General features: G+C 64.7%; 455 protein-coding genes, 4 tRNA genes and 15 pseudogenes (1 of these 474 running past the window's edge). 159 read left to right on the plus strand and 315 right to left on the minus strand.

All coding sequences use genetic code 11. The annotated features are described in order from the left end of the window. Positions 1–224, plus strand: partial view of a murein transglycosylase gene (locus AYK61_RS22970; protein ID WP_183130511.1) — the end only. 649 nt of this gene lie to the left of the window's left edge; the window shows 224 of its 873 coding nt (coding positions 650–873); its start codon lies off the left edge, out of view; its stop codon occupies positions 222–224. 52 nt (positions 225–276) lie between these two features. After that, the gene (locus tag AYK61_RS22975) at positions 277–1413 is read left to right on the plus strand and encodes an Mrp/NBP35 family ATP-binding protein (RefSeq protein ID WP_121873257.1); all 1137 of its coding nucleotides are present in this window, start codon (positions 277–279) and stop codon (positions 1411–1413) included. 178 nt (positions 1414–1591) lie between these two features. On the opposite strand, the gene tatB is transcribed toward AYK61_RS22975, so the two are convergent. From tatB to sigE, 4 genes are all read right to left on the minus strand, one after another. Next, the gene (gene tatB, locus AYK61_RS22980; RefSeq protein ID WP_121873258.1) at positions 1592–2056 is read right to left on the minus strand and encodes a Sec-independent protein translocase protein TatB; all 465 of its coding nucleotides are present in this window, start codon (positions 2054–2056) and stop codon (positions 1592–1594) included. A gap of 18 nt (positions 2057–2074) precedes the next feature. After that, complete coding sequence (locus AYK61_RS22985) at positions 2075–3616, minus strand: S1C family serine protease (RefSeq protein ID WP_259468240.1); 1542 nt, start codon at positions 3614–3616, stop codon at positions 2075–2077. 84 nt (positions 3617–3700) lie between these two features. Further along, positions 3701–4027 carry an anti-sigma factor gene (locus AYK61_RS22990; protein WP_068053118.1) on the minus strand — a complete coding sequence of 109 codons (327 nt, stop codon included), beginning with the start codon at positions 4025–4027 and terminating at the stop codon, positions 3701–3703. 16 nt (positions 4028–4043) lie between these two features. Then, positions 4044–4670 carry an RNA polymerase sigma factor SigE gene (gene sigE / locus AYK61_RS22995; protein WP_052047749.1) on the minus strand — a complete coding sequence of 209 codons (627 nt, stop codon included), beginning with the start codon at positions 4668–4670 and terminating at the stop codon, positions 4044–4046. Positions 4671–4909: 239 nt separating this feature from the next. Here sigE and AYK61_RS23000 point away from each other — a divergent pair, with 239 nt between their 5' ends. Beyond that, entirely contained in the window at positions 4910–5521 is a 612-nt protein-coding gene (locus AYK61_RS23000; protein ID WP_032365496.1) for an O-methyltransferase, read from the plus strand. Positions 5522–5588: 67 nt separating this feature from the next. On the opposite strand, the gene glgC is transcribed toward AYK61_RS23000, so the two are convergent. Next, on the minus strand, positions 5589–6803 hold the full coding sequence (gene glgC / locus AYK61_RS23005; RefSeq protein ID WP_121873259.1) for a glucose-1-phosphate adenylyltransferase: 1215 nt from the start codon (positions 6801–6803) through the stop codon (positions 5589–5591). A gap of 76 nt (positions 6804–6879) precedes the next feature. On the opposite strand from glgC, the gene glgA reads away from it, so the two are divergent. After that, a complete protein-coding gene (gene glgA, locus AYK61_RS23010; RefSeq protein ID WP_121873260.1) occupies positions 6880–8043 on the plus strand; it encodes a glycogen synthase in 1164 nt (387 codons plus the stop codon). 10 nt (positions 8044–8053) lie between these two features. Here glgA and AYK61_RS23015 read toward each other — a convergent pair whose 3' ends face one another. The 12 genes from AYK61_RS23015 to AYK61_RS27455 all read right to left on the minus strand — a co-directional run bounded on the left by AYK61_RS23015 (position 8054) and on the right by AYK61_RS27455 (position 17512). Further along, the gene (locus AYK61_RS23015) at positions 8054–8908 is read right to left on the minus strand and encodes a methyltransferase domain-containing protein (protein WP_121873261.1); all 855 of its coding nucleotides are present in this window, start codon (positions 8906–8908) and stop codon (positions 8054–8056) included. A 112-nt stretch (positions 8909–9020) separates the two neighbouring features. Continuing rightward, positions 9021–9188 carry a DUF3117 domain-containing protein gene (locus AYK61_RS23020; protein ID WP_008714277.1) on the minus strand — a complete coding sequence of 56 codons (168 nt, stop codon included), beginning with the start codon at positions 9186–9188 and terminating at the stop codon, positions 9021–9023. Positions 9189–9283: 95 nt separating this feature from the next. Beyond that, positions 9284–9892, minus strand: coding sequence for a DNA-3-methyladenine glycosylase I (locus tag AYK61_RS23025; protein ID WP_121873262.1), 609 nt, complete (start codon positions 9890–9892; stop codon positions 9284–9286). After that, the gene (locus tag AYK61_RS23030) at positions 9889–10218 is read right to left on the minus strand and encodes a DivIVA domain-containing protein (protein WP_121873263.1); all 330 of its coding nucleotides are present in this window, start codon (positions 10216–10218) and stop codon (positions 9889–9891) included. Before AYK61_RS23030 ends, AYK61_RS23025 begins: the two co-directional genes overlap by 4 nt. Positions 10219–10248: 30 nt before the next feature. Beyond that, positions 10249–11178 (minus strand): glucosyl-3-phosphoglycerate synthase, encoded by a 930-nt coding sequence (locus AYK61_RS23035; RefSeq protein WP_121873264.1) that lies wholly within the window; start codon positions 11176–11178, stop codon positions 10249–10251. Beyond that, on the minus strand, positions 11175–12035 hold the full coding sequence (gene folP / locus AYK61_RS23040) for a dihydropteroate synthase (RefSeq protein WP_037191539.1): 861 nt from the start codon (positions 12033–12035) through the stop codon (positions 11175–11177). The genes AYK61_RS23035 and folP overlap by 4 nt, the downstream gene beginning before the upstream one ends. Before the next feature lie 36 nt (positions 12036–12071). Next, positions 12072–13847, minus strand: a complete 1776-nt coding sequence (locus AYK61_RS23045) for a long-chain-acyl-CoA synthetase (protein ID WP_121873265.1) — start codon at positions 13845–13847, stop codon at positions 12072–12074. 92 nt (positions 13848–13939) lie between these two features. Beyond that, a complete protein-coding gene (locus AYK61_RS23050) occupies positions 13940–14503 on the minus strand; it encodes a TIGR00730 family Rossman fold protein (RefSeq protein WP_183130512.1) in 564 nt (187 codons plus the stop codon). Beyond that, a complete protein-coding gene (locus AYK61_RS23055) occupies positions 14500–15270 on the minus strand; it encodes a TIGR00730 family Rossman fold protein (protein ID WP_121873266.1) in 771 nt (256 codons plus the stop codon). The genes AYK61_RS23050 and AYK61_RS23055 overlap by 4 nt, the downstream gene beginning before the upstream one ends. Positions 15271–15280: 10 nt before the next feature. Next, positions 15281–16366 (minus strand): succinyl-diaminopimelate desuccinylase, encoded by a 1086-nt coding sequence (dapE, locus tag AYK61_RS23060; RefSeq protein ID WP_121873267.1) that lies wholly within the window; start codon positions 16364–16366, stop codon positions 15281–15283. An 11-nt stretch (positions 16367–16377) separates the two neighbouring features. Next, positions 16378–17322, minus strand: coding sequence for an SMP-30/gluconolactonase/LRE family protein (locus AYK61_RS23065; RefSeq protein WP_121873268.1), 945 nt, complete (start codon positions 17320–17322; stop codon positions 16378–16380). Between the two features lie 46 nt (positions 17323–17368). Further along, a complete protein-coding gene (locus AYK61_RS27455; RefSeq protein WP_183130513.1) occupies positions 17369–17512 on the minus strand; it encodes a hypothetical protein in 144 nt (47 codons plus the stop codon). Positions 17513–17693: 181 nt separating this feature from the next. Here AYK61_RS27455 and dapD point away from each other — a divergent pair, with 181 nt between their 5' ends. Further along, the gene (gene dapD / locus AYK61_RS23070; protein ID WP_121873269.1) at positions 17694–18647 is read left to right on the plus strand and encodes a 2,3,4,5-tetrahydropyridine-2,6-dicarboxylate N-succinyltransferase; all 954 of its coding nucleotides are present in this window, start codon (positions 17694–17696) and stop codon (positions 18645–18647) included. 95 nt (positions 18648–18742) lie between these two features. Here the strand turns inward: dapD and AYK61_RS23075 are convergent, their stop codons facing one another. From AYK61_RS23075 to AYK61_RS23090, 4 genes are all read right to left on the minus strand, one after another. Further along, on the minus strand, positions 18743–20128 hold the full coding sequence (locus AYK61_RS23075) for an HNH endonuclease signature motif containing protein (RefSeq protein WP_121873270.1): 1386 nt from the start codon (positions 20126–20128) through the stop codon (positions 18743–18745). Between the two features lie 70 nt (positions 20129–20198). Next, complete coding sequence (locus AYK61_RS23080; RefSeq protein ID WP_183130514.1) at positions 20199–20654, minus strand: DUF4440 domain-containing protein; 456 nt, start codon at positions 20652–20654, stop codon at positions 20199–20201. Between the two features lie 43 nt (positions 20655–20697). Then, on the minus strand, positions 20698–21153 hold the full coding sequence (locus tag AYK61_RS23085) for a 6,7-dimethyl-8-ribityllumazine synthase (protein ID WP_121873271.1): 456 nt from the start codon (positions 21151–21153) through the stop codon (positions 20698–20700). A 10-nt stretch (positions 21154–21163) separates the two neighbouring features. Further along, positions 21164–21595, minus strand: a complete 432-nt coding sequence (locus tag AYK61_RS23090; protein ID WP_121873272.1) for a DUF1810 domain-containing protein — start codon at positions 21593–21595, stop codon at positions 21164–21166. A gap of 272 nt (positions 21596–21867) precedes the next feature. On the opposite strand from AYK61_RS23090, the gene AYK61_RS23095 reads away from it, so the two are divergent. From AYK61_RS23095 to AYK61_RS23105, 3 genes are all read left to right on the plus strand, one after another. Then, positions 21868–23088: an IS110 family transposase gene (locus AYK61_RS23095; RefSeq protein WP_121869940.1), complete on the plus strand. Its 1221-nt coding sequence runs from the start codon at positions 21868–21870 to the stop codon at positions 23086–23088. Positions 23089–23341: 253 nt separating this feature from the next. Continuing rightward, a complete protein-coding gene (locus tag AYK61_RS28070; RefSeq protein ID WP_255138276.1) occupies positions 23342–23464 on the plus strand; it encodes a hypothetical protein in 123 nt (40 codons plus the stop codon). Between the two features lie 109 nt (positions 23465–23573). Beyond that, a complete protein-coding gene (locus tag AYK61_RS23105) occupies positions 23574–24002 on the plus strand; it encodes a helix-turn-helix transcriptional regulator (RefSeq protein WP_037191674.1) in 429 nt (142 codons plus the stop codon). A 27-nt stretch (positions 24003–24029) separates the two neighbouring features. On the opposite strand, the gene AYK61_RS23110 is transcribed toward AYK61_RS23105, so the two are convergent. The 5 genes from AYK61_RS23110 to AYK61_RS23130 form a co-directional block, all read right to left on the minus strand. Continuing rightward, complete coding sequence (locus AYK61_RS23110; RefSeq protein WP_121873273.1) at positions 24030–25007, minus strand: hypothetical protein; 978 nt, start codon at positions 25005–25007, stop codon at positions 24030–24032. Between the two features lies 1 nt (position 25008). Next, positions 25009–25500 carry an ImmA/IrrE family metallo-endopeptidase gene (locus AYK61_RS23115; RefSeq protein ID WP_121873274.1) on the minus strand — a complete coding sequence of 164 codons (492 nt, stop codon included), beginning with the start codon at positions 25498–25500 and terminating at the stop codon, positions 25009–25011. Next, entirely contained in the window at positions 25497–26279 is a 783-nt protein-coding gene (locus tag AYK61_RS23120) for a hypothetical protein (protein ID WP_147458391.1), read from the minus strand. The genes AYK61_RS23115 and AYK61_RS23120 overlap by 4 nt, the downstream gene beginning before the upstream one ends. A 94-nt stretch (positions 26280–26373) precedes the next feature. Then, on the minus strand, positions 26374–26586 hold the full coding sequence (locus tag AYK61_RS23125) for a hypothetical protein (RefSeq protein WP_128646367.1): 213 nt from the start codon (positions 26584–26586) through the stop codon (positions 26374–26376). Then, the gene (locus AYK61_RS23130; protein ID WP_121873277.1) at positions 26579–26848 is read right to left on the minus strand and encodes a hypothetical protein; all 270 of its coding nucleotides are present in this window, start codon (positions 26846–26848) and stop codon (positions 26579–26581) included. Before AYK61_RS23130 ends, AYK61_RS23125 begins: the two co-directional genes overlap by 8 nt. Positions 26849–27242: 394 nt before the next feature. Here AYK61_RS23130 and AYK61_RS23135 point away from each other — a divergent pair, with 394 nt between their 5' ends. Both AYK61_RS23135 and AYK61_RS23140 read left to right on the plus strand, forming a co-directional pair. Beyond that, positions 27243–28310: a GGDEF domain-containing protein gene (locus tag AYK61_RS23135; RefSeq protein WP_128646368.1), complete on the plus strand. Its 1068-nt coding sequence runs from the start codon at positions 27243–27245 to the stop codon at positions 28308–28310. Next, entirely contained in the window at positions 28307–28699 is a 393-nt protein-coding gene (locus AYK61_RS23140; protein ID WP_121873279.1) for a hypothetical protein, read from the plus strand. The genes AYK61_RS23135 and AYK61_RS23140 overlap by 4 nt, the downstream gene beginning before the upstream one ends. A 34-nt stretch (positions 28700–28733) precedes the next feature. Here AYK61_RS23140 and AYK61_RS23145 read toward each other — a convergent pair whose 3' ends face one another. Next, positions 28734–29318 (minus strand): TetR/AcrR family transcriptional regulator, encoded by a 585-nt coding sequence (locus AYK61_RS23145; RefSeq protein WP_121873280.1) that lies wholly within the window; start codon positions 29316–29318, stop codon positions 28734–28736. Positions 29319–29379: 61 nt separating this feature from the next. On the opposite strand from AYK61_RS23145, the gene AYK61_RS23150 reads away from it, so the two are divergent. Then, positions 29380–30141 (plus strand): SDR family oxidoreductase, encoded by a 762-nt coding sequence (locus tag AYK61_RS23150; RefSeq protein ID WP_259468246.1) that lies wholly within the window; start codon positions 29380–29382, stop codon positions 30139–30141. Between the two features lie 6 nt (positions 30142–30147). Here AYK61_RS23150 and AYK61_RS23155 read toward each other — a convergent pair whose 3' ends face one another. From AYK61_RS23155 to AYK61_RS23175, 5 genes are all read right to left on the minus strand, one after another. Next, positions 30148–30633 carry a CoA-binding protein gene (locus AYK61_RS23155; RefSeq protein WP_121873282.1) on the minus strand — a complete coding sequence of 162 codons (486 nt, stop codon included), beginning with the start codon at positions 30631–30633 and terminating at the stop codon, positions 30148–30150. After that, entirely contained in the window at positions 30630–31928 is a 1299-nt protein-coding gene (locus AYK61_RS23160) for an O-acetylhomoserine aminocarboxypropyltransferase/cysteine synthase family protein (RefSeq protein ID WP_121873283.1), read from the minus strand. The genes AYK61_RS23155 and AYK61_RS23160 overlap by 4 nt, the downstream gene beginning before the upstream one ends. Before the next feature lie 4 nt (positions 31929–31932). Then, positions 31933–32445 (minus strand): OsmC family protein, encoded by a 513-nt coding sequence (locus tag AYK61_RS23165; protein ID WP_037191491.1) that lies wholly within the window; start codon positions 32443–32445, stop codon positions 31933–31935. 189 nt (positions 32446–32634) lie between these two features. Next, entirely contained in the window at positions 32635–33294 is a 660-nt protein-coding gene (locus tag AYK61_RS23170; RefSeq protein ID WP_121873284.1) for an SDR family oxidoreductase, read from the minus strand. 39 nt (positions 33295–33333) lie between these two features. Continuing rightward, on the minus strand, positions 33334–34749 hold the full coding sequence (locus tag AYK61_RS23175; protein WP_121873285.1) for an acyl-CoA synthetase: 1416 nt from the start codon (positions 34747–34749) through the stop codon (positions 33334–33336). Between the two features lie 2 nt (positions 34750–34751). Between AYK61_RS23175 and AYK61_RS23180 the strand changes: the two genes are divergently transcribed. Continuing rightward, positions 34752–35177: a hypothetical protein gene (locus AYK61_RS23180; RefSeq protein WP_121873286.1), complete on the plus strand. Its 426-nt coding sequence runs from the start codon at positions 34752–34754 to the stop codon at positions 35175–35177. 269 nt (positions 35178–35446) lie between these two features. Here AYK61_RS23180 and AYK61_RS23185 read toward each other — a convergent pair whose 3' ends face one another. The 5 genes from AYK61_RS23185 to AYK61_RS23205 all read right to left on the minus strand — a co-directional run bounded on the left by AYK61_RS23185 (position 35447) and on the right by AYK61_RS23205 (position 41016). Beyond that, the gene (locus AYK61_RS23185) at positions 35447–36064 is read right to left on the minus strand and encodes a LysE family translocator (protein WP_121873287.1); all 618 of its coding nucleotides are present in this window, start codon (positions 36062–36064) and stop codon (positions 35447–35449) included. 66 nt (positions 36065–36130) lie between these two features. After that, the gene (gene dapC, locus AYK61_RS23190) at positions 36131–37234 is read right to left on the minus strand and encodes a succinyldiaminopimelate transaminase (RefSeq protein WP_121873288.1); all 1104 of its coding nucleotides are present in this window, start codon (positions 37232–37234) and stop codon (positions 36131–36133) included. Between the two features lie 5 nt (positions 37235–37239). After that, entirely contained in the window at positions 37240–37563 is a 324-nt protein-coding gene (gene fdxA, locus AYK61_RS23195) for a ferredoxin (RefSeq protein ID WP_008714223.1), read from the minus strand. Between the two features lie 114 nt (positions 37564–37677). Then, positions 37678–38436: a hypothetical protein gene (locus tag AYK61_RS23200; RefSeq protein ID WP_121873289.1), complete on the minus strand. Its 759-nt coding sequence runs from the start codon at positions 38434–38436 to the stop codon at positions 37678–37680. 36 nt (positions 38437–38472) lie between these two features. Further along, positions 38473–41016: a bifunctional FO biosynthesis protein CofGH gene (locus AYK61_RS23205; protein WP_121873578.1), complete on the minus strand. Its 2544-nt coding sequence runs from the start codon at positions 41014–41016 to the stop codon at positions 38473–38475. A 118-nt stretch (positions 41017–41134) separates the two neighbouring features. Here AYK61_RS23205 and AYK61_RS23210 point away from each other — a divergent pair, with 118 nt between their 5' ends. Genes AYK61_RS23210 through AYK61_RS23220 form a run of 3 tightly spaced genes read left to right on the plus strand, consistent with a single transcriptional unit; the run spans position 41135 to position 43822 of the window. Further along, positions 41135–41614, plus strand: coding sequence for a PH domain-containing protein (locus AYK61_RS23210; protein ID WP_121873290.1), 480 nt, complete (start codon positions 41135–41137; stop codon positions 41612–41614). Next, positions 41611–43125 carry a PH domain-containing protein gene (locus AYK61_RS23215; protein ID WP_121873291.1) on the plus strand — a complete coding sequence of 505 codons (1515 nt, stop codon included), beginning with the start codon at positions 41611–41613 and terminating at the stop codon, positions 43123–43125. Before AYK61_RS23210 ends, AYK61_RS23215 begins: the two co-directional genes overlap by 4 nt. Before the next feature lies 1 nt (position 43126). Then, positions 43127–43822, plus strand: a complete 696-nt coding sequence (locus tag AYK61_RS23220; protein WP_121873292.1) for a uracil-DNA glycosylase — start codon at positions 43127–43129, stop codon at positions 43820–43822. On the opposite strand, the gene AYK61_RS23225 is transcribed toward AYK61_RS23220, so the two are convergent. The 5 genes from AYK61_RS23225 to typA form a co-directional block, all read right to left on the minus strand. Further along, complete coding sequence (locus AYK61_RS23225; RefSeq protein WP_121873293.1) at positions 43749–44201, minus strand: hypothetical protein; 453 nt, start codon at positions 44199–44201, stop codon at positions 43749–43751. The two genes, AYK61_RS23220 and AYK61_RS23225, sit on opposite strands and share 74 nt — an antisense overlap. Positions 44202–44267: 66 nt before the next feature. Beyond that, on the minus strand, positions 44268–44426 hold the full coding sequence (locus tag AYK61_RS27465) for a hypothetical protein (protein ID WP_008714214.1): 159 nt from the start codon (positions 44424–44426) through the stop codon (positions 44268–44270). Between the two features lie 45 nt (positions 44427–44471). Further along, positions 44472–45365: an N-acetyl-1-D-myo-inositol-2-amino-2-deoxy-alpha-D-glucopyranoside deacetylase gene (gene mshB / locus AYK61_RS23230; protein ID WP_121873579.1), complete on the minus strand. Its 894-nt coding sequence runs from the start codon at positions 45363–45365 to the stop codon at positions 44472–44474. A 29-nt stretch (positions 45366–45394) separates the two neighbouring features. Further along, positions 45395–47176: an ABC transporter family substrate-binding protein gene (locus AYK61_RS23235; RefSeq protein WP_121873580.1), complete on the minus strand. Its 1782-nt coding sequence runs from the start codon at positions 47174–47176 to the stop codon at positions 45395–45397. 106 nt (positions 47177–47282) lie between these two features. Next, complete coding sequence (gene typA / locus AYK61_RS23240) at positions 47283–49220, minus strand: translational GTPase TypA (RefSeq protein WP_121873294.1); 1938 nt, start codon at positions 49218–49220, stop codon at positions 47283–47285. A 175-nt stretch (positions 49221–49395) separates the two neighbouring features. On the opposite strand from typA, the gene AYK61_RS27470 reads away from it, so the two are divergent. Next, complete coding sequence (locus AYK61_RS27470; RefSeq protein ID WP_094612381.1) at positions 49396–49572, plus strand: hypothetical protein; 177 nt, start codon at positions 49396–49398, stop codon at positions 49570–49572. Here AYK61_RS27470 and AYK61_RS23245 read toward each other — a convergent pair. Further along, positions 49550–49963 (minus strand): (deoxy)nucleoside triphosphate pyrophosphohydrolase, encoded by a 414-nt coding sequence (locus AYK61_RS23245; protein ID WP_121873295.1) that lies wholly within the window; start codon positions 49961–49963, stop codon positions 49550–49552. The two genes, AYK61_RS27470 and AYK61_RS23245, sit on opposite strands and share 23 nt — an antisense overlap. 14 nt (positions 49964–49977) lie before the next feature. Between AYK61_RS23245 and AYK61_RS23250 the strand changes: the two genes are divergently transcribed. Continuing rightward, positions 49978–50262, plus strand: a complete 285-nt coding sequence (locus tag AYK61_RS23250; RefSeq protein ID WP_121873296.1) for a 4a-hydroxytetrahydrobiopterin dehydratase — start codon at positions 49978–49980, stop codon at positions 50260–50262. Position 50263: 1 nt separating this feature from the next. Here the strand turns inward: AYK61_RS23250 and AYK61_RS23255 are convergent, their stop codons facing one another. Further along, complete coding sequence (locus tag AYK61_RS23255; protein ID WP_259468288.1) at positions 50264–51481, minus strand: mannosyltransferase; 1218 nt, start codon at positions 51479–51481, stop codon at positions 50264–50266. A gap of 279 nt (positions 51482–51760) precedes the next feature. Here AYK61_RS23255 and AYK61_RS23260 point away from each other — a divergent pair, with 279 nt between their 5' ends. After that, positions 51761–52621 carry a hypothetical protein gene (locus tag AYK61_RS23260; RefSeq protein ID WP_121873581.1) on the plus strand — a complete coding sequence of 287 codons (861 nt, stop codon included), beginning with the start codon at positions 51761–51763 and terminating at the stop codon, positions 52619–52621. 158 nt (positions 52622–52779) lie between these two features. Here the strand turns inward: AYK61_RS23260 and AYK61_RS23265 are convergent, their stop codons facing one another. Then, entirely contained in the window at positions 52780–53529 is a 750-nt protein-coding gene (locus tag AYK61_RS23265) for a DUF1906 domain-containing protein (RefSeq protein ID WP_121873298.1), read from the minus strand. 226 nt (positions 53530–53755) lie between these two features. On the opposite strand from AYK61_RS23265, the gene AYK61_RS23270 reads away from it, so the two are divergent. Both AYK61_RS23270 and AYK61_RS23275 read left to right on the plus strand, forming a co-directional pair. After that, entirely contained in the window at positions 53756–54334 is a 579-nt protein-coding gene (locus AYK61_RS23270) for a TerD family protein (RefSeq protein ID WP_121873582.1), read from the plus strand. Positions 54335–54488: 154 nt separating this feature from the next. Next, entirely contained in the window at positions 54489–55310 is an 822-nt protein-coding gene (locus tag AYK61_RS23275; protein ID WP_121873299.1) for a hypothetical protein, read from the plus strand. Between the two features lie 57 nt (positions 55311–55367). On the opposite strand, the gene AYK61_RS23280 is transcribed toward AYK61_RS23275, so the two are convergent. Continuing rightward, complete coding sequence (locus tag AYK61_RS23280; RefSeq protein ID WP_147458392.1) at positions 55368–56720, minus strand: sialidase family protein; 1353 nt, start codon at positions 56718–56720, stop codon at positions 55368–55370. Positions 56721–56913: 193 nt separating this feature from the next. Here AYK61_RS23280 and AYK61_RS23285 point away from each other — a divergent pair, with 193 nt between their 5' ends. Beyond that, the gene (locus tag AYK61_RS23285) at positions 56914–58281 is read left to right on the plus strand and encodes a WS/DGAT domain-containing protein (protein WP_147458393.1); all 1368 of its coding nucleotides are present in this window, start codon (positions 56914–56916) and stop codon (positions 58279–58281) included. A gap of 75 nt (positions 58282–58356) precedes the next feature. Continuing rightward, a complete protein-coding gene (locus AYK61_RS23290; protein ID WP_121873302.1) occupies positions 58357–59238 on the plus strand; it encodes a PE-PPE domain-containing protein in 882 nt (293 codons plus the stop codon). Here AYK61_RS23290 and AYK61_RS23295 read toward each other — a convergent pair. The 4 genes from AYK61_RS23295 to AYK61_RS23310 form a co-directional block, all read right to left on the minus strand. Further along, positions 59204–59677 carry an SRPBCC family protein gene (locus tag AYK61_RS23295; RefSeq protein WP_121873303.1) on the minus strand — a complete coding sequence of 158 codons (474 nt, stop codon included), beginning with the start codon at positions 59675–59677 and terminating at the stop codon, positions 59204–59206. The genes AYK61_RS23290 and AYK61_RS23295 overlap by 35 nt on opposite strands. A 7-nt stretch (positions 59678–59684) precedes the next feature. Further along, complete coding sequence (locus AYK61_RS23300; protein WP_121873304.1) at positions 59685–60044, minus strand: VOC family protein; 360 nt, start codon at positions 60042–60044, stop codon at positions 59685–59687. Between the two features lie 17 nt (positions 60045–60061). After that, a complete protein-coding gene (locus AYK61_RS23305) occupies positions 60062–61018 on the minus strand; it encodes an alpha/beta hydrolase family protein (protein WP_094641227.1) in 957 nt (318 codons plus the stop codon). Between the two features lie 74 nt (positions 61019–61092). Then, a complete protein-coding gene (locus AYK61_RS23310) occupies positions 61093–63006 on the minus strand; it encodes an alpha-amylase family protein (RefSeq protein WP_121873305.1) in 1914 nt (637 codons plus the stop codon). A 71-nt stretch (positions 63007–63077) separates the two neighbouring features. On the opposite strand from AYK61_RS23310, the gene AYK61_RS23315 reads away from it, so the two are divergent. Continuing rightward, entirely contained in the window at positions 63078–64037 is a 960-nt protein-coding gene (locus tag AYK61_RS23315; RefSeq protein ID WP_121873306.1) for an SDR family NAD(P)-dependent oxidoreductase, read from the plus strand. Between the two features lie 8 nt (positions 64038–64045). Here AYK61_RS23315 and AYK61_RS23320 read toward each other — a convergent pair whose 3' ends face one another. Together AYK61_RS23320 and AYK61_RS23325 are read right to left on the minus strand one after the other, a co-directional pair. Then, entirely contained in the window at positions 64046–64582 is a 537-nt protein-coding gene (locus tag AYK61_RS23320; protein ID WP_121873307.1) for a hypothetical protein, read from the minus strand. Positions 64583–64695: 113 nt separating this feature from the next. Continuing rightward, positions 64696–65019, minus strand: coding sequence for a hypothetical protein (locus tag AYK61_RS23325; protein ID WP_121873308.1), 324 nt, complete (start codon positions 65017–65019; stop codon positions 64696–64698). A 133-nt stretch (positions 65020–65152) separates the two neighbouring features. On the opposite strand from AYK61_RS23325, the gene AYK61_RS23330 reads away from it, so the two are divergent. Continuing rightward, positions 65153–65989, plus strand: a complete 837-nt coding sequence (locus tag AYK61_RS23330; protein ID WP_259468252.1) for a metallophosphoesterase — start codon at positions 65153–65155, stop codon at positions 65987–65989. 4 nt (positions 65990–65993) lie between these two features. Then, positions 65994–67166, plus strand: coding sequence for a winged helix DNA-binding domain-containing protein (locus tag AYK61_RS23335; protein ID WP_121873309.1), 1173 nt, complete (start codon positions 65994–65996; stop codon positions 67164–67166). A gap of 78 nt (positions 67167–67244) precedes the next feature. On the opposite strand, the gene AYK61_RS23340 is transcribed toward AYK61_RS23335, so the two are convergent. From AYK61_RS23340 to AYK61_RS23350, 3 genes are all read right to left on the minus strand, one after another. Then, positions 67245–67862, minus strand: coding sequence for a class I SAM-dependent methyltransferase (locus tag AYK61_RS23340; RefSeq protein ID WP_121873310.1), 618 nt, complete (start codon positions 67860–67862; stop codon positions 67245–67247). A 76-nt stretch (positions 67863–67938) separates the two neighbouring features. Continuing rightward, complete coding sequence (locus AYK61_RS23345; RefSeq protein WP_121873311.1) at positions 67939–68331, minus strand: type II toxin-antitoxin system VapC family toxin; 393 nt, start codon at positions 68329–68331, stop codon at positions 67939–67941. Then, complete coding sequence (locus AYK61_RS23350; RefSeq protein ID WP_121873312.1) at positions 68328–68591, minus strand: type II toxin-antitoxin system Phd/YefM family antitoxin; 264 nt, start codon at positions 68589–68591, stop codon at positions 68328–68330. The genes AYK61_RS23345 and AYK61_RS23350 overlap by 4 nt, the downstream gene beginning before the upstream one ends. Positions 68592–69001: 410 nt before the next feature. On the opposite strand from AYK61_RS23350, the gene AYK61_RS23355 reads away from it, so the two are divergent. Further along, entirely contained in the window at positions 69002–69715 is a 714-nt protein-coding gene (locus tag AYK61_RS23355) for a hypothetical protein (protein ID WP_310886846.1), read from the plus strand. Beyond that, the gene (locus tag AYK61_RS27675) at positions 69712–69879 is read left to right on the plus strand and encodes a hypothetical protein (RefSeq protein WP_220709171.1); all 168 of its coding nucleotides are present in this window, start codon (positions 69712–69714) and stop codon (positions 69877–69879) included. Before AYK61_RS23355 ends, AYK61_RS27675 begins: the two co-directional genes overlap by 4 nt. A gap of 266 nt (positions 69880–70145) precedes the next feature. On the opposite strand, the gene AYK61_RS23365 is transcribed toward AYK61_RS27675, so the two are convergent. The 6 genes from AYK61_RS23365 to AYK61_RS23390 all read right to left on the minus strand — a co-directional run bounded on the left by AYK61_RS23365 (position 70146) and on the right by AYK61_RS23390 (position 73426). Next, on the minus strand, positions 70146–70310 hold the full coding sequence (locus tag AYK61_RS23365) for a hypothetical protein (RefSeq protein ID WP_183130517.1): 165 nt from the start codon (positions 70308–70310) through the stop codon (positions 70146–70148). 14 nt (positions 70311–70324) lie between these two features. Continuing rightward, on the minus strand, positions 70325–70588 hold the full coding sequence (locus AYK61_RS23370; protein ID WP_121873313.1) for a type II toxin-antitoxin system RelE/ParE family toxin: 264 nt from the start codon (positions 70586–70588) through the stop codon (positions 70325–70327). Then, the gene (locus AYK61_RS23375) at positions 70585–70869 is read right to left on the minus strand and encodes a type II toxin-antitoxin system Phd/YefM family antitoxin (protein WP_121873585.1); all 285 of its coding nucleotides are present in this window, start codon (positions 70867–70869) and stop codon (positions 70585–70587) included. Before AYK61_RS23375 ends, AYK61_RS23370 begins: the two co-directional genes overlap by 4 nt. A gap of 101 nt (positions 70870–70970) precedes the next feature. Beyond that, positions 70971–71324: a DUF1801 domain-containing protein gene (locus AYK61_RS23380; RefSeq protein ID WP_121873314.1), complete on the minus strand. Its 354-nt coding sequence runs from the start codon at positions 71322–71324 to the stop codon at positions 70971–70973. A 215-nt stretch (positions 71325–71539) separates the two neighbouring features. Beyond that, positions 71540–72619, minus strand: a complete 1080-nt coding sequence (ychF, locus tag AYK61_RS23385; RefSeq protein ID WP_121873315.1) for a redox-regulated ATPase YchF — start codon at positions 72617–72619, stop codon at positions 71540–71542. A 12-nt stretch (positions 72620–72631) separates the two neighbouring features. After that, positions 72632–73426 (minus strand): TIGR03620 family F420-dependent LLM class oxidoreductase, encoded by a 795-nt coding sequence (locus AYK61_RS23390; protein ID WP_121873316.1) that lies wholly within the window; start codon positions 73424–73426, stop codon positions 72632–72634. Between the two features lie 170 nt (positions 73427–73596). Here AYK61_RS23390 and AYK61_RS23395 point away from each other — a divergent pair, with 170 nt between their 5' ends. Further along, complete coding sequence (locus tag AYK61_RS23395; protein WP_121873317.1) at positions 73597–74331, plus strand: SDR family NAD(P)-dependent oxidoreductase; 735 nt, start codon at positions 73597–73599, stop codon at positions 74329–74331. A gap of 141 nt (positions 74332–74472) precedes the next feature. On the opposite strand, the gene AYK61_RS23400 is transcribed toward AYK61_RS23395, so the two are convergent. From AYK61_RS23400 to edd, 3 genes are all read right to left on the minus strand, one after another. Continuing rightward, the gene (locus AYK61_RS23400) at positions 74473–74787 is read right to left on the minus strand and encodes a CD225/dispanin family protein (protein ID WP_121873318.1); all 315 of its coding nucleotides are present in this window, start codon (positions 74785–74787) and stop codon (positions 74473–74475) included. Positions 74788–74871: 84 nt separating this feature from the next. Next, entirely contained in the window at positions 74872–75489 is a 618-nt protein-coding gene (gene eda / locus AYK61_RS23405) for a bifunctional 4-hydroxy-2-oxoglutarate aldolase/2-dehydro-3-deoxy-phosphogluconate aldolase (protein ID WP_121873319.1), read from the minus strand. A 32-nt stretch (positions 75490–75521) separates the two neighbouring features. Further along, entirely contained in the window at positions 75522–77345 is a 1824-nt protein-coding gene (edd, locus tag AYK61_RS23410) for a phosphogluconate dehydratase (RefSeq protein ID WP_121873586.1), read from the minus strand. A gap of 142 nt (positions 77346–77487) precedes the next feature. Here edd and AYK61_RS23415 point away from each other — a divergent pair, with 142 nt between their 5' ends. The 6 genes from AYK61_RS23415 (at position 77488) to AYK61_RS23440 (ending at position 84627) form a co-directional block, all read left to right on the plus strand. Continuing rightward, on the plus strand, positions 77488–78669 hold the full coding sequence (locus AYK61_RS23415; protein ID WP_121873320.1) for an ROK family transcriptional regulator: 1182 nt from the start codon (positions 77488–77490) through the stop codon (positions 78667–78669). A gap of 144 nt (positions 78670–78813) precedes the next feature. Next, the gene (locus tag AYK61_RS23420) at positions 78814–81087 is read left to right on the plus strand and encodes a carbon starvation CstA family protein (protein WP_121873587.1); all 2274 of its coding nucleotides are present in this window, start codon (positions 78814–78816) and stop codon (positions 81085–81087) included. After that, entirely contained in the window at positions 81088–81258 is a 171-nt protein-coding gene (locus tag AYK61_RS23425) for a YbdD/YjiX family protein (protein WP_121873321.1), read from the plus strand. It begins immediately after the preceding gene. A 57-nt stretch (positions 81259–81315) separates the two neighbouring features. Next, positions 81316–82782 (plus strand): DNA-3-methyladenine glycosylase 2 family protein, encoded by a 1467-nt coding sequence (locus AYK61_RS23430; RefSeq protein WP_121873322.1) that lies wholly within the window; start codon positions 81316–81318, stop codon positions 82780–82782. Then, entirely contained in the window at positions 82779–83276 is a 498-nt protein-coding gene (locus tag AYK61_RS23435) for a methylated-DNA--[protein]-cysteine S-methyltransferase (protein ID WP_121873323.1), read from the plus strand. Before AYK61_RS23430 ends, AYK61_RS23435 begins: the two co-directional genes overlap by 4 nt. Positions 83277–83385: 109 nt before the next feature. Next, positions 83386–84627: an AI-2E family transporter gene (locus AYK61_RS23440; RefSeq protein ID WP_374700621.1), complete on the plus strand. Its 1242-nt coding sequence runs from the start codon at positions 83386–83388 to the stop codon at positions 84625–84627. Here AYK61_RS23440 and AYK61_RS23445 read toward each other — a convergent pair. Together AYK61_RS23445 and AYK61_RS23450 are read right to left on the minus strand one after the other, a co-directional pair. Then, positions 84609–87617 carry an AAA family ATPase gene (locus AYK61_RS23445; RefSeq protein WP_121873325.1) on the minus strand — a complete coding sequence of 1003 codons (3009 nt, stop codon included), beginning with the start codon at positions 87615–87617 and terminating at the stop codon, positions 84609–84611. The genes AYK61_RS23440 and AYK61_RS23445 overlap by 19 nt on opposite strands. Beyond that, complete coding sequence (locus AYK61_RS23450) at positions 87614–88804, minus strand: exonuclease SbcCD subunit D (protein ID WP_121873326.1); 1191 nt, start codon at positions 88802–88804, stop codon at positions 87614–87616. The genes AYK61_RS23445 and AYK61_RS23450 overlap by 4 nt, the downstream gene beginning before the upstream one ends. A 122-nt stretch (positions 88805–88926) precedes the next feature. On the opposite strand from AYK61_RS23450, the gene AYK61_RS23455 reads away from it, so the two are divergent. Next, the gene (locus AYK61_RS23455) at positions 88927–90093 is read left to right on the plus strand and encodes a DNA recombination protein RmuC (RefSeq protein WP_121873327.1); all 1167 of its coding nucleotides are present in this window, start codon (positions 88927–88929) and stop codon (positions 90091–90093) included. Between the two features lie 20 nt (positions 90094–90113). Continuing rightward, on the plus strand, positions 90114–91253 hold the full coding sequence (locus AYK61_RS23460) for a DUF6542 domain-containing protein (protein ID WP_183130518.1): 1140 nt from the start codon (positions 90114–90116) through the stop codon (positions 91251–91253). 89 nt (positions 91254–91342) lie between these two features. Here the strand turns inward: AYK61_RS23460 and AYK61_RS23465 are convergent, their stop codons facing one another. Next, the gene (locus tag AYK61_RS23465) at positions 91343–92350 is read right to left on the minus strand and encodes a 4-hydroxy-3-methylbut-2-enyl diphosphate reductase (RefSeq protein ID WP_121873589.1); all 1008 of its coding nucleotides are present in this window, start codon (positions 92348–92350) and stop codon (positions 91343–91345) included. Between the two features lie 122 nt (positions 92351–92472). Between AYK61_RS23465 and AYK61_RS23470 the strand changes: the two genes are divergently transcribed. The 3 genes from AYK61_RS23470 to AYK61_RS23480 are packed head-to-tail and all read left to right on the plus strand — an operon-like array spanning position 92473 to position 94585. Next, positions 92473–93090 carry a lipid droplet-associated protein gene (locus AYK61_RS23470; protein WP_121873328.1) on the plus strand — a complete coding sequence of 206 codons (618 nt, stop codon included), beginning with the start codon at positions 92473–92475 and terminating at the stop codon, positions 93088–93090. Beyond that, positions 93087–94349 (plus strand): exodeoxyribonuclease VII large subunit, encoded by a 1263-nt coding sequence (gene xseA, locus AYK61_RS23475; protein WP_121873329.1) that lies wholly within the window; start codon positions 93087–93089, stop codon positions 94347–94349. The genes AYK61_RS23470 and xseA overlap by 4 nt, the downstream gene beginning before the upstream one ends. Before the next feature lie 14 nt (positions 94350–94363). Then, complete coding sequence (locus AYK61_RS23480; RefSeq protein WP_037191413.1) at positions 94364–94585, plus strand: exodeoxyribonuclease VII small subunit; 222 nt, start codon at positions 94364–94366, stop codon at positions 94583–94585. Here the strand turns inward: AYK61_RS23480 and AYK61_RS23485 are convergent. After that, complete coding sequence (locus tag AYK61_RS23485) at positions 94582–95154, minus strand: DUF4245 domain-containing protein (RefSeq protein WP_121873330.1); 573 nt, start codon at positions 95152–95154, stop codon at positions 94582–94584. The two genes, AYK61_RS23480 and AYK61_RS23485, sit on opposite strands and share 4 nt — an antisense overlap. A 135-nt stretch (positions 95155–95289) precedes the next feature. Here AYK61_RS23485 and glpX point away from each other — a divergent pair, with 135 nt between their 5' ends. Further along, a complete protein-coding gene (gene glpX, locus AYK61_RS23490) occupies positions 95290–96330 on the plus strand; it encodes a class II fructose-bisphosphatase (RefSeq protein WP_121873331.1) in 1041 nt (346 codons plus the stop codon). Positions 96331–96377: 47 nt separating this feature from the next. Then, positions 96378–97778: a class II fumarate hydratase gene (locus AYK61_RS23495; protein WP_121873332.1), complete on the plus strand. Its 1401-nt coding sequence runs from the start codon at positions 96378–96380 to the stop codon at positions 97776–97778. A gap of 100 nt (positions 97779–97878) precedes the next feature. On the opposite strand, the gene AYK61_RS23500 is transcribed toward AYK61_RS23495, so the two are convergent. After that, positions 97879–98736, minus strand: coding sequence for an acyl-ACP desaturase (locus AYK61_RS23500; protein WP_121873333.1), 858 nt, complete (start codon positions 98734–98736; stop codon positions 97879–97881). Between the two features lie 129 nt (positions 98737–98865). Here AYK61_RS23500 and AYK61_RS23505 point away from each other — a divergent pair, with 129 nt between their 5' ends. Further along, positions 98866–100458: a serine hydrolase gene (locus tag AYK61_RS23505; protein ID WP_397485766.1), complete on the plus strand. Its 1593-nt coding sequence runs from the start codon at positions 98866–98868 to the stop codon at positions 100456–100458. After that, positions 100455–100871: a limonene-1,2-epoxide hydrolase family protein gene (locus AYK61_RS23510; protein ID WP_121873335.1), complete on the plus strand. Its 417-nt coding sequence runs from the start codon at positions 100455–100457 to the stop codon at positions 100869–100871. The genes AYK61_RS23505 and AYK61_RS23510 overlap by 4 nt, the downstream gene beginning before the upstream one ends. A 76-nt stretch (positions 100872–100947) precedes the next feature. On the opposite strand, the gene AYK61_RS23515 is transcribed toward AYK61_RS23510, so the two are convergent. The 3 genes from AYK61_RS23515 to AYK61_RS23525 form a co-directional block, all read right to left on the minus strand. Beyond that, positions 100948–102273 carry a PhoH family protein gene (locus AYK61_RS23515; protein WP_183130519.1) on the minus strand — a complete coding sequence of 442 codons (1326 nt, stop codon included), beginning with the start codon at positions 102271–102273 and terminating at the stop codon, positions 100948–100950. 308 nt (positions 102274–102581) lie between these two features. Next, entirely contained in the window at positions 102582–103865 is a 1284-nt protein-coding gene (glyA, locus tag AYK61_RS23520; protein ID WP_032394025.1) for a serine hydroxymethyltransferase, read from the minus strand. A gap of 46 nt (positions 103866–103911) precedes the next feature. Continuing rightward, entirely contained in the window at positions 103912–105108 is a 1197-nt protein-coding gene (locus tag AYK61_RS23525) for a DUF885 domain-containing protein (RefSeq protein WP_121873337.1), read from the minus strand. A 123-nt stretch (positions 105109–105231) separates the two neighbouring features. On the opposite strand from AYK61_RS23525, the gene coaA reads away from it, so the two are divergent. The 3 genes from coaA (at position 105232) to AYK61_RS28080 (ending at position 108811) form a co-directional block, all read left to right on the plus strand. Beyond that, a complete protein-coding gene (coaA, locus tag AYK61_RS23530) occupies positions 105232–106167 on the plus strand; it encodes a type I pantothenate kinase (RefSeq protein ID WP_179273561.1) in 936 nt (311 codons plus the stop codon). 14 nt (positions 106168–106181) lie between these two features. Beyond that, a complete protein-coding gene (locus tag AYK61_RS28075) occupies positions 106182–107393 on the plus strand; it encodes a hypothetical protein (RefSeq protein WP_259468254.1) in 1212 nt (403 codons plus the stop codon). 1097 nt (positions 107394–108490) lie between these two features. After that, positions 108491–108811: a response regulator transcription factor gene (locus AYK61_RS28080; RefSeq protein ID WP_259468289.1), complete on the plus strand. Its 321-nt coding sequence runs from the start codon at positions 108491–108493 to the stop codon at positions 108809–108811. On the opposite strand, the gene AYK61_RS23540 is transcribed toward AYK61_RS28080, so the two are convergent. Further along, positions 108780–109550, minus strand: coding sequence for an AfsR/SARP family transcriptional regulator (locus tag AYK61_RS23540; RefSeq protein WP_147458394.1), 771 nt, complete (start codon positions 109548–109550; stop codon positions 108780–108782). The two genes, AYK61_RS28080 and AYK61_RS23540, sit on opposite strands and share 32 nt — an antisense overlap. 167 nt (positions 109551–109717) lie before the next feature. Between AYK61_RS23540 and AYK61_RS23545 the strand changes: the two genes are divergently transcribed. The 3 genes from AYK61_RS23545 to AYK61_RS23555 are packed head-to-tail and all read left to right on the plus strand — an operon-like array spanning position 109718 to position 112724. Then, complete coding sequence (locus AYK61_RS23545; RefSeq protein WP_183130521.1) at positions 109718–110332, plus strand: TetR/AcrR family transcriptional regulator; 615 nt, start codon at positions 109718–109720, stop codon at positions 110330–110332. Continuing rightward, a complete protein-coding gene (locus tag AYK61_RS23550) occupies positions 110329–111084 on the plus strand; it encodes an ABC transporter ATP-binding protein (protein WP_121873341.1) in 756 nt (251 codons plus the stop codon). Before AYK61_RS23545 ends, AYK61_RS23550 begins: the two co-directional genes overlap by 4 nt. Continuing rightward, positions 111081–112724: a hypothetical protein gene (locus AYK61_RS23555; protein ID WP_147458395.1), complete on the plus strand. Its 1644-nt coding sequence runs from the start codon at positions 111081–111083 to the stop codon at positions 112722–112724. Before AYK61_RS23550 ends, AYK61_RS23555 begins: the two co-directional genes overlap by 4 nt. A 56-nt stretch (positions 112725–112780) precedes the next feature. Here the strand turns inward: AYK61_RS23555 and AYK61_RS23560 are convergent, their stop codons facing one another. Then, positions 112781–113563 carry an isoprenyl transferase gene (locus AYK61_RS23560; RefSeq protein WP_121873590.1) on the minus strand — a complete coding sequence of 261 codons (783 nt, stop codon included), beginning with the start codon at positions 113561–113563 and terminating at the stop codon, positions 112781–112783. Between the two features lie 132 nt (positions 113564–113695). Here AYK61_RS23560 and AYK61_RS23565 point away from each other — a divergent pair, with 132 nt between their 5' ends. Further along, entirely contained in the window at positions 113696–114361 is a 666-nt protein-coding gene (locus tag AYK61_RS23565) for a hemolysin III family protein (protein WP_121873343.1), read from the plus strand. A 6-nt stretch (positions 114362–114367) separates the two neighbouring features. On the opposite strand, the gene AYK61_RS23570 is transcribed toward AYK61_RS23565, so the two are convergent. The 4 genes from AYK61_RS23570 to mca all read right to left on the minus strand — a co-directional run bounded on the left by AYK61_RS23570 (position 114368) and on the right by mca (position 118553). Continuing rightward, a complete protein-coding gene (locus AYK61_RS23570) occupies positions 114368–115288 on the minus strand; it encodes a GGDEF domain-containing protein (RefSeq protein WP_183130522.1) in 921 nt (306 codons plus the stop codon). Between the two features lie 111 nt (positions 115289–115399). Further along, positions 115400–117409: a thioredoxin domain-containing protein gene (locus AYK61_RS23575; RefSeq protein WP_121873345.1), complete on the minus strand. Its 2010-nt coding sequence runs from the start codon at positions 117407–117409 to the stop codon at positions 115400–115402. Then, a complete protein-coding gene (locus AYK61_RS23580) occupies positions 117409–117681 on the minus strand; it encodes a hypothetical protein (RefSeq protein WP_121873346.1) in 273 nt (90 codons plus the stop codon). The genes AYK61_RS23575 and AYK61_RS23580 overlap by 1 nt, the downstream gene beginning before the upstream one ends. Next, the gene (gene mca, locus AYK61_RS23585) at positions 117678–118553 is read right to left on the minus strand and encodes a mycothiol conjugate amidase Mca (protein ID WP_183130553.1); all 876 of its coding nucleotides are present in this window, start codon (positions 118551–118553) and stop codon (positions 117678–117680) included. The genes AYK61_RS23580 and mca overlap by 4 nt, the downstream gene beginning before the upstream one ends. A gap of 103 nt (positions 118554–118656) precedes the next feature. Here mca and AYK61_RS23590 point away from each other — a divergent pair, with 103 nt between their 5' ends. Beyond that, positions 118657–119097 (plus strand): DUF4307 domain-containing protein, encoded by a 441-nt coding sequence (locus AYK61_RS23590; protein ID WP_121873347.1) that lies wholly within the window; start codon positions 118657–118659, stop codon positions 119095–119097. Positions 119098–119322: 225 nt separating this feature from the next. Then, entirely contained in the window at positions 119323–119817 is a 495-nt protein-coding gene (gene greA, locus AYK61_RS23595; RefSeq protein ID WP_032394210.1) for a transcription elongation factor GreA, read from the plus strand. Positions 119818–119881: 64 nt separating this feature from the next. Here the strand turns inward: greA and AYK61_RS23600 are convergent, their stop codons facing one another. The 4 genes from AYK61_RS23600 to ilvA all read right to left on the minus strand — a co-directional run bounded on the left by AYK61_RS23600 (position 119882) and on the right by ilvA (position 126067). Then, positions 119882–120676 carry an ABC transporter permease gene (locus AYK61_RS23600; protein WP_121873348.1) on the minus strand — a complete coding sequence of 265 codons (795 nt, stop codon included), beginning with the start codon at positions 120674–120676 and terminating at the stop codon, positions 119882–119884. Further along, the gene (locus tag AYK61_RS23605) at positions 120673–121641 is read right to left on the minus strand and encodes an ATP-binding cassette domain-containing protein (protein WP_121873349.1); all 969 of its coding nucleotides are present in this window, start codon (positions 121639–121641) and stop codon (positions 120673–120675) included. Before AYK61_RS23605 ends, AYK61_RS23600 begins: the two co-directional genes overlap by 4 nt. Positions 121642–121696: 55 nt before the next feature. Further along, positions 121697–124828, minus strand: coding sequence for an arabinosyltransferase domain-containing protein (locus AYK61_RS23610; RefSeq protein ID WP_121873350.1), 3132 nt, complete (start codon positions 124826–124828; stop codon positions 121697–121699). Between the two features lie 75 nt (positions 124829–124903). Continuing rightward, on the minus strand, positions 124904–126067 hold the full coding sequence (ilvA, locus tag AYK61_RS23615) for a threonine ammonia-lyase (protein WP_220709182.1): 1164 nt from the start codon (positions 126065–126067) through the stop codon (positions 124904–124906). 185 nt (positions 126068–126252) lie between these two features. Here ilvA and AYK61_RS23620 point away from each other — a divergent pair, with 185 nt between their 5' ends. The 4 genes from AYK61_RS23620 to AYK61_RS23635 all read left to right on the plus strand — a co-directional run bounded on the left by AYK61_RS23620 (position 126253) and on the right by AYK61_RS23635 (position 129653). Next, positions 126253–127191, plus strand: a complete 939-nt coding sequence (locus AYK61_RS23620) for a DUF6286 domain-containing Asp23/Gls24 family envelope stress response protein (RefSeq protein WP_121873352.1) — start codon at positions 126253–126255, stop codon at positions 127189–127191. Beyond that, complete coding sequence (locus AYK61_RS23625) at positions 127191–127742, plus strand: hypothetical protein (protein WP_121873353.1); 552 nt, start codon at positions 127191–127193, stop codon at positions 127740–127742. Before AYK61_RS23620 ends, AYK61_RS23625 begins: the two co-directional genes overlap by 1 nt. 132 nt (positions 127743–127874) lie before the next feature. Beyond that, a complete protein-coding gene (locus AYK61_RS23630) occupies positions 127875–128876 on the plus strand; it encodes a GAF domain-containing protein (RefSeq protein ID WP_128645659.1) in 1002 nt (333 codons plus the stop codon). 276 nt (positions 128877–129152) lie between these two features. Further along, positions 129153–129653, plus strand: a complete 501-nt coding sequence (locus AYK61_RS23635; RefSeq protein WP_147458396.1) for a hypothetical protein — start codon at positions 129153–129155, stop codon at positions 129651–129653. Positions 129654–129712: 59 nt separating this feature from the next. Here the strand turns inward: AYK61_RS23635 and istB are convergent, their stop codons facing one another. Together istB and istA are read right to left on the minus strand one after the other, a co-directional pair. Then, on the minus strand, positions 129713–130483 hold the full coding sequence (istB, locus tag AYK61_RS23640) for an IS21-like element helper ATPase IstB (RefSeq protein WP_094665458.1): 771 nt from the start codon (positions 130481–130483) through the stop codon (positions 129713–129715). After that, positions 130480–132012, minus strand: coding sequence for an IS21 family transposase (gene istA / locus AYK61_RS23645; protein WP_094665460.1), 1533 nt, complete (start codon positions 132010–132012; stop codon positions 130480–130482). The genes istB and istA overlap by 4 nt, the downstream gene beginning before the upstream one ends. A 344-nt stretch (positions 132013–132356) precedes the next feature. Here istA and AYK61_RS23650 point away from each other — a divergent pair, with 344 nt between their 5' ends. Further along, positions 132357–132746, plus strand: coding sequence for a hypothetical protein (locus tag AYK61_RS23650; protein WP_128645657.1), 390 nt, complete (start codon positions 132357–132359; stop codon positions 132744–132746). A gap of 65 nt (positions 132747–132811) precedes the next feature. On the opposite strand, the gene AYK61_RS23655 is transcribed toward AYK61_RS23650, so the two are convergent. The 18 genes from AYK61_RS23655 to AYK61_RS23745 form a co-directional block, all read right to left on the minus strand. Then, positions 132812–135337, minus strand: a complete 2526-nt coding sequence (locus AYK61_RS23655) for a polynucleotide kinase-phosphatase (protein ID WP_121873357.1) — start codon at positions 135335–135337, stop codon at positions 132812–132814. After that, complete coding sequence (locus AYK61_RS23660; protein WP_259468255.1) at positions 135334–136629, minus strand: 3' terminal RNA ribose 2'-O-methyltransferase Hen1; 1296 nt, start codon at positions 136627–136629, stop codon at positions 135334–135336. Before AYK61_RS23660 ends, AYK61_RS23655 begins: the two co-directional genes overlap by 4 nt. 274 nt (positions 136630–136903) lie before the next feature. Beyond that, positions 136904–138094: an elongation factor Tu gene (gene tuf / locus AYK61_RS23665; RefSeq protein WP_032380840.1), complete on the minus strand. Its 1191-nt coding sequence runs from the start codon at positions 138092–138094 to the stop codon at positions 136904–136906. Positions 138095–138196: 102 nt separating this feature from the next. Beyond that, positions 138197–140299: an elongation factor G gene (fusA, locus tag AYK61_RS23670; RefSeq protein WP_121873359.1), complete on the minus strand. Its 2103-nt coding sequence runs from the start codon at positions 140297–140299 to the stop codon at positions 138197–138199. Between the two features lie 95 nt (positions 140300–140394). Further along, positions 140395–140865 (minus strand): 30S ribosomal protein S7, encoded by a 471-nt coding sequence (gene rpsG / locus AYK61_RS23675; protein WP_003941856.1) that lies wholly within the window; start codon positions 140863–140865, stop codon positions 140395–140397. Position 140866: 1 nt separating this feature from the next. Then, entirely contained in the window at positions 140867–141241 is a 375-nt protein-coding gene (gene rpsL, locus AYK61_RS23680) for a 30S ribosomal protein S12 (RefSeq protein ID WP_008714048.1), read from the minus strand. Between the two features lie 295 nt (positions 141242–141536). After that, positions 141537–142064 carry a DUF3558 domain-containing protein gene (locus tag AYK61_RS23685; RefSeq protein WP_121873360.1) on the minus strand — a complete coding sequence of 176 codons (528 nt, stop codon included), beginning with the start codon at positions 142062–142064 and terminating at the stop codon, positions 141537–141539. Then, complete coding sequence (locus AYK61_RS23690) at positions 142061–142579, minus strand: DUF3558 domain-containing protein (RefSeq protein ID WP_121873592.1); 519 nt, start codon at positions 142577–142579, stop codon at positions 142061–142063. Before AYK61_RS23690 ends, AYK61_RS23685 begins: the two co-directional genes overlap by 4 nt. A 17-nt stretch (positions 142580–142596) precedes the next feature. Further along, positions 142597–143124 carry a hypothetical protein gene (locus tag AYK61_RS27105; RefSeq protein ID WP_183130523.1) on the minus strand — a complete coding sequence of 176 codons (528 nt, stop codon included), beginning with the start codon at positions 143122–143124 and terminating at the stop codon, positions 142597–142599. A 42-nt stretch (positions 143125–143166) separates the two neighbouring features. Further along, the gene (locus tag AYK61_RS23705) at positions 143167–144573 is read right to left on the minus strand and encodes an amidohydrolase family protein (protein ID WP_121873593.1); all 1407 of its coding nucleotides are present in this window, start codon (positions 144571–144573) and stop codon (positions 143167–143169) included. 59 nt (positions 144574–144632) lie between these two features. After that, positions 144633–145256 carry a TetR/AcrR family transcriptional regulator gene (locus tag AYK61_RS23710; protein WP_121873594.1) on the minus strand — a complete coding sequence of 208 codons (624 nt, stop codon included), beginning with the start codon at positions 145254–145256 and terminating at the stop codon, positions 144633–144635. Between the two features lie 20 nt (positions 145257–145276). Then, positions 145277–146032: an enoyl-CoA hydratase family protein gene (locus tag AYK61_RS23715; protein ID WP_121873363.1), complete on the minus strand. Its 756-nt coding sequence runs from the start codon at positions 146030–146032 to the stop codon at positions 145277–145279. Beyond that, entirely contained in the window at positions 146032–147192 is a 1161-nt protein-coding gene (locus tag AYK61_RS23720) for an acyl-CoA dehydrogenase family protein (RefSeq protein ID WP_121873364.1), read from the minus strand. Before AYK61_RS23720 ends, AYK61_RS23715 begins: the two co-directional genes overlap by 1 nt. Further along, the gene (locus AYK61_RS23725) at positions 147189–149186 is read right to left on the minus strand and encodes a biotin carboxylase N-terminal domain-containing protein (protein ID WP_121873365.1); all 1998 of its coding nucleotides are present in this window, start codon (positions 149184–149186) and stop codon (positions 147189–147191) included. The genes AYK61_RS23720 and AYK61_RS23725 overlap by 4 nt, the downstream gene beginning before the upstream one ends. A gap of 4 nt (positions 149187–149190) precedes the next feature. Further along, complete coding sequence (locus AYK61_RS23730; protein ID WP_121873366.1) at positions 149191–150789, minus strand: acyl-CoA carboxylase subunit beta; 1599 nt, start codon at positions 150787–150789, stop codon at positions 149191–149193. Continuing rightward, entirely contained in the window at positions 150786–151934 is a 1149-nt protein-coding gene (locus AYK61_RS23735; protein WP_121873367.1) for an acyl-CoA dehydrogenase family protein, read from the minus strand. The genes AYK61_RS23730 and AYK61_RS23735 overlap by 4 nt, the downstream gene beginning before the upstream one ends. Then, positions 151931–153625: an acyclic terpene utilization AtuA family protein gene (locus AYK61_RS23740; protein WP_121873368.1), complete on the minus strand. Its 1695-nt coding sequence runs from the start codon at positions 153623–153625 to the stop codon at positions 151931–151933. Before AYK61_RS23740 ends, AYK61_RS23735 begins: the two co-directional genes overlap by 4 nt. Beyond that, positions 153622–154434, minus strand: a complete 813-nt coding sequence (locus tag AYK61_RS23745) for a TIGR03084 family metal-binding protein (protein WP_121873369.1) — start codon at positions 154432–154434, stop codon at positions 153622–153624. The genes AYK61_RS23740 and AYK61_RS23745 overlap by 4 nt, the downstream gene beginning before the upstream one ends. A gap of 100 nt (positions 154435–154534) precedes the next feature. Between AYK61_RS23745 and AYK61_RS23750 the strand changes: the two genes are divergently transcribed. The 3 genes from AYK61_RS23750 (at position 154535) to AYK61_RS23760 (ending at position 158028) form a co-directional block, all read left to right on the plus strand. Continuing rightward, on the plus strand, positions 154535–155599 hold the full coding sequence (locus AYK61_RS23750; RefSeq protein WP_183130554.1) for an endonuclease/exonuclease/phosphatase family protein: 1065 nt from the start codon (positions 154535–154537) through the stop codon (positions 155597–155599). Positions 155600–155606: 7 nt separating this feature from the next. Beyond that, the gene (locus AYK61_RS23755; protein WP_121873370.1) at positions 155607–156005 is read left to right on the plus strand and encodes an ASCH domain-containing protein; all 399 of its coding nucleotides are present in this window, start codon (positions 155607–155609) and stop codon (positions 156003–156005) included. A 181-nt stretch (positions 156006–156186) separates the two neighbouring features. Beyond that, the gene (locus AYK61_RS23760; RefSeq protein WP_121873596.1) at positions 156187–158028 is read left to right on the plus strand and encodes an HNH endonuclease signature motif containing protein; all 1842 of its coding nucleotides are present in this window, start codon (positions 156187–156189) and stop codon (positions 158026–158028) included. 85 nt (positions 158029–158113) lie between these two features. Here AYK61_RS23760 and AYK61_RS23765 read toward each other — a convergent pair whose 3' ends face one another. From AYK61_RS23765 to AYK61_RS23780, 4 genes are all read right to left on the minus strand, one after another. Continuing rightward, a complete protein-coding gene (locus AYK61_RS23765; RefSeq protein WP_183130524.1) occupies positions 158114–160180 on the minus strand; it encodes a glycosyltransferase family 39 protein in 2067 nt (688 codons plus the stop codon). 101 nt (positions 160181–160281) lie between these two features. Beyond that, complete coding sequence (locus AYK61_RS23770; RefSeq protein WP_220709172.1) at positions 160282–160962, minus strand: class F sortase; 681 nt, start codon at positions 160960–160962, stop codon at positions 160282–160284. Positions 160963–160965: 3 nt separating this feature from the next. Then, a complete protein-coding gene (locus AYK61_RS23775; protein WP_121873371.1) occupies positions 160966–161388 on the minus strand; it encodes a hypothetical protein in 423 nt (140 codons plus the stop codon). Next, the gene (locus AYK61_RS23780; RefSeq protein WP_183130525.1) at positions 161376–162380 is read right to left on the minus strand and encodes an ice-binding family protein; all 1005 of its coding nucleotides are present in this window, start codon (positions 162378–162380) and stop codon (positions 161376–161378) included. Before AYK61_RS23780 ends, AYK61_RS23775 begins: the two co-directional genes overlap by 13 nt. A 389-nt stretch (positions 162381–162769) precedes the next feature. Between AYK61_RS23780 and AYK61_RS23785 the strand changes: the two genes are divergently transcribed. Beyond that, the gene (locus AYK61_RS23785; protein ID WP_121873373.1) at positions 162770–163507 is read left to right on the plus strand and encodes a TetR/AcrR family transcriptional regulator C-terminal domain-containing protein; all 738 of its coding nucleotides are present in this window, start codon (positions 162770–162772) and stop codon (positions 163505–163507) included. On the opposite strand, the gene AYK61_RS23790 is transcribed toward AYK61_RS23785, so the two are convergent. From AYK61_RS23790 to AYK61_RS23800, 3 genes are all read right to left on the minus strand, one after another. Continuing rightward, positions 163461–164177, minus strand: coding sequence for an alpha/beta fold hydrolase (locus AYK61_RS23790; RefSeq protein ID WP_121873374.1), 717 nt, complete (start codon positions 164175–164177; stop codon positions 163461–163463). The genes AYK61_RS23785 and AYK61_RS23790 overlap by 47 nt on opposite strands. Before the next feature lie 95 nt (positions 164178–164272). Beyond that, a complete protein-coding gene (locus tag AYK61_RS23795) occupies positions 164273–165967 on the minus strand; it encodes an MDR family MFS transporter (RefSeq protein ID WP_121873375.1) in 1695 nt (564 codons plus the stop codon). Positions 165968–166073: 106 nt separating this feature from the next. After that, positions 166074–167354, minus strand: a complete 1281-nt coding sequence (locus tag AYK61_RS23800; protein WP_121873376.1) for a nitrate/nitrite transporter — start codon at positions 167352–167354, stop codon at positions 166074–166076. A 91-nt stretch (positions 167355–167445) separates the two neighbouring features. Here AYK61_RS23800 and aroQ point away from each other — a divergent pair, with 91 nt between their 5' ends. The 5 genes from aroQ to AYK61_RS23825 all read left to right on the plus strand — a co-directional run bounded on the left by aroQ (position 167446) and on the right by AYK61_RS23825 (position 171750). Further along, positions 167446–167880 (plus strand): type II 3-dehydroquinate dehydratase, encoded by a 435-nt coding sequence (gene aroQ, locus AYK61_RS23805; RefSeq protein ID WP_121873377.1) that lies wholly within the window; start codon positions 167446–167448, stop codon positions 167878–167880. 46 nt (positions 167881–167926) lie between these two features. Then, the gene (locus AYK61_RS23810) at positions 167927–168679 is read left to right on the plus strand and encodes a DsbA family protein (RefSeq protein WP_259468256.1); all 753 of its coding nucleotides are present in this window, start codon (positions 167927–167929) and stop codon (positions 168677–168679) included. An 18-nt stretch (positions 168680–168697) separates the two neighbouring features. Further along, positions 168698–169285 (plus strand): vitamin K epoxide reductase family protein, encoded by a 588-nt coding sequence (locus AYK61_RS23815; protein WP_121873378.1) that lies wholly within the window; start codon positions 168698–168700, stop codon positions 169283–169285. Positions 169286–169404: 119 nt separating this feature from the next. Continuing rightward, positions 169405–170922, plus strand: a complete 1518-nt coding sequence (locus tag AYK61_RS23820; RefSeq protein WP_121873379.1) for an NlpC/P60 family protein — start codon at positions 169405–169407, stop codon at positions 170920–170922. 36 nt (positions 170923–170958) lie between these two features. Continuing rightward, entirely contained in the window at positions 170959–171750 is a 792-nt protein-coding gene (locus tag AYK61_RS23825) for an acyl-[acyl-carrier-protein] thioesterase (protein ID WP_397485672.1), read from the plus strand. Here AYK61_RS23825 and AYK61_RS28085 read toward each other — a convergent pair. The 10 genes from AYK61_RS28085 to AYK61_RS23870 form a co-directional block, all read right to left on the minus strand. Next, positions 171654–172454 (minus strand): AMP-binding enzyme, encoded by an 801-nt coding sequence (locus AYK61_RS28085; protein WP_259468257.1) that lies wholly within the window; start codon positions 172452–172454, stop codon positions 171654–171656. The genes AYK61_RS23825 and AYK61_RS28085 overlap by 97 nt on opposite strands. Then, on the minus strand, positions 172451–173119 hold the full coding sequence (locus tag AYK61_RS28090) for an AMP-binding protein (RefSeq protein ID WP_259468258.1): 669 nt from the start codon (positions 173117–173119) through the stop codon (positions 172451–172453). Before AYK61_RS28090 ends, AYK61_RS28085 begins: the two co-directional genes overlap by 4 nt. After that, entirely contained in the window at positions 173109–173750 is a 642-nt protein-coding gene (locus tag AYK61_RS23835; RefSeq protein ID WP_121873380.1) for an energy-coupling factor transporter transmembrane protein EcfT, read from the minus strand. The genes AYK61_RS28090 and AYK61_RS23835 overlap by 11 nt, the downstream gene beginning before the upstream one ends. Then, the gene (locus AYK61_RS23840; RefSeq protein WP_121873381.1) at positions 173747–174427 is read right to left on the minus strand and encodes an energy-coupling factor ABC transporter ATP-binding protein; all 681 of its coding nucleotides are present in this window, start codon (positions 174425–174427) and stop codon (positions 173747–173749) included. Before AYK61_RS23840 ends, AYK61_RS23835 begins: the two co-directional genes overlap by 4 nt. Positions 174428–174437: 10 nt before the next feature. Then, positions 174438–175556 (minus strand): thiolase family protein, encoded by a 1119-nt coding sequence (locus AYK61_RS23845; RefSeq protein ID WP_121873382.1) that lies wholly within the window; start codon positions 175554–175556, stop codon positions 174438–174440. Continuing rightward, positions 175553–176680 carry an AMP-binding protein gene (locus AYK61_RS23850; RefSeq protein WP_121873383.1) on the minus strand — a complete coding sequence of 376 codons (1128 nt, stop codon included), beginning with the start codon at positions 176678–176680 and terminating at the stop codon, positions 175553–175555. The genes AYK61_RS23845 and AYK61_RS23850 overlap by 4 nt, the downstream gene beginning before the upstream one ends. After that, positions 176677–177228 carry a biotin transporter BioY gene (locus AYK61_RS23855; RefSeq protein WP_183130526.1) on the minus strand — a complete coding sequence of 184 codons (552 nt, stop codon included), beginning with the start codon at positions 177226–177228 and terminating at the stop codon, positions 176677–176679. The genes AYK61_RS23850 and AYK61_RS23855 overlap by 4 nt, the downstream gene beginning before the upstream one ends. A gap of 152 nt (positions 177229–177380) precedes the next feature. Continuing rightward, a complete protein-coding gene (locus tag AYK61_RS23860; protein WP_121873384.1) occupies positions 177381–179498 on the minus strand; it encodes an HNH endonuclease signature motif containing protein in 2118 nt (705 codons plus the stop codon). A gap of 156 nt (positions 179499–179654) precedes the next feature. Then, entirely contained in the window at positions 179655–180419 is a 765-nt protein-coding gene (locus tag AYK61_RS23865; protein WP_121873385.1) for an ABC transporter permease, read from the minus strand. Further along, positions 180412–181416 (minus strand): ATP-binding cassette domain-containing protein, encoded by a 1005-nt coding sequence (locus AYK61_RS23870; RefSeq protein WP_259468259.1) that lies wholly within the window; start codon positions 181414–181416, stop codon positions 180412–180414. Before AYK61_RS23870 ends, AYK61_RS23865 begins: the two co-directional genes overlap by 8 nt. 92 nt (positions 181417–181508) lie before the next feature. On the opposite strand from AYK61_RS23870, the gene AYK61_RS23875 reads away from it, so the two are divergent. From AYK61_RS23875 to AYK61_RS23885, 3 genes are all read left to right on the plus strand, one after another. After that, positions 181509–182081, plus strand: a complete 573-nt coding sequence (locus AYK61_RS23875; RefSeq protein WP_220709173.1) for a TetR/AcrR family transcriptional regulator — start codon at positions 181509–181511, stop codon at positions 182079–182081. After that, positions 182078–182701, plus strand: a complete 624-nt coding sequence (locus AYK61_RS23880; protein WP_220709174.1) for a disulfide bond formation protein DsbA — start codon at positions 182078–182080, stop codon at positions 182699–182701. The genes AYK61_RS23875 and AYK61_RS23880 overlap by 4 nt, the downstream gene beginning before the upstream one ends. A gap of 343 nt (positions 182702–183044) precedes the next feature. Next, the gene (locus AYK61_RS23885) at positions 183045–183554 is read left to right on the plus strand and encodes a GNAT family N-acetyltransferase (protein ID WP_121873387.1); all 510 of its coding nucleotides are present in this window, start codon (positions 183045–183047) and stop codon (positions 183552–183554) included. Here the strand turns inward: AYK61_RS23885 and AYK61_RS23890 are convergent. The 3 genes from AYK61_RS23890 to AYK61_RS23900 form a co-directional block, all read right to left on the minus strand. Continuing rightward, positions 183544–184491: a CPBP family intramembrane glutamic endopeptidase gene (locus AYK61_RS23890; RefSeq protein WP_121873388.1), complete on the minus strand. Its 948-nt coding sequence runs from the start codon at positions 184489–184491 to the stop codon at positions 183544–183546. The genes AYK61_RS23885 and AYK61_RS23890 overlap by 11 nt on opposite strands. Positions 184492–184583: 92 nt before the next feature. Next, entirely contained in the window at positions 184584–184835 is a 252-nt protein-coding gene (locus AYK61_RS23895) for a hypothetical protein (RefSeq protein ID WP_121873389.1), read from the minus strand. 19 nt (positions 184836–184854) lie between these two features. Then, a complete protein-coding gene (locus AYK61_RS23900) occupies positions 184855–185175 on the minus strand; it encodes a GAP family protein (protein ID WP_183130527.1) in 321 nt (106 codons plus the stop codon). Positions 185176–185561: 386 nt separating this feature from the next. Here AYK61_RS23900 and AYK61_RS23905 point away from each other — a divergent pair, with 386 nt between their 5' ends. Next, positions 185562–186167 carry a TetR/AcrR family transcriptional regulator gene (locus tag AYK61_RS23905; RefSeq protein ID WP_121873391.1) on the plus strand — a complete coding sequence of 202 codons (606 nt, stop codon included), beginning with the start codon at positions 185562–185564 and terminating at the stop codon, positions 186165–186167. On the opposite strand, the gene AYK61_RS23910 is transcribed toward AYK61_RS23905, so the two are convergent. Then, positions 186146–187339 carry an MFS transporter gene (locus AYK61_RS23910; protein ID WP_121873392.1) on the minus strand — a complete coding sequence of 398 codons (1194 nt, stop codon included), beginning with the start codon at positions 187337–187339 and terminating at the stop codon, positions 186146–186148. The two genes, AYK61_RS23905 and AYK61_RS23910, sit on opposite strands and share 22 nt — an antisense overlap. 62 nt (positions 187340–187401) lie before the next feature. On the opposite strand from AYK61_RS23910, the gene AYK61_RS23915 reads away from it, so the two are divergent. Together AYK61_RS23915 and AYK61_RS23920 are read left to right on the plus strand one after the other, a co-directional pair. Then, on the plus strand, positions 187402–187944 hold the full coding sequence (locus AYK61_RS23915; RefSeq protein WP_121873393.1) for a GtrA family protein: 543 nt from the start codon (positions 187402–187404) through the stop codon (positions 187942–187944). Next, complete coding sequence (locus AYK61_RS23920) at positions 187931–188455, plus strand: histidine phosphatase family protein (protein ID WP_121873604.1); 525 nt, start codon at positions 187931–187933, stop codon at positions 188453–188455. Before AYK61_RS23915 ends, AYK61_RS23920 begins: the two co-directional genes overlap by 14 nt. Before the next feature lie 33 nt (positions 188456–188488). Here the strand turns inward: AYK61_RS23920 and AYK61_RS23925 are convergent, their stop codons facing one another. Then, the gene (locus tag AYK61_RS23925; RefSeq protein ID WP_068053408.1) at positions 188489–188689 is read right to left on the minus strand and encodes a hypothetical protein; all 201 of its coding nucleotides are present in this window, start codon (positions 188687–188689) and stop codon (positions 188489–188491) included. A gap of 162 nt (positions 188690–188851) precedes the next feature. Between AYK61_RS23925 and AYK61_RS23930 the strand changes: the two genes are divergently transcribed. Genes AYK61_RS23930 through AYK61_RS23940 form a run of 3 tightly spaced genes read left to right on the plus strand, consistent with a single transcriptional unit; the run spans position 188852 to position 191378 of the window. Next, the gene (locus tag AYK61_RS23930) at positions 188852–189424 is read left to right on the plus strand and encodes a hypothetical protein (protein ID WP_183130528.1); all 573 of its coding nucleotides are present in this window, start codon (positions 188852–188854) and stop codon (positions 189422–189424) included. A gap of 38 nt (positions 189425–189462) precedes the next feature. Continuing rightward, entirely contained in the window at positions 189463–190731 is a 1269-nt protein-coding gene (locus AYK61_RS23935) for a sensor histidine kinase (protein ID WP_183130529.1), read from the plus strand. Beyond that, entirely contained in the window at positions 190728–191378 is a 651-nt protein-coding gene (locus AYK61_RS23940; RefSeq protein ID WP_121873395.1) for a response regulator transcription factor, read from the plus strand. The genes AYK61_RS23935 and AYK61_RS23940 overlap by 4 nt, the downstream gene beginning before the upstream one ends. 10 nt (positions 191379–191388) lie before the next feature. On the opposite strand, the gene AYK61_RS23945 is transcribed toward AYK61_RS23940, so the two are convergent. Beyond that, a complete protein-coding gene (locus tag AYK61_RS23945; RefSeq protein WP_121873396.1) occupies positions 191389–192711 on the minus strand; it encodes an NAD(P)/FAD-dependent oxidoreductase in 1323 nt (440 codons plus the stop codon). A 130-nt stretch (positions 192712–192841) separates the two neighbouring features. Between AYK61_RS23945 and AYK61_RS23950 the strand changes: the two genes are divergently transcribed. Further along, positions 192842–193759: a LysR substrate-binding domain-containing protein gene (locus AYK61_RS23950; protein ID WP_121873397.1), complete on the plus strand. Its 918-nt coding sequence runs from the start codon at positions 192842–192844 to the stop codon at positions 193757–193759. Here AYK61_RS23950 and AYK61_RS23955 read toward each other — a convergent pair. After that, a complete protein-coding gene (locus AYK61_RS23955) occupies positions 193735–194697 on the minus strand; it encodes an MsnO8 family LLM class oxidoreductase (RefSeq protein WP_183130530.1) in 963 nt (320 codons plus the stop codon). The genes AYK61_RS23950 and AYK61_RS23955 overlap by 25 nt on opposite strands. Before the next feature lie 93 nt (positions 194698–194790). Between AYK61_RS23955 and AYK61_RS23960 the strand changes: the two genes are divergently transcribed. After that, entirely contained in the window at positions 194791–195165 is a 375-nt protein-coding gene (locus AYK61_RS23960) for a VOC family protein (protein WP_121873399.1), read from the plus strand. A 10-nt stretch (positions 195166–195175) separates the two neighbouring features. On the opposite strand, the gene AYK61_RS23965 is transcribed toward AYK61_RS23960, so the two are convergent. Next, positions 195176–196111 carry an endonuclease/exonuclease/phosphatase family protein gene (locus AYK61_RS23965; RefSeq protein ID WP_121873400.1) on the minus strand — a complete coding sequence of 312 codons (936 nt, stop codon included), beginning with the start codon at positions 196109–196111 and terminating at the stop codon, positions 195176–195178. Between the two features lie 132 nt (positions 196112–196243). On the opposite strand from AYK61_RS23965, the gene AYK61_RS23970 reads away from it, so the two are divergent. Then, positions 196244–197884 (plus strand): GMC oxidoreductase, encoded by a 1641-nt coding sequence (locus AYK61_RS23970; protein ID WP_121873401.1) that lies wholly within the window; start codon positions 196244–196246, stop codon positions 197882–197884. A gap of 46 nt (positions 197885–197930) precedes the next feature. Then, positions 197931–198272, plus strand: coding sequence for a hypothetical protein (locus tag AYK61_RS23975; RefSeq protein WP_121873402.1), 342 nt, complete (start codon positions 197931–197933; stop codon positions 198270–198272). A gap of 9 nt (positions 198273–198281) precedes the next feature. On the opposite strand, the gene AYK61_RS23980 is transcribed toward AYK61_RS23975, so the two are convergent. Continuing rightward, entirely contained in the window at positions 198282–199895 is a 1614-nt protein-coding gene (locus AYK61_RS23980; RefSeq protein WP_121873403.1) for an alkaline phosphatase, read from the minus strand. Between the two features lie 121 nt (positions 199896–200016). Between AYK61_RS23980 and AYK61_RS23985 the strand changes: the two genes are divergently transcribed. Next, positions 200017–200436, plus strand: coding sequence for a VOC family protein (locus AYK61_RS23985; RefSeq protein WP_121873606.1), 420 nt, complete (start codon positions 200017–200019; stop codon positions 200434–200436). Between the two features lie 67 nt (positions 200437–200503). Here the strand turns inward: AYK61_RS23985 and soxR are convergent, their stop codons facing one another. Next, positions 200504–200941 (minus strand): redox-sensitive transcriptional activator SoxR, encoded by a 438-nt coding sequence (gene soxR / locus AYK61_RS23990; protein WP_183130555.1) that lies wholly within the window; start codon positions 200939–200941, stop codon positions 200504–200506. A 67-nt stretch (positions 200942–201008) separates the two neighbouring features. On the opposite strand from soxR, the gene AYK61_RS23995 reads away from it, so the two are divergent. After that, complete coding sequence (locus tag AYK61_RS23995; RefSeq protein ID WP_121873404.1) at positions 201009–202394, plus strand: MFS transporter; 1386 nt, start codon at positions 201009–201011, stop codon at positions 202392–202394. Positions 202395–202500: 106 nt separating this feature from the next. Here the strand turns inward: AYK61_RS23995 and AYK61_RS24000 are convergent, their stop codons facing one another. Beyond that, the gene (locus AYK61_RS24000) at positions 202501–202995 is read right to left on the minus strand and encodes a MarR family winged helix-turn-helix transcriptional regulator (protein WP_121873405.1); all 495 of its coding nucleotides are present in this window, start codon (positions 202993–202995) and stop codon (positions 202501–202503) included. A gap of 76 nt (positions 202996–203071) precedes the next feature. Here AYK61_RS24000 and AYK61_RS24005 point away from each other — a divergent pair, with 76 nt between their 5' ends. Continuing rightward, complete coding sequence (locus tag AYK61_RS24005) at positions 203072–203434, plus strand: nuclear transport factor 2 family protein (RefSeq protein WP_121873406.1); 363 nt, start codon at positions 203072–203074, stop codon at positions 203432–203434. A 13-nt stretch (positions 203435–203447) separates the two neighbouring features. Here the strand turns inward: AYK61_RS24005 and AYK61_RS24010 are convergent, their stop codons facing one another. The 19 genes from AYK61_RS24010 to AYK61_RS24100 form a co-directional block, all read right to left on the minus strand. Then, a complete protein-coding gene (locus AYK61_RS24010; protein WP_121873407.1) occupies positions 203448–203837 on the minus strand; it encodes a VOC family protein in 390 nt (129 codons plus the stop codon). A gap of 165 nt (positions 203838–204002) precedes the next feature. Further along, positions 204003–207959 carry a DNA-directed RNA polymerase subunit beta' gene (locus AYK61_RS24015; RefSeq protein WP_121873408.1) on the minus strand — a complete coding sequence of 1319 codons (3957 nt, stop codon included), beginning with the start codon at positions 207957–207959 and terminating at the stop codon, positions 204003–204005. A 96-nt stretch (positions 207960–208055) separates the two neighbouring features. Further along, entirely contained in the window at positions 208056–211562 is a 3507-nt protein-coding gene (gene rpoB / locus AYK61_RS24020) for a DNA-directed RNA polymerase subunit beta (RefSeq protein WP_121873409.1), read from the minus strand. Between the two features lie 505 nt (positions 211563–212067). Then, entirely contained in the window at positions 212068–214644 is a 2577-nt protein-coding gene (locus tag AYK61_RS24025; protein ID WP_121873608.1) for an aminotransferase class III-fold pyridoxal phosphate-dependent enzyme, read from the minus strand. Between the two features lie 215 nt (positions 214645–214859). Further along, positions 214860–215717 carry a hypothetical protein gene (locus AYK61_RS24030; RefSeq protein ID WP_121873410.1) on the minus strand — a complete coding sequence of 286 codons (858 nt, stop codon included), beginning with the start codon at positions 215715–215717 and terminating at the stop codon, positions 214860–214862. 57 nt (positions 215718–215774) lie between these two features. Then, on the minus strand, positions 215775–216482 hold the full coding sequence (locus AYK61_RS24035) for a hypothetical protein (protein WP_121873411.1): 708 nt from the start codon (positions 216480–216482) through the stop codon (positions 215775–215777). A gap of 84 nt (positions 216483–216566) precedes the next feature. Beyond that, the gene (locus tag AYK61_RS24040) at positions 216567–217814 is read right to left on the minus strand and encodes an MCE family protein (RefSeq protein WP_008713875.1); all 1248 of its coding nucleotides are present in this window, start codon (positions 217812–217814) and stop codon (positions 216567–216569) included. Next, on the minus strand, positions 217811–219079 hold the full coding sequence (locus AYK61_RS24045; protein WP_027498220.1) for an MCE family protein: 1269 nt from the start codon (positions 219077–219079) through the stop codon (positions 217811–217813). Before AYK61_RS24045 ends, AYK61_RS24040 begins: the two co-directional genes overlap by 4 nt. A 29-nt stretch (positions 219080–219108) precedes the next feature. Next, positions 219109–220392: an MCE family protein gene (locus AYK61_RS24050; protein WP_008713871.1), complete on the minus strand. Its 1284-nt coding sequence runs from the start codon at positions 220390–220392 to the stop codon at positions 219109–219111. Further along, a complete protein-coding gene (locus AYK61_RS24055) occupies positions 220392–221390 on the minus strand; it encodes an MCE family protein (protein WP_008713869.1) in 999 nt (332 codons plus the stop codon). The genes AYK61_RS24050 and AYK61_RS24055 overlap by 1 nt, the downstream gene beginning before the upstream one ends. Then, complete coding sequence (locus AYK61_RS24060) at positions 221387–222457, minus strand: MCE family protein (RefSeq protein WP_121873412.1); 1071 nt, start codon at positions 222455–222457, stop codon at positions 221387–221389. Before AYK61_RS24060 ends, AYK61_RS24055 begins: the two co-directional genes overlap by 4 nt. Beyond that, positions 222454–223809, minus strand: a complete 1356-nt coding sequence (locus AYK61_RS24065; protein ID WP_008713865.1) for an MCE family protein — start codon at positions 223807–223809, stop codon at positions 222454–222456. The genes AYK61_RS24060 and AYK61_RS24065 overlap by 4 nt, the downstream gene beginning before the upstream one ends. Next, the gene (locus AYK61_RS24070; RefSeq protein ID WP_008713863.1) at positions 223806–224666 is read right to left on the minus strand and encodes an ABC transporter permease; all 861 of its coding nucleotides are present in this window, start codon (positions 224664–224666) and stop codon (positions 223806–223808) included. The genes AYK61_RS24065 and AYK61_RS24070 overlap by 4 nt, the downstream gene beginning before the upstream one ends. Positions 224667–224671: 5 nt before the next feature. Next, positions 224672–225466 carry an ABC transporter permease gene (locus AYK61_RS24075; RefSeq protein ID WP_008713860.1) on the minus strand — a complete coding sequence of 265 codons (795 nt, stop codon included), beginning with the start codon at positions 225464–225466 and terminating at the stop codon, positions 224672–224674. A gap of 5 nt (positions 225467–225471) precedes the next feature. Beyond that, positions 225472–226632 carry an ABC transporter ATP-binding protein gene (locus AYK61_RS24080; protein WP_008713858.1) on the minus strand — a complete coding sequence of 387 codons (1161 nt, stop codon included), beginning with the start codon at positions 226630–226632 and terminating at the stop codon, positions 225472–225474. 443 nt (positions 226633–227075) lie between these two features. Further along, the gene (gene rplL / locus AYK61_RS24085) at positions 227076–227462 is read right to left on the minus strand and encodes a 50S ribosomal protein L7/L12 (RefSeq protein ID WP_008713856.1); all 387 of its coding nucleotides are present in this window, start codon (positions 227460–227462) and stop codon (positions 227076–227078) included. A gap of 90 nt (positions 227463–227552) precedes the next feature. Then, positions 227553–228134: a 50S ribosomal protein L10 gene (rplJ, locus tag AYK61_RS24090; RefSeq protein ID WP_008713855.1), complete on the minus strand. Its 582-nt coding sequence runs from the start codon at positions 228132–228134 to the stop codon at positions 227553–227555. 328 nt (positions 228135–228462) lie between these two features. Next, positions 228463–228990: a class F sortase gene (locus tag AYK61_RS24095; protein WP_259468260.1), complete on the minus strand. Its 528-nt coding sequence runs from the start codon at positions 228988–228990 to the stop codon at positions 228463–228465. A 74-nt stretch (positions 228991–229064) separates the two neighbouring features. After that, positions 229065–229817, minus strand: coding sequence for a CHRD domain-containing protein (locus AYK61_RS24100; protein ID WP_121873413.1), 753 nt, complete (start codon positions 229815–229817; stop codon positions 229065–229067). Between the two features lie 144 nt (positions 229818–229961). Between AYK61_RS24100 and AYK61_RS24105 the strand changes: the two genes are divergently transcribed. Beyond that, positions 229962–230495 carry an RNA polymerase sigma factor gene (locus AYK61_RS24105; RefSeq protein WP_045840763.1) on the plus strand — a complete coding sequence of 178 codons (534 nt, stop codon included), beginning with the start codon at positions 229962–229964 and terminating at the stop codon, positions 230493–230495. After that, positions 230492–231208, plus strand: coding sequence for a hypothetical protein (locus AYK61_RS24110; protein WP_027498229.1), 717 nt, complete (start codon positions 230492–230494; stop codon positions 231206–231208). The genes AYK61_RS24105 and AYK61_RS24110 overlap by 4 nt, the downstream gene beginning before the upstream one ends. On the opposite strand, the gene AYK61_RS24115 is transcribed toward AYK61_RS24110, so the two are convergent. The 6 genes from AYK61_RS24115 to AYK61_RS24140 form a co-directional block, all read right to left on the minus strand. Beyond that, entirely contained in the window at positions 231190–233409 is a 2220-nt protein-coding gene (locus AYK61_RS24115) for an MMPL family transporter (RefSeq protein ID WP_121873414.1), read from the minus strand. The two genes, AYK61_RS24110 and AYK61_RS24115, sit on opposite strands and share 19 nt — an antisense overlap. Further along, complete coding sequence (locus AYK61_RS24120) at positions 233410–234564, minus strand: hypothetical protein (RefSeq protein ID WP_121873415.1); 1155 nt, start codon at positions 234562–234564, stop codon at positions 233410–233412. Next, entirely contained in the window at positions 234561–235265 is a 705-nt protein-coding gene (locus AYK61_RS24125; protein WP_228139274.1) for a phosphatidylserine decarboxylase, read from the minus strand. Before AYK61_RS24125 ends, AYK61_RS24120 begins: the two co-directional genes overlap by 4 nt. A 35-nt stretch (positions 235266–235300) precedes the next feature. Next, positions 235301–235498 (minus strand): hypothetical protein, encoded by a 198-nt coding sequence (locus AYK61_RS24130; RefSeq protein WP_027498233.1) that lies wholly within the window; start codon positions 235496–235498, stop codon positions 235301–235303. Position 235499: 1 nt separating this feature from the next. Continuing rightward, positions 235500–236738, minus strand: coding sequence for an SDR family oxidoreductase (locus tag AYK61_RS24135; RefSeq protein WP_121873416.1), 1239 nt, complete (start codon positions 236736–236738; stop codon positions 235500–235502). Positions 236739–237082: 344 nt separating this feature from the next. Continuing rightward, positions 237083–237787, minus strand: a complete 705-nt coding sequence (locus tag AYK61_RS24140) for a TetR/AcrR family transcriptional regulator (protein ID WP_027498235.1) — start codon at positions 237785–237787, stop codon at positions 237083–237085. Between the two features lie 204 nt (positions 237788–237991). On the opposite strand from AYK61_RS24140, the gene AYK61_RS24145 reads away from it, so the two are divergent. After that, a complete protein-coding gene (locus AYK61_RS24145) occupies positions 237992–239467 on the plus strand; it encodes an MFS transporter (protein ID WP_371827903.1) in 1476 nt (491 codons plus the stop codon). 16 nt (positions 239468–239483) lie between these two features. On the opposite strand, the gene AYK61_RS24150 is transcribed toward AYK61_RS24145, so the two are convergent. Then, positions 239484–240038: a PaaI family thioesterase gene (locus AYK61_RS24150; protein ID WP_027498237.1), complete on the minus strand. Its 555-nt coding sequence runs from the start codon at positions 240036–240038 to the stop codon at positions 239484–239486. 572 nt (positions 240039–240610) lie between these two features. On the opposite strand from AYK61_RS24150, the pseudogene AYK61_RS24155 reads away from it, so the two are divergent. Continuing rightward, positions 240611–241126 (plus strand): annotated as a pseudogene (locus AYK61_RS24155) (transposase); the annotation flags it as partial. A 31-nt stretch (positions 241127–241157) separates the two neighbouring features. Here AYK61_RS24155 and AYK61_RS24160 read toward each other — a convergent pair. Next, positions 241158–241910 (minus strand): TetR/AcrR family transcriptional regulator, encoded by a 753-nt coding sequence (locus tag AYK61_RS24160; RefSeq protein WP_068052725.1) that lies wholly within the window; start codon positions 241908–241910, stop codon positions 241158–241160. A 106-nt stretch (positions 241911–242016) separates the two neighbouring features. On the opposite strand from AYK61_RS24160, the pseudogene AYK61_RS28095 reads away from it, so the two are divergent. After that, positions 242017–242383: pseudogene (locus AYK61_RS28095) on the plus strand (AMP-binding protein); the annotation flags it as partial. A gap of 30 nt (positions 242384–242413) precedes the next feature. Here the strand turns inward: AYK61_RS28095 and AYK61_RS24170 are convergent. The 5 genes from AYK61_RS24170 to AYK61_RS24190 form a co-directional block, all read right to left on the minus strand. Beyond that, a complete protein-coding gene (locus AYK61_RS24170) occupies positions 242414–243337 on the minus strand; it encodes an alpha/beta fold hydrolase (RefSeq protein ID WP_027498239.1) in 924 nt (307 codons plus the stop codon). Then, positions 243327–244397: a ferredoxin--NADP reductase gene (locus AYK61_RS24175; protein WP_027498240.1), complete on the minus strand. Its 1071-nt coding sequence runs from the start codon at positions 244395–244397 to the stop codon at positions 243327–243329. The genes AYK61_RS24170 and AYK61_RS24175 overlap by 11 nt, the downstream gene beginning before the upstream one ends. Beyond that, a complete protein-coding gene (locus AYK61_RS24180) occupies positions 244394–245263 on the minus strand; it encodes an SDR family oxidoreductase (RefSeq protein ID WP_027498241.1) in 870 nt (289 codons plus the stop codon). Before AYK61_RS24180 ends, AYK61_RS24175 begins: the two co-directional genes overlap by 4 nt. A 39-nt stretch (positions 245264–245302) precedes the next feature. Beyond that, entirely contained in the window at positions 245303–246817 is a 1515-nt protein-coding gene (locus tag AYK61_RS24185) for an NAD(P)/FAD-dependent oxidoreductase (RefSeq protein WP_027498242.1), read from the minus strand. Between the two features lie 158 nt (positions 246818–246975). Beyond that, a complete protein-coding gene (locus tag AYK61_RS24190) occupies positions 246976–247944 on the minus strand; it encodes a diiron oxygenase (protein ID WP_027498243.1) in 969 nt (322 codons plus the stop codon). A gap of 132 nt (positions 247945–248076) precedes the next feature. On the opposite strand from AYK61_RS24190, the gene AYK61_RS24195 reads away from it, so the two are divergent. From AYK61_RS24195 to AYK61_RS24210, 4 genes and pseudogenes are all read left to right on the plus strand, one after another. Beyond that, positions 248077–248418, plus strand: a complete 342-nt coding sequence (locus tag AYK61_RS24195) for a DUF4873 domain-containing protein (RefSeq protein ID WP_027498244.1) — start codon at positions 248077–248079, stop codon at positions 248416–248418. A 481-nt stretch (positions 248419–248899) separates the two neighbouring features. Beyond that, positions 248900–249931: pseudogene (locus AYK61_RS24200) on the plus strand (helix-turn-helix domain-containing protein); the annotation flags it as partial. 118 nt (positions 249932–250049) lie between these two features. Continuing rightward, complete coding sequence (locus tag AYK61_RS24205) at positions 250050–251825, plus strand: IS481 family transposase (RefSeq protein ID WP_045840685.1); 1776 nt, start codon at positions 250050–250052, stop codon at positions 251823–251825. A 51-nt stretch (positions 251826–251876) separates the two neighbouring features. Further along, positions 251877–252243, plus strand: a pseudogene (locus AYK61_RS24210) (IS30 family transposase); the annotation flags it as partial. A 221-nt stretch (positions 252244–252464) separates the two neighbouring features. Here the strand turns inward: AYK61_RS24210 and AYK61_RS24220 are convergent. The 11 genes and pseudogenes from AYK61_RS24220 to AYK61_RS24265 all read right to left on the minus strand — a co-directional run bounded on the left by AYK61_RS24220 (position 252465) and on the right by AYK61_RS24265 (position 262400). Beyond that, a pseudogene (locus AYK61_RS24220) lies at positions 252465–253745 on the minus strand (IS3 family transposase). A 49-nt stretch (positions 253746–253794) separates the two neighbouring features. After that, positions 253795–253962 carry a hypothetical protein gene (locus AYK61_RS27475; protein WP_155288583.1) on the minus strand — a complete coding sequence of 56 codons (168 nt, stop codon included), beginning with the start codon at positions 253960–253962 and terminating at the stop codon, positions 253795–253797. Continuing rightward, positions 253946–254641 carry a hypothetical protein gene (locus AYK61_RS24225; RefSeq protein ID WP_027498250.1) on the minus strand — a complete coding sequence of 232 codons (696 nt, stop codon included), beginning with the start codon at positions 254639–254641 and terminating at the stop codon, positions 253946–253948. The genes AYK61_RS27475 and AYK61_RS24225 overlap by 17 nt, the downstream gene beginning before the upstream one ends. Before the next feature lie 48 nt (positions 254642–254689). After that, the gene (locus AYK61_RS24230; protein WP_027498251.1) at positions 254690–255649 is read right to left on the minus strand and encodes an MlaD family protein; all 960 of its coding nucleotides are present in this window, start codon (positions 255647–255649) and stop codon (positions 254690–254692) included. Continuing rightward, a complete protein-coding gene (locus AYK61_RS24235) occupies positions 255646–256683 on the minus strand; it encodes an MlaD family protein (RefSeq protein WP_032375375.1) in 1038 nt (345 codons plus the stop codon). Before AYK61_RS24235 ends, AYK61_RS24230 begins: the two co-directional genes overlap by 4 nt. Next, complete coding sequence (locus AYK61_RS24240; RefSeq protein ID WP_027498253.1) at positions 256683–257732, minus strand: MlaD family protein; 1050 nt, start codon at positions 257730–257732, stop codon at positions 256683–256685. The genes AYK61_RS24235 and AYK61_RS24240 overlap by 1 nt, the downstream gene beginning before the upstream one ends. Beyond that, positions 257726–258721, minus strand: a complete 996-nt coding sequence (locus tag AYK61_RS24245; RefSeq protein WP_121873417.1) for an MlaD family protein — start codon at positions 258719–258721, stop codon at positions 257726–257728. Before AYK61_RS24245 ends, AYK61_RS24240 begins: the two co-directional genes overlap by 7 nt. Beyond that, positions 258718–259725: an MlaD family protein gene (locus AYK61_RS24250; RefSeq protein WP_027498255.1), complete on the minus strand. Its 1008-nt coding sequence runs from the start codon at positions 259723–259725 to the stop codon at positions 258718–258720. Before AYK61_RS24250 ends, AYK61_RS24245 begins: the two co-directional genes overlap by 4 nt. Then, positions 259722–260759 (minus strand): MlaD family protein, encoded by a 1038-nt coding sequence (locus AYK61_RS24255; protein ID WP_048316169.1) that lies wholly within the window; start codon positions 260757–260759, stop codon positions 259722–259724. Before AYK61_RS24255 ends, AYK61_RS24250 begins: the two co-directional genes overlap by 4 nt. Positions 260760–260767: 8 nt before the next feature. Continuing rightward, on the minus strand, positions 260768–261631 hold the full coding sequence (locus tag AYK61_RS24260) for an ABC transporter permease (protein ID WP_027498257.1): 864 nt from the start codon (positions 261629–261631) through the stop codon (positions 260768–260770). A gap of 10 nt (positions 261632–261641) precedes the next feature. Then, complete coding sequence (locus AYK61_RS24265) at positions 261642–262400, minus strand: ABC transporter permease (protein WP_027498258.1); 759 nt, start codon at positions 262398–262400, stop codon at positions 261642–261644. A gap of 327 nt (positions 262401–262727) precedes the next feature. Between AYK61_RS24265 and AYK61_RS28330 the strand changes: the two genes are divergently transcribed. Then, positions 262728–262931, plus strand: coding sequence for an integrase core domain-containing protein (locus AYK61_RS28330; RefSeq protein WP_141214819.1), 204 nt, complete (start codon positions 262728–262730; stop codon positions 262929–262931). A gap of 146 nt (positions 262932–263077) precedes the next feature. On the opposite strand, the pseudogene AYK61_RS24275 reads toward AYK61_RS28330, so the two are convergent. The 8 genes and pseudogenes from AYK61_RS24275 to AYK61_RS24310 all read right to left on the minus strand — a co-directional run bounded on the left by AYK61_RS24275 (position 263078) and on the right by AYK61_RS24310 (position 272775). Next, positions 263078–264274: pseudogene (locus AYK61_RS24275) on the minus strand (IS110 family transposase). Positions 264275–264712: 438 nt separating this feature from the next. Further along, positions 264713–265777, minus strand: a complete 1065-nt coding sequence (locus AYK61_RS24280; protein WP_027498261.1) for a BtrH N-terminal domain-containing protein — start codon at positions 265775–265777, stop codon at positions 264713–264715. 46 nt (positions 265778–265823) lie between these two features. Further along, positions 265824–266660, minus strand: a complete 837-nt coding sequence (locus AYK61_RS24285; protein ID WP_068046070.1) for an SDR family oxidoreductase — start codon at positions 266658–266660, stop codon at positions 265824–265826. A 389-nt stretch (positions 266661–267049) separates the two neighbouring features. Further along, a complete protein-coding gene (locus AYK61_RS24290) occupies positions 267050–267790 on the minus strand; it encodes a transglutaminase family protein (RefSeq protein WP_121873610.1) in 741 nt (246 codons plus the stop codon). Positions 267791–267859: 69 nt separating this feature from the next. After that, the gene (locus tag AYK61_RS24295) at positions 267860–269068 is read right to left on the minus strand and encodes an NAD(P)/FAD-dependent oxidoreductase (protein WP_068046072.1); all 1209 of its coding nucleotides are present in this window, start codon (positions 269066–269068) and stop codon (positions 267860–267862) included. Beyond that, on the minus strand, positions 269065–270453 hold the full coding sequence (locus AYK61_RS24300) for a cytochrome P450 (protein ID WP_027498265.1): 1389 nt from the start codon (positions 270451–270453) through the stop codon (positions 269065–269067). The genes AYK61_RS24295 and AYK61_RS24300 overlap by 4 nt, the downstream gene beginning before the upstream one ends. A 24-nt stretch (positions 270454–270477) precedes the next feature. Further along, on the minus strand, positions 270478–270798 hold the full coding sequence (locus AYK61_RS24305; protein WP_068046075.1) for a 2Fe-2S iron-sulfur cluster-binding protein: 321 nt from the start codon (positions 270796–270798) through the stop codon (positions 270478–270480). A gap of 225 nt (positions 270799–271023) precedes the next feature. Then, positions 271024–272775, minus strand: coding sequence for an FAD-dependent oxidoreductase (locus AYK61_RS24310; RefSeq protein ID WP_068046078.1), 1752 nt, complete (start codon positions 272773–272775; stop codon positions 271024–271026). A 429-nt stretch (positions 272776–273204) separates the two neighbouring features. Between AYK61_RS24310 and AYK61_RS24315 the strand changes: the two genes are divergently transcribed. Next, positions 273205–274458, plus strand: a complete 1254-nt coding sequence (locus AYK61_RS24315; protein ID WP_183130532.1) for a CdaR family transcriptional regulator — start codon at positions 273205–273207, stop codon at positions 274456–274458. Between the two features lie 53 nt (positions 274459–274511). Here AYK61_RS24315 and AYK61_RS27110 read toward each other — a convergent pair whose 3' ends face one another. Beyond that, positions 274512–274916 carry a hypothetical protein gene (locus AYK61_RS27110; protein ID WP_147458399.1) on the minus strand — a complete coding sequence of 135 codons (405 nt, stop codon included), beginning with the start codon at positions 274914–274916 and terminating at the stop codon, positions 274512–274514. 654 nt (positions 274917–275570) lie between these two features. On the opposite strand from AYK61_RS27110, the gene AYK61_RS24320 reads away from it, so the two are divergent. Both AYK61_RS24320 and AYK61_RS24325 read left to right on the plus strand, forming a co-directional pair. Further along, entirely contained in the window at positions 275571–276233 is a 663-nt protein-coding gene (locus AYK61_RS24320) for a TetR family transcriptional regulator (protein ID WP_045840684.1), read from the plus strand. A 199-nt stretch (positions 276234–276432) separates the two neighbouring features. Beyond that, the gene (locus tag AYK61_RS24325; RefSeq protein WP_068046087.1) at positions 276433–277461 is read left to right on the plus strand and encodes an AraC family transcriptional regulator; all 1029 of its coding nucleotides are present in this window, start codon (positions 276433–276435) and stop codon (positions 277459–277461) included. 133 nt (positions 277462–277594) lie between these two features. Here AYK61_RS24325 and AYK61_RS24330 read toward each other — a convergent pair whose 3' ends face one another. Together AYK61_RS24330 and AYK61_RS28110 are read right to left on the minus strand one after the other, a co-directional pair. Then, a complete protein-coding gene (locus tag AYK61_RS24330) occupies positions 277595–278239 on the minus strand; it encodes a hypothetical protein (protein ID WP_068046090.1) in 645 nt (214 codons plus the stop codon). Positions 278240–278312: 73 nt separating this feature from the next. Beyond that, positions 278313–279995 (minus strand): annotated as a pseudogene (locus AYK61_RS28110) (Mu transposase C-terminal domain-containing protein). A gap of 173 nt (positions 279996–280168) precedes the next feature. Between AYK61_RS28110 and AYK61_RS24340 the strand changes: the two are divergent. After that, positions 280169–282115 carry a CocE/NonD family hydrolase gene (locus tag AYK61_RS24340; RefSeq protein WP_094665462.1) on the plus strand — a complete coding sequence of 649 codons (1947 nt, stop codon included), beginning with the start codon at positions 280169–280171 and terminating at the stop codon, positions 282113–282115. Positions 282116–282125: 10 nt separating this feature from the next. After that, positions 282126–283037, plus strand: a complete 912-nt coding sequence (locus tag AYK61_RS24345; protein WP_057475224.1) for an alpha/beta fold hydrolase — start codon at positions 282126–282128, stop codon at positions 283035–283037. Positions 283038–283107: 70 nt separating this feature from the next. Here the strand turns inward: AYK61_RS24345 and rplA are convergent, their stop codons facing one another. The 11 genes from rplA to AYK61_RS24400 all read right to left on the minus strand — a co-directional run bounded on the left by rplA (position 283108) and on the right by AYK61_RS24400 (position 287826). Next, positions 283108–283827: a 50S ribosomal protein L1 gene (rplA, locus tag AYK61_RS24350; RefSeq protein ID WP_027498276.1), complete on the minus strand. Its 720-nt coding sequence runs from the start codon at positions 283825–283827 to the stop codon at positions 283108–283110. Between the two features lie 89 nt (positions 283828–283916). After that, positions 283917–284351: a 50S ribosomal protein L11 gene (gene rplK, locus AYK61_RS24355; protein ID WP_008713829.1), complete on the minus strand. Its 435-nt coding sequence runs from the start codon at positions 284349–284351 to the stop codon at positions 283917–283919. A gap of 64 nt (positions 284352–284415) precedes the next feature. Further along, on the minus strand, positions 284416–285240 hold the full coding sequence (nusG, locus tag AYK61_RS24360) for a transcription termination/antitermination protein NusG (protein WP_121873418.1): 825 nt from the start codon (positions 285238–285240) through the stop codon (positions 284416–284418). A 65-nt stretch (positions 285241–285305) separates the two neighbouring features. Continuing rightward, positions 285306–285782 carry a preprotein translocase subunit SecE gene (gene secE, locus AYK61_RS24365; protein WP_121873419.1) on the minus strand — a complete coding sequence of 159 codons (477 nt, stop codon included), beginning with the start codon at positions 285780–285782 and terminating at the stop codon, positions 285306–285308. 30 nt (positions 285783–285812) lie between these two features. Then, positions 285813–285885 (minus strand) — tRNA-Trp (locus AYK61_RS24370). Between the two features lie 189 nt (positions 285886–286074). Beyond that, positions 286075–286500, minus strand: coding sequence for a (3R)-hydroxyacyl-ACP dehydratase subunit HadB (gene hadB / locus AYK61_RS24375; protein WP_121873420.1), 426 nt, complete (start codon positions 286498–286500; stop codon positions 286075–286077). Next, positions 286487–286999, minus strand: coding sequence for a (3R)-hydroxyacyl-ACP dehydratase subunit HadA (hadA, locus tag AYK61_RS24380; RefSeq protein ID WP_057475222.1), 513 nt, complete (start codon positions 286997–286999; stop codon positions 286487–286489). Before hadA ends, hadB begins: the two co-directional genes overlap by 14 nt. A 137-nt stretch (positions 287000–287136) precedes the next feature. Beyond that, positions 287137–287304: a 50S ribosomal protein L33 gene (gene rpmG, locus AYK61_RS24385; RefSeq protein WP_027498281.1), complete on the minus strand. Its 168-nt coding sequence runs from the start codon at positions 287302–287304 to the stop codon at positions 287137–287139. Between the two features lie 81 nt (positions 287305–287385). After that, positions 287386–287458: transfer RNA gene (locus AYK61_RS24390), tRNA-Met, on the minus strand. Between the two features lie 62 nt (positions 287459–287520). Next, positions 287521–287593: transfer RNA gene (locus AYK61_RS24395), tRNA-Thr, on the minus strand. A gap of 150 nt (positions 287594–287743) precedes the next feature. After that, positions 287744–287826, minus strand: a tRNA-Tyr gene (locus AYK61_RS24400). A gap of 176 nt (positions 287827–288002) precedes the next feature. Here AYK61_RS24400 and AYK61_RS24405 point away from each other — a divergent pair. After that, positions 288003–288503 (plus strand): YajQ family cyclic di-GMP-binding protein, encoded by a 501-nt coding sequence (locus AYK61_RS24405; protein WP_057475221.1) that lies wholly within the window; start codon positions 288003–288005, stop codon positions 288501–288503. Between the two features lie 37 nt (positions 288504–288540). Here the strand turns inward: AYK61_RS24405 and AYK61_RS24410 are convergent. From AYK61_RS24410 to AYK61_RS27480, 3 genes and pseudogenes are all read right to left on the minus strand, one after another. Continuing rightward, positions 288541–289235, minus strand: a pseudogene (locus AYK61_RS24410) (M48 family metalloprotease). Positions 289236–289323: 88 nt separating this feature from the next. After that, positions 289324–290343 carry a polyprenyl synthetase family protein gene (locus tag AYK61_RS24415; protein ID WP_008713814.1) on the minus strand — a complete coding sequence of 340 codons (1020 nt, stop codon included), beginning with the start codon at positions 290341–290343 and terminating at the stop codon, positions 289324–289326. Between the two features lie 125 nt (positions 290344–290468). Further along, the gene (locus AYK61_RS27480; protein ID WP_183130533.1) at positions 290469–290642 is read right to left on the minus strand and encodes a hypothetical protein; all 174 of its coding nucleotides are present in this window, start codon (positions 290640–290642) and stop codon (positions 290469–290471) included. A gap of 70 nt (positions 290643–290712) precedes the next feature. On the opposite strand from AYK61_RS27480, the gene AYK61_RS24420 reads away from it, so the two are divergent. After that, entirely contained in the window at positions 290713–291960 is a 1248-nt protein-coding gene (locus AYK61_RS24420) for a geranylgeranyl reductase family protein (RefSeq protein WP_121873421.1), read from the plus strand. A gap of 6 nt (positions 291961–291966) precedes the next feature. Here the strand turns inward: AYK61_RS24420 and AYK61_RS24425 are convergent, their stop codons facing one another. From AYK61_RS24425 to AYK61_RS24440, 4 genes are all read right to left on the minus strand, one after another. After that, the gene (locus AYK61_RS24425) at positions 291967–292662 is read right to left on the minus strand and encodes a demethylmenaquinone methyltransferase (RefSeq protein WP_082073920.1); all 696 of its coding nucleotides are present in this window, start codon (positions 292660–292662) and stop codon (positions 291967–291969) included. Positions 292663–292676: 14 nt separating this feature from the next. After that, a complete protein-coding gene (locus AYK61_RS24430; RefSeq protein ID WP_183130534.1) occupies positions 292677–293816 on the minus strand; it encodes a glycosyltransferase family 1 protein in 1140 nt (379 codons plus the stop codon). A gap of 63 nt (positions 293817–293879) precedes the next feature. Continuing rightward, the gene (locus tag AYK61_RS24435) at positions 293880–294338 is read right to left on the minus strand and encodes a glutaredoxin domain-containing protein (protein ID WP_121873422.1); all 459 of its coding nucleotides are present in this window, start codon (positions 294336–294338) and stop codon (positions 293880–293882) included. Continuing rightward, positions 294331–294771: a DUF3592 domain-containing protein gene (locus AYK61_RS24440; RefSeq protein WP_183130535.1), complete on the minus strand. Its 441-nt coding sequence runs from the start codon at positions 294769–294771 to the stop codon at positions 294331–294333. The genes AYK61_RS24435 and AYK61_RS24440 overlap by 8 nt, the downstream gene beginning before the upstream one ends. 105 nt (positions 294772–294876) lie before the next feature. Between AYK61_RS24440 and AYK61_RS24445 the strand changes: the two genes are divergently transcribed. After that, positions 294877–295329 carry a DUF2505 domain-containing protein gene (locus AYK61_RS24445; protein WP_259468262.1) on the plus strand — a complete coding sequence of 151 codons (453 nt, stop codon included), beginning with the start codon at positions 294877–294879 and terminating at the stop codon, positions 295327–295329. 18 nt (positions 295330–295347) lie between these two features. Here the strand turns inward: AYK61_RS24445 and AYK61_RS24450 are convergent, their stop codons facing one another. Together AYK61_RS24450 and menD are read right to left on the minus strand one after the other, a co-directional pair. Further along, the gene (locus tag AYK61_RS24450; RefSeq protein WP_121873423.1) at positions 295348–295830 is read right to left on the minus strand and encodes a DinB family protein; all 483 of its coding nucleotides are present in this window, start codon (positions 295828–295830) and stop codon (positions 295348–295350) included. Positions 295831–295878: 48 nt separating this feature from the next. Continuing rightward, positions 295879–297489: a 2-succinyl-5-enolpyruvyl-6-hydroxy-3-cyclohexene-1-carboxylic-acid synthase gene (gene menD / locus AYK61_RS24455; RefSeq protein ID WP_121873424.1), complete on the minus strand. Its 1611-nt coding sequence runs from the start codon at positions 297487–297489 to the stop codon at positions 295879–295881. Positions 297490–297551: 62 nt separating this feature from the next. On the opposite strand from menD, the gene AYK61_RS24460 reads away from it, so the two are divergent. From AYK61_RS24460 to AYK61_RS24475, 4 genes are read left to right on the plus strand one after another with little or no spacing between them, the layout of a single operon-like run. Beyond that, positions 297552–298139 (plus strand): flavin reductase family protein, encoded by a 588-nt coding sequence (locus AYK61_RS24460; RefSeq protein WP_121873425.1) that lies wholly within the window; start codon positions 297552–297554, stop codon positions 298137–298139. Further along, complete coding sequence (locus AYK61_RS24465; protein ID WP_121873426.1) at positions 298136–299200, plus strand: AbrB family transcriptional regulator; 1065 nt, start codon at positions 298136–298138, stop codon at positions 299198–299200. The genes AYK61_RS24460 and AYK61_RS24465 overlap by 4 nt, the downstream gene beginning before the upstream one ends. Before the next feature lie 46 nt (positions 299201–299246). Then, positions 299247–300080, plus strand: a complete 834-nt coding sequence (locus AYK61_RS24470) for a siderophore-interacting protein (protein WP_121873427.1) — start codon at positions 299247–299249, stop codon at positions 300078–300080. Positions 300081–300102: 22 nt separating this feature from the next. Beyond that, positions 300103–301500 carry a DUF2252 domain-containing protein gene (locus tag AYK61_RS24475; protein WP_121873428.1) on the plus strand — a complete coding sequence of 466 codons (1398 nt, stop codon included), beginning with the start codon at positions 300103–300105 and terminating at the stop codon, positions 301498–301500. A gap of 51 nt (positions 301501–301551) precedes the next feature. Here AYK61_RS24475 and AYK61_RS24480 read toward each other — a convergent pair whose 3' ends face one another. From AYK61_RS24480 to AYK61_RS24490, 3 genes are read right to left on the minus strand one after another with little or no spacing between them, the layout of a single operon-like run. Next, the gene (locus AYK61_RS24480; protein ID WP_037187084.1) at positions 301552–301995 is read right to left on the minus strand and encodes a DUF6918 family protein; all 444 of its coding nucleotides are present in this window, start codon (positions 301993–301995) and stop codon (positions 301552–301554) included. Between the two features lie 52 nt (positions 301996–302047). Beyond that, the gene (locus AYK61_RS24485; protein ID WP_121873429.1) at positions 302048–303019 is read right to left on the minus strand and encodes an o-succinylbenzoate synthase; all 972 of its coding nucleotides are present in this window, start codon (positions 303017–303019) and stop codon (positions 302048–302050) included. Then, complete coding sequence (locus tag AYK61_RS24490) at positions 303016–303648, minus strand: PaaI family thioesterase (RefSeq protein ID WP_121873430.1); 633 nt, start codon at positions 303646–303648, stop codon at positions 303016–303018. The genes AYK61_RS24485 and AYK61_RS24490 overlap by 4 nt, the downstream gene beginning before the upstream one ends. Before the next feature lie 67 nt (positions 303649–303715). On the opposite strand from AYK61_RS24490, the gene AYK61_RS24495 reads away from it, so the two are divergent. From AYK61_RS24495 to AYK61_RS24505, 3 genes are read left to right on the plus strand one after another with little or no spacing between them, the layout of a single operon-like run. Then, on the plus strand, positions 303716–304609 hold the full coding sequence (locus tag AYK61_RS24495) for a 1,4-dihydroxy-2-naphthoyl-CoA synthase (RefSeq protein WP_121873431.1): 894 nt from the start codon (positions 303716–303718) through the stop codon (positions 304607–304609). Between the two features lie 7 nt (positions 304610–304616). Then, positions 304617–305738 carry a GGDEF domain-containing protein gene (locus AYK61_RS24500; RefSeq protein WP_183130536.1) on the plus strand — a complete coding sequence of 374 codons (1122 nt, stop codon included), beginning with the start codon at positions 304617–304619 and terminating at the stop codon, positions 305736–305738. 24 nt (positions 305739–305762) lie between these two features. Further along, entirely contained in the window at positions 305763–306143 is a 381-nt protein-coding gene (locus AYK61_RS24505) for a VOC family protein (RefSeq protein ID WP_121873433.1), read from the plus strand. Here AYK61_RS24505 and AYK61_RS24510 read toward each other — a convergent pair. Then, positions 306140–307267, minus strand: a complete 1128-nt coding sequence (locus AYK61_RS24510; protein WP_259468263.1) for an EAL domain-containing protein — start codon at positions 307265–307267, stop codon at positions 306140–306142. The genes AYK61_RS24505 and AYK61_RS24510 overlap by 4 nt on opposite strands. 260 nt (positions 307268–307527) lie before the next feature. Next, positions 307528–308895: a hypothetical protein gene (locus tag AYK61_RS24515; protein WP_259468264.1), complete on the minus strand. Its 1368-nt coding sequence runs from the start codon at positions 308893–308895 to the stop codon at positions 307528–307530. A 120-nt stretch (positions 308896–309015) separates the two neighbouring features. Here AYK61_RS24515 and menE point away from each other — a divergent pair, with 120 nt between their 5' ends. Next, on the plus strand, positions 309016–310104 hold the full coding sequence (gene menE / locus AYK61_RS24520; protein WP_259468290.1) for an o-succinylbenzoate--CoA ligase: 1089 nt from the start codon (positions 309016–309018) through the stop codon (positions 310102–310104). Between the two features lie 167 nt (positions 310105–310271). Here the strand turns inward: menE and AYK61_RS24525 are convergent, their stop codons facing one another. Both AYK61_RS24525 and AYK61_RS24530 read right to left on the minus strand, forming a co-directional pair. Further along, a complete protein-coding gene (locus AYK61_RS24525; protein ID WP_121873435.1) occupies positions 310272–310643 on the minus strand; it encodes a DUF4440 domain-containing protein in 372 nt (123 codons plus the stop codon). Positions 310644–310800: 157 nt separating this feature from the next. Then, a complete protein-coding gene (locus AYK61_RS24530) occupies positions 310801–312477 on the minus strand; it encodes an alpha/beta hydrolase (protein WP_259468265.1) in 1677 nt (558 codons plus the stop codon). A gap of 62 nt (positions 312478–312539) precedes the next feature. Between AYK61_RS24530 and AYK61_RS24535 the strand changes: the two genes are divergently transcribed. The 3 genes from AYK61_RS24535 (at position 312540) to AYK61_RS24545 (ending at position 315171) form a co-directional block, all read left to right on the plus strand. Continuing rightward, entirely contained in the window at positions 312540–313319 is a 780-nt protein-coding gene (locus AYK61_RS24535; protein ID WP_121873436.1) for a PIG-L family deacetylase, read from the plus strand. 68 nt (positions 313320–313387) lie between these two features. Beyond that, the gene (locus tag AYK61_RS24540) at positions 313388–314341 is read left to right on the plus strand and encodes an ATP-binding cassette domain-containing protein (protein WP_121873437.1); all 954 of its coding nucleotides are present in this window, start codon (positions 313388–313390) and stop codon (positions 314339–314341) included. Then, on the plus strand, positions 314338–315171 hold the full coding sequence (locus AYK61_RS24545; RefSeq protein WP_121873438.1) for an ABC transporter permease: 834 nt from the start codon (positions 314338–314340) through the stop codon (positions 315169–315171). Before AYK61_RS24540 ends, AYK61_RS24545 begins: the two co-directional genes overlap by 4 nt. Here the strand turns inward: AYK61_RS24545 and AYK61_RS24550 are convergent. After that, positions 315168–318335 (minus strand): BTAD domain-containing putative transcriptional regulator, encoded by a 3168-nt coding sequence (locus AYK61_RS24550; protein ID WP_259468266.1) that lies wholly within the window; start codon positions 318333–318335, stop codon positions 315168–315170. The genes AYK61_RS24545 and AYK61_RS24550 overlap by 4 nt on opposite strands. A gap of 237 nt (positions 318336–318572) precedes the next feature. On the opposite strand from AYK61_RS24550, the gene AYK61_RS24555 reads away from it, so the two are divergent. Both AYK61_RS24555 and AYK61_RS24560 read left to right on the plus strand, forming a co-directional pair. Beyond that, a complete protein-coding gene (locus AYK61_RS24555) occupies positions 318573–319829 on the plus strand; it encodes an Hsp70 family protein (protein ID WP_121873439.1) in 1257 nt (418 codons plus the stop codon). A gap of 47 nt (positions 319830–319876) precedes the next feature. Further along, positions 319877–320746, plus strand: a complete 870-nt coding sequence (locus tag AYK61_RS24560) for a 1,4-dihydroxy-2-naphthoate polyprenyltransferase (RefSeq protein ID WP_121873440.1) — start codon at positions 319877–319879, stop codon at positions 320744–320746. Here the strand turns inward: AYK61_RS24560 and AYK61_RS24565 are convergent. The 5 genes from AYK61_RS24565 to AYK61_RS24585 all read right to left on the minus strand — a co-directional run bounded on the left by AYK61_RS24565 (position 320743) and on the right by AYK61_RS24585 (position 322865). Further along, positions 320743–321123, minus strand: a complete 381-nt coding sequence (locus tag AYK61_RS24565; RefSeq protein ID WP_121873441.1) for a phage holin family protein — start codon at positions 321121–321123, stop codon at positions 320743–320745. The two genes, AYK61_RS24560 and AYK61_RS24565, sit on opposite strands and share 4 nt — an antisense overlap. A gap of 32 nt (positions 321124–321155) precedes the next feature. After that, entirely contained in the window at positions 321156–321668 is a 513-nt protein-coding gene (locus AYK61_RS24570) for a Clp protease N-terminal domain-containing protein (RefSeq protein WP_121873442.1), read from the minus strand. Between the two features lie 6 nt (positions 321669–321674). Further along, positions 321675–321890, minus strand: a complete 216-nt coding sequence (locus tag AYK61_RS24575) for a helix-turn-helix domain-containing protein (RefSeq protein WP_121873443.1) — start codon at positions 321888–321890, stop codon at positions 321675–321677. Between the two features lie 65 nt (positions 321891–321955). After that, entirely contained in the window at positions 321956–322381 is a 426-nt protein-coding gene (locus AYK61_RS24580; RefSeq protein WP_259468267.1) for a nitroreductase/quinone reductase family protein, read from the minus strand. Further along, positions 322365–322865 (minus strand): MarR family winged helix-turn-helix transcriptional regulator, encoded by a 501-nt coding sequence (locus AYK61_RS24585; protein ID WP_121873617.1) that lies wholly within the window; start codon positions 322863–322865, stop codon positions 322365–322367. The genes AYK61_RS24580 and AYK61_RS24585 overlap by 17 nt, the downstream gene beginning before the upstream one ends. A gap of 77 nt (positions 322866–322942) precedes the next feature. Between AYK61_RS24585 and AYK61_RS24590 the strand changes: the two genes are divergently transcribed. From AYK61_RS24590 to AYK61_RS24605, 4 genes are all read left to right on the plus strand, one after another. Next, a complete protein-coding gene (locus AYK61_RS24590) occupies positions 322943–323851 on the plus strand; it encodes an NAD(P)/FAD-dependent oxidoreductase (RefSeq protein WP_121873444.1) in 909 nt (302 codons plus the stop codon). Between the two features lie 122 nt (positions 323852–323973). Next, positions 323974–325296 carry an HNH endonuclease signature motif containing protein gene (locus AYK61_RS24595; protein ID WP_147458400.1) on the plus strand — a complete coding sequence of 441 codons (1323 nt, stop codon included), beginning with the start codon at positions 323974–323976 and terminating at the stop codon, positions 325294–325296. 26 nt (positions 325297–325322) lie between these two features. Next, the gene (gene pepN, locus AYK61_RS24600; protein ID WP_121873446.1) at positions 325323–327782 is read left to right on the plus strand and encodes an aminopeptidase N; all 2460 of its coding nucleotides are present in this window, start codon (positions 325323–325325) and stop codon (positions 327780–327782) included. Positions 327783–327787: 5 nt separating this feature from the next. Then, positions 327788–328099, plus strand: a complete 312-nt coding sequence (locus tag AYK61_RS24605) for a hypothetical protein (RefSeq protein WP_121873618.1) — start codon at positions 327788–327790, stop codon at positions 328097–328099. A 6-nt stretch (positions 328100–328105) separates the two neighbouring features. On the opposite strand, the gene AYK61_RS24610 is transcribed toward AYK61_RS24605, so the two are convergent. Together AYK61_RS24610 and AYK61_RS24615 are read right to left on the minus strand one after the other, a co-directional pair. Beyond that, a complete protein-coding gene (locus AYK61_RS24610) occupies positions 328106–329188 on the minus strand; it encodes a PLP-dependent cysteine synthase family protein (protein WP_121873447.1) in 1083 nt (360 codons plus the stop codon). Continuing rightward, positions 329185–329538, minus strand: coding sequence for a DUF4229 domain-containing protein (locus AYK61_RS24615; protein WP_121873448.1), 354 nt, complete (start codon positions 329536–329538; stop codon positions 329185–329187). Before AYK61_RS24615 ends, AYK61_RS24610 begins: the two co-directional genes overlap by 4 nt. 198 nt (positions 329539–329736) lie before the next feature. On the opposite strand from AYK61_RS24615, the gene AYK61_RS24620 reads away from it, so the two are divergent. Together AYK61_RS24620 and AYK61_RS24625 are read left to right on the plus strand one after the other, a co-directional pair. Further along, entirely contained in the window at positions 329737–329952 is a 216-nt protein-coding gene (locus AYK61_RS24620) for a BldC family transcriptional regulator (protein WP_121873449.1), read from the plus strand. Positions 329953–330088: 136 nt separating this feature from the next. Further along, positions 330089–330286, plus strand: a complete 198-nt coding sequence (locus AYK61_RS24625; protein ID WP_032393904.1) for a hypothetical protein — start codon at positions 330089–330091, stop codon at positions 330284–330286. 13 nt (positions 330287–330299) lie between these two features. On the opposite strand, the gene AYK61_RS24630 is transcribed toward AYK61_RS24625, so the two are convergent. From AYK61_RS24630 to AYK61_RS24665, 8 genes are all read right to left on the minus strand, one after another. Further along, positions 330300–331634 carry a MinD/ParA family protein gene (locus AYK61_RS24630; protein WP_259468291.1) on the minus strand — a complete coding sequence of 445 codons (1335 nt, stop codon included), beginning with the start codon at positions 331632–331634 and terminating at the stop codon, positions 330300–330302. A 565-nt stretch (positions 331635–332199) separates the two neighbouring features. Beyond that, entirely contained in the window at positions 332200–333165 is a 966-nt protein-coding gene (gene ccsB, locus AYK61_RS24635; protein WP_121873450.1) for a c-type cytochrome biogenesis protein CcsB, read from the minus strand. 3 nt (positions 333166–333168) lie between these two features. Beyond that, the gene (locus AYK61_RS24640) at positions 333169–334788 is read right to left on the minus strand and encodes a cytochrome c biogenesis protein ResB (protein WP_121873451.1); all 1620 of its coding nucleotides are present in this window, start codon (positions 334786–334788) and stop codon (positions 333169–333171) included. Continuing rightward, the gene (locus AYK61_RS24645) at positions 334785–335603 is read right to left on the minus strand and encodes a cytochrome c biogenesis CcdA family protein (protein ID WP_397485718.1); all 819 of its coding nucleotides are present in this window, start codon (positions 335601–335603) and stop codon (positions 334785–334787) included. The genes AYK61_RS24640 and AYK61_RS24645 overlap by 4 nt, the downstream gene beginning before the upstream one ends. Then, positions 335600–336187, minus strand: a complete 588-nt coding sequence (locus tag AYK61_RS24650) for a TlpA disulfide reductase family protein (RefSeq protein WP_094614058.1) — start codon at positions 336185–336187, stop codon at positions 335600–335602. Before AYK61_RS24650 ends, AYK61_RS24645 begins: the two co-directional genes overlap by 4 nt. Continuing rightward, on the minus strand, positions 336180–336842 hold the full coding sequence (locus AYK61_RS24655) for a histidine phosphatase family protein (protein WP_121873452.1): 663 nt from the start codon (positions 336840–336842) through the stop codon (positions 336180–336182). The genes AYK61_RS24650 and AYK61_RS24655 overlap by 8 nt, the downstream gene beginning before the upstream one ends. Positions 336843–336894: 52 nt before the next feature. After that, positions 336895–338214: a glutamate-1-semialdehyde 2,1-aminomutase gene (gene hemL / locus AYK61_RS24660; protein WP_094614056.1), complete on the minus strand. Its 1320-nt coding sequence runs from the start codon at positions 338212–338214 to the stop codon at positions 336895–336897. A 68-nt stretch (positions 338215–338282) separates the two neighbouring features. Beyond that, positions 338283–338714, minus strand: coding sequence for a DUF1707 domain-containing protein (locus tag AYK61_RS24665; RefSeq protein WP_068046377.1), 432 nt, complete (start codon positions 338712–338714; stop codon positions 338283–338285). Positions 338715–338790: 76 nt separating this feature from the next. Here AYK61_RS24665 and AYK61_RS24670 point away from each other — a divergent pair, with 76 nt between their 5' ends. Further along, positions 338791–339324, plus strand: a complete 534-nt coding sequence (locus tag AYK61_RS24670; RefSeq protein ID WP_094614054.1) for a pyridoxamine 5'-phosphate oxidase family protein — start codon at positions 338791–338793, stop codon at positions 339322–339324. A 102-nt stretch (positions 339325–339426) separates the two neighbouring features. Here the strand turns inward: AYK61_RS24670 and AYK61_RS24675 are convergent, their stop codons facing one another. Genes AYK61_RS24675 through AYK61_RS24690 form a run of 4 tightly spaced genes read right to left on the minus strand, consistent with a single transcriptional unit; the run spans position 339427 to position 343125 of the window. Then, positions 339427–339954, minus strand: a complete 528-nt coding sequence (locus AYK61_RS24675; protein WP_121873453.1) for a hypothetical protein — start codon at positions 339952–339954, stop codon at positions 339427–339429. Positions 339955–339996: 42 nt separating this feature from the next. Continuing rightward, positions 339997–340695 carry a dethiobiotin synthase gene (bioD, locus tag AYK61_RS24680; RefSeq protein ID WP_121873621.1) on the minus strand — a complete coding sequence of 233 codons (699 nt, stop codon included), beginning with the start codon at positions 340693–340695 and terminating at the stop codon, positions 339997–339999. Further along, positions 340692–341825 (minus strand): 8-amino-7-oxononanoate synthase, encoded by a 1134-nt coding sequence (locus AYK61_RS24685; protein ID WP_397485720.1) that lies wholly within the window; start codon positions 341823–341825, stop codon positions 340692–340694. The genes bioD and AYK61_RS24685 overlap by 4 nt, the downstream gene beginning before the upstream one ends. A gap of 25 nt (positions 341826–341850) precedes the next feature. Further along, positions 341851–343125: an adenosylmethionine--8-amino-7-oxononanoate transaminase gene (locus tag AYK61_RS24690; RefSeq protein ID WP_397485722.1), complete on the minus strand. Its 1275-nt coding sequence runs from the start codon at positions 343123–343125 to the stop codon at positions 341851–341853. Positions 343126–343209: 84 nt separating this feature from the next. On the opposite strand from AYK61_RS24690, the gene AYK61_RS24695 reads away from it, so the two are divergent. Genes AYK61_RS24695 through AYK61_RS24705 form a run of 3 tightly spaced genes read left to right on the plus strand, consistent with a single transcriptional unit; the run spans position 343210 to position 346817 of the window. Then, the gene (locus tag AYK61_RS24695) at positions 343210–344553 is read left to right on the plus strand and encodes a serine hydrolase (protein WP_121873455.1); all 1344 of its coding nucleotides are present in this window, start codon (positions 343210–343212) and stop codon (positions 344551–344553) included. A gap of 46 nt (positions 344554–344599) precedes the next feature. Then, positions 344600–344806: an inositol 2-dehydrogenase gene (locus tag AYK61_RS24700; protein ID WP_121873456.1), complete on the plus strand. Its 207-nt coding sequence runs from the start codon at positions 344600–344602 to the stop codon at positions 344804–344806. Positions 344807–344849: 43 nt separating this feature from the next. After that, positions 344850–346817 carry an acyl-CoA dehydrogenase gene (locus tag AYK61_RS24705; RefSeq protein ID WP_121873457.1) on the plus strand — a complete coding sequence of 656 codons (1968 nt, stop codon included), beginning with the start codon at positions 344850–344852 and terminating at the stop codon, positions 346815–346817. Positions 346818–346830: 13 nt separating this feature from the next. Here AYK61_RS24705 and AYK61_RS24710 read toward each other — a convergent pair whose 3' ends face one another. From AYK61_RS24710 to AYK61_RS24785, 17 genes are all read right to left on the minus strand, one after another. Further along, complete coding sequence (locus AYK61_RS24710) at positions 346831–347625, minus strand: cyclase family protein (RefSeq protein ID WP_259468268.1); 795 nt, start codon at positions 347623–347625, stop codon at positions 346831–346833. 1 nt (position 347626) lies between these two features. Then, positions 347627–348805 carry a sorbosone dehydrogenase family protein gene (locus AYK61_RS24715; protein ID WP_121873459.1) on the minus strand — a complete coding sequence of 393 codons (1179 nt, stop codon included), beginning with the start codon at positions 348803–348805 and terminating at the stop codon, positions 347627–347629. A gap of 111 nt (positions 348806–348916) precedes the next feature. After that, a complete protein-coding gene (locus tag AYK61_RS24720) occupies positions 348917–350134 on the minus strand; it encodes a sorbosone dehydrogenase family protein (protein WP_259468269.1) in 1218 nt (405 codons plus the stop codon). An 88-nt stretch (positions 350135–350222) separates the two neighbouring features. Continuing rightward, a complete protein-coding gene (locus tag AYK61_RS24725; RefSeq protein WP_121873460.1) occupies positions 350223–350426 on the minus strand; it encodes a heavy-metal-associated domain-containing protein in 204 nt (67 codons plus the stop codon). A 20-nt stretch (positions 350427–350446) separates the two neighbouring features. Continuing rightward, positions 350447–350728, minus strand: coding sequence for a metal-sensitive transcriptional regulator (locus tag AYK61_RS24730; protein WP_032393890.1), 282 nt, complete (start codon positions 350726–350728; stop codon positions 350447–350449). Positions 350729–350744: 16 nt separating this feature from the next. Then, on the minus strand, positions 350745–350996 hold the full coding sequence (locus AYK61_RS24735) for a hypothetical protein (protein WP_237669674.1): 252 nt from the start codon (positions 350994–350996) through the stop codon (positions 350745–350747). Next, positions 350993–351481 (minus strand): hypothetical protein, encoded by a 489-nt coding sequence (locus AYK61_RS24740; RefSeq protein WP_121873462.1) that lies wholly within the window; start codon positions 351479–351481, stop codon positions 350993–350995. The genes AYK61_RS24735 and AYK61_RS24740 overlap by 4 nt, the downstream gene beginning before the upstream one ends. Position 351482: 1 nt before the next feature. After that, positions 351483–351923: a hypothetical protein gene (locus AYK61_RS24745; RefSeq protein WP_082323454.1), complete on the minus strand. Its 441-nt coding sequence runs from the start codon at positions 351921–351923 to the stop codon at positions 351483–351485. A gap of 69 nt (positions 351924–351992) precedes the next feature. Then, the gene (locus AYK61_RS27485) at positions 351993–352166 is read right to left on the minus strand and encodes a hypothetical protein (RefSeq protein ID WP_155290783.1); all 174 of its coding nucleotides are present in this window, start codon (positions 352164–352166) and stop codon (positions 351993–351995) included. Between the two features lie 80 nt (positions 352167–352246). Then, the gene (locus AYK61_RS24755) at positions 352247–352885 is read right to left on the minus strand and encodes a hypothetical protein (protein ID WP_121873463.1); all 639 of its coding nucleotides are present in this window, start codon (positions 352883–352885) and stop codon (positions 352247–352249) included. Then, a complete protein-coding gene (gene hemB / locus AYK61_RS24760) occupies positions 352882–353856 on the minus strand; it encodes a porphobilinogen synthase (protein WP_121873464.1) in 975 nt (324 codons plus the stop codon). The genes AYK61_RS24755 and hemB overlap by 4 nt, the downstream gene beginning before the upstream one ends. 49 nt (positions 353857–353905) lie before the next feature. Further along, positions 353906–355468: a bifunctional uroporphyrinogen-III C-methyltransferase/uroporphyrinogen-III synthase gene (locus tag AYK61_RS24765; protein ID WP_068046447.1), complete on the minus strand. Its 1563-nt coding sequence runs from the start codon at positions 355466–355468 to the stop codon at positions 353906–353908. After that, positions 355465–355635, minus strand: a complete 171-nt coding sequence (locus AYK61_RS27490) for a hypothetical protein (protein ID WP_156516050.1) — start codon at positions 355633–355635, stop codon at positions 355465–355467. The genes AYK61_RS24765 and AYK61_RS27490 overlap by 4 nt, the downstream gene beginning before the upstream one ends. After that, positions 355628–356596, minus strand: a complete 969-nt coding sequence (hemC, locus tag AYK61_RS24770; protein WP_121873624.1) for a hydroxymethylbilane synthase — start codon at positions 356594–356596, stop codon at positions 355628–355630. Before hemC ends, AYK61_RS27490 begins: the two co-directional genes overlap by 8 nt. A 5-nt stretch (positions 356597–356601) precedes the next feature. After that, complete coding sequence (locus AYK61_RS24775; RefSeq protein WP_121873465.1) at positions 356602–358014, minus strand: glutamyl-tRNA reductase; 1413 nt, start codon at positions 358012–358014, stop codon at positions 356602–356604. Further along, a complete protein-coding gene (locus AYK61_RS24780) occupies positions 358011–358856 on the minus strand; it encodes a redox-sensing transcriptional repressor Rex (protein WP_121873466.1) in 846 nt (281 codons plus the stop codon). The genes AYK61_RS24775 and AYK61_RS24780 overlap by 4 nt, the downstream gene beginning before the upstream one ends. A gap of 156 nt (positions 358857–359012) precedes the next feature. Beyond that, entirely contained in the window at positions 359013–359294 is a 282-nt protein-coding gene (locus tag AYK61_RS24785; protein ID WP_121873467.1) for a glutaredoxin family protein, read from the minus strand. A 206-nt stretch (positions 359295–359500) separates the two neighbouring features. On the opposite strand from AYK61_RS24785, the gene AYK61_RS24790 reads away from it, so the two are divergent. Continuing rightward, on the plus strand, positions 359501–360436 hold the full coding sequence (locus AYK61_RS24790; protein WP_237669709.1) for an HAD family phosphatase: 936 nt from the start codon (positions 359501–359503) through the stop codon (positions 360434–360436). 16 nt (positions 360437–360452) lie between these two features. Here AYK61_RS24790 and AYK61_RS24795 read toward each other — a convergent pair whose 3' ends face one another. The 10 genes and pseudogenes from AYK61_RS24795 to AYK61_RS24840 form a co-directional block, all read right to left on the minus strand. Continuing rightward, positions 360453–360941 (minus strand): GNAT family N-acetyltransferase, encoded by a 489-nt coding sequence (locus AYK61_RS24795; protein ID WP_121873625.1) that lies wholly within the window; start codon positions 360939–360941, stop codon positions 360453–360455. 22 nt (positions 360942–360963) lie between these two features. Continuing rightward, the gene (locus AYK61_RS24800) at positions 360964–362013 is read right to left on the minus strand and encodes a lysophospholipid acyltransferase family protein (protein ID WP_121873469.1); all 1050 of its coding nucleotides are present in this window, start codon (positions 362011–362013) and stop codon (positions 360964–360966) included. Further along, the gene (locus tag AYK61_RS24805; protein ID WP_259468270.1) at positions 362010–363155 is read right to left on the minus strand and encodes an NAD-dependent epimerase/dehydratase family protein; all 1146 of its coding nucleotides are present in this window, start codon (positions 363153–363155) and stop codon (positions 362010–362012) included. Before AYK61_RS24805 ends, AYK61_RS24800 begins: the two co-directional genes overlap by 4 nt. Before the next feature lie 144 nt (positions 363156–363299). Further along, complete coding sequence (locus AYK61_RS24810; RefSeq protein WP_003402602.1) at positions 363300–363401, minus strand: 30S ribosomal protein bS22; 102 nt, start codon at positions 363399–363401, stop codon at positions 363300–363302. A gap of 204 nt (positions 363402–363605) precedes the next feature. Next, positions 363606–363842, minus strand: coding sequence for a helix-turn-helix domain-containing protein (locus tag AYK61_RS24815; RefSeq protein WP_008713658.1), 237 nt, complete (start codon positions 363840–363842; stop codon positions 363606–363608). Positions 363843–363969: 127 nt separating this feature from the next. Then, on the minus strand, positions 363970–364785 hold the full coding sequence (proC, locus tag AYK61_RS24820; RefSeq protein ID WP_121873626.1) for a pyrroline-5-carboxylate reductase: 816 nt from the start codon (positions 364783–364785) through the stop codon (positions 363970–363972). 19 nt (positions 364786–364804) lie between these two features. After that, positions 364805–365662: a thioesterase family protein gene (locus tag AYK61_RS24825; protein WP_121873470.1), complete on the minus strand. Its 858-nt coding sequence runs from the start codon at positions 365660–365662 to the stop codon at positions 364805–364807. Positions 365663–365684: 22 nt separating this feature from the next. Then, positions 365685–366527, minus strand: coding sequence for a sugar phosphate isomerase/epimerase (locus AYK61_RS24830; RefSeq protein WP_121873471.1), 843 nt, complete (start codon positions 366525–366527; stop codon positions 365685–365687). Between the two features lie 12 nt (positions 366528–366539). Continuing rightward, a complete protein-coding gene (locus tag AYK61_RS24835) occupies positions 366540–367697 on the minus strand; it encodes a hypothetical protein (protein ID WP_121873472.1) in 1158 nt (385 codons plus the stop codon). Next, positions 367694–367978 (minus strand): annotated as a pseudogene (locus AYK61_RS24840) (hypothetical protein); the annotation flags it as partial. The pseudogene AYK61_RS24840 and the gene AYK61_RS24835, both read right to left, overlap by 4 nt. 68 nt (positions 367979–368046) lie before the next feature. Between AYK61_RS24840 and AYK61_RS24845 the strand changes: the two are divergent. After that, positions 368047–368799 carry a hypothetical protein gene (locus tag AYK61_RS24845; RefSeq protein ID WP_183130557.1) on the plus strand — a complete coding sequence of 251 codons (753 nt, stop codon included), beginning with the start codon at positions 368047–368049 and terminating at the stop codon, positions 368797–368799. A 67-nt stretch (positions 368800–368866) separates the two neighbouring features. On the opposite strand, the gene AYK61_RS24850 is transcribed toward AYK61_RS24845, so the two are convergent. The 16 genes from AYK61_RS24850 to AYK61_RS24925 form a co-directional block, all read right to left on the minus strand. After that, a complete protein-coding gene (locus AYK61_RS24850; protein WP_094680843.1) occupies positions 368867–369556 on the minus strand; it encodes a response regulator transcription factor in 690 nt (229 codons plus the stop codon). Further along, a complete protein-coding gene (locus AYK61_RS24855) occupies positions 369553–370725 on the minus strand; it encodes a cell wall metabolism sensor histidine kinase WalK (RefSeq protein ID WP_121873474.1) in 1173 nt (390 codons plus the stop codon). The genes AYK61_RS24850 and AYK61_RS24855 overlap by 4 nt, the downstream gene beginning before the upstream one ends. A 137-nt stretch (positions 370726–370862) precedes the next feature. Beyond that, on the minus strand, positions 370863–371618 hold the full coding sequence (locus AYK61_RS24860) for a phosphoglyceromutase (protein WP_121873475.1): 756 nt from the start codon (positions 371616–371618) through the stop codon (positions 370863–370865). Beyond that, positions 371615–372757 (minus strand): low temperature requirement protein A, encoded by a 1143-nt coding sequence (locus AYK61_RS24865; protein ID WP_121873628.1) that lies wholly within the window; start codon positions 372755–372757, stop codon positions 371615–371617. The genes AYK61_RS24860 and AYK61_RS24865 overlap by 4 nt, the downstream gene beginning before the upstream one ends. 227 nt (positions 372758–372984) lie before the next feature. Further along, entirely contained in the window at positions 372985–373386 is a 402-nt protein-coding gene (locus AYK61_RS24870) for a hypothetical protein (protein WP_121873476.1), read from the minus strand. Positions 373387–373402: 16 nt separating this feature from the next. Next, the gene (locus AYK61_RS24875; RefSeq protein ID WP_121873477.1) at positions 373403–373969 is read right to left on the minus strand and encodes a DUF3558 domain-containing protein; all 567 of its coding nucleotides are present in this window, start codon (positions 373967–373969) and stop codon (positions 373403–373405) included. A 228-nt stretch (positions 373970–374197) separates the two neighbouring features. Further along, complete coding sequence (locus AYK61_RS24880) at positions 374198–375787, minus strand: AMP-binding protein (RefSeq protein ID WP_121873478.1); 1590 nt, start codon at positions 375785–375787, stop codon at positions 374198–374200. Between the two features lie 99 nt (positions 375788–375886). Continuing rightward, positions 375887–377164: an ABC transporter permease gene (locus AYK61_RS24885; protein ID WP_121873479.1), complete on the minus strand. Its 1278-nt coding sequence runs from the start codon at positions 377162–377164 to the stop codon at positions 375887–375889. Next, positions 377161–378390: an ABC transporter permease gene (locus AYK61_RS24890; RefSeq protein WP_259468271.1), complete on the minus strand. Its 1230-nt coding sequence runs from the start codon at positions 378388–378390 to the stop codon at positions 377161–377163. The genes AYK61_RS24885 and AYK61_RS24890 overlap by 4 nt, the downstream gene beginning before the upstream one ends. Then, entirely contained in the window at positions 378374–379876 is a 1503-nt protein-coding gene (locus AYK61_RS24895; protein ID WP_121873480.1) for an ABC transporter ATP-binding protein, read from the minus strand. The genes AYK61_RS24890 and AYK61_RS24895 overlap by 17 nt, the downstream gene beginning before the upstream one ends. 3 nt (positions 379877–379879) lie before the next feature. Beyond that, entirely contained in the window at positions 379880–380971 is a 1092-nt protein-coding gene (locus AYK61_RS24900) for a BMP family protein (protein WP_259468272.1), read from the minus strand. Between the two features lie 75 nt (positions 380972–381046). Then, positions 381047–382492 (minus strand): nucleobase:cation symporter-2 family protein, encoded by a 1446-nt coding sequence (locus tag AYK61_RS24905; protein ID WP_121873482.1) that lies wholly within the window; start codon positions 382490–382492, stop codon positions 381047–381049. A 57-nt stretch (positions 382493–382549) separates the two neighbouring features. After that, positions 382550–383038 (minus strand): YbjN domain-containing protein, encoded by a 489-nt coding sequence (locus AYK61_RS24910; protein ID WP_121873483.1) that lies wholly within the window; start codon positions 383036–383038, stop codon positions 382550–382552. After that, a complete protein-coding gene (mshA, locus tag AYK61_RS24915) occupies positions 383035–384378 on the minus strand; it encodes a D-inositol-3-phosphate glycosyltransferase (RefSeq protein ID WP_183130539.1) in 1344 nt (447 codons plus the stop codon). The genes AYK61_RS24910 and mshA overlap by 4 nt, the downstream gene beginning before the upstream one ends. Positions 384379–384387: 9 nt before the next feature. After that, positions 384388–385284, minus strand: a complete 897-nt coding sequence (locus AYK61_RS24920; protein WP_259468273.1) for an alpha/beta fold hydrolase — start codon at positions 385282–385284, stop codon at positions 384388–384390. 11 nt (positions 385285–385295) lie between these two features. Next, positions 385296–386570 carry an ROK family protein gene (locus AYK61_RS24925; protein ID WP_183130540.1) on the minus strand — a complete coding sequence of 425 codons (1275 nt, stop codon included), beginning with the start codon at positions 386568–386570 and terminating at the stop codon, positions 385296–385298. A 339-nt stretch (positions 386571–386909) separates the two neighbouring features. On the opposite strand from AYK61_RS24925, the gene AYK61_RS24930 reads away from it, so the two are divergent. Then, on the plus strand, positions 386910–387665 hold the full coding sequence (locus tag AYK61_RS24930; RefSeq protein ID WP_121873484.1) for an SDR family NAD(P)-dependent oxidoreductase: 756 nt from the start codon (positions 386910–386912) through the stop codon (positions 387663–387665). A gap of 60 nt (positions 387666–387725) precedes the next feature. On the opposite strand, the gene AYK61_RS24935 is transcribed toward AYK61_RS24930, so the two are convergent. The 3 genes from AYK61_RS24935 to AYK61_RS24945 all read right to left on the minus strand — a co-directional run bounded on the left by AYK61_RS24935 (position 387726) and on the right by AYK61_RS24945 (position 391635). Beyond that, positions 387726–388922: an Ig-like domain-containing protein gene (locus AYK61_RS24935; protein WP_259468274.1), complete on the minus strand. Its 1197-nt coding sequence runs from the start codon at positions 388920–388922 to the stop codon at positions 387726–387728. A gap of 84 nt (positions 388923–389006) precedes the next feature. Continuing rightward, positions 389007–390557 carry an MBL fold metallo-hydrolase gene (locus AYK61_RS24940; protein WP_121873486.1) on the minus strand — a complete coding sequence of 517 codons (1551 nt, stop codon included), beginning with the start codon at positions 390555–390557 and terminating at the stop codon, positions 389007–389009. Between the two features lie 61 nt (positions 390558–390618). Further along, a complete protein-coding gene (locus tag AYK61_RS24945) occupies positions 390619–391635 on the minus strand; it encodes a UDP-N-acetylmuramate dehydrogenase (RefSeq protein WP_121873487.1) in 1017 nt (338 codons plus the stop codon). A gap of 58 nt (positions 391636–391693) precedes the next feature. On the opposite strand from AYK61_RS24945, the gene AYK61_RS24950 reads away from it, so the two are divergent. The 3 genes from AYK61_RS24950 to AYK61_RS24960 all read left to right on the plus strand — a co-directional run bounded on the left by AYK61_RS24950 (position 391694) and on the right by AYK61_RS24960 (position 393559). Further along, the gene (locus tag AYK61_RS24950; RefSeq protein ID WP_121873488.1) at positions 391694–392203 is read left to right on the plus strand and encodes a DUF2505 domain-containing protein; all 510 of its coding nucleotides are present in this window, start codon (positions 391694–391696) and stop codon (positions 392201–392203) included. Positions 392204–392214: 11 nt separating this feature from the next. Next, on the plus strand, positions 392215–392718 hold the full coding sequence (locus AYK61_RS24955) for a DUF2505 domain-containing protein (protein WP_094680823.1): 504 nt from the start codon (positions 392215–392217) through the stop codon (positions 392716–392718). A gap of 142 nt (positions 392719–392860) precedes the next feature. Next, positions 392861–393559: a class I SAM-dependent methyltransferase gene (locus tag AYK61_RS24960; RefSeq protein ID WP_259468275.1), complete on the plus strand. Its 699-nt coding sequence runs from the start codon at positions 392861–392863 to the stop codon at positions 393557–393559. A gap of 52 nt (positions 393560–393611) precedes the next feature. Here AYK61_RS24960 and AYK61_RS24965 read toward each other — a convergent pair whose 3' ends face one another. Next, positions 393612–394199: a hypothetical protein gene (locus AYK61_RS24965; RefSeq protein ID WP_121873490.1), complete on the minus strand. Its 588-nt coding sequence runs from the start codon at positions 394197–394199 to the stop codon at positions 393612–393614. 110 nt (positions 394200–394309) lie between these two features. Between AYK61_RS24965 and AYK61_RS24970 the strand changes: the two genes are divergently transcribed. Further along, positions 394310–395056 carry a DUF2993 domain-containing protein gene (locus AYK61_RS24970; protein WP_183130541.1) on the plus strand — a complete coding sequence of 249 codons (747 nt, stop codon included), beginning with the start codon at positions 394310–394312 and terminating at the stop codon, positions 395054–395056. A 21-nt stretch (positions 395057–395077) separates the two neighbouring features. On the opposite strand, the gene deoC is transcribed toward AYK61_RS24970, so the two are convergent. Further along, positions 395078–395731 (minus strand): deoxyribose-phosphate aldolase, encoded by a 654-nt coding sequence (gene deoC, locus AYK61_RS24975; RefSeq protein WP_374700642.1) that lies wholly within the window; start codon positions 395729–395731, stop codon positions 395078–395080. A gap of 59 nt (positions 395732–395790) precedes the next feature. On the opposite strand from deoC, the gene AYK61_RS24980 reads away from it, so the two are divergent. After that, complete coding sequence (locus AYK61_RS24980; RefSeq protein ID WP_121873491.1) at positions 395791–396633, plus strand: class I SAM-dependent methyltransferase; 843 nt, start codon at positions 395791–395793, stop codon at positions 396631–396633. A 13-nt stretch (positions 396634–396646) separates the two neighbouring features. Continuing rightward, complete coding sequence (purU, locus tag AYK61_RS24985) at positions 396647–397531, plus strand: formyltetrahydrofolate deformylase (protein ID WP_121873492.1); 885 nt, start codon at positions 396647–396649, stop codon at positions 397529–397531. Positions 397532–397546: 15 nt separating this feature from the next. Here purU and AYK61_RS24990 read toward each other — a convergent pair whose 3' ends face one another. The 5 genes from AYK61_RS24990 to AYK61_RS25010 all read right to left on the minus strand — a co-directional run bounded on the left by AYK61_RS24990 (position 397547) and on the right by AYK61_RS25010 (position 401588). After that, complete coding sequence (locus AYK61_RS24990; RefSeq protein WP_374700663.1) at positions 397547–398578, minus strand: alpha/beta fold hydrolase; 1032 nt, start codon at positions 398576–398578, stop codon at positions 397547–397549. Between the two features lie 73 nt (positions 398579–398651). Further along, positions 398652–398942, minus strand: coding sequence for a DUF2516 family protein (locus AYK61_RS24995; protein WP_121873494.1), 291 nt, complete (start codon positions 398940–398942; stop codon positions 398652–398654). Between the two features lie 67 nt (positions 398943–399009). After that, the gene (locus tag AYK61_RS25000) at positions 399010–399798 is read right to left on the minus strand and encodes a heparin-binding hemagglutinin (RefSeq protein WP_121873495.1); all 789 of its coding nucleotides are present in this window, start codon (positions 399796–399798) and stop codon (positions 399010–399012) included. After that, the gene (locus tag AYK61_RS25005; RefSeq protein ID WP_052047273.1) at positions 399791–400258 is read right to left on the minus strand and encodes a helix-turn-helix domain-containing protein; all 468 of its coding nucleotides are present in this window, start codon (positions 400256–400258) and stop codon (positions 399791–399793) included. The genes AYK61_RS25000 and AYK61_RS25005 overlap by 8 nt, the downstream gene beginning before the upstream one ends. A 73-nt stretch (positions 400259–400331) precedes the next feature. Then, positions 400332–401588: a DUF445 domain-containing protein gene (locus tag AYK61_RS25010; protein ID WP_259468276.1), complete on the minus strand. Its 1257-nt coding sequence runs from the start codon at positions 401586–401588 to the stop codon at positions 400332–400334. 92 nt (positions 401589–401680) lie between these two features. On the opposite strand from AYK61_RS25010, the gene AYK61_RS25015 reads away from it, so the two are divergent. Beyond that, positions 401681–402421, plus strand: a complete 741-nt coding sequence (locus tag AYK61_RS25015) for a TetR/AcrR family transcriptional regulator (RefSeq protein WP_121873636.1) — start codon at positions 401681–401683, stop codon at positions 402419–402421. Here AYK61_RS25015 and AYK61_RS27495 read toward each other — a convergent pair. After that, on the minus strand, positions 402418–402585 hold the full coding sequence (locus AYK61_RS27495; RefSeq protein ID WP_183130543.1) for a hypothetical protein: 168 nt from the start codon (positions 402583–402585) through the stop codon (positions 402418–402420). The genes AYK61_RS25015 and AYK61_RS27495 overlap by 4 nt on opposite strands. Positions 402586–402647: 62 nt before the next feature. Between AYK61_RS27495 and AYK61_RS25020 the strand changes: the two genes are divergently transcribed. Continuing rightward, complete coding sequence (locus AYK61_RS25020; protein WP_183130544.1) at positions 402648–403193, plus strand: type 1 glutamine amidotransferase domain-containing protein; 546 nt, start codon at positions 402648–402650, stop codon at positions 403191–403193. 16 nt (positions 403194–403209) lie between these two features. Beyond that, positions 403210–404205 (plus strand): iron-siderophore ABC transporter substrate-binding protein, encoded by a 996-nt coding sequence (locus AYK61_RS25025; RefSeq protein ID WP_121873496.1) that lies wholly within the window; start codon positions 403210–403212, stop codon positions 404203–404205. Between the two features lie 71 nt (positions 404206–404276). Here AYK61_RS25025 and AYK61_RS25030 read toward each other — a convergent pair whose 3' ends face one another. Next, entirely contained in the window at positions 404277–404738 is a 462-nt protein-coding gene (locus AYK61_RS25030; RefSeq protein ID WP_121873638.1) for a PPOX class F420-dependent oxidoreductase, read from the minus strand. 33 nt (positions 404739–404771) lie between these two features. Here AYK61_RS25030 and AYK61_RS25035 point away from each other — a divergent pair, with 33 nt between their 5' ends. Next, a complete protein-coding gene (locus AYK61_RS25035) occupies positions 404772–405629 on the plus strand; it encodes a PPK2 family polyphosphate kinase (protein ID WP_121873497.1) in 858 nt (285 codons plus the stop codon). 79 nt (positions 405630–405708) lie between these two features. Here AYK61_RS25035 and AYK61_RS25040 read toward each other — a convergent pair whose 3' ends face one another. The 4 genes from AYK61_RS25040 to aceA all read right to left on the minus strand — a co-directional run bounded on the left by AYK61_RS25040 (position 405709) and on the right by aceA (position 409519). Then, entirely contained in the window at positions 405709–406749 is a 1041-nt protein-coding gene (locus tag AYK61_RS25040) for an NAD(P)-dependent alcohol dehydrogenase (RefSeq protein ID WP_037186868.1), read from the minus strand. A gap of 96 nt (positions 406750–406845) precedes the next feature. Continuing rightward, complete coding sequence (locus AYK61_RS25045) at positions 406846–407121, minus strand: hypothetical protein (RefSeq protein ID WP_094614003.1); 276 nt, start codon at positions 407119–407121, stop codon at positions 406846–406848. A 64-nt stretch (positions 407122–407185) separates the two neighbouring features. Beyond that, positions 407186–408061, minus strand: coding sequence for a 3-hydroxybutyryl-CoA dehydrogenase (locus tag AYK61_RS25050; RefSeq protein ID WP_121873498.1), 876 nt, complete (start codon positions 408059–408061; stop codon positions 407186–407188). A 168-nt stretch (positions 408062–408229) separates the two neighbouring features. Continuing rightward, entirely contained in the window at positions 408230–409519 is a 1290-nt protein-coding gene (aceA, locus tag AYK61_RS25055; RefSeq protein ID WP_037186862.1) for an isocitrate lyase, read from the minus strand. A gap of 531 nt (positions 409520–410050) precedes the next feature. On the opposite strand from aceA, the gene AYK61_RS25060 reads away from it, so the two are divergent. Further along, positions 410051–411007, plus strand: a complete 957-nt coding sequence (locus tag AYK61_RS25060; RefSeq protein ID WP_147458401.1) for a DUF559 domain-containing protein — start codon at positions 410051–410053, stop codon at positions 411005–411007. Between the two features lie 81 nt (positions 411008–411088). On the opposite strand, the gene AYK61_RS25065 is transcribed toward AYK61_RS25060, so the two are convergent. Continuing rightward, a complete protein-coding gene (locus AYK61_RS25065; RefSeq protein ID WP_121873500.1) occupies positions 411089–411493 on the minus strand; it encodes a hypothetical protein in 405 nt (134 codons plus the stop codon). Positions 411494–411640: 147 nt separating this feature from the next. Here AYK61_RS25065 and ramB point away from each other — a divergent pair, with 147 nt between their 5' ends. Then, the gene (gene ramB, locus AYK61_RS25070) at positions 411641–413053 is read left to right on the plus strand and encodes an acetate metabolism transcriptional regulator RamB (protein ID WP_121873501.1); all 1413 of its coding nucleotides are present in this window, start codon (positions 411641–411643) and stop codon (positions 413051–413053) included. Positions 413054–413071: 18 nt separating this feature from the next. Beyond that, positions 413072–413836 (plus strand): LLM class flavin-dependent oxidoreductase, encoded by a 765-nt coding sequence (locus tag AYK61_RS25075; RefSeq protein ID WP_121873502.1) that lies wholly within the window; start codon positions 413072–413074, stop codon positions 413834–413836. On the opposite strand, the gene AYK61_RS25080 is transcribed toward AYK61_RS25075, so the two are convergent. Continuing rightward, on the minus strand, positions 413833–414828 hold the full coding sequence (locus AYK61_RS25080; RefSeq protein WP_259468277.1) for an MBL fold metallo-hydrolase: 996 nt from the start codon (positions 414826–414828) through the stop codon (positions 413833–413835). The two genes, AYK61_RS25075 and AYK61_RS25080, sit on opposite strands and share 4 nt — an antisense overlap. A gap of 9 nt (positions 414829–414837) precedes the next feature. Continuing rightward, positions 414838–416160 carry a malate dehydrogenase (quinone) gene (gene mqo / locus AYK61_RS25085; RefSeq protein WP_121873503.1) on the minus strand — a complete coding sequence of 441 codons (1323 nt, stop codon included), beginning with the start codon at positions 416158–416160 and terminating at the stop codon, positions 414838–414840. A 70-nt stretch (positions 416161–416230) separates the two neighbouring features. Between mqo and AYK61_RS27115 the strand changes: the two genes are divergently transcribed. The 5 genes and pseudogenes from AYK61_RS27115 to AYK61_RS25115 all read left to right on the plus strand — a co-directional run bounded on the left by AYK61_RS27115 (position 416231) and on the right by AYK61_RS25115 (position 422757). Beyond that, a complete protein-coding gene (locus AYK61_RS27115) occupies positions 416231–416893 on the plus strand; it encodes a TetR family transcriptional regulator (RefSeq protein ID WP_183130545.1) in 663 nt (220 codons plus the stop codon). A gap of 97 nt (positions 416894–416990) precedes the next feature. Further along, positions 416991–418430, plus strand: a pseudogene (locus AYK61_RS25100) (aminobutyraldehyde dehydrogenase). Next, on the plus strand, positions 418427–420364 hold the full coding sequence (locus tag AYK61_RS25105) for a primary-amine oxidase (protein ID WP_121873505.1): 1938 nt from the start codon (positions 418427–418429) through the stop codon (positions 420362–420364). Before AYK61_RS25100 ends, AYK61_RS25105 begins: the two are co-directional and overlap by 4 nt. Positions 420365–420392: 28 nt before the next feature. Beyond that, positions 420393–421247: a universal stress protein gene (locus AYK61_RS25110; RefSeq protein ID WP_121873506.1), complete on the plus strand. Its 855-nt coding sequence runs from the start codon at positions 420393–420395 to the stop codon at positions 421245–421247. Continuing rightward, positions 421240–422757 carry an APC family permease gene (locus AYK61_RS25115; RefSeq protein ID WP_121873507.1) on the plus strand — a complete coding sequence of 506 codons (1518 nt, stop codon included), beginning with the start codon at positions 421240–421242 and terminating at the stop codon, positions 422755–422757. The genes AYK61_RS25110 and AYK61_RS25115 overlap by 8 nt, the downstream gene beginning before the upstream one ends. Positions 422758–422767: 10 nt before the next feature. On the opposite strand, the gene AYK61_RS25120 is transcribed toward AYK61_RS25115, so the two are convergent. Together AYK61_RS25120 and AYK61_RS25125 are read right to left on the minus strand one after the other, a co-directional pair. Continuing rightward, on the minus strand, positions 422768–423535 hold the full coding sequence (locus AYK61_RS25120; RefSeq protein WP_183130546.1) for a MerR family transcriptional regulator: 768 nt from the start codon (positions 423533–423535) through the stop codon (positions 422768–422770). Positions 423536–423553: 18 nt separating this feature from the next. Continuing rightward, positions 423554–424765: an MFS transporter gene (locus AYK61_RS25125; RefSeq protein ID WP_121873509.1), complete on the minus strand. Its 1212-nt coding sequence runs from the start codon at positions 424763–424765 to the stop codon at positions 423554–423556. Between the two features lie 16 nt (positions 424766–424781). Between AYK61_RS25125 and AYK61_RS25130 the strand changes: the two genes are divergently transcribed. Beyond that, positions 424782–426182 (plus strand): transposase, encoded by a 1401-nt coding sequence (locus AYK61_RS25130; protein WP_259468278.1) that lies wholly within the window; start codon positions 424782–424784, stop codon positions 426180–426182. Between the two features lie 27 nt (positions 426183–426209). On the opposite strand, the gene AYK61_RS25135 is transcribed toward AYK61_RS25130, so the two are convergent. Both AYK61_RS25135 and AYK61_RS25140 read right to left on the minus strand, forming a co-directional pair. After that, positions 426210–426491: a hypothetical protein gene (locus AYK61_RS25135; RefSeq protein WP_147458403.1), complete on the minus strand. Its 282-nt coding sequence runs from the start codon at positions 426489–426491 to the stop codon at positions 426210–426212. A 101-nt stretch (positions 426492–426592) separates the two neighbouring features. Then, a pseudogene (locus tag AYK61_RS25140) lies at positions 426593–427209 on the minus strand (TetR/AcrR family transcriptional regulator C-terminal domain-containing protein). A gap of 82 nt (positions 427210–427291) precedes the next feature. On the opposite strand from AYK61_RS25140, the gene AYK61_RS25145 reads away from it, so the two are divergent. Both AYK61_RS25145 and AYK61_RS25150 read left to right on the plus strand, forming a co-directional pair. After that, the gene (locus AYK61_RS25145; RefSeq protein ID WP_121873511.1) at positions 427292–428278 is read left to right on the plus strand and encodes a nitrilase-related carbon-nitrogen hydrolase; all 987 of its coding nucleotides are present in this window, start codon (positions 427292–427294) and stop codon (positions 428276–428278) included. After that, positions 428275–429321 carry an agmatine/peptidylarginine deiminase gene (locus AYK61_RS25150; protein WP_259468279.1) on the plus strand — a complete coding sequence of 349 codons (1047 nt, stop codon included), beginning with the start codon at positions 428275–428277 and terminating at the stop codon, positions 429319–429321. The genes AYK61_RS25145 and AYK61_RS25150 overlap by 4 nt, the downstream gene beginning before the upstream one ends. A gap of 10 nt (positions 429322–429331) precedes the next feature. On the opposite strand, the gene AYK61_RS25155 is transcribed toward AYK61_RS25150, so the two are convergent. The 3 genes from AYK61_RS25155 to AYK61_RS25165 all read right to left on the minus strand — a co-directional run bounded on the left by AYK61_RS25155 (position 429332) and on the right by AYK61_RS25165 (position 430709). Continuing rightward, entirely contained in the window at positions 429332–429658 is a 327-nt protein-coding gene (locus AYK61_RS25155) for a hypothetical protein (protein WP_128645149.1), read from the minus strand. Between the two features lie 332 nt (positions 429659–429990). After that, complete coding sequence (locus tag AYK61_RS25160; RefSeq protein ID WP_121873513.1) at positions 429991–430509, minus strand: hypothetical protein; 519 nt, start codon at positions 430507–430509, stop codon at positions 429991–429993. After that, a complete protein-coding gene (locus AYK61_RS25165; RefSeq protein WP_121873514.1) occupies positions 430506–430709 on the minus strand; it encodes a helix-turn-helix transcriptional regulator in 204 nt (67 codons plus the stop codon). Before AYK61_RS25165 ends, AYK61_RS25160 begins: the two co-directional genes overlap by 4 nt. Before the next feature lie 181 nt (positions 430710–430890). Here AYK61_RS25165 and urtA point away from each other — a divergent pair, with 181 nt between their 5' ends. The 6 genes from urtA (at position 430891) to AYK61_RS25195 (ending at position 436422) form a co-directional block, all read left to right on the plus strand. Continuing rightward, positions 430891–432168 (plus strand): urea ABC transporter substrate-binding protein, encoded by a 1278-nt coding sequence (urtA, locus tag AYK61_RS25170; protein ID WP_121873515.1) that lies wholly within the window; start codon positions 430891–430893, stop codon positions 432166–432168. 89 nt (positions 432169–432257) lie between these two features. Next, complete coding sequence (gene urtB, locus AYK61_RS25175) at positions 432258–433142, plus strand: urea ABC transporter permease subunit UrtB (protein WP_121873516.1); 885 nt, start codon at positions 432258–432260, stop codon at positions 433140–433142. Further along, positions 433139–434230, plus strand: coding sequence for an urea ABC transporter permease subunit UrtC (urtC, locus tag AYK61_RS25180; protein ID WP_121873517.1), 1092 nt, complete (start codon positions 433139–433141; stop codon positions 434228–434230). Before urtB ends, urtC begins: the two co-directional genes overlap by 4 nt. Continuing rightward, on the plus strand, positions 434227–435057 hold the full coding sequence (gene urtD, locus AYK61_RS25185) for an urea ABC transporter ATP-binding protein UrtD (RefSeq protein WP_121873518.1): 831 nt from the start codon (positions 434227–434229) through the stop codon (positions 435055–435057). Before urtC ends, urtD begins: the two co-directional genes overlap by 4 nt. After that, on the plus strand, positions 435050–435742 hold the full coding sequence (urtE, locus tag AYK61_RS25190; protein ID WP_094613983.1) for an urea ABC transporter ATP-binding subunit UrtE: 693 nt from the start codon (positions 435050–435052) through the stop codon (positions 435740–435742). Before urtD ends, urtE begins: the two co-directional genes overlap by 8 nt. 11 nt (positions 435743–435753) lie before the next feature. Continuing rightward, positions 435754–436422, plus strand: a complete 669-nt coding sequence (locus tag AYK61_RS25195; RefSeq protein WP_121873519.1) for a GntR family transcriptional regulator — start codon at positions 435754–435756, stop codon at positions 436420–436422. 6 nt (positions 436423–436428) lie between these two features. On the opposite strand, the gene AYK61_RS25200 is transcribed toward AYK61_RS25195, so the two are convergent. Continuing rightward, positions 436429–437295: an iron-siderophore ABC transporter substrate-binding protein gene (locus AYK61_RS25200; protein WP_259468281.1), complete on the minus strand. Its 867-nt coding sequence runs from the start codon at positions 437293–437295 to the stop codon at positions 436429–436431. 148 nt (positions 437296–437443) lie between these two features. Between AYK61_RS25200 and AYK61_RS25205 the strand changes: the two genes are divergently transcribed. Together AYK61_RS25205 and AYK61_RS25210 are read left to right on the plus strand one after the other, a co-directional pair. Beyond that, positions 437444–438004, plus strand: coding sequence for a carboxymuconolactone decarboxylase family protein (locus AYK61_RS25205; RefSeq protein WP_121873642.1), 561 nt, complete (start codon positions 437444–437446; stop codon positions 438002–438004). Continuing rightward, positions 438001–438765: a class I SAM-dependent methyltransferase gene (locus AYK61_RS25210; protein ID WP_259468282.1), complete on the plus strand. Its 765-nt coding sequence runs from the start codon at positions 438001–438003 to the stop codon at positions 438763–438765. The genes AYK61_RS25205 and AYK61_RS25210 overlap by 4 nt, the downstream gene beginning before the upstream one ends. A 15-nt stretch (positions 438766–438780) precedes the next feature. On the opposite strand, the gene AYK61_RS25215 is transcribed toward AYK61_RS25210, so the two are convergent. The 3 genes from AYK61_RS25215 to AYK61_RS25225 are packed head-to-tail and all read right to left on the minus strand — an operon-like array spanning position 438781 to position 441460. Continuing rightward, complete coding sequence (locus AYK61_RS25215) at positions 438781–439641, minus strand: SDR family oxidoreductase (protein ID WP_121873521.1); 861 nt, start codon at positions 439639–439641, stop codon at positions 438781–438783. Next, positions 439638–440513, minus strand: coding sequence for a diiron oxygenase (locus tag AYK61_RS25220; RefSeq protein WP_121873522.1), 876 nt, complete (start codon positions 440511–440513; stop codon positions 439638–439640). Before AYK61_RS25220 ends, AYK61_RS25215 begins: the two co-directional genes overlap by 4 nt. Further along, positions 440510–441460: a diiron oxygenase gene (locus AYK61_RS25225; protein ID WP_121873644.1), complete on the minus strand. Its 951-nt coding sequence runs from the start codon at positions 441458–441460 to the stop codon at positions 440510–440512. Before AYK61_RS25225 ends, AYK61_RS25220 begins: the two co-directional genes overlap by 4 nt. Before the next feature lie 185 nt (positions 441461–441645). On the opposite strand from AYK61_RS25225, the gene AYK61_RS25230 reads away from it, so the two are divergent. Together AYK61_RS25230 and AYK61_RS25235 are read left to right on the plus strand one after the other, a co-directional pair. After that, positions 441646–442386: a TetR/AcrR family transcriptional regulator gene (locus AYK61_RS25230; protein ID WP_259468284.1), complete on the plus strand. Its 741-nt coding sequence runs from the start codon at positions 441646–441648 to the stop codon at positions 442384–442386. Further along, positions 442379–443488 (plus strand): DUF4873 domain-containing protein, encoded by a 1110-nt coding sequence (locus tag AYK61_RS25235; protein ID WP_147458404.1) that lies wholly within the window; start codon positions 442379–442381, stop codon positions 443486–443488. The genes AYK61_RS25230 and AYK61_RS25235 overlap by 8 nt, the downstream gene beginning before the upstream one ends. A gap of 7 nt (positions 443489–443495) precedes the next feature. Here AYK61_RS25235 and AYK61_RS25240 read toward each other — a convergent pair whose 3' ends face one another. The 9 genes and pseudogenes from AYK61_RS25240 to AYK61_RS25280 form a co-directional block, all read right to left on the minus strand. Continuing rightward, complete coding sequence (locus AYK61_RS25240; RefSeq protein WP_121873524.1) at positions 443496–444068, minus strand: hypothetical protein; 573 nt, start codon at positions 444066–444068, stop codon at positions 443496–443498. Between the two features lie 17 nt (positions 444069–444085). Then, the gene (locus AYK61_RS25245; RefSeq protein ID WP_121873525.1) at positions 444086–445030 is read right to left on the minus strand and encodes an MlaD family protein; all 945 of its coding nucleotides are present in this window, start codon (positions 445028–445030) and stop codon (positions 444086–444088) included. After that, entirely contained in the window at positions 445027–446067 is a 1041-nt protein-coding gene (locus AYK61_RS25250; RefSeq protein WP_121873526.1) for an MlaD family protein, read from the minus strand. The genes AYK61_RS25245 and AYK61_RS25250 overlap by 4 nt, the downstream gene beginning before the upstream one ends. Then, positions 446064–447173, minus strand: coding sequence for an MCE family protein (locus tag AYK61_RS25255; protein ID WP_147458405.1), 1110 nt, complete (start codon positions 447171–447173; stop codon positions 446064–446066). Before AYK61_RS25255 ends, AYK61_RS25250 begins: the two co-directional genes overlap by 4 nt. Continuing rightward, positions 447173–448183 (minus strand): MlaD family protein, encoded by a 1011-nt coding sequence (locus AYK61_RS25260; protein ID WP_121873528.1) that lies wholly within the window; start codon positions 448181–448183, stop codon positions 447173–447175. The genes AYK61_RS25255 and AYK61_RS25260 overlap by 1 nt, the downstream gene beginning before the upstream one ends. Beyond that, positions 448180–449187, minus strand: coding sequence for an MlaD family protein (locus tag AYK61_RS25265; protein WP_121873529.1), 1008 nt, complete (start codon positions 449185–449187; stop codon positions 448180–448182). Before AYK61_RS25265 ends, AYK61_RS25260 begins: the two co-directional genes overlap by 4 nt. Then, a complete protein-coding gene (locus AYK61_RS25270; RefSeq protein WP_121873530.1) occupies positions 449184–450221 on the minus strand; it encodes an MlaD family protein in 1038 nt (345 codons plus the stop codon). Before AYK61_RS25270 ends, AYK61_RS25265 begins: the two co-directional genes overlap by 4 nt. Positions 450222–450223: 2 nt before the next feature. Then, positions 450224–451096 (minus strand): ABC transporter permease, encoded by an 873-nt coding sequence (locus tag AYK61_RS25275; RefSeq protein ID WP_121873531.1) that lies wholly within the window; start codon positions 451094–451096, stop codon positions 450224–450226. A 1-nt stretch (position 451097) separates the two neighbouring features. Further along, positions 451098–451837: pseudogene (locus AYK61_RS25280) on the minus strand (ABC transporter permease). Positions 451838–452172: 335 nt separating this feature from the next. On the opposite strand from AYK61_RS25280, the gene AYK61_RS25285 reads away from it, so the two are divergent. Beyond that, positions 452173–453222, plus strand: coding sequence for a M48 family metallopeptidase (locus AYK61_RS25285; RefSeq protein ID WP_121873532.1), 1050 nt, complete (start codon positions 452173–452175; stop codon positions 453220–453222). Between the two features lie 75 nt (positions 453223–453297). Here AYK61_RS25285 and lpdA read toward each other — a convergent pair. After that, positions 453298–454711, minus strand: a pseudogene (gene lpdA, locus AYK61_RS25290) (dihydrolipoyl dehydrogenase). Between the two features lie 115 nt (positions 454712–454826). Here lpdA and AYK61_RS25295 point away from each other — a divergent pair. Next, positions 454827–456846, plus strand: a pseudogene (locus AYK61_RS25295) (prolyl oligopeptidase family protein). Between the two features lie 3 nt (positions 456847–456849). Here AYK61_RS25295 and AYK61_RS27680 read toward each other — a convergent pair. Then, positions 456850–457315, minus strand: a pseudogene (locus AYK61_RS27680) (esterase family protein); the annotation flags it as partial.

The following is a 457315-nucleotide window of genomic DNA, read 5'->3' on the forward strand; positions in this document are numbered from 1 at the left end:
ACGGAGACGGCGTCTCCGACCCCCAGAACCTGTTCGACGCAGCCCTGGCCACCGGCATGTACCTGTGCGACGACGCCACGAACATGCGTGACCTGGGATCGACCACCAAGGCGATCCTGCGGTACAACAACTCGATGGCCTACGTAGCGAACGTGCTCGCGTGGTCGGCCGGATACGCCACCGGCATCGTCCCGAGCTCGGACCAGTTGCCGCGCATTCACTAGATCGCGCTGCCCGCTGTCCATCGAGAGTTGGCCCACCGCCTAGCATGAGGCAATGGCTGTACTGACCGAATCCGACGTTCGGACCGCGCTCGCGAAGGTGATCGACCCCGAGATCCGCAAACCCATCACCGATCTGGGGATGGTCAAGAGCATCGACATCTCCGACGACGGAGCAGTCGGCGTCGGCATCTACCTCACCACCTCCGGTTGCCCGATGAAGACCGAGATCAGCGACCGCGTCAAGAACGCAGTCGCCGACGTCGAAGGCGTCGGCACCGTCTCGGTCGAACTCGACGTGATGAACGACGAGCAGCGCACCGAACTCCGCAAGTCATTGCGAGGCGATTCCGCAGAGCCGATCATTCCCTTCGCGCAACCCGGATCCCTGACGCGCGTGTACGCGGTGGCGTCGGGCAAGGGCGGCGTCGGTAAATCCAGCGTGACGGTCAATCTCGCCGCGTCGCTCACCGCTCGCGGACTCTCGGTCGGTGTGCTCGACGCCGACATCTACGGTCACTCCGTGCCGCGGATGCTCGGGAACGACGCCCGGCCGACTCAGGTCGAGAAGATGATCATGCCGCCGCAGGCACACGGGGTGAAGTTCATCTCGATTGCCCAGTTCACGCAGGGCAACACCCCCGTCGTGTGGCGCGGACCGATGCTGCACCGTGCGTTGCAGCAGTTCCTCGCCGACGTCTTCTGGGGCGACCTGGACGTGCTGCTGCTCGACCTTCCGCCCGGCACCGGAGACGTGGCGATCTCCGTCGCTCAGCTCATTCCGAGTGCCGAGATCCTCGTGGTCACCACCCCGCAGCAGGCCGCGGCCGAGGTGGCCGAGCGCGCGGGCGCGATCGCACTGCAGACTCGGCAGCGTGTTGCCGGCGTCGTGGAGAACATGTCGTGGCTCGAGCTGCCCGACGGTACCCGCATGGACATCTTCGGATCCGGTGGCGGACAGGACGTATCGGACCGGCTGACCAAGGCCGTGGGTGCGAGCGTTCCTCTGCTGGGTCAGATCCCCCTCGACACCGCCGTCCGCGAGGGCGGGGACGCCGGAACTCCGATCGTGCTGAGCAACCCGGAATCGCCCGCAGCCCAGGCACTGGAGGCCGTGGCTGCGAAACTCGCCGTGCGCGAGCGCGGTCTGGTCGGAATGTCACTCGGCATCGACTCGGCCCGCAAGCTCTAGACAGGCTGCGGCACCCGCTTCCCCCGCCCCGTCAATGGACCATTGCAACGCTCAGACGCATGTAGTGGTTCATTGACGCAGCAACCTGGTCTGCGTCGATGAACCATTGCACCGCTCACACGTGTGCAGTGGTCCATTGACGAGAACAAGCGGCGGAGTGCGGCAGGACGAAATCTGGTTACGTGGCGTCCGCGTCGATCGGCGGGGTGTCGCCTGCGGACAGCTTCGGCTCGTTCTTGCTCATCGACACGGTGCCACCGGACGTGCTGCCGGAGGAGACGCCGTTCCGAGGCGTCGGGCCGCCTGAGCTCTTCGGCTTGGCATCGAAGGGCTTGCCCTTGAAGGTGTCGTCGAGTGGGTTCTTGAAGACCGAGTCGTCTCCGTCGAGCAGGTGTTTGGTGATCACTGCCCGAGGGGTCATGCCCCGAAGTTGGTTGAGATCCGCGAGCGGTTTGCGGAGGTCCTCGAAGTCGGTGCCGAGCTCGTCCTTGAGCTGCTGGCTCGCGCCGTTGGCGTAGTCCTTGACCTGGCGGATCGACTTGGACACCCAGCTGATGGCGCCGGGGAGGCGATCGGGGCCGAGGATGACGAGAGCTGCTACGAGGAGAATGACGAGCTCTCCCCAACCGATGTTGCCGAACACGCCTGCCAGCCTACGTCGTCAATCCGAAACCGGCGTGACGGAGAGGTCCACCAGCCGTCCCGACCGAACGAGTTGCACCGGAACCTGCTCCCCGATCGTGGTGGCCTGCACGGCGACGACCAGTTCGTCGGCGTCGCCCACTGCTCGGTCGCCGACCCTGGTGATGACATCTCCCTCGACGATTCCGGCCTGCTGGGCAGGACCGCCCGAGCGGACGTTCGCTACTTCCGCGCCGGCCGAGGTGTCGTTGATGACCGAGCGGGCATTGATTCCGATGTCGGGGTGCCGCATGACGCCGTCCCGGATCAGTGACTGCGTCACCTCGAACACCTCGTCGACCGGAATGGCGAAGCCGAGGCCGACCGATCCGCCGCTCTCGCTCCGGATGGCCGAGTTGATGCCGATCACGCGGCCCTCGAAGTCGATGAGCGGACCGCCGGAGTTGCCGGGGTTGATGGCGGCGTCGGTCTGCACGGCATCGATGACGGCGTCGGTGTCGGTGCCTTCACCCGACAGGGCGACGGGCCGATCGAGCGCGCTCACGATGCCGGAGGTGACGGTCTTGTTCAGTCCCAGCGGTGAGCCGACGGCGATCACGTCCTGCCCGACGCGAACGTCGGCGGAACGACCGAGCTCGGCGACGGTGAGGTTGCCGACATCGGTCTTGAGGACGGCGAGGTCGGTCTTGGTGTCGCGGCCGACGATGTCGGCGGGCACCTTGGTGCCGTCGGAGAACGTCACTTCGAGTGTCGAATTATCCGGGTCGGATGCGGCCAGTGAGATCACGTGATTGTTCGTCACGATGTAGCCGGCACCGTCGATGACGACGCCCGAGCCGGTGCCACCGGTTTCGCCGAGCGTCACCTGGATCGAGACGACGGACGGCAGAACCGCGTCGGCGACGTTGGTGATCTGCCCGCGCGGGATGTCGTCGCCGCTGGACTGGGTCAGGGTCACTTTCTGGCTCGTCAACGCGCCGGTCACCTCGGCGGTGAGGCGACCGAACAACCCGCCGACCAATCCGATGACGAGTGCGAGGACTCCGAGTAGGACGAGAGCTCGGACGGATACCGACCGCCCGAACAGCACGTCGCGCACACCGAGTTTGGTGCCTGGCGGCAGTACGGGAGGGGGCGGAGCGTCGAGTGCCGCGCTGCCGAGGGATACCCGAGAGGTTGGGTCGCGCCACGGATCGACCGGAGCCGACGGGGCGGTGTCGCTCTCGTCCTGGGCGTTCGGGTCGCGCTGCAGCGATTCCTGGGCATCGTCCGGGCGTCCGAACGCCTCGGCGAGGATGGGATCGGGTGGACGCACCGATACGCGCGAGGGAAGTTCCTCGCCGGGCCTACGAGGCGAGAACGAACCGTCCACATCGTCGGGACGTCCGAACACCGAAGCCGACACCGGATCGACGGAAGGTCGATACACCGGACGAGGTGGCAACCGCGGACCTTCCGGCCCCGCCGAGCCGATGCCGTCGGGCTCGATCTCCGATGGGTCGGCCCCTGCGGTCTCGGTGCTGGTCGAATTCGATGTCACGCGTCCGGTTACCCCTCGCATACGTCGGTGTGAGAGTTCAGTATCACTCGAGCGGTCGGCGCGGCTCGATGCAGGTGAGAAGTCGTCGAGCAGTTCTCGATGCGATCAACGTCGGCGACGACGGACATCGGCGACGGCGGACATGAAGGTTCGTTTGGTGTGGGACGGCCGATCCTCGCCCGCGCAGGACGGTATCTGGCTGAGCAGGCCGAGCAGAGAGTGTGGCATCGACATCTCCCCTGCTCCCCGCAGTGCCTTGCGTGCCTGCTGCTGGGCCTCGACCTCGGCGGCGCACTCGGGGCATTCGGACAGATGGTCGGCAGCACGCAGGTATGCGGGCATTCGCAATTCGCCATCGACGTACGCCGCGACGGCTTCACTGGCCAGATGTTCGGTGGAGCTGAATTGCTTCGGCTTGCGCGCCTGCGTCATCCAACCCTCCTCGTAGCTAGTGGACACTTGCGTGACCGGAGTCGACCTTCCCGTGCACTCGAAGGTACTCGCGTAGCGCCTGGCGTCCACGGTGAATGCGACTGCGAACCGTTCCGAGCTTGACGCCCAGTGTCGCACCGATCTCCTCGTAGGACAGTCCTTCGATGTCGCACAGCACGATTGCGGCGCGGAATTCCGGTGCCAGCGAATCGAGCGCGGACTGCAGATCGGGGTCGAGGCGCGCGTCGTGATAGATCTGCTCGGGGTTGGGTCGATCGGAGGGGACGCGGTCGTAGTCCTCGGGGAGCGCTTCCATACGGATGCGGCTGCGTCGACGAACCATGTCCAGGAACAGGTTGGTGGTGATGCGGTGCAGCCACCCCTCGAAGGTGCCCGGCTGGTAGTTCGACAGGGAGCGGAACACACGAATGAAGGTGTCCTGTGTCAGGTCCTCGGCGTCCTGGGCGTTGCCGGACAGGCGGTAGGCCAGTCGGTAGACGCGGTCGCCGTGTTCGCGAACCAGTTCGTCCCAGGACGGCATGGTGGAGTCCTCGCCGGTCGCATCGAACACTGCGGTGCCGCTGAGATCGTCGGGTGCGGGTACGGACTCGGGTAGACGCGCGGTGTCGCGATCGCCGTTGATCTTGTAAATAGTTGGATCCTCCTGCTCAGGACTGCGTACGTCCTTCTCATTCAACCGACGACTACCCTCGGATGTTCCAGCTCACACTTCGCAATCGAGATGGACCTTCGATTCCTTCACAGCCTGACGGACCCGCGTGTGGGTCCGGTATGAATCAGCTGAGGCGCACCTGAGAATGTGTGCGTGAGAATGTGCCCTGGGCACGATAGCCTCGGGGCGTGCCGACCAACGCCGAGAAGATGCTCGCCTACGCCGAAGACTCCGCTCAGGAGGACGAGGTTCTGATCGCAGCCAGAGAGCGTGCCGTCGACCTGGGTGCCGCCCCGGTACCGCCGTCGGTCGGAGCGATTCTGTCCATCTTCACTCAGATGCTCGGCGCGAAGACGGTCGTCGAAATCGGTACCGGCGCAGGGATCAGCGGTCTGTGGCTGCTCGACGGGATGCGCGCGGACGGTGTCCTCACCACCATCGACACCGAACCTGAGCACCAGCGTGCGGCCCGAGAAGCGTTCCGCGCCGGGGGAATTGCGCCTTCGCGTACCCGGCTGATAAACGGCTGGGCACTGGACGTGCTCCCCCGGTTGGCCGACGACACCTACGACTTGGTGTTCATCGACGCCAGTCCGGCCGACCACCCGCACTTCGTCGCCGAGAGCGTTCGACTCCTGCGCCCCGGCGGAGTTCTGGTGCTGCACAACGCGCTACTGGGTGGGCGAGTGGCCGACCCGACTCAGCGCGACGCAACCGCAGTTGCCGTTCGATCCGCCGCCCGGGCCATCGCCGAGGACGAGCGTCTGACGACGGTGCTGCTGCCACTCGGTGACGGGTTGATCTGCGCGTCGAGGGCGTAGGTGCCTACGGCAGTGGTGCGGTTAGGAGCCATAGAGGGCACCCAACCGCACCACTGCGCGCAGCGCACTAGATCCAGACGCCCTTGCCGACCGAGACGACTCCCCCGGCACTGACGTTGAAGCGCTCGCGATCGCGTTCGTGGTCGACGCCGATGATCTCTCCGTCACCTACGACGACGTTCTTGTCCAGGATCGCGTGCCGCACGACGGCACCCTTACCGATCTTGACGCCGGGCATCAGGACACTGCCTTCGACCGTCGCGCCACTGTCGATCATGACGTTGGAGCTGAGCACCGAGTTGCGGACTGTGGCCGCGGACAGGATGCAGCCGGCACCGACGACCGACTCCTGCGCCAAGCCGCCCTGGACGAACTTGGCGGGCGGCAGGTTCTCGGCCGATCCGCGGATGGGCCAGCGGCGGTTGTAGAGGTTGAAGATGGGGTGCACCGACACGAGGTCCATGTGGGCGTCGTAGAAGGCGTCGATGGTGCCCACGTCTCGCCAGTACCCGCGGTCGCGTTCGGTGGCACCGGGAACGACGTTGTCGTTGAAGTCGTAGACCGAGGCGACGCCCGCTTCGACGAGTGCCGGAATGATGTCGCCGCCCATGTCGTGGTCGGAGTCGACGTTCTCGGAGTCGGCCTTGATGGCGTCGACGAGCACCTTGGTGGTGAAGACGTAGTTGCCCATGGAGGCGTAGGTGACGTCTGGGTCGTCGGGCGTGCCGGGCGGTTGAGCCGGCTTCTCGAGAAACTGGGTGATCTTGCCGTCGGAGTCGGAGTCGATGCAGCCGAACGCGAATGCCTCGCTGCGTGGAACCCGGATTCCGGCGACGGTGACGCCTGCACCGGAGTCGATGTGCTGCTGCACCATCTGCTCCGGATCCATGCGATAGATGTGGTCGGCACCGAAAACCATGATGTATTCGGGGTCCTCGTCGTACACCAGGTTCAGCGACTGGAAGATCGCGTCGGCACTGCCGGTGTACCACCGGGGCCCGAGTCGCTGCTGCGCGGGAACCGGAGTGATGTACTCCCCGGCGAACCCGGACAGTCGCCACGTCTGCGAGATGTGGCGGTCCAGTGAATGGGACTTGTACTGGGTGAGCACGCAGAGCCGGAGGTAACCGGCGTTGACGAGATTGCTCAGTACGAAGTCGATGAGTCGGTAGGCGCCCCCGAAGGGAACGGCTGGCTTGGCTCGGTCCGCGGTCATCGGGTAAAGGCGCTTACCCTCACCGCCGGCCAGCACAATCCCTAGTACGTGCGGTTGTGTCCTCACCCACTCAACCTATCCGCACCGAGAGAACCTTGCTAGCAGTACACGCACAACTGCTGGGGAATGTAGGTTCGTTCACGTGCGCGTAGCAATGATGACCAAGGAATATCCCCCGGAGATCTACGGTGGCGCAGGAGTTCATGTCACGGAGTTGACGGCGCAGCTGAAATCGCTGTGCGACGTGGACATCCACTGTATGGGCGCGCCGCGCGACACCGCGCAGGTGCACGACCCCGATCCCGCACTCGCCGGGGCGAACGCCGCGTTGACGACGCTGTCGGCGGAGCTGCGGATGGCGAACGCCGCTGCGGGGGCGGACGTGGTGCACTCGCACACCTGGTACACCGGCTTCGCGGGCCACCTCGCCGCCGAGTTGTACGACGTTCCGCACATCCTCACCGCACACTCACTCGAACCACGTCGGCCGTGGAAGGCCGAGCAACTCGGCGGCGGCTACCGCATCTCGTCGTGGTCGGAGCGCAACGCCGTGGAATACGCCGACGCCGTCATCGCCGTCAGCGAGGGCATGGCCAAAGATGTGCTCGACGCCTATCCGCGTCTCGATCCGAGCCGGGTTCATGTGGTGCGCAACGGAATCGACACGCAGCGGTGGTTCGCCGACCACGGCACCGCAACTCTGGACGAGATCGGCGTCGATCGAAACAAGCCGATCGTCGCGTTCGTCGGGCGCATCACCCGGCAGAAGGGCGTGGGCCACCTGATCGCCGCGGCCCACCACTTCGATCCGTCGATTCAACTCGTCCTGTGTGCAGGCGCACCCGATACCCCGGAGATCGCCGCGGAAACCGAGCGGGCCGTCGCCCAGCTCGCCGAGCAGCGCAGCGGCGTGTTTTGGGTCAAGGACATGCTTCCCACCGAGAAGATCCGCGAAATCCTTTCCGCGGCGGCTGTGTTCGTCTGCCCGTCGGTGTACGAACCGCTCGGCATCGTCAACCTCGAGGCGATGGCCTGCGAAACTGCTGTGGTGGCATCGGATGTCGGCGGCATTCCCGAGGTCGTCGACGAGGGCCGCACCGGACGCCTGGTGCACTACAACTCCTACGAACCCGATGCCTTCGAGCGGAACCTGGCGGACACCGTCAACGAGGTAGCCCTCGATCCCGCGCTCGCGACAGCGATGGGCAAGGCGGGCCGCGAGCGGGCCGTCGCCGAGTTCTCCTGGGCGTCGATCGCGAAGCAGACTCTCGCCGTCTACAACGACGCGCTGGCCCGCCGCGGCTGATCGGGACGACTCAGCGAATCGTCTTGCGGTAGGTCGATACCGTCACCGACGCGGTGACCTCGGTGGTGTTCGGTAACTGCGTCAGCGCCGCAGACCGCGCCTCGGGGTCACCGTGCCGCGCCGACGGGCCCATGCCGATCAGAGCCTCGATATCGTTGTGCGAGAGCATCATCGAGTATTCCAGCGAAGATTCCGTCACAGGCTCGAACAGACCGGACAGCGACTCGCTCAGGCGGCGGGACTTGTCCTCGTCGACGCCGATGAGTCCCAATGGCCCCCGCAGCTCACGTTGATGCCGCGTCGTGGGCGTGACGACCACCAACACGCCGTCGTCGACGAGAACCCGATTCAGTTCACCGGCGTTGCGCGGAGCGAACACGCACGTCACCGCGGACAGAGCGCCCGACCGCACCGGGAGTCCACTCCAGATGTCCGCGACCACGGACCCCAGCCGCGGATGGGACCGTGCGGCGCGCCTGGCCGCGAACTTCGACACGTCGACGCCTATCCCCCGGGCATCGGGGTGGTCGTCGAGAACCGCCGCGAGGTAGTGACCGGTTCCGACCCCGACGTCGAGCACCACCTCGCCGTCCGCCGGGACACCCGCCGAGACCGCAGCGGCGATCGGGTCGAAATGCCCCTCCCCCAGGAACGCGTCGCGCGCAGCGATCATCTCGGCCGAGTCGCCGGTGAACTTGCCGCCGTCACCGGTCAGCAGACTGACGTAGCCCTGCCGAGCGACATCGAAGGAGTGCCCTCGATCGCACCACAGCGTCCGATCGGTGTCGCCTACGCCGAGCCCGGAATCGAGCTCACGTGCACGGCACTGCGGACACAGCAGCACGTCCACGACGTCGGTCAGCATCGGACACCTCCTTCGTCACGACTCTGCCGGATGCCACAGTCGTGAACACAACACAAAGCCCCGCTTGCCGGTACGGCGAGCGGGGCTGAGCGATGATCGATCGACAGAGCGATCAGCCGGTGACACCCTTCAATTCGTCACCGAGTGCCGCGGCCTCGTCGGGGGTCAATTCGACGACCAACCGGCCGCCCCCCTCGAGCGGGACACGCATGACGATTCCTCGTCCCTCTTTGGTTGCTTCGAGGGGACCGTCCCCGGTCCGGGGCTTCATCGCCGCCATCCTCTGCTCCCTCCAGATCTGCGCCCACCAGCTCGGCGCCTAGGCCAAAAAGATAAATTCGTCGCGGGGCGACGGGTGTTGTCTCCTATTCTTCCCTATCGCCGTCGATACCGGGAACCGGAGTCGGTATTGACGACCTGCACCCAGCACCTCGACAGGTGATCGTCGACCATTCCGGTGGCCTGCATCAAGGCGTAGGCAGTTGTCGGACCGACGAACCGCAGGCCCCGCCGCTTGAGCTCCTTGGCCAGAGCAGTGGACTCCGGAGTAGAGGCGGGCACAGCGGAGAACTCGGTCAGGCGCGTCGACCTGCGCTCGGGAGCGAAGGACCAGAGCAGCGTGTCGAGGTCGGTGTCGTCGAAATCGATGATGGCGCGCGCGTTGCTCACCGCTGCGTCGATCTTGAGCCGATTGCGCACGATGGACGCGTCGTTCATCAACCGTTCGACGTCGGCGTCGCCGAACCGGGCCACCAGCTCCGGATCGAAATCGGCGAATGCGGTGCGGAAACTATCGCGCTTGCGCAGGATCGTGATCCACGACAGACCCGACTGGAACGCTTCGAGACACAGGCGCTCGTACAGCTCGTTGCGCCCGTGGAGCGGCTGCCCCCACTCGGTGTCGTGATAGTCCCGGTACAGGTCGTCGTCGGTGGCACCCCAGGGGCAGCGCAGTCGGCCGTCCGGTCCGGCGACAGCGCTCATCGCTCGTCGGGCTCGGCCGGGGCAGGGGCCAATGTCTCCTGCGCCTGCTGCGCTGCGGACAGCCGCGAACGGAGCATGTCGATCTCGCCGCCGAGTCGCTCGAGCGCCCAGTCGACCTCGCTGGGCTTGTAGCCCCGCAGGCTCTGCTGAAACTTCAGCGCGTGCACGTCGGCACCGGTGACGCCTTCCGCCGGCAGAACGGTCGCGGTGGTTCCCTCGGGCAGCGGGCCCAGTTCCTCACCGCGACCGAACACCGCCGACGCCACGAAGAACAATGCAGCGGCGACGACGGCAATGACGACGACGTAGATCAGCAGCGTCAACATGCCACGATCTTGTCACGACCGCCCGACACGCTAATTCAGCGAGTTCATCGCCGGTCGGTCCAGCAACGACACCTCGGTCGAGAACGGCTCGAACGAGTCACCGTCGACCCGGAACTGCATCAGACCGGCACCGGAATCGACCATCCCGCACCGATTGAGCATCGTCCCGACGATCTGTCGGCTCATCGCCCCGAGTTCGACCAGCGGGCGGTTGCGGTGCTTGCGCACGCCCAGGTTCACCTGGCCGATCGCCCGCAGCCCGAGCCTGTCGTACGTATCGAGCAGCAGCCCGATCTCCACTCCGTAGCCGGGTGCGAACGGCACCGCGGACAGCAGCTCGCGTGTACCGGCGTACTCACCGCCGAGGGGCTGAATGACCCCGGTCAGCTCGGGCCGCAGGGCAGCGAGCAGCGGCCTTGCCACGAGCTCGGTGACACGTCCACCACCGTTGGCGTCCTCGGTTCCACTGGTCCGCAACGGTCGGCGGTAGTAGCCCTTGACGAGGTGGATGCCGTCGCCCATCAACAGGGGGCCGAGCAACTTGGGTACGAACGCCGGATCGGGGTTGATCAGGTCGGAGTCGACGAACGCGATGAGATCACCGGTCGACGCGGCGACCGATCGCCACAGCACCTCGCCCTTGCCCGGTACCGGGTCCACCCCGGGTACTGCTTCTTCTCGGCTGATCACACGTGCACCGGCCGCAGTCGCGCGCACAGCCGTCTCGTCGGTGGAACCGGAGTCCAACACGATCAGCTCGTCGACCAGGCCACCGAGCAGCGGGTGGATCGTGTCGATGACGGCGGCGACCGTCTGTTCCTCGTTGAGTGCCGGGAGTACCACCGACACCGTTCGGCCCGCTTTGGCGGCCTCGAGTTCGGCAATGGTCCACTCCGGGGTGTCCCAGCTGTTGGTCTCGGACCACGCCCTGGTGACGTCCGTTCGATCTGCGAGTGTCATGCCAGACCCCTGACCGTCCGCGCCGGGGTTCTCAGACCCTGGATCGCTGCCACCATGTCGACGACTCTTCTGGTCGACGCAACTTCGTGCACCCGGAACATTCGGGCTCCGCCTGCTGCGGCCAATGCTGTCGCTGCCAATGTTCCCTCCAACCGGTCGGCGAGCTCTACACCTAGAGTCTCGCCTACGAAGTCCTTGTTGCTCAGCGCCATGAGCACAGGCCACCCGGTGTTTACAAGATCGTCCACGCGACGCAACAACTCGAGCCCGTGATAGGTGTTTTTCCCGAAATCGTGCGTCGGATCGATGAGAATCGAATCCTTTTTCACCCCCTCCGCGACGGCGTTCTCGGCGGCGGCGGTGACTTCGGCGATCACGTCGGCCACCACATCGGCGTACCGAACCCGATGCGGGCGAGTACGAGGCACCGCCCCGCCGGTGTGCGAGCAGACGATGCCGACTCCTTCGGCGGCAGCGACGCGCACCAGCTCGGGGTCGGCCCCGGCCCACGTGTCGTTGATCAGGTCCGCACCGACGCCACAGGCCAGTCGGGCGACCTCGCTGCGCCAGGTGTCCACACTGATCAGCAGCTCCGGATACGCGTCCCGGATGGCCTCGACGAACGGGACGACACGGCGGATCTCCTCCTCGGCATCGACGATGTCGCCGGGGCCGGCCTTCACACCACCGATGTCGATCATGTCGGCACCCTCTGCGACCGCCCGGTGCACCGACGCCATCGCGGCGTCGTCGCTGAAATTCGCACCCCCGTCGTAGAACGAATCGGGGGTGCGATTGACGATGGCCATGACCAATGCGCGATCGTCGGCGACCGGTTTGCCGCAGAGAGTGCTCATGAAATCAATAGTGGCACGTGCGCATCTTTCGAGTGCTCAGCCCTTGGGGGCCTTGCCTGCTGCGACCTCGGCGACGTAGCCGTCGTACGCCTTCTCGTAGCCACCGGACTTGCCGCGCAACACGTACAGGTCGCTGTCGCTGTCTTCCTCGTAGCCAAGCTTGCGCAGGGCCACCTTCTGGCTCTTGAACGTCGACGTCTGCTCGAGACTGTCGACGACCCGGACGAAGAGCGGCACCGCGTACGTCGGGAGTTTGTCGTAGAGGTGCTCGGCCATCGTCTTGCCGTCGAAGGTCTCGCCCTCGCGCAGCGTCACCGCAGCCATGCCTGCCTTGCCGTCGGTTCCCTCGATGTCGACGCCGTACACGACGGCACCGTCGACCGAGGAATGTCCGCCGAGGGCTCCCTCGACCTGCGTGGTCGCGACGTTCTCGCCTTTCCAGCGGAAGGTGTCACCGAGGCGATCGACGAACGCGACGTGCATGAAGCCCTGCTTGCGGACCAGGTCACCGGTGTCGAACCACGCGTCGCCGTCCTTGAAGCCGTCGCGCACCATCTTCTTCTCGGTGGCCTTGTCGTCGGAGTAGCCGTCGAACGGTGCCCGGTCGGTGATCTTGGACAGCAGCAGTCCGACCTCGCCGTTGCCGACCTTGCGGAGCTTGCCGTCCTGGCCGCGCTTGGCCTTGCCGGATTCTTCGTCGTACTGGACGACGGCATACGGCAGCGGGCAGATGCCTGCGGTCTTCTTCATGTTCAGGGCGTTGATGAACGCGATGTTGCATTCGCTGGCGCCGTAGAACTCGGCGACGCGGGAGATGCCGAATCGCTCGGTGAACTCTTCCCAGATCTCCGGGCGCAGTCCGTTGCCGACGATCAGCTTCACCGAGTTGTCCCGGTCGGAGGGCTTCTCCGGCTGTGTCAGCAGGTAACGGCACAGCTCACCGATGTAGGTGAACGCGGTGGCCTTGTTGACGCGGACGTCGTCCCAGAAGTTGCTCACCGAGAACTGCCTGCCGATGGCCATGGTCGCGCCGCCCGCGAGCACAGAGGACAGCGTCACCGTCAGCGCATTGTTGTGGTAAAGCGGAAGGCAGCAGTAGATGACGTCGTTGCTGCGAAGCCGCACACCCATGTTGCCCAGACCGGACATCGACTTGAGCCAGCGGAAGTGGCTCATCAGGCTGGCCTTCGGCATGCCGGTGGTACCCGAGGTGAAGATGTAGAACGCCTTCTCCTTGGCCTGGATCTCGGCGGTGACCTTCGGGTTGGCCGTCGACGCCGTCGCCGCGAGCTCGGCCAGCTTCTTCAGCGGCAGTACTGCTCCGACCTTGGGTTCTCCGTCGAGCGAATCCAGGGCTTCCTGTGCGTTCTCGTCCAGCACGAGGACCCTCGCCTCGAGAATGCCGAGGCTGTGCTCGAGTACGTCACCGCGCTGGTTGTAGTTCAGCATTCCTGCGGTGGCGCCGAGCTTGACGGCAGCGAGCGCGGCGAACAGCGCCTCCGGCCGGTTCTTGCTGAGGATGCCGACGACGTCGCCGCGCTTCACCCCGTGGTCCGCGAACACCGCGGCGTACTGGTTGACGAGCTCGTTCGCGTCCCGGTAGGTGATCGACTCGCCTTCGAACCGCACGAACGGACGGTCACTGTTCTTCGCGGCGGCGTCCTGGAAGATCTGACCGATCGACGCTTTGTGGTCGGGCTTGCGGGTGAATCCCGCCAGGCCCTTGAGCAGACTAGGCACCTCCGTCACCATTTTCGGCAACGCGACCGCGAGGTCGGTCACTCCAATTTTCTGACGGGCATCGACAGCCATGAACTCCCCTTTGAAGACGATGTGAGATTTCTTACCCTACTTGAGAGTAACAACTTTGAGCATCTCACTCGGTGGCCGCGCTTGGTGACCTGTCACAACGTCGCGCAGGCATTCAGAGCTGCATCGACGGTCGTCGTTCTGACCAGGGCATCGAGGGCGCGTTGTTGCACGAATCCGGTCTCTCGCAAACCTTCTATCCACTGCATCATGCCGTCGAAATGTCCGAATGGGTCGAGCATCACCATCGGCTTGCTGTGCATGCCCAGGTAGCCCGCGGTCCAGGTCTCGAACAGCTCCTCCAACGTCCCGATCCCACCCGGCAAGGTGATGAACGCGTCGGCGCGGTCCTCCATGATCTTCTTCCGCTCACGCATGGTGTCGGTGACGATCAGCTCGTCGGCGTCGACATCGGCGACCTCGCGGTGTACGAGCGCTTTCGGAATCACGCCGACCGTGTTGCCGCCCGCTGCTCGCGTCGCCGCCGCGACCGCGCCCATCATCGACACGTTGCCGCCGCCCGAGACGAGCTGCCAGCCTCGTCGGCCGATCTCGGTGCCGACCTCACCGGCCAGGTCGATGAACGAGGCGTCGACGGGACCCGACGCGCAGTAGACGCAGACACTGAGCAAGCGTTCGGTCGTGCCGCGATCGCTCACTGCTGGGCCTCGCGGACGATCCGGACAGCTTCGTCGACGCTGTCGGTGCAGTGGATCAGTTCGAGGTCCTTCTCGGACACCTTGCCTTCTTTCACGAGAGTCGTCTTGATCCAATCGAGCAGTCCCGACCAGAAGTCCTTGCCCAGCAACACGATCGGGAACCTGGTGACCTTGGCCGTCTGCACCAACGTCAGGGCCTCGAAGAGTTCGTCGAGAGTACCGAAGCCGCCGGGAAGGCACACGAACGCCTGGGAGTACTTCACGAACATGGTCTTGCGCACGAAGAAGTAGCGAAAATTTACGCCCAGATCGACCCACTCGTTGAGGCCCTGCTCGAACGGCAGCTCGATCCCGAGCCCGATCGAGTACCCATCGGCCTCGCTCGCTCCTCGGTTGGCCCCCTCCATCGCACCGGGCCCGCCACCGGTGATGACGGCGAAGCCCTCCTTCGCGAGAGCGGCTCCGAGCTGCCGGGCTCGGGCGTACTCGGGATGGTCGACGGGGGTGCGCGCCGAACCGAATACGGTCACAGCCTTCGGGACCTCGGCGAGCGCACCGAATCCCTCGACGAATTCGCTCTGGATACGCAGCACTCGCCAGGTGTCGGAGTGAATCCAGTTCCCTGGTCCTCGCTCGTCGAGCAGGCGTTGATCCGAGGTGGAGGTCTCGGTGTTCCGGCCTCGCCGAAGTACGACGGATCCCTTGTGCTTGGCCGATTTCTCACTGCTGTGTTCCTCGGAACTACCTGGGCCCTGGTCGCTGTTCATGGCGTTCAGGCTATCCGGCAGTGAGGTAGCTCCGGAGAACCTGTGTGACGTGGGTGATCTGCTCGACGGGGACGCGTTCGTCGCGCTTGTGGGCGAGATTGGGGTCTCCGGGTCCGTAGTTGACCGCCGGGATCCCGAGCGCCGAGAACCGGGAGACGTCCGTCCAGCCGTACTTGGCCCGGAACTGTCCGCCCGCGGCCTCGATGAGAGCGGCCGCTGCCGGTCGGTTCAAACCGGGAAGCGCTCCGGGCGACGAGTCGGTGACCTCGAATCCGAGATCCAGTCCCTCGACCACCTCACGAACGTGTTCGACGGCTTCGTCCACGTTGCGATCGGGTGCGAAGCGAAAATTGACGTCGAGTTCGGCCGCGTCGGGAACGACGTTGCCCGCGACCCCACCGGAGATCCGTACTGCTTGCAGCCCTTCCCGATACACGCAGCCATCGATGTCGACGGTGCGTGCGCGATATGCGGCGAGCCGGTTCAGGACTGCACCGAATTTGTGAATTGCATTGTCGCCCAACCAGGACCGAGCGCTGTGGGCCCGCGTTCCCGACGCGGTCAGCCGAACCCGCAGCGTCCCTTGGCAACCGGCCTCGATGAAGCCGCCGGACGGTTCACCGAGGATCGCGACGTCGGCAGCGAGCCATTCGGGAAGTTCGCGTTCGATGCGGCCCAGTCCGTTGCGGGCGGCCGCGATCTCCTCGCAGTCGTAGAACACCAGAGTCAGATCGTGAGCAGGGTTGTCGATCGTGGCGGCGAGGTGCAGGAACACCGCGTCACCCGACTTCATATCGACGGTTCCGCACCCGTGCAGGATGTCGCCCTCAGCGCTGTCGTGCTCGCGCCTCGACGGCACGTTGTCTGCGATGGGAACCGTGTCGAGATGCCCGGCGAGCATCACTCTCGACGCGAATCCGCGATTGGTTCGTGCCAGCACTGCGTTGCCGCTACGGATGATCTCGAAGCCCGTGGTCTGCTCACGGAGTGCTTGCTCCACCTCGTCTGCGATGCGCGATTCGTCCTCACTGACACTGGGGATGTCCACCAGTGCCGCGGTGAGGTCTATCGGGTCGGCATGCAGTTCGAGCGTCACGGGAGAAAACTCTAGGCCGTGGATCCCGGAATCTCGCGGACCACGCCGTCGAAGCCGGCACCGAACAATCTTCCGCTCGAGAAGCCCTGGTCGGAGCGTCCGTAGGCCACAACGCTTGTCAACCGCGTACCGGTGCCGATGACACACGTCGCCCCCGGCCCATCGATGCGGACGACGGAGCCGCCTGCGTTGAGCGGCACCACCGGGCGTCCGGCGTCGTCGAGGGTGAGCCCGTCCGGAGCTGCGAAGCCGTCGAGTCCCGACAGATCGAGCACACTTTCCGGTGCCGAAGGGTCGGCGAGCGGGATCCGGCTGACGCCCGGGTTCACGAAAGTGCGCGAGACGTACAGGTACCGATCGGCGGCGTCGAGCACCGCGCCGTTGGCACTGGGGAAGCTCGCCCACGCAGGGTCGACCGAACCGTCGGGGCCGATCCGCCCGATCAGCGAGCCGAAGTCGTTGGTGGCGTACACCGTTCCGTCAGCGGTGACGGCAAGTCCGTTGGCTGCGCTCAGACCGGTTGCGTACGGGGTGACGGTGAGAGTGTCCACGTCGAGCCGAACGATCCCCGCGGCCTTGACGACGTCTCCGACGAAGACGCGAGGGTCGGCTCCGTAGCCGACCAGCAGGGTGCCGTCGGGCATCCAGGCCAGCGCGCCACCGCCGCCGCTGGGGACCGTCGCGATGGGGTACGCGGCCTGTCCTGGCGCATCGATGCGGTACACCCGGCCGGAGACGATGTCGGTGACGTAGGCGCGGCCCGACGCGTCGATCGCCAGTCCTTCCAGAGCTGCCCCCGGGATCCGTGCGACCTCTGCAGACGGCCCGCCTGCTCCGGCGCAGTAGGGATCTGCGGCTGCGGTGCTGGAACCGACGACGACGCCGCCCGCCGCCACCAGCGCGGCAGCAATCGCCGTGACGACCGAACGCACACGTGCGGACTTGCTCGAATTCATGACACTCCCCCAGCCTCGGCGACCCCCTGTCAGCCGATGACGATGTCTACCACGCGCCTGCGACAACCAAACCCAGCGCGACTCCCAGCACGATCGTCGTCGCCAGGGTCGTCACCAACCCGCTGAAGGACACACCGTCCGCCATCACCGACGTCACTCCACGGCTACGGGCGGCGGTACGTGTGGTCACGGGGGAAACTCTGTCAGCTCCCCCGCCGCCGATGCGTTCGCCGGTATCCCGATGCGGTCACGCTCGGCAGTCGAACCGATAACGAACCGACGCCGCGTCGGGAACGGAGTCCAGGAACAAGCGACGTTCCCGCGATGACGGGCCAACCCGCCCGCTGGGTCCACCGCGTATTCTTCGTCCCGTGAGCGCACAGGGAGCATCAGCAGTAGGTATTGCCAACATCACGACGTCGGGCGTAGTACTCGACACCTGGTTTCCGAGCCCGGAGCTCGGGTCGGGCTTCGAGACCGGCACCGTCCGGCTCGAGGGTTCGGACGTCCCCGAGGAGCTGGCCGCTCTCGTCGGATCCGACGAGGCGCGCGGCGTCGAGGTGGTCGCAGTGCGCACCAGCATCGCCTCCCTCGACGACGCCCCGATCGACGCCCACGACGCGTATCTGCGACTGCATCTGCTCTCGCACCGGTTGATTCAGCCGCACGGGCAGAATCTCGACGGAGTGTTCGGTCTGCTGGCCAATGTGGTGTGGACCAACTTCGGTCCCGCAGCGGTGGACGGTTTCGAGACGGTGCGCGCGAAGCTGCGCGCCCGCGGTCCGGTGACCGTGTACGGAGTCGACAAGTTCCCACGCCTGGTCGATTACGTCGTTCCCACTGGAGTTCGTATCGCCGACGCCGACCGCGTTCGCCTCGGCGCGCACTTGGCCAGCGGCACGACGGTCATGCACGAAGGCTTCGTCAACTTCAATGCCGGCACGCTCGGCAACTCGATGGTCGAGGGTCGCATCTCCGCGGGTGTCCTGGTCGGTGACGGTTCCGACGTGGGCGGCGGTGCGTCGATCATGGGCACGCTCTCCGGTGGCGGCAAGAACGTCATTTCCGTCGGGAAGAGCTGCTTGCTGGGCGCGAACTCCGGTCTCGGCATTTCGCTCGGTGACGACTGCGTCGTCGAGGCGGGGCTGTACATCACGGCAGGCACGAAGGTGAGTGGTCCGGATGGGACAGTGGTGAAGGCGGCAACATTGTCCGGTAAGTCCAACCTGCTGTTCCGTCGCAACTCGCTGTCGGGTGCGGTCGAGGTGGTGCCGTGGAAGGGCACCGGCGTCGAACTGAACGCGGCCTTGCACGCCAACGACTGAGAGTCCGCTTCACTCGAATCAGGCTGTCGAACAACCTCGTCCAGCCCCGCACCGTGTTCTCAGTGCGGGGCTGGATTGCGTTGTGGGGACCCGGTTCAGGCGATGTGGGGGCCTGCGCGGGCGTGGGATGGTCGGGGTTGTCGGTACGGGTCGACGGTGGCCGGTGGTATGAACCACGGGTGGTTGTCGGTGCCGATGAACACTTCCCAGTCGGAGTGGTGCATAAGTCGGTGGTGGAATCGGCAGAGTAGGACGAGGTTGTTCATGTCGGTGGGGCCGCCGTCTGCCCAGTGCCAGATGTGGTGCGCCTCGGTCCAGGATGCGGGTTTGCCACAGCCGGGGAATGCGCAGGTGTGATCTCTCGCGATGAGGGCTTTGCGTTGTTTGGCGGTGACGGTGCGGGCGGTGCGGGCGAGATTGATCGGGGATCCGTTCTCGTCCATGACGATGGCGGTGAGAATGCAGTCGCAGGCCAACTGCCGGGAGGTGTTGCGGGAGAGTGGTCCCATCCACGGCAGCCAGCCGACCGTGGTGCCGTCGCCTAACAAGTCTCGATACGCGCCGCGATCGGCGGCAGTGGCTGGTTCCGGCTCGGTTGCTGAGTCAGGGGTGATGGGGTGTCCGGTGTTGATGTCGACCGGATCGACTGTGTCGGTGTCGGATTCGGTTGTGCTGCGAGTGTTCTCGTCGTCTGCGATGTCGTCGGCGTCGGCACTGTCGCGGAGGTCGGTGAGATCGCGCAGGGTGATGTGCAGGTTGAGGTGTGGCCTCTCACCGCCTTCGGTGGGGCGATTGCTCGAGGCGAGGTACTGGTCGAGGATGTGTCCGAATGCGTCGGCGCGACGTTTGGCGGGGCTGCGGTCGTCGTCGGTGCCGTCTGCGGCGGGGCGGGGTTCGGTCAACGGCGAGAGTGCGGTGAGGAGCTTTTCTCCGGTGATCGCATCGAAGTCTCCCTTGAGTACCAGTCGCCCGTTCAGGGTTTTCGAGGCGAAGAATTCGTTGCGGTCGGTGTCCTCGGCGGGTGGTTTCTTGTTGCCGAAGCTGTCTTCGAGTCTGGTGATCGCTGCACGAATCCGGCCGGTGCGCGCTTCGGGCCCGGTGGCGGCGGCGATCAGAGCTTTACGCGCGACATCGTGCCCCTCATCCGGCAGGTTCTCCGGGGGTGTTTCGGCGAAAGTGAGAATCAGCGCGGCGTGATCGACGGACATGACGCCGGTGTTCAGGGCGTCGGCGATGTCGGGAAACGCAGCCATGCCGCGGGCCAGGGCCACGATCTTGTTCGCTTTGGAGGGCGAGAGCAGGGTGGTGGAGGTCAGCCATCCGGCGGGTCCGGGAAAGCCGAGTTTCTCCCGCGAGACGCGAGCGTCGATCTCGGCGACGAGAGCGATCCGCCGGGCTTCCAACAGCTGGATCTGGTGGGAGACCGCAGCGGCGTCGGCGAGGAGTTCGCTCTCGCTCAGTTGCCAGATCGCTGCGGTCATGGAAGCAAGTGTATCGAACATGCGTTCGACTGGCAACCTTAGTGCAATCGAAAACTATTGCCCTGCTTAACTATTCGCTATTCAGAACCTGTCGGTGGGGTGTGGTATCGGAGACGGAACCGGATACGAGAGTTCCCTGGTGATAGAGGATTTTCCAATCACCCTCGCGTCGCTGCCACAACGTCGTCCTGCGGGTGAGTCTGTCGTGCTGCTCGAGCAAGTAGGTCAGCAAATAAGTGTTCGATGCGATCTCGCGGAGCTCGAATGCACTGGTCGTCCAGTCGGAGTCGTGTCGCCCGGTGGGGTCCGACGCATATCGCTGCCCGAGAACAGCCCAGACGTGTTCGCGGCTGTAGCGACGACCGGAGGCACCGGTCTCCCAGAAGTTCACATCCGTGAGCCGATCGAAGTCCTCGCGCGTGGTGCCGAACTCGCGGCGGTGGAAGATCGGTTCACGTCGTTCGAGCTCAGCCAGTACCAGTTCAAGGGTTGCGTCACAGTCGGGCTCGCTCTCGGTATCGGTCACGGCGTCGAGTATCCACAACCGATGCCACGAGATCATCCCGCCGTCAGCCGATCGTCCCCAGTGACGCGAGGGTTTTCACCACAGCCCGTGCGGCTTCTGCACCTTTGGTTTCGAGGTGGGCGGTGAAGAAGGCGTTGTGGTCGGAGTGTTCGTGGAAGTGATGGGGAGTGAGCACCACCGAGAACACCGGCACATCGGTGTCCAGTTGCACCCGCATGAGGCCGTCGATGACCGCCGTTTCTACGAAGTCGTGTCGATAGATTCCTCCGTCGACGACCAGCGCGGCGGCGACGATCGCCGAGTACTTCCCGGTCTTCGCCAACCGCTGGGCGTGCAGCGGGATCTCGAATGCCCCCGGCACCTCGAAGACGTCGATACGAGTATCGCCCTGGCCCAGCCGCTCGAGTTCGGCGGCGAATCCCACTCGTGCGCGATCGACGATGTCCAGGTGCCAGCTGGCGTGGACGAAGGCAATGGATCCGGCTAGTGGAGTGGTCATGGATGCGATGCTAGCGGTAACGCTCGTCGAGCAAGTCGAGTGTCGCGCCATCGAATTCGCCGCCGAAATACTTCTGCAACACTTCACCGAAAACGGACTGGCCCTTGGTAGCTTCGGCGAAAAGCGTCATGGACGAATGCAGTTTCAGATTGTCGGGGTAACCGAAGATCTCGTCTACCGTTCGACCCTCGATTCCGACGGTCAGCCGGGCCGCCTTCTTCAGACGCGGACCCAGCACCTCGTGGGACAGATACAGTTCCGCCTCCGTCAGGTCGGCGATGCCGAAGTGCTGAGCAGTCGCACTCCGTCCCAACCCCGCCAACTGCGGGAACACGAACCACATCCAGTGGGTGTGCTTCCTCCCTGCCTTCAACTCCTGCGTCACTGCACTCCACACGGGATCCTGGGCGTCGACGAAGCGTTGCAGGTCGTATTCGGTCATGCCACTCAACCTAATGGGACTTGATCGGCGAGTCTCCGGCTGGAACTGGAGCAACCGGACAACGCTGGTCACCGAGCCGCTGGTGGGTGAGCACTATTTCAACCTGGAGTGTGGATCGACTCCTAACCCTAGATCGTGTCCCCACCGGTCGGCGAGGGTTCCCAGAATGCTGATGGGGTGTCGTGCCACCAGAGCACTGATCCATTAGGTCGCCGTCCGGATCCCTCGAGGCTCGCCGACAGTGTCCGATCGAGCGCGAACAGGAGAACCGAATGATTTTTGTTGGAGACGACTGGGCGGAGGATCACCACGACATCCACGTGATGGACGCCGACGGGAAACGGTTGACCTCACGCCGATTACCCGAAGGACTGGCGGGTATCAGTGGGTTTCACGATGTGATTGCCTCGTACGCCCAGGCGCCCGCCGAGGTCGTCGTCGGCATCGAGACCGATCGCGGCTTGTGGGTGTCTGCTCTGGCCGCGGCCGGATACACCGTGTACGCGGTCAATCCGCTCGCTGCTGCGCGCTACCGAGACCGCCACCATGTCTCGGGTGCAAAATCCGACGCCGGCGACGCCAAACTCTTGGCCGACCTCGTGCGCACCGACAGGCACAACCACCGCACCATCGCCGGCGACTCGACCTCGGCCGAGGCGATCAAAGTATTGGCCCGCGGACATCAGAATCTGATCTGGTCCCGTAACCGGCAGACCAACGCGTTGCGCTCGTCCTTGCGCGAGTACTACCCCGCCGCACTCGAGGCCTTCGACAGTCTTCATCACGGCGACGCCGTCGCGGTGCTCTCGCGTGCCGCCTCGCCCGCCGAAGCATCTCACCTGAGCGCAGCGACGATCCGATCGATCCTGAAAAAAGCTGGGAGACAACGCAATATCGAATCACGCGCTGAAGAAATTCGCGTTGCATTGCGTACCGACCATCTCACGGCACCACCTCCTGTTGCCGCTGCGTTCGCCGCCACCACCCGCTCGGCGGTGGCGCTGATCGCGGAGTTGAACCGTCAGATCGTCGACCTCGAAGCCCAACTGACCCGCCATTTTGAAACACACCCGGACGCCGCTATCTACCTCTCCCTGCCAGGAATCGGTGTCATCCTCGGCGCCCGGGTGCTCGGTGAATTCGGCGACGACGTCGCCCGCTACACCAACGCCAAGTCTCGCAAGAATTACGCCGGTACGTCACCCCTGACAGTTGCGTCGGGCAAGAAGCGGGCCGTACTGGCTCGTCATATCCGCAACCGGCGGCTCTACGATGCCATCGACCAGTGGGCGTTCTGCGCCCTCAACCAGAGTCCGGGCGCACGCGCGTTCTACGACCACCACCGCGCTGCCGGAGACCTCCACCACCAAGCGCTCCGCGCACTCGGCAACAGACTTGTCGGGCTCCTGCACGGGTGCCTACGTCACCACACCGAATACGACGAACACACCGCTTGGGCACACCGCACCGGGCAACAACCAGCCGCAGCTTGACAAGTTACGGACCCGGGATGTCTAGGGCACCGATTCAGTTCGCCTCGACAGCAATCTTTCAGCTAATATCTAGACCTGGACGGTGTCGAATTCGCAGACGATGCCGGCTGCCGGATGCGAGGCCACCCCCCGCAAAGCACGACAGGCCTCGCATCCGGACTCGACCGCATCACGTCGCCTCTGCGATCCAGACTCGTCCAGCTCATGAGACAGAGGGGTAGTCGAGATGTATTCGGTGTTGATATTCGCGATCGTGGCTGCGCTTGCATTGATGGCGCTGTCGCTGGTCACGTTGATCGTCGGCGAATCGATCCGAATGATTCGGCACATCGCTCAGGACCGGCCAAGCGCCACCCAACGCGGATTTCGACCGTGAACAGCAGAGCGGGCTTATCGAAGCCGCCGGACGGTTACCATTTGGTTACTGAAATGTCGGCTACCGCCGCGGGACAAGTTGGGTTCACATGATCAGAGGGAAGACAAAGGTGCCGGTCGAAGACGGATCGTTCGCGGCCAGGTTGAACAAGCTGTTCGACACGGTCCATCCACCGGGACGTCGGCCTCACACCAATGCCGAGGTCGCACAGGGGCTGGCCGACGCGGGCCATCGCATCTCCAAACCGTATATTTCGCAGCTTCGATCCGGACACAGGACCAACCCGTCGGAGGAGACCGTGACAGCGTTGGCGCGGTTCTTCAAGGTACGGGCGGATTATTTCTACGACCCGGTCTATCAGGATGCGGTCGATCGCGATCTCGAAATGCTCGCGCAATTGCGGAATCAGGGCCTGCGGCGACTGTCGGCACGCGCATTCGACCTGTCCGACGAATCGCAGAGCCTGCTGACCTCGATGGCCGAAAAGCTACGCGCAAGCGAAGGATTGCCCGCGGTGCCACCGGACAGCACCCCGTAGCGCTCGCTGCCTGGCCGGCCCCGTCCGCTACCGAGCAGTCGTGTCGGTAGCGGAGTCCGGTGATGTCGAGTCGTCGAGCGCGGCGGTGGACGTCGATCGATGCGCCCGGGCGATCAAGGCAACCCACTGAGGAGGGGACCAGTCGGGTGGGGGCACGATCCAGTGGGCACCGAGGATGGGGTGGGCGAGAGGGTCGTGGACCGTCCGAGCTATCCGTGCTGCGCGATCCACCGGATCGTTCGGCGCGGCGACTCCGTCGTCGAACTGTCCGGCGCCCACCTGCAAGTACAGCCCGTCCATGACGTCCGACACGTGATCGGACGCTTGCAGCACAGTGGGTGCCCGCGATCTGTCGGAGTCGCGAAGTTCGGGGAATCGGCGGAGCAGGGCGTGGTGTAGATCTTTGATGCGGTAGAGCAGGATCCGGGCGCGTATCCATGTCTCGATCAACACCGACACGGCACCGATCGACATGATCAACGCACCCAGTGTGAGCACCCCGCGGTTGGGTTCCGCACCGAGAATCACTGCGATGGCGATCGACAGCGGTGCCACAGCACCGAGACAATAAAGGGCAACCGCACGCCCGATCGGCGTGCGGGCGATTACCCGAACCCCGGCCGCGATCACGGCGGCGAACGCCGGCAGCACCGCGCACCATCCGGCCACCGGGTTCCAGAGCGAGCCAGCCATCGCACCGGCTGTGGACACCGCGATGACGACGGCGCACGTTCGGTACCACCGCCGCAGAAGTGTCGGCCATGCTCTGATGGCGATCACCATCGACGCTCCGGCCCCGCCGGCCCAGCACATCGCCAACGCTGCAGCCGCATTGTCGCGGCCGAGCGTGGCGGCGACGTCGTCGATGGCCACCGTCTGGGCCGCCGCTGTGCACACCATGGCCAGGACCATGCAGATCCGAACCGTGGTGGCAGGTCGCACGACCATTCGGCCCACTCGTGCACCGGCCGCAAGCCAGACCACCAGTGCTGCAATCCACGCCATGTCAGCCCAACGCCTGGTCGAAAGAGACGATCGATCGAGCTGCGCCTCGGGTGTTCGCACGACGCAATCGCTGCAGCAACTGCCCGGCGAAGGCCTCCGCTTCCCATTCGTCGTCGTTGTCGGCACCGTCCACCACGGCCGATTGCAACGTGCGTTCGCTCAGCAAGTACGCCAACAGCTCTTCGCTGACGGCGCGCAGGGAACTCTCGACGGGTATGCCGTCGTGCCGAAAGACGATGTGGCCCAGTTCGTGGGCAAGCGTGCGATCGTAATTCGGAAGGTCTATACCGATCACGATCACATCGCGATCGGGGTAGGCGCGGCGCTGCCCACACACCCCCGGCGGCAGGACTGCGCCCTCGATGACGATCGGCCGCCTGCGTTCGCGGGCGATCGCCTCGATCACGCCGTCGAGCGTGGACCGATCGGCATCCGCTGCAATTTCGCAGACCACGTCCACGGCCGCCGAGATCCGACGGTGTGAGCGCGTCACGAGAAAATCTCCCCGCGAGCTCGATCGAGACGCACCTGCTGCGCGCGGGCTCCCCTGGCGCTGATGACACCTGCTCCGGCTCCGGCGAGCATCAGACCCACGACTCCGCCTGCCACCGCGCGTGCGTCCAACAGACCGGACGACGCGGTGAGTTCGGTATCCGGATCAGGACCGTTCGCACCGGGACCCGATGCGCCGGGACCGGACGCGGACGACGACGGAGAGGCCGCACTGGTCGACGCCGGGCCGGCCGGTTCTGTCGACGGCGCGGTCGAGGAAGACGCCGCCGCCGTCCCCTCGTCCTCGACATCGGGTACATCGAGGCCGGCTCCTGGCGGGACACCGCCTGCACCGCCGACAGGCGGAACGGCTGCAGGCAGCCCGGCTGCAGGAGGAACGGCTGCAGGAGGCCCGTCGACCACCCCGGACGTCGGCGTGCGTGACGGCTGCGAGCGAGTCGACGACTGTTCCGACTCCGTGGTGGGTTCGTGGGTGGGTCGTGGGCGTCTCGACGACGAGGTGCTCGACGCTGCTGCTGTGGTCGAGGTCGCCGACGTGGTGGTGGACGACGTGGTGGATTCGGTGGTCGTCGAATCATCCACCGTGGTGGTGACATCGGTACTGGTGGGGGCGGGGTGATGGCACGCGTGCAGATTTCCGATACAGATCGGATACGCCGACGAGACGCCGGCCCCGGTGCCGATCATGACGCCACCGACCGTCGCGGCTCCCGCCGCCACTGTCAGCGCCGCGACACGCCACCTGGCCCCAATGCTCATTCGCTGTCCCCGATTGTCGTTCGTTTCGAGCCGGCAGCCAGGATCGGCACGCCACTGCATCGAGTATCGGCCTCGCCGGGCAGAAGTCGAATGCTCACGACGTGCTGTAGAGCAGCAACCGCGCCCGGACCCGGGCGTCGACGTCCACTGCACCGTGCCCGGAACGCATTAAGGCTTGATACAAACGCGCCCGGTACTGACTTTCGCTCAAACCGAAGCAGACGAAGATCTCCGAAGCATCCGCACCGCCGTACGGCTCCCAGCGAGCCGCGAACGTGATCAATGCTTCGTCGCGGTTGTCAGCCATCGAAGCGACCCGCATGCGTCTCCAACAGATCAGCGGGCGACGTACGGAAACGACTACCACCGAGCAGCGCGTGAGCTGTCCCGATCGTGCCGATTGCGGTCACTCCCGCCACGATCCCCAGCATCGGCTGGGCGAATATCCAACCCAACGCCGTGAATCCTGCGAGCAACGCTGCCACCACACCGACGACGGACACCGCCCGGAAGCTCGCGCTGTCGATAACAGCAAGATTCTCGGCTCTGCTCCATGCACTCGTCACCATGCCCCCGTCCTTCACATTCGACTAGCGAGCAGCGTACCCAAACTGCCCGAAGTCAGCAATTTTCTAGTTATCCATCCGGGGAGAGCGGCACCGCAGCAGCGGTCTGCCGACTGGACGGGCAGCACACGGAAACGCCCGCTTTTCGTACGCGAGCCGACGTTACGTTGCCTCACTCGACTCGCCCGCTGCCGTTCACCGAGACAATCGGTATCAACGCAGTTCAGATCGCACTTTTCGAAGCGGAGGCATACCTCCGCAGCGGACCACCCGCGACGCCGGCCGTACTCACCGGACTCCCGCGCCATCGGATCCGTCACGGCCGCCGACACCGATCGAGTGGAGTTGCGAGAATCACAATTGGTAACGGGAAAATAGCTGCGGCGATGGAGCAGACGTGAAAGCCGTATCGACACCCCACGCCTCGGTGCCCGTCGTCGCTCAGCGAAGAGAGGCGCGAAAAGTGCTGGCGGCAGTCCTGCTACTGCTGATCGTATCGGCTCTCACCGGAATAGGAACGACGCTCGACTCGTTCTCGGTACCCGACGTCGAGCAGTCGTGGACGACGGTGAGCGGACTGTTCGCGTCCATCGTCTTCTCGATCGTGGGTACGGTCGCGACCAGACCTGTGCACATCGGACGCGTGCAGCTCGACTCGACCGTCGTGTGGGCTGCGTTTGCAGGCCTGTTCGGCATCGCCTTCCAGGTGCACACGGCTCTCCGCATGAGCGCAGTTGCCTCGATACTCGTTCTCGCCGTGTACATCCGAACTATGCACCGAGCCTCGATCGCACGGGTTCAGTGTTCGGTACTGGCACTGGCCGTGGCCGGTTCGCTTGCCCTCGGTGAAGCCGCGAGTTCGCCGAGCGAGGTCATCGTCGCCCTCTTCTGCGTGGTCGCGTTCACCGAAGTACTGGGGTCGGCCGGAGCAAGTCTTCGCTCGGCGGCGTTGCGCGACCCACTGACGGGGGTGTTCAACCGCACGGGTGCCGAGCACGGGTTCGCCCGTCTCACAGCGCAACTGCGCCGAAGTACAGACCGCGTCGCGATCATTGCTTTCGACATCGACAACTTCAAGGATCTCAACGACAACTACGGGCATGCAGCCGGTGACCGGGCCCTTGCAGAGCTCGCTCTCTCGTGGTCCTCACGCGCGCCGTCGCGATCGATCCTCGGACGTGTGGGCGGCGACGAGTTCGTCCTCATCACCCCGATCTCGAACCACGCCGAGGCCAGGCAGTTGGCCGAAACCATGGTTGCCAGCCAATCGGTCTCTGCCTCTTACGGTTTGGCTGTCTCGACGCCCAAAGACAAACCGTTCGAGACTTTGCTGGCCGACGCCGATGCCGATCTGTATCGGTACAAGCGCCGACCGAACGGAGAGGTCGGGTCGCCGCGGAACTCGGCCGGACCCCACCGCCTCCCGTGCAGCGGGCCCAGTGTTCACTTCGGCCCGCAGTTGTGAATGCCCAGTGGCAGCGTGCGCTCGGCGCACACCGGGGAACACACGAGATCTCGGACGTCACCGCCCGCTTACGCGCACACGGCGTGACCGCGGATACCGTCCTTGCCGTGCTGTCCGACCCGAACCGTTTCCTGAACGCATTCGAGCACGATGGACCCGGGTGGACGCACCGGTACGGCGGGCCCGTCGGTGCCGCACTCATCGCGTCGGAACTTGCTCACTACCTCAGGAGCAGGCAGCGCGCAGCAGAGCGCCTCCGGCTCGACCTCATTGCCGAGATGGCTTCCAGCGTCGCTACGCGCCCCGACCACCGATGGGCACGGCCGGGACTTCACCTCGTCGATCCGGGGACGGACCCCGACGAAATACCCCTATCGGGGTCCACCTAGGGCGCTGCTCCTCGATCCGCGCTCGGGCCACCGGTCAGGTGAACCCGCGCAGCAGAGTGTCCACGGTCGCGTCGAGCAGATCCTCGGTCGGGACGCCGTCGAGCAGGTCGCCGGTGGCCAGCATCGCGAGTCCGTGCACGCTCGCGAAGGCAACGCGCGCGAGGATCTCGGGTGGAGCCTCGGTGATCACACCGGCAGCGATGGCTTCGCTGAGCAATGCCTCGGTGGCGGTCATACTTTCGTGCGCAACGCTTTTCAGCTTCTCGCTGGCGTCGGGATGATGCTTGGTGCTGTACATGACGTCCAGCAACTCCGGGTGTTCGACGGCGAATCCGAGGTAGGCGCGAGCGACTGCACGGAACCGAGCCATCAGCTCACCGGGTCCCGTTGCCGCTGCGACCATCCGGCGGTTCAGTTCCTCGAAACCGTGCAGAGCCAGCGCATCCAACAGCGCTTGCTTGTCGCGGAAGTGACGCGCCGGGGCACCGTGACTGACGCCGACATCTCTGGCCAGCTGCCGAAGGGACAACGCATCGACTCCGCCGTGCGCGATGCTCCGTTCGGCCTCGTCGAGCAACACTTTACGCAGGTCACCGTGGTGGTAGCGCTCCGTTGCCATGAGCTCACCCTAGGCGATGTTGACGTTGACAACAATGCTGACACTGCCTACATTGGCTGCCATGACTTCCACAGCGCTCATCACCGGAGCAAGTTCGGGCCTCGGCGAGGAATTCGCCACCCGCTTCGCCGCACGCGGCGAGAACGTCGTCCTCGTGGCACGACGCACCGATCGGCTGAACACCCTGGCGCGGCGCATCGAAACCGAGCACGGCGTCACGGCCACCGTCGTGGCAATGGATCTTGGCGTCCCCGGCGTCGGCGAAGCTCTACGAACCACGTTGACAGACAGGGGAATCACTCCCACCACCCTCGTCAACAATGCAGGCTTCGGAACGCACGGAAGGTTCACCGACGAGGATCCCGAGCGCGTCGCCGCCGAGATCGCGCTGAACGTGAGCGCGCTGGTCGACCTGACGCACGCATTTCTGCCGAACCTCACCGGCGCGCTGATCAACATCGCAAGCACCGCTGCGTACCAACCCACCCCCAACATGGCCGTCTACGGTGCAACGAAGGCCTTCGTCCTCAACTTCACCGAAGCGTTGGCCTTCGAGCACCGCGCGTCGTCGCTGAAGATTCTCGCGCTCTCCCCCGGCCCCACGCGCACCGAGTTCTTCGACGTCGTGGGGTCGAAAGACGCCGCGGTTGGCAACTTCCAGACCTCCGAGCAGGTGGTCTCGACGGCTATGCGCGCGTTGGATTCTCGCCGCACCCCCGCCAGCATCGTCTCCGGTTTGTCCAACAAGATCAGCGCCGGCGGTGTGCGTTTGGCCCCACGATCGTTGGCCGCGAAGATCAGTGGTCGCCTGCTGAAAGCCTGAGACCGGTCAACCGCGGGTACGACGCGAATCGATCACTCCCGTGTCGAATCCGGCCAGATGCAGTCCTCCGTGGAATCGGGCGTGTTCGATCTTCAGGCACCGATCCATGACGACGTTCAACCCCGCGGCCTCCCCGTCGCGTGCCACCTGCTCGTGCCACAATCCGAGCTGTAGCCAGATCGTCTTCGCCTGCGCTGCAATCGCTTCGGAGAGAACGTCGGGCAAGTCGTCGTTCTTGCGGAACACGTCGACCAGATCCGGTGGCTTCGGTAGATCGGCGAGCGTCGGGTACACGGGTGTGCCCTCGATGTCGGTGACCGTCGGATTGACGAGGAATATCTCGTAGTTGCTCGTCGAGGACAGATACCGATTGACGAAACAGCTTGCTCGCGAGGGGTTCTTCGACGCTCCGACGATCGCGACGGTCTTCGTCTCACGCAGGATGCGTTGCCGCTGCGGCGCGGTCGGGCCCTGCCAGGTGCGTTCGCTCATGACCGCGCCTTTCCTGTTGCCAGTGTCAGGGCCTGATCCAGGTCCCACACAATGTCCTCGACGTCTTCGAGTCCCACGCTGATGCGAATCAGCTCGGGACCGACACCTGCGCCGCGCAGTTGCTCGTCGCTCAGTTGTCGGTGGGTGGTGCTGCCCGGGTGGATCACCAGCGTCCGCACGTCACCGATATTGGCGACGTGGCTGGCGACCTGGACGCTCTCGACGAACGTCTGCCCGGCCTCGCGGCCGCCGTCGATTCCGAAGGCAAACACCGCCCCGGGACCGGCGGGAAGATACTTCCGAGACCGGTCGTGATGCGGGTGACCCTGCAGCCCAGCCCATCTCACATAGTCGATACGAGAATCACCGTCGAGCCATTCGGCGACCGCGCGGGCATTGGCGACGTGCGCATCCATGCGTTGCGGCAACGTTTCCACCCCCTGGATCAACGTGAATGCCGATTGCGGAGCCAATGCGCCGCCGATGTCGCGCAACTGTTCGCTGCGCAGCTTCGTCAGAAAGCCGTACTCGCCGAAATTCCCCCACCACGACAGCCCGCCGTACGAGGCCACCGGTTCCGTCATCTGCGGGAATTTACCCGAGCCCCAATCGAATCGCCCGGATTCGACCACCACTCCCCCGAGCGTCGATCCGTGACCACCGAGGAACTTGGTGGCCGAGTGGATCACGATGTCGGCACCGAATTCGATGGGCCGACTCAGCCAGGGCGTCGCCATCGTCGCGTCGATCACCAACGGAATTCCGTGTTCGTGCGCGACGGCGGCCAGACCCTCGAGGTCGGCGATCTCCCCCGACGGATTGCCGATGATCTCGGCGTAGATCAGCTTGGTCGAATCCGTCACCGCTGCTGCGTAATCGGAGGGATCGGTGCCAGGGACGAACGTGGTCTCGACGCCGAAGCGGCGCAGCGTCACGTCGAGCTGGGTCACCGTGCCGCCGTAGAGCCCGGCCGCGGCAACGATGTGGTCTCCGGTGCCCGCGAGCGCAGCGAACACTGCGAACTCGGCCGCCAACCCACTGGCGAACGCAACCGCCCCGATGCCGCCTTCGAGGCTCGCGATGCGCTCCTCGAAGGCGGCGACGGTGGGGTTGCCGATGCGGCTGTAGACGTTGCCGTACTTCTGCAGAGCGAACAGATCGCCTGCGTCCGCGGAATTCTCGAACACGTAGCTCGCAGTCTGATAGATAGGCACCGCACGCGAACCGGTGGCAGGATCGGGTCTCGCTCCGGCGTGAATTGCTCTGGTACGCAGGCCGAATGTCCGTTCGCTCATGACGTCAGGCCGTCTCGAGAACGGTGTGGATCGGGGTGGGATTGCGCGTCAGATCCAGCACGGGGCAGTGATCGTCAACGGCCTTCTGCAGCTCCTCGTACCGCTCCCGTGACTCGGGACCGGTGACGGTCACGACGACGCGCACCTCACCGAACCCGGGACGAACGTTGTCGTCGAAACCGAAGAATCCACGAACGTCGAGGTCACCCTCGGCCTTGGCCTTGATGTCGTCGACGACGATACCGAGCTTCTCGGCCCAGACGCGGTAGGTAACTACCTGGCAGGACAGCAGCGACGCCAGGTAGTACTCGACCGGGTTGGCGGCCTTGTTCTCACCGCCGAGGGCAGGCGGCTCGTCGACCTCGACGCTGAACTTGCCCAGGGTGACGGTGCTGGCGACGGCATCGTGCGCGGTGGCAGAGGCCCGGAAAACCGCCTGGGCGTTCTTCGCGTCGGCCTGCACGGCATCGTCGGTGGCAGCGATGACGCCGCCGATGTGGGACACAGATGTGGTCATGAAAAATCCTGTTCGATTCGAGGGTTGCCGGAACTACCCGAGGAGCGCGAAATGCTCGTCGGGGATGGGTTCGATCGACAGTTACGAACAGGAAGAGGTGCAGACGAGACCGAAGTCGATGGTGCGACGACGCACGAGCCTTCTGGCTGCGTCGGTCACGTGTGTCTCGGTCACGATGCCGACAATAGCTTACGCAAACTGATCCGCGCCGACATCGGTCTCGTCGTCGGTGATCGCCGCGACGATACGTGCCGCCACCGCCTCCGGCGTCAGGCCCTGCGGTAGTTTCGGAGCCTGCCCGGCGATCGGCCGCGTCGCAAGACCCGTCTCGGTGTGCGGCGGGCGCACGTCCACGATTCTGATCTTCGACTTACGTGCCTCTGTACGAACACTTTTCAGCAGTGCACTCACCGCGGCCTTGCTCGCCGAGTAGGCACCCATGTTCGGCATCGGCTTGTCGGCCACGACGGCGCTGATGTTGAGCACGAACCCGCCCTGGTCCAGGGTGGTCAGCGCTTCTCGAAGCACCCGCAGCGGCGCGAGATAGTTGAGCAGCAACAGCTCGTCGACGGTGTCGTCGTCCACTTCGGTCACCGGCCCGAACGCCACGACACCCGCGGCGATGACGATCCCGTCCAGTCCGCCGTGGTGTTCGACGGCCTCCGCAATCACCGATCGAGCCGAATCCGGCAGCGTCAGATCGGCATTCACCGAGTGATGATCCGACTCGATGCTCCGGCCGCTCACGGTCAACCGCGCACCGGCTTTCGCGAGCTGCTCGACGACCGGACCGCCGAGACCGCCACTGGCACCGAATACGAGAATGCGTGCGCCGTCGAGTGTGGTCATCCCTCGACGTTAACCGCCGCCTCGCGCCCTCGCTGACGTCTAGCCCAACAGCTTCTTCTGGACCTTCCCCATTGCGTTGCGCGGAAGGGAGTCGACGACGCGAATCTCACGGGGCCGTTTGTGAATCGACAGCTCGGTGGCCACCAGATCGATCAGCACTCGATCCTCCACATCGGTGCCGACGACGAACGCCACGATGCGCTGGCCCAGATCGTCGTCGGGCACACCGACCACGGCCACCTCGTCGACGCTCGGGTGCCCCAGCAACACCGTCTCGATCTCCCCTGCGCCGACGCGATACCCGCCGGACTTGATCAGATCGGTCGAGGCGCGCCCGACGATGCGGTGGAACCCGTCGGGCTCGATGAGAGCGACGTCTCCGGTGTCGAACCACCCGTCCTCGGTGAACGTCGCGGCCGTCGCCTCGGGGTTGTTCAGGTAGCCGTCGAACAGCATGGGGCACCGGATCTGCAGTGCACCGATGGATTCGCCGTCGTGCGGCAGGATTTCGCCCTTCTCACCGCGCAACCGTGTCTCGACGCCCGCGACCGGCAGGCCCACCGAGCCTGCTCGACGCTCCCCGTCGGCGCGGGTGCTGATGGTGATGAGGGTTTCGCTCATGCCGTATCGCTCAATGGGAGCCTGGCCGGTGAGTTCACGCAGCTTCTCGAACACCGGGACCGGGAGCGGCGCGCTGCCGGACACCAGCAGTCGGGCACCGGACAGGGCGCGGGCCGACGCCTCGTCCGCGGCGACGCGCGACCACACCGTCGGCACCCCGAAGTACAGGGATCCGCGCGCGGCTGCGTAGAGCTCGGGCGTCGGCTTGCCGGTGTGGATCAGCGGGCTGCCCACTCGCAGTGGGCCGAGCACGCCGAGGATGAGTCCGTGCACGTGGAACAACGGAAGCCCCTGCACCACAGTATCTTTCGACGTCCATGCCCAGGCCTGCGCCAACGCGTCGAGCCCGGCTGCGATGGCACTGCGCGAGATCAGGACGCCTTTCGGCGGGCCGGTGGTACCGGAGGTGTAGAGCACGAACGCGACCGAGGACGGCTGCGGTTCCGGGTAGCTGTGCCAGGACCGTGCATGTTGACGCACCGGCAGGACCTCGAGCCCGGAGGTGTCCGGCGGCGCTTCACCGAGCCACGCCTGGGCGCCCGAGTCGCGGAGGATGTGCTCACGTTCGGCCACCCCGGCGTCGGGCGGAACCGGCACCACGGTGACACCGGCGATGAGTGCGCCCACGACAGCGAGCACCGTCTTCACCGAGGGCGTCGCGTAGATCGCGAGGCGGTCGGCTCGCGAGATGCGCTCGGCCACGGACGTCGCCGCGCCCAGGATATCGGCGCGGGAGAGCGAGACTCCGTCGATCGTGATCGCGTCGGGAATGTCGTCTCCTCGCGCAACGGCGAGTGGGTTCAGTGAACGAAGCAGCACATGGCTACCGTACATACATGGACGTGGACGGAATCGACACCGGCGACTACGCCGAGTACATGACGGTCGCCGCCGGTGACCTGCAGGCGGGTGTCTATCTGATCGGAACCGACGCCGAGCAGGAAACCGATTCCGAGGACGACCTCGACCTGGACCTCGAGGACTCCGATTCCGACGATGACGACATCGACATCGCGCACGTGACCGACGGCGCACCCAGGCTGGTCTACTCGGTGCAGTCCGACGACTTCTGGACCCGAGTGGAATTGGCCGATCTTCGAGCCACTCAGCTCTACGAGGAAGCGCACGCACGCAATCCCGAGGTCAACACCGAGCCCAAACGCTTCACCACCGTCGAAGCATTCGGCAGCAACGAACTGGTCTACATTCTGCGCATCCGACGCGGCGGCTGGGATGTGGGCGAGCCGGATCTCGAGCCGTGATCCACGCGGCCCCTCAGTCCTCGCGAACGCGCGCGCGTTCGCTGAACGCGAGCGGTTTCGCGTCACCACGCTGCGCGCCTGTGGCAAGTGCGCGCGCGTTTGCCGGATCCGGACCCGCCTGCTCTCGGGCGATCCCGCGCACCGACGTCCCTCTGCCTTGCCCGCTGCGCACCTCTGGTCCTCGCAAACGCGCGCGCGTTTGCTGAACGCGCGCGGTTTCGCGTCACGATTCTGCGCGCGTATGGCAAGTGCGCGCGCGTTTGCGAGATCTAGGCCGAGGATGCGACCGTTCCGACTCCGAGCGCGACCAGGATTCCGGCGCTGATGCGGTCGATCCAGTCGGTCACCGCCGGCCTACGCAGCAGCGCGACCGCGCGTGAGGCGAGAACGGAGAACACTCCCATCACCAGTGCGGCAACGACCACCTCGACCAGACCGAGCGTCATGGCCCCGGTGAACGTGACGACGGTGAGGAACTGCGGCACCACCGCGAGATAGAACAGTCCGACCTTGGGGTTGAGCGCGCACGAGAAAACTCCGGCACCGAACGCCGACCACGCGGACGCAGCGACGGGTACGAGCGGCTCGCCGGCCACCTTGTTCTTGCGTCTCGCCCGGAAGGCCTTCACACCCAGATACAGCAGATACAGCCCGCCGAGAATCTTGACGACGCGATATGCCGTCGCAGACTGCTCGACGATCGCCGCCAGCCCGACGGCTACCAACACGGCCCAGAACAGTCCGCCGATCGCGACGCCCATCGCCGCGGCGATGCCTGGCTTGAGGCCGCCGATGCTGTAGCGGAGCACCAGAAACGAATCGGGCCCGGGCAGAATCGCCAGCAGAAAGCACACACCGGCGAAGCTGAGCAGGAGGCTGAGGGTCACGGGTATATGAGAACACCCAGGTGTAGCCGAAGCCAACCGACTTCGCTGTCCACCAGAAGCTTCGAACTATCCGCTCAGGCGAGCGGCCGCAGCGTCGATGCGCTCGTCCGTGGCCGTCAGTGCGATCCGCACGTGGTGTGCACCGTCGGGACCGTAGAACTCTCCCGGTGCAACGAGGATGCCGCGGTCGGCGAGCCAGTCGACGGTGTCGCGGCACTTCTCGCCCCGCGTGGCCCAGAGGTAGAGCCCGGCCTCGGAGTGGTCGACGGTGAATCCCGCTGCCTCGACGGCGGATTTGAGAATCGTTCGACGGGCGCGGTATCGCTCGCGCTGAATGTTCTCGTGCTCGTCGTCGGCCAGTGCGGCGGTCATGGCGGCCTGGATCGGCAAGGGCACCATCATGCCTGCGTGCTTGCGCACTTCGAGCAGTTCGGCGACGAGCGAGGCGTCTCCGGTGACGAAGCCGGCGCGGTAGCTGGCCAGGTTCGAGGTCTTCGAGAGTGAGTGCACGGCAAGAAGATTGGTGTGATCTCCGTCACACACGCGAGGATCGAGAACCGACACGGCCTCGGCGTCCCAGGTCAAACCCAGATAGCACTCGTCGGAGACGACGATCGCGTCACGTTCACGGGCCCAGTCGACGACCTTGCGCAGGTGCTCGACTCCGAGCACCTTGCCGGTCGGGTTGGACGGTGAATTGACGAAGATCAGCGACGCCCGCTCGGGTCCGAGACGATTGAGGCCGTCGGCCCGGATAGTCCGAGACCGCGCGAGCAGGGCACCCACTTCGTATGTGGGATATGCCAATTCGGGGATGACGATCAAGTCGTCGGCTCCCAGGCCCAGCAGAGTCGGCAGCCAGGCGATCATTTCCTTGGTGCCGATGGCGGGCAGCACGGCGTCGGGCGAGATGCCGGTGATCGAGTATCGACGCGCGAGCGCGGCGACCGCGGCCTCGCGCAGCGCAACGGTCCCGACGGTGGTCGGGTAACCGGGCTCGTCCGCAACGGAATTCAGCGCTGCGCGGATCACGTCCGCAACCGGATCCACCGGGGTGCCGACCGACAGATTGACGATGCCGTCCGGATGAGCCGAGGCCTTCTCCTTGGCGGCGGTCAGCGAGTCCCACGGAAAGTCGGGCAGCCCCGCTGCCACCGCTGCGCGCACCAAGATCGTCAGTTCTCGCCCATGGGAGGCAGAGCCTTGATGAACGGCGGGTCGTAATCGGTCTTGCCGAGCTTCGCCGCGCCGCCGGGAGATCCCAGGTCGTCGAAGAAGTCGACATTGGCACCGACGTACGCGCTCCACTGCTCGGGCACGTCGTCCTCGTAGAAAATGGCCTCGACGGGGCAGACGGGCTCGCAGGCTCCGCAGTCGACGCATTCGTCGGGGTGGATGTACAGCATTCGGTTACCCTCGTAGATGCAATCCACCGGGCACTCTTCGATGCACGCTTTGTCCAGTACATCTACGCACGGTTCTGCAATCGAGTAGGTCACTGCTGCTCTCCCCTCCTGTATCGATCGTGGGCGCTCGCGCGCCCTGAGCATCCTAGTATCGCCGTCCGAACTCGAGGCCGACCGACCCAGGGTCGCCTCACCTGCCCCGCTCGGCTATCGACGAAGCTGCTTCGCGGGCGAGTCGGCACCGAAGGCCGACGACTTCTTGTGGGCCGCGAGCCACTTGCGTCCCTGCTTCGCGGCACGCGAGAGAGCGCCGCGCTCACCGAGATAGCCGGCGACACCGCCGACGAGCGGGATGGCACCGAGCACACGGTAGACGCCGCGGGGGTGCGGACGCTTCTCCAATTCACCGGCAACGTCGCGCAGCACGTTCGCGATCTGCCACATTCCGCGCAGCAGTGCGAACGGGCCCGACTTGGGTGACTCTTCCTTCTTCGCGGGCGCACTGTCGGCGAGCGCCGTCAGATCACGCTTGCACAGCACCGATCCGAGCAGCGCCACGTGCGTCTCGCGGTCGGTCACACCCGATTCACGCGCCACGGCGACGAGCACCATAGCCTGGTTGGCGAACCCGAGCAGGTCCTGGATGGGGAGCCGGTTGACCAGGATGCCGAACACGCCGGGGAACGCCACCGCCACGGTGTTGAGTGCGCCGATGCGATTGACCCACCACTGCGAACGAGCGTCGCTGTCGAGCTTCTCCCAACCCGCGGTACCCGGGAAGTCGGTGGTGTCGAAGGCCTTCGCGAGGAAATCGATGACGTTGTCGAGCTTCGAATCATCCGCAGAGGACTCACGGAACGTTCGTCCCTTGAGCCCGATCGGGTCCCGTGTCGCAAGGATGTCGAGCACGGGATGAATGATGGCGACGGCACTGCTCAGAACCGCGGCGACTCGACGGTCGTCCATGTCAGACAAGCTCCATTTCGAAAGTGGACCCGAGGGTCAGATCAGGCCGGCAACCGACACGGCCGGGGCCGGGTCGTATGTGGTGGTGCGCTGACGAACCGGGCGTCCGATGCCGTCGGCGATCTCGTGCAGTTCCGCGACGGTCTTCTCCGAACCGTTCTGCGAACCCGCCATACGCGAGATCGTCTCCTCCATCAGGGTCCCTCCCAGATCGTTCGCGCCTCCGTTCAGCATCGCTTGTGTACCCGTGATTCCCAATTTCACCCACGATGTCTGAATGTTGTCGATTCGGCCGTGCAGCATGATGCGAGCCAGGGCGTGCACCGCGCGGTTGTCGCGGTTGGTCGGCCCGGGTCGCGATGCGCCGGCCAGATACAACGGCGAGGACTGGTGCACGAACGGCAGCGGCACGAACTCGGTGAACCCACCGGTCTTGTCCTGGATCTTCTTGAGCACGTTCAAGTGACCGACCCAGTGCGACGGATTGTCGACGTGTCCGTACATCATCGTCGAGCTCGACCGCAGGCCCACCTCGTGCGCGGTGGTGATCACTTCGATCCACTCGGCGGCGGGCAGCTTGCCCTTGGTGAGCACCCAGCGGACCTCGTCGTCGAGAATCTCGGCGGCGGTGCCGGGGATCGAGTCCAGCCCGGCGGCCCGGAGTTCGGTGAGCCACTCGCGAATCGACTGACCACCGCGGGAGGCCCCGTTGACGATCTCCATCGGCGAGAACGCATGGACATGCATCGACGGCACTTTCGCCTTCACCGCCCGCACCAGGTCCGCGTAGCCCGTCACCGGCAGTTCGGGGTCGATTCCACCCTGCATGCAGACCTCGGTGGCACCGACGACGTGGGCTTCCCACGCCCGATCGGCGACCTCGGTGGTGGACAGGGTGAACGCATCGGCGTCGCCCTTGCGCTGCGCGAACGCACAGAAACGGCACCCGGTGTAGCAGATGTTGGTGAAGTTGATGTTCCGGTTCACCACGTAGGTGACGGTGTCTCCGTTGACCTGCTTGCGCAGGTCGTCCGCGAGAGCCGCAACGGCGTCCATGCCCGCGCCCTCGGCCGTCGCGAGTGCGAGGTACTGCTCGTCCGTCAGCCCGGCCGGATCCTTTTGCGCGGCCGCCAACGCCGAGACCAGATCCCGGTCCACCCGTTCGAGCCCCGCGAGATCACGAACCTGCTCGCGAATGGAGTCCCAGTCGCCGAACGCATTCGCCAGATCCGAACGCGTCTCGGTGTTACGGCCCTGCGTGTCGATCTCGGTGTTCAGGTCGACGCGGCCCGAGGACTCCCACTCCTCGTCCGGTTCCTGCCACGGCAAACCGGTCGGGTTGACGTCCTCGCGCGCCATGCCGGTCTCGGGATCGGCCAGCGCCCGCACGTGCGCCGAGATACGCGGATCGATCCACGGAGCGCCGGCCAGAACGTACTGCGGTTGCGCTGCAACACGTTCCACCAAGCGGTAGCCCGCCTTGTCGGACAGCTCGGCCAAGGTATCGAGGTTCGGCCACGGCCGCTCCGGGTTGACGTGATCGGGGGTCAGCGGAGAAACCCCGCCCCAATCGTCGACGCCTGCGCCGAGCAGCGCTGCCGTCTCCTCCGGCTCGACCAGATTCGGCGGAGCCTGAATCCGCATCGACGGGCCGACCACCATGCGCGTCACCGCGATGGTCGCCAGAAATTCTTCGAGCCCCGCGTCGGGAACGGATCGCATCGCGGTATCGGACTTGGCCAGGAAATTCTGCACGATGATTTCCTGAACGTGCCCGAAAGACTTGTGCACCTTACGAATTGCCATGATCGACTCGGCGCGGTCGCGCAGCGTCTCGCCGATTCCCACGAGAATGCCGGTCGTGAACGGGATGTTCAGGCGACCCGCGTCGGTCAAGGTCCGCAGCCGAACCTCGGGATCCTTGTCGGGGCTGCCGTAATGCGCCTGCCCCTTCTCCTCGAACAACCGACGCGAGGTGGTCTCGAGCATCATCCCCATCGACGGGGCCACCGGCTTGAGCCGCGACAGTTCCTGCCACGACATCACTCCTGGATTGAGGTGCGGGAGCAAGCCGGTCTCCTCGAGCACCCTGATCGACATGGCGCGCACATAATCCAGCGTCGAATCGTAGCCGCGGGAGTCGAGCCACTCCTTGGCCTCCGGCCACCGCTCCTCCGGCCGGTCACCGAGGGTGAACAGCGCCTCCTTGCAGCCCAGCGCGGCACCCTTGCGAGCGACGTCGAGGATCTCGTCGGGATCCATGAACAACCCGTGGCCGGCGGCGTTGAGCTTGCCCGGGACAGTGACGAACGTGCAGTAGTGGCACTTGTCGCGGCACAACCGCGTGATGGGTACGAACACCTTTCGCGAATACGAGACCGTCTTCGGACGCCCGGCCGACTCGAGACCCGCATCACGAACCCGCGCGGCCGACGCCATCAAATCCACCAGATCGTCCCCACGCGCATGAAGCAGAACTGTCGCCTCGTCGACATTCAACGAGACTCCGTCCCGGGCGCGACGCAGAACGCGGCGCATGGCAGAAGCGGCTGGAGCGGTGTCAGGCAGCGAAGTCACCAGTCGATCATGCGCTTCCTGGTACGCACGTGCCACCCACGCCTCCCTACTCGGGTCGTTCCGCAGGCTCCGGGGGTGGTGGTTGCCGAACGACACCCCTAAGTTTGTAGCCGTGACAACGATGACCGATCCACAGTGGCAACCATCTCCGCGTGCACGTCTGCTCTGGGCTTTGAGCGCCGGTCTGCTGTGGGTACCGATCTTCATCGCCCAGATCGTCTGGGCGGTCGTCGACTCGAGCTGGACCACCTGGCCGCATGTCGCCGTCCTCGTCGCCTCGATCGTATTCGCGGCCCTGCACGTCGCGGTCGTGCCGCAGTGGCGGTACCGCGTGCACCGCTGGGAGATCAGCGACACCGCGGTCTACACCCGCACCGGCTGGCTGAGCCAGGAGCGACGCATCGCACCGATCTCACGGGTACAGACCGTCGACACCGAACGTGGGCCGCTCGATCGTCTGTTGGGCTTGGCCACCGTCACCGTCACGACGGCGTCGTCCGCGGGCGCGGTCAGAATCACGGCACTGGATCAGGATGTGGCCGACAAGACGGTTGCTCGACTCACCGACATCGCCGGCCGTACCGTCGGAGACGCGACATGACCGATCAGGCGGAACTGCTCGCCGTCGAGGAGGAGCAGCCGTGGCTGCGCCTGGACAAGCGAATGCTGTTGGTACATCCGGTGAACGAGGGCATCAAGCTACTGCCGGTGCTGTTGATCTCGTTCTTCGTCGGCAGTCAGAGCGGCAACCACTTCTGGAGCCTCGGCCTTCTCGCGGTCGTCGTGGTGTTCGCGATTCTGCGGTGGTTCACCACCAGCTACCGGATCGGTCCGGTGCACGTGCAACTGCGCAGCGGTGTGCTCCAGAAGAAGGTGCTCTCCATTCCGCGGAACAGAATTCGCTCGGTCGACGTGGAAGCGAACGTTCTGCACCGCGTACTCGGCCTGTCCATCCTGCGCATCGGCACCGGGCAACAGGCAGGCAAGGGTGAGGCCTTCGAGCTCAACGCCCTCGACACCTCGCTGGTACCGGCACTTCGCGGGGATCTGCTGCAGCGAGTATCGGGGCAGATCCCCGCGACCGACGGAACACCCACCGCAGCAGCCGATCCCGGCGTCGAGATTGCACACTGGCAGTTCTCGTGGGTGCGGTTCGCGCCGTTCTCCATCACCGGCATCGTCACCATCGCTGCGGCCGTCGGCGTGTTGTTCCAGTACGGACTCGGGCAGTGGCTGGCCGAATCGTCGGTGGTCTCCAACAGCATCGACTCCGCCGAGCGATTGGGAATCGCGGTGTTCGTCGTCGTGGCGCTGATGGCGCTGCTCGTCGTATCGAGCATCTTCGCGTGCGTCCGCTACCTGCTGGCCTACGCCAACCTGACGGTGACGGACCAGGGGCGCACCATGCACGTCAGCCATGGCCTGTTGCGCACTCGCCAGTCGACACTCGACCGCAAGCGACTGCGCGGCACCTCGCTGTCCGAACCGCTGCTGCTTCGTGCGGCCGGCGGAGCCAGGCTGGACGCCATCATGACCGGCGTCAGCGCCGAAAAGAAGGAATCGTCTCTGCTGCTCCCCCAGGCCCCACGCGCCGAGGCGTTGCGCATGATGACCACCGTGCTCGGCGAGGCCGGTCTGCACGCAAGTTCGGACCGGCCTCTGCTGCAGCACGGACCCGCAGCGCGTCGACGCCGCTACACGCGTGCTGTTCTGCCCGTTGCGGTTCTCGGTGCAGCGCTGGGCATCGCACAGTATGTCGGCGCACCGATCCCGCTACTGGCGTGGATCGCTGTCGGGGTGTTGTTCGTTGCCGCATTCGGGCTCGCACACGATCGCTTCCGCGGTCTCGGCCATGCAGTGCTGCCCGGTTGGCTCATCACCCAGCACGGTTCGCTCGACAGGACTCGACACAGCCTCGAAGCCGCGGGCATCATCGGTTGGACCGTGCGGCAGACCTTCTTCCAGCGTCGCGCCGGGGTGGCCACCATCGTCGCCGCGACTCCCGCAGGCGTCGGACATTACGAGGTGATCGACATCCCCATCGAGAACGCGTGGGCGATGATCGACGCCGTCACCCCGGGAGCCGGGGACATCTGGCTGCACCGGACCTGACATGACGCGGCCGCAGAGTATCGACGAACTGGATCTCGCGGTGGCCGAATGCCGCGCCTGCCCGCGCCTGGTGCAGTGGCGTGAACAGGTCGCCGCCGAGAAGCGGGCTGCCTTCGAAAACGAAACATACTGGGGCAAAGCGGTTCCTGGCTTCGGACCGGCCGACGCATCGATGTTGATCGTCGGGCTCGCCCCGGCAGCGCACGGTGCCAACCGCACCGGTCGAATGTTCACCGGAGACCGGAGCGGGGACGTTCTCTATCGCGCGATGCATGCGGTCGGTCTGGCCAGCCAACCCACCGCCACGCACATCGGAGACGGGTTGACGCTCAACGGAGTTCGCATCACCGCGCCGGTGCACTGCGCTCCTCCGCAGAACAAGCCGACTCCCGCCGAACGCGACAGATGCACACCCTGGCTGGACGACGAATTACGGTTGCTGCGTCCGACCCTGCGGTCGGTGCTCGTTCTCGGTGCCTTCGGCTGGCAGTCCCTGCTGCCGACACTGGCCGCCAACGGATGGGAGATACCAAGGCCTGCACCGAAATTCGGCCACGGAGTCAGGCGCGACCTGGGCTCGATCACCGTGTTCGCCAGCTATCACGTGAGCCAGCGAAACACCTTCACCGGACTGTTGACTCCGACGATGATCGAGGACGTGCTGCGGGATGCGGGTCGGCATGCACGCTTGCTGTGATCGCCTTCATCCGGAACATGAAGAGCAGCACTCCGGCGGGGCCCGCACCGGCGACGATGAGAAGCATGGTGCGCCAATCGGCGAGTAGGAGAACGTCGCTTCCCGGACCGCCGAGCATGCACAGCACCACGGCAGCGAACCATCCGATCAGGGGCGACGCCACCCAGATCGGCCGATCTGCGACCTTGCGTGCGGCCAGAATCAGCGCGACGTTCGCGATCCCGCCGAGCAGTGCGCTGATGGGGAACTGCACCGACCCGAGGTAGGTCGGAAGGAAGAAGACCGAGAGAATCCCGGACAGGAAGCCGTCGAACACCAGTACTGCGACGGTCGCCCAGGACACCAGGGCGACAGTATTGGATGCGGCCTTCGAGATCATGCGCCCAATACTGCCTTGACCCGGGTTGTTTCAGTGCATCGCATTCAAAAAACCGGGCATCGGCACTCAGGAAACCGGCGGGTACCCCAGGGAGGTCAGCAGGTTGCTCGCACCCATGGCGATCTGTCCCAGTACGTACTGGTACAGATCTGCCTGTGCGCCGAACTGCGGCTTGAGAGAATCGACGAACGCGACGATGGCGTCCTGCACTACCCAGTTGTACATGTGTGTTCCGCCCCTGCTGTAGTGAGATCAGTACTGGTGTGTATTTCAGTGATGCGGACCACAGCTTAGTACGCCGGCAAACAGATCGTTCTCTCTACCCGTCTCATCGGGATCGAGTTCGCCGCGGACGAGTACGTACTGCTCGTCGAGCAGGATCGGCTGGGCGATGTCGTTGGACAGTGCGTACTCGCTGCCCGACGGCGCGACGGTCACCTGAGTCGCGTGGGCCCGGAGCGCATCCCGCTTGGCATCGAGCACGCCGCGGATGTCGATGCTGGTGGTGATGGTGTTCTCGGGAACGCTCGGCAGCTCGCCGGCCTCCGGCATTCGCCAGTGCGAGGGAATCGCCTCGATGGCCGCGAGCCCAGCCTGCAATTGATCGTGTCCGGTGACTGTCCAGTAGAACTTCGACACCTCCCAGGGCGCACCGACCCCGGGGTAGGAATCCGTCCCGCAGACCTCGACGGCCTCGGTCACCAACGAGTGCACCTGCTGGTGATCGGGGTGGCCGTATCCGCCCTCGGGGTCGTACCCGACAACCACCTGCGGCCGAAGCTCACGCATCACCGCGACGAGCGCTCCGAGGGCCTCGGCGCGATCGGCGTTGACGAACGCGCGCGGCTTGCGGGCAGCCGACGTCCCGGCCATCCCCGAATCGCGCCAGCGACCGGCTCCCCCGAGGAACCGCGGCGGGTTGCACCCCAGCGCCGCGAGAGCGCGATGCAATTCCAGAATTCGATAGCCGCCGAGCTGATCCGCGCGGTCGACGACCAGATCGGCCCACGTCTCGCCGATCACCTCCCCCTCCTCACCGAGCGAGCAGGTGAGCACCGTGACGTCCGCTCCGGCTCGAACGTAATGAGCGATGGTGCCGCCGGTGGTGATGGTTTCGTCGTCCGGGTGTGCGTGCACCAGGAGCAACCGCTGCGGCTCCGTCATGGAAGGCTCCGTCATCGTCGACTTGTCGGTCATCGGGGCGTCCGCATCCACTGCGACGCGTCGGCGAAGATCCCGACCTCCACCGGGCCGGTCAGTGAGAGGCCGGTGATGCCGGGAACGGCCGCAACCACAGACGAGTCCTGCATGATCGGCAGCGTCGACGCCAGAGACCACAGCGCCGGCTCGACGTCGTTGGTGGCCACCGAAGGCTCGAGGCCGCTCACCAAGGCCCTGTCGATCGTCGGTTGCAGTTCCGGAACGCACAGGCCGGACAGGTTGCGCGGCACCTCGACGCCCTCGCCACTGCCGTCGGCCGGTTCGTCGACGCAGCCGAACCGTGAGGCGAGGGCCGTGGCGGGATCGACCCCGGCGCTGGTCCATCCGACGACCGCGTCGACGGTCCCGTCGGTCAACGCCGTCGAATACAACTCGTCGGCGGGCAGTGGGGTAACGGTGGCATCGATTCCCGCGCCGACGAGTTCGTCGGCGGCGGTTCCGGCGACCGCGAGCGCGATGTCGTCGTTCTCGACGGCACCGATCACGAACCGCAACGCGGTGCCGGTCGCGTCCGCAAGGCGGGTGACACTCGGTGCCGGAGCGCTCGTGGCCGTCGGGTCGGGGCTTGTCGTCGGAGCGGCGGTGGTCGGTGCGCTCGGGTTCGGTGTGGATGTCACCACGGCATCGGGTGTCGGCACGAACCCGGCCCGGTCGAGCAGGTCGAGGGCAGCACTTCTGCCGATGGGGGCGGGCGCGGTTGCGGAGTAACCGGGGTCGGACGGCGAGGACAGCTGCGCTGCCGCCCGGCGATCCGTCGCGCCGCCGCCTGCTCCGACCGTGGCCAGCAAGTTCGGATCGAGCAGCCCGAATATCCCTTGCCGCACAGCAGAATCGGACATGTTCGCAGCTCGCCCGTTGATCGTCATCGACAACACGCGTGATTGTCTGATGGTGTCGGTTCGCACGCCGGGAATTGCGGAGAGCTGGGCCCGCAGAGCCGACCCCCCGCGAACCTGGGCGATCTGCGCGTCACTGGACCGCAGCGAATCGGCCAGCTGAGCGGAGGTGCCCCCGCGGCGGATGAGGATCTGGTCGGGTGATGCGGGTCGGTCCCAGAATCGGTCGTTGCGTTCGAGCAGAATCTCGTCCCGACCCCGGTCGACGGTCTTGATGTTGAACCGGGAGCCCGAGACCGGCACGTTGTCCGTCAGGCCTCCCTGGAAACCGCCGGGTGAGTCCTTGAGCAGGTGCGAGGGCACCAAATCGGCGAACAGTCGCTGCCAGGCCGGATACGGCGACGAGAGCGTCACGTCGACCGTCTTGCCACCGCCCGAGGACGCGACGTCGCTGATGAGCCCGTACCCCGCCGGATCGACGACACCGGGCTGGGTGATCATCTGCTGCCACAGGTAGCGGAAGTCCTCGGCGGCGATCGGAGCGCTGTCGGACCACTGCGCCTCGTTGCGCAGCTGGTAGCGGATGGTGAACGGCGATTGCGACGTCACCTCGGCCGAGAGCAGCAACGACAGGTCCGGCTCCCACGTGGTCACCCCGGTGTCGGGGTTCCGGACCGGGCGGAACGGGCTGGGCAGAACCAGTGAACTCACCGCGGCCGTCGCGGGCGACTGATCCGCCAGAAGATGTGGATTGAAGCCGATACCGACGTCGTCGATGGCGACGACGACCGGATCACCGGTCTCGGCGGGAACCATCGTCGTGCTGACCGGAGTCTCGACACTCTCGATCGGGGGCGGCGGATCCGCAGTGCACGCGGTGAGTACCAGAGCGATGGCAGAAACCAGAACCGTCGGCATCAGCACCTTGCGCAACGAGGATCTCCTTCGTAGTCGGCTACCTTCTGCGACAGAAGCGACGCGCCCCACGAGGGTGACACGTCGCTTCTGCCGCACGAAGTGAGTCTTACAGAGCAGCCTTGTCGCGAGTCTTGCTGCGCGAACGCTCGCGGGCGCGCTCGTTGGAATCGAGGTGCACCTTGCGGACGCGGACGACCTCGGGGGTCACCTCGACGCACTCGTCGCCTGCACAGAACTCCATGGCCATTTCCAGGTCGAGCTTCTTGGGCTTGGCCAGGGTCTCCATGACGTCTGCGGAGGACTGACGCATGTTGGTCAGCTTCTTCTCGCGGGTGACGTTGATGTCGAGGTCTTCCTGACGCGGGTTGATGCCCACGACCATGCCCTCGTAGGTGTCTGCGCCCGGCTCGACGAAGAACGTGCCGCGATCGGCCAGCTGGATCATCGCGAACGGGGTGACGGTGCCGTGACGGTCCGAAACAAGCGAACCGGTGTGGCGCGCGCGGATCTCACCGGCCCACGGTGCGTAACCGTGGAAGACGGCGTTGGCGATACCGGTGCCACGCGTGTCCGTGAGGAACTCGGTGCGGAAGCCGATCAGGCCACGCGAAGGAACGATGAATTCCATGCGAACCCAGCCTGCGCCGTGGTTCGTCATCTGCACCATCTTGCCCTTGCGAGCGGCGAGCAGCTGAGTGACCGCACCGAGGTACTCCTCCGGTGTGTCGACCATGAGCTCTTCGAAGGGCTCGTGCAGCTTGCCGTCGACCTGCTGGGTGACCACCTGCGGCTTGCCGACGGTGAGCTCGAAGCCTTCGCGACGCATCTGCTCGACGAGGATGGCCAGCGCCAGCTCGCCACGACCCTGGACCTCCCAGGCATCGGGGCGACCGATGTCGAGGACCTTGAGCGAGACGTTACCGATGAGCTCCTGGTCCAGGCGGCTCTTGACCATGCGCGAGGTGAGCTTGTGGCCGCTGACGCGTCCGACGAGCGGGCTCGTGTTGGTGCCGATGGTGACCGAGATGGCCGGCTGGTCGACCGTGATACGGGGCAGTGCGACCGGGTTCTCCAGATCGGCGAGGGTGTCACCGATCATGATGTCGGGGAAGCCCGCGACGGCGACGATGTCGCCTGCGACGCCGCGCTCACCGGGGACGCGCTCGACGCCGATGGTGTTGAGCAGCTCGGTGATCTTGGCCTTCTGGACGACGGGCTCGCCGTCGACCTCTCGCATCCAGCTCACGGTCTGGCCCTTGGAGAGCTGGCCGTTGTGGATACGCACCAGGGCGAGGCGGCCGAGGAAGGCCGACGCGTCGAGGTTGGTGACGTGCGCCTGCAGCGGTGCGTCGACGTTGCCCTTGGGCGCGGGGACGTAGTTGAGCAGCACCTCGAACAGCTCGTCGAGGTTCTCGGCGTCGGGCGCGTTGCCGTTCTCGGGCTGAACGCGCGACGCCTTGCCCTCACGGCCGGAGGCGTAGAGAACAGGAAGGTCGAGGGCGAGCTCGGCTGCCTCGGACGCTTCGTCGTCGAGGTCGGACGCCAGGTCGAGGAGCAAATCGTGGCTCTCCGAGACGACCTCTTCGATACGCGCGTCGGGACGGTCGGTCTTGTTCACGACCAGGATCACCGGCAGGGAGGCGGCGAGCGCCTTGCGCAGCACGAAGCGGGTCTGCGGAAGCGGGCCCTCGGAAGCGTCGACGAGAAGGACGACGCCGTCGACCATGGACAGGCCGCGCTCGACCTCTCCGCCGAAGTCGGCGTGGCCGGGGGTGTCGATCACGTTGATGACGGTGATGGTGCCGTCGGCATTGCGCTTGTGAACGGCCGTGTTCTTGGCCAGGATCGTGATGCCTTTTTCTTTTTCGAGGTCACCCGAGTCCATGACGCGGTCGATCGCTTCGGCACGTTCCTCGAACGCGCCTGACTGCCGGAGCATGGCGTCGACCAGGGTGGTCTTGCCATGGTCGACGTGTGCAACGATGGCTACGTTGCGAAAAGTGGTGGTGCTGTCGATGTTGTCTGCACTGCTTGGGGCGCTCACGCGAAAAATTCTCCTGGAGTCGAATGCGGGCTCTTGTTCGCTAGCGGGCTTATGTCGCTAGAGAAGCGCGCTGCACCGCGAGGTTCTCGCGACTGATCGAGTTTACCCGTAGTCCGACGGTGCGCCGCGCCACCCTCAGGTCTGTGACCTGCGCCACCCATTAGTCTTGGTGCTCATGGGCAAGATAAAGGCCGTAGATGTCTCGGGGATGAAGCCCAAGAAAAAATGCTGTCGCAAGAAGGTTCGGTGCATCAAATGCCCCGTGGTCATCATGCGAATGAAGAAACTCGAATCGGCAGGCGCAACCAAGAAGGACCTGAAGAAGGGCCTCAAGACCGCCCGGGCGAAGTGAGCAGAATCTGCTGAAGTTCGGGCAACCAGAGCCGATCCGCGTCGACCAGATCCATCGTCGGCAGCGTCGCGGCGTCCACCCACCTCAGGGCCGAATGTTCCAGCGCTGCAGGCATTCCCGACATCAGCGCGGCTCGGTAAGCGCGCAGCACCAGGCCGCCCGCAAGATCGACGTCTCCGGTGAGCGCCGCTCCGATCGAGCACTCGACTCCCAATTCCTCGCGCAGCTCGCGCGCCAGCGCGGCGTCCTCGGACTCTCCCGGCTCGACCTTGCCGCCGGGCAGTTCCCAGAGACCCGCCAGCTCGGGCGGACGGGTCCGTTGCGCGAGCAGCAGCCTGCCGTCGTGCGTCAACGCGGCTGCGACAACCACAGCGGTGGGGGTACCGGACATGCCACCATCTTTCTATGACCGAACTGCTGACCGACCGCGACATCGAGGACGCCCGGCTCACCGCATGGACCGTGGTCGGCAAATCCCTGACTCGCACCGTCGAACTGGCGTCGTTTCCCGCAGCGATCGAGGCGGTGAACCGGGTGGCCGACGCCGCGGAAGAGGCGGACCATCACCCCGACATCGACATCAGATGGCGGACGTTGACGTTCGCCCTCTCGACCCACAGTGCCGGCGGACTCACGCAGAAGGATGTGGATCTGGCGCGTCGGATCGACGCGCTGATCGCTTCACGCTGACTCACACGGTCGTTCCGCGGGCCCCACTCCTGGCCCGCCCCGCATACACGACCCAGCCGAGGAACAGAGCAGAGCCGATCACGTCGACCGCACCGGCCCACGCCTCGAGTCCCGGACGGGGGATGGTCCAGATCGATTCCTGGAAGAAACTGAGCAGCCACGGCACCCCCACGGTCACCGTCACCAACCAGTAGCCCGCGACAATCTTTGCCCCGGCGACGTCGCGCAGCGGCCCGTGCATCAGCCAGATCACCATCGGGATCACCCAGATCCAGTGGTGCGACCAGGAGATCGGCGAGATCAGCAGGCCGAAGAGCTGCACGATCACCAGCGTGCCCAGATGATCTTCGCGTCCGATCGCACGCCATGCCGCGAGCGCAAGCCCTGTCGCGACGACGGCGGCGACGATCCACACCGGGCCCTGCCCGACGTCCTCTCCCGCGATCCGGCTGAGCGCTCCTCGCAGAGACTGATTCCAGACCGAGCCGACGGGGCCGATGCGTTCGGCATCGCCGAGCAGTGTGGTGAAGTACGTGGCCGCCTGATGTCCGAGCGCCGCGTAGCTGACCGCGACGGTGAGGGCGAAGGCCACTGCCGAGAACGCCGCGGCCTTCCACCGCCGAGTCGCCAGGAAGTAGAGACCGGTGATGGCCGGGGTCAGCTTGATTCCGGCAGCGAAGCCGACCAGCCCTCCAGCCACCCACCACCTGCTGCTGCGTACCGCGAGAATCGCCACCAGCACCAGGAACACGTTGACCTGGCCGTAGTCCAGTGTCGTCCGCACGGGTTCGGACCACAGCCCCAGCGCGGTCCACAGCATTGCGATGCGCACCCAGCGCGGCTCGGCGGCGCGCTCGTCGCCGAGCACCATCGACAGCGTCAGCCTCACCACGGCGAACAGCGCGAGCATGGTCGCGGCCTGCCACAGGACGCCGACCAAGGTGAACGGCAGATAGTGCAGCGGGAAGAACACGAGCGCGGCGAACGGCGGGTACGTGAACGGGAGTGGGAAGTCCGGGGTCTGTACCGAATACGTGTAGTCGTACAGATTGCCGCCGAGCAGTGCCGCGGAGCCGTCGACGTAGACGTGTAGGTCCACGAGGTTCATTCCGTTGGGCGTCGCGAAGGCCCAGACGAATCGGCTGATCACCGAGACCGCGAGCAGAACGGGGGCCAGCCGAACAAGTCGGTTCACTGTGCGTGCGGTTCCGTTCGGTATCGATGCGGTGTATCGGTCGTCGAGCCTATAGGGCTCGGTTCACGCGTCCCAACCGCGGATGCACCCGAGTAACATTTGCATCACCTTTCACACTGACAACTTCAGTAACAGGTTATCGTGTGCCTCTGCGGAGAATTCGCAGCGTGTGACCAATAGACTGCCCTGGCATAGATGCGACGGGGGAGGGCTCGTTCGACAACAGCTGTACATCGGGGATTGCGCTACATAGAGTGACCCCTCGAGCACCGGCTGTCGCCGTGGGCCCGCGTCATGATCAGAATGGGGAATATCACCGTGCTTCGTACCCGCGGAACGCGTCGCGTAGTTACAGCCTTTGCCGTAGCCGCAGCCGCCGCACTAGTCGTGCCGACCAGCGCATCCGCACAGCCATTGGTGCCGATGGCACCGGCAGATCTGCCCGCAGCGCCGGCCGATCCCGCTGCTCTGATCGCTCAGTTCCTTCCCGCCCCCGGTGAGCCCATGCCCAACCTGGCCGAAGTGGAAGCACTCGCCTCGTTCGCACCGGCCATTCTCGGTGCCGCAGCCGGACCTGCCGACGTGGGAGCCGCTCCGGCCGCCGACCTGCTCGGTCAGGCCCGTGCGCTGCTCGAGACGGCGCAGCTGCCGGACCAGGTCAAGGCCCTGCTCGAACGGGTCATCACGTTCCTGGACGGCTCCGGCGGCGGCGGACCGGAACTGCCGGCCGACGGACCCGTCATCGCCCAGTTCCTGTACCCGACGCTCGGCATGGGGTGCATCTCCGACACCGCCGATTCCGTCGGAACCGCCCTGGCCGTACCCGGCCCCGCCACCCTGCCGCCTCCCGGACCGGGCGCAGGCCAGGCCGGCTTCGTCTTCACCGCCCTCGGCACCGCACCGATTGCCGCGGAGCAGGCAGCTCCCCTGACGGTGACCTGGCTCAACGTCGACAACCGTCGCTCGGGTACGCAGGATCTGACCGGCGCGGCCATGATCAACACCGACGGTCCGGCGACGCTGTCCGCGATCGCCGACACCGGCCCCGGACGCGTCCTCTCGGTCGTCTCCGGTTCGATCACCACACAGTCGAAGGAAGATCCGGCGGCAGCACCGCGCAGCTGCACCTTCTTGCCCACCATCGGTACGGTCTACGTTCCGTAGCTCGCACCTGCACCAACGAACCAGTTCGCCCCCGGCTTCATCGGAAGCCGGGGGCGAACTGTTTGTTCAGGAGAATTCGGAAAGAATGGCGCGCGGGGCTCGCATCGAATGTCGCGCTACATTCGATGATGGTCGGAATGAATTACATCGATGGTATTTCAGACAATGTCCGCGGCAGATTTCGACCACTGCCCGTAATCGGCTTTCAGAATATTGTTGATGTCGACTTTGACTCCGCCTACGAAATCCTTGTCGATTCGGATCTGATGAATGTGCGCGTCGGGGTGAACGAAGCCCTTGGGTGTTCCCCAATTGTGCTGCCAATACCATTGGCCGAGTCCGGCAACCGAGGCCAATTCGATGGTCGGTGAATTGGCGTAGATCCCCGTGTTCTCGGCTCCGATCACCGACTGCCAGCCCAGGATGTACGGCGCGATCAGAGTTGCGAACTCCACGGCGGTGGGGTTGTCGTCGATCGACGCGTAGATCGGGCGGTCCGCCGGACCACCGGCGGCGAGGTGGAGCTCGAGGCCTCGCTCTGCGTGCTTCACGCCCGCTGCGTACCCGCCACGCCAGTCGGAAGTGGCCCCCTTGCCGAATTGATAGTTCGAGACCACTTCCAGGCCTGCGGATGTCAGCGAGTCGGCCTCGGACTTGCGCATCGGCTTGCCGATCATCCAGTTCGCATCCGGCCGCCGATCGGAGACATATCGGACGGCCCCGAGGTGGCCGGCCCCCTTGATGGCCGACGCCGACGGCACCCCACCCGAATAGTCGACGAGTGTGCCGAGTCCGGCGTCAGCGTGCGCGGTGGCTGTACCCAGCGCAACCAATCCGACGGCGGCCGCGGACCCCGCGGCGGCGTACTTGAACAACTCACGTCGCGAAACCTGCACAGAAATCTCCATCGTCGTTCGATCGCTGCGGCGCGCCTACCCGAGAAATCGCACAACCACTGCTATCTTCCATCGTTTGTCGTATCCCACCACAATCCCATCGGCATCGCCAGCCCCACTGCTCACACCCACCACGTTTCCCTCCAGCTTCACACGAGCACCTCGAGCATCGACGTCACGAACATGAATATGGTGGGGAGGACGATGCACGCACGAACGCGCTGAGGAGTGGATGGACATGGGCGTATCGCTCGCCAAGGGTGGAAATGTCTCGCTGACCAAAGAAGCACCGAACCTGACCGCGGTCAGCGTGGGACTCGGTTGGGATGTCCGCGCCACCACCGGTGGTGACTTCGATCTCGACGCCAGCGCCATCGGACTTCGCACCACGAAGAAGGCACTGAGCGACAGCTACTTCGTCTTCTACAACAACCTGCGCTCCCCCGACGGTGCCATCGAGCACACCGGCGACAACCGGACCGGCGAAGGCGAAGGCGACGACGAGAGCATCGATGTCGACCTGGCAGCCCTGACCCCGGAAGTCAACTCCATCGTCTTCCCGGTGTCCATTCACAACGCCGATGCTCTGGGCCAGAACTTCGGTCAGGTCGTCAACGCCTTCATCCGCGTGGTGGACAAGTCCGACGGTCGCGAACTCGCCCGCTTCGACCTCAGCGAAGACGCCTCCACCGAAACCGCCATGGTGTTCGGCGAACTGTACCGCCGTGGGGCCGAATGGAAGTTCCGCGCCATCGGCCAGGGCTACGCCTCGGGCCTGGAGGGAATCGTGCGCGACTTCGGCATCGACGTGGGTTAGAAGCGTCGACGCTCACCCACCGGTATCGGTTGGTCCGGCGGGTGAGCGCGTCTCGATTGGACAACGGTATGGGTCGGAACTTGTGACGCCCAGATGATGTGTGGTGATATCAGCGCACACGCAACATAAGCCACATCAGTCACAGGAGTCACACATGTCTCGTCGCCTCAGCCGTTTGGCGGGCGCGCTCGCGCTCTCCTGCGCGGCATTGCTCGCTGTTCCCGCCACTGCTGCAGCGGATCCGGCGCCGGCCGATCCGCTGGCGCAGGCGATCGCCGCACTGCAGGGACAGGGTGGTGCCTCACTGGACGCCGCAACCGCGATCGCCGACTCACGCACCCCGGTCGCCGAGGACGCGAGCGTCGATCCGTTCGCCGCATTGAACGCGGCCAACAAGGCCCTCACCGACTTCGGCATCACGCCGTTCTTCTACCCCACGGCAGCGATCAACTGCGCCGCAACGGCGGGCTCGCCCCTCGGCATCGTTCCGGGCGTGGCGGGCGGAGCGGCCGGACCGTGGCCTCAGCTGACCGCGCCGGCCATCCCCACCTTGCCGTTCCTGCCGTCCATCGAGATCCCCGAGCTCAATGCCGTCGACAAGGGCGAGACGATGTTCGCGTTCGTCCCGGCCGGAATCGTGAACGATTCTGCAGACAAGACCGGCATGCAGGTCGCCTGGTTCAACGTCAACACCCTGCAGGGTGGATTCGCCGACTTCGGCGGCTTGGCAACCACTCTCGCAGATTCGATCCTCACCAATTCCGGCGTGCCCGATGCCGCGAAGGAGATCGTTCGGCCGTTCGTCATCGGAGCGATCGACTCGCTGCCTGCCGCCGGTGCCCGCGCCGTACCCGTCGAAACCGGATCGGGAACCGTGCTCGCCGCGGTATTCGGAACCGTGAACCACAAGGCCCTCGACGGTTCGGACAAGAGCTGCTTCTTCTTCCCCACCGTCGGCATGATCAACGTCGCCTAGAGATTAGGCAAGACCACGAAAGGCCCTGCAGCGCAACGCTGCAGGGCCTTTCGGCTGCTACACCCTGACGATTCGGCCCAGCCTTCCCAGGACCGCCTGCATCTCGGTGTGTTCCGAGCGCGCCGCCCATGGCCGTTGCCTGTTCCTTCCCCGCATCTGCATCGCAGCCCCGGTCACGAGGTCACCGTTGGGGGCGAAATGCACGCGAACTATCTCGTTGAGTGAGCGCCCCAGCCCGAAACCCGGTACGCCACTGCAGAACCCATAGGGAAACAGCGGTGCATCGGGTTCGTTGTACTTACCACCGACGAACACCGGGCCGCCGGTACGGAAGTCGCGGCACTGCGCGATGAAGCCGTGGAACGCACGACCCTTCTCGCGTCCGTAGTAGGCGATACCCACCCGCCCGGATCCGGTCGCGGTGATCGCGCCGAAGCGGGCATCGCGCACTCCTGGCGCCGACACCACCACCGGCCTCGACCAACTCACCGCACCGTCCGAGGACCAGGCGGCATGCAGCAACCCGTCGCGGTCCGGCCACACCGCGTACACGTTTCCGTCGTCGTCGACGGCCATCGACTCCGGCAGCAGGTAACGCGAACCGAGCAGCAGGAAATGCAGTGCATTGTGATACTTCGCCAGCGCCGACCCCGGGACCATCCGAACGTCCCACGTCAGGCCTTCGTCGCGACTGACCGCCACCGCGAACCGTCGACCGTAACGGCCACCGATGTAGACCGTGCCGTCCGGACCGACGACACCTTTGCCGAACGCAACGTACTCCCGACTCGGCAACCCGGGGATGTTCTTCGAATCGATGTCGAAACCACCGGCCACCTCCCACTTCACACCGCCGTCGAAGGACCGCCAGATGACCTGGCGGGTGACGTTGATCAGGGGCCGCACCCGTACCGCGAACGGCGTGGGCGCGGAGAGGTACGTAACCCTTCCCGCCCGTGAATTGCTCGGTCCGGCAAATACTTTGGCGTCCATCCTGGCTTTCGATGCCACTTTTCGAGTGCGCCAGGTTTCGCCCCGATCGTCACTGACTCCGAGGGTGAAGCCCGTTCGCAGCGGGTGGGGCGGCACCGCGTCGAATCGTCCGGCATGCAGAAACAGTCGCTCGTCGACGTCGTCGAAGTACAGATAGGGTCGATTCCGACTCTGTTGAACTCCCTCGGGAACCGATGCGCGCCATGACTTTCCGAAGTCGGACGAGCGTAGTACGCCGATACCGTCGACGGTGAACGCGGGCGCGACGAAGACGGTGTTGTCCGACGCGACCCCGAGGGTGCAGGCTGCGGAGCCGTACTCGGTGTAGGAGATGTCGGTGACGAAGTCGGCCGAGGCGGCGGCGTTGGTCGAGGAACGCAGTCCTGCCCGATAGCCCGAGGCAACTCTGGGCGTCACGACACCCGCCATGAGGTGCCGCGGCGTCGCGGCCACAGTGCTGGTCGATGCATTGGATCAGGCTAGCGCCGATGCTGCCGGTAGACCTCCAGGCCACCGAAGAAGTCCTCGGCCCGTCCTGGTGACAGTTCACAGAACAGAACCGGTCAGTACGTAAAATCCCGGTTCCCATCGGGACGCCTAGGCTCGTCGTGTGCCCCGCGCTCGAGCCGACCACAGCCGCCCCGGATGGACGCGCCTACATCCGGCCGACGCGCGCGCGTACTGGATGGCGTCCAAGATTCCGAGCGACCAATTTCTGCTGTACTGCTTCGACAGTGGATCCGAGGACCTCGACACCGTGGTGGCACGACTGTACGAGCGCAGCGGCCGCATCGAGGTTCTGCGGCGACGCATCACCGATGTCGCCTGCGGACTCGACTATCCCCGCTGGACCGAGGCGGGTCCGCGCTCCGACGCGATCTCCGTCCACCGGACGACGAGCACCTGGTCCGAATGCCTCGATGCGATCGCTGCATCGTTCACCCGTCAGGTCGACCCCCGACTGTCCGTGTGGCACCTGCACCTGTATCCGAACATCGCCGACGCACCCGGCGGCACGGCCCTCGTTGCCGTGCTGCAGCTTTCGCACGCAGCAGCCGACGGAACTCTGTCCGCTCGCACTGCCCGCGACCTGTTCGGCACGCATCCCCTCCCACCGGCCTCCGCCTGCACGGAGCCTCCCGCGGTGTTCGAGGCGGCATCCACAATCGTTGCCGCTGCGACTGTCCCGCTTCGACTGGCACAGATGGTTCGCGGCGGCGTCCGTGCCCGACGCGACGCGCTGAGCCTCGGACGAGGCACCGACTCGGGTGAGATTCCCCCGCCCGCACACTCGCGCGCTCTGACCGCCCTCGACGTGCCGCCCACCGGCCGGACGTCCGTGCGGACCATCGTGCTTCCGAAATCCGACCTGCAGTCCGGCGGTACCACCATCACCACCTTCGTACTGACGGCGGTATCCGTTGCACTGCAACGACTTCTCGGCGATGGTCCTGATCTCGCCGCCGAGGTCACGCTGGCGAGGGACGCACGAGCCGACGCACGAAACAATTTCGGCAACGTCGGCGTCGGACTGTTTCCCGCCGAACCGGACATCCGCACTCGCAGTCGACTCGTCTCGGCCGAGCTGGCCGCGCGCCGTGCCCGCGCGAATCATCCACTCTCGGAGGCCGCCCGCGCATCACAAGACGCAGTCGAAGCACACGTGCCTGCATTTCTCGCCGAATGGGGCGTCGCGCAGTTCGATCCGACTGCAGTCCCTCCGACGGTCACCGGGAACACCGTCGTGTCCAGCGTCTCGCGCGGCACCGCAGACCTCACGCTCGGCGGCGGCTCCGTCCGATTCACCGCAGGCTTCCCGGCCCTGTCCCCCGCCATGAGCCTGACCCACGGAGTCCACGGCATCGGCGATACCGTCACCGTCGGCATCACATCCAACAGCGCGGCCGTGCCCGACCCGGATCTGTACGAGGCACTGCTTCGCGACACCCTCGACGACGTACGCAACGCTCTGGCCTGACTGGGACCGAACTGCCAGACAGTTCTCAGCATTTGTCGGGCATCGGGCTCAGGTTCCCCCACCAGACTGACAGCCATGAGCAAGGAAAAGGTCACCGTACTCGCCGTCGGAGGTACCGGAGAATCACATCCGTCCGACCACCGGACGCGGGTGACCGGCCTGCTGGCCTGCGTCGTCGGCGAGCTGGACGACCGCTTCGTCGGCCGATGGGTCGGCTATCCGGCGTCGTACGGTCCGGTCGCGCTCGGCGGACTGTGCTTCCGGCACAGCGCCGATCTCGGTGTCCGACGCCTACGCCGCGCCATCGAGGGCACCACCGGACCGATCGCCCTGATCGGATACTCCCAGGGAGCGACGGTGGTGCGAGAGGTCCTCGGCCTCGTCCACGACGGGACGATCGACGGCAGCCGCATCGTTGCCGCCGGTCTGATATCGGATCCGCAGCAGCCGGTAGGTGCCATCGACGGATGCACCGGACGTGGCGTCGCCGGTGCAGGTCCGGCTCTGCCCGAGTCGATTCCGGTCCGGTGGATCGGCCTCGCCTCGGACATGATCTGCAATGCCAGCGACGACAGCCTCATCCGCGACGTTGCCGACCTGACCCGATGGATGTCGTTTCGTACCCCGAAGACCTGGTTGCGCGAGCTGTGGAACCTACTGCGCAGCAACAGCTTCCAGAATGCGACCCGAACCCGCCTTCGACCCTCGCAGTGGGCGAAGGATGTTCGACGCCTCCGCACCGCGGCCGCCGAACTGGGCGGCTATCTGCCGCAGTCGATGCGCTGGCGGCGATTCGAGTGGTCGAATCCAGGCGGTGGCCGGCACATCGCGTACGCGCGGGAAGATTACGCAGATGGCCTCACGGGCTGCCAGGTTCTCGCCCGTTGGCTCGGTGAGCAGGCGAATCGGCGGGAGAACCGACTCAGCCCTTCTCGGCCACAGTCGCGAGTTGCCTGAGCCCCTTCTCGAAATCCGGTCCGACGAGCTTGTCCATCGAGAACACTTTTCCGATCAGAGCGAACAGCTTGTTCTGCTTTCCCGACATTCGCCAGGTCACTCGGGTTCCGTCGGCGACAGGCTCGAGCAGAAACGTCGTGACGTTCCGATTCTTGAACGGCTTGGTGAACGCGAGGTCGAGCACGATTCGTCGTTCGGGAGTCGACTCGGTGATGATCATCGTCCCCGCACCGGCCTTGCGGTTACCCGACCACGAGTACGAGGCACCCACTCCGGCGTCGGGACCGGTGTAGGTGCGCTTCAGGTCGGGGTCGACCCCCTCGTAGGGCGACCACTTCACCCACTGATGGAAGTCGTCGATCAGAGCGTGGACGGTTGCGGCGTCGGCCCGAACCACGGCCGAGCGTTCGACGAGGACGGGGGCGGGTTCGCCGGCCATTGCGAAATCAGTCCCTCTTGCAGAGGCAGAAGATGTGCCCGGCCGGATCGCGGAACACCCAGAACGAGGGTTGCGCGTGGTCGATGAGTTCGGCCCCGGCGTCGACGACGAAGTCCCTGGCCTGTTCCATGTCGTCGACCACCAGGTCGAGGTGGATCTTGATGCCCTCGTTCGGCCAGTCGATGGGGGTGAAGTCCGGTGCCTTCTGGAAGGCGAGCCGCAGTTCGCCCGGACCGTGAACCACCACCCAGTCCCCGTCGTCGCGAACCTGCTCCCATCCGAGGATCGTGCTGTAGAAACGGCCGAGCGCGGCGGGATCCGGGCAGTCGAGCACGGTGTAGTCGACGGTGATGGTCGGTCGGGTCATGGCGGTCAGACTAGCGGTCAGCCACCGACAGCAGGGGCAATAGTCTCGAACCACGCATCGTGCAGGTGCTGCTCCCAGTGGTTCCACCAGTGCACACCGGTACCGGTGATCTTGACGTTGGGTCGGCCGCCTACGGCCTGCAGCAACGGAACGAATGCGCGACTGCTCATGCCGGCGGCCGTCTCGAGCGGCACCATCTGCGCGAACCTGACGGGGTCGAAGCTGCTGCTGGCCGGGTTGAACACAGGGTCCGTAGCCGGTGAGCCGCTCCCCGAGGAGACGAAGACTGCCGTGTTGCGCAGCGCACCGACATTGAGGGACGGATCGTTACGGATCCAGTCCGCAGACGGCCAGGTGCCCCACATGTTGCGAGCGTTGCCGCCCATCTCGCCGACGGCGACGGCGATGCCCTGCGCGAATCCGGGGCTGCTGGCGGTCGGGTAGCCGCTGAACGACGCGACGGCCTTGTAGAAATCGGGGTGATGGGCAGCCAGATTCAGAGCCGAGGTTCCGCTCATGGACAGTCCGGCCACCGCGTTGTTGACGTTGTCGCTACCGAAGCGATCCGCCATGAACGGAGGCAGCTCCTGGGTGAGGAAGGTTTCCCACTTCACGCGTCCGAGCTTGGGGTCATCCCGCTGCCAGTCGGAGTAGAAGGTGCCGCCGCCGCCGAACGGGATGGCCACGTTGACGTGCTTGTCGGCGAAGAAGCTCTCGACGTCGGTCTCGATGAGCCAGCCGTTGTCGTTCTCGGGCGCGCGCAGGCCGTCGAGCAGATACAGGGTGGGTGCGGGGCCGCCGCCGGCAGCCTTGAGCACCTTCACCGGAATGTTCTTGTCCATCGACGGCGAGTAGACGTAGACGAGCTCGGAGTCGGCCTTCGCCACACCGGTCCCCATCAGCACCGTTGCCATCGTGGCGACCAATACCGCCACTACAGCGAGCACCAGACTTCGTATCCGACCATGCAGCATGAAGATTGTCCCCTTGTTCGTATCCAGCCGACCGTCTCGGGGAGGGTAACAGCCCGGTCACGGCAGCGCCTCTTCTAGCGCAGCGGGTTGTCGACGATCCACCACGCCGCATACGGCGGCAACCACACCGAACCGGTGTCGTCGACCTGCAGATCGTGCTGCGAGAGAACCTCGACCGGGGCCGGAATCCCGAGTTCGATCAGCTGCGCGTGCGGGAACGACCGATGTTCGGCGGTGACGTTGTACAGGGCGACCAGAGTGCCGCTGGGATGCCGCCTGCGCACCACGAGCAGACCGTCGTCCGACTCGCTCTGCACGTCCACCGGTGCCTCGGCGTGCAACATCGGAAGTCCGGCGCGCACCTTCGCTATCCGAGCGATACCGTCGAACACCCGTTGGGCGTCGCTCCCCTGCTGGAATCGGCCGGCGCGATCGGCGTCGGTCACACGCGGCCGATGCACCCACCGGTTGTCCTCGGCATGAGCTGGTTCGTCGGCCCAGTTCGGATCTCCCGGGGAGCCGAGCTCGTCGCCGCTCCACACGACCGGAATTCCGCCCCAGCCGGCAATGATCGCGTGCGCCATAAAGATTCGCCCGAACGCGCCGTCGGGATCCAGGCGGGATGTGCCCAGACCGGTCAGCGCGGCTGCGGTTCCGCTGATCCGACGGTCGCCGGTGTCCGGGTTGTACTGGAACACCAGGCCTTCGGCCCAGGAGCCGTCGAATTCGCCCGAGTACCAGTCGGCCAGAAAGTGGCGATGCCCTGCGCCCGAGAGTCCGAGGGACGACGCGTCGCCGTCGTCGATGGCCCAGCCGATGTCGTCGTGGCAACGAACGTAGGTCACCCAGGTGCCGCTCGGCGGGGTCGGGGGCAACGACGCCAGTGCATGCCGCGCCAAAGCCGTACTGCCCGTTGCCAACATCGACCACACCTGCACCATCAGCGAGTTGTGGTACGCAATGTCCGAGACCCGTCCGGTGTGCCGCCCCTGACCCAGGTACGGCAGCAGATCGCGGGGCCCGACGATCGCCTCGGCCTTGAACAGCGTGGCCGGAGCAGCGAGTCGCGCGGTGGCGCGCAGGGCCTGGGTGACCGCATGCACCTCGGGTTGGTTCTGGCAGTTGGTTCCCAGCCGCTTCCACAGAAACGCGATCGCATCGAGGCGCAGCACTTCGACCCCGAGGTTGGCCAGGTGCAGCACGATGCTCGCGAACTCCTGCAGCACAGCAGGATTGGCCCAGTTCAGATCCCACTGCCATTCGTTGAACGTCGTCCACACCCACTCGCCGAGGGTGTCGTCGAAGGTGAAGCTGCCGGGCGCGAAGTCCGGAAACACCTCGGGGAGAGTGCGCTCGTACGAGTCCGGAGTGGTGCGATCGGGATAGATCAGGAAGTAGTCTCGATACGTCGGATCACCTGCACGTGCCTTCTCGGCCCATTCATGCTCGCGCGCAACGTGATTGAGTACCAGATCGACCACGAGACTGATGCCGCGTACACGCAGCGTCTCCGCGAGCGCCCGCAGGTCCTCATTGGTGCCGAGGTCTTCTCGAACCGCGCGGTAATCCATCACCGCGTATCCGCCGTCGTTGTCGCCGGGCCGCGGTTGCAGCAGCGGCATCAGGTGCAGGTAGGTGACACCCAGATCGGTCAGATGGTCGAGCCGCTCGCCTACCCCACGCAGCGTCTGTCCGTACCGATCGACGTAACAGGCATAGCCGAACATGTCCGGCTGCTGAAACCAGTCCGGTTCGAGCAGACGACGCTGATCGAGCCGGTGCAGATCCTCGGGGCGGGCGGCGTAGGCGCGCGCGGCGATCTCCATCAGGGTGGCCGCCACGGCGTCGGGATCGGAGTAGACGGCCGTGACCGCGTCGTGCAGATCGGGAAACCACTGCTCGAGACGTAACTCGAACGTCTCGCGTCGGTGGGCGGGAAGCTCGGCGAGGATCTCGCGGGTGACGTCGGAGACGGCGGGGTGAACCATGGACTCATTCTGGCATCGACCCCTGCGTACGGGCGCGCATACATCCGGTTACCGCGGGGTATCAGAGCGGCATGTCATTGCTGACCCGCACACTGGACACGATCCTCGACAGAGCAGTCGTTCCCGGATACTCCCGCATCGGTGCCACGGTGCGTCGGCGATTCTGGGCCGCGGATCCGACACCGTTCCCTTCCCCCATCGACATGGTGGTGACCGGCGCGTCGTCCGGGTTGGGCGCAGCCACCGCGAAGGAACTCGCCAGGTTGGGGGCACGGGTGCACCTGGTCGGCAGGTCGGCCGATCGGCTGGAGTCCGCGGCCGCCGCCATCCGAGCCGAGGTGCCCGACGCCTCTCTCGTGGTGCGCGAGTGCGATATCAGCAATCTCGACTCCGTGGCCGAATTGATCGCGGCTCTGGCGTCCGAGCTCACCGCGGTGCACGCTCTCGTGCATTGCGCCGGGGTCATGCCGGACGGGCGGCAGCTGTCCGCGCAGGGACACGAATCCGCTTTCGCCACCCATGTTCTCGGGCCGGTCGCGTTGACGGTCGGTCTGCGGGAGCTGTTCGACGCCGGATCGCGGGTCGTGTTCGTCTCGAGCGGCGGCATGTATGCGGTGCCGTTGCAGAACTCCGACTTCGAGTACGAGAACGGCAAGTACTCCGGCATGACGGCCTACGCCCGAACCAAGCGCATGCAGGTGGTGGTGGCCGAGCAACTGGCCGAACGCTTTTCGCTCGAAGACGATCCGGTGGTCCACAGCATGCACCCCGGTTGGGCGGCGACGCCCGGAGTCACCGGCTCGATGCCCCTGTTCGGTTCGGTGATGAAGCCGATTCTGCGCAACGCACACGACGGGGCCGACACCATCGTCTGGCTCGTCGCATCCGACCAGGCGTTGACGAGCACGGGAACGTTCTGGCACGACCGGGCCCCGCGTCCGACCCACTACCCGTCGTGGCGGGGCGATTCACCACGCGTGCGAGATGCATTGTGGGCCAGCGTGGTCGAGGCGACGGGGATCGAGATCTGACGGCGTCACTACCCCCGTGCGGGCCGTTTCAGCCCACCGACCGAATTCCGCACGAGCATCAGCAGGGTCAAACCGGTGCCGAGGCCCATCATGCACAGAATGACACCCACACCCGACTGCCCGGTGATATCGGTACTCGCTTCTATGCAGAACGCCGTCGAGAACCCTGCCGTCGTGCCCAACGCAGCGACGTGTCCCCCGGTCTTCGCCCATCGCGACAGGTGCGCGGCGAGCAGGCACAGCAACACGACCGTCGCGCCGCACGCGGCCACTTGCCAGGACGGGAACTCGTTCGGTGCCGGAAGCCTGGGCCCGCGGAATTCGCCCCGGTAGTCGGCGGACCAGCTGAGCCACCCCGCGCACGCGGCGAAACCCGAAGCGAGCGCTAAAGATCCGGTGGCCCACAAGCCGAGCGGGCCGGTGCCCGTTCTTTCTCGACGCTTCGAGAACACGGCCCAGAGAACAAGGGCCCAGAACGTCGACGGCACGCCGACGAAAACGAAGACTATCCAGAGGAACTGAGACCACGAAAAGTCGACTGCCATCTCTCGACGCTATAGGACAAGAAGCATGTGGCCGAGATGCTTCGCGTATCGAGCACATCGGCCCTCGATACGAGACGACGATCGCAGATGCACACGTCGGAACCGTCCCGGTCCTAAGATTGTGTTCGCAGACTGCCGTTGTGCAGCACGGTCACCAGCAGACTCGGAAGGCCGTTGACCGACAAGAGAACCGCCACCACGATCCCCATCGCCAGCCACGGCTCGGTCAGCCAGAAATAGTTGCCGAGCTGTAGCGCACCGAAAATACTCAGTAACCATCCCGCGGTCTGGGCACGTCGGGCGCGTCGGGCAGGTCTGACCGGATACGAACCGTTCACAGTGGGCAACGTACGGCCGAAGTTCTCACGAGCTGCAATTCGAGCGGCCACGATGTGGAACAGAACAGCGAACGTGAGGGCACATACTGCAAGCGACATGTGTCCGTCTCCCTTCCGATTCCCGTCAGCGCAGTCTCGCAGGCCGAGCAGCAGTACGCCAGGGGCCAGGTGCAGACTTCGGCCGTCTTGCCGGGGGCCTCGGCGGAGGCCTGCCGAGCCGAAGCGTAGAAGAGTGCAGGCTTCTCCAGAGCTGCTCGAATTCGATGTTGCGGTGCAGTGCCGACGCTGCCACGCTGTCGATGTGCGGATCGCTCTCATCGCCGATATTCACGGCAACATTGCGGCGCTCGACGCCGTCCTCGACGACCTCGAACGCCATCGCGTCGACTCTGTGGTCAATCTCGGCGATCTATTGTCCGGCGGCCTACATCCGCGGCGAACTGCGGATCGACTGATGGCGTTGGACTTCCCCACTATCGCCGGAAATCACGATCGCTATCTGCTCGAGCAACATCCCGATTCCATGGGTAGTTGGGATCGGCATGCCCATGATCGACTCGACGACAGGCATCGACAGTGGCTGGGCTCGCTGCCGTTCTCACTCGAGCTGGATGGCGGAATCCTCGCAGTGCACGGAACACCCACCGATGATCAGCAATACTTCCTGCACTCGGTGGACGCCAACGGCTCTCGCGAGGCAACCGATGCCGAAATTCTCGACCGAGCAGCAGGTTTCACCGACAAAGCTGTCATTGCCTGCGGCCACACCCACTTGCAGCGACAGTGGACTCTCCCCAGCGGCACACTCGTGGTCAATCCGGGGAGCGTCGGCGCGCCCGCGTACGACGACGATCAGCCCTACCCGCACGTCATGGAATCCGGGTCTCCGCATGCGCGGTACGCGGTACTCGACGACCACGATCGAGACAGTTGGACGGTCTCGTTCGAGCTGGTCGAGTACGACCACGTCGGTGCCGCCGCCGACGCCCGCGCGCACGGGATGAACGACATCGCCGACGCCCTTCTCACCGGTTACGTCGGCCCTGGGCCACACTTCCCGTCAGACTGATCGCGTGAAGATCACCGATGCCCAGCGCCGACACCGGCTCGTCGCGCAGCACTTCGCCCGCGCGTCGACCACCGAAGCTGTGGTGTCGTCACTGCTCGCATTGCATGCCACCGACCCGGCGACGGTGTACCTCTCGGTGTTGGCACGTGCTCGATCGCTGGGACTGTCCGATATTCGTGATGCGATGTACGAACGCAGGAGCCTGGTCCGTCTGATGGCGATGCGGCGCACCATGTTCGTCGTAGCACACGGCGACGTCCCGATGATTCATGCTGCCGCGAGTCTCGGGGTTGCGCGCGCCATGCGAGCGCGGTTGGTCAAACAAGTCTCGACGCTGCCCACCGAACCGGTGATCTCCGACGTCGAATCCTGGCTCGCTGCAACCGAAGCCGAAACAGAATCGGCGTTGCGATCGATGGGGACCGCGACCGGAGCCGAGCTCTCCGCCGCCGTGCCCGGTCTCAAGACTGCGCTGCTGCCGACTACCGACAAGGTGTACGACGTCAAGCGGTACGTCACCTCGGAGGTACTGGTGATGATGGCCGCCGAGGGCAGATTGGTGCGCGTCGAACCGCGGGGCGCGTGGACATCTCGGCGGCATGCGTGGGCACCGATCGATCACTGGTGGCCGGACGGGATTGCCGTCTTGGACGAGACCGAGGCCAGGGCCGACTTGGCTCGACGCTGGCTCGAGGTGTTCGGACCTGCGACTCTCGACGACCTGCAGTGGTGGACGGGCTGGAACAAGACGCAGACTCGCGGAGCAGTCTCGGGCCTGGACACAGTGGCGGTCGAATTGGCCCAGGGCGATGGAATCATGTTGTCCGGCACTACGTTCGACAAACCTGCCGGCACGAGCATTATGCTGCTGCCTGCACTCGATCCCACGCCGATGGGATGGAAGCACCGCGCCTGGTACCTGGGTGAGCACAAGGCTCCGCTGTTCGACACCTTCGGCAACATCGGCCCAACCATCTGGTCCGGAGGCCGCATCGTCGGAGGTTGGGCGGTGACCGGTTCCGGAGAAGTGGTGACCGAATTCCTGGAGGATGTCGGCTCGACGGTGTCGAAAGTCGTTGCAGCCGAGGCCGAACGGTTCACCACTTTGCTCGACGGCACCCCGGTGGTCCCGTCCTTCCCGACGCCGTTGGAGAAGAAGTTGCGGGGGAAGAAGTAGCCGACATTTGCCTACGAATTGTTCATCTGCCCACCGTCACAGGTGGATATCTGAACAATCTGTGGGCAAACGGTGGCGTCAGAACCGGTAGCGACCCTCGGCCCAGGCTCGTTCGGCCGGAGGTGTCACCTCGTCGACAGGTTCACCGTCGCGGAAGTACTGGGTGTGCAGGATCCGGCCTGCGTCGACGGCGTCCTGCCAGGCCTGAGTCGGGCCTTCACCGAACCAGAGCCACGGGGTGATGTCGTCCATGACGACCACCGACTCGGCGGTAGCGAGCGCGCGCAGATCGTCGAGGTCTGCGCGGGCACCCTCCGCCGAGTGGTCCCCGTCGATGAAAATGACGTCGAACCGCATGTTCGGATGCTCCTTCGCATAGGCCGCGATGGTGGTGTGCGAATCACCCTGGATCAGGGTGTGTCGGCCCGGAAAGTGTTCGTCGATATGGGCTTTCGCGGCGTCGCTGTAGGCATAGGCGGCCAGGTCGAAGGACACGACCGTCGTATAGGGCGATGCATCGAGGAACGCCCAGCTCGAGAAGCCGGCGTTGAAGCCGACCTCACAGATCAGCTTCGTACTCGGCCGTGCCGCGAGCGAGGACAAATATACTTGCTCTGCCTCATCGGCTCCACGCTCGAAAGGTTCTCCAGCAGTGGCTGTCTGGTTTACCAACGCTTCGAGTTCTTGCAGACCCATCTACGTTCTCCTATCGTCTGATTCGGAGCGTAGCCAACTTCGATTCCCCGGGCTGACAACGGCCCGGGCTGTGGCGTCAGCCAGGCGCATCGACGGTCAAGCCGTGCGCCTTTGCGGCCGCCGCCAGCCTGAGGTCATAGGCGACGAACGCCGTGAGACCGTCTCGAACCGACAGTGCGCTGGCCAGATGGATCGCATCGAGGGTGCGCAGCATCGGGTCACCGACATCGGCGGCCAGGTCGGTTGCACTCGAATCGATGGGGACCAGATTCATCTGCGCTACAACTGCCCGAGCAGTGGGCACAGAGCCTGGTGCGTATCGACGCGTTGCGCGCACAACTTCGATTTTGGCCAGTTCGCTACTGACCCAAGGCACTCCCGCTCGCTCTGTCAGCCAGGTCTCCAGGACGTCGCTTTCGGCCTCGTCGAAGATGAGCTTGAGCACAGCCGACGAATCGAGGTAGATCACCGATCGTCACGGATCTCGTCGAGCATCGATTCTGTGGATACTTCTGCGCGCACTCGTTCGGGAAACCGAACCGGAAGAGTTGCGGCCGTCAATCGCCCTTCGGCAACGAGGCGATCGACAGCGTTGCGACCAGGTTCGGGTGGCACGAGCAGCGCCACGAGCTTGCCACGATCGGTGACCTCGACAGTTTCGCCGGCCTTCACCCGCGCCAGGTAGCGGCTGGCGTGTTGCCGTAACTCCCTGATGCCGATTCGCTCCATCGCACCAAAGTAGCACTTCATGTGCTACTGCGCGCGAGGATCCGCGTTCCGCCAATTGCAGGTGAGGTTTCTGCAGCGAGCCGTCTGACGGCCGCCTGTCCGGTCTTCCGGACTCCGGCTCTCCCTTTGCGATTCGACGTTCGGAAACTGTCCTCGACCGACAAACGAGGGTTGCACGTGATCAGCGATGTGCTTTACTGACCGCGTGATGACCCGTGCGCAGTTCTGGTGGCCGCTCTAACAGCGGCTTGAAAATTGTGCATTCGGCCGCCTGTCGTGCGGCCTGGCAACTCCCTTCGCGGGATCTCACACGGGTTTCACGTTCAGGCGGCTGCCTACCGAGGAGGCCGACCACCTTGTATGACGAAAACGAACTCAACCGATCCGCTCCGAGACTGGGCGAGATACTCGTGAGCTCTCGATCGCTCGCGGAGTACCGAGCAATGTTCTCACTCACCGAGGATGACCTGAACAGTCGAATCCTTGATTGCCCGGGCGGTGCAGCATCTTTCACCGGCGAAGTGAACGGACTCGGCGGCAAAGCCACAGCGTGCGACAGCGCATATTTCGATACCACCCCTGCCGACCTCGCCGCTATCGCGATCAACGAGGCGGAGCGAGGCAACGCCTTCGTTCACACCCACCGTCACAATTACACATGGACATACTTCGCCGACCCGGATCACCACGAACGGATCCGAGAAGATGCGGCAGGCCGGTTCGCAACGGATATCAACGATCACCCAGAGCAGTACGTTCCGGGCAGGCTCCCTTCACTGCCGTTCGGCGATGACAGCTTCGACCTCGTGCTCAGTTCCCATCTGTTGTTCAGCTACTCCGATGTTCTCGATCACCAGTTCCACATCGACTCCATCACCGAACTGGCCCGCGTCAGCCGCGGTGAGGTGCGCATCTTCCCTCTGGTCGCCGTCGGCGAGCCAACACCGTATCCGCATCTCGGCGAACTACTCGAGAATCTCGCCGATCGCGGGATCGACTGTCGGATCGTGAAGGTGGACTACGAGTTTCAGCGGAGTGCAGATGAGATGCTGGTCTGCAGTCGGGGGCCGACCCGGTCAGTCGATCGAAGTGAGAACGCCCCAGAGGAACGGATCCATCGGTGAGCGCCTCTTTCGACTACCGGGTCAATTTTTCCGTCGACGACGCCGAGCTGTCGCAGCTCCATCAGAGAGCATTCGGCGGAGGGTACGAACTCACTCCCTGGCGGGCCCGATTGGACACGCACAGTAAATCTTGGGTGGGCGCGGCATCGGAAGAGGCCTCGTAGCACGCATCGTCGCGGATCTACGAGGGTCAGGGATCAAGTGGGTACACGTGGACTACGAACCTCACCTCCGCGAGTTCTACTCTGCCGGATGTGGATTCAGAGAGACCACCGCGGGGCTGCTCCGGCTCGAATAAGGCGGTCCCGAGGTCGGAGGTCTTCGCACTCCGCAGCTGCAATCCGAGGTTCTTGCCTACGAATTATTCATCTGCCCACCATCACAGGTGGACATCTGAACAATCTGTGGGCAAACGGTGGCGTCAGAAGGGCTAGCGGCCCTCGGCCCCCGCGTGGGCAGCCGGAGATGTCACCTCGTTGACAGGTTCACCGTCGCGGAAGTACTGCGTGTGCAGAATCCGGCCTGCGTCGACGGCTTCCTGCCATGCCTCGGTGGGGCCTTCACCGAACCAGAGCCACGGGGTGTTGTCGTCCATGATCACCGGTGAAGCTACCGATAGACGTCCCGACGATGAGCAATTGCGATCACTCGCACGACAATTCGATCTTCATAGATTTGGTAGACGACACGGAACTCACCGCGCCGAGCCGAAAACTTACCTTCCAGTCGATCTCGAAGCGGCTTCCCGACTCGGTACGGATTCTCCGCCAGCGGACCACGAATGAATTCCCAGCAGGCGACGGCGATTGATTCGGGTAACTGGTCGGTGAGCGCCTTACGAGCCGCGGCGGTCAGCTCGATCGCATAGCTCACTTCGGAAGCCGACCACGCTCACGCATCTCGGCAGTGACGTCGTCGAGGGAGTAGACCTCGCCTCGATCCTCCGCCGCCTCGGCGTCCCTGATTTCTGCCATCAACGACTGATCACCGAGGATTTCGAGCGTCTCCATGATCGAGTCGTAGTCGTCCGCGCTGAGCATGACCACCGCACGACGACCCTGCCGGGTGACTTCGATCCGCTGATGAGTACGGACAGCCTCGTCGACGAGTTTCGACAAGTTTGCTCGAACTTCGGCAAGCGGCAGGGTCGTCATGTACAGAATTCTAGCGCGAATGACCGTGGACACCCCGGTCCTGCTGGGGCTTCCGTCTGAGCCTCGTTGTCTCGCCGGGGCCCGCGGTCGACCGAAAGCGCTCAGTCGACCACCGAACGGACGATCTCGGCGATTCGCTGCGCCGTTTCCTCGTCCACGGTCTCGAAAAACCACGCCGCCGGCATCAACTGCCCGTCCGCGCCACCGGCAGCGCGGAAGGCTGCCTTCTCGGTGATTGCCAGATTCAATCGATCGTCGTTGCGCAGTGTCACAAGCGCCGGCGTGCTCGCCGACTTCGCGTAGGCGGGCATTCCGTACCAGATCCGCGGCTTCAATGTGGGGGCCGCGGACACGATGATGTCGTGCACACGCTGCATGACCGAACGCCGCGGTTCGTCCATCTTCGAGATCTTTTCGATCACCTGAGTCAGGTTCTTCTCGTCCTTCGACGACATGTCATGTCCTTTCGTCAACCGATGTCGGGCATCGGCGGAATGAAGATGGCGCATTCCTGCGCCGCACCCCATCCGGACATGTCCTGAGCTGGTCAGGCCTCTCCTCGATGATTCACGTGGTTGCCACGTGGAAGCGCAGTCGGTGGCGAAAACCACCGCGGTAAGAATATCTGATACTCGGTGGTACTGCGCCACCGATTCTGCGGATTCGTCGACTAGACGTTGAAGCGGAACTCCACCACATCGCCGTCGGACATGATGTATTCCTTGCCCTCGATGCGCACTTTGCCTGCAGCCTTGGCCGAGGCCATGGAACCCGCGGCGATGAGGTCGTCGAAGGAGACGATTTCGGCCTTGATGAACCCGCGCTCGAAGTCGGTGTGAATGACGCCCGCCGCCTGGGGTGCGGTGTCACCTCGATGAATTGTCCACGCGCGGGCCTCTTTCGGGCCAGCGGTGAGGTAGGTCTGCAGGCCGAGAGTGTGGAAGCCGGCGCGGGCGAGAGCGTCCAGGCCGGGCTCGGTCTGTCCGACCGATTCGAGCAGTTCCGCTGCCGACTCCTTGTCGAGTTCGAGCAGTTCCGACTCGATCTTCGCGTCGAGGAACACGGCATCGGCGGGCGCGACGAGGCGCGCGAGTTCACCGATCTTCGCGTCGTCGGTGAGCACCGACTCGTCGGCGTTGAAGACGTAGAGGAACGGCTTGGTGGTGAGCAGCTGGAATTCACCGAGCAGCTCGAAGTCCAGCTTCGCCTTGGCCGAGAACAGCGTCTTGCCGTCGTTCAGTACAGCCTGCGCTGCCAGCGCTGCGTCGAGTGCAGGCTTGCGATCCTTCTTGATCCGCACCTCTTTCTCGAGGCGCGGGATGGCCTTCTCGAGGGTCTGCAGATCGGCGATCGCGAGTTCGGTTTCGATGACCTCGATGTCTGCGGTCGGGTCGACGCGACCGTCGACGTGCACCACGTCGTCGTCGGCGAAGACACGAACGACCTGGCAGATGGCGTCGGCCTCACGAATGTTGGCGAGGAACTTGTTGCCCAGCCCTGCGCCCTCGGACGCGCCTTTGACGATGCCGGCGATGTCGACGAACGACACCAGCGCGGGCACGAGCTTCTCCGAACCGAACACCTCGGCCAGCTTCTCGAGCCGGGGATCCGGCAGCGCGACCACACCGACGTTGGGCTCGATGGTGGCGAACGGATAGTTCGCGGCCAGCACATCGTTGTTGGTCAGTGCATTGAAGAGGGTGGACTTGCCGACGTTGGGCAGTCCGACGATTCCGAGGGTGAGGCTCACGGTCTATGGAGTCTACTTTGACGACACCACCAGCTCGGACAGTGCCCGGCCAGCGTCGATACTCGAAGCGCCGAGGGGTGCTAGAACGACGTGATCCGCTCCCGCCTCGTGGTGCTCCGCCACCCGCGAAGCGATCTTCTCGATGCTCCCCCACGCGACCAGGGCGTCGACCAATCGGTCGCTGAGCTGGTCGACGTCGGCATCGGTGAATCCCATGCGCAGAAAGTTCTGCCGATAGCCCGGGACCGTGGCGAGAAAGCTCAGCGGCTCACGGGCGGTTGCACGGGCACGGTCCGGATCGGACTCCACGACGACGAACTGATCGACGACCAGCTCGGCCGTCCCCAGGGAGTGCCTCGCCTGCGCCGTCCAGTCCGGCGTCACCAATAGCCCGATTGCTCCGGCAGCGCGTTCTCGCGCCATCTCCAATTTCTTCGGACCGAGCGCCGCGAGCAGAAGGTGATCGGTGGGCACCTCGAGCTCGTCGAGGTACTTCCTCAGCCCGGCCAGAGGTCGAGCGCTCGGCGGTCCGCCCAGGCCGAGGACGAATCGACCGGTGGCCGAAAGCTCGTCGAACAGTTCACCGGTCTGGGCTGTCGAGAACACGCCGACCGGCACTATGCCTGGAACGACGGTGGCGGTCTCGGTCGCATGAACCAGATCGGCGAGCCTGCCGAGCCGATCGATCTGCCCGCCCGGCAGCCAGAACGAGGTGAATCCGAGTGATTCCAACGCGCGTGCATCGTCGAGGTACGACGGCGATACGTCGATGGAAATGCCGATTGTGCCGAGACCGAGTGTGTCCATGGCTACGACGCTAAAACCTCGAGCGTTGTTCAGGTCAAGACCGCACGGCTGCCAGATGTGCCACAAGTTAGACGTCTCATTCCCGCCAGATTCACCAGTGTTGAACTGACAACCTGAAATCGCGACGACAACCGACGTCGAATTCACCAAGGCAGTCAGGAGCAATCATCATGTCGAAAGTTGCTGTGATCACGGGAAGTACGCGCGGGATCGGCGCGGCGAGCGCCGAAGCTCTCGGACGCGAGGGCTTCACTGTTGTCGTGACCGGACGATCTCAATCGAAAGTCGACACTTCAGTAAAGAAACTGAGGGACAATGGTATTGATGCTTTCGGCACAACCCTTGATGTCACATCTCAACACAGTATTTCAGCGGCCGCCAATTTCATTGCCCACAGCGTCGGTCATGTCGATGTCTTGGTCAACAATGCTGGAATTCTTCCGGAAGCAACGGCCCAAGGCGCGTCCATTGTCGATCCAATGGTCGCATCGGACACGTTCGCAACCAACGTCGTCGGACCGCTGAACGTAATCGAAGCGTTTCTGCCGTGGCTTCGCGAAAGCCAGGCCGGTCGCATCGTCAATGTCACGACCAGAATGGGCTCGCTGGCCGAACAGGCCGATCCAACCTCGCCCTACTACTCGATGGTGGTGCCTGCCTATCAGGCGTCGAAGGCCGCACTCAACAGCGTGACCATCAGCCTGTCGAAGTCGTTGGCCAACACTGGGATCGTCGTCACCTCGGTGTGTCCAGGTTTCGTCCAGACCGACCTGACACCGGTCAACCGCGATCAGGCAACGACGACAGCGGAACAGGCCGCGCTCGTGGTCCTGGCCGCAGCGACACTCCCTGCTCGATCGGCATCCGGGACTTTCATCGACGTCGATGGGCCCATCCGCTGGTAGCTCACCGGCCTCGCCGCCGCTGCGAAACTCACAGCTTCGGTGGCGACGAGGCCAACGCCGCGATGATCCACGGAACGACCCTCTATGTCGACGGCGGCATCTCGGTCACCCGCGGGTGAGCAGTGATCCGCCGTCGACCCGTCACATGGTCGAGACGACCAAGCCGATGAACGCAAGGTAGAGAACGATGAAGGCACCGAAAATGATCAGCGACAGCTTCCCGAAGAACGCGGCGCGAGTCGACGAATACTGTGCTCCCTGAACGTCTCCCATCATCCACAGTGGGTGCACCTTCAGCGCGTGGTTGAACGCCGGAATGGCCAGCGGCCAGAAGAAGATGATGGCCACGACGGCCCAGCCTGCATTGGAGGACGGCAGAGCAGCTGGCTGCGAATACGACTGTGCTCCTGGAAACGGCTGTGCTGCTGGGAACGGTTGCTCGTACGGACCTGACATGAAAACTTCCCCCGATTGTTCGATGACGGACAACCAGTAGGACGCCGCACCGTCACGTCTGGTTCCATCGGAGGAGGGGGAATCTCAGACCAGTTCGGCCGTGGCTGCCGCAAGGGCGACGATCGCATCCCAATCTTGTTCTGCGACAGCCGCGGCCGGAGTGAGCCACGATCCCCCGACACACCCGACGTTCGGCAGCGCTAGGTAGGCCGACGCATTCGCGGTGGAGATGCCACCCGTCGGGCAGAAGCGTGCGGCCGGGATCGGCGAATGGATCGACTTCAAGAAGTTCGCGCCACCGGATGCCTCGGCCGGGAAGAACTTGAGCTGGGTGTAGCCGGCTTCGAGCAGAGTGAGCACCTCGGATACCGTTGCGGCACCGGGCAGATGCGGTAGCCCGGTATCTCGCATGGCCTTCGTCAGGGACGGTGTGCAACCGGGCGAGACCAGGAACTGAGCACCCGCGTCGGCGGCCTGCTTGGCCTGGCCGGGAGTGATGATCGTGCCTGCGCCGACGAGGATTTCGGGGACTTCCCCTGCGATGCGCTCGATGGCGTCGAGTGCCACCGGAGTGCGCAGGGTCAGCTCGATGACGGGCACTCCGCCCTGCACCAGAGCACGAGCGATCGGAACAGCATGATCGATGTTCTCGATGACGACGACGGGGATGACGGGCACGCGGTCGAGCAGGGATGCAGTCACGGTCCTACTTTCTGTCGAATCGGGTTCTCGGGTCAACGCATCACGAACATCGCGCCCTCGTCGGCAGGGCCGACGAGCGCACGCATCCCCGAGAACAGGTCTCGACCGGTGCTGGACCACTCGTCCTTGTCCAGGACTCGGCCGGTGACCGGTCGAGCCTCGAACTCGTCGAGCGGTACGTCGATCGACAATGTGCCATCGAGGGAATCGAGGGTGATCATGTCACCGTCGAGAATTTTCGCAATCGGACCCCCGCTCGCGGCCTCGGGCGTGAGGTGAATTGCCGCAGCAACTTTGCCGGAGGCACCGGACATCCGGCCGTCGGTGATCAGTGCGACGGACCGCCCCTTGTCCTGCAGAATTCCGAGAGCCGGGGTCAGCTTGTGTAACTCGGGCATACCGTTGGCCTTCGGGCCCTGATAGCGCAGCACGGCAACGAAGTCGCCGTCGAGAAGCCCTGCGTCGAATGCCTCGAGGAAGTCGGCTTGGTCGTCGAAGACTCGCGCCGGTCCGGTGACCACACGGTGTTCGGGTGCCAATGCAGAAGTCTTGATGACGCATTTTCCGATCGGACCGGTCAGCATCTTCAGTCCGCCGTCGGCGCTGAACGGCTCGTTCGCGCCACGTAACACGGTGTCGTCGTGGCTCATCCGAGTACCGTCCTGCCACATCACCCCGTCGCCGTCGAGCTTCGGCTCCTGCGTATACCTCCGCAGCCCCTGCCCGGCAACGGTTTTCACATCCTCGTGCATCAACCCGGCGTCGAGCAGTGATCCGATGACGAACCCGAGTCCACCGGCCGCGTGGAAATGATTCACGTCGGCCTTGCCGTTCGGGTAGATCCGGGCCATCAGCGGCACGACGGCCGACAGATCGGACAGGTCCTGCCAGGTCAACGTGATTCCGGCGGCCTTCGCGATGGCGACGAGGTGCATCGTGTGGTTGGTCGAGCCGCCGGTGGCCAGCAGTGCGACGCAGCCGTTGACGATGGACTTGACGTCCACGACCTCCCCCACCGGCGTGTAATTGTCACCGAGCGACGTCAGACCGGTGACGACGTGGGCGGCCTCGCGCGTCAACGCGTCGCGCATCGCGGTTCCAGGGTTGACGAACGACGACCCCGGCAGGTGCAGACCCATGACCTCCATCAGCAGCTGATTGGAATTGGCCGTTCCGAAGAACGTGCAGGTACCACTGCCGTGATACGACGCGGCCTCGGCGTCGAGCAGAGCCTCGCGGCCCACCTTGCCCTCGGCGTAGAGCTGGCGCGCTTTTGCCTTCTCGCCGTTGGGGAGTCCGGACGTCATCGGACCGGCGGGCACGAACACCGCGGGAAGATGGCCGAAACTCAGTGCGCCGATGAGCATTCCGGGGACGATCTTGTCGCACACCCCGAGCATGAAGGTGGCGTCGAACATGTCGTGGGACAGGGCGATTGCGGTCGACATCGCGATGATGTCCCGACTGAAGAGCGAGAGCTGCATGCCGTCGCGGCCCTGGGTGATGCCGTCGCACATGGCGGGGACTCCCCCGGCGAACTGCGCGATGCCACCGGCATCGATGACGGACTTCTTCAGCACGGCGGGGTAGTTCTCGAACGGCTTGTGCGCCGAGAGCATGTCGTTGTACGCCGAGACGATGGCAATGTTGGGCTTGACCATGCCGCGGAGCGCTTGCTTGTCGGCCTTGCCGGAGGCAGCGAAGCCGTGGGCGATGTTGGCGCAGGCGAGGCGACCGCGGGCCGGGCCTCGATCCCCTGCGGCGGCGATTCGAGCGAGGTAGGCGGCGCGAGCGGACTGGCTACGGTCTGCGATGCGGTCGGTGACCTGCCGCAGGACCGGGTGAAGTGTGTCCATGAGTATCTCCGATGTTCGGTCTCTCATCACTCACCTTAAGGCCGCTTAGGTCGATCGACAACCCAACTTATGTTTTTCAAAGTTATAAGTGGGACTTCTTAGGCTGTTGCCGTAAAAGTTGCCAGTTGGTTGAATGGCGTCTATGTCGATGCCGCGCCTGAGCGCTCCACCTGCGACGGCAGGTGAGGTTTTCGCTCTGGTTCGCGACGGAGAAGCAGACACCCGTGCCGAGTTGGGCCGGATCACCGGACTGTCGCGGTCGGCCGTCGCCTCCCGCGTCGCCGCACTCACCGGCCTCGGCTTGGTCATCGAAACCGAGGACACGCACTCGACCGGCGGCAGGCCCCCGGCGAGACTGTCCTTCGACATCGACGCCGGTGTCGTGCTCGCCGCCGCGATCGGACGCAGCCGCTCCCAACTGGGCGTCTTCACCCTCGGCGGCGAATTGCTCGCGAGCGACACCGTCGACCAGGAGATCGGCGTCGGTCCGGACGAACTGATGCCGCAGATCACCAAACGACTGCAGGCACTTCTCGACGAGTCGCACCGAACCGGACACCGCATCCTCGGGGTCGGGCTGTCCATCCCCGGCACCGCCGACACCGACCGAGGGTGCAGCCTCGACTCGCCGATCATGCACGGCTGGGACGGGGTGCCGCTGGCACCGTTCTTCGCCGACACCACGTCGGCTCCGGTGTTTCTCGACAACGACGCCAACGCGATGGTCCTCGCCGAACGTCGGGACAACAGAGATCGCTTCCAGAACGCCCTGTTGGTCAAGGCCTCGACGGGTCTCGGTGCCGGGATCGTGGCAGGCGGTGCGCTGCAACGTGGATCACTGGGAGCCGCAGGAGAATTCGGCCACACCAAGACCGTAGCCGCCGCAGGGGTCGCCTGCCGATGCGGCGACAGCGGCTGCCTCGAAGCCATCGCAGGCGGCTGGGCACTGGTGCGCGCACTCAACGAGCAGGGCCGCGAAGTCGGCCACGTGCGTGGCGTCGTCGACCTCGCGGTGAGCGGCGACCCCGAAGCACGCAGGCTCATCCGCGACAGCGGTCGCCACATCGGCGAAACCCTGGCCGGGGCCGTGAACCTGCTCAACCCCGAGGTACTCATCATCGGCGGCGACATGGCGAACGCCTACGACATCTTCGTCGCCGGGCTGCGTGAAACCGTCTACGGAAACGCCACCGCCCTGGCCACCAAGGCCCTCACCATCCAGGCCACCACCCACGGAGACCTCTCCGGGGTCATCGGCAGCGCCGCGCTGGTACTGGATCAGGTGCTCAGCGCCCGCGCCGTCGACGACGCCCTGGGTAGCTGACCGGCGGGCTTTCATCGGCACTATTTGCCGCTCGTCGCACTCCAGCGACCGCCGGGCGCACCACGGAGCATCGATTCGAGGACGCGCACCTGCGCCGACCATAAGGTGATCGCAGTCACACCTGCGAGCATGGAGACCCCACACATGTCACTGAAATCGGCCGACGAACCACACGTCGAATTGCTGAAGACAGATCCTGATCTACCGCCCGTCGGTGTCGTCGAGTCACATCCGATAACCCCGATCAAGCGCCTGATGCTCGTCGCCATCGGCCTACTCGGCGGTGTTGCGTGGACGATCATCGCGATCGTCCGCGGCGAGAATCCCAACGCCGTCTGGTTCGTCATCGCCGCGGTGTGTACGTACATCTTCGCTTTCCGCTTCTACGCCAGGCTGATCGAACGCAAGATCGTCTTCCCACGCGACGACCGCGCCACTCCTGCCGAGATTCTGGAAAACGGCAAGGACTACATGCCGACGGACCGTCGGGTGCTGTTCGGCCACCACTTCGCCGCGATCGCCGGAGCAGGCCCGCTCGTCGGACCCGTCCTCGCCGCTCAGATGGGCTACCTCCCGGGCACCATGTGGATCATCATCGGCGTCGTATTCGCCGGTGCCGTACAGGATTTCCTGGTGCTGTGGATCTCGACGCGTCGCCACGGCCGCAGCCTCGGCCAGATGGCCCGCGATGAACTCGGAGTCGTCGGCGGCACCGCCGCTCTGGTCGCGGTGTTCGTCATCATGATCATCCTCATCGCGGTGCTCGCACTCGTCGTCGTCAACGCACTCGCCGAGAGCCCATGGGGCGTCTTCTCCATCGCGCTGACCATCCCGATCGCCCTGTTCATGGGCGTCTACCTGCGCTTCCTGCGACCGGGCAACGTCACCGAGGTCTCGCTCATCGGCGTCGTCCTGCTGCTGCTCGCCATCGTCGCCGGCGGCTGGGTTGCCGAAACCGACTGGGGCACCGACTGGTTCACCCTCTCCAAGGTGACCGTTGCCTGGCTGCTGATCGGCTACGGCCTGCTCGCCTGCATCCTGCCGGTGTGGCTGCTGCTCGCCCCGCGCGACTACCTGTCGACGTTCATGAAGGTCGGCACCATCGCCCTGCTGGCCGTCGGCATCCTCATCGCGCGTCCCGAGATCCAGATGCCTGCCATGACCAGCTTCGCCACCGAGGGCAACGGCCCGGCATTCGCAGGGTCCCTGTTCCCGTTCCTGTTCATCACCATCGCCTGCGGTGCGCTGTCGGGCTTCCACGCTCTGATCTCCTCCGGCACCACGCCGAAGTTGCTGGAGAAGGAAAAGCAGATGCGGATGATCGGTTACGGGGGCATGCTCACCGAGTCCTTCGTGGCCATCATGGCACTGATCACCGCGTGCATTCTCGATCAGCACATCTACTTCGCACTGAACGCACCGACAGCGCTCACCGGCGGGACTCCGGAGACCGCGGCGGAGTACGTCAACGGACAGGGACTGAGCGGCGGCGACATCACCCCGGCCGAATTGAGCCAGGCCGCAGCCGATGTCGGCGAGGAATCGATCATCTCGCGCACCGGCGGCGCACCGACACTCGCATTCGGCATGTCCGAGGTACTGCACCAGGTGTTCGGCGGGCCGGGACTCAAGTCGTTCTGGTACCACTTCGCGATCATGTTCGAGGCACTGTTCATCCTCACCACGGTCGATGCAGGCACCCGCGTCGCGCGCTTCATGCTCTCCGACAGCATCGGCAACCTGCCCGGCGCATCGGCCAAGAAGTTCAAGGATCCGTCGTGGCGTCCCGGTGCCTGGATCTGCTCGCTGATCGTCGTCGCAGCCTGGGGCGCAATCCTTCTCATGGGCGTCACCGATCCACTGGGCGGCATCAACACCCTGTTCCCACTGTTCGGTATCGCCAACCAGCTGCTGGCCGCGATCGCACTGACGGTGGTACTCGTCATCGTCGTCAAACGAGGCCTCTACAAGTGGGCGTGGATCCCCGGAGTTCCACTCGCCTGGGACCTCATCGTGACGATGACGGCGTCGTACCAGAAGATCTTCTCCTCGGTCCCGGCCATCGGCTACTGGACGCAGCACTCGCAGTTCCGCGATGCCAAGGCGCAGGGGCTCACCGAGTTCGGCACCGCCAGAACACCCGAGGCCATCGACGCCGTCATCCGCAACACCTTCATCCAGGGCACGCTGTCGATCATCTTCGCGGTACTCGTCCTGGTCGTCGTGTTCGCCGGAGTGTGGGTGTGCATCAAGGCCGTGCGGGGAGACAACCTGCCCGACAACGAGGAGCCCGAGGTGCCGTCGAAGATCTTCGGCCCCAGCGGCTTCGTTCCGAGCCCCGCGGAGAAGAAGATCCAGGCCGAATGGGACGAGCTGATCGAGGCGGGCACCGTCCGACGCCCCGGATCGGCGCACTAGATGCGCGGGCTGTGGTGGTGGATCACCTCGGTGATGGGCGACCACGATTACGACCGTTACGTCGCCCATCTGGCCCGCCACCACCCGGGTCAGCAGCCACCGACCGTGCGGCAGTACTGGAAGGACCGACACGCGGAGGCGGACCGAAACCCGGGGGCTCGATGCTGCTGACACGGTGATGTCCGATTTCCGCTAGCACCGACGCGCCCGCGCTGACACAGTAGGTGCATGAGCAGCGAACGGCAGGTGCAAGAACTGGACTTCGATCGGTGTTATCGCGCGGTCTCCTCGCGTGACGCACGGTTCGACGGCCAGTTCTTCACCGCCGTCTCCACCACCGGCATCTACTGCCGACCCTCCTGCCCGGCCCGCACACCCAAGCCGGGCAACGTCTCGTTTCTGGCCACTGCAGCGGCGGCGCAACAATCCGGCTACCGAGCCTGCCGCCGCTGCCAGCCCGACGCCACCCCCGGGTCACCCCGCTGGAACATCCACTCGGACCTCAGTTCTCGCGCCATGCGACTGATCTCCGACGGAGCCGTCGAACGCGGTGGCGTCGACGGCCTCGCCAGCACCCTCGGCTACTCGACCCGCCAGCTGACGCGCGTGCTGACGGCCGAAGTCGGTGCAGGACCGCTCGCGCTGGCCCGCGCGCACCGCGCCCACACCGCCCGCACCCTTATTCAGACCACCGACATGTCGATGGCCGACGTCACCTTCGCAGCCGGCTTCTCCAGCGTCCGGCAATTCAACGACACCATCAAGGAAGTCTTCGCCGTCGACCCGTCGACATTGCGCCGAGAAGCGCACCGCACGGCCGTACCGACCGCGGGTGGAACGGTCACCCTGCGATTGCCGTACCGCCCACCGCTCGACCGTGGCTGGATCGAGTGGTTCCTGCGAGGCCACGTGGTCGAGGGCATCGAATCCTTCTCCGAGGACGGCGAATACGTGCGATCCCTGCGCCTGCCGCACGCAGCCGGCCTCGTGGCGTTGCGGGTGATGGACGGATTCGTCAGCGCCGCAGTGACATTGCAGGACATGCGCGATCTGGCCCCCGCCGTCGCGCGGATCAGACACCTGCTCGATCTCGACGCCGACCCACTCGCTGTCGACGACGCCCTGCACACGGATCCGCAGCTCGCACCGAGCGTCGACGCGCACCCGGGCATCCGCGCCCTCGGAGTGGTCGACGGCGCAGAGATGTTGCTGCGCACCGTGATCGGTCAGCAGATCTCGCTGAAGGCTGCTGCCACCCACACCGCCCGGCTCGTCGATGCTCTCGGTTCACCACTCGACCTCGGCAACGACGCCGTCACCAGGCTGTTTCCCGAACCAGCCGTCATTGCCGAACGGGGCCACGAGGTACTCACCGGACCCGCCGCCCGGGTACAGACCGTCATCCGCGTCGCCGACGCCATCGCGTCGGGAACCGTCGTGCTGCATCCCGCGCGAGAAGGGCCGGAACTGGAGCGAGAACTGCTCTCGCTCAAAGGAATCGGACCTTGGACCGCCCGGTACGTCGTGATGCGACTACTCGGCGATCCCGATGTTCTGCTCGACACCGATCTCGTAGTCCGCCAAGGCGCGCAGGCGCTCGGCATCTCGTTGAACAATTCTGCCCGCTGGGCTCCGTGGCGTTCGTACGTCTCGATGCACCTGTGGATCACCGCACTGGAAAGAAGAGAAGCATGACTGCCACCGCCGCCACCCAGGACACCCCGATCGGGCCGTTCAGCACCATCGTCGACGCCGATCAGCGCGTCCTCGCATCCGGGTGGACCGCCGATGTCGAGGAACTCCGCGTCCTGATCCACCCGACGATGCGACCCGACAGCGTCCGCACTGCGGCCGATCTCGGCGATGTGACGCGCGCCGTCGAGAACTATCACCGCGGTGAGCTGACCGTCATCGACTCCGTTGCCGTCGCGCAACGATCCGGCGAATTTCTCATGCATGCCTGGGGAGTACTCCGCACCGTCGAACCCGGTGCGCCGGTGACCTACTCCGAGTTCGCCGAACTGTCCGGCAGACCGACAGCCATCCGCGGTGCTGCGTCGGCGTGCGCTCGCAATGCCGCCGCCTTGTTCGTGCCGTGCCACCGGGTGGTGCGCATCGGCGGGGCGCTCGGCGGTTTCCGTTGGGGGCTGCCGGTGAAAGAGTGGTTGTTGGCGCACGAGGCTGCCTGATCACACCCCCCGTCGACGAGTCGTCGGATGGCGGTGACATACCGGCTGGGCACGCCGGGACGTTATGGTTCTTCACGAACCGCCACCCGCCGAATGTGAGGACCCCACAGTGACCGAATCGGCAGTTCCCGGTAAGACGTCGAAGTCCGAGACGCCCGGCAATGATCGCGGTGACCTCATCGGGGTCGGCGGTCTGTGGCTGGCCAAGTGGTCGCTGATCCTCATCTCGATCGCTGCCGGAGCATGGGTACTGGGCTGGCTGATCGGGCACCTCTGGGTCATCCTGCTGCCGGTCCTGCTCGCCGTGATCGTCGCGACGGTGCTGTGGCCGCCGGCGAAGCTGATGATGCGTCTCGGATTTCCTCCGGCACTGGCCGCGTCGGTTTCGCTCGTGGTGTTCTTCGTCGTCATCGGCGGCATCATCACACTGATCGTCCCGTCGGTCGCCGAGCAGGCACCGGAGTTGGTCGACCAGGCGTCGGGCGGTATTGCGCAGGTTCAGGACTGGTTGAAGGGTCCGCCGCTGAACATCGGCGACGACCAGATCGACTCGGCCGTGTCGGCCATCGTTGCGCGGCTACAGGACAGCGGCGAGGTCATCGCCACCGGCGTGTTCACCGGTGTATCCGCTGCAGGCTCGTTGCTGATCACCCTGGCGCTGGTGTTGGTGCTGACGTTCTTCTTCGTCAAGGACGGACCGAAGTTCCTGCCGTGGTTGCACGGATTCTCCGGTGGCCGCGCCGGACGCCATCTGGGCGAGGTGCTCTCACGGATGTGGGCGACGCTGGGCGGGTTCATCCGAACTCAGGCCATCGTCAGTTTCATCGATGCCTTCTTCATCGGTCTCGGACTGGTCATTCTCGGCGTTCCGCTGGCGCTGGTGCTGGCGACCCTGACGTTCATCGGTGGCTTCATCCCGATCGTCGGTGCGTTCGTGGCGGGCGCTCTCGCTGTGCTGGTGGCCCTGGTGGCGAACGGGCTGACCACTGCGCTGATCGTGCTCGCCATCATCGTCGCGGTGCAGCAGTTGGAAGGCAATGTGCTGCAGCCGATCCTGCAGAGCCGCAGCATGAATCTGCATCCGGCGATCGTGCTGCTGGCCGTTGCGGGCGGCAGCTCACTGTTCGGCATCATCGGCGCGTTCCTCGCCGTCCCGGCGGCGGCGGTTGCTGCCGTGCTGATCAGGTACCTGTCCGAGCAGATCGACGAGCGCTCGAACGAACCGGATCAGGACGACCTGGAGGATCAGGCTCCGCTGCCCGACGGGTTGACCGAGGAGCAAGCCGGTCTCGACGAAAAGAAGGACGCCGAGTCGGACAAGCCGGCCTCGGGTCAGGACGCGACGACCTGAAGAGTGGAGCCGGTGCGCTCCCGCTTGACGTAGAGGCGGCTGGGAATGCGCTGCCGCATCTCGTCGACATGGCTGACCACGCCGACGACGCGTCCGCCTGCACGTAGTTCGTCGAGAACCGCCATCACCGATTCGAGGGTGTCGGCGTCGAGCGTGCCGAATCCTTCGTCGATGAACATGGTGTCGAGGACGACCCCGCCGGATTCGGCGGCCACGACATCGGCGAGGCCCAACGCGAGCGAGAGCGACGCGAGGAACGCCTCACCGCCCGACAGTGTCTTGGCCGAGCGCACGACGCCGGTGTAGTCGTCCCTGATGTCCAGTCCGAGACCGCCCCGTTTGCCGCGGACGCCGGCCTCGTCGGAGTGCACGAATTCGTAGCGGCCCGAGGACATTCGCCGCAGCCGCGCAGAGGCGGACTCGGCGACGTCCTCGAGTCGGGACGCGAGGACGTACGAGCGCAACGACATCTTGCGTGCATTCTGCCCCCGGCCCGCCACCACGTCCGCCAGGTTGGCGAGCTCGTCGAATTCGGCACGTTGTGGCGCGATGGCCTGGGCGGCAGTGAACAGTTCGGCGATCAGCCGTTCCAGATCGTCTGCGCGCCTTCGACATTCCGCCACCGCCGCGGCGGCGGCCCTGACCTGGTCGTCGAGCTCGGCGCACGCCTGCTCGAGCGGGCCCAGATCCACCGGCGGCCGGCCGGCCACGTCCACGATGGCGGGCTCGCGCAGCACGTGCTCGGCATGCGCACGCGCCTCCTCGGCGGTGCGCAACTCGGCCTCGATCTGCTCGACGCGGTCGGCGGCCAGCACTGCCCCGGCCGCCGCGTCGACGGACTCGAAGTTCGACGCCTTCACCCGTCGGTCCAGTTCGGCTGCCAGCTCATCGGCGCGAGCAGTGGCGTCGAGCCAGGCGATACGCGCGTCCTGGATTCGCCGGGCACCGTCGATCAAGGCTTCCCGCTCCGCGATTCGGTCTGTCAGCGACGCGCCCTCGTCCACCTCCTCGGCGATCGACGCACGCATCTGCGCCAGCGATTCCTCGGTAGCCGAGATACGTTCGTCCACGGCACTACGCGAGGCCACGAGGTCGTGGAGTGTGACCGTCAGCGCGTCGGACTCGCTCCGCAGGCGATTCAGTTCTGCGGTTGCGGGTTCCACATCGGCGGCACGCGTGCGGGCGTCCTGCACTGCGGTGGTTGCGGCATCGAGAATTCGGGTCAAGTCCGCAGCGGAGGCCCCGCCGGTGCGGTCGTGCAGCAGGTCCACGCCGCGTTGCGCTTCTGCGACAACCGCGACCGCCTGGTCGAGCGCAGCAGCAGCCTTACGTTCTGCGGCGGCGGCCTTGTCTTCCTGTGCCTTGGTCACCGTCGATGTGGACGCTGCAGCGGGATGGGGGTGCACCTCCGATCCGCACACGACGCACGGCTCCCCCGCCTCCAGACGGGCCGCCAGCTCGGCTGCCATCCCGTCGATGCGTCGCTCACGGAGATCGAGCAGGTGCTCCCAGGCCGTGTTGTGCGCCGCTCCGGCGGTGTCGCGGGCACGTTCGGCCGCGGCCAGAGTCGCGCGTTTGCGCACCAATTCGAGTGCGGACTCGGCTGCCGTGCGAGCCCGACCGCAGCGCTCCTCGAGGCCCGGCAGCTCTGCCGCAGCCGAGGACGCCCGTGCCACCCGTGATTCGACTGCTGAGATCTGCTCGGGCATCGAGGCCTGCGAGTGCACGGTGCGTTCGATCGACGCTGCGGTAGTACGTTGCTGCGCACGATATTCGGCGAGGGTGCCGTCGAGTCGATCGGCTTCGCGGGCGAGCCCGAGCAGCGACTGGAGCCGCGCGACATCGGTGGTCCAGTCGCGCACGAACTGTGCAACGACCGTGCGCTCGGCCGACGGATCCGCCGGCGCGGGTGGCCAGTGCAGCGCGGCATGAAAGCGTCGCCCCTCCGCGGTTGTCGGAAGGGCACGCTCCGCCGCCGTGAGTGCGGACGTTGCGGCGTCGGTGGCCAGTCGTGCGAGACGGAGGTCTGCGGCAGTGTCCGCGATCGGTCCGGCGGCCGCGGAATCGGCGAGCTCGGTTCTGCGCGCTGCTCGCGCCGTCTCGCCCTCCCGATATTGTGCGAGTTGCCCCTCGGCGAGAGCTCGTCGCCGCTGCAGATCGACAACGATGGTGGCCTTCGTCAGAGCTGCCGACGCACGCCGAGCTGCCGCGTCGATCAGCACCGCCCGACCTTGCGCGAGGGTCCGATTCTGCCGGGCATCGTCGAGGACATCGGCCGCCCATTCGAGGGGGTCCGGCTGTTCGCCGTCCTCGCCCGCGGGCTCGGGCACTCCCGATGCCTGCGACACCCGGCCGAGCATGATGTCGATGGCGTGGTGAGCGTCGGAGAGCTCGGCAGCGAGCTCCCGGCGACGCTGCGCGAACCACTCTTCGACGTCGCCGAATCTGCCTGTGTCGAAAAGTCTTTCGAGCAGATTTCCGCGTTCGTCGCTGTCGGCTCGGAGGAAGCGCGCGAACTCACCCTGCGGCAGCAGCACCACCTGAAAGAACTGGTCGGCACTCATCCCGAGCAGCGCGTTGACGGCGTCACCGATCTCATTGAGCCGGGTGAGGTTCTGCCCGCGGCCGTCGAGCCAGGTGAGACTGGCCTTGGCGTGTTGCTTGGTGGTGCCCGTGCTTCGGAGCTTGGGCCGCAGGAACTCCGGACTGCGCACAATTCTGATGCGCCGCCCACCGAGTGTCGCTTCCAACGTCACCTGTGGCACCGCACCCTTGGCCGCGTGATCGGACAGCAGCCGCTTGCCCTCGCGACGAGCTCCGGGCACTGTTCCGTACAGCGCGAACGCCACGGCGTCGAGCACCGTCGTCTTGCCGGCTCCGGTGTGGCCGTGCAACAGGAAGAGCCCGTCGGCTCCCAGCACATCGAAGTCCACCGTCTCGGTGCCCGCAAAGGGACCGAAGGCGGTGATCTCGAGCGAATGCAGCCTCATGCAGCACCGCGGTCGGCTGTGGTGGCCGTCCCGCGGAGGGCCTCGGCCTCGTGTTGCACGGAGGCCAGAGCACGAGCCAGGAGCGCGGACTCCGCTGCCGTCGGCACGCTGCGCGTGTCCGTCACGAACGAGGTGGCGATGTCGAGATCGCTGCGGCCGCGCACACGGTCGCGGTAGCGTAGCTCTCCGGATCCCTCCGGGCGACGCCATTCCAGGTGGATAGCGTGCGGAAAACGCTGCTGCAGCAGGCGCATTGCGTCGACCGGACGAACCTCGTCGGTGAGCACGGCGGAGACGTAATGGTCCTCGAACTCGCAATATGCTGTGTCCGTTGTCAATTCCTCGACCGTGCCTTCGATGCGGGCGAGCCCGCGCACCACCGGCAGGTTCACTCGCTCGACGCTGCCCAGCCCGTTCGCGTCGAGTTCGAGAATCCACACCGCCTTGTGGTGCGACCGCTCGCCGAACGAATAGGGCAGGGGCGAACCGGAGTACCGCACCCGATCGGTGAGGGTCTGGGGCGAATGCAGATGTCCGAGCGCCACGTAGTCGACCCCGTCGAACGCCGACGCAGGCGCAGTTTCGATACCGCCGGAGGAGATCGACCTCTCCGACCCGGTCGCCTCACCGCCGACGATGAAAGCGTGGGCGAGCACGACGGAGCGAACGCGTTGCCCTGCCTCGCTTCTCGTCGCGAGGTCGCCGCGCACCCGATCCATCGCGGCACCGAGCACGTCGGCATGGGTACGCGCAGTGGGAACGTCGAGTTCGAGGCGAGTGGTTTCGGGCTCGAGATACGGAATGCCGTAGAACGCAACGCGGCCGTGCTCGTCATCGATGACGACCGGGGTGGCGACGTCGCCCACCCGCGTCATCAGGTGCAGCCCTCCTGCCGACGCGAACGCAGCGCCCGCGCCCAGTCGCGCGGGTGAATCGTGGTTTCCCGACGTTGCGACGATCACGGCACCGGCCGCTCGAATGGCCTCCAGTCCGCGGTTGCAGACCAGGACGGCATCGGCACTGGGCACAGCGCGGTCGTAGATGTCACCCGGCACCACCACCACGTCGATCGATTGTGCCGCAACCAGTTCCGCAATTGACCCCAGCACAGCGCCCTGATCGGCCAACAGGTCGACACCATGAAAGGTGCGACCGATGTGCCAGTCCGAGGTGTGCAGGATTCTCATACGGACGACGCTATCGGGAACCACCGACAAACTCCTCGAGGTGCCTCGGCCTGTCGGACGTGAGCTGCGGTGCACGCCGTCGCGAACCGAAGTTGTCGGTACCGTCCTGCATCATCTGCCCCATGAACATTCTCACCGCGTTCGGACTGCTCGTGGCGCTCGGTATCGGCGCGGTCGTCGGCTGGTTGCTGCACGCATCGCGGATGGGCGATCGTGCTTTTCGAGCCGAAGCTCAACTGGCCGCGCTGCGCGAGCACGAGGGCATGCTTCGGCAGTCACTGAGTGCGGTCAACGAGGATTCCGCGCGACGCAATTCGACCGTGATCGGCCAGCAGGTCTCACACCTGGTCGAGCCGCTGCATGACGCCGTCGATGCGCTCTCCGAGCACGTGCGGCAGGTCGAACACAATCGCATCCGGGCGTACGCGGGACTGTCGGAGCAGGTCACCGGGATGCATCGGGCGTCGATGCATCTGTCCACCCAGACCGGCCAGCTGGTCACGGCACTGCGCGCACCGCAGATCCGGGGCCGGTGGGGCGAGATCCAGCTCGAGCGGGTCGTCGAGCTCGCAGGCATGGTCAAGCACTGCGATTTCGACACGCAGGTGAGCAAGGACGGCATTCGACCCGACATGATCGTCCGTCTTGCCGGCGGTCGACAGATCGTCGTCGACGCCAAAGTGCCGTTCGCGGCGTACCTCGACGCCGCCCAGGACGAGGATCCCGCCGCGCGGGAGAAGAATCTGCGACGCCACGCCAAGCAACTGCGCACCCACATCGACCAGTTGGCCGACAAGGCGTACTGGCAGGCGTTCGAGCCGACACCCGAATTCGTCGTGCTGTTCGTTCCCGGCGACCCGTTTCTCGACGCGGCCCTGACATCGGACACCGGTCTGCTCGAGTACGCCTTCGGTCGGAACGTGATCCTGGCCACCCCGACCACCCTGGTCGCGTTATTGAGGACCGTCGCCTACACGTGGAAGCAGGAGTCACTGGCCGAGGACGCTGCACGCATCCAGCAACTGGGACGCGAGCTGTACACGCGGATCGGTGTGGTCTCGACACACCTGGACAAGCTCGGCGCCCACCTCGGCAAGGCCGTGGAGTCCTTCAATTCCACCGTCGGGTCCGTCGATACCCGGGTGAGCGTGACGGCGAGAAAGCTGCACGAGCTCGAGCTGTTCGACGCCGAGCCGGTGGACATCGCCCGAGTGGACGAGCGGCCCAAACTGTCCGATTCGTCCCGCTACCGGCACGACTTCGGTCATGTCAGCGATGCAGTCGGGTGAACAACGGCTAACCTCGGGGGGTGTCTACCTCCCAACGTGCCCGCTCCGGGGTACCGCTGGATCACCGATCCATCCTCGCGACCCTGCCCGGCGTTCCTGCATGGGGTGCCGTCGCGATCGCCGCGGGACTGACTTTTCTCGGATTTCTGATCGATGCCGCACGCGGTACCGAGCTGACCGGTGCGTTCGCGTTCATGTACGTCCTGGGCTGCATCGCCGGCGTTCTGCTCGTCCGCTTCCGCGGACTGTTCACCGCGATGGTGCAAGCCCCACTGATCCTGTTCGTGGCCGTGCCGCTGTCGTATCAGTACTTCACCGAGAACGCAGGAACCAGCCTCAAGGACATCCTCCTCAACGTTGCCATTCCGCTGGTCAATCGGTTTCCGCTGATGTTGCTCGGCACATTGGTTGCCGTCGGACTCGGAGTTCTACGCATCGTGCTCAAACGGCAGAACACGCATGCCCCCACCCTTCGACGCAGTCCGAAGCCCAGCGACGACAAGCCCACCAGAGCCCAGCGCCGGGCACAGGAAGAGCGCCCCGAACGATCCCGCAGGCGAGCGGCCGCAGCCGATCGCAGCACCGACTCCGCGGCCGAGGCCACCGACATCGTGCCCGGGCCGTACGTCGGTCGCCGAAGCACCGATTCTCGTCCGCGTCCCGACACCGAATCTCGCTCCAGTGCGACCCCTCGCCCCGGCTCCCGCTCTGCGGCAGATCCCACCGCAAGCCCCCGGCGATCGGCTGCAGCACCGCCGACTCGATACGCCGCCACCGACTCCCCTCGGCAGAACTACAAGCCCGAATACCAGCGAACGCAGTATCCGCAGGCACAGTCACGTGAACCGCAGCCACGCGAGACACAGTCACGTGAGACACAGCGACCACAACCGTCCGAGTCGCGCTACTCGGCAGAGCCCCGGTACTCGACCGAACCCCGTCGCGAGCGATCGGCCAGGATTCAGGCTCCTCGCGAGGTTGCCGATCCGTACAGCACCGGAGCCAGGCCCGTCGTGACTCCTCGGACGGGCGCATCCGCTGCACACAATTCGTCCGCAGGTGACGGCCAGGGAGATCACGCTCTGCCCACCTCGCACCGGGACGACATTCCCCCGCATCCGGTGCCGCGGGTTCGCTATCGCGACCGCCACAGCGACTAGCGCGAACATCGAAAAACGCCTCGTATCGGTTTCCCTGCTCCTGGGCAGGGGTTCCGATACGAGGCGTTGACTCTTCGTGGGCCGTGCTCCTAGCGAGCTGGGCGCAGCTCGCGGGGCAGGGAGAACACCAGCGTCTCGTTCGCGGTGGTGACCGGCTGTACGTCTGCGTAGCCGTGCTCGGCGAACAGTTCGATGACGCCCTGCACCAGGATCTCCGGTACGGATGCACCCGAGGTGATGCCGATCGTCTCGACCCCGTCGAGCCAGGCCAGGTCGATTTCCTTGGCGTAGTCGACGAGGTAGCTCGCTCGCGCACCTGCGCCCAGTGCAACCTCGACCAACCGCACCGAGTTCGAGGAGTTCTTGGAGCCGACGACGATCACCAGATCGCATTCCGGTGCCATCGCCTTCACCGCGACCTGACGGTTCTGCGTGGCGTAGCAGATGTCGTCGCTCGGCGGGTCCTGGAGCGTCGGGAAGCGCTCACGCAGTTTCGCGACCGTCATCATCGTCTCGTCGACGCTCAGCGTGGTCTGGGACAGCCAGATGACTTTCTTCTCGTCTCGAACGGTGACGTTGCCGACCGACTCGGGGCCGTCGACCAGCTGAATGTGTTCGGGAGCCTCGCCTGCGGTGCCCTCGACCTCCTCGTGGCCCTCGTGGCCGATGAGGAGGATGTCGAAGTCGTCCCTGGCGAAGCGCTTCGCTTCCTGGTGCACCTTGGTCACCAACGGGCAGGTGGCGTCGATGGTGCGCAGGCTTCGCTCGGCCGCGGAGGTGTGTACGGCAGGTGAGACACCGTGCGCGGAGAACACCAGCAGCGATCCCTCGGGAACCTCGTCGGTCTCCTCCACGAACACCGCGCCGCGATCGGACAGCGTCTCGACCACGTGCCGGTTGTGCACGATCTCCTTGCGCACGTACACCGGCGCACCGTGCTGCTCCAGCGCCTTCTCGACGGTTTCGACCGCACGATCGACACCCGCGCAATAGCCCCGCGGCTCCGCGAGCAGCACTCGCTTACCCCCGGCGTACGAGGACTTACCCGCACCGGCGGACTGTGCAATACCAATATTCAGAGGAACAGCCGAAGACATACCTCCCAGGATACGTGCACCGAGCTCGCCTGCCTCGTTTCCACGTCCCTCGACCCCGGCCGCGAAGGGTCGTACAGCCTGTCGGCTACCCAAAGTTCACCGTTTCGGGCAGTCTGGTGCACATGACTCGAGTCCCCTTTGCAGCGCGTGTGGCTGCAGGCGTCGCCGTGACCGTCGTGGAAGAGGCTCGCAAGCTTCCCGGTTCCGCCCTGATGCTGCCGATGACGGTCGTCAGCGAGGCACTGGCGCGCAGTATGCGATTCCAGCAGCAGGTGACGGCGTTGGCCATCAAGGGCGATCTGGTCATCGCGAACTTGCCGGTCATCGGGACCCCGAGCGAGGAGCAGCCCGCCTGGGCCAGCTTCGACGAGGACGGGGACGAGACCTTCGACACCGAGTCGAGATTCGACGCCGCTGTGATCACCGACGACGTCGATGTGCCCGACGCCCCCGTGGCCGAGCCGGTCGCGGCGAACGGCCGCTTCGCTCTGTACTCGACGCCTCCGCTGGATGAGCCGGTTCAGGACACCTCGGCCAAGCGCGCTCCCTCCGCCGACAAGCCCGAGATCGTCGAGATGATCGACTTCGACACCCTCGCCCTGGCACAGCTGCGCGCCCGCCTGCGCACGCTCTCGATCGAGGACCTCGAAACCCTGCTCGACTACGAGAACGACACGCTCTCTCGCGCGCCCTTCCAGACGATGCTCGCCAACCGCATCACCACCGCCAAGGCCAAGTGAGCACTTCCCCAACCCAGTCCGGTCCCACCCAGCCAGGCGCGAGCACCGCCGAACAGCCGTGGCCGGTGCGTACCGTCGCCATGAAGGTTGCCGGCTGGATCGACAAGCTCGGCTCCATCTGGGTGGAGGGGCAGCTCACCCAGATCAACGCTCGTCCCGGCACCAGGACGGCCTTTCTGACGCTGCGTGATCCGTCGGCCGACATGTCGCTGTCTGTCACGTGTTCGCCGCAGTTGCTCGAGCGTTCACCCGTTCCGCTGACCGAGGGTGCGCGCGTCATCCTCTACGGCAAGTTGTCGTTCTTCACCGGTAGGGGAACGATCTCGCTGCGCGCCACGGACATTCGCGCGGTGGGCGTCGGCGAACTGCTGGCTCGTATCGAACGTCTCAGAGCTCTGCTCGCCGCGGAGGGTTTGTTCGACCCACGCCTCAAACGTCCGCTGCCGTTCCTGCCGGGCACCATCGGATTGATCACCGCGCGCGCCAGCGCAGCCGAGAAGGACGTGCTGACCGTCGCGCAGAGGCGTTGGCCTGCGGTCCGATTCGAGGTCCGCAACACACCGGTCCAGGGCCCACAAGCTGTTCCGGCGATTCTGGACGCGCTGAAGGAGCTGAACGACGACCCCGCCGTCGACGTCATCGTCCTCGCCCGCGGCGGCGGTAGCGTCGAGGATCTGTTGCCGTTCTCGGACGAGGCCCTGTGCCGCGCCATCGCCCGCGCCACCACGCCCATCGTCAGTGCCATCGGCCACGAGCCCGACAGCCCCCTGAGTGACCACGTCGCGGATCTGCGGGCCGCAACCCCTACCGATGCCGCCAAACTCGTGGTGCCCGACGCCGTCGCCGAACAAGCCCTGGTCTCGGAACTGAAGTCGAGAAGTGCTGCAGCGCTGCGTAATTGGGTCGAGCGCGAGGCACGCGGACTGGACATGCTCCGACACCGTCCGGTACTGGCGGACCCACTGGCCTCGCTCGAGCAACGTCGCGAGGAGGTTCTACGGCTGCTCGATGCTGCCCGACGCGACGTGCAACGCGAACTCACCACACAGGACACGCTCGTCGAACATCTACGGGCCAGGCTGTCGACGCTGGGTCCTGCTGCCACACTTGCTCGGGGCTATGCCGTCGTACAGCGGGTGGTCGCGGGTTCGGATCCCGAGGTTCTGCGTTCGGTCGAGGACGCACCACCGGGTACACAGATCAGAGTGCGCGTGGCCGACGGTGCCGTCACCGCCGCAGTCATGGGGCGAGTCAAATGACAGAAGGAGTACGCATGAGCGAGAACGACAAGCCGGTATCGGAACTGGGCTACGAAGAGGCCCGCGACGAGCTGGTGGGCGTGGTGAAGATCCTCGAGCAGGGCGGGCTCGATCTCGACGCCTCCCTGGCTCTGTGGGAGCGGGGAGAGCAGCTGGCCACTCGTTGCGAGGAGCAGCTCGCCGGTGCCCGCAAGCGGATCGAGACCGCGCTCGCGAGCACCGAGAAGGACAGCTAGGGCGCGAGCGGTTCGGTGATCTCGAGGGCCTGGGCGAGAGTGGTGAAGTCCACATCGTTCGCGGTACCGCCCAGCAGGATTCGCACGTCGCCGAAGTCCGAGACCCAATACTTCCGCGAGCCTTCCTCGCCGTAGACGACCCAGTCTCGACCCGAGACGCTCTGCGCGCCCGACGCGTACACCGTTTCCTCGCCGGCCACGAAAGGCACCAACACTTCCTCGACGGCGCTGGTCTGGGTCAGCTGCAGATACGCACCCGATCCGGTGATGTATCCGACAGTCGACACCGGTCCGCCGTTGTCGCCGGAGATCGTGGGACGACTGCCCGAGTTGGGCGTCCATTCCTCGGGAACAACCGGATTACGCACCGGAAAACCGATTTCGGACGCGTCGTACTGCAGCGCGGTGTCGATGTCGAAGTTGGGAATGGGCCCCTGCCTGGGCCCGCCGGGGCTCAACGAGCATTGACTGGCGATACCCGCAATCAACAAACACGCGATGACCAGCGGAATGAGCGACCACACCATGTCGCGGCTGTTGTTGAGAATCCGGGGTTTGCTGTTCGCCACATCTCCAGTATCCCCTCTGCGCAGCAGTGCTCGGTCGGCGCGTGCCTCACAGACGACCCGACCCCACCGCGGGCATCACAGAAGTGAGATAATCGCGCCTGGGTAACACCCCACCAACCAGGAGGCTACAAACCGATGACGGCCAGCACCGAGTCCACTCGCGCCATGGCGCCAGATCGCAACCTCGCACTCGAACTCGTCCGCGTCACCGAGGCCGGTGCGCTCGCCTCGGGTCGCTGGGTCGGTCGCGGCGACAAGGAAGGTGGCGACGGAGCAGCAGTCGATGCCATGCGGCAGTTGGTCAGCTCGGTCTCGATGCGCGGCGTCGTCGTCATCGGCGAGGGCGAGAAGGACGAAGCGCCGATGCTCTACAACGGCGAGCAGGTCGGCAACGGCAACGGCCCCGAGGTCGACTTCGCCGTCGATCCCGTCGACGGCACGACGTTGATGGCCAAGGGCATGCCCAACGCCATCTCGGTTCTCGCGGTCGCCGAGCGCGGCGCGATGTTCGATCCGTCCGCCGTCTTCTACATGAAGAAGATCGCCGTCGGACCCGACTTCGCCGACGTCATCGACATCACCGCACCGGTCGCGGAGAACATCGCCCGCGTCGCCAAGATCAAGAAGGGATCCACCTCCGACGTCACGGTGTGCATCCTCGACCGACCCCGGCACGCCGAGCTGATCCAGCAGGTGCGCGACACCGGCGCCCGCATTCGACTGATCTCCGACGGCGACGTCGCCGGTGCCATCGCCGCCGCACGCCCCACCTCTCCCATCGACATCCTCATGGGCACCGGCGGAACCCCCGAGGGCATCATCGCCGCGGCCGCCATGCGCTGCATGGGTGGCGCGCACCAGGGCATGCTGGCTCCGACCGACGACGACGAGCGCCAGAAGGCGATCGACGCCGGACACGATCTCGATCGCGTCCTGTCCACCGAGGACCTGGTCTCGGGCGAGAACGTCTTCTTCACCGCGACCGGCGTCACCGACGGCGACCTGCTCCAGGGCGTCCGATACTCGGGCGGCGGCGCACACACGCAGTCCATCGTGATGCGCTCGAAGTCCGGCACCGTCCGCATGATCGACGCGTACCACCAGCTCAACAAGCTCAAGGAGTACTCGAACATCGACTTCGACGGCGACACCTCCGGCGCCATCCCGTCCTTCTGACCGTCCGCTCGACGAAGTTTCCGCTCCCCTACCGAGGCAAGAGGTCAATGACAGAGAACGAACAGCAGTTCCGGATCGAGCACGACACCATGGGAGAGGTTCGCGTTCCCATCGATGCGCTCTGGCGTGCCCAGACGCAGCGTGCCGTGGAGAACTTCCCCATCTCGGGCCGTCCGCTCGAGCGCACTCAGATTCGCGCGATGGGCCTGCTCAAGGCAGCCTGCGCGCAGGTCAACAAGGACCTCGGTCTGCTCGACGGCACCCTGGCCGACGCGATCATCGCCGCAGCCACCGAGATCGCCGACGGCAAGCACGACGACCAGTTCCCGATCGACGTCTTCCAGACCGGCTCGGGCACCAGCTCGAACATGAACGCCAACGAGGTCATCGCGTCGATCGCGAAGGCGGCAGGCGTCGAGGTGCACCCCAACGATCACGTGAACATGTCGCAGTCCTCCAACGACACGTTCCCGACGGCCACTCACGTCGCCGCCACCGAGGCAGCCGTCACCTCGCTCGTGCCCGCACTGCGCCACCTCCACGAGGCTCTCGTGGTCAAGGCAACGGAGTGGAAGCACGTCGTGAAGTCCGGCCGCACCCACCTCATGGATGCCGTTCCGGTCACCCTCGGACAGGAATTCGGCGGCTACGCCCGTCAGATCGAAGCCGGCATCGAACGCGTCGAGGCCACCCTGCCGCGGCTCGGTGAACTGCCCATCGGCGGCACCGCCGTCGGCACCGGACTCAACGCACCCGACGGCTTCGGACCGAAAGTCGTTGCCGCACTGGTCGCGTCGACCGGTATCGATGCACTCACCGCCGCCAAGGATTCGTTCGAGGCGCAGGCCGCACGTGACGGACTCGTCGAGGCCTCGGGCGCACTGCGCACCATCGCGGTCTCACTGACCAAGATTGCCAACGACATTCGCTGGATGGGATCGGGACCGCTCACCGGACTCGGCGAGATCACCCTCCCCGACCTGCAGCCCGGTAGCTCCATCATGCCCGGCAAGGTCAATCCCGTTCTGCCCGAGGCTGTTACGCAGGTCGCGGCTCAGGTCATCGGCAACGACGCCGCAGTCGCATTCGGCGGCGCGTCGGGCGCATTCGAGCTCAACGTGTACATCCCGATGATGGCGCGCAACGTACTCGAATCGTTCAAGCTGCTCGCCAACGTCTCGGTGCTGTTCGCCGACAAGTGTGTCGTCGGCCTCGAAGCCAACGTCGAGCACCTCAAGACCCTCGCCGAGTCCTCGCCGTCCATCGTGACGCCGCTGAACTCCGCGATCGGCTACGAGGAAGCTGCCGCCGTCGCGAAGCAGGCACTCAAGGAGAAGAAGACGATCCGTCAGACGGTCATCGACCGCGGACTGATCGGCGACAAGCTCAGTGAGGCCGAACTGGACAAGCGCCTCGACGTCCTCGCTATGGCGAAGGTCAAGGACTAGCTTCCCCGTTCGCCCGCCGAACCCCTGAACGCGTGAATGGTCCATTGCACCGCCGAGACGTGTGCAATGGACCATTCACGCTTTCGAAAGGGGCCGAACCTCAGGCGAGGTGCGCGAGTTCCTCGCGTGCCTTCAGGCCGTCCTCGCCCAGATCGGTGCGGTCGAAGATCTTCCAGCCTGCGAGCAGTGGCTTGAACACCTTGTCGCGTTCCTGATCGGCGTCGTAGATTCCGGCTTCGGCGAGGGCGGCGGTGCTGCTGCCGCGGTCCGGGAGATCGACCTCGGGAATCTTGAATCCGTTGATCCGGTCTGCGATGGCGCGGGCGGCCTGGTCGGGCACCACGGCGAATGCCTCGTCGATGATGTTGGCGTAGAACGTCGACTGCAGCGCGTCGTCGTCGGCGATGCGGCCGAGGATGGTGGCCAGCACCGGGTCCTTGCCGAGGGCGATGGTGTTGCGGTTGCGCAGCGAGGCTGCGGCTTCCTCGATGGCGAAGTGCGCGAGGATGTCGAGCAGACCCTGGCTGGGAGCGTCGAATCCGAGTGTCATGTGCTCCATCCGAACCCGCTCGAGGGCGACCGGATCGACTGCGCGAGTGAGCACCAGGAAGTTGCGCAGCACGATGGACTGTCGGTTCTCCTCCGACGTCCATCGGCCGGTCCACTTCCACCAGGCCCCGAGGCCGGTGAGCGCGTGGGCCAGTTCGCGGTGGTACGCGGGCAGGTTGTCGGCCACCAGCACGCCGACCGTGGCGGACAGGATTTCGACATCACTGAGGTGCGACTGCTCCGGCGTCCAGTCCTCGCCGCCGAGGAACGCGAAGTTCTTACCCTCGTCGAACGGCGCGAGATCATGGGGATGCCAGTCGTTGGCAGCCTCGATGTGGCGTCGTAGATTCTCTTCGACCGCGGGCTCCAAACGGACCAGCAGATCACCGTCGGACAGGTTCGTAGACATGCGGTAACCGTAGCGCCTACGCCCGAGCGCCCGACGTCGTGCCCCTGACCATTGTGAATTCTCCTAACGCCAGGTCGTTGCGGGTCTATTCTCAGGTGCATCCAGTCATCGAAGTGAGGACTCCTCATGATGCGGTCGGGTCGAAATTTTCTGTGTCTTGCTGTTGTGTGCTCGATGGTGGTGCTGGTCGGGTGCTCCGAGGACGCACCCACCGCAGACAGTCCACCGACCACCGAGCCCGCACCGACCAGCGACCTCTCCCCCGGCCAGGTCGCAGGAGTCGATGTTCCCGACGGCCGCGTCGACGAGGCGGTCGGCAAGCTCGACGGCATCGCCGAGGAGCTGATGGCGTCGTCGAACATTCCCGGTATGGCCATTGCCGTCGTGCACGGCTCGGACGTCGTCTACTCGAAGGGCTTCGGCGTTCGCGAAGTGGGCACGGACGACCCCGTCGACGGTGACTCGGTGTTCCAGTTGGCGTCCCTGTCCAAATCGGTCGGTGCGACCGTCATCGCGTCCCAGGTGGGAGCGGGCGTGGTCGACTGGTCGACGCCGGTGGTCTCGCAGCTGCCGTGGTTCGCACTCGACGATCCGTGGGTGACCGAGAACATCACGGTCGGCGACTTCTACGCCCACCGAAGCGGACTGCCCGAGCACGCCGGGGATCTGCTCGAGGACCTCGGCTACGACCGGCGCCAGGTTCTCGAACGCCTTCGGGAGGTGCCCCTCGACCCGTTCCGCTCCACGTACCACTACACCAACTTCGGGATCACGGCCGCGGCCGAGGCCGTCGCTGCGGCGGCGGGCAAGGACTGGGACACCCTCAGCCAGGACACGATCTACGGCCCGCTGGGTATGACCTCGACCAGCTCGTCGTTCGCGGACTACATCGCGCGCGCCGATCGGGCCGTACCCCACGTACTCGTCGACGGCGAGTATCAGGCGAAGTATCAGCGGGAACCCGATCCACAGACCCCGGCCGGTGGCGTCAGCTCATCGGTGAACGACCTCGCGAAGTGGCTGACAATGCTGATCGCCGACGGAGACCACGACGGCCGACAGCTGGTCGATCCCGACGCCCTCCTGCCCGCGGTCAGCGCGCAGATCGTCTCGAGCCCGTCGGCGACACCGGACTCACGCGCCGGCTACTACGGCTTCGGGTTCAACGTCTCCACCAGTGCGGCCGGCCGCACAACGGTGAGCCATTCGGGAGCGTTCGCACTCGGAGCCGGCACCAACTTCGTCTGGATTCCTTCACTCGACGTCGCCATCGCCGTGCTGACGAACGCCGCGCCCCTCGGCATCGCCGAAACGGTCACGGCCGAGTTCGCAGACCTCGTCCAATTCGGTGAGGTGCGGGAGGACTGGCGAACGCTGTACAAGAATGCGTTCGCCGGGATGAGCGAACCGGAGGGCGAGCTCGCAGGCAAGACCGCCCCCACCAATCCCACTGCGCCGCAACCCCTCGCGTCGTATGTGGGGGTGTACCAGAACAGCTACTGGGGGCCGGCGACGGTAGCGGAGATCAACGGGGAACTGACGTTGGCTCTCGGACCGAACGGAACCTCCTACGAGTTGACGCCGTGGGACGGTGACACGTTCACGTTCGAGCCGAGCGGTGAGAACGCGCCCGACGGGTCCATCTCCCAGGCGACGTTCAACGCGAATACGCTGACACTCGAGTTCTTCGACGGCGATGGATTGGGGCGGTTCACGAAATGACCGAGACACAGCAGGCGACCGAGACCGTAGTGAATCTGTTCGACGCGTTGAGAAGTCGAGACACCGAGCGCGCGATGTCGCTTCTCGACGACGACATCGTCTGGCACAACGTCGGACTACCGAAGGTGCGCGGCCGCTCGAACGTGGGCAGGTTCATGGCCACACTTGCCGAGCCTGCGTTCGGCTTCGACGTGATAGTGCACAACATCGCCGCCGACGGAGATGTCGTGCTCACCGAACGCACGGATGCGCTGATCTGGCGGCGGCTCCGAATCGAATTCTGGGTGTGCGGAACCTTCGAGCTGCGCGACGGAAAAGTGGCCGTGTGGCGGGACTACTTCGACAACGTCGACTTCCTGAAAGGTGCTGTGCGAGGGGCCTTCCGGGCCGTAGTGGGCCGGTGGCCCTTGTGAGCGGAACTTCGTAGTGGGCTACGAGGCAGGAGTGGAGCCTGCGGAACGACCCGCAGGCTCCACGCTCACAGGGGGGTCAGGCTCCCGAAGGCCCGAACTCTTCGAGCATTTCCGTCACCAGTGCCGCGATCGGTGAACGCTCGCTGCGAGTGAGGGTGATGTGCGCGAAAAGTGGGTGACCCTTCAGCTTTTCGATCACTGCAGCGACGCCGTCGTGCCGTCCGACGCGCAGGTTGTCGCGCTGAGCGACGTCGTGGGTGAGTACGACGCGTGAGCCCGAACCCAGCCGGGACAGAACCGTCAGCAGCACGTTGCGCTCGAGTGACTGTGCCTCGTCGACGATCACGAAGGAGTCGTGCAGCGATCGACCGCGAATGTGCGTCAGTGGCAACACTTCCAGCATTCCTCGGGCGATGACCTCCTCCATCACCTCCGGGCTCGCGAGCCCTTCGAGGGTGTCGAAGACCGCCTGTCCCCAGGGGCCCATCTTCTCGCTCTCGCTACCGGGGAGGTAGCCGAGCTCCTGGCCGCCGACGGCGTAGAGGGGCCGGAAGACAACGACTTTCCGATGCGAGCGACGTTCGAGGACGGCCTCGAGTCCGGCAGTCAGCGCCAGAGCGGACTTACCGGTGCCTGCCTTTCCACCGAGTGAGACGATGCCGATGCTCTCGTCGAGCAGAAGATCGAGCGCCACCCGCTGTTCAGCCGAACGGCCGTGCAGACCGAACGCCTCACGCTCACCGCGCACGAGTTGGATCTGCTTGTCGGGCGTGACGCGCCCCAGCGCACTCTGCCGTCCGGCAAGCAGTCGAACTCCGGTGTGGCACGGCAGGTCTCGCGCCTCGGCCAAGTCGATGACGCCGTCGTTGAACAGCGTGTCGACTGCGTCGGACGGCACGTCGAGCTCGGCCATGCCGGTCCAGCCGGAGGGCACGACGTCGTGAGCGTGGTACTCGTCGGCGGGAAGACCGACAGCACCGGCCTTGACGCGCAACGGAATGTCCTTGCTGACGAGTACGACGTCCTTGCCCTCGGCCTTCAGGTTGAGGGCGCAGGCGAGGATTCGAGAATCGTTTGAGTCGGTGCGGAAGCCGACGGGAAGAACCGTGGGATCGGTGTGGTTGAGCTCGACTTGCAGTGTGCCACCGGATGTTCCGATGGGAACCGGCTGGTCGAGTCGGCCGAACTCGACGCGCAGGTCGTCGAGCATGCGCAAGGATTCCCGCGCGAACCATCCCAATTCGTGATGGTGGCGTTTGCCCTCCAACTCGCTGATCACGATCAACGGAAGTACCACATTGTGCTCGGCGAACCGAATGACTGCCCAGGGATCCGAGAGCAGGACCGAGGTATCGAGCACGAATGTCCGAAGAGGGGCGGAAACGGAGCGTGAAGTGGTCACGTGGGGCTCCTACGTCTGCGCGGCACCGCGCAAACTCTGTCGCTCGGCCGGTCGGGTCCGATGTGTCAGGTGACACGAGGACCGGGTACCGGCCCTCTCGCGCTCACTAGCTCAGTCACGTATCAGAACCTCCCGCACAGGTAGCTTCCCCGCTGCCTGTTACTGCCGACGGTACCGCCGAAATCGAGGTTCGGCTCGCTGGAAGTCTGGCGTGTCGGTGAACAACGCGTTACGGCCGAATCGCCCCAGGTCGGCAATCGGGCGGTGCCGAGAGCGCCCTCCCCCGACGCGGCGGGGCGTGAGCAGGATCAGCCCAGCAATCCCCAGTCTTCGAGGCCCTCGTACAGTGGCTTGCTCTGTGCCAGTTTCACGACGCGGTCCTTCAGGGAATCGCTGGCCTCGCCGGTGGCCAGTGCGGTGCCGATGATGTCGGCGACCTCGGTGAACTCGGCTTCGCCGAATCCGCGGGTTGCCAGTGCGCCGGTGCCGATGCGCAGGCCCGAGGTGACCATCGGCGGGCGCGGGTCGAAGGGCACTGCGTTGCGGTTGACGGTGATGCCGACCTCGTGCAGGAGGTCCTCGGCCTGTTGGCCGTCGAGCTCGGAGTTGCGCAGGTCGACGAGCGCGAGGTGTACGTCGGTGCCGCCGGTGAGGACGGAGATGCCCTTGTCTGCGACGTCGGCACCGGTGAGACGATCGGCGAGCAGTGATGCACCGAGGAGGGTGCGTTCCTGGCGTTCCTTGAACTCGGGCGTCGCAGCGATCTTGAAGGCGACGGCCTTGGCGGCGATGGCGTGCATCAGCGGCCCGCCCTGCTGGCCGGGGAACACTGCGGAGTTGAGCTTCTTGGCCCATTCCTTCTTGGCCAGGATGATGCCGGAGCGCGGTCCGCCGAGGGTCTTGTGCACGGTCGAGGAGACGACGTCTGCGTACGGCACGGGTGAGGGGTGCACGCCTGCGGCGACGAGTCCGGCGAAGTGCGCCATGTCGACCCAGAGCAGTGCGCCCACTTCGTCGGCGATGGAGCGGAACGCAGCGAAGTCCTGGTGGCGCGGGTACGCCGACCAGCCGGCGATGAGTACCTGCGGCTTGGCGGCGATGGCCTGCTTGCGCACCTCGTCCATGTCGATGCGGTGGTCTTCCTTGGACACCCCGTAGGACTCGACCTCGTAGAGCTTGCCCGAGAAGTTGAGCTTCATGCCGTGGGTGAGGTGACCTCCGTGCGCCAGGTCGAGGCCCATGATCTTGTCGCCCGGGTTGATCAGTGCCATCAGCACCGCCGCGTTGGCCTGCGCACCTGCGTGCGGCTGCACGTTGGCGAACTCGGCACCGAAGAGTTCCTTGGCGCGGTTGCGCGCGAGATCCTCGACGATGTCGACGTGCTCGCAGCCGCCGTAGTAGCGGCGGCCGGGGTAGCCCTCGGCGTACTTGTTGGTCAGGACGCTGCCCTGGGCCTGCAGTACCGCGCGGGGGACGAAGTTCTCCGAGGCGATCATCTCGAGAGTGTCGCGCTGACGCCCCAGCTCACCGGCCATCGCCTCGGCGACCTCGGGATCGAGTTCGGCCAGTGACAGGTTGTTGACGTCAGTCATAACAGGAGTCTCCAAGGGACAGCAGAATAAAGGGGGCTCGGCCAGTTTACGAGACGCGCAATGCACCGGGTGTCAGTGGCTCGTCGAGCAGCCTGCCGAACAGTTGCGCGCGCTCACCGGCCGTCGCACCACGGTCGAGCCAGCCGGCGAGCAGCTTGTAGCCCTCGACGTAGGTACTGATGTACGCGCGCCACAGCGGGGAGGACAGAAACCGCAGGCTGTGCCGGGCGCGCTGCGGCGATGCCAGCGACCATCGTTCCAGGTAGGCAGCGACGTCGTCCTCGCTCTTGTGCTGATCGTGCAGTAGCAGCGCGGCGTCCTGCCGGACCCCCAACAGCTGGCTCGACGCCGCCGCGAGACGCTCGGCCTTCTCGCCGTCGAATCGCAGTCCCAGATCGGCGTAGATCTCCTGCGCCCACAGGCCCCAGCCTTCGCCGACGACGGCCCCGAGCGCGTGATCGGCCAAGCCCTCGGCCATCAGGCACTGCGGAGTGTTGACCAGGAACAGCGTCTGCTCGAGCTGGCCTGCACCGACCAGTCCGGTCTCCTTGCGGCAGTGTTCGGTGTGGTGCCCCGGGTAGGACTCGTGCGCGATCAGGTGCGGCAGATTGGCCATCTGCTGCTCGATGTCGGAATTGATCGCCACGGTCGAGCGATAGTCACCGAGGTAATAGTTGAACCCGGACCACGGCTTGTCGCCGACGACCTCGTAGGTCACCTGCTCGGTGTCGGGCAGCGTGTATTCGGCGCGGACGCGGTCGCGCAGCGCGGACGAGAACGCCTCGACGCAGTCCTGCAGTCGGTCGGCCGGAATCACGTCCGCACGGCGATGCGCGATCAACCGTTCGCCGAGCGACCCGGGACCGGCGAGAACTTCGTCCATCTTGCGGTGTGCCTGCAGGTACTGGTCCTGATCGCCTGCGGAGATTCGGACGTCGAAGTAGGCGTACACCTCGTCGACGAAGCCGATGTCCTCGCCTGCGAACTTGCGCGCCGAACATTCCAGTGCGCGCAGGTGGACGTCGAGGAACGTCGTGCGCTCGGGTGTCAGATCGACGTTGCCGAGCTCGGCGCGCAGTGTCTGTGCTCGACGGATCAACTCGCGCGGCTCGGGCGCGGGGGCGTTCTCTGTGATTCGACGCAACTCGGGATCTCCGGTGTACGCGTCGACGAATCCGTCTTCGAGCCGGTCGAAACTCAGGCCCAGCAGCAGGTATTCACGAACGAGGGAAGCAGCATCCATATCCGAACCCTAGTACGGCGAACGACCCCGCCCGTGCGCGATCGACCGGCACCGAGCACAATCTGGAACCATGCGACTCGCGCTCGACAGGAGCTCAGCCGAACCCTCCGCAGCTCCGACCTGTTGGAGTCGTGCGTGAGCGAGTCCAGTCCGTACGTCGAGTTCGACCGTGTGCAGTGGCGCACGCTGCGCCAATCCACGCCGTTGGTGCTGACCGAGGAAGAACTCGTCGGTCTGCGCGGCCTGGGTGAACAAATCGATCTCGACGAGGTGGCGGAGGTCTATCTGCCGCTGGCACGACTGATTCACCTTCAGGTCGCGGCTCGGCAACGGCTGTTCGCCGCGACCGCGACGTTCCTCGGCGAGAAGCACCCCGACCGTCAGGTCCCGTTCGTCATCGGTGTCGCGGGGAGCGTCGCCGTCGGAAAGTCGACGACGGCCCGTGTGCTGCAGGCACTCCTGGCCCGATGGGACCATCATCCGCGGGTCGATCTGGTCACCACCGACGGATTCCTCTACCCGACGGCCGAGCTCATGCGTCGAGGCATACTGCACCGCAAGGGATTTCCCGAGAGTTACGACAGGCGTAAGCTGCTCAGATTCGTCACCGAGGTCAAGTCCGGGACCGAAGAGGTGGGTGCGCCGGTCTACTCGCACGTCTCGTACGACATCGTCAAGGGCCAGTACCACATGGTCCGGCAGCCCGACATCCTGATCGTGGAGGGGCTCAACGTATTACAGACCGGACCGCGGTTGATGGTCTCGGATCTGTTCGACTTCTCGATCTACGTCGACGCGCGGATCGAGGACATCGAGAGTTGGTACGTCAAACGCTTTCTCGCATTGCGCAAGACGTCCTTCACCGATCCGTCCTCGCACTTCCACCACTACGCAGGCCTGTCCGACGACCACGCGCAGATTGCGGCCGAGGATCTGTGGCATTCGATCAACCTGCCGAATCTGGTGGAGAACATCCTGCCGACGCGACCGCGAGCGACGATGGTGTTACGCAAGGACAACGACCACGCGATCAACCGGCTGCGGCTTCGTAAGTTGTAGACCATAATCCAGCAATGGCGGTGGAAAAGCGGTCGATCGGCGAGGTGCCGCTGATCGGTCGAGACGGCGAGCTGCAGCGAATCCTGCATGCCGCCGGCAGGTACGGCGGGATGGCCGTCAAGGCCGCGCCCGGTGTCGGCCGAACCCGCCTGTTGATCGAGGCGGTGCGGTCGCTGGTGCGCCTCGGGTGGCATCCCCACCGAGTGGTGACGGTGATGCCGACAGGTACCGGATTCGTCCCCGTCGAATCGGATCGAGCTCTGGCCGCCACGCTGGCCGACGCGCACGGCGGTCGACGCACCGTCGTGGTCATCGACGACGCCCAATGGCTGGCCGATTCGACCATCGAGCTCCTGGCGCGTCGCGTCGGATCGAAGGATCTGTTCGTGCTGGCCAGCGTCAGCGCGGGTCGACGCCGCACCCCCGTGCTCGACGCCCTGTGGAAGGACGGCGTGATCGACCGCATCGATCTCGAGCCGCTCACTCCCGAGCAGTGCCGGTCGCTGATCGAGTCGATGCTCGGTCGCAGCGGCGAAATCGTCGACAGTGCAGCAGTTTTCGCAGTCACCGCATTGTCCTCCGGCAACCTCGTGGTGCTCCGAGATCTGGTGGCGACGGCGGTCGAGCGCCGGGCGTTGACGGTGTCGTCGCACGTGTGGCACCTGTCCGCTCCCCTACCCGTGTCGGCCGGTCTGTCCGATGTGGTGCGCGATCATCTGGCCGAGGTGATCGCGCTCGCCGATTACGCCGGCGCGGCCGAGATCGACGACGCACTGGACATGGTCGCCCTGGCCGGTTCGCTGGAGTTCGGAGCCGCAGCCGCCGTGATGGATCCACGTCTGATCGAGGAACTCGAATCGGCCGGTGTGCTGACGATCCGCACCGAACAGAACATCGACCGGGTGACGTTCTCGACGCCCATCACCGCCCAGGTGCGCACCGAGGACATGGCCACACTGCGCAGGCGTCGCCTGAGCCTGACGGTCGCCGACGCCCTCGACGCCTCGACCGACGGGCTCGGCCCCGCGAACGCGTCACCGCCGCACTGCTTCGTATCGACGCGGGCGTCTCGCTCGACGCCCCGGCGGCGGTGGAGGCGGCTCGGTTGTCGTGGCGCTTCGTACCCCCGGAGACGACGCGCAAGCTGGCCTCGGCCGCCGCGGCGGCAGGCGGCGGGTTCGATGCCCAGCTCATCCTCGCGTCCGCGGAGAGCCAGCTCGGCATGACCGAGTCCGCGCAGCAGCGGCTCGACGAGCTTCTTCGCGGGGCGGACAACGACATTCGGCGCGCGTCGGCCGTGCGCGCGTGTACCGACAACATGGTGCTGCGGCTGGCGGATCCGACGCGGGCGCTGGCGCTGAACTCCAGCACCGAGCATGCCGTCGTCGATCCCGCCGTCCGCACGCAGCTGCGAGCGCAGCGTGGCCTGATGATGCATGCGATCGGCGATACGGCGGGTTCGCTGGCCTTGCTCGAACCACTGATGGACGACCTCGTCGGCGCGACGCTGATCTCGGCCAGCTTCGCCGTCGCCGCCGGGGCTACCGTCGCAGGCCGATTGTCGGCCGCGTTCTCTGCGCTCGCCCGGGTGCAGCCCGAGCCCGACAATCCGGCGGCGACGGTGCTGGATCTGACGCGGTGCTTCACGATTGCCTGCGCCGGCAACTTCGAGGAGGCCACTGCACTCGCTCGCTATCGATACGACGAAGCGGTGGAACAGTTCTCGCCGCTGCAGCAGGCGTGGTTCGGGTGGGCCCGCGGAGGTCTACTACTCTCGCAGGGCCACGCGGCCGAGGCGATTCGCTGGTGCTCGGAGGCCTACACACTCGCGGGCACACTCGGCCAGCGGTCGATGGAACCGATGGTGGCGTGTGATCTGGTCCGCGCCCTCGCGCTCGACGGGCGCACGGAGGAGGCGTCGGACCTCGTGGAGGCCGCGGACCTCGACAACCCGGCCTCGCCGGCGTTGTTCGGAGCTCGCGGCACGCGTCTGGCGGCGCTGGGCTGGGCCGCGGCTGCTCGCGGAGACGTCGACGAGGCCTGCGAGCTGCTGATCGCCTCCGCCGAGTCTCATGCCGCTGTCGACCACCATCTGCCCGCGCTGTTCTCCTACGTCGATGCCGCTCGGTGCGGAGCGGCAGCTGCAGCACTGGCTCCCGTCCACCAGCTGGCAGGTCTGATCGAAGGGGACTTGGCCCGCACCGAAATACGCATGGTCGAGGTGCTCGCAGCACCGTCCGGGCCGGACAGTGCGGTCACCGAGCAGGTGGTGGCCGTGGCCGCGAGCGCCGAGAAACACGGCCTGGACCTGCACGCGGCCGAGATGTACTTCTATGCGCGAAACCTGTTGCTGCGCAGTAGCCCTCGCGCCGCGGCGACAGCGGGAAGGCAGGGTCACGTACTGGCCGCGCGCTGTGGACATCCCAGCACGCCGCTGCTGCACGGAACGCGAGATCCGGCCCTGACCGCACGCGAACGGCAGATCGCGTCCCTCGCCGCATCCGGCCTGTCCAACCGCGACATCGCCGACGCCGTCGTGCTGTCGATCCGCACCGTCGAGACACACCTCAACCGCATCTTCGGGAAGTTGGGGATCAGCACCCGCGCCGAGCTCACATCGCTACGAGGCTCACTGCTCGATTGACCGAACCGTTGCCGTACAGGGAGGCCTCGATGTCGAGCAGGTACCGCGACGGAGCAACCCCGAGTTCGTTGTGCAGAACCGCCTCTGCTCGCCGAAAGGCAACCACCGCTTCGGCTGTGCGGTGCGACCGGTCGAGGGCGATCATCAGCTGACCCCACAGGTGTTCGCGCAACGGGGCAGCCCGCAGTGCGCGCTCGATCTCGGCGATCACCGTCTCGTGTCGACCGAGCTGCAGACGGGCCTCGAAGACCGATTCCAGCACCACGGCGTGTACCTCGTCGAGATGGTCCCGCTCGTCGACGGCGAAGCCCAGATCACCGAACTCGACGAAAGCGGGGCCTCGCCACAGCGCAAGGGCGCGGCCGAACTGGCCGTCCGCCTCGGCGAATCGGCCGCGGCCGAATGCCTCCCGCCCGCGCGTGGCCAGCATCTCGAATTCTCGCAGATCCAGTCGGTCACTGCCCAGATCCAACCGATAGCCCCAGGACGTGGTGACGAGCCGAGCGCCGTTCTCCGCGCCCAGTACCCGACGCAGATTCGCCACGTACGCACGCAGTGACGTCAACGCCTTGGCCGGCGGACGGCAGTTCCAGACGAGATCGATCAATCGGTCGAACTCGACGACGTTTCCCGCTTCCACGAGCAGCACCGCCAACACGGTCCGCTGTTTGAGCCCACCGACTGCTTTCACCCCGGTCGCGTCGCGCACCACCATGGGTCCGAGCACATTGTAGTCCACGATCGGAAATTCTCCGAGCCTCGAGACGACCGCGCCATCGTTTACGTAGCGATACAACCACAAGTACGTAGTGCTCTCGGGTCGTGCCGGTTCAGGCTGCCGACCCCGTCCGACGCTGCTATGTTGGCATCAATGCCAAATTCTTGGCACCAATGCCAGGGAGATCCATGGAAGCCTCGCGCAAGTTGACCCTGACGCAAGAAGTGCGTCGACGCCGAATCATCGACGCAGCTATCGACTGCCTGGCTCGCGACGGTTGGCACGGAACCACGCTGGCTGCGATCGCCGCGGAAGCCGGCATCAGTCGCGGCTTGATCTCTTACCACTTCGCAGGCCGCACCGACCTCTACGAGGCCGTACTCGAAACAGTGGTCACCACGATCTTTGCGGAAGGATCCGCGGAGATGCAGCAGAGAATCGACAGTGCACAGACGGCCGCGGCCAAACTGCAGGCGTACATCGAAGGCAATCTCGACTTCATCGGAGCTCATCGGCGCGAAATGGCGGCTCTAGGACAAGTGATGCCGAATCTGCGGGGCAAGGACGGCTCCCTGCACGCCAGCTCCGACGCGGAGGAGCCGATCATCGCCGGAACTGCGCTGCTGTTCGAGTTCGGTTCGAGCACAGGCGAATTCCGTGCGGTTGACGCGCGCCTGACCGCATACACATTACGACGCTGCATCGACGGGGCCGCACTGAAGATCGTCGCCGATCCCGAGTTCGACATCGACGCCTACGCGCGCGAACTCACGTCTCTCTTCCTCCGAGGAGTCCGCTCATGACCATCGCCGTCACCCCGGCAGTCCAACTGAACGGGCTGTCCAAACGCTTCGGCACCCACGTCGCCGTCGATGCGATCGATTTGATCGTGCCCCCCGGGACGTTCTTCGGCGTCGTCGGTCCCAACGGGGCCGGCAAATCCACGACGCTCGCGATGATCGCGGGACTGCTGACGCCGGACTCGGGATCCGTCACGATAGCCGGAGTGAATGCCGCCGAGGACCGCGAGCACGTGCTGAGTGAGCTCGGGATCATGATGGAGGGACTCTCCCTCCCGGAGCGGCTGACGGGCTCGGAACTGCTCGAGTACACCGCTCGGTTGAGACGGATCGACAAGGACTGGCCGACGCGCGCAGCCGACCTCCTCGAGATTCTGCAGTTGGACCGAGCGCCCTCGACGTTGATCGTGGACTACTCCACCGGGATGCGAAAGAAGATCGGCCTGGCTGTGGCTCTGCTGCACCGCCCCAGTGTGCTGGTACTCGACGAGCCTTTCGAGGCCATCGACCCGGTCTCAGCGCGGGCGATCGAAGGCCTGCTCGGTCAGTACGTCGCCGGCGGCGGCACGGTGCTGCTGTCGAGCCACCTCATGGACGTCGTGGAGCGGACCTGTGAACGCGTGGCATTGATCAAGGATGGTCGAATTGTCAGTGAGGGCACCGTCGACGAGGTCAGGGCAGGCCGCAGTCTCAACGACACGTTCGTCGATCTCGTCGGCGCACCCCCGAACCGCGAGATCGGGTGGTTGGCGTGAGCACGAGTGGGGCGTTCGCGTCGATGCGGCTGAGGATCCTTCGGCACGGTCCACACGACGAGCGAGGCTTCGGCCTGGTCGTCGGCTCGATCGTGGCATCCGGTGTCGTCGTGCTCGCGGCACTCGGGATCTCCGGCACGGTTCACCCGAGTTGGCTGACCGTAGGGATCTTCGCGTTCGGAGCTTTCTGGGCGATCGGCCCGATCCTGCTTCCTGGATCGTCGGCGACCCTGGATCCGCAGTGGTTCAGGACCCTGCCTGCGCGACCTACCAGGATCGCGCGGGATCTCGCAGCGAGCGAGGCGATGAGCGTCGGAACGGTTGTCACAGCGATCGCGCTGTGCAGTTTCTTCGTGGTGGCCGCAGCCCACGGGCCGGGTGCTGTCGTTGTCGCGGCGCTGGCCCTGGCCGCACAGCTGATGTTCTTGCTCTGGCTCGGTCGGTGTGTTGCGTCAGTCGTCGCCGGCCTGCTTCGCACGGCAGCGGGCATGTGGGTAGCGGCGGTACAGATGTCGTTGCTCCTCGCAGTGTCGTTTGCGGGCTGGGTGCCGGTCGCTGCTGCGGTTTTGCCGAATCTCGGCGATGGCGGAACCGAACTCCTCACCCCTTCGGGGGCGGGCGCGGTGCCTACCGGAATCGAGAACCTGCTGCTCGCCTTGCCGACAGGATGGGGTCTTGCCGCCGTACTCGCCGCGACGACATCTGCCTCACTCGTCTCGGTGGCCGTACCCCTGCTAGGACTCGTCGCAGGGGCGATGTTGCTCCGCGGTGTCTGGATCGTGATGACGGCAAGTGAACTGCGCAGACCACCAGCCCGGACACCCAGCAACGTCACCGCAAGCCCGACAGCCTCCACAGGTCGCCCGCGACCCGGCGGACCGACGAGGGCCGTGTTCGACCGGGAGATCACGACGTGGTTCAGGGACCCGCATCGCAGACTGGGAGCCATCCACGCGTGGATCACACCGCTGGTCATGGTCGCTTTGGTCGCACCGACGAGCTGGTCCTGGGCCCTGCCGTTCATCGGGGTCATGGCTGCAGTGCTCGGCGCGATGGTTGCAGTGAACACCTACGCCCTCGACGGCACCGCGCTGTGGCAGATCCTCACCACCCCAGGAGCGATCCGAGCCGACGTGCGCGGCCGACAGCTCGCCTGGCTGCTGCTGTTCGGTATCCCCACCTCGGCCCTGACCCTCGCACTGTGCCTGGTCAGCGAATCACCCTTGGCGGCGGTCGCTTTCGGAATGACCCTGGCCGCGACGGGGGCTGCCTGCGCGAGTGCACCTTGGCTGGGCGTTCTGATGCCGGCGATCGGCCCCGACGCGCGTGAGCGCGTTGCGTTGAGCAGTCGCACCGGGAATCCAGCCGGCGCGCAGTACACGATCTTCGCGATCGTCCTCGCGGTCGCGGTTCTGCCGCCCGTCCTGATTCACCTCAGCGGTGCCGACGTTCCGTGGCCGGTTCACCCATTCCTCGGCGCGGCCATCGGGGTGGGGGCAGTGGTGGGCCTGTCGTCCCCGACTCGATCGCGTTTTCGACGAACTGGGCCTGCCCTGCTGTCCGCCATGGAATCCGGAGACAGCTCCCGGCTCCGACGCAGCCCCCGTGCGTCGTCTCGGGTTGTGCGCGAAGCTTCGTAGCAGGCGACGAGCAGGAGTGGAGCCCGCGGACCGACCGGACAGTCCGGCCGCGCACGTCAGATACCGAACCGGCGGTGTCTGGCCGCGAAGTCGCGCAGCGCGCGCAGGAAGTCGACGCGACGGAATTCGGGCCAGTAGGCCTCGGTGAACCAGATTTCCGAGTACGCGCTCTGCCACAGCAGAAAGCCGGAGAGTCGCTGTTCGCCCGAGGTGCGGATCACGAGATCCGGATCGGGTTGGCCGGAGGTGTAGAGGTGACTACCGATCTCGTCGACGTTGATCGATGCCACCAGCTCGTCGCCGCTGACGCCCTCGGCGATCTTCTCGCTCACCAGGGACTGGACGGCGTCGGCGATTTCCTGCCGCCCGCCGTATCCGACGGCGACATTGACGTGCGTTCCCGACCGACCCTCGGTCAGCGCTGCCGCCTCTTTGAGCCGACGCGAGGTCGATGCGGGCAGCAGGTCGAGTGTGCCGACGAGTTTGACGCCCCAGTTCATCTCGGGTCCGCAGATCTCCTCGACGACGTCGGTGATGATGTCGAGCAACGAATCCAATTCGTCCGCATCTCGGCGGAGGTTCTCGGTGGAGAGCAGGTAGATGGTGGCCATCTCGATTCCGGCGGCGTCGCACCAGCCGAGCATCTCGGCGATCTTCAGCGCGCCCATGCGGTGCCCGTGCGCGACGTCGGTGAACCCGTTCTCGCGCGCCCAGCGGCGATTGCCGTCGCACATCACTGCCACGTGCCGCGGGTGCTGAACCCCTTCGAGCTGGCTCAGCAGACGCCGCTCGTACACGTTGTAGAGAACGCCGCGGACCTTCTGCGGAATGATCACCACTGCTTCGTCACCGCTGCTCTCATCACCACGAAGGATCACCTTACGCCGACGTCTGCGAGCCGGTCGCCGGTACAGTAGCGTCAGAACCTACGGTTGCGTAGGTTCAGGCGGCGGCACGGGAGGCGATCTTTCATGACGATGTTCGGACTGGACGAGATACCCGTCAAACCACGTATGCGCGGCTGGATTCACCTGTACGCGTTCGGCGTGGCGGTGGTGTGCGCGATCACTCTCGTCACGCTCGCGTTCAGCATGGTCTCGGTCAGTGCGGGTGTGGCCGTGAGCGTGTATTCCATCACCGTCTGCGGCGTGTTCGGGGTCAGTGCCACCTACCATCGCGTGCACTGGAAGACCACGGCGTCGCAGATCTGGATGAAGCGCGCCGATCATTCGATGATCTTCCTGTTCATCGCAGGTAGCTACACCCCGTTCGCGGTGTTGGGCCTACCCGCCTCGACCGGACGCACGTTGCTGATCGTCGTCTGGGTCGGGGCCCTCGCCGGGGTTGCCCTGAAGATGTTGTGGCCCACCGCTCCCCGATGGGTCGGGGTACCGCTGTACCTGCTCCTCGGCTGGGCGATCGTCCCGGTCGCACCCGCGCTGATCGACCACGTCGGCTATGCACCGTTCGTGTTGCTGCTCGTGGGCGGAGTCTTCTACAGCATCGGAGCCGTGCTGTATGCCACCAAGTGGCCGAATCCATGGCCGACGACCTTCGGCCATCACGAGTTCTTCCACGTAGCAACGGTATTGGCGGCAACCTGCCACCTTGTTGCCGTGTGGCTCGTACTGTTCTGATCGCCCTCAGGTGGTTCGGGATGCCTTGTCTCGATACATCAGCGCGTCGGCGCGCTGAATCAGCGCTTCTCTCGACTCCCCCGGCTCACGCACCGCAACGCCCACACTCACCGACACCCCGAGCAGACTCGATCCGAACGGCACCGGCTCGCCGCAGATCGCCGACCGCACCGATTCCGTGACTTCGGCGCTGTCGAGCCCCATCGGCCCGTCGAACGTCACGGCGAACACGAACTCGTCTCCTGCGTATCGGCCGACGACGCTTCCGCGCGGCGACCACTGGTGCAGTCGACGTCCCGCTGCCTCCAGCAGGGCGTCACCTGCCGGGTGACCGTGCGCGTCGTTGATCGATTTCAACCGATCGACGTCGACGAAGGCCAGGGCAACCGGCAGATCCTCGACGATCCATTCGTCGACGTGGGCGAGCAGGGGGCCTCGTCGCAGCAATCCGGTCAGTTCGTCGCGCTCGGCGCGATCGCGCCAACGAACGGTGTCGTCCACGACGGGATTGACCAGGTCCAGCAGTGCGACGATGAACCGTCGCCCCGCGATCATCGAGATTCCGACGTGCATCCAGCAGGAGACGACCTCTCCGTCGCCGCGCCGCACTCGGCGCAGAGCGCCGACCGGTCGACCGTGTTCGGTGGAGCCTGCGTCGGGGTAGCGGTGCTCGAGCTGGACCGCGATGCGCGTCGCGGACGCGCGATCCCCGAGCGGCACGAAATCTGCCACGGGTCGACCCACCATGTCGTCCACCGCGCACCCGAGCACGCCCTCGCACAGGATGTTGGCACCGACCACCTCGTACTGCATCGAATGCACCATGACCGCCATCGGAACCGCGGCCACGAACTCGGCGACGGCAGCGCGCTGTTCGTCGGTCACCGCCTCGTGCACGGTGTCCGCACGCATCACACCCTCATTCATGACACCTTCACTCATGACACCGTCGATCCATTGCTAGACGTTCGACCGCCCCAGGCCGGGGAAACTTCGGGCAACAGTACTGTTCCTCCGTCGAAGCATCGACGAGCGTCGTCACCTCTGCAGTGCGAACGACAAATCTTCGGCAGAGGTCACAGGACGGTCGCACACGAAGCCACGACACACGTATGCCGTTTCGAGGCCGTCGACGGGTGGACGGTCGGTCAGCAGTACCGACGAATCCGTCACGCCTGCCACCACCACGGAACCTCCCGGAGCGAGGGCCCGCGCAGCCGAGAGCAGCTCACCGCCGGGCGCCGTCGACACGGCGATCTGAATCGGACCACGAACGGACGCTTCGGCGACGGCCAGCCAGTGCCCACCGGACCTGGGCGCTCGTTCGAGAATCGAGGCCGATCGCGCCAACGACGCAGCCGCCAGTCTGCCGTAGCGCGCCGAGGAGTTGTGATCGACCAACGCAGCTGCGGTGAGCAGCGCCTCGGCCATCGTGGATGCGCCCGACGGGGTGGCCCCGTCGATCGGGTCGCGAGGCCGGGTCACGAGAGTCTCGGCATCGTCGGCGGTGTCGAACCACCCGCCCACGTCGTCTGGGTCCGCGAAGTGGTCGATCGCAGCATCGATGATCGACGTCATGCGCTCGGTCCAGACTGCGTCTCCGGTGGCCTGGAACAACGCTGCCGCAGCGACCGCGAGACACGCGTAGTCCTCGAGCACGCCGGTGGCCTCGCCGACTGCGCTGCCGAGCGAGGCGCGGCGGATCCGGCCAGACTCGACATGTCCGGCGAACAGTTGCTCGCCGCACTCGACTGCCGCGTCGACCCAGCGCGGCTGCCCCAGACCGGTACCGGCCTCGACCAGTGCGGTGATCGCCAACCCGTTCCAGGCGGTGACGACCTTGTCGTCGCGGCCGGGTTGCGGCCGAGTCGAGCGAGCGGCAGACAATGTGCTGCGCACCCGTGCGAACCGGTCGTAATCCTCGGGTTCGGCGGGCAGCTGCAGTACCGACATGCCGGCCTCGAACGTGCCTGCCGAGTTCACCGCGAACAATCCGGCTGCCCAGACACCGTCCTCGAAGCCGAGGGTCTCGGTCAGTTGTTCCGGAGTCCACGCGTAGGTCAGACCCTCGATACCTTCGGTGTCGGCATCGAGTGCCGACGCGAAACAGCCGTTCTCCGTGCGTAATTCGCGGAGAATGAACTCCGCAGTGTCCGACGCCACCCGCCGGGCGAGTGCATCCTCGTCGACCCGGGCTGCGTGCGCGTAGAACCGCAACAGCAGAGCGTTGTCGTAGAGCATCTTCTCGAAGTGCGGGACGACCCACTCGGCATCGACGGAGTAGCGCGCGAATCCACCGCCCAGCTGGTCGTAGATGCCACCACGCGCCATCGCCGACGCGGTACGGCGAACGACGCCGAGGACCTCGGAATCGCCGGTGCGCTCGTAGTGCCGGAGCAGACCTTCGAGCAGCGCGCCGGGTGGGAACTTCGGTGCCCGGCCGAAGCCGCCGTAGGTGGTGTCTTCGTCGGCGCAGATCGCCGAGACCGAGGCCGCCAGCGCATCGGCGTCGATCGGGCGACCGCCTGCGGGCACGCCTGCACTGTGCTTGCGCAGTTCGGCGACGATGTCGGCGGAGGCGTCGAACACCTCCTGTCGCCGCGTCGACCAGGTGTCGGCGATCGCGGTGAGCAACTGCTGGAACGACGGCATTCCCTGACGCGGGGCCGGTGGAAAGTACGTGCCGCAGTAGAACGGTTCGGTGTCGGGGGTCAGGAAACACGTCATCGGCCACCCGCCTTGGCCGGTCATTGCGACGGTGGCCTTCATGTACACCGAGTCGAGGTCGGGTCGTTCTTCGCGATCGACCTTGATGCACACGAAATGCTCGTTCATCAGTGCCGCGGTCGCCTCGTCCTCGAACGACTCGTGGGCCATGACGTGGCACCAATGGCACGCCGAGTATCCGATCGACAGCAGGATCGGAACATCGCGATCGCGGGCCGACTGCAGAGCCTTCGGTCCCCACTGCTGCCAGTGCACCGGGTTGTCCGCGTGCTGCCTCAGATACGGGCTGGTGGACTCACCCAGGGCATTGGCGTCGAGCATCAGGGCTCGTCGGAGACGGCGGGTTTGGGTCGATTCTGTTCCGGTGGAAATGGATCTGCAATCCCGCCGCGGTCGGTGCCCTCGTCGAGGGCCTGATCCAACGTCGGATCCTCCTTCTCGAACGTGGCGGGCAGACGCTTGATCTTCTTGTTCATGGACCAGATCAGCAGTGCCGTTCCGACCAACAGCGCGACCAGGATCACCAGACCGATCGGCGAGGACTTGCCGAATTCGGGACCGGTGGGCTGCTGGGCGAGGATCGAAACGATCATTTCTCGGTCTCTTCTATTCCGGCGAACAGGTCCGTCTCGGGCAGCGACGTCGTGACCCGAGTGCGGGCCAGCTCGAACTCCTCGGTGGGCCACAGCTTGCGTTGTACGTCCAGCGGCACAGCGAAGAACGACCCGTTGGGATCGATCTGCGTCGCGTGTGCGCGTAGTGCGTCGTCGCGATGCTCGAAGTAGTCGCCGACGGTGACCTGCGTGGTGATACGACCCATGATCTCGTCGCGCTGGCCGTCCCACCGCTTCAGCCAGTCGACGAACGGGCTCTCCTCACCGCGGTCGATGAACCAGTCGTGGAAGAGCTGCATGCGCTTACGAATGAACCCGTGCGAGTAGTAGAGCTTGAGCGGAGTCCAGGGCTCACCCGCGTCGGGGAACCGTTCGGGATCCCCCGCTGCCTCCCACGCCGCCATCGAGACCTCGTGGCAGCGAATGTGGTCCGGGTGTGGGTAGCCGCCTCTCTCGTCGTAGGTGGTGATGACGTGCGGCTTGAACTCGCGCACCACCTTCACCAGGGCCTCGGTGGAGACCTCCAGCGGAACCAGCGCGAAGCAGCCGTCCGGAAGCGGCGGCAGAGGATCGCCCTCGGGCAACCCGGAGTCCTCGAAGCCGAGCCAGGTCTGCCGAACGCCGAGGATACGGGCGGCCTCGGCCATCTCCTCGCGTCGAACATCACGGATGCGCTCGTGCACTCCCGGAATGTCCATCGCCGGATTGAGGATGTCGCCCCGCTCGCCGCCGGTGAGCGTGACGACCAGAACCTCGTGTCCTTCGGCCGCGTAGCGAGCCGTTGTCGCAGCACCTTTGCTGGACTCGTCGTCGGGATGGGCATGCACTGCCATGAGCCGCAGTCCGGACACGTTCTTCCTCACCTCGGATTCGCCTGGTTCTTGCCTCACCTATAGTTCCACCTGACGCCGACAGGCCCCCAGCGGCACCCCCGAATCGACCCCGAGAGCTGACATGACCAACGCACTTCCCGCAGGTAGATACCCGTCGGGTTCCGGTCCGAGCGGCATTCGGCAGGCCCCGAAACGTGCGACGAAGATCGCACTCGTGGCCTTGGTCCTGCTGGTCGGCACAGGCGTGGCCTACTACGCGTACAGCAAGTTCTCGGTCAAACCCATCGAAGGCAGTCAGCTCTCGTTCGACATCGTCGACGAGAACACGATGTCGATCCGGTTCAGCGTGACCCGGCAGGATCCCGAGCAACCGGCCGTGTGCATCGTTCGCGCCCGATCGCGCGACGGCTCCGAGACCGGCAGACGCGAGGTGTACATCCCCCCGGAGTCGGCGTCCACCACCGTGGAGATGACCACCGAGGTGACGACGTCGGCCGCCCCTGCCGTCGGCGACGTCTACGGCTGCAGCCTCGATGTTCCCGAATATTTACGAGCCCGATAGGCGAACTGCCTGTTCGTGGTAAGCTCGGGTCATACACGGCCACCGCAGAAGGTGCCGTGTATTGCTGCATTGCGGGCAGGGTTCACCTGCGAACGATGACGACGGCTCCAGGATGTGGGCCGACCAAGGGGATCCAACCATTGGAGTCCCCTGTTCGTTGCGTGCCCTACCTGCTCAGAAACCGGAATCCGAACTCGAGATTCCGACTACGAGGGAGTGATCGAGATGACCGAGACCCAGGTGACCTGGCTTACCCAGGAATCACACGACAGGCTCAAGAGCGAACTCGACCAGCTCATTTCCAATCGCCCCGTCATCGCCGCCGAGATCAACGAGCGTCGCGAAGAGGGCGATCTGAAGGAGAACGGCGGCTACCACGCTGCGCGCGAAGAGCAGGGCCAGCAGGAAGCACGTATCCGCCAGCTGCAGGAGCTGCTCAACAACGCGAAGGTCGGCGAGGCACCCACTCAGTCCGGTGTCGCCCTTCCCGGGTCCGTCGTCAAGGTCTACTACGACGGCGACGAGTCCGACACCGAGACGTTCCTGATCGCCACTCGCGAAGAGGGTGCCCGCGACAACAAGCTCGAGGTGTACTCCCCCGCGTCACCGCTGGGCGGATCGCTCATCGACGCCAAGGTCGGCGACACCCGCGAGTACACGCTGCCCAACGGCAAGACCATGAAGGTCACGCTCGTCAGCGCGGAGCCGTACCACACGTAAGCCTTCTCGCAGAGGGAAAAGCACCCCCGGTCGCCGAGCGACCGGGGGTGCTTCTGCGTGGATGTCAGGCGGTCATCGTCTTCTGGTACTTGCGTACCGACAGCGGCACGAACACCACGAGCATCAACACGACCCAGATCAGTGTGTAGAGCACGGGGTTCTGCAGTGGCCACACCTCCGGCGGCGGTGCCATCGGGTTGGTGTTGCCGAACTGCTCTCGCACTGCCAACGTCACCGACGAGATCGGATTCCACTCCGCGATCGTCTTGAGCACGCTCGGGAAATTGTCGATCGGAACGAAGGTGTTGGCGATGAACGTCAACGGGAAGATCACGATGAACGACGCGTTGTTGAAGATCTCCGGCGAACGCACCGTAAGCCCCACCAGCGCCATCACCCACGAGATCGAGTACGCGAACAGCAGCAGCAACACGTACCCGAGCAGAGCGTCGAAGAACGAGGACGTTATGCGCCAGCCCACGATGAGTCCGGTGATCGACATGATCGTGATGGTGACGAGGTTGTTGCCGACATCCGCCGCGGTGCGCCCGATGACGACTGCCGACCGTGCCATAGGCAGCGATCGGAACCGGTCCATCACACCCTTCTGCAGGTCCTCGGCCAGCGACGACCCGGTGAGCGAAGCACCGAAGATCATCGTCTGCACGAAGATGCCACCCATCAGGAAGCTCTTGTAGTCGATGCCGGGTACGTCGATGGCACTGCCGAAGACGTAGGCGAAGAGCAGCACGAACATGATCGGCGAGAGCATGGCGAAGAACAGCAGATCGGGAACTCGCTTGAGCTTGATCAGGTTTCGCTTCGTGATGATCGCGGAGTCCAGGAAAACGTTGCTCATTTCTCTTCCTCCGCCGTCTCGGGCTCGCCGGTGGTCTGACCGGTCAGGCTCAGGAACACATCGTCGAGGTTGGGCCTGCGCAGTCCGACGTCGACCACACCGATTCCGTTTTCCTCCAGCTGGGCCAGTGCAGTGGCAAGGTCTTTCGAGCCTCCGTTGACCGGCATGACGATTCGGCCCACCTGTTCGTCGAACGTGGGCGGTTCGACGCCGATCGGAGCCAGAATCCGTTCGGCCTGATCGACCTGGGACCGATCGGTGAGCACGAATTCGACTCGCTCGCCGCCGGTTTGGGCCTTGAGCTCGTCTGCTGTGCCGCGGGCGATGATCTTGCCCTTGTTCAGCACGATGATCGAATCGGCCAGTCGATCGGCCTCCTCGAGGTACTGGGTGGTCAACAGAATGGTCGTACCGTCGCGGACGAGATCCGCGATGAACTCCCACATGGTGATTCGGCTACGTGGATCGAGTCCGGTGGTCGGCTCGTCGAGGAACACCACCCGCGGTCGACCGATCAGGCTGGCTGCGATGTCGAGTCGCCGACGCATACCACCGGAGTACTGCTTTGCGGTGCGGTCACGCGCGTACTGCAGGTCGAACCGTTCGAGCAGTTCGTCGGCGCGCTTCTTCGCCTCGGCCTTGCGTAGGCCGAACAGTCGGCCGACCATCTCGAGATTCTCGTAGCCGGTCAGGTACTCGTCCACGGCCGCGAACTGACCGGTCAGCCCGATCGTGCTGCGCACCTCGTTGGCCTGCGTCGCCACGTCGAGCCCGAAGATTCGGGCCGAGCCCGACGTCGCCTGCAACAAGGTGGCGAGAATGCGGACCGCCGTGGTCTTCCCGGCACCGTTGGGGCCGAGCACACCCAGCACCGTGCCCTCGGGAACGGTGAAATCGATCCCGTCGAGCGCGACGTTCTTGCCGTACCGAAGTACGAGGCCCTCTACTTCTATAGCGTTCGCCATTGCCCTATCCCCGTTTCTTTCCTGGTCGGTGTAAGGACCTCCGAACGCGTAGAGATTAACCGGTTTTGATCGGACCCGGCGTCCACAGGCCCGAACGCTGGACCTCTTCGGCTGTGATCTGCGCCGCCTGCGCCGACTCGTCGTACGGGATGTACTGCTCGATCGATCCCCAGTCGCGATCCCAGTCGCCGGCCAGATACGACGGAATGGTGCGGGCCGAGGCGACGATGTCGATCCATCCGAGTGGCCCGCCGCCGTAGTGGTCCTGCCACGCATTGGTGATGACGGCACCGCTGCGGTCCGGCAGCACCCGATACTGCGGAACCTCGGCGACGCCGAGGCGGTGGTCGAACGGACGCTGGCAGGGGAAGTTGAAGCCGACTTCCCAGTCCAGCAGCACCGGAGCGTCACGGCCGACGACCTCGTTCAACGTCTGAGTACGCGGAACTCGCGGCGGGGTGACCGCCAACCACTGGTCGGGATCGCGATCGGCGTCGGTGAGCACCAACCGAATGGTGTTGGCACCGGCCGGAATCTGGTCCATGGGCACGCGCAGATTGCGCCACGACGGCGCCGGGCCGATGTCGATGGGCGTCACGCGTCCCTGCGCCCGGCCGTCCACGCCGTACTCGAGTTCGAGGCTCTGGCCGTAGGTGACGATGCCGTCGGAGTCCACCGACCGGATGCGTCCGGCAGCGGCGATGGAGATCAGGTCGCCGGGATCGGCGGGCAGTGCGTACCACCCTGTCGTCAGGGTGGCGGGGGCAGTGGACCCGAACGAACCGAGCACGGGCACAGTGGCCGGATCGAGGCCGAACGGCAGTGCGCTGCCGCCGGTTCCGGCACCGGTGGTAGACGTCGGCTGCTGCTGCTCTCCGGTGTCGACGGTGTTCGAGGTGCCCGACGCCGAGGATTCCTTGTCTGCGGTGAGGTCGCCCGCCACACCATCGGGGGTGAACCCGTCGTTCTCTGCGCTCAGTGCGGCAAACGCGTCTCCGGTGACCGGTTGCAGCACATCGGCATTGGGGTCGGTTTCCAGCAGTACGTCGTTCGCAAGACCACACGTGTTTCCGGTCAGCGCCGTGAGATTCGATTTCGCGATCGAGTACGACGGCCATTGCGCCACAGCGCCCTTGGCCATCGACGCGACGGCCACCAGCACCATCAGAGCGGCCCCGACAGCGATCGGTGGCACCGACCACCATCGCGCCATCGGTTTGGCGGTGAGCACATACGGCTCGCGGAGGTGGAACCAGACGGCAGCGAGCAACAGCAGCAGGGTCAGGCCGAGGAACATGGTCGAGATGCCGAGGCCGGCAACGAGGATCGGCTTGTCCCAGAACGGAACTCCCCATGCGGAGACGTACCAGTAGCCGTTGGTTCCGGTGAACGCGACGGCCAGTAGAAACGAGACCGACGCGGCGAACAGGAGTCGGTTGCGCCGCGATCGCAGTACCGCCGCACCGGTCGCCACGGCTGCCAGTACCGCAACCGATGCGGCGAGTCCGGCGAAGACACCGAAGTGGTGGGTCCACTTGGTGGGGGTGATCATCATCAAGGCCATCGCCCCGACGGTGATGCCGACGATGCGACGCGCGGGACCGGTTGCGGTGCCGGGGATCTTGCCGCCCTTGCGCAGCATGGCAACGACCACCGCGATCAGCGAGACGATCATCACGAACACCCCGAAGCGGCGCGCGAGCGAGCCGTCGATGTCCATGTTCATCAGCCACTGGTAGCGCAGGTACTCGTCGAACCAGGCCTGGCTCGGCCCGACCGCGTTGTGCACCCGTTGCATCTCGAGCATGCCGGCCACGGTCTGGTTGCCGAATGCGAACACCAGCACCACGGTGCCCGACGCGATCAACGGGGCCAGCAACGTCGCCGCGCCCAGTGTTGTACTGCGGAACTGCCGAGCGCGGGCGACGACGATCTGCAACACCGGCCTGGCTCCAGCTATGAGCGGAGCGAAGCAGATGAAACCGGAGGGTCCGTGGGTGACCGTCAACGCCGCGATGAGAATCGCCGCGGCCGCAGGCAGCAACCTGCGCGTTGCGATGGATCGCTCCACCGAGCACCACGTCAGCAACACTCCGAGCGCCACGAACGGCTCCGGGCGCAGGCCGTTGTTGTACGGCAGCCAGAACGCGAGCATCACCAGGCCACCGGTCCACAGCGCGGTCTTCGACGTGCGAGCAGCCGCACCGAACCGCGGGATCACCTCGCGACTGATGACGAGCCACAGCACCACGGCGCAGATCAGCGTCGGCAACCGCATCCACACACTGGCCGTCGATACGTGCGAGAGGAGGGCGAACATGTCGTACAGCGGTGTGCCGAAGGGTGTCTCGGGCACACCGAACCAGCGGAAGTAGTTGGCCATGTAACCGGCGTGATCGGCCGTGCGCGCCATGCCCAGCTGGTAGCCGTCGTCGGAGGTGTTCGCGCCGATAAGATGCCACACCACCAGCGTCCCGATCACCACCGCGTCGGCAGCGCCGAACGTCCACCAGCGACGAGGGAGGAACCGTCGAGCACGTCGGCCGTCGGACAGGTCGAGGCGGTGCAGCGCGACCAGTGAGATGCCCGTGGCGAGTACACCGACGATCATCGCGAACCACTTCAGCGCGCTCGGGGTCGACGAGAACCTGCTGTCCAGCTCTGCCTGCAGCTGCAGACCGGGAATGTTGCCCTGAAGATCGCTGAACACGCCCACCAACTGTGGCCGCACGTCGCCCTCGCGAGAGACGGTGTCTTCGCCCGTCAGCCCGACGGTGGTCGCCGTGCTGTTCGAGGTGATCGTCAAAGCGCAGTCGCCCGCAGTCGAAGGGCTGAGTTCCGATACCGGCTTCTCGAGGAGGACGGAATCACGCAACGTCACCTTCAACTGCGACGCCTCACCGCCCGTCACCTCGGCAACGAGACCGTAGCGATAGGCGTCGGGCGATCCCTTGGGCGAGGTGGACAACAACAGCCCGCCGTCGGGCAATCGGTTCGCGGCAGGGCACGGAATGGTCGCGTCGACGCTGATCGGGGTGTAACCGACGAGCGGAGCTTCGACACTGCCGATCGTGTTCGACTGCGGCCATGTCAGCGAGGACTGCTGCTGCTCGATCGGCAACAGCGGTATCGCGATCGTCAGCAGAATTCCCAGGACAGCGGAGACGATCGCGACAAGCCGAGCCATGCAAATATCTCCCACCGATGTCCTGGTCCAAGTCGCTGATCAAGGTACCAGTCGGGTCCGAGCGGGCCCGGCGCGTCAGTTCTCGACGTGCACGGCGTACCCGGCCGCGCCCAAGGCATCGAGCACCGAACCGCGGTGGTCGGGTCCGCGGGTCTCGACGGTCAACATCACGTCGACCTCCTCGAGGCCCAGGCGTCCGCCGGTACGGGAGTGGACGACGTCGACGACACTGGCCCCGGCATCGCGCACCACCCCGAGTACCCCGGTGAGTCCGCCCGGCTTGTCCGAAATGGTCACGCGTACAGCGAGATAACGTCCACCCGCTCGAAGGCCGTGAGTAATGACGTGAGTGAGCAGCAGTGGGTCGATGTTCCCGCCGGAGAGAATGGCACAGACGGAGCCGGTCAATCCGAGTTCGTCCGCAGAATGCGTCATCAGAGCTGCCACCGCCGCCGCGCCCGCCGGTTCCACTATGAGTTTCGCGCGCTCGATGCACAGCACCAACGCACGCGAGAGCGCATCCTCGCTGACGGTCACCACGTCGTCGACCCAGCCCTGCACGTGATCGAACGGCACCGATCCGGGCAGGCCGATCGCGATGCCGTCGGCCATCGTCGACATCGATGCCAACGCGATCGGATGCCCCGCCTTCAGCGACGCCGGCCATGCGGCAGCGCCCTCTGCCTGCACGCCGACGATCCTGATGCCGGGCTTGGTCAGCTTGACCGCTGCGGCGACACCGGCCAACAGGCCTCCGCCACCGGTGGGAATCACGATGGTGCCGACGTCCGGCATCTGTTGCAGCAGTTCGGTTCCCAGCGTCGCCTGCCCAGCGACGATGTCCAGGTGGTCGAACGGGTGAATGAGGGTGGCACCGGTGCGTTCGGCGAATTCCCTCGCCGACTTCAGCGCCTCGTCCACCGTGTTGCCCACCAGATGAACCGTCGCGCCGTAGGCCTTGGTGGCGACGAGCTTGGGCAACGACACTCCCACCGGCATGAACACGGTCGAGTCGATCCCCACCTGCGACGCCGCCCAGGCTACGCCCTGAGCGTGATTACCGGCGCTGGCCGCGACGACTCCGCGTGCGCGCTGCTCGGCGTCGAGCCTGGCGATGCGGTTGTACGCCCCGCGCGGCTTGAACGATCCGGTGCGCTGCAGGTTCTCGCACTTGAGGCGCACCTCGTGGCCGGTCAGGTCCGACAGAATTCGCGAGGCCACCACGGGGGTCCGGCGCATGACCGGCTCCAGCAGCTCCTCGGCCGAGGCGATATCCGACGCGGTCACCCGCACAATTTCCGACACGGTGGCAGTATGCCAGGAACAATTACTCTCGTGACGTCATCCGCCACCGGTCGTCACTACAGTTGTGGAGCGCGTGCCGCACCACAGCGAGCCGCGACCGGCGCAAAGGATTCTCGGTGATGACGCAGGCTGGATCCGACGATGTCGACAACGGCCGCGAGATGCGTGGCAGCGTCGAGATCAAGGATCGGGCCATTTCCCGGACCGCCATCGCGGCGACATTGAAGGATCCTCGGGTCACGCGCACCACCGGCGGCTTCTCGCGACTGACCGGCCGAGAACTGCCGCGCGCCGACGTCACCCTCGGCGAGGACACGATCGCCGTCAACCTCTACATCGGGGTGACCTGGCCGTCGCAGATCACCGAGGTGACCGAGTCCGTGCACGCCACCGTCGAGGCTGCGTTGGCGACGATGACGGGGCTGCACGTACATCGGGTGAACGTCCTGGTATCGGACACCACGTTGGACACAGGCTTCTCGTCCACTTCGAATACCGAAGAATCGCAAATCATTCCACCTCGTCCACCCACTGCCGGGCCGGCCGCGATGCCGGTGGCACTGTTGTTCGGGTTCGCACTCCTCGGTGTGGCCTTCGTCGCCGGCAGGGAATTCCTGATCGCGCACGGCCACCTCGGTGGTAGCCCGTGGATCGCCGACGCTGTGTCCTGGATCGCCCGATTGCACTGGCAGAGTTGGATGATCGCCGCCGCGATCGGAGCCGCCGTTCTCGGGCTGCTTCTCCTGTTCATGGGGGTCAAGCCACGAACGAAGACGCATTCCGGCCTGGGCGCGTCGGTGCCGACTGTCTGGGCCACACCGACCGACATAGCTCGATTGTGCAGTGCTGCAGCGCAGTCCACGCACGGAGTGGTGGATGCACACACCGTTGTCACGCGCAGGAAGATCGAGGTGCGAATAGAGCGTGACAGGGCTGTCGATGCCGAGCACGTGGACGCCACCGTGCGCGAGGCACTGGCTCCGACACTGTCGGTTGCTGCGGGCGGACGACGACTGACGGTGAAGCAGTCGGTGGCAGCTCCGACGAGGGTGTCGTGATGAAGACGTTCGTCGCCGGTGTGGACCGACTCCTTGTCATCGCGGTCGGAGTGGGCTTGATCGCGGGTGGCGGATTTGCGCTTGCCTGGCATTACGACATTCCGTGGGCGCGAGAAACGCTGTCTCACTTCGACCGTGTACGAATTTCGGAATTGCCGGAACAGGGCTGGTGGGTGCCGATGCTGGCTGTGGTTGTCTGCATCGCAGTTGTCATGGCACTGCTTCTGTTGATCGGCAACTTCTCCCCGCGCACGACCGGAACGGCAAGTGTCATCGAGGAACCCTATTTCTCGGCGCACGTGGACCTGAGCGCCATCGCATCGGGCGTCGCCGCGGAGTTGGCCGAGTTCCCCGGTGTTCGACGCGCCCGCGGTACGGCAATCGATGATCGAGGAATGCCCACCGTAGCCGTGTCCGTCTATGCTGCAGCAGATTTCGATGTCATGACATTCACCGCCCTGGCCGAATCACGAGCCGCCTTCGTGGCCGAATCACTCGCTGGAGCGCACGTCGCCACCCGCGTTCAATTGCACGTCGACAAGCGGCGGTAACGCGGCCGCGCGGCACTGCGACAGGCCCGGCCACCTGTCCCTTCTGTCGGATTCACCGGTACGGTGTCGGTACACGACCCGAAGCAGGGAAGATCCGCGGAACTCGACTCGAGTGGAAGGGAGTCCGACTCGATGGGGCGTAGGAACGGCGACTGGCTGTTGATTCTTCTCGAACCGGACTCGGCGGCGTGCGTGGTGGCTGTAGGGACGACGCAGAAGAGCAAGGTTCCCATGGCGGTGTTCCTGAGGAGGTCGTCCGACTCGATCCACGCACGTGATGCGGTTTCTCGGTGTGCAGAATCGGGCAGGGATGTGGACATCGAATGCGGGCCGGGCAGGTACGTCTCGGCCCGTCCGATTCGTGGGGACGACGGTACGGTCCAGGCGGTGTGGGCCAGACTGCATCCAGGCACGTGCGACTCCCCGCCGTCGAATGCTTGGGCCTTTCGCTGGAACCTGACTCGCGGCACTGCCCACTCCAAGGACTCCCCGGCGCTGAATGCCGATGTGGCGCACTTGTCGGTAGCAGAAGCGATGGCGACGTTGGATTTCGGATTGCGAGCCACCGACGTCCTCGCGATGCTGGTATCCAGCGCAGTCGGCGACACAGTGGATCTCGACGCCACCCAGCGTTGGACCACGGACGAGTTACATCGAATTCGGGTGCTGGCGCACACTACCGTCGAAGGCGAAGGTCGCTGTCTGCGCGGCATCGCAATCGACCGCGGTCCGTTCGTCATGAACTATCCATCCCCTACCGGAGTCCAGGAGACGATGAGCGGGCTCGTAGCGGGTGCCTCTGTCACCGCACGACACCACACCGCAATAGTCGATCTGTGCACGCTGGAAACCTTGTACTGGCACGGGCCGCCGCCGCCGTCCATCGCCTGGAATCTCGACCCGACCGACCCGCGACCGCGAGTGCACCCGGACGACGACGGAGCAGTCGAAACACTCGCGAAATCAGTGTCCCGGGCCGGCGGAGCAGGAGACGAACCGAGCATTACCGTCCGATTCAGAGACCGAGACGGCGGCTACACCACGCACACGGTGACCGCTTGTGCTCTGCCGATGCTCCCTGACGATACAGAACCTCGGCTCGCGCTGGTGACGGTGACCGAGGCCTGCATCTGATCGCGCGCAGCGCTGGCGCTTCGGCACCAACGGGTTTAAAGTTCGGTGTGTTACGCAAAGACTCGGTCAACGAGGCGTAACCCGCGACCTACCTTGTCTCTCTCGGGATGGTCCGCACAACTGCAGATCGCCGGACGAGCGTGCGCTCTCGTTCCAGGCCGATCCCATCGAGTACGCAACCGGCCCAGATCCGTTGTGGCACTGCACCCGGCTCGGTCCGAACGACAGCCGGCATCACGTCGCCGAATCGCCCCATACTCACGAACGGGAGACATCATGAACCGCATTTCAGCTCGGACTCGCACCGCCTCCATCGCCCTGATCGCCGGCTCGATGATCGCCGTGACGTCGATGAGCGGGGCCGCTGTTGCTCTTGCTCAACCCGCGCCACCCGCGGTGTCCTCCACCGTCGAGGAATTCGTCCCCGTGAGCGCAGAAGAAGTTGCCTCGCTCAATGCTTCGCTGGCAGAACAGGGCCGCAATCCACTCCCCGCCGGCACAGCCGGCTTTCAGATCAGCGATGATGCGACTGTGACGATCGTCGACGAGACCGGCAACGTCCTCGACAGGCAGCCGACTCCCACGGGACCTCAGGCGCGTGGAGTCACCGATGAAATCAAGCGAGTAGTCGGTGCCTGCCTCGGAATCGACTTCTTCGGCGCAGTCGGTGCTTGGGAGGCGATCGAAAGCCAAGTGAACTCGTGGGATGTCAATGGACATCGGGAAGTGACCACAGGCGGTCACGAGAACTGCCCATGGGTGGCCAACAAGAACTGACCGGTGGCGGACACGAATCTGCCCATGTCGGGTTTGTCCGCCACCGGTCGAGCATCATGTCAGGTCAAGGGTTTGACCCCCTGACCGTGCAGGGCTTGGGCGAGGCGGACCGAATCGCCGCTGGTTTGGCATAGGTGCGCGTGGTGCAGCAGCCGATCGACCGTTGCAGTGGCGAGGGTCTTGGGCATCAGTTCGTCGAACCCGCTCGGGTGAAGGTTCGAGGAGATCGCGACGGACTTGCGTTCGTAGGCTGCTTCGACGATTCGGTACAGCCCTTCGGCGGCATCGGTCCCGACGGGCAACAGCCCGACATCGTCGATCACGACGAGTTCGGCGCGCACGATCTTCGCGATCGCTTTGCCGAGTGAGTCGTCGGATCGGTGCGCGCGTACGAGGACCCCGATCTGCTCGAGGGTGAACCACGCGACCGGCATCCCCGCTTGGATCACGTTCTGTCCCAACGCTTCGAGGAAGAATGTCTTGCCTGTCCCGGCCGGCCCGCAGACCACCAGATTCTCGCGGCGATGCACCCATTCGAGGGTCTGCAGGGCATGCTGGGTGGGAAGCGGGATCGATGATGCGTTCTCGTCCCAGACCTCGAAGGTCTTCCCGGTGGGGAATCCCGCTGCTTTGCGGCGGGCGGTCAGCATCGATCGTGCCCGGCCGGCGGATTCCTCTGAGAGAAGCGCTTTGACGACCTCGGCGGGGTCCCAGCGTTGTGCTCGTGCGGTGGCGAGGACTTCGGCGGCGATGGACCTGGCATGCGGCAGGCGGAGTTGCCGCAGCAGCGTTTCGAGGTCGGTGGGGAGTTCCGCTGTGACGGTGTTCATCGCTGACCTTCGTTCGTCTCGTCGGCGGTTTTGTGTTCGATAGCGTTGCTGCCCAACAAGTTCCATCCTGATGTGCCTTGCGTGAGGGAGGTGGATTCGGATGCGCCGCGGCGGGTGAGGTCCATTCCCTTCGATGCGAGGATCGAGTCGAGGTCGCCGGTGGCGAAGCGGCCGTGCACCGCTGCGTGCCCGAGTGCCCAATCGACATCGCCCCGAACTCCGAGTCGCGCGAGATCGACCGCGTGCGACATTTTCAGGTATATCCGTTCGGTGCCGACCGCGGCGGCTTCCTTGAGCCATGTCGCGGCACCTTCCCCGATCGCGAGGAATTGCTGTTCGGATACTGTTCGCGCGCGGACGCTGTAGTCGCCGGGGATCCTCGGGTGATGTCCGGGGAAGTGGGCGTCGTCGATGGCGGGGCTGCCGGGTGTGGTGCGGGCGTGCCGGGCCACTTCGATCGGGCCACCGTCATCGAGAGCGCAGATGACGACCTCATCTGTCCCGTCGTGCAGTCTGACCCACACGCTCTGACCCAATAGTGTTGCTGGTGTCGAGTATTGGCAGTGATCGAAGGTGACCATCGGTGTGTTGTCGGGGACTCGGCGAGCGACTCCGAGGACTGCGGTGTGCGGCATGTCGGGGATACCGTGCAACTCGGGTCGTTCCTCGGCGAGCATCTCGTTCGGGACGCGGCGGGTGGCCCGATGTACTCGGGCGTTGATCTCGGTCATGAACGCCGTGCACGCGATTTCGACGTCGGCGAAGGTGGCGTACTGCTCGAGCAGGTTCGTCTCGGTGGGCACGATGTCGGCTTTGGCGAGTTTGACAGCGTTCTCCACTCCGCCTTTCGATGCAGGGTCCGCCGGTTGGCAGGTCAGCACGGTGATTCCGTAGTACCGACCGAAGGTGACCGCGGTGCGATTGCGGATCGGGACGCCGGCGACGTGGCCGGCGGTAACGGTCTTTTCGTTGTCGGTGAGCAGGTAGGTCGGTGCGCCGCCGATGATGCGGAAGACCCGGTCCAGGCCAGCGAAGACGCTCGCTGCGGTGCGGTCGCGTAGTGGGACCACGATGCGGTAGCGGCACCAGGCCAGCCAGGCGACGAGGAGCACGATCTTGCGGCCGTCGACGACCGGGCCGTCTCCGAAGTCGTACTGCAGCCACAGTCCTGGTTCGGTGATCCATGGCCGGTGCACTCTCGTATTGCCCAGTCTCCATTGGGTTTTGATTTCGGCGAGGGCGCGTCGAGTGGTGCGGTCGGCACCGGTGTAGCCGAGTGCGAGAAGTTTCTCGTGGGCTTTGTCGCCGCGGATCTTGCCCTTGGATTTGGAGACCCACTCTTCGAGGTATTCGAGCCAGTCGTCGGTGATTTTGGTTCGGTGGGTGGCCGGTGGCAGGCCGGCGTCTCGGTCTTCGACGGCCTTTTTCACGGTGTTGTGGGAGCAGCCGCACAAGTCTGCGGCGGCCCGCAATGATCCGGTCAGGTCGTATGCATTGAGTATGTCCATCAGTTCTCCGTCAGACTTCACGTGGTCTCTCCTGCGGTGGATTCGATACGGACTAGGCATCGGTATCGAAACCGCAGGAGAGGCCTCCTCGGCGCTGACGCGCCGAGAGGATGGGTGTGGTCTGGGCAGATTCGTGGCCACAGGCGGTCACATTCGTGGCCGCGAGTGGTCAGTTCTTATCGGCCGTCAGTGGGCATATTCATGGCCGCCTGTGGTCAGTTTTTCATGGCCGCCGACAGTGGGACAAGGCTGCCAAGTTCGTCCTGAGGCGAGTCGGCCTGATCGCGGCATTGTCCTGCGGCGGCGGAATATTCGCGGAGTACCTACTCTGACATGCCCTTCTCCCCAGGAAAGGAACCAATGCCATGACAGCTCCCACCCGAAACAAGTTCGAGCGATGGTCCGGCGGGATGCCCCTCGCCGCCCCTGTGGCATTCGGAGCCGTGCTGTTGATCGTCAGTGTCTCGTCGAAGCTCGGCGGCAGCTCCCTCTTCTTCTTCGCCCCTCTTGCCTTCGTCACTTCGGGAACGATGGTGTGGCTCGGAGCCCGACGTGATCCGACGCGAGACCACCTCGCTCACGTCACGGTCGGGTCGGGACTGCTGGTGGGATGCGGCGTCGTCGTCGCCGTGTGTGGTCTCGCAGGCGGTCTCATGCTGGACTCACCGACGTTCTGGGCGTCCATAGCCGTCGTTGCAGCACTTGCGGCACCGATCAGCGCAGGCATCAGTCCGTTCTCGTCGCCGAAGGGTTAGTGCCTGCGGCAGTGGTGTGCTTATGTGCCACCTGGGGCACATAAGCACACCACTGCCCACGGCATCTACAACCGCGGGTCCACCGGCTCCGATTCCAGTGCCAGGACCGCGAATACGGCCTGGTGAATGCGATACAGCGGCTCATCGCGCACCGATCTGTCCAGCGCTTCCATTCCCAGCGCGTATTCGCGTAGGGCCATCGACTGTTTGTGTCCCACGTTTCGCTTGCGCAATGCAGTCAGTCGATCCGGGTCGGTGTAGTCGGCGCCGTAGATCAGCCGCAGGTACTCCCGGCCGCGAACCTTCATGCCGGGCTGCATCTTTCCGCGTGGAGCGTTCGCTCCCGGTTTGACGACCATGCCCTCGCCGCCCTCCGCCGTCAACTCCTCCCACCACTTCTCCCCTGCCGCAACCGAATCCGGCTTCGACAGGTCGACCTCGATTCGACGGGTAGTGGCGAACACCCCGGGAGCTGCTGACACCAATCGGTCGGCAACGTCGAGGTGCCACGAGTGCGGACGATCCGCATACGTCTCGACGTTCGACGCCAGCACCTGAAACGGCGCGATCCGAACTCCGTCGAGTCCGTCCGTCCGCCAGACGTACCGCCGATATGCGTCGGTGAACTCGCCCAGGTTGCCCTGCCGAACGGTGTTGCGTTCCTGCAACTCCTGCACATCCAGACCGCGTGATCCGGCCGACGCAAGCACCGCCGCCTCGGCCCCGAGATTCGCCCGAGACACCGCAGCGACCGCGGCGTACTCGGTCTTGATCAGGCCCTCCGCTTTGGCAGACCACGGCATCAATTCGCAGTCGAGAATCAGCCAGCTCGAGGCCAATTCGTCCCACACACCGGCCTTTTCGATCGCGTCGGACACCCCGGAGATCAGCTCACCGGTGAGCGACTCGTCGAACACCGGACGCCCCGTCCGCGTGTACGCGGTGCCGAGCACTCCCTCCGGCGCATCGAACTTCTCCCGCGCGGTGCCAGCATCTCGACACACCACCACGACCACCCGCGAGCCCATGTGCTTCTCCTCGCAGATCACCGTCGACGCTCCGAGCGCGCGATACGCGTCGAATGCCTCCGTCGGATACTCGAGATAACCCTCGCGCTCCGATGTTGCACTCGGAGCCATGGTCGGCGGCAGATAGTGCAGCCACTGCGGAGCCAGCGCGAACCGACTCATCACTTCCAGTGCGCCCGCAGCGTTCTCCGGCCGAACCGATACCCGCCCACGCAGCGACGTCTCGACGCCCGTCGGACCGATGACGTCGGACAGATCGAGCGACGCTGCATCCCGCGTGAACGCGCCCATCGGGCGGGCAGGCTCGTACCAGACCTTCTCGGCCGGAACCGACACCACCTCACGCTCCGGATAGCGCAGCGCCGTGAGCTTCCCGCCGAAGACGCATCCCGTATCGAGGCACGCAGTGTTGTTCTCCCACTCCACTTCCGGCACCGGCGTGTGCCCGTAGAGCACCGTCGCCGAGCCCCGATAGTCCTGCGCCCACGGATACCGCACCGGCAGGCCGAATTCGTCGGTCTCGCCGGTGGTGTCACCGTAGAGAGCAAAGCTTCGAACCCTGCCCGACGCCCGGTTGTGGTACTTCTCGATCAGTCCGGCGTGCGCGACGACGAGCTTGCCGCCGTCGAGCACGAGGTGCGCGACGAGGCCGTCGCAGAACTCGACAACCTCGCGGCGGAATTCGTCGGATTCCGATTCGAGCTGTTCGAGAGTCTCGGCCAGACCGTGCGACGTGGTCACCTTCCGGCCCCGCAATGCCTTGACGAGCTTGTTCTCGTGATTGCCCGGAACTGCCAATGCCGTTCCGGAACCGACCATTCCCATGACGAGCCGCAGGACTCCCACCGAGTCCGGTCCGCGGTCGACGTAGTCACCGACGAACACCGCGGTACGACCGGGCGGCGACGTCGCATCGACCGGGCGACCGGCATCGTCCCGCTCGATCGTGTAACCCATTGTCGTGAGTAGACTTTCGAGCTCGCCGAGGCAGCCGTGGATATCGCCGATCACGTCGAACGGTCCCGTGAGCTCGCGGCGATCACTGCGCAGCGGGGTGCGAACGAACTGCGCCGACGCCACCGCCTCGACACCGCCCAGTACGTGGACCGAGCGGAAACCTTCCTTGGACAGGCCCCGCATCGAGCGTTGCAACTGGGACTGCTGGCGGCGCAGCACGTCTCGGCCGAACGTCCTGTCGGTTCGCTCCGCGTTCCGCTGTGCACACACCGATTCCGGCACATCGAGTACGACGGCCACTGGGAGTACATCGTGTTCACGAGCCAGCGCAATCAGTGCTTTGCGCGCAGTCGGTTGGACGTTCGTCGCATCGACGACGGTGAGCAACCCGGCCCGAAGCCTGATTGCAACGAGAAATTCCAGCAGCGCGAACGCGTCCTTGGTTGCGCTCTGCAGATTGGGGTCGTTGCTCACCATCCCTCGGCAGACATCGCTGGACACCGTCTCGTACGGGCCGAAATGCTGCGCGGCGAACGACGACTTGCCGGAGCCGCTGATACCCACGAGTACGACGAGGGACCGATCCGGAATGTCGAAGGTACTCATCGGGACTGCTCCTCTCGGGTGAAGACGGCCATCTGGGTCGGGGTGCCGTGCATGTCGTCGACAGGGCCGATTCCCTCGACGCGCACCTCATAGGCATGTTCACGTGCCACCGACGAACCCCATTGCTCGAACTGAGCGCGGGTGAACTCGAATCGGTGGTCGACGTGACGGAAGGTTCCCGGTACGAGACCGGGATAGAGCACGTTGTACTCGGAGTTGGGTGTGGTGACGAGAACCGTTTGCGGACGCGCCTGAAGAAACACCGAACGCACCAACGCCGGAAGCCGGTCGAGATCCACGTGTTCGATGACCTCCATCAGCACCATCGCGTCGAATCCGTGCAACCGGACGTCGCGGTACGTGGCGGAAGACTGGACCAACTCGATCCGAGCGCGCTGCCGATCGGACATGTCGTCCAGACGCAGCCTGCGGTGAGCCTTGGCAAGTGCCCGATCACTCACGTCGGCACCGACAATACGGTCGAAGTCGTTGTTTGCGAACAGCTCTCGCAGCAGGCGACCCTCACCGCAACCGAGGTCGATCACCGACTTCGCGCCGACGCCTTTCAGTGCCGCAAGTACGGCACGCACCCGCTGCTCGGCCAACGTCGGATCTCGCGGAGTGGCAACGTCGTCGGGCGCATCCGGGACGAGCCGGTCCAACGCCGACGCCACGAGTTCGCGACGGTGCGCCAGGTAGCGGGAGGTAATCAATGTCGACTCCGGGTGATCTCCCAGCCAATCCCCTGCTGCGCGAACGAGTTTGTCCGCCTCGTCCTCGCCCACCCAGTAGTGCTTCCCGTCGTCGATCACAGGAAGAAGAACGTACAGGTGCCGCAGCGCAGCCGACAGCGTGAACGTGCCGGTGAGAACCAGATCGATGTACTCGGAGTCGCCCCACTCCGGCTGCCTCGAATCGAGCGGAATGGGCGTAGCGTCGACACTCCAGCCGAGGGGACCGAAGAGCCGACCCGCGAGATCGGTTCCGCCCCGCGACGGCGCTGCAGGCAGAGACACAGTCAGATCGATTGCAGCAGAGACCAGTTCAAGCCTCCCGGTACACACGCCGGCCAGCGTCTGCTTGAACAGTCTCGACAGCGCTACCGCCAGTGCGGAAGCGGCGTCGGCATCGGCGAGAACTGCGACGGTGGTGCGCTCGGCCGAGACCTCGGGATACAGCACCGTGGTGGCACCCATCGGCAGGTTCCAGCTCTGCACGCGATCGGGATGCTTGTGCAACAAATACCCGATGTCGGAGGCGTCCGGGAAATCGGTTGTGGCATTTGCAGTCACGGTCAGTAGCACCGCAGCGACGTTACGGGACAGCCGCGTCCGATGCGTCCCCTTTTTCCGGGTGCCACCTCGGGCCGCGTCAATGGACCACTGCATACGTCTGAGCGGTGCAAGGGTCCATTCACCCACGGAGGGTGGCCGCCTCGGACCGCGTCAATGAACCACTGCATACGTCTGGGCGGTGCAATGGTCCATTGACGCCGACGGGGCGAACGCAAAAGCGGCACCCCCCATTCGGGTGAGTGCCGCTTCAGGTACAGCTGGTGGAACTAGATCACTTGACGATCTTCGTGACGCGACCGGCTCCGACGGTACGACCGCCCTCGCGGATTGCGAAACGGAGGCCGACATCCATGGCGACCGGCTGGATCAGCGTGACGGACATCTCGGTGTTGTCACCGGGCATGACCATCTCGGTGCCCTCGGGAAGGGTCACGACGCCCGTAACGTCCGTGGTACGGAAGTAGAACTGCGGGCGGTAGTTGTTGAAGAACGGCGTGTGGCGGCCGCCCTCGTCCTTCGAGAGGATGTAAGCGTTGCCCTCGAACTCCGTGTGGGGAGTCGTGGTGCCCGGCTTGATGATGACCTGTCCACGCTCGACGTCTTCGCGCTTGATGCCACGAACGAGGAGGCCGACGTTGTCGCCTGCCTGACCCGAGTCGAGCAGCTTGCGGAACATTTCGATTCCGGTGACGGTGGTCTTGGTCGAGCCGGGGCGGATGCCGACGATCTCGACCTCTTCGTTGACGTTGACCGAGCCGCGCTCGATACGTCCGGTGACCACGGTGCCACGGCCGGTGATGGTGAAGACGTCCTCGACGGGCATGAGGAACGGCTTGTCGGTCTCACGGACCGGGTCCGGGACGGAATCGTCGACGGCCTGCATGAGCTCCAGAACCGACTCGCCCCACTTCTCGTCACCCTCGAGTGCCTTGAGTGCGGAGACCTTGATGACCGGTGCGTCCTCGTCGAACTCCTGCGAAGCGAGGAGCTCGCGGACCTCCATCTCAACGAGCTCGATGATCTCGTCGTCGTCGACCATGTCGGCCTTGTTCAGTGCGACCAGGATGTACGGAACACCGACCTGGCGGGCGAGCAGTACGTGCTCGCGGGTCTGCGGCATCGGGCCGTCGGTTGCTGCCACGACCAGGATTGCGCCGTCCATCTGTGCCGCGCCGGTGATCATGTTCTTGATGTAGTCGGCGTGACCCGGTGCATCGACGTGCGCGTAGTGGCGCTTCTCGGTCTGGTACTCGACGTGGGAGATGTTGATCGTGATACCACGAGCCTTCTCCTCCGGAGCCTTGTCGATCTGATCGAAAGCCGATGCCTCGTTCAGGTCCGGGAACTTGTCGTGCAGAACCTTGGTGATTGCAGCCGTCAGCGTCGTCTTACCGTGGTCAACGTGACCGATGGTGCCGATGTTGACGTGCGGCTTCGTCCGATCGAACTTCGCCTTCGCCACTGTGTGTCCTCCTGGACTGATCTGTGCGTACCCCTGCGGGGCAAGCACGCGTATGTGTTGTTTCTTATTACAGGTCGAGCGTGGTCCAGCAAGCGGAGAGAATTACTCTCCGTTCACCTTCGCGATGATTTCCTTCGCGACGTTCGCGGGAACTTCTGCGTACGAATCGAAGACCATGGAGTAGTTTGCGCGGCCCTGCGTCTTCGACCGAAGGTCTCCGATGTAGCCGAACATCTCCGACAGCGGAACCAGTGCCTTGACGATACGGGCACCGCTGCGTTCCTCCATGGCCTGAATCTGACCACGGCGGGAGTTCAGGTCGCCGATGACCTCACCCATGTAATCCTCGGGCGTGATGACCTCGACGGCCATGACGGGTTCGAGAATGACGGGGCTGGCCTTGCGAGCGGCTTCCTTGAACGCTTGTGAGCCGGCGACCTTGAAGGCCATTTCCGACGAGTCGACGTCGTGGTACGCACCGTCGAGCAGTGTGACCTTGACGTTGACCAGGGGGTATCCGGCGAGAACACCGTACTGCATGGCGTCCTGAGCACCTGCGTCGACCGAGGGGATGTACTCCCTGGGCACACGACCACCGGAGACCTTGTTCTCGAACTCGTAGGTCGCACCGTCTTCGCCCTCGAAAGGCTCGAGCTTGATGATGACCTTCGCGAACTGGCCGGAGCCACCGGTCTGCTTCTTGTGGGTGTAGTCGTGCTTGTCGACCGTCTTGCGGATGGTCTCGCGGTACGCGACCTGCGGCTTGCCGACGTTGGCCTCGACCTTGAACTCGCGACGCATACGGTCGACGAGGATGTCGAGGTGCAACTCGCCCATGCCGCCGATGACGGTCTGGCCGGTGTCCTCGTCCAGCTTCACCGAGAAGGTGGGATCCTCTTCGGCGAGCTTCTGGATTGCTGTTCCCAGCTTCTCCTGGTCGGACTTGGTCTTCGGCTCGATCGAGACCTGGATGACCGGGTCCGGGAAGCTCATGGACTCGAGGATGATCTGGTTCTGCGGATCGCAGAGCGTGTCACCCGTCGTGGTGTCCTTGAGGCCGATGACGGCGTAGATGTGACCGGCAGATGCGGTCGCGATCGCGTTCTCCTTGTTGGAGTGCATCTGGAAGAGCTTGCCCAGACGCTCCTTCTTGCCCTTGGTCGAGTTGATGACCTGAGCGCCGGAGTCGACCTTGCCCGAGTACACCCGGACGTAGGTCAGCTTGCCGAAGAAGGGGTGAGTCGCGATCTTGAACGCGAGAGCTGCGAACGGCTCGTCTGCGGACGGCTTGCGAGTGATCTCCTTCTCCTCGTCGCCGACGGCGTGTCCGATGGTCTCGGCAACGTCGAGGGGAGACGGGAGGTAGTCGATGACCGCGTCGAGCATGGGCTGAACGCCCTTGTTCTTGAACGCGGATCCACACAGGATCGGGTACAGCTCGCTGTTGACCGTCATCTTGCGGATGGCGCCCTTGATCTCGTCGATCGTGAGCTCTTCGCCACCGAAGTGCTTCTCCAGAAGCGCTTCGTCGGACTCGGCCACGGTCTCGAGCAGCATGGTGCGGTACTCGTCCGCGCGCTCCTTGAGGTTTTCCGGGATCTCCTGGATCTCGTACTTCTCGCCGAGCTTGGTCTCGCCACTCCACACGAGAGCCTTCATCTGCACGAGGTCGATGACGCCCTCGAAGTCGTTCTCAGCGCCGATGGGCAGCTGGATGACCAGCGGCTTGGCTCCGAGACGATCGATGATGGTCTGCACGGTGTAGTAGAAGTCCGCGCCGAGCTTGTCCATCTTGTTGACGAAGCAGATGCGCGGCACGTCGTACTTGTCGGCCTGACGCCAGACCTGCTCGGACTGCGGCTCGACACCTTCTTTGCCGTCGAACACTGCGACTGCGCCGTCGAGGACGCGGAGCGAACGCTCCACCTCGACGGTGAAGTCGACGTGACCGGGGGTGTCGATGATGTTGATCTGGTTGTCGTTCCAGAAGCACGTCGTGGCAGCAGAGGTGATCGTGATGCCACGCTCCTGCTCCTGCTCCATCCAGTCCATGGTGGCTGCGCCATCGTGAACTTCACCGATCTTGTACGAGATACCGGTGTAGAAGAGGATGCGTTCGGTAGTGGTGGTCTTGCCGGCATCGATGTGGGCCATGATGCCGATGTTGCGGACCTTGAGTAGGTCGGTCAGCACGTCCTGTGCCACGAGTTAACCCGCCTTGGTGTTGGAAGAGGTATTGCCTGAGCTGATCAACGCTCCGGCGGCATCGGATAGTTCCGAATACCGCCCGAGCGAGGAGATCACCAGCGGTAGTGAGCGAACGCCTTGTTGGCTTCGGCCATCTTGTGAGTGTCTTCGCGACGCTTCACAGCGGCACCGAGGCCGTTGCTGGCGTCGAGCAACTCGTTTGCCAGACGCTCGACCATGGTCTTCTCACGGCGAGCGCGCGAGAACGTGACCAGCCAGCGCAGTGCCAGCGTGGTGGAGCGGCCGGGACGAACCTCGACGGGCACCTGGTAGGTGGCGCCACCGACGCGACGGCTGCGAACCTCGAGGGCCGGCTTGACGTTGTCGAGTGCACGCTTGAGCGTGACGACGGGGTCGGTGCCGGTCTTCTCGCGAGCCTGCTCGAGCGCCTGGTAGACGATGCGCTCTGCGGTCGACTTCTTGCCGTCGAGAAGGATCTTGTTGACGAGCTGCGTGACCAACGGCGATCCGTAGACCGGGTCGTTGATCAGCGGCCGCTTGGGTGCTGGGCCCTTGCGTGGCATATCAGCTCTTCTCCTTCTTGGCTCCGTAGCGGCTGCGAGCCTGCTTGCGGTTCTTGACACCCTGGGTGTCGAGCGAGCCGCGGATGATCTTGTAACGCACACCCGGGAGGTCCTTCACACGACCACCGCGAACGAGCACCATCGAGTGCTCCTGCAGGTTGTGACCCTCACCGGGGATGTATGCGGTGACCTCGACCGAGGAGGTCAGGCGAACACGCGCGACCTTACGGAGAGCGGAGTTCGGCTTCTTGGGGGTGGTGGTGTACACGCGAGTGCACACGCCACGGCGCTGTGGACTGCCCTTGAGGGCAGCGGTCTTCAGTTTCGCGACCTTGTCGGTGCGTCCCTTACGGACCAGCTGGTTGATCGTTGGCATAAACCGGCTTTCTTCGTGTCGATAAACAGGGATCTAGCAGTTGGAGCAAGAGAACACTGCTCCTCACCCGGTACTGCTGCTGCTCCAGTACTGCTATCGCGGGTCTCTTGCACCCCGCGGTCGGGTGTGTCGCATACCCCCACACGTCCAGCCGGTTGCGCGCTCTTTTCAGCGAACGTGCGCACGGCTGTACCTCGCATAGGCACACAAACGTTCCGGCCAGGCCGGACACGACCCATAACGATACCCGGCGGCGTCACCTCGGGTCAAAACACCCCTCGCGTGGGTACGCGGGCTATCGACTGAGGTTCAGCGTGAGATCGGCGAGCTTCGCCGCGGCCTGGCACGGATCGGGATGAGCGGTGTCCGGCTGGTACTGCACCCACCACCCGAAGATGCCGTCCCGATCCGCACCGGCCGAGACCCCGCACGAGTCGGGGTCGTTCGGGCGCTGGGCCTGGATTGCCTTGCGGCCCTGCACCGTTGTGTCGGTGACGGTGTACATCATCTTCTCGTCGGCGGCCCGCTCGGCCGCCAGAGTGCCGGACTCGAACCAGTTGAACGTCACCTTCACCGTGCCCGCGGAACCTACGAGATCCCACCGGCAGATGGCCCCGAAGAAGCCGCGTTCGATGGCGTCGGCACCGGTGGTCTCGGCGATCTGATCGTCGGAGACGGCATCGCACTCGGTCAACAATTCGGTGAATTCTTGGCCACCGGAGCCTGCGAAGCTCGCCGGTCTCGCGGTTCCCTCGACGGTCTGGGCGCATCCGGCGACGAGCAACAGGGTCGACGCCGCCGCGATCACTCGCCTGCGCGTCATTGTTTGCGCTCCACTGTCAGCGTCGCGAGTTCGTTTCCGACGTCGCACGGCGGGCGCGCCGCAGGTCCGAAGGAGTAGGTGATCGACCAGTGGAAGAAGTCGTCGCCGAACTGCACACCTATTTCGCACAGAGTGTCCTGCTCGGCCTCGAATCCGGGGTTGCCGTCGATCTCGATGTCTTTCGCCGGACGGCCGATCAGCTCGGAACCGGCGCGTTCGCGTCCTATGGGGCTGCCGCGGTACCAGGAGAAGCTGACGCCGGGTCCGCCGAAGCCGACCGTCTCCCACTGGCAACCGACGGAATTGCGGGTGACCTGTCCGAACGGGCCCGCGGCGAACGCGGACTGCACCTCGGCGTCGGTGACCGATCCGCATTCGCCGAAGAAGGGGCCGGGTTCGTATGCCGCGCTGGTCGGGGCAGCGTCCTCCGTCGACGCAGCGTCGTCCTCCGCACCGCCGCACCCGGCGATCAGCACAGCTGTTGCCGCCGCGACCATCGCGAACCGTCTCGTCATCTGCCAGGCGCTCACATCTACGGGGCCGAGAATCCGCCGACGCCGGGAATGTCGAACAGGATGCCGTAGGCGAGGACGTGTGCGGTGAACAGGACCGGGCCGCTTCCGGTGTCTGCGACGACCGGGCCCGAGGGCACGAACACGCCGTTGCCCTGCTGGCAGATCGGTGCGTTCACCGACCCGGTGCGTCCGTTGGCGATGTTGACGAAGTCCACCTGCAGGCTGGCGAAGTTCTGGTACGACGTGCAGATCCGCGGCTCAGCGGCGCGGCCCCAGATGTGGGTCAGTCCCGGCGTCTCGGTGCTGGCGACCTCGATCGTGCCGATCCACTGATCCGGAACGACGAGTCCGCCGACGGTGACCCCGAGGTTGGGAATCTGCAGGACGGGCACGGGAGCAGGCCCGGGCGGGGGCGCAGGCGCGTTCTCGGTGGGTGCGGGCGGCGCATCGGCAGGCGGTTGGGCCTGTGCGACCGGCGCGAGGGCCATGGTGCCCGCAGCTGCGATTGCAGCTGCGAGTAGACCGAATCGAGTCCGACGAGCCATACCTGTGTGTCTCCTGATCCTTTGGAAGCGAGTCGCCATACGTTACCGCGAAGCGGCGAGCTTCCGGCCCTGGACGTAGACGCCGACGATGGCGGGCTCGCGCATCGCCATCAGCAGCGCGAACAGGGTCTGGTCGCGGGCGAGCTCGGGATCCTCGGCGCGGACGCCATGGTCTACTGCCGCCGCGAGCTGCGGCCAGGCGGACGGGTCTACCACGACGAAGTCGGCTTCCTTGCCCGCATCGAAATTGCCGATTCGGTTCTCCATGTCCAGTGCGCGGGCCCCGGCGAGTGTTCCGGTGAACAGCAATTCGGCGGGATGCAGGGACAGTCCGGCGTCGCCGGCCTCGGAGATGTGCACCTTGAACGCGTCGGCGAGGACCTGCGGCAGCAACCACTCGTCACCGCCGCCGAAGTCCGACCCGATGGCGATGTTCACCCCCGCGGCCACGGTCCGCATCCAGGGCATGGTGCCCGAGCCCAGGAACTGCTGCGAGGTAGGACAGTGCGCGATGGACGTGCCGGTCTCGGCCATTCGTGCGAGTTCGACGTCCTGACAGTGCACCGCGTGGGCCAGGATGGTGCGTCGACCCAGGAAGCTCTTTCCGCCGACCTGCGAGCCCGGCAGGAACTTGCCGTCGTAGGTGTCGAGGTACGTGTCCACCCCGTAGGCCTTCTTGGTGGCGTCGATCTCGCCGGTTCCGGGCCGGTTGTTCTCGTTCAGGTGTGTGTGGAAGTAGACGCCTCGCGCGCGAACGGAATCGTAGAGCTCGCCGAGGTTCTTCAGCGTTTCCGTCGTCACCGAGAGCGAGAACCGCGGTACGACGGCCACGTGCAGCATCGCCGTGTCGACGTCGCCGGTGTCGGCTGCGTGCCACTTGTCGATCTCCTCGGACACCAGCCGGATGGCCTCGTCCTCACCGGTGATCAAGGCGCGCGCCGACGCGGGCCCGGTGGTCTGGACTCCGCGTCCACTGACGATGCGCAGCCCGTGCTCGAGCGTCTCGGAGAACAGCGAATCCTGCGCATGCGGGAAGGCCGATCCGAACACCATCGCCTGCGTGGTGCCCGCTCGGATTCGCGCGGCGCAGAAGTCTCTGGCCGCAGCGGCAGCGAACTCGGGATCGGCGAAGCGGGACTCGGACGGGAAGATGCAGGTGTTCAGCCACTCGAGCAGTTGCCCACCGCCGTAGGAATCTCCGGCGTAGGTCTGCGGGAAGTGAACGTGCGTGTCGACGAAACCGGGCAACAGAAACCCCGGTCGATGATCCGCAATCGACAACTGCGCGAATTGGGTTGGGAGAGAATTGAACTCGCCGCAGAACTCGATCACTCCAGCGTCCGACACCACGAGCACACCGTCGGGAATCGACACCAACGAGGCCGCAGCGTCGAGCACCGTGGGCGAGCCCGCGACGTGAAAGATGTGGCCGCGGTGCACGCGTGCGATATCGGAAGTCACCCGCCAGACTCAAGCACAGGTTGCGCTGCGACGCAGATCGTGTGGGTCTAGCGCGCTCCCGCCGGAGCGGCGGACAGCCGCGCGTTCAACGACGCATCCAGTACCTCTGCCCACGAGCGCACCACCTCGGCACGTCGTCGTGCGTCGTCGGTGAGCACATCGGCGAGGCCCAGGCCACGAGCGAGGTCGAGAGTTGCCTGGACGAGACGGTGGGTGACGGGATCGTTGTCGTCGACACCGAGGTTCTCCACGGCCATCTGGTGGGCACGGCGACCGAACCGTTCCTCGAGCGGAACGATCCGATCGCGCAACTCGGGGTCGGCCGACGCGGCAGTCCAGACCTGAAGTGCCGCTTTGAACATCGGTCCGGTGTAGTACTCGACGAGCCGCTCCACCACCAGCTTCGTCCGGCCGGGGCCCGCCGGAATCTCCTGTGCCTCGCGGCGCGCGCTGTCCATCCGAGTGTCGAACATGTACTCGAGTGCTCCGGTGATCAGGTCCTCACGCGTCGGGAAATGATGTTGGGTCGCGCCGCGGGATACGCCTGCACGTTCGGCGACCACGCCGACCGTCGTTGCAACCCAGCCCTGCTCCGCGAGCGAATCGATCGTCGCCTCCAGCAGTCGCTGACGCGTCACCCTGCTGCGGTCCTGCTTGGGTTCGCGCGCCATCACCATCGCCGTACTCCCTCCTACCGACGCTCGGCCGCCCAGGACGGGGGCCTCTTCTCCAGAAAGGACATCATCCCCTCTCGGGCCTCGTCGGACGCAAAGAGCCTGGCCGACTGCTCGGCGACGGCCGTACCGCGCTCGTCGATCTCGCGCCGGATCGCGGCCGTGGTGAGGAGTTTCGACTCGGCCAGGCCCTGCGGCGAACACTTCCGAAACATGATCATGTAGTCGGCCACCGCTGCCGCGGGAACGGCGTCGGCAACGGTGACCAGACCGATCGCCTCGGCGGTGGCACCGTCGAACGTCTCCCCGGTGAGGAAATAGCGACTCGCCGCACGGGACGAAAGCCGCGGCAGCACGGCCACCGAGATGACCGATGCGGCCAGGCCGAGGCGAACCTCCGTCAACGCGAACGAACTCTGGGGTCCGGCAACCGCGATATCGCAGGCCGCGACCAGCCCCATCCCGCCTGCTCGCACGTGCCCGTCGATCTGCACGACGACGGGTTTCGGGGTGTCGATGATCAACCGCATCAGGTCGAGCATCTGCCGGGTGCGCAGCTCCGGTGATGCTCCGGCTTCTCGGAGGTCGGCTCCGGCGCAGAACGTGGTCCCGGTGTGGCCGAGCACGATCGTTCTGACGTCGTCGTCGTGCGCCGCAGCGATGAGGCCCGCTGTCAGCTCCTCGACCAAAACCGACGACAGCGCGTTCCGGTTCTCCGGCGAATCCAACGTCAAATACGCTGTGTCCTTGCCCGACTCGACGAGAACGGCCATCAGTAGCTTCTCGGCAGTCCGAGCGAGTGCTGGCTCACGAAGTTGAGGATCATCTCTCGGCTCACCGGCGCGACGCGGGCAATGCGGGCAGCCCCGAGCATCGCAGCCAAGCCGTACTCCCTGCTCAGGCCGGCACCACCGTGGGTCTGGATCGCCTGATCCAGCGCCTTGATACTGGCCTCGGCCGCAGCGTATTTCGCCATGTTGGCCGCCTCGGCAGCGCCGAAGTCGTCGCCGGAGTCGTAGAGCACCGCGGCCTTCTGCATCATCAGCTTGGCGAGTTCGAGTTCGATCTTGCACTGCGCCAACGGATGCGCGAGACCCTGGTGAGCGCCGATCGGCGTCTTCCAGACGGTGCGCTCCTTGGCGTACTTCACCGCTGCGTCGATGGCGTACCGACCCATTCCGATGGCCATCGCGGCACCGAGAATGCGCTCGGGGTTCAGTCCCGCGAACAGCTGCATCAGGGCGGCGTCGGCCTCGCCGACGAGCGCCTCGGCGGGGAGCCTGACGTCGTCGAGGAACAGCACGAACTGATGATCGGGCTCGACGATGTCCATCTCCATCTGCGTCTTCTGCAGACCCGGAGCGTCCGTGGGCACGATGAACAGGGCAGGCTTGAGCTTGCCCGTCTTGGAATCCTCGGTCCGCGCGACGATCAACACGGCGTCGGCCTGATCGACACCCGAGATATAGATCTTGTTGCCTTTGAGAATCCACTCGTCCCCGTCACGACGCGCCGTGGTGGTGATCTGGTGCGAGTTGGATCCGGCGTCGGGTTCGGTGATGCCGAAGACCATGATCTTGGAACCGTCGGCGAGAGCGGTGAGCCACTCCTGCTTCTGATCGGCCGTGCCGTACTTGCCGATGATGGTGCCGCAGATGGCCGGGCTGACCACGACCAGCAGCAGACCGGCTCCGTGCGCGGCCAACTCCTCCTGCACGAGCGCGAGTTCGTAGATGCCTGCGCCACCGCCGCCGTACTCCTCGGGCAGATTGACGCCGAGGAAGCCGAGTTTGCCCGCCTCGTTCCACAGTTCGGTCAGCGGCTCACCCTTGCGCGCCTTGGGCAGGACGTAGTCGATGTAGTTGTAGCGCTTGCCCAGTGACGAGACTGCGTTGCGCAGTCCCTTCTGCTCTTCGGTCTCGATGAAACTCATGATTGCTCCGCTCCTTCTGTCTTTTCGGTGACCACGGCCAGAACTGCGCCGACTTCGACCTGTTGACCTTCTGTGACGTTCAGTTCGGCGAGGACACCGTCTGCGGGTGCGGTCACCGTGTGTTCCATCTTCATCGCCTCGAGCCACAGGATCGGCTGGCCGGCGGTGACGGTATCGCCCTGCGCCGCAGCGATTCTGATGACGCTGCCCGGCATCGGTGCGAGCAGCGAACCCGCCGCGACCTCGTCCGTGGGATCGGTGAACCGCGGGGCCTTGATCAACCTGACCGGACCCAGTGCGGAATCGACGAAGACATCCGATCCGTAGCTGCTCACCTCGAAGATGCGACGAATGCCGTTGTCGTCGAGCGTCACCGAGGTCGGGGTGTGCTGAATCAGTTCGACGCCGTCCACCGAGGAGGTGAGTCCGCTGCGCCCGATCGAATATTCGACGGTGATGTCGTTGTAGGTCTTGCGCTGCGGTTGAGACCGCAGATTGCGCCAGCCGCCGGGCAGACCCCGGTTCACCCGCGCTCGCTCGACGTTGCTCGCTGCGTCGGCCAAAGCTGCTGCGAGAGCCGACAGTTCCTGGGCACGGCCGTGTGCGATCGGCCGAGCCAGGACATCGAGTCCGTGCGTGTCGAAGAACGCCGTGTCGGTGTCCCCGGCCAGGAACGCCGGATGTCGCAGGATGTTGACCAGCAGATCGCGGTTGGTCTTCAGGCCGTGAACGGTGGCCTTCTGCAACGCTTTCGCCAGTAGATTCGCAGCCTGATCCCGCGTCGGCGCGAACGAGATGACCTTCGCGAGCATCGGGTCGTAGTGAGTGCCCACCACGCTGCCGGTCTCGACACCTGAATCGACTCTGATGTATCCCCGGGTCGTTCCGCGGGCTCCACTCCTGCTCGCCTTGGCCAGCACCTCGAACTGCGCACCGGGGATCTCGAATCGGTGCACGGCACCGCTCTGCGGCTGCCAGTCCTGAGCCGGATCCTCTGCGTAGAGGCGAACTTCGATGGAGTGTCCACGCGTCGTCGGTTGCTCGGCGGGCAACCGCTCCCCCGCGGCGACCCTGATCTGCAAGGCCACCAGGTCGAGTCCGGTTGTGCATTCGGTGACCGGGTGCTCCACCTGCAGACGGGTGTTCATCTCGAGGAAGAAGAAGTTGCCCTTCTCGTCGGCGAGGAATTCGACGGTGCCCGCGCCCTCGTAGCCGATAGCCTCGGTGGCCAGCGTCGCCGCGTGGAAGAGCTTCTCGCGCATGCCGTCGATGCGTTCGACGAGCGGCGACGGCGCCTCCTCGACGACCTTCTGATGCCTGCGTTGGATCGAGCACTCACGCTCGCCCACCGTCCACACCGTGCCGAATCGGTCTGCCATGACCTGCACTTCGATGTGTCGACCGGTCTCGATGTACCGCTCGACGAACACCGTTCCGTCGCCGAAGGCCGAGAGTGCCTCGCGCCCAGCTGCTTCGAGCTCCGACTCCAGGTTCTCGAGGTTGCGCACGATGCGCATGCCGCGCCCGCCGCCGCCCGCGGAGGCCTTGATCAGCACCGGCAGTTCGTTCTCGGTGACCGACCCGGGATCGAGCTGGGTCAGCACCGGAACTCCGGCGTCGGCCATCATCTTCTTGGACTCGACCTTCGAGCCCATCAGTTCGATGGCCTTGACGGGCGGCCCGATCCAGGTCAGGCCGGCGTTCTGCACCTGCTGCGCGAAATCGGAGTTCTCGGAAAGGAACCCGTATCCCGGATGCACGGCGTCGGCTCCGGCGGCCGCAGCTGCCGCGATGACGAGCTCGCCGCGCAGATACGTCTCGGCCGAACTGTTGCCGGGTAGCCGCACTGCCGTATCGGCCTCACGCACGTGCGGGGAGTTCGCGTCGGCGTCGGAGAACACCGCTACGGTGTCGATGCCCTCGGCGCGGCAGGTGGTGAAGACGCGTCGGGCGATTTCGCCGCGGTTGGCTACGAGAACGGACGTTATGGTCATGGCGTCACATCCGGAAGACACCGAAGTTGGCGGTGCCTTCGATCGGGGCGGTGGCGATGGCCGACAGGCACATTCCCACCACCGTGCGGGTATCACGGGGGTCGATGACGCCGTCGTCGTACAGGCGTCCGGAGAGGAACATCGGCATCGACTCGGCCTCGATCTGGCCTTCGATCATCGCGCGCATTCCGGCATCGGCTTCGGCGTCGAAGGCTTGTCCGCGAGCTTCGGCGGCGGCGCGCCCGACGATGGAGATGACACCTGCGAGTTGCGCGCCGCCCATGACGGCGGATTTGCTGGACGGCCAGGCGAAGAGGAATCGCGGATCGAACGCGCGTCCGCACATGCCGTAGTGACCGGCTCCGTAGGACGCACCGAGCAGAATGGAGATGTGCGGCACCGTGGAGTTGGACACGGCGTTGATCATCATCGAGCCGTGCTTGATCATCCCGCCCTCCTCGTATTCCTTGCCGACCATGTAGCCGGTGGTGTTGTGCAGGAACAGAAGTGGGGTGTTCGACCGATTGGCGAGCTGGATGAACTGCGTTGCCTTCTGCGATTCTTCGCTGAAGAGCACACCGCGGGCATTGGCGAGAATGCCGATCGGATATCCGTGCAGCTCGGCCCATCCGGTGACGAGCGATCCGCCGTACATGGGCTTGAACTCGTCGAAGTCGGAACCGTCGACGATGCGGGCGATGACCTCGCGCGGATCGAAGGGGATCTTCAGATCTGTGGGGACGATGCCGAGCAGATCCTCGGGGTCGGCCAGTGGCTCGATGACCTCGACGCGAGGCTCGGGGCCCTTCTTCTTCCAGTTCAATCGGGAGACGATGCTGCGTCCGATGCGGATGGCATCCTGCTCGTCGACGGCGAAATAGTCTGCGAGACCGGACTTTCGGGCGTGCATCTCGGCCCCACCGAGCGACTCGTCGTCCGAATCCTCGCCGGTGGCCATCTTGACCAGCGGTGGGCCGGCAAGGAAGACCTTCGAGCGTTCCTTGACCATGACGACGTGATCGGACATGCCGGGGATGTACGCGCCACCGGCGGTGGAGTTGCCGAACACCAGGGCGATCGTGGGGATGCCCGCCGCCGAGAGCTGCGTCAGATCACGGAACATGCGACCACCCGGGATGAACACCTCCTTCTGCGTCGGCAGATCGGCTCCACCGGATTCGACCAGGGAGATCACCGGAAGCCGGTTCTGCGTGGCGATGTCGTTGCCGCGGAAACCCTTCTTCAGCGTCCACGGGTTGCTGGCTCCGCCGCGGACCGTCGGATCGTTGGCCACGATGAGGCATTCGACGCCGCAGACGACGCCGATACCCATGACGGTGCTGGCCCCGACGGGAAAGTCGCTGCCCCAGGCCGCGAGTGGGCACAGTTCGAGAAATGCCGAGTCCTCGTCGATCAGCAACTCGATGCGTTCACGTGCCAGAAGCTTGCCGCGCTTCTTGTGTCGCTCGACGTACTTCTGACCGCCACCGAGCAGAGCCTTCGAGTGCTCGGCGTCGATCTCGCCGAGTTTGGTGTTCATCGCCTCGACGCTTCCGGTGTACTGCTCCGATGCGGTGTCGAGGGTGGACTTGAGCACGCTCATGCCTGGTACCCCAATCGTTTCGCTGCCAGCCCGGTGAGGATTTCGGTTGTCCCGCCGCCGATGCCGAGGATGCGCATATCGCGGTACTGCCGCTCGACCTCGCTCTCACGCATGTAGCCGAGCCCGCCGAAGAGCTGTACCGCCTGATTGGCGACCCACTCTCCGGACTCGACGGCGGTGTTCTTCGCGAAGCAGACCTCGGCGATGAAGTCGTGCTTCTCAGCCATGGACCTCTCGACGAGGGATCGCGTGTAGACCCGCGCGATGTCGATCTTTCGCGCCATTTCGGTGACGGTGTTCTGCACGGATTGCCGTGCGATAAGGGGCTTTCCGAAGGTCTCGCGATCGCGGACCCACTGCAGAGTGAGATCGAGGCATCGCTGCGCGCTGGCGTAGGCCTGAGCGGCGAGAGCGATGCGCTCGGTGAGAAATGCCTGCGCGATCTGCGCGAAGCCGCTGTTCTCGGCACCGACGAGATTGGCGACGGGGACGCGGGCGTCGACGAACGACAGCTCCGCGGTGTCCGATGCGCGCCAACCCATCTTGTCGAGCTTGCTCGTCACCTCGAACCCGGGTGTGCCCTTCTCGATGACGAGCAAGGAGACACCGCCTGCGCCTTCGCCTCCGGTACGTACCGCAGTGACGACGAAATCAGCTCGGCACCCCGAGGTGATGTACGTCTTGGATCCGTTGACGACGTAGTGATCGCCGTCCTTGACCGCCTTCGTCCTGAGGTGGCCGACGTCCGAACCGCCACCCGGCTCGGTGATCGCCAGCGAGCCGATCTTCTCCCCCGCCAACGTGGGCTCGACCCACTTCTCGATCTGCTGCCGATCACCGGCCGCAATCAAGTGCGGCAACGCAATTCCGCAGGTGAACAGCGATGCGAACAAGCCACCCGACGCGCCTGCCTGATGCATTTCCTCGCAGATCACGACCGCGTCGGCCAGATCCCCGCCGCTGCCACCGACCTCCTCGGCAAAGCCTGCTCCCAGCAGACCGAGAGCCGCCGCCTTCTTGTGCAAATCACGTGGAATCTCGCCGTCGGCTTCCCACTGATTCATGTGCGGTGCGATGTCGTGTTCGACGAAGCTGCGCACGGTCTTTCGAAGCTGCTGACGCTCCGGCGTGGTCCAGATACTCATACGAGTTCTCCCTTGTAAGCGAGGGTTTCGGGAATGTCGATGTGCCGCGACCGCAGCCACTCACCGAGCCCCTTGGCCTGTGGATCGAATCGGGCCTGCGATGCGACGCCCTGGCCGAGGATGCCCTCGATGACGAAGTTCACGGCCCGCAGATTGGGCAGAACGTGGCGGGTGACGGTGAGCGGCTCGGCCTCGGGAAGCATCTGCTTCAGAGTCTCGACCGTCAATGCGTGGACCAGCCAGGAGAATTCGTCGTCGGTGCGAACCCAGACCCCGACGTTGGCGTTGCCGCCCTTATCACCGCTTCGGGCCGCGGCGATGGTGCCGAGCGGAAGCCTGATGGTCGCTTCGGCTGCTCTCGGAGCCGGCAGCGCCGGTTCTTTCACGGGCTCCAGTACCTGCGTCTGCTGCGACGGAGCCACGGAAGTTTCGGTCCCGTCGGCCAGGTGTGCGGTGTGCGGTACCTCGGCTGCGTCGACGAAGCCTGCCGTGAACACTCCGTACGGCGCTCCGTTTCCGGGTGGCGCGGTCACCGAGAATCCGGGATAGCTTGCCAGTGCCAGTTCGACTGCTACCGCCGAGAACTGACGTCCGACGGCATCGGGGTTGCTGTCGCGCGCAACACAGCGCAGCAGGGCGCTGGCCGTCTCCTCGGTCGCGGCGTCGGGCTTGTCGGTACGGACCAGGGTCCAGTCCAGCTCGGCGGGCCGCGCAGTGAGCCAGGACTCGAATTGCCGTTGCGCCAGTTCTGCTTTGGCCTCGATGTCGAGACCGGTGAGCACCATGGTGAATTCGTTGCGGAACCCGCCGAGCGAGTTGAGCGAAACCTTGTAGGTGGGCGGTGGAGCTTCGCCGGTCACGCCGGTGATGGACACCCGATCACTGGACTCCTGCGACAGGATCGCCGAATCGATGCGCGCGGTGACGTCGGGGTTCGCGTAACGCCCGCCGGTGATTTCGTACAGCAGCTGAGCGGTCACGGTACCGACGCTGACGGCACCGCCGGTGCCCTCGTGCTTGGTGATGACGGACGAACCGTCGGACTCGATCTCGGCGATGGGGAATCCGGGCCTGGACATGTCTGCGATCTCGGTGAAGAAGGAGTAGTTGCCACCCGTCGCCTGCGTTCCGCACTCGATGACGTGCCCGGCGATCACGGCCCCGGCCAACGCGTCGTAATCGGTTGGAGTCCAGCCGAAGTGGGCCGCAGCAGGTCCGACGATCACACTGGCGTCGGTGACGCGCCCGGTGACGACGACGTCTGCCCCGGAGTTCAGGCATTCCACGATGCCCCACGCGCCGAGGTAGGCATTTGCGGTCAGCGGGCTACCGAGGTCGAGTTCAGCCGCTCTGCCGAGGAGGTCGTCGCCGTCGACGTAGGCGATCTTCGCGCCGGAGTCCAGCTTCTCCAAGGCCTCGGCCAGGCCTCGGGGATTGAGTCCACCTGCGTTGGCGACGATCTTGACACCCTTGTCCAGGGCCAAGCCCAGGCAGTCTTCTGCCTGCCGCAGAAAGGTTTTGGCGTAACCACGGGTCGCGTCCTTCATACGATCGCGGCCGAGAATGAGCATCGTCAGCTCGGCGAGGTAGTCACCCGTGAGGTAGTCGAGTTCGCCGCCCTCGAGCATCTCGCGCATCGCAGACAGCCGGTCTCCGTAGAAGCCGGAACAATTGCCGATTCGTACTGTCATGCTGTCGCTCGTCCTGACTGTGGTCGTCCGCCCCCGGGAGGGCCCGCGAAGGCTTGGGCGATGGTGAGCCAGTGCGCGGCATCGGTTCCCTCGGCGTGGATGCCGAGGTCGTCGCGGTGAGCGCGCTGGGTGACGAGGAGGCAGAAGTCGAGTGCGGGACCGCTCACCCGCTGGTCGGCACTCTCGGGTCCCCAGGTCCAGAGCTCTCCCGACGGCGCGGTGAGCTCGACTCGAAACGGTTCGGTGGGCGGAGCCTGCTGGTTGACCGCGTAAGCGAAATCCCTTGTGCGGAAGCCGATGTGCGCGACTCCGCGGATTCGGTCGGTGGGAACGCGGGTGACGCCCACCGCGTCGGCGACATCCTGACCGTGCGCCCAGGTCTCCATCAGACGCGCTGTGGCCATGGACGCCGCACTCATCGGGGGGCCGAACCAGTCGATCTTGGTCCCGGACGGCACCTGCATCAGCGCGTCCGTCATGGCGGTGCGTCGGGTTCGCCATTCGCTCAGAAGGTTCGGGTTACGAGATTCTTCTTCGGCAGCCTCGTCGACGAAGCCGGTGGGGTTCTCCCATGCCTTCTTCAGAGTGAGAGCGAACTCCTCCTTGGCCTCGGTATCGCCGGACGCTGCGGACGTAGTTCGCTCCGCGACGTGATCGGTCCAGGAAAGATGCGCGATCTGGTGCGCGACGGTCCAGCCCGCGGCCGGAGTCGGTGCCGCCCATTGCTCCGGGTTCAGCTCGGCCACGAGTGCATCGAGGTCGTTGCCCTCGGCGCGGAGGTCGTCGACGAGAAGGTCGAGGTCTGCCATGAACCCAGCTTCACAGGAGGCTCCGAAAAAAGCAAGCACGCCTGCTTGTTAATTCGTAACCTCGTGTTCGTTTGCCGTCTCTACGGTGACGAGCGTGAGAATGTCGAGACTCGTGCCCGTCGCCGTTACCCTCGCCGTCATGGCCGCCGGTTGCTCCTCGTCCGACCCTGATGCCGACCGACTCGAATCGGTCACGACGCCGATACGAGTGGCGACATACAACGCCAGCCTCAATCGGCCGGTGGCCGGGCAGCTGGTGACCGATCTGACCGGTGAGAATGCCCAGGCTCGGGCTGCGGCGGATGTCATCGCCGCGAACTCACCGGATGTGTTGCTGGTCAACGAGTTCGACTATTCGGGCGACGACGCAGTGGCCTTGTTCAACGACAACTACCTCGACGGGCAGTACCCACACTTCTTCACTGCGCCCGTGAACACCGGCGTCGATTCGGGACTCGACCTGGACCGGGACGGCGAACTCGGCGGGCCGGGCGACGCCTGGGGGTTCGGCCAGTTCCCGGGCCAGTACGGGATGGTCGTGTACTCGAAGTTCCCGATCGCGACCGATTCGGTACGCACGTTCCAGAATTTTCTGTGGAAGGACATGCCGGATTCACTGTTGCCACGCGACTACTACGGCGACGTGTCCGACCAGCTTCGACTGTCCAGCAAATCGCACTGGGACGTGCCGATCGATGTGAACGGGAATACGCTGCACGTGCTTGCGTCGCACCCCACTCCCCCGTCCTTCGACGGACCCGAAGATCGCAACGGCAAGCGCAACCACGACGAGATCAGGCTCAGTGCCGACTACATCTCGGGTGCGGACTACCTCTACGACGACAACGGTGTGCGCGGCGGGCTGGAGGACGGAGCATCGTTCGTCATGCTGGGAGATCAGAACAGCGATCCGGTCGACGGCGATTCGGTTGCCGGTGCCATCGCGCAGGTCCTCGACCTTCCTCGGGTTCAGGATCCGGCACCCACCTCGGCTGACCATGGCACGGACACAGCCGATTTCGCCGACCCGACGCCCGGTGACCTGCGCGTCGACTACGTACTGCCCTCGGACGATCTGACGGTGATCGATTCGCAGGTGTATTGGCCGAATCAGGCCGAGCATCCCTCGGACCACCGACTGGTGTGGGCCGACCTCGAAATATGATGGGTGCGTGACCGATCTACCGATTGTCGAATTCGCGTACCCCGGCCCCCTGCGGGACGCCCTGGTCGCGGCCGTTCTTTCCGGCGAGAAGACCAGCACAGCAAGCCTGTTGGCGCAGTATGTCGACGAGGAGCTGCCGAGAGTCGGCGAACGCGGCGCGGTGGTGGATTCGGCGGGTGTCGTCGTCGGAGTCATCGAGACTGCTGCGGTCGATATCGTTGCACTGAAGGACGTTTCATTGCGCCACGCCCTCGACGAGGGTGAAGGGTACATCGATGTCGCGCAATGGCGGGCTGGGCACGAGAGATTCTGGCAGTCGGCGGAGGTCCGCGAAGAACTGGGCGATCCACACTTCACCGTGAACGACGACACCCAAGTGGTGCTGGAACGGTTCACACTCGTGTGACCGCGCGCCCTGACGCAGCGTCAGGGTCAAGACTTCGTGTCGGTGGGTCGGTGTATAGGCGCGTGCACGTCGATTCTGTTTCGCCGCAACACTATTGGTGTTGACGGACGTGTCGCATAGGCGTACTATCGAACGCACGTTCTACTTTTTGTTGGACCATCTGCCGGGGGGCGATGACACAGTGACCACATCGACGCGCAGTCGGTTCGCGGCCTATCTCGGCCCACAATCGAAGCCGTACATCGACAGCGCAGTGCTGGGCGAGCTCCGCGACGTCGCGATTCTGGAGAATCAGGCGTGCGCTCGCAAGGTCGCTCTGGCCGCCGCCATCTGGGACGCATGCATTCATCAGAACGTGCTCGTCGGTGATGTCATTCATGACGCGGGCAACTATGCGGCTTCCGAAATTGCGCACGTCCTGGGTTGCTCGAAGACCGTCGCGAACACATACGCCGAGGTCGGAATGGACCTTCGACTTCGGCTTCCTGCCGTCGCGGCCGCGTTCGAGGCCGGCGAACTCGATCTGCCTCGCGTCCGCGCGATATATCGCTGCACCCACAACCTGACGCAGGACGCGGCGACGGCCGTCCAAGGCGAGGTTCTGTGCGCTGCGCGACGCCTGTCACCGGGCCCGCTGGCGACGGAAATCTGGTCGATCATGTTTCGCATCGCACCCGAGCAGGCTGCCGCTCTACGCAAGGACTTGGAACGGCACACCAACGTCACGTACACCGACAAAGATGTGCTGTCGACGCTGAAGGCCGACCTCACCGCGGCCGACGCCGCAGCTGCCTGGCAACTCATCAACGAGATGGCCGCCACCGTCTGTCGGCGCGATTCACGGACCCGAGGGCAGAAGCGTGCGGCCGCGTATGTCGCTCTGCTGCAACAGGAGTCTTCGATGGCATGTATGTGCGAACCTACCGAGGAAAACCCGTGCACGGCCGATACCTCACGCCCGGATCGGCGTGCGCCGCTGACGGTGATCACGGTCGACCTCGCCACGCTCGCCGGTCTGCTGTCCAATCCTGCTCACCTGTCCGGGCACGGCACCATCGATGCCGAGTACGCCCGGGAACTCGCCGACAACGCTCACTGGCAGATTCTTCTCACCGAGGCACGCAACCTTGCCGAGACACTCGGTTACGGCGAAGACCTGGAATCACTCATCGACCTCGACACCGAGAATGGCGCAGGCACCGAAGACAAGGGTGCCGAAAGCAGGGTCGACGACGGCGGCAGCAGGACGAACCACAGCGGATCGAGAGGTGGCCAGAAGAAGCCCCGGGGATCGAAGGAACGCAAGACGAGGAACAGCAGGTCCGAGGGCAGCAGGTCGCATGTGGTGTTTCATCCGCTGGGCGGCGGTCGTCGTCGCGTCGGCGGTTCTGTTCCTCGGCCCCCGCGGGCGCAGGAGTCCGCACAACCACCGCGAAGCAGCTGTGTCGCCACGCCGTATCGCGGCACCTACACCTTCGTTGCCGAACTCGAAGCCGCGATTGCCGCAGATCCCGCGCTCGGGCTCGCACTGCACCCGGACGGGCACGGCGGTCTTGTGCTGCCACCACCCGGAGCGCTCGTCTATCGGCCCACTACTGCACTTGCAGAACGTATTCGGTATCGCGATCGCACCTGCCGACATCCTGGCTGCGACGTCCCGGCCCAGCAATGCGAGATCGACCACATCGTCCCGTATTTCCATCGCAACCCCTCGACGGGAGGCTGGACCGTCGACACCAACCTGCACTGCCTGTGCCGCTACCACCACAGCCTCAAGACCATGGGCCTGTGGACTCCTGTCATGCTCGCCGATGGTGTCGAGTTCTGGATCTCCGATGCCCGCACCACCGCAGTCACCGTTCCCGGCACGACGCAACTCGCGGACTCCAGCCACCTGCCGAAGATCCACTCGAAGCCGAGAGGGACAGCGCATCAGCGTGATTCGTCGACTCCGACGCCGGCGGAAGCACACCCGACCCCGATACCCACCTCGGCACCCGAGGACGAGCCACCGCCCTTCTGACCGAGCCCGGGAAGTACACACAGGCGTTCCGCCGCAGTCGAACGTGTCTGCGGCGGAACAACTGTGCCCGTTCGGTTCGCGGGCGTCAGCCTGCGAAGGGACTCAGGTCGTACACCGTCGCGCCGCCGACCGTGGTGGCCGTGAAGTTCGCCTCGACCCATTCCTGGATCTGCGAGGACGTACTCTCCGAGTCGCCGCCCATTCCCCCGCGGGCCATACCGCCACCCATCCCACCGGACACGTAGTACGTCACTTCATGGTTGGAGACGTACTCGATGAACTCGTCGAGCGACGGCGCAGGATCACCGCTCCAACCGCCGATTGCCATGACCGCAGTATCGGACGACAACTCGTACCCCGCAGCCGACATGGAACCGTTCACCGCAGCAGACCATTTCGTCGTCGTGGACTCGAGCAGAGCCGACAACTCCTCGTTGGACTCACCGCCCATACCGCCACCCATGCTGGGCATACCGTCCGTGTCGCCCGTACCGCCGTCACCGCTGCCGAATCCAGCCGGCAGTTCCGCCGCAGCCGCAGCACCGTCCGGGACCGCAGCACCGTTCGGCATTCCACCGGGCGGCATTCCACCGGTAGGCATTCCGCCACCCATGCCACCCATCCCGCCGTCGGTGACTGCACCGGTCGGGCCTGCGGTGGGGATGGATCCGCTGTGCGCGTTGGTAGTCGTAGCGATGGCGTACGACGCCCCGCCGCCAAGACCGGCCACGGCACCGAGAATCAGTGCTGCCGCTGTGAGCTTCGTGTAGCGCCCGGCAATCAGGATCATGACGGCAGCGACGACGGTTCCCACCAACAGGATCCATTTCAACGCCGGCAGCCAGTCCGCGTTGCGCTGCAACAGCACCCAACTCCAGATTCCGGCCGCGATCATCACCGACGCCATACCAGCTCTGCCCCAAACCGATTCGCGTCGGAGCCACAGCGCGTAGCCGCCGGTTCCGATCATGCCCGCGAGAGCCGGAGCCAGCGCGACGGTGTAGTACGGGTGGATGGTTCCGGACATGTAGCTGAAGATCAGCGCAGTCACCAGAAACCAACCGCCCCACAGAATCAGGGATGCGCGCAGCAGGTCGGTACGTGGTGCTCGGCCACGAGCGATCAACCCGAACACCAGCGCCACCAAGGCCGCCGGGATGAGCCAGGAGATCTGTATTCCCATCTCACTGCCGAACAGCCGGTCCAGTCCGGTCGACCCCCCGAAGCTCGATCCGGCAGCCCCGGCCCTCATTCCGGCCGGAGCCTCCATCCCACCACCACCGGTGTTACCGAAGATGCGTCCGAGGCCGTTGTACCCGAGCACCAGATCCATGACCGTGTTGTCGGTGGATCCGCCGATGTACGGTCGGGCACTCTCCGGCCACAGCTGAACCGTCAACACCCACCACCCCGCAGCGACGATCAGCGCCGCAAACGCACCAATGAGATGCAACAACCGGGCCCGTAACTGTGCCTGTCCCGCAACAAGATACGTGAGACCGAACGCCGGCAGCACCAGCAGTCCCTGCAACATCTTGGTGAGGAACGCGAATCCCAGCGCCACACCGGCCAACGCGAGCCACATCGCGGCACGTCGCCCCGCTGGTGTCTGCAGAGACCGCACGACGAAGTAGCCGCCGAGCGTCATGAGGAGAACCAGCAGCGCGTCGGGATTGTCGAAGTTGAACATCAACGCCGCCGCCGGAACCGACGCCAGGGCGAAGCCGGCGAGCAAACCGGCCGTGGGGTTCGCGACTCGCTTGACCGCGGCGTACACCGTCGCCACGGCGGCGACACCCATCAACGCCTGCGGCAGAAGCAAGCTGAAGCTGGAGAACCCGAACACACGAGCCGACAGTCCCATCACCCACAGTGCGGCCGGCGGTTTGTCCACGGTGATGAAGTTCTCGGAATCGAGCGATCCGAAGAACCACGCCGTCCAGTCCTTGGTGCCTGCCTGCACCGCAGCGGCGTAAAAGGTGTTCGCGTAGCCACTTGCCGTCAGGTTCCACAGGTACAGCGTCGCTGTGGCGGCGAGCAGAACCAGCAGCCCGAGCAGGTGCCGGCGTCGATACCACCACCTGTCCTGCCAGGACGGCTGGCGGGCGTGCGACGGAGGCATCGCGGCCGGTCGGTCGAGTTGGGCAGTCATCGCAGATCCTGTTCGTCGAAGTTGTCGACTACGAGAATGTGCGATGGACCGTCGGCCGGGCTGGGAGCAGCCTGCGAACTTGCTGTGAGCCTATGGTTCGCTCAGACGCGATCGGCGTACACGACGATGTTGTCGTCGTAACTCGAGATGTCCGAGTCGAATTGGCCGCCACAGGTGATCAAGCGCAAGCCGGGGTGGTCGATGTCTCCGTAGACCTTGTCGGTGGGGAACGCATCCTTCGGATACTGCTCCACCGCGCTGACGACGAATCGGACCGTGGTGCCGTCCTGGCTGACGACGGTGACATCGTCGCCCTGTTCGAGATCACGGAGCCGGTAGAAGACACCGGGGCTGCCGCCCCAATCCACATGCCCCGCAACGATCGACGGTCCCAGTTGCCCCGGAACCGGCGACCCGGTGTACCAACCGGCGGGGAAACCGCCTGCGGGAACTTCCATCGAGCCGTCCGGACGCAGACCCAGACCCATCACATCGGAGTCCACGCCGATCGCACCGATCTCGAGGCGCGCAGGTGGTGACCCGGGAGCCGACGACGATTGGGCTGCAACGTCGTCCGTCGGGGCGACGGCGGCAGGAGCCGAAGAAGACGAGGACGTCGAATCGTTCTGCGAGGGGCCGGCATCCGAGGGCGTTGCGCAGCCGGCAACCAGTAACAGCAGCATGAAGCAGGCCGCTGCCACGGCCCGCACCACGGCCCGAGGACGGGTCGTGGTGCGGGCGGATTCAGCCAGAGGTACCGATACCTCGACGGTAGGTCTCACCGATCAGTTCCGACGACGAGTCAGAGTCAGGGCAGAGACTGCACCGACCGCGAGCACTGCCAGCAGGGTCCACATCGGAGCGAACGACGTTGCGTCAGAGGATGACACAGTGCTGCCATCACCGGTATCGACGCCACCGTTCGGAATCTGGGTGATCTGCCCACCCGGGTTGTAGGCGCCCGGCTGATCCGGCCCACCCGGTGTGTTCGGCTGGTTCGGGGTGTTGGGCTGATCAGGCGTGTTCGGTGTGTTGGGAGTGTTCGGCTGGTTCGGAGTGTTGGGGGTGTTCGGCTGATTCGGCGTGTTGGGAGTGTTCGGTTGATTCGGGGTGTTCGGCTGTTCCGGCACGTTGGGGACACCCGGGGTGTTCGGCAGTTCAGGCGTCGGGAGACCCGGGATCGGCGGGATCGTGATCACCGGCGGCACACCCGGGATGATCGGGGGTACTTCGATGACGATCGGCGGCGTACCGCCACCGTCACCCGGGGTACCCGGTGTACCGCCACCGTCACCGGGGGCGTCGTGGTGACCGGAGGGGTAGTGGTCACCGGGGGCGTAGTGGTCACCGGAGGCGTAGTGGTCACCGGAGGCGTAGTGGTCACCGGGGGTGTCGTGGTGATCGGGGGTGTTGTGGTCGTCGGAGGAATGACGGTTGCACAGTTCGGTCGGGTGATCCTGTTCGAGTCCAGAGTCACGGCACCGTTCCGGGCAAGCAAGCGTCCGTCGACGGTGGCGCCGGTGGTGGCGGTGATGGACTCCAGCGCCATGACGGTGCCGACGAACTCGGTATCGGTCCCCAACGTCGCGGAGCTACCGATCTGCCAGAACACGTTGCACGGGTTGGCCCCGTTGGTGAGCAATACCTCGCTCTCGGAGGCTGTGATCAGGGTCGACGCCGCCTGGAAGATGAACACGGCATCCGAGTTCCCCTGGGCGTCCAGTGTCAGCCTTCCGGTCAGGCCGAGCGTGCCCGATCCTCCGTACAGTCCGGCGAGAAGAGTCTGCCCGCCGAGCTCCACTCCGACGTTCGCCGGGCCGGTTCGACCGGCAGCATCGTTGTAGCCGACGGTGAGATCCGATTGTGCCTGTGCAGCAACGGTATCGCGGTCGTGGATCACTCCGCCGGTGACCAAGCCGGGTGGAAATCCGGTGACGCTGGGGGGCTCACCTTCACCTGGGCTGACACCGACGTCACCGCTGATGGTCGACGTGCCGGTGTTGGTGACCGTGGACCCGGCCAGTACGGCGAAAGTTCCTGCGGTTCCGAGGCCCACGGTGGTGGGCTGAGCAACGGCAGGAGATGCAGTGATCAGCATGAGTGCGCTGGTGGCCAACGCGACCGAACCGGCGAGTGGAGCGAGGGTTCTGCCCCTGCGCCTGATGGGGGTCGACGTGCGGCTGTGCTCTGTAGCGGGCATGGATTGCATACCGTTCTGCTGGTGGGGGCGAAGCAGACATGTTGCCCGACTTCGTAGTTCACGCAATCGGTCCCCCGACGAGTCCATTGCGTTGCAAGTGATTTCCGAGACGTTCGACGAAATCACTGACAAACGTCAGGGGCGTCGAGGTATCGCGGCGTACTGGGGAGATGTCGCCGGCCGATTGGCTTCAGCAGGGCGACAAAGTGAGAGTTCAGCGGAGGCTCATGCCCACTCCGCAACTATGAGTTTCCCCGTATCTCTACGGTGTAGAGCTACAGCACACCACGTGTAGCATCCCGAGTCAAGCGAAAAGTGTTGCCGAACAACAAGTTTGTTTGGGGCTACTTACCGGTCGGTTTACTGCTTTACGAAAGGGGTGCCAGCCGATGTCCACAACAGACCGATTCGGCCCACACTCCAGGGGCAAGATCGACCGCGAGTACGTGGTGTCGGCCGCGCTGTGCATCGTCGATCGCACCGGCCTCGACAGCCTGTCGATCCGGAGCCTCGCGGCGTCGATCGATCGCGATCCGATGACCGTGTACCGGTACCTCCCGACCAAGGAGGCACTACTCGACGCCATCGCCGATTCGATACTCAGTCCGCTCGTGACGGTCGATGTGACCGATGCCGATTGGCAGGGACAACTACGAATGTTCGCTCGGCACTATCGCTGTCTCGCCCTCGAGCATCCGCACGCGGTAATTCTGCTGTCCACCCGCCCTCATCGAACGCCGCTCGGACTGGGCACCACGAGGTCTTTGAGGTCACTCGAAAGCGTGCTGGCGTTGCTGATCAACGCAGGATTCACCGCACCCGAAGCGTTGTCGACCTATCGGCTGCTCAAGTCCTTCCTCCGCGGTCACCTGCTGAGCGAGACTCAGGAAATGCCCGAGAACCCCGACGAGACCGGCGACCGCCTCAGCCTGGCGTTGCGCCGACTACCCGTCGACGAATTTCCGTTGCTGTCCACTCTGCCGCCGCTCATCACCGCGTACGACGGTGCCCACGAACTCGAGCGTGGCCTGGACGTCCTGTTCGCAGGTCTCGTGCGCACCGTTGTGCCGGCCGAGGCTGTCACGCCCGCCGAATCGGCGCGAAAGTCTGCACTGAGTCTCGAGTGAGGAAGTCCAGCAGGATCGCGTTGCACAGCGCAGGCTTCTCGACCAAGAGCCCATGGGAAGTGCCCGGCACGATCGAGAGTTCGGCGACCGGCACGCTGCGATAGAACTCGGTGGCGTGCTCGATGCTCACCTCGTCGTCGTCGCCGATCATCACCAGCGTGCGGACCGACAGCTCGGCCAGCATCTCGGGCGTCAGCGCCGGATCGGTGCTGTGCATGTCGTCGAGCCTGCGCACGAAATCGCTTCGCTCGGTCTGGCCGGACATTCCACCGCCCCAGCCGTCGCGGTGGAACACGCTTGCCACACAGGCGAGGCGCTCCACCAGATCCGGTCTCTCCAGTGCGACGAGCAGGGCCACCACACCGCCGTCGCTGCATCCCGCCAGCTTCGTCGGTCCACCGACCACCTGCTCGATGAACGCGATGGTGTCGGCGGCCATATCCGCAAAGGTCAACGCCGTCGACAGTCCGGGCCCCTCGACATCGGGGGTTCGGCCGTGGCCCCGACGCTCGGGGGTGTACACCCGCATCGTCGACGCCAGGCCGGCGACGGTGACGTCGAGCGCCCGCGCGTCGACACCACCGGGGTGCAGAAACACCACCGGCTCCCCGTCGCCGACCTCTGCGTACCAGGTCTGCACCGGCCCTAGCTGTACCGAGCGCTCTGTCATGAAACTCCCATTCGCACCCGGATCCACCAGCGGCGGCCTCGCCCGGCTACCTGTGCAGACCTGCGCGTCGCCCGAAACTCACCGGAGGGCCCCGATCAGACCAGACCGGGCCCCGCCTCGTTCGCGCGTTCTTCGTCTCGTTCCTGCTGCGCAGCGGCCAGACCCGACATCGTCCGTAGCGGCACTTCTTTCAAAAAGAGCACCAGCACGAATCCGAGGAGCATCAGGATCGACACTGCCAGGAACACGTAGTCCATGGCGTCGGAGAAGCCGATGCGGAACGGCTCGGCAAGAGCAGGTTCGAGCTTCTGAATGAACGAGCTGTCCTGCAGTGCACTGCCTGCAACGGAGGCGTCACCCGAGGCGATGGCCTGCGCGAAACCGGACTGCAGGGGATCGGAACTCGTTGCCGCGCTCTGTACCGCATGCTGGAACGCCGGGGTCGAACTCGCGGCAACCAACGCGTCACCCGTCTTCGGGGTCAGCTGGGTGAACAGCATCGACAGGAAGACGGCAATGCCCACAGTCGCACCGATCTGTCGGAAGAACGTTGCGGCAGAGGTGGATACACCCATGTCCTTGGGCGGCATCGCATTCTGGATGGCCAGGGTCAGCGGCTGCATCATCGAACCGAGACCGAGGCCGAACACACCCATGACGACCATCGTCTGCCACAGCGGGGTATCGGCGTGCACGTAGTGGAAGACGAACATCGCGATGGCCATCAGAGCCGTACCGACGATCGGAAAGATCTTGTAGCGCCCAGTCTTCGAGATCATCCGACCCGAGACGATCGACGCGATCATCAGGGCACCGACGAGGGGCAGGGTCTGGTAGCCGGCCAGTGTCGGCGAGGATCCCTTGACCACCTGCAGGTACTGCGGCAGCAGCGAGATGCCGCCGAACATGGCCGCTCCGGCGATGACGCTGACAGCAATACACAACGAGAACAACGGGTTTCGGAAGAATCGCATGGGGATTAGGGCGTCGTCGCCCATCTTGATCTCGGCGAGCACGAACGCGATGACGCCGACGATTCCGATTCCGAAGCACAGCAGGGCCCGCGGCGAGCTCCATCCCCACACGCGTCCCTGCTCGGCGATGATGAGCAGCGGCACGAGGCCGACGCTGAGAAGTACTGCGCCCCAACAGTCGACGCGCGTCTCGCGACGATACACCGGCAGGTTCAGTACTCGCCACACCACCACGAGTGCGATGATGCCCAGCGGGACGTTGATGTAGAAAACCCAACGCCAGCCGGTGATTCCGAGGATCGACGACTGCCCGGCGAGCAGTCCACCGATGACCGGCCCGAGCACGCTGGACGTCCCGAACACGGCCAGGAAGTAGCCCTGGTACTTGGCACGTTCGCGCGGCGGGACGATATCGCCGATGATCGCCAGGGCCATCGACATCAGACCACCTGCACCGAGGCCTTGGACGGCACGGAAGGCGGCGAGCTCGTACATCGACGTCGCGATGCCGCACAGCATCGATCCGACGACGAAGATCGAGATGGCCGTCATGAAGAACGGCTTGCGCCCGTAGAGGTCGGACAGCTTGCCGTACAACGGGGTCGAGACCGTCGAGGTGATGAGGTAGGCCGTCGTCACCCAGGCCAGAACCGAGAACCCGTTGAGGTCGTCGGCAATGGTGCGGACGGACGTCGAGACGATGGTCTGATCGAGGGCCGCGAGGAACATGCCCATCATCAGGCCCGACAGAATCGTCATGATCTCGCGATGCGAATACTCGCCGGTCGCTGAGGTCACTTCAGGCTCGGTTACCATCTTTTTGACGCACCTCTACATAGCGTTTACTTGTGTCCTACAACGATATTCGGGACACCAGCATGCGCGCAGAACGCCGTCTGTGCAACGAATTAAGGCAGGTGGTCTACTTACGCCTCATCCGGTCTCGCACCTCACGCATCGTGTGCGGGTGAATGCCCTCGGCAGCGAGCACCCGCCGAGTCTTGCGCCGCGTCAACAGAACCCCGGTGATCGCGACGATCCACACCGGGAACTGCGCGAGCAACGCCACCCGGAAACCGTCGAACGTGTACCCGCCCATCGCGTCGAGAATCCATCCGATCGCCGCGATCACCAACAGCGAAGCCAGGAAGCCGCCGATATTCACCATCCCCTGCGCCGTCCCCAGATTGGCGCTCGGATTGAACGTGCGGGCGTAATCGAACCCGATCACCGATCCCGGACCACCCACCGAGATCACCACGACGAGCAGCACCAGCAACCACAGCGGCGCGGGTCCTGGCAGCGCCAACACGATCGCCCACATCGTCGCGTTGCTGATCATGATCGCCAGTACCAGCCACGACCGACGCATCGGGTAGCGCCCGGTGAGAAGACCCACCACGATGCCCGACGCCACCGCGGCCAGCACCGACATCGTCAGCAACGCTCCGGCCGTCGATGCCGACAGGCCCTGCGCCGACGTCAGATACGGCACACCCCACAGCAAGGCGAAGACCGTGATCGAGAACTGGGTGCCCATGTGCGAGAAGAAGCCGAGCCGGGTGCCGGGCCGACGCCACACCTCGGCGATGGAGGCGAGGGTCTGTCGCAGCGTCGTCGGCTCGAACACGGGGGCAGCACCGTCGTCGGGGCGATCCCTGACGAGCGCGAGAACCAGTACGAGGGCGAGGAGCCCGAGTGCCGCTGCGCTGCCGAACGCGAACGTCCAGCCGGGTCCGTTCAACAGAATCAAGAACGGGACCGCGGAGAGCACCTGGCCGAGCTGGCCGAGCAGACCGGTCAGCTGCGAGACGATCGGCACTCGTCGCGGCGAGAACCAGCGCGGCACCAACCGCAGCACCGAGATGAACGTGAGCGCATCACCGACACCCACGAACGCCCGCGCAGCCACCGCGATGGGGAGCGATTCCGTGAGCGCCAGCGTGATCTGAGCCGACGCCATGATCAACGCGCCCGCGGCGATCATCTTGCGCGAACCGATGCGATCCAGCAGTACCCCGGCCGGGATCTGCATTCCCGCGTACACGATCACCTGCAGCACCACGAACGACGACAGCAGGGACGGCGACACCGAGAACCGATCGGCCGCACTCAGGCCGGCGACGCCGAAGGACGTCCGGTGCAGCACTCCGACGATGTAGGCGAAGACACCGACGCCCCACACCACCCACACGGTTCTCACGCGGTCACTGCTTTCACCGGAACAGTCTCTCAAGGGCTCTGTGAAATGATCGGACGCGGTAGTTCGTCGAGTATGGGAAGCGAGTCGAGTCATGGCCGAACAGGTACTGGTATTGAACGGCCCGAATCTGAACATGCTCGGCACCAGGCAGCCGGAGGTGTACGGCCACGCCACTCTCGCCGACGTCGTCACCCTGTGCGAGAAGACCGGCGCCGAGCACGGACTCACCGTCCGGGCCGAGCAGTCCAACCACGAGGGCCAGCTCATCGACTGGATTCACGAGGCCCGTGGGGTGGCGTCGGGCATCGTCATCAATCCGGGCGGGTTGACGCATACGTCCGTGGCACTGCGCGACGCACTCGTCATCCCGGAGGTGCCGATCATCGAGGTGCACATTTCCAACGTGCACGCCCGCGAGGAGTTTCGGCACCACTCCTTCGTCTCCCCCATCGCCAGCGGTGTCATCGCCGGACTCGGGATCGACGGATACCGATTCGCCATCCAACGGCTCGCTTCTCTCATCTGACACAGCTCTCATCCGGCGCTCAGGATCGACTGCCTAGACTGGCCGCGTGAACACGAGCAAGAACGTCTCCAAAGACATCAAGGCCATGCAGAACGGCGACAAGAATCGTCGGACTCTGATCCAGATCGTCGTCGCAGTCGTTCTGATCGCGCTCGTGGCTGCAATCGCACTGTTCATCGTCAACAAGGATTCGACGTCGGGGGATGCATCTCCCGCCGCAGGCTCCGGCGCGTCGACCGGAGCCCAGCTCACCCCCGCGTCTTTGACGGACGACGGTGCCATCCGCTTCGGCAACCCCGACGCCACCACCGTCATCAGCGTCGTCGAGGACTTCCAGTGCCCGGCGTGCAAGAACTTCGAGTCCATCAGCGGATCGACGTTGCAGCAGCTGGCCGACGCAGGCAATGTCGCCGTCGACTATCGCCCCATCTCCATTCTCGACCGGTTCTCGAACGGAACCATGTACTCGACGCGCGCCGCGAGCGCTGCTGTCTGCGTCGCCGAGAACGACCGCGAGAACTGGATGAACTGGCACACCGCCATGTTCGAGCAGCAGCCGTCCGAGGGCGGTACCGGACTGACCGACGACGAGCTCGTCGCGATCGCCGCATCTGCCGGTGCCGACTCCCCCGCCGTCGCGTCGTGCATCACCGACGGCAGCTACACCGATTGGGTCACCACCCAGACACAGTCGGTCCTCGGCGAAGGCATCAACGGAACACCGAACGTCCGGGTCAACGGCACCGACATCGCTAACCCGACGCCCGAGAACATCCTCGCCGCCGCAGCCGGTAACTGAGCAACTGGTAACCGAACCATGCGAACCCGAGCAGGCGCTGCAGTTGTCGGCCCAGCTGTCTTCACCCTGTTCAGCGCTCTCGGGTTACTCGCTGCGCTGACGCTGACGATCGAGCGATTCAAACTGCTCGAGGACGCGTCGTACGTCCCGTCGTGCAGCCTGAATCCGGTGCTCTCGTGCGGGTCGGTGATGGTGACGAAACAGGCGGCGCTCTTCGGCTTCCCGAACCCCATCCTCGGCATCGTCGCCTTCTCCGTCGCTCTCGTCGCCGGGGTGCTGTGGCTCGGCCGCGTCGAACTGCCGCACTGGTTCTGGCTCGGACTGAGCGCGGGCCTGCTGCTCGGTGAAGTGTTCGTGCACTGGCTGATCTTCGAGAGCCTGTACGAGATCAACGCTCTGTGCCCCTACTGCATGGTGGTGTGGGCGGTGACGATGCCGTTGTTCGTGCTGTCTCTGAGCCGATTGGTCGGCTCCGGCCCGAACAACGGCGGCACTGTCGGCCGTCTCTTCCTCGAATGGCGGTGGACGCTGCTCGCGGTGTGGTACGCAATCGTCGTCGCGCTCATCGGAATCCGCTTCTCGGACTATTGGGCATCCCTGTTCTGACAGTTTCGCAAAACTCATGAGTCGAACGTCTGCACCGTGCATGATGGGTGCAGCACCCGAGTGAGCCTGATCACAGCTACTGGCTCGGGGAAGATCGTTCGAGTAGCAGGAGTCGATACATGGCAGGCGATCCATTCGCAGTCATCGTTGCCGTCATCGTGTCCGCCGCCGGTGTTGTCGCCGGAACGGACGCCCCGGCTCCGATTCCGGATCAGGCGGTGCAGGATCAGGCGGCAGAGATTGCCGCCAACGCCGAGGAACAGGCAACGACGATGAGCGATCAGTGGACCGAACTCCTGGGCACTCTGCCCGAACCTGCCGCCGACATCGCCGACCGCACCCTCTCCGACGCCGCCGAGGGCCTGCACACCGCCGCCGAACCGATGCTCCCCGACCTGCCGACGGTGGAAGACATCGAAGCAGTCGATACAGAGGCAGCCGATACAGAAGCGGCCGCCACCGGGGCAGCGGTGCCGACCGCGCCGGAAGATGCACTGGCCGCACTCCCCACCGCAGTTGCTACCGGTTCCCCCTCGGCGCCATTGCCGTTCAGTGTGTTCTCGTCGAGTGCGGTGTCCACCACTGCGGCCGCACTCGGTGCCGGTGCCGTTCAATTTGCCGGCCGCACGTACACCGCCGCCGATATCGCCACCCAGACGGCATTCATGGCGTCGGCCGAGGCCATTCGGCGCGCGTTGTTCCCCGGTCAACCCGCCACGTTCACCGGCATCAATGTGGGCCCGATCGCTTTGGGTGCAGTGGGAGCCATCACCGCCTTCGTGCCGTGGCTGCAGAAGGCAGGCAACATCTGCGGCGGCGTCAAGGCGACGACGATCGCGGCACTGTATGCCGCCGAGAACGGCTTTCGACACGGCCCCACTGCTCCGGTCTCGAGCACCGGCGCGCAAGGTCCTGGGCAGTTCATGCCCGGCACCTGGGCGACGTACGGCAAGGACTACGACGGCAACGGCGTCATCGACGTCAACAGCATCGGTGATTCGGTGATGGCGTCGGGCACCCTGCTGTGCGATATCTACGGACAGGTCGACGGTTGGAAGCGGGAAGGCAGGGTGTCCGGTGACACCTTGGATCTGACCCTGGCCGGATACAACGCAGGCGCGGGAGCGGTACTGCGATCGGGCGGAATGCCCTCGGGCACATTCGATTACGAGACGCAGACCAAGCCGTACGTCTCTCGCATCCGGGCGACCGAAGCGCAGTTCGCGGCCATCCTCACCCCGTTCGCCGGACTCGACCTCACCGGAATCGGCGGCCGATCGGTGCAGTTGGCGATGGACTACCTGGGACTGCCGTACGTCTGGGGCGGCGGAAACATCAACGGACCGTCCGGTGGCGGATTCGACTGCTCGGGCCTGACGTCGTACGCCCTCTACAAGGCCTCGGGCGGAAAGGTCACCTTGCCCCGCACCTCGGAAACTCAGTGGAACGTGGGCACCGAGATCCCGATGGAGCTCGCGCAACCGGGCGATCTGCTGTTCGGCAACTTCGGACCGGCCGGGCCGGGTCACGTGTCGATCTACATGGGCAACGGGCAGATGGTGCATGCACCCCAACGCGGCGACGTCGTTCGAGTAGCACCGGTGTTCGACGGAATGCGCGCCCGTCACATCGTCTAGCGGTGCACACTCGGCCTGTCCGCGTACAGTGCGGTCGTGACCAATGCACGCGTGGAACCGGCCGGCTTCGACGACGAACTGGCACCGGAGCCGCCTCCCGGTGAAGGCTTCGAGACCAACTGGCCGGTGCGGACGGGCGACATCGATCCGAACAACCGACTGAGGTTCGACGGCGTTGCCCGCTACCTGCAGGACATCGGTACCGACAACCTCGACGCCACTCCCCTGGGCAAGACAGATCCCATGTGGATCGTGCGGCGCACCGTCATCGACGTCTTCGAGCCGATCCATTTCCCGGACCGAGTGCACATGCGGCGTTGGTGTTCGTCGATGTCGACGCGGTGGTCGAACATGCGCGTGGCACTGACGACACCGAAGGGTGGGCGCATCGAGACCGAGGGCTTCTGGATCAACATCAGCAAGGACACCGGAATGCCGACCCGCATCAGCGACGGCGCACTGGAAATGCTGGCCCGAACCACCGATCAACACCGGTTGCGGTGGAAGGCATGGCTGACCGAGCCGGTGCCGGCCGAATCGCCCACCGATCTGCAGTTCCCTTTGCGCGCAACCGATATCGACCCGTTCAACCACCTCAACAACGCTGCCTACTGGCACGCGATCGAGGAGTTGCTGGTGGACGTGCCCGAGCTGGCCGCGGCGCCGCACCGCGCCGTCATCGAGTACCTGACCCCGGTGCTGGCCAACGAACGTGTCACTCTGCGCCACCGCTACGACGGCGGGGCGCTCACCGTCTGGTTCGTCGTCACCGGAGCATCGGGCGAGCCAACGGTGCGCACCGTCGCCAAGGTTGCCGCCAGAGCCTGACGGTCGAGCTTGCCGCGCGGCGTACGCGGCAGGCTGTCCAGGATGGCGAGCACCACCGGCAGGCTTGGGCCCGGCAGCACGGTGCGTAGGTGGCGGCGGATCCGAGCCACGGATATCGGATCGTTCTGCGCAACAACAACTCCGGCCGCGGGCTCCTCGCCGGTTCGGTCGTGGGACAACCCGACCACCCCGGCCTCGAGCACACCGGGAACTGCGAGCAAGGCGGCCTCGATCGGAGTCAGCTCCACCATGAGACCGGCCCGGACGATCGTCTCGCTGCCGCGGCCGTGCAAGGTCAGTCGACCGTCCTCGACACTGCCGCGATCGCCGACGGTCATCCACCCGTTATTGTCCGGCCCGTTCGTCAGGGTGGTGTGGTCTCCCACTCGGCTCAGATAGCCGTCGAACAGCATGTCGCTGCGGACGTGCAGCAGCTCGTCCCTGATCTCGACCTCGACCCCATCGAACAGCTGTCCGCTGACCTCGGTGCCGTTGCTGTCGCTTCGGTCGTAGGAGACAAAACTGAGCTCGGACGCGCCGTAGAAGTGCGTCAGCACTGCATTGGGCAGTACCGCTGCCAGTGCGGCCCTACCCGATTGTGCCCACCGCGCCGCGGACGAGAGCACCTCACGGACACTCGTCGATCGCACTCCCGAGCGAGCGATGTCCCAGGCGATGGTCGGGACCGAATACAGATGGGTCACAGCATCTTCGAGAGCCGCTGTCGGCTCTCGTAGGTCGACCGTCGCCCCCCCCGGGTGAGCCCGTGCAGTGCGCCGTAGAGGAAATGCGTGTGATCGACTGTGCCGGGTGCGGACACCCGATTGCCGCGACCCAGATCGAGCAGGGCATCGGAGCGGTCCAGCGTCGCCGCCCACGAGGCCTGATTGCGCACGAACAACTTGGGCGGGCCAGTGGTTCCGGACGTGACGCCCACGAGCAACTCGGAATTCGGTGCGGCCGTGGGGGTGGTTTCGGTAGGCCCGAGTGCAAGATCATCGGGTGCGAACACGTTGCCTGCACCCCAACCATGCAACCGCCCGTGCTGGCGCGGATGCGCGGCGATCAGAGAGGGCTTACACACCGCGATGACGTCGGCGAATTCATGAGCCAACAGATGTCGATGCAGCAGAACGACACTGACCCCCGCATGCATCGCCGCGACGACGACCACCAAGGACCCGATATCCGAGGTCGGCAGTACCGCGATGCGACGCTTCCCTGCCAATCTGTGAGAAAGCTCCGTCGCCGTGCGTGTCACCCGATCCCAGAATTCCCGGTAGGTGATTCCACCGGTCGCATCGACGACAGCTGCCTCGGGACGGTCGGAATGCCGCGCTACCCGGGCGGCGAGAAGCTCACTCGTCATGGTCTTTTTCAACTTCATCGTCATCTGCGCCGTCGTCATCGACACCGCGCGCGACGAGCGCATCGCCCATCGCGTCGGCCGTGCGGAGGGCGCGCACGAGGACCGGCGTTGCCAGTGCCGTCATCGACCATTGCAGTCCGCGTGCTTTACGGGCCTGCGACACCTCTTGCACGATGGACGCGAGCAGCGGGATGCATCGAATGGCGAGGGCCAAGAGCAGTCCGATGCGATCCGGGTCGACCCCGAAGCGTCGGACGGGGCCGAGCGCCCTGGTGACGGTATCGAGCATGTCGGTCACCCGGGTGGTGAGGGTGACCAGAGCTGCCAGAGCAACAGAGATCACCAGCACCCCACACACCACCACGGCGCGCTGCCAGGTAGTGATGATCACCTGGAAGACGCCGATGATCAGCAGCATCCACAGCACCGGACGTAGTTGCGCCAGTGCAACTTTCGCCGGGATTCGAGCCGCCGCGAACAATGCCGCCACCAGCAGCGCCACCACACCTACTTCGAGGGGGGTGCGCGCGAAGATCACCGTCGCCAGGATCGCGAAGATCAGCGCCAGCAGCTTCGATCCCGGGCTCATCCGGTGCAGCAGCGAGGTGCCGGGCCGGTAGAGACCGATCATCCGATCAGCTCCCGGTAGGCCGGGACCGCGGCGGCGGGGGTGCCGTCGAACGCGATACGGCCGTCGTCGATGACGATGACGCGCTCGAAGCTGTCCAGCAGCGCAAGTTGATGTGTCACGACGATGACTTGCTGGTTCATCGAATCGAGAGCCTGCGCGACGACGCGTCCGTTGCGCAGATCGAGCAGCGTCGTCGGTTCGTCCGCAACGACCACCTCCGGCCGTCGGATGAGGACGGCACCGATGGCAAGCAGTTGCTTCTGTCCACCCGAGAGCAGGTGCGCCGGATGGTCGCGGTGCTGATCGAGACGGAAGCGGACCAGGATTTCGTCGACGCGGTCCGACACCTCTTTTTTGCTGAGCCCGGATCTACGCAGGGAGAACGCGAGATCCTCTGCGACCGTCGGCATCACGATCTGCGAATCGGGATCGGTGAACACGAAGCCGACCTTCTTACGAACCTGCGCCCCCTTCTTCGCAGCGTCGACGCCGTCGACCGTGACGCGGCCGGTATCGGGCTTGATCAAACCGTTGATCATCCGGGCGAGCGTCGACTTACCCGAACCGTTGGATCCGATGATGCCGATGCGGCGCTCGTCGAACTCGAGGTCGATGCTGCTGAGCACCTGCCGTTCCCCGAACGAGTGCGAGATGTTCTCGAACTTGATCGTGCTCATAAACACCCGCTCATGTTGCTCGCTCCACCAGCATCGCTATTCCTTGCCCGCCGCCGATGGCGCAGGCCGCCAGGCCCAGTGCCGGGCCTCCGGGTTGCAGCATTCGAGAGGCCAACCGTACCAGCAGAATTGCGCCCGATGCTCCCCACGGGTGCCCCATGGCGATGGCTCCGCCCTCCGGACAGATGCGGCCTTCGTCGAGGCCCAATTCATCCGAGACCGCGAGCACGACCGACGCGAACGCCTCGGTGATCTCGACGGTGTCGATGTCCTCGAGGACCACCCCGGTGCGCGCGAGCAGCTTCTCGATCGCCGGCACCGGACCGAGCCCGGGGAGAGCCGGGTCGGACCCTGCTACCGCACTGCCGAGGATGCGCAATGCCGGCATCCCGGCTGCCCGCTCGGCCGTGGTGATGGCCAGAACTGCTGCCCCGTCGGATATTCCGCACGAGTTGCCCGCGGTCACCGTGCCGTCGGAGGTGAAGGTGGGGCGCAGCCTGCCGAGCCGCTGGGCGGTCATGTTGGGGCGGATGCGCTCATCGGTTGCGACGTCGTTCACAGTGACGATCTCGGCCGAGAAGTCGCAGGCCGCCGCTCGCGCGAACGACCGTGCAGCGTAAGCATCTTGGCGTTCGCGCCCGATACCGCGGATTCGCGCGAGGTCGTCCGCCGCCACACCCATGTCCGGGTCCTCGAAGCCGTGCGGCGCGAACGGCGCTCGGGTGTAGCGGACGGGATCTTGGCCGTCGACCGGCGGCCAGAATCGCCACGGGCTGGTGCTGGCAGATTCGACGCCACCGGCCAGAATCAGCGTTTCGTCGCCGCTGCGGATGCGCGACGCGGCCTGCATGACGGCGTCGAGCCCGGATCCACACTGCCGATCGACGGTGACTCCTGGAACGCCGACACCGAGACCCGCGAGCAGCGACGAGACACGTGCGACGTCGCCGCCGGGACCGAGACAGTTGCCGAGGATCACGTCGTCGATCGGGATGCCGAGTGAGCTGATCTCTGCTGCAACGGCTTTCAGCACCGGTGCGGCAAGGTTCGGGGCGGTGACATCGACGAAGCCATGCCCGGCGATACCGATTGCCGTACGTTTCGCCGCAACGATGACGGGAGTGATCACAGGAGCGACCCGCGGGCGATCTTGCCGCTGGAGGTGCGGGGCAACTGCTGCACCACCGTCCAGCGTCGCGGCAGTGCTTCCTTGGCCATTATTGCGCGAGCGTCGGCGCGAACGAGGTCGAGGTCGCGGGTTCCATCGAGTTCGATGACGGCAGAGACCGTTTCGCCGAGAACCGCGTGCGGTGTGCCGATCGCCGCCGCAGCTCGGACGCCGTCGAGTGCGGTCAGGATGTTCTCCACGTCCTCGGCGATCACGGTGGTTCCGCCCACGTTGATCGCTGCATCCCCGCGGCCGTGGACGAGAAGTTCGGAGCCGTTCAGTTCGGCCAGATCACCGACGCCGAACCAGCCGCGCGCACCGAGTGCAGCGTACGGCGATCGGACGAACAGGTACCCGTCCTCGGTGCGTGCTTCGACTTCCCGGAGCAGTCTCAGTGACGAGTGTTCGCCCACGACCCTCGCCGCCACCAGCGACAGCTCCGCCGAGCCGTAGTACTCGACCAGCCTGATTTGCTGCGCCGAGATCGTCTGTGCGGCAGCATCATCGAGGCCGGAACCGGCTGCGACGGCAATCCGCGCACGAGGCATCCGGCGGAGGACGTCACGGAGTACCGCAGGCACCGCATGAACGGCAGTGGCCTGGGCAGGATCGTCGGTGACGCAGGCCCCCAGCCACAGTGCGTGCACCGCGGCGAACAGGTGCATCGTGGCGTGCAGCGGTCCGGTGATGAGCACGGTATCGGTGGGGCGAAGACCCGTGATCTCGGTGAACTCGGGGAAGCTGTCGACCCACGACGCGGCAGTGCGAGCGAGCGGTTTCGGGCGGCCGGTGGAGCCCGAGGTCGCCACCAGCAGGAACGCGTCGGGATCGGTGTGCGTAGGGCGCTCGGGACGGGCGGCCGGGTCCTCGACTCGGACCGCGTTGCCCTGGCGAGCTGCGGCGAAAACGCAGATCAACGCATCCGGCAGCTCCAATGCCGATGCGTCGTGTGATCGAGCCCCGTGCACCGGGAGGTGAGGCCATTGCTCGACGGCGGCGTCGAGGTCAGCGTAGGTGAGGGTGCGATCCGCCCAGGCGATAGCTGTGCTGTTGTCGCGACCTCGACCTCCCAGCGTCAGAGTCACGCCTTGATCAGGCCCGGGTACGCGCGGTGGACGCTCTTGGCGACGACGGTGGCGACGACGACTTTGGCGATGTCACCGGGCAGGAAGGGTCCGTTGGACGTGACGGCGGCCAAGACTCCGACGTCTGTGCGCAGAACGAGTCCGATGATGCCGAATGCGTAGACAACCAGGATTCCGCCAATCGCGTTGATCAGCAGGCCGAGCACGATCGAGTATTTGGGCAGGATGCGCGCTGTGAGCAGGCCGATCAGGAATGCGGCCGGTATCCAGCCGATGAGGTACCCGACGGTGGGCCCGGCCATGGCGGCGAGACCGGTGCGTCCACCGGCCAGCAGCGGCAGACCGATCATCGTCAGCGCGAGGAACACCAGGACTGCGGCCGTGCCCTTGCGGGGTCCGAGGATGGCACCGGACAGGATGATGCCGAGGGTCTGCAAGGTGATGGGGACGCCCGAGAATCCGACCGTGATCGATCCCGGCAGGCCGAGCGCAGCGATCAGTGCTGCGAACACTGCGATCTGCGCCATGTCGCGGGCGGAGACGTTCATTCGGCTGACCTTACGGCTCGGCGGGCGAGTACTGCTGTCGACATCTGACACGGGTGGCTCCTCGAGGAGTGGGGCGGTGACCTGCCCCAGAGACTTGAACGGCGTTCAAGGTAGCAGGCCAACGGCCTGTGCCACACCGGCACGGGTGTTGATCAGAAGGGCGGAGGGTCGTATCGGGTGCGGTCGTATCGGACGCGCGCATGGACGACACGACAGTGTTCGAGGTAGGCCCGCCGCTTCTCCGCCAACTTTCCTCGGTCGACATCTGTTGCTGCAGAGCGGAATTCGTCGAGAGTCGGCGGTGCACACCCGCTGAATTCGAGCTCCCAGCGGGTGGGTTCGACCGGGCTCGCCCCTGGCCGGGACGAGCCCCTTCGCCGTCGGCGGGATAGGCGGGGAGTCGCGATGCACAACTCCGGCAACGTGACTTTGCGCAGACCTAGGGAGTTCGACCACAGAATCGCGCCGCCTGCGAGCATCACCGCCGACCACGCCCCCGAGGTCTTGGCCTGATGATGAAACACGCACACCGGCTGAAGATTGGTCACGATCGTCCAGCCGCCGCGCTCGGGATCGTCGTGATCGAACGGAACCAGATGATCGATCTGGCACCGGGCCGACGGCACGTCGCAGTTCGGGAACGTACACGTGCGATAGGCAGCCCGAACGAACGCGACGACGCGGGCACCTGGCCGATACGTCACCGCCGCCTGCGACGGAGCGGACTCGCCGCCATGACCGTCGGGAAAGATGCCGCGAGCACGCTCGGGCTGTTCGGCGATCCACGCAAGCCACCGTGCGACGAGCCCGTCGCGGACAGACTCCTCCCCCAGTACCGGGACTGCAGGTGGGAGGCAGTGGGCACCTACGAGACGCACGGACGGAAGCTCGGCGGCACCGCGCACCCGACCCATGCCGACGACTCGACGCAACAGCGACGGAGCCGTCGAGAACGGCCCGAACGGACCCGACACCGAACCCGGCACATCGCCACTGCGGAAGCCGGCACGGCCGGGACCGGAGTGCGAACGACCGTCGGAGCGTTCCGGGGCCGGGCCGTCGGGGCGGCACGTGCTGCCGCCGCCATTACGAGGACCGCCATCGTCCGGACCGCCACTATCCGGACCACCTATGTCCGGACCGCCGTCATCGGGGCCACCGTCCAGCCCATCGCCGTCCTGGCCGTCATCGTCACGCTTTTCGTCGTCCCGGCTTTCGTCGTCCCGGCTCTCTTCACCCGGGCCGTCATCGCTGGAGCCGCCATCGTCCGGGCCATCAACATTCGATCCGTCTTCCCCCGTGTTTCTCGGTTCGGGCTTCAGCATCTCGACCAGCTCGGTCAGCAGCGCCTGCCACTTCGCGTCGGTGGCGACTATGCGCGCCACTTCGGGGTCGATGGGCGTGCCGTCGGCGAGGGTCGCGGGCTCCGAGGACAGCCCCAGCAGCGTCTCCACCGCCACCACGATCTGGAGGAGATGCCCGCGCCGAGGAGGAATATCGTCGGCAGCGCCGGCCACCGGGCAGTCGTCTCCGCGATCGCATTGGCATGCGAGTGAATGCTCGCCGTGCAGCAACGCCATCAGACCCGCTGCCCGAAGCGTCCCTGTCGATCGTGGGTCGCGCTTGCAGACCGTCCCGACGATCTCGACGATGAGGGCATCCGCTTCCGCTGCTTCGAGATCGGTGATCTTCGCAATGAGCGACGCGATCCCACCCGGACCGGTGCGGTCGATCCGCACACCGACCTCCTCGGACTTCGCGGTCTCGCGGGCAGCTGCGGCACCGACCGGATCGGCCTTCATCCACAGTCTCCAGATCCGGTTGCGCAAGGCCTGCGGACGCATCCGGCCACCCGCGGCACAGACCTCGTACTCGATTGCCGCAATCGCCTCGTCACTGGCGCGATGAAGCACGGAGGTGATCGTGACAACTGTCGACCAGTCGAAGCTGCCGGTCACGAAACGCAAGGCCGTCAACGGCATTCGATGCAGACGCTCCGCGACATCGTGCACAACGGACGCATCGCGACGCGTTCCGGTCATCGTCACGGCCAGATCGCACAGGGCACCGCGGACGGTCTCGCCTGGATCTCCGCCGTCGGCTTCGGCTGCTTCGAGGCGCATCTCGAGCACGTCGCAGTACGCGAGCACGGTCGCCGCCCGAGCAAGGTTCTCGTTGACACGGTTGAGCGCGATGACGTCGAGGAACCCCGCAATGCAGTCATCGACCGGCGGCGTCTCCGCCACCCCCCACCCACCGGTATCGAACATGATTTCGATAGTACGAGAGGGGTACGACAAGAAAATGCAATGTCCCAGCACCAGTACAGCGGTAACAGTTGTGGGGCCGAACAGGCGTGGCACTCTTCGTACCGAGGACTCAGGTGACGGTACCTCGAGCCGGGTTCAGATCCGCCGCATCTTCGCTCAGATCCCACGTTTCATCGTGCGAGTGGACAGCACGAGGCCGACCGCGGCGACCACTGCGGCCACGATCGTGCCGCGGAGAACCGAGGTGTCGAGGAAATCGCCTATGAACAGCACTCGGGCGGCGTCGACGATGTAGGTGATCGGATTGATCGCAGCGATGCCGCTCAGCCAGCCGGGACCTGACGAGACGGGGAGCAGAATGCCCGAGAGCAATGTGGTCGGGAAGATCAGCATCTGGGTGACGATCCAGAAGAGGTTCCCACTGGGCATCGAGGCAATGGCGAGGACGTAGGAGAAGGCGCTGAGACCCGTGGCCATGACGATCAGTAGTGCCATCGCGGCTAGGGCACCCAGGAGATGAAAATTCATACCCAGCGGAATGGCGATGGCAGTGAGTAGGGTCGCCTGGGCGAACAGAATGATGACGTCCTTGGCGGTCCGTCCGAGGACTATTGAGGTGCGGCTGATGGGGGTAGCAAGGAAGCGTTCCATCTGCCCTCCATTGAGTTCGCTCAGCATGCCGTGACCGGCCGAGAGCGGTCCCATCAGGCACATCATCACGAGGATGCCCGGTAGGAACCACTGCCAGACGTCGCCCCCTCTCGCGCCCAGGTCCGCTCCTGCGCCGACGAGCATCGAGCCGAAAAGCACCAGGAAAAGCAGGGGCTGTCCCATGGCGAAAAGAATGCTGAGGGGAGATCGGATCTCTGGCGTGATCTCGCGGGAGAACACGGTGGTGATGTCCCGGATGAGACTAGGCATGAATGGCCGCATTCGGCTCGACGGCGGTTTGGGTAGCGCCGCCCGAATCATCGAGGCGGCGCCCGGTGAGGTTGAGAAACACTTCGTCGAGCGAGGGACGCTGCAAGCTAGCTCGACTGACGGTGATCGCGTCGTTGTGCAAGCACCGCAGGACTACCGGCATCGAGGCTTCGGCGTCTGCAACTCGGACACTCAGCCGGTTACCCTCTTGTGTGGCAACGGAGACTCCCGGAATCTGACGGAGACTAGGTGCCGCGCGTTCGGCGTCGGTCGTGGTGATATGAATCCAGTCGCCTGCTAAGTCCGCCTTCAGGGCATCGGCCGTGCCGTTGGCGATCACCTCCCCGCGGTCGACGATCACGATCCTGTCGGCTGTTCGGTCGGCCTCGTCGAGGTAATGAGTGGTCAGCAATACGGTGATGCCGTGCTGCCGGCGGAGGAGCTGGATCTGATCCCACAATCCGGCCCGACTCTGCGGATCCAAGCCTGTGGAGGGCTCGTCGAGGAAGAGCACTTTGGGTTTGTGGATCAGGCCGAGGGCTATGTCCACCCGGCGTCGCTGACCGCCCGAGAGCGTGTCGGGGGTGCGCGCGGCCAGGTCGCCGAGACCGAGAACTTCGAGCACCTCATCGGCGCGGCGGCGCGCATCGCCGCTCGTCAGGCCGTAGCAGCGCCCCTGGGTGACCAGCTCGTCGCGGATGCGATGGCTTACTCCGGAGGCGTTCTTCTGGCCCACGTACCCGATCGCCTCACGTGCCCGGCCCGGCTCCCGAACCACATCATGGCCTGCGATATGCACGCTGCCTGCTGTTGGCGGCAGCAGTGTGGTCAGCATCCGGAGTGTCGTGGACTTGCCCGCTCCGTTCGGTCCGAGGAGCGCCACCAGCTCGCCAGTGGCGACGTCAAGGTTGACATTGCGCACCGCCTCGATCGTGCCCCCTCGGGCCTCGAAGGTCTTACGCAGCCCTTCGGCCCTGATCATCGCCACTTCGCCCATGCAATGGATACTAAAATATCCAAAGAAGAACTTCAAACTTCCATTTTTGAGACCCAAAGCTCCCTATGAGTAGTCGTTGGTACCATCTTTCCGTGAGCGCGAAAAGCCGAACCGAACAAGCCATAGTCGCTGCGGCCGTACGCACCTGGGCGAGTGAGCGAGCGGCGACCTTGCCAGAGATCGCCGAGGCCGCCGCGGTTGGTCGCACGACGTTGCATCGCTACTTCCCCGTGCGCGACGGTCTGGTCCGCGCCGCCGTGAGACATGCACTCGAGTCGGTCGGCGCTGCGATTGCCGAGGCGCAGCCTGAGACCGGGCACCCGCTGGATGCGATGCGCCGCGTGGTTGCAGCACTGGCTTCGGTCAGCGAGGCAATTATGTTCGTGTTCGGAGACCAGTCCCTCATGCGCGACGTCGTGCCCACAGCCCAGCCAGACCTTCCGACGCCGCGAGATCCAGTGATAGAGCTCATCAGGCGCGGGCAGGCGGAGGGCGTATTCGACAGCGAGGTCACCGCCGAATGGATGCAGCAGGTCTTGTGGGGGATTTCGTACACCGCGTTCGAGCAAGTTGCGCAGGGCTCTTTGGCCAAGTTCGAAGTAGTCGCAACCGTGAACCGCACACTGGAGCGGGGTATTACCGCTCTGCCCGGCGGACTGACGTGAGCGCCAGCGTGGTCGCGACGCCCGAGTACGAAGAGTCCGGTTGGACGGTGGACTTTTGGCTCGACCCTGCCTGCCCACTCACCCGCTACACAGCACGTTGGATAGTCCAGATCGCCAATGAAGTGCAGCTGACCGTGCGTTGGCGTGTGATGAGTTTGTCGGTGCTCAACGAGCACCGCGATGTCGACCCCGAAGGCGATACCCACGGCTATCTCTGGGTTCCCGCACGTGTGGCAGTAGCAGTCCAAACCGAGCACGGGCACGATGCGCTCGGCACCTTCTACAGCGCGTTGTGGACCGACCCCCACGGTGCCGAACGGGAATGGATCGGTGATATCACCGAGGCACTCTCGAGGTCGGGTCTACCCACCTCACTCGCCGGGGCCGGCATGAATACCGGCCACGACGCTGAGCTGCGCCGCTCCCATCACGACGGACTCGACCGTATCGAGGCCGAAGTCGGCACGCCTGTTCTGGCTATCACCACATCCCAGGGCGACAAGCGTGCATTCTTCGGCCCGGTTCTGCGCGACGCTGTCGACCGCGAGGACGCGATCACCCTCTGGGAAGCCCTCCTACAGCTGTCATCGGTTCGCGCCTTCCGCGAGCTCAAGAGTTGAATGGCGCTCCCTCCGAGGGCCATTGACCTCCTCGCCCCGCGTCCTATCTGAGCGATGGGGGTTGGCAAAGCGGGCCGAAGGTGAGGCTCAGCGCAATGATGACGCCCAACCTCGAGATGGGAATCGAACCCGGCAGAGCCGATCAACGCATGCGGCAGAATCGAACTCCCGTCCATCTCGAACCGGTCGGTACCCGACGCTTCGAAAAACCACAGCGTGGGGTCGAAATGTCACGGCCGCAACAATCCGAAGTGCTACCGAAGTCTTGATCCAGGACTGCCACAGAAGCTTCCGACAAGAAATCCCGACGACCAATTCGAGTCGTGTCGGTATAACTACAACCGTGGCCGCTTACACGATCCGTGACATCCGCCCGGGCGATGAAGAACAGCTCGGTGCAGCGCACGTGGCGATCTGGAAGGCGACGTACGCGGGAATGATGAACAGCGCCAAGCTCGATGCGATACGCCCTCGCGACCGCATCGAACGATGGGAGCAGATCATCGCCCGACGCGACGAGCAGTCGAGCCGCGGTGTGCGGACCCGGTGCGCCGTCGACACCATCGATTCACGCATCGTCGGTTTCGCCACTGGCGGCCCACCGCGCGACGACAATCCGCCTGCGTCGACCGAACTGTGGTCACTGAACGTCGTGCCCGAGCACCACGGCACCGGCGTCGCAACAGAACTCATGACCACCGTGATCGACCCGGAGGCATCCACATACCTGTGGGTGGCAGCGGCCAACGATCGCGCCGTGGCGTTCTACCGCAAGCATCGATTCGAGCTGGACGGCACCGAGAAGTTCGACCCGATCTGGGAGTGCATCGAAGCCCGCATGGTCAGGGCTTGACCGGAGGTTCTCGTCTGGCTTCGTCGGGATCGAGCTTCTCGGGGTTCAGTACCACCTCGGCCACCATCGGGGTCGTCGCGACGGTCGCATCGCCGTACCGAACGGCCACCGTGTTGGGCAGAAACGCATCCAGGGCACGCGGGGTGATCCACCACAGTAGCGCCGAGAACAGGATCAGAATGTTGACCCACTGCAGAACGGTCGCCGCATTCTCGGACGGAATGACGCGATCGAACACCTGAATGTTCATCACCAGTCCGTGGATGGCGATCAACACCCACAGCCGCCGGTAGCGGTAGAACACCCAGACCGCCGCGGCACCCCAGCACAGCGCCCACAGAAATCCGCCGCCGCCGAAGTACATGTAGAGAAGGCCTCGCATCGTGGCCGACAACGCCATGATCGCCCAGATCGGGAGCCGGCCCACGAGCAGCAACACCGGTAGCGCCACCAGAATCGGCTCCTCGCGTAGACCCACGGCGAGAGCAGAAACCACTGCGAGCCAATCGGATTCGACCGAGGCCGGAACCGAGAAGCTGAAGCGGACGATGTCCAAACGAGACAACACGAGTAGAGAAGCAGACGCGGCACCGATCGCGGCGCACCAGGTGAGCGCGGCCTCGCTCGCGGTGCCACTGCGGGTCGGCCACACCGCAGGCAGCTTCCGACGTCGAGCGAAGTACACGGCGGCGATTGCCACGGCCCCCACCGCCACCTGCGCCGCGCCGACAGCCAGATCGGCCCACTGATCCCCCATCGAGAGAATCGGAGCCGGCGCGTCGGGTTCCCGGAAGCGCCACAGCGCACCCATCAGGCTCACCGAGTAGACGACAACCCAACCGGCCACCAGACCCAGGACCATCACGGCGGTACCGGCAGCGGTGAGACCACCCCGCGTCGAGCGAGTAGAGAGCCCCGCGTGGACACCGCTCGTCACCAGGTCACCACCATTCCGCTCGTTACAGCATCGCCGAACTGCTTGTTTATCACGCTTGGGCCGAGAATTCAGTACCGTCGTGGCGATACGGATCACGACCGAGTGTCACGCTCAGATGTATCGCCGGAATCCTTGTGACCGACGATGTCGTCGCGTAATTCCGCGAGCAGCCCCTTCTTGGGGGCACCGCGACGCGATTCCCACACGTCCACCATCGCGAGCACCACCAGAACACAGCCGATCGGGCCGCCCTGGAACCAGAACACCTGCAGGTCCCAGAAGAACAGCGCCAGCACAGCGCCGGCGACAATCATGACGATGCTGCGCGCATCTCTTGCTTTCATCGTGTTTCCTCTCATCGATTCAGACCAGGTTCAATTCGATCGCCGCATTCGCGGCCAGTAGCGCGCCCACCACAAGCAACACCGTCGCCCACACGTCCCCACTCCAGCGATCCACGCGCCGGAGCAGAGCTGGCGTGATCGACGAAACACGCTCCTGCGCAAACACTCTGGCCGCGAGCAGGACAAGGGCAGGCGAGAGAGTCACGAGCACGTACGCCGCGAGCAGCAGCGACGAGAACTCCCACCCCAGTCCGGCATCACCGACCACGTCGATCGCTGCGAAGTAGGGCAGCATCGTCGCCACCTCCACCGCGCCCACAGCGACGGCAAGCAGGACCACCCCGCGAACACTCCCCGGGGCCGCGTCCACCACGCACTGCTCGGGACTCGCCGCCGACGGTCCCAGAGCAGGCCCATGATCAGAACCACAACACCCACCGCCAGCCGAACCCGGGCGTCGCCAGGAACAGCAACGCTCAGGCCATCGGTGGCCGCCCATACTGCGATGCCAACCCCGAGGTAGAGCAGACCCAACACGCCCAGGTGCAGCAGAACGACACGCGCCCGGAACGACGGCCGAAGCATCATCCAGAGCGGAACCGCAAGAGTCCCGACGCCGATGCTGTCGACCAGCGCGAGCCCGGTCAGCTGAATTAACACAGCTGTACCGTAACAGGATTTCAACACAAGTGTGTTAAAACAATTTCCTCGTGCTAGAACAGACCGATGCCGAAGATCGTCGACCACAACGCACGCCGGGCGGAGATCGTCGCCGCCGTGTGGCGCGTCATCGAACGAGCAGGAATGGACGGGGCGACGGTACGCAGCGTCGCCGCCGAAGCCGGCGTCTCCCCCGGATCACTGCGGTACTACTTCTCCGATCAGGGAGAACTCGTCCTCTTCGCGGCCGAGGCCATGACGCAACGCGTCGTACATCGGTTGGAGGCGCACCCAACCGACGGTGACGGCCTGGTTCGCGCGATCCGCGTCCTCGAGGAAATGCTGCCCCTCGACGAGGACCGCCGCGCCGAGGCGTGGGTGTGGCTCGAAGCGATCGTGAGAGCCAGATTCGACGAGCGACTCGCCGCCCTCAAGACGGCCGGGTGGTTCGGCAGCCGCTACCTGTGCCGGCTCGCGTGGGCGCACCTGCACGATCTCGATCGACCGAACTCCCCCGCCTTCACCTTCGACAGCAGTGCGGACGAACGTGCAGCAGCCGAACTGCATACGTTCATCGACGGACTGACGCTGCAGGCAGTGACGCATCCCGAGCAGCTCGCAGCCGACGAGGTACGTCGGTTGTTGCGCACCTACCTCGAGCCGAGGCCCTGAGCCGACTCGACGGGGAATCTGCGGCCGTAGTACCACCCGATCACCGCGACGACAGAACCGGCGACGGCGATGGCACCCAACACCGATCCGAAGCCCGACGCATCCACGACGCGACCGACGACCAAGGGAGCCACGAGAAATCCGATCCGAGAGACGAGCGAGACGATCGAGATGGCCGCTGCCGAGGACACACCGGGAAGCCGCCCGGCCAGGCTGAAGACGATGGGAAACAGCGGGCTCGCACCCAGGCCGGCAACCGCGAACGCACCGATGACCAGGACCGGTAGATCCGCGGCCAGAAGCGACAGACCCAAGATGACGAGGAACGCCGCCGCCACCAGTGACGCGCCTCCGGTCAGCACCGCCGACGGTCCGAACCGATCGACGATCCGGTCCCCGACCAACCGGCCGATCAGCATCGCGGCCGAAAACGCAACGAACGCCATACCGGCCGCACCCGGGCCCGCACCCTCTTCCGTCGTCATGTAGACAGCGCTCCACGATTGCGGGAAATCCTCCATCAGCCCGGCGAGCAGCACCACGGCCCCGAGCAGGGCCAGTGCAGCCGTCGGCCGGACGAGAACGGGCCCCGGCGCTCGGTCTTCGTGATCGACGCGCGCCACCGATTCCGGACCCACCAGACCCCGGCCGACGGCAGCGAGAGCGAGCATCAGCACCACCGCGATCAGAGCGAAGTGCGCTACCACCGGCATCCGGATACCGGCCGCGGCCGCGCCGGTCACTCCCCCGACGACGGCACCGACACTCCATGCGGCATGAAAGCTGCTCAGCAGCGACTTCCCCGCGCGTTCCTCGACGAGGACGCCCTGCGCGTTCATCGAAATGTCCATCACTGCGTCTGCCCCGCCGAGCAGCACCAGCGCCGCCAACAGCGTCCACCACGACACAGCCACCGCAGGCAGCACGAACGCCGCACACAGCGACAGACCCGAGGCGAGAATCGCCCACCGACTGCCGAAGCGTCGGACCAAGGCAGCTGCGACAGGCGCGGCAGCCAGCCCGCCGAGACCGATTCCGGTCAGCGCGAGGCCGAGGGTGGCAACGTCGATCGACAGCGACCGCTGGATCTCCGGAATGCGCGGAGCCCAGTTGGCGAACACCGCTCCATTGACGAAGAAGACGACGAGAACGGACAGCCGGGCGCTAGTCATATCGCTGCGAGCCTATCGTTCGCGAGCCGGCCGGATCCGTTACTCGAGGTAACGTCGATGGGATGCATGTGTCCGACCGCCTCACCGACCACGTTCCCCAGCGCTGGCTCGAGCCCCTCGTCAAGCACGCCGAGGCCCTCAAGTTCCTCATCGTCGGAGCGATCACCTTCGTTGTCACCGTCGTACTGTTCTTCGGTCTGAAGTGGACGATCCTGCAGGACAAGCCGGTGACAGCGAACGTTCTGGCCGTGCTGATCGCGACGATCGTGTCGTACATCCTCAACCGGGAATGGTCGTTCACTGCGCGCGGCGGACGACGACGTCACCACGAAGCAGCGCTGTTCTTCGCCGTTGCCGGAACCGGCCTGGCAATCAACCAGCTACCGCTGTGGGTGTCGAGTTACATGCTGGATCTGCGGTCGCCGAACGTGTCCTTCCTCACCGAGAACATCGCCGACTTCGTCAGCGGATCCATCATCGGCACGTTGTTGGCAACCGCATTCCGATGGTGGGCGATGCGCAAGTTCGTCTTCCCGGAGCAGGTGGACGTTCTCCCCGATCCAGTCGCCCTGACCGTTTACGGTGGACGGCATGGCGACCACTAGGACCCTCGTGCTGATGCGGCACGGCAAATCCGGCTACCCCGACGGAGTACCGGATCACGAACGACCCCTGGCCGCCCGCGGCCAACGCGAGGCGGCACTCGCCGGAGCCTGGATTGCCGAGCACGTCGGCAGAGTCGACGCAGTGCTGTGCTCGACGGCCCTGCGCACCCGCGAAACCCTGGCCGCCACCGGCTTGGATGGCGCTCCCACCCGCTTCGAGCGAGACATCTACGGCGGATCCGCCGACGAGATCATCGACGAAATTCGGCTGGCCGACACCTACTTCGACGACGTGACGGTATCCACCTTGCTGGTCGTCGGGCATGAGCCCGGAATACCCTGGACCGCACTCGAACTGGCGGCAGACGACGACACCGACCTGGCCCGAGAGGTGCGACACCGCTTCCCCACCTCGGCAATCGCAGTGCTGACCACCGAGGCGTCCTGGGCAGAACTGGCCGCAGGCTCGGCCACCATCACCGAGTTCTGCATCCCCCGCGCCGAGCAGTGATCAGGGCTGGTCGGTAGTCAGTGCTATCGGTAGTCAGCGGTTCCTGAGGTAGAGGTAGCCGGCACCGCCTGCTGCGATCAGCAGAATCAACGCTGCGGGGAACCCGAGCAGCCACCACACCAACGCCAGCACCACCAACGCGGGCGCGGCGGCGATCAACGCGATGCCGGGATTCTCGCGAACCGTCTCCAACGCGGACTGTGCGTGCACTCTGTCGATCTTCTTGCCTGCCATCGTCGACTCCCGGGTTTCGTATGTCCTGTATGCGTACTTCCACAGTAGCGCGGTCAGCTACGACTTTTGGTGGAGCGCAGCGTCGTACCTTCGGCCGAACCACCAGGTACGACGCCTCCGCAGGGGTATCGCGCACGCATCGGCTGCGGTGAGATCAGGGCCATGAACAATCCGATTCTGCTCACGATCGCGATCTGCGAGGTCGGCTTCTGGGTTCTGGTGATCGGCGGCCTGTGCCTGCGCTACGTGGCACGCATGCGACGCGCCAGCACGATCACGCTCGCCCTGCTCCCTGTCCTCGACATCGTATTGATCGCGGCCGTGGCGCTCGATCTGCACCGGGGCGGAGACGTCGAATTCGCGCATCGCCTCGCCGGTATCTACCTCGGCTGGACCGTCGTGTTCGCGCACTCGACGGTGGCCTGGCTCGACGTGCGCTTCGCGCACCGATTCGCCGGCGGACCCGCACCGGTCAAGCCCCCGAAGACCGGTCCACAGGCCTACCGCAACGAGATCCGAGGATTCGTGAAGTGGCTGGCCGCTGCCGCTATCGCGCTGGCGATCACCTACGCATTGGCCTACACCGTGGCAGACTCGGAGCAGGCAGCAGCGCTGAAGACCGTGATTCAGCCTCTCGGCGTCATCACATTCTTCTGGTTCGTCACCGGGCCGCTGTGGGTGGTCGGTAAGAAGAATTCGAGCTCGAAAGATGTGGCAGGAGAAGGTCGACTCTGATGCTGGGTGATTCCCGGATACGGGGTTTTCACCGCGTAGTGCGCACGTTTCGCCCGTCCTGGCGGCCGCGCAATCCCATGGTGCTGCCGATCGAGATGCTCCTGGCCACACTCGTCTACGCCGGATTCCAACTCTCGACGGGCATGGTCGGTGACACGAGAGACGAACTCGTCAGCAGCCCACCCCTGATCGCAGTGAGTGTCGTTGCCCTGCTGGCGATGACCGCGGTGACGTGCGTGCGCCGATCCTTTCCGGTCACGGCATACCTGTCGGTGGTGGCCATCAGCATCGCACTGATTCTCGTTCTGCCGGATCGGACTCTCGGATTCACCCCGCTGTACTGGTTCGCCATCGCCGCCTTGGCAATTCGGGTGACCGGGCCACGCCTGTTCGCCCCCATCGCCGTCGGGTTGATCCTCGAAATCGCTGTCAGCGTCGACACCGGCCCCGGTGGCACGATCGGCGTGGTCGTCGAGCAGATCGCGAACCTCGCCATCAACTACACGGTGCTCATCGCACTGGGCAAGTACATCGCACGCGGACGGGCCCAGGAACTCGAGAGCGAGGCCGCCCTCGGCCGAGCCGAAATCGAACACCGACAACGACTGAACGCGGCCCTGGACAACGAACGAAAGACCATGGCACGCGAACTGCACGACGTCGCGGCTCACCACCTGACCGGCATGCTCATCCAGGCCAAGGCATCGAGGACACTCATCACCATCAACCCCGAGCAGGCACGCGAACTACTCACCGGCGCAATCGGACACGGCCAGCGCACCCTCGACAGCCTGCGCCAGATCGTCGGAATCCTGCGCCCGAGCGACACGACCGATAGTAGCTTCGACACCGACAGTAACTTCGACACCGACAGCGCTCCGCAGCCGATGATCTCCGATATCGCCCAACTGATCGAGCAGTCACGAATGTCGTTCGGGCGCATCGAGATCAGCATTGTGGGAGACAGCGACGATACCGACAGCGCCGTGCAACTGACGTGCTACCGCATCGTTCAGGAGGCGTTGTCCAATGCCCGGCGTCATGCGCCGAACTGCGATGTGCGCGTCGAGGTATCGGATCGATCCTCGGCCATCGAGGTGACCGTCACCAACACGATCACCTCGGGCAGCTCCGAACCGGACGAGCCCTCGGGTCAGGGATTCGGTATTCCGGGAATGCGGGAGCGGGCCGCATTACTCGGCGGCACCCTCGATGCCGGACTGTCCGGCGACCGAGCGACGTGGACCGTACGCGCTCGACTGCCCATCGGCGGGAAAATCTCTCGGCCACTGGAGGTGCCTGCGTGATCACCGTACTCATCGCGGACGATCAACCGGTGGTTCGGCAGGGATTCGAGCTGTTCCTGGCCGGCCATCCCGACATCGAGGTCGTCGGGCACGCGAGCTCGGGAAAACATGCCGTGCACCAGGTGTCGGCCTTGCGACCGGACGTCGTACTGATGGACATCAGGATGCCGAACGGCGACGGGCTGACCGCAACGCGCGAGATACTGGCGCAGTTCGACGGCGTTCGCGTCATCGTCGTCACCACGTTCGACCTCGACGAGTACGTGTTCGCAGCTCTCGACAGTGGAGCGTCCGGCTTCCTGCTCAAGGACACCGATCCCGACGAACTCGCCGACGCGGTGGTCACCGTCGCCGGCGGCGGATCGGTCCTCTCCCCCAGACTGACCCCGCGCTTGATGACAGAGTTCGCTCGCCGGGGCAGTCCGAGTCGAGCCACTACCGTTGCACCGCAACACGACCTGAGTCTGCGCGAAATGGAAGTGGTGCAACTGTTGGCGCAGGGCCTGGGCAACAACGAGATTGCCCGGGCCCTGCAACTCGAACAGAGCACGGTGAAGACTCACGTCGGCAACATCTGCCGCAAGCTCGACGTCAACACCCGAGTGCACGTGGTGATCTGGGCCTACCGCAACGGCATTGCGACGTAGGTCTTTACAACTAGGCCGCTCTGCGCTCGTCTTCGTCAGCAGTCTCGCTGGTGTGCTCTACCAGCGAAGCGGAGTGGTCGGTGTACTGGAAGTGCGGTCGCTTGTCGCCGATGTACGAGGTCATCCACGACACCACCGCGACGTAGCGGTTTCGGAAGCCGACCAGGTACATCAGGTGCACGGCCAGCCACATGAGCCAGGCGATCGGGCCCGACATGTCGACCTTGCCGAACAGCCGTGCCACAGCACTGAATCGGCCGACGATCGACATGCTGCCCTTGTCGGTGTATTTGAACGGCGTCCCGGCATCGACCTTGCCGATGATCATCTTGGCGACGTGCCTGCCCTGTTGCATAGCCACCGGCGACTGACCGGGGAGCTTGTTCAACGACGTCACGTCGCCGATCGCGTAGATGTCCTTCGCCGAACCGACCGTCAAATCGTCGTGTACGAGAAGCCTTCCGGCACGGTCGGTCTCGCACCCGGTGCGCTCGGCGACGGTCGACGCCAGATCACTGGCCTGCACTCCCGCCGACCAGATGACCGTCTTGGCCGGGTACGTCCGCGACGTCTTGGTGTCGACATCCTGCACCGTGACGACGTCGTCGGCAATGTCGGTGACCATGGCACCGGTGACGACGTCGACGCCCGACTTCTCGAGCTTCGTGCGGGCGTACGCGCTGAGCTTGCCGCCGAATGCGGGCAGCACTTCCTTGACTCCGTCGACGAGGGTGACCGTGACATCGCTCGGGTCGATGTCCGGGAACGATCCGGCGAAGTAGCGGTGCGCGAGATCCCTGATCTGGCCGGCCAATTCGACACCCGTCGCGCCTGCACCGACGACGACGAAGCTCAGCAACTCCTTGCGAGCGGCCGGATCGGTTGTCAGGTGCGCGGTTTCGTAGCAACTCAGGATCTGCTCACGCAGAGCGATCGCGTCGTCGACGGTCTTGAGTGCGAACGTGCGGTCCTTGAACTCGTCGCGGCCGAAGTACGCCTGCGTGGCACCCGTGGCGACGATGAGACGACCGAAGCCGATGGTGTGGTTCTGCCCGGCACCGACGTAGGTGACCTGGTGAGCGTCGGGATCGACATCGACGACGCGTCCGAGACGCACGTCGGCGGAGTCGTACTGCGCGAGGATGCGCCTGATCGGAGGGGCGATCTCGCCCGTCGAGAGCATTCCGGTGGCGGCCTGATAGAGCAGCGGCTGAAAGAGGTGTTCGGTGGTGCTGGAGATCAGCGAGAACGTCACACCGGCCTTGCCCAGAGACTTGGCGGCGGCCAATGCTCCGAATCCCGATCCCACGATGACGACGTCGTACGTTTGCACAGCACTTTCCTTTTCGGCTCGAGTCTTTCCCTCTACGAAGAACTACCTCCATGAAACTCCGACCGCGAAGCTCTATCAACGCGGAAGTTGAAATAGCATCTATGAGCAGAACTCATGATTGAATGGCAGCATGGAACTGCGGCAGCTGAAGTACTTCCTCGCGGTCGGGGAGGAACTGAACTTCTCTCGCGCTGCCGAACGCTGCTACGTCTCGCAATCGGCGATCAGCCTGCAGATCTCCAAGCTGGAACGAGAAATCGGTGAGCCCCTGTTCGAGCGGACCTCTCGTACCGTCCGATTGACCGTTGTCGGAGCACAATTGGTCTCCATCGCCCGGCACATGGTGGAGCTCGAGCAGTCCGCCCTGGCGCTGACGACCCGAAGGCGGAATCAACTGCGCCTGACCGGAAACATGACATTCGCAGCCAACGCCATCTCCGCCATCGTCGCGGTCCGCGAGCGCCATCCCGACGCCGAGATCGACTTCGTCCTGAAACGATTCGCAGAACAGATCGAAGCGGTGACGTCCGGCGACTGCCAGGTGGCGCTGATCCGCGGCAGCGTCGAACGCTCCGGTCTGCACGTGACCGAGCTGTGGACCGAGGACCTCGTCGTCGTCCTCCCCGAGGGCCATCCGCTGGCGGGTGAGGACAACCCGAGCCTGAGCCAGCTCGCCGGCTACCCCCTGCTACTTCCCAAACGGAGCGAGCAGATCCTGCTGCACCGGGTGATCGAGCGCGAGATGAAACGCAGCGGACTGCCGCTGAGCTTCGGCCCACCCGTGGCGTCCGACCACACCGCCAGCGCCGAACTCCTCAAGAACCCGCAATGCTGGTCCATCCTGTACGCCAGCACCGCCGACAGCACCCCCAAGACCGGCCTGGTCTTCTGCACCGAGGCCGACCGGAGGCTTCGGCTACCGGTATCGGCCGTCGTCGACGCGACCGTGCCCGCCACCGACATTCAACGCGACCTCGTGGCGGCTCTGGCCGCGACGGCACCTGTCAAACCCACGGCACCGGTTCAACCCGCCACTCCGGCGAGCTGAGCGAACGCGGCATCGGCGTCGAACAATTCGGCGCGATCGTACGTCGACGTCGAGGCCATGATCTCGTTCGCGCCGGTGCGCTCGACTACCTCCTCCAGCCGCGGACGGACCTGCCCGGCCGTACCCAGGATGCTCGACGCCAACGACGCCTCGATTCGGTTCCGCGTCTGCGGCGTCCATTGCGATTCATCGATCGCCGACGCCGGTTCGAGAGCCGAAAACTCGCCCTCGCGTCTGGACCTGGCCATCGCCCATGCCTCCGGGACGGCGAGCCTGCGGGCATCGGCGGCGTCCGCTGCGATGGTCACGTCCAACGACACGATCACGTACGGTTCGGGATTCGCGGGCGTGGGCCGAAAGTGCTTGCGATAGAGCGCCAATGGATCGTCTTGCTGCAATACCGGTCCACCGACAACGACCGGAAGACCAGCGCGGGCGGCCACCTCGAGGCCTGCTCCGGTGGCGAGGACGAACACCGGCGGAGAAGACACAGCCGGCCGGGCCGTCACCGGGCCCGAACCATCCAGATACGAACGCAATTCGGCGATATCGGCTTCGAACGTGTCGGTCCGCTCACTGCGCAATGCTGCCCGAACCGGTTCGGTGAAACCGAGGGAACGGCCGACACCCAGATCGATCCGGCCGGGAAAGAGTGACGCCAACATCAGGAATTGCTCGGCCACGACCAGCGGCTGATGATTGGGCAGCATCACCCCGCCGGATCCGACGCGAATGCGTGAGGTGCGCGACGCCACCGCCGCGGCGAGAACCGCAGGCGCGCCCGACGCGATTCCGGGGACGCCGTGATGCTCGGCCACCCAGAACCGATGCAGCCCGATCTTCTCCGCATGCACTGCCCGCTCGACGGTATGGCGCAACGCCGAGGCGTCGTCGAAACCGGTTCGAGTGCGGGATCTGTCGAGGAGTGAAAGCAACACTGCTGGAACAACCGACGAGGCGTCGGGCATATTTCTCGAAGTGCTCGTCCACTGCGGACCGAATATGTCCGCAATAGCGGTCAGTCTGTATCCATGAACCTCACCATGAAGATCGAACTCGTCACCCTCGCCGTCACCGACGTGGACCGCGCCAAGGACTTCTATACCTCGATCGGCTTCAACGCCGACCATGACGCCCGCCCCTGGGACGGCATCCGGTACGTCCAGCTCACTCCGCCGGGTTCGGCCTGCTCCATCGCGATCGGCGAGGGCATCACCGACGCCGAGCCGGGCAAGGGGGCCGGGATTCTGATGGTCGTGGACAACGTCCAGGAGGCCTACGAGCACCTCACGTCGGCGGGCCTGACCATCGATCCGCCCAAGGACGAGGGCTGGGGCACGTTCGTGTACTTCGCCGACCCCGACGGCAACAAGTGGTCGGTGCAGCAGTTGCCCGCAGAGTCCTGACTCGCCGGATCTAGGACTGACCGAAGGCCAGCCGGGCCAGGATGCCGCGGTGATCGGAACCGGGAATCGTCACGGCTTCGACCGATCGAACGGCCAGGTCTGCCACCAGAACATGGTCGATGGCGATCACCGGCGGGTACCAGGTATGCGCCGGGTACGTCCTGAGCATGCCCGCCCCGGTGGCCACCGCGGCATCGACGAACCGGCCGTCCTGCAGATCCCGGTACCGCCGATGATCCTGCGTCGCGTTGAAGTCGCCCGCGACCACCACGGGACCGTCGTCGACGGGGATCTTGGCCAACAGCTGGCGCAGTAACCCCAGCTCACGTACCCACTCCGACGGCTCCCGCGGCCACGGCGGCACCGGATGGACCGCGAACACCAGCGGCCGGCCCGGCATCTCCACCCGCGCGGAGAGCAGTTCTGTCACGAAACCGTCGTGCCTGCGCTGGTCGACGAGCGGGAAGCGGCTGTAGATTCCGCCGCCTTCGCCGCCGGGAGCTGCACTGACGTGCGCGTGCGGCAACGAGCCGGACAGTCTCGGGCGCAGACGGGCGTCGGCCTCCGGCGTCAGTTCGACGAGAGTGAGCACGTCGGGTCGGTACTGCACGACCAGCGCTGCCAACGCGTCGAGATCGGCCTGCCCCAGCCAGATGTTGGCGTGCAACACCGTCAGACTCGATGCCTCGACCGTCGTCCGGGAGCGGTGCCTGAACAGAGGAATCTGCGTGGCCGCGGCAATCATCGATACAACCGCGCCCGCTGCCAACCCCCACCAACCGAACGCCACTGCCGCGAGAGCAGTGCCGGGCACGGCGGCGAGCATGAGGACATGTGCCAAAGCACCGAAGACGAGCATCGCCTGCCCCCGGGCGTCGACGAGGTGCGCTGCGATGCCCAGTGCCGCTGCGAAGAGCAGTAACAGAGCCACCGATCCCGAAACCATGAGCGGAGTGTGACAGGCAAACCTGAGGCCGAGCTGGGAGCCGTCCCTATATCCGACCGAAGTGTTCGCTTTCTTGCAGCAAACACGACACAATCGACAGCGCTGTCCGCACGCACTAGGGGGAAGTTTTCCGTGAATCGAAGGCAACTGCTGCGTTTGGCCGCTGCCGGAATGCTCGGCGCTGCCGCCGCTCCGGTCCTGAGCTCAGCCGGACTGCCGGGTTCTGCCACAGCAGGCGCACTCCCCATCGGTGCCGAACGAATCCGATCACTGGTCCCCGAGCTGTTCGCCGATCCCCCGCGCCCACCGGACCACTCCCCCGTACTCGTCATCGGCTCCGGGTTCGGTGCCAGCGCCGCCGCCCTCCGGATGGCGCAGGCCGGCACCCAGGTCACCGTCCTCGAACGCGGACTGCGCTGGCCACGTGACCCGTGGCGCGAGATCTTCACCGCTGACATGACCGCCGACGGACGCGGACTGTGGCAACAGACCTCGTTCACCAACATCACCGGAATGCCCGTCGGACCGGTCGACCTGTTCGGCGGCGTACTCGACACCACCCGCTACGAAAACCTCTCGGTCTGGCGCGGCGCGGCCGTCGGCGGCGGCTCGATCGTGTACACCGGCGTCACCATCGCCCCCGACAAGAAGTTCTTCGACCTCTCCTTCGGCGGACGACTGAACTACGACGAGATGGCCGCCACCTGGTACCCGAAGGCCCGCTCGATGCTCCGGCCGTCGCCGATGCCCGAGGACGTCTACAACAGCCCGAACTTCGCACACTCGCGCACCTGGGACGACCACGCCCGGCGGGCAGGCTTCACCCCCCAGGCAGTGGACGGCAACTGGAACTGGAACGTCGTCCGCGACGAGATCGGCGGCCGCTCGAGGCCGTCCGCAACCGTCGGTGCCAGCACCTTCGGCAACTCCAACGGCGCCAAGCACGACCTGACGCAGAACTACATCCCCCAGGCCGAGGCCACCGGCCGCGCGACGGTATGTCACAGCCACCGCGTCGCGGCGATCGGTGCCGAATCCGGCGGCCGCTACCGCGTCGAGATCGAACGCCTGGATCCGTTCGGCAACGTCGTCGAGACACGCGCTCTCACCTGCGACACCCTCGTCCTCGGAGCTGGATCCATCGGCACCACCGAACTGCTGATGCGCGCCCGCACCACCGGAGCGCTGTCGAACCTCAACGAATTCGTCGGCACCGGCTGGGGCACCAACGGCGACGCATCGATGACCCGCTCCCTCGGGCCGATGTCCGCCGGACCGCAGGGTGCGCCCTGCGCGTCACGCATCGTCGACGACTCGGGACTGCCACTGACCGTCGAGAATTGGTACGTCCCGGGCGTTCCGATGAACCTGGGTTTCATCGGCTCACTCGGTATGACCATCGACCCACTGCGCGGGAACTTCGGATTCGACTCCGCCACAGACCGATTGACGCTGAACTGGCCCAAGGGTGGCAGCCGGGACACCGTCGAAGCCCTGCGCTCCGTGCAGAATCGGATGGCCCAGGCCGGCGGCACCATCGTCGCGGCCGAGCCGTTCACCCGCGACGTCGACGACACCTTCACCGCCCACCCCCTCGGCGGCGCGGTACTGGGCGACGTCACCGACGATTACGGGCGGGTGAAGGGCCACCCCGGGCTCTACGTCGTCGACGGTGCGTTGATCCCCGGCAGCACCGGAGCCGCCAACCCGTCGCTGACCATCACCGCGCTCGCCGAACGCAACGTCGCGCAGATCATCGCCGACGGTCGCTGACCGTTCGAAAGTGGGTAGACCCGCGCGAAACGGGTAGCCCACAGGTATGCCCGTCAACGATCCGACCGAACGCACCATCGCCGACCGCGACGTCGAAAAGCGCTGGAGCGATCCCGGAGCCTTTCGCAAAGCGGCGGGATACTGCGCGGCCGTGGTGGCGGTGGCTGCGGCATTGACCGCAGTATTCCTGGTCGTCGACCGCACGAACCCCGTGTTGGCCGCATCGGTGCCCGCGGTGTGCTTCCTCGGCGGAATCGGAGCTCTGACGTTGGGATACAAGTCCTACCGCGCCGGTGGCACGTGGCCGATCTGGCAGGGCGCGGCATGGTTCCTGTTCACCGTGATGCTGCTCGGTCTGGCGATGCCGATGTTCGCAATTCGTCAGTGACCGTTGGCGTCAACCGAGCTGAATATCGGGGCGGCCTTCGGGGACGGTGACGGTCGCGGCTGTGCGCACCGCCTTGCCGGGCGTCGACACCGCATCGAGAACCCTTACCTCCGAATGCCATTCGGTGTTAGTCAGCGTGCTGCGGAGATAGCCGCGCCGAGCGTTGCCGTACTTGACGTGCGGTGAGGCTTCGGCGATGGCCGCACCGGCGGTGTCGACGTCGGCACCGTCCTTGCCCGACGCGATCGAGGTGGTCGCGATCTCCACGCCTTGGATCGGCGACGCCTGATCCTGGTAGTCGCGGCGTAGTTCGGAGACGATCGTGCGATGGATGTCGCCGACGATCGACGCGACGTTCTTCGTGCCACGATCCCTGGCCCCGTCCAGAATTCGGTGCCGAGACGCCTCGTAGCCGCTCCACGGGTCCATCCCGACCTTGCGATCGCTGCCGAGCCCACGGGCCAAGTCCGAGATGACCGTCTGGTGCGCCAAGAAGTTCCACGTCGACGATGATGCGAACCCGTCGAGTATCCACTTCTCCTGCGCCGCACCGGTGATCGTGCGCGACGGATCAGCCGTCTCGGCGTCCTGGGCATGCTCGCCGTCCCCGTGCGCCTGATCGCTGCGGTACTGCCGCGTGTCCAGTACCGAGAAGTCCACCAGATCGCCGAACGAGAACCGGCGATAGACCGTCATGTCCGGTCCGACGGGCTTCAGATTCGCACGAACCGGCGTGTTCTCCCACCACGCCTTGAACGCATCGGCTCTGCGCAACAGGAACTCTCGCGGGTCGTCATCGTCCTGACTGATCTGCGAGGCCCAGTTGTTGTCCACCTCGTGATCGTCGAACGTCGAGACGAACGGTGCCGACGCATGGGCCGCAGCGAGATTCTCGTCCGCCTTGTACAGCGCATATCGGTCTCGATAGTCGCTGAGCACCATGGTTTCTCGGGCAGCCGATTCGTTGCGTGGCTCGCCCTGCCTCGCACCCTCGTCCTTGATCGCGTACTCGTAGATGTAGTCGCCCAGAAAGAACACCACATCGAGATTCGACGCCGCCAAGTCCTGGTACGCGCCGAAGTAGCCGTCCTCCCACTTCTGGCACGACGCCCAGGCGAAATCGAGCTTGCTGAGCGGCTGGCCCAGTGCCGGTGCAGTTTTGGTGCGGCCGACCGGACTGGCATGTGGTCCGACGAGGAACCGATAGAAATATTCGCGAGCCGGCTCGAGCCCTCGGACGTCGACGTGAATCGACCAGCCGTCGAACTCGGTCGCCAGCTCGATACCTTCGCGGGTGATGCTCGCGAATCGCTCGTCCGCCGAGATCTGCCACCGTACCGGCACCACTCCGGGAGTCATCCCGCCCAGTGGCGCAAAGGGATCGGTGGCGAGCCTGGTCCACAGCACGACCGAATCGGGCAGTGGGTCACCGGATGCCACGCCGAGACGGAACGGATAGTCGGGAGTCACCACGGACTGTGCGTTCGCCGTCGTTCCCGCGAGTCCCGGAGTGAACGCCAGCGCCCCCACCAGCGCACTCCAGGTCAGGAACTGTCGACGCGTGGCCCCCGCCCGCAAGGAGATGTCCTGCCCGATCCGTATCTCGTTACCCCGTCTCACCATTATTCGAGGCTCTCGCGCCCGGGAGAACTGTGCCCATAATCGGGTCTACCGCGAAGTGAACACGACGTTTCGAATCGATTCAGGACCGAATATGTCCGCGATCTCGGCAACACTCGAGCGCATGACGAACACCGACCGCACAGGCTCCCAAATCGACCAACTCAACATCGGCGTCGCCGATCTCGGTGCCAGCGCCGAGTTCTACGGTGCTGTCCTGGAACCGCTGGGGATCACCGAAATCATGCGGGTACCGCACACCCCCGAGGCGAACCAGCTCGCGATGATCGCGTTCGGTTGGGCGCAGGTGAAGCCCTTCTTCTGGATAGTCGACGCCCCGGGTTCGGCCATCGGTCCGCACACCCATCTCGCCTTCAGCGCCGCGGATCGCGCGACGGTCGATGCCTTCCACGCCGCAGCACTGTCGGCAGGAGCAGTCGAGCTCCGGCCGCCGGGACTGCAGCCGGAATACCACGCCACGTACTACGGATCATTCGTGCGCGACCTCAACGGCATCGACCTCGAGGCCGTCTGCCATCACTGACGATCGACAGCATCCGCGAAGGGGACCGGTCAGCTGCTGCCGAACATCGGAGGCAGGGTGGGGCGCTTCAGATCAGCCGCGCCCCCGGCCCCGCCTTGCCCAGCTCGTCGCCGGGATTGAGCAGGGTGCACTTGTTCAGCGAGAGGCAGCCACAGCCGATGCACCCGGTCAGTTCCTGTTGCATTCGCGCAATCGACTGCTTTCGATCCTCCAACCTCTGGTTCCAGGCGGACGAGATCTTGGCCCAGTCACGCTTGTTCGGGGTGCGACCCGACGGCAACGACGCGAAGACCTCGGCCACCTCCGCCAGTGGGATCCCGAACCGCACCGCCACCTGAATCAGCGAAATTCTCCTGATGGCGTGACGTGGAAACTTGCGTACGTTTCCGGCCGTCCGCTCGGCAGGAACGAGCCCGAGGGTCTCGTAGTACCGGACCGCCGACACTGCGGCACCGGTTCTGGCCGCAACCTCACCGATGGACAACAGCTCGTCGCTTTTGCGGATCATTTTGCCTCCCAACCGGTGAACGGATTTGACCTGAAGTGCACTCGAGATCCTAACCTTCGTCATCATGCACCCCTCCACCGAACCCACGACCGGAACCTGGCGACAGCTGCTCAGCACCCGCTACCTCGGCACCGCAACCGTCCTCGCGGGCGGCGTAGCGCTGTACGCCACCAACGTCTACCTCACCACCAGCCTGCTCCCCACTGCCATCGACCAGATCGGCGGCCAGCGCTACTACGCCTGGACGGCAACGGTTTTCCTCATTGCGTCCGTCATCTCCTCGATGCTGGTCAGCAACATCCTCGCCGCCCGCGGACCACGAGGCGCCTACCTGATCGGCCTGACCATCTTCGCTCTCGGAACCGTCGTGTGCGCGCTGAGCTCCACGATGGAACTGCTGCTGGTGGGCCGAACGATCCAGGGTGCAGGAGGCGGCCTCCTGGCAGGACTCGGCTACGCCGTCATCAATGCAGCTCTGCCACAACACCTCTGGACTCGCGGCGCTGCACTGGTCTCGGCCATGTGGGGCGTCGGAACGTTCGCGGGCCCGGCCATCGGCGGCATCTTCGCTCAATTCGGAGCGTGGCGAATGGCGTTCGGTGTGCTCGTGGTCGCAGCTCTGGCCGTCGCCGCCCTGGTCCCCAAAGCACTCCCGGCCCGCACGAACGAGACCACCGAGACGAGCCCGGTGCCCACCCTGTCGCTGACCTTGCTCACCACAGCTGCACTGCTGGTCAGCGCGGCCGGAGTGATGTCCAACCTCGCGACCACCGCAGTGATGGTCCTGGCCGGCGTGCTGCTCCTGGTCGCCTTCGTGGCCGCAGACCGTCGCGCGCCCCACGGCGTGCTTCCGCCGTCTACATTCAGCGCATCGTCCCTGAAGTGGGTGTACCTGACCATCGTCGTCCTCGCCGTCGCCTCGACGGTGGAGACGTTCATTCCGCTGTTCGGCCAACGACTGGCAGGCTTGGCACCGTTGGCCGCCGGATTCCTCGGAGCTGCGCTGGCATTGGGCTGGACTCTCGGCGAGATACCCAGCGCACCGGCCACAGCACCACACGTCGTACGACGCATCGTCATCGGTGGACCAATCCTCGTTGCCGCCGGATTGTGCACCATGGCAGCACTTCTCACCGATCGGGCGGGTGCAGGTGCGATCGCGGTGTGGGTGGTGGGTCTGATCGTCGCGGGTGTCGGAATAGGCATCGCGTGGCCGCACCTGGCGGTCGGAGCCATGACCTCGGTTGCCGAACCGGGAGAAGGCGCACGAGCCTCCGCCGCCATCAACACCGTCCAACTGATCGCCAACGCCTTCGGCGCAGCCCTCGCGGGTGTGCTGGTGAACCTCGGCGAACCATCGACGCTGCGATCGGCTCAGTTGCTGCTGTTCACTTTCGCCGCGCTGGCTTTGATCGGGGTGACAGCGGCGGCGCGATCGCAGCGGACGTAGGTTCGGGAGCTGTCCGGCGAGCCGGTTCAGGCGTGCGGGTATCGAAAACACCCCCGGGACGAACCAGCTCGCCATGACCACCCGTTGTCACGCGAGGTGAAGGTTGTCACTGCGGCCGAGGCAGTGTCCCATTGGTTCGCACATGATCGCGTAGACGCGTGAGGATCGACTCCAGAACGGGGATCTCCTCGGGTACGAGCCCGTCGAAGAACAATCGACGCACCACATCGACATGACCCGCGGCAGCTCCGTCCAGAGCCGCCCTGCCTGCACCGGTGAGAACCGCATCCGTGGCGCGCCCGTCGGTGGTCGAGACCGCGCGATCGGTGAGCCCCCGTGCGCACATCCGAGCAAGATGGTGCGAGGCCCTGCTGCGCTCCCAGCCGATCTCGGCTGCCAGGTCGGTCACCCGGCGACGGCCGTCGGGACTGTCCGCGAGCGCAACGAGCACCGAGTAGTCGGCCAAGGAGAGACCGTGGTCCTCGGTCAGCTGCCGGTTCATCTCGAACGTCATCTGCAGCGACAACCCCATGTAGGCGCGCCAAGCCGACTCCTGAACCGGCGTCAGCCACGGGCCGCCTTCGGGGTTATTAGGTGACATGTCACGTTCTTTCTGAGATGCTGGGAGCCGGGGCGTTGTTACACCGAACCCCGACCACCAACCTTAGGGGCCCACCATGGACAGCACTTCTCACGCCGAGTTGGTACGTCGCAACGTAGTCGAGGTATTCAACGCAACCGACGCCGACCGACGACGCGAGCTGATCGAAGCCATGTACCACCCGGACGCGGTGTTCTACGACGCCGAGAACACCGCGACCGGACGCGACGCCGTCATCGATGCGATCGCCGCACTCCTCGCGGACTCCGCCGGCCTGTCCTTCTCCGTCACCGTCGAACCCGCCGTGCTGGGCGACGTCGCACGCATCTCCTGGGCACTCTCGCCGCCCGACGCCCCAGCGGTCGTCACCGGCCAGGACTTCGCCGTCGTCAAGGACGGCACGATCGCCGAGTTGTACACGTTCGTCGATCGGAAATAGCCAGGCCGATCCGTCAGGCCTGAACCACCCACACCGAATTGTCGTCGGGATCTCGCAGTACGAACATGGGCGGCGCACCGTCCTCTGTCCCGGAAATTGCGTCCATGTCGACACCGCCGATCGCGGCCAGTCGCGCGTGTTCCGCCTCGACGTCGGGAGTTTCGACACCGATCGAGGACCCGCCGGGCGAGTCACCCATCGGCGGATTCAGGGCGAGCCGTGCCGTCGAACCGGGCGGTGCCACCTCGACCCACCGATACTCGCCCTCGGGGCCGAAACGCGTGTCGTCGCGTAGCTCGAAGCCGAGTACACGCGAATAGAACTCGAGAGCCGCGTCCTGGTCTGAGACGGTGAACATGGCCACGCCGATGTTCACGATGGTGCTGGATTTTGGGTTGGTCATACCGTTACTGACCCGAGTGATACGGAAAACTCACCGCGCACCCCAGACACGACAGAGCCCCGCACCGACCGGAGTCGATGCGGGGCTCTGTGTGTCGAGCTCTGCCGTCGTGAGCGGAAATTCGTAGTGGACTACGAGGTTCCGCTCACGTGCGACGGAGTCGCTCTAGCGGTATTCGTTGGAGAAACCGTAGTCGTCGAGCGGCACTGCAGCGCCGGTTCCCTGGCCGAAGCCGTCCGGGCTGTAGTACTGATCGTCGTACGACGGCACCGCGTATGCCGCGGCACGCGCCTCTTCGGTCGGCTGCACCGTGATGTTCCGGTACCGGTTGATGCCGGTACCAGCCGGGATGAGCTTACCGATGATGACGTTCTCCTTGAGACCTATGAGCTTGTCGCTACGGCAGTTGATCGCCGCATCGGTGAGCACACGAGTGGTCTCCTGGAAGGACGCTGCCGACAGCCACGAGTCGGTGGCCAGCGACGCCTTGGTGATACCCATCAGGACCGGACGTCCGGCTGCGGGCTCGCCACCCTCGGAGACGACGCGACGGTTGCTCGACTCGAATTCGCTGCGCTCGGTGAGTGAACCGGGCAGGAATTCGGTGGAGCCGCTGTCGATGATCGTCACGCGACGGAGCATCTGGCGCACGATGGTCTCGATGTGCTTGTCGTGAATCGACACACCCTGCGACCGGTAAACCTCCTGGACCTCGTTGACGAGGTGGATCTGCACCTGACGGGGACCCATCACACGCAGGACCTCGTGCGGATCGGCAGCACCTTCCATGAGCTGCTGGCCGACCTCGACGTGGTCACCGTCCGCCAGGAGGCGCTCGGTGCCGTCGTCGTGCTTGAAGACGCGCAGACGCTGACGCTTGGAGAGCTTGTCGTAGACAACCTCTTCGCCGCCGTCGTCCGGGACGATGGTGATCTTGTAGAAACGATCGCCGTCCTCGAGCTGAATGCGTCCCGACACGTCCGCGATCGGAGCCTTGCCCTTCGGCACACGTGCCTCGAACAGCTCCTGCACGCGAGGTAGACCACCGGTGATGTCATCTCCGGCGACACCACCCTGGTGGAAGGTACGCATGGTCAGCTGGGTTCCGGGCTCACCGATGGACTGTGCGGCAACGATACCGACGGCCTCACCGATGTCGACCAGCTTGCCGGTGGCCATCGAGCGGCCGTAGCAGGTGGCGCAGACGCCGGTTCCCGTGGTGCAGGTGAGCACCGAGCGAACCTTGACCGACGTGATGCCCGCAGCGAGCAACGCGTCGATGGCCGGGTCACCGAGATCGTGTCCGCGAGCGACGATGACCGTGCCGTTCTCGTCGACAGCGTCGTTCGCCAAGGTGCGGGCGTACGTGCTGGTCTCGACGTGAGCGTCGCGGATCATCTTGCCGTCGGCCATCTTCTCGGCGATCGTCGTGACGATGCCGCGCTCGGTGCCACAGTCGGTTTCCCGAACGATGACATCCTGCGAGACGTCGACCAGACGACGCGTCAGGTAGCCCGAGTCGGCGGTACGAAGCGCCGTGTCGGCCAGACCCTTACGAGCACCGTGCGTGTTGATGAAGTACTCGAGGACCGTCAGGCCTTCCTTGAAGGAAGACTTGATCGGACGCGGGATGAACTCACCCTTCGGGTTCGTCACCAGGCCCTTCATACCGGCGAGCGAGCGAACCTGAGTCATGTTTCCGGCTGCGCCGGACTTCACGATCATCGGGATCGGGTTGTCGTCGGGGAAGTGGGCCTCCATGGCCTTACCGACCTGCTCGGTCGCGTCCTGCCAGATCTTGACCAATGCGGAGTTGCGCTCGACCTTGTCGAGTGCGCCACGCTGGTACTTCTTCTCGATCTGATCGGCCTGAGCCTCGAAGGTCTCCATGATCTGCGGCTTCTCCGGCGGCACGAGGACGTCGGAGATCGAGATGGTGACACCCGAACGCGTGGCCCAGTAGAAGCCTGCATCCTTGAGCTTGTCGACGGTCTGTGCGACGACGATCATCGGGTAACGCTCGGCGAGATCGTTGATGATGGTCGACTGACGCTTCTTCGGCATCTGCTCGTTGACGAACGGGTAGTCCGCCGGAAGCAGCTCGTTGAAGAGAACGCGTCCCAGAGTGGTTTCCGCGGTCCATGCCTCGCCACGGTTCCAGCCCTCGGGGAACAGCTCGTTCTCGATGTCACGCGGCGGGCGCTGCGTGGTGAGACGAACCCGAATCTGCGACTGCACCGTGAGCGATCCACGGTCGACGGCCATCTGAGCCTCGGCCGGGGAGGAGTACGCCCCGAACTCGGCCGTGTCGGTCTTGGCGTCGGCGCGCTCGCCGACAGCACCGGCATCGAGACGCGTCAGGTGGTACAGACCCGTCACCATGTCCAGACGCGGCATGGCGAGCGGACGGCCCGATGCCGGCGAGAGGATGTTGTTCGACGACAGCATCAGCACGCGTGCCTCGGCCTGAGCCTCGGCGGACAGCGGGAGGTGGACAGCCATCTGGTCACCGTCGAAGTCGGCGTTGAACGCCTCACACACGAGCGGGTGCAGCTGGATGGCCTTGCCCTCGACGAGCTGCGGCTCGAACGCCTGGATGCCCAACCGGTGCAGGGTGGGTGCACGGTTCAGCAGCACGGGGTGCTCGGCGATGACCTCTTCGAGAACGTCCCACACCTGCGGACGCTGACGCTCGACCATGCGCTTGGCCGACTTGATGTTCTGCGCGTGGTTCAGATCCACCAGACGCTTCATCACGAACGGCTTGAACAGCTCGAGAGCCATCAGCTTCGGGAGACCGCACTGGTGCAGCTTGAGCTGCGGGCCGACGACGATGACCGAACGGCCCGAGTAGTCGACGCGCTTGCCGAGGAGGTTCTGACGGAATCGACCCTGCTTGCCCTTGAGCAAGTCGGAGAGCGACTTCAGCGGACGGTTACCCGGTCCGGTGACCGGACGTCCACGACGGCCGTTGTCGAACAGGGCGTCGACCGACTCCTGCAGCATCCGCTTCTCGTTGTTGACGATGATCTCGGGAGCACCGAGATCGATCAGACGCTTGAGGCGGTTGTTGCGGTTGATGACGCGGCGGTACAGATCGTTGAGGTCGGACGTCGCGAAACGTCCACCGTCGAGCTGCACCATCGGACGAAGCTCCGGCGGAATGACCGGAACAGCGTCGAGAACCATGCCCATCGGCGAGTTACGGCCGGCCTGGAATGCGGCGACGACCTTCAGACGCTTGAGCGCACGCAGCTTCTTCTGACCCTTGCCACTGCGGATGGTCTCGCGCAGAGACTCCGCCTCGGCGTCGATGTCGAAGGTCTGCATGAGCTTCTGGATCGACTCGGCACCCATGGCACCGGTGAAGTACTCGCCGTACCGGTCGATGAGCTCGCGGTAGATGAGCTCGTCGACGATGAGCTGCTTGGGAGCAAGCTTGGTGAACGTGGTCCAGATCTCTTCGAGACGATCGAGCTCACGCTGCGCGCGGTCACGGAGCTGACGCATCTCGCGCTCGCCGCCGTCCTTGACCTTGCGACGCACGTCGGACTTGGCACCCTCGGCTTCGAGCTCGGCGATGTCGGCTTCGAGCTTCTGCGCACGAGCCTCGAGATCGGCGTCGCGCTGATCTGCGACGGCCTTCTTCTCGACCTCCATCTCGGCCTCCAGCGTCGAGAGCTCGTTGTGGCGGAGCTCGTCGTCGACCGTGGTGATGACGTAGGCAGCGAAGTAGATGATCTTCTCGAGATCCTTCGGAGCCAGGTCGAGCAGGTAGCCCAGACGCGACGGCACACCCTTGAAGTACCAGATGTGCGTGACCGGAGCGGCCAGTTCGATGTGGCCCATGCGCTCACGACGCACCTTGGCGCGAGTGACCTCGACGCCACAGCGCTCACAGATGATGCCCTTGAAGCGGACGCGCTTGTACTTGCCGCAGTAGCACTCCCAGTCCCGAGTGGGGCCGAAGATCTTCTCGCAGAAGAGGCCGTCCTTCTCGGGCTTGAGCGTGCGGTAGTTGATGGTCTCCGGCTTCTTGACCTCGCCGTAGGACCACTGACGGATGTCGTCCGCAGTGGCAAGGCCAATGCGAAGTTCATCGAAGAAGTTGACGTCGAGCACGTAACTTCCTTTCCCCGTTATGGGTGTTGTGCTGGAAGAGCAAATGAGAGAAACGCCTGCCGGATCCGCACTGGGCGGATCCGGCAGACCACAGAACTACTGAGCGAGGTCGTCGACCGTGGCAGCTTCGTTGCGGGAGAGGTTGATTCCCAGGTTGGCTGCGGCACGCTCGAGGTCTTCGTCGTCACCGTCGGCCATCGTGATGGCTGCGCCGTCCGAGGACAGCACCTCCACGTTGAGGCACAGCGACTGGAGCTCCTTGAGGAGCACCTTGAAGGACTCGGGGATACCCGGCTCCGGGATGTTCTCGCCCTTGACGATCGCTTCGTACACCTTCACGCGGCCGACAACGTCGTCCGACTTGATGGTGAGAAGCTCCTGCAGCGTGTACGCGGCACCGTAGGCCTGCATGGCCCAGCACTCCATCTCACCGAAGCGCTGTCCACCGAACTGCGCCTTACCGCCGAGGGGCTGCTGCGTGATCATCGAGTACGGCCCGGTCGAACGAGCGTGGATCTTGTCGTCGACCAAGTGGTGCAGCTTGATGATGTACATGTAGCCCACCGACACCGGGTACGGGAACGGCTCGCCGGAGCGGCCGTCGAACAACGTGGCCTTTCCGTCGGAGCCGACCATCTGCTCGCCGTCGCGGTTGGGAATCGTGCTCTCCAGCAGGCCGGCGAGCTGATTCTCCTTGGCACCGTCGAACACCGGGGTGGCGATGTTGCTGTCGGCCGGAGCCGCCAGCATCTCCTCGGGCAGACGCTCGGCCCAATCGGGCTTGCTGCCGTCCGCGGCGATCTGCACGTTCCAACCGGTCTTGCCGATCCAACCCAGGTGGGTTTCGAGGACCTGCCCGATGTTCATACGACGCGGAACACCGTGGGTGTTGAGGATGATGTCGATCGGGGTGCCGTCGGGCAGGAACGGCATGTCCTCCTGCGGGAGGATCTTGCCGATGACGCCCTTGTTGCCGTGGCGGCCGGCGAGCTTGTCGCCGTCCTGGATCTTGCGCTTCTGAGCCACGTAGACGCGGACCAGCTCGTTGACGCCGGGAGGCAGATCGTCGTCGTCGTCGCGCGAGAAGACGCGGATGCCGATGACCTTTCCGTTCTCGCCGTGCGGAACCTTGAGCGAGGTGTCGCGAACTTCGCGAGCCTTCTCACCGAAGATGGCGCGCAGCAGGCGCTCTTCGGGGGTCAGCTCGGTCTCGCCCTTCGGCGTGACCTTTCCGACCAGCACGTCGCCGTCACGAACCTCGGCACCGATACGGATGATGCCGCGCTCGTCGAGGTCTGCGAGGACCTCGTCGGAGACGTTCGGGATGTCGCGAGTGATCTCCTCGGCACCGAGCTTGGTGTCGCGAGCATCGATCTCGTGCTCCTCGATGTGGATCGAGGTGAGAACGTCCTCTTCCACGAGGCGCTGCGACAGGATGATCGCGTCCTCGTAGTTGTGGCCCTCCCACGGCATGATCGCCAGCAGCAGGTTCTTGCCGAGTGCCATCTCACCGTTCTCGGTGCAGGGGCCGTCGGCGAGGACCTGGCCGGTCTCGACGCGCTGTCCCTCGTCCACGATCGGACGCTGGTTGGCGCACGTGCCCTGGTTGGAACGCGCGAACTTGCGCATCCGGTAGGTCTTGCGCGATCCGTCGTCGGCCATGACCGTGACGTAATCGGCGGAGACCTCTTCGACGACACCGGTCTTCTCGGTGATGACGACGTCACCGGCATCGACAGCTGCACGCAGCTCCATGCCGGTACCGACGATCGGAGCCTCGCTGCGCACCAGCGGGACGGCCTGACGCTGCATGTTCGCGCCCATCAGGGCACGGTTGGCATCGTCGTGCTCGAGGAACGGAATCATCGCGGTCGCGACGGAGACCATCTGTCGCGGCGAGACGTCCATGTAATCGATGTCGTCGGACGAGACGAACTCGACCTCTCCACCCTTACGACGGACGAGAATCTTGTCCTCGACGAAGTGACCCGAATCGTCGACCGGAGAGTTCGCCTGCGCGAGCGTGTGGCGATCCTCCTCGTCGGCGGTCAGGTAATCGACATCGTCGGTGACCTTGCCGTCGACGACCTTGCGGTACGGGGTCTCGATGAAGCCGAACGGGTTGACGCGTGCGTACACCGAGAGCGATCCGATCAGGCCGATGTTCGGGCCTTCCGGGGTCTCGATGGGGCACATGCGGCCGTAGTGCGACGGGTGAACGTCGCGGACCTCGAGGCCGGCGCGCTCACGAGAGAGACCGCCGGGTCCCAGTGCCGACAGGCGACGCTTGTGCGTCAGACCCGACAACGGGTTGTTCTGGTCCATGAACTGCGAGAGCTGGGAGGTTCCGAAGAACTCCTTGATCGCAGCGACGACGGGACGGATGTTGATCAGGGTCTGCGGCGTGATCGCCTCGACGTCCTGAGTCGTCATACGTTCGCGCACGACGCGCTCCATGCGGGACAGGCCCACGCGGATCTGGTTCTGGATGAGCTCGCCGACGGTACGCAGACGACGGTTGCCGAAGTGGTCGATGTCGTCGACCTCGACCGGAACCTCGACGCCGTCGGGTGCGGTCATCGAGGTCTCACCTGCGTGCAGACGCACGAGGTACTCGATGGTCGCGACGATGTCTTCCTCGGTGAGGGTCGACGCCACGATGGGCTCACCCGAGTTGAGGCCGAGCTTCTTGTTGATCTTGTAGCGACCCACGCGAGCGAGGTCGTAGCGCTTGTCCTTGAAGAACAGGTTCTCCAGCAGGGTCTGCGCCGACTCCTTGGTCGGCGGCTCGCCCGGACGCAGCTTGCGGTAGATGTCGAGGAGCGCCTCGTCGGTACCGGCGGTGTTGTCCTTCTCCAGGGTGGCCATGAGGATCTCGGAGAAGCCGAAGCGCTCCGTGATCTGCTCGGTGGACCAACCGAGAGCCTTCAGCAGCACCGTGACGGGCTGGCGACGCTTGCGGTCGATGCGGACACCGACGGTGTCGCGCTTGTCGACGTCGAACTCGAGCCATGCACCGCGACCGGGGATGACCTTGACGCTGTGCAGGTCCTTCTCGGTGGTCTTGTCGATCGAATGATCGAAGTAGACGCCCGGAGAACGCACCAGCTGCGACACCACGACACGCTCGGTGCCGTTGATGATGAAGGTGCCCTTGTCGGTCATCATCGGGAAATCACCCATGAAGACCGTCTGGCTCTTGATCTCACCGGTGTTGTTGTTGATGAACTCGGCCGTGACGAACAGCGGAGCCGCGTACGTCATGTCCTTGTCCTTGCACTCATCGGTCGAGGCCTTGACCTCGTCGAATCGTGGGTCGGAGAAGGAGAGAGACATCGAGCCCGAGAAGTCCTCGATCGGAGAGAGCTCGGTCAGGATGTCCTCGAGTCCACCGGCGACACTGCTGTCTCCGCGGGCGGCGGCACGGTCACGCCAACTCTGCGCACCTACCAGCCATTCGAACGAATCCGTCTGTACATCGAGGAGACCGGGTACCTCCAACGGCTCGCGAATGTTCGCGAACGAAACCCTCCTCGGGGCTCCCGGTGTTCCGACAACTGCCTTGGTCTGGCTAGAGACTGCCAAGATGCGTCCTTCCAGCACCTCACGCGGGTCGCTCGTGCAGTGCGACCGCCGCTGTATCTGTTTGCTATATGTGGGGCGAATTTCGGCTGGTGCAACCAGACCGAATCCCCATCACAGCGGCCCGAAAACGTGCTTTCGGGTAACAGCGATCGAGAGGTGGACAGGAGGCAGCCAGCGCAACGTCCAAAGGTACCCCAAATGTGCGCAGAGCGCAACGGGGGCATCAAAAGTAGCACCCGGGGTCCATTCGTGCGCCGACTCGACGAAAGCGTGTCGCCTGCCGGACGCCCGATGCCGCTGCGCTTCAGAACCGCTGGGGGTGCTCCTGACGACAAGACTGAACCGTGCCGCCCCCTTCGTCAAGAGGTTCGGCCCGATCCGTTTTCCGAGACCACACTCGAACCGGTCGCGTCGATGGACCACTGCACCGCCGAGACGTATGCAAGGGTCCATTGACGCAGACGGCAGGGGCGGGGGCGGGGCGAGGCGGGGCGGGGACACCGACGCGCCCCGCCCCTGCCGACTACCGGGCGCTCTCCCGCCACCGCGTGGCCTCGGCGAGCGCGAAGCCGTGCAGATCGGCCAACTCACCCAATCGTTCGACGCTCTCGCCGTCGAGGGTGGCCCCGATACTGCGCAGTCCGAACTCACCCGACAACGCGATCAGCATCGTCTCGGCCATACAGGCGTAGGTCAGCCCAGGAGCCAACCCGTAGGTCAGCCCGAAATCCGAACCCGACGGCACCTGCACGATGCCGCCGTCGAACACCGTGACGTCCGGCCGCTCACTTCGCACGTCCCGGCCGATATTCTGCGGCTGCGCCACATCGCAGACGATGGCACCCTCCATCAGATCCGTCGGATCGATCAACGCATGTGGTGCCGACGTCGCAGCGATGACGATCAACGAATCATGCACCGCAGCAACGGGATCGGTGAAGAACTCCAGATGCCGCGACCTGATCAGATCGTCCAGATCACCGTCGACAGCGTGCGCGGCGGCGGCCAGCTCCCCCGACCCCGCACCCGCCCGAGCTCTCGCCACCATCTCCTGCGCAGCCGCCCACAGCTTGGGAGCGATCACCGAGCTCTCCCCCTGCCTACCGACCAGCACGACGGCACCGACCTCGCCGGCCAACTGCCTGCCGATGGTTCGCCCGATCGCCCCGGCGGCACCGAGAATCGTCACTCGAGCCCGCGCGACATCGATTCCGCGTTCACGGCACACGCGTCGAACAGCCCGCAGACTGGCCGCGGCGGTGAACGTGTTGCCGGTGGTGATGGGATGCGTCGTCGCGCCGAGACCCAACCCGTTGCCGGTGATCACCGACGAGTAGCCGCCCAACCCGACGACCGTTGCACCGCGTGAGATCGCCAGCTCGACGGCACCGCCCACCACTGCCAGCGCACGCTGGGTCGGCAGCTGCAGCAACTGCTGAGAGGTGTACGGCAGCCCGATCAGATCACCGTGCGCCGTCGCGTCCCCGCCTCCGACGACCCGGCCGCTGCCGATGACGAACGACGCGGGTTCGAGCTCGGACGTCGACGCCGCGAACCGCTCGAGCAACTCCTGTCGCTCGGAGTCGTCGAACACCTCGAGCGCCGGGTCGAATGCTGCGAAGAACCCGAGATCGAGGGGATGCGCGATGAACGCGAAACGTCGATCGGTGGGCCCTACCGCGATGTCGGGGGTACGCCCGGGACGCAGCGCCGCGAGGGCAGGCGGCGTAGCGACGGTCGGACGGCCCAACAGGTGCCCGAACAATCCGTCCAAGTCTCCCGCTGCCGCGTAGCCCAACGCCCGGTCCAGTGCGGCGACCAGACGCGAGCACTGCACCCCGGACACCGTGAGCGGCGGCTCGATGCGAATCACCCTGTTGCCGAACAGAGTCGGAGCCACTCGGATCCCCTCGACATTGAGCAGGTACGAGCAGATCACCGCGGAGAGGTTGTGCTGATCTGCGATCGATCCGAGCAGTGACTGCCGTCCGACGAAGTTCACGTCCGCGGTGAGTTCGATGCCCAGCAACAGTCCGCGGCCGCGTACCTCGGTGACCACCGACGGATACTTCTCGGCCAGCGCGCTCAGATCGTTCTTCAGCCGATGGCCGAGTACGGCCGCATTTTCCACCACCGCGCAGCCGTCCCGAGTCAGTTCTTCGAGTACCGCGACACCCACCCGTGCAGCCAACGCGTTCCCCGCGAAGGTCGACGTGTGCCGTAGCGCGAAGCTCTCCCCCACCAACTCCGGGCGGCTCAGCACCGCGCCCACCGGCACGATCCCGCCACCGAGCGCCTTGGCGAGAGTAAGAATGTCCGGCACCACGCCGTCGTGCTCGGCTGCGAACATCCGGCCCGTCCGGCCGAGCCCGGTCTGCACCTCGTCGAGTGCCATCAGCACCCCGTGCCGATCGCAGATCTCCCGCACGCGGCGCAGGTATCCGTCGGGCGGGCACACCACTCCACCCTCACCCTGAATCGGCTCCACCAGAAACACTGCATAATGCCCGGGTGTCGCCGCCAGGGCCGCGTCGAGCGCATCCGAATCCCCGAACTCGATATGATCGAATCCCTCGACTGGAGCGCCGAAACCGTTCTGATACTTGATGTTTCCCGTCGCAGACAAGGCACCGAGGGTCTTACCGTGGAAGCTGTTCGCGGTGGTCAGCACACCCAGCCGCCCGGTGTGCGCTCGGGCGATCTTGAGCGCGACCTCCGTCGCCTCGGTACCACTGTTGACGAACGTCGTTCGCGTCAACCCCTCGGGGGCCATGCGCCCCAACCGATCTGCCAATTCTCCGGCCGCGCTCAGCACCGAGGGCTGCACGAAAATTGCCTCCCCGCTGCAGCGAACGTCGTTGACCGCCTGCCAAATCGGAGTGGGACCGTGCCCGAACGGAAGGGCTCCGTACGCCCCCGCGAAGTCGAGATAGCGTCGGCCCGAGGCGTCGAACAGGACCGTCCCGTCGCCGCGCACGTACTCGCGATCCAGGTTCAGCGCAGACAACAAGCGGTACAGTTCGGGATTGACGTGCTCGGCAAAGCCCGATCGACCGGACCGGGATTCCAGCACGGAAAAATCGATAGTTGTGTCAGTCATGACCAGCATGCTCCGTTTTCATCGGATCCACCCCTGGCTGTCCGAGCGTGAAAATGGTTGTCCCGAACAACCAGGGCTCGTCCCAACCAGGACGCAAACGCGATGGTAGCTCGGCCCGAAGTCGGTGAGAGATGGCCGAAAACGACACGAAAAAACCCCGTCCACGCAGGGCTGCTGCGTCGAACGGGGCTTGATCGAGCTACTGGTCGGAGCGACTATTGATCGTCGATGGCCGAGAGCTTCCAGGAGCCGTCGACCTTCTCCATGTTCACCGTCAACGGGCCCTCGGCGCTGCCCGACGCGACGCCGTTCTGCGTGGCGCTGATGTTCACATTGGCGAGCAGCTCGGCCTTGTCGTCCTCCAACCGCGTGACACCGATATCCGTCACCATGGCCTCGGTACCCGTACTCGTTTGCACCACAGCAGATTTGGTTGTCTCAGCGGTGGAGTTGAACTCGTCGAGCATCGACTGATTGAGAACAGCGCGGGCCGCATCGAAATCGGCATCGATCGTCTCGGCCTTGTACGTGTACAGGGTCTGCAGCGCATCGGTCGCAGCCGAGGTGACCTCCTGGGTGGCCGCGGAATCCACCCACGCCGCATTGTCGATCGTGGCGAACGGCTTGAACGCGGCAACGGCAGCGAACGCGCCGAGCACCACGGCAATCACCGCGACGACGATCACGTGCTTGTAGCCGATACCCGACACCGGTGCGGAGGACGAGGCGCTTGCGATGGAGTCGGCAGCAGGCTTGTCGACCGAAGGCTTCTCGGTTGCAGACTTGTCGGTTGCAGACTTGTCGGTTGCAGGCTTGTCGGTTGCAGGCTTGTCGACCGAAGGCTTCTCGAGTGACGGCTTCTCGGTCACGGGCTTGTCGGTTGCGGGCTTGTCGAGGACCGGCTCGGTCGGCGGCGGCGTCGTGATGGACTGCGATTCGGCGGCCGCCGATCCCTCGGCGTCGGTCGAAGCCGTGTCGGTGTTGGCTGCAGTCGGCTTCCCGGTGCCGGCCACCTTGCGTCGAACCTTGCTGGTGGTGGTGGGTGGAACGATCTTGCGACGCTGGGGAGGCACTACAGAACTCCTTCGAAACTCACTTCGGTACAGACGGAAAACACCACTGCCGGATTCTCAGTTACCGCCGGAGTCCGGCTCGGGAGCAGGCGTCGCGTCCGTGCCGGGGTCGGCCGCATTCGGATCGGCGGCATTCGGATCGGCGGCATTCGGATCGGCGGGGCCGCCGGGTTCGGTCGGGATGACGGGATTGGTGCTGGGACTGTCGAGCGAGATCCGTGAACCGATGGGGTCGACCTTGTTGGTCTTCCACACCCCGTCGACCTCTTCCATGGCCAGCCGCATCGTCAGCTTGCTTCGCTCGACGCGATCGGGCCACGTGGTGGTGGTCGCGATGACGACCAGAGCCGTGGCGGTGTTCTCGTCCGTGCTCAGTTCTGTCAGCGCGCCGTGCAGCACCTCGGCCTCGCTCCTGGCACCGGACTGACGAACCTGGTCGGTGATACCCGACCGCGTCTGCTCGAGGTCGTTGAGCATCAGGTCGCCGGTGATGGACGACTTCATGTTGTCGAACGACTGATCGATGGTGGCCGCGTCGACCGTGTTGAGGTTGACGGCCGCTTGCTGAGCGCCGGTGAGAGCCGCGTCGCGGGTGTCCGCGGTGGGCTTCTGACTCAGCAACGCATTGCCCCAGCCGTATCCGAAGAACACGGCCGCTGCGAGGGCCACCACGGCGATCACCGTGACGACGGCAAAGAGGATTTTCGCGGTCTTGTTACGCCCTGGAGTCGCTGAGGACTCCAGGGCTTCGGTGCTCGAGTTCACACTTTCCACCCTACTACTCGGTAATATCCGGCCGAACCACTCTCGGCCCGACGATAGTGCTGAGCAGCAGTTCCACCGATTTCACTACTTCGGCGTGACGCCGATCAGCGGTGCCAACTGGGTGGCGATCGGGTTGAGGTTCAACTTCTCGGGATCGACCTTGGGCTTGAGGTCCCACGGCTGCGGCACATCCGGATCGGCGAACACGATGCGGTTCGCACTACGAACGCCCGTCACGCTGCCCTGCGGTGTGGCGCAGTTCGCGTCGAGGTTCAGCGGGTAATTCTCCCGAGTCGGATCGAAGTTCGGGTTCTTGCGCTTCTCCTCGTCGAGGATCGCCTGGCTGCCCTCGTAGCCCACCGTGCACGGGGGCGGGTTGTTGGTCTCGAGCAACAGGCCCTGATGGATCGTGCCGTCGTCCGGGACGATGGTGGAGATGCCGGCACCGAGGGCAGGCAGGAACGTCAGGAACGGACGAAGCGCGACGTACCGGGGTTCGGCCTGCGCAGCAACTAGTGCCAGGTTGTTGATATCGGTCGTCAGAGCCGGACCGGCATCGGTGATGAGACCACCGAGCTGATCGCCCGCCGCTGTGCCGGTGTCGATCAGGCGACGGATGTCCGGATCGCTGGACTTCAACTGAGCCGTCACCTCATCCAAGCTGGTGCTGAACTGCCGAATCAGATCCGACTGCTCGGACTGCGTGTTCAGCACTGGCACCGCGTCGCGCACCAGCGCGAGCGTCTGCGGCAGCGCCTCGTTGCCTGCCTCGGAGATGTTCCCGAGCGAATCGACGAGAGACGCAAGATCCGTGCCCTTTCCGTCGAACGCCACACCGAGCTCGTTGACGACTCGCGTCAACGTATCCAGCGGTACCGACCGAACCAGCGTGTTCGCGTTGGCGAGAACCTGTTCCACCGGCACGGGTGTAGTGGTGTCGGCCTCCGCGATCTGCGAACCGTCGACCAGGAACGGGCCCTGGTCGGTCTCGGGTTGCAGGTCGACGTACTGCTCACCGATGGCCGACCTGTTGGCCACGACGGCCTTGGTGTCGGCTGGGATGTCCGGGCCGCCGTCGTCGAGCATGAGCGCGACTCGGATCCCGTCTTCCGTCAGTTCCAGATCTCCGACGGTTCCCACCGGGACACCTCGGTAGGTGACCTCGGCGTTGGAGAAGATGCCACCGGAATCGGCGAGGTTCAGATCGACCTGGTACTGCCCGAAGCCGAGCATGTTGTCCAGTCGCACGTACTTGGCACCGACATAGACCAACCCCACCACAGCGACCACGACGAAGAGGACCAATTGAATGCGAACCAGTCTCGATCTCACTGTCCAACTCCGAATCGCTCGAGCAGATCGTTCAACGGTGCGAACGGATCGGCCGGTGCGGGCGCGGCGGCCGCCGCTGCCTGCTCGTTCGCAGGTGCACCCGGACCGGGAACCGGTGACGGGATGATCGGCGGCAACGGCAGCAGCGAGATCGTCGGCCAACCCGGGCGCGGTCCGTTGCCGTTGTAGTACGGATTCGACGGGTCGACGACGGGCAGCGTGTTGCCGTACTTGGGCTGGATGTAGACCGGATCGCCCTCCCCGACGCCGAAGTTGCGCAACGCAGTTCCGATCGACAGGTCGAGCGAAAGGAACAGGTTCGCCGAGTTGCCCTCGATGATCTTCTCGGTACCGTCCGCGAACGGCAGGGTGGGGATCACCGCGAGCGAGCTCACCACGTCGTCCGCCGAATCGGCCAGGGCCTGGAGCGTGGGGCGTAGTGCCCGCAGGTCCGCGATGAGATCGTCCTTGGAACGGTCGATCACGTCGGTGCCGACGGCTCCGAGACGGTCGAGCGCTCCGAGCATCTCGGTCAGCTGCGGGCGCTGCTGCTCGAGAACCTCGGTGGCGATCGGCAGATCCTTCAGCACTGCGTCGATCTTGTCGGTCTGCGTGTTGACGCGGCCGCTGAGAGTGTCCAGCCCGTCGATGGCGCGGGTGATGTCGTCACGCTGCTGGTTGAGGCCGTCGATGAGGGTGTTCGCTTGCTGCAGAAGCTCTTTGGTTCTGCCTTCGCGACCGTCGAACGCCGTGCTCAGTTCCTTGACGATCGGCGAGAGCTGCCCGACACCGCCGCCGTTGAGCAGCAGCGAGAGCGCACCGAGTACCTGTTCGATATCGGTGGCATGGCGGGTGCGATCGAGCGGGATCGTGGCCCCGTCCTGCAGACGCGCTGCTTCCTCGTCGCCAGGAGGTGCCGAGAGCTGCACGAACTTCTCGCCCAGCAGGTTGGTCTGTTGCACCGATGCGATCGCGTTGGCCGGAAGGTCGACGTCGGAATTCAAGATGACGTTGACGTCGGCGGTCCAGCCGTCGTTCGGGACCGTTATCGAGTCGACGCGGCCGACCGAGACGCCGTCGACCTTCACGGTCGACTGCGGGACGAGGTCCAGTACGTCGTCGAACTGCACCGTCAGGTTCAACGGGTTCTCACCGACGTCGGCACCGCCGGGCAGCGGTATCGCGTAGATGCCGGCCGACGAGCATGCTCCGGCCGACAGCGCCACCACGCACGCACCGGCTCCGACCACCAAAGAACGCTTCACTCGAGCTCGATTCCGATTCACAGAGGTTCTCACTGTCCCCCACCTCCGATGTACGACTGCTCCAGTCCGGGCATCGAGCTGTTTCCGAGCCTGGGCGAGACGACGCCAGGCACGGTGCCGGGAACGGATACGTTCTGCTCGATGTCGTTGGTGAGAACACCGAACGGCAGCACGATCCGGTTCTGGTCGGTGATCGGGGCCTGGATCATCGTGGTGATGTTGGCGCACTGATCGATGATCGGCTGAATCTGCGCACCGAGGGCCTCGAAGCGCGGATCGCCGGGAACGAGCTTGCCGAGATCGAGGAGCTTGCACACGGTGCCGAGCGGATCCTGGGTCTCGTTCTGGAGATTGGCGCGCGTGGCGAGCGTTCCCGACTCGGCGTCGTACGCGTTCACCAGGTTGCTGATGGCCAGCGGCAGCAACGTGAGCGTTTGCACCAGCTGCTCGCGGTTGTCGGCGAGTGTCTGCGTCGGAACCGTGAGACCGTTCGCGGCATCGGTCAGTTGGGTCCGGTTGTCCGCGACGAACGTCGCCACGTCGCCGAGCGAGACCGACAGCTGTTGGAGTGCAGCTCCGAGGTCCTCTCGCTGCCCCGACAGGAAACCGGTCAGGTCGGCCAACTGGGTGTTGAAGTTGCGTACCTGCTGATCGTTGACGGCCAAGGCGCTGACGAACGTCTGCAGGTTCTTGATCGTGTCGAACACGTCGGTGCGCGAGTCACTCAACGTTCGACCGGCGGCCGAGAGCTGGGTGATGCTGTTGCCCAACGCTTCACCGTTGCCGTCGAGGTTGGCTGCACCGGTGTTGACCAGATCGGTGAGAGCGCCGTCCTTGTTCGCGCCGTCCGGACCGAGGGCGGTGGACAGGTCGTCGATGGACTTGTACAGCTCGTCGACCTCGACGGGTGTTGCGGTGCGATCGCGACCGATCGTCGCGCCGTCGGCCATGGTGTCGCCGCCGGTGTAGACGGGCGAGAGCTGGACGTAGCGGTCGGCGACGAGCGACGGGGTGACCTGGACGGCCTTGGCGTCCACAGGAATGTCGACCCCACGGTCGACGCGAAGAATGACCTCCACGTCTTCGCCCTGCGGCGTGACCGAGTCGACCGTGCCGACCTTGACGCCGAGCACGCGCACCTCCGAGCCGGAATAGATGCCGATCGACTTGTCGAAGTAGGCGGTGATCTTGGTCGTTCCGGCCCTGGTGAACAGCCACCAGCCGGCGACCGCGAGGACGAGCGCCACGGTCACGACGACGGCGATCAGCGCGAGCTTGTTCTTGCTTCTCGGTGCTGTCTGCGTGTCTGTCATCAGTTCCCCGCCAACGTATCGAGCGAGGGCTGGCGGTAACCAGGTATCAACGGAACTCCGGGCGGTGTGAGGTTTGCCAGCGTGATGTCTATCCACCGGCCGTTGCCGGTCAGGTTCGTGTACAGCCGAATGAACGGTTCGTACAGCTTCAGCGCACGGTCGAGGTTGTCGTTGTTGCGCTGCAGGATCTCGATGGTGCCGTTGAGCTGCTGCAACATCGGGTTGATGGTGGCCTCGTTGTCGCGAACCAGGCCGGTCAGCTCTTGCGACACTCGCTGAGTGCCGGTGAGCAGCTGCGAGATGGCCTGCTGCCGATTGTTGAGCTCTTCGAGAAGCGGGCCCGCGTCGGTGATCAGTTGGTTGAACTGCTCGTTGCGGTCGGCCAGCACCTTCGAGGTCTCGCCGGTGGCCTCGAACAGCTTCTTCAGTTCCTCGTCACGGCTGGCCACGGTCTGCGATAACCGAGTCACACCGTCGAGCGAGGCACGGATGTTCGCAGGCGTCTCGGAGAACGCCTCGGACAGGGTCCGCATGCTCGTCGCCAGCTGATCGGTGTCGATGTCGCTGATGGTCGAGGCCGCAGCGGAGAACGCGTCGATCACGTCGTACGGGGACGTGGTGCGCTCGAGCGGAATCGGGTCCTTGGGGCTCAACGTCTCCGGACCGCTCGGGTCGAGCGCCAGATATTTCTGCCCCAGCACAGTCTTGATGGCGATGGCCGCTCGCGACTCGTTGCCGACCCAGGCGTCCTTGACCGTGAAGTCCACGAGCACCCGGTCGCCGTCGAGACGCACATCGGTGACCTTGCCGACCTTCACGCCCGCGATACGGACCTCGTTGGGCGGCTTGAGCCCTGCTGCCTCGCTGAACTCGGCGGTGTACACCGAACCCGCACCGATGATCGGGAGCCGGTCGAGAAAGAAGACCGACATCGTGGCGAGCAGGATGATTGCGATACCGAGCGCACCGATGGTGGCCGGACTACGACGAGATTTCATTGCTTGATCCCCCCAGCTTTGCAACGCGCTGCGGAGTTCGTGTACAGCGGCTGGTTGACGGTCGGCAGCCCGGTCGGCAGATTCAGATTCGGCGAACTACCCGGTCCGGCGACGATGTCGATACCGCACAGATAGAAGGTGAACCAGGATCCCTGCTGGGCCGTGCGAATGAGCTTCTCGAGTTTGACGGGCAGAATTCCGAGGACCGTGTCCACGTCGTCGCTTCGTCGGTTGACTGTCTCGGCCAACGTGTTCAACGCAGTCACCGAACCCTGGATCGACGGCCTGGTCGGCTCGAGCAGGTCGGCGGTCGCGTTGGTCAGGCCGGCGAGCGACGTCACGGCGGAGCCGACGACACCACGGTCGGCCGACAGGCCCGAGACGAGCTGCTGCGTGTTGACGATCAGGCTGTCGAGCTGCCCGTCGTTCTGGTTCACCGTCTCCAACACGTTGTTCAGATTGGTGATGACCTGCCCGATGACCTGATCCTTGTCGGCGACGGTGTTGGTCAGGGTCGCCGTATTGGTGACCAGTTCGTTGATGGTGCCCGACTCCCCCTGGAACACCTGAATGATCTGGTACGACAGCTTGTTGACGTCATCGGAGCTGAGCGTGGTGAACAGCGGGCGGAAGCCGTCGAAGAGCGTGGTCAGGTTCACCGCAGGCTTGGTCCGCTCCAACGGAATGGTGGCACCGTCGGTGATCTTCCGACCCTGGTCTCCCGAACCCTGCTCGATGGCGATGTAGCGCTGGCCCACCAGGTTCCGGAATCGGATGGTCGCCGTCGAACTGGCCGGGAGCCAATCACGACTGCTCAGAGTGAAGTCCACCTTGGCTTCGCGCTCGTTGGCGATCTCGATCTTGTCGACCTGGCCGACACGAACGCCCGCGATACGAATCTCGTCGCCCTCGTTGAGAGACGTGACGTCCGTGAACACAGCCGAGAACTTGGTGCCGCCGCCGCCGCCGCTGGAATTGGCGATGGTGAAGGCAAGGGTGGCCGTAGCAGTGATCGTGATCACGGCGAACACGACCAACTTGATGATCGGCGCGAGAAGGCCTCTCATGGCACGGTCACCTCCACTCCTCTCAGTGCCGGTGCGCCGATAGCGGCCGCCCACGACGGAATACTGTCCGGTGCAACACCACTCGCCTGTCCGTAGATCACGGCCAGAGTGTCGCGCTCGAAGTCGGAGCCCTCGTAGCTCGCCGGCTGCGCGGATGCGGAGACGGCGGGAACGATGGAACTCTGGGCAGACTTCGGTGGTCCCTGTCCTTCGATCACCTGCGGGCCCGGGTTCCGGGTCGGCACCTGGTAGGAACCGTCGTTGATCGAGCCTCCCGGATACTGCGGGAAGAACTCCCCCGGCGCCGCGGGCTCGAAACAGGTGGCTCCGCGATCGTCGAACAAGCGCGGCTCGTCCTGGTTCGGCAAGTAACGACCCTTCGGGTTGACGAACGGTGCGGAGACGTTGATGCCGGGGTACTCGTCGCCCTCACCGAGTACGACTTTTCCGCGCCTGGCACCTTCAGCGAAATAAGTGAACGTGCAGCCGAACGTCGGGGAGAACTCGGCCAGCAGCTCGAGCGCTTCCCGAGAGTTCGCGGCCAATCCGATCAGGTTCTCGGAGTTGGTCTGCAGAAAGTCCGCAGTGGTGTACGACGCCGAGGTCAGGGAGCCGTACAGCGTGTCGAGGCTGGACTGCCGCTCGACCACGGTGTTGCCCGTCGTCCGCAAGTTGTCCAGCGCCGAGACCAAGTCCGGTGCCGCGTCTGCGTAGGTCTGCGAGAAGTCGGCCAGCCCGACCAACGTCTGCTGGATGTTCGGCAACTCCGTGTTCAGACCCGACACGATGTTCGTCAGGTTGTCGATGGTCTGGCCCAGTTGCTCACCGCGCCCGCTGAGGCCCTGCGCCAACGACCCGAGGGTGTTCGCCAGATCCTGTGGCGGAATCGCCTGCAGCAGTGGAAGCAAGCCGTCGAGCAACTGCCCGACCTCGATGGCGTTTCCGCTGGTGTCCTGTTTGAGGACCGTGCCCTCGGAGATCGGCGACGCCGCATCGTTCTCGGGCACGATCAACGAGACGTAGCGCTCACCGAACAGTGTCTTGGGTAGCAACCGTGCCGTCACGTTCGACGGAATCAGCGGTGCCTTGTCCGGATCGATGGCGAGCTGCGAGGTCACGACGCCGTCGACGGTGGACGCCGAGCGCACCTCGCCCACGATCATTCCGCGCACCTTGACATCCGCGTTCATCGGCAGCGCGTTGCCGACCGAGTCGGTTTCGAGGCTGACTTTCACCACATCTTTGAACGTCTTGTTGTAGGACGTGATGCTCCACCCCAGGAACAGGATGAGCACCAGGAAGAACGCCAAACCGAGGAGTACTCGCTTCAGTCGCGACGGCGAGTCGATCATCCCGCAACCCTCACTGTGGTGGTCGTGCCCCAGATGGCGAGGCTCAAGAAGAAGTCCAGTACGGCGATCGTGACGATCGCGGTACGAACGGCACGGCCCACTGCGACGCCGACACCGGCAGGTCCGCCAGAGGCGTGGTAGCCGTAATAGCAGTGGATCATGATCAGGACGAAGGCGAATATCAGCACCTTCAAGAACGAATACAACACGTCTTCCGGAGGTAGGAAGAGGTTGAAGTAGTGGTCGTAGGACCCCGTGGACTGCCCGTTGAAAACGGTGCTGATCCCTCGGGATGCGACGTACGACGCCAACAGCCCGACGATGTACAGCGGGATGACGGCCACGAAGCCTGCGATCATGCGGGTGGTCACGAGGAACGGCACGCTGGGTACGGCCATCACCTCGAGCGCGTCGATCTCCTCGGAGATTCGCATGGCACCGAGCTGGGCGGTGAAACCACAGCCGACGGTGGCCGAGAGTGCCAGTCCTGCGACAATCGGCGCGATCTCACGGGTGTTGACGTACGCGGACAGGAATCCGGTGAGCACGGAGCTACCGAGCTGTTCGAGGGCTGCATAGCCCTGTAGACCGACGACGATGCCGGTGAAGCCGGACATCATCACGATCACGCCGATGGTCCCACCGATGACGGCGAGCGCACCGCTGCCGAAGGTGACCTCCGCCAGCAGGCGGAGCACCTCCTTCTTGTAATGCACTGCGGTCTTGGGAATCCACCCGATGGCCCGCAGGTAGAACGACATTTGCTCGCCTGCGCGGTCGAGCACGTTGAGCGGGGCGTTGCCGACGCGCTTGACGCGCATCAGCGTGCGGTCACCGCGACCTCTTGCGATCGTCATCGCGGTTACGCTCCCTTCGCTGGGACGACCTGGAGATAGACCAGGGTCAGGATGAGGTTGGCGAAGAAGAGCAGCAGGAACGTGATGACAACCGTCTGGTTCACTGCCTCGCCGACGCCCTTGGGTCCGGGGTTGGGATTGAGGCCCTTGTAGGAGGCGATGATGCCCGCGATGAGTCCGAAGATTGCTGCTTTCGCCTCGGCGACATACAGATCCGGCAGCTGGGCCAAAAACGAGAACGACGCCAGATATGCACCGGGGGTGCCGCCCTGGAGGATCACGTTGAAGAAGTAGCCGCCGGCGATGCCGACGACCGAGACCAGGCCGTTGAGCAAAAGTGCGACGAGGATCATCGCGAGCACTCGGGGAACGACGAGACGATGTACCGGGTCGATACCCAGCACTCGCATGGCGTCGATCTCCTCGCGGATGGTGCGCGAGCCGAGGTCTGCAGTCACAGCAGAACCGGCAGCGCCGGCCACCAGCAGTGCGGTCACGATCGGACTGCCCTGCTGGATGACCGCGAGCACGCTGGCCGCACCCGTGAACGACTCGGCACCGAGCTGCTTGATGAGCGATCCGGTCTGCAGCGCCACGACCGCGCCGAACGGAATGGCGACGAGCGCCGTCGGCAGAATCGTGACGCTGGCGATGAACCAGGCCTGCTCGATGAACTCGCGGAACTGGAACGGCCTACGGAAGGTGTTGCGAACCACCTCGACGAACAGTTCGACGATATTGCCGGCTTGTGTCAGAGCGGCGCTCGCCGGAGCGAACGCGGACTTCTTCGATCCCCCCATGTCTGCTATTGACCCCGACCTTGTGTTGGAGCTTGGTAGCCCTGCTGATCATGACCTTGCCCGCTGTAACTCTGCTGGTCGTAACTCTGCTGGTCGTAACCCTGGTGGTCGTAACCCTGGTGGTCGTATCCCTGCTGGTCGTAACCCTGCTGCTGGTCTGCATACGCGGGGTAACGCTGACCCGGGTCGGTGGTGTCGAGGCTTTCCTGGATCGCAACCTGGGCATTGTGCGGCAGGGTGTGCATGATCTGGCGGACGCGCTCCTGCCTACGCCCGACGGCTTCGCGCACCGGAGTTCCGGGAGTGGCCTTCATCTGCGGCACGATGCCTTCGACGTCGTCGACGCCGCCGGCGTGGTGGCCGGCGTCGACCATGGCCTGCTCCTGCGCCATCTGCGCCTCGTCCTTCTCCTCCGACATGCCGATCGGACCGATCATCGTTCCGTTGAGGAACTGCTTGACTACCGGCTCGTCGCTCGTCAGGAGCACCTCGCGGGGGCCGAACATGACCAGCTGGCGACGGAAGAGCATGCCGATGTTGTCGGGCACCGTCCGAGCGAGGTTGATGTTGTGCGACACGATCAGGATCGTGGCGTCGATCTCGGCGTTGATGTCGATCAGGGTCTGCGAGATGTACGTAGTGCGAACGGGATCGAGGCCGGAGTCCGGCTCGTCGACCAGGATGATCTCGGGATCGAGAACCAGAGCGCGGGCGAGACCGGCGCGCTTACGCATACCGCCGGAGATCTCGCCGGGCAGCTTGTCCTCGGCACCGAGCAGACCCGTCAGTTCCAACTTCTCCATGACGATCTTGCGGATGTCGGACTCGGACTTCTTCGTGTGCTCGCGGAGCGGGAACGCGACATTGTCGTAGAGGTTCATCGAGCCGAACAGTGCGCCGTCCTGGAACAGCACCCCGAAGAGCTTCCTGATCTCGTAGAGCTCACGGGAGGAGCACTGCAGGATGTCGGTTCCGTCGATGAATATCTTGCCCTGTTCGGGACGCAGGAGGCCGATCAAGGACTTCAGGAAGACCGACTTGCCGGTACCGGAAGGACCGAGGAGCGCACTGACCTCACCCTTCGGCAGGGTCAACGTCACGTCCTGCCAGATCTTCTGTACCCCGAAAGACTTGGTCAATCCCTCGACCGAAACCTCGACTCCCACGCTGACCTCCACAATTCGTACACATCGACCCGGATGTGGGTTGTGTCACTGTATCCCATGCACGTGTCCGCACCGACACGGGAGCTTACCGCCCAGTAAGAACTTCCCCGAGTCAGGCTGTAGAGCTTGCATCAGTGTGGCTCATCTCACGCGACACGGTCGGCGACTCGCCAGAACTGTGACAAGTCCCTGCGTCACAAAGCTGTGACACGCCACAAACAATGACCGCCGAAACCCTTCGGAATGCTTTGGACTTCGGCGAAACCGAGTAAACAGGGGCACAAGGCCGGTGTCACGCGATTTGCAGGAGTCCGTGATCGATCACAACGGTGCACCCCGTGCGGTGTCCGAGAACAGAAGAAGGGCCGTCCCCACCGAGGTGGGAACGGCCCTTCTTGCGCTCGTGCGTTCAGAGCACGAAGCACGACTGCAACGAAGCGGTCCTACTTGACGGAGATCTTCGCGCCGGCAGCTTCCAGCTTCTCCTTGGCGGCGTCGGCTGCGTCCTTGGCAACCTTCTCCAGAATTGCCTTCGGAGCGCTCTCGACGAGATCCTTGGCTTCCTTCAGGCCCAGGCCGGAAACGACCTCACGGACGACCTTGATGACCTGGATCTTCTTGTCGCCGGCCGACTCGAGGACGACGTCGAACTCGTCCTGCTCTTCAGCAGCCTCGGCGGGGGCTGCGCCGCCGCCTGCAGCAGCAACGGCGACGGGGGCAGCTGCGGTGACCTCGAAGGTCTCCTCGAATGCCTTCACGAACTCGCTGAGCTCGAGGAGAGTGAGCTCCTTGAACTGGTCGAGCAATTCTTCGGTGCTGAGCTTCGCCATGGTGGCGGGTCCTTCCTGTAAGTACCTAACCGCTGATCCGCGGCATGGTGTTGATGGTGTGGAGCTGAGCTGTACGCCAATACCAGCGGATCAGCTTTCGGCGGGAGCTTCCGCCGGTGCTTCTGTTTCTGCAGGTGCCTCGGCTGCGGCGGGTGCGCCGGCAGCCTTCTTCTCCTGCAACGCGAACGCCAGACGCGCGAACTGCGATGCGGGAGCGTTGAACAGGCCTGCAGCCTTCGACAAGTTGCCCTTCATGGCGCCGGCGAGCTTGGCCAACAGGATTTCGCGCGACTCGAGGTCTGCGATCTTGTTGATCTCTTCCACGGACAGCGTTGCGCCGTCCATGTAGCCGCCCTTGACGATCAAGGCCTTGTTGTCCTTCGCGAAGGCCTTGATGGCCTTCGCTGCGTCGACCGGCTCGCCCTTGATGAATGCAATGGCGGTCGGTCCGACGAACAACTCGTCGAGGCCGGTAATACCTGCCTCGGCCGCTGCGCGCTTGACCAGGGTGTTCTTGGCGACGGAGTACGTGGCACCTTCGCCGAGCGCACGCCGGAGCTGAGTCAGACCGGACACCGACAGGCCACGGTATTCCGTGACGACGGCAGCCGTCGAACCCTTGAACTGTTCGGTGATCTCCGATACTGCTGAGACCTTTTCGGGCTTTGCCATACTTCGCCTCCTCTCGTGGGAAGTTGTGTCGATCGCGAGAGGGCCGGAAAACGACGAACGCCCCGGCGCAAGAAGCACACGGGGCGTGAACGAGCAGGCAGTCGCGAGGACTGCAGACAGGTTCCCTACCTCGTTCTCCTGCGTGGGCCGTCCGACACGATCTCGGACCTTCAACCGCGCAACTCCCGGAAGTGAATCCTTCGAGAAGGCGGTGACCAACGGTCTTGGGTAGAACTTGATTGGGCGGTATGGACCGGAGTGCGAGCACTCGTGATCCGAACCGTTGTTCAGGTTACAACATCCTCCGCGTCAACTCCAAAACGCTGGGCTATTGCCGCACTCCGTAGACGACGAGGTTGCGCTCGTAACTGCCCACCGAGGCGTCGAAGTCGCCCGAGCACGTGATCAGCCTGATCTCGTCGGTGGGCACCGCCCCGAAGACCTGCACCGTCGGGAACTCCACTTTGCCGTAGTCACCGATCTCGTCGATGCGGTACTCGGCTCGGCCACCCGCCTCGTCGTCCACCGCAACGACATCGCCGATTCCGAGTTCGGACAATCGATCGAACACCGCGGGACCGGTCGTCGAGTCGACGTGCCCGGCTATCACCGTCGGACTGCCGATCGCGCCGGGTCGGCCACCTCCGGTGAACCACCCGACGTCGTCGTAGTCGGTGGGCACCTGCATCTCCCCCGATTCGGTGAGACCCAGTTCGATCAACGGCTCGTCCAGACCGATGTCCGGGGCGCTCACCCGCGCAGGGGCCGGTCGCGCCGAGTCCGCCGCGGGCGCAGCCGGGGCAGCACCCGACGACGGCTGCGAGGACTCAGGGGCGGCCGGAATCGGGGACGCCACCGGGGACGGTGGCGGTGGTGAGGAGCACCCCGCCGCCACCACCACCGCCGTGGCCGCGATCAGAACCGAATATCTCAGCTCCGCACCTCGCGTCGTGCCGCGAACGTCACGCCCGCGACGACCATCGCACCCAGAGCCACCGCGCCGACGACGGGCAGCACCGAACTCGACGCCGAATCGGCCGCGGCGAGCGCCGATCCACCGCCACCGGTCGCAACGGACCCGACCGGAATCTGGCTGAGCTGGCCGCGCACCGCTCCCGCCGCGAAGTCGACGGTGTGGGTGTCGGCGGCGAAGGCCGCGGGATCGGCTTCGATCTGATCGAGAGTGAACCCGGTACCGCTGTCGGCGTCGGCACCGGCCGGAGTCAGACCGGTGGTGAACGGTCCCTGCATGCAGCCGCTGCTGGTACGCGGGCCGTCGCCGATCGGGGTCGGGTTCGGGAACGCCAGACGCGGAGGTCCCGCAGCACCCGCCGCCGCCTCGTGAATGTGCGTGGCGGTCTTGGCCGGGCTCATGTAATCGCCGGTGACGCCGTCGAGCGCGATGTCGTAGCAGACGATGTCGAGATCGGAATTGATGCGCAGCGTGAACGTGCCCGTCGCGCCCGGCTGGCCCGGAGTGGCGACACCGTCGCCGTTCACCACCTGGTCGGGAGTTGCCATCGCGGTGAACGCGCTGGTGAACGAGTCCGGTTCGGCAACGGGGGTATCGGCACCGGCCGGGGCCGCGGTGAACAGCATCAGTGCAGCGGCCGTGCCGCCGACGACTGCGGTGGCGGTGCCGCGGACGGACATGGTCGGGCGGGTGATCGAGCGTCTGGTCATCTCGTGGGCCTTCCGTGGGAGTATCGGGCAGGCGAGCCCGTGCAGAGGTGTACGACGGTCGATGCCACGATGTTCAAAATTCGGTAAAGAAATACTCCAGTCTCGGATATGAACGTCCGGGGGTCCGTCGACGTAGTCACTGTCATGAGCATCGGGAGCGTGATCGAACTGCACTTCGACGTCGCTGCCGCGTACGACGAGCATGCGTCGGCCATGCTCGGTTTCGCCGTCAACGCACTGCGCGACCGAGCGCTTGCCGAGGACTGCGTCCAGGAGACGTTCCTTCGCGCATGGCGGGCCCGGTCCCGATTCGAGCCCAGCCGAGGAGCGCTGCGTACCTGGCTGTTCGCCATCGAGCGCAATGTGATCGTCGACGTCCAACGGTCTCTGAGCAGAATGCCGAAGCCGGCGTCGGAAAGGATCGAGGACCTCGACCGACGATCGGTCGCGATCTCGCGTGACACCAGTCCCGACGTGGACGAGCGACTGCGCATCATCGCCGCGCTCGCCCTTCTCTCTCCCGATCATCGGCAGGTCGTCGTTGCGGTGCACCTGGCGGGAACCACCTATGCGGAACTGTCCGAGTCGACGGGCGTTGCCGTACGAACATTGCGCACTCGCGCCTTCTACGCACTGAGGGCGCTGCGAGACCATCTCGACGGACAGGAGGAAGCATGAACGCCCGAGACGATCGCCGAGCCGAACTGATCGCCGCTGCCGTCGGCGACGACCTCGACGACACCGAGGCCGCCGAGCTACGCGAGCTCGCAGCATCCGATCCCACCGTCGACAGGGACATCGCCGAACTGCGCGCGCTGACCGGGACTCTCGGTCGTCGCGGTCCGACCGAACCGTGGCTCGAAGCATCGACGTCACCCGACCTCCGCGCCCGAGTTCTGGGTACGTCACCCGGCTCTGCGTGGCCACCCCAGCGGACACGTGGACCGCGCAGATCGGCCGGCCTGGCGGCCGCCGCCGCGATCGCGGGGCTGGTCGTCGGCAGCGGCGTCGTGCTCGGTATCGACGCCTCTCGACCGCAACCCGAGGATCCACCGGCCGCGATCACCGGACCTCCGGGAACCCTGGGTGCCTACGAGCAGGTCGCTTTCACCACGAGCATGCCGAGCGTGGACATCGAGGGCGGCCTCGTTGCGCACACGTGGGGCACCGAGACGTTCCTCGACATGGACGGCGTGTCCGATCGAGGCCCGTACGAGGTCGTCCTCGTCGATCGGTGGGGCACCGAACTCCCGTCCGGCACGTTTCTCGGTAGCGACGTCACCATCGAATGCCGCATGAACGCGGCGGTACTTCGCGGCGACGTCACCGAGATCGAGATCCGCGGCGCGGACGGCTCGCTGCTGGCGTCGGCTCAGTTGCCGACCACCTGACGATTCCGCGTACCGGGCCACCAGTTGCGCTCGCCGAAGAGCTTCATCATCGCCGGCACCAGCATCATGCGCACCAGCACGGCGTCGAACAGCACCGCGATGGCAAGAGCGAAGCCGAACTGTTTGAGCTCGAGCACGTCTGCGGTGAGGAAGCTGGCGAACACGGCGATCATGATTGCGGCGGCGGCGGTGATCGGCCTGGCGGTGTGTTCGATGCCGTCGACGACGGCGACGTCGTTGCTCGCTTCCCGCACGAACACTTCTCGCATACGGCCGATGAGGAACACCTCGTAGTCCATCGACAGACCGAAGACCACGGCGAACACCGTCACCGGTAGATACACCTGGATGTAACCCGGGCTCTCGAAGCCGAGAATGCTCGAACCCCAACCCCATTGGAAGACGGCGACGGTGGCACCCAGCGCTGCCCCGGTGACCAGCAGGTTCATGGCGACGGCCTTGAGCGGGATCACCACGCTGCGAAACACGACGGCCAAGTAACAGAGAGAAAAGGCCAGTACCGCGGCGACGACCCAGACGAACTTGCCGGAGATCTCCTCGGATGCGTCGACCACCAGCGCGGTGGTACCGCCCACGGACACGCTGGTGCCGTCCACGTCACCGGCGAGAACTGCCTGAGAACGCAGGGTTTCGACGAGGTCGGCGGCCTCCGTCGAGTCGATCGGGACCGACGGGACCACGATCAGCAACGACCGGCCGCCCTCGGGTTGCGCCAACGCGTAGGCGACGCGATCGTCTCCGCGCACGGAGTTCGCGAACGCGTCGACCGTGGCGATCTGCTGCGGTCCCAATGGACTGTCGTCCTCGCCGGTGAACACGATGGTGATGGGCGAGATGGTGCCGGGCGCGAACTTCTCGGTCAGGACCGTGTTGGCTCGTCCGGACGGTTCCGCGCTCAGCGCCTCGGCACCGAGATCGACCCCGTACGAGATCGAACCGATGGGAACCAGGCAGACGATGAGGACGGCGGCGGATGCGACCGTGTAACGCCAGGGGCGCTCGATGACGTGCTGCGCCCACCGCGACCACCACGTGGGAACTGCGGCGTCGTGCTCGTCGACCGAGGGAGGTTGGAATCGTCGCGGCAGCGACCAGGCCCCGATGCGCGTTCCCAGCACCGCGAGAAGTGCCGGCAGCAGGGTCCACGCGACCACGACGACGGTGGCGATGGTGAGCGCGACGACCAACGAGATGCTCTGCACCGCAGGGACATCGACGATCGCGAGGGCTCCGAGTGCGATCAACACGACCAGACCGGAGATGACGATGATGTGTCCGGCGGTGCCCATGGCCGCCCCCACCGCGCGCTCGGTCCTGTCCGAATCTTCACCGGGTCCGGCCCGCCCGATCTCCTCCCGGAACCGACTGACGATGAAGAGTGCGTAGTCGATTCCCAGACCCAGACCGAACATCGCCGCCACCGTGGTGACGAGAACATCGAAGGTCATCACGTTGGACAGCAACGCGAACATGCCGAACGCCGCCAGCACTCCGATTCCGGTGGTGACCAGCGGCACGATGCCCGCGACCACGGAACCCAGCGCCAGAACCAGCACCACGAAAGCGATGGGCAGACCGATGCTCTCGGCCCGCACGGCGTCCTCGGATTCGACGCGGGTGAGATCGACGGTCATCGGCGAGTAGCCCGTCACCGCCACCTCGACGCCATCACCGGACGCACCGCCGATCATCTCCTGCACGCGTTCGGCCACTGCGATCCGATCGCTGGCCTCTCCGCCGATGCCGACGAATGCGAGCGCCGAGGTCCCGTCGTCGGAGATCGTCGGGACGAATCCTGCGCTCTCGTAGGGGTCGACGACACGCAGTACGTCCGGTGACTGCCTCAGTGACGAGACGACCTCGGCCACCCGTGCGCGAAAGGCCGGGTTCCGGCTGTCCACCGAATCCGAGGTGAACGTGACGACGAGCTGTTCCGAGCCGAAGGACGCGAAATGCTGCTCGACCAGTTCATCGGCGCGGCTGGATTCGGTTCCGGGAACGGAGAAGTTGGCCCCCACCAGGGAGTTCTGCAGCGCTGGGTACAGAATCGCGGATCCCACCGCCAGCAGCGTCCAGATCGCCAGCACCACCCAGCGTCGCCGCGCGACCAGTCGACCCCACCGGTCGCCGATGTTTCCGCAGCTCACCTGCGGGTCGATTCGCGAGATCGTGTCGGTCATCTACGTCAACTCCCGGCTGAAGATGCGGTACGTGCGGTGCGGAGCGAGTTTCGTCCGGGACAGGACCGAGCCCTTCATCCACGGACTGTCGTCGAGCACGGGAGCCGCTTCGACGCGCGTGAACCCGAGATCGCGCATACGCACCGACATCTCCATGATCAGCAGAGAGGACACGGCTCGATCGGGGCAATCCGGATCGACGAACAGCATGTCCACCCGCACTCCGTCGATGACCTCCGTGCGACCCGGACGCTTGACGTGCCACAGCGTCACCAGGTCTCGTGCCCAGCGCGACTTCAGGTGCGACGCCTTCGCGGCGGCCTGATTGACGTCCGGGATTCCCATCAGAAAGCCGACGGGCTTGCCGTCGAGTTCGGCCAGCAGGGTGAGCCGACGATCGATGACCGGAAGCATCATCTTCAGCAACTCGAACAGTTCCGTGTAGGACAGCGGCGAGAAGCCCCAGAAGTTCACGAACGTCTTGTTGTAGAGATCCCGCACGATGCGCGCGTCGCGTCGCAACGTCCGGTATTTCATCGACCGGAACGTCACCTCGGATCGCGCCTTGATCTTCTCGAAGATCTGCATGTGCCGCGCGTATTTGGGGTCGTTGTAGATGATGCACGGGTCGTCGAAAAGGTAACTGTAGAAGTCCTTGACCGCCATCAGACCCCACTTCTCGAAGTGGGCCGCGTAGTAGAGCGGATTGTGCGGCATCCCCACCAGGGGCAGCGCCGGGACCTCGTCGACGACGATGCCTGCGCTGTAGAACATCGACGGACCGAAGGGCCCGGAAATCGTCGCGAGTCCGCGCGCCGAAAGCCAGTGCGCCGCAGCGTCGAGCAGCGCTTCGGCGACGTCGTGATCGTCGACCGCCTCGTAGAAGCCGAAGAAGCCGATCGGCTCCCCCGTGTACTCGGTGAACGACAGATCGTGGATGGCCACGACGCGACCGACGGCAATCCCGTTCTCGCGAGCCAGAAATGCTTTCGTGACGCGGGTGGCGGCAACCGAGGGCGGCGGTGCGATGAGAATTCGGCCCAGGTCCATCGACTCGTCGGGTAGGCGGTACGGATCGCCCTGGTAGACCAGGTCCGAGACGGACTCGAATTCACGCCAACCGGCTTTGCCGTCGACCTCTTCGATCGTGATCATCGTTCCTCTTCGCTCGGTTGTCTGCCGTCGACGAGGATCGGTGAACGCACCACCGTCGTCTCGCCGGCGAACACGTAATTGCCTGGCCGGACAGTGATCTCGTCGACGAGTGCGTCGGGCACGAACACGTCGCACTGAGAACCGAAGCGGATCATTCCGTACTGCTCGCCGCGCTCGACGGTGTCACCGACGGCGACGTGCGCGACGATGCGATCGACCCAGAGATCGGCAATCTGCGTCACCGTCACCACGGCACCGGACTCGTGCTCGATCGAGATGGTGAGCCGCTCGTTGGTGAGCAGGTAGTCGCAGCCCTCGTCGTAGGGAGTGCGCCGGGTCAACAGGTTCGCACCGACTCTGGCCATCGACTTGTTGAACGGTGCCGCGGACCGATGACGACGCATACCGATGGTGCCCGATACCGGAATTCGGTTGCGGTGCACCGAGTATTCGGACATGTAGATCCCGATCAGGTAGCCGCTGTCGGTCGAGGCGACCCCAGCGATCTCGTCGAGGACGATCGTCCGCCCCTTCTTGACGGCGAACGCGGCACTGCCCGCCTCCACACGCTTGACGTACGTGACGAACCCGTCCGCCGGAGCGAGCACCGCCCGCGGATCGGCCGGCGGTTCGCGGTGCGGATCGCGGAAGAAGAACCGGGTCCGCCAGTACACGAACAACGCGAAGAGAGCCGCCGGCACCGCAGCGAGGCCGAGGGCCCACCGACACCACGACATCAGCTGTGCCGCTGTTCGTCGACGCTCTCCGACCAGGTCACGAAGGCATCCGCTGCCCAGTTCCGCACCGGGCCGGGCAGCAGTCCGATCAGCCCACACACCACGTAGAAGCCGAGCGAGAGAACGCCGTTGGTCACCTCGCGGCCGATGGGTACGTCCCGTAGGCGCACCGAGGTGGGCTCGAATCCGTCTGCCACGTCAGTTGACGGCGGCGGGCGTGAGCGTCTTGAGCTGTGCTTTCTCGAAATAGAGCTCGAACAGTCGGCGGTGGTCGCACCACGAGATGTCGTGGTCGAGTGGGAGTATCGCCTCGGGCTTGTGCACCAGGCGCATGAGCTGGTCGATGTTGTCGGCCAGCATCGTCTCGGCGAAACGAGGAGAGATACGCACGCTGACACGCTCCTTGAACTCCTCCCAGCTCACCAGATCGAGCCCGAGCAGCTCGGCGTAGAGGTCGTGCCCGTATCCGGTGGGATTGCTCGGCAACAGCCTCGTCAGAGGATGACTGCGCAACGAGTTGCTCGCCATGACGTCGCACATCACGTCGACCGGGACGTAGTTCATGCCCGGGCCGTCCCAGATGGCACCGGCTGCGATCGCCAGTTCGATGATGCGCCAGAAGCTGTACACGCGACCGGGATCTCGGCCGAGCTCCGTGCTGCCGAGGATGTACGGAGCCTCGCACAGAGTGACGGAGTAGGTGTCCGACATCGACAGCCATCCGAGCAGAGTTGCGTTGACCCACTTCATCTGCGCGTATCCGGAGTACCACCACGAGTCGGGACGACGGAAGTCCTCGGGCTTCTGATAGAGGTGGGCACCGATGCTGCCCACGTACGTCAGGTGCTTACGGGCGGAGGTGATGCTGAATTCCAGGATCCGCAGCACGCTGACGAACCAGTCGTCGCGCAGTTCGGCATAGCTCTCGGTGTAATCGGTGGAGCTGGCGCAGTTGAAGATCTGCCCCACTCCGGCAGCCAGGTCGTAGTAGGCGGCCTTGTCGAGGCCGAACCGGAACGTCGTGGGAGTGCCCTCGACGATGCGAATCTTGTCGGCGTCGACCTCGATCTCGTACTGGTCGAAGGTGCGCTGCAGGCGCTCGAACGCCGTCTCCTCCTCGGTGGGGCGCACCATCGCATAGACGACCTCGACGGCGGAATCACGAGTGAGTCGGCCGATCAGGTGCGCGCCGAGGAATCCGTTGGCTCCGAACACCAGCGCCGTGTCGGTGCGCGGCGGTGCCATGCTCGCCACCCGGCGTCGGGTGTCCTCGTCGACGAACGGCCGCAACGCGGTCGGATCACCGTTGCTCAGAGCGACGACGTCGGCGTACTTGCCGGCGAAGCGAAGCCCCGGGCATTCGCTGGTGATCAGTGCATCCGCGTGCGGCCAGACCGGACGCAACGAACCATCTCCGAACAGTGCTTCTACGTGCATTCTCGCTCCCCTGCAACGATCGGTGTCCCATGTCACTTCGGACCGGCAGAACGTAGCAATTTCGAGGGCTCGAGATCGGGTGACCGGGAAAGTCTGGTACGCCCCATAGCGTTGCTCAACTTTTGTTGAGAGGGTTCCCAACAGAACACAGTCGAACGGGCGGATTATTGGAGCAGATTACGACCGATTCGCGTTCCTCGTGTCAGTTTCAGAAGACGGCTGCACGATGTCAGAAGTGCACTGCAGTGCAACTCCGAGTTCTCGAGCACACGTCCGGCCGTATCCAGTGAGCGCTGCGATCCCTGACTGGATAGCGCATTGATGGTGAAATTTCGCATCAAGTTTTATTGGCCGTCGGTGAGCTGCGGGTCTAGCGTCGCGGCCGGCCGTGGACGGCTGTGGTCGCGCGAAGTGCTCGATCGGACACTTGCGGCATGGGCGGCGAGAAAGTTGTCGACGATTTGGATGCAGTCGTCGGCGTGGATGTGGCGCAGTCCTGTGAGGCGAGCGAACACTATCGGTCCGAGGAGCTGAATGAGGGCGAAGGTGGTGTCGATCTCGCCGAGTACAGCGCGAGCGTCAGGGGCCGTCAGGATCTGATCCAGGGACCTGCGGTATTGCTCTATGACACGGGCCCGAAGCGAGACCACCGCGCCAGGATCGAGATCGCGCCGGCTGGCGTCGCCGCTGTTGACGGGTCCCATTGCCAGCCAGGCCAGCGTGGTCATCTGCACCGGAGCTTGGTCGATGAGGTCGGCTTGGGTGGTGAGCAACGAAATCAGACGTTCACGTAGCGGACCGGTATCGATATCGGTGTCGACTGGGGGTAGTAGTCGCTCGAAGGTTGCAGCAAGCAGGTCAGTGGTACTTCCGAAGTGGCGGTACAGAGTGGCACGTGCAACCTTCGACATGCGGGTGACCGCCTCCACGGTGACCGCCTCGACACCGCCGGTGGACAGCAGCTGGCCCGCCGCTTCGAGCAAGCGGTTACGTGAGCGCGCCAGCCGGGGGTCGGCCGGGCCCTCGGCTGCAACGAGAGGGTCGACCATGAACGGGCTCCGCTCCATTTTGACTGACAAAACATGTCCTCGCTTGACCATTCTGTCACACCCGCAAAGTTATGATACTAATAGTCTCGTACCGAGACGATCAGTCTCTAACTGGGAGGCTGGCCGTTGAACGAACGTAGATCCGACTCTGCCAGCGTCGCTCGATGGAGCGGTGCCCAGTGGTGGATGTTGATTGTGTCGTGCATGGCGGTCGCGTTGGTGGTGGCCGCAATGGCGGCATTGTATTCAGCGTTGCCACAGATCGCGGTCGCGACAGGGGCGACGCAAGCTCAACTGACCTGGATAGTCGACGGTTATACGCTGGTATTGGCGTGCTTCGTTCTGCCTGCCGGTGCGATCGGTGACCGGTACGGTCGCCGCGGGGTGCTCGTGGCGGGGTTGGCGTTGTTCGCTTTCGCGTCGGCCTTGCCCTTGTTTCTCGCCGACCCGGCGTGGCTGATCGCTGCTCGCGCGTTGGCTGGGGCGGGTGCGGCGCTGGTCATGCCCTCGACGCTGTCGATACTGACCGCGGGATTTCCACCGGCGCATCGCGGCCGCGCTGTAGGTGTGTGGGCCGGGGTTGCTGGATCCGGGGCGGTCCTGGGCATCCTCGGGGCTGGTGTGCTGCTCGAACAGTGGTCGTGGACCTCGGTGTTCGTCGGGTTGACCGTCGCCGGAGCGGTTCTGGCCGGGTTGGCATGCAGTATCGCGGAGTCCCGCCAGCAGGAGCATCCACCGGTCGATTGGGTGGGCGCGGTGACCGTAGTTGTCGCGGTCGGGGCGATCGTCTTCGCTGTGATCGAGGTTCCGGCCCGTGGCTGGTCGGATTCGCTCGTCGCCATCAGCACTGCGGTGGGCTTGTTCGCAGTTGTGGTGTTCGTCGTCGTAGAACTACGTTCCTCGGCACCCCTACTCGATGTCCGGTTGTTCGCCCGCCGTGGCTTCGGTGCCGGCGCACTGTCGGTCTGTATCCAATTTCTGGTGACCTTCGGGGTGTTCTTGCTGTTGGTGCAGTATCTGCAGTTGATTCTCGGTTATGGACCGCTCACCGCCGCGTTGGCGTTGACCCCTATGGTCGTGCCGCTCATCGTGATCTCGGTGATTGCACCCTGGCTGTCGAACATTGTTGGCCTGCGGGTGATGACCACTGTAGGTCTGCTCACCATCGCGGCGGGACTGGTGATGGTGAGCAGATTGACCGTCGCGGCAACTTACCCTGACCTGCTGTGGCCCTTGCTCATCATGAGTGCGGGTTTGGGGTTGTGTACCGCCCCTGCGACTTTCGCCATCGTCTCGGACACTCCTGAGGCCAAGCACGGGGTGGCTGCCGCGGTCAACGACGCAGCTCGCGAAATCGGTGCCGCGATTGGGATTGCGGTAGCCGGTAGCGTGCTCGCGGCCGGTTACGTTCAGCACATTCAGCCGGCTCTGCCCCAGCTACCCGAGCCTGCCCGTGGTCCGGTGGCCGATTCTCTGGCCGCCGCGTTGCAGGTCGCCGACCGCGCAGGACCAGCTGGTCAGCCGCTGGCCGAGTTCGCCAGAGCCGCATTCGTACACGGAAGTGGTCAGGCGACGCTGTCGTTGGCGGCGCTGACCGCCGCTGGGGCACTCGTCCTCGCCGTCTTTGCGCCAGGTAGACGCAGCCGTACGACAGCCACCGCGGGTGACGGACGTCGGTGAAGGTCGGCCAGGGTGTCTATTCTTCGGTGTGATTCGTGTCTGTGGCCCGGAGTTGGGCTCGGGCTTGGGACTGCATGAAGTGTTCGACCTCGACCACCACGAACAGGGCAGTAGCGGTGGCTACCGAGCGGCCCTGCGCATCGTCCATCGTGGCCGTGAGATCCAGTTTGCGCCCATCACGAGACCGAACGGCAGCACGCAATACGTATGGAGTGCCGAGCAGAACCGGCGCTAGGTAGTCGAGCTCGAGACGCCGCGTCACGGCGAGCTCACCCACTGTGTAGAGCAGGAAGCCGAACAGATCGTCGAGAACGGTCGCCACCGCGCCGCCGTGTGCTATCCCGGGTGCCCCGACATGACGTTGATCGAACACATGGTGAGCCACCACGCCGTTCTCGTCACGCTGGACCGACAGGGCATGGCCGTGCGGGTTCTGCGGCCCACAACCAAGACAGTCGGGGTGGTGGGGCGGTAGATCAGGCGAATCGAAACTCGTGCTCCAGAACGAGCGCGCCCAGTTCTCGATAGCGGGGCCGGCCGACCCGCTGACCTCGTCTGGAATTCTTTTCATGGTCGGACCTCTCTGTCGTGAAAACATTGTGCCGAGTCTGTCGCGTCTTCGTGCGCTCGGCCTGCACCGCTGTTAGTTTCGAAAGATAAACTGCACTATGTCAGAAGTGAACCGCACTAAAGGATCGACCAAGCCGACATAGCTTTAAAGAGAGAAGTGATCTGCCGCGAGGATTTCGGACCTGGAGATGACTATTCTGAGGCCGCGTTTGCGGACTGCCCGTAACTGAGTTCTTGTCTAGGGAACATTCCAGCCACCACGAAGGGCATCTCGCGAATGCAACTATCTCACACCCGACCTGCCTCGGCCGAATGCTGCGACGACCCCAATCTCTGCCGCTCCGCGGCGGCAGGCGAGGCCCGCGCGCCTCGCATCAAGATGACCGCGCTCTGAGGTCGATTTGTTGCGCCCAACGCTTGAAGGAGCGCGTCCAGCGCGATGTCCTCGTTATCGAATATCAAGATTGCATGGAGGTCGTCGCGGAGTGCGCAGCGGGCGCAGAAACGGGATCGGTAGCGTTCGCCTTTCGTGGTTGCAGGCGTTCGCAGCGCAGGTCGAGCGCGATGCCGGGCGCACTCTTGGCGTTGATCGCGGAGTTGAACCGTCAGATCGGCGACCTCGAAGCCGATCTGACCCGCCATTTTGAAACACACCCGGACGCTGACACACAACGCCGCCATCTACCTCTCCCTGCCAGGAATCGGTGTCATCCTCGCCGCCCGGGGCTCGGTGAATTCAGCGACGACGTCGACCGCTACACCAACGCCAAGTCTCGCAAGAATTACGCCGGTACGTCACCCCTGACAGTTGCGTCGGGCAAGAAGCGGGCCGTACTGGCTCGACATATCCGCAACCGGCGGCTCTACGATGCCATCGACCGGTGGGCGTTCTGCGCCCTCAGCCAGAGTCCGGCCGCTCGCGCGTTCTACGAACAACACCGTGCTACCGGAGACCTCCACCACCAAGCGCTCCGCGCACTCGCCAACAGACTTGTCGGGCTCCTGCACGGGTGCGTACGCCACTGCACCGAATACGACGAACACACCGCTTGGGCACACCGCACCGCGCAACAACCCGACGCAGCTTGACAAGTTACAATTATTGGATATCTAGGGTGATTCAGTCCATTTTGTGGCGGGACGCGAAACCGGGATGGCTGAATGGCAGACTGCGTGAGAAGGCCACGCCTACGGTTGCGGCCGCGCCGTCGATGATTCCCCACGTCGTCTCTGATAGGTGTGCGGCGAAGAACGTATCATCCACCCCTTGCTCACGACCGTTGTCGATCCACCACTGAGTCGCAGATAGACCAGAACCCAGAATGGACGCCACGGCCAAGGGAATGACCGAAGTATCTGCGTGAACACGCTGAAGACTTTCAGTGAACCGATCGGCGACGACCTCCATCACCGACCTCAGTTCGTCAGCAACTCCGCCATTTCCCGATCCGGAGTACTGAAACAAGTGATTCGCCATAAGGAATCTGACGACAGTGGGATACTGCCCGACGAGCGCGACGTAGCTCTGGACGGACGAGCGAACCATGTCGTCAACCGAAAGATAATCTTGGTCGGCGAGAATAGTGACTTTCGCCGAATCCCACATCAACGCACCGAGTTTCGCCGCCACCGCCGCGTTCAAGCCCGCTTTGTCGCCAAAGTAGCGATACAGCTTTGGTTTAGATACACGGGCCTCCGCAGCGATGTCGTCCATGCTGACGCCTGCACCATACCGTTCGATGATCCGTATGGTCGCGTCGACCAGCTGCGCGCGTACCTCGACTCTATGCTCATCCCAGCGGGTGCTACGGGCATCGGCCACTCGACGCTGCACCTGAGATGGAGTAAATGAAACGCGGCGGACGAATGACATTATGGGGTTAACAATACCCTGAAGGGTCCTCTCAAGCGAGTCGGGCTGGAGAGCCGTTCGCTGAAACCTCTCGGTTCGCTCGCAGCGGTTCGGCACCCTCCCTCAAGCAGCCGATCGTCCGCCGGATCGCACCGTGTCGATCACATACACCGGCGGCACGACCGGAAAGCCGAAGGGAGCCATCGGAGGCTTCGGCAATGTTCACGATGACGCAGATTCAACTCTCCGGAGTGAGAATGGCCGGGTTCCCCAAATTCTCGATGTGCACCCCGCTGTCGCATGCTGGGGCCGCGTTCTTCGTGCCGACCCTGACGAAAGGCGGCCCGATGATGGTGCTGCCGAAGTTTTATCCGCCGAGGTGCTGCGCACCATCGACGCAAAAAAGATCACCGTGGCGATGCCATCGATGCTGTACGCCTCGATGGACCCCTCCCAACTCGGACACGCGCGGCCTGTCGACGATCGTGGCCGTCTCACGAGCTCATGTGTGTCCGGTCGACGGTTCAAAAGCCATCGCCTACCGTGGCTGCGTCCAATCGGGCCGCTGCTTCGTTGAAATAGTTTGGTGCCTCCATGTTGATCATGTGACCGATCTGTGGCAACGCCACGAACTCATGCAACCGGCGGCGCTGCTGCAGTCGGTCGGCGAGATCAATGGAATGAACCGCGGGTGTCAACTTGTCGGCCGAGCCCACGATCACGGTCGTCGGAACCGTAAGTGAGTCGATTCCTTTGCTCACATCGATGGTGGCCAGGACCCTGCCCCACATTCCCCGAACCGCAGGGGGGCACCGCAGTACTATGTCGGAACACTCAGCCACAACGTCTGCTGGCGCGTGTGGACCCATCGTCCCGTATTTCACCAACCGTCGGTTGAAGCGAGTGTCAAGCATCTCCGGTCCCGCGGTGGCGAGCCCGGCTGCGAATGCCCGCTCCAGTGAGGCGCGGAATCGACGTGGCGACCCAATTAGCGTCGATTTACTCACCAACTGCGAGGGGCCGGTACTCGCCAAGACGGCACCACGGGATAAGACGGGCACCGACTCCGGGTGCTCGGCAGCCCAACCCATGATGGACATCCCGCCCATACTATGACCGGTCACCAATGCCTTACGATTAGACGTGACGACAGCGCGCAAGACAGCCTCGAGATCGTCGCCGAGCACCGACGAAGAGAAGGGCGCGCGACCCCGGTCGCTCCAGCCATGCCCTCGTTGGTCATACACCACCACACGGTGTGTGGTGGCGAAGTGCTCGATCTGAGGTCTCCAGAACCGACCTTGGCAAGCCCACCCGTGGCTGAACACCAGCAGCGGCGCATCATCACCGAGCCCGTACTCCTCGACAAACAGCCTCGTGCCGTCACTGGAGAGAACCTCCCGCGACCGCCGCGACAATAGGCCAGCTTTCGAGGAGTCAGAGGTCATCGAAACTCACCGTCACAGCGTCGGTGAGCGGAAGTGCCTGGCACGCGAGTCGCTCGCCGTCCTCAATGTCGTCGTCTACGAGGATGTTGTTCTGCACCATCTCGACATCGCCATCGATGAGCTTGCACACACACGCGCTGCATGCGCCCTCTCGGCACGAGTACGGTGCATTGTGCCCTCGCGAGAGCAGCACATCGAGCAGAGGCGTGTTACGTGGCCACTCCGTGGTGATGCACTCTCCGTTCAGGTAAACCGTGGCCGTAGCTACACCCTCGTCGTCACTGAGTCGACGCAGTGTTGCGGTGTCGAACGGGTCACCCGTCAGCGACTGGAATACCTCTCGATGTACATCCGAATGATCCACTCCGCATGCGGCGGCAGAGCTTTCCACAAGATCCATGAAAGGGGAAGGCCCGCAGGTGAAAATTGCCGATCCCTTGTGTTCACGAATAATCTTTTCTACAGCCTCTGATGTGGGAATCCCGTTCTCCGACTCAAGCCAGTCAACCAAAGTGAACCGCTCGGCGAATTCAGATCTAATCTGCTCAAGCCGGCACTTGTACATGATCGAATCGGAGTCACGGTTTGCGTAGAACAGGACAACTTCCCCACTGCCCGACACCAGAGCCGACTGCACCAGCGACAGAACCGGAGTGATGCCGCTTCCGCCAGCGAAGAAGAGCAAGTCGACGTCGAGGCTCTTAGCGGTAAACTTTCCCGATGGCGTGAGGACGGTCACCTCCATGCCGATGGAAACGTTGTCACACAACCAGTTCGACGCATACCCCCCAGCGGTGCGCTTCACCCCGATCTCGAGGCGGAAGTCATCGACATGAGGCGAACTGCTCAGCGAGTAGCATCGTGCGACGTGGCCCGTCTGGTCGGACGGGATCTTCAACGTAATGAACTGCCCGGGTAGATGCTTGAAATCGTCGACGATCTCGTCAGGCACTTCGAAGGCGATGCTCACGGAGTCCTTGGTCTCCTGCACGACCTCCGACACGGTCAGCGTTCGCGATCGCGCGGTGGTGCCCGGCCGATTCTCCTGTTCGAGGGTCATTTGATGATCCCCCGCTTACGAGCCAAGGCGTAGCCCGCGCGTGTGACAGGCGCAGAGATGTCCTGGTAGCGCGGACCGACAACGCGTGCGACAAAGTCGAAGCCACGTGCGTCTGCGCCGATCAGCACTCGGGGCTTCTTCTTGTCCATTCCCTTGAGGATGGCGCACGCAGCTTTCTCCGGAGTGGTCCTGGCGATGTTGTTGAACATCGAGGCAATGGTGGCGGTATCTGCCCCCATATCGGATACACCACGAGCGTTGTTGACGATATTAGTCTTGACGCCGCCGGGGTGAACGCATGTCACCGTGACCGGATGCCGACTGATTTTCATCTCTTGCCGAAGCGCTTCGGTGAAGCCACGCACACCGAACTTCGCGGCGTTGTAAGCGCTTTGACTGGGGATCCCGACCAGACCGAAGACGCTGGAGGTGTTTACCAGATGACCATCACCAGAGGCGATCAGATAAGGCAGGAACGCCTTGGTCCCGTTGACGACACCACCGAAGTTGATGCCCATCAGCCAGTCGAAATCCTCCCAGGACATGTCGACAACGTCGGCGCCGAGGGCGACGCCGGCATTGTTGAACACCATGTTGACGCGCCCGAAAGACGACTGCACGCTCTCTGCGTAAACCTGGAACGCAGCACGATCTGCCACGTCCAACACCGCGGTCTCCACGGTCGCACGATGCGCGGTACGGCACATGTCCGCCGTCTCCTCGAGATGCACTTCGTCGACGTCGGACAAGGCAAGGCTGGCCCCGCGTTCGGCCAGTTGGAGGGCAAGGGACCGACCGATCCCTGAGGCGGCTCCCGTGACGACTGCGACCTGGGTCGCGTAATTGCCTGCTGTCGAACTACTCACTGTCGGATACTCACTTCTCGATGACCTACGGTTGGATTGTCAGGCGATCTCGTACTCGGCGGGCTCGAAGTCTTTCGTCGCTCGCCAGTACTGCCAGGTGAACCCGGGCCACACCGTACGGTTGACACCTTGCGAGTCCAGATACCAACTCGTACATCCGCCGTTGGTCCACACGCCCTTGGCGAGCTTGTGTTGGATGCTCTTGTTGAAGTGTTCTTGAACCTCGGCCCGCACATCAACACGCTCCGCACCTCGACTGTCGACGGCGTCGATGGCCTTCATGATGTACTTGATCTGCTGCTCGATCATGAACACGACAGAGTTGTGCCCAAGACCCGTGTTAGGTCCGAGCAGGAAGAACAGGTTCGGGAAGCCCTCGGTGGTGATGCCGAGGTGGGTATTGATGCCCGTCCGGTGCCAGTGCGACGGCAAGTCCTCGCCCCGAGCGCCCTTGAGCGCGAGTTGATCGAACCCGTCCGTGACATGGAACCCTGTGGCGTAAATGATCACATCCACAGGGTGTGACACGCCGTCAGGGGTGACGATCGAATCGGCAGTGATCTTTTCGATCCGATCGCTGATCACTGTCGTGTTGGGGGCGGCGAGCGCAGGGTAGTAGTCGTTCGATCCCAGGATGCGCTTGCATCCGATGCGGTAGGACGGCATCAGCTTCCGGCGTAGCTCGGGGTCGGTGATAGAACGCTCGATGTTCCATTTCGCCACCTTTTCGATTGGTCGCATAAGGTTGGAGTGGCCGTTGAGCCCGAAGGCCAGGCTCTCTGCGCCCCAGTAGACCGACCACCGAGCGAGGCGGCGAGTAATGGGGATCTTGCTGAGCAGCGTCCGAAGTACCGGCGGCACCGCGAAGTTCTTGCGTGGAAGTACCCAAGCCGGGGTTCGCTGGAAGACCGTGAGTGTGCCGGCGTCCTTCTGCACGAACGGCACGAACTGAATCGCGCTGGCACCGGTGCCAATGACGGCCACCCGCTTGCCCTGGAGATCCACCGTGTGGTCCCACTGTGCCGAATGGAACGCCTGACCGGCGAACTCGTCGATTCCGGGGATATTCGGAAAATTCGGGATGTGCAGAGCGCCGACACCGGACACGATGTACTGCGCGACGTACTCCCGGCCCGACTCGGTACGCAGGTGCCACCGAGATTCGGACTCGCTCCAGTATCCGGAGACCAACTTCTGCCCGAAGTGGATCTTCTGAGTGACACCACGCTTGTTGGAGATATCTTTCAGGTACTGCTCGATTTCGGGCTGCGAGGACCACACCTTCGACCAGCTACCGCGACTCTCGAACGAGTAGGAGTACATCAGTGACGGTACGTCGCACGCGCATCCCGGATAGGTGTTGTCGCGCCACGTCCCACCGACGGAGTCGGCCTTTTCTAGAACGATGAAATCACTGTACCCGCGTCGGCGGAGCTGGACGGCCATACCGAGGCCAGAGAAGCCGCTGCCGATGATGAGAACTTTGGTAGTGATGGGCTCGGTTATTCCCGGGTCTGTCGCCGTGGCGGCGGACTTGGCGTTGGAGGACGGCATTGTGAAAATCTCCTGATCGAATGCAGAAAACGGACCCGCACGGCGCGCCGTGACGCGTGGCAGGTGTGGGAATGTCATCCGCCCAAGCCCACGAACCGAGGAATCCGGTCGTGGGGTCGAGGAATGGGCTGTGGGACGCGCGGACCGGGCCGGGCGTGTTAGCGCAGATCGTCGGGCAGGCTGCGCGTTGCGCGCCACATCGCCATCGTGAACTTCCCCTCCATCATTCCGGCCTCGTGGAAGAATCGGATCATCGGCTCGGACATGAACTGCAAGTTGACGCGATAGTTCGGGCTCGTCTGCTGCGCCCACAGGCCGCGCAGACGGCTGATTCCGACATCGGGATATACCTTCGGATTGATGAGCAACGGGTATGCAAAGTTCGCAATGGCCGCCAACGTGCCTCTATGCCAGGCGCGCGAGATGCGTCCGCGACGCTGCATCCCTTCCACCATTTCCAGCCGCGCGAACGTGATGTGACGGGCCTCTTCGAGAACGTGGATCTTCATGAGCTGGCGCAGCTGCGGCTGCATTTTCGGGTCATTCATCGCCTCGCGCTGAGCGCGGTCGAGGATCTCCTCGATGAGCAGAGTCGCGCCGGACACGGACGGGCCGAGAGGCACAAAGTGCAAGATCTTCGCGATGCTCAAGAACCCCTTCGGCAACTTGTACGGTGCCAGGCCCGTCTTGTTGATCAGTCGGGCGAACATCGTCGAGTGACGTGCCTCGTCGCCGATCTCGTTAAGGGCGTAGAGGGACCTTTGATCTGTCAGGGCGCCTTTGGCGGATGTTCGGAGCAGCGCCGAGCTGAGCAGATTCTCCGCGTAGATACCGAAGCTGAGGATGCTGACGATTTCGTGGCGCCCGAGTTCCGCCTTTTGCTCGTCGCTCATTCTCTCCCACAGCTTGGTGCCGTAGAGCGAGACCCGATGCTCTGGCAGGTAGTACTTTCCTTCCTCCCAGGGTGAGTCCCAATCGATGTCGATCTCCGCGTCATAGAATTTTTCGGCCGCCGCCCGCAGCAGTCGGCCGGCAGATCTCTGCATGTCGACGGGCTTGCGGGCGCTGACACGCGCAGCGCCTTCCGTTGAGACGTCGGGCTTGGTCTCCACATTTTGAACGGTCATGTGACACCTCCGTTGCGTTCCGGGCCGAGCTGAGTCTCGACTTCATACCCGTACTCCGGGTACCAGATACTGATAGTGTCTGCGCCAATGCGTTCTTTTGTCAATGTTTGATGTGAAGAAAGTGAGCCTTGCGTGTCTGACGACCACGATCTCGACTACTCCGGCGAGGGCACCTTGGTGTGCCGTGGCAAGGAGATTGCTGTCGGGGTGAAGATCAAAGGCTATTTCCAGCCCCTCAACGGCTTATACACCTGGTACGGAAGGATCGACAAGAATGATGCGCTCCACGCCGCCCTCTCGGGAAGGCGCACGGTTGCCGTCTTTGCGACACCAGAGGGACGCGCCGAGTGCGTCGTGGGCGACCCTGATTTCTGGGACCGCTATCGCATCTCGGGCACGAGCAGACCGCCGTACCACATCCCCACCACGCTCGAGGAAGTTGAGTCGATAGCAGAGAGTGAACATCAGGGTTGACCGACCCGCTTTGCGCCCTGGGTCGTTCCCCAGCATCCAGTCCGATAGCGCCCAGGCGGGTGAAGCAACGCCACCAGACGGCGCGCCGTGTCAGTGAACCGTCCCGGGTTTCTTGCCGCTCCTACGCTTGCAACATCTCCGGGCGGAGAGCCGATTCTTGACTGTGGTAGGCCTTCTCGAATTCGTCTGGTGTGAGGTAGTCGAGGGTGCTGTGGGAGGCGGCGTTGGTTGAACCAGTCGACCCATCCCATCGTGGCGAACTCGACATCGTCGATGGTCTTTAGCGGGCCGTTCAGGAACGGGCCTCTCTTCGATACTCCCTCGGTCTTGAACAACCCAATTGTGCTCTCGGCCAACGCATTGTCTTACACATCCCCGACGCTGCCGATCGGTGCCGCAATCCCCTCGAGCGCAAGCGTTCCCGCGAACGCGATCGACGTGTACTGACCAGGTTCAACCGGTCGACGCAACACCTCAAGGGATGGAGGGTGTTTCGATGGGACGACCACCAGAATGGGCGGCGACGTTGACTGGGCGGGCGGTGATGAAATCTCCGGGTCGTCCGCCGGTACGCCGAGATCTCGAACGCGAGTTCTGGGCGCAGATCGCGTTGGGGTTGACCAGTGAAGACGCGGCACCGCTTGCGGCGTGTCGGGGCCGGTGGGTTCACGGTGGTTCCGTCACGCTGGAGGTATGCCGCCGATTGACTTGGCCCCGCCCACGGGGAGGTATCTGACCTTCACGAACGTGAGGAGATTGCCCTGCTTCGCGCGAACGGTATGAGCATGCGAGATATCGCAGACCAGATCGGGGCGATCACCGTCGACGATCTCGCGAGAACTCCGCCGCAACGCTGCCACCCGCGGCGGCAAGGTCGAGTACCGCACATCAGTGGCGCAATGGAAGCCGATCTTGCGGCAAGGCGACCCAAGGTAGCCAAACTCGTTGAACACGAACCTCTTCGAGAGTACGTACAGGAAGTGCTCTCGGGCGTGATCCGCGACGAAAACGGTGAGGTTGTCGGCCCGTTCGCATCGTGGAAGGGACGCAACAAGGCACGGAGAGCGGACCGACGATGGGCCAGCGCATGAGCCCGGCACAGGTCGCCAACCGCCTGCCGATCGACTTCCCGGACGACGAGTCGATGCGCATTTCCCACGAAGCGATCTACCAATCCCTCTGCATCGAAGGACGTGGAGCGCAGGATAGAGAGTTGGTGGCGTGCCTGCGCACCGGACGAGCATTGCGCGAGCCGAGGGCGCGAGCGAAGAAGCTCCGCACCGGATTCATCACCGATGACGTCACCATCGGCTCGCGGCCAGACGAAGTCGCTGATCGCAAAACGCCAGGGCATTGGGAAGGAGGTCTGATCATCGGGCTGGGCAGGTCCACAGTGGGTACGCTTGTCGAACGCACCAGCAGATTCACCACGTTGCTGCATCTGCCACGTAAGGATGGGTACGGGGATGCGCCCCCGGTGAAGAACAGGCCGGCGTTGTCCGGTTACGGATCGGAGTCGGTGACGTGTAAAGGTTCAACACATCTTTGACGGAACGTCATCGGCACATATCTGACGCTTCACCAGCTTTGGTGATCGTTGGGTGTGCCTTCCCCTCAGCCCCTCGAATCCGATGCCAACATCGCCGAACGACTCACTGTCCAGGTCCGCTTTCCGAGCAATTACCGAGGTCAACGACGGCTCACCGGTCAGCGACGTCGCCGAGCGATTCGGCGTCTCCAGACAGACCGTCACAGCGTGGCGCAAGCGATACGAAAACTCGGGTATCGACGGACTTGTCGACTCGTCGAGACGACCGCATGCGAGCCCGAACCGTATCCAGCCCGACATCGAAGCCCTCATCTGCGAGATGCGACGACATCACCGGCGGTGGGGCGCACGCCGCATCTGCTTCGAGCTAAGCAAAGAAATCGGAGACCGAACCCCATCTCGCGCGACCGTCCACCGAACGCTCGTCCGCAACGGCTTGGTCAATCATCAAGAGCAACAACATAAACGAGTCTACAAACGTTGGCAGCGCGAAGCGCCGATGCACCTATGGCAGCTCGACCTCGTCGGCGGAATGTTCCTCGTCGGCGGACGCGAGTGCAAAATGCTGACCGGAATCGACGACCACTCACGATTCATCGTGACCGCAACCGTCCTCGAGCACCCCTCCGGGAACGCAGTATGTGAAGCATTCATCGCTGCCATCCACAAGTGGGGTTCGCCGTTCGAGGTACTCACCGACAACGGGAAACAATTCACCGGTAAACACACTCGGCCGCTGCCGGCCGAAGTGCTGTTCGAGCGAACATGCCGAGAATTCGGGATCACCGCACGACTGACCCGACGCCATTCACCCACCACAACTGGCAAGATCGAACGATTCCACAGAACCCTTCGTCGTGAATTCCTCGATGAGGCAGGCGCATTCGCCGACATCGCTGCTGCCCAAGCCGCCCTCGACGAATGGGTGCACGCCTACAACACCCTGCGGCCCCACCAGAGTCTGGACATGGCAACACCCGCGAGTTTGTTCCGTGCGCGAGCCCACCACGAGCATCACGACGGAACAACCGACAACGGCCAGTCCGATTCGTCATCAACTCTCACCGCTGCAAGCTCCAGCCTGACAACGGTGGGCCGTGAAAGAAGCAGCAGTGCAATCGAGCTCGACACCCAGGTACCACCGAGCGGCGTGACCAATGTCGCTGGAGCGCAACAATTGTGGATCGGAAGCAACCACGCCGGACGGACCGTCACCCTGTGGATCGACCTGGTCAGCATTCATGTCATCCTCGACGACACCGTGATCAAGACAGTGCGCTCGCGACTGACCCACACCGACCTCGAACGCCTCGCCATGCGCGGCACACGCCAGGGCCGACCATCTCCGGCAACAGCGGCAGTAGACACCGCAGTCCTGCCCACCAAACCGAGACCGATCGAGGTCGACCGAACCGCAGGACGAGACGGAACCGTCATCCTCGCCGGTCACCGACTTCACCTCGGAGCCGACAGAGCGGGAACACGAGTGACGCTGCGAATCGCCTCAGGGCTGATCCACGCCAGTGTCGACAACGTCCTGCTCGCGACACTGCCGAACCCGCTCGATGCCAGCCAGCTCGCGGGTCTGACCGGCGCACGGGAAGCTACGGGAACGTTGCCCGCGCCGCCGCCGGCCGGACCGCAGACCGTACAGCGACGCGTCCCGAAAGACGGCCGGGTCATGGTGACCGGTCAGCTGCTCAAGGTCGGCCGTACCCATGCCGGAACCATCGTGACTGTCGTGGTCGAAGACAACTACTTTCGGGTCCTCGACGGAACCACCGAGCTCGGCGTCTACGCGCGAACCTCAACCAAACCCATTCGGAACTTCAACGCCCACCGCCCCAGAAGCGGGTAACGATGTGTCGATGACAATCGGTCAAAGATGTCCTGGGCCCATACATGTCAGTCGGTCTGCGATGCACTCCAGGCTGCGATGACACCGCTGCCGGAGCACCTGCGCAGATCGGTGACCTGGGACCGCGGCGGAGCTTGCACGTCATGCGGAGTTGACCGCAGAAACCGGGATCCGTGTGTACTTCTGCGACCCGTACAGCCCCTGGCAGCAGGGAACGAACGAAAACACCAATGGATTGTTGCGACAATACTTTCCGAAGGGAACCGATCTCGCTCGATACCGTCGAAGTGACGTTCAGGCCGTGACGGATGCACTCAACAACCGCCCGCGCAAAACACTTGGGTGGCGAACCCCAGCGGAAGTGCTTGCAGAGCAGATGAACTCGGCTTCACGGCACTGTGTTGCGACGACAGGTTAAATCCGCCCTGACTGCCGGCATCGCTGTGATGGATGAGCCCTGAGCCGACGCGGTGTCCACCGTGATCTCGTCGCCGCAACGCCGTCTTCAGCGCCGTGGTGACCATCGCTGTGTCTTCGACCGTCGGCACGGCGAGGAGGCCTGCAAAATCCCGACATTCCCGATTCTGTCGGTGTTCGACCACTCGCAAACTGTGATCCGTCCCGGCATTTCCGGAGGGCTCACTGCGTGAGTGCCTCCTCCGGATTGAGGGTGCGCGTGCGATCGTAGTGGAGTTGCTCGGCGTGGTCGGGCGTGAGGTCGTGGCAGTAGCTGTGGGGGCGTTCGCGGTTGTAGAACGCGACCCACTGTGCGGTGGCCAACGACAATTCCGCGGCACCGGGGAAGCGAGGGCCGTTGTCGACGAGCTCATTCTTGTAGTCGGCGTTCACCGATTCGGCAAGGGCATTGTCGTAACTGTCGCCGACCGTTCCGATCGACGCCGCGATGCCCTCCTGCGCCAAACGCTGCCCGAATGCGATCGCCGTGTACTGGGATCCAGCGCCACTGTGGTGGATCAGATTACTCAAAGCAGTTACACCAGAACGTTTTCGGGAATCAATCGCGTTAGTGATGGCGGTGTCGACGAGGCTGGTGGTCATCTCCGATGCGACCTTCCACCCGACGATCTTCCGGGCGAACACATCGACGACGAACGCCGTGAACGCCCACCCCGACATCGTGCGGCATTAGGTGAAATCGGCGACCCACAGCCGGTTCGGTGCCACCGCGGTGAACCGGCGCTTCACCAGATCCTCGGCCCGCGGGTGGGTCGGATCGGCGACGGTGGTGCGGACCCGCTTTCTTTTTGAGCGCACCGTGCCACCTCATTTCCCGCATTAGTCGTTCGACGGTACATCGAGCTACCTCGATACCGCTGCTGCGCAACATAATCCAGGTCTTCCGCGAACCGAGAACCCGTGCGAGCGGTTGCCGCGTCCGGAGCATGTGAATGGCATCGATGACATGTGCATCGGACAGTATTCGGGCACACGGCACCCGAGTGACATGGTCGTAGTACGTGGACGGGGCGATGTGCATACCGTGCTCGGAGAGCACCGTGCACATCGAGTCGACACCCCAGACAAGACCATCGGCACCCACCCGGTTTCCCTGGTGAGTGCCGATGAAGTCCACAATTATCGGTGTGGCCGGTCGATTTCGGCCGCGAAAAAAGCTGACGCCGCCTTGAGTATCCCGTTGGCCCGTTTGAGTTCGGCGTTCTCCTGACGCAACTTCCTGATGACCTCGGCGTCGGCACGTAACTCGACAGTGCTGCCCGGGCCGTCGACGGGTACCTTCCGAACCCACTGACGAACGGTCTCAGCGGCGCCCACACCGAGCAAATCCGCGGTCTTGCGCATCGCCGCCCACTCGGTATCGCCCTGCGCCACCAACCGAGCCACCATGTCGACGGCATCCTTCTTCAACTCCGCCGAGTACCGCTTCGATCCTGCTGCCATGAGGTTTCATCTTTCCCTGAGACGAACCCTCCGGAAACACCGGGACGGATCACTGACCCGATCGAGGGGGCACCCGCCACCCGAAGAGATCACCCAACTCCTCACCGGCGTCGACCCCGCCGACATCTGCGACCGCGTCGAAGAATGAGTACCGTCCTGCATCTTGCTCTTCGTGGAACTCCTTCTGCGGAGCAGCCGTCTCATTCAGCTGGGCCATAGTCCTGAATCTGCCAGCCCTGGGCGGTTTTCGTCACGACCACCTTCAACAATGTCGGCAGTTCACTCGGTTGTGGATTCTGCACGTTCTGCGTCTTCTGGCTCGCGAAGACCATCACCGTGTATTCTCCGTCGGCGTCACCGGTTTCACCGGTGACGCTGGTGGCCAGAACGCGTCCCGACGCCTGCACCTGGGCCTGCTGGATAATCTGGGTCAGCGTCGGCCGAACCTCGTCGTACCGCTTGACTAGAGCCTCACCCGCGTCCTCTTTGACTGCCGCGAAAAAGGCGTCGGTGTTCTGGTAGCTGTAGGTCAGGGATCTGGTCGTGTAATCCGAGGCGGCCTTCGCCGCGGCGGCCCGTTGCGCGGCGTCGTTTTCCAATACCGACTTCGCTTCGTCGGCCTCGAGGTAGAGGTAGGCGAACACGCCGGCCAGCACAGCGAGCACCACGATCACGGCCGAAACCACCACGGCACGTGATCGCGGCGATGCTGACCAGCGGTGCCCACCTGGCGAGGGGGGGTCGACGTCGCTGTCTCCAGCCCCAGCCGTGGCTACGGCGGACGCGGCTGGGGCGTTTTCGTCCATCAGTAGATCGCCATCCGGCGTCGCTGCGGCCGCGCTGTCCTCGACTTCAGTGGGCTCGGGGTGCGGTTTCGTTCGGTCGTCATTTGTCATGTGGGACCTTCTGTGTAATAACGGTGACAGTCGCTTGCGGACGGGGCGTCACCGTAGTGGCGGCGACACGGTGACGGGGACCTCGGCGCGACCTGGTCGCGACGCCGGGAAAGTCCGGCCGAGGAGGTCGCCGATCGACCCGAAGTCGACGTATGTGTCGGCAACTTTCTCGGTCGCCGGTTTCACCGCCCGGGTGATCGTCAGCAGATCCGGCTGCAGGATCTGAATATAGCCGTTGAGCTTTTCCACAAGCTTCAACACGGGAGGCCACTTGTCGTACGAGGTGGTTGTGAACCTGATGAACGCCCGTTGAATCCGCGCCAGCCCGTTCACGGCGTCAGGGGTGCGTACAGATGCCGTACTGAGGACGTCCCCGGCATCGGCCAAGAGGCCGAGCAGGAACTCGGCGTTGTCTGCGGTCACCCGGACGGACCCATCTTTGCCGACGAAATCGACTACACGGTGCATCATGTCGCCGATCGTGTCGAGGTCGTCCTGCCGTCCGGCGACGGCCTCGGCGACGGTCTTGTTGATGGACTCGATCGATTCCGGGTCGAGCCCATCTGCCACTGCAGCCAACTTTGGCAACACCTGGGGAACCGATTGCGACACGTGCACCGCGTCCGCGGGCACCACGTCTCCGTTATCGAAGTACCCACCGGTTGCCGTGCCCGCGGGCACGAAGTTGATGTACTGTTCCCCCGCGAGCGACAGATTCTGGATAGACATCTCGCTGTCCTGGGGGATCTTGTGGTCGGAATCAATCGTCATCTCGACCTTAATTGCCGAATCCGCGACGTTGATCGAGGACACCTTTCCGACGGGTACCCCCCGCACCATCACCGGCGATGTGTCCAGCAGACCGCCTGAGCTGTCGATGATGGCGGTTAAGGAGTACTCGGAGCGGGTGGGGTTGATGTGTGCCACGCCGACGACGAGGTAGCCGAGCCCTACGACGAACACGACGGCGAGAGCCAGTATCGATATGAGCGTGCTGCTGCGGTTCACGGCATCATTCCGATTGATCTCAACACGGTTACGAAGGATTCGGCGTCACGCCGCGCTAGGTCCCGACCATCGATGGAGATGTCCGAGAGGTTAATGTCGGGCGACCGCACGAATGGAATGAGTTTGTCGCGGATGACGCTCGTTGCCTGCTCCGTGACGGACTTCGAGTAGATGTCGGAGTTGGCGATCGAATCGATCACCGGGGCGATCCCGGCCACTGACTCCTTTATCCGTAAGTACTCCGGATCCACGATCCTGCCCGCGGACACTGCGAAATCACGCAAGTTGGCGATGAGTAACGCGACCTCGATCAGGGAGTAGCCGAGGCCAGAAAAGTTGCGTCCGCCCTTGGTCAGCATCCGGTCGATTCCCGACGGATCGTCCAAGATCACTTTCAGAGTCTGATCCGCCGACCTCAACACTACGTCGAGTTTGTCGGTATTCGAGGAGACCTCCGAGACGGTCTCCAGCGTTGTCTGGTATAGGGCGTCGAATTGCTGCAAGTCCTTGGGGAACGTGGTGTTCAATGTCGAGATCGCGGTGTGGATCTTGTCGAGCTCACCGCCCCCGAGGACATTCGACATCCCGCGCATGACGTCCTCGACATTTGCTGCCGGCTCGGTCCGTGCCAACGGGATCACCGAACCCGACCGCAGCAAGGCACCCGTCGACGGCTCGGCTGGGGGAAGGATGGCAACGTAGATCTCACCAAGGAGAGTGTCCTGACGCAGCTCAGCCCGCGATTCCCCCGGCAGCTGAGTCGTGTTGTCGATGCGAGCTTTCACGACCGCATGCCCGTTCTCGTACGTGACATCTTCGACGAACCCGACGCTGATTCCCCCCGAGAGAACTTTTGCGAGGGCAGGCAAGTTGAGTGCGCTGGTGAACTCCATCTGGATGTCGTAACCGTCCGCGTCGGAGGTCGCTATCGTCGGCGGATTGTCGGCGTTGATCCCACACGATGTCACGAAAACTATCGTTGCCATCAGTGCGACCACCATGGGTCCGAGGCATGCGCGATTGACCGAGATCATCAGGCCCCTCCCCCCATCATCCCTGCGATCGTCCTCGATACATCGCTGGACCCGCAGACTCCGTTTGCCACCGGCGCGGCGCAGCCACCGACCAGGCTTCGCAAAGGCAGCGACACTGCGAACGCCTGCACAATTGACTTGGCATCGGGGTGTTTCACGATGAGGTCTGCCGTGCGGGCTGCGATCGCTACCACCATGTCCGGCTGCTCTCCCATGTCGGCGATGAGCGGAACGGCAGCATCACCGATCGCGAATATCGGGGGACCGAAATCTGTTGCGAACCTCGAGAGGATCGGAACGAACGTCCCCGCGTACTCGACTGCCGAGCCGAAGGTCTGGCCGAACGCGATGATGACCTCGATGGCACCTACGAAGTTGTCGAAGAGGGCGGTCACCTCTTTGTCGTTCTCGGTTGCCACCCCCGTCAGTGCGGCGAGGTTCCCGACGATGCTGCGAATCTGCATATCCCGCTTTGCCGGGTCGTCGATGAGCGTGGCTGAGTCCTTGATGATCCCGGCCACGTCACCCTGCGTTCCTTCTAGATTGCGGGAGACGAGCTCGAGGGACTGCAAGATCGCGTCGGTGTTCCTGCCGTTGTCCTTGACCAGGTCCTCGGACAAGTTGCTGATCGAGTCGAGCGTCTGACTGATTCCCAGCGGGGTTCTCGTCTTACTCAACGGAATGCACTGATCCGTCTCGTATCGGGCTCCATCAGAGTACGGCTTGGTGAACTCGATTTGACGTTCGGTCACGATGGATGTCGACACCAGAGTCGCGCCGACGTCGGCGGGCAGCGGAACGCTCTTGTCGATCCGCATGTCGATCCTTACACCGGACTGATCACTATTCTGGTGCACCCCGACGACGCTGCCTATCTTCTTGCCGAGCATGGCTACTGTGTTGCCTTCGAAGAGGCCCGATGCGTCGGTGAACTCGGCACACAGGGAGCGCGTGTCGTCGGACACCCTCCCCCCTATTTCCACACTAGCGACCACCACAACCACCACGGCGATCAGGAGCAACAGTCTTCGGATCCATGTAGTCAACATTTGTCGTCACCACTCGGAATGCACACACGAACCTCTGGTTCTGTGGTAGTCGACGCACCGACCGGCGCCTGGAGGAGGACGCCGAGGCGCTGAGTGATCTGATCAACCTGGGCCAGGGCATCGGAGTAGCCTGGCAGCTCTGACGACACCTTGTCGAGGAGCGTCTTGTATTGTTGGACAGACGGTTCGATTCCATCGCTGTAAGCCACGAGCGGCCTCGTGAGAAGTTTGAACAGACGACTGAGAAGGTCGAACCCGCCGCGGACGTTATCGATATCAGGTCCCAGCGTACTGGCAAGGAAGCTGAGTTGACGGAGAAAGTCGACCAGCACCTGTTTTTGATCGGCGAAAGCGTGGACGTATTCATCGGATAGAGCGACCGCTTTGTCGAGCTGACCGTACTGTCGCTCTAAGAGTTCCATCAAACTGCTGGTGTTCCTCAGTGCGTCGGGAATGTTTGTGTTGCCGTCGGAGAACGCATTCTGCAGCAGCGACGCAGTCTGACGGAGATCGACGCCCTTTACATCGCGGAACACCGGCGTCGTCGTCTCGAGCGTGTCCGAAATGTCGTAAGTACTCGATGTCTGAACAAGGGGGATCGCCCCCGACAGCGAGGTCGGTCCTGACCCTGGGTCCAGATCGAGAACTCGCCCGCCGATCGGCGTGATCAGGCGAACCGCTGCGGTGGCATCCGAACGGACTGGCACTGAGTCGTCGAGTCGAAATTCGACTGTGATAAACGTTCCCGCGAGGTCCACCGACGACACCGTTCCCTGTCTTATCCCCGCTATACGCACCTGATCACCCGACTCCAGCCCTCCGGTGTTGACCAGTTGAGCCGAGTACACCTTTTGGCCGGGCGGTGCGATATACACGGTCCCGGCGATTACCAGACCGACCACCACGGTCACCACCACCACAGCGGCGACGATGAGGTCGCGTCTGCGTTCGGACTGGTGATGCGGTCGATTTCGACTGAACAACCTCACTTACACACCACCAATCGTTGCCCCATAAGCGCAATCGTGGCTGTATCCGGCAGGGGCAGAAGGCCTTTCGAACATCGTGCCTCACTCGGCGTGGAATTCGTCGAAGCGTTCAGCGAGTCCATAAGGGGCTTGAGCAGTACCGCGCCATTCAGCAGCCCCTCCAACTCCCCGGGTTCTCGCGCCAGACGCTGATAGATCGTCGCGAAACTCTGGTCGTACGTTGAGTCAAGTTGCTCCCCGGCGATGACAGTTTTCTCCATGGACCGGTTGACCTCGCCCAGCGACTCCCGCAACCGGTCACTCACGCGGCTGAAGGCGTCGACGATCGATCCCAGCTGGTCGACGAGTTCGACCAGCTGCGCCGAGCGGCCTTCGAGTTGGTCGGAGACCTGGCCGAGACTCGTCACGATATTCGTGATGATCTCAGACCGCTGGTCCCCGTAGGCGGTGATGTTGGCGACCTGCTCCAGAACAGGCGATATACCCCTCCCATCACCTTGAGCAACGCGCAACAAGTTGGACTGCAGTTCATTGATCTCGTCGGCGTTAAGCGTGTCGAACACCGGCTTGAACCCGTTGAACAAGGTGGACACATCAAATGAGGGAACGGTCTTGTCGAGTGCCACCTGTGTGAGCGCCGCCCCCTGTGTCTTTCCCTGTGCCGCACCGATCAATTCGACATATCGCTGTCCGAGAAGATTCTGATAACGCACGGCGGCGGTGGTGCTCGACGTGATCGCGACGTCGTTGTTCAGTTGGAAATGAACGACCGCGGTGGGCCCTTTCAGGCCGATCGCCGTCACATAACCGACCTTTACTCCCGCCAAACGCACACCGTCGCGAGGCTTGAGCCCAGATGCATCGGAGAAGACCGCAGACCGTTCAGAACTCGCTCCGTCCGAGCTGGGTTCGAGGATGGCGATGATCACGTAGGTGAGAACGCCGATGACTGCGGCGAACGCGACGATCTTGACGATGGTGGGAATTAACGACTTGAGCTTCATCTTCTTGGTCCTCCTGCTGCAAGCGCGCTCTGCAGCGCAGGTGACGTCTGCACTACCAGGGCGACCTGAAGTTGTACTCGCTCGCCGACTTGCGGCGTGGCGTTGTCGATGCTGTCCAGGATCTGCGGGATGGTGTAAATGGTCTGCGCGAGTCCCGATGCCGATCTGGCGACCGGCCTCGCCAGATCGAGGCCGACGTCCAGTACCGAACTCAACGCCGGGTAGTTTTCGCTCAACAGTCCTCCCAGTCCCCCGAACAGAACCTCGCCGGTGCTGTTGAGGTTGCCTGTGGCCTGATTGATGGCCTCGTCGGTGGCGAAGAAGTCAGCGACGTCGACGTTTATGAGGATGCCCGGAACGAACGGCGTCATGAAGTCGGCAACGCCCTGGGACAGGTCTGCCGCGATCGCCAAATCCTGGCCCACTGGCCGCTGTTGAACGTCCCGAGTGAGCTGCGCGATCTGGAACATGAGCTGGCCGGCATCGGCAAACGTTTGGGAATCATCGACGACAAACTTCACCACAGAATTGAACGCCGGCTGATCGAGAGCATCGACCAGCTTCGAGAGTTTTCGAATCAGGGTCGATACCGAAGTGTGTTCGGACTGCAGCTTGCTCACATAGACGCTGCCGCCATCACGGATGAGGACTCCCCGCCCGGGGTCGACAATCTCCAGTGCCGTCGGCCCCAGCGCGCTGGCGGACGTGTAATTCACGGCCATGCCCTGACGCAACCGGATGTCGTCGTTCACTCCGGTGAGCTCGATTTTCACATTTACACTTTGGTCGCGCCCCGACACCGAGGACACCTTGCCCACCGTGAAGCCCCGATACTTCACCTCCGATCCGCCCTTCAACCCGTCACCAACCGCGTCGGTGGTGATCGTCACTGTCGTGTTGTCTTCATATTTTCCGGTCGCGTTGCCCGCCAGAAGATAGCCGGCAACCGTCACTACGACGAGAACCCCGATCCCGCGCAGGGTCAAGTTCGCCAGTGAGGGCGCGCGTCCTGATGGATCTTGAAATACAGCCACTTGAACTCCTAGCCCGAAATCTTGACGCCCGAATCGAAACCCCACATCAACAGGGTTAAGATCATGTCCTCCACGACGATGATGATGAGACTGCTGCGGATCGCTCGACCAGACGCGCGGCCGACGCCTTCTGCTCCGCCGCTGGCGTAGTAACCCTGGTAGCTGTGGATGATGACGACCGACACCACGAAAACGAGGACCTTGATTACTGAGAACGCCAAATCCTGCGGTTTGAGGAACGCATCGAAATAGAAGTCATAGGTGCCACCCGACTGGCCGTGTAAAAGGATGACGACCAGCTTGGCCGCGCCGAAACTGAGTATCAGCGTTACGATGTAGAGGGGGATGATGGTAGTGATCGCCGCGACCACACGCGTGCTGACGATGTACGGAATCGGCCGCACCGCCATCGACTCGAGCGCATCGATCTCTTCGGCGATACGCATCGAACCTATTTCCGCAGTGAGGCGACAGCCGGCCTGGGCTGCGAAACCGATCGCGGCGATCATCGGTGCCAACTCTCGAGTGTTGGCGTATGACGAAATGAATCCCGTAAGAGACCCCATCCCGACCAGGTCTAGCGAGGCGTAGCCCTGGATGCCGATGGACGCCCCGACAGCCATTCCGAGAATCACAAGCACGATCGCGGTACCCCCGCCGACCAGTACAGCGCCTCGTCCCCAGGCAAACTCCTGTATGAATAAAAACGTCTGTCGTCGATAGGTGGTTGCGACGTGCCGAATTCCGGCGACGGTGTCGATGGTGAATGTTGTAATGTGCCCGAGCTGCGCGGGGACCTCAGCGAGGGGTGTCACAGCACGCACGATCGGACGAGTAACAAAACTATAACGGGTGGATGGTACTGCGGTCACGTGTTCTCCGTCATCCGATGGTCTGCGGGACGAACATGATGGTCAGTTGGGTGATGAACACGTTGATGACGAAGCACGCCACTACCCCTAGGACCACGGTGGCGTTGACAGATGTGGCCACACCTTTGGGGCCACCTTTCGTGGACAGGCCCCGATGACACGCGATTGTCACGACCACGAGACCGAACACCACTGACTTGATCAGCGCTACAAGGATGTCCGCCGATGATGCGAACGATGCGAACGATGCGACGTAGCTCCCCGGCGTGATGCCCTGGACGTTGACGCTAAGGATGTAGCCGGCCACGAGACCGGTAAACACGATGAGCATGCATAACATCGGAGCGACGATGAGAACCGCGACGAATCGAGGTGCGACGAGTCGACGTGTCGAATTTAGTCCGAGCGTCTCCATGGCATCGATTTCTTCACGGACGGTGCGTGCGCCAAGGTCAGAGGCGATGGCCGACCCTGCCGCACCACCGAGCAGGAGCGCGGTGACGATCGGTGCCCCCTGCTGAATGATCCCGAGTCCACCGGCGGCTCCGGCGATAGATGTGGCCCCGACCTGCTGGGTTAGACTTCCGACCTGCACCGAGACGATAACGCCGAACGGGATCGCGACCAGGATCGCTGGCAACGTCGTTACGGTGATGACGAACCACGTCTGTGTGACAAACTCCCGAAACGGAAACCGTCCGGTGACAATATCGCGCACGGCCCACCGCAATGCCTGGCCGGCGAGGGCAATCGAATTTCCAAAGGTCACAAGACTGGCTGTCGCTCGACCAGCAATTTCTGTATAGATACCGGTCTCTCCTCTTCTGTCTGCGCAGCTCGTCGCGATAAGGTGTTCGCACAGTATCAGGTACGTGCAGTACCTGGTACATGGTTTCGGGTAATCCCCGTCGGATTAATCACCTGAGAGGTTGGCGTGTCCCCAAGTGAACGGAGCCATCTCGATTTAGAGCCTTGACCCGGATCGAGCCGGGAGCGATCTTCCACTCCGAACTTGCCGTATGTACCTCGCGGGCTTACCGGGCTCTCGTGAGCTCTCCGCGGATGCGGTCTTCGCGGGGTGTTGTGGGGCAACAGTATGGCCGAAAGTTTCTTCGCTGATTTCAAGAACGAATGCGTCTACCGAACGATCTACTCCACCAAAAGCAAAGCACGACAAGACATCGTCAGATACATCGACGGCTTCTACAGTTCACAACACCGCCATTCGGCGCTCGGGTACCGAACCCCGAACGCTGTCCACTACAGTTACGGGCAGTCCGCAAACGCGGCTTCAGAATAGTCATCTCCAGTGTCGGAAATCCTCGCGGCAGATCAACCCCACGCACGGCATCCGACCGTGATCGTCGGCGAACGCGGGTACAACCGCTGCCGTTGGTACCGTTGGGGTGAACCTCACGCCTCAATAACGTGTCCCTATGGTTTCTGTCAAGCTGCGTGAGCTGCGGGCGGTTGGTACAGGGTCTTGTTCTTGAGCATGGCGTACAGGACGTCGCATCGGCGTCGAGCGAGGCAGATGAGCGCGGCGTTGTGTTTCCTGCCTTCGGCTCGCTTGCGGTCGTAGTAGGCGCGACTGGTGGGGTCGTGCAGCGCGGCGAAGGCCGAAAGGAACAACGCGCGTTTGAGTTTGCGGTTTCCTGATCACGCTAAATGCTCACCTCGGATCGAGGTGCCGGATCGGTGGGTCACGGGTGCGATGCCGGCGTAGGCGGCCAGGTGTCCTGCTGATTTGAATGCCGATCCGTCACCGACTTCGAGAAGGATGCGTGCGGCAGTCCTGACTCCGACGCCTGGCATCGAGATCAGGAGCGAGGAAAGAGGGTGGGCACCGAGCATCCTCTCGACGTCCGAGCCAACTGTGTTGCGTTGCTGCAGTGTCTCTTTGAGCGAGTCCGCCAGTTTGGGTAGAACAGTCTCGGCAGCCGCAGACCCGGGCACTACTACCGTCTGAGCCTCGAGTGCGGCGTAGATCTCCGCAACCAGTCTTGCCCCCATCCTGAGCGCGTTTTTGGCGGCGAAGCGGTCAGTTTCCGCTTACCAGCAGCGCGGATGCCGCCGGGGCTACCGCAGCGGGACAGGATCTCGAGCACTGCCGGGTGTGTCACACGCGGTCCGAGGACTCGTTCGAGCGCGGGGTGAATGCCGGTCAGCAGTCCGCGGATTCGGTTGCTGACGCGGGTTGCTTCACCGGCGAGATCGTCATCGAAACCGATCAGCACACCGAGCTCGGCGAGTGTGTCATCACCGGTATCGACTCGTCGCAGCGTGTGGGGCATGGTCCGGGCCGTGTCGGCGATGATGAACGCAGGCCCGCGCATCAGTTTTGGCTTGCCCTGGATACAGATCTGCGATGCGGCGCATCGACAGACCCGGTAGGGACGCGAACTGGTGCTCGCAGGATCGGGAGACGGTGACCGGCAGGGCGTCGCCGATCGTATTAGGCTGATCGACGACGATCAACAGCGGCCCGCGCGTGGCGAGGCGGTCGAACACTGTGCGCAGGCGGGCCTCGTCATTGGGTAGGGCTTTGCCGTACAGACGGGTTCCGTCGACGGCGAGACCGACGGCGTGATGTTCGGATTTTCCCACGTCGATGCCGCAAAACACGGCGTAGCTCGTGGCCATGAAGCAGTCCTTCGTCCGGTCACCGATCCGACGTCAACACCCGGCGACAGCCCCCCACCCCCCCCGGATCATCGATGACAGGGGCGAGAAGTCATACCGGGTCTGGCTACCGTAGCCCTCGGTTTCAAGTATCAGCTAGAAGATAACGGGCCTGGCCCGATAGCGCACACGACGCGGCCGTCGAGCCGAAAACGGTGACCGCGAACATCGAAGGCTTCCGTCGGCGGCTGAATTGTTGTCGGCGCGGGGCAGAGATCAGGGTCTGTTGCCGAGCAACGACACGGCATCGATGCAGCGTCCACCGAGAGGCGTTCGACTGTTCCGTCCGGCAACTCTTCGGTCGTTCGGTGCCTCCGCACGCCTGCGGCGATCCGGCACGAGAGGCTGCAGCACAGTGCGATGCACCGTCTACCGCGCGCCGTCGAACGACGATGGGCATCATCTCGTGATGGCGGACAGCGAGCGTGAAGCAGACTCCAGGGACTCCACCAGGATCAGCTCGAGTGCAGGCAGTTCGGCAGCCGACACGGCCACCGCAGCTGCGCGTGTTCGCACATCGAGACCGCGTTGTGTTCCGGCGCGGGCAGTTTCGGTCCAGGCCTGGGCGCAGTGATCGGCGGCCACCGCGAGGTCTGCGGTAGCGGGATCCCCGGTCAGACGTGCAATCTCGGTACAGCCGTCGGCGAGAAGCCGACGAAAGAGCCCGCCTCCGGTTCCGGCCTTTTCGATGAAGATACCGAGACTGAACAGCAACGTCTCGAGGTCATCGGGCGGAAGGTCGACCCAGCTCTTGACGTCGGTTGCCAGCTGGTCGACCGCGGCCAATCCTTCGGCACCGGCCGCTGGTACGTGGTCGGCTATTCCCGGTGTCGATGGGGCGCGCATGCTGGCGGCGGATCGGGCAAAGGCCGCGGCCGCGGCAGTAGACACGGGCGGCAGTGTCTGCGGCCATGTGATTCGGTACGTGCAGTGACGTGTCGGTTGCGGGAACGAGGTGGAAGATCGCGCCCGAGCGAGCGCGTCGAGCGGGATCTCCTGCACATCGGCCCGATCGTTGTCGACGACCGAGGCAGTCCCCCCGATCTCGTCGTAGCCGATCACCACGATGTCGTGACGACTCATCTGCAGTTTCACCCGTAGGTAGGGCAGCTCAGCGATATCGGCCCAGACCAGACTGGGTCGTCCCGCATCGATGTCGTCGCGAACCCATGACCATCCCTCAGCGGGATCGTCGGTCGTGAGAACCTCGACTTGTCCGCCGAGCCTGCGCGGTAAGTCGATCTCGAAGTCGGCACCGCGGCCGACCAGGTACATCGGTGGGACCAGGTCGTCCGATCGCAGGTAGGACAAACCCAGATCACCACCCAGTGCGAACACCAACCCCTCGTCGGGTGGTCCGTCCCATCCCAGACCATGCCACTGGAGAAGGTCTCGCATTGCACCTGACCCGCAGTGCCCTCCCATCCGGTGGGGATAGTTCTCGATCAGAGTCGTGTGGGTCACTGTGGCTGCCTTTCGGGTGGATGGTCGAGCGCGCGTGTCGGCACGCTCAGCTGTTCCGGATTCTGTCGAGATACGTTCGGCGAGCAGCCATGTCGACGTCCGCGAGGAACACCGAATCTGTGTTCAGGGCCGCACCCAGTCCGGTCGCCAGACGCCGGGGGACGAATTTCACCGCCGCGACCATTGCGCCGGCGAGACGGGTGACGCGGACGAAGGGGCGTGGATTCTCGATCAGATCTGCTGTCGCGCGGGCGATCTCCTCCGGCTCGGCGTTGCGTAATCCCTTTGCGCCGGCGGTTCCGGCGACGAGTTCGGTGTTGGTGAACGTCGGGCGGACTGTGGACAGTCGAACCCCTGACTTGCGGTACTCCAGTCGTGCGGCCTCTGTGAATCCGATGACTGCGAACTTGGTAGCGCAGTAGGTCGCCAAACCAGGTACCGCGAGCTCGCCGGCCAATGACGCAGTGTTGATGATGTGTCCGGTGCGGCGCGGCAGCATGCGCTGAAGAGCCAGTTTGGTCCCGAAGATGACCCCCAGGACATTGATCTCGACTTGCCGCCGGGTTACTGCATCGTCCTCTTCGTGGGCGTGGCCGGTAGGCATGATGCCCGCGTTGTTGATCAGGATGTCGAGGGGTCCGAGTTCACGTTCGACCAGGTCCAGAAACGTTGTGAACGAGTCAGGTTCGGTGACGTCGAGTCGGGTGACGACCTTCACCCCGAGTTCGGCGGCGGCCTCCTTCGCACGTGCCTCGTCGATGTCGCCGATGGCGACCCGGTGGCCTCGTCGAATCAACTCCTTCGCTGTCTGATAGCCGATGCCGCGAGCTCCACCTGTGATCGCCACGGTCCTGGCGGGGGTGTGAGGTGCGTTGTTCATCATGCTGCGCTCCTTGCATAGATAAGAGACATCGGTAGACGCCGTTCGGGCCGCTCTCGCGGTAGCGGCTGCGCACACAGGAGAGGGATATGGGTATCGCGCGGCGTCTCGTGCCCGGGGAGGCGTTCGGATCGGTCGTTCATCGGCCGCAACCCCAGCGGCAGAACGGGTCTCGTCTGTTCGGTGCAACTTCCGGTGCCCGGCCTCAACACGGCCGCGCCGACGAGACAGTCATGTGGCACAGCTCTGCCAGCAGGTGTCGGCTCACCCGATTCGAAGGTGTCCGAGGCGGTCCGAGTGTTCACGATCGCGATTGTTCGCGGAGAGAGCTCCGACCGATCGGCAGTCGGCCGCGATACGGGGTTCGGCGCGTATGTTCTCACCGCTTGTGTTCATCGAGACTCCCGCGGCGAGTTTCGATCCCCGGGAGTTTCGCCCGGCCGGGTGCGGCCGGTGAAAACATCATCGAGTGGGTGAGCGCCCGTGAAGATCGTGGGGCCGTAGGCGTGCCGAAGCACCGTCAAGATCGCGTTCAAGGGTAGGTCATCGAAGACTCCTCGCTCGCGGACATACTCCATGTGCTGAGCTCCGTCTGCGGTGAAGGCATGCATGAGAGCATCGCGATCGCCGTCGAATTCCACTGGCGGCACGCCGAAACGAGCGCACAACTCGACATTGAATGCCGGCGTGGCCTTCAACCACCGGCCCTCGATGTAGAGGCGACTGTAGCCGTGGTAGACGAACAGGTCGGTGCCGCCCATCAGCGTGCGCAACGTCTCGGTCTGCAGGTGATTTCGGACGTCGGCGAAACCGAGCAGTGCCGGGATACCCGCCGCCCGGCACACTGCGGTCAACAGCACCGCCTTCGGGACGCAGTAAGCGCGCCCGGCCTCGAGGACGAAGCTCGCTCGATAGTGGGCCGGATCGTCCGACACGGTGTACGGGTCGTACCAGATTCGGTCGCGGACGGCGGCGAAGAGGCGTCTGGCCTTGTCACGGTCGCTGCTCGCATCCCCGATTGCCGCGGCGGTGAACGCCCGCACGGATTCGTGCTCGATGTCGAGGAAGTCCGTTGCTCCCAGATACGCGTGCGGTGGCTGCGTAGTATGTGCCCCGGGCGGGCGGTCTGTCATGGTCATCGCCGATGTTCCCTTCTCTGAGCAAACCGGTTGCTGTTGTGTGCACAACGACCGAAGGATCGGTCAGTTGCGCGCGAGTCCGCCGAGCATCAGGTCTTCGCGTTGGACGGAGAGTCGCTGGGCGATCACCCGTTTGCTGTACATGAACTCGCGCGGGCGACCTATGCAGTCGGCGGCAATGAGCTCACCGGCCTGGAGATAGAAGCAACTGAAATCACTGTCACGGGTGGGATCACCACTGAGAACCACTTCGTCGTATCCAGTGTTGAGGCCGGCGATCTGCAGCTTGAAGTGATACTGATCTGACCAGAACCACGGCAACGCTTCGATTTTTCTGGACTTCCCGCAGGCGGTCGAGGCAGCGACTTTGGCCTGCTCTCCTGCGCTCGAGACGGACTCCAACCGTAGTCGACGGCCGTAACGGGCCATGTCGTGGCTCGCGCAGTCCCCCGCCGCCATGATGTCGGGGTCGTTGGTCCGAGTGTGATCGTCGATCACGATGCCGTTGTCGATGACAAGACCCGCGTCGGCGGCGAGGTCGGTGTTCGGCTCGACGCCGACACCGACGATGACCAGATCTGCGAGGATCGATTCCCCGCTGGCCAAACTGACTTCACGAACCTCACGGTCACCGGACAGGCCTTCGACCATCGCGTTCGTTCTGATGTCGACTCCCTGCTCGCGATGTATCCGCTCGAAGAACGTCGAAACCTCGGGAGCAGTGACCCGCTCGAGCACACGCCCAGTTGCCTCGAGAACTGTGACCTGCACGCCCAGTGCGCGCAGCGATGCCGCTGTCTCGAGTCCGATGTAGCCGCCTCCGACGATCACCACCCGCCGGCCAGGGCCGGTGGCCATACGGATCCTCTCGACGTCCGCTGCGGTACGTAGGTAGTAGACCCCGTGGAGATCGGCCCCGGGAACGGTGAGCCGACGAGGGCGGGCTCCCGTGCACAGCGCGAGCTTGTCGTAAGCCAGCTTCTCCCCGGTGTCGAGAACGACGTTGCCTTCCGACCGAACGATGGCCTCCACCTGCGCGTTCAGGAGCTGAATACCTTGCTTGGAGTAGAAGTCCGTGCTGCGAATGGCGATATCGTCGAGTACGCATTTGCCCGCCAGGTATGCCTTCGACAGCGGGGGGCGTTGATAGGGAGTGGCAGACTCGTTACCGATGAGGACGATCTCGCCTGTCCAACCTTCTTGGCGCAAACTAGCTGCCAGTTGTGCCCCAGCATGGCTTGCGCCGACGATGATCGCCCGTTGCGATGTCATGCGCTGGAAGTAGGCGTCAGGCGCACCATCATCTTGCTGATGCCCCGCACGAAATTCGACTGAACATACTCGGGGTCGCCGACGACCTCGATGTTCTCGAAGCGGGGAAGCAACTCCTCCCACAGAATCCGCAGCTGCATTTCGGCCAGCCGATTGCCCATACACCGGTGTACACCGAATCCGAACGCGATGTGATTGCGCGCATTGGCACGATCGATGATGAAATCATCAGGATTCTCGAAAACGCGTTCGTCGCGGTTACCCGAGGCATACCACATCACCAATTTGTCACCCTTGCGGATGAATTGTCCGTTCAGAACGGTGTCGGCTTTGGCAATTCGGCGCATGTACGCCAAGGGTGTTTGCCATCGGATGATTTCCGAGTTCATGTTGGGGATCAAATCGGGATTGGCCTTCAATTTCTCGAACTGGTCGGGGAATTGGTTCAACGCAAGAACGCCACCGCTCATCGAGTTACGCGTCGTGTCGTTCCCACCGACGATCAGCAGGACGAGGTTGCCCAGAAATTCCATCGGACGATCGATCAGATCCTTGGTGTCCTCGTTGCTCTGCAACATGGTGATCAGATCGAAACCGGACTCTTCCCCTGCAGACCTCCTGGCTGCTTTGTCATGCCAGAGAGCGCTGAGGCCACGGGCCATGTCACGCATGCCCTCGAACACCTCGTCGTTGTCCGAGGGCCCACCGTTGGCTTGCTCCATCGAGGTTGCCAAATCGGACCAGTAGACGAGTTTGCGGCGTTGTTCGTAGGGGAAATCCAGAAGAGTTGCGAGCATCCGAGCTGTCAACTCGATCGAGACATTCTGCACCCAGTCGAACGGCTCGTTCAAGGGGAGGTCGTCCAATACCTCCCGTACCCGCGATCGGATCAGTCCCTCCATCTCCCGGAGGTTCTTCGGTGCGACAACCCCCTGGACGGCAGCGCGCTGCTTGTCGTGGCGTGGCGGGTCCATCGCGATGAACATCTCGATATCGAGAAACCGGGGCGGGACGCCGATGACGATGAACGGTTCGGCCGAGAACACAGCGTGGTTCTTGTCGACGGCCACGATATCGGCATGGCGCGTGACCGACCAGAACGGGCCGAACGGACTGTTGGGTTGGTAATGAACCGGTGCCTCGTTCCGCACGCGCTCGAAGTACGACTGCCACCGCCCTTGTCTGTAGAGAAAGGGGTTACTGAGGTCGATGTCGGCGAGCTCGACATCCTCGACCGGTGGGATGGGACTTTCGACGAAGATCTTCTTGCCATTCGTGCCAGTCACCCACCGTCGGGTCTTGTCGTACAGATGAGCGCCCTGGATCTGCAGCCCTATAGGGATGGTCGACTGGACCTTGTCGGTGATCGACTCAGAAACTTTCATGCTGTCGTGCCTGCCTTTCACACATCACAATTGGAATTCAGGTGTTCGAACGATCAGGCCATCCCACGCTTTTGAGGCCACCATCTGGCACGACAACCGAGACGTGGGTTCACGCTCGGGGTTCATAGCCAGCATCTCCTCCTCGTTGGCACCGGACAGACCCACCTCTCCTGACCACTGCGGGTCGACGATCACATGGCAGGTGCCACAGGCCGTTTCGCCCCCACAGTCTCCATCGATCCCCGGCACAGCATTGTCGGTTGCAATCTGCATCAACGATCGACCTTCGACCAAGCCCGCCTCGTGCTTCCCACCATCGTGGGCGACGAAAGTTACAACTGCCATGTCAACTCCTCAATTTTCTTCGCGATTGATAACAGTGTCGCCGCAAACGTGAATGGCGGCCATGTTCCGTAGAGTCAAAAACTTGTGAATTCGGGTCAGACGGTTCGCCCCAGAGATCCGACCTGAGTCCACTCCAGATGTGGAGTGCGACAACTCTGCGCTCCGCACGAAGGCATCGAGCGGCTGGGCTCCTGTTTCGAAATGCGCGCTCACCAAGTACTTCTTTCACCGCGAAGCCGTCTCACCGGCGACCAGATGGCCATTTCGGATCTCGACGATAGGCAATCTCAGCCCACCCGGAGCGTCCACCGGAACAACGGGCGAGTTGGGGGCGATGGGATCGAGCCGCTGATACGGAAGCCCCTGTGCCGGACGAAGATCGAGCTCGCCCTTGTTCGGCCACAATGCGGCGGACCGCTCGGCCTGCGCGCTGATGGTCAGCGACGGATTGACCCCGAGGTTCGCCGACACAGCCGCCCCGTCCACCACGCTCAGCGTCGGGTATCCGTGGACGCGGTGGTACGGATCGATGACGCCGTGCGCCGAATCCGAGGCAATGGCGCACCCCCCGAGGAAGTGCGCGGTGAGCGGGATGTTGAACAGCTCTCCCCAGGTGCCTCCAGCGACGCCGCCGATCTTCTTGGCGATGCGCCGGGTGGCGTCGTTGCCCTCGGGGATCCACGTCGGATTCGGCTCGCCGTGGCCCTGCCTGCTGGAAATCTTGCGGCCGAACGGCCCACGCTTGGTGAATGTGGTGATCGAGTTGTCGAGGTTCTGCATCACCAGCGCGATGATGGTGCGCTCGCTCCAGTGCCGGACATTGACGACGCGAACGAACTGAACCGGGTGTGCGATCAACGCGAACACGAACTTGAGCCAACGCGGGATCTTTCCGCCGCCGTCGGTCATCAGGGTCTGCAGCATTCCCATCGCGTTCGAGCCCTTGCCGTAGCGGCACGGTTCGATGTGCGTGTTGGGGCTGGGGTGGAACGAGGACGTGATGGCCACTCCGCGCGTGAGGTCCATGTTCGGATCGACCGCAAGCTTGGCCGCTCCGACGATCGACTCGGAGTTGGTGCGAGTCAGTTCGCCGAGTGTGTCCGACAGCTTGGGCAGCGCGCCCGTGTCTTTCATCTTGTGCAGCAAATTCTGGGTGCCCCAGGTGCCCGCGGCCAACACGACATTGGCTGCGCTGTACGTCTTCTTGCCCTTGCGGAGCCGAGCGCCGGTGCGCTCGGTGTCGACGTCCCAGGTGCCGTCGGATCGCGGAACGAGACCGGTCACGGTCGTCATCGGCACGATCTCGGCTCCCGCGCGCTCGGCCAGGCCGAGGTAGTTCTTCAGCAGGGTGTTCTTGGCTCCGTGGCGGCAACCGGTCATGCACTCACCGCATTCGATGCATCCGGTGCGCTCGGGACCTGCACCGCCGAAGTACGGGTCCGGGACGGTCTTGCCGGGCTCGTCTCCGAAGAACACTCCCACCGGCGTCTGAATGAAGGTGTCGGCGACGCCCATGTCCTCGGCCACCGACTTCATGACCTCGTCGGCCGGGGTCATGTGTGGGTTGCGCACCACGCCCAGCATGCGGGTGGCCTGGTCGTAGAACGGAGAGAGCTCACTGCTCCAGTCGGTGATGTGCGCCCACTGCTTGTCCTCGAAGAACGGTGCCTGCGGCTTGTAGAGAGTATTGGCGTAATTCAGGGATCCACCGCCCACTCCGGCACCGGCGAGGATGAGGCAATCGCGCAGCAGGTGCACACGCTGGATTCCGTACAGACCCAGCTTCGGTGCCCACAGGAAACGCTTGAGATCCCAGCTGTTCTTCGCGAAGTCCTTGTCCTCGAAGCGTTGCCCGGCCTCGAGGATCCCGACGCGGTACCCCTTCTCCACCAGCCGCAGCGCGGTGACACTTCCGCCGAAGCCCGAACCGACGATCAAGACGTCGTAATCGATTGAACTGCTCGGTGGCGTCGCCATGGCGTCTCCTTCTGGTTCTTCAAACCGGATAACTGCTCCTCGCCCCAGGGGCCGGGACCCAGCGCGAGAGTGCGCCCCCTCGACGGTGAGACCAAAGCCGACCGCCTGCCTACCCGGGCACACTACTATACAGACGATGACTTTTTGTCCAATTAATTGACAGATGCAGCCTGCGTGTACAGATACTAGTGGTGCAGCTCATTAACCACAAGCCGCTGACGCTTCCGTCACCGGCGAGCCGAACCGAAAGGAGCCGGTGCGTCAGAAGCCAGCAAGGAGGGCTCTGACGAGAAGCCGAGGTGCACAGGCGGCGGGGCAAGCCCCGAGATCGACAAGGTAGATCCGCAGCGATCGTCACCGAAATGGCGCGCCGCTCCAGAATTGAACTACCAGGATAGGTATGACACTAAAATGATATCGACTCATTTGATGGAAACACTTGTGGACGAGATGGAGGACAGAAAGGCAGAGTTGACGGAGAATATCTCTTCATTCATAAGTGCATCAATCCATGAAATGAACGGCAATGCAGACGCAACCGGACTTCTACACACCAGCGTGAAAGCCAACATCAATGCGGCTATCGACTTCCTGGCCGACAGGACTGAGCACGACAACTTGCGAGCTCCGCATGCCGCCCTGTGCCATGCTCGCGTTCTCGCACACACGCATGTCCCGCTGACGGCGCTCGCGCGCGCTTATCACCTGGGCCAATCGAGATTTCTTGAGCATGTCCTGTTCTCGCTCTCGCGTGCTACGCACACGTTGGCCGCGAATCAACTTGCGCATCTGGTCAGCAGGTCTGCCGTCTTCATAGACCGCGTGTGTCAGGACGCATGTTCAGAATACGAAGCGGAGAAATCGAAGATACGTGAAGAAAATAGTTCTGTAAACACGGAACTCGAACGCGCAATGTCGACATCATGCACAGATTCTTTGGGCGCATACAAAATCGATTCATATTACAATCTCACAGGAAACCATATTGCCATTGAGTTTTGGACGAATGACCGGGAACCATTCCCGAGAAAGTCCTGGCACCAGCTCGTAGATACCGTTGGCGTCAGACTCGGTACGATCGGTCGACCGCAAGTCAACAGTAAAGGCGATGCCCGATCCCTGGTTTGGTTTCCGATAATTCACGCCGGAAGGATTTGCCTTGAAAGCGTTACAGACGTTCTTCAGAAGTACGGCCGAATTCGAGCAGCAATTGGAACCGTGCAGAGTGGTGAAAATGGTTTTCGGAAGACAGCCAGGCAGGCAGAGCGCGCGGCCCGCGTAGTTTCGGACGGCAAGGTCGACATCAGTCCGGTGGTAACTTTCGAGGAAGTTGCAGCCATCACTCTTCTGCTCGAAGATCCGGAAATCCTAAGGGATCTAGCGGAAGACTCACTCGGAGGCTTGCTTCTGGACAGTGCGCGGAACCGCAGGCTCCGCGAGACCTTACGAGTCTACCTAGCAAACAACTGTAGCGTTACCGCGACCGCTCACGATATGACGATCCATCGAAACACGGTCAAATACCGCATCCGACAAGCAGCGAAAGAGTGCGGTTGCAAGCTGGACGATGCCGGCATCCTCATGAACCTCAGGATTGCGCTGGATGCCGCGTGGTGGACACCCAGCACAGTACTCAAGTTACCCATACCGCTCGGCTCAGCAGACGCACGGTTGACGGTTTGAGCAGGGTGGCTGCGACCCGGCTCAAACCTTCCAGGTTTCCAGCGTCACGTTCGTCAGACTCCATTGCCATGCTGATTCACGATTGTTGCTATCAGAATATCGAATGCCGCATTCGGTGAAAGCGACTTGATTCGGTCATTCATATCCATTTCTTTGCCCTCGATTCCTTCACCTGTCGCAATGTTCGCCGCATTTGATTCGACAGATCCTTCGGACGTCTCCAAGATTCGACCGGCCCACACTCCGACTGGCGAAGGATCAGTAGCAAGATACTGCTCGCAGTCGGTCAGTATATGACATTTCATGCAAGAGTCTGCTGCAGTTTTATGACGCGCAGCTCGCTGAGCAACCGTCTCGTAGGGTGGATCGGATTCGTAGTCCCACAGTTCGGGCTCCCCCTGGCAGGGTGTGACCAGCACCCGACCACGAACTGCGAGACGGTCCAATGCTCGATTCAAGGTTGATTCCTTTAAGTACGGGAGCGAACTCGATACGACCTAGTTGTACGATAGCTATTCCTCATGTGTCAAAGAGGGAAGGATGATTTGTGCATAAAGAACAAGGACTCCTTGCGACTTTGGCCAACTTGGACATATCACAGAACGGTGCCGATCCAGTACGATCGACACCACGACGACGGCCCCTTCAGGCCTCCATGGCTGCAGTGGAAATCGAGGTATCGTGCTGGATTTTGCATTCTTCACATTGACACCGCTCCTACTGTTCATGTTGGCACCCTCGTGGAATCCGTTGACCTACCACGGTGCGCGAGTCGGATCGAACGCCGAAATATTCGCGACGTGAAAATCAGCCAGATGTAGGTCGAGCTACGCAGACGAGGGGTGTGCGTAGCCGACCTCTGCAATGGAGAGCTTTTCTGACGCCACACGCCGGCAGTTGTGCCGAATTGCATGCTCTGCGTTCGCTGCACGCCGCTCGGGAAACCTACCGAAAGAACAGATGAGTTCTTCGTAGGTGTTCGGCTCACCGCTGCGCCTGGTTCGTTCGCCCGCAGATAACGCCAATGGTCGCATCGCTGGCAGCATCGACGCGCTGGCGACAGCGACATCATCTCCCACCACCAATGTCCGAACGCGCCTAGACTTCTATTCATGAGTTCCGTCCACACTGCGCGCCCTGATGGTGGCTACCGGACAGCGGCAAGCACTCTCCTTCGTGCGACCGCGTTAGACGCATTGAGCGCTCTCCTGCTGCGGCAGAGCTGGAAGTCCGTGACCATGTCCGAGGTCGCGAAGGAAGCCGGTTTGTCTCGACAGACCATCTATAACGAGTTCGGGTCCCGGCGCGGTGTGGCGGAGAGCTACGCGATACGACTGACCGATCAGCTGGTCAGTGTGGTGGACGATGGCCTCTACACTTGCGTTGGTGATATCAGATTGGCGCTCGGCCGAGGCTTGGCTGCGTTTTTCGCCGTCTCCGAACGTGACCCATTGGTCAGATCGCTACGAGAAGAAGACGCATCCGCAGACCTCCTGCGGCTCATTACTGTTCACAGCACCCAGCTTGTCGAGCGAGCCGCAGATCACCTCTCTGCCACATTTCAGCGATGCTGGGTGCAAGCCCCGAAACGCCAAGCCGATATCCTGAGCACGTCCATCGTTCAGATGGCCTTGGCGTATGTCTCACGGCCCCCGACTGACGCAGCCCAGACCGCCACCGATATCGCAGACCTACTCGCTCCGTACATCGAGGGGTTCCAAGATTTTCAAGCCAATCCAGAGTTGAGCAAGACGACTCGATTCGGTCGACCGTAGCGACAGCGGTGTAGCGCCGCTAGCGTCGGTGTCACGCAATATTCCCATTCTCAAGACAAACGAACTTCCGGACAAGAATCCGTCCAGCTTGCCACCACCTCAGTTCCTGGCGTGATCGACGAAAGTGTCGTCGCAAACGTGGGTGACGGCTATGTTCGGTGGAGTCATAAACTTGTGAATTCGGGTCAAAGGAATCACCGTGAAGCTGAGCGACGAGGGCGTGCCACCGCTTGCGTTCGTGCAACTGCTCGAACGCCGCGCACTCGACCCTGACGCCGCCGCGCGCCTTCGTGCAATCATGCACCGCGAAGGAACCAGTGAAGCGACGCTCATTCAGCATGACGTCCAGGCACCGATACGGTGGTTTCGGGAGGTCTATCCCGAACTCGATATCGCCCACGCCACTCGACTCGGACTTGCGTTTGCCGAGCAGGCCCAGTTGACATCGTTCGGGCCCCTGAGTTCACCTTTGATCAGCGCTGGTTCGGTCGCCGAGATCGTCGATCTCCTGACATACCTGCCATTGATCTCCACGGCGTTGAAATCGCAGTTCCACACTGGCGACTACGGTCTGATCGTCGGGCTCACTGCGCACACAGGCGATTCCGCACTGGACTGCTTGGTCATCACCTACGGCGGGTCGGCGTTATTACGACTGCTGGACATGCTCGCCGGTGACATATCGCCGGTGACACTCCATCTGAGCTGGCCGGAGCCGACCGAGGTGAGCCACGACAAAGGTCCGGGGGCGAATCGCCGGTTCTTCGACGCTCCGATTTCCTTCGTCCACGTACCCGAGGACACACTAAACAAGGCTTGTCGGTTCTCGGACCCTCTCGCATATCGACTCGCTATCACTGATCTGCAGCGGACACTCGCCCAGCGGAGTGGGTCCATGTCATCCGCCGAGAAGGTGAGGCAACTGTTGGAAAAGGACCTCGGACAGCGAACCAACCATGATGTTGCACAAGCATTGTCGATGTCGAGCAGCACGTTGAAACGGCGGCTTGCCGAAGAAGGAACCACCTACAGCAAGGTCCGCCACACGCTGCTGTACGAACGCGCGATGCTACGGCTCCTCGATCGCTCGGTTTCGGTCAGCGAGATCGCTTCCGAACTCGGATACAGCGACCTCGCCAACTTCTCTCATGCCTTCAAACGCTGGACCGGGCGCTCTCCGAAAGATTTCCGAAACCCACGACTCTCGGACGACCCGGATTCGACGTAGACCACAGACGGGGTCAGATCGATGCCTCGTTCGTTCGCGGCCTGGTCGATCTTCATCTCGGAGATGTCGGAGACGTCACCGCCTCCCTGCCGTGAGAAGAAGAGTGTGTGCAAACCCGAGTACCAACCACTTGTCACTCGACGGTGTCGGCCGGCACGCGTGCGGTCTCCGATTCGAGAAAGTCGACGAGAGCTTCCAACAGGCTGTCCGCGCGGGTTTCGACATCGGCGAGGACGGAGTCCACTTCGTCGAGAAGACCGTGGGCGTGTCTACGCGCAAGCGTTCCGCGTTCGTAGTAGCCGGGGTCGAGTAGGACCCGCGGTACTGGATCCGGTGCCGCGATCTGCTCCGGATGTTGTGACCGCGCAGTGGGCTGCAGGTGGGTGGGTGCCCGTCCGTCCAGGTGCATTCGCACGATGCCCGCTACCGCACGGGCGGTCAGCGGGGTCGCAGCCAACGGGGTGTGGCCCCACCGGTCGATAGGAGTCGACAGCGGCTGTCGATCGGCCGGATCGAAATACCGGTCGTATCCGCCGAGCCCGGTACCGTCCACGGCATCGAGAGCGTCGGCGAGCATTCGGGTGCTCGCATACCGGGTCTGATGGCCGAGCACCTCACACCAGCGCTGGAACACCGTGCGCGGAGAAATGCCCGTCCCCGCCAGCGCGAGGGAGGTGAGGGTACGAACGCCGCGGCCTGTCTCGACGCGAAAGGCGTCGAGACCCGCATCGGCGGTGACATCGCATGCCCGCAGGGCCGCGATCTGCGTGTACGGCATCCGCAGGTGCCCCAAATCCTCAATGGACGACTCGGCGGGTTCTTCGCCACTTCCTGTCTATGCGGTCATCGCCTCACCATTCCTCGATGTCGCTGAAGACCGGCGTGGCGGTGCCGCCGTCCGCTCGAGGCTCCACCGGCGGGTGGATCGCCGGGATCGGTGCACACGCGGCGGCACCGGTGAGATGCATGCGGCGGGCACGGTTGCGCCGGGCTTTGCGGGTGGCTTTCTGCGAGCGGTCGGTGACCTCGCGCATCTGCTCGATCATCGAAAACAGAGCGCTCTCATCGACGTTCGACCGACCTTGTTCGCGGAGACGGGCGATAGCAGCTCGGTGCTCCCACAGTGTCACCGCGGGATGTGACATCGTCCGGTACGGCACCTCGACATAGCCGGCACCGTCTGGTTCGAGGACCCAGATTCTGCTCAAATCGCGTGGGTCACGTCGTATCACGAACCGCCCCAAATCCTCTCGCCGCGCAACCCACGGTTTGAGCGCGTTCGAGAAGTAGTGCACGTGATCGAGAACGAAGCCCGTCCGCGTCAGACGTCGCCGGATGACGGGAAGAAAGTCCACCAAGAACGCGGTTTCGCCGAGCACCACACGAGGGGCATGACCAACTGCGGCGACCCCACCGGCCCACACGGCGGCCGGAGTGTTCCCGATCCCTGCGTGAACGCTCGCGTGATACGAGGCTATAGCCAGGACCAGCCAACGCTCCAACTCACGCAATGTCAACGCCGCGTGCTTGTCCGAGTCGTAACTTCCTCGGTCCGCTGGGTTCGAGAAGGTGGTCCCAGGCAGCTCGTGCACCGCCGTCATCGCCGTTCCGATGATGCGTTCGACGATCCCGCCGTAGTGCGGTCGGCCCGGAGGACGGTACTCGAGGGTGATGGCGTGCTGGGCGCATCCGCGGCGCAGCGCTTCGCTTTTGAACTCGGAGGCGTTGTCGAGATACAACTGCTTCGGCTTCCCCGCCATCGGCCACTGCACCTGCTCCGCCAGCTCGCATGCCTCCAGCCACGTCTGCTTCCCGCAGCACACGCGGCCCAGGCACAACCCGACCGATATCGACGACGGCGGCTCCAGAGTGACGACGAACCCGAGTACGGAACGGCTGAAGACATCAACGGCGATCGTCAGGTAGGGGCGGCCGATCGGTTACCGCTCTTACTCGTCAACGACCATCAGATCGACGACGGTGTGGTCGATCTGGACCTGATCGAGAATCCCCGAAACCGTCGGTGGAACGTCGCCGGCGGACTGACGTGGGCGGGCGGCATCGGGTCCTCCGCCTGACCTGGCCACCGATGCCGGAGGGAGCGCGGCGATACGCGCAGTGACGGTATTTCTGGCCGGCACCGGCAAACCCGCGCGATGACACGCCAGTGCTATACGTCGGTGCAGCGCAGCGACACTCAGCTTCTGGCGGTGAAGAAAATAGCGGGTGAGATGATCGCCGATCACTTCCTCGACCTCAGCCGCTACTCGGCTGCGGCCACGCCCTCCCGACGAGACCTTCGTCAGAAGATCGGTGACTGTCCCCGTCCCGTTCCTGAGCCTGCCGACCAACGTGTAGACCTGCCGCCTGGACAATCCCAACCGTTGCGCGGCATCGTCGACCGCTTCCGAACGCACCGAATGCATCTCCAGCAAGGGAGCCAGGACAGCGAAACGGGCCTCGGCCTGGGACCACCGCTCCCCCGACGCTGTCAGCACACCGGTCTCCACGACGTCGAGCTTGTCGGGGTCCACCACAAGCCTCCCTGTCACCGAGAGCCGAACGTGCGACCGTGCACCGCACTTCTGACATCAGAATGTCAGAAGACACGTGCACTCACCCTCGAAACGCCTGCAAAGAGTGCAGCCGTCTTCTGAAGTTGACACCTCGGGACAAACAGGGTCGTTCGACGGTCTAGTCGACGTTCATGACTGCCGTGCAGCCCCACCCCCTACTGCAACCCGTACGCGACCCCAGCGGCGGCGACGCGGCAGCGGCGTGGGCGGCGATCGTGCGCGAGGAACCGCGGTATCCGCGAGTGTCGGTATCGGCGAACGTTCGTATCCCGATGAGCGACGGCACAGCGCTGCGCGCGTACGTCGTCCGCCCCGCCGACGCATCGGGTAAGGCGGTGACGGGGAGTTTTCCCACCGTCCTGAATCTGACGCCGTACAACAAGCTGCTGATCAAGAGCATCGACACGATCCTCGAGACCCCTGTTCTCGGTCGTGCGATCAGAGCCTTCTCGTCCGCGTTCGACCTCACCGGAACCCGTTTCGACGGCATCACCGAGATCACCCGAGTGGTTGCAGGCGGGGCGGCGGACCTGCTGTCGGTCAACCGGCACCTCGTCCGCAGCGGGTACGTTCAGATGATCGTCGATGTCCGCGGCACCGGCAGTTCCTCGGGCACCTGGGACGTGCTGGGCACCCGCGAACAACTCGATTCCCTCGAGGTGATCGACTGGGCCCGACGCCAGTACTGGTGCAACGGCAGGGTGGGAATGGCCGGCATCTCGTACTCGGCGATCAATGCGCTGCAGGCCGCAGCCAAGCAACCCGCCGGGCTCGACGCGATCTTCGCCGTCGAGGGCTCGGTGGACATCGTCCGCGAGATCTTCGCAACCGGAGGGGCCACCTCGGCGTTCATCCCGCTGTGGCTCACCGCCGTCAACGCATTGAAGTGGGCACCGGCCATCGGCGGCATCGACACGTTCACCTGGCTCCGCGATCGCACCCTGTCCCCCGCCACCAACCTGTTCGATCTGGCCAAAGGCTTTGTCACAGGACGAGATTCACGAATCTACGACGACGAGTACTACGACACCATCGACGCCGCCATCGAGGACATCGCGGTGCCGACATTCTTGTACGGCTGCTGGCACGACATCTTCGGCGGCTCCGCCCCCGACATCTACAACCGGCTGTCCCTCGAACGCGGATCGAAGCAGTTGCTCGTCGGTGACGGGTACCACGGCAACCCCGGAATCGGGTTCGGCGAACCGGGCTTTCCACCGCGTCTCGATATGCTCGAGCGAGCCTGGTTCGACAAGTGGCTACGCGACATCGACAACGGAATCGAGAACTACGGCCCCGTCACGTTGCGTCAACAGGGCGGCAATTGGACTGCGCACGGCCGCTTTCCGGCTCCGCGGGCGCAACCACGCAGGCTGTACCTGTCGGCGACGCCCTCAGGAACGGCAGCCCACGCCGTAGCCGACGGCAGCCTCACGACCGAACCGGCCACGTCCCGCGACATCCTGACGGTGCGGCCCTCGTTGCGGGCCGTCGTCTCGCGTGACACCACCCAGGTACTCGCCGGCGTGACGGCAGTGTTGGGGGGCGGATTCACCTACGACAACCGGTTCGCCGAAGGTGCCGCAGTCACCTTCACCACCGGTCCGGCCGAGTCGGACGCCGTTCTGTCCGGTCCGATGAATCTGCATCTTCGAGTGGTCTGCCACGCACGGGAAGCGTTGTGGGCCATCATGATCTGCGACGTCGCTCCCGACGGGACCTCGACGGTGCTCAGCAACGGCGCTCTTCTGGCCTCGCGTCGAGCCGTGGACGACGAACGTTCCTTGTTCGCGCCGAACGGCGACTACACCCGGCCCTACCACCCGCTCACCGAAGCGGCGCTGCTTCCGGTACCCATCGGCGAACCCATCGTTCTCGATATCGACATTCTCACCACCGAGGCCGTCATCGCCACTGGCCACCGACTCCGGGTCGACGTATTCGCCACCGACACACCACGGTTCATCCCGATCTTGCCGGACCTACTGCGCACTCGACTACGCAAACAGGACATCAGCATCGACCCGGAAAGCCCGAGCTACCTGGTGGTGCCCATACTCGGTGAGCCGGGCTGGTAGGAACGACATCATGAGAATCGAACAAGGCATCGCGCCGGCGAACTCCGTCGAGATCGCGTACGAGGACATGGGTTCGGTCGATGACCCTGCGGTCCTGCTGATCATGGGCCTGTCCGCGCAATTGACGTTGTGGCCCATGGATTTCTGTACCCGCCTCGTCGATGCGGGATACCGAGTGATCCGCATCGACAACCGCGACATCGGACTGTCCACGAAGATGACCGGGCAAAAGGTGCGGGGATCCCAGATCCTCCGAATGATCCGACACGAGCTCGGGATGTCTTCCGACGTGCCCTACACGATCGTCGACATGGCCGCCGACGCCGTAGGAGTACTCGATCACCTCGGCATCGATACCGTGCACGTCGTCGGTGCATCGATGGGAGGCATGATCACTCAGGTCTTCGCCGGTAGTTACCCCGAACGAACCGAATCGGTGGGCATTCTCTTCTCGAGCACCAACGAGCCGTTCCTGCCTCCGCCGGACCCACGCGCCCTGCTGCCCCTGCTCGGTGGCGTCGGGAAGGACGCCACGAAAGAGGAAATCATCGCGCATTCGGCAAAGACGTTGTCCACCATCGGCTCTCCCGGCTTCCGCACTCCGCTCGAGGAACAACTGGAGATCGCGCAGGTGATGTACGAGCGGAACTACAACCCCTCGGGCGTCGTGCGGCAGATGGCTGCGATCACCGGCACCGGCAGCCTGCGGCCGTACGCGAAGAAGATCACCGCGCCGACGACCGTCATTCACGGGACCGCCGACAGACTGGTCCGACCGTCGTGCGGCAAGGCCATCGCCCGCGCCGTTCCCGGTGCCGAGCTGACGCTGATAGACGGCATGGCCCACGACCTACCCGCCGCGTTGCTCGACCGCATCAGCGGCATCGTCCTGGCCAACTTCGCTCGCGCGAACGCGGCCTAGATCCTCGGCAAGACCCTACGACGAAGGCCGGCCTCCCTGGGGAGACCGGCCTTCGTTCGCAGATACGAAATTACGCGTTCGCGTCGTCCTCGAGGAGGTTGCGCGTGCGGTTCGGATCGACCTGGACGCCGGGTCCGGTGGTGGTCGAGACGGTGACCTTCTTGACGTAACGACCCTTGGCCGACGACGGCTTCGCACGCAGGATCTCGTCCAGCGCTGCGCCGTAGTTCTCCACCAGCTTGGTCTCGTCGAACGAGGCCTTACCGATGACGAAGTGCAGGTTGGCCTGCTTGTCGACGCGGAAGTTGATCTTGCCGCCCTTGATGTCGTTGACGGCCTTGGTCACATCGTTGGTGACCGTGCCCGTCTTCGGGTTCGGCATCAGGCCACGCGGTCCGAGGACACGGGCAATGCGGCCGACCTTGGCCATCTGATCGGGGGTGGCGATCGCGGCGTCGAAGTCCAGGAAACCGCCCTGGATGCGCTCGATCAGATCTTCTGCTCCGACGACGTCGGCTCCTGCTGCCTCGGCCTCTGCAGCCTTCTCACCAGCGGCGAAAACAATAACCCGAGCGGTCTTGCCGGTGCCGTGGGGAAGGTTGACGGTGCCGCGCACCATCTGATCCGCCTTGCGGGGATCGACGCCGAGTCGCACTGCAACCTCGACGGTGGGGTCGAACTTGCTCGACGCGGTCTCCTTGGCCAACTTGGCGGCTTCGAGAGGAGAGTAGAGATTGTCCTGGTCGATCTTTGCGGCCTGCTCGAGGTAGGCCTTGCTGCGCTTTGCCATGTCTTGCTGTCCTTCGTTCGAGTTCAGTGTGGTTGACGAGCCTGGCCGGCTCTCCCACGTGTACTTCGGTTACTGCAGAGAGCTGGTAATCAGCCTTCGACCGTGATGCCCATCGAGCGAGCAGTGCCGGCGATGATCTTCGCGGCCTGATCGATGTCGTTGGCGTTGAGGTCTTCCTGCTTGGTCTTGGCGATCTCGCGCACCTGATCCATGGTCACCTTGGCGACCTTGGTCTTGTGCGGCTCGCCGGAGCCCTTTGCCACGCCTGCAGCCTTGAGCAGCAGCTTGGCAGCGGGAGGAGTCTTGAGCTTGAAGTCGAACGTGCGGTCTTCGTAGACCGAGATCTCGACCGGCACGACGTTGCCGCGCTGCGACTCGGTCGCGGCGTTGTACGCCTTGCAGAACTCCATGATGTTGACGCCGTGCTGGCCCAATGCGGGGCCGACGGGCGGTGCCGGGTTGGCGGCACCGGCCTGGATCTGAAGCTTGATGATCCCGGCTAGCTTCTTCTTCTTCGGGGGCATTTCTTTTTCCTTGTATTCGCTCGGGTTTCTTGCGGTTGCTACTGCAAGTCTGTGCGCGCGGCTTCTAGATCTTGGAGACCTGGGTGAAGCCGAGCTCGACCGGGGTTTCACGGCCGAAGATCGATACCAACACCTTGAGCTTCTGCTGCTCTGCGTTGACCTCGCTGATGCTGGCGGGGAGAGTCGCGAACGGGCCGTCCATGACGGTGACCGACTCGCCGACCTCGAAGTCGACCTCGATGGTCGGCTTCGACGTGGTGTCGCCGCTCTGGTCGCTTGCGCCTGCGGTCGCTTTCGCGTCCTTCTTGGCACCTTCCTGCGGCATGAGGAACTTGACGACTTCGTTGATGGTCAACGGTGACGGACGCGACGTCGCACCGACGAATCCGGTGACGCCGGGGGTGTTGCGCACCGCGCCCCAGGACTCGTCGTTGAGTTCCATGCGGACCAGGATGTAGCCGGGCAGAACCTTGCGGTTGACCTGCTTGCGCTGGCCGTTCTTGATCTCGGTGACCTCTTCGGTGGGAACTTCCACCTGGAAGATGTAGTCGCCGACGTCGAGGTTCTGCACACGGGTCTCGAGGTTGGCCTTGACCTTGTTCTCGTATCCGGCGTACGAGTGGATGACGTACCAGTCGCCGGGAGCGCGACGCAGAGCCGCCTTCATCTCGGCGACGGGATCCTCGGGCTCGGCTGTCACATCTACGTCGGCAGTCTCGCCGTCTTCGGCGGGGACGTCCTCACCGGCGGCAGCAGCAACATCGGCCTTGATGGCTTCGTCGGTCTCGCGGTCCTGAGCGGCCTGCTCCGCTTCGAGGCCCTGCTTGGTCGCCTCGACATCGGCGTCGAATGCGGCCACTTCGGTGGCGTCGTTGTGCGGCGTGCTCACGTCAGCACCCTTTCTCTAGTTTCCTGCTCGGTTCGATCGTCGATAGGTCACGCAGCTGCGATCGGTCAGCCGAACAGCCAGCCGACGCCCTGGATGAAGAGCACGTCGAGGCCACTGATGTACGCGACCATGAACGTCAGGAAGACGAGCACGACGCTGGTGTAGGTGACCATCTGCTTCTTGTTCGGCCAGATGACCTTGCGAAGCTCGGCGACGACCTCACGGAAGAACTGCAGCAGACGCAGGAACACGTTCGGCCGCTTGTCGGCTTTGACCTTGCCCGAACGAGTCCTACCGGTCTTGGCCTTCGCCGGCGCGGTGGATGCGGCCGGAGCCTTGGACATCGACACGCCCGAAGCGCTACCGCGGGACCTGCTGGTCGATCGCTTGCCGGTGGGCACCACGGCGTATGCAGCGGATTCACCGGCAGTGGTGTCAGCATCGGAAGGACGGCCCTCGGAGCCAGGTGCGACGTCGTCTGAAGCCGAAGAGTTCTCGAACTCCTCCGATCGACCGTCGCGCTTACCGCGCTCCTCGCTCACGTCGTTCCTCTCAGTTGCTGACACCTTGGGCAGGGGCGACAGGACTTGAACCTGCAACCTACGGTTTTGGAGACCGTTGCTCTACCAATTGAGCTACGCCCCTTCGGCCGAAACTTCTCGGCCGCTCTGGTGTCGATCCGACTCACACTCTCGAGCCCACGTCACCTCGGAAGGAGGACGCGGGCAGCGCAGAGCGCCGGATTACCCCAGAAATCTCAGTGTACTGCACACTCTTCGGAACAGATAAATCCCGTCGTCCCGGCCACGAACTACTTCTGCCGGATCGACATGCTCAGGCCAAACGTACCGTTGCGGTAGCTCGCCCGAAAATCTTCTTGCCCTCGAACTTCGCCACGATGGCAATCACGGCAGTTCGCTCCTCGGCGTCCATCGTCTTGATCTTGCCGGTGAACTCGACCTGCGCCGCCGAATCCACCGGGACGAACACCGAGCTGGTGAAGCGCACGTTGTACTCGGTGACCGCACCCGGATCGCCGAGCCATGACGTGACGAAGCCGGCACCGAGGCCCATCGTCAGCATGCCGTGCGCGATCACGTTGTCCAATCCGGCCAGCGCGACAACCTCGTCACTCCAGTGGATCGGGTTGGGATCGCCGGACACACCTGCGTAGTTCACCAGGTCGCCGCGGGTCAAGGACACGACTCGCTCGGGCAGCTCCTCGCCGACGGACACGTCGTCGAAACTACGAAGCGCCATGCCTGATCACTTCCTTGACCGCATGCGCGATGTTCTCGTCGATCTCCCCGCCGGTACGCGCCACGATGGTCGTCCACGTGGTCTGTACGAGATCGCCGTTCTGGTCGGTGATGATGTTCTTCGTGGTCATGATGTCGCTGCCGCTCATCTGCCGGAACGACTCGAGGTACACGTCGCAGAAGATTCGATCGCCGACCTGAATCGGGCGATGGAATTCCAGTCGTTGGTCGGTCTGCAGAATCTGGCTCGGGTCGTAACCGGTGATGACCTCTTGCAGCATCCGGGTCTGCGCACTGATCCCGAGCAGGGAAATAAAAGTCAAGGGCGCGAGGAGACCGTCGTAACCGAGGCCCTTCGCTGCGTCCTCGTCGTGATGCGCGGGATGAAAATCCTGGACGGCACGCGCGTATTCACGAACCTTCTCGCGGCCGACCTCGTAGAAGTCGTCGACGCGGAAATGAGAACCGACCATGGACGCCGCGTGTGCGGATGCATCCATGGTCGGGACATCGTGTGGAGCTTGTGACACGGAAAACCTTTTCTACCCTGGACGCAAGAGCCGTTAGGGGGAGAAAATTCGACCTAACGCCGGGCGCCGACTAGAGATCGGAACTGCGAACCAGCGAGCCGTGCAGTCTAGCGAGATTCGCGGTGAGCCCGGTGCGTTCCGCAGTTGGAGCAGAACTTCTTCAGCTCGATGCGGTCGGGGTCGTTCCGACGGTTCTTCTTGGTGATGTAGTTGCGGTGCTTGCAAACCTCGCAGGCCAAGGTGATCTTGGGCCGCACATCGGTGGAGGAGGCCACTGGACGCCTACTTTCGGGTAAATCTGATCTGGGTCAATCAGGACTGTTCATGGGTGCTACTGGTCGTGCTTGCCTACTGTGTAGCGGTGACCGGACTTGAACCGGCGACGCAACGATTATGAGTCGTTTGCTCTACCAACTGAGCTACACCGCCTCAGGTGCTCATCGTCTACCATCCCACGTGAGGAACTCGACGTCGAGCAATCCAATCCAGCGAGCCCCCTAACGGAATCGAACCGTTGACCTTTTCCTTACCATGGAAACGCTCTACCGACTGAGCTAAGGGGGCGGGATCAGTTCACGTGCATGCCGTGCGCTGAAGCCTCCAAGAGGTTACACATTCCGAGCGCCCAGTACCAAATTACGTGGTCAGCGACCCATGCATGTCCTCTTCACATGGAAACCCCAGCGAGAGAAACACTCGCCGGGGTTCCAGGTGTGGCAGATGTAGGATTCGAACCTACGTAGGCATAAGCCGACGGATTTACAGTCCGCTCCCATTGGCCGCTCGGGCAATCTGCCGTGCTGCGATCGAAGCTCGTACTGCTCTTCGGCGCGGTGAGAAGAATACAACGAACGTCCCCCCGGAACGCAAACCGGGTGGATACGGTCGGTAGCGGGCCGATAAAGTCCCTGCAGGATGTGGTCCGACACCATCGCCACATCAAATATTTCGATTCGACTGGAGAGTGTGAGAAGTGGCTGATTCGTCCTTCGACGTAGTGAGCAAAGTCGACCGCCAGGAAGTGGACAACGCTCTGGGACAGGCCGCGAAGGAGCTGGCGACCCGCTTCGACTTCCGCGGATCCGACACCAGCATCGAATGGTCCGGTAGCGGCGAGGCGGAGACCATCGTCATCACGTCCGAATCCGAGGAGAAGGTCAAAGCGGCCCTGGACGTGTTCAAAGAAAAGCTGATTCGACGCGACGTCTCGCTCAAGGCGTTCGAGACCAACGACCCTGCCGCGTCGGGCAAGGTCTACAAGGTCACCGGCAAGCTCGTCCAGGGCATCAGCACCGAGAACGCCAAGAAGATCTCCAAGAAGATCCGCGACGACGGCCCCAAGGGCGTCAAAGCGCAGATCCAGGGCGACGAGCTGCGCGTGAGCAGCAAGAAGCGCGACGACTTGCAAGCCATCCAGCAACTGCTCAAGAGCGAGGATTTCGGCATCGCACTGCAGTTCGTCAACTACCGATAGAGCGGCTTCTCTCCTGGGTCGTTCCGCAGGCTCGGCGTCAGTACGGCCGGTGGCCGGCCATCCGTTCGAGGCGCTCGATGCGGTCGGCCATCGGGGGGTGGGTGGCGAACAACTGCCCTGCCTTGTCGCCGATGCGGAACGGATTGGCGATCATCAGATGTGACTCCGCCGCCAACCGCGGCTCGGGCGGCAACGGTGCCAACTGCACCCCCTGCTCGAGCTTGCGGAGCGCCGACGCGAGGGCCAGCGGATCTCCGGTCAGCTCGGCTCCCGACTGATCTGCCTGGTACTCCCGCGAACGGGAGACGGCCAGCCGAACCAGGGTGGCCGCAATGGGCCCCAGCATCGACACCAGGAGCAGCGCGATCGGGTTCGGGCCTCCGTTGCCGCGTCCGCCGAAGATGTTGGCGAAAAAGGCCAGGTTGGCCAAGCCGGAGATGACAGCAGCCATCGCTCCCGCCACCGACGAGATCAGAATGTCTCGGTTGTAGACGTGCGAGAGTTCGTGACCGAGCACCGCGCGTAGTTCGCGCTCGTCGAGGATGCGCAGGATGCCCTCCGCAAGGCCATCTTCGCGCTGTTGAAGTACGCGTAACCGTTGACGCCGACTGCCAACACGATGGAGCCGATGAGAATGGTCGCGTTACCGAACAGCGAGCCGATGAAGACGATGAGCGCCGACATCCCGACCAGCAGGCCGAAAGTCTTCGCGCCGTTCGCGTAACCGTTCATGTCTGAAGGTGCCTCCTCGTACCGGGTGTTACTACCCGATTCAACGAAAGCACCCCGACCGGCAGTTCCCGGCCGAGGTCCGAGCCGACTACCCGACGCGCTCGACGGTGTAATTCACCAACCGGCCGAGTGCATCGTTGGCCGGGCCCTGTGGCAGCAGTGCAAGTTCTGCGTGTGCCCGGGCGGCGTATTCGCCGAGTGTCTTCTTGGCCGAGACCATGCCGGGTGAACGCTGAAGCAGCTCCAGAGCCTCGGTGACCAGAGCGTCCTCGGTGACCGGACCGGCGAGGATCTCGCGCAGTCGATCGCCGTCGGCACCTTCTTCGCGCAGCGCGAAGAGCACCGGCAGAGTGTGTACGCCCTCCCGCAGGTCGGTGCCGGGAGTCTTGCCGGACTGCTCGGTGGCCGAAGAGATGTCGATGATGTCGTCGGAGATCTGGAAGGCGGTACCGACGGCGTCACCGAGGCGCTCGAGGCGTCCCACATGCTCGGCATCGCCGCCGGAGAACGTTCCGCCGAAGCGTCCGCACGAGGCGATGAGCGAGCCTGTCTTCTCCCACACGACCTTCAAGTAGTGCGCGACGGGATCGTCGGTGCTCTTGGCACCGATGGTTTCGCGCATCTGGCCGGTGACGAGTTCTGCGAAGGTCTCGGCGATGATGCGGACGGCGTCGGGTCCGAGCGTGGACACCAGACGAGACGCATGCGCGAACAGGTAGTCGCCCGCGAGGATCGCCACACTGTTGCCCCAGCGTGAGTTCGCACTCTCGGCACCTCGACGCATCGACGCCTCGTCCATGACGTCGTCGTGATAGAGCGTCGCCAGGTGAACCAGTTCGACGACCGTGGCCGCAGTGACGATCGCCGGATCGGTCGGCGACGGTCCCAGTTGGCCGGTGAGCACGGTGAACAGGGGCCGGAATCGCTTTCCGCCGGCCTTGGCCAGGTGCAGCGCGGCCTCGGTGAGGAACTCCTCACCGTCGGAGAGTTCGCTGATCATCAGTTCTTCGACGCGTGCGAGGCCGTCGGCGACGGATCGCGCGAGCTCCGGGTCACCCAGGTCGACTCCGGCAACGACCGTTGCTACGGCAGCGTCGTCTGTACTCACGATGTTGGTCCCTGTCCTGTCGTCGACATGCCGGCGGCAGCGGCGAAGCGCCGCTGCTCGCCTTCTACCGTAGTGAACCTAGCGTGCACACCGGTGGGACGGTGTCACCGACCACAGGTGACGCTTCACTCACCGAGGTTGCCGGAGATGACTTCGAGCGTCACGGCCATCGCTGCCGACGCCCTGTCACCCAACGAGTCGGTCGGTGCAGTCATCAGGGCGTCGACCAGGATCACGTGCGGAATTCTGCTGGTGACCGCGAGTTCTCGCTGACAGCCGACGTCACGCACGGCCACCACCACGCGTTCGTACGGCGGCGAACGGAGACCCTCGACGCACCCGTTCGTAGAAGTCGGGATACTGGAACACGTGAGCACTCCCCACCCCGCCCCACCCACCACGACCGACGTTCTGGTCGTGGGCGCGGGCCCCGCAGGATCGTCCGCTGCGGCATGGGCCGCGCGATCCGGCCGCGACGTAGTCCTGGCCGACGCGGCAGTGTTCCCCCGCGACAAGACGTGCGGTGACGGGTTGACGCCACGTGCCGTCGCCGAGCTCGATCAGCTCGGTCTGGGCGAGTGGGTGCGCAGCAAAGCGCGCAACCGAGGACTACGACTGAGCGGATTCGGGCAGGAACTGGAACTCGAGTGGCCGAGCAGATCACTGCCGACCATCGGAAGTGCGGTTCCCAGAACCGAACTGGACGACAGGATTCGCGTCGCCGCAGTCGAATCCGGAGCCGTGATGGCCGAGGGAGCCAAGGCCGTCGCCGTCACCCGCGACGGCACTTCGGTCCGCTCGGTAACCCTTCAGACCGCTGACGGTGCACACGAGATCTCCTGCCGCACACTGATCGTCGCCGACGGTGTCCGCTCGACTCTGGGCAAGCAACTCGGGCGGCAATGGCATCGCGACACCGCATTCGGCGTCGCTGCTCGCGCCTACATCGACTCGGGCCGCAGCAACGACGAGTGGATCAGCTCGCACCTCGAATTACGCGACGCCGCAGGCACTCTGCAGCCCGGTTACGGCTGGGTCTTCCCGTTGGGCGACGGAACCATCAACATCGGCGTCGGCACCTTGGCCACCGCCAAGAGGCCGGCACCCGGAGCGTTGCGCCCCCTACTCGACCTCTACACCCACCAGCGCCGTGGCGAATGGGACCTCAGCGGGGAGTTGCGCTCGGTGGCGTCGGCGCTGCTGCCGATGGGCGGCGCGGTCTCGGGAATCGCGGGCACCAACTGGGCCATCATCGGCGACGCCGCAGCCTGCGTGAACCCACTCAACGGCGAGGGCATCGACTACGGACTCGAAGGCGGTCGCATGGTCGTCGACCTGCTCGATCACCCCGACCTCACCGACGCCTGGCCGAGCCTGCTGCGCGAGCACTACGGGCAGTCCTTCTCCATCGCTCGACGCCTCGCCGGACTGTTGACCGTGCCCAGATTCCTGCCCGCAGCAGGACCGGTGGGCATGCGCTCACGCGCACTGATGAAAGTCGCCGTCCGCTGCATGGGCAACCTCATCACCGACGCCGACAGCGACCTCGTCGCCCGCACCTGGCGGGCGTCGGGAAGCGGATCGCTGAAAATCGATTCCCGGCCGCCGTTTTCGTGAGTCAGGTCAGGGTCGAGTTGCCTTGTGCAGCGCGACGATTCCGCCGGTGAGGTTGCGCCACTGCACGTCGGTCCAGCCGGCGTCGGCGATTCGCTGTGCCAACTGTTCCTGTGTCGGCCAGGCGCGGATGGACTCGGCGAGATAGACGTACGCGTCGGGGTTACTGCTCACCGCGCGAGCGACTTTCGGCAACGCCTTCATCAGGTACTCCATGTACACGGTGCGGAACGGACCGAACACCGGCGTGGAGAATTCCGAGACGACGAGCCTGCCGCCGGGCTTGGTGACGCGGGCGATCTCGCGCAGTCCGGCGTCGAAGTCGGAGACGTTGCGGAGGCCGAACGAGATGGTGGCTGCATCGAAGCTGGCGTCGGCGTACGGCAGTGCCATCGCGTCGCCTGCGACCATCGGCACACCTCGCTGCAAGCCGGCCTGCAACATGCCCTTGGAGAAATCGGTGGCCACACACCAGGCTCCGCTGCGACCGAGTTCGACGGTGGAGACGCCGGTGCCCGCGGCGAGGTCGAGAACCCGCTCGCCGGGTTTCAGATCCAACGCTCGTCGAGTGAGCTTGCGCCAACTGCGGTCCTGCCCGAACGACAGAACCGTGTTGGTGATGTCGTATCGACGGGCGACGCCGTCGAACATCGACGCCACCTCGTGGGGCTCTTTTGCCAGGGTTGCGCGTGATGTCTGGGCCACGCAGTCCAGACTACTCAAGCAATCTTTTGCACCCGCGGAGCTGTGATGCCTTGCACGTCGTAGTAGTGCGAGATCAGCTCGTCGCAGATGGCAGGCCAGGTTCGGTGCAGCACCGATTTGCGGGCTGCATTGCCGAAGCGTGCCCGGGTGGTGGGTTCGGCGAGGGCTCCGACGGCACTGGGCAGCAGCTCGGTGAACTTGTCGACCGGCAGCAGGTATCCGTTGCGGCAGTGCGAGACCAGATCGCGCGGGCCGCCTGCGTCGGGTCCGATGACGGGAACGCCACTGGCGAGGGCTTCTTGTACTGCCTGGCAGAAAGTTTCGTGTTCGCCGGGGTGGACGAAGATGTCGAAACTGGCGTAGGCCCGAGCGAGTTCGTCACCGCCGAGTTGTCCGGTGAAGATCGCGCCCGGCATCAGGGTCTGCAACGCCGCGGTGTCGGGTCCGCCGCCGACGATCACCAGCTGGATCGACGGGTCGGTGGCCAGGACGGCGAGCCGCTCGACGTGCTTCTCCGGGGCGAGCCTGCCGACGAAGCCGACGATCAGCTTGTCGCCGGCTCGCCACTGACTTCTGAGCGTCTGTGACTTGGCCGAGGGTGCGAAGCGGACGGCGTCGACTCCTCGCGCCCACCGGTGCACGCGCGGGATGCCGTGCAGCTCCAACGCATCGACGGCCGAGGTGGACGGTGCCAGGGTGCGGGCCGCGCCGCGGTGCAGTCTCCTGGTCCAGCGCCACGCGGCTTTCGAGGTGAGGCCCAGGCCGTAGCTGGCGGCGAAACCCGCGACATCGGTCTGATAGACGGCGACCGCGGGCACGTCCAGTCGGTTGGCGGCGGCGAGGCCACCCGCTCCGAGCAGGAACGGTGACGCCAGATGCACAACGTCGGGGGCGAAGGCACGCATCGCCGAGACCATGCCGAGGCCCGGAACACCGACGGGCAGCGAACTGACCTTGGGGACCATGAGCGACGGCACCCGGTGCACCGGAACGTCGTCGTGCCACGTCGCGGCTCTGGGGCCGGACGGATTGTCCGGGGCGATGACGATCGCGTCGTGCCCCGTCTTGTCGAGGTGTTCGAGGACACGGATCACCGAGTGGGTGACGCCGTTCATGTTGGGCAAGAACGATTCCGCAACGATGGCTACTCGCACGATCCTCAGTGTGGGCGGCCCCGCAGTCGGCCAGGTATGGACAACGTTACGTGTGGGCCAACGTCACACGAATTGCGCGAGCACCCACGACGGATTCGGGTTGGTGCGGTGTTCGGAGCCCACGAAGACCGTCGGAACGGTCTCGTTTCCGTCGTTGACCGACCGAACCCGCGCGGCCGCAGCGTTGAATGGTCGTTCCGCAGGCCCCACTCCTGCCGGATCCTTGCGGATATTCATCCACACGGCTTTCTTTCCGCGCAGCAACAGCGCAACCCGCAACCGCAGGCAGAAGATGCATCCCGGACGCCAATAGATCAGCGGCACCGATCTCTCCGTCGCCTGAATGCGCGAGGCGTCGTCGGACAAAGAACGCGGGTAGAGCACCGGCGTCGTCAGAACCAGAACGAACACGACGGCGAGCACCATCACCACGATCGAGGACGCGATGTTGCCGAAGTTCACCAACGCGAACCCGGCCACTGCGCCGAGAGAAATGAGGCCCCACAGCTTGGCATCACGCATTGTTCGTCTCCTTGCGACGTAACCAGAACAGCACCGGGCCGGCGATCAGCCAGGTGACGACGATGACGGATCCGGCCGGAACGATAGCGACGGTGGCGTCACGGCCCGCGACGCGAACCAGCTCGACGTCCGGGTCGGCCTTGTAGTACTCGACCTCGATGCGTTGACCGGCGATGAGGTTGGTGGGATACAGCACGCCGAGCGCCGGGTTGTGTGTCACGCCGTCGGGGGTGATGAAGCTGACGGCCGAGCGCAACTTGCCCGCGGACAGCACCTCGGCCGTGGCGGTGCCCTTGTCGGAATCGATGGTGACGTCGTTGCGCCAGGCTCCGACCACCAGAAGCACGGCAAGGACCGAAATCGCAATGGCGACCACGAACACGACCAGCCGGGTCCTGTACAGCGTTCGGCTGGCTCTGTCGGTATCGGTCACAGCGATCAGGTTACTTCGCAGCCGATGCGAGTCCGCTCGGGTAGCGTCTGCACTCATGTCGCGCAGCTTCGAGTTCACCGTCGAATCGTCCAATCCCCCGCTGACGTGCATGCAGCACTCACCAGCGAGGACCAGTGGGAGGCGCGCTTCGCCAAGGCGAAGAAGACGGACGGGTACGAGCTGACCAAGCACGACGACGGCGGCCTGACCGTGGACATCTCCGAAGAGGTCGGCACCTCCGAACTCCCCGGCTTCGTCACGAAGGTGATCAAGGGAAAGCTGATCGTCTCGCGCACCGATCACTGGGGACCACTCGAAGGCGACCGGGCCGAGGGGACACTGACCGGCGGCACCACCGGATTGCCCGCGAAGGTGAAAGGCACCCTGTCGTTGCGCCCCAACGGCACCGGCGCGAAACTGATCGTCAAGGGTGACTCGACCGTGAAAATCCCCATCGTGGGCGGCAAGATCGAGGACCTGATCAACAAGATGATCAAGGACATGATCGATCAGGAAACCGGCCAGACCCTGGAATGGGTTGCGGCGCAACAGAGCTAGCGACTGCCCCTCGTGGCCTCAGGATGAGAGAATCTGTTCACGAAGGATGTCGGCATGGCCGCAGTGGTGGGCCAATTCCCTCAGCACCTGAAGATATACCCAGTGGACCGTTCGAGGCCCGCTTCGATGACCTGTCACGACGGCATCGAGTGGCACGTCGGCTACCACCGCTCGAGCAGTTGCGCACGCCTGTCTGTGCGCCGCGATGACACCTGCGATGGTGTCACCGTCGTCGACAACGAAGGACTCTTCAGGACTGCGAACCAGACCCAGCGCGACCCTGGACCCGCCCCCTACGCATTCCTCGAACCACACTCGCTGCATCCATGTCACATGCTTCAGCAATCCGAGAAGCGTTGTGGCCGAAGGGACCAACCGTTCTCGTGCCTGCTCCTCGTTGAGACCATCGAGGGTTGCCTCGATCGCGATCCGGTAGTCCTCGATGAACGCCTCGAGCTGAGTACGATCATCGTCCACCAGCACCTTGAATGCACCCGTCACAAGCTTCCCTTCCCAGCGAAGATTCGGTCGGACACGTACACACGCCTTCTAGAGATGGGCGCGGATCGCCGCGTGCAGATCCCGCAACCCCGACCGCTCGGTGGTCACTTCCAGCACCCTGATTCCCGTGGCATGGCCGGTGAGTTCGGTTGCCAGATCGGCCAAGTCGACCAGTCGGTGCTCCACGCGGTAGGCACCGCACAACGCACCGAGGTCCATGCCGTGGGGTGTGCCGAACACTCTCTCGAATACACCCGCGTACTGCGGGTCACCCTGTTCGAGGAGCTCGAAGATGCCGCCGCCGTCGTCGTTGGCGACCACGATCGTCAGGTCGTCGGGACGCGGTTCACCGGTGCCGATGAGTAGGCCCGCCGCGTCGTGCAGAAAGGTCAGATCCCCGAGAAGTGCCACGGTGCGCCGCTTTCCGGCCATCGCGGCACCGATGGCCGTCGAGACGGTGCCGTCGATACCGGCCACGCCGCGGTTGGAGAGAACCTTCACGTCCGGGTTCGGAATCGCCACCAGGGCCGCGTCGCGCACGGGGTTGGAGGCTCCGAGCACCAGCTGATCTCCGGGCTGCAACGCGGACATCACCACGTCGGCCACGTGCAGCCCCGTCGGCTTGGGATGCTCTCGAAGCTGTTCGTGCACAGCCAGGTCGGCCTTCTCGGACAGAGCGGCGCAGCGCGCGATCCAGGCCGGGTCGGGAGCTCCGGTGGTCACTGCGCGCGTGCCGGTGGCCAGGACGTTGCCGGAGACGTCTGGCCAGCGCGGTCCGGTGGTGAGCGCGATGACGTCGACTGCAGGGTCGGCCAGCAGAGCCGAGACCTGGCGATGCAGCGTCGGCCGCCCGGTGATGACGGCCTGGCGCGGCTTCAACTGCGCAAGAGCCAAGGGATGCAACGGGATTCCGTGCAGGGGTGCGGTCGGCTCGGCGACGGTCGGCAGCCCGGCCAGCTCAGGACGCACGGCACCGCCGTGACCGGAGACGACCACGGTGTCGACCGTCAGATCCAGTTCGACGGGCACGTCGAGTGTCGCCTGGGTGGTGGAGGTCCACGGCAAGCCGTCGGGCCGACCCTCCGGACGCGCGCCGGGGTCTCCGATCGCAGGCACCAGAGGCTCGCGCAGCGGGATGTCGAAGTGCACCGGCCCGGCGTTGCCGGAGCGTGCACCGCGCGCTGCGGCGATGACCCGCGAGACCGCACTGCGCCACTGACTGTTCTGCTTGGGCCCTTCCTCGGCGAGCCCAAGGCTGATCGTCGCGCGAACCTGAGATCCGAACAGGCCGAGCTGCTCGATGGTCTGGTTCGCGCCGGTGCCGAGCATCTCGTACGGGCGGTTGGCGCTGATGACGATCAGCGGAATGCGGGCGTAGTTCGCTTCGAGAACCGCAGGCCCCAGATTGGCGACCGCGGTTCCCGACGTCATCACCACGGGAACGGGCTGACCGCTGCCCAGGCTCAGGCCGATGGCCAGAAAGCCGGCGGTTCGCTCGTCGATCCGCATGTGCAACCGCAGGCGGCCGGCGACGTCCGCCTCCTGCAACGCGAACGCCAACGGGGCGTTCCGCGAGCCGGGGCACAACACGACGTCTCGGATCCCGCTGCGCGCCAGTTCGTCGACGACTGCGGTGGCCTGTGCGGTGGACGGATTCACAGTTTCCAGAGTGTCAGACGCGTCGGTCGGACGCCGCAACCGGGCTTTGACAGTATGAAGGTGTGCGTACAGTCTTTCGGCCCGACGAGGTCGCTCCCGGTCGCTTCTACCAGCTCCTGACCGCTTCGGTGGTACCTCGACCCATCGCCTGGGTCTCCACCGTCTCGGCCGACGGTGTGGCGAACCTCGCGCCATACAGCTTCTTCACTGTCTCGTCGACTGTGCCGCCCGTCGTGCAGTTCACGTCGGTGACCCGCAAGGACAGTCTTCGCAATATCGAGGCCACCGGCGAGTTCGTCGTGAATCTGGCGACGGCACCGTTGGTGGATCAGGTCAACAGCAGCTCGGCGAGCTTCGATCACGGCGTCAGCGAATTCGAGGCCGTCGGGATCGAGAGCGAGCCCAGCACCGTCGTGACGCCACCGCGCGTCGCGGCCGCTCCGATCGCCATCGAGGCGAAGCTGCATCGCGTCGTGGAGGTGGGCAACTGCTTCGTCGTCATGGGCAACGTCGTCGCCCTGTCGGTGCGTCCCGAATTCCTCGCCGAGGACGGCCTCCCCGAGTTCGACGCCATCGCCCCGCTGAGCCGCCTCGGCCGTTCCGAGTGGGGGTTGCCGCCCGAGGTTCGTGAGATCGAGCGGCCTTCTTGATTCGCTGGTCGCTGCTGGTTCTCGTCACCGTCGGCCTGACCGTCGGCGCGGATGCTCTGGGGATTCCGTCGGCAGCACTGTTCGTCGCGCTGCTGGTGGCGGTGGTCTTCGCTCTCGCAGGCTGGGCACCGACCACGGGCACCGAGCGCGCTCCGCTGCCACGACGGCTCGGCATGGTGGCGCAGGCGGTGTTGGGCGTCGAGATCGGGACGCTGGTGCAGCAGGACACACTCAGCTCGCTCGGCGACGCCTGGTTGCCGGTGCTGCTGGCATGCGTCGGAACACTTCTGTTGTCCATCGCCGCGGGTGCATTGCTGGGACTGCGGAAGGACATCGATTCACTGACCGGCGCGCTGGCACTGGTGGCAGGCGGCGCGTCGGGCCTGGTGGCCATTGCCCAGGAACTCGGCGGCGACGAACGCGTCGTGGCGGTGGTGCAGTACCTGCGGGTCGTTCTCGTCACCACCACCCTGCCGCTGGCGGCGACGCTGGTGTTCAGTGCGCAGCCCGGTCAGTCGACGATGCTCGCAGATTCCGGAGCTCCGCTGTACGTGGACCTGGCCTTCGTGCTGGTCTGCGGCGGGGTGGGAGTCCTGCTCGCACTGGCGCTTCGATTTCCCGCGCCGGCGTTGCTGGGGCCGCTGATCGCTTCCACGTGCGCCGACGTTGCCGGGGTGTCGTTCGACGCATCGGTTCCCACGTTGCTGCTGTGGGCGGCGTACATCGTGATCGGATGGCAGGCAGGTCTGCGGTTCACCGTCGCGAGCCTGAAGTCGATCTCGCGGGTGCTGCCCGCAGCGCTGATGTTGATCATCGCCGTCACGGTCGGCTGCGCGATGCTCGGATTGTGGTTGGCCTCGGCAACGGGCACCAGCGGATACGAGGGCTACCTGGCGACCACCCCGGGCGGGGTGTACGCGGTGTTGGCCATAGCGGCATCGACCGGAGCGAACGTCACGTTCGTCGTGGCCGCGCAGATCATCCGGGTGTTCATGATGCTGTTCGCGGTACCGATGGGAGCGAAGGTAGTCCAACACTATCGACGAGATCGACCCGAGTGAATCGACGCGACCCCATTCGTAGTTAGGGTCCACTAATCTCACCGGCATGGCCAAGTACCTCAAACCCGAGCACCCGGCGTTCTACCGTCTGCACGTTCTCGCAGCCGATCGGATCAGTTCCGGGTTCGTCAGAATCACCCTCGGGGGCGAGTCGCTCTCGAACTACCGGTACATGGGATACGACCAGTGGTTCCGACTGTTCCTGCCGCAACCCGGCCAGCGCGAACCCCGCATTCCCAGCTCGACCTCCAAACTCTGGTACGCCCAGTATCTGACCTTCTCCAAGGACACCAAGCCGGTGGTCCGCAACTACACCGTCCGCGACTTCCGGCCCGCAGGCCAGGGCACGTTCAGCGAGGGTGCGGAGATGGACGTGGACTTCGTCGTACACGGCGGCGAACACGGCGGTGAAGCAGGTCCAGCGTCGTCGTGGGCTGCGCACGCCGTTCCCGGGGACCGCGTCGCGATTCTCGACGAGGGACGCATCTACAACCCGGACATCGAGACCCCATGGCAACTGCTCGTCGGCGACGAGAGTGCAGCTCCGGCGATTCTCGGAATACTGCGATCCTCGCCCGAGGACCTGCGGGCCGTGGTGTTCATCGAAGTCCCCACCGAGGCCGACGTCCAGGATCACCACGTGCCGCCGGGCGTCGAGCTGAATTGGATCGTGCGCCCCAACTCGCGCGCCAAGCCCGGTGATGCGGCGTTGGCCGCCGTGCAGAAAGCCGAGCTTCCGGGCGGCACCCCGTTCGTCTACGTGGCAGGCGAGCAGGGTTTGGCGACGGGCTTGCGCAGATACCTGGTGAACGACCGCGCAGTGCCGAAATCCAGCATCTGCTTCACCGGATACTGGAAGTTCGGTAAAGCCGCCGGATAGCACTGGATTAGTGTCATCTCACATGTCCGGCTTGGGAAAAGGTCACACGGTCGTCACCGACTCGGCAGATGTCGACAGCGCGTCGTTCGCCTCGCTGCGCGCCCGTCCTCTCCCCCGCGCCGAACGCTACGAACTGGGTCGACGCCTACGCGAGAAGGTACCGATCGCCTCCCTGGGTGACTGGACCCCACCGGCGGATCGACCCGACCCGGTCAAGCAGATCGAATACTCGCACCAGGGCCGCATCGAATGGCTGATACCGACGCGCCTCGAGCGGATGGTCGAGTCCCCGTACGGATTTCTGCGGGGCACGGCCATCGTCATGGCTCGGGACGTGGCGATGCTGCCGTCGACCGGCATCAACCCGGTCATCAGTGGCGACGCCCACCTCGGCAATTTCGGCTTCTACGCCTCACCCGAACGCGACCTCGTCATCGACCTCAACGACTTCGACGAGGCCCACCCGGGTGCCTGGGAATGGGATCTACGACGCCTCGCCGCGAGCATCTGGGTGGCCGGTCGGCAGAACGGCCGCACCGAGGATCAGTGCCGCGACGCCGTCACCGCCTGTGTGTCCGCGTACCGAATCGAGGTGGCCAGACTTGCCGACGAGCCGCTGATGTCGCGTTCGTTCCAGCGTCTGACGGCCGAGAAGCTGCAGCGCGACGCCACCGAGGGGTCGTTGCGCAAGGAGATCAAGCGCGCCACCAAGAAGGCGCGTCGACGCACCAGTGACCGCGTTCTGCCGCGTTTCACCGAGAAGCACGAGGGCAAGCGCAGAATCGTCGAGGAGCCGCCGATCACCACGCGCATCTCGGCGAAGGACGAGGAACTTCTCGCCGTCGGACTGGACGAGTATCTGCTCACCCTCACCCCACACTGGCGTCGAGTGCTCGGTGGATACACGTTGATCGACGTGGCGCACCGCGTGGTCGGCGTCGGCAGCGTCGGCCTGCGGGCGTACGTGGCTCTGCTCGAGGGCACCAGCGAGGACGACGTCGTGTTTCTGCAGCTCAAGCAGGCCAGACGCTCGGTGCTTGCGCCGTACGTGCACGGCGAATCGGCCTGGCACGATCATCAGGGGCAACGCGTCGTGGAGTATCAGCAGGATCTGCAGACCGTCAGCGATCCGCTGCTGGGCTGGACGACCATCGCCGGACGGCAGTACTACGTGCGGCAGTTCCGCAACATGAAGGGAACGATCGACCTGTCGTCGATCGATGCACCCGCGCTGGTCGACTACGCACGGGTGGTGGGCCGACTGCTGGCCAAGGGACATGCGCGTACCAGTGGCGCGTCGATGATCTCGGGATACACGGGCGATTCCGATCAGCTCGACGTCGCTTTGGGCCGATTCGCGCAGCTGTACGCGGATCAGACGGAAGCCGACTGGGAGCGATTGAGCGCTACGCGCATGTGAGCGGAACTTCGTAGTCCACTACGAGTTTCCGCTCACATGCGGCGAAGCCGCTCAGGCGTGCTTGGCGACCAGGTCACCCACGCGCGGCAGTGCCTCGGTGACGTTCTTCTTCGCCGAGCCACGCAGGCTGCCGTAGAACTTCTTGACGACGGACTTGTCGGTCTCCTCGATGCGCGCATCGGTGACCGAGAGCAGCGCGTCGGATGCGGCGTCGCCGTTGGCGGCGAGGTACTGACCGAACGTGCCCTGCGGGGCAGCGTTGTACGACTGCCAGAACGGGTCCAGCTTGTCGACGAAATCGGGCCACAGAGCCGAGACCGCATTGTCGATGTACGACGGCCCGACCTTCTTCACCGCGCCGTATCCCCCCTTGACCGCGAGTCCACTCGCGCCCTTCTTGTCCGCGACCTCCGCGTCGATCAGTGCCAGGACATCGACGCGCAGAGCGTCGGCCTTCGACTCGTCGAGCAGCGAATCCTTGAGTGCAGCAACCACTTCGAACTTCCTCCCAGATGTGTCAGCGGCCCCACGCGGACCGGGCGCAAGACTACCGCAGAAGGGCGTGGCAGCGCCGAACTCGATCGATCCACCACTGCGTGCGATCGGCGTCGGCATCGAGCTCGATCAGTGCCTCGGCGTCGGGTTCGAGGCTGCCGACCGGATACGTTCCGTCGATCACCTCCGGCGCAGATGCGACGTCTCGAACGAACAGTGCGCCCGTTCCCAGACCGCAGGCGAATTCGAGGTGCGGCAGCGCAGCGGCTGCGGCCAGCCCGGACGAGATACCCACAGCCGAGTCCAGAGCACTCGACACCACCACCGGCACGCCGTACTCCCCCAGCTCCCCGGCCAGCTCGAGCAGAGCCCGCATCCCGCCGAGCGGAGCCACCTTGAGCACCGCGATGTCGGCTCCGCCTGCACGGACGACCTTCATCGGATCCTCGGCCCGGCGAATGCTCTCGTCGGCAGCGATCCGCACCCCGGGCACCCGGCGCCGAACTTCGACCAGCTCCGGCACGGACGCGCACGGCTGCTCGGCGTACTCGAGTGGACCGTCGGCGGTCAGGGCTGTCAGAGCCGCCACGGCTTCGTCGACGCTCCAACCCCCGTTGGCGTCGACCCGTACCCGCGGAACCAGCTCGCGCACGGCACGCACTCGAGCGACGTCGTCGGCGAGGGTCTGCCCCTTCTCGGCCACCTTCACCTTGGCCGTCTCGGCACCGGGAGACCGGCTCAACACCGCTGCCACGTCGGAGGCCGCGACGGCAGGAACGGTCGCGTTCACCGGGATGCGTCGGCGCAACGGGCTCGGCGGGCCGTCCCACGCGGCCTCGATCGCCGACGCCAACCACGGAGCCGACTCGACGTCGTCGTACTCGGGAAACGGTGAGAACTCACCCCACCCGGCCGGTCCGTGAACGAGCATCACCTCGCGGGTGGTGATGCCGCGGAACTTGGTCCGCATCGGCATCGAGAGCACATGCGCGCCGTCCAGAACGTCGTCGATCGCGGGGATCATTGCTGCCCCGGGAGCAACTGCACCATCAACGCCTCGCAGTCGGCCAACAGGTTGCCGTCCAGATCCGTGAGCCGAGCGTTGATGAACGTCTTTCGTCCCTCGACCCGATCCACCGCGCCCTCGACGATCAGCTCGGTGTTCAGCGGCGTCACCTTGCGGTAGTTGATGTGCAGGTACGCCGTCCGGCTGATGGGCCTGCCGTAGGCGTGCTGGACGAGACCGAAGAGGTCGTCGAACAGCAGCGGCAGTGTGCCGCCGTGCGCGGCGGAGTTTCCACCGAGATGGAAACGACGGAACATCCCCCGACTTCGGACACCGTCTGCGTCGATCTTCTCGATGATCCACGGCATCAACAGCAGCGAACCGCGACCCGGCAGACGTGGAACTCGCCCGGCGGTCTGGCGGCCCTCGGCCACCACGTGCGGGGTCAACAGCTCGATCAGTTCCCGAGCCTTGTCCGCAGCTGCCTCGGTCACTTCGGCCGGCAACGAGGTGGACACCGCGAGATCCTGCACCGTGCGCAGGGCCTCGAGCAGCTGCCCGTACTCCGGCCCCACCTTCGCGGGCACGAAACGCGGGAAGCCTCCATGGTGGTCGTAATCGCGGTCGAGCTCGATCGGGTCGGTCATGACTGCACGCTAGCTGCACCGACCGTTCGGCACGGAGCCAACCCCGGCCACCGTTAAGCTGGCGCCCGTGACCTTCACTCCCGCACTGTGGCGTCCCGTTCCCGGCTTCGAAGATCTGACCGACATCACGTATCACCGCCACGTGTCCGACGCGACCGTCCGGATTGCGTTCGACCGTCCCGAAATACGTAATGCATTCCGGCCACACACCGTCGACGAGCTCTACCGCGCCCTCGAACATGCACGGGTGAGCTCCGACGTGGGAACGGTGTTGCTCACCGGAAACGGACCGAGCAGCAAGGACGGCGGCTGGGCGTTCTGCTCCGGTGGCGATCAGCGCATTCGCGGTCGCAGCGGCTATCAGTACGCAGACGGAGAGACGGCCGACACCGTCGACAAGGCCCGCGCCGGGCGCCTACATATCCTCGAGGTGCAGCGCCTCATTCGATTCATGCCCAAGGTGGTCATCTGCTTGGTCAACGGCTGGGCAGCAGGCGGCGGACACAGCCTGCACGTGGTGTGCGATCTGACGCTGGCAAGCCGCGAGCATGCCCGGTTCAAGCAGACCGACGCGGACGTCGGCAGCTTCGACGGTGGTTACGGCAGTGCGTATCTGGCGAAGATGGTCGGTCAGAAGTTCGCCCGCGAGATCTTCTTTCTCGGCGAGACGTACTCGGCCGAGGAGATGCACCGCATGGGCGCGGTGAACAAGGTGGTCGATCACGACGAGCTCGAGAACACAGCAATCGAGTGGGCTGCGAAAATCAACGCGAAATCACCTCAGGCACAACGAATGCTGAAGTACGCCTTCAACCTGCAGGACGACGGCCTGGTGGGTCAGCAACTGTTCGCCGGTGAAGCGACCCGCATGGCGTACATGACCGACGAGGCGGTGGAGGGTCGCGACTCCTTCCTGGAAAAGCGCGAGCCCGATTGGTCGCCGTTCCCTCGGTATTTCTGACGCACTGGTGAATTCCACCCCGCACGGCCGCAGTCACGGCAGTTCTGCGGGTGCTGTCCGAGCCTGGTTCACCCAGCCTTACGACTACCGCTGGATGGCGGACTTCCAGAATTCCCGGCCCGCCGGAAAGCTCGTCCGGTGGGTGATGGCATGCCTGACGCTCAACTACGGCGTGCTGGCAGTGGTGTCCCTGTTTTCCGAGGACACCTCACGCAGCCCTATTGCCGTCGCCTGGAAAGCATGTCTGGTGGTGATGGTCGTGGCCGTCAGCGCGGCGTGGATCACCAGACCGTTTCCCGGCCGACTCGGAGTGGTGGCTTTTGCGGTCTTCGCCGATCTGGGGACGGCATCGACGCTGTTGATCAACCCGCTCGCGGACGCCCTGCTGACGTGCACGCTGTTCGCCGTGATCGGGACGTTCTGCACGTTCTGTCTCAGTCCCCGCTGGCTGGTGGCGCACCTGGTGTTCGCCGTGGCATGCACCCTCGTTGCCGCGGCAGCGACGTACTCCAGCGAGGAGGTGGGCATCGCATCACTGATCTTCCGGACGAACGTCGTGCTGCTCACGATCGCCGCAGTTCCACTCGTCTCGCATCTGCTGATCACCACGTTGACCGACGATGCCCGCCGTTCGTTGCTCGATCCGCTCACCGGTCTGCTCAATCGTCGCGGTCTCGACGCGGTCATCGACGATGTGTGGCCACGCGGCCGAGAGGCCGATCAGTGCTCGGCGGCGGTGATGATCGACATCGACCGCTTCAAATCCGTCAACGACATGTACGGGCACGAGGAGGGCGACGCGGTCATCGTGCGCATCGCCGAGCGTCTGCGCGCACACCTGGGCGAATACGGCGTGATCGCGCGCACCGGCGGAGAGGAATACCTCGCCGTCGTCTCGACGTCGCGACTCCACATCGATGCACTGGTTCATGGGGTACGCCGAGCACTGCATGATCCCGAGGATCCCGTCGCGGTGACGGTCAGCGTGGGGGCTGCGATTCTGCACGCGGATTCACCTGTGTGGGATCAGAACGTCGACATCGTGACGCGGGCGACGCGGGTGGCGGACTCGATGATGTACGAGGCGAAGGCCGCGGGCGGCAACCGAATCGCGACGACCATGCTCTGACCCACCACGTGGTATCCATGCGGGGTGGACATCCTCGCTTCTCGGACAATTCTCCGGCCCGTCGATTACCAGAGGACTCTCGAGTTCTACCGTGACGGTCTCTCGCTGGCGGTGTGTCGCGAATACCCCGGCGGAACGGTGTTCTTCGCGGGTCAGGGCCTGATCGAGGTCGCTGCGCACCATCGCGGCGACGAATCGGGGTCGTTCTCCGGCGCGCTGTGGTTACAGGTACGCGATATCGACTCTGCTACAGCGGAATTGACGGCCGCCGGCATCGAGATCGTGCGTGAGGCCCGAACCGAGCCGTGGGGTCTGATCGAGATGTGGATCGAGGATCCGGACGCGATTCCCATCGTGCTGGTGCAGATCCCCCAGGATCATCCGCTGCGGCGGGACAACCGCTAGCCCGTCGACGCGTCGTCGGCGATCGCGCGCAGTACCGCCGTTGCCGACTGCGGCCGCGACCACAGATACCCCTGAGCCAGGGTGCAGCCGAGCTCGAGCGCAGCGTCGGCCTGTTCGCGGCTCTCGATGCCTTCGACGATCATCGTCAGATCGAGGTCTTTCGCCACTCCGGCCAACGACCTGATCATCGCCCGTCCGGCCACGGTGTCGACGAACCGCGTCAGGTGCCCGTCGATCTTGATGCCGTCGGGCTGCAGCGTCACCAGCCGTTCGAGTGAGGACCAGCCGGAGCCGAAATCGTCCAGCAGCACCCGAAAGCCCAGCCGATGCACGTCGTCGATGTGCCTGCGCAGCAGCGGCCCCGGCGTCACGGCAGTGGTCTCGGTGAGTTCGAGCGAGATCGACGACGGCGACACCCCGGACGACGCGATGGCGCGCTGCAGCTGGCTGACGCCGTCGGGATGCGCGAGGTGGCGTCCGGAAATGTTGACGGTCAGCCGCAGGTCCGGACGGTGGACGTGCCACTTCTTCATTTCGGCCGCGGCCTGCGCGAGCACACTGAGGTCGACGTCGATGATCAGTTCACTGGCCTCGGCGAACGGTACGAAATCCGCAGGCACCACCATCCCCCGGGTGGGGTGGTGCCAACGCGCCAACGCCTCGAAGCCGACGATCTCCTCCGTCCGCAGATCCACGATCGATTGGAACCAGGGAACGATGTGGCCGTCGGCGATGGAGTCGGCGATGTCGTTGTCGCTACCGAGCCGGATGACGCCCGATCCGACGCGGCGGTGCAGGTCTAGTTGCTCCTCCAGTACCGACGCGAACTGTTCGAGTTCCTGCATCTGCTCACCCGAGAGCGAGCGCGGCGTGCGATCGAGCAGGCAGAGTGTGCCGATCACCAGGCCCTCGCGCCCGCGCAGCGGAACCGACGCGTAGGACGCGATGCCGTTGTCGTCGAGGATGGCGCGCTGCCGGGTGGTGGCGTGGACGCGTCCGTGCGCCACCACTGCGGGTTCGCCGGAGCGCACCACGTCGTCGCAGAGGGTGTCGGCCCGTACCACCGTGGACACCGGCGGTCCGCCGACGTTGACCAGCGTGTACTGAGTGTCTTCGTCGAGCACGTTGAGCTGGCAATGGCGAATCCGACGCTGCGTGCGGCGAATTCGACCGTCGATCGCAGAGCGGGCGTCGTCGCCTCGACATCGAGGTATCGACGAGCGGAGTCGCTCTGCCGGCGAGACTGGGAGCGCGCGGTGTCCGCGACCTCACCGTCCACCGGCATCACCTCGCAACGAACAGCCGGGCCCGTTCTGGAACCGGATCCAGGTGAGCTTAACCGTGCCACATCTGCAGTTTCGACCGATAGCCCATCCGAGAGCGGTCACAACGACGGATAGCGAGTGTGCAGCAGCCGATGCCGCAGCACCGCCGCGGCGAGTCGCTTGCCTTCGTCGGTCGCGACCGAGCCGACCGGCTGCAGCCTCGACGCCTGGCCCGGGTCCGGCAACTCGAACGCCCCGAGGGCGCTCAGTTCGGCAACCAAGGTCCGAGCAAGCGGCTCGGCGTGCTCGGCAGCGGGCTCCTCGCCGGAATGAGTCCACCCCTCGGCGCGCAGCAGACGCGCCAGGTCGTCTGCTGTCGATTCCACGTCGGCGACATCGTGACCGACGATCATGCGGGCCAGAACGACCTCTGCGGCAATCGTGTCCGGGTGATATTCGGTGCCGACGATGCCTGCGGTGAGCACACGCCAGAGCCCGTCGGAGCTGAGCTGTCGAGTTCGGGCCGTCGGTACCAACCGCCCGGCGGAACGACGCAGCAGACGCACCCTCATCAGGAGGCGTCGGACGATCAGGACTTTCTCCGTGTCGAGTTCGCGGCCAACATGCGAGGGCCGTTCGGCCGCAGGAAACACGGTGTTCGCGATGCTCGCCACCAACTCGTCCGGCAGGTACCCGGCGTCGGTCAACGCGACCCCGTCCCCGATGCATCCGATGAAACTCTCGAGCCTGCGCACACAGCCGTACACCGGCTCGACGGCCTCGTGCAGCGTCTCGCGCAGCCCCAGATACAGCTCGGCCCGCGGTGCGCTGTAGTTGCTCCACAACTCGATGCGGTGGTCGAGAAGCTGTTCGAGCAGGACTGCCTCGGAGTCGTCCTTACCCCGATCGGACGTCAGCACAGCATCGGTGACGCCGCGTCGACGCATGGCCTGCGCGTTGGCACCGAGCGGTCGCCCACCGGGCTTCGACGGCTCGAACTCGCCGGCGATGGTCGCCACTTCCAGTGTCTCGCCGATCTTTTCGACGATGGCCCGCTCGACGCCGGTCGGGGCGTCCTGCCAGGTGACGAGCTCGGTATCGACGGCGCCGATGCCCGATTGTTCGGTGGCGGCGCAATAGTGCTGCAACCACTCGGCGTCGTCGGGTGTTCGCACGAGCTCCTCGGTGACGGCGCTTCGGGCGATCTCCGCGTACCCGACGCGTCCGAGCCGGTCGAGCAGGTCGCCGAGCGCACGGGCGATATCTACGGCGCGATCGGGCCCCTCGGCCGCGTGGCGCAGGTACACCCACAGGTAGGTCTGCACGGAATGTTGCGTCGGGCCCGCGGGCGGAGACACGTCGACCAGACCGTCCCACCCCAGGCGCGCGTCGGCGGCGAGCGCGGGATCGACGGAATCGAAGTACGACAGAGCTGCCCACACCGCGTCGTCCATGCCCGATCCCTTCACGGTGTTCCACTGTTCCACAGCGACTCGATGTCGGGTGACAACCGCGGGTGCGCCCGTCCGCGATCGAGCCGAGCGACTAGCCTCGAGTCCGTGCTCGAGAGCGTATCCATTCCGTCGGGGCCTGCAGCGGCGGAGATCATGCCGCGGCTGAGTCGCATGCTCGCCGGCGACGGCCCGGCCCTGCTTCCCGTGCCCGCCGACGACCCGCGTGAGACCGAGCGCCTGCACGACGCACTGACACCGGGAACCCCCATCGACGACGGCGTCGCCCTGGTCGTCGCGACCTCCGGGACGACGGGTGTCCCCAAAGGGGCCATGCTGTCCGCGTCTGCACTGGTGGCGTCGGCGACGGCCACCGAGGAGCGACTCGGCGGACCAGGGTCGTGGCTGTTGGCGTTGCCCGCGCATCACATCGCCGGAATGCAGGTGCTGCTGCGCAGTGTGCTCGCCGGAACCTCGCCCGTCGTCATGGACGTGTCCGGTGGTTTCGATCCCTCCGCTTTGATCGACGCGGTGGGATCGATGTCGGGACCTCTGCGCTATACCTCGCTGGTCCCCGGGCAGCTGGTGAAGGCATTCCAGATCCCCGAGGCGGTCGCGGCACTCGCCTCACTGGACGCAGTGCTGCTCGGCGGGGCCGCGACGCCGGTACCACTGCGAGAGAAGGCACACGACGCAGGAATCCGGTTGGTGCGAACCTACGGAATGAGCGAAACCGCCGGCGGCTGCGTGTACGACGGAGTTCCTTTACGCGACACACTGGTTCGAATCCACGACGGCCGGGTCGTGTTGGGCGGCAAAACCGTGGCCTCGGGCTATCGCGGACTACCCGACCATCCGGCCTTCGCCGAACCGGGATGGTTCCGCACCGACGACGCCGGAACCATCGTCGACGGGGTTCTCAGCATCTCCGGGCGACTCGACGAGGCAATCTCTACCGGTGGACTGACCGTCGTGCCGCAGGTGGTCGAAGCCGCACTGATCACGCATCCCGCGGTACTCGAATGTGCAGTCGTGGGATTGCCCGACGAGCGACTGGGCCAGAAAATCGTGGTCGCAGTCGTCGCCTCTGCTCCGGTGACATTGGCGGACCTGCGCTCCCACGTTGCCGCCTCGCTGGACATCACCGCCGCGCCACGAGAATTGTTTCTGCTCGACTCCCTACCCACACGAGGTCCGGGAAAACTGAATCGGGCGGAACTGCAAACTGTGCTGGAGAAGCGCTGAGTGACTGCGGACTCCCGTTGACCGCTGCGGCCTTCGGTTGACCGCCGCGGCCTTCAGTTGACCGCAAACGCGCGCGCGTTCGTCAGGTGCGCGCGGAATCGTCAGCGAACCGGTGGCGAAACTGCGCGCGTTCAGCAAAGGCGCGCGCGTGTGCGCCGGAACGGTCATTAGAGCGGCGTGCCTTGATGGTGCACCAGTTCCCATCCGGTGTCCGAGCGCCGCCACAGCGAGGTTCTACGAGCGCGCATCTCCGGCGTCTGCGAAACCCACTGCAGCAGAACATAATCTGGACCGATCACTCGTCCGGTCGGTTCGATCACCTCGATTTCCACGGGGATCTCGGTGCCGAGCATGTCGAGTATCGACGACTTGTCCCACATCGTGCCCGAGGCTCCGACCTCGGTGAAATCGTCGGCGAGCAGACGGGTCAGCCGTTCGCGATCGCGTCGACATTTCGTCGTCTGCAGCTCTCGTTCGAGCTCGAGAACCAGCGACAGGTCGTTGTCAGCATTGGGTCGACCGGCACAGGTAAGCGGCATGGGGTGCACTGTCTCACGCACGAATGCGCGCGCGTTTGTCAGGTGCGCGCGGATTGGTCGACGAACAGGTAGCGAATTTGCGCGCGTCCAGCAAAGGCGCGCGCGTTTGCGGCGGAGGTGGGTGGGAGAGCGGGCGGGCCGGCGGGCAACAGACGCCTCAGCCCGCCATCTTCTCGTACAACCGCTCCACGTCCGTGTCCGTCCAACCGGGCGGCTCGAGGATCTCGGCCCACATGTTCACCGCGTCGGCTCCGTAGCTGTGGCCGTGTCCGTCGTCGACGTTCGTGGAGAAGACCTGATCGAACGTCAACTGCCAGAAGGTCACGAACGGGAACCACTGCACTCCGGGGTCGACGTCGGCACCGCGGGGTTCACGTAGCCAGTCGGGCCGGTTCAGGATCAGATCCGGCGACCACCACACGATGGGATCGGATGCGTGCTGCCAGTACACAATTCGGGGCTCTTCCCACTGACCACCGATGTCGAGATCCCCGGACGAACTCGCGAAGCGAACGTGCTCTGCGCCGTCGACGACGGGCAGGATCTCTCGGGAGCCGGCGTCGCGTCCACCGGTGATACGGGCCCACTGCGGCGTGAAGTTCGGGTTGCCGACCCACAGGGCACCGTCGATGCGCGCGATCATGTCCTGCGCGCCGCTGAACGCATCCTGGCCGCCGTAGGCACCGAGACTCTCGCCGAACAACACCAGCTTCGGTCGCGAGTCCTCGGGCAGTTCGCTCCACACTTCGTACACCGCCTCGAAGAGGGCTCGTCCGGCATCCTGCGGAGTCTGCCGGTCGGCCAGAAATGCCATCGGGCTCGGCAGAAACGAGTACTGCATCGACGCGATCGCAGAATTGCCGTCGTACAGGTATTCCAGAGGGCGAGCGACGGATTCGTTGACCCAGCCCGTTCCAGTGGTAGTGGCAACGGCGAGTACCGGGCGCGAGAACGCGTCGGTGCGTTCGAGCTCGGCGACCACTCGGTCGGCGACACCCTCGATGGTCTCTGCCGACTCGACACCTGCGTACACGCGAATCGGTTGCACCGCGGGCCTACCGGTGAATGTGCTGATCTCGTCCACGGTGGCACCGGACGCGACGAACCGTCGCCCCTGTTGGCCGAGCGAATCCCACGGCTCATTCGACGCGTCCGAACCGGAAAGCTCCACAGCGCTCGGCTGTTCCACGCCCTCGTCGGTACCACGATCGGCCGTCGAAGCCGACCGTTCGGCGACCGCCACAATGCCGCGAATGAGCGCGCCGTTGACGGCGAACACCACCAACAGGGCCACGACGATCACGCTGGCGATCCTTGCGACCGGCTTCGGCACGTACTGCTTACCCCACCGCGTCAACGCCTGAGATGCCCGCCGCAGCAGACGACCCAACGCCAGCACAGCCACGGCCACCACCAGAGAGACCACCAGCACCGCGATGTACAACGGCCTGCCGGGATCCTCCACACCGACGAGCTTGCGGACGATCTGCTGCCACCACGATCCCAGGATCAGGAACAGGGGAATCACCACCGCCGCAACAACGGCCAACGCCCACCACCCGCGTCGACGCCACTGCTCGGACCAGTCCGGTGACACCCCACATCGTCGCACCACCCACGCGATGAGGCATCCGACGCCGTATCCGATCGCGACGCTGATACCGGTGGCAACAGCCTGTAGATACCAGACGCGGGGCAACAGCGACGGAGTCATCGACAGCGCGAAGAACACCACGGCGAACAGCAGGCCCACGGGATGCAGCGCGCGGCAGTACCGATCCCCTCGCGAGCCCCGCCACCACGAACCGATCCGGGCCGACTGCCGTGTAGTCACTACCAGATCGTATTTCTCCGCCGACTGGGCTGCACCCGCTTCGACGTGCAAGCATTCAGTACATGAGTGTCCTGGTTTGCTTTCACGCACATCCCGACGACGAGGTGTTCGGTACCGGTGGCGTGATGCGCCTCGCCGCCGATGCCGGCCACCGCGTCGTCCTGGTCACCGCGACCGACGGTGCCCTCGGCGAGTACCCCGACGGCATCCTCGCCGAGGGCGAGACGTTGGCCGAGCGCAGGCGCATCGAGCTGGATCGTTCGGCCGCCGCTCTCGGAGTCGCCCGCATCGTGCGGCTGCACTATGCCGATTCCGGAATGGCCGGTACTGCAGAGAACGCGAACCCGGACGCGTTCTGCAACGTCGACGTCGACACTGCGGCACAGCGATTGGCCGACGTACTGCTCGAGGAGCAGGCCGACGTCGTCACCATCTACGACCCTAACGGTGGCTACGGTCATCCGGACCACATCCAGGTTCACGTCGTCGGCAAGCGCGCCACCGAGATCGCCGGGACTCGTTTCGTGTACGAGACCACCACCAACCGCGATCACATGCGCAAGCTGATGGAAGCCAATCCGCACTGGGGCGAAGAAGCGTCACCGCCGGACATCGAGACCTTCGGCCTGCCGGAAACCGAGATCACGACGGTGGTCGACGTGTCCAGCGTGATGGCCGCCAAACGGGCCGCAATGGAAGCCCACGAAACACAGGTCGGCGACTTCGGACCGTTTCTGCAGATGTCTCTGGAGGACCTCGCCACCACGTTCGGCACCGAATGGTTCAGAAAGCTACGCGGCACCGGGGGCGTCGGCCTCACGGAGACCTCGCTCCCGCTCTGACCTGGCCGGACAGCGGACGCAAGCGCGACGTACGCGTCGTGCAAGCGCCCGGGGTCATCGTTGGCCCCATGACCACACCAGCAATCGAGGCCCAGAACCTCGTCAAGACATTCGGTAAGCAACGTGCCGTCGACGGCGTGAGCCTGACCGTTCCCATCGGGGCGGTCTACGGCGTCCTCGGTCCCAACGGCGCGGGCAAGACCACGACGGTCCGCATGCTCGCCACCCTGCTGCGGCCCGACGGCGGCTCGGCTCGGGTCTTCGGCCACGATGTCGTCGCCGACGCCACCGCCGTCCGGTCACTCGTCGGCGTCACCGGCCAGTACGCGTCGGTCGACGAGGACCTCACCGCAACCGAGAATCTCGTCGTCTTCTCCCGCCTACTCGGGCTCGGTCGCCGCGAGAGCAAGGCCAAAGCCGTCGACCTCCTGGAGGAATTCGGGCTGACCGAGGCGGCGTCGAGACCGTTGAAGAAGTTCTCCGGCGGCATGCGTCGACGCCTCGATCTGGCAGCGAGCCTGATCTCGGCACCACCGCTGCTGTTCCTCGACGAGCCGACCACCGGCCTCGATCCCCGCACCCGAGCGCAGATGTGGGACACCATCCGACGCCTCGTCGCCGAGGGCTCGACCGTCCTTCTCACCACCCAGTACCTCGACGAGGCCGACCAGCTGTGCGATCGAATCGCCGTCATCGACCACGGCCGCGTCATCGCCGACGACACCGCCGACGGGCTCAAGTCCTCGGTGGGTACATCCGCTCTCGCACTGACTCTGACCGACCGACACCAGATCGACGACGCACGAGCGTTGGTTGCCGAGCAGCTGGGCGTCGAGGTGGCCGTCAGCCCCGAGTCGGCTCGCCTCACCGCACCGATGGCCGACACGTCGATCACCCCCGACATCTTGATTCGCTTGCGCGATTTCGGAATCGACGTCAACGAAATCACCGTCACCAAACCCAGCCTGGACGAGGTCTTCCTGACCCTCACCGGCAAGAGCGCAGACGAGGACGCAGCATGACCACCACACTCACCCCGCAGTCTTCGACACACATCGACCCCGCCGACCGACCTGTCGTGCGCCACATCGGCCTGACCCGCACCGCCGCGCAGTCCGTCACCATGGGATATCGGGGTCTGCTCAAGCTCCGGCACAACCCGGAACAGCTCGCCGATGTGGTCTTCGTACCGATCATCTTCACGCTGATGTTCAGCTACATCTTCGGCGGCGCGGTTGCAGGCGACGTCACCTCGTACCTGCCGTTGATCGTGCCGGGAATCCTGGTGCAAACGGTCATCACCGGTTCCGTCGTCACCGGTACCCAGCTACGCGAGGACATGGACAAGGGCGTCTTCGACCGATTCCGATCGCTCCCTATCGCCCGAATCTCGCCGCTCGCAGGCGCATTGATGGCCGACGTCATCCGCTACCTGATCGCCGCGGTCGTCTGCTTCCTCACCGGACTCGCGATGGGCTACCACCCGGCCGGCGGTGCGCTCGGTCTCGCTGGAGCGGTACTACTGGTGATGTTCTGTGCTTGGGCGATCAGCTGGATCTTCGCACTGCTGGGCACCCTGATGAGCAAAGCCTCGTCGGTTCAGGGCATCTCGATGCTGGTGTTGTTCCCGCTTACCTTCCTGTCCAATGCCTTCGTCGACACCAGCACGATGCCGAGCTGGCTAGGCACATTCGCCGATGTCAACCCCGTATCCCACCTGGTGACGGCCGTTCGTGAACTGGCGAACAACGGACACTTCGGAATTCACGTCGTGTACTCACTCGTCGGCGGCGCCGTCATCGTTGCGATCTTCGCCCCACTGACCGTCCGAATGTACATGCGCAAGGCCTAGACAAGCGGAAGCAACCGCAGAATCTCCTGCAGCGCAATACTTCTGGTGAATACTGCGGCCCGAGCGAGCCCGGCGTCGACCTCACGGTCACCGGCAATCGCTCGGGCCGCAGTGACATGTCGATCGATCCGCATCGACGGAAAGTCCTGCCGACCCACCGCCCTGCTCGACACCGCCAGCAACTGCATCCCCAACGCCCGGTCTCCGCGGTGAATCTCGAACGAACCCACCGCACACGCAACTGCGCCGAACATCGGAATGTCGTAGAAACCGCCCGGCACCAACATATTCCACGGCTTGCGCGTCAGCGCCGCCACCGCATCGGCCATATCCTCGCCGCAACCGTGCAGAACGTGCGCACCCACGGCCGCACACACCAGAATGGTCATGAACGGATCACTTGGATCCTCCGACGGCCACCCACCCAACGCCAACGCGGCACGAAAACCCTCGAGACCCTGCTCGACGGGACCGTCCTCGAGATCCGCAGCAGCCCGCGCCGCCGTCAACGACGCGGAATTCGACCGCTGCTGAGCGCGATCCCAGCGGGCACCGACGTCAGTGTCCGAGGGTGGATCGAGGGCGATCTCCTGCCCCTGCGCCGCGGCTTCCAGCTCATCGATCAGTCCCCGTCCCTCGTCCACGCGACCAGCTCCGATCAACGCCATCGCCAGAAAAGTGCGCGTCTGCATGCTCTCCTCGAACGCATGCATCTCCCACATGACGTCGGCCGAGGTTCGGTAGTACTCCACGGCCCGCGCGTAGTCACCCGACAGGCCGTACGAGCTGGCCAGCGTCTGCGACGTCGAGCCAACGGCCCACAGGTCGCCCCGACGCCGTGCGATGACGAGCGCCTGCTCGCCGTCTCGGATCGACTCGAACAGGCGGCCCGAGTTCTGAGCCAGCATCGAGCGAACGACGTACGCGTTGCAGCGAACGTCGTCGTGCTCGGATCGAATGGCCAGGGCGAGTTTTCGGGCCAATCCTCGACCCCCGGCGTGGTGGACCACAACTTCCGAGTTGAAGCGCAACCCCGGCGACATCCCGGCTCGACTGTTCAGCAGGTGCCGGAGATCCATGCGAATGCGAGCTACCCGACGAAGATCCCCGCCGTAGGCGAAGTGGGCTGCCAGCACCAGCAGGGCCATCGCGGCATTGTCGTCGGGCGTGCCGACCATCCCGCCACGCATGCTTCTCGACACCCGGTCTGCCCAGTTGAGCACCTCCGAATGCGCCCCGCGCATGGCCCAGAAGTAGCCCAGTACCGAGAACAACGTGCACACGTGGTCCGAAAACTGTTGCGCATGAGAATGTCTCATCACCGACAGCAGGTTGTCGTGTTCGGCCTCCATGAGCGCGACCATCTCGGCCGGACGCCCACCGGAATAGCCGGCGGACACCCGAACCGCGACGGACGTGGACCACTCACGCAGTCGTGCTGCGACTTCTTGGACCTCGCCGCTGGCGTCGAGCTGCTCCTCGCCGTACTCGCGCACCGTCTCGAGCATGTGGTACCGAATTCCGGTCGTCGTCTCGACCACGCTGAGCATGGACTGATTCACCAGACCGTCGAGCGCAGCCGAAACATCCTCCACTGCAGCCCATTGCGCCACCTGCCTCGCTGCGTCGAGATCGAATCCCGCAGGGAACCGGCACAGTCGACGCAGCGCCGCCTGCTCGGAGGCGTCGAGCAGATTCCAACTCCAGTCGATGACGGCGTGCAACGTCCGATGCCGTTCGGGCCTGGTTCGATCCGCCGATTTCAGTAGCGTGAAGCGACGGTCGAGCCTCGCTTCGATCTCCTCGACGCTCATCGACTTGACCCGTGCCGCAGCCAGTTCGATCGCCAACGGCAATCCGTCCAACGTACGGCACAGGCGGGCCACCGCGTCGGGTTCGAGGTGCGCCGACGGCCGGACTGCCCGCGCCCTGATGCAGAACAGTTCCGTCGCAGGCGAATTCGAGCCGATGAGGCCCAGTGACGGCAGCGGAAAGACCGACTCGGCCGTGATCCCCATCGGGGAACGCGACGTCGCCAGCACCGTCACCGCGTCGGTCGACGCAACCAGGGCGTCGACCACCACCGCGACCTCGTCGATCACGTGCTCGCAATTGTCGAGAATCAGCAAGCCCCGCCGCGTCGAGAAGACGTCGACCAGTCGTTCCCGAATCGAATGGACCCGGGCGACCGGAAGCCCACCGACCTTGACGTCGGCCTCGGTGAGGCCCAGGGTCGCTCCGATCGCCGAGGCGACGTCCTCCTCGCTGCGCAGCGATGCCAGTTCGACGAAAGCTACCGACATGTGGGCACCGGCGCGGCGTCCGAGTTCGTGTGCGATCCGCGTCTTACCCGCGCCGCCGGGACCGAGGACCGTGGTCACACGAGAACTGCCGAGCAGTACCTCGATCGCGTCGACGTCGTCGCCTCGTCCGATGAGTGCGTTCGGTGCGGCGCGCAGACCGATGGCCTGCAGCATCTTCGGTGCGGTGTGTCCCAGAATCTCGGTGTTCAACGCGGTCACGGCCGGCGAGGGGTCCGTTCCCAGACGTTCGGCGAGTTCGGTTCGCAACGCCGCGAACAGCGTGAGGGCATCGTTGGATCTGCCTGCGCCGTGCAATGCACGCATGAGGTCGGCGGTAGCAAGTTCGTCGGTTGGATCTGCGGCGACTCTCGCCCGAGCAAGCGGGATGGCGTCGTCGAAACGGCGCAACCCGAGCAACGCCGAGATCTGTACGGACCTCAGCGCGACCTCGAGCAGTTCGGCCTGCACTCGGACCGATTCCGCAGGCTCCCCTCGCCACAGCCTCAGGGCGTCGAGCACACCGTCGAGAGCGTCCTGCCACTGCGAAGAAGCGAGCCGACCCTCCGCAGCGCGAGTGAGGACACGCGCGCGGCCGAGGTCGGTGTCGTCAGAGTCGAGAGCCAACCGATAGCCACCGCGGTCGCTCTCGAGAACGCCTGCGGGCAACACCGACCGCAGCCGAGAGATCTGCGTCTGCAGAGCGTTCTTCGGCGAACGGGGAGGCTCGTCGGGCCACACCTCGTCGATGAGCGCGTGCGCCGACCGCATCCGCCCCGGTTCCAGCGCCAAGGCCACCAGCAGGGCCTGCGCCCGCGCACCCGGCACCGGAACGAAATCGTTGCCGATTCGGGTCGCGACCACGCCGAGGATCCTCACCACCGGGAGGTCGGTCGTGAGGTGATTCGTCCGAGGATGCGCGATATCGATGGGCACTGCCACCAGATCGTAGGCCGATGATGTGACCCCATCGACCTGACCTTCGGATTGTTTCGAGCCTCTAACCAAACCGCGAGACGGTACAGTGTTCACGTCGCCTGTCATGAGGGCGAGTTCTTCAGACCTGAACACCGTCACCGAAATGGAGAGGCCGGAGAAGCGATGCGTTCGTCAGTGGGTGTGTCCCTGGGCACGTGCGGCATTCGCACGGCACGGACCACCGAAGACGGCGCGTGGACCGACGGCACCCAGTTCGACGATTGGCAGCTCTCCCCCACGGCGTCCGACGTCGCGCGCGTCGTCCGCGGCATCGTCGACAGTCCCGACGCGCCCCAGTCGCTCGGCGTCGCCTATCGCACCCCCGAGGAACGCACCGGGATCGCCGACGCGCTGGCCGAGGAGTACGTCTCCGACGTCCACCTCATCGACAGGACCGGCGCGGCAATGGAATACCTGCGCCCAGGGCTTCCCTCCCACCACCGAACGATCGCGCTGTTCGACGCGGGCGAGACCGGAGTCGACGTCGACATCGTGGACGTCGAATCCGGCCGCTCCTACGGTTCGGCGCGGACCACCGCCATGAGCGGTGCCTCCTTCGACGCTGTGGTCCGTGAACACATACTCGGACTCGGCATAGTGCGTCCACCCCAATCTCCGGACGAAGACAGTGCGCTCACGGCGTTCTGCCGCGGGATCAAAGAGGCGCTGTCCTCGCACCTGACCACCAGCACTCCCGACGGCGAGCACATCCTCCTCGAGCGGCACATCTTCGAGCTGTCCATTGCACGCTCCACCGAACAGGCCGCCGAAACGGTGCGTCAACTCGGTCTCGAGGCCGAGTTCTATCCCGACGCCGTCATCGCCATCGGTGGCACGTCCAACGTTCCGTTGGTCCGTGCCACCCTCGAACGCTTCCTGCAACTGCCGGTCGTCGTCCCGGACAGGCCAGAGCTGGTCGTCGCCGGCGGTGCCGCGGTACACGCCACCCACGTCGACGCGACCCACGTGCCGCCGCTGGTCTCGCACCGCCCCGCGTTGGCACGGCTGGGCATGATCGCGCTACCGATCGCAGGCGTCATCGCCGCGATCGGACTGTTCACCGCACTCGGATCCAGCGACGAGAGTCAACCGCTGAGCACGCCCGCCAGCGTCGGTGAGTCGGTTCCGCAAACCACGACGCCTGCCGCCACCAGCACCACGACGGCCACATCGTCGCCGCCCCCCGACATCCCACCTCCCCCACCGACCACCACCGCACCTGCACCTGCTGCCGCCGATGCAGCGCCCTACGTGCAGTACCAGCAGCCGCACTACTACCCGCCGCCACCTCCGCCTCCCCCCACGGTGCCCCTCCCACAGATTCCCGGTGTCCAGATGCCCGTCATCCCGCTGCCGGTATTGCCGCGCCTGCCGTTCTGACCGGCCGCGTTCTCACCCGTCGGACAGATACGGAAAGATCGTCGCTCATGGCCACCACTGCGCAATGGATCGAAGGTGCGCGACCGCGCACACTCCCGAATGCGATCGCCCCCGTCCTCGTCGGCACCGGTGCGGCCGTATCGCTGGACGGAGGAGTGTGGTGGAAGGCGCTGCTGGCGTTGGTCGTCTCGCTGGCTCTGATAGTCGGCGTCAACTTCGCCAACGATTACTCCGACGGAATCCGTGGCACCGACGACGATCGAGTCGGGCCCCTGAGACTGGTCGGCTCGAAGGCCGCGTCCGCCGGGGCAGTCAAGAAGGCCGCCATCGGTTGCTTCGCAGTCGGCGCAGTGGCCGGACTGGTCCTGGCTGCGACCAGCGCGTGGTGGCTGGTCATCGTCGGGCTCGTCTGCATCGCCGGTGCCTGGTACTACACCGGCGGCTCGAAGCCGTACGGCTACAGCGGTTTCGGCGAGATCGCCGTGTTCGTGTTCTTCGGTCTCGTTGCGGTTCTCGGCACCCAGTTCGTGCAAGCCGAGCAGATCGACTGGGCGGGAGTGTTGGCAGCGGTGGCTGTCGGATCGTTCTCGAGTGCAGTCCTGGTCGCCAACAACTTGCGCGACATCCCCACCGACACCGAATCCGGGAAACTCACTCTCGCAGTGCGATTGGGCGACACCCGCACTCGCTACCTGCATCTCGCGTTGCTGGTGGTGCCGTTCGCGATGACCGTCGTTCTGATCGCTCGCACCCCATGGGCGTTGGTCGGCCTGCTCGCGCTTCCCTTCGCCGCTCGCGCGAATTCCCCGGTACGCAAGGGAGCTCATGGATTCGAGCTGATTCCGGCGCTGCGCGATTCGGGCCTGGCGATGCTCGTCTGGGGCGCGAGCACCGGCGTTGCGTTGGCCTTCGCCTAACGCTTGTCGGGCACGAATGCGCCCAACAGGAAGTTCACGATCGAGATGATGATCGCGCCCCAGAACGCGGCGGCGAAACCGACGATCTCGAGACCGTAGCCGGTCTGCGACGACAGCCAGCCCGTCAACAACAGCATCAACGCGTTGATCACGAGAGTGAACAGCCCGAGAGTCAGAATCAGCAACGGCAGCGACATGAGCTGCACCAGCGGCTTGATGAACGCATTGACGATCGTCAACACGGCCGCGATACCCAGCAGCACCACGATGTCCCACCCGTCGCCGCGCCCCGAGCTGGTGACAGTGATGCCGTCCACGAATTCTTTGGCAACCCAAATGGCAACGGCGTTGATCACGAGCCGAATCAAGAAGTTCATGGCGCCATCGTAGAGTCGCAAACGGCCGAGAGCTATGGCGTCCGCACGAGCGAGACAACCGATCGCAACAGCTCGAGTGAGCATTGCTGCTGCACCAGTTCGGTGAACGACGGATCGGCACCACGAACCAAACCGAGAAGAATATGTTCGACGCCGATCTCGCGGTCCCGTCGTTCGACGGCTTCCTTCAGCGACAGCTTCAGCACTTCCTTGGCCGATGCGGCGAACGGGAGGTAATGCGGTACTGAGGTCTGCGCGCCCTCCAGTGCGCGCGGGCCGAGAGTGGAGTCGATCGTCGAGACGATGGCGTCCAGATCGATTCCGAGAGACTTCAGCGCACGCGCATCCTGAGACTGCGCGTCCGCGAGAACTCCGTCGACTGTGAATCCGGCTGCCCCCAGTGCCTTCTTCAGAGGTTCGTCGGCATGATCGAGGGCACCGAGAAACAGGTGTACGGGCTCGATCCGGTGCGAATGCAACGCCCGCGCGTGGCCCTGCGCGCCGACGACGACAGCTCTGGCCGACTTGGTGAATTGCTCGAACATGATTGTCTACCTTCCCTTTCCGCCGTGCTTCTTGTGGACGGCCTGCCTGCTGACTCCCAGCGAGTCGGCAATCGCCTGCCAGGCCCAGCCGTTGCGTCGTGCATTGGCGACCTGAACGGCCTCCAGGCGCTCGAGCAACCGCCGAAGAGCGGCTACCGCACGCAGCCCCTCCCCCGGATCGGAGCTGGCGGCTGCGGCAGCAAGTGCAGTGGCTTCGGTCATGATGTCAATATAAGTTGACAAGAGGTAGCTGTCAACTTCGGTTGACGCAATGACCTACGGCGCATTCAGCGATCCAGGTCGATGTCGACAGTCACCCGCCCACGGTCGTCACGAGTCGCCACGGCAAGGCCGGAGTGATGGACGCCGGCGAGGTCGACATCGACCCGACCGCCGTCGCTCTCGAAGTTTCGCCACCAGCTCTTCTTGTCCGGCACGGCCACCGCAACTTTCACGTGATTGCCCGTTCGCTTGTAGGCCACTGGCAGTGAGAACTCCTTGCCGGATTTCCGGCCGGTATAGGTCAGGATCCCCATCGACCGTCCGAGCACTCTGTCGAGCACCGGCTCCTTCATGACGACCACGAAAACCTTGTTGAACGCTGCTGCCGATTTCTGGAAGGTGTTCACTGTGCCGCCTCCGGGGTTGCCCTGCACGTGATGCCGAGCGTAGCGGCGTTGCCGCTCGACGGAGTCGTCACTGCGAGGACACACTGTCTTCCATCGACTCGGCCAATATGTTCAGGGCTTCGAGGACTCGCTCCCGTCGCGCACCCAATGTGTCGAACAATCGGCCGTGAGCCGCAAGCTCGCGCGGAAAGAACTCGTCCACAACATCTTTGCCCGCGTCGGTCAACGTGATCGACGCGGACCTCCGATCCTCGGCGTTCTGCACGCGTTCGAGGAATCCGCGGCGCTCGAGCTTCCCCAACGCCTTGCTGACTCCGGCGCGAGTCATACCGAGTAGCTCCGCCAGCCGCACCGCCGTCACGGGTTCCGTGCCGTAGCGCAGCGGCACCATCAGTTCGACCTCGGCGACCGTGACGCCTGCCTCGGCATAGATTGGTTCGACGGCCAACTCGAGGAGCGCGACGATGCGCTTGATCTGGGCAACCACCCGCATCGGCGAGGCGTCGAGGCCGGGGTTGGATTCGGCCCACCGTGTGCAGGTCAGTTCACGAAGCGATGCGTCGGTCATCGTCACCACCAATGTTGTTAACCAGTTGACAGTCCTGCTACGTTCAGACTCTAGCCCATCGACTTCGAGGAGCCCTCTTGACGTACGACACCGTGGTGGTCGGCGGCGGACCCGCCGGGCTCAGTGCCTCAACACTGTTGGCCCGCGCTCGCCGGCGAGTGGTCCTGGTCGACGCCGGGCATCCACGCAATGCGCCTGCCGATCATGTTCACGGTTTCCTGTCGCGTGATGGCGCATCGCCGCACGAGCTACGCCAGGAGGGAATCCGGGAAGTGCTCCGCTACGGCGGGGAGCTAGTGCAGGACAATGTCACTCGCATCGACGACGGATTCACGGTTCACCTCGAGAGTGGCTCGGTTCTGGATTCTCGATCGATACTGGTGGCCACCGGTCTCCGCGACGAGCTGCCCGACATTCCGGGCGTACGGGAGCATTGGGGCTCAGGGGTCTTGCATTGTCCGTACTGCCACGGCTACGAGGTGCGAGATCAACCCATTGCCGTGATCGGCGGATCGAATCGACCGTTCACCGTCCATCAGGCCTCGCTGATTCGCCAATGGTCCTCGGACGTCATCTTCTTCACCAACGGGATCGAGCTGACCGAAGACGAACGGATCGGACTCGACGCCCGATCGGTCGGAATCGTGGACGTCCCCGTCTCTCGGCTCGTCACGGAAGACGGCATCGTCGCCGGCGTCGAACTCACCGACGGCAGCGTCGTTCCCAGAGCGGTCGTCTTCGTCGGCCCGACATTCGTCCCCAACGACGGTCTGCTGACCCGGATCGGTTGCGCGCGACTGGAGAACGGGTGGGTAGCAACCGACCCGACCGGCCGCACCAGCGTGGACGGACTGTGGGCCGCGGGCAACGTCTCGGATTCGCCTGCACAATTGATCAATTCGGCGGCAGCAGGCTCTCGGGCAGCGATCGACATCAATCACTACCTGCTGGCTCTCGATGTCGCCTTGGCCGTTCGCTCGCGCTGAGCGCCTCGACCAGGGCGGCAGAACTTGTCGGTGGTCGGTTCTACACTTCTCGGCAACGGGTCGAATACGTGTTCGGCCCTTCGTCGCTGGGGGGTGACATGGGGCTACGCGAGTCGACATGGATGGCTGACGATCACTCTGCACTCGCCGACGTTCTCGGTGCGCGCAGAACGATCAACGCTGCTGCCGCATCGGAACTGGCGCTCATGGACGACTACGTTCGCGGCCGAACCGCATTCGCCTCGCCGTGGGACACAGGAGTGACCGAAAAGGATCTCTACAGCTCGGCGATCTGCGAGCTGGCGGCGGCACTGTCGTCCACCTTCGCGTCGGTCAACAACAAGGTGCAGATGTGGCGCCGATTGCAGCCATCGGTGAAACGTCGATTCGTCGACGGTTCACTCGACATGGAGCGGGTCAGGACGATTCACGATCACTTGCTCCACGCTCGACCGAACACGGTGGTCGACATCGAAGCCGAGGTCCTCAAGGCCGCCAGAGAGATGGCACCGGGCGCTCTGGGGCGCGAGATCGATCGACTGCTCACCGAAGCCGATCCGGATTGGGACCGCGAAGTGCGCAAGCGTGCTGCGCGCACGGAGAAGCGAATCCGGTTGCGGAGACGAGCACGAGGAATGTCCAGCCTCACCACGGTGATGACCGATGGCGAAGCCGACGAACAGATTTCACGGATCGACGGCGAGATCGCGCGCCTGCACCCGGAGGATCCTCGATCCCCCGATCAACGACGAGGCGAAGCACACAATGCGTTGATGCGTGGCGAGGCACTTATGTGCCAGTGCGCATCGTGCCTGACCTCCCGCGGTGACGTCGCGATTCCCGAGGCCGACGAGCCGCAGCCAGCTGGCGCGACCGACGCTTCGACCAGCGACACAGCCGGATCCGACGAGACATCCACTGCGAGTTCGGAATCCGCGCCACAGGGGCCGGTGCGGCCGATCAGGCAACCGCCACCGGCCACAGCGCCACCCGGGGACACAGCACCACCCGACAAGGCACAGCGATCGCGACCAGGAGGAGGGACGCTGATCGAGCGTTGGCGGGCCGTCGTCGAGAGCAATCCCCTCGGCGTGCACGCGTTGTACCCCGACGGTCACGGAGGCATGACGGTTCCGCCACCGGGGGCACTGTCCTACAAGCCGAGCAGGGCACTCGCGGCGCGAGTTCGCGCCGACCATCCGTACTGCCTGCATCCTGGATGCGACGTGCCTTCGGACCGGTGCGACCTCGACCACGTCGTCGAGTTCGATCGGCAGAATCCGGAGCGAGGGGGGTGGACGATCCCGACGAACATCGGCCCGCGCTGTCGACTCCACCACAACCTGAAAACGCGCAAACTCTGGCACACGGAACTACTACCGGAAGGGGTGCTGCACATCGTCGACCCACTCGGACACCACTACTTCACTGCGCCGACCCTGTGAAGATTCGATCGCCTAGGGTTGGTTCGGTGAGCACCGCGAATCTGACCCGGACCGAAACTCGCAGGCGATCGCGCCACATCGGCGGGGTGAACTATCGCGTTCACCTGGATCTTCTGCGCGCAGAGGACGCAGACCTCGACACCTTCGAGACAGTGACGACCATCGAATTCGACGCGACCACAGCGGCGACATGGGTCGATTTCATCGGTGCCTCGGTCGACGAGGTCACTGTCAACGGCATCGACGCGGCGGTCGATTACGACGGCTCACGGATTCAAATGGTGGGGCTCGCCGAGCACAACATCGTCCGGATTCGCGCGCGCGGACGGTACAGCCGGTCGGGTGAAGGACTGCATCGGTTCGTCGATCCTGTCGACGACAACGTCTATCTCTACACGCAGTACGAACCTGCCGATGCACGCCGGGTGTTCGCGAACTTCGAGCAACCGGACCTCAAAGCGCCCTTCACTCTGACGGTCACGGCTCCACCGACGTGGACCGTGCTGTCGAACCGTGAGGGAGTCAGTGCCGACACTGTCACCACCTTCGCTCCCACCCTGCCGATATCGACCTACATCACCGCGGTTGCGGCCGGTCCGTATCACCGCGTCCAATCGTCCTGGACAAGAGGCGAACTCACCGTCCCCCTCGGCGCGTATTGCCGGGCGTCGCTCGCCGAATACTTCGACGCCGAGGACATCTTCGACATCACGAAGCAGGGCCTGGACTTCTTTCACGACAAGTTCGACTACCCGTACCCGTTCGGAAAGTACGACCAGATCTTCGTCCCCGAATACAACCTCGGCGCGATGGAGAATCCCGGCCTCGTCACGTTCACCGAATCGTATGTATTCCGTTCTGCGGCAACCGAAGCCCAGTACGAGGCCCGAGCAAACACGATTCTGCACGAGATGGCGCACATGTGGTTCGGTGACCTCGTCACGATGCAGTGGTGGGACGACCTGTGGCTCAAGGAATCCTTCGCGGACTTCATGGGTGCGTACGCGTCGGCCGAGGCGACCCGATTCACCGATGCCTGGGTCAGCTTCGCCAACCGACGAAAAGCGTGGGCATACCTGCAGGACCAGCTCCCGACCACTCACCCGATCGTCGCCGACATCACCGACCTCGAGGCCGCGAAGCTCAACTTCGACGGCATCACCTACGCCAAGGGGGCGAGCGTCCTCAAACAACTCGGGGCGTTCGTGGGTGCAGATGCCTTCTTCGCCGCGTCCCGCAACTACTTTCGCACCCATGCTTTCGGTAACACCACACTGACGGATCTGCTGAGCGAGATGTCCGCAGCGAGCGGACGCGACCTCGACACCTGGGCAGCAGCATGGCTGCAGACCACCGGCGTCTCCACGCTCAGCTACACCGGCGATACCGTCGAGCAGACAGATCCGCGGCCTCACCGGATTGCCGTCGGGCTCTACGATCTCGACGACGCGGGGAATCTGACGAGAACCCACCGCCGAGAACTCGACATCACCGATGCACGAACGTCGGTCGACTTTCCCGATGCCGCACTGGTGCTGCTCAACGACGACGACCTGACGTATGCCAAGATCCGATTCGACGAGCGCTCGACTACCACCGTGCGGCACCACCTCGATCGCATCGTCGATCCCCTCGCCCGAGGCCTGGTGTGGTCAGCGCTGTGGAACTCCACCCGCGATGCCGAGATGACCGCGCTCGAATACATCGACATCGCAACCGAATTCGCGCCCAACGAGCCCAAAATCGGCCTGCTGTCGGCGGTCACGGCCAACGTGGCGTACGCCCTCGAGCACTACCTCCCGGAGGACCGACGAGGCGAACCCACCCGGCAGTGGCTCGAGGCGTCGTGGACACAACTGCATGCGAGCGAGCCGGGGAGCGATAGCCAGTTGGTGTGGGCGCGAGCCACTGCGGCCGCGGCCCAACTCGACGGTTCCCGCGCGCCCGACCTGCGCGCACTTCTCGACGGCGCGGCGACGGTGCCAGGACTGCGTCTCGATCCCGATCAGCGCTGGTCGTTCTGGCTGGCCCTGGCCGCAACCGGGAACGCGACCTCGGCCGAGCTCGACGCCGAGCTGGCCTCCGACGACACCTCGTCGGGACGCACCTCACACACCGCGGCGTCGACGGCGATACCCGATGCCGAGGTCAAGGCGCAGGCGTGGACTGCCATCACCGAGCGCGACGATGCGTCCAACGATGTTCTCGACGCCTTCATCACCGGCTTCGGGGCCGGGCACCGATCGGACCTGACGCAGGAGTATCACGACCGGTACTTCGAGGCCATCTCGTCGTTGTGGACCTCGCGCAGCATCGAGATCGCGAGGCGAATCGTCGTCCGCCTGTTCCCGCAGCAGTCGTCGACGGAGGCCGCGGACAGCTGGCTCGCCGAGCACGAGTGGGCACCGGCTGCCCTGCGGCGCTTGGTGATCGAGCAACGAGACCACCTGGCGAGGAGCCTGCGGGTGCAGGCGCGGCTAGGCTGATGATCATGCCCACCACCGCCACTCGCCGCTCGCTCGCCACGTCCGCGCTCGCTGCCGGCGGTCTGCTCGGCGGCTTCGCCGTTGCCCGGCAGTCACACAATCGTCAGCTCGGCGGAGCGGTGCTCGCAGCCGTCGGCGTGGCATGCACGACCCGCTGGCAGAAATCCTCGGGCTCGGTCCGTGCCGGTGCCTTGCTCGGGACCTATCTCGTCGCGTTCGGTGCCTCGCACCCGCTGGCCAAGAAGATCGGCGCCTGGCCGGCGGTCGGCGCGGTGTCCGCTGCAACTGCAGCGGCATCGATGGCGGTGGGCAAGTAGGTCGCCTCAGAGCACTCCGGTACGAATGAACTGTTCGAGCACTGCGGTCGGTTCATCGAGATCCATTCCCTGGTTCGAAACCCAGGCGTCGTCGAAATAGGTCTGCGAATACCGATCTCCGCCGTCGCACAGCAGTGTCACTACGCTCCCGCTGCGGCCTGCGGCGATCATTTCCGCGATCAATCCGAAGGCACCCCAGATGTTGGTGCCCGTCGATCCGCCCACTCGTTTGCCGAGTGCGTCCGAGGTGAATCGTGCGGCGGCCACGGAGGCGGCGTCGGGCACTGCAATCATTCGATCGATCACCTGGCCGACGAACGAGGGTTCGACGCGCGGTCGGCCGATGCCCTCGATGCGGGAGGACAGCCCTGTCTCGTAGCCCGCGTCTCCGGACTCGTAACCGCCGATGAACGCCGAATTCTCGGGGTCCACTACCGCCAATTGCGTTGCATGCCTTCGATATCGGATGTACCGGCCGATGGTGGCGCTGGTGCCGCCAGTCCCCGCACCGACGACCACCCAGTCGGGAATGGGGCATTCCTCTAGGCGGAGTTGATCGAAGATGGACTCGGCGATGTTGTTGTTTCCGCGCCAGTCGGTGGCTCGTTCGGCGTGGGTGAACTGGTCCATGTAGTGGCTGTCGGGCTCGGCCGCGAGTCGATGCGCTTCGGTGTACATCTCGCCGGGTTGATCGACGAAGTGACATCTCCCGCCGTGGGACTCGATGAGAGCAATCTTGGCCGGGCTGGTGCTCCGTGGCATCACGGCGACGAATTTCAATCCGAGCAACCCGGCGAAATACGCTTCACTGACGGCAGTGGAGCCCGACGAGGCCTCGATCACCGTGGTGCGTTCGGTGACCCAGCCGTTGCAGATTGCGTACAGAAAGAGCGACCGAGCCAGCCGATGCTTCAGGCTGCCGGTGATGTGCGTCGACTCGTCTTTGAGGTAGAGCGAGATTCCCCAGGCCGCGGGGAGGGGGTATCGCAACAGGTGCGTGTCGGCGCTGCGCTGGGAATCGGCCTCGATCAACCGGACCGCATTGTCGACCCATGCCCGGGATCCCGAGTGATCGACCGACCTGGTCATTTCTTGCCGTCTTCACCGCGCAGCTTCGACTGCAGGTCCGCGCGCGCGGCGCGCCTGTCCTCGTCGACAGCTGCGATGGACTCGTTGACGCGAATGCGCATGTTCTTGAACAGGAGCAGCGATAGCGGTAGCGAGATCAGCACCGAGAAGATCGCGGCCACGAGTACCGGGACCTCGACGCCGAAGAGTAAACCGACGCCGACGATGACGGCCGCGATCACGACGACGAGCGCCAGTCGCGCGAAGGTGTAGACACCGAGGTTGACGGCGAGGGACTTCTTCGCCGACCTACCTGGCGCGGCGTTTTCGCTGGTGGGATCGTTGCTCTCTGCATTCGTCGCGTCGCTCACGGGTCCCAATCTACCGGGCTCGGCGGGCACTCCGACCCACCCCCAGCATGACCGATTTGTCCATTACCTCCCCTTTACCAACCTTGTATCAGTCGAGTACCTAGGGGTTCGAGTGCAACCATGGGGATCGAACGCAGTAGACCGATATCTCCGGTTCGACGCATATGCGCCCAACCGCATCGTAGGAGGACACGACAGATGAGCGCACCCACATTCCACAAGGCTCAGGACTCACTTCTCACACCGGGTCAGGTAGCCGCGCTTTTTCACGTCGACCCCAAGACAGTGACACGCTGGGCACACGCCGGCCGCCTCGGATCGCTCCGCACTCCGGGCGGGCACCGTCGATTCCGCGAGACCGAGGTCATGCAACTGCTGACCTCTCTGACGACGGAAGCCGGCGCACACCGCTGATTCGCGAGTCCCCGAGAGCAATCCATCCGCGGCATCCGGACCCGTACGAACTCATCGAACATTCTCAGGAATCTTCGTCGCTCGACGGGTGCGGAGGCGGTTGCATCACGGCTACCCTCGTAGTAGGAGGTGCGTCGTGATCTATCTATTGGCGTTGATCGGCTTGGTGGCAGTCATCGTGCTGTTCTGGAAGGCATTCGGACCCAGCACGCAGGCTCCACCTACCCGCACTGTCGGACCCGATGACGATCCCGATTTTCTGTGGCGAATCAACCGTGAAGCTCGCCGCGGAGGGAAAGACGGGACCGAGGCCGGCACCGAACCCAGCGAATAGGGTCCGGTAGTTCTCAGTTGCGGTGGGGAGCGGTGGGTGCGTCAGGGAATCCTGCCGCTACCGCCGCCGCGACTTCCAACAGTGCCTTTCGCGTGCGCCCACGAAGACGATCGAGTTCGATTTCCGCCCCCTCCTCGAGATGCGGGTCGAACGGGATCGTCCGCACACGGGCGCACCGTTGCTCGAAGTGCTCGACAACTTTCTCCAGGTCGACCTTTCCGGGCCGGGGCCGAACCCCGTTGACCACCGCAACCGACGTGGCGACCAGCTCGCGGTAGCCGTGCGCATCGAGCCAATCCAAGGTTGCCGACGCGCTCCGCACGCCGTCCACCGACCCCGAACTGACTACCACCAGCGTGTCGGCTCCCTCGAGAATGCTCTCCATGGCCGAGTGCATCAGACCGGTGCCGCAGTCCGTGATGACGATGCTGTAGAACTTCTCCAACAGCGATACCGCGCGATCGTAATCCTCACCGCTGAATGCCTCCGACGCCGCCGGATCCGAATCGGATGCCAACACCTCCAGTCGATGCGCGTTCTGCGACGTGTAGGCCCTGACGTCGCTGTAGCGGTCCAGAGACTCTATGTCGCGCAACAAATTACGAACGGTGGCAGTCGTCTCGGGCGGCACCTTCTGCCCCAGCGTTCCGCGATCGGGGTTGGCATCGATCGCGATCACCCGATCACCTCGAATCTCGGCGAACGTCGAGCCGAGGGTGGCCGTCGTCGTGGTCTTGCCGACGCCCCCCTTCAGCGACAGCACTGCGACGCGATGGCACCCGACGAGAGGACGGTCCACCTGCGCGGTCAAAACCAGGCGGCGCTGCTGGGCGGCACTGTTACCGACATCCACACGACCGCCCGACATCAGATACAGCGCCCGACGCCACCCTGCCACCGGCGGCACATTCCCTGATCGGACGAGCAACGAACTGCCGAGATCGAGCGACGACACCGGCTGCTCCCCCGACCGACTCGGGTCAATGGCCGGTACCGCTCCCGGCGCGACAACCAACGCGTCCACAGCGCCTTGCCTGAGCTGCTGGGGCTGACTGGGATGCGGCAGATTCTGATGCGGCTGAGTCTGATGCTGCGGCTGGGGCCATTGGCCGGGCTGAGGCCCCCACTGATTCTGGGCGTTCCACTGATTCTGGGGATTCCATTGGCCCTCCGGCGCCAACTGCCCATGCGGGCCGCCTTGATTCTGCGGAGCCCAATAGTTCTGCTGCCCAGCCTGATTCTGCGGCCCACCGAAATTCTGCGGAGCCCAGTGGTTCTGCGGGGCCCAGTCGTTCTGCGGGGCCCAGTTCTGAGGCACCGGATTCTGAGGCACCGGATTCTGAGGCACTTGGTTCCGAGGCGGGGGCGGTCCCGATGCGACGGGCGGCGTGTGTGAAGGAGTTGGCTTCACGGTCGACGCCACAGGAGGCTTCGGCGGTTCGACGGGTTTCGCCGTTGCGGTCTTGTCCACCGCGGCCGGGGTCGCGGCGACCACGGCATTTCCACCTTCTACCGGTCCAGACCCGTCCTTCGGTTGGGTAGGGCGCGGCGCAGAAACCGGTGGCGGTGTGGGCGCGGCCTCGGGCTGCGTCACGGGCGCGTCCGAGATGCTTTCGGGCGGCATGGTGATGGGGGTCGATCGAAAGGGCTCCCGCGGCGGTGCGGGTGTGGCCTCGGTCGCCGCTGCGACAACGACCGGCCCGGATTCAGTGGGCGGCGCTACGTGTTCTTCCGGCACGTCGTCGTCCAGTGGCCGGACGGGTTGCCAGTTGTTCTCGTGCCGATCGGCCATGACCGATTCCCCCCAGTTTGCGTCCCACATCGAAGATCCGAGCTCGGATGTGTCCCCCATCGAGCCGGATCGGACGCTACCAGCTGGACGTCCAGCGTGGAGCTTGTGGAACGACCGACGGTCAGTTCAGTCCCGCGTAGCTGTGCAGTCCCGAGACCACCATGTTGATGATGAAGAGGTTGAAGAGCATGGCGGTGAATCCGGCGATGTTGATCCAGGCGGCGCGGGTGTTGCGCCATCCGGAGGTGGCGCGGGCGTGCAGGTAGGCGGCGTAGATGATCCAGGTGATGAACGACATCGTCTCTTTGGGGTCCCAGCCCCAGAAGCGTCCCCACGCGGCTTCGGCCCAGATTGCGCCGAGGATGACGCCGGCTCCGAAGAGCGGGAAGGCGACGATGGTCGTCTTGTAGGCGAGTCGGTCGAGGGCCTGGGCGTCGGGCAGCTTGGAGGCGAATTTGCCCCAGAAACCGACGCTTTCCTCTCCCAGGGGCTGCTTGATGCGCAGCAGGAACAGCAGGGACGCGACACCGGAGACCAGCAGGATGCCGCTGCCGACGCTGACGATGGTGACGTGGATGGGCAGCCAGTAGGAGCGCAGTGCGGGGACGACCGGTGCGGCGTCGGCGTAGAGCTTGGTGGCGGCGAAGAACATCAGCACGATGATCGGTGCGAGGACGAACACGAGCATCGGGCGCATCGTCTTCTTGCGGAGCACGATCACCGAGGTGAGGGCTGCGGCTGCGGTGGCCATGGTGACGAACTCGTACATGTTGCCGAGCGGGAAGCGGTGGGTGGCGAAGCCGCGGAGCACCACCGAGGCGACGTGCAGGGCGAGGGCCGGGGCGAGCAACGCGAAGCCCATGCCTGCGAGTCGCTCGGACAGCGGTCGCTTCGGCGTTTCGACGACGCGTCCCGGTCGGCTGTCGCCAACGGGGGCACCGGCACCGACGAGTTCCTTGGCCTGGGCGGCCGTCGCCTTGGCGGAGGCGTACTGGGCGATGAGCAGGACGAATGCGAGCACGTAGATGGTGAACGCTGATTCGAAGGACCAGTCGCTGTACTGCGAGAGGGTCTCGTTGATCGGCATCGGTCAGTTCTCCTGTTTCGAGGTGTCGCCGAGCAGGCGGGTGCACAGGCGGTCGAACTCTTCGCCCCACCCCGCCTGATCGGTGCGTGCAAGTCCGCCGAGGTCTACTACAGTACGTCGTGCCTGGGCGTCGGCGGTGAGTCGGACCCAGATTCTGCGACGCTTGATCACCAGTGAGACGAGCAGTCCGCCCATCATCGTGAGTGCGAAGACGAGCACCCAGGTCTGAGCCGGGTCGTGCGAGACCTGAAGGTTGACGAATTCCTTCGCTCCGTCGAACGTGACGACCGTTCCGTCGCTGAGCGTCGCGGATTCTCCTGGCATCAGGTTGACGCGGTCCTGCTTCACGAGGCGTCCCTGGGCGATCATTTCCTGATCGAGCGAGAAGATGGACTGCGGCAGTCCGGTGTCGAGTCCGGTGTCGCCCTTGTAGATGTCGATGGCGACGGCGGGGTCGTTCATGGCGGGGAAGCTCGACGACAGCAGGCTGCCGTGGAACGACGCCGTCGGCGCGAACAGTCCCTCGATGGCGATCTGGTTCTTGCGCCGGTCCAGAGCGTCGGGATACAAGCCGCCGGGCGGGTCGACGCGCAGTACTCCGCTGGAGAGGAAGGTCGTGGCGTCCGTCGGCTGCCATTGGATGGTGTCGGTGCGGGTTTCGCCGTTGGGGAACGTCACGGTGAAGGTGGGTGCGTAGCCGTGGCCCTGCAGGTAGACGCGGTCTCCGGCGACGCGCAGCGGATGGTTGACCTGCAGTTGGTCGTCGCGCCAGACGTTGTTCGTGAGGTCCTGGCCTGCCTGGTACTCGATGTTGGAGGTGAACATCTCGGCCTGGCCGGTGTCGAGGTAGTCGGCCGTGAAGTCCTTGACGCGCACGCACAATGGTTCGAGGTCGGTGCCGTCGACGAGGTTGCCTGCGCGGAACGAGTCGTAGTTCGCCGGGGTCGAGGTGCAGAAGCCGGGTCCGTCGTCGGCGATGACGATGCGGTTGCCCTCGTATCCGAGCAGTTTGCCCATGGCGATGGCGGCGAGCAGTCCGACGAGCGAGAGGTGGAAGACGAGGTTGCCGAGTTCGCGGACGTAGCCCTTCTCCGCCGACAGAGTCACTGCTCCGCCGTCCTCGGTTCGCTGGGCGACGCGCCAGCCGCGCAACTGGGTGCGCACCTGTGCGGCGACCTCCTCCGGCGTTCCGTCGACGTCGTAGCGACTGTTGTGCGGCAGGCGAGAGAGGTTGCGGGGCGCGCGAACGGGCTTGGTACGCAACTGCTTCGCGTGCTCGATGCAGCGCGGCAGGATGCAGCCGATGAGCGAGACGAACAGCAGCGCGTAGATCGCGGTGAACCAGAAGCTGCCGAAGACGTCGAACAGTTCGAGCCTGTCCATGATCGGGCCGAGGGTCGGGCGGTCGGCGATGTACTCGTCGACCTTGCCCGCGTTGAGGCTGCGCTGCGGCACCAAGGCACCGGGCACTGCGGCGAAGGCCAGCAGGAACAGCAGCACGAGCGCGGTTCGCATGCTGGTCAGGCCGCGCCAGGTGTTGCGGACCAGAGCCACTGCCCTGCCCAGCATCGATTGCTTGTGCGGCGGCGACGCCTCGGTACGTTCTTCGACGTCGGCGGTCATATCGGCAACACCACATCGGAGACGAAGGCGTCGCGCACCCAACCGACGAACTGATCCCAGGCACCGGTGACCAGTGCAATTCCTACTGCTATCAACATGATTCCGCCGAACACCTGTATCTGTCGTGCATGTGTACGTAGCCAGCCGACGCCTCGCAGCGCGCTGACCGAACCGAACGCGAGGATCACGAACGGCAGGCCGAGACCGAGGCAGTACGCCACGATCAGGACGACGCCACGCGCTGCCGTCGTGCCGTCGGTCCCTGCGGCCAGAGAGATGACGCCTGCGAGCGTCGGCCCGAGGCACGGAGTCCATCCGAGTGCGAAGACACCGCCGAGCAGCGGCGCTCCGGCCAGTGAGCCGATCTGCCTCGGCTCGAAGCGCACGTCGCGCTGCAGGGCCGGGATCAGTCCGACGAACACCAGGCCCATGGCGATGGTGACGACGCCGCCGATTCGCATCAGCAGTTCGCGGTTGATCGACAGGACGGAGATCGCTCCGAACACCGATGCGGTGGCGAGAACGAACACGACGGTGAATCCGAGGACGAACAGTCCCGCCGCCCCGGCCACGCGCAACCGGCCGCTGCGCACCTTCGTCTTCACCGACGCCTCGTCGGCGCTGACGGCCGGGGCATCGGCTCCGACGACTCCGGCGAGGTACGAGAGGTATCCGGGCACCAGGGGCACCACGCACGGCGACGCGAAGGAGACGAGCCCGGCCAGCACGCAGGCTCCGAGGGCCAGGATCAGTGGCCCGGAGGCCGCGGCTTCCTGGAAACTCGCGCCGATCCCGGCCAGGTGAGTCACGTTCACTGCTGCACTGGCTCCTCGGCTGCCACACGCTCGACGACGGGTTGCAGGTCCTCGGCGAGCAGCTCCCGCAAGAACACTGCCGCGACGCGATGCTGTCGGTCGAGCACGACGGTCGTCGGAATGACGGAGGTGGGGACGCCGCCGAGCGCGTTGAGGGTGCGCATGGGCGGGTCGTAGATCGAGGAGTAGCTCACGTTGTTGCTGACGACGAAGTCCTGTGCGGCGGTCTGCGACTCGTCGCGCACGTTGATGCCGAGGAACTCGACGCCGAGGGACTTGGTGGCCTCGTAGACGTCTTCGAGGTCGTCGGCCTCGCCGCGGCACGGACCGCACCACTGACCCCAGACGTTGAGAACGACGACATCACCGTCGTAGTCGGACAATGAGGTCGTCTTGCCCTCGGTCATCAGATCCGGCCCGGACAGTTCGCCGATGGTGCCGCGCTCGTCGGGCTCGTAGAAGATGTCGGTCTTGCCGCCGGGTGAGACGAACTGGAAAGTGCCGCCCTGCGCCACCGCGTCGGTGCCGGTCGAGCAGCCGGCGACAAGTGCCACCGCGGACACTGCGAGCAGAAACCTACGCACCGGAGATCCTCGGATCGGATGCTCCTGCGGGCTCGGAGTAGACGAGGTCCACGAGCTGATCGCCCTCGTAGACGAGCGAGGTGAGCGAGGCGAGTCCGCACTGACGATTACGCGGGTCGTGCCAGAGCCGGTCGCCCTGCAGGAATCGGCGCAGTGTCCACACCGGGAGCTGGTGGCTGACGCAGACGGCCTCGTGCCCGACGGCTTCGACGCGGGCCGCGTTGACGGCGGCGAGCATGCGGTGCGCGATCTGCAGGTACGGCTCGCCCCACGAGGGGGTGAAGGGATCGCGAAGCTTCCACCAGTGCCGTGGTCGGCGCAGGGCACCGTCGCCGACGGCCACGCGCAGTCCCTCGAACTCGTTGCCTGCTTCGATGAGGTTGTCGTCCTCGGCGATCGTCAGGCCGTGAGCCGCCGCGATGGGTCCGGCTGTTTCCTGTGCGCGCAGCAGCGGTGATGCCACGACGTGGGTGATGTCGTGGCCGGCGAGCGCGTCGGCCACTGCCTTGGCCTGCGACTGACCGGTCACCGAGAGCTTGAAGCCGGGCAGACGTCCGTACAGGATTCCCTTGGGGTTGTGCACCTCGCCGTGCCGGAGGACGTGCACGATGGTGCGCGTCGTCGAGTGCGGATGTGTTGCGGGGGCCTCGGTCACGTCGGGGTCCTGTTTCTCGCTAGTCGGGTGGTAGATCAGTTCTGTGTAGACGTCACAGTGGTGCGGTGGCGGCCGCTGCGGCCTTGGCGGCGGCCGGGGCCGCGTCGGCGATGATCTCGAAGGCTCGGTCGTCGAGGGCAGCGGAGACGAACCAGGCTTCGAATGCGCTCGGCGGCGGGTACACCCCGCGGGAGAGGAACGCGTGGAAGAACGCCGGGTATCGCCACGTCTGCGCGGCCTTGGCCTGCGCGTAGTCGGTGACGGGTCCATCGGCGAAGAACACACTCACCATAGTGCCCGCGAACTGCACGTGATGGGTGACGCCTTCGGCGGTCAGGGCGTCGCCGAGCAGTGTTCCGAGCCTCTGCGAGTTGGTCTGCAACTTCTCGTAGACGGCTGCGTCGGCCAGTTGCAGGCTCGTCAATCCGGCCGCGACGGCGACGGGGTTACCGCTGAGCGTCCCTGCCTGGTACACCGGTCCGGCGGGCGCGAGGTAGGCCATCACGTCCGCGCGACCGCCGAATGCGGCGGCAGGCAATCCGCCGGACATGACCTTGCCGAACGTGTAGAGGTCGCCTGCGATTCCGTCGATGCCGTACCAACCGGAGGCGCTGACGCGGAAGCCGGTCATCACCTCGTCCATGATCAGCAGTGCGCCGTGCTCGGTCGCGAGGCGGCGCAGTCCCTCGTTGAAGCCGGTGACCGGCGGGATGGCACCCATGTTGCCTGCGGCTGCCTCGGTGATGATGCATGCGATCTGGCCGGGGTTGGCCTCGAAGGCTGCGGTGACGGCGGCGAGGTCGTTGTAGGGAACGACGATGGTGTCCGACGCCTGTGCGCCGGTGACGCCGGGGGAGGTCGGCAGTCCGAGCGTGGCGAGCCCCGAGCCCGCGTCGGCCAGCAGGGCGTCGACGTGGCCGTGGTAGCAGCCGGAGAACTTGACGATCTTGGTGCGGCCGGTGAAGCCGCGGGCCAGGCGCACCGCGCTCATGGTGGCCTCTGTGCCCGAATTCACAAGGCGAACCTGGTCGACGGGGCCGACGCGACGCACGATTTCCTCGGCCAGTTCGATTTCGCGGAGCGTGGGCGCACCGAACGACAGGCCGGTCGCGGCTGCCTTCTGGACGGCCTCGACGATGGCCGGGTGGGCGTGTCCGTGGATCATCGGACCCCAGGACGAAATGAGGTCGACGTACGACTTTCCGTCGGCGTCGGTCATCGTGTATCCGCTGGCCTGCGTGATGAAGCGGGGCGTTCCGCCGACCGACGCGAAGGCGCGTACCGGCGAGTTGACGCCGCCGGGAATGACCTCGCTCGCGCGGGCGAAGAGTTGGGCCGATACGGGGGCGTCGTCGCCGGGAGAAACAGTCACGTCTTCCAGTGTCCCAGGTTCGGCGAAATCACCAACTACAGGGCGTAATAATGCGGTCGACGCCGGCCTCAGTCGTCGGTTTTCTTCTCCTCGGGCATGAACACCATCGCGACCAGGATGATGCCCCAGATACCGAGGGGCCACAGGGGCCAGTAGGAGGTCGGTTCGCCGTCGGAGATCCATTGAACGGCCCAGATTCCGTTCATGACGACGGCACCACCGAGCCACCAGCGCCACTCGTCCAGATACTCCCGCCACTCGCTCGTCGTACGAGCGACATCCGTTGCCGTCGATTTCTCGGGGGCCGGCAAGTCGCGCACGACCTCGTCCAGATCACCGCGAGTCGTCGACGCCCACACCGCGTCGAGCCTTTGTTCGTACTCGACCAACGTCAAGCGGCCCTCGCTCATCGCCAGACCGAGGGTGGTCACGACGGCCTCACGTTCGTCGTTGCTCACGCGCAGGTCCGGCCGATTGTTCTTGTCGAGGTTCTTTCCCATGCGCAGCCTCCCGGTACCCGTGTCCGTTTTGTCACCTTAACGGTTGAGCGAGCTACACACCGGGTAGTTGGTTTCGATGACGAACACCGAGAGAACAAGCGCCGACAACCCCGGGGACGGCGTCACGAAAGTCGCTCAATTGATGTCCGAAGCCGGGCTCTGCATGTTCACCACCGTCGGCCGGGACGGCCACCTCATCTCGCGCCCGATGGCGCTTCAGGAAGCGGAGTTCGACGGCGACCTGTGGTTCTTCGCCGCCACCGATTCCCGGAAGGTGGGCGACATCGCGGCGAATCCGACGGTCAACGTCTCGTTCCAGTCCGGTGAGGGCTGGGTGTCGCTGTCCGGTACGGCCGCGGTGGTCGAGAACCACACCAAGGCCGAGGAACTGTGGAACACCCGGGCGGCCGCGTGGTTCGAGAAGAACCCCGATTCGCGTGAGGTCGCCTTGATCCACGTGGCCGCCGAGGGGGCCGAGTACTGGTCCACCCCCGGGTCGAAGGTGTCGAACTTGTTGGCCTACGCCAAGGCGAAGATCACCAACGAGCGACCGGACCTCGGCGAGCACGAGGTCGTCGAACTCGAGTTACCGCACAATTCGACCGACTAGTTCGGCTGGTGCCGGGCTCACCCCGACGGCACCAGCTTCCCGCTTTCAGTTCGTGCGGTGGTTTCCGTTGTCCGTGCGTGGGTCGACCGTGTCGCGGACCTTTTACCCGGTGCTACGCGGGTCGGTGTTCGTGTGCGCTGCGGCATCGTGAGCAGCGGCGTTTCGTGTCCCGGAGTTGTGCTGGCCGGGGTAGGTCTCGTTGACGTCCGCACCGCTGTGGTGCGCCTGCTCGCGATCGTCGAGCCGGCCGTTGTTGTCCGTGTGTGCGGCCCTGGCACCCGATCGATGATCGACGTCCGGATCGAGTTCGTTCGCCCGGGCGAATTCGGCATCCAGCTCGTCGCGCGACTTCGCCGCTACTCCCTGGTGCGATTGAGCCTGCTGCGCGAGCTTGTCGGCCTCGGCCGCTTTCACATCCGCTTCTGCCTGGGCCCGGCGCGCTTTGGCCTCGCTTTCCCTGGCCAGCAGTTCACGCTCCTCGACGATTGCGGCATCGTCGGCTGCCTTTTCGCGAATCTCGTTCGCTTCCAACCTCTTACGTTCCTTGCCCTTGCGTGCTACGACGACGGCGAGGGCAACGACCACGAGTACGACTACTACTGCAACGATGATCCATACGGTGGTGCTCATTGGCGGACTCCCATGTTCTCGACTGCCGGACCGGCAGACGATCTATGCCGGGTACCCGAGTAAAGACTCGACAAACTCACCGAAGGCTTCGACCGCCACAGCTTCGAAGGCGCGCGATTCGAACAGGCCCGCTCCTTCCGGGATAGACGCGGTCAGTTCGATCCCCGTGACGAGTGGCAACTCGTCGCGGTTGACCCGCGCGGCCAAGCTCGGTGCGGCAGGCCACGACCCGATCACCAGACCTGCACATTCGACGCCGCCCGCCCGCGCTGCCGCAATTGTCAGAGCGCTGTGGTTGAGCGTTCCCAGCTCGGCACCGGCCACGATCACGATCGGCGCAGACACAGCCTCGGCGACGTCGAGCACGGTGAACCCTCCTGCGCCCAGACGTACCGCGACTCCGCCCGCGCCTTCGACCAACACTAGGTCGTGAGCCGCGTCGAGCGCGCGCACAGCGTCGACCACAGCCTCGAGTTCGAGCATCGGCCTGCCCGATCGGCGGGCCGCGACGTCCGGAGCCAGCGGCTCGGGGTACCGCGCCAACTCCACTCCCTGCACACCCGAAAGGCGTTGCACCACATCGATATCGGCTTCGTCCGGGTAGTCACCTCCGACGCCGGTCTGCGCCGGCTTGCACACCGCGACGGACCGTCCGCCTGCCTGCGCTGCCGCCGCGAGCGCCGCGGTGATCACGGTCTTGCCGACGCCGGTCGACGTTCCGGTCACGAGCAGAACCGTCACCACACAACCGCCGTACTCAACACCGCCGCGAGAACCGACGCGGCACGGTCGACATCGGAATCGGTGAGATCTGCCCGCGCGGTCAGTCGCAGTCGAGACCCGTCGGCCGGAACCGACGGTGGCCGAAAGCATCCGACGCGGACGCCGAGCTCGAGGCAGTCCCCCGCCGCGCGCACCGCACGCTGCGCGTCGCCCAGGACCACCGGAACCACCGCCGATTCGGTCGGTTCGACGCCCGCTGCGGCGGCCAGTTGCGTTGCACGTACGCCGATCGAATGGACCCGGTCGGGTTCGGCGCGCAGGACGGTCAGCGCGGCCGATGCCGCGCCGACGGAGGCAGGAGCGAGACCGGTGTCGAACACGAACGTGCGCGCACCGTGCAGCACCTGCGTGCGAACCGCGGCCGGCCCGAGCACCACTCCACCCTGTGATCCGAGGGCCTTGGACAGCGTTGCGGTGATCACCAGGTCGGGCGCTCCGGCGAGGCCTGCTTCGTGGACGGCTCCGCGGCCACCGTGCCCGCGTACGCCCAACCCGTGCGCTTCGTCGACCACGAGCACCGCGTTCCGTCTCCGGCACACCGCGTACAGCTCGGCCAGCGGCGCGAGATCGCCGTCGGTGCTGAACACCGAATCGGTCACCACGAGGGCCCGCTGCTCGGGACGCTCCCGCAACAGCTCGTCGACGTGGTCGGTGTCGCAGTGCCGAGCGACGGCCACCCGTGCCCGCGACAGTCGGCAGGCATCGATGAGCGAGGCGTGCGACGCGGCGTCGGAGATCACCAGTGCATCTCGGCCCGCCAGTGCCGTCACGATTCCGAGGTTGGCGGTGTAGCCGGAGGAGAACACCAGTCCGGCCTCGGCTCCGACGAACTCCGCGAGGTCGTCCTCGAGGCGCTCGTGCGCCGTCGTCGTGCCGGTGACCAGCCGCGATCCGGTGGATCCGCCGCCCCATCGGCGCGCAGCAGCGCAGGCTCCGTCGATGACGGCCGGATGCATGGACAGGCCGAGGTAGTCGTTCGACGCCAGATCGAGGACTTCGTCCTCGGCGGTGCGGGCGATCACGATGCGCTCGAGGCCGGCCGCGCGTCGAGCGTGCGCGGTGGCGTCGAGCCAATCCAGAGCGGTCATGGCAGCGACCATACTTGAACGCCGTTCAAGTATGGTCGCGCGCCACCGCCACCATGGCGTCGGCGATGGCCGTCACCTCCGCATCGGTGCAGATGAACGGCGGCATCGCGTACACCAGACGGCCGAACGGCCGCAGCCACACTCCCGCGTCGACGGCCGCTGCCGTGGCCCGGGCCATGTCCACCGGACGGTGCATCTCGACCACGCCGATGCCGCCGAGAACGCGAACGTCGGCGACTCCGGGCAGGGACCGGGCCGGCGCGAGGCCGTCGGCCAACCCCGCTGCCAGGGCGGCGACCTCGGTGCGCCAGTCACGCGAGAGCAACAGTTCCACCGAGGCCACCGCGATCGCGCAGGCCAGTGGATTCCCCATGAACGTCGGCCCGTGCATCAGACCTCCGGCCTCGCCGCCCGAGACCGTTTCGGCCACCTCGGTGGTGCACAGCGTGGCCGCCAGGGTCACATATCCGCCGGTCAATGCCTTGCCGATACACATGATGTCGGGCGCGACACCTGCGTGATCGGCTGCGAACAACTCCCCGGTTCGACCGAAGCCGGTTGCGATCTCGTCGAAGATCAGCAGGACGCCGTACTCGTCGGCCAAGCGGCGTAGTTCCAGCAGGTAGCGCGCGTCGTGGAACCGCATCCCGCCGGCGCCCTGCACGATCGGCTCGACGATGATCGCCGCCAGTTCGCTCGCGTGTTCGCTCAGTACCCGCTCGAATTCGGCCACGTAGCCGGCTTCGAACTCCGCGGGCGGAGCCGGAGCGAACACCTGCTTCGCCAGCACATCGGTCCACAGCGTGTGCATCCCGCCATCCGGGTCGCACACGCTCATCGGAGCGAACGTGTCTCCGTGGTATCCGCCGCGCCAGGTCAACAGCCGAGTGCGACCGTTCTCGCCGCGCCCACGCCAGTACTGCAGCGCCATCTTCACCGCGACCTCCACCGAGACCGATCCGGAATCGGCGAGGAACACCTTGTCGAGCCCCGCGGGGGTGATGTCGACCAACAACTCGGCCAACCTGGCCGCCGGAGCGTGCGTCAGTCCACCGAACATGACGTGGCTCATCCGGCCCAGCTGATCGTGCGCGGCGGCGTCGAGCACCGGGTGGCGGTAGCCGTGCACCGCCGCCCACCACGAGCTCATGCCGTCGATGAGTTGCCTGCCGTCGGCCAACGTCAGCCGCACTCCCGACGCACTGTCGACCACCAGTGTCGTCGTAGTCGCCGGAAACCGGCTGTACGGGTGCCAGAGGTGATCGGAGTCGATTCGACGAACGTCTTCGGAAGTCAGCACGCCAGAGCACACTGCCACAGCGCCCGACCAGCCGTCCCGAGACTGGAGGGGTGGCGAAATGTCCGAATCCATTAGCATCGCAGCATGACGACGCGCACCGTGACGAGACTCGTAGGGGTGGTCGTGGCCGCAACTCTGACCCTTACCGCCTGCGGGGGCACGTCCGCAGCGCCCGCGCCCACCACGACCGCTCCGGACTTCGCCGTCGACACCTCCACTCCCGTCGGCGCACTCAACGACCGCATCCTGCGGTGGATCAACGCCGAGGAGGCGCCCGACCCCGCCGAGGTCGACGCCGTCACCGGCCCCGAGCTGGCCGAGGCCGTCGCACCGCTGGGTGGGCTCGCCGGACCACTCGAGCAGTTGCGCGCCGGTGCGCCGAACGTCGCCACGGGCTTCGAGCCCGGACCGAACTCCGGCGTCCTGCGCTTCACCACCGCGGGCATCCCGGCCACGATCACGACGTCGATCGGTGCGGACGGCAAGCTCGACGGCTTCCTGGCCCGGCCGGACACCCCTACGATCTCGTCGTTCGACGATCTCGACGAGGCACTGTCGAAGGTGGCTCCGAACTATTCCTACAGCGCGTCACGGCTCAACGGCGATGACTGCGAGTCGATCTACTCCGCCAATGCGGACTCGGTGCTTCCCCTCGGATCGGTGTTCAAGCTGTACGTCCTCGGCGCGCTCACCGACGAGATCGAGGCAGGCACCGTCCGCTGGGACGAGCAGCTCACCGTTCGTGATGCCACCAAGAGCGCGCCGTCCGGCGAACTGCAGAATCTGCCCGACGGCACGACAGTGTCGGTCCGCGACGCGGCCGAGAAGATGATCTCGTTGTCCGACAACACCGCAACGGATCTGTTGATGGATCACCTCGGCCGCGAGCGGGTCGAACGCCAGCTCTCCATCATGGGCCACCACGATCCGTCGGTGATGACACCGATGATGGACACTCGGCAGTTCTTCGTCATCGGATTCGGGGATCCCGACATGCGTGCCGAGTGGGCCGAGGCCGACCCCGATACCCGGGCCGAGCTGCTCGAGCAGGCGGACGCGAGGCCGCTCGAGATCGACTTCGAAAACTTCCTGGACAACCCGGCGTCGGCCGACGGGGTCGAGTGGTTCGCCAACGCGCAGGACGTCTGTGCCGCGATGGGTTACCTGGCGACGAGCGATTCGGCCGAGGAGAACCGTCGCATCCTGGCGATCACCCCGGGTGTGCAGCTCGACCCGGCACTGTGGCCGTACTCGGGGTTCAAGGGCGGCAGCGCGCCCGGCGATCTGGCGGGCGCGTTCCTGGCCACCGATGCCTCCGGTCAGGACTGGATCGTGACCGAGCAGTTCCGGGCCGACGGCGCGATCGATCTGATCCCGTCCAGCTACGCGTTTCTCGTTGCCCAGCAGGCTTTCGCGCTGATGAAGTGAGTGGGATTTGTAACATCGGTGTTACTGCTGCATTACACTCGCGGTCGTGGAGGCACAACACGAACCAGCCCGGTACGCGTGGCCGGAGGGCTTCAAGGAGTTCCTGGTCGGTGAGTTCACCGACTTCAGTCCCCTGGTGAACAGGGCTCTCGAGGACAACTGTGCGGCTCTGTTCCACGACGGTCCGTACGCGAAATCGGGCTTCTGGCGGACCTGCCGGGCAGTGTTCCGAGAATTCGTCTGGCCGGTCTGACTTTCCGGCCTTCACGGGCCGCCACAAAAGGTTACCGTCGAGTATGGCAACCACAACGGATCACCTTCGGAACACTCTGGACGGCCGCTGGCGAGATGTGAAGAACCAGGCGCGTCAGCAACTTGCACGCGACGAGTTCCGTCCGCACTACACCCCGAACACCGTCATCGCCCGCACCAAGGCAATGGAGCAGCTCAAGTTGCTCGCCGCGGCCGGTGCAGCCGACAACGGCTTCAAGAAGGAACACGGCGGCACCGGCGACGTCGGCGCAGCGGTGACGATGATCGAGATGCTCGCGATGAGTGATCTCTCGCTGATGGTCAAGGCCGGCGTCCAGTGGGGGCTGTTCGGCGGTGCCATCGAGAATCTCGGCACCGAACGCCACCACGAGGCGTACGTCCCCAAGATCATCGGTCTCGATCTGCTCGGCTGCTTCGCCATGACCGAGACCGGACACGGCAGCGACGTGCAGTCGCTCGAGACCACGGCCACGTACGACCCGAAGACGGACGAGTTCGTCATCAACTCTCCGACGCCGTCCTCGCGTAAGGACTACATCGGCGGTGCCGCCGAAACCGCGACCGTCGCCGCCGTGTTCGCCCAGCTCATCACCGCAGGTCCGGGCGAGGAGCCCGAAGGCCACGGCGTGCACTGCTTCTTCGTTCCGCTCCGCGACGAGAACGGTGACGATCTGCCCGGCGTCACCACCTCGGACTGTCAGTACAAGGGTGGCCTCCCCGGAGTCGACAACGGCCGCCTCATGTTCGATCACGTCCGCATCCCACGAGACAACTTGCTCAACAAGTACGCCGACGTGTCCGACGACGGTACGTACTCCTCCCCCATCGAGAACAAGTCTCGACGGTTCTTCACGATGCTCGGCACGTTGATCCGCGGTCGCGTCACGGTCGGCGGCAGTGCCGCTGCGGCGGCCCGCGTCGCTCTCGACATCGCCACGCGATACGCATTGCAGCGCAGGCAGTTCGCCGCGCCCGATTCCGATCAGGAGGTCCTGATCATGGACTACCTGGTGCATCAGCGTCGACTGTTCCCGCTCATCGCGAAGTCCTACGCCCTGCAGTTCGCGCAGAACGAGCTCGTGTCGAAGATGCACGAGCTGCAGACCGCGGACAACCCGGACGCCGAGGAGCAGCGCGAGCTCGAGTCCAGGGCCGCGGGCCTCAAGGCCGCGAACACCTGGCATGCGACCGCCGCGATCCAGGAGGCCCGCGAAGCATGTGGCGGCGCAGGGTATCTCGCCGAGAACCGGCTGATCTCGCTCAAAGCCGACACGGATGTGTTCACCACGTTCGAGGGCGACAACCATGTGCTGACACAGCTGGTCGCCAAGGAGCTGCTCACCGCGTACGCCGACGACGTCAAGTCCATGAGCCCGGTCGAGTGGGTCAAGTTCGCCGCCGACATGGTGGGCGACCGCGTCGTCAAACGCACTGCGGCCCAAGCGATCATGCAGACCATCCTCGATCGGCGCCAGGACAACGAGGAGGAGGGCTCGCTGTTCAACCGCGGCACCCAGGTCAAGATGTTCGAAGATCGTGAGGAGTACCTGCTCTCCACCGTCGCCCGCCGGCTGCAGTCCAAGTCCAAGGAGACAAGCCCGTTCGAGGCGTTCAACGCGGTGCAGGATCACGTTCTGCATGCCGCGAGCGCACACATCGATCGGATCATCTTCGAGGCATTCATCGCCGGCATCGAATCCTGCGAGGACCCCACCACCAAGGATCTGCTCGACGAGGTCTGCGACCTCTACGCGCTGTCGGTGATCGAGGCGGACAAGGCGTGGTACATCGAGCACCGCTACCTGTCCACCGAGCGATCCAAGGCCGTCACCCGTGCCATCAACGAGCGGTGCCGCACGCTGCGGCCGCACGCCGAATTGCTCGTCGACGGTTTCGGTGTGCCCGACGCGTTGGTCGGTGCCGCGATGCTCGGTGAGCCCGGGGCCGGAACCGAGGAAGAGCCGGCCGCGAACCCCAGTCACGCGCACTGACGCGTAGCCGGGTTCAGCCGGGAATTATTGCGAAGACCCGGCAGGGACCGCCGGTCGCGCCCGCGTGCTTCGGTGCGCCGACGACGACCGTCGCCCCTGCCGGGGGCACTGCATCCAGGTTCGCCAGTGCCTCGACTCCGTATCGACCTGCTCCGAGAACCGCTGTGTGCGCAGGATATTCGCGGTCGTTCATCCGGTCGAGGCTCAGTGTGTCGACTCCGATTCCGACGATGCCCCGCTCGCGTACCAGCATCTGCGCCGCGTCGCCGCCGAACCCGGGTGCCGCGCGCTCGGCCAGCCTGTTCTGCCAGCCACTGTGCATCACCACCAACGCGCGGTCGGGTATTCGGCCGTGCTCGCGCTCCCATTGCGCGATGTCCTCGGTCGTCACCACGGCCTCTGGATCGGACGCGGCCCGAGCCGAGATGTCCACCACGACCAGTGGGGCGATCAAATCCTCCAGGGGCAGGATGTCGGCCGTCGCACCGCCACGAATGCGGTGCGCCGGAGCATCGATGTGCGTGCCCGTGTGCTCCCAGTACGACAACTTGTTCACCAGGAAGCCGCCCAACTCGTAGGCGGCGACCGGCCGCATCGAGAACGGTTCGCTGCCCGGCCACACCGGAAACGTCGGGCTCAGGGTGTGGGTCAGGTCGATGAGTCGGCCCGCCGGAAGCGCCGACGCCACCACTGGTTCGGCGCGCACCGCTCCGGCCGTCGCAACGGTCAACGCGGCGGCCCCCAACGAGCCGAACAGCGCCCTACGGCCGATTCTGCGGTGAACCGTGTCGATGACCTCGGGCCGCACATCAGCCGGCAGCGGGAGTGACGAGCAGAACCTTGTCGTCCGATCCGTTGTCGGTGGTCAGCAGGAATGCGCCGTCGTCGCCGAAGCTGGTGAGCGAGCGCAGTCGACCGTACGTACCCACCAGGGCGTCGGCCTCGTCGACGTACTCCGTACCGTCCTCGGACAGCTTCAGAAACGTCAGCTTCTCGCCCTGCTGACTCGATATCACCGCGGCCCCGTTCCAGGAGCCCCATCCCGCGCCGATCGCGAAGGTCAGACCGGGCGTGGCGATGGTGGGACTACCCGAGCTCCACACGGCGGCGAGTGCACCGGGCACGCGGGTGGGATCGGTCATCGGTACCGACTCGTCGTAGATGAACGGGAGTCGATCGGGGCGGTAGCCGTAGTTGCCGCCGGGCACCAGCAGGTTCAACTCGTCGTCTCGGGTCGTGCCCTGCTCCACCTCGTAGATCTGACCGGTGCCGGGGCGAATCGCCAGGCCCTGCACGTTCCGATGTCCCAGAGTGAAGATGCGATCCGGTGAACCAGCCGCGGCGGAACCGTCGGCGTTGATGTGCAGAACCTTGCCGCCCAACGAGTTCCGATCCTGCGGAACCGTCGGCGTCGCCGTGTCTCCGGTGCCGACGTACAGGGTGCCGTCGGGATGAGCCAGAATTCGGCAGCCGCCGTGGCGTCCGCCGTCGGCGACGGGAATGTCGTCGACGAGGGTGCCGGTGCGCGTCAGAGCCGTCCACCCCGGGTCGACGGTCCACGAGAGCACGGCGATGTGGTTGTCGCTGCCACCGCCCGCACTTCCGGTTCCGGCGCTACCGGTGCCGCCACCGCCACTGCCCTGCACGCCCTGGCACGTGTAGATGGTTCTCGACGCTTCGAAGTCCGTCGCGAGGGCAATGCCCATCAGGCCCGTCTCGCCCGACGCGTACAGATCGTCGAGGTCCGCGTCGAGCTCGCGGGTGGCCCCGCCGACGTCGCGGATCACGAACCGCCCGGCGCGCTCACCGGTCAGCACCGTTCCGTCCGGCGCGACCACCGCATCCCACGGCTTCGCGAGTCCGTCGAGCACGGTGGTGACCGTCAGATCGGGAAGCGGATCGGCCTGCGCCGTCGCGGTGGTCGTACCGGCAAGCGTCAGGAGGACGCTGGCAGCGATCACTCCGGAACTGGACACCAGCTTGTTCATCCACACTCCTGACGACGATTCGCAATCGGCCCGATATGACCGGTATCACATGATCTTAAACACACTCTTCAGGCGGCTCGCCGACTCACAACGCAATTCGTTGCCCGGGGTTCAGCCGACCTCGGGCGTGACGAGCAGTACCTGATCGTCGGATCCGTTGTCGGTGGTGAGCAGGAAGCCGCCGTCGCTTCCGAAGGGGGTGAGCGAACGCAGCCTGCCGTAGGTGCCTTCCAGCGCCTCCGCCTCCGCGACGTACTCGGTTCCGTCCTCCGACAAAGCCAGGAAGACGAGCTTCTCGCCCTGCTGACTCGAGATCACCGCGGCACCGTTCCAGGACCCCCACTGTTCCCCGTCGGTGAACGTGACGTCGGGGGTGGCGATGGTCGGATCACCCGAACTCCACACTGCGGGCAGGGCACCGGGAACCCGATCGGGGTCGGTCATGGGAACCGACTCGTCGTAGACCGACGACCGTCGATCGGGGCGATAGCCGTAGTTGCCGCCCGGCACCAACAGGTTCAGCTCGTCGTCGCGGCTCGTCCCCTGCTCGACCTCGAAGATCTGATCGGTTCCGGGACGGATCGCCAGTCCCTGCACATTGCGATGACCGAGAGTGAAGATGCGATCCGGTGCATCAGCCGCGGCGGTGCCGTCTGCGTTGACGTGTAACACCTTGCCGCCCAGCGAGTTTCGATCCTGAGGAACACTGGGGCTGGCAGTGTCCCCGGTGCCGATGTACAGCGTGCCGTCGGGATGAGCCAGAATTCGGCAGCCACCGTGACGCCCGCCGTCTGCGACGGGAATGTCGTCGACGAGGGTTCCGGTGCGCGTCAGAGCCGTCCACTCCGGGTCCACGGTCCACGACATCACGCCGATGTTGTTACCTGCGTCGCCGCGCACACCCTGACAGGTGTAGATCGTTCGCGACGCGGCGAAATCGGTAGCCAGTGCGATTCCCATGAGTCCGGTCTCACCGGCGGCGTAGAGGTCGTCGAGGTCCGCGTTCAGTTCGCGCTGGACTCCCGCGGAGTCGCGGATGACGAACCGGCCGGAGCGCTCTCCGGTCAGCACCGTGCCATCGGGAGCGACCACCACGTCCCACGGTTTGTCGAGGCCGTCGAGCACGGTGGTGACCGACAGGTTCGGCAGCGGTTCGGTAGGTGCGGCCGAGGAGGGAGCAGAGTCGGAAACAGAGCCCTGCGACGACGAGGTCGCGGACGACTCGGTCGGCTCTGCGCCACCGCCCTCTCCGGTGGCGTCCGCCGAACAGGCCGCTACCAAGGCGACGCTCATGGCGATGACCGCTGCGCCGGTGACCGGTTTCTTCACGAGCGCTCCTGACGAATTTCGGTGAGTCCCATTTTTCCGTTATTACCGTTTTCGCGACTTCCGAACCACCGACCGAGCGGGGTCGTGTTCAGGACACCAGTCGATACCCGGCTTCGGCGACAGCGGCGTCCACCGTCGCGGTATCGAGCGCCGAATCACTGCTCACCACGACCGCACCGGAATTCACATCGACGTCGACACCGGTGACTCCCGAGATCTCCGATACTTCTTCTCGCACCGACGCTGCGCAATGCCCGCACGTCATGCCCTCGACCGAATATGTCGTCTGCATCTGGCTTTTCTCCTCTTCCGTCAGGAACGAACCAGGCGCGCGATGGCCTCGGAGGCCTCTTTCACTTTCGCGTCCGCCTCGGGTCCGCCGTGTTTCGCGGCCTCCACGACGCATCCCGCGAGGTGGGCGTCGAGCAGCTTCAACGAGACCGACTGCAGCGCCTTGGTCACCGCGGACACCTGGGTGAGGACGTCGATGCAATAGCGGTCGTCTGCGACCATTCTCGATATCCCGGCCACTTGACCCTCGATACGACGCAATCGCTTCAGCAGATCGTCCTGCTCGGCACTGTAGCTGCTCATAACGCCCACCATACCCCTACCCGGTAGGGGGTGCACCTCTCGACAGGAGTCGACGCACGCCGTCGACCATGAGCAGTGCGGCCACGGTGACGATCAGGGCGGCGAGCGCGATCCACGACCCCGAGTAGAACGTTCCCGAATACGCCGGGGACACATCGGGAACCGCGGGAAACTCGGTGGTGCGCACCCCTGCGTTCCAGCACGCCACAGCTCCGATCACCGCGAGCAGAGCCAACACCAGCTCCGCCCACCCGAGAGACTTCCTCACAGGTACTCCCGCTTCGCCGTTTCCAGCGCCGCACGCAACCCGTCGTCGTCCTTCGCCCACGCCTGCACCAGTCCGCCGCCCACCAGACGCAGCCCGATGCCGTGTCGCTTGCGCGGCACACCCGACAGCTCCCCGAGTACGCGCGCGGTCTCCCACCTCTTCGGCTCGTACTCACCGTCGGCGTACTCGGCCGGGGGCAGTATGTCGTCTATCTCGACCAGTTCGACGGTCTCGGTTCCCTGACGCAGCCGCCGGGTGGTGAGTTCGACGCTGACGTGCATCCGCGCGGCGCGGAGCTGGACGTACGTGAGACCGACGAGGATCAGCGAGAACAGCGCGAGGGCGAACCAGTGGATCACCGGTCCGGATGCAAGTTCGACCGCGAGCACCACCAGGCAGAACACCGGTCCCCACGCCAGCATGCGCCATCGCCCACCGGGCTCGTGGAAGAGCACGGGGTCGTCGGTGGGGGTCTCGCCACTCATCTCACTGCTCACGGACGAACCACTCCCGCGCCGACGGCCGGTAGACCAGAACTGCTGCGACCACCAACGCGACGGTGATCACCAGCAGCACGAACGGAAACACCAGCGCGGCGAACGTCAGCAGCAGCGCAACGGCTCCGGACAGCGCTACCAGGGCGCGTCGGAACCTGCGGTCGCCGCCGCGGACCGGGCCCGACATCAGACCGACGGCCAGCCCGACCACGCCGAAGATCACGCCGAGGCCACGAAAGACCGTCAGGAAGGAATCGATCTGCTCGTCCGTCGCACCGCCGGTGGTGAACGATGCGCGGATCTGGTCGGCGGGAAGCGTCAGGGCGATCATGCACACGACGATGAGCAGCACCGCCGAGGCCAACCACAGCCAGTAGGCGGCGGAAACCACTCGGGGCCGGGCGATCGGTGCGTCGGTGTCTGCGCTCACGCCAGACATCCTGCCACCGCGGGCGAGCTGCGCGTTCGGCCGGCAGAGATTCTTTCGCCGACGCGGCGCTCAGCCTGCAGAAATTCCCAGCGCCATGATCGCGATGGCGGCCGAGACGGCGAGCAGCAACCCGAGCAGGGCCCAGCCGGGGCGACCGCTCTCGGCGGGACAGGGCTCGCGATCGACGGCCGGTGCTGCGGTCGGCTGCGTGATACTCGCTGCTGCAGGGGTGTGCTCTGCCATGTCGGTTCCGATCACTCGAGAAGATATCGAGAGTGATGCTAGTCACACAGCTGGTGCCGCAGCCTCGAACACGCCCGAAATTATCGTTTTCCCGAAGCGACGAAGTATTTGTTGGATTCCCGACGGTGCATCAGGTAGATCGCCCCGGCGGCCAACACTCCCTGGCCGATGCCGAGCACACTCATCACGATGTTCATCGCGCCTGCGCTCGACGCAATGGCGAACAGTTCGAGGATCATGGTGAACACGGTGAACGATCCGATGATGGTGAGCAGCATGCGCGCCCACATCTTGCCCGCGCGCATCCGCTTGACCCAGAACAGGAACAACGCTCCGAAACCGAGTACGACGAACACCGTGACGACGAGCATCACCGTCACCATCGACTGCGTGGACTCCACCGTCATGTCGGCGGCCGCGTCCTGCGCTGCGAGGTCGTCGAGCAGGGACTGCGCGAATTCCTCGCGCGCCCCGAACAGCGTCCACACCGAGAACAGCGCCGAGAGCGCCCCGATCAGCGCCACTCCCCACCACAGGTGGCGTGCGGTCTCGACGTCGACGGGGGCCGGACGTGGGGTCGGCGGGGGTTCCGGTCCTGACTGCGGGAACCCGTGCTCGAGCTCCCAGCGCTGCCAATCCGGCTGCGGCGGTGGGTTGCCCGGCGTGTTGCTGTCGGGGTTGTTGCCGTCCGGGTTGTTGTTCGGAGGAAATTCGTTCACAACCAGCCCGCCACTTCGGTAGCCCAATAGGTCAGTACGACATCGGCACCGGCGCGCCGGATACCGACGAGCGATTCCAGTACTGCTGCGTCGCGGTCGATCCACCCGTTCTGAGCGGCGGCGGTGATCATGGCATATTCCCCGGAGATCTGATACGCCGCAACCGGAACCGGTGACATCTCGGCGACGTCGCGAAGAATATCGAGATACGACATCGCCGGCTTGACCATCACCATGTCGGCACCCTCGGCGAGATCGAGCTCCACCTCGTGGGTGGCCTCGCGGCGGTTCGCTGCGTCCTGCTGGTACGTCCGGCGATCACCCTGCAACGAGGACCCCACTGCTTCGCGGAACGGGCCGTAGAAGGCCGACGCGTATTTTGCCGAGTACGCCAGCTGACCGACCTCGACGTGGCCGGCAGCGTCGAGTCCGGCGCGGATGGCTCCGACCTGACCGTCCATCATTCCGCTCGGTCCGAGCAGGTGCGCACCCGACTCCGCCTGCGCGACGGCCATGTCCACGTAGCGCAGCAGGGTGGCGTCGTTGTCGATGGAACCGTTCTCCCCCAGGACTCCGCAGTGCCCGTGCGAGGTGAACTCGTCCAGGCAGGTATCGGCCATGATGACCGTCGAATCCCCGAGGTCGCCCTTCAGCCGCGCCAGCCCCCGATTGAGAATTCCGTCCGGGTCGGTTGCACCCGAGCCGGTCTCGTCCTTGTCCTCGGGCCTCGGTACTCCGAACAGCATGACGCCGCCGACGCCTGCCGTAACGGCCTCGGCGGCCGCAGCGCTCAGCGAATCCAACGTGTGTTGGTACACCCCGGGCATCGAGCTGATCGCCCGAGGCTCGGTGATGCCGTCGGCCACGAACATCGGCAGCACCAGATGCCGTGCCTCGAGCGATGTCTCGGCCACGAGCCGACGCAGTGCCGGGGTACGGCGCAGGCGTCGGGGACGGTCGGTGGGGAACAAGCGAACTCCTTACGGACCGGGTGTGCCGATCGTGAGATCCGCAGCCGAGTTACCGGCGGCGCGACTTCTTGCGCGGTGGTGGCAGTGCGCCCTCGGCCCGCAGGCGAGCCGCGTGCTCGGCGAGAGCCTCGACCAGCGGTCCGACCTGTGCCGATTCGGGCTGCACGTCCACGCGCAGACCGAACTCGACGGCCGTCTCGGCGGTCTTGGGGCCGATGCACGCCACCAGTGTGCGCGCGTGCGGCTTTCCGGCGATGCCGACCAGGTTCCGGACGGTGGAACTCGACGTGAAGCACACTGCGTCGAACCCGCCGGTCTTGATCATCTCGCGGGTCTCGGCGGGGGGCGGTGCTGCCCGGACGGTGCGGTACGCGGTGACGTCGTCGATCTCCCAGCCCCGCTCGCGCAGGCCCTCGGCGAGAGTCTCGGTGGCGATGTCGGCGCGCGGCAGAAGAACTCGGTTGACCGGATCGAAGACCTCGTCGTACGGCGGGAAGTCCTCGAGCAGTCCGAGCGAGCTCTGCTCACCCGACGGCACCAGTTCGGGGTTGATGCCGAACGAACGCACCTTCGCCGCGGTTGCCTCGCCGACACAGGCGATCTTGACGCCGGAGAACGCACGAGCGTCCAGACCGAACTCCTCGAACTTCTCCCACACGGCGCGAACGGCGTTGGTGGAAGTGAAGACGACCCACTGGTAGCGGCCGTCGACCAGGCCCTTGACGGACCGTTCCATCTGGGCCGGGCTGCGCGGGGGCTCGACGGCAATGGTCGGGACCTCGATGGGGATGGCTCCGTGGGTGACGAGTCGATCGCTCATCTCCCCTGCCTGATCCTTGGTGCGCGGCACCAGCACGGTCCAGCCGTACAGTGCACGAGATTCCCACCAGGACATCTTGTTTCGGCCCGAGACGACCTTGCCGACGGTGACGACGAGCGATCCGACGAGCTCGGATCCGGCGTCGTTGAGGGTGGCGAGGGTGGCCTCGACGGTGCGCTGCTGACGGGTGGTGCCGCGGACGGTGATGGCCGCGGGCGTCTGCGGTGCCAGGCCGTGTTCGACGAGGGCACTGGCGGTTTCGGCCAGGTGGCCCGAAGTTGCGTGCAGTACCAGCGGGCCCGGAGCAGCAGCGAGTGCTGCCCAGTCGACCTCGCCCCGGACGTCGGCCTCGGTGTGACCCGAGCCGAGTGCCATGCCGGCGTAGCTGGGGACGGCCGATCCCGACGGCAGGCCGGGGAGCACCTCGAACGGCACGTGCGTGCGAGCGACGGCGCTGACCTCGGCGATCACCGAGTCGGTCGTGAGCGGATCACCGGAGACAAGGCGAACCACGTCGTGGCCGTTCTTGGCTTCGGCCAGAAGGGTTTTGGCGACCTCGGCCGGTTCGCCGAGTGCCGGACGAACCTCGACACCGTTCTCGCCCGTCTCCGGGTCACGCGGAACGTCGGCACCGACCAGGGCGGTGACTCCCTTGTCGACGTCGGGATCGGTGAATGCGAGCTCGGCCGCTCCGAGCACTTCCCGTGCCCGGACCGTGAGCAGAGCCGGGTCACCCGGCCCGGATCCCACGAACAGGATCCGTCCGTTGGTGTTCTTGCGGACTGGGCTCATCGGTTGTTCTCCAGTGCTGTCTTGTGTGGGTACTGCAGTTCTATCGGGGTTGCGGTGCCCCGTTTCGGAATCAGTCGAGCGGTGGCGATCGACTCTCTTCGCACCACCGGACGGGTCGCCTTGCGTTTGGCGCGTCCGCGGACGGGTGCCGTTATGGCCCTAGACATGAGATCCACCCTGTACCTGAGAACCGGCCTGTGCTGGTTCGGTGACTGAAACGAGTTCGCGCGCACCGAGATCGAGCAGTTCGCGGGCCAATTCCCGGCCCAGCTCCTCGGCTCGGTCGGGTGATCCGACGATCGACGCGCGGATGGTGTCACTGCCGTCGATGGCGGCGACGCAGCCCCGCAAGGACAGTTCGTCGAAGATGCGGCCGTCCTCGTCGATGGATTCGACGACCTCTGCGATCGCGCCGACCGGAGCGGTGCAGCCGGCTTCGAGTTCTGCGAGCAGCCCGCGTTCGGCTGCCACCGCGGCGCGTGAGTGGGCGTCGTCGAGGGTGGCGATGGCGGTCGCGAGATCGGTGTCCTCGACGCGACATTCGACTGCGAGCGCACCCTGGGCGGGTGCCGGGAGCAACTGAACCGGGTCGAGTGCTTCGGTGACGACGTCGAGTCGGCCGATGCGGGACAGTCCGGCGCGGGCGACGATGACGGCGTCGAGCTCTCCCGACGCGACCTTTCCGATCCGCGTGTCGAGGTTGCCGCGCAGCGGACGGACGTCCAGTCCCTGTCCGAGAGCTCGCAATTGAGCGATACGGCGCGGGGCGGACGTGCCGACCTTCGCGTCGGCAGGCAACTCACCGAGTACCAGTCCGTCACGGGCGACCAGGGCGTCGCGCGGGTCCTCGCGAGCCGGGATGGCGGCGATGGTGAACCGCTCGTCGGCCGCCGTCGGCAGATCCTTGTACGAGTGCACGGCGATGTCGACGGTGCCGTCGGCCAGCGCCTCACGCAGCGCCGCGGTGAAGACACCGACGCCGATTGTCTGTACGGGAGCAGCAGACAGGTCGCCGGCAGTCTTGACGATGACCAGTTCCGCTTCGATTCCGGCTGCCGCGAGGGCCACCCGAACGGTGTCGGCCTGGGTGGTCGCCAGAAGGCTTCCGCGAGTACCGATCTTGACGATGCCGGTCATTCGGCACGCTCCTGACCGGTGGTTCCGCCGGGGTAGGAGTCCGAGCGCAGATCGGTGCGGCTGGCGGTGAAATCGTCCACCAGTTCCAGCGAGCCGATCTCCATCGGCGTGGCAACGGCGTCGACCGAGCCGGGGCTCAGCTCGAACAACTCGCGCAGCGCAGCGGCGTAGGAATCCCCGCCCGGTGTGCTGGCGAGCTGCTTGACGCGCACGGTGGGCGAATGCAGCAGCTTGTCCACGACGCGGCGCACGGTGCGCGCCACCTCGTCGCGCTGCGGCGAGTCGAGTCCGGGCAGCCGCGATTCGAGACGCAGCAGCTCTCCCTCGACCACCTCTGCAGCACGCTGGCGCAGTGCCGTGACAGTGGGGGTGACCTCGGCAAGCCGTTGTCCGGCAAGGTATCCCGAAAGTTCACTGGAGACGATCTCGCGGGCCGCGGACGCGTCGTTCGCCGCGGCATCGGCGGCGGGATCGCGCTGCAGGGACTCCATGTCGAAGACGGTGATGCCCGGCAGACCCGACACCGCGGGTTCGACGTCGCGCGGCAGACCGAGGTCGCAGATGACCAACGGTCGATCGGAGCCGCGGCGGGCGAGCGCGAGGTGGGCGTCGGCGATGGAGACCACGGCCCCCACCGCTCCGGTACAGGTGAGGAGGATGTCCGCCTCGGCGACTGCGTCGGCCAGGTCCTCGAGAGCGACCGAGGTTGCCGTGATGCCGTTGGAGACGGCGTTCTCGGCCAGGTGGTCGGCTCGCTCGCGGGTGCGGTTGACGACGGTCAGCTCGGCTATGCCTGCGCGGCCGAGGTGGGCGACGGCGAGGCCGCCCATCGCTCCGGCACCGAGGACGACGGCTTTGCGGCCGGCGAGGGAACCGTCGAACAATTCGGCGGCGCGGTCGAGGGCGACCGAGACCACCGAGGCTCCGGCGGCGTCGATTCCGGTTTCACTGTGTACACGCTTGCCCACGCGCAGGGCCTGCTGAGCCAGTTCGTGCATGACGCGGCCCGAGGCCTGCTGCCCGTCCGAGGCGGCGTAGGCCGAACGGATCTGGCCGAGAATCTGCTGCTCGCCGATGACCATCGAGTCCAGGCCACTGGCCACGGCGAAGAGGTGCTCGACGGCGGCCTCGCTGTAGCGGACGTAGGCGTGCTTGGTCAGGTCCGCGATCTCGAGCCCTGAGTGTTCACCGAGAACTTCGCCGACGGCGGTCAGCGCGCCGTGGAAGGCGTCGACGACGGCGTAGATCTCGACGCGATTGCACGTGGATACCACCATGACCTCGGAAATGCTTCCGCTGGCCATCAGCTTGTCGGTCAGTTTCGGGCGATCGGTGTCCGTGATGGCGACACGCTCGAGGACTGCGACGGGAGCGCTACGGTGCGAAATCCCGACGAGAAGGACACTCACGGTGCAATCACCGATCCGTTTCTTGTCGAACTGTTGACTGGGCTTGGATTGCCGGCGATGCGCGGGCCGTGACTGCGGCCGAGGCGTGCCGTGGACGTGAGCGGTGACGATGCGAGAGGGGGCGGCGATACCGGCTGCGGCCGGGGCGCGGCGACGATGGCCGGATCGGCGATATCGCTCGATCCGGAGACGTTGCGAGAGCTGTTGAAGGAGAGCACCTGCATCTCCACCGCCAGGTCCACGCGCCGCACCTCGACGTGTTCGGGTACGTCGAGGACCATCGGCGAGAAGCTCAGGATGCATTCGACGCCACCGGCGACGAGCTTCTCGGCGACGCTGTGCACGGCCTCGTCGGGGGTGGCGATGACGCCGATGGTGACCTCGAGCTCACGGCAGGCGACGACGAGTTCGTCGACGTGCCGGACGGTGAGGCCGTCGATGTCGGTGCCGACCCGCTTCGGGTCGCTGTCGAACAGTCCGACCATCGTGAACCCGCGTCGAGCGAATCCACCGTATCCGGCCAGCGCCTGCCCGAGGTTGCCGACTCCCGCGAGGACGACGCGGTGGCCGCGATCGAGTCCGAGTGCGCTGTCGATCTTGGCGCGGAGGCGGGCCACGTCGTAGCCGACTCCGCGTACGCCGTTGGGGCCGAGAAAGGAGAGATCCTTGCGCAGTTTGGCCGATCCGACGCCTGCTGCGGTGGCCAGTTCTTCACTGGAGACGATGAGAACGCCCTCGTCTGCGAGGATCGAGAGGACCCGCAGGTACGTCGCCAGACGAGTGACCGTAGCCTGAGGGATGACCCGCTCTACGCCGCTGGGCGACGGGCGCTCTTCGGTCACGTCTGGGGCTCCTCGTCCGAACGGCGTCGATGCCGGTCTTCACGCTGATCCTGCGTTCGTGTCTATTTCACGGACGCTGTTCACACCACGGTAACTGCTTGTGAACGAATGAACAAAGTTGCGCACACCGGCCCTCACCTGCACACGCGAGAGCAATCACACGTTCTTAGGGTGCCCTGCCCGGGTGAGATCGGCCCGCAACCGCGGCACGTCTACCTCCCAGTAACTGTGTTCGATGCCGTCGAGGAGCACCACGGGCACTCGATCCCCGTACTCCGCACGCAGGTCAGGCGATTCCGCTGCCGCCTCGTCCACGTCGACGACGGTGACCGGCACGTCGAATTCCCGGCACACCTCGCTCAACACCTCGAACGCGTGAGTGCAGGAATGGCAGCCTGCGCGGGTGAGAAGAGCCACGCCGGCGGGAGTCGTATGCATGCATCCACTGTGACACGGCCGCGACAGAGACGAAGGTCACAGTCCGCGGTCCGATCGGGGGCCGAACGACAGGCGTGCAGTGCTGCCCTTCACACGTCGCCCGGACAACCCCGACTAGGCTTGCGGCGAGCGACTCGACTGGGAGGTGGACGGAAGTGAGTGACGGGGGAACAGACCTGCCGATCGAGAACACGCCCGATATCGACATGGTCGATACGAACGACCCGAGCGAAGACAAGCAGTTCAAGCGCCGCATCCGCAGGATTCGCAATCCGTTCGGTCCGACGGACGCCGAGGTCCGCGCCAACGTTGCAGGTCAGGCCAGTGCCGATGCGGCTCTGGCGTTGCAGATCGAGTCCGAGGGTGCCGTTCCGCGGGATCTGACTGCCGCTGCCTTCTTCGACGTGGACAACACGATGGTGCAGGGCGCGTCGATCATTCACTTCGCTCGCGGATTGGCCGCCCGCAAGTACTTCACCAGCGGCGATCTGGCCCAATTCGCTTGGCAGCAGGTCAAATTCAGGGTCAGCGGGAAAGAGAACAGCGAGGACGTGGCCAGCGGCCGCGAGAAGGCGCTCTCGTTCATCACCGGCCGTCCCACCTCGGAGCTGACCCGGCTCGGCGAGGAGATCTACGACGAGATGATCGCCGACAAGATCTGGGCCGGTACCCGGGCTCTCGCTCAGATGCACCTCGACGCCGGGCAGCAGGTCTGGCTGGTGACGGCCACTCCCCTCGAACTGGCCCAGATCATCGCCAAGCGCCTGGGCTTGACCGGGGCCCTCGGAACCGTCGCCGAGAGCAAGGACGGGGTGTTCACCGGCCGTCTCGTCGGCGACATCCTGCACGGCATCGGCAAGGCGCACGCGGTGCGCTCGCTGGCCGTGCGTGAAGGTCTCAATCTCAAGCGCTGCACCGCGTACTCGGACAGCCACAACGACGTGCCGATGCTTTCGCTGGTCGGCACCGCCGTGGCGATCAACCCCGATACCGACCTGCGTGAGCTGGCCAAGAACCGGGGTTGGGAGATCCGCGACTACCGCACCGGACGCAAGGCCGCCAAGATCGGTGTGCCCACGGCGTTGGCCTTGGGCGCGGTCGGCGGTGGGCTGGCCGCGGTGATCGGCCGTCGTAAGGCCTGATCCATCCGGACGGCGATCAGAGCGTGAGCTGCATCAGCGTCAGGTCCAGCCACCGACCGAACTTGACGCCCACTTGCGGCATCTGTCCGACGGTGACGAACCCGAACTTCTCGTGCAGAGCGATCGACGTGGTGTTCTCGGATTCGATGAACCCCACCAACACGTGAACGTCGCGTGCTTTCGCTCGCTCGATCAACTCGCCCAGTAGCGCACTGGCCAGCCCGCGGCGGTAGAAGTCTCGGTGAATGTACACCGAGTGTTCCACCGAGTGCCGGTAGCCGCTCTTGACCCGCCACTGTCCGTACGACGCGTATCCGGCCACCCGTCCGTCGACCTCTGCGGTGAGTACCGGGTATCCAGCGGCGATCCTGCCCTCGAACCAGGCTGTGCGATCGGCGAGATCGACCTGTTCCTCATCCCAGATGGCGGTGGTGTTGGCGACCGCATCGTTGTGGATGTCGAGAATCTCCGGTAGATCGGCAGCGGCAGTATCGCGAATATGCACTGCCACACGATAACCCGAGCGTCTAACCCAGGAAGACGTTGCGCCTCTTGGCAAGCAGTCGATACAGCGTGTGCTGAATGGTCTCGCGGACGTGGTCGGTCAACTCGAACAGCACCATCGGATCCTCGAACGCGGTGGAGTCGTACCCATCGGTGAGGATCGGTTTGCCGAACTCGATGTACCACTTGGACGGCATCGGGATCAGACCCAGCGGGCCGAGGTGCGGGAAGAAGGGCGTGACCGGAAAGTAGGGCATGCCCATCAGTCGGGCCAGTGGCGCGATGTCGCCGATCTTGGGGTAGATCTCCTCCGAGCCGACGATGGAGCACGGGATGATCGGCACACCCGTCCGCAGAGCAGCCGAGACGAATCCGCCGCGACCGAATCGCTGCAGCTTGTAGCGCTCACTGAACGGTTTGCCGATGCCCTTGAACCCCTCGGGGAACACGGCGGCGACCTCGCCGGTACGCAGTAGACGCTCGGCGTCGGGGTTGCAGGCCAGCGTGTGCCCGGCCTTGCGCGCGATCGTGCCGACGCCGGGCATCTCGAATGCCATGTCGGCGGCCAACATTCGCAGCGGGCGGTGCGCCGGGTGGTGATCGCGGACGGCGACCGACGCCATCAATGCATCGACGGGCACGACGCCCGCATGGTTGGCGACGACGAGCGCGCCGCCGTCGGACGGAATGTTCTCGATGCCCTTGACCTCGACACGGAACCACTTGTCGAACAGCGGCCGCAGCAACGGAAGCCAGACTGCGTCGGCGAAGTGCGGGTCGTAACCGAACTCGTCGACGCTGTAGTCGCCGGCCAGCCGCCTGCGGACGAACTCGGCGACCGAGGAGATCTGGTCGACGATCGTGGACTTGGTGTCGTCGATCATCGACAGCAACGGAGTCGGGATGGACGGCGTCACGGCCGACGCCTCGGCAGGCGCCGGGTCCAGCAACGGCGTCGGCTCTCGAGGATCGGCGTAGGCGGAGGGGTGCCGCTCACGCGAGCCCGCAGCCGCTCGGGCCGAACGGCCGGTCGTGCCGCCGTGCAATGGAATCACTTTTGCCACTTCGCTCACCCGTCCCCTCCCGAACCGAGCACTGCTTCCGAACCACGCACCGGTTCCGAAGTGCGCAGTGCTGCCAGTGCACGCGCCGTGGACGCGCCTGTTTCGACGGCCGAGACCAGTCGATCTTCGATGCTGTCCACCCATTCGGTTCTGATGACCGGCCGCAGCGCTGCTCCTCGGACGAAGTCGTCGAATGCCTGAACCGTAGTCCACCGCGGCTCGAAGCCCAGGACGGACCGCATGCGGGAGGTGTCGAGTCCGCAGCCGAAGTGGAAGTAGTCGAGTTGCTCGGTGGTGAACTCGCGCATCATGCCACCCATCAGGGCGCGGCCGACGCTCTTGAAGAGTGGAAACGGTACCGGCACCTGAACACGGCCGGCTCGGCGAATTGCCTGGGAGAGCATGATCGTTCCGTCGGCACCGATGTTGAACGTGCCCGCCGACCCGCCGAGAGTGGCGCGCTCGAGCGCAGCCAGGGCGTCTTCCTCGTGCAGCAACTGCATGCGTGCGTCGCGGCCGACGATGCTGGGGATCAGCGGCGAGGTCATGTAGCGCGAGATGGTGCCGTTCAGTCGTGGACCGATCAGCGGTGCCATGCGCAGGATCGACACCGCGATGTCCGATCGTCGACGGCCGAGCCCGCGCGCGTATCCCTCGATGTCGATCGAGTCCCGCGCGTACCCACCGCTCGGGGGGCGTCGGGCACTCATCTCCTCGGTGAATTTCACCGGGTCCTTGGCGCTGCAGCCGTACACCGAGGACGAGGAACGCAGGACGACCCTCTCGACGGTCGGTGACTTCTGGCAGACCGCGAACAGCTGCATAGCGCCGATGACGTTGAGGTCTTTCATCGTCGCGCGGCCACCGGATTTCGGGGGCTTGGCGACGGTGGCTGCGTGCACGACGGTGTCGACGCCGGCATTGCGAATCACTTTGCCGATCAGCGGATTACGGATGTCGGCGCGGACGAATTCCGCGCGACCCATGCGGCGCACCAGATCCTTGCTCGGAGAGACCGCATCGACGGCGATGACGCGCTCGATGTTCGGATTCTGGGCCAGCCTGGTGACGAGGTAGCCGCCGAGAAATCGGCTCGCTCCGGTCACGAGGACGACTCGGGGCGCAGCCGATCCACGATCGCTCGGACTCACTGCGCACCCCCAACGTCGGTTCCGCTGCAAAGCCTACTGGATCGGCAGGGGTCGGCGTGGGTGAGAAGCAAAGCCCGTTCTTCGAACAGAAGAAGCCCGCCACCGATGGTGACGGGCTTCTTCGTGAAGCAGATGACGGCAGGCTTATTTGCCGAGTTTCCTGCGCTGCACGCGGGTACGACGAAGCAGCTTGCGGTGCTTCTTCTTCGACATGCGCTTGCGACGCTTCTTGATCACTGAACCCATGCGGGTGTCCTCACGTTCTTCTCTAGCGTTTTCGCGCACGCCGTTTGCGTACGCCTACCTGACAACCAAGCCCTGGGGCTGCGGTTACCGAGCTGGCGCTGGGGCCACGTACTCGCCCACGGCTGCACACCGGCTGGCTGGCACGACGAGCGCCAATCCTACCGGTGTGAACCAGGACTTACGAAACCGGCCCCACGTGCACTACTAGCCTGCGTCGAAGTACGAGGTCTCGAGATAGTCGTGGACCGCCTTCGCGTGCACACGAAAAGATCGACCCACTCGTACAGCGGGCAATTCTCCGCCGTGCACCAGCCGGTACACGGTCATTTTCGAAACCCTCATCAGAGTCGCCACTTCGGCGACCGTGAGGAACTGCGTTCCGGCCAGAGCCGGTTGACCGTCCGGGGACGAACCCTTGGACGGCTTGTTTATAGACGCCATCAATCCACATACCTCCGGCACGTCTCATGCGGCAGGCTTCCCCTCCTGCCGAACAGACACGCACGTGCTGCCCCCGAGCCTATAGGGACAGATGGGGTTACTGCGACGGGTGTGGGGAAAAGATTTTTTATTCTGCTGTGATGCCCATCTCAGTGGATCGGGCATTTGCGGCACCGAGAGCATCGAAAAATGCTGCTCGAAGGCCCTTTCTCTCCAATTCACGCACCGCAGCGGCGGTAGTTCCACCCGGAGAAGTCACCGCATATCGAAGCTCGCTCGCGCTCTCGTCGGAGCGATCGAGCATCGCTCCCGACCCCACCATCGTCTGAACCACGAGCGCCGACGCTACGTCGCGGCTCAATCCCAAGCCCACTCCCGCGTCGATCATGGCCTCGGCCACCAGGAAGAAATAGGCCGGACCGGAGCCGGACACGGCCGTCACGGCATCGAGCTGATTCTCCTTGACCACGACCACCTTGCCGACGGCCGAGAGGATCGAGCGCACGAGTTCGAGGTGCTCGGCGCGGGCGTACTTGCCCGGTGCCAGCACGCTGACGCCCTCCCCCACCAGCATCGGGGTGTTGGGCATGACCCGAACCACTGGGAAGCCGGCGGGGAGCTTGGGCTCGAACTTGGTGGTGGGGACGCCTGCGGCCAGCGAGACGATGAGCTGTTCGCGATCGCCGTCGAGTTCGATCTTGGTGATCTCGGTCAGTGCCGCTTCGACGTCGGCCGGCTTGACCGCCAGCACGATCACATCGGCACCCTCGGATGCGTCGCCGACCGTGGTGGTCAGTACTCCGAATTCCTTGGCGATCTCCTTGGCGCGGGTCTCGGACTTCTCGGCGACCACCAGATCGCGCACTGCGTGGCCGGACTCGAGGAGTCCCGCAATCAACGCCTCGCCGATCCGTCCGCCACCGATCACTGCAATTCTCGTCATGGACGCCAAGCCTGCCATGTCAGTTCGAGCGCGGCACCATCGCCAACTGTCTGCTCTGCACCACGACGGCACCGGTCGAATCCAGCACCACGTGGTCCTCCTCGAACCAGGTGCTGCCGATGACGGTGCTGGTCGCCGCCACGCGCAGCCACCCCGGTGCCGGACGGCGTCGCAGGTAGGTCGTCAACTGCACGGTCGGAGCCCAACCGAACATTCCGCGGTTCATGGTCACCGGAGCCGAGATGTCTCCGGTCATCAGTGCGAACAGCACTGCGGTGTCGATGTCGGCCTCGTCGCCCGCGAAGGGACGCACCCACAATCGAATCTCGGCCTCGCCCTGCTGACCGGTCAGGAACGACGCCGACGACGCGTCGATACGCATCTCGCAGCCCTTGGCGACGTGCACGATGGACGCCATCGGATGATCGCCTGCCACCGCGAGGGTCTCCGCAGGCGGCTCGGCGGCCATCGACGCCAGCGACGTCGGCGTCTGAAGATGGGGTTCGTCGGAATCGGGACGACCGAGGGTCACCACCGCCCGCACTGCAACGCGTCCGGCCTGGGTGAGTTCGACGTCGACGTGCGAGACCTGGCGACCGCGCTTGCGCACCACCGTCGACAGCGCGACCTCACCGGGATCGGGCGCGGCCAGGTAGCTGACGCTCACCGCGAGCGGCTGGATCTCGGCCTGATCCGGGTCGGTCGCGACGATGTGCTGACGCGCTGCTGCCGCGCAGACGGCGAGCATCGCGCCGCCGTGCACCTTCGGACCGATGGTCCAGGTGGAGTCGATCGCGCCCGCGAACGACGCGGTGTCGGCGGCGACCTCGAGCGCGGTCAGGGTGGTGGCGGCTTTGAAGGGGCTGGCTGAACTCATTGACGACAACTTACCGGCGGCCTCAGGACAGGTGTGCGCGGGCGAACTGCAGTGCTTGCCCGAGCATCGAGGAACGCTCCGGGACCGTCCGCGCATTCTGCGTGTTGATCTCGATCACCGCCTGCCCCTCGAAACCGCGGCGCACCAGTTCGGTGCACACCTCCACGCACGGCTGGCTACCGTGGCCGGGGATCAGATGCTCGTCGACCGATGCGCCCCGGCCGTCGGCCAGATGCAGGTGCGCGATGCCCTCGCCCATCCGGTCGAGCATCTCGAGCGCGTCCGAGCCTGCGGTGGCCGTGTGCGAGAGGTCGAGCGTGTAGTGACCATGGCCGACATCCGTCGGGTCGTACGACGGCGAGAACGCCGACAGGGCTGCGCCCGGACCACCGCGTCGTTCGAGTCGCTGTGCGGATTTCTCCTTGCGCCCGAAGAAGCGGTCGGCGCGCATCGGGAACATGTTCTCGACCGCGACCACCACGTGCGAGTTCGATTCGAGTTCGGCGACCTGATCGGCGAACCCGTCGCTGTACTTGCGCTGCCACCGGAACGGCGGGTGCACCACGACCGTCGCCGAGCCCAGCTTCTCGGCCGCCTCGACCGAACGGGTGAGTTTCGCGACCGGATCCGATCCCCACACTCGCTGCGAGATCAGCAGACACGGCGCATGAATGGCCTGCACCGGCATCGAGTACTCCCGCGAGAGCGCGGCCACCGCGTCGACGTCCTGACTGACCGACTCGGCCCACACCATCAGTTCGACGCCGTCGTAGCCGAGCTCCGCCGCGTAGCGGAACGCCGCCTCGGTGTTCTGCGGGTAGACCGAGGCCGTGGACAGTCCCACCTGAATTCGCTTCGCACCCATCGCTGTGCCGGCTCAGCCGGTACTGAGCTGGAAGGCGAGCGGACCGAGGGTGACGAAGACACCGACGGCAATCGCGATGACGATCGATATCAGATCGTCGGTGCGCCGCAGAATTCTCACCACCGCGACGAGCCCGACGATCACCAGCACCGACAGCACCAGCGCGACCCACGGCAACACGTCCCACAGTTGCTCGAAGCCCTTGAACAGCAGCGCGCCGACGGCGATCGACACCACGGCCTGACCGATCAGCACCAGCCACTGCCGGACGGCACCGCCCTTGCCCTTCACGGCCGCTGCCCGGCGATCGGTGCGCGAGTCCGCAGTCGCGCTGTCGGCCTCCGCGTCCGGTGCGTCGTCCGTTGCAGGGTCGGCCTCGACGTCGGTCGAGGTCTTCGGCTCGTCGTCGATCTCCGGCTTCACGAGATCGACGACCTCGGTGGCGGCGGACGTCTCGGTCTCCGCCTGCTCGTCGGCCGACTCGGCTGTCGGGTCGTCGGCGCGCGCAATACGCGGGGACACCGCGGTCTTGGCCAGGTCGTCGACGTCGATGATCGCTGCTCGCGGAGCGACGTCGGTGTTCGGCTCGGCCACCTCGACCTGCCGCGATGCTCGGAATCCCACCGGCTTTCGGGTCCGACCCTGCTCGGCCGCGGTGGACCCGTACGGAAGCCGATCCGACGTCGCCGTCGTGGGCGCAGCCGGGCGATTGGCGCGTTCGGTGTCGTCGTGCGAGCGGTTGAGCAGGTCACCGGCCACCGTGGTGGAGCCGGACAGCAGTTCCGGCTCGGGCTGCTGCTTGTCGCGCTTGCCTGCCGGTTGAAACGGGGTGGGGCGAGTGGTCTGCGGCCGGGCCGGTTGCGGCCGGGACGAGACGGCGGCGGGTGCGTCGTCCTCGGCCGCATCGCTGCTGTGCGGCGCTGCCGGGGCCACGTCGGGTGTCTCGGGCTCGGACGCATCGGGATCCGCGGTCTCGACCACCGGGGCGCTGCGGTTGCCCGGCTCGTCGCGGACGACGGGGATCTCACCGGTCAGCTCGGCGACGGAGATGCCGCCCTTGACGCCGCGGCGACGGCGACCACCTGCGCTCAGGTTCGTCTTCTGACCGTTTCGGGCCAGTAGCTCGGCAACCGAGATCTGTCCGGTGTCCTCCGGGTTGGTGTCGCTCATCTCGAACGCCCCACCAGATCGCCGTCGACTTCGGGGTCCAGCTTCCTCAACATCAAACCTTCCTTCAGCGCCCACGGGCATATCTCGAGTGACTCCGCTGTCGATGCCCGCATGCTCGCCTCCGCTACCAGAGCCCCGGCCACCAGTTGTGGCGACCTGTCGGCGCTGACACCTTCCAATTCTGCACGGTCGGCCGCCATGATCCGCGATACGAACGCTACGAGTTGCCTCGAGCCGCGTCTGCAACGACGTCTAGCACCCCTATTCGCACATGCCCACGGTACTGGGTCTACCGTCGTCCTTTGTGACAGCAGGTCGTGAGCAGCAGTCGTTCGCTGCAGAGGTCGAGATGGATTTCCCGCGAGAATGGGTCGAGTTCCCGGACCCCGACAATTCGGAGCACCTCATCGCTGCGGATCTGACGTGGTTGTTGTCCAACTGGACCTGCGTGTTCGGAACTCCGGCGTGTCAGGGAACCGTCGAGGGCCGCCCCGACGACGGTTGCTGCTCCCACGGCGCGTTCCTGTCCGACGAGGACGACAAACGCAAGCTCGACGAGTCGGTGAAGTTGCTCACTCCGCAGGACTGGCAGCTGATGGACAAGGGTCTGGGCAAGAAGGGGTACGTCGAATACGACGATCTCGACGACGAGCAGTCACTGCGTACGCGGCGCTACAAGGGTGCCTGCATCTTCCAGAACCGTCCCGGGTTCGAGGGCGGAATCGGGTGTGCACTGCATTCGATGGCGCTGCGCAAGGGCATCGAACCGCTCGAGGTCAAGCCCGACGTGTGCTGGCAGCTGCCGATCAGGCGCACCCAGGACTGGGTGACGCGGCCGGACGGCTCGGAAATTCTCAAGACCACGATCGGCGAGTACGACCGACGCGGTTGGGGCGAGGGCGGTCTCGATCTGGACTGGTACTGCTCGGGCTCGCCCGATGCGCACGTCGGATCGAAGCAGGTGTTCGAGTCCTACAAGCCGGAATTGACCGAGTTGCTCGGTAAGGCCGCCTACGAGGAATTGGCGTCCCTGTGCAAGCGTCGCCGCGGTCTGGGTCTGATCGCGGTGCATCCCGCCACTCGTGAGGCGCAGCGTCGGTAGTGCCTGCGGCAGTGGTGTGAATACGTGCCTTGGAGGGCACTTATCCGCACCACTGCGCGCAGCGCACCTACCCCTCGAGTTTGTAACCCAGTCCGCGCACGGTCACCAGGTGCTCCGGCTTGGCCGGGTCGGCCTCGATCTTCGAGCGCAGTCGCTTGACGTGTACGTCGAGTGTCTTCGTATCGCCCACGTAGTCGGCTCCCCACACGCGGTCGATCAACTGTCCGCGGGTCAGCACTCGGCCGGAGTTGCGCAGCAGGTATTCGAGCAGGTCGAATTCCTTGAGCGGCAACGTGATCTGCTCGGATCCGACCATCACCACGTGGCGTTCGACGTCCATGCGCACCGGGCCGGCTTCGAGCACTCCGGTGTCGAGTCCGCCGTCGACCTCGGCGTCGGAACCCCGGCGTAGAACCGCGCGGATGCGGGCGATGAGTTCACGTGCCGAGTACGGCTTGGTGACGTAGTCGTCGGCACCGAGTTCGAGTCCGACGACCTTGTCGATCTCACTGTCACGGGCGGTCACCATGATGACGGGAACGCCTGAGCGCGAACGCAATTGCTTGCACACGTCGGTTCCGCTCATGCCGGGGAGCATGAGGTCGAGCAGCACGATGTCCGCGCCTGCGCGGTCGAATTCCGCGAGTGCCGACGGTCCGTCGCCGACGACCGTGGCCTCGAAACCTTCCTTGCGGAGCAGGAAGGCCAGTGGATCGGCCAACGACTCTTCGTCTTCCACGATCAGAACGTTGGTCACTGATTCTCTCTTTCTGTAACCGAAGCGTCGTCTTCTTCTTCGAAGTACGCAGGGATCTGGAGGGTGAAGGTGGATCCGGTGCCCAGCTTGCTCCACAGCGAAATGCTGCCGTTGTGGTTGGCTGCGACGTGTTTGGCGATGGCCAGGCCGAGGCCTGTGCCACCGGTTGCCCGCGACCGAGCTTTGTCGACGCGGAAGAATCTTTCGAAGACGCGTTCCTGGTCTCCCTTGGCGATGCCGATGCCGCGATCGGTGACGGCGAACGCGACATTGTCTCCGCGCAGGGCTCGGCTCACCGACACCGGCGCACCGTCCGAGGAGTAGGCGATGGCGTTCTGGATGAGGTTGGCCAGGGCCGTCACCAGCAGCGCTTGATCGCCGAGAACTTCGAGACCGCTCGGGTGGTCGGTGGTGACGGAGATCCCGGCGTTCTCGGCGGCGAGCTTGGATCGATCCATCGCCTCGTTGACGACGGTGTCGACGTCGACGACCTCGAGGTCGGGGAGCTTCTCGGCACCTTGCAGTCGCGAGAGGGCGATCAGTTCGGTCACCATGTTGCCGAGTCGTTTGGATTCGGCGACGACCTTGCCGCCGAAATGTCGGACGGAGTCCGGGTCGTCGGCCGATTCGAGCAGCGCTTCGGCCAGCAGGCTCATCGCGCCGACGGGTGTCTTGAGTTCGTGGCTGACGTTGGCCACGAAGTCCCGACGCGTCGCCTCCATCCGGACCTGCTCGGAATCGTCGTCGGCGAACAGCACGACGAACCGCTTGTCTTCCTTGCTCAGCAGCCGCGCAACGCAGCGGACGGCGATCTTGTCCCGGCCGGTTCTCGGGTTCTTCGAGCTGAGGTCGACTTCGACGGGGTTGCCGTCGGCGAGGACCTTGAGCGCGGCATCCCAGGCGCGGTCGTCGATCAGACGGTTACGCACCAGTCCGAGCTCCTCGGCTCGCGGATTCGACAGGACGACGTCGTGAAATTGATCGACGACGGCGATGCCGCTCTCGGATGCGAGGACGATCAGGTCCAGTACCTGCGACATCGTCAGCCCGGAGGTGGCTCGACGACGCTCCGAGTGTCGAGTGTTGAGGTACGGGATCAGAACACCGCCGACGAGGTATCCCACGAAGGCCGTGGCGATTGCCAGTAGTACGGCCGATGCGACACTCACACCGGAATCGTACGTTCGATGGACAGCTCACATACGCAGGGTGCAGGCATTTCCCTGGTCGTCATAGTCCCCGTCGGCAGTGTTCTTCGATCGTTCACCTGCAGTTACGACAAAACGTCGGTTTGTGCGAGGAGGAGCTACTTGCCGCCCTGGTTCGCCACGGCAGCTGCACCTGCAGCCGCTGCTTCGGGATCGAGGTAGGTGCCGCCGGGGTTGGTGGGCTTCAGCTTGCCGCCCGACTCGGTGAGCTCGTACTTCAGCGGAATGCCGGTGGGGATGTTGAGTTCGGCGATGTCTGCGTCGGAGATCTCGTCGAGGTACTTCACGAGAGCGCGCAGCGAGTTGCCGTGCGCGGCGACGAGGACGTTCTTGCCGGCCTTCAGATCGGCGACGATCGTCTCCTCGAAGTACGGAATCAGGCGCTCGACGACATCCGCCAGGCATTCGGTCAGCGGAACGCTGTCCAGGTCGGCGTAGCGCGGGTCGGCGTCCTGGCTGTGCTCGCTGCCGATCTCGATGGGCGGCGGCGGGGTGTCGTAGCTACGACGCCACAGCATGAACTGCTCGTTGCCGTACTTGTCCTTGGTCTCGGCCTTGTTCAGTCCCTGCAGCGCACCGTAGTGCCGTTCGTTCAGACGCCAGTCGCGGACGACGGGAATCCAGTGCCGGTCGGCCGCGTCGAGTGCAAGGTTGGCGGTGCTGATCGCGCGACGCAGCAGCGAGGTGTACAGCAGGTCGGGCAGGATGCCCGCCTCGGCGAGGAGCTGGCCGGCGCGCTTGCCCTCGGCCTCACCCTTCTCGGTCAGTCGCACGTCCACCCAACCGGTGAACTGGTTGGACGCATTCCATTCGCTCTCGCCGTGACGAAGCAGGATCAAGGTTCCGATACTCATGTGGTCAGTTTCTCATGCTCAGGCTGTGTTGGCCCGCGTGCGACGAGGACCGCGACGACCACGATCATGACGACTGCGGTGAGGGTGATCGGGATGGGGATGACGGGGTCGAACAGCACGAGAACCGCACCGGCGGGCACCACGACGTTCACGACGCGATCCGCGTTGGCGCGAATCGCGATCAGCCAGACACCGAGCACGAACACCGCGATCGGGATCGTGACGGTGAAAGACGCGGCGACGTCGCCGAGCTTGCTGTGCTCGGTGAGGACGTCGATCTCGACCTCGATGCCGGCCGAGAACGCGCCTGCGGCCGCGAAGATGAAGTAGTGGGTGTAGCCGTAGAACAGCGAGCTGCCGAGCGAGCCGATCGCGCGGTGATGTGGGGGCCAGAAGTAGATCCACCACAGGCTCGCGGTGACGACCAGAGTGAGGATCGAGATCGAGATCAACGGTGCCAGCGCGGTCTCGTCCTGTAGCGCTTCGATGATGGCGTTGGCCGAGGCCAGCAGAGATTCGCCGAGCAGGATCAACGTGAACAAGCCGTAGCGCTCCGTGATGTGATGCGGATGCCAAGGTGTTGCGCCTTTGCGCTCGGCGACCCAGGGAACCGATAGTTCGACAGCGACGAGTACGACGAACCCGATCAGCGCCGGGACTCCGTCGAACACGAGCAGCCACAGCACCCACAGCACTTGCACCCCGGCGATTCCCGTCGCGTAGGTCAGTGCGGTCGTCCGGTACTCGGGGTTTTTCGCGGCGCGAAGCCATTGCGTCACCATCGCCACCCGCATCAGGACGTATCCGAGCACCGCGATCGTGAAGTTCTGTTCGGTGAATGCCGGTTCGATTCCGGCAGCAAGCACCAGGACTCCCGCCATCTGTACGACGGTCAGGACCCGATACAGCCAGTCGTCGACGTCGAACGAGGTAGCGAACCAGGTGAAGTTCATCCACGCCCACCAGATGGCAAAGAACACGAGGGCGTAGCTGAGGAGGCCGTCGGCCACGTGGTTCTCGGTCAGCGCGTGGTGAAGCTGAACGGCGGCGTTCGCCACGGCGACAACGAACACCAGGTCGAAGAACAACTCGAGCGGACTCGCCGAGCGATGCGGTTCCTCAGGATCGCGCGGTCGCATCGGCACCAGACGGGCAACGGAGAGATTCACGATCGCAGACTAAGTCATCCGATTCGCCGGTGTTGTATCGATTGTGTTGCGGGTTGCACATTTCCGACATTTCGGACTTTGTTCGACGCTTCGCCGCGGGGAATGTCGGGACCTCACACCCCTTTTGCCGACCGAGCGCGCGCATTCACGTCGAATCCGGGGTGTGAGGTGTGCAGAAAGGGTGTGAGGTTGCGGGCTCACTCCCCCAGACCCGCCCCGATACCGCCGATCCGAGCTCGCACACTCTGATCGACCTCTTCGGTCTCGACGAAGTAGCGCCGAAACACGGACCGCATCAATTGAATGACCTCGATGTGTTGCCTGATCGCGACAGCCGCCGACCGTTCTTCCCCATCGGCGAGTCGCTTGAACTTGCGACCCAGCTGTTGAGCTGAAGGAAGCGTGCCGAATGCCTCGAGATCGACGAGAAACTCCGTCTTTTGCACCATGCCCTCCAGGTGGGCAATGTACGTGGCGCATGCGGCGTCACACTGCGCCGCAACATCTTCCGGTATCTCCAGAATTCCGGCTTCGGCCTGATCCGACAGGTGCCGCCAGTACTGCATCGAGTCGAACAGATCCCCAAGGTTTTGTCCCATAGTCATAGCCTTCAGTTCAGTTCGAAACAGGTGGCAGCGATGCGCGCGTGGTGCGCGCAATGTTCTCGATTTCCACACACGGATCTCGTTCTGGCTCGCTCGCCGCACGAGTGTCGAGGACGAAGTACACCAATCCCTTCTCGACTTCGAACGCGACGCCACAACTTCGCCCGGCCGGACGGTCCGCGCGCAGAAACTCATAGCCGCCCAGTTCGTCGACCTTGGAGAACTGGCCGAAGCGGTCGTTGCTTCGCAGATCGTCCAATGAGTGGAAGCCCGAGAACACTCCCAGGAAGTACCACGACCCGGGATCAGGGTCCGTCCAGATGCACGTTTTCCAGTCGGTGGACAACGGCGCGTCTCCGAACAGGTTCGTGCTCTTGCTGTCCACATCCAATCCCGCTGCCTCGACGGCACTGTCCGGGATGGTGCAGGGATCCCATGGCTCGTCTGCCACCGGCGTCGCAACCACCGAAGTCGTGGTCGGCTCTGCAATCGGCGCACCCTCTGTCGCTCCGCCGCATCCAGCGACCGACACCATCACGCCGACCAGACCCGCCGCCCACCACCGCGTCACGCTCACACCGCTCCCCTTCGTCGAACCCACCCACCGGCTTGGACGCAGCGAACGCCGACCCGGTTCCACGCAACCTCACACCCCCACTACCGATCGCGCGCCCGTACTCGCCTCGGATCAGGGTCGCGCGGTCCGGAAAAAGGGTGCGAGGTTCCACCGAATACGTTGGCCCACAAACACACAGCACCCCGCCCCACACAGTGTGGGACGGGGTGTTGTTGCGGAACGCCAGTCTTACTTTCCGGCCTCCGCGGCGCGCAGGTCCTTGCGCAGAATCTTGCCGGCCGCAGACTTCGGGACGATGTCGATGAACTCGACACGTCGTACCTTCTTGTGCGGCGACACTCGCTCGGCGACGAATGCGATGATGCCTTCCTCGTCGATGGTGGCGCCCTGCTGGCGGACGACGAATGCCTTGGGGATTTCCTCGCCCTCGTCGTCGAGCACACCGATGACGGCGGCGTCGGCGATCTCCTCGTGCGTGAGCAGCAATGCCTCTAGCTCGGCCGGGGGCACCTGGTAGCCCTTGTACTTGATCAGTTCCTTGAGGCGGTCGACGATGTACACGACACCCTCGGGGTCGACGACGGCGATGTCGCCGGTGTGCAGGTAACCGTCGGAGTCGAGGGTTTCTGCGGTGGCGGTGGGGTTGTTGAGGTACCCGACCATCACGTTCGGTCCCTTGACCCACAGTTCACCGGGCTTGCTCAATCCCTCTGTGGGCAGCTCGATCTCCTCGAGCGTGCCCGGGTCGACGAGCTTGTTCTCGGTGTTCGCCAGCGGCTGACCCACCGAGCTGAGCGGCATGTCGTCGCGGTCGAACGGGATGGCGTGGCTGACGGGGCTGAGCTCGCTCATGCCGTAGCCCTGACGCACCCGCGTGTTCAGACGCTTCGCGACGGCCTTGCCCAGTTCCTCGTCCAGCGGTGCCGCGCCCGAGAAGACGGTGTGCACGCTGGAGAGGTCGTACTGATCGATCAGCGGGTGCTTGGCGAGCGCGACGGCCACCGGCGGTGCGATGAACAGGTACGTCAGCTTCTGATCCTGAATGATCCGCAGGAATTCGACGAGGTCGAACTTCGGCATGGTCACCAAATGCGCGCGCAGCTTCAGCGCGATGTTGAGCAGCACCGTCAGGCCGTAGATGTGGAAGAACGGCAGCAGCGCCAGGATCGCGTCGTCGCTGTCGATTCCGACGCGCGGTTCCATCTGCGCCACGTTCGCGACGAGGTTGCGGTGGGTGAGGATGACGCCCTTCGGCACACCCGTGGTACCGGAGGAGTAAGGCAGCACTGCGACGTGTGTGGCCGGATCGAACGAGACCTCGGGGGCAGTTGCGCCCTGGGTGAGCAGGTCGCGCAGGTTGGGGTGGCCCTCTGCGCCGTCGAGCACGATGACGTGATCGGCGTCGAGGCCGACCTTCTCCGCGGCGGCCTTGGCCTGCGGGTACAGCGGGGAGACGGTGAACAGGAACTTCGCGCCCGAGCCGGTGAGCTGCTTGGCGATGTCCTCTGCCGTGTACAGCGCGTTGATGGTCGTTGCGGTTCCGCCTGCGCGCAGGATGCCGTGCAGCACCGACGCGAACGCGGGCACGTTCGGCGAGTGGAGTCCGACGACGTCGCCGACCTCGAGTCCGCGTGCGGCCAGAGCGCCTGCGATGGCGTCGATCTGACCGATCAGAGACTTGTAGGTGGTGACCGCACCCGACGTTCCGTCGATCAGTGCAGGCTTGTCGAGGTCGGACTCGGCGATCGATCCGAACAGGAAGTCGTAGACGCTGAGTTCGGGAATCTCGACATCGGGAAAGGGACTGCGGAAGCTCATGGCTCTCCTTCGAAAAACTGCGGCAACAATGAACGAACCCTACAGTGAAAGCGGTCACAACGGACAGCGACCCTACCGCCGAGTCAGGTAGTGCGGACGCTAACTTCGGGACGCATACGGTTTGCCGGCTGCGGCGGGCCCTCGGACGTGGCCCACCAGGCCCGCGACGGCGAAAATGGTCACCACGTACGGCAGCATCAGCATGAACTCGCTGGGTACCGGCGAGCCGATGATGCCCAGTACGTTCTGCAGATTCGACGCGAACCCGAAGAGCAGTGCGGCCAGCGTCGCACGTACCGGATCCCAGCGGCCGAAGATCACGGCGGCGAGAGCGATGTAGCCGGCACCCGCCGTCATCTCCTTGCCGAACGCTCCGACGGAGCCGAGCGTGAAGTACGCGCCACCGAGTCCGGCGATGGCACCGGCGAGGCAGACGTTCCAGAATCGGGTGCGGGCTACATTGATTCCCACGGTGTCGGCAGCTTGCGGATGCTCACCCACGGCACGCAGTCGCAGACCCCATTTGGTGTGGAACAGCCCGAAGAACACGAGCGCGACGGCGATGTACATCAGGTACACGATCAGTGTCTGACGGAACAGCACCGGGCCGAGAATCGGAATCTGCGAGAGCACCGGAATGTCGATTCGCCCGAAACGCGGTGGTGAGTTGAGTGTCTCGGTGTTCTTGGTAAGCACCACCGAGTACAGGAAGCTGGTCAGTCCGACTACCAGCACGTTGAGCACCACACCCACGATGACCTGGTTGACGAAGTAGCGGATCGAGAACACAGCCAACAGGGACGCGGTCAACGCGCCGGCAACCAGCGCAGCGAGCAGCGCGACGTACGTGGAGCCGGTGATCGACGCGACGACGGCGCTGACGAAAGCACCTGCGAGCAGCTGACCTTCGATGGCGATGTTGATGACGCCGACGCGTTCGGAGATCACACCGCCCATGGCGCCGAAGATCAGTGGGGTGCTCAGAGCGACTGCGCCGATGAGCAATCCGGGAACGGGGATGGTCTCACCGTCCGCGGCCCAGGCCAGGAATCCGAAGACGAACAGCACGGCGAACACCGCGAGCAGCCACAATGGCGTCGAGCGGTGCTGCGCGGCCAGGAACGTCGCGTAGGCGGTGATGACGGCCAGCAGCACCACCACGACGAGACCGGTGCCGAACGACGGCACGCCCACGGCCGGCAACGCGAAGAAGTCGTCCTCCGAGGCCAACGCGAATGTGCTTGTCCCCGAGCCCTTCTTGACGACGAACAGCACCAGCGCGAGCAGTGTCACGACCCCGAGGATCGACGGCACCTTCCAGCTGCGCCCCAGTACCGCCCCGGCGGGGGCACCGACGGACTCGGTAGAGGTGGTCACAGTGCACCCACCTTCGCCGTCTCGGCTTTCGCGAGTTTCTCCTCACCGGGTTTGGGCAATCGGAACACCGCTCGGACCAGTGGCGGCGCGGCGATGAACAACACGATCACCGACTGCACGACGAGCACGATGTCGATGGGTACGCCCTCGGCTGCCTGCATGGCGAACCCGCCGGCCTTGAACGCGCCGAACAGGATTCCCGCGAAGAACACTCCCCAGGGTTTCGATCGGCCGAGCAGTGCGACGGTGATGGCGTCGAATCCGATTCCGGCGTCGATGTCTGCGCTGAAACCGGTGGTGACGGTGCCGAGCACCTGCGCCACTCCGGCCAAGCCGACCAGTGCGCCCGACAGGATCATCGCGTACAGGTAGATCCGGTTGACGTTCATGCCTGCGACGCGGGACGCGTGCGGGTTCTCGCCGACGGCGCGGAAGCGGAAGCCGAGACTCGATCGCTCGAGCAGCCACCACACCGCGATCGTCACAATGATCACCAGCACGAATCCGAGGTGCAGGCTGTAGCGGTCGCCGAAGAGCTTGGGGAACACCGCAGTCGACGCGATGGGCGCGGTCTTGGGATTGTTCGATCCCGGCGCCTGCAGAGCACCGGGAGTACGCAGCAGGTACGCGACGAGGTAGAACGCGATGTAGTTGAGCATGATGGTGACGATCACTTCGTGAGCGCCGGTGCGCGCCTTGAGGAATCCGGCAATACCGCCCCACACTGCACCGCCCAGGACTCCGGCGACGACGGCCACCAGCAGGTGGATACCCGCGGGCAGGTTCACTCCGAATCCCACCCAGCCTGCGCACGCCGCGGCGATCAGCATCTGTCCGCGGCCACCGATGTTGAACATTCCGACGCGGAACGCCAGTGCCACACCGAGTCCCGCAACGATCAGCGGGGTCGCGAACGTCAGCGTCTCCATCAGCGGTCGGATGCCGTTCTCGAATCCGGGGCGCCGGAAGTTGTACACGGAGCCCTGGAACAACGAGGAGTACGCTCCCGCAACGGAATCCCAGATCGCCGTCAGCATGTCCGAGGGACGGGAGAAGAAGTACCCGGCCGATTCCTGTACGCCCGAGTTGGTGGCGGCGATGAGCACCGCACCGACGATCAGCGCGAGGAGTACCGCGAGAACCGAGATGATCGCGCTGCCGGTGAAGATCTGCCGCAACACGACATGAGACTTCGACGGCTGCTCGGCCTCACTCACTGCGCTCACCGCCCATCATCAAGCCGAGTGTTTCGCGGGATGTATCCCCGGGGACGATTCCCACGATTGCTCCTCGATACATGACGGCGATGCGGTCGGCCAGTGCGGCGACCTCATCGAGTTCGCTCGACACCACGATGACCGGGATCCCCGAGTCCCGGGTGGCGACGATGCGTTTGTGCACGAATTCGATGGATCCGACGTCGATTCCACGAGTCGGCTGCGCTGCGACGAACAGTCGCAGATCACGGCTCAGTTCTCGCGCGAGCACCACCTTCTGCTGGTTGCCACCGGAGAGGCGTCCGACGGCGGTGCCGATTCCCGGTGCGCGAACGTCGAATTCACTGAGCTTCTCCGACGCGAACGTGTCCAGATACTCACGTTGCACCGCGCCGCGCCGCACGAACGGCATGCTGTTGGAGCGATCGAGCATCAGGTTCTCGGCGATGGAGAATTCACCCACCAGTCCGTCGACGGTGCGGTCCTCGGGGACGAAGCCGACGCCTGCGTCGAGCACGTCCTGCACCGTCGACCCGACGAGCGAGTTGCCGTCGAGACTGATCTTGCCGGATACGTTGTCCTGCAAGCCGAGTAGCGCTTCGACGAACTCGGTCTGACCGTTTCCCTGCACGCCGGCGATGGCGAGGATCTCTCCCGCCGCGACTTCGAGGCTGACGTCGTCGACGGTCTTGTTGCCCTGGGCGTCGAACACCGACAGGTTCTCGATCACCAGTGCCGCGTCCCCGGGCGTGGCCGGGTCCTTCGAGACCGTCAGCTGCACATCGCGTCCCACCATCAGTGCGGCGAGCTCGGTGTTGCTGGCGGTCGGCTTCGCTTCGCCGACGACCTTGCCGAGCCGGATGACGGTGATCTTGTCGGCCACTTCGCGTACTTCGCGCAGCTTGTGGGTGATGAAGACGATCGTGGTGCCCGACGCCGCGAGTTCCCGCATGATCCGCATCAGATCGTCGGTTTCCTGCGGCGTCAGGACGGCTGTCGGCTCGTCGAACACGAGCACCTTCGCCTCACGAGAGAGTGCTTTGACGATCTCGACCCGCTGCTGCACGCCGACGGGGAGGTCGTCGACGAGAGCATCGGGATCGAGGTCGAAGCCGAACCTCGCGGATATCTCCCGCACCAGCTTCCGCGCTGCCACGAGGTCGAGTCGTCCACCGAGCGAGGTGGTTTCGTTACCGAGCACGATGTTCTCGGCAACGGTGAACACCGGAATCAACATGAAGTGCTGATGCACCATGCCGATTCCGGCAGTCATGGCCTCGCCAGGTCCGGCGAAATTCTGCTCGACGTCGTCGAGCAGAATCTGACCCTCCTCGGCGCGATACAGGCCACTGAGCACGTTCATCAACGTGGACTTGCCTGCACCGTTCTCGCCGAGGAGACAGTGGATCTCGCCGGATTCGACGCTCAGATCGATGTGGTCGTTGGCGATCAACGAGCCGAATCGTTTGGTGATTCCGCGAAGTTCGAGCTTCATGAACTAGTTGGGTGCAGACGGCGACTCGACGGTGATGGAACCGTCGATGATGCCGGCCTCGATCGTGTCCAGCTCGCCCTGCAGTGCGGGGTCGACCTCGGACTCGAAGTCGTGGAACGGTGCGATACCGACTCCGTCGTTCTCGAGCGTGCCCACGTACGGGGTGTTGTCGAACGCATCGGCACCGGAGTTGGCGACGACCTCGTCGACGCTGGTCTTGAGTCCCTTGGTCACCGAGGTGAGCAACAGGTCGCCGACCGAGGGGTCGGACTCGAAGACGTCGGCGTCGGCACCGATGAGGGCGACGGGACGCGAAGAGTCGCGAATGGCCTGTGCCGCACTCTGATAGATGGGACCGCCGACCGGGAAGATGACGTCCGCGTTCTGGTCGATCAGACCCTGGGCGGTGTTCTTCGCGACCTCGTTGGCGGTGAATCCGCCGGTGAACGAGCCGTTCTGCGAGGGCACGTCCCAGCCGATGACGCGGACTGCCTCGCCCTTCTGCTCGTTGAAGTAGTTCACGCCGTCGGCGAACCCGTCCATGAAGATGGTGACGGTCGGCAACTGGGAGCCACCGAACGTACCGACCACACCGGTGGTGCTGTAGCTCGCGGCCGCGTAGCCGGCGAGGAATGCGGACTGCGACGCGTCGTAGGTCAGCGGCTTGACGTTCGGCAGATCGATCGTGGAATCGTCGATGATCGCGAAGTCGATGTCGGAGTTGGCCTCGGCGGCCACCTTGGTGGCGTCGGCCAGATCGAATCCGACGGTGACGATGAGGTTGCAGCCCTGATCGACGAGGTTGTTGATGTTGGGGCCGTAGTCGGTGGGCGATGCGGACTCGACGGTGCGCGGCTCGACGCCGAGCTCTTCGGAGGCCTCGGTCAAGCCCTCGAACCCGAGCTGGTTGAACGACTTGTCGTCGAATCCGCCACTGTCGGAGACCATGCAGGGCAGGAAGTCACTCGATCCGCCTCCGCCCGATCCTTCGTCTTCGGGGGCAGATCCACAGCCTGCGATCAGGGCGATGGCACCGAGCGACGCGACGCCGCCGAGTGCTGCCTTCCGCGTGCTCGTGCGGGTGACGAATGACAAGATGTCCTCCAATTTAGATGTGTTTCTTCTGGTCCGGGACGGTACTCGTGCGGGCGGGGGCGCGCAGGATTTCACTCAGGCGTCCTTGTCGGGCACAGCCTTGTCGGGCACAGCCCTGTCGGGCAAGCTTCCGCCGTCGCCGAGCACCTTCGCTTCGTCCTCACGCACCATCACTGCGGGGCCCGCTGCCACCACCGATGGGTTCGCTGGCGTACCGGGCTTGAATACGTTGAAGAATACGTTGAGCACCACTGCGACGATGCTGGCGGCACTGATTCCGGAGTGGAAGATCGTGACGAACCAGTCCGGGAATTCGTCCCAGAAGTCGCTCGCGACAACGGGTATGAGACCGAACGCCAAGGTCACCGCCACGATGACGACGTTGGTGTTGTTGTCGTAGTCCACCTTGCCGAGGGTGCGGATACCGCTGGCTGCGACGGTTCCGAACAGCGCGATTCCGGCACCGCCGAGCACCGGAAGCGGGACGACCCCGACGACGGCCGCGAGTACCGGCGAAAGGCCCAGCAGCGCAAGCACGCCGCCGCCCATCGCGACGACGAAGCGGCTCTTGATGCCGGTCATCGCGACCAACCCGACGTTCTGAGCGAAGGCCGTGGCCGGGAAGGTGTTGAAGATCGGGGCGACGGCAGAGGACACCATGTCGGCGCGCAGGCCGTCACCGACGCGCTTGGAGTCGACGTCGGTTCCGACCACTTCGCCGACGGCGAGGATGTCGGCGGTGGTCTCGACCATGATCACCAGGATCACGATGGTCATCGACACGATCGCGCCGATCGCGAATATCGGTGAGCCGAAGGCGAAGGGTGTCGGGACGGCTACCACGGACGCGTCGGCGACGCCGCCGAAGTCGGTCTTGCCGACGATCAGTGCCGCGATGGTGCCGACGACGAGTCCGAGCAGGATCGACAGCCGCGACAGTCCGGGAATCTTGGTCATCACCAGCACGGCGAGGAGGGTGAACATCGCCAGCCCGATGTTGCCGGGGTCCAGGTAGTTCGGGTTCGGCGCACCGCCAACCATCTCTTGGCCGGTGATCCAGCGTGCCGCCACCGGCATCAGCGACAGTCCGATGACGGTGATGATGCATCCGGTCACCAGCGGCGGGAAGAACCGAACGATCTTGGAGAAGAACGGGGCTATCGCCAATCCGATCAGCGCGGCCACCAGAACTGCTCCGAGCACCGTGCGCAGTCCGGTTCGCCCGTCCTCCGCGCTGCCGATGATCGTGAGAACCGTCGAGACCGAAGCGAACGAAATGCCCTGTACCAGCGGCAGTTGCGAGCCGAAGAACGGGATGCCGATCGTTTGCAGCACCGTTGCCACGCCACTGACGAACAACGCGCACGAGATCAACAGTGCCTGATCGGCCCCCGAGAGCCCGGCCGCTCCACCGACGATGATCGGAACGGCGATGACGCCGCCGAACATCGAGAGAATGTGTTGCAGACCGTATCCGAACATCTGCAGCACCGGCGGGCGAGCGTCCTCTGGCCTGGTCATCGCTTCAGGCTAGGAACCGGACGTTACCGGCAGCAACGCCGTCCCATTTCGGGCGAGTTACGCTTCCCGCTTGTCCACCAGGTGCTCGAATGCCTTCAGGTTCGCCAACGATTCGCCGCGCGAGACGCGCCACGCCCATTCGCGTTTGATGGACTCCGCGAATCCCAGCTCGAGCAGCACGTTGAAGTCGCCGTCGGCGGCCTCGAGGGTCTGGCCGAGAATGCGATCGAGTTCGTCACCGTTGACGGCGTGCAACGACATTCGGCCCACGAGGTAGATGTCGCCGACCTTGTCGATCGTGTAGTGAACCCCGTACAGGCGGCGGTTGCGTCGCAGCAGGTACTTGTAGACGCCCTCGAAGTTCTCGTCGGGTTTGCGGCAGACGAACGCTTCGATGCGGACCCCGTGATGCCCGACGTTCAGCATCGTCGTCGTCTTGAGTTTGCGTTCCCCTGGCAGTTCGACGGTGAACACCTCGCCCCGACGGGTGTAGTCCAGCTCGCGGTCCTTCAGTGCCCGGTCGATCAGTTCGGCAGTCTCGCTCATGCAGTCACAGCTCCTGATCTGCGTAGTTTCGACAATCCTCGGACGCGTCGCGGAGAGAACTCGCTCGGTCCCTCGCCTCGGTCGAAGTGGAACTTGGCCTGCCGGTAGCTCTCGATGAGTCCGTCGGCGGTGTGCTCCCAGGAGAAGTTGCGGGCGTGCCGCGGTGCCGCGGACGCCATGTCGGCCAAGGCAACTGGGTCCGCCAACATGGACGAGAGAGCATCCGCCCAATCCTCGGTGCGGTGGCCCTGCACCAGGCGTCCGGTCTCGCCCGATCGCACCGCCACGCCGAGTCCGCCGACGTCTGCGGCCAGGACCGGAGTTCCGCATGCCTGGGCTTCGATTGCAACCAGGCCGAACGATTCGTTGTAGCTCGGCACGGCGACGATGTCCGCGGCGCGGTAGACCTGGGCCAGGCGCGCCGACGGCTGCGGCGGCAGGAACGTCACCCGGGCAGTTATCCCGAGGTTCTCGGCGAGATCGATGAGGCTGTCGGGTCGATCCAGTCCGCTGCCGGACGGGCCGCCGACGATGAGGACGCGCAGTGGTGTCGTCGGATTGCGCTGCAGCACTTCGGCAGCCGCGGCGATCAGCACGTCGGGGGCCTTGAGCGGCTGGATGCGTCCGACGAATGCGACGATCGACTCGTCGGGATTCAATCCGAGTTCGGCGCGCGCCGCGAGCTTGTCACCCGGATTGTATTGCGCCAGATCGGCTCCCGGTGCAACCACATCGATCGAACCCTGCTGCGCACCGTAGATCTCGACGAGAGACTTCGCTTCCTCGGCGGTGTTGGCGATCAGTCGATCCGCCTCGGCCACCACCTGCTGCTCACCGATCTGACGTGCGGCGGGCTCGGGCGAGTCGCCCTGCGCCAGAGACGCGTTCTTGACGGCGGCGAGAGTGTGCGCGGTGTGCACCAACGGCACTCCCCAGCGATCTCGCGCCAGCCAGCCGACCTGACCCGAGAGCCAGTAGTGCGAATGCACCAGGTCGTAGTAGCCGGGTTCGTGGCGCGCTTCCTCCCGCAGCACCCCGGCTGCGAATGCGCACAGCTGAGTGGGAAGGTCGTGCTTGTCCAACCCCTCGAACGGGCCGGCGACGATGTTGCGCACCAGCACGCCGGGAGCTGCCTCGACGACGGGAGCGTCGGTCGACGCCGTCGCGCGGGTGAAGATCTCGACCTCCACGCCCCGCTTGGCCAGCTCTTTCGCGCTCTGCAGCACGTAGACGTTCATGCCGCCCGCGTCACCCGTTCCGGGCTGCGCCAGCGGGGAGGTATGCAAGGACAACACAGCGACCCTGTTCAGCTGGCGTCCAATCACTTCTTCAGTGTGCACGCCTCCACATTACGTCTCGATAACTACCCCCTTCTGACGACCGGGCAGACTCAGACCGTTCACGAACTCGGTCACCTCGGTGAGGAAGCGCTGCGGATCGGCTACGAACGGGCCGTGGTCGACACCATCCCAGTACGACGCTACCGCCGTGGGAATCAGCTCCGCAGCGTGCCGTCCGGCAGAGACGTCGACGACGGTGTCCTGCGTTCCGTGCAGGACGAACGCAGGGATGTCGAGGCTGCGCAGCAGGTCGTCGTGGGCAACCGCTCGATCGAACAGCGCGGCGCGAACCCGCGGCCTCGTGGACAGCGTCAAACCGAACAGTGCCTGCGCTTCCGTACCCTTGCCTTCGGTGGGCCCGGTGAGCGCATTCCCGAAACTTCCCAGCGCCTTGATCGCGACGCGAGGCTCCTCGGCCATCGCGCCGGGGATCGCCGCGCGCATGGCCGTCCCGACGCGGCCGCCTGCCTCTCCCCTGCCGATGCTGGTGATCGCGCCGACGAGCACGATGCCCGCCACCGCGCCCGTGCCGTGTTCGGCGAGGTAGTCGCAGATCACCAGTCCGCCGTACGACCAACCCAGCAGCACCGCGTCGGCGGTGATGTCCTCGGCGGCCAGCACGGCAGCCACGTCTCCTGCCCAGTTCTTCGGGTCGTCGTAACCGTCCGATGGGGCGTCGGAATAGCCGTGTCCGCGCAGATCGACGGCGACGACGCGGTAGCGCTCCGCCAGGTCGGCCAGTAGTCCTTCGCCCCAGCAGGCCGAGCCCTGTGCCCACCCGTGCAGCAGGATCAGTGGCCGCGCCGCTGGGTCCCCGCTGACGCGGTAGACGATGTTGGCTCCGTCGATGCCGGTGGCCTGACGAACCGGTCCTGCTGCTGGGGTGCTCGTATCGGGCTTGCTCATAGTTGGTGAACCTACGCGGCAGCCCTGCGCATCGAGGCGAGCGGATCGGAGTACAGGGCGCTGAGGGAGACCACGGTTGCGGCGTATTCCTGCACCTTGTCACCGAAGCCGGTCACTCGGATATCCCTGCGTGCCAACGTCGAATACGTCGCGAAGGCCTCCCCCACGTACGGAATTCCGGCCGGATACGCGGTGAACGCCTGGCCTCCGAGTACCACGCGGTCCGGATTGAACATGTCGCGCAGCAGCGCCACCGTCCGACCCAGTATCTGCGCCCGCTCGACGAGCAACTCCCGCGCGGCCTCCGAGCCCGACTGCGCCGCCTGATACACCACCGCGATGCTCGGACGTGGTTGCGGCGCAAGAATCTTACGGTCGACGGCGGCAGTGACCACCGCTCGATCGCTGACGGAGGCCTCGAGGCATCCCCGATTGCCGCAGCCGCACAGCGCCGACGATCCGGTGGGTAGGTGCGCGATGGAACCCGGACCGCTCGCGGGAGTGTGTACGCGGCCGTCGATGGTCAGCGCCATGCCTGCGGTCTCGCGCGCGTAGAAGTACAGCGAAGTTCCGCTGTTGCTCTGCGCCGCAACACTGTCCGACAGACGCGGCGCCAGGAGCAGCTCCGAGGCCGCCATGGCCTCGACGTGCCCGGCCACCGAGATCGGCAGTCCCAATCCGCCGCCGATGATGCCGGCGACGCGTCCGTTCTCCCAACCCAGCCGCGGGTGGTCGACGGTGCCGCTCGCGGTGTCCACGCGGCCACCGATCGCTACCCCGACCCACAGCGGGGTGCGGCGGTGCCAGCGTCCGGCAAAGGCACCCGCGCTGCGGGTGACGGAGGCAAGCGCTGTCTCCGAAGATCCGGCGGGCGTGGGTATCTCGACGGCACCGAGGATGCGTCCCCGCAGATCGCTGACGGTGATGCCGGTGACGACGGCTCCGATGTGGATCCCGATGGTCGAGAACGGTTCGTGGTTGACCTCGAACGGCACCCGCGGTCGTCCGATCGCCCCCGGTGCCGTCAGGTCTGCGCGCTCACGGAGCAGCCCGACGGCGAGTAGGGCCGACACTTGACGGTTGACTGTGGCGATGCTCGAACCCGTTGCGCGAGAGGCATGCTCGCGCGAGATGGGACCTTCGACGCAAGCGACCCGAAGCACCGACGCGGCGGGACTGTCCGCGATCCGCAGATCGGGCGCGACGAGTTGGACGCGCGATCGGGGCCCCGGGAGAGACCGCAGAGAGGTGGGGCCGGTGTGGTGGTGCAGCGTTGATACGGACATCGGTTGTGGTCCTCAGCAGTGGCAGACCTCCGTCGTGGACGAACAACGACGGAAGAGCGAAGTGATGCAGGTCAAGGAAGGGGTGCGGTGGTCGTACAGAAACCACGACACGCGAATCGACTGTCTGCAGCCCGAAACAGGGAGCTAGAGACGGATTCCTTGGCCGGGACAACACAGTTCCCGAGGAAGCGGCAAGCGAGAACCCAGGGACGCGGTCACATAGGTGACCCGCATCGCGGTCGTCTCACTGGCGGACATGGATCCAAAATTAGCACCCTCGCGTTCGATGTCCAATCGGGCATCGGAAAGCACGGGGCACGTCGGGCATAGAATTTCGCCATGACCTCGTCCGAACAGATTTCCCCCGATGCCAAAATCGCCGTCGTCACCGGAGCAAGCTCCGGCATCGGCGCGGCCACCGCCCGTCAACTCGCCGCCGACGGCTTCCACGTCGTGATCGGTGCCCGCCGACTGGACCGGCTCGAGGAGTTGGCGTCGGAGATCGGTGGTACTGCCCTGGAACTCGATGTGACGGACGAGGATTCGGTCGCCGCCTTCACCGCGGTCATCCCCCGCGTCGACGTGTTGATCAACAATGCCGGTGGCGCGAAGGGCTTGGCCCCGGTGATCGACGCCGACCTCGACGACTGGCGCTGGATGTGGGAGACCAACGTGCTCGGTACATTGCAGGTGACGAAGTCGTTGCTGCCCAAGCTGATCGACTCCGGTGACGGCCTGATCGTCACCATCACCTCCGTGGCGGCATTCGAGGCCTACGACAACGGATCGGGCTACACCTCGGCCAAACACGCTCAGGCAGTGCTGCATCGGACGTTGCGCGGCGAGCTTCTCGGCAAGCCGGTGCGGTTGACCGAGGTAGCGCCGGGTGCTGTGGAAACCGAGTTCTCGCTCGTCCGGTTCGACGGCGACGCAGACAAGGCCGACGCGGTCTACCAGGGCATCACACCGCTGGTGGCGAGCGATATCGCCGAGGTCATCGGCTTCGTGGCGTCTCGCCCGTCGCACGTCAACCTCGACCAGATCATCATCAAGCCACGTGATCAGGCCGGTCCGGGGCGCTTCTCCCGGAAATAGTGCGCTGCGCGCAGTGGTGCGGATAAGTGCCGCAGGGGGCACTTAATCACACCACTGCGGCTACGCCGCACTCATCGACTCCCACGTCGGCCAGTCGATGGCCCAGTCGTACAGGTCGCCGTCTGCAGCCGAGAGGTCGATGCGCGTTCCGGTGACCTCGACGGGATCGCCGTACATCGCCGTCTGGAAGTACTCCTGAGCGTCGGCGTCGGAGAGGTTGATGCACCCGTTGGTGACGTTCGATGCGCCCTGCACACCGGTGGTCAGCGGATTGGCGTGGATGAATTCGCCGTTGTTGGAGATGCGCACCGCCCAGCGTTCGCGGACGTTCTCGTAGAACGGCGGGTTGGACATCAGAAAGTCCTCGTGCTTCTCGGTGACGACGTGGATGCCGCTGCGGGTGACGTTGCGGTCCTCGTTGCCCTCGCCGTAGCTGACGGGAATGTCCATGATCGTCGCGCCGTCGCGGACCACCTGCATGCGGTGGCTGGTGGCGTCGGCGATGACGACCTGGCTGCGGCCGATGGAGAAGTCGAGCGTCACATCGTCCGCACCGTAGGCACCGCCGCCGTAGTTCACCCCGTAGAGATTCGCCTTCACGTCCACCGTCGTGCCCGGAGCCCAATAGTTCGTCGGTCGCCAGTGCACCCGTGATCCGTTGTCGTCGGGAAACCATGCCCACGCGCCGGGCGTCGGCGGGTTGGTGGTCACCGTCAACGCCTTCTCGACGGCGGCCTTGTCCGCGATCGCGGAGTCGAACTGCAGGATGATCGGCGCGGCGATGCCCACTTCCTGGCCGTCGCCGATGTTGGTGCTCACCGACGTGCGACTGTCGGGTTCGACGGTGGTGAAGGCACCGGTGATGTCGACGGTCTTGTTGTCGCTGCCCAGCGCCGAGCCGGACCAGGTGTACTGCACGCCGTAGCCGAGTGGCTCGGTGACGGCGTACGAGGTCTTGTCGGGCGAGAGCGCGCCCTGGACGACCTTGCCGTCGGGGTTGGTCAACGCGACCTGAGTGAGCGTTCCGTCGGCCACGGAGACCGAGATCGGCGCGACGGGACTGACGTCGGCGGCACCTGCGACCGGGTTCTCGGTGACCTGGGCGACGGGCGCTGCCTCGGTGGTCGGGGCCGCGGCGCCCGAGCCGCCCGCGCCCGATCCGACGGTGCAGCCTGCCACGAGTGCCACCAAGGCGACGAGCACGGCGATCAACCACACCGTACGCGTCCGTTTTGTCTGTTCTACCTGCTCATGCACGTTGTCCAACGTACCTGCGTCTGCGAACTACCCCGATTTTTGGGGGCAGACTCACAGCTACAGGAGTGGAGCCTGCGGAGTGACTCAGAGTTTGCGCGTACGAAGTTCGTGGCCTTTGGAGGTGAGGCAGCGGCCGGAATCGAGGCTCCAGTCCCATCCGTGCAGATTGCAGGTGAGCTTGTTTCCTTCGACGATGCCGAACTTCGTCAGGTCCGCTTTCAGGTGTGGGCAGCGGCGTTGGATTTCGTAGCCGCCCATCGTGATCGTGGCGGTGTCGTCGTGCGCCTCGGAGAACCAGCCGTCGGCGTACGCGATGCGCTCGTCGGTGAGGCACTTGAAGAACGTGTAGAGGAATTCGTTGTAGCCACCGACGCGTCGGGCACGGAAGCGGGTGGACAGGAAGATCGAGTTGACCCAGTCCGGCTCCTGGTCACGTATCGCGGTGCGCACGAGCTCCGGCGGGATGGTGAAGCTGTAGCGGAACTTCTCGTTCGAGATCGGTTCGCGCACGATCCGTTTCGGAAAGTCGAGCACAACGGTTTCGTCGCCCATCGTGATTCCGACGGGGTAGCCGATGCCGTCGCAGATCAGATCCGTCTGCGCCATGATCGGCTCGAACAGGCCTCGCATCGGTTCGAGCAGTGGCTCGCCCTCGGCGGGAGCCCAGGCTGCCTTCTCGGCGGCGATGACCGATGCCTGACGCTGGGCGTAGGCCTCGATGTAGTCGGCTTTGCCGGTGGTGAAGATGGCCTCGGCCTCGGCCGTCGGAATCGGGTGCTCGTGGGAGATCAGCTCGGAACCGTCGAATGTCGCGGCGGTGCCCGGCATCATCAGCAGGCCCTTGTCGTGCCCGTGCAGTCGCATCTGCTCGAGAAACACCATCTGGTCGGGGAACACGTTGGCCGGGTCGCCGTAGACGTCGTTGAGTGAGCGCAGATCGTCGTCCAGGAAACACGGCGGGCCTGCCGACGGGACGACCCACGTCGAGCCGACCTGCTCGATGTACTGGCGCGCGCGATCCATCTGACGCTGACGCTTCTGGATACCGAAGTTCTTCTTCGCGCGCGAGACCATGTCGTAGACCATCGGGTACCAGATCGCACCCGAGTACTGCAGCATGTGCACGTCCACGGGACCGAAATTCTCGGTCATCACGTCCAGGTCCACCGGCCTCGCGTCGTTCATGTTGAACGCGACGGTCTTGCCGTCGGAGACCACCAGACCCGAGTCACCGATGGGACCGTCGGCTGGCGCGCGCAGCGCGATGATCATGATGTCGAGATCGCCCTTGGGACCGGAGATCGTGTGCTTGACCGAGTCCGTCGTCTCGTAGAACTTGTGGAAGCCGAGCTTCTCGAGCTCGTGCTTGAGATCGAGCACCGGGTAGTCCGGCAGCAGAACCGTGGCGTCCTTGTTGACGTGCTCGGCCAGGTTCTTCGGGTCGAAGTGGTCCTTGTGCAGATGCGAGACGTAGAGGTAGTCGCAATCACCGAGGGCGTCCCAGTCGAGGCCGGAGTTGTCGGGGAACGGGAACCACGACGCGTAGAACGACGGGTTCACCCACGGATCGCACAGGATGCTTCCTGCCTCGGTCCGAATATGGAATCCCGCATGTCCCACGCTGGTGACCTGCACTGATTTACCTCCTACGAGCCCGACGAACAAAGCTCCATCGTATGCGCCGTTTCGACCGGCCCTAACCCAGCGCGCAGTTGACGAGGTCACATTCGGGCGTGAGCGTGACGCCGAACTTCTCCTGCACCCCGTCGCGGACGTGCGCGGCCAGCGCCATGATGTCCGACGCGGTTGCCCCACCCCTGTTGGTGACGGCAAGTACGTGTTTGGACGACAGCGCTGCGGTGCCGCGGCCGAATTCGGTGCCGTAGCCGCGCGGGAAGCCCGCGTTCTGGATCAGCCAGGCGGCCGGAATCTTCGTTCCCGCGGGGTCGGGGAAGCTGGGCGCGTGCGCAGCGGCCTCGGGCACCTCGGGCAGTACCGGGTTGAGGAAGAACGATCCGACGCTCCACGTGTCGTGATCTTCTCCGTCGAGCACCATGCCGCGTTCGCCGCGCAGCGCCAGCACGGCCGCGCGCACGTCCGACACCGGTACGACGTCGCCGATCTGCACGTCGAGACGCTCCGACAACGCCGCGTAGCGAACCGGAAGCGACTCGGTCGTCTTCTTCAGCGCGAACGTCACGTCCAGAATCACGTACCGCGAGGATCGCTTGAACACCGACGACCGGTGCGTTCCGAAACCGCACTGCTCCGGCGTCCACACCGCCGTCTGCTCGCTCTCGCGGTCGTAGACGGTGAGGCTGTGCAACAGCTCAGACGTCGACGCGCCGTACGCGCCGACGTTCTGGATCGGCGTCGCGCCGGTGGTTCCAGGTATGCCCGAGAGCGCTTCCATGCCGGACAGTCCTGCATCGATCGTCGCCTGCACGACGGCATCCCACTCGATGCCAGCATCGACCGTCACGATCTCGCCGTCGATATCCAGCCGCGATCCGGTCACCCGAACCACCCGGCCGTCGAACCCGTCGTCGCCGACGACCAGGTTGGATCCGCCGCCGATGACCAGCACATCGGTTCCCGCGCGATCCGCGTCGCGCACGAGGGAGACCAACTCGTCAGCGTTCGAGGCAACAGTGAATTCACGGGCCGGGCCGCCCACCCGGATGGTGGTGAGCTCCGAAATTGCAGTAGGCACGGACTATGACGCTACCGGTCGCGCACCGGCGTCTTCAGTCACCCGGTAACCTGCGGGGATGCCTCGCCCCATTGAGCACAGCTCGACTGTGCCCGCCTCCGCCGACAAGGTCCACGCCGCACTGACGTCCGAGCAGTACTGGAAGGACCGCATCGAGCAGATCGGCGGACCGGGTGCCAGCCTGAAGAGCGTCACCGTCGGCAACGGAACCATCGACGTCGTCATGACCCAGGCCGTCCCCGAAGAGGAGTTGCCGTCCGCGGTGACCGCCTTCAAGAAGGGCGACCTCATCATCGAACGCACCGAGAGCTGGGGACCGTTCGACGGCACCCACGCCGACGGCACCTTCGGCGCGACCGTCGAGGGCGCACCCGCGCGCATCACCGGCACCACCACACTCGACGCCACGGGCGAGACGACCACCATCGCGTTGGCCGGCACCACCGAGGTCAAGGTCCCCATCTTCGGCGGCAAGATCGAAGCGATGATCAGCGAGCAGGTGCTCTCGCTCATCGACAACGAACAGGACTTCACCGGTAACTGGATCGCCGCGCAGGCGAACAGCTAGCCTGGCGCACTATGGCTCGCCGAATGAACTACTCCGCCCGGTTCACCCACTCGACGCAGCAGGTCTATGCAGCGCTCTCCAGTCGCGATCACTGGGATGCGCGCATCGAGGAGATGCGTAAGTACTCGGAGAACGAGCTGAAGAGCTTCGAGGTGTCCGACGCCGGAATCGACATCGTGATGCACCACGTCATCCCGCGCACCGAACTGCCCGACATCGCGCAGACGGTGATGAAGAAAGACATGGTCATCACCCGCAACGTGCACTTCGACGCGTTCGAGGAAGTTACCGCGGGCCACTACGACGCGTCGATCCCGGCCGGACCCGGCTCGCTCAAGGGCACCACTTCGCTGTTCCCCACCAACGGCGGTTCGACGCTGCGCACCTCCTCCGAGGCCAAGGTCTTCCTGCCGTTCATCGGCGGCAAGCTCGAGCAGCTCATGCTCGTCAACCTCATCGACCTGTGGCGCGGCGAGGGCGAAGTGACCGCCGACTGGCTCGAAAAGAACGCCTGAGCTGAACAAGCCGAACAGGGGTCGTTCCGCAGGCTCCACTCCCCATCTGGGTCGTTCCGCAGGCTCCACTCCTGCCCCTGAAGGCGTCATCACTCGCGGCACCACCGGCATCAATCGGTTGCGTCGCAGCGACCGGTGGCTGATGCACAACCCCGATGTTCGACGTGTTCTGCAGGGCTCGCCGAATCCCCTCGTCGTAGACCTCGGGTACGGGGCGATGCCGAACACCACGCTCGAGCTGGCCGGTCGACTGCGCACCGTCCGGCCCGATCTCCGAGTCACCGGTCTCGAGATCGACCCCGCTCGCGTCGTCCCGGGCAGTGACGGCGTGGAGTTCGCCCGCGGCGGTTTCGAACTCGCGGGCTTGCGCCCCAACCTGGTGCGGGCGTTCAACGTACTGCGGCAGTATCCCGAGGATGCAGTACCTGCTGCCTGGCACCGCATTCTGTCGGGCCTGGCACCCGGTGGCCTGTTGATGGACGGTACCTGCGACGAGCTCGGTCGACGCTGCGCCTGGGTGTTGCTCGACGCCGATGGGCCGCGTTCACTGACGCTGGCATGGGATCCGTTCGACGTCGAGATGCCGTCGGACATCGCGGAGCGGCTACCGAAGGTGTTGATACACCGCAACATCGAGGGTGAGCGCGTGCACGATCTGCTTCGACGGGCCGACAGAGCGTGGTCGGTGTCGGCACCACTGGCACCGTTCGGGCCTCGAATTCGGTGGCGCGCGGCCATGAAAGCGCTTGCCGAACAGGGCATTCCGATCACACTCCCCCGCCGGCGGATGCGAGACAACGTGCTCACGGTCCCCTGGTCGACGGTCGCACCGGCAACGTGAATCGGGTGCAGCTGACCGCGCTGAGCGCGGTCGGATGCACCCGATTCTGTGGCTACGTGCAGGCGGACAGTGCCAGTTCGACGCGTTCGGCCACTCGGTCCGTACTGTTTCCCGCCTCGCAATACAGCGTGTGCGGGTCGACGCGACCGATCGCGACGGCGTCGCACACCACCTCGTCGAGGGTGATCTGGGAGATGCCACCTGCTGCGAGGTCGAGCACCGTACGCACCGGGGTGGTGAGGTTGAACGTGCCCGCCGATTCGACGTCCCGTGGTTCGAGTCGCAGACGATGAACCGCGAGCCTGGTGTCGGTCAGTCGTAGGTCGCCGAACGCGCAGACGTGCACGAATTGCGGGTGCAAGTGCCCGAATCCGTGTAGCTCGGCGGCGCTCTGGTGCGAGATCACGGCCTCGCCGCCGAACCAGGCGCACCACATGGCGAACACTTCGAGTTCGCTGCGGGGCCACTGGCCGAGTCGGAACAGGTTGCGCTCGACGCGAGTCCACGTGTTCGTGGCCAGATTGACGCGCACCATCGCAGAATCGAAGCCGAGCTCACCGGCCTGCTCGGCCGTGAAATAGCCGTCCTGACGAGTGGCCAACGAGTGCAGTTCGTGCACGCTCGGTCCTGTCGTACTCATGACGCAAGCGTACGTCACAATGTGTTACAGGTCACAAATTTTGGTCCCGAGAACACAGGTTCGGCGAGTTTCACAGAGCTTGCTCAGAATCATCGGGAAGACTGCCAGGAATGTCATCCACAGCCAGGCGCAGCACCGCACCGCTGATCGCAGTCTCCGTCGTTGTCGTCCTCCTCGTCGCCGTCATCGGTGGCGAGTTGTTCGTCCGTCAGCAGATCAAATCCTGCCTCGCCGGTCAGCTCGAGTCCGAGCTCGGCAGCCAGGTCGAGGTCGGTCTCGGCCTCAAGCCGGTCTTGCTCTCGCTGGTGGACAAGAAGGTCTCCTCGGTGACCGTCGACAGCGACGACGCGCGCTTCGGCCCCGCCGAGGGCATGGTCGTGCAGGCCGAGGCACGTGACCTGAACCTGACGCAGACCGCCGACTCGGGCGGCACCATCGGCAGCTCGAGTGCCGACATCTCGTGGTCCACCGACGGCATCACCCGCACCCTGCAGAGCCAGGGCATCGGCGCGATCGTCTCGGGCGTCACCTCGGATGCGTCGGCGGGCACCCTCGAATTCGCCGTCGGGGCTCTGGCGAATCTCACCGTCCAGCCACAGGTCGTGGACGGCAGGGTCGACTTTCAGACCGTCGACGCGTCGATCCTGGGTCTCGGCATTCCCACCGATCTGGTCGACTCCGTCGTCGGCGTGCTGACCGACAGCCTGCAGGCCTACCCGCTGGACATGGCTCCGACGTCGCTGACCGTCACCGACTCCGGCATCGAGCTCACCCTCGAAGGCGGGCAGTACACGATTCCGGTGACCCAGCAGAATCAGAATCAGCCGACTCCCGAGGGTTGCTCGCTGGTCGCATAACCCACGTGCGCGGAAGTCGCTCTAGTTCAAACCGTCCAACACCGCGCGCGTTCCCGACAACCCCAATCGTGTTGCGCCCGCGTCGATCATGGCCAGGGCGGCGTCCGTGGTGCGGATGCCGCCACTGGCCTTGACGCCCAGTCGTCCGCCGACCGTCTCTGCCATCAATCGCACTGCTTCGACGCTCGCGCCGCCGGCCGGGTGGAATCCGGTGGACGTCTTGACGAAGTCGGCACCGGCCTTCTCGGCTGCGCGGCACACCTCGACGATCGCATCGTCCGACAGTGCTGCCGATTCGATGATGACCTTCAGGACGGCGCTTCCGGCGATCCCTTCGCGGACGGTGACGATGTCGGCCAGTACCGCGTTGTAGTCTCCCGCGATGGCCGCGCCGACGTCGATCACCATGTCGACCTCGTCGGCACCTTGCTGCACCGCGAGACGCGCCTCGGATCCCTTGATCAACGAATGATGCTTGCCCGACGGGAATCCCGCGACGACGGCGGTGAGCATTCCCTCGGCGCGAATCGGCAGCATCGACGGCGATACGCATACGGCGAGCACTCCGAGCTCGCGGCCTTCCTCGATGAGGGCGGCCACGTCGGCCTGGGTGGCTTCGGGCTTGAGCAGCGTGTGGTCGACCATTCCGGCGAGGGCGGCGCGGGTTAGTGTCATGCGGTCCAGCTTTTCACAGCTCTGCATTTCACAGCCCTGACGGTCTACGATTTTCGTTCATGACCGCAGCCTCGCTCGCCGCTACCTTCAATGCCACCAGCAGGGAGTTCGACGCGGTGACGCCGCAGGTTTGGGGGCCGGCAGGGCAGTCGCTCGCCTTCGCGCTCGGGTTGGCCACCGGCGACGCGGTTCTCGATGTGTGTTCGGGTACGGGCGCGTCGGCGATTCCCGCGGCGGCGGCCGTCGGCCCCGACGGTCTCGTGCATGCCATCGACCTCGCCGACGACCTGTTGGAGGTGGGCCGGGTGAAGGCCACCGATCGGGCACTGCGCAACATCGACTTCGTCGTTGCCGACGCCACCGAGTGGGAGCCGCCGTCGACGGTTCCCGATGCCGGATACGACGCGTTGGCCTGTTCGTACGGCATCTTCTTCCTGCCTGATCCCGAGCAGGACTTCGCGCGTCTGGTGTCTCTGGTTCGTCCGGGCGGTCGCGTCGGGGTGACGGTGTGGCGCAAGGGGGCGATCGAGGCGTTCGCGGGCACGTTCTTCGAGGTGATCGGTGCGCATTCGCCGCCGAGCGAGCACAACGGGCCACTCGCGCAGGACGGTTACGACAAGCATCCGATCCGGCGGATGGAAACCGTGGATCTCCTCCGCGCGTGGCTCACCGCGGCCGGCACCACCGATGTCGAGGTCGTCGAGCTGTCCAACCACGTTCCCGCGACGGAGTCGTTCGTGTGGGCTCTCGTGCTGGGCAGCGCGATGCGGGGCGCGTTGACTTCGTTCGACGATGCGACCCGGACGCAGGTCCGTGCCGAGTTCACTGCGTTGCTGACCGAGCGCGGAATCGATTCGATCGATCTCGGGACACTGGTGGCAACCGGGGTGCGGACGCCCTGAGACAATCGGCGGTATGAGTTCTTCCGTATCCGAGGATCGCCGCTACGTTCTGTCGCTCGGTTGCCCCGACAAGACGGGCATCGTCGCCCGCATCTCGACCTTCCTCGCCGAGGTCGGTGGATGGATCGTCGAGGCCGCTTATCACGCCGATCCCGACACCGGTTGGTTCTTCACCCGGCAGGCAGTACGCGCGTCGTCCGTGGACATGAGTATCGAGGAGCTCCGCACGCGTTTCGCCGCGGTGGCCGCCGAGCTCGGCCCGGAAACCGAATGGACACTTCACGATTCGGGTGAACCCAAGCGCGTGGTCCTGCTCGTCAGCAAGGAAGCACACTGCTTGCACGACCTCCTCGGGCGCGCTGCGGGCGGCGAGCTGCCCGCTCAGATCTCCGCGGTGATCGGCAACCACAAGTCACTCGAGCCGATCGCCGCCGCGCACGGCACCCCGTTCCATCACGTCGAGTTCGCGAAGGATCCGGCCGAGCGCGCTCCTGCCTTCGAGGAGGTGCGGTCGCTGGTCGATTCCTACGACCCGCACGCGGTGGTGCTGGCACGGTTCATGCAGGTTCTCCCCGAATCGCTGTGCGCGCACTGGGCGGGCCGGGCCATCAACATCCACCACAGCTTCCTGCCGTCGTTCGTCGGCGCGCGTCCATACCACCAGGCATTCGCGCGGGGCGTGAAACTGATCGGTGCGACGTGCCACTACGTGACGGCCGAGCTCGACGCGGGTCCGATCATCGAGCAGGACGTCATCCGCGTCGACCATGCCGACGAGGTGTCCGACATGGTGCGTCAGGGCCGCGACATCGAGAAGCTGGTGCTCTCCCGCGGCCTGCGGTGGCACCTGGAGGATCGTGTCCTGGTGCACGGCCGCAAGACCGTGGTCTTCAGCTAGGCGAGACCCGAAGAATCACAAGTTACGGAGCCGAACCACTTCGGCGTTGAATTCGTCGATTGCTTCCACCGAGCTCATGTGTCCGATGCCGGGGATCACGATCAGTCTGCTCAGGTGGTCGTGGTCGTCCAGGGCGCGGGCGAGTTTGCGGGCGTGTACCGGCGGGGTCAAGCGGTCAGCAGATCCGACGAGCACGCTGGTGGGTACGGACATGTTCTCGAGTGCCTCGCGGATGTCGAGGTCGGTGAGCGCGGCGCCCCAGATGCCGCGGGTGCGCGGCGCGCATTCCAGCACGATCTTCTCGCAGAACGCCACCTCGGCAGGTGTCGCTCCGGGGGCCATCGAGATGTATTTGATGGCTTGGCGGGTCACCGGTGACGGCCGCAGCGGAAGCGCCGAGCTGAGCACGGCTTTCCCCACGGGGGTCGGGAGGCGTGGGAAGCGTTGCGGCAGCGGGATGACCGTGGTTTCGCGGACGAGCGAGTCGGTCGCGGTGCTGGCGAGCAGTACGGCACTGACCAGCCTGTCGACCTGTTCGGGATAGTTTCCGGCCCAGGCCATGATGGACATGCCGCCCATGCTGTGTCCTACCAGGACGGCCTTGTTGTCCTCGTCGACGGTGGCGGTGAGGATCGCGGCGAGGTCGTCGGCCAGCACGTCGGGGCTCAGTGGTCGCGTTCCCACGTCGCTGCGGCCGTGGCCGCGCTGGTCGTACGCGATGACGCGGTAGCGGCCGGCGAGGGCGTTGATCTGCGGGTACCAGTAGTCGGCCGAGCAGGTCCAGCCGTGGCTGAAGACGATCGGCGCGGCATCGGCGTCACCGTAGCTGCGAACGTGCAGGTGCGCACCGTCGTCGGTGACCACCTCGGTGATGTGCGGCTCGAAGGTGGGGTACTGCAGCAACTCGTCGGGCTGGACGTCGGTCGTCTTGGTGAACGAGTGCAGGCGACGCCGCCGAACCACGAACGCGCCGACCGAGACCGCCGCTGCCGCGCCGCCTATTCCGAACAGCACGCGTTCGACTACCTTGCGTGAAACCACAGAAATCCCCTCTACCTCGACCCCCTGGCGGGTGCGGTAGACGGTACGCCCTCGACCGAACGGGCGTCGACGCGGCTGCTTACCAGCGGGGTCCGCGCTGGATGCTGTCGATCTTGGGTCGGACGTCGACGAGGTACACCGCGATGCCGACGATGCCGATGATCCAGAACATGATGACCATGGGACCGATCAACGTCAGCAGCAGTCCTACCGCCAGAATGCCCAACCAGGCGTTCTTGGTCAGCTTCCCGGCCGCGGGAAACGCGTCCGGCCGTTGGCGCAGCGCATGGAAAATGGCGAACGCGGCTCCGGCAATCGAAATGATTTGCAGGATCAGGAAGATCGTCTGGGAGAAGCTGCTCGCAATCACACCCGCCAGTGTACGAGAAACGACCCCTGCGCCGCGCGGCGCAGGGGTCGTTTCCTTTACGAGTGCTTCAGCGAGTGGTCTTCTTCGCCGGAGCCTTCTTGGCCGGAGCCGGGGTGGCCTTCTTGGCAGCCGGTGCCGGTGCCGTCTTCTTGGCCGGAGCCGGGGTCTTCTTGATCGGCGAGTTGGCGCTGCTGCGGGTCTTGGCCTCGACCTTGCCTGCCACACCGCTCACCTTGTCAGAAGCCTCGACGGCCTTGTCCTTGGCCTCGTCGCCTGCTTCGTCGATGTTCTCGGCGAGCTCGTCGGCGGCGTCGGAGATCTCGTCGGCACCTTCACGAACCTTGTCCGACGCGAGGCCGGCCAGGGCAGCGGCGCGCTCGCCGACTGCGCGGGTCTGCGAGGCGACGGTTCCGAGGGCCTGCTCGGTGAGGTCGACGACATCGTTGGCGGCGGAGTTGGCGCGCTCGAGGCTCTCTTCGACGGCCGGGGTGCGGCGGATGCGCTCGACGGTCTCTTCGCCGCGCTCGGCGAGCGAGGTGTAGAGGTCGGAGGCGACCTTGAGGTATGCCTCGGCAACCTTGCGGAGCTCTTCGGGGGTGAAGCGCTCGCGGAGTTCGGCGATCTCGTCGGGAAGCTCTGCGGGCAGGTTCGCCAGCCGCTCGCGCAGGCTCTCGACGCCTTCGGTGACGTCCTCGGAGATGTCGGCGATGCGGGCGTTGACCTCGCTGGTACGGCTCTCGGCGCGCGAGCGCACCTGAGCGACGACGTCCGCTACGGCCTGGACGACGGCGTCGCCTGCACCCACGGCTGCGAAGATGGGGGTCTTGACGTTCTCGAAGTTCTTGGAATCAGACATCGGGTGTCTCCTGTTCGTCGGGTTCGGGCTCCTGCGTCGACTCGTTCTCACGACAGAACGAGTCGTAGATCTCGATCAGCACTTGCTTCTGCCGTTCGGTGATGTGCTCATCGCCGAGCAGAGCTTCGCGCACCGGACCGTGGGGACGTGCTTCCAAGATCCCGGCCCGGACGTACAGCACCTCCGAGGAGACGCGCAGACCCTTGGCTATCTGCGCTAGCACTTCTGCGGACGGGTTGCGCAGTCCGCGTTCGATCTGACTGAGGTAGGGGTTGCTGACTCCGGCTCGGCTGGCGAGTTGCCGCATCGATACCTGTGCAGCTTCCCGTTGCGACCGGATGTAGCTGCCTATGTCCTGAGCTGCGGTCGTCACGACTGCGGCGACAAGATCCCCTGCCTCGGCGACGACCTGCGTCGCCTCGGTCGCCTTGGCGACCAGATCCCCCTCGTCATCGGCCATCTCGGCCTCCTGTTTTCGGTGTCCTACTGGACGGTACCGAAGGGTGCTAACTATTGCAAGCACTCTGCTAGCACTAGTGCCCGAAGATCAGATCCGAGATCGTGTAGATGGCCAGACCGGCGATGGAGCCGACGACGGTTCCGTTGATGCGAATGAACTGCAGATCGCGTCCCACCTGCAGTTCGATCTTCTTGCTCGCCTCCTCGGCATCCCAGCGAGCGACGGTGTCGCCGATGATCGTGGTGATCTCGTCGGCATAGTTCGAGGCGATGTAGCTCGCCCCACCGAGGAGCCAACCGTCGACCTTGCCGCGCAGCTCCTCGTCGTCGCGCAGGCGAACACCGAGGTTGGCGGTGTTCTCCTTGATCTTGGTGCGCAGTGTGCTCGTCGGGTCGTCCACCGACTCGGTGATCAGACGCTTGGCCACCTTCCACGTCGCCGCGGCGAGGCCGGTGATCTCCTCGCGTCCCATGATCTGCGCCTTGAGCTTCTCGGCCTTCTCGATGGTCACCGGGTCGTGCTGCAGGTCGTTGGCGTAGTCGACGAGGAACTTGTTCGCGGCCTGACGGACGTCGTGCTCGGGGTTGGAGCGAATCTTCCAGGTGAACTCGACGAGCTCCTTGTAGACCTTCTCGCCCAGCAGAGTGTCGACGAACTTCGGCGACCAGTTCGGGGAATCCCGCGCGACGACACGATCGATCATCTCCTGGCTGCCGAGCGCCCACTGGTGAGCGCGCTCGGCGAGCATGTCGATCAACGGCAGCTGACGGTTCTCGCGGAGCAGTTCGTCGAGGATGCGGCCGATCGGCGGACCCCACTGCGGATCGGCGAGTCGACGCACGATGGTGCTGTCGATGACGGCGGTGATGTCCTCGTCGTTGAGTACGTCGACCACTCCGTGCAGCACGGTCGCCGCCTCGGCCGCGACGCGTTCGGCGTTGTCGGGCTGGGCGAGCCAGGTACCCAACCGCAACGGAACCTGCGCCGACGCAACCTTCTCGGACACCACCTCGGGTGCGAGGAAGTTGCTGCCGACGAACGAACTCAGGCTCGCGCCGAGCTGGTCCTTCTTCTTCTTGATCAGCGCCGTGTGCGGAATCGGGATACCCAGCGGGTGCTTGAACAGTGCCGTCACCGCGAACCAGTCGGCGAGCGCGCCGACCATGCCCGCCTCCGACGCCGCCCGGACGTAACCCACCCAGGCACCTGCCCCCGTCGACTCCTGCCACCGGCAGAACAGGTAGACGATCGATGCGAATACGAGAAACCCGGTCGCGACCGTCTTCATCTTGCGGAGGTCGCGACGTTTGGTGTCATCGTCGAAGTTCATGAGGTGCACAACCGACATTGTGCCCATAACTGCGACGGATCAACCGGACGCAGCCTGCGACGGTGTCTTCGGGGGCGCATAGGGTGGTGGTCGTGGCGAGAAATACGACGGAGGCAAAGCTGGACGAGTCCGAGCCGAGCGAGGACAAGCCGAAGGTCGAGAAGCCGGACGGTCGCAAACGTCGGTGGCGTGAGCACAAGATCGCGCGCCGCGAAGAGCTCGTCGACGGCACGCTGGCCGCGATCCGGTTGCGAGGCCGCGAGATCGGAATGGACGAGATCGCGTCGGAGATCGGTATCTCCAAGACGGTGCTCTACCGCTACTTCACCGACAAGAACGATCTGACGAGCGCGACCATGTCGCGGTACGTCGAGACGACTCTCGCCCCGCGCATCTATGCCGCGATCTCGCACGAGCTCGACGAGTACGAGCTCACTCGCGTCGTGGTGACCGCGTACGTCGAGACGGTGGCCACCGATCCCGAGGTGTACCTGTACGTCATGGCGAACAACGCCGGTAACAACCGCGACGTGGTCGCCGAGTCCGAGCGAATGATCGCCGAGTTGCTCTCCACGGTGTTGGGTGAACGCCTACGGCAACGCGAGATGGATTCCGGCGGTTCGGTGCCGTGGGCCTTCGCCATCGTCGGTGCGGTCCAGCTGGCCACGCACTGGTGGATCTCCAACAAGTCGATGTCCGCGGACGATTTGATCGACTACCTCTGCATGATGATGTGGGGCGGAATCCACGGGGTCGCCATGGCCGACGGCTCTCCCGCGAAGTTCAAGTCGCAGCCGCATCCTCTGGTGGACGACGAACCCGGCGCTTCCTAGCGCTCCTCGTACCCGTCGTCGTCCAGGGGAACTTCTGCTCGTTGATCCAGCACGTCTCGGGCGTCGGCCTCGATGGGCAGACCATCGGCACTCGGCTCGTCCGCGATCGGGAGATTCTGTTCGACGCGATCCTCGGTCGGGGTTTCGATGGGTGAGTCGCTCATGTCTCCATTCGTACCATCGCTCGTCAGTTTGAGATCAGGCCCGGTCGGACATTCGAACAGATATGACTACCGAAACCTTGACCGGATGCCGCATTGCCATTCTCGCTACCGACGGCGTCGAGCAAGTCGAGCTGGTTCAGCCCCGCGAGGCCGTCGAAAATGCCGGAGCCACAGTCACATTGGTTGCACTCGACCATGGCGACATCCAAGCGATGGAGAGCGACGTCAACGCCGCCGACACCTTCACCGTCGACCGCGTCGTGGCCGACGTCTCCGCGGACGACTTCGACGCACTGATCCTGCCCGGCGGAACCACCAACCCCGATCAACTGCGCGTGGACGCGGACGCGGTGGAGTTCGTCCGTGCGTTCGTAGAAGCCCGCAAGCCCGTCGGCGTCATCTGCCACGGAGCCTGGACCCTCGTCGAGGCCGACGTTCTGAAGGGCCGGACGTTGACGGCCTACCCGAGCATCCGCACCGACATTCGCAACGCGGGAGGAACCGTCGTCGACGAGGAAGTGGTCGTCGACGGCAACCTGATCTCGAGCCGCAACCCGGACGACCTGCCGGCCTTCTGCGCGAAGATCGTGGAGCATTTCAGCGCTTGATAGGTTAGCGTGCCCTATGCGCATTTCTCGTTCGTTGGCTCTGCCTGCGGCAGCCCTCGCCCTCGCCCTCACCCTTACCGCATGCAGTTCCGACAACACTGGTTCCGACGGTGGTAGTGCCGACTCGGCCGAATCCGGCAGCACCGTCGTGACCGACATGTTCGGCGACGTCGAAGTCCCTGCGAATCCGCAGCGGGTGGTCGCACTGGGTTGGTCGGACGCCGAAACCGCCCTGGCTCTCGGCGTGCAACCGGTCGGTGCCAGCGACTGGCTCGGCGTCGGCGGAAACGGTCTGGGCCCGTGGGTGGACGAAACCTACGACACCGACCCCACGATCGTCGGCACCTTCGACGTCGACATGGAGTCGATCGCGGCGCTTGCACCGGACCTCATCCTGTGGACACGCAGCACCAACGACAAAGCCGTCTACGACGACCTCTCCGAGATCGCCCCCACCGTCGCGGCACCGCCCGGAACCGACATCGCCTACGGCACCACCTGGGACGGCCAGACCGAGATCGTCGCGCAGGCACTCGGCAAGGTCGACGAGGGCAAGAAGCTCGTCGACGACACCGAAACGCTGCTCGCCGATGCCGTCACCGCCAACCCCGAGTTCGCCGACAAGACCGTCGCCGTCGGGACGCTCTACAGCGGACAGGTCGGTGCCTACGTCCGCGGCGACACCCGCGTCGACTTCCTCGAATCCCTCGGACTGACCAACACCCCGGCCATCCAGAACCTGGCCGAGCCGGGAGCGTTCAACATCGAACTGTCCGAGGAGAACATCTCCGCCCTCGACGCCGACCTCACCGTCATGTTCCCCATCGGCACCGGACCCGAGGTGATCACCGACAACCCGTCGATCCAGGGCCTGCCGTCGGCACGCGACGGACGGCTCGTCGTACTCGGCGACCTGAACCTGTCCAACGCATTCTCGGCCGCCTCGGTGGCCGGCACCCGATACGCACTGGAAAACGCGGTGCCACTGTTCGCGGCACCACTGAAGGGCTAGATCACACTCGTCCCGGCGGGCTAGATCACACTCTCCCCGGCGGGCTTGTGACACTCTCCCTGGCGGGCTTGTCACACTCTCCCCGGCGGGAACCCACCCGCGGCGATCGGTCCCCAGGCGTCGATCACGATGCGTATCAACGACTTTCCCTGCTTCACCATCGCCGCGCGGTACTCGTCCCAGTCCGAGTGCTCGCCGGCGATGCTGCGGAAGTACTCCACCAGCGGCTCGACGGCGTCGGGAAGATCGATGATCTCGGCCGTCCCGTCGACCTGTACGTAGTCGCCGTTCCAGTCGTCACTGTGCACCAGCACCGTGACGGCGGAATTGCGGCGGATGTTGAGCACCTTCGCGCGCTCGGGGTAGGTGGCAATGACGATGCGGCCTTCCGAGTCCACCCCGGCCGAGACCGGAGAGACCTGAAGACCGTCGTCGCGCTTGCGGGTGATGAGGGTGTGGTGGTGCCGCGGAGATACGAATTCGAGCAGTTGCTCACGCGAAACGGTTTCGGCTTTTGCAATGGTAGGGGCCATGAATCCCATGGTAGAGAAGTAGTCTTCTCGCCTATGGCCGACAAGTCGAAACTGTGGACTCTCTCTCCCGTCGATGTGCTGCGCGCCAGCGCCTCTCCCCGTGTGGAGGACATCGATTTCACGGCAACTCCGGGATTCGGCGGCGCTAAGGCACACGGCAACGACGTCCTCGAGCAGCGCGGTGCAGTACTCGCGGCGCTCCAGGAAAAGCTCTATGCCCATGGGCGCGCTGGCGGCACCAAGTCGGTTCTGCTGGTGCTGCAGGGCATGGACACCGCAGGCAAGGGCGGCATGGTCAAGCACGTCATCGGGATGGTCGATCCGCAGGGCGTCGACCTCGCCTCGTTCGGGGTGCCGACTCAGGAAGAGAAGCAACACCACTACCTGTGGCGCATCCGCAAAGCACTTCCGCGGGCAGGCCGAATCGGGGTGTTCGATCGATCCCACTACGAGGACGTTCTCGTCGTCGCGGTCCACGACCTCGTGCCACGGCAGGTGTGGGAGAAGCGATTCGACGAGATCAACGCCTTCGAGAAGGCATTGGTCGACGAGGACACGGTCGTCGTCAAGGTGGCCTTGTTCGTGTCGGAGGACGAGCAGAAGAAGCGATTGCAGGAGCGGCTCGATCGACCCGAGAAGCACTGGAAGTACAACCCGGGCGACGTCACCGAGCGTGGCTTCCTACCGCAGTATCGGGCGGCGTATCAGCGGGTGCTGGATCGTACGGACTTCGACCATGCACCGTGGTACGTCGTTCCGGCCGACCGCAAGTGGTACAGCCGCTTGGCCGTCACGGAGATCCTGATCGACACGTTGGAGAAGCTCGATCTCGATTGGCCCGCAGCAGATTTCGACGTCGAACACGAGAAGAAGCGGCTGGCCGAGAGCTGAACCCGCTTCGAAGACGTGAATGGTCCATCGACCCCCGTCTGGGCAGGTCGATGGACCATTCACGCGTCCAAGGAGACTGTTACAGCGTGGCTGCGTCGATCACGAAGCGGTAGCGCACGTCGGACTTGACGACGCGGTCGTATGCCTCGTTGATCTTCTCGGCCGGGATGACCTCGATCTCGGCACCGATGTGGTGCTCGGCGCAGAAGTCCAGCATTTCCTGGGTCTCGGCGATGCCGCCGACCATCGAACCGGCGAACGAACGACGGTTGGCCAGCAGGTTGAACGCGGGCACCTCGAGGGGCTTCTCGGGAACACCCAGCTCGACGAGGGTGCCGTTGCGAGCGAGCAGTCCGAGGTACTTGCCCATCGGCAGGTTCGCGGAGACCGTATTGAGGATGAGGTCGAACTTGCCCTGCAGATCCTTGAGGGCGGTGGTGTCCTTGGTGGCGTAGTACTCGTCGGCACCGTAGGCCTTGCCGTCGGCTTCCTTGGCGTCCGTCTGGCTCAGCACGGTGACGTGGGCTCCGAGTGCGTGCGCGATCTTGACGCCGATGTGGCCGAGGCCGCCCATGCCGATGATGGCGACCTTCTTGCCCGGTCCTGCTCCCCAGTGCTTGAGCGGCGAGTACAGGGTGATGCCCGCGCACAGCAGCGGTGCGGCGACGTCGAGCTCGACGCCTTCCGGGATGCCGAGGACGAACTTCTCCGTCACGACGATCTGGGTGGAGTAGCCGCCGTGGGTGAACTCGCCCTCGTAGGTCTTCGAGTTGTACGTCTGGACGACGCCCTTGGTGCAGTACTGCTCGTCGCCGTCCTTGCACGCCTCGCACTCGCCACAGGAATCGACGAAGCAGCCGACGCCGACGCGGTCGCCCACCTTGCGGCTGGTCACCTCGGAGCCGACCTCGGCCACGATGCCGGCGATCTCGTGCCCGGGAACGACGGGGTAGGTGGTGCCGCCCCACTCGTTACGGGCAGTGTGGATGTCGGAGTGGCAGATGCCGGCGAACTTGACGTCGATGAGGATGTCGTTCGGTCCGACGGCGCGTCGCTCGATCGTCGCCTTCTCGAGCGGGGCGTCCGGAGCGGTGGCCTGGTAAGCGGTAGCTGAAGTCATACCTACATTGCTACCTACGCATCAGTGCAAGCGCAAGGCAGCTACCGCCTCGACCAGGCTATTCCTGCTCTAAACGAGTCGTTTGCAACAGTAACGTCAGCTGTTCTTGGCGATATTGACGCCCAGCCACCCAACGTACGCCACCAGACCGACAAGTCCGATCTTGCGGGTTTTCGGGTATGCGATCGCCGCACCGACCGCCAATTCGGTGGCTCCGTTGCGACTGATCCAGGTTCGAGTGTCCTTGGGGAACGGGAGCTTGGTGATTCCCTCGAACGCCTCCGGCACCACGAAGTGGGCGGCGCCGGTGGCGGCCAACCCGATCCCGAATGCCTTGGGAACCACACCGTTCGACTTCGTGGACTTGCTCACTGACGCGCTCCTGTGATCGAGGTGATTGAACTGGCAAAACGACAATAGCGCTACGCGACGGTTGCTACTTTGCGACCCGGCCGTTCTCGTAGCGATAGAACCCGGCTCCGGTTTTCTTGCCCACCTGCCCGGCCTCGACCATGCGCAGTAGCAGCGGCGGTGCGGCGAAGAGCGGTTCGGCGAATTCCGAGTGCATGGAATCGGCAATGGCTTTGACGGTGTCGAGGCCGATGAGATCGGCGAGTGCGAGCGGCCCCATCGGGTGCGCGAGCCCCAGCACCGTCGCCTTGTCGACATCTTCCTTGGTGGCGAATCCGGACTCGACCATGCGAATCGCGGAGAGCAAGTAGGGCACGAGCAACGCGTTGACGACGAAGCCCGAGCGGTCGGCCGAGCGCACCACCTGCTTGCCGAGAACGTCGCCTGCGAATCGCTCGGCACGGTCGGCCACTATCGGTGAGGTCAGGTCGGTGGTGACGAGCTCGACGAGTGGCAGTACCGGGACCGGGTTGAAGAAGTGCAGACCGACGACGCGGCCGGGTGCCGTCGTTGCGGCTCCCAGGCTCACGATGGGAATGGAGGAGGTGTTCGAGGCGATGACGGCATCGGGGTCGGTCACCACCGAGTCGAGTTCGGCGAAGATGTCGGCCTTGATCTTCTCGTCTTCGAGTACTGCTTCGACGACGAGTTGGCGATCGCCGAAGTCGCCGAGATCGGAGGTGAAGCGCAGCCTGGCCGCAGCGTGCTCTCGCTCACGTTCGGTGATCTTGCCGCTGCTGACGCCGCGGTCCAGGGACTTGAGGATGCGGGTGCGTCCAGCGCTTGTCAGTTCGCGGGTCTGTTCGTGGACCAGCACGTCGACATGGGCGCGGGCGCACACCTCCGCGATTCCTGCCCCCATCTGCCCCGCTCCGACGATCCCCACCCTCTCGACCGTCATACAGCACTCCTGTTCATTTGCATTGCGGCACAACAGCATAAGGCGAGATGAGGGTAACTCTGCTGGGGTACCAGCAAACGTGCCCAGAGACGAGTCAGGCGGCCCGCAACGAAACGCTGGGGCCGCCTGACTAGTGCGCTGAAGATCCGGGGAGGCGGAACTGCTCCTCTAGTGGAACTGGCCCTCTTCGGTGGAGCCCTTCAGAGCTGCGGTCGAGGTGTTGGGGTCGACGGTGGTGGCGATGCGATCGAAGTAGCCGGCACCAACCTCACGCTGGTGCTTGATGGCGGTGAAGCCGCGCTCTTCGGCAGCCTTGAACTCGCGCTCCTGCAGGTCGACGAACGCGGTCATGCCTTCGCGGGCGTAGCCGTGTGCCAGGTCGAACATGCCGTAGTTGAGCGAGTGGAAGCCTGCGAGGGTGATGAACTGGAACTTGAAGCCCATGGCTCCGAGTTCCTTCTGGAACTTGGCGATGGTCGCGTCGTCCAGGTGCGCCTTCCAGTTGAACGAAGGCGAGCAGTTGTAGGCGAGCAGCTGGTCCGGGAACTCGCTGCGAACCGACTCGGAGAACTTCTTGGCGACCTCGAGGTCCGGCACGCCGGTCTCCATCCAGATGAGGTCTGCGTACGGTGCGTAGGCCTTTGCACGAGCGATGCAGGGCTCGATGCCGTTCTTGACGCCGAAGAAGCCCTCGGCAGTGCGGGTTCCGTCGAGGAATTCGCGGTCACGCTCGTCGACGTCGGAGGTGATCAGCGTGGCTGCCTCGGCGTCGGTGCGGGCGATGATGACCGACGGGACGTCGGCGACGTCAGAGGCCAGACGCGCGGAGGTCAGGGTACGGATGTGCTGCTGGGTGGGGATGAGAACCTTGCCGCCGAGGTGGCCGCACTTCTTCTCCGATGCGAGCTGGTCTTCCCAGTGCACGCCTGCAGCACCGGCCACGATCATGGCCTTCTGCAGCTCGTAGGCGTTCAGTGCGCCACCGAAGCCGGCTTCGGCGTCGGCGACGATCGGTGCAACCCAGTTCTTGACGGAGGTGTCGCCCTCGATCTTGGCGATCTCGTCGGCGCGCAGCAGCGCGTTGTTGATACGACGGACGACCGACGGCACCGAGTTGGCCGGGTAGAGGCTCTGGTCCGGGTAGGTGTGGCCCGAGAGGTTGGCGTCGCCTGCGACCTGCCAGCCGGAGAGGTAGATCGCCTGGAGGCCGGCGCGAATCTGCTGCACGGCCTGGTTGCCGGTGAGGGCACCGAGCGAGTTGATGTAGTCCTCGTTGTTCACGAGGTCCCACAGGATTTCGCTGCCGCGGCGAGCGAGTGTCGCTTCTTCGACGACGGTGCCCTGGAGGTCGGAGACCTGCTGCGCGGTGAAGTTACGGGTGACGCCCTTCCAGCGGGGGTTGGTGTCCCAATCCTGCTGGATCTCGGCGATGGTCTTCGGGGTGCCGGTGGTCGACATCTTCAGCTCCAGTCTCTTCTGCTTCTCGGCCTGCCTCGAGACGAATCTTCACATCGTTGCCAGGCCCTTCTGGTGTACTCCAAAACAATGGCACACCCGAAAACATGCGTCTACCAGTTGTTAGTGCCAATCTTGGCTAGCTTTACCGGCACCATTGCTAATGTTGCTAATTTTTGGCCGACGCAAACCTCTCCGATCGGACGGCGTGGTTACTCGCCAGTAGCGATGAATCCCCAGTTGATGAACGGAATGAACAAAATTCCTTACCGGACGCTTGTACGGTTTGAGCAGGGCGTCTGAATCGAGTCAGAAACCGATCTTCATGTGACCGACATCACAGTACGTCGATCCCACGATGTGGACATGCACGGGGTGCTCCACTCGCCATCACGTTCGCCGGGATCACGCGTCCGGCACCCCCGAGTGGAGCACGACGCGCCTTCATCCACAGGCACGCAGCTATCCACAGGCCATTGCATTTCCCCAGGTCGAGCATCTGGGGCCGGCCGACACATCCCCGATGCTGCACCCATGACTCCCGACAACACCGACGCAGGCCGCACTCCCGGCCCCACAGGTCGTTCCGCAGGCTCCACTCCCGGCCCCACAAGTCGTTCCGCAGGCTCCACTCCCGGCCCCACAAGTCGTTCCGCAGGCTCCACTCCCGGCCCGGCCACCCTTCAGCAGCTCCTGGCTTCCGGACTACACCCCAGCACCGTCTCGCGGCGCTTCACCCGCGTTCTGCCGACGGTCCATATGCGAGGGGAACCGTCGACGATGGATCGGTGTCGGGCCGTTTCGCTGTGGCGACCGGACGCCGTGCTCAGTCACCGGTCGGCCGCATACCTGCGGGGCTGGACGACGGAGCCGTCCACTCTCGATGCCACCGTCCCTCGCTCGGCGAGGTTGCGGCCACCGCCATGGCTTCGGCTACACCGTCGCGCACTCGATTCCGTGTTGGTCGACCAAGTCGAGACCCTGCCCTGCACCACCCCTGCGCAGACGATTCTCGATTGCCTGGCGGTACTCCCCCGCGCCGAGGCCGAGTTGCTGATCGACGAACGCCTGAAGTTCGGACTCGACTCCGCATCGCTCCTCTGCTTGCTCGAGCGGTTCCCGGGCCGACGTGGCAACGCAGAGTTGGCTCGCCAAGTTCGGTTGGCAGTGACCAGATTCGCCTCGGAACCGGAGCGGGCATTGGGACGCGCGCTGCACCGGATCGGGCTCTACCTGGAGATGAATGCGGCAGTCGGTCCGTACATCTGCGACCTCGTCGACCGTCGCAGCCGAACGATCATAGAAGTGGACGGGCGTGAATTCCACAGTGCAGCTGGGGTATTCAGCAAGGATCGGCGTAGGCAGAACGCGCTGGTGCTCGATCGCTGGCTGGTGCTGCGCTACTCGGCATTCGACGTACTGGCCGCACCGGACGTCATCGCCGGCGAGATTGCGTCGGTGATCCGGCGGCGTCGGGAATCGAGGCGATGACTGCACACAATGCTCCACTCCCGGAGCCGCGCACGACATTCATCGCACACGACCCCGGGAGTGGAGCATCAGTTGTCGAGATCAAATTCGGACGCCGGTTCGCTCGTCACTGTGTGCAATCACCCGAGAGGTGATCGGTGTCCGACGCGAGGAGAGCACCCCGAGCGCACCCATCGCGGCGATCACGAGTCCACCGATGATGGCGAACAGGTCCGCAGCCAGCAATCCGGACGGGAACACCATCAGCGCGGGCGAGACTGCGAGCAGCATGCCGAGACCGACGTGGGTCCAGTGGCTTTGCCTCGACGACGATCCGATGGCCCACAGCGCAGTCGATGCAGCGAGAATGCCGAGCACGAGGATGGCACCGGTGACTTCCTGGTCTCCCTGGACGGGGAGCCAGACGGTGGATGCGACGAGCACGGCTCCGGTGACGAATACGACGACGTCCCTGACGATTTCGGATGTGCGTTGACGGTTGGACATGACCGCTCCTCGTGGTGCGTGGTGAATAGCTCGTATACCGGTATACGCCTTTACCTCGGCTAATGTTCCCGAACAGCCCCGAATTGTGATCCAGCAGCTAGTTGCCAATGCTGTTAAGCCAATTCTTCGCAGGCGTAGCCTGGCGATATGTCCAAAACCTTCGTCGGCGTGCGGCTTCGGCAGCTCCGCAGCGAACGCAGCATGAGTCAGGTGGCGCTGGCGCAGAAGCTGGGAATCTCGGCCAGTTATCTCAACCAGATCGAGCACGACGTGCGTCCACTGACGGTGCCGGTACTGCTGCGGATCTCCGAGGTGTTCGGCGTCGACACATCGTTCTTCGCCTCCGAGGACGACACCAGGCTGGTCGCCGAACTCCGCGAGGTGGCACTCGATCAGGACATGGGGATCGACGCCGATGCGCACGAGATCGCGCAGATGGTCAGCTCACACCCGCAGTTGGCACGGGCGATGGTCAACATGCACCGCCGATACCGCAATACGACGGCTCAGCTGTTGGCCGCTACCGAGGAGCGTTTCTCCGACGGCAGTGGCAGTGGTTCCATCAGCAAGCCGCACGAGGAAGTGCGTGACTACTTCTATCAGCGGCAGAATTATCTGCACGAATTGGACACTGCGGCAGAGGCTCTGACGTCGAGGATCCGATTCCATCGCGCCGACGTCGGCGGCGAGATCGCCAAGCGGCTGCGGACCGTTCACGATGTGCAGATCGTCAATCGCATCGACCTCGGCGAGAACGTGCTGCACCGGTTCGATCCGCAGACGCGAGTACTGGAGATTTCACCGCATCTCTCGGGCGGGCAGAAGGTGTTCAAGTACGCCGCCGAACTCGCCTATCTCGAATGCGGGGATCTGCTGAAGAAGATGGCCGACGAGGGCAATTTCACCAGTGAGTCGTCGAAGAAGTTGGCGGTGCTCGGTTTCGCGAACTACTTCGCCGCTGCGACGGTGTTGCCGTACCACCAGTTCCACGACGTGGCCGAGGACTTTAGGTACGACATCGAGCGGCTCTCGGCCTTCTTCTCGGTCAGCTACGAGACCATCTGCCATCGCCTGTCCACCTTGCAGAGACCCGAGTTGCGGGGTGTGCCGTTCTCGTTCGTGCGCGTCGATCGCGCCGGGAACATGTCGAAGCGACAGTCCGCCACAGGTTTTCACTTCTCGTCCAGCGGTGGCACGTGCCCGCTGTGGAATGTGTACGAGACGTTCGCCTATCCGGGCAAGATCATGACGCAGATCGCCGAGATGCCCGACGGCCGCAGCTACCTGTGGATTGCGCGCACCGTGGAGCGACGCGCAGCGCGATACGGTCAGCCCGGCAAGACCTTCGCGATCGGCCTCGGTTGCGAACTGCGCCACGCCGGACGACTGGTGTACGCCGACGGTCTGGACGTGCAGGGTTCGGCGGCGGCGACACCGATCGGAGCGGGCTGCCGGGTGTGCGAGCGCTCGAACTGCCCGCAACGCGCATTCCCGCCACTGGGCAAGGACCTCGACATCGACGAGCACCGAAGTTCGGTGTCCCCGTATCTCGTTCGCTGAGAAGAAAGGAAGACTGCCATGACACGAATCGGCGTTGTACTCCGACCCGAACTTGCGCCGGAGGATCTCCTCGAGGCAGCACGCGCGGCGGACCGCGCGGGCGTCGACGAGGTGTGGTTGTGGGAGGACTGCTTCTACTCCGGCGGACTGTCCACTGCTGCACTGGTTCTCGCGAGCACCGAACGCGTGAGCGTCGGCATCGGGGTGCTGCCCACTCCGATGCGCAACGTGGCCGCCACAGCGATGGAGATCGCCACCGTGGCCCGAGTCCATCCGGGGCGGCTACGCGTCGGGCTCGGACACGGTGTTCAGTCGTGGATGGGTCAGATCGGAGCTCGAGCGCAGTCGCCTCTGACATTGCTGAGCGAACAGATGGCAGCGCTCACCGCACTGTTGGCGGGCGAGAGCGTGACCGTGCAGGGTCGGTACGTCTCACTCGACAACGTGCAGCTCAATTGGCCTCCGCCGCAACCGCCGCCACTGCTCGTCGGTGCGACGGGGCCGAAGACTCTCGCTCTGAGCGGACGCACCGGTGTGGGCACCATCCTGACGAGCGAGACGTCACCGGATCAGGTGCGTGCTGCCGTCGAACAGATCGACGGTGGGCCGGGGCACGAGATCGTCGTCTACGTGGCCATGAGTTCCGATTCCGATGCCGCGCCGAGCAATCTGCAACGCTGGATCGACGCCGGTGCTACCACCGTCGTACTCGAGCCCGCTGCGGCCGAAACGGATCTGGCCGGCCTGTTCACGCACGCCGCGTCGTCGACGCAGCGGTTCTAGCGCTCTCGCAAGAACCGCCCCGCGTCCGCGAACGCCCGTGCTCGACGCGTCAGCGTGGGTGGCGCAGGCTTCTCGCCTCGCCACAGGCGGTAGAGGGTGCTCATGCTCAGGATGAGTCGTTCCGGTGAGTCCCAGTGCGCGTATGGCTGAAATTCACCTGATTTCAGCAGGTTTCGGGCGGCCACGGTGGAGTCGAGTCCGGCGTCGAAGCAGCTGCGTCCGGCCTCGGACACCCAGGTCCAGTAGTTGCGGACGGCGCGGATCTCGTCGGTGCCGCACAGGGGTCCGTGGCCGGGAACGTAGACGGCGGCGTCGAGCTCGAGGAGGTGGTCGAGGGCGTCGATCCAGTTCTGCAGTGGTCCGTGCCAGAGCACCGGGGTGGCGTCGATGAACAGCAGGTCACCGGCGAACACCACACCGACGTCGGGGAGGTGGGCGATGAGGTCGCCTTCGGTGTGCGCCGGGCCGAGGTAGCGCAGGTGTACGGGTCGTCCTGCCACGTCGATGGTCTCGGTGGTCTCGAAGGTGTGGTCGGGCAGCCGCGGCAGAGCCCCGGGGAAGGTGGCGTCGCCGCGGACCCGGTTCATGTAGGAGCCCATCGCACCGACCGGTCCCGGCGCCCAGCCGATCCTCGCGCCGAGAGAGGCGAACGCGTCCACCCCTTTCGGTGGCGTTTCTTCCTTCATCGCGTGCAGTGACGCGGCGCTGGTGGTGATGCGAGCGGAGGCGGGGACGGTGTCGTTTCCCCACCAGTGATCGCCGTCGGAGTGGGTGTTGAGCACTTCGGTGATCGGCGCGTCGGCCACCAGTTCGGCGGTGTCGGCCACGACCCGCTGCGCCCAGTGCACATCCCACACGGTGTCGATCAGCATCGACGCGGAACCCGGCGCGACGATCAGTCCGGTGTTGGTCTGTCCCCAACTTCCGGGCGGCCGCATGAATGCCCAGGTGTCGTCGGCGATCTGTCGGTACCCCACCTCTGTGTCTCCCACCGCCACAGGCTAGCCGCTGAGCAGCTCCCGCATGTGAGAGTCCCACTGTCGTTCCGGGAAGCACCGAGTCAACAGCTCGATCATGATGGGCACGGCCGTGGACGCACCGGGCGACGCGCCGAGTACCGCGGCAATCGTGCCATCCTGCGAGGCAACCACTTCGGTGCCGAACTGCAGCGCACCGTCCTTCACGATCTGAGCGCGCTGACCGGCGTTGGTGATGGACCAGTCCGCCGATTCGGCGTACGGCAGAAATTCACGCAGGGCCGCGATCTTCCTGCTTCTCGTGGCGGTCAACTCGGAGAGCAGCAATCCGATCAACGGAGTGTTCTTGCGGGCCATCGACAGCAATGAGCCGATGTTGTCCCTACCGACCGATCGCGGAAGGTCCAGCATCGATCCGTGTTTCAGAAACTTCGGGTTCGCCCCGGCATACGGTCCGAACAGAATCGAACTCCGGCCGTCGACGATGCGAGTATCCAGGTGCGGCACCGACATCGGCGGAGCTCCGAAGGATGGCATCCCGTACACCTTGGCGTGGTGCCGATCGACCAGCTCGGGTCGATCGGAGCGTAGGAACTGTCCGCTGATCGGCAACAGTCCGTAGCCTCGCGCCTCGGGAATTGCAGCTCTGCGCAGCAACTTCAGAGCCCAGCCACCGGCTCCGACGAACACGAAGCGAGCGCGCTCCACCGGTCGACCGCCGCGTACGTCGAGTCGCCAGGATCCATCGCGATCCTGACTCAACCCTCGCACTTCACGGCCGGTCTCGACGCTCGCGCCTGCGACCTCCATGGCCTCGAACAGCTGCCGCGTCGCTGCACCGAAGTCGACGTCGGTACCCGTCGCATCTCGGGTCGCCGCCCACTGCCCCGTCCTGCCCTCTGCCACGAGCGGTGCCCATTGCCGAAGTACTGCAGCGTCTTCGGTGTACTCCATCGCCTCGAACAGCGGGTGCGCGCGCAACGCACTGTGCCGTGCGCGCAGAAACTCGACGTTGTCGGCACCTCGTACGAGCGTCATGTGCGGCACCGGGCGCACGAAGTTCACCCGAGGAAGCGTCGACCAGAAGCGACGGGTAGTCGCGAACTGCTCGGCGATCCCCACGGCTCGATCGATGTCGACGGACCCGTCGGATCGCAGTGTCGTGTAGTTGGTCTCGCACAGTCCGGCATGACCGGTTCCGGCGTTGTTCCATCCGGCGGATGCTTCCGCTGCCACGCGAGGCAATCGCTCGAGCACCCGAATCGACCAGCGCGGTTCCAGTCGCTGCAGCAGTGTCCCGAGCGTTGCACTCATGATTCCGCCGCCGACGAGGATGACGTCGTCCATTTTCCGCCCCTTTCTCGTACTAAGTACAAGTCACGCTAGCACCGACTCGTACACCTGTATAGTTATGCCGATGCCCCGCCTGACCAGGACTGCCGTCGTCGATGCCGCACTGGACGTCGCATACCGTCGCGGACTGGACTCGCTCACCATCCGCAAGATCGCCACCGAACTCGGCGTCTCCCCCATGGCGATCTACTGGCACGTCGAGAACAAGGACGAGCTACTCGACGCCATGGGCGACCGCGTCTGCCAGGACCTCGAGATCACCGTGGATCCCACCGCCGCGTGGTGGGACCAACTGCGCACCGTGCACGAGGACTTCATGCGCGCCCTGCGCGCACACCCGGGGGCCGCGACTATCGTGGTGCCGCGAATGCTGTTCTCTCCCAACAGCAGAGCCGCGATGGAACTCAGCCTGAAGCTCCTGCGTGAGGCCGGCTTCTCCGTTCCCGACGCCACCCAACTCGCCCGCCAGGGTGTTCGGGTCGCCATTTCGCTGATCACGGAGCCTTTGTTCACCGGTCTCGATGTCGAACCGGAGCGTCGGGCACACGTCGAGCAGGAGGTGGCGTCGACGATGGAATCCCTCGATCCCCAGGAGTTCCCGAACATCCTCGCTGCCGCCCCGCATCTGGCCGATGCCACGGCTCGGGCAGCGTTCGAGAAGCTCGGTCTCGACACATTCATCGCGGGCGTCCGGGCCCTTGCCCGGGAGAAGGACATTTCGTCCTGATCGAAAGGAAGCCACTGGACATCTTGTCGGGTGGCGAAGTCTCGTCCGTAGGTGCAGGCTTTGCAGAACCGAAACAGTCGACGCTAGGGGTTCAGTGATGACGGTGCCTGTCCTGCAGAACTACATCGACGGGGCGTTCGTGACGCCCTCGGGCACCGAGATGCTCGATGTGGTGAGTCCGGTGGACGAGTCGATCGTCGCCCACTCCCCCATCTCCGACGCCGCCGATGTCGATGCTGCGATGTCGGCCGCCGCCAGTGCATTCGAGACCTGGGGCAAGACGACGCCGGGCGAACGGCAGAAGGTGCTGTTGAAGCTCGCCGACGCCATCGAGGCGCACAGCGACGAGATCGTCGAAGCGCAGAGCCGCAACACCGGTCAGCCCAAGGCCACCATTGCCGCCGAGGAAGTCACCGTCGGTGCCGATCAGATCCGATTCTTCGCAGGCGCGGCGCGGATGCTCGAAGGCAAATCGGCGGGCGAGTACATGGACGGCTTCACCTCCTATGTTCGACGCGAACCGATCGGTGTCGTCGGTCAGGTGACGCCCTGAAACTACCCGTTCATGATGGCGATCTGGAAGATCGGTCCTGCGTTGGCCGCCGGCAACACCATCGTGCTCAAGCCGAGTGACACCACCCCCGAAAGCACGCTGGTGCTGGCGAAGCTCTCGAAGGGCATCGTCCCCGACGGCGTGCTCAACATCGTTCTCGGCAACGGCGGCACCGGAGCGGCCATCGTGGAGCACAAGACTCCCGGCCTGGTATCGATCACCGGTTCGGTGCGCGCCGGCATCGCTGTTGCCGTGGCCGCCGCCAAGCAGCTCAAACGAGCGCACCTCGAACTCGGCGGCAAGGCACCGGCAATCGTGTTCGACGACGTCGACATCAGCAAGGCCGCCGACGGTATCGCCGAGGCCGCCTTCTTCAACGCCGGTCAGGACTGCACCGCCGTCACCCGCGTCCTGGTACACGAGTCGGTGCACGACGCCCTCGTCGATGCCCTTGTCGCCAAGGCGAAGACGCTGAAAGTCGGCCTCCCCGACGACCCCGATACCTTCCTCGGGCCACTGAACAACGTCAACCACTTCGGGCAGGTGAGCGCCAAGGTCGAGGGCATCGGCGCGCATGCCACCATCGTCACCGGCGGCACGCGCATCGGCGACAAGGGCTTCTTCTTCGAGCCCACCATCATCACGGGCGTGCAGCAGTCCGACCCCATCGTGCAGGAGGAGACGTTCGGCCCGGTGCTCACGGTGCAGAAATTCACCGACGAGGCGGAGGCCATCGCGCTGGCCAACGACGTCGACTTCGGCCTCGCATCGAGCGTGTGGACCTCCGATCATGCACGTACACTGCGTATCTCGGCAGCTCTGGACTTCGGAGCCGTGTGGGTCAACTGCCACATCCCACTGGTGGCCGAAATGCCGCACGGAGGATTCAAGTACTCCGGCTACGGCAAGGATCTCTCGGCCTACGGGGTAGAGGACTACACCCGCATCAAGCACGTCATGAGCTCGACGGAGACTCTTCGATGACCTTTCATCCCCTCGATCCCCTGTCCAGCGACGAATTCGCCGCCGTGGCCGAGGTTCTCGGCCGCGATCACGGCGTCGGCGACGGCTGGCGCTACGCCTCGATCGAAATGATCGAACCCGCCAAGTCCGAGATCGCCGCGTTCGACGCGGACGGCACCGTGCCTGCGCGTCGAGCAGTCTCGGTGGTGTTGAACCGCAACGAGAACACCACCTTCAAGGCCGTGGTGTCGCTCGACGACCGCACCACCGAATCGTGGACACACATCCCCGACGTGCAGCCCAACTTCACCGTCGACGAGTGGGAAGAGGCCGACGCGGCCCTGCGTGCCCACCCCGATGTGATTGCTGCCCTTGCCGATCGCGGTATCACCGATCTGGATCTGGAGTTCATGGACACCTGGACCTACGGCGAGGCGGTGACGCCCGAGAAGTACAAGGGTCGACGCCTCGGCTGGTCCGACACGTGGGTCAAAGCTGCGGAGGGTGCCAATCCCTACGCCGGACCGGTGGGCGGATTCCACTGCGTGATCGACGTGAACACGATGGAATTGCTCGAGATCGAGGACACGTATCGCGTCGAGCGGCCGGAGATCATGGGCGAGTACGTCCCTCGCCATATCCCGGAGCGAATCAGGAATTCGAGCACACGTCCACCCTTGAAGCCCCTCGAGATCACTCAAACAGATGGGCCCTCGTTCGAGCTCGACGGCAACGAGTTGACGTGGCAGAACTGGTCGCTGCGGGTGGGATTCAACTACCGCGAGGGCATGACGCTGCACGCCGTCAACTACAACGACAACGGCAACGTGCGGTCCGTGGCGAATCGAATGTCGTTCGCGGAGATGGTCGTTCCCTATCGCGATCACACCGAGGATCACTATCGGCGCACCGCGTTCGACATCGGCGAGTGGGGCCTGGGCTTCATGACCACCTCGCTCGAGCTCGGCTGCGACTGTCTCGGCGAGATCCGGTACCTCGACGCGGTGCTGCACAACAGCAAGGGTGAGCCGTACACGATCACCAACGCGATCTGCATTCACGAGGAAGACAACGCCGTGCTGTGGAAGCACGTCGATCATGACGCCGGGGCCGAGGTGCGACGGATGCGTCGACTCACGGTCAGCTTCCATGCCACGGTGGCGAACTACGAGTACCTCGTCTACTGGCGGTTCTATCAGGACGGCAACATCGAGTGCGAGGTCCGTGCGACGGGCATCATGGTCGTCACCCACTTCGACGAAGGCGGCTCCCATCCGTCCGGAACGCTGGTCGACAATCGGACCTACGCGCCCTATCACCAGCACTTCCTGGTCGCCCGGCTCGATCTGGACATCGACGGCACCGAGAACACCGTGTACGCCAGTGAGACGCAACGGGTTCCGATGGGCCCCGACAATCCTTACGGTCTCGCGCTGACTCAGGTCAACACCCCTCTCACCACCGAGTCCGAGGGCAAGCAGGATTACGACTGGAACACCCAGAAGGCATGGAAGGTCGTCAACGACAACGTCACCAACGGCCTCGGCACCCGGCCCGCCTACAAGTTGGTTCCGGGAGCGGCGATCCCGTCCATGTTCGATCCCGCGTCGCCGATCTTCCAGCGCGCCCAGGTGATCGGCCACACCGTCTGGGTCACCCCCAATTCGCCCGACGAGCGTTGGCCCAGCGGCGAGTTCGTCAACCAGAGCGGCGTCGACCACGGACTGCCGGAGTGGACCGAAAAGGATCGCAGCATCGAGAACACCGATGTCGTCGTCTGGTACACCTTCGGCATCCATCACATCACTCGGCCGGAGGACTGGCCGGTGATGCCCGCGGATACGGTCTCGTTCTGGCTCAAGCCGTTCGGATTCTTCGATCGCAATCCCTCGCTCGACGTCGTGGCGTCGGAGCAGAAGCATTGCCACACCGATCCCGGTAGCACCTGTCATTAGCTCGCCCGACTTCAGGGAAGGTCCGCCCATGCGTCTGATCGTGGGATACCAGGCAACACCGAGCGGCGCGGACGGAATCGCCCTGGGCGCAACGCTCGCGCGTTCGCTGCACGCATCGCTGGACATCGCTCTGGTGCTGCCGCAGGAGCGTCCGGTGCCGTCCAAAGCGCCGGTCGAGGCGGGGTACGACGACATCTTGATCGACCAGGCCACCGAATGGTTGGCCGAGGCACTGAAATTGGTGCCCGAGGATGTGCAGGCACGCGCGCACCTGTTGTTCGACGAGTCCTTCGCACAGGGCCTGCTCGACGCAGTCCGAGAATTCGATGCGTACATGATCGTCGTCGGTGCGGCCGGTGACGGTCTGCTCGGACGCCATTCGATCGGTACCGTCACCAGCGATCTGCTGCACGTGGCGCATGTGCCGCTCGCGCTGGCTCCGCGGGGGTATCGACATTCTCCGCCGCAGCGGATTCGGGAGATCACCTGCGCCATCGGAAATCGGCCGGGGGCAGCAGAACTCGTCGAGGCAGCCACCGACCTGTCCGTCACCGCAGAGTTGCCGCTGCGTCTGCTTTCCCTCGTGTCCGCCGAAGAGCAATCGACACGGGGACAGAGTGGTCTCGCCAAGGCCGAGGAAGTGCTGCGTACCGTGCAAGCGGAATTGCCCGCGGGATCGGACGTGCAGCTGAGGGTGGCGGTGGGCTCCGGCATCGAGAAGGCCGCTTCTTCGCTCGACTGGCACGACGGCGACGTGTTGATGGTGGGGTCGTCTCGACTCGCACAACCTCACCGTCTCTTCCTGGGATCGGTTGCCGCCAAGATGCTTCGGGTCGTTCCCGTTCCGATGATCGTTGTTCCGAGAGAGGCCGGCGATGAATGAGCACAAGGTAGTCGACGTCGAGTCCAAAGGCCTGTCCGCCGGCCAGCTCGGGTTGCTCGCCAGTGTGGTCCTGGGCATCTCGACCATCGCACCCGCGTACGCACTCACCGCGTCGCTCGGCCCGACGGTCACCGAGGTCGGGGTGCACCTGCCCGCGATCTTCATCGTCGGCTTCATCCCGATGTTGTTGGTGGCGTTGGGCTATCGAGAGCTCAACGCGGCCGAACCCGACAGTGGCACGTCGTTCACATGGGCGTCGAAGGCGTTCGGTCCGTACGTCGGCTGGATGGGTGGGTGGGGCCTGATCGCGGCCACCATCATCGTGCTCTCGAACCTGGCCGGAGTGGCCGTCGACTTCTTCTACCTCTTTCTCGCCCAGGTCACCAGCAACGACTCCTTGGCCGACCTGACCGGCAACAAGCTCGTCAACATCGTCACGTGCCTGGTGTTCATGGCATTGGCGGCGTGGCTCTGCTACCGCGGAATGCAGGAGACCAAGCGTGTGCAGTACACGATGCTCGGCTTCCAGCTGCTGGTGATGGCATGGTTCATCGTGGCGGCATTCGTCAAGGTCGGTGCGGGCGACGGGGCCCAGGACATCTCGTTCAGCCTCGACTGGTTCGACCCGTTCGGCATCCCGAGCTTCTCCGCCTTCACCGCCGGCCTGTCGCTGTCGATCTTCATGTACTGGGGCTGGGACGTCTGCCTGACGGTCAACGAGGAAACCTCCGGCAGCGCAAAGATTCCCGGCCGCGCAGCGCTGGTCACGGTGTTCTTCATCATCGTGCTCTACTTGCTCACCGCAGTGGCGACCCTGCTCTTCGCAGGCACCGGTGACACCGGAAACGGACTGCAGAATCCCGACACCACCGACAACGTGTTCGCCGCCCTCGCCGGGCCGGTGATGGGTCCCTTCGCGATCCTGCTGTCCCTGGCCGTGTTGAGCAGCTCCGCCAGTTCACTGCAGGCCACGTTCATCTCACCGGCCCGCACGTTGCTCGCGATGGGCCACTACCAGGCCCTACCGAAGCGGTTCGCCTCCATCACAACGAGATTCAGCACTCCGGGCTTCGCGACGCTCGTCGCAGGCGGCGCGTCCGCCGGCTTCTATGCCGTGATGCGGGTGGTGAGCGACAACGTTCTCACCGACACCATTGCCGCTCTGGGACTGATGATCTGCTTCTACTACGGCATCACCGCATTCGCCTGTGTCTGGTACTTCCGCGAGGACTTGTTCACCAGCACCCGGAACTTCTTCTTCAAGTTCTTGGCACCGCTACTCGGCGGGGTCGGGATGGCCGTGGTGTTCGTACAGACCTCGGTGGACGCCTGGGACCCCGAATTCGGCAGCGGCTCCTCGCTGTTCGGTATCGGGATGGTGTTCCTCATCGGCGTGGGCATCATCGTTCTCGGCATGGTCGTCATGGCGGTGGTAGCACTGCGCAAGCCGGAGTTCTTCAAGGGCAACATCCTCCGCCGCGATACTCCGTCACTGATAGTCGAAGACTGACTGTCCCTCGTCAGTCTCGGGAATCCTTGACGCCGCGCTCCTGCAGGCCTTGCATGATCAGCTCGCCGACGCGCACCCAGGCAGGCCGGTCGGCCCACTGAGCCTCGAGCAGTGCGTTGGCTCGCGGGTCGTCGAGACCGCGCTCGAACGACCACTCGAGGGCACCACCGTCCCAGGCGTTCACCATCCACTCGACCGTGTCGTCCGCGAGCTCCTGGATCCGTGGATCCTCCGGTTCGAGCTCGGCTGCCCGAAAGGAGCGCACCATGAGTGCCAGATAGCCCGGGTCCCGGAGCATGACGGCACCGAATTCCTCCAGCCAGGGATCGAGCCTTGACCGGTAGACGGCATACGTCAGCACCCAGGCATCGCGATAGTGATCGACAACGTCGGCGTCGATCCCCGATTCGCGCAGGTGCTCGATCAAGCCGACGATCAGATCGGGCAGAACCAGCGCGTCGCCTGCACGCAGCAGCCTGAGTCTGTCGCGATCCTTCTCGAGACGTTCGATCCTGGTGCTCAGATCGGCGTCGATCTCGACCAAGGCCAGGTCGAGGGATTCCTGCGAGGCGTCGAGTAGCTCGTGGACGCGTGCCAGCGGCACACCGGCCGAGGCAAGAGCAACGACGCGTGAGAGCCGCAGGACGGCCTCCCCGTCGTAGAGGCGGTAACCGGAGGTGTCGCGTTGCGGCTCGTCCAACAGCCCCTGCTGGTGGTAGAACCGGACGGTTCGGGTCGTCACTCCCACGTAGGAAGCCAGCTCACCGATGCGCAGCATGGCGACCATTCTTGCCGATCAACCGTCCACTCCGGCAGAGTGCGGCACCGGTTCGGTCAGTTCACGCGCACCCGGACTCAACACGGCGTAGGCGGCGACGGCGGTCCACCCGACTCCCATCACGACGGCCCCGAGAGCGAGATCACCGCCGAGGAGCACCACCGACATCAGTCCCAGCCCCATCGGACCCGCCACGAGCCCGCTCATGTTCAGCCAGCCGAGGACGCGCCCCCGGACATCTGCGGGGACCTGTTCGGCCACGTAGACATTCCAGATCGGACCGAACAGCCCGGATCCGAGACCCATCACGAGCATCCCGGCCGCGACGATCCAGAACCCCTGCAGCTGTGCGAACAGCCAGATGCCGATCGTCATCGCTGCCATTCCCGTCACGAACGTGGCCCGTCGCGATCGGGCGGCCGAAAAGGCGAACAAGGCCGATCCCGCCAAGGTACCGACGGCGAACGCCGACATGGCCAGGCCCAGCTGACCGGGTTCGCCGATCTCGTTGAAGTGGCCGGGCAGGAGCAGGCTGATCATCGGCGGGGTGACCAGACTCGCAAGGAACGCGAACAGCAGCATCGCGCGCAGCGCGGGCGTGCGATGGATCAGGTCCAGCGCACTCCCCGACCCGGCGGCGCCGGTCGCGAACGCCTGCCCCACGACCGGAACCAACGCCGTCAGCACCGCAGCGGCCGCCGACGAGGCGGCGGTGACGGCAACGACCTCGATCGGATCGAACATGCTCAACAGCAGACCCGCCAGAGCCGGCCCGGCCAGGAACGCCAGCGAGAAGCCGGTCTGAAAGAACCCGGCCACCGCCGTGACCGACGTCCCCGAGATCGACGCGACGTCGGCGAGCATCGCCTGACGAGCCGTCATCCCCGGCACATCGAAGACAGCGCCCGCAACTCCCAGCACCACGAACCATGGCACCGACAACCCCACTGTCGCACTCACCACGATCAGGCCGAATACCGCAGTCGCGCTACCGAGATCGGAGACGACGGCCACGTTGCGTGCCCCGAATCTGTCGATCAGCCGACCACCGGCGAACGTTGCCGGCACCGCAGCGATGCCCGCTGCCGCAGCGATCAGACCTGCCGACGACAGGCTTCCGGTCGTCGCCAGCACCAACCAGGGCAGGACGATCGTGATGGCCGAGTTGCCGAAAAGCGACAACGAAGCGCCACCGATGTACAGCGGGACAGCAAGACGGATGCGATTCATGACTCGATGATCGGCATTGACGTTGCGTCAAGGTCAAGATGAACATGCCCGACGCCAGCGTCTGAGTCGAATCGAAGACCGTCCGAAACAGCATGTCGGTGCAGAAGGTAATCCCGTTGGCGATCTCGTAAGGTTTGATCATGAAATCGTGCGTCGACAGGTGGGACTATCGTGGCAGCGCAAATCCGCGGAACGTATCCACATCCATTCCCGGCGAGCCGGTTTCGTGACGTACTCCGGAACTGTCGAAGCCGACCATCACCAGTTCGTGGTCGGGTCACAATCCGCGGAGACCTACGAACCAGCTGTCACCGGCAGCGTCATCGAAATAGGACGGAATTTCGTCACTGTCATGACAGGTGTCGCGTACGGCCCGGTGACGGTGACGGTCGAACTACTCACCACCGACCCCGGGGACCCCAGCGCCGGAGCCGAGTGGGAGATCATCGAAGAAGCCACCGTCAAGGTGAGCAAGCCGTTCCGAGTCGTCACCCTCGATGGCGAGATTGCGCACGATTTTCCTGTGCTGCCGATTACGAAGGGTCTCAACACCTTTCGAGTCAGCGCGCAAGGTCGAGATGTGAAACCTGGCCTGACCGTCACCGAGCCCACCGAGTCGTACCTCGTCCAGGTCTGGAAGGTCACCCAGCCTGCCGCTCTGCGACGACTCCACAAGAGCGACACGGTGTGGAACGACGACATCACCGTCCACAAGGTCAGAAGCTGGTGGGACCCCGATCCCGTCGCAGACGCGACCCTGTACATCAAGTACGGCTACGAATACATGGCGAACCAAGTAAAACAGGACGCGATCAACTGGGGCGGGCGACCGCCCACCGACAAGCTCAACCGCGCCTACGCTTCCAAACAGTTCGCATTTCACGACAGGATGCTCGTCGACGCACTAGCGCGCGCCCGCGCACCGAAACTTCGCAAGATCGCGGCGTGGGCCGTGCGCCGGTCTTACACGCTGGCCGGTATCGCAGATATCGACTGGATTCGTGCCGGACTCGAGGCGTTCGAGAAGGACACCACGCTCCCAGCGCCGTTCGACGACCGGCACAGCATGAATGTGCTGGACGCCTTCAACTCAGACACTCGCATCCAGCTCTGGATCACATCGGAAAGCGGCGAACAGACCCCGACGGCGGCAATGGTAGCGATGAATGCTTTATCCGATTCCAGCGGGGACGAGCCGTTGGCGGCCCTGTTCTCCGCTCTGGAATCCTTGCTGAAGGTGCAGCACCGGGTCGATCACCCGGACCTGTTGTCATTCCAAAGGAAGGAGTACGACTATGCGGGACTCATCTCCGAAGTGCGTCGGGAGTTCTTTCCGAAACTGGCCCCCGCCGACCAATACGAACGTTGGATCGGCCACACGGTCGACGAAATCCTGCAAGCGGGTGCAGGGCAGTGACGGATCGTATCTCGACCTACTGCTCGCTCATAGGCTAGGCCACTTGTGCTGACGAGCATCCTCTCTGTAGTAGAGGAAGAACGCCGAACCAATGATCGGCAATAGCCAAGCTGCCAGAATCGAAATCGCCGTACGCCGCGCGTTCAGAGGTGGCCCGGCGGCAGCAGACACATAGGCAGCAAGACCGAACCACAGCAACACCAGAAGCAAACCGATACCCATCTTCACGAAGAATGCGTCAAATCCAGCGTCGCAGACGCCAGCGTTCACGCACTCACTGAAACCAGCTTCGGCTAGAAAAGGGCTCACAGCTCCAGGCTAGCCCGCGCACATGACTGCAGTTGCGAAGAAGATAGAAGCACTCGAGTACGTCAGCTGAATCCAGCTGAGCTGCAGTTGCTTCCAGAGAGTCAGCCGTCGAGTATGTCCGGGTGCCCGGGATCGAGCCCCATCAGAAGCGCCTGCAGCCCGAACTCGAAGGCATCCTCGGACCGCTCTTGCAGTTCCCCGCGGTGTCCAGTGCAGCTTTCAGTTCCGGCTCCACGTCGCGGCTGCTGCGCCACGGTGCCTCGGGAGCTGCCAGATCCAGCGCCGAACCCAACACATAACTGTCGAGCACAGTGATGATGCGGAGCACGTCGGCGGGCGCGAAGCCGGCGTCTGTCAGCACCCGCGCCAACGTGTTGTACATCCCGAACGCAGCACTACTGTTCACGGCCTGAGCCGTCAGCAGTGGAATCAGCCGCGGGTAGCGTCCGTAGCTGTTTCGGTAGCCGCGCGCGATGCAGGCGAGCGCCTCACGCCACGGCACACCGACCTCCGGCATCGCCACCTCGGACATCGCCCGCCCTCGCAGCAACTCGATGATCTCGTCGCGTCCGGACACGTGGTTGTAGAGCGAGGACGGACTCACTTTCAGCTTCTTGGCCAGCTGAGGCATGGTGAATCCACCCGACTCTTCGACGAGAGTCAGGGCCGCCGTCGTGATGCGATCGAGGTCGAGCAGGGGTGCCGACGGTCGTCCCACAGCATTTCTCCCGTATCTGTTGCGTTCGAGGCAGACATCCACGATACTTAACGAATCACATTCGTTTTAACAGGAGATCAGCATGCTGACACTCACCAATCTCACCGCCCCCGAGGCCCCCACTCGCACCACCCCGACCGATCGGGCACCGCTCCGCGTCGGACTGGTGCAGCATCGCTGGAACCCCGATGCCGCGGCGTTGAAGGCCGAACTGCTCGACGCCATCGCCGCAGCGGCGGACCTCGGGGCGAAGGTCGTCTTCCTGCCCGAGATCACCCTGTTGCGCTACCCCGCCGACACCCGCGCCGGAGCCAACCCGGGAGGCGAGGCCGAGGATCTGCTGACCGGGCCCACGTTCACTCTCGCTGCCGAGGCCGCAGCAACGAACGGCATCGTGGTCCATGCCTCGCTGTACGAGAAGTCCGAGGCCTCAGACGGATTGGGGTTCAACACCGCCATCATGGTCTCTCCGACGGGCGAATTGCTGGCGCGAACCCGCAAGCTGCACATTCCCATCTCGGCCGGATATTACGAGGACACCTACTTCCGGGCCGGTCCCGCCGAGGACCCGTATCCCGTGTACTCCCCGGCGGAACTCGGCGGTGCCAGAGTGGGCCTGCCCACCTGCTGGGACGAATGGTTCCCCGAGGTCGCGCGCAGTTATGCACTCGGCGGCGCGGAGATTCTCGCGTATCCGACGGCCATCGGGTCCGAGCCGTCGTTCCCGGCATTCGACACCCAACCGCTGTGGCAGCACGTCATCGTCGGCCACGGCATCTCGAACGGCCTGTTCATGGTGGTACCCAACCGCTTCGGCAACGAAGGCGAGATAACCTTCTACGGCTCGTCGTTCATCTCCGATCCCTACGGCCGCATCCTTGTTCAGGCACCCCGAGACGAATCGGCCGTCCTCGTCGCGGATCTCGACCTCGATCAGCGTCGAGAATGGTTGGAGCTCTTCCCGTTCCTACTGACACGCCGACCCGACACGTACGGCCGCCTCACCGAGCCGGTGAACGCCGACGCACCGTACGGTGACGGACACGCTGCGACGCCGGTGATCAAATGACCACCACCGCAACGACGTTCACGATGCCGTCCGAAACCGCCCCGCAGGACAAGGTGTGGATGGCATTCCCGTGCGAGGGCTACTCCCTCGGCGACGACCCGGAGGCCAAGCACGAGGCCCGCTCCACGTGGGCTGCCGTCGCACACGCTGTTGCCGAGTTCGAGCCGGTGACCGTCGTCGTCGATCCGGCCGAACGCGCCGTCGCATCGACATACCTCTCGCGCGATATCGACATTGTCGAAGCACCGTTGAACGACGCCTGGATGCGCGATATCGGCCCGACATTCGTTCATGCACAGGACGGTTCGGTCGCCGCCGTCGACTGGGTCTTCAACGGCTGGGGTGCACAGGACTGGGCGCAGTGGGACAAGGACAGCCGTATCGGCGAGTTCGTCGCCAATCAGGCTGCAGTACCGCGCATCACGTCGTCGATGGTCAACGAGGGCGGCGGCATCGCGGTCGACGGCGCAGGTACGGTGCTGGTGACCGAGACCGTGCAACTCGATCCGGGCCGCAACCCCGGGCTGTCGAAAGCCGACATCGAAGCGGAACTGGCACGAACCATCGGCGCGCAGCACGTCATCTGGCTGCCGCGCGGACTGACGCGTGATTCCATGCGTTTCGGTACCCGCGGACACGTCGACATCGTCGCGGCCATCCCGTCGCCGGGAACGGTGTTGGTGCATCGGCAATACGATCGGGCTCACCCCGACTACGAGGTCGGCTCACTGATCGTCGACGCACTGCGTTCCACCCACGACGGCTCGGGCGAGGACTGGAACATCGTGGAGGTGCCGGCTCCGCGGACACTGCGTGATGCCGAAGGCTTCGTCGACTACAGCTACATCAATCATCTGGTCGTCGACGGCGGCGTGATCGCCTGCAGTTACGACGACCCGTCCGACGCCGAAGCTGCAGCAATCCTGCGCGAGGCGTACCCGGGCCGGGACGTGGTGACCGTGGACGCGAGGCCGCTGTTCGAGCGCGGCGGCGGAATCCACTGCATCACCCAGCACCAGCCTTCGGCGAAGGATCTCAGCTGACGGTTGCGTCCTACGAGCTGCGACGAACCTCGAGCTGCTCGCCGACGGCAACGGTGTGCGCTTCGGTCACGCAGTCCAGGCGTCCGTCCAGACGCAGCGAGACGTTGTACTCACCCTGCTTGAGGTTGAACGTGGTGATGGTGATGCTGGTGGCGTTCTCGTCCACGATCACGCGCTGACTCAGCGACAGCATCCCGTTGTGCAGAACTTCGCACATCTGCCCCGGAAGGACATTGTCGACGTGAACCGTAATGGTCTTCGGTCCGCCGAGAGCCTCGATGGTGGGCTGCGGCGTGCTCGATCCGACGAGTCTGAGGTAACTCTTGTCTCTGCGCACGGCCTCGACTTCCCTGTTAGCGTGCTCCACCCGAAAGTGAACGTCCGACGTGGTCTCGTTGGTGCTTCGTGGCGCGATGGAAGACGGATTGGTTTCACACGTCGTCATCGGCCTCGACCCGAGCCTCTCTTTACATCGGGGGCGAAACCGTCCGCGTTACGAACCCGCCTCCGACCAGCCCACCCACAGCCGCAAACATCCAGGGAATCTCGATGTCATCGGTCAGAACATACCTCTCGTACCGCGGATCTGCGAGCGGACTGTTCGAACCGATATCTTTACGTATCCTTACACCCTGTATTACTGAGCGCTGCTGATTCGCGACGCGAGAATCAGTCCGCTTCGTCGAAGCCCTGTAGTTCGGCCTTCTCCGCGGCGAGCTCGGCTTCTCGCTGCCGGCGCTGATGCATCTTGACTCCGACGATCGCCGCGGCGAAACCGAGCGCCGCGCCGCCGGCCGCCCCGATCCACAGGCTCCCGAGATCGCCGCCGCCGTAGTGGGCAAGTAGGCGAATCATCGCTCCCCCGCCGCTGAGAACCAACAGCACAGCGGCGAGCCCTATGCGTACGCGTCGCAGCTCCTGCGAGGTGTACATGTCGATCCCCCGAGCGCGGGAATACGCCAGCACAACGAAGGAAACGGTGATCAGCGCAAGATAGATGCCCAGAGCCACCCACGCCCCGGTGACGCCGGTAAAGGGCAAGACCGAACCCGCGATCAATCCGATCCACAGCAGCGACTGGAATCCGACGGCCGAGGCCTCGTTCCAGGCGTCGCGTTGGAGTTCGTCTGCGTAGAACTCGTCGTCGAGGTCGCCGACGAATCGGGCTGCTCTGACGAATGCGCTCATGATTTTTCCTCTCCGAACAGTGTCTCCACTGTCGTATCGAGTGCGCGGGCCAATCGCAGCGCCAGGTAGACGCTCGGCGCATAGTCGCCGCCTTCGACGGAGACGATGCTCTGACGGCTCACCCCGCAGATGCTGCCGAGTTCGGCCTGAGTGATGCGTGCCAGTTTGCGATGTGCGCGAACGTTGTTCGTTCCGGACATACGCGAAAGTCAACTCTGCTTGTCATTTTTTGTCAAGCTTGCTTGTCATTTCGACGCTTTAACGTCCGCGTAACGCGGGAAACAGACTCGTCACCGCAGAAAATACCAACGCAATACTCGCCCTTTACTGTTCGCAATCGCGAATACAACTCCGTATACAAAACTTCCGAAAGGCCCGTAGATGCCTGCTGTCTCGAAGCGCATGTCCGTCAAGCGCGTCATGGTCGTTCCCGCAGCGCTGGCTGCATTGAGCCTGGTCGCCACCGCGTGCGGAAGTAAGGCGAGCGACACCACCTCCGCCGATGGCGGCGGCGGTTCTGCCACCTCGTGTGTCGACACCTCCGGTGACACCATCAAGGTCGGCTCGCTCAACTCCCTGTCCGGCACCATGGCGATCAGCGAAGTGACGGTTCGCGATTCGATCGCACTGGCCGTCGAGGAGATCAACGCATCCGGTGGCGTCAAAGGCAAGCAGATCGAGATCGTCGCCGAGGACGGCGCGTCCGAGCCGACGGTGTTCGCCGAAAAGGCCGAGAAGCTGATCAGCAGTGACTGTGTCGCAGCCGTTTTCGGCGGCTGGACCTCGTCGAGCCGCAAGGCGATGCTGCCGGTGTTCGAGGACAACGACGCTCTCCTCTACTACCCGGTTCAGTACGAGGGCCTCGAGGCGTCGAAGAACATTTTCTACACCGGTGCCACCACCAACCAGCAGATCATCCCGGCCCTGGACTACCTCAAGGAACAGGGCGTCACGTCCCTCTACCTGGTGGGCAGCGACTACGTGTTCCCACAGACGGCCAACCGCGAGATCAAGGCCTACGCCGCGGCGAACGGTATCGAGATCGTCGGCGAGGATTACACCCCGCTCGGCTCCACCGACTTCTCCACCATCGTCAACAAGGTTCGTACCGCGGATGCCGACGCCGTGTTCAACACCCTCAACGGTGATTCGAACGTCGCATTCTTCCGCGAGTACACCAATGCCGGACTCAAAGCCGCGGATATGCCTGTTCTTTCGGTGTCCATCGCCGAGGAAGAGGTCGCCGGCATCGGCGCTCAGAACATCGCAGGCCAGCTGACCTCCTGGAACTACTACCAGACGGTCGACTCCCCCGAGAACACCAAGTTCGTCGCCGACTACAAGGCCAAGTACGGTGCCGACAAGCCCACCTCGGACCCGATGGAAGCCGCCTACACCTCGGTGTACCTGTGGAAGAACACCGTCGAGAAGGCCGATTCCTTTGCGGTAGCAGACATTCAGGCCGCCGCCGACGGCGTCAGCTTCGCTGCTCCCGAGGGCGAGGTCGTCATCAACGGCGACAATCACCACATCTCCAAGACCGCACGCATCGGTGAGATCCGCGCCGACGGACTGATCTACACCGTCTCCGAGTCGCCGGAACCCATCGAGCCCGATCCGTTCCTGGAGACCTACGACTGGGCCGCCGACCTCAACTGACCAAGAGTGCCTGCGGCAGTGGTGCGGTTAGGTGCCCCCTGGGGCGCTCAACCGCACCACTGCCGCAGGCACCATAGAAGGAGCCCTCCATGGACGTCGTGATCGGACAGTTGTTCACCGGCCTGTCGATCGGATCCATTCTTCTCCTCGCCGCCCTCGGGCTGTCCCTGACTTTCGGTCAGATGGGCGTCATCAACATGGCGCACGGCGAGTTCATCATGGCCGGTTCGTACACGGCCTACGTGGTGCAGCAGATCGTCTCCACCGGCGGCGCATCACTGTTCATCTCTCTGATCGTCGGCTTCCTCGTCGGCGGTGCCATGGGAGTGTTGTTGGAGGTCACGCTGATTCAGCGCATGTACCACCGGCCACTCGACACCCTGCTCGTCACGTTCGGCGTCGGGCTCATCCTGCAACAGCTCGCACGCGATGTCTTCGGCGCTCCGGCGGTCAACGTCGTGACGCCGGACTGGCTGCGAGGCGGCGTGGACATCCTCGGTGCCGTGGTTCCCAAGACCAGAATCTTCATCCTCGTGCTCGCAATCGTCGCCGTCGTCGCGCTGTCGGTGGCACTGAAGAAGACCGCGATGGGTCGACGCATCCGCGCGGTGGTGCAGAACCGCGATCTCGCGGAGACCTCGGGTATCTCGAGCCGTAGGACGGACATCTCGACGTTCTTCCTCGGCTCCGGTCTCGCCGGTGTCGCCGGCGTCGCGCTCACCCTGATCGGTTCCACCAGTTCCACTGTGGGACAGAGCTATCTGATCGACGCCTTCCTGGTCGTCGTCGTAGGCGGCCTCGGCCAGATCAAGGGTGCGGTCATCGCGGCCTTCGCTCTCGGAATTCTCAACTCGTTCATCGAGTACAGCACCACGGCGTCGATCGCCAAGGTCATCGTGTTCGTACTCATCGTGATCTTCCTGCAGGCCCGCCCGCAGGGCTTGTTCGCCGTCAAGACAAGGAGCCTGGTATGAGCGAGTTCATCGCCAAGCGCGGCGCTCTACTGGGATTCGCGCTCGCCGCGATTCTGTTGTTCGCCGTCGCTCCGGCCGTCCTCAGCGAGTTCCGGCTGAACCTGCTGGGCAAGTTCATCTGCTACGCCATCGTGGCGGTCGGAATCGGATTGGCCTGGGGGCGTGGCGGAATGCTCACCCTCGGTCAGGGCGTCTTCTTCGGCATCGGTGCCTACATCATGGCCATGCACCTGAAGATCTCCGACGCCGATCTGCGCGGCGACGACGTACCGGACTTCATGTCGATCGCCGGTATTCGCGAACTGCCCTCGTACTGGGTGCCGTTCACCTCGCCGATCACCACCGTCCTGGGCATCCTGTTCGTGCCCGCCCTGGTGGCACTGGTGCTCGGACTCGGCGTGTTCAAGCGTCGGGTCAAGGGCGCGTACTTCGCGATCCTCAGCCAGGCACTCGCGGCCGCGTTCGCCATTCTGCTGATCGGTCAGCAGACCACGGGTGGCTCCAACGGGCTCAACAGGTTTCGCACGTTCTTCGGGTTCAACCTCAACGATCCCGCCAACAAGCAGATGCTCTTCTTCATCGCCGCAGGCGTACTGCTCGTCGTCGTCGCCATCACCCGCCAGCTGATGTACTCACGCTACGGCGAACTGCTCGTGGCAGTGCGCGATCAGGAGGAGCGTGTCCGGTTCCTCGGGTACGACCCCGCCAACGTCAAGATCGTGGCCTATGTGGCAGCGGCGTTCTTCGCGGGTCTCGCAGGCGCACTGTTCGTTCCGATCGTCGGCATCATCTCCCCCAACGACGTGGGCATCGTCCCGTCCATCGCGTTCCTCATCGGTGTCGCGATCGGCGGTCGAACCACGCTGCTCGGCCCGGTCCTCGGCGCGCTCGGCGTCGCCTGGGCTCAGACCACACTGTCCGAGCAGTTCCCGTCCGGCTGGACGTACGCGCAGGGTCTGCTGTTCGTGGTGGTCGTCGGGTTCTTCCCCGCCGGTATCGCGGGACTGTTCGCACTGCGCAAACGCAAGAAGGAATCCGAACCGGTCCCCGAGTCGAGCGAAGAGCCAGAGAAGGAACTGACGCGATGATTCATGTCGAAGGTCCGCATCCCACGTTCGGCGGCAACGCCGGCATGTCGAGTCAGTACCTCGAAGTACGAGACCTGACAGTCAGTTTCGACGGTTTCAAGGCCAACACCAACGTCGATCTGACGCTGATGCAGGGCGATCTCCGCTTCCTCATCGGGCCCAACGGTGCCGGCAAGACCACGCTGATCGATGCCATCACCGGCCTCGTCCCGGCCACCGGCTCGGTGACGAAGTCCGGCGTGGAACTGCTCGGCAAGAAGGTACATCAAATCGCCCGCCTCGGCATCGGGCGAACCTTCCAGACCGCCAGCATCTTCGAGAATCTGACGGTATTGCAGAACCTGGACATCGCCGCCGGTTCAGGTCGGTCCGTGCTGACGATGCTGCGACGTCGAGGATCGGTGCTACCTCAGATCGAGGAGGCCCTCGAGACCATCGGTCTGACGGCCGAGCGCGACAAGCCCGCGGGAATTCTCGCGCACGGTCAGAAGCAGTGGCTCGAGATCGGAATGCTGTTGGTGCAGAACGCCGACGTGCTTCTGCTCGACGAGCCGGTCGCAGGCATGAGTCACGAGGAACGCGAGGAAACCGGGCAGCTGCTGCAGCGGATCGGCGGTGAGCGGACGGTGGTGGTGGTCGAGCACGACATGGACTTCATGCGCATGTTCGCCACCTCGGTGACGGTGTTGGCCGCCGGTCGGGTCCTGGCCGAGGGCACGGTGGCCGAGGTGCAGGCAGATCCGAAGGTCCAAGAGGTCTATCTCGGTACCGCCGCTGCGGGCGAGGAACTCGACCAGATTGCAGAAGAAGGAGCCGATCATGCTTGAACTGGTGGATGTGCGTACCGGTTACGGGCGCAGCGAAGTGATTCACGGTGCGTCGCTGACGGTTCCGGCCGACGGTGTCGCGGCGGTGATGGGGCACAACGGTGCAGGCAAGACCACTCTGCTGCGAGCAGCGGTCGGACTGCTCAAGGTCAACTCCGGCAAGGTCATGTTCGACGGCGAGGACGTGAGCGCGTTGCGTCCCAGCGCCCGCGTCGCCCGCGGACTCGCCTACGTGCCGCAGGGTCAGCAGTCGTTCGGCCAGTTGACCACGGCCGAGAATCTGCAGGTAGTCGCCGACGGTCGCAAGCGCGGCAAAGCGCTCGTCGACGAGGCACTCGATCTGTTTCCGGCGTTGAAGGAATTGCTCGGTCGCCGAGCGGGACTGCTCTCGGGTGGTCAACGCCAGCAGCTCGCGATCGCGCGGGCACTGATCACCGAACCGCGGATGTTGATCCTGGACGAGCCGACCGAGGGCATCCAGCCGTCGGTCGTCGCCGAGATCGAACGCACCGTCATCGAACTCACTCGGCGCGGAGGACTGGGAGTGTTGTTGGTGGAGCAGCACATCGGCTTCGCCCTCGAGTCGGCGCAGAACTACTACATCCTCGAGGCCGGCCGCATCACGTCCACCGGCGTGGGCGGAACCGAGTCCGAGGCGGACGTCCGCGCAGCCATGGCAATCTGACCGGACACATCGTGCCGCGCAAGGACCTTCGCGAGAAGGTCTATTCGTCACTGCGCCGGGATCTGGTCTCCGGCGCCATCAGCTCCACGGAACGGCTCGGCGAGGAGCGTCTCGCCGAGCTGTACGGTGTCTCGCGCACTCCGGTGCGCGAGGCACTGGCGCGGCTGCAGGCCGACGGCCTCGTCACCCGCGACGAGGCCGGGCTGCACGCATATCGCCCCCGGATCGGCGACCTGCCCGACCTGTACGAGCTGCGCTCCACTCTCGAAGCCCGCGGCATCACTCGATCGATGTCGCACCCGGTCGATCGGTCGTCGCTGTCGAACCTGTTGGACACCTGGATCGGTTTGCGTGCCGACCCGCCCGGGACCACCGACGATCTGGTGTCCTTGGACGAGAACTTCCACGTCACCTTGTTGGCTGCCTCGGGTAATCCGGCCCTGACCGAGGCGCTGTGCACCGTCAACGCCAAGGTGCGTCCGGTCCGGATACTCGGCGGACTCGACGCCGCAGCCGTCGTCTCGGCCATCGATCAGCACATCGACATCGTCGAGCGCGTTCTCGCCGGGGCGCTGGACTCGGCATTGGAACTGCTGCTGGCACACATCGATTCCTCCCGGGACCGCGTGGTCGAGCGGGCCGAGCAGGCTGCTGCGCTGGCGGGCGCGGTCCGGATGTGAGTCGGTTTACTCCGAGAGAATCCGATCGATGTCGTCGAGCACGGTCTGCCCGCCCATGGGCCCGACGCCGGTGATCCAGTACGACAGGTCCACCGCGTGCGGATTCGGTAGTACCGACGCGTTGGCGGTGATCGACGCCGGAATCGCTGCGGGGTCCGATGGGTCAGAGGCGGTGACGACGATCAGATCAGCGGCCGCCTCGGCCGCCAGCTCGGGCGAGAGGTCGACCGAGATCTCGTCGGCCCATTCCGGCCTCGGCGGGGTGGTGAAGCCTGCGCACTCGAGGGTGCTTCCGGCGAACGACGTCGGCCCGTACAGTGTCAGTTCGCCGGCGCGGGGGCGAATCAACTGTGCGGTCTTTCCAGCGGTGTCGTGCTTCTCGGCGATCTCGGCACACCGATTTTCGTAGGCGGTGAGCAGGTCCTCCGCCTTCGCCTCCTTGCCGAGAATGCGCCCGACGAACTGGACACTGTCGCGCCACGGATCGGACTGGGAGGCGATGAACACAGTCGGCGCAAGGGCGGCGAGTTGGTCGTAGTACTCGGCGTGCCGAGTCTCCGTTCCCAGGATGAGATCTGGTTGCAGGGCCGCGATGTCCTCGATGGTCGGTTCGGCAACCGTACCGACGGTCGCGATGTCCGCGGCCTCCGTCCCGAGGTACCCCGGCACGCCACTGGCCTCGCTGAGCACTGCGGTGCCGACGGGCACGACGCCGAGGGCGACTGTGGTGTCCAGCTCGACCGGCTCGAGGGTGACGATGCGCAGCGGGGTCTCGGGAACGTCGACCGTTCCCCGGACGGTCTCGATCGATCGCGTCGCGCTGCCTGCACTGTCGGAGGTTGCGTCGGTGGACGAACACGCCGTCGCAGCCACACCGAGGGCGGCGATGGTGAGCGCGAGGGCCGAAATGCGGGCATGGGACTTCGTAAAGGGTCCTCCGAGGGAAAGTTGTGCAGAATCATAAAGAGGGTAGCCTATCCTTCCACTTCCCGGTGACGCCAGGCCGGGCAGTCGGTACGGTGTGGCTGTGACCACACCACGCATTCCGTCCGGTACCGCCAAAACCCTCGGGCCCATCAACTGGGTCATCTGCAAGGTGATCGCCAAAGGTGCTGGGGTGCCCAATCCTCACTTGTTCACCACCCTCGGGCGCACCGGTGGGCTGTATCGGGCATGGCTGTTCTACAGCGGCCACCTGATGCCCGGCGGGAAGATCTCACGCAAGGAAACCGAAATGGTGATCCTGCGCGTGGCGCACCTGCGCGATTCCGCGTACGAGATGGACCACCACATCCGGCTGGGCAAGCGGGCGGGCATCGACCGGGATCTGCTCGAGCTGATCGAGACCGGACCCGACGCACCGGGACTGTCGACGCGGTATCGGACCATTCTGACCGCGGTCGACGAACTCATCGCCACCAAGATTCTCTTCGACGCGACCTGGGCTCAACTGGCCACCCAGTTCGACGAGCGGCGACTCATCGAGTTCGTCCTGCTGGTCACCCAATACGACGGCCTGGCAACCACTCTCGCGACCCTGCGGGTCGAGCGGGATTACGGCGACCGGCCACCGCGTCCGTGAGCGAGTCAGTCGAGACCGCACTGCGGCGCGCGCTCGAGATGATCGAGCCGACGACGCTGCGCGAGTTGGCGCGCACCGACGGTGGCTACGTCGAACTGCTGCCGGACGTGCCCGCACCGAACCCGTCGCCGGCGAGCATCGCGATGAACAACCGCGTGGTCGCCGCGATCTACGAGAAGCTGTGGCGTCCGTTCGGGGTGTCCATGATGGGCATCGCCGGCATGTCGATGGCGGCCGAGCGCGCCAAAGCCGTCGCCGACCTGAGGTTGAACGGGCCGCAACGAGTGCTCGACGTCGCGTGCGGCCCCGGCAATTTCACCAAGTTCCTGTCCGAGAAACTCACCGGTGACGGTATCGCGATCGGCTTCGACATCTCCGAGGCCATGATCGCCCGCGCAGTGCAGGACAACCGTGGACCACGTGCGGCGTACGTACGCGGAGACGCTGCCCACCTGCCGTATTCGGACGACGCTTTCGACGCCGTATGCTGCTACGCCGCACTGTATCTCGTTCCGAAGCCCATGACAGTGCTGGACGAGTTGATTCGCGTCGTCCGCCCGGGTGGACGCATCGCGATCATGACCAGCTGCGAGCCTCGTCCGGCCCCGCTGGGCACAGTCGTCGGCTTCGGCACCGGCCTGGCGGGCGTGCGGATGTTTCCGAGGAACCTGTTCGTCGACGTGTTCGAGGCGTCGGGACTGACCGAGATTCAGCAGGACGTCCGGGGACTGGCCCAGTTCGTCAGTGCCACGAAACAGTAACGGGCAGAGGCGAACCTACGGGCCGATACTGCTGTTCTTCGCCAGTTTCCTACCGGCCGCCGAGCCGAGCCGGTTGAGCGGGGCGAGCAGGTCCTGGTACCGCGGACCGACGACGCGCGGAATCAGATCGAACACACGGGCATCGGGGCCGATCAGAACACGAGGCCTGTTTCGTTCCACTCCGGCGAGTATCACCTTGGCCGCTCTCGTCGGGGTGGTGAGTGCGATCTGCTGGAAGCGGCGCGAGGCCTCGTCAGGAGCACCGAGATCATCCATTCCGCGAGCGTTGGCCACGATGTTGGTCTTGATCCCACCGGGGTGCACGCACGTGACTCCTACGGGATGGCGAGCGACCTTCATTTCCTGACGCAACGCCTCGGTGAAGCCGCGGACGGCGAACTTCGCCGAGTTGTACGCACTCTGACCGGGGATACCCATCAGGCCGAACACGCTGGAGACATTGACGAGATGACCTTCCCCGGAGTCGATCAACGCCGGCAGAAAAGCTTTGGTGCCGTTGGCAACCCCCCAGAAGTCGATGTTCATGACCCACTCGAAGTCCTCCCAGGTCATGTCCACCACATCTGCGCCCAGTGCGACGCCGGCGTTGTTCGCCACGAAGTTGACGCGTCCGAATTCGCCGATGACGGCGTCGGCATGCGAGTAGACCGCGGCCCGGTCCGATACGTCCAGCTCGTACGGCACCGTGCGCGCTCCGATCTTCTCGCACAGAACCACGGTCTCCCCGAGCCCTTCACCGTCGATGTCGGACAGCGCAAGCTGCGCTCCACGGTTCGCCAGATTCAGCGCGAGGGCTCGGCCGATTCCCGAACCCGCGCCGGATACGACGGCTACCTTGTTCTCGAAATTCTTCATGTGCGCACTTCCGCGTTCTGTTCGTCGGGTCCGACTCCGGTCAGTCTCCACAGCGCCGAGGTGAGGGTGCCGTCGAGCATTCCGGCCGAATCCAGGAAGGCGACGGTGCTCGCGGCGTCCCGACGTCTGATCTCGGATCGACGACGCCGCGACGCGAACGCGCCTCGAGCAGAACTGATGCCGATGGATCGGTACACCTCGAACGACACTCCGAGACGGAGAATCACGTTGGCCAGCAGAGCGAGCAGCACACGGTTGTACGCGCGAGCCATCGCATTCGAGTTGGTCTGCGCAGCAACCACTTCCGATCGCGCGGACGCAAAACGATCGGCGCTCCCGAGCCCATGGATCTTCACGGCCTGTCGAACATGGGGTTCGATACCGGGGTCGGTCACCGCACCGGCCATCGACCGGGCAAAGGTCTCCTCGACCAACAGAATGGACGCGTGCGATGCTGCACCCAGCGGTAGAAAGCCCAACAGCTTGGCGGCCGTGGTCGTGCCCCGCGGCGGCTTGTAGGGCGGAACTTGCGTGGCGCGAACCAGCCGTCCGAAGGTGATCGTGGTCCGCGAACCGCCTGCAACCTCGTCGAGAGCATTGCGCGAATCGGTGCTGTTGAGCCCCTCCTCCGCTACCCGCCTGAGCTGGTTACCGATCAGCATGGCCGACAGATACGACACCGTGCTCCATCTGCTCACTGCCTCGTGCAGAGCCAAGGTACGCCGATCCTGCTCGGCCAACCTGCCCCACAGGCGGGTCCCGTACAACGTCACCGAGTCTCTCGGCAACGCCGACGCCTCACTCTGCCAGGGTGATTCCCAGTCGATGTCGACATACGGATCGTACTGGACCGCCGACGAGCGTGGGCTCATACCAGATCGTCCGGCATGGCGCGGGTCATCTTCCACAGGCGACGGGTCACGACACCGTCGCACATGCCGGCGTCGGCGAAGAATCGGATCATCGGTTCGGAGAAGAACTGCATGTTGGTCTTGTAGGTGGGACTGGCCATGGCGGTGACGATTCCGCGAATGGGGTTGATCCCGACGGATCGGTACACGCGCGGATTGATGAGTGCGATGTACGTGAAGTTGGCGATCGTCGCAAGGATGACGCGGTGGACCGCACGATTGACTCGATTGGTCGATTGCATCGCGCGCACCATTTCTTCACGGGCGTAGGTGATGTGACGCGACTCCTCGATCACGTGGATGCGCATCATCTGGCGCAGGTGTGGCTGCATTTCGGGATCGTTCTGCGCTTCTCGCTGCGCCCGATCGAGGACCTCCTCGATGAGAAGAGTCCCGCCGTACGTGGCCGGTCCGAGAGGGAGAAACTGACCGAGCTTCGCAACGACGAGACCCACTCTGGGCAGGAGGTAGGGCTTCAGGCCCGCCTTCTCGATCAACTTTCCGAACATGATCGAGTGGCGCGATTCCTCGCCGACCTCGGCTATCGAGTACATCGAATGATCGGAGAACGTGCCCTTGCCGAACACCCGAAGCAGATTTGCACTGAGAAACCCCTCGGCGTAGATACCGAACGAGAGAATGCTGACGATCTCGTGTCGCCCCAGTTCACGACGCTGCTCTTCGGAGAGCTTGTCCCACAACTTGGTTCGGTACAGCGAGGTTCGATGTTCGGGCATCCAGCGCATTCCGTCGACCACAGGAGCATCCCAGTCGATGTCGACCTCGCCATCGTAGAACTTGTTGGCAGTCGACTTCAGCAAGCGACTCGCGGTTTTCTCACGAGGCCCGACGGTCCGCGCCCGGGTGGCAGCCAAGTCCTCGGTCGCCAGTGCAGCGCGCCTCGACACCCCCGCGTCACTGCCCCGGTCACCTACAAGTGCACGCTTCACAACCGATCCCCCCCTTGCGATCGACGACTCCCCCGAGACTTCGACTGACCAGAACTCACGGTAGCCAGTACCGGCGGTAGTAGGTACTGTGACAAAGTGTGGTTCACGTCACCGGACGTGTCAACCCCGAGGAGTGTCGAGACGTGTCCCACTGCAAGAAGATCGATGCGCGCACCGAACGCTGGCGAGAGCACCGACTTCACGTGCGGCGAGAGTTGGTCGCGGCCGCACTGATCGCGATCGATGTGCAAGGCCCGAACGTCAGCATGGGCGATATAGCGAAGGTGGCGGGGACGGCCAAGCCCAAGCTGTATCGACACTTTGCCGACCGTTCCGATCTGCATACGTCAATAGTCCAGAACGTCCAGGACATGTTGTGGGACCGGATCATGAACACCGTCGACCTGGTCGAGGATTCCGTCGCCGATCTCATCGATCGCAGCGTCGCCGGTTACGCGGCGGTTGTCGTAGAACATCCCAACCTGTTCCGGTTTCTGGTCCACGGCCACTTCCTGAGTCGCTCCAGCGACCGCACGACTCCACGGCGCACCGCAGGTGACCCAGCGTTGGATTCCACTCGTGCCGCATCCGACATGGTGGCCCGAATATTGGCAGACGCCATACAGGAACCCGCTGTGGACAATTCGACCGTCGAGATGGTGTCCTACTCGACGTTCGGAGCGGTGGCAACCGCAACGGACTGGTGGCTCGGCAGCTCCGACGACCACGAATCCACCATGACCATCGAAGTATTCACCGCGCATCTGGCGGCCATCGTGCGAGGTCTCGTCGAGTCCTCGAGTGCGCTCCTCGGTATCCGCATCGAATCCGACCGACCCATACATCTCGCGTTCGTTCGTGACCAGGAGTGCACCTGTGAGTGATCTATCCGGTAAGCCCGATTTCCGCGGACCGGCAACTCTGACTTTCGAGGCCCCTCCTGCCGAGTTCGAGGTGCAGGTAGATCTGCGCGGACACTCCCAACCCATCGACGGCATCTTCCGCTGGTACGGCCGCGTCCGGCCACACGAGGCACTGCAGAGTTTCATGGCGGCTGCCGGCAGCCGCCGCAAAGGCAGGCTGAGCACCGAAAGCGGTGATGTGCCCGTCCTGGTGAGCGACGTGGACTTCTGGGGCCGATACCGCCTGCAAGGCACCGGGATGCCGCCGTATCCGCTCGTACCCGAGGAAGACCCGGACAGCAAGTCCGACGACGTTGTCGCGCCTTCCCCCGAGGACCAGGCCCTCCACCGCGCCGCAGAGCTACTCGAACCCGAATTTCATACGGCTGCGGTCACCACCGACGGCTATGTGGAGCTGCTGGGCGGTACTCCTGCCCCGTCACCGACGGCTGCGAGTCGAGCCATGAACAACCCTCTGGTGGCCTCGATCTACGAAAAGCTCTGGCGTCCTGCCGGTGTCGCCATGATGGGAGTAGGCGGCATCTCGATGTCCGCCGAACGCGACAAGGCCGTCGAAGACCTACGGCTGTCCGGAGACATGAAGGTACTGGACGTGGCAGCGGGACCGGGAAACTTCACCAGGTACCTCTCCGACCACCTGAGCGGTGATGGCATCACCATCGGGTTCGACATCTCCGAGCAGATGATCAGGCGCGCCGTTCGCGACAACCGCGGCCCCCACGCCGCCTACATGCGCGGTGATGCGCAGTCACTTCCGTTTGCCGACAACACATTCGACGCCGTCTGCTGCTTCGCTGCCCTGTACCTGATACCGAATCCATTGACCGTCGTCGACGAACTCGTCCGGGTTCTCCGGCCGGGCGGTCGAATCGCGATCATGACGAGCTACGGCCGCAACGCCGCTCCGGTCAAATCGGTGCTGGGGGCGGTGTCGGAACGCATCGGGGTCCGCATGTTCGACAAGGATCAGTTCACGTCGATCTTCGCGCAGTGCGGCATGACCGAGATCGAGCAGGAAGTACGCGGTCTCGCCCAGTTCGTCAGCGCCACCAACGCCCACTGACGAAATCTCAGGTCTTGGGTCCGTAGTCGCTGACGATCCACTGCCCGTCCTGATCGGTGACCGTCACCAGCAGAAGGTTGGGCACCTTCCCCGGGTCGGGCTGCTGCACGTTCTGCGTCGTCTGCTGAGCGAACACCGCCACCTTGTACTCACCACCGGACTCGGAATCGATTGCTGCCGAGAGGACCTCGCCGGTCGCCACCACCTGCGACTCGTTCATGATCGCCGTCAGCGCCTCGCGGACCCCGTCGTACCTGTCCTGCAGGGACTGCGACGCCCCCTGGTCGACACCCTGGAAGAAGGCGTCGAGGTTGCGGTAGTCGTAAGTCAACGACCGCGCGGTGTACTCGGTCGCCGTGTTCACCGCCATCTGCCGGTCCTGTTCCTGTTCACGCTCGGCAGCCAGATCGCCTGCTGCAGAATGCCACAGCACGCCGAAGACCACCGCAAGCACCACACCCGGTACTGCCTCAGCGACCACCGGCCACCGAATCCGGTGCCGTCTGGAGCCCTCGGGCACCGTTGCTGCCTTGTCCTCGGGCACTGTTGTTTTCGCCTCGGCTGCGTCTGTCTCGACCATGAGGGGGTTAGCTCCAATCAGTTCGGAATTTCTACGGAAAGTTTCGCCGGTCCGCCGGGAGGAAAGACGGTTTGCAGTACGTCGACGATGGACCCGGCGTCGACCCGCATCGGTTTGATGGGTGCGGTATACGGCTCGAGAAGCGTTGCGATCAAAGCAAGATCGGGAGACAGAGGCGTCAGGTACTGATCGATCTTCGGGGTGATCTGCCCGAGTGGATCGTCCCAGACATCCGCGCCGACGTACGAGTACTCGTTGAAGCCCTCGAGCAAGTTGGCCACCCCGTCGCCCGTCGCGCCGACCCACGGCGCCGCGTCGGTCATGACCGGGCCGTATCCGTACGCATTGCGACCCGCCTGCTGAGCATTGTCGTACAGCCGACGAATTTCGCCGCTCTTGTCTCGCACTGTGGCTGCCAGGAATCGAAATGCCTCCACCAGACGGTCGACGTCGCCGTCACGCCCGTCGACAGCGGCCGATGCGGTCTCCGTCAGGCCTTTCAGTGCATTCGTATCGAGTTGCGAGGCAAGGGCATCGCCCAGGCCCAGTGCCTCACTGACGGTGACCGACGCACGAACCTGCTCACTACCGAGCGAGTCTCCGTCGGTGAGGTACGGACCTCCGGCGCTTAGAGGGCGAAGATCGAGATACTGCTCGCCTGCGGCGGAAAGGTTCGCCACGACCACCTCGGAATCTGCAGGGATGAGATGGTCTGCATCGAGACCGAGAGTGACGTCCAACCCGCCCGGCACCACAGTGATCGATTCGACCCGACCGACCTGGATCCCGCGTGAGGTGACCTGCGAGGTGTCCATCAGTCCGCCGGAGGACTCCATCCGAACCACGACATGGTTCGTCGTTCGAGTCGGATCGATGTCGAGTACACCGACGGTCAGGTATCCGACGCTGACGACCGTCATCACCACGAGTGCGACGAGCGAGAACAGTGTGCCCGGCTTCATCGGACAATTCCTATCCCGCGCAGGATCCCGATCATGTCGTCCGCGCGCGCACTCGGCCCTCCGTCTGCAGACACCGACCGCACTGCGATGTTCGGCGTCGACTCGAAGTACGGGATCAAGCGCTCCCTGAGCAGGGTATTGGCCTTGTCCACGTTCATCGGCACCGACGAGTCGGCATTCGCGATGGTGATCAACGCCGGCGCGATGATGTCCACAGCATCCTTCAGCTCCGGATACGGGCCGGACAGTACGTCCCCGACGTACTGTGACATGTACCCCAGGCTGAAGATCATGTGGACGACGCTGAACAGAACCTCGGACAACCCTCCCGAACGTCTCGGGCCGAGCTCGAGGACACGCTCGACTCCATCACGTTGTGTCACAACAGTATTCGAGATACTCTCCGCGGCACCGAGTATCCGATCGATTTCCCCGGTGTTGTCGCCGATATCGGTGAGCGCGGCCCTCGCTGCGAGGTTGATCTTGTCGACCTCGGCCTGATCGGGAGGAATCGCGGCATTGACGTTGTTCACCGCTTCCTGCAGTTGGACGTAATGGCCGCCGGTCACGATGTTCGACAGTCCGCGCAGCACGTCCTCGACGTTGTCGGCCGGAACAGTTCGTTCCACGGGAATGACGTCACCGTCGCGAAGGTAGGGCCCACCGGAGCCCGATGCCGAGCTCGATCCCGCGCCGGAGGAATCGGCCGGTGGCTGCAGCGAGATGTAGATCTCGCCCAGAATCGACGACTGCCGAAGCTCGGCGACGGTATCGGTGGGTAGCCGAACATCGGCGGACAGGTCCACCGTCGCCACGGCGGTCGAACCCACCAGCTCGACGGTGTCGAGAACGCCCGCGTCGACGCCCTCGACGATGACCTTCGCCTTCTCCGGAAGATTGAGCACGCTCGCGAATTCGATTCGCAGAGAATACTTGTCGCCGGCGACATAACTACCGGGTATCGGAAGGTCGGCCGGATCGATGCTGCACGCCGACAGCAACGCAACACAGCACAGGCCGGTGAGCGCGCGCCTCATCGCCAACCCGCCGAACCGAGGATCAGCTGCACCAATCCGACATCGATGACGTCGCCTCGTTGCTGGTCCGCCGAGCACGTCGGCCTGTACTTGTTGAGCAGAGCGCAGACCTCGTTGGGAGAGTTGGTATCGATCTCGAATTGCGGCGGGTGATAGATCACGCGCCCGCTCTTGGAATCGTTGTCGTACATCGTCATCAAGTTCTCGCCTATGGTCGGCACCTGTTCGAGGATGTCCTTGATATCGCCCACCCGCCCGAGCAGTACATCGACCACCGGCACCACCTGGTCGAGAAATCCGTAGACCTTGTCGTCGTACTTCGCGACGTTGCGCGCCAGTGGCGGAATGAACTCGGTGGTCAAAGCGACTGTGGTCCCGAAGGCTTGGGTGAACTCCGACAGCGTGATCATTCCCCGCTTCAGATTGTCGAGCAGCTTCGCCACCTCGGGCCAGCTCACCACGAACGTGTCGATCAGACCGTCGAGGTTGTCGATCAGTCGACGCACGGTGGTATCCCGGTCGGCCGGATCGCCGACCAGCTGGGCCAATTGTCGAAGACTCTCATTGAGCTGGGTGCCGGAGCCACGTAGCGAACCGTCGACCGACCGCAATGTGTCACCCAGGATCTGCTCGTGATTGCCCTCGGCGTCCGCCGGACCGAGCAGGTCCAACGCCAGCCCCGACACGGCGTCGAGCGTGTCACTGATCCCCAGCGGTGTTCTGGTGCGTTCCAACGGAATACAGCTCGACCGATCGAACTCCGGGCCGTCGATGTACGGCTGCGTGAATTCCACATGGCGGTCGGTGACGATCGAACTCGACAGTGTCACGGCCCCCACCCCGGCGGGCAGCCGGAGGCCACCGTCGACATCCATCGTGACCAGCACCGCGGTGTCGGTGTTCTCGATGTTCGTCACCGTTCCGACGACCACGCCGAGCATCATGACCGAATTACCCTCGTACAAACCGACCGTGTCGGTGAACTCGGCACACATCGAGGAAGTGCCCGAGCCGGTGTCGATGACAGCGGTCGCGGACGCGACCGAGCCGACGAGCGTGACGACGACTGCCGCCGCCACGGCGATCCGTACCGATCTGCGGTTCATCAGCACACCCTCCCCGGCAACGGAATACACACGCCGACGCCGACGACCGTGTCCTGTGACCGATCGACGACGGGACCTTCACCACCGCCGATCAGGGCGGACAGGCCGTCCGCGCTTTCCTTCATGGTCGTGATCGCCCCGTCGACATCACCCAGCTGAGCGAACAGCTTCTGCGTGATCTCTTCGAGCTGGACGATCGACGGCTCCAGCCCCTTCTCGAATGCGACCACGGGGCGGTGGAAGAGCTCGAAGAGTCTTCCGAGGAGGTCGAAGGCACTGACGACCTCTGCGCGCTTGTCGCCGAATCCTTTGGTCAGGGTGCCGAGCTCACGTACGAGTTCGGTGAGCATGACACGATCGGCGGCCAACGCGCCGACGTACTCGTCGGACACCACGAGCCCGCGTTCGAGTTGGTCGGTGCGGGTGGCGATCACGTCGGTGAGCGAGCTCAGATTGTCCACGATGGCACGCGTCGACTGTGGCTGCGTACCGACTGCCCGGTCCAACTCGGCGACCGTCTGTCGCAACGTCGGACCGTCGATATCGCGGACCAACGGTGTCACCTGTTGGATCGCGTCGGACAGTTCGTAGGGAAGTTCGACCCGTTCCGGTGGGATCGGTGCCGACCCGAGCTCGTCGTCACCGTGCGAGGTGAGCATCACGTAGTGACCCCCGATGGGAGTCAGCAACTTCACTGTCAGGGTCGAGGCATCACCGACGAAAACGTCGGAGTCGACACTGAATTGGACGTCGACATGTGCACCTGCCAGCTGAACCGAGCGCACCGAACCGACCGAGATACCGGCGATCCTGATGTCGTCGCCCGGCTTCACACCGGCCGCGGAGCCGAACTCCGCGGTATACGTCCGCTCGCCGAGCGGGATCGTGTACAGCGCAGCCGCGACGAGAACGAGCACCACGGCGAACGCGACACCGACCGCACCCCAGAACACATGCGTCTTGTTCTCCGACTGCTCGTCGCGAACGCCCTTGCGAACCACGCGTGTCATTTGCACACCACCAAATTTTGTCCGCCGAGCACTATCTGTCCGATGCCCGGAATGTCCTGTCGGCCTTGACTGCAGGAGTAGGTCTGGGCACCCGGATCGGGAATGCTCGCGTTGAGCCCGGTCAGCAGTGACGGGGTGAGCGCGAGCAACTCGGTCACCTGATCGGTCTGCGGCAGTAGCCGTCGCAGTGCTCCGTCGACCGGTGCATAGCTGTTGTCGTACGCATCTTGCAGGCTCTCCAGCAAGCCGACCAGTGGTCCGAGTCCGTAGTTCGCCTGATCCAGCGACGCCAGCACGCCGTCCATCTGGGTGCTCAACCTCGATACCAGACCATGCAGCTCTTCGAGGAGATCGGCGACCGCCGCCGACTGTCCGCCGATCGAGTCCGAGATCTGGCCGAGATTGTCGATCAGCAGTCCGATGATCGACTCTCGCTGAACGGCGAACTGGGTGATGCGATCCACGTCCCGCAGTACCGGAGCGAGTCCGGAACCGTCACCCTGCACCATACGGAGGATGTTCTCGGTGAACTGATTGAGCTGGGCGGTGTCGAGGGTGTCGAAGATCGGTTTGAAACCGTTGAACAGCGTGGAGATGTCGAACGATGGAATCGAGTACTCGAGCGGAATCGTCTCGCCGGACGCCAGCGGAGCACCGGTGGCCGCATCCTTCTGGATCAGCTCGACATATCGCTGCCCCAGGAGATTCTGATAGCGGACAGCAGCCTGTGTGTTGGCGAAGATCGGTCGCCGGCCTTCGATCTCGAATCCGACTCGGGCAATGGCTCCGTCGAGTTCGACCGACGAGACCTTGCCGATCTGCACCCCGGACATGCGCACGTCGTCACCGACGTACAACCCGGACACATCGTCGAACTCCGCGCCGTAGGACGACAACGGTCCGCTGACCGGGGTACGAAGTGCGGCCACGATGATCACGGCACACACCGCGGTCACCGTGAAGAAGGCGAGCAGTTTGACGGCCGGGCCCGCTACCTTCTTCATCGGTTCGCCTCCTCGTGTGCGGCAACGGCTCCGGCCAGATTGGGCATGGTCTCGACGATCAGGTCGAGTTGCAACTGCGGCTTCCCATCCACGACGGGGAAAGCGTCGGAGATGCCGTCGAGCACCTGCGGAACCCGGTTGTAGCTGGGCGCGAACGTGCCGATCGACGCTGTGATGGGCACCAACAGATCCAATACGGTCGACAGCAGCGGCGTCAGGTCCGGATTGTTCTTCTTCAGCAAATCGCCCACCGGAACCAGCAACTGATCGCTGAGGCCGTCGTTGGCCGCGATGGTCCTCGCCCTGTCTGTGGGTGCCTCCACGTAGGCGCTCTTGTCCACCACTCCCACCACCAGATCGAGCAGGGGCGGGATCAGATTGCCGATTCCCTCACCCAGCTCGGCACCACGATGCAGCTTCCAGGCCAACGGATCGATCTGATTGTTCGCCATCATCTGTGCGGTGTCGAAGAACGGCTTCAGACTTCGGCTCACCTCGACCGACGTGTTCGCCAAGAGATCCAGCAGGTTCTGTACTTGCTCGGTGTCGAGAACCTCGGTGAGGTCGGCGACTCGGCGGAACACTCCGGTCACCGTTGCGCCCCGCAGGTCTCCCGACACTTCGAGAGTCGAGTTGTCGGCGAGTCGATTGCCCGTCCCATCCGATAGCAATTCGATTGCCGTGGAACCGAATACGTTCGAGGACGAGAACTGGGCCTGCATGGTGTCGGTGAGCTCGCCGGCCTGACTCGGATCGATCTCGAGTTCGAGTCTCTGATGGCCGAAGCCGACGGTCTCGATGTGGTCCACGGTGCCGATCGACAGACCACGGAACTTCACCTCCGACCCGGGGGTCAGCCCGTCCCCGACCGACGCCGCATCGAGCGTCAACTCGAAGGGCGACTCGAAGGCCCCGCGCGCATACGCGGTGAGGCCGCAGGCGATTACGGCCACGACCACGGCGACCGCCAGCCCGCGCACACGGAGCGCGGCGGGACCGGCCGATCGCCCCGTCAGATCGTCGAACACTGCCATCTCTACCCCGAAATCCTTATGCCCGAGTCGAATCCCCACAGGACCAACGTCATGATCATGTCCAGAACCACCACCGCAACGAGGCTGGCTCTGATGGCGCGTCCAGACGCGCGGCCGACACCTTCCGGACCGCCCGAGGCGTAGTAACCCTGATAGCCGTGGATCAGGATGATCGTCACGACGAACACCGCGGCTTTCAGCAGCGAGAAGAGAACGTCGAGCGGCTGCAGGAATGCGCTGAAGTAGTGGTCGTAGGTGCCGGAGGACTGTCCGCCGACCACGCGAACCACCACGGCGCACGACAGGTAGCTCAGAATGAGCGTCAGCAGGTAGAGCGGCACGATCGTGACGATTCCCGCGATGACCCGGGTGGTCACGACGAACGGCATCGACTGTATGCCTTGAGCTTCGAGGGCATCGATCTCTTCCGAGATACGCATCGCGCCGATCTCGGCCGTCATCCGGCATCCTGCCTGCGTCGCGAATCCGATCGCCGCGATCATCGGGGCCAGTTCGCGAGTGCTGGCGTACGCCGAGATGAAACCGGTCAACGGCTCCATCCCCACCATGCCGAGGGAATTGAATCCTTCGATTCCGACGGATGCACCCACCGCGACACCCAGCACGACGAGGACCGACACCGTCCCGCCACCGACGATGAGTTTCCCACTGCCCCAGGTGATGTCACTGAGAATGAGCAGCATCTGGCGCCGATAGGAGCGGACGGTATGCGGGATGGCGGTGAGCACCTTGACGCAGAACGTCAGTTGATGACCCAGCATTTCGAGAACGTCGAACGGCTTGCGTCCGAGATACCTGACGCTGCGGGTGAGGTGAGCGGTGCCGTGCACGGTGTAGCGAGAAGGAGTGGCCATCTCAGCCCAACTTCTGTGGCATGAACATCGCGACGACCTGCGTGATCACGACGTTGACGGTGAACGCGGACACCACACCGAGCACCACGGAGGCGTTCACCGCGTTCGCGACCCGCGGGGTCCGTGGGCGGCGGACAACCCGCGCTGGCAGGCGACGACGATGACGATGACGCCGAATATCTCGGTCTTCACCAGGGCGACGACGAGGTCCGCCACCGAGGCGAAGGACGCGAACGAGCTGATGTAGCTGCCGGGCGTCCCACTCTGAAAGCCGACGTTGATCGCATAGCCCGCGGCCAAGCCCATGAAGATGATGAGGATGCACAGGAACGGCGCCACCAGCAGGATGGCTGCCAGCCGCGGCGCGACAAGCCTGCGAATCGGGTCGATTCCCATCGTCGACAATGCGTCGATCTCGTCGCGGATGGTGCGTGCCCCCAGATCGGCAGCGACCGCCGCGCCTGCGGCACCGCCCAACAACAGCGCCGCAACGATCGGGGCACCTTGGCGGATCACCCCGAGGCCACCCGCTGCTCCTGCGATGGATGTCGCGCCGATCTGATCGGTGAGACTGCCGACCTGGACGGACACGATGACGCCGAACGGAATGGATACCAGTACTGCGGGAACCACTGTGACGGTGACGACGAACCAGGCCTGGTCGATGGTGTCACGCCACGGATGACGCAGCGTGACGATATCTCGCGCGAGGTGAACGAAGGCCAGTACGCCCAGCTCCAGAGTTTGACCGAACGTTCTGAATCCACCGGAAACCCGCCGCTGACGCGTGCGAGCGTCGACATCGGCGACGACAATTCCCCACCCCCCAGCTCGTGTTCGGCGCGACTCCCCTCGCGCAGAAACGAAAGCTACCAGCCGACAACCGACCAAGTGACGTTTTCATCACTTGATGGGCTATGACTGATCACAGACTTCCGGTGAGTCGATCGGGGCTCGGCACGGTGATCGAGCGTTCGGACGTCACAGTGTGGCGCGGGCCGATGAGCTTCGAGTTCGGACCGCTTGCCCCGCTTTACTGATACTTTGGATTCTCATCGACTGCTGGGAGAAACAGTTTGACCACCCCTCCGGATCGCACCCGCATCGAATTCCCCGACATCTCCTCTCGCACCTGGGAACACCCGTCCGATCGCGCCGCCCTGGTCACCCTGCGCACCCTCAAAGGTTTCGACACCGTTCTGCGCACACTGTCCGGGCTGCTGCGCGAGCGACAGCATCGACTGATGTACCTCGCCACCGCAGTGCGCGTCGACGAACGGCAGTTCAAGGACCTCAACGACCTACGTAGCGACTGCGTGCAGATTCTCGGTGCCGAGGAAACACCCGAACTCTTCGTGGTGCAGTCGCCGATGGTCAATGCGTTCACGATCGGCATGGACCGACCCTTCATCGTCCTGACCACCGGCATGCTCGACATCATGACCTACGAGGAGCAGCGGTTCGTCGTCGGTCACGAGCTGGGCCACGCACTGTCCGGTCACGCGGTGTACCGCACCGTGTTGATGCATCTGATGCGCCTCGCCGGCACCGTCGGCTGGGTTCCGGTGGGCGGTTGGGCGCTACGTGCGGTCATCGCCGGGCTGATGGAATGGCAGCGCAAGTCCGAATTGTCCGGCGACCGAGCAGGTTTGCTGTGCGGGCAGGACGTACACACCGCAATCCGGGTACAGCTGAAGTTGGCGGGCGGCGCACGAATCAGCGAGATCGACGTCGACGCCTTCCTCGCTCAGGCCGCCGAGTACGAGGCCAGTGGGGATCTGCGCGACGGCGTGCTCAAGCTGCTCAACCTCGAACTCCTCTCGCACCCGTTCTCGGTGCTGCGCGCCGCAGAGTTGAAGAAGTGGGTCGACAACGGCGAGTACGCGGCCGTACTTCGCGGCGACTACCCGCGCAGGTCCACCGACCACGAGGCCAAGGTCTCGGAGGAATTCCGCAACGCAGCGCGCACGTACAAGAACAACTTCGACACCTCGGAGGACCCGCTGATCAAGACGGTGCGAGACATCGGAAGTGGCTTCACCGGAGCCGTCGATGCCGTCGGCAACGGAATCGGCGACGTGGCGTCGGACATCAAGGGGCGCTTCGATCACTGGCGAAAGTCGTAGCGCCGGAGCAGGACCCACGAACGAGAAAGGGCGGCGACCACCGAAGTGGTCGCCGCCCTTGTCGTTCCGTGAAGATCAGAAGTTGATCATGTGGCCTGCGAGGCCGTGGATAGCTTCCTGCAGTGCCTCCGACAGCGTCGGGTGCGTGTGGACGTTGCGTGCGAGCTCGTTGACCGTGAGGTCCCATTTCTGGGCGAGGGTCAGCTCGGGCAACAGCTCGGACACGTCCGGTCCGATGAGGTGTCCGCCGAGCAGTTCGCCGTGCTCGGTGTCGGCGATGAGCTTGACGAAGCCGGTGGCGTCGCCCAGTCCGTGCGCCTTGCCGTTTGCGGCGAACGGGAAGTTCGCGACCTTGATGTCGGAACCGCGGCCTGAGCCTCTTCGCGGCCTGGTCCTCGGTGAGGCCGAAGCTGGCCACCTGCGGCTGGCAGAACGTCGCGCGCGGCATCATGCGGTAGTCGTCGATCGGCAATGTCTCTGCGCCGCCGATGGTTTCGGCAGCCACGACGGCCTGCGCCTCCGCCACGTGGGCGAGTTGAAGCTTGGCCGTGACGTCGCCGATGGCGTAGATGTGCGGCACGTTGGTCTGCATCGTGTCGGTGATGCCGATGGCACCGCGATCGGTGAGCTCGACGCCGGTCTTCTCGAGGCCGAATCCGTCGACGCGGGGCGCGAAGCCGACGGACTGCATCACCTTGTCGACAGTGAAGGTTTCGCTCTCACCGGACTTGTTGTGCTTGATCGCAACGGTGACCTTGGAGCCGTCGTCGTCGATGCTCTGCACGCCTGCGCCGGTGATGACCTTGACGCCGAGCTTCTTGTACTGCTTCTCGATTTCCTTCGAGACGTCCTTGTCCTCGTTGGGGAGCGCGCGATCGAGGAACTCGACGATGGTGACGTCGACTCCGTAGTTCTTGAGGACGTAGCCGAACTCCATGCCGATAGCACCGGCACCGACGATGAGGATCGAACCCGGCAGGTCCTTCGTCATGATCTGCTCTTCGTACGTGACGACGTTCTCGCTCAGTTCGGTGCCGGGAAGCAGCTTGGTGGTGCTGCCCGTCGCGATGATCGCGTTGTCGAACGTGATCGTCTCGGTGCCACCCTTGGTCAGCTCGACCTCGATGGTGTTGGCATCGGTGAACGTGCCCTTGCCGTCGTACTCGGGGATCTTGTTCTTCTTCATCAGGAAGTGGATGCCCTTGACGCGGCCGTCGGCAACCTTGCGGCTCCGATCGAACGCTGCCCCGAAGTCGAAGGAGGCTTCACCCGAGATGCCGAACAGCTTGGCCTCTTTGGTGAAGAGGTGCGCCAGCTCGGCGTTACGGAGAAGTGCCTTCGAAGGGATGCAGCCGACGTTCAGGCACACACCGCCCCAGTACTTCTTCTCGATGATGGCAGTGCTGAGTCCGAGTTGTGCCGCGCGGATTGCAGCGACGTACCCACCGGGACCGGCTCCGAGGACAACGACGTCATAGTGTGAGGTCACGAGTCCCGAGCGTAGTCGTGCTGTCCGACGCTCGCTCGACCTGGTCTTCGTTACCAGCCGGTAGCCACGCGAGCGCCGACCACCCCGACGGCCCGAGTGCTGCTAGAACTGTGGAATGGCAATCTCGGACGACCCGTACCTCTGGCTCGAAGACGTCACCGGCGACGCTGCGCTCGCGTGGGTGCGCGAGAAGAACGAGGTGACGGTCGAGGCGCTGAGCGGCCCCACCTTCGAGGCCACCGAGGCGAGCATCCGAGAAGTTCTCGACACCGACGCCCGCATTCCGTATGCCCGTCGTCGCGGCAGTTTCTGTACAATTTCTGCGCGACGCCGAGCACGTCCGCGCCTGTGGCGTCGAACCACGATGGACGAGTACCGAACCGAGAACCCGGCGTGGACGTACTGCTCGATCTCGATGCGCTGGCCAGCAGCGAGGACGAGAACTGGGTGTGGGGTGGCGCGCAGGTGCTCCGCCCCCATCAACGACTGGGCTCTGGTGACGCTCTCCCGCGGCGGGGCCGACGCGACGGTGGTCCGTGAGTTCGATCTGGACTCCCGCACCTTCCGCGCCTCGGAGGACGGCGGATTCGCCCTCCCCGAGGCCAAGACCGACATCGCTGGATCGACGCGGACACCGTCTTCGTCGGAACGGATTTCGGCCCGGTTCGCTCACCGAATCGGGCTACCCCCGAATCACCAAGCGGTGGCGTCGCGGCACCTCGCTCGACGACGCCGAGACCGTGTACGAGGGTGAGTCGCAGGACATCTCGATCTCCGCCTGGCACGATCGCACGCCGGATTCGAGCGCGACTTCGTCCAGCGTGCCACCGACTTCTACAACTCCGAGACCTACGTCCTCGACGGATCTGCGTTGACCCGGATCCCGACGCCGACCGACGCGTCGACCTCGGTGCACGAGAACTGGCTGCTGGTCCGAACGATACGCCGTGGACGGTCGGCGAGCAAACCTATCCGGCCGGCGCACTGCTGGCTGCGGATTTCGACGAGTTCATTTCCGGCACAATCGCTCTCACCGTCCTCTTCGCCCCGGACGCGCACACGTCACTGCACCAGTACGCGTGACCGAGAATCATCTGCTGCTGGTGACGCTGCAGGACGTACGGACGCAGTTGCACGTGCTCACCCCTCGCACGAACGAGTGGGTCAGCACCACCGTCGACGGACTGTCGGACCTGATCTCCACCGAGATCATCGGCACCGACGCCGAGGAGAACGGCGACGAGTTCTTCCTCTCCTCGTCCGGCTATCTGACGCCGGCGACACTGCTGGTGGGCACGGTGGGCGCGAACTCGAAGTCCTCAAGCAGGCTCCGGCATTCTTCGACGCCGACGGGCTGACGGTGGAACAGTTCTTCGCCCGGTCCGACGACGGCACCGACATCCCCTACTTCGTGGTCCGACGCGCCGATTCCGGCCCGGACCGACACTGCTCTACGGTTACGGCGGCTTCGAGATCTCGATGACGCCCGGCTACAGCGGCGCAACCGGACGGGCGTGGCTCGAACGTGGTGGCACCTACGTCGTCGCGAACATCCGCGGCGGCGGTGAGTACGGGCCGTCCTGGCACACCCAGGTACTGCGCGCCGGACGCCATCTGGTGCACGAGGACTTCGCCGCCGTCGCACGCGATCTCGTCACCCGAGGGATCACCACCACCGAACAGTTGGCCGCACAGGGTGGTAGCAACGGCGGCCTGCTGATGGGCATCATGGTGACGAAGTACCCGGAACTGTTCGGCGCGTTGGTATGTCAGGTCCCACTACTGACATGAAGCGATACCATCTGCTCCTCGCGGCGCGTCCTGGGTGGCCGAGTACGGCAACCCCGACGACCCGGACGAGTGGAGTTCATCTCGCAGTACTCCCCGTACCAGAACGTGGTGTCCGCATCCGAGCGTCGGTATCCGCCGATTCTGATCGCTACGTCACCCGCGACGATCGCGTCCATCCCGGACACGCCCGCAAGATGGCGGCTCGATTGGCCGAACTCGGTCACGACGTCAGCTACTACGAGAACATCGAAGGCGGGCACGGCGGGGCGTCGGACAATGCGCAGTTGGCGTTCAAAACGGCGTTGACCTACGAATTTCTGTGGCGGCACCTCGCTCGCAACTGACGGTCAGGCAGCGAGAGCGTCCTCGAACATCGGCCAGGAATCGTGCAGGTCGTCCTGCCAGTAGCCCCACGAGTGGGTGCCACGGTCACGCAACTCGAAGTGTGCCGGGATGTCGAGCTGCTCGAGGGCCGTCTTCAGCCTGCGAGTGCAGTCTCCGGTCGCCACCTCGATGGCACCGCCCACGACCATCTGGTTGAGCAACACGAAGCCGGGTCCGTTGGGATTGGTGCCGTCGAGAGTGTCCGATGCCCCGGCCAGTCCGCTGCCGTTGGGATGACAGCGCTGTGCCACGCAACTTCTCGGCATTGACCACCGCATCGTTGCGCACCCAGTCCCGATGATCGTCCGGCCCCACATGTTCGTCACGTTCGCGCCCAGCGCCATGGACACGACCGTCTTGACGTATGCCCGTCCCAACGCGTCGGTGGTCGACGCGCATCGCTGTACGAACCGACGGCTCGGTACAGCC

Origin of the sequence: Rhodococcus sp. SBT000017 (assembly GCF_003688915.1) — a bacterium.
In the GTDB taxonomy this organism is placed as follows: Bacteria; Actinomycetota; Actinomycetes; order Mycobacteriales; family Mycobacteriaceae; genus Rhodococcoides.

What these genes read in the sequence shown, in the direction of transcription:
- AYK61_RS23310 (WP_121873305.1), bottom strand. Translation starts at nt 63,006, where the DNA reads ATGGTTCACCCCGCCGTCTCCGACGTCACCCGCGAGATCCTCGCCGAG.
- AYK61_RS24285 (WP_068046070.1), bottom strand. Translation starts at nt 266,660, where the DNA reads ATGATGAACAACGCACCTCACACCCCCGCCAGGACCGTGGCGATCACA.
- AYK61_RS23865 (WP_121873385.1), bottom strand. Translation starts at nt 180,419, where the DNA reads ATGCCTAGTCTCATCCGGGACATCACCACCGTGTTCTCCCGCGAGATC.
- AYK61_RS24560 (WP_121873440.1), top strand. Translation starts at nt 319,877, where the DNA reads ATGGCCACCACTGCGCAATGGATCGAAGGTGCGCGACCGCGCACACTC.
- AYK61_RS24185 (WP_027498242.1), bottom strand. Translation starts at nt 246,817, where the DNA reads ATGCCGTCCTCCAACGCCAAGTCCGCCGCCACGGCGACAGACCCGGGA.
- AYK61_RS23550 (WP_121873341.1), top strand. Translation starts at nt 110,329, where the DNA reads ATGACCATCGCCGTCACCCCGGCAGTCCAACTGAACGGGCTGTCCAAA.
- AYK61_RS25000 (WP_121873495.1), bottom strand. Translation starts at nt 399,798, where the DNA reads ATGTCTGATTCCAAGAACTTCGAGAACGTCAAGACCCCCATCTTCGCA.
- AYK61_RS23965 (WP_121873400.1), bottom strand. Translation starts at nt 196,111, where the DNA reads ATGGTTTCGGGATCGGTGGCTCTGTTACTGCTCTTCGCAGCGGCACTG.
- AYK61_RS24860 (WP_121873475.1), bottom strand. Translation starts at nt 371,618, where the DNA reads ATGAGTATCGGAACCTTGATCCTGCTTCGTCACGGCGAGAGCGAATGG.
- AYK61_RS24105 (WP_045840763.1), top strand. Translation starts at nt 229,962, where the DNA reads ATGAGCATCGGGAGCGTGATCGAACTGCACTTCGACGTCGCTGCCGCG.
- ccsB (WP_121873450.1), bottom strand. Translation starts at nt 333,165, where the DNA reads ATGCCGATCAACGAGACCCTCTCGCAGTACAGCGACTGGTCCTTCGAA.
- AYK61_RS25275 (WP_121873531.1), bottom strand. Translation starts at nt 451,096, where the DNA reads ATGGCCACTCCTTCTCGCTACACCGTGCACGGCACCGCTCACCTCACC.
- AYK61_RS23270 (WP_121873582.1), top strand. Translation starts at nt 53,756, where the DNA reads ATGGGCGTATCGCTCGCCAAGGGTGGAAATGTCTCGCTGACCAAAGAA.
- AYK61_RS24535 (WP_121873436.1), top strand. Translation starts at nt 312,540, where the DNA reads ATGAGTGTCCTGGTTTGCTTTCACGCACATCCCGACGACGAGGTGTTC.
- AYK61_RS24110 (WP_027498229.1), top strand. Translation starts at nt 230,492, where the DNA reads ATGAACGCCCGAGACGATCGCCGAGCCGAACTGATCGCCGCTGCCGTC.
- AYK61_RS23470 (WP_121873328.1), top strand. Translation starts at nt 92,473, where the DNA reads ATGACTCGAGTCCCCTTTGCAGCGCGTGTGGCTGCAGGCGTCGCCGTG.
- AYK61_RS23605 (WP_121873349.1), bottom strand. Translation starts at nt 121,641, where the DNA reads ATGGCGAACGCTATAGAAGTAGAGGGCCTCGTACTTCGGTACGGCAAG.
- AYK61_RS28075 (WP_259468254.1), top strand. Translation starts at nt 106,182, where the DNA reads ATGGCGGTGGAAAAGCGGTCGATCGGCGAGGTGCCGCTGATCGGTCGA.
- AYK61_RS24695 (WP_121873455.1), top strand. Translation starts at nt 343,210, where the DNA reads ATGACGACGCGCACCGTGACGAGACTCGTAGGGGTGGTCGTGGCCGCA.
- AYK61_RS24010 (WP_121873407.1), bottom strand. Translation starts at nt 203,837, where the DNA reads ATGACCAACCCAAAATCCAGCACCATCGTGAACATCGGCGTGGCCATG.
- menE (WP_259468290.1), top strand. Translation starts at nt 309,016, where the DNA reads ATGCCGCGGCTGAGTCGCATGCTCGCCGGCGACGGCCCGGCCCTGCTT.
- AYK61_RS24740 (WP_121873462.1), bottom strand. Translation starts at nt 351,481, where the DNA reads ATGAGTGGCGAGACCCCCACCGACGACCCCGTGCTCTTCCACGAGCCC.
- AYK61_RS24005 (WP_121873406.1), top strand. Translation starts at nt 203,072, where the DNA reads ATGGACAGCACTTCTCACGCCGAGTTGGTACGTCGCAACGTAGTCGAG.
- AYK61_RS25075 (WP_121873502.1), top strand. Translation starts at nt 413,072, where the DNA reads ATGACACGAATCGGCGTTGTACTCCGACCCGAACTTGCGCCGGAGGAT.
- rplJ (WP_008713855.1), bottom strand. Translation starts at nt 228,134, where the DNA reads ATGGCAAAGCCCGAAAAGGTCTCAGCAGTATCGGAGATCACCGAACAG.
- AYK61_RS24960 (WP_259468275.1), top strand. Translation starts at nt 392,861, where the DNA reads ATGCACAACCCCGATGTTCGACGTGTTCTGCAGGGCTCGCCGAATCCC.
- AYK61_RS25060 (WP_147458401.1), top strand. Translation starts at nt 410,051, where the DNA reads ATGACTCCCGACAACACCGACGCAGGCCGCACTCCCGGCCCCACAGGT.
- AYK61_RS23710 (WP_121873594.1), bottom strand. Translation starts at nt 145,256, where the DNA reads ATGGCGCGCGAACCCAAGCAGGACCGCAGCAGGGTGACGCGTCAGCGA.
- AYK61_RS24490 (WP_121873430.1), bottom strand. Translation starts at nt 303,648, where the DNA reads ATGACCGACCCGATCGAGCTCGACCGCGATTACGACCACCATGGAGGC.
- hadB (WP_121873420.1), bottom strand. Translation starts at nt 286,500, where the DNA reads ATGGCGCTTCGTAGTTTCGACGACGTGTCCGTCGGCGAGGAGCTGCCC.
- glyA (WP_032394025.1), bottom strand. Translation starts at nt 103,865, where the DNA reads ATGACTGACGTCAACAACCTGTCACTGGCCGAACTCGATCCCGAGGTC.
- AYK61_RS23265 (WP_121873298.1), bottom strand. Translation starts at nt 53,529, where the DNA reads ATGGAGATTTCTGTGCAGGTTTCGCGACGTGAGTTGTTCAAGTACGCC.
- AYK61_RS23145 (WP_121873280.1), bottom strand. Translation starts at nt 29,318, where the DNA reads ATGGCAACGGAGCGCTACCACCACGGTGACCTGCGTAAAGTGTTGCTC.
- AYK61_RS24000 (WP_121873405.1), bottom strand. Translation starts at nt 202,995, where the DNA reads ATGTCACCTAATAACCCCGAAGGCGGCCCGTGGCTGACGCCGGTTCAG.
- AYK61_RS25245 (WP_121873525.1), bottom strand. Translation starts at nt 445,030, where the DNA reads ATGAAGCCGGGCACACTGTTCTCGCTCGTCGCACTCGTGGTGATGACG.
- AYK61_RS24235 (WP_032375375.1), bottom strand. Translation starts at nt 256,683, where the DNA reads ATGATCTCGGTCAATCGCGCATGCCTCGGACCCATGGTGGTCGCACTG.
- AYK61_RS27115 (WP_183130545.1), top strand. Translation starts at nt 416,231, where the DNA reads ATGCCCCGCCTGACCAGGACTGCCGTCGTCGATGCCGCACTGGACGTC.
- AYK61_RS23610 (WP_121873350.1), bottom strand. Translation starts at nt 124,828, where the DNA reads ATGGCTCGGCTTGTCGCGATCGTCTCCGCTGTCCTGGGAATTCTGCTG.
- AYK61_RS23430 (WP_121873322.1), top strand. Translation starts at nt 81,316, where the DNA reads ATGAGCAGCGAACGGCAGGTGCAAGAACTGGACTTCGATCGGTGTTAT.
- AYK61_RS25125 (WP_121873509.1), bottom strand. Translation starts at nt 424,765, where the DNA reads ATGAATCGCATCCGTCTTGCTGTCCCGCTGTACATCGGTGGCGCTTCG.
- istB (WP_094665458.1), bottom strand. Translation starts at nt 130,483, where the DNA reads ATGAACACCGTCACAGCGGAACTCCCCACCGACCTCGAAACGCTGCTG.
- AYK61_RS23840 (WP_121873381.1), bottom strand. Translation starts at nt 174,427, where the DNA reads ATGAGCACGATCAAGTTCGAGAACATCTCGCACTCGTTCGGGGAACGG.
- AYK61_RS23075 (WP_121873270.1), bottom strand. Translation starts at nt 20,128, where the DNA reads ATGACCGCAGCGATCTGGCAACTGAGCGAGAGCGAACTCCTCGCCGAC.
- AYK61_RS23315 (WP_121873306.1), top strand. Translation starts at nt 63,078, where the DNA reads ATGTCATTGCTGACCCGCACACTGGACACGATCCTCGACAGAGCAGTC.
- AYK61_RS24340 (WP_094665462.1), top strand. Translation starts at nt 280,169, where the DNA reads ATGACTGCCGTGCAGCCCCACCCCCTACTGCAACCCGTACGCGACCCC.
- AYK61_RS24050 (WP_008713871.1), bottom strand. Translation starts at nt 220,392, where the DNA reads ATGACAGACACGCAGACAGCACCGAGAAGCAAGAACAAGCTCGCGCTG.
- AYK61_RS23765 (WP_183130524.1), bottom strand. Translation starts at nt 160,180, where the DNA reads ATGACTGCCCAACTCGACCGACCGGCCGCGATGCCTCCGTCGCACGCC.
- AYK61_RS23570 (WP_183130522.1), bottom strand. Translation starts at nt 115,288, where the DNA reads ATGAATGAGGGTGTGATGCGTGCGGACACCGTGCACGAGGCGGTGACC.
- AYK61_RS24765 (WP_068046447.1), bottom strand. Translation starts at nt 355,468, where the DNA reads ATGAGCCCAGTCCGCAAGAACACCAACGGACGGATCCTGTTCGTGGGA.
- glpX (WP_121873331.1), top strand. Translation starts at nt 95,290, where the DNA reads ATGACGGCCAGCACCGAGTCCACTCGCGCCATGGCGCCAGATCGCAAC.
- AYK61_RS25020 (WP_183130544.1), top strand. Translation starts at nt 402,648, where the DNA reads ATGACTACCGAAACCTTGACCGGATGCCGCATTGCCATTCTCGCTACC.
- AYK61_RS24295 (WP_068046072.1), bottom strand. Translation starts at nt 269,068, where the DNA reads ATGACATCGCAACGGGCGATCATCGTCGGCGCAAGCCATGCTGGGGCA.
- AYK61_RS23025 (WP_121873262.1), bottom strand. Translation starts at nt 9,892, where the DNA reads ATGAGCGCTGTCGCCGGACCGGACGGCCGACTGCGCTGCCCCTGGGGT.
- AYK61_RS23180 (WP_121873286.1), top strand. Translation starts at nt 34,752, where the DNA reads ATGGACGTGGACGGAATCGACACCGGCGACTACGCCGAGTACATGACG.
- AYK61_RS22985 (WP_259468240.1), bottom strand. Translation starts at nt 3,616, where the DNA reads ATGCGAGGGGTAACCGGACGCGTGACATCGAATTCGACCAGCACCGAG.
- rpsL (WP_008714048.1), bottom strand. Translation starts at nt 141,241, where the DNA reads ATGCCAACGATCAACCAGCTGGTCCGTAAGGGACGCACCGACAAGGTC.
- AYK61_RS24145 (WP_371827903.1), top strand. Translation starts at nt 237,992, where the DNA reads ATGGCGGTCGCGTTGGTGGTGGCCGCAATGGCGGCATTGTATTCAGCG.
- AYK61_RS25160 (WP_121873513.1), bottom strand. Translation starts at nt 430,509, where the DNA reads ATGAGCGCATTCGTCAGAGCAGCCCGATTCGTCGGCGACCTCGACGAC.
- AYK61_RS23095 (WP_121869940.1), top strand. Translation starts at nt 21,868, where the DNA reads ATGATTTTTGTTGGAGACGACTGGGCGGAGGATCACCACGACATCCAC.
- AYK61_RS23505 (WP_397485766.1), top strand. Translation starts at nt 98,866, where the DNA reads ATGCGGTCGGGTCGAAATTTTCTGTGTCTTGCTGTTGTGTGCTCGATG.
- AYK61_RS23525 (WP_121873337.1), bottom strand. Translation starts at nt 105,108, where the DNA reads ATGGATGCTGCTTCCCTCGTTCGTGAATACCTGCTGCTGGGCCTGAGT.
- aroQ (WP_121873377.1), top strand. Translation starts at nt 167,446, where the DNA reads ATGGCCGAACAGGTACTGGTATTGAACGGCCCGAATCTGAACATGCTC.
- AYK61_RS24305 (WP_068046075.1), bottom strand. Translation starts at nt 270,798, where the DNA reads ATGGCAGTTGTAACTTTCGTCGCCCACGATGGTGGGAAGCACGAGGCG.
- AYK61_RS23085 (WP_121873271.1), bottom strand. Translation starts at nt 21,153, where the DNA reads ATGACCACTCCACTAGCCGGATCCATTGCCTTCGTCCACGCCAGCTGG.
- AYK61_RS25110 (WP_121873506.1), top strand. Translation starts at nt 420,393, where the DNA reads ATGCGTCTGATCGTGGGATACCAGGCAACACCGAGCGGCGCGGACGGA.
- AYK61_RS23870 (WP_259468259.1), bottom strand. Translation starts at nt 181,416, where the DNA reads ATGGGCGAAGTGGCGATGATCAGGGCCGAAGGGCTGCGTAAGACCTTC.
- AYK61_RS24870 (WP_121873476.1), bottom strand. Translation starts at nt 373,386, where the DNA reads ATGGGACAAAACCTTGGGGATCTGTTCGACTCGATGCAGTACTGGCGG.
- AYK61_RS24565 (WP_121873441.1), bottom strand. Translation starts at nt 321,123, where the DNA reads ATGAACTTCTTGATTCGGCTCGTGATCAACGCCGTTGCCATTTGGGTT.
- AYK61_RS23960 (WP_121873399.1), top strand. Translation starts at nt 194,791, where the DNA reads ATGAACCTCACCATGAAGATCGAACTCGTCACCCTCGCCGTCACCGAC.
- AYK61_RS23600 (WP_121873348.1), bottom strand. Translation starts at nt 120,676, where the DNA reads ATGAGCAACGTTTTCCTGGACTCCGCGATCATCACGAAGCGAAACCTG.
- AYK61_RS23750 (WP_183130554.1), top strand. Translation starts at nt 154,535, where the DNA reads ATGTCGAGACTCGTGCCCGTCGCCGTTACCCTCGCCGTCATGGCCGCC.
- AYK61_RS24065 (WP_008713865.1), bottom strand. Translation starts at nt 223,809, where the DNA reads ATGATCGACTCGCCGTCGCGACTGAAGCGAGTACTCCTCGGTTTGGCG.
- AYK61_RS23215 (WP_121873291.1), top strand. Translation starts at nt 41,611, where the DNA reads ATGACCGATCAGGCGGAACTGCTCGCCGTCGAGGAGGAGCAGCCGTGG.
- AYK61_RS23925 (WP_068053408.1), bottom strand. Translation starts at nt 188,689, where the DNA reads ATGGCAGGCAAGAAGATCGACAGAGTGCACGCACAGTCCGCGTTGGAG.
- AYK61_RS23045 (WP_121873265.1), bottom strand. Translation starts at nt 13,847, where the DNA reads ATGGCTGTCGATGCCCGTCAGAAAATTGGAGTGACCGACCTCGCGGTC.
- AYK61_RS23910 (WP_121873392.1), bottom strand. Translation starts at nt 187,339, where the DNA reads ATGACTAGCGCCCGGCTGTCCGTTCTCGTCGTCTTCTTCGTCAATGGA.
- AYK61_RS23980 (WP_121873403.1), bottom strand. Translation starts at nt 199,895, where the DNA reads ATGGTGAGACGGGGTAACGAGATACGGATCGGGCAGGACATCTCCTTG.
- AYK61_RS24865 (WP_121873628.1), bottom strand. Translation starts at nt 372,757, where the DNA reads ATGCGACCGCGCGATCCTGAGGAACCGCATCGCTCGGCGAGTCCGCTC.
- AYK61_RS24785 (WP_121873467.1), bottom strand. Translation starts at nt 359,294, where the DNA reads ATGCATACGACTCCCGCCGGCGTGGCTCTTCTCACCCGCGCAGGCTGC.
- AYK61_RS25065 (WP_121873500.1), bottom strand. Translation starts at nt 411,493, where the DNA reads ATGTCCAACCGTCAACGCACATCCGAAATCGTCAGGGACGTCGTCGTA.
- AYK61_RS24955 (WP_094680823.1), top strand. Translation starts at nt 392,215, where the DNA reads ATGGCTCGCCGAATGAACTACTCCGCCCGGTTCACCCACTCGACGCAG.
- AYK61_RS23630 (WP_128645659.1), top strand. Translation starts at nt 127,875, where the DNA reads ATGGGGCGTAGGAACGGCGACTGGCTGTTGATTCTTCTCGAACCGGAC.
- AYK61_RS24070 (WP_008713863.1), bottom strand. Translation starts at nt 224,666, where the DNA reads ATGACGATCGCAAGAGGTCGCGGTGACCGCACGCTGATGCGCGTCAAG.
- AYK61_RS24970 (WP_183130541.1), top strand. Translation starts at nt 394,310, where the DNA reads ATGTCATCCACAGCCAGGCGCAGCACCGCACCGCTGATCGCAGTCTCC.
- AYK61_RS23985 (WP_121873606.1), top strand. Translation starts at nt 200,017, where the DNA reads ATGACGAACACCGACCGCACAGGCTCCCAAATCGACCAACTCAACATC.
- AYK61_RS24930 (WP_121873484.1), top strand. Translation starts at nt 386,910, where the DNA reads ATGACCTCGTCCGAACAGATTTCCCCCGATGCCAAAATCGCCGTCGTC.
- AYK61_RS23110 (WP_121873273.1), bottom strand. Translation starts at nt 25,007, where the DNA reads ATGGCGTGGATTGCAGCACTGGTGGTCTGGCTTGCGGCCGGTGCACGA.
- AYK61_RS25145 (WP_121873511.1), top strand. Translation starts at nt 427,292, where the DNA reads ATGCTGACACTCACCAATCTCACCGCCCCCGAGGCCCCCACTCGCACC.
- AYK61_RS23685 (WP_121873360.1), bottom strand. Translation starts at nt 142,064, where the DNA reads ATGACGCGCAGGCGAGTGATCGCGGCGGCGTCGACCCTGTTGCTCGTC.
- AYK61_RS24595 (WP_147458400.1), top strand. Translation starts at nt 323,974, where the DNA reads ATGGCTGACGATCACTCTGCACTCGCCGACGTTCTCGGTGCGCGCAGA.
- AYK61_RS23305 (WP_094641227.1), bottom strand. Translation starts at nt 61,018, where the DNA reads ATGCTGCATGGTCGGATACGAAGTCTGGTGCTCGCTGTAGTGGCGGTA.
- AYK61_RS23260 (WP_121873581.1), top strand. Translation starts at nt 51,761, where the DNA reads ATGGGGAATATCACCGTGCTTCGTACCCGCGGAACGCGTCGCGTAGTT.
- AYK61_RS28090 (WP_259468258.1), bottom strand. Translation starts at nt 173,119, where the DNA reads ATGACGAGTGAGCTTCTCGCCGCCCGGGTAGCGCGGCATTCCGACCGT.
- AYK61_RS28080 (WP_259468289.1), top strand. Translation starts at nt 108,491, where the DNA reads ATGTACTTCTATGCGCGAAACCTGTTGCTGCGCAGTAGCCCTCGCGCC.
- AYK61_RS24250 (WP_027498255.1), bottom strand. Translation starts at nt 259,725, where the DNA reads ATGAAGCTCAAGTCGTTAATTCCCACCATCGTCAAGATCGTCGCGTTC.
- urtB (WP_121873516.1), top strand. Translation starts at nt 432,258, where the DNA reads ATGGACGTCGTGATCGGACAGTTGTTCACCGGCCTGTCGATCGGATCC.
- AYK61_RS23725 (WP_121873365.1), bottom strand. Translation starts at nt 149,186, where the DNA reads ATGACCATAACGTCCGTTCTCGTAGCCAACCGCGGCGAAATCGCCCGA.
- AYK61_RS23170 (WP_121873284.1), bottom strand. Translation starts at nt 33,294, where the DNA reads ATGACCACACTCGACGGCGCACGCATTCTCGTATTCGGTGCCAGTGGC.
- AYK61_RS23860 (WP_121873384.1), bottom strand. Translation starts at nt 179,498, where the DNA reads ATGTTCGATACCGGTGGGTGGGGGGTGGCGGAGACGCCGCCGGTCGAT.
- AYK61_RS25025 (WP_121873496.1), top strand. Translation starts at nt 403,210, where the DNA reads ATGCGCATTTCTCGTTCGTTGGCTCTGCCTGCGGCAGCCCTCGCCCTC.
- AYK61_RS24435 (WP_121873422.1), bottom strand. Translation starts at nt 294,338, where the DNA reads ATGCGTGATGCCAAGCTGTGGGGCCTCATTTCTCTCGGCGCAGTGGCC.
- AYK61_RS27475 (WP_155288583.1), bottom strand. Translation starts at nt 253,962, where the DNA reads ATGGCCCAGCTGAATGAGACGGCTGCTCCGCAGAAGGAGTTCCACGAA.
- AYK61_RS23450 (WP_121873326.1), bottom strand. Translation starts at nt 88,804, where the DNA reads ATGAGAATCCTGCACACCTCGGACTGGCACATCGGTCGCACCTTTCAT.
- AYK61_RS25255 (WP_147458405.1), bottom strand. Translation starts at nt 447,173, where the DNA reads ATGAACCGCAGATCGGTACGGATCGCCGTGGCGGCGGCAGTCGTCGTC.
- AYK61_RS24345 (WP_057475224.1), top strand. Translation starts at nt 282,126, where the DNA reads ATGAGAATCGAACAAGGCATCGCGCCGGCGAACTCCGTCGAGATCGCG.
- AYK61_RS24670 (WP_094614054.1), top strand. Translation starts at nt 338,791, where the DNA reads ATGACGAACACCGAGAGAACAAGCGCCGACAACCCCGGGGACGGCGTC.
- AYK61_RS23495 (WP_121873332.1), top strand. Translation starts at nt 96,378, where the DNA reads ATGACAGAGAACGAACAGCAGTTCCGGATCGAGCACGACACCATGGGA.
- AYK61_RS24810 (WP_003402602.1), bottom strand. Translation starts at nt 363,401, where the DNA reads ATGGGTTCAGTGATCAAGAAGCGTCGCAAGCGCATGTCGAAGAAGAAG.
- AYK61_RS27470 (WP_094612381.1), top strand. Translation starts at nt 49,396, where the DNA reads ATGGGCAAGATAAAGGCCGTAGATGTCTCGGGGATGAAGCCCAAGAAA.
- AYK61_RS24965 (WP_121873490.1), bottom strand. Translation starts at nt 394,199, where the DNA reads ATGAGTACGACAGGACCGAGCGTGCACGAACTGCACTCGTTGGCCACT.
- AYK61_RS23795 (WP_121873375.1), bottom strand. Translation starts at nt 165,967, where the DNA reads ATGGTAACCGAGCCTGAAGTGACCTCAGCGACCGGCGAGTATTCGCAT.
- AYK61_RS23120 (WP_147458391.1), bottom strand. Translation starts at nt 26,279, where the DNA reads ATGAGCATTGGGGCCAGGTGGCGTGTCGCGGCGCTGACAGTGGCGGCG.
- AYK61_RS24140 (WP_027498235.1), bottom strand. Translation starts at nt 237,787, where the DNA reads ATGGTCGACCCTCTCGTTGCAGCCGAGGGCCCGGCCGACCCCCGGCTG.
- purU (WP_121873492.1), top strand. Translation starts at nt 396,647, where the DNA reads ATGAGTTCTTCCGTATCCGAGGATCGCCGCTACGTTCTGTCGCTCGGT.
- AYK61_RS24585 (WP_121873617.1), bottom strand. Translation starts at nt 322,865, where the DNA reads ATGACCGACGCATCGCTTCGTGAACTGACCTGCACACGGTGGGCCGAA.
- AYK61_RS24540 (WP_121873437.1), top strand. Translation starts at nt 313,388, where the DNA reads ATGACCACACCAGCAATCGAGGCCCAGAACCTCGTCAAGACATTCGGT.
- AYK61_RS23480 (WP_037191413.1), top strand. Translation starts at nt 94,364, where the DNA reads ATGAGCGAGAACGACAAGCCGGTATCGGAACTGGGCTACGAAGAGGCC.
- AYK61_RS23455 (WP_121873327.1), top strand. Translation starts at nt 88,927, where the DNA reads ATGAACATTCTCACCGCGTTCGGACTGCTCGTGGCGCTCGGTATCGGC.
- AYK61_RS23855 (WP_183130526.1), bottom strand. Translation starts at nt 177,228, where the DNA reads ATGAACGTCTCCGCCCGCGACATGGCGCAGATCGCAGTGTTCGCAGCA.
- AYK61_RS24320 (WP_045840684.1), top strand. Translation starts at nt 275,571, where the DNA reads ATGAGTTCCGTCCACACTGCGCGCCCTGATGGTGGCTACCGGACAGCG.
- AYK61_RS24910 (WP_121873483.1), bottom strand. Translation starts at nt 383,038, where the DNA reads ATGAGCGAGACTGCCGAACTGATCGACCGGGCACTGAAGGACCGCGAG.
- AYK61_RS22990 (WP_068053118.1), bottom strand. Translation starts at nt 4,027, where the DNA reads ATGACGCAGGCGCGCAAGCCGAAGCAATTCAGCTCCACCGAACATCTG.
- AYK61_RS23995 (WP_121873404.1), top strand. Translation starts at nt 201,009, where the DNA reads ATGCACCCCTCCACCGAACCCACGACCGGAACCTGGCGACAGCTGCTC.
- AYK61_RS24895 (WP_121873480.1), bottom strand. Translation starts at nt 379,876, where the DNA reads ATGAAGCTCGAACTTCGCGGAATCACCAAACGATTCGGCTCGTTGATC.
- AYK61_RS25035 (WP_121873497.1), top strand. Translation starts at nt 404,772, where the DNA reads ATGGCCGACAAGTCGAAACTGTGGACTCTCTCTCCCGTCGATGTGCTG.
- AYK61_RS24205 (WP_045840685.1), top strand. Translation starts at nt 250,050, where the DNA reads ATGCCAACATCGCCGAACGACTCACTGTCCAGGTCCGCTTTCCGAGCA.
- AYK61_RS25220 (WP_121873522.1), bottom strand. Translation starts at nt 440,513, where the DNA reads ATGAGCCCACGCTCGTCGGCGGTCCAGTACGATCCGTATGTCGACATC.
- AYK61_RS23835 (WP_121873380.1), bottom strand. Translation starts at nt 173,750, where the DNA reads ATGATCGGTCTCTACCGGCCCGGCACCTCGCTGCTGCACCGGATGAGC.
- AYK61_RS25030 (WP_121873638.1), bottom strand. Translation starts at nt 404,738, where the DNA reads ATGGCCCCTACCATTGCAAAAGCCGAAACCGTTTCGCGTGAGCAACTG.
- AYK61_RS23620 (WP_121873352.1), top strand. Translation starts at nt 126,253, where the DNA reads ATGACGCAGGCTGGATCCGACGATGTCGACAACGGCCGCGAGATGCGT.
- AYK61_RS24715 (WP_121873459.1), bottom strand. Translation starts at nt 348,805, where the DNA reads ATGAACAAGCTGGTGTCCAGTTCCGGAGTGATCGCTGCCAGCGTCCTC.
- AYK61_RS24075 (WP_008713860.1), bottom strand. Translation starts at nt 225,466, where the DNA reads ATGGGGGGATCGAAGAAGTCCGCGTTCGCTCCGGCGAGCGCCGCTCTG.
- AYK61_RS25120 (WP_183130546.1), bottom strand. Translation starts at nt 423,535, where the DNA reads ATGCTGCGCATCGGTGAGCTGGCTTCCTACGTGGGAGTGACGACCCGA.
- AYK61_RS24925 (WP_183130540.1), bottom strand. Translation starts at nt 386,570, where the DNA reads ATGTCCGTATCAACGCTGCACCACCACACCGGCCCCACCTCTCTGCGG.
- AYK61_RS23545 (WP_183130521.1), top strand. Translation starts at nt 109,718, where the DNA reads ATGGAAGCCTCGCGCAAGTTGACCCTGACGCAAGAAGTGCGTCGACGC.
- AYK61_RS24980 (WP_121873491.1), top strand. Translation starts at nt 395,791, where the DNA reads ATGACCGCAGCCTCGCTCGCCGCTACCTTCAATGCCACCAGCAGGGAG.
- urtD (WP_121873518.1), top strand. Translation starts at nt 434,227, where the DNA reads ATGATTCATGTCGAAGGTCCGCATCCCACGTTCGGCGGCAACGCCGGC.
- AYK61_RS24225 (WP_027498250.1), bottom strand. Translation starts at nt 254,641, where the DNA reads ATGACAAATGACGACCGAACGAAACCGCACCCCGAGCCCACTGAAGTC.
- urtA (WP_121873515.1), top strand. Translation starts at nt 430,891, where the DNA reads ATGCCTGCTGTCTCGAAGCGCATGTCCGTCAAGCGCGTCATGGTCGTT.
- mshB (WP_121873579.1), bottom strand. Translation starts at nt 45,365, where the DNA reads ATGACGGAGCCGCAGCGGTTGCTCCTGGTGCACGCACACCCGGACGAC.
- AYK61_RS27495 (WP_183130543.1), bottom strand. Translation starts at nt 402,585, where the DNA reads ATGAGCGACTCACCCATCGAAACCCCGACCGAGGATCGCGTCGAACAG.
- AYK61_RS23300 (WP_121873304.1), bottom strand. Translation starts at nt 60,044, where the DNA reads ATGACCCGACCGACCATCACCGTCGACTACACCGTGCTCGACTGCCCG.
- AYK61_RS23365 (WP_183130517.1), bottom strand. Translation starts at nt 70,310, where the DNA reads ATGGACGACAACACCCCGTGGCTCTGGTTCGGTGAAGGCCCCACCGAG.
- AYK61_RS25270 (WP_121873530.1), bottom strand. Translation starts at nt 450,221, where the DNA reads ATGGCAGTGTTCGACGATCTGACGGGGCGATCGGCCGGTCCCGCCGCG.
- AYK61_RS23325 (WP_121873308.1), bottom strand. Translation starts at nt 65,019, where the DNA reads ATGTCGCTTGCAGTATGTGCCCTCACGTTCGCTGTTCTGTTCCACATC.
- AYK61_RS23055 (WP_121873266.1), bottom strand. Translation starts at nt 15,270, where the DNA reads ATGAACAGCGACCAGGGCCCAGGTAGTTCCGAGGAACACAGCAGTGAG.
- hadA (WP_057475222.1), bottom strand. Translation starts at nt 286,999, where the DNA reads ATGGATGCATCCGCACACGCGGCGTCCATGGTCGGTTCTCATTTCCGC.
- AYK61_RS25150 (WP_259468279.1), top strand. Translation starts at nt 428,275, where the DNA reads ATGACCACCACCGCAACGACGTTCACGATGCCGTCCGAAACCGCCCCG.
- AYK61_RS24150 (WP_027498237.1), bottom strand. Translation starts at nt 240,038, where the DNA reads ATGAAAAGAATTCCAGACGAGGTCAGCGGGTCGGCCGGCCCCGCTATC.
- proC (WP_121873626.1), bottom strand. Translation starts at nt 364,785, where the DNA reads ATGACGAGAATTGCAGTGATCGGTGGCGGACGGATCGGCGAGGCGTTG.
- AYK61_RS23375 (WP_121873585.1), bottom strand. Translation starts at nt 70,869, where the DNA reads ATGACGACCCTGCCGCTTGCCGAAGTTCGAGCAAACTTGTCGAAACTC.
- AYK61_RS23130 (WP_121873277.1), bottom strand. Translation starts at nt 26,848, where the DNA reads ATGGTGACGAGTGCATGGAGCAGAGCCGAGAATCTTGCTGTTATCGAC.
- AYK61_RS24950 (WP_121873488.1), top strand. Translation starts at nt 391,694, where the DNA reads ATGCCTCGCCCCATTGAGCACAGCTCGACTGTGCCCGCCTCCGCCGAC.
- AYK61_RS24525 (WP_121873435.1), bottom strand. Translation starts at nt 310,643, where the DNA reads ATGCCGCTTACCTGTGCCGGTCGACCCAATGCTGACAACGACCTGTCG.
- AYK61_RS25265 (WP_121873529.1), bottom strand. Translation starts at nt 449,187, where the DNA reads ATGAAGAAGGTAGCGGGCCCGGCCGTCAAACTGCTCGCCTTCTTCACG.
- AYK61_RS25105 (WP_121873505.1), top strand. Translation starts at nt 418,427, where the DNA reads ATGACCTTTCATCCCCTCGATCCCCTGTCCAGCGACGAATTCGCCGCC.
- aceA (WP_037186862.1), bottom strand. Translation starts at nt 409,519, where the DNA reads ATGTCGACCACCGGCACCCCGAAGACCATCGCCGAGATCCAGCAGGAT.
- AYK61_RS24545 (WP_121873438.1), top strand. Translation starts at nt 314,338, where the DNA reads ATGACCACCACACTCACCCCGCAGTCTTCGACACACATCGACCCCGCC.
- AYK61_RS23320 (WP_121873307.1), bottom strand. Translation starts at nt 64,582, where the DNA reads ATGGCAGTCGACTTTTCGTGGTCTCAGTTCCTCTGGATAGTCTTCGTT.
- AYK61_RS24570 (WP_121873442.1), bottom strand. Translation starts at nt 321,668, where the DNA reads ATGTTCGAGCAATTCACCAAGTCGGCCAGAGCTGTCGTCGTCGGCGCG.
- AYK61_RS23635 (WP_147458396.1), top strand. Translation starts at nt 129,153, where the DNA reads ATGAACCGCATTTCAGCTCGGACTCGCACCGCCTCCATCGCCCTGATC.
- AYK61_RS23895 (WP_121873389.1), bottom strand. Translation starts at nt 184,835, where the DNA reads ATGAAAGCAAGAGATGCGCGCAGCATCGTCATGATTGTCGCCGGCGCT.
- AYK61_RS24290 (WP_121873610.1), bottom strand. Translation starts at nt 267,790, where the DNA reads ATGACAGACCGCCCGCCCGGGGCACATACTACGCAGCCACCGCACGCG.
- AYK61_RS23065 (WP_121873268.1), bottom strand. Translation starts at nt 17,322, where the DNA reads ATGAATTCGAGCAAGTCCGCACGTGTGCGTTCGGTCGTCACGGCGATT.
- AYK61_RS23915 (WP_121873393.1), top strand. Translation starts at nt 187,402, where the DNA reads ATGCATGTGTCCGACCGCCTCACCGACCACGTTCCCCAGCGCTGGCTC.
- AYK61_RS23295 (WP_121873303.1), bottom strand. Translation starts at nt 59,677, where the DNA reads ATGGCCGGCGAACCCGCCCCCGTCCTCGTCGAACGCTCGGCCGTGGTT.
- AYK61_RS23395 (WP_121873317.1), top strand. Translation starts at nt 73,597, where the DNA reads ATGTCGAAAGTTGCTGTGATCACGGGAAGTACGCGCGGGATCGGCGCG.
- AYK61_RS23815 (WP_121873378.1), top strand. Translation starts at nt 168,698, where the DNA reads ATGCGAACCCGAGCAGGCGCTGCAGTTGTCGGCCCAGCTGTCTTCACC.
- AYK61_RS23415 (WP_121873320.1), top strand. Translation starts at nt 77,488, where the DNA reads ATGTCGATGCCGCGCCTGAGCGCTCCACCTGCGACGGCAGGTGAGGTT.
- AYK61_RS24470 (WP_121873427.1), top strand. Translation starts at nt 299,247, where the DNA reads ATGGCCAAGTACCTCAAACCCGAGCACCCGGCGTTCTACCGTCTGCAC.
- AYK61_RS23425 (WP_121873321.1), top strand. Translation starts at nt 81,088, where the DNA reads ATGCGCGGGCTGTGGTGGTGGATCACCTCGGTGATGGGCGACCACGAT.
- AYK61_RS23575 (WP_121873345.1), bottom strand. Translation starts at nt 117,409, where the DNA reads ATGCTCGACGCCAATGCCCTGGGTGAGTCCACCAGCCCGTATCTGAGG.
- AYK61_RS24135 (WP_121873416.1), bottom strand. Translation starts at nt 236,738, where the DNA reads ATGCACGTAGAAGCACTGTTCGGAGATGGTTCGTTGCGTCCGGTCTGG.
- AYK61_RS24025 (WP_121873608.1), bottom strand. Translation starts at nt 214,644, where the DNA reads ATGACTGACACAACTATCGATTTTTCCGTGCTGGAATCCCGGTCCGGT.
- AYK61_RS23165 (WP_037191491.1), bottom strand. Translation starts at nt 32,445, where the DNA reads ATGACCACATCTGTGTCCCACATCGGCGGCGTCATCGCTGCCACCGAC.
- AYK61_RS24575 (WP_121873443.1), bottom strand. Translation starts at nt 321,890, where the DNA reads ATGACCGAAGCCACTGCACTTGCTGCCGCAGCCGCCAGCTCCGATCCG.
- AYK61_RS23030 (WP_121873263.1), bottom strand. Translation starts at nt 10,218, where the DNA reads ATGTTGACGCTGCTGATCTACGTCGTCGTCATTGCCGTCGTCGCCGCT.
- AYK61_RS23905 (WP_121873391.1), top strand. Translation starts at nt 185,562, where the DNA reads ATGCCGAAGATCGTCGACCACAACGCACGCCGGGCGGAGATCGTCGCC.
- AYK61_RS23125 (WP_128646367.1), bottom strand. Translation starts at nt 26,586, where the DNA reads ATGGCTGACAACCGCGACGAAGCATTGATCACGTTCGCGGCTCGCTGG.
- AYK61_RS24300 (WP_027498265.1), bottom strand. Translation starts at nt 270,453, where the DNA reads ATGAAAGTTTCTGAGTCGATCACCGACAAGGTCCAGTCGACCATCCCT.
- AYK61_RS24790 (WP_237669709.1), top strand. Translation starts at nt 359,501, where the DNA reads ATGGTCGATACGAACGACCCGAGCGAAGACAAGCAGTTCAAGCGCCGC.
- AYK61_RS24610 (WP_121873447.1), bottom strand. Translation starts at nt 329,188, where the DNA reads ATGACCAGGTCGGTCGATCACTCGGGATCCCGGGCATGGGTCGACAAT.
- AYK61_RS25050 (WP_121873498.1), bottom strand. Translation starts at nt 408,061, where the DNA reads ATGACGGTCGAGAGGGTGGGGATCGTCGGAGCGGGGCAGATGGGGGCA.
- AYK61_RS23220 (WP_121873292.1), top strand. Translation starts at nt 43,127, where the DNA reads ATGACGCGGCCGCAGAGTATCGACGAACTGGATCTCGCGGTGGCCGAA.
- AYK61_RS22975 (WP_121873257.1), top strand. Translation starts at nt 277, where the DNA reads ATGGCTGTACTGACCGAATCCGACGTTCGGACCGCGCTCGCGAAGGTG.
- AYK61_RS23200 (WP_121873289.1), bottom strand. Translation starts at nt 38,436, where the DNA reads ATGGACGACCGTCGAGTCGCCGCGGTTCTGAGCAGTGCCGTCGCCATC.
- AYK61_RS23650 (WP_128645657.1), top strand. Translation starts at nt 132,357, where the DNA reads ATGACAGCTCCCACCCGAAACAAGTTCGAGCGATGGTCCGGCGGGATG.
- AYK61_RS24830 (WP_121873471.1), bottom strand. Translation starts at nt 366,527, where the DNA reads ATGGGTGCGAAGCGAATTCAGGTGGGACTGTCCACGGCCTCGGTCTAC.
- AYK61_RS23820 (WP_121873379.1), top strand. Translation starts at nt 169,405, where the DNA reads ATGGCAGGCGATCCATTCGCAGTCATCGTTGCCGTCATCGTGTCCGCC.
- AYK61_RS24675 (WP_121873453.1), bottom strand. Translation starts at nt 339,954, where the DNA reads ATGAGCACCACCGTATGGATCATCGTTGCAGTAGTAGTCGTACTCGTG.
- AYK61_RS23290 (WP_121873302.1), top strand. Translation starts at nt 58,357, where the DNA reads ATGAGCAAGGAAAAGGTCACCGTACTCGCCGTCGGAGGTACCGGAGAA.
- AYK61_RS23580 (WP_121873346.1), bottom strand. Translation starts at nt 117,681, where the DNA reads ATGATCGTTTCGATCCTCGCCCAGCAGCCCACCGGTCCCGAATTCGGC.
- AYK61_RS24310 (WP_068046078.1), bottom strand. Translation starts at nt 272,775, where the DNA reads ATGGCGACGCCACCGAGCAGTTCAATCGATTACGACGTCTTGATCGTC.
- AYK61_RS23730 (WP_121873366.1), bottom strand. Translation starts at nt 150,789, where the DNA reads ATGAGCGTGCTCAAGTCCACCCTCGACACCGCATCGGAGCAGTACACC.
- rplK (WP_008713829.1), bottom strand. Translation starts at nt 284,351, where the DNA reads ATGCCCCCGAAGAAGAAGAAGCTAGCCGGGATCATCAAGCTTCAGATC.
- AYK61_RS24815 (WP_008713658.1), bottom strand. Translation starts at nt 363,842, where the DNA reads ATGGCGTCTATAAACAAGCCGTCCAAGGGTTCGTCCCCGGACGGTCAA.
- AYK61_RS28330 (WP_141214819.1), top strand. Translation starts at nt 262,728, where the DNA reads ATGGCCGAAAGTTTCTTCGCTGATTTCAAGAACGAATGCGTCTACCGA.
- AYK61_RS25005 (WP_052047273.1), bottom strand. Translation starts at nt 400,258, where the DNA reads ATGGCCGATGACGAGGGGGATCTGGTCGCCAAGGCGACCGAGGCGACG.
- AYK61_RS25010 (WP_259468276.1), bottom strand. Translation starts at nt 401,588, where the DNA reads ATGAACTTCGACGATGACACCAAACGTCGCGACCTCCGCAAGATGAAG.
- AYK61_RS23160 (WP_121873283.1), bottom strand. Translation starts at nt 31,928, where the DNA reads ATGAGCGAACGGACATTCGGCCTGCGTACCAGAGCAATTCACGCCGGA.
- AYK61_RS24485 (WP_121873429.1), bottom strand. Translation starts at nt 303,019, where the DNA reads ATGATCCCCGCGATCGACGACGTTCTGGACGGCGCGCATGTGCTCTCG.
- AYK61_RS25215 (WP_121873521.1), bottom strand. Translation starts at nt 439,641, where the DNA reads ATGAAGAATTTCGAGAACAAGGTAGCCGTCGTATCCGGCGCGGGTTCG.
- AYK61_RS24725 (WP_121873460.1), bottom strand. Translation starts at nt 350,426, where the DNA reads ATGCAGACGACATATTCGGTCGAGGGCATGACGTGCGGGCATTGCGCA.
- rplL (WP_008713856.1), bottom strand. Translation starts at nt 227,462, where the DNA reads ATGGCGAAGCTCAGCACCGAAGAATTGCTCGACCAGTTCAAGGAGCTC.
- AYK61_RS24175 (WP_027498240.1), bottom strand. Translation starts at nt 244,397, where the DNA reads ATGACCCTCGAACAGGAGAATCGGCCGGGCACCACCGCGCGATCGCGA.
- AYK61_RS23735 (WP_121873367.1), bottom strand. Translation starts at nt 151,934, where the DNA reads ATGAGTATCTGGACCACGCCGGAGCGTCAGCAGCTTCGAAAGACCGTG.
- AYK61_RS24240 (WP_027498253.1), bottom strand. Translation starts at nt 257,732, where the DNA reads ATGTTGACTACATGGATCCGAAGACTGTTGCTCCTGATCGCCGTGGTG.
- AYK61_RS23250 (WP_121873296.1), top strand. Translation starts at nt 49,978, where the DNA reads ATGACCGAACTGCTGACCGACCGCGACATCGAGGACGCCCGGCTCACC.
- AYK61_RS24905 (WP_121873482.1), bottom strand. Translation starts at nt 382,492, where the DNA reads ATGACCAGGCCAGAGGACGCTCGCCCGCCGGTGCTGCAGATGTTCGGA.
- AYK61_RS23245 (WP_121873295.1), bottom strand. Translation starts at nt 49,963, where the DNA reads ATGTCCGGTACCCCCACCGCTGTGGTTGTCGCAGCCGCGTTGACGCAC.
- AYK61_RS24160 (WP_068052725.1), bottom strand. Translation starts at nt 241,910, where the DNA reads ATGTCATTCGTCCGCCGCGTTTCATTTACTCCATCTCAGGTGCAGCGT.
- AYK61_RS23500 (WP_121873333.1), bottom strand. Translation starts at nt 98,736, where the DNA reads ATGTCTACGAACCTGTCCGACGGTGATCTGCTGGTCCGTTTGGAGCCC.
- AYK61_RS27465 (WP_008714214.1), bottom strand. Translation starts at nt 44,426, where the DNA reads ATGTACAACTGGGTAGTGCAGGACGCCATCGTCGCGTTCGTCGATTCT.
- ramB (WP_121873501.1), top strand. Translation starts at nt 411,641, where the DNA reads ATGTCCAAAACCTTCGTCGGCGTGCGGCTTCGGCAGCTCCGCAGCGAA.
- AYK61_RS23035 (WP_121873264.1), bottom strand. Translation starts at nt 11,178, where the DNA reads ATGACACTCGCAGATCGAACGGACGTCACCAGGGCGTGGTCCGAGACC.
- AYK61_RS23690 (WP_121873592.1), bottom strand. Translation starts at nt 142,579, where the DNA reads ATGACGAGACGGTTCGCGATGGTCGCGGCGGCAACAGCTGTGCTGATC.
- AYK61_RS23150 (WP_259468246.1), top strand. Translation starts at nt 29,380, where the DNA reads ATGACTTCCACAGCGCTCATCACCGGAGCAAGTTCGGGCCTCGGCGAG.
- AYK61_RS23400 (WP_121873318.1), bottom strand. Translation starts at nt 74,787, where the DNA reads ATGTCAGGTCCGTACGAGCAACCGTTCCCAGCAGCACAGCCGTTTCCA.
- AYK61_RS24115 (WP_121873414.1), bottom strand. Translation starts at nt 233,409, where the DNA reads ATGACCGACACGATCTCGCGAATCGACCCGCAGGTGAGCTGCGGAAAC.
- AYK61_RS27485 (WP_155290783.1), bottom strand. Translation starts at nt 352,166, where the DNA reads ATGGCAGAGCACACCCCTGCAGCAGCGAGTATCACGCAGCCGACCGCA.
- AYK61_RS24640 (WP_121873451.1), bottom strand. Translation starts at nt 334,788, where the DNA reads ATGACCGCCGACGTCGAAGAACGTACCGAGGCGTCGCCGCCGCACAAG.
- AYK61_RS23420 (WP_121873587.1), top strand. Translation starts at nt 78,814, where the DNA reads ATGTCACTGAAATCGGCCGACGAACCACACGTCGAATTGCTGAAGACA.
- AYK61_RS23790 (WP_121873374.1), bottom strand. Translation starts at nt 164,177, where the DNA reads ATGACAGAGCGCTCGGTACAGCTAGGGCCGGTGCAGACCTGGTACGCA.
- AYK61_RS24555 (WP_121873439.1), top strand. Translation starts at nt 318,573, where the DNA reads ATGCGTTCGTCAGTGGGTGTGTCCCTGGGCACGTGCGGCATTCGCACG.
- AYK61_RS23225 (WP_121873293.1), bottom strand. Translation starts at nt 44,201, where the DNA reads ATGATCTCGAAGGCCGCATCCAATACTGTCGCCCTGGTGTCCTGGGCG.
- AYK61_RS23090 (WP_121873272.1), bottom strand. Translation starts at nt 21,595, where the DNA reads ATGACCGAATACGACCTGCAACGCTTCGTCGACGCCCAGGATCCCGTG.
- AYK61_RS23155 (WP_121873282.1), bottom strand. Translation starts at nt 30,633, where the DNA reads ATGAGCGAACGCACCTGGCAGGGCCCGACCGCGCCGCAGCGGCAACGC.
- AYK61_RS24920 (WP_259468273.1), bottom strand. Translation starts at nt 385,284, where the DNA reads ATGAGCAAGCCCGATACGAGCACCCCAGCAGCAGGACCGGTTCGTCAG.
- AYK61_RS23020 (WP_008714277.1), bottom strand. Translation starts at nt 9,188, where the DNA reads ATGGCGGCGATGAAGCCCCGGACCGGGGACGGTCCCCTCGAAGCAACC.
- AYK61_RS24665 (WP_068046377.1), bottom strand. Translation starts at nt 338,714, where the DNA reads ATGGGAAAGAACCTCGACAAGAACAATCGGCCGGACCTGCGCGTGAGC.
- AYK61_RS24120 (WP_121873415.1), bottom strand. Translation starts at nt 234,564, where the DNA reads ATGATCACGATCGAAGAGGTCGACGGCAAAGCCGGTTGGCGTGAATTC.
- AYK61_RS23715 (WP_121873363.1), bottom strand. Translation starts at nt 146,032, where the DNA reads ATGGCCGTTCTCGTCGAGTCGGGCAAGGACACAGCGTATTTGACGTTG.
- AYK61_RS23340 (WP_121873310.1), bottom strand. Translation starts at nt 67,862, where the DNA reads ATGGGTCTGCAAGAACTCGAAGCGTTGGTAAACCAGACAGCCACTGCT.
- deoC (WP_374700642.1), bottom strand. Translation starts at nt 395,731, where the DNA reads ATGACACTAACCCGCGCCGCCCTCGCCGGAATGGTCGACCACACGCTG.
- AYK61_RS24835 (WP_121873472.1), bottom strand. Translation starts at nt 367,697, where the DNA reads ATGAGCGACACCAACCCGGAGGACACCGGACAGATCTCGGTTGCCGAG.
- AYK61_RS23350 (WP_121873312.1), bottom strand. Translation starts at nt 68,591, where the DNA reads ATGGAGCGAATCGGCATCAGGGAGTTACGGCAACACGCCAGCCGCTAC.
- AYK61_RS24845 (WP_183130557.1), top strand. Translation starts at nt 368,047, where the DNA reads ATGGATTTCCCGCGAGAATGGGTCGAGTTCCCGGACCCCGACAATTCG.
- AYK61_RS23000 (WP_032365496.1), top strand. Translation starts at nt 4,910, where the DNA reads ATGCTCGCCTACGCCGAAGACTCCGCTCAGGAGGACGAGGTTCTGATC.
- AYK61_RS24060 (WP_121873412.1), bottom strand. Translation starts at nt 222,457, where the DNA reads ATGAGAGGCCTTCTCGCGCCGATCATCAAGTTGGTCGTGTTCGCCGTG.
- AYK61_RS24100 (WP_121873413.1), bottom strand. Translation starts at nt 229,817, where the DNA reads ATGACCAGACGCTCGATCACCCGCCCGACCATGTCCGTCCGCGGCACC.
- AYK61_RS23975 (WP_121873402.1), top strand. Translation starts at nt 197,931, where the DNA reads ATGCCCGTCAACGATCCGACCGAACGCACCATCGCCGACCGCGACGTC.
- AYK61_RS24705 (WP_121873457.1), top strand. Translation starts at nt 344,850, where the DNA reads ATGGCAACCACAACGGATCACCTTCGGAACACTCTGGACGGCCGCTGG.
- AYK61_RS24475 (WP_121873428.1), top strand. Translation starts at nt 300,103, where the DNA reads ATGTCCGGCTTGGGAAAAGGTCACACGGTCGTCACCGACTCGGCAGAT.
- AYK61_RS23625 (WP_121873353.1), top strand. Translation starts at nt 127,191, where the DNA reads ATGAAGACGTTCGTCGCCGGTGTGGACCGACTCCTTGTCATCGCGGTC.
- AYK61_RS27490 (WP_156516050.1), bottom strand. Translation starts at nt 355,635, where the DNA reads ATGTCTAGGGCCATAACGGCACCCGTCCGCGGACGCGCCAAACGCAAG.
- AYK61_RS25260 (WP_121873528.1), bottom strand. Translation starts at nt 448,183, where the DNA reads ATGACACGCGTGGTTCGCAAGGGCGTTCGCGACGAGCAGTCGGAGAAC.
- AYK61_RS23590 (WP_121873347.1), top strand. Translation starts at nt 118,657, where the DNA reads ATGACCAACGCACTTCCCGCAGGTAGATACCCGTCGGGTTCCGGTCCG.
- AYK61_RS24605 (WP_121873618.1), top strand. Translation starts at nt 327,788, where the DNA reads ATGCCCACCACCGCCACTCGCCGCTCGCTCGCCACGTCCGCGCTCGCT.
- AYK61_RS24315 (WP_183130532.1), top strand. Translation starts at nt 273,205, where the DNA reads ATGGAAACACTTGTGGACGAGATGGAGGACAGAAAGGCAGAGTTGACG.
- AYK61_RS24620 (WP_121873449.1), top strand. Translation starts at nt 329,737, where the DNA reads ATGAGCGCACCCACATTCCACAAGGCTCAGGACTCACTTCTCACACCG.
- urtE (WP_094613983.1), top strand. Translation starts at nt 435,050, where the DNA reads ATGCTTGAACTGGTGGATGTGCGTACCGGTTACGGGCGCAGCGAAGTG.
- AYK61_RS23565 (WP_121873343.1), top strand. Translation starts at nt 113,696, where the DNA reads ATGACGATGTTCGGACTGGACGAGATACCCGTCAAACCACGTATGCGC.
- urtC (WP_121873517.1), top strand. Translation starts at nt 433,139, where the DNA reads ATGAGCGAGTTCATCGCCAAGCGCGGCGCTCTACTGGGATTCGCGCTC.
- AYK61_RS23435 (WP_121873323.1), top strand. Translation starts at nt 82,779, where the DNA reads ATGACTGCCACCGCCGCCACCCAGGACACCCCGATCGGGCCGTTCAGC.
- AYK61_RS23785 (WP_121873373.1), top strand. Translation starts at nt 162,770, where the DNA reads ATGTCCACAACAGACCGATTCGGCCCACACTCCAGGGGCAAGATCGAC.
- greA (WP_032394210.1), top strand. Translation starts at nt 119,323, where the DNA reads ATGACCGAGACCCAGGTGACCTGGCTTACCCAGGAATCACACGACAGG.
- AYK61_RS25115 (WP_121873507.1), top strand. Translation starts at nt 421,240, where the DNA reads ATGAATGAGCACAAGGTAGTCGACGTCGAGTCCAAAGGCCTGTCCGCC.
- AYK61_RS24170 (WP_027498239.1), bottom strand. Translation starts at nt 243,337, where the DNA reads ATGACCTCTGACTCCTCGAAAGCTGGCCTATTGTCGCGGCGGTCGCGG.
- AYK61_RS23380 (WP_121873314.1), bottom strand. Translation starts at nt 71,324, where the DNA reads ATGTCGTCGAAGGACGAGAAGAACCTGACTCAGGTGATCGAAAAGATC.
- AYK61_RS23930 (WP_183130528.1), top strand. Translation starts at nt 188,852, where the DNA reads ATGAACAATCCGATTCTGCTCACGATCGCGATCTGCGAGGTCGGCTTC.
- AYK61_RS25250 (WP_121873526.1), bottom strand. Translation starts at nt 446,067, where the DNA reads ATGAGGCGCGCGCTCACCGGCCTGTGCTGTGTTGCGTTGCTGTCGGCG.
- mqo (WP_121873503.1), bottom strand. Translation starts at nt 416,160, where the DNA reads ATGGACGACGTCATCCTCGTCGGCGGCGGAATCATGAGTGCAACGCTC.
- AYK61_RS23465 (WP_121873589.1), bottom strand. Translation starts at nt 92,350, where the DNA reads ATGTCTTCGGCTGTTCCTCTGAATATTGGTATTGCACAGTCCGCCGGT.
- AYK61_RS27105 (WP_183130523.1), bottom strand. Translation starts at nt 143,124, where the DNA reads ATGGCTCGTCGGACTCGATTCGGTCTACTCGCAGCTGCAATCGCAGCT.
- AYK61_RS23175 (WP_121873285.1), bottom strand. Translation starts at nt 34,749, where the DNA reads ATGTACGGTAGCCATGTGCTGCTTCGTTCACTGAACCCACTCGCCGTT.
- AYK61_RS23950 (WP_121873397.1), top strand. Translation starts at nt 192,842, where the DNA reads ATGGAACTGCGGCAGCTGAAGTACTTCCTCGCGGTCGGGGAGGAACTG.
- AYK61_RS23655 (WP_121873357.1), bottom strand. Translation starts at nt 135,337, where the DNA reads ATGAGTACCTTCGACATTCCGGATCGGTCCCTCGTCGTACTCGTGGGT.
- AYK61_RS24685 (WP_397485720.1), bottom strand. Translation starts at nt 341,825, where the DNA reads ATGACCGCTCTGGATTGGCTCGACGCCACCGCGCACGCTCGACGCGCG.
- AYK61_RS24055 (WP_008713869.1), bottom strand. Translation starts at nt 221,390, where the DNA reads ATGAAATCTCGTCGTAGTCCGGCCACCATCGGTGCGCTCGGTATCGCA.
- AYK61_RS24825 (WP_121873470.1), bottom strand. Translation starts at nt 365,662, where the DNA reads ATGAGTTCAGCCAGCCCCTTCAAAGCCGCCACCACCCTGACCGCGCTC.
- folP (WP_037191539.1), bottom strand. Translation starts at nt 12,035, where the DNA reads ATGAGCACTCTCTGCGGCAAACCGGTCGCCGACGATCGCGCATTGGTC.
- AYK61_RS25165 (WP_121873514.1), bottom strand. Translation starts at nt 430,709, where the DNA reads ATGTCCGGAACGAACAACGTTCGCGCACATCGCAAACTGGCACGCATC.
- AYK61_RS23510 (WP_121873335.1), top strand. Translation starts at nt 100,455, where the DNA reads ATGACCGAGACACAGCAGGCGACCGAGACCGTAGTGAATCTGTTCGAC.
- edd (WP_121873586.1), bottom strand. Translation starts at nt 77,345, where the DNA reads ATGGACACACTTCACCCGGTCCTGCGGCAGGTCACCGACCGCATCGCA.
- AYK61_RS23390 (WP_121873316.1), bottom strand. Translation starts at nt 73,426, where the DNA reads ATGGACACACTCGGTCTCGGCACAATCGGCATTTCCATCGACGTATCG.
- AYK61_RS25040 (WP_037186868.1), bottom strand. Translation starts at nt 406,749, where the DNA reads ATGACTTCAGCTACCGCTTACCAGGCCACCGCTCCGGACGCCCCGCTC.
- rplA (WP_027498276.1), bottom strand. Translation starts at nt 283,827, where the DNA reads ATGGCAAAGCGCAGCAAGGCCTACCTCGAGCAGGCCGCAAAGATCGAC.
- AYK61_RS23210 (WP_121873290.1), top strand. Translation starts at nt 41,135, where the DNA reads ATGACCGATCCACAGTGGCAACCATCTCCGCGTGCACGTCTGCTCTGG.
- AYK61_RS25240 (WP_121873524.1), bottom strand. Translation starts at nt 444,068, where the DNA reads ATGGTCGAGACAGACGCAGCCGAGGCGAAAACAACAGTGCCCGAGGAC.
- AYK61_RS24330 (WP_068046090.1), bottom strand. Translation starts at nt 278,239, where the DNA reads ATGCCGTACACGCAGATCGCGGCCCTGCGGGCATGCGATGTCACCGCC.
- AYK61_RS24730 (WP_032393890.1), bottom strand. Translation starts at nt 350,728, where the DNA reads ATGAGCAGCTACAGTGCCGAGCAGGACGATCTGCTGAAGCGATTGCGT.
- AYK61_RS24190 (WP_027498243.1), bottom strand. Translation starts at nt 247,944, where the DNA reads ATGACCGTTCAAAATGTGGAGACCAAGCCCGACGTCTCAACGGAAGGC.
- ilvA (WP_220709182.1), bottom strand. Translation starts at nt 126,067, where the DNA reads ATGCGCCGGACCCCCGTGGTGGCCTCGCGAATTCTGTCGGACCTGACC.
- AYK61_RS23445 (WP_121873325.1), bottom strand. Translation starts at nt 87,617, where the DNA reads ATGAGGCTGCATTCGCTCGAGATCACCGCCTTCGGTCCCTTTGCGGGC.
- AYK61_RS23235 (WP_121873580.1), bottom strand. Translation starts at nt 47,176, where the DNA reads ATGCCGACGGTTCTGGTTTCTGCCATCGCTCTGGTACTCACCGCGTGC.
- AYK61_RS23015 (WP_121873261.1), bottom strand. Translation starts at nt 8,908, where the DNA reads ATGCTGACCGACGTCGTGGACGTGCTGCTGTGTCCGCAGTGCCGTGCA.
- AYK61_RS23745 (WP_121873369.1), bottom strand. Translation starts at nt 154,434, where the DNA reads ATGGCAGACCTCGACCTTCTCGTCGACGACCTCCGCGCCGAGGGCAAC.
- rpsG (WP_003941856.1), bottom strand. Translation starts at nt 140,865, where the DNA reads ATGCCACGCAAGGGCCCAGCACCCAAGCGGCCGCTGATCAACGACCCG.
- AYK61_RS23920 (WP_121873604.1), top strand. Translation starts at nt 187,931, where the DNA reads ATGGCGACCACTAGGACCCTCGTGCTGATGCGGCACGGCAAATCCGGC.
- AYK61_RS23780 (WP_183130525.1), bottom strand. Translation starts at nt 162,380, where the DNA reads ATGCCCGCTACAGAGCACAGCCGCACGTCGACCCCCATCAGGCGCAGG.
- AYK61_RS23740 (WP_121873368.1), bottom strand. Translation starts at nt 153,625, where the DNA reads ATGACAGTACGAATCGGCAATTGTTCCGGCTTCTACGGAGACCGGCTG.
- AYK61_RS23275 (WP_121873299.1), top strand. Translation starts at nt 54,489, where the DNA reads ATGTCTCGTCGCCTCAGCCGTTTGGCGGGCGCGCTCGCGCTCTCCTGC.
- AYK61_RS23720 (WP_121873364.1), bottom strand. Translation starts at nt 147,192, where the DNA reads ATGAGTTTCATCGAGACCGAAGAGCAGAAGGGACTGCGCAACGCAGTC.
- AYK61_RS24880 (WP_121873478.1), bottom strand. Translation starts at nt 375,787, where the DNA reads ATGAGCTTCCGCAGTCCCTTTCCCGATGTCGAGATTCCCGAACTCAGC.